We start from the raw sequence: 437238 nt of genomic DNA, 5'->3' as shown, positions 1-437238 counted from the left end.
GCTGGAGCCGCGTCGTGCCACTCGCCGAGAGGCGACCTGCACACCGACACCAGCGCCGCCCCCGGCCCTTCAGCCGGGGGCGGCGCTGTCTGTGCATCCTCGGTTCGCGAAGCTGTCTCAGGTGACCTATCTTCAGGGGGTCGCTCGCGTGGGAGGGGGTGTCGGGATGGGTTTACGGACCTTCATTGAGGGTTGGCCGGTGTATCGCCAGCTCACCGGCACGGACCCGCTGGGCCGGGGCGCCGCGGCGAAGTCCGACGGGTCCCGCGCGTTGACCGCTCGGACCGAGACCGCCGACAGCGTCGCCCGCTCGGTCTGCCCGTACTGCGCCGTCGGCTGCGGTCAGCGGGTGTTCGTCAAAGACGGGCGGGTCAGCCAGATCGAGGGGGACCCGGACAGCCCGATCTCGCGGGGTCGGCTCTGTCCGAAGGGTTCGGCGAGCAAGAGCCTGGTGACCAGTCCGCTGCGGCAGACCAAGGTCCGCTACCGCCGGCCGTACTCGACGCAGTGGGAGGATCTGGAGCTCGACACGGCGCTCGACATGATCGCCGACCGGATCCTCGCCGCCCGCGAGCAGACCTGGGAGGACGTCGACACGCAGGGCCGCCCGCTCAACCGGACGCTGGGCATCTCCAGCCTCGGTGGGGCGACGTTGGACAACGAGGAGAACTACCTCATCAAGAAGTTGTTCACCGCGATGGGGGCGCTGCAGATCGAGAACCAGGCGCGTATTTGACACTCCGCCACCGTCCCCGGTCTGGGGGCCAGCTTCGGTCGTGGCGGTGCGACGGATTTCCAGCAGGACATCGCCAACGCTGACGTGATCGTCATCCAGGGCTCCAACATGGCTGAGGCGCACCCGGTGGGTTTCCAGTGGGTGATGGAGGCCAAGCGTCGGGGCGCGAAGGTCTTCCACGTCGACCCCCGGTTCACCCGGACGAGTGCGGTCGCGGACGAGTACCTGCCGATCCGGGCGGGCACGGACATTGCGTTGCTCGGCGGGGTGGTGCGCTACATCCTGGACAACGAGCTGGACTTCCGGGAGTACGTGCTCGCGTACACCAATGCGGCGACCATCGTCAGCGACGAGTTCAGCGACACCGAGGACGGCGACGGTTTCTTCTCCGGCTTCGATCCGGAGACCGGTGCCTACGTGCAGGACAGCTGGCAGTACGAGGGGCACGAGGGTTCGTCGGGCAGTGGGCACACGGCGCAGGAGCGGGACAGCGCGGCGGGTTTGACGCACGAGTCGCACGGCGCGCCGGTGAGCGGGCAGACCCGACGCGATGAGTCGTTGCAGCACCCGCGCTGTGTGTACCAGATCCTCAAGCGACACTTCTCCCGCTACACCCCGGAGATGGTGGAGCGGGTCTGCGGCATCTCGCAGGCGCAGTTCCTGGAGTTGGCGCGGGCGTGGACGGCGAACTCCGGTCGGGACCGCACCGGCATGTTGATCTACTCGGTGGGCTGGACGCAGCACAGTGTGGGTGTGCAGTACATCCGCACCGGCGCGATCATCCAGCTCCTGCTGGGCAACATGGGCCGCCCGGGTGGCGGGGTGATGGCCCTGCGCGGGCACGCCAGCATCCAGGGCTCGACGGACATCCCGACGTTGTTCAACCTGCTGCCCGGCTACCTGCCGATGCCGCACCACGCCGAACACCCGAGCTTCGGGGAGTGGGTGGACAGCATTCGCCATCCGGGGCAGAAGGGGTTCTGGGGTAACGCGGGGTCGTTCGCCGCCAGCCTGCTCAAGGCGTACTGGGGTGACGCGGCGACGCCGGAGAACGACTTCTGTTACGGCTACCTGCCTCGGCTGACCGGTGATCACGGCACCTACCAGCAGGTGCTCAACATGATCGACGGGAAGATCAAGGGGTACTTCCTGCTCGGGCAGAACCCGGCGGTCGGGTCGGCACACGGTCGCGCGCAGCGCCTCGGCATGGCCAACCTCGACTGGTTGGTGGTCCGCGACCTGTTCATGATCGAGAGCGCGACGTTCTGGCAGAACGGCCCCGAGGTCGCGACCGGTGAGATTGTGCCGCAGAAGTGTCGCACGGAGGTGTTCTTCCTGCCCGCCGCGTCGCATGTGGAGAAGGAGGGCACGTTCACCCAGACGCAGCGGTTGTTGCAGTGGCGGGAGAAGGCCGTCGAACCGCCGGGCGACGCCCGTTCCGAGCTGTGGTTCTTCTATCACCTGGGCCGCAGACTGCGGGAGCGGCTGGCCGACTCGCCGTTGCCGCGCGACCGCGCGCTGCTCGACCTCACCTGGGACTATCCCACGCACGGTCCGCACGCGGAGCCGAGCGCCGAGGCGGTGCTGCGCGAGATCAACGGGTACGACGTGGCGACCGGCCGTCCGCTGTCCAGCTTCGCGGAGGCCCGCGCGGACGGCTCCACCGCCATCGGTTGTTGGATCTACACCGGCGTGTACGCGGACGGGGTGAACCAGGCGGCCCGGCGCAAGTCCCGGCACGACCAGGACTGGGTGGCCGCCGAGTGGGGTTGGGCGTGGCCGGCGAACCGGCGCATCCTCTACAACCGTGCCTCCGCCGACCCGGACGGCAACCCGTGGTCCGAGCGCAAGCGCTACGTGTGGTGGGACGCGGAGAAGGCCGAGTGGACCGGCTACGACGTGCCGGACTTCGAGAAGACCAAGCCGCCGTCGTACCGGCCGCCGCCCGGCGCGTCCGGACCGGAGGGCATCGCGGGCGACGACCCGTTCGTCATGCAGGGCGACGGCAAGGGTTGGCTGTACGCGCCCAGCGGTGTCCTGGACGGGCCGCTGCCGACGCACTACGAGCCGGTGGAGTCGCCGGTGCGTAACCCGCTCTACGGTCAGCAGGCCAACCCGACGCGCAAGACGTACGCGCACCCGGTGAATTCGGTGAACCCGAGTCCGCCGCAGGAGCACGCCCAGGTGTTCCCGTACGTGTTCACTGTCAGCCGGCTCACCGAGCACCACACCGCGGGTGCGATGAGCCGGTCGGTGTCACCCCTCGCCGAGCTGCAACCGGAGATGTTCGTCGAGGTGTCCCCGGCCCTGGCCGGCGAGGTCGGGCTGACGCACCTGGGTTGGGCGCACCTGGTCAGCGGCCGCGCGGTGATCGAGGCGCGGGTGCTGGTGACCGATCGGCTCACCCCGTTGCGGGTGGACGGTCGGATCATCCACCAGGTGTGGTTGCCGTACCACTTCGGTTTCGAGGGTCTGGTCACCGGCGACTCGGCCAACGACCTGTTCGGCATCAGCCTGGACCCGAACGTGCTCATCCAGGAGAGCAAGGTCGGCACCTGCGACGTGCGGCCCGGCCGTCGTCCCACCGGCCCGGCGTTGCTCGACCTGGTGGGCGACTACCAGCGGCGCGCCGGGATCATCCCGGGCCGGCACGCGCCGGCCGTGACCACCGACGACGAGGGGAAGGAACCCGGTGCTTCCTGACCCGCACAGCCTGTACGGCCCGCTGGACCCGGCACCCGAGGCAGGGTACGAGAACGCGCCGCCGCGGATGGGGTTCTTCACCGACACCAGCGTCTGCATCGGCTGTAAGGCCTGTGAGGTCGCCTGCAAGGAGTGGAACGGGGTTCCGGAGAGCGGCCTGGACCTGCTCGGCATGTCGTACGACAACACCGGGGCGTTGACCGCGAACTCGTGGCGGCACGTCGCGTTCATCGAGCAGCCCCGCCCGGCCGGGCACGGTGTCGCCCTGGCGGACGTCCTCGGGGCGCCGGTCGACGCCGACCCGGCCCGGCCGGTCGACGCGGGCCCGCAGTTCCTGGGGATGCCGGGGGCCCAACCACCGGGCCGGGGCACGGGCGTCGAGGAGCGCACGGATTTCCGGTGGTTGATGATGTCGGACGTCTGCAAGCACTGCACCCACGCCGCCTGCCTGGACGTGTGTCCGACGGGTTCGTTGTTCCGCACGGAGTTCGGCACGGTGGTGGTGCAGGAGGACATCTGCAACGGGTGTGGCTACTGCATCTCAGCGTGTCCGTACGGGGTGATCGACCAGCGTAAGGACGACGGTCGGGCGTGGAAGTGCACGCTGTGCTACGACCGGTTGGGCGCGGGGATGACCCCGGCGTGCGCTCAGGCGTGTCCGACCGAGTCGATCCAGTACGGGCCCCTGGACGAGCTGCGGGAACGCGCCGCCGCCCGGGTGGCGACGCTGCACGACCGGGGCGTCCCCGAGGCCCGCCTGTACGGGCACGACCCGAACGACGGCGTGGGTGGTGACGGCGCGTTCTTCCTGCTCCTGGACGAACCCGAGGTGTACGGGCTGCCGCCCGACCCGGTCGTGACCACCCGTGACCTGCCGAAGATGTGGAAGCGCGCCGGCCTCGCCGCTCTCGCCATGGCGGCGGCGACCGTCGCCGCGTTCGTGGGAGGTTCCTCATGACCCCGTCGGGCCCGGTGGGCGACCGGTTCCGTCGCTTCCGGGAGCGGTTCGCCGACGAGAACGGCCACCAACCCTCGGTGGGCACCCCCGGGGGTGACCTGACGGTGCGGCGCAGCGGCGAGTCTCCCGGCCGGCGGCGCAGGCGGCGCGGCGGTGGCGGTGAGGAACTGCGGGTGCCGGAGGCCGAGTTCACGTCCTACTACGGTCGGCCCATCCTCAAGGGGCCGGTGTGGAAGTGGGACATCGCCGCGTACCTGTTCACCGGCGGGCTGGCAGCCGGCTCGTCGCTGCTGGCCGCGGGTGGGCAGCTCACCGGGCGGCCCGCGTTGCGGCGCGCCGGTCGGGTCACCGCGTTGGCCGCCGTCAGCGCCAGCGCCGTCTTCCTGGTCAAGGACCTGGGCCGGCCGGCGCGGTTCCACCACATGCTGCGGGTGGCCAAGCCGACCTCGCCGATGTCGATGGGGACCTGGATCCTCACCGCGTACGGGCCGGCGGCGGGTGTCGCGGCGATCGCCGAGGTGGCCGGTGTGCTGCCCCGGCGCGGTCTGCTCGGGCTGGCCGGCCGGGTGTTGCCGCCGATCGGGCACGCCGCCGGGCTGCTGGCCGCCGGCACCGCGCCGGCGCTGGCCACGTACACCGGGGTGTTGCTGGCCGACACGGCGGTGCCGTCGTGGCATGAGGCGTACCCCGAGTTGCCGGTGATCTTCGCGGGCAGCGCGTTGGCCAGCGGCGCCGGCGTGGGTCTGCTCGCCGCGCCGCCGGCCCAGGCCGGGCCGGCCCGCCGGATGGCGGTGGCCGGCGCGGCCCTGGAGTTGTACGGCACGCATCGGGTGGAGAGCCGCCTCGGCCTGCTCAGCGAGCCCTACCGACTCGGCCGGCCGGGCCGGATGCTGCGCGCCGCGCGGCTGCTGACCCTCGGTGGGGTGGCGGGCGCTCTGCTGGGCCGGCGTCACCGGGTGGTCGGGGCGCTGTCGGGGACCTCGCTGCTGGCCGCGTCGGTGTTGACCCGGTTCGGCATTTTCTACGGTGGTGTCGCCTCGGCCCGCGACCCCCGATACACAGTGGTGCCGCAGCGCGAGCGGGCGCAGGCGCGGCGGACCGCCATGGATCTTCCATCTGATCGGGCGGACCCGCCCGCGGTGTGATCGAATGTCCCGTGGAGGCGTTCAGGCGGCTGGTGCCCCTCCCGGTCTTCAAAACCGGAGTGGTCCGGGACCCGGGCCAGGCGGGTTCGATTCCCGTCCGTCTCCGCCACACCGCTTGCAGGAGATGACGAGATGGGCGACGGCCCGGTGGACCCGCGACGTCGGGTGCCCCGTACGGACACGCTGCTCGCCGACCCGGCGCTGGCCGCCGCCACCGTGACTCTCGGCCGGGAGCAGGTCAAGGCGATCGTCTCCCACGCGCAGGGCCGCGCCCGCCGCGGTGAGCTCAACCCCGACGAGGTACGCGACGCGGCGGTCGCCGCGTTGCCCACGCCCGGTCCCCGGGTGGTGCTCAACGCCACCGGTGTCGTCCTGCACACCAACCTGGGTCGGGCGGCGTTGTCGTCCGGCGCGGTCGCCGCGGTGGTGGCCGCCGCCGGGCACACCGACGTCGAGTTGGACCTGACCACCGGGCGGCGGGCCCGCCGCGGCCGGGGCGCGCTCGACGCGCTGGCCGCCGCCGTGCCCGACGCGGGCGCCGTGCACGTGGTCAACAACGGCGCCGCCGCGCTGGTGCTGGCCGCGACCGCGTTGGCCGGCGGCCGGGAGATCGTGGTCAGCCGGGGCGAACTGGTCGAGATCGGCGACGGGTTCCGCCTGCCCGACCTGCTGGAGAGCACCGGCGCGCGGCTGCGCGAGGTGGGCACCACCAACCGCACCACAGTCGCCGACTACGCCGCCGCGCTCGGCCCGCAGACCGGTTTCGTGCTCAAGGTGCACCCGTCGAACTTCCGGGTCACCGGCTTCACCTCCGCCGTCGGGGTACGGCAACTGGCCACGCTCGGGGTGCCGGTGGTCGCCGACATCGGCTCCGGGCTGCTCGGCGCGGATCCGCTGCTGCCCGACGAACCGGACGCGGCCAGCACCCTGCGGGCGGGCGCCGCGCTGGTCACCGCCAGCGGCGACAAACTGCTCGGTGGGCCGCAGGCCGGGCTGCTGCTCGGTGACGTCGAGGTGGTCGAGCGGCTGCGCCGTCACCCGCTGGCCCGGGCGCTGCGGGTGGACAAGCTCACCCTGGCCGCGCTCGCCGCCACCCTGCACCAACCGCACACCCCGACCCGCGCGGCGCTGCACGCCGAGCCGGGCGCTCTGCGGGAACGGGTGGAGCGGCTGCGGGACCGCCTCGGCGCGGACGGCCGCAAGGCGGAGGTGGTGCCGGCCGTCGCGGTGGTCGGCGGGGGCGGTGCCCCCGGGGTGGAGTTGGACTCGTGGGCGCTGAGCCTGCCCGAGCGGTACGCGTTCCCGCTGCGCACCGGACACCCGCCGGTCCTCGGGCGGGTGGTACGTGGGCGGCTCCTGCTCGACCTGCGCTGCGTGCCCGCCGACGCCGACGACGCCGTCCGCGCGGCCGTGCTGCGCGTACCCGGAGACGACTGAGGCGTGTTCGTCGTCGCGACCGCCGGGCACGTCGACCACGGCAAGTCGACGCTGGTCCGGGCGTTGACCGGGATGGAACCCGACCGGTGGGCCGAGGAGCGCCGCCGGGGGATGACCATCGACCTGGGTTTCGCCTGGACGACGCTGCCGTCCGGCGGCACCGTCGCCTTCGTCGACGTGCCCGGGCACGAGCGGTTCGTGCCGAACATGCTCGCCGGCGTCGGCCCGGTCCCGGCGGCGCTGATCGTGGTGGCCGCCGACGAGGGCTGGATGCCGCAGTCCGCCGAGCACCTGGCCGCGCTCGACGCGCTCGGCGTCGCGTACGGCCTGCTCGCGGTGACCCGCGCGGACCTGGCCGATCCGGGGCCGGCGACGGCCCGCGCCCGCGCCGAGATCGCCGCGACCAGCCTCGGCGCGGTGCCGGCGGTTGCGGTCAGCGGCCTGACCGGCGCCGGCCTGCCGGAGCTGCGGGCCGCCCTGGACCGCCTCGCCGCCCAACTGCCCGCGCCGGTCGTGGACGACCCGGTCCGGCTCTGGGTGGACCGCAGCTTCACGGTGCGGGGCAGCGGCACCGTCGTCACCGGGACCCTCGGCGGCGGCCGGCTGCGGGTCGGCGACGAACTGGAGCTGGCCGGCGCCGACGAACCGGTCCGGGTCCGCGGCCTGCACTGCCTGGGCGAGGCCCGCCCGGAGGCGACGGCGGTCGCCCGGGTCGCGGTCAACCTCCGGGGTACGCCCCGCGACCGGCTCGGCCGGGGCGACGCGCTGCTCACCCCGGGCCGGTTTCACCACACCGACCTCGTCGACGTCCGGCTCGCCGGCGACCCGGCCGGTGACCTGCCGGCCACCCTCACCCTGCACGTCGGGTCCGCGGCGGTGCCGGTACGGGTGCGTCCGCTCGGCCCGGACACCGTCCGGCTGCGGCTGGCCCGCCCGCTGCCGTTGCTGGTGGGTGACCGGGCGCTGCTGCGTGACCCGGGCCGCCACCACGTCAGCGGCGGGGTGCGGGTGCTGGACGTGGCACCGCCACCGCTGGGCCGACGGGGTGCGGCCGCCGCCCGCGCCCAGGTCCTCGCCGAGTTGGACGGTCGACCGGACCTGGCAGGGGAGCTGCGCCGTCGCCGCCTGATCCGGGCCGGCGCGCTGGTCCGGATGGGTGTGCCGGTGCCCACCGGGCCGGGGCGGGACAGCCCCGCGCCGGTGGCCGGCGACTGGCTGGCCGACCCCGCGCACTGGCGGCGGCTCGGCGAGCGGCTGACCGAGGAGGTCGCCCGGCACGCGCGGGAGCACCCGTTGGAGCCCGGAATGCCGGTCGACGCCCTGCGTCAGCGCCTCGCCCTGCCCGACCGGGTGCTGGTCGAGGCGCTGGTCCGGCCGCCGCTGCGCGTCCACGCCGGTCGGGTCGGCGCGGCGAGCGCCAACGCGCTGCCCGAACCGGTGGCCCTGGCCGTGCGCCGGGTCCGCGCCGAGTACGGCGACCGCCCGTTCCGCGCCCCCGAAACGGACCGCCTCGTCGACCTCGGCCTGGGCCCCCGGGAGATCGGCGCCGCGGTGCGGGCGGGGGCGCTGCTGCGGCTGGCCGAGAACGTGGTGCTGCTGCCCGACGCGCTCGACGACGCGGTCCGCGTGTTGGCCGGGTTGCCGCAGCCGTTCACCCTCTCCGCGGCCCGGCAGGCGTTGGACACCACCCGCCGGGTGGCGGTGCCCCTGCTGGAGCTGCTGGACCGGCGGGGCGCGACCCGCCGGCTGCCCGACGACGCCCGGATCGTCGTCACCTGAACGCGCGCCCGTGCGGGGCTGACAGGGTGGCGTCGGAATGCGACGGTGGGCTGATGGTCGAGGTGATGGCGTCCCGGGCGCGGCCGTTCGGTGGCCGCTGGCGGGAGATCCTCCCGGTGGTGCTGCGCTGGGGGCTGCCGGTGCTCTGGGTGCTGTGGGCCGGTCTGGCGTGGTGGGTGGAGCCCCGCCAGTCGACCGAGGCCCAGCTCGACCGCGATCTCGCGACCGGCCAGGTGGTGGCCTTCCAACGGGCGTCCGGCTGGGCCGACGACGGCGCGTACTGGGGAAGCCGGCCCCGACCGCAGTATGCGACCAACGGTGCAATGCTCGTCTGGACCGTGCCGAACGGCCAGAGCCGCTACGTTCTTGACGCGCCGCCCGTCTGGGAGTCGCACCTCGGCGAGCCGGACCCGTCGGCGGCCGCCCCGCCGAGCTGGCGGGACACCCAGCTTGCCGCCATCTCCGCTGCGGGGAGCGCGGACGGTGACCCCGGGCAGCGGATCGGGAACGCCGCGGCGCTGCTCGCCGGTGTGCTGGCCGTGCTCTGGTTGGGCCGGCTGATCGGTGGCGCGCCGCCGGTGGTGGGCACCCGGTGGTTCTGGTTCTGGGTCGGCCTGCTGCCATTCGGAACAGGTGTGCTGGCCTGGACCTACCGGGAGCTGTGGAGACCACCGCCGGTGCCGGTGCCCGGCCGTGCCTCGGGGTGGCGAGGGCTCGGCTGGCTGATCCTCGCCGCGATCGGCATCAGCCTCCTGGTGTCCGTTGCCCGCATCGTGTTCGGGCCGACGGTGGTGCCGGGCTGAGCCGGCGTGCTGGGCCAACCGGCCACCCGACCGACGCTGGTCACCTACGGTGACGCCATGGACCCTTCGGCGGTCTGGCGGGACCGGCAGCACAAGTGGCGGATCGAGGCGTACCGGGCACCGGACCTCCGTTTCGCCATCTACGCCACCAACGGCCCCACCGAGTCGGTGCCGCTGTGGCTGTTCGGGATGACGGCGCTGGCCCGATGGCTGATGACGCACTCCATCTCGCTGGACGACCTGGAGGTCGACTGAGCGGGGGCGCGGTCGCAAACACCGCCCACGCCGCGCCCTGCTGCGGTTGAGTGACCTCAGGCGGCGGACGGGGGACGCGATGGGCAGTCAGCTCGGGCAGTTGGCGTTGGTGGCCGTGCTGGTGCTGGTCAACGCCGCGCTCTCCGGCAGCGAGATGGCGCTGGTGACCCTGCGGGAGGGGCAGTTGCGGCGGCTGGGCCGGCGCAGCCGCGCCGGTGACCGGTTGGTGCAGCTGTCCCGCGACCCGAACCGCTACCTGGCCACGATTCAGCTCGGCATCACCCTGGCCGGGTTCCTGGCCTCGGCGGCGGCCGCGGTGTCGTTGGCCTCTCCGCTGGTCGGGCCGTTGGGGTTCCTCGGTGCGGCGGCGCGTCCCGCCGCGGTGCTGCTGGTGACCGTGCTGCTGACGTTCGTCACGCTGGTGCTCGGTGAGTTGGCCCCGAAGCGGCTGGCCATGCAGCGGGCCGAGCGTTGGGCGCTGCTGAGCGCCGGTCCGTTGGACCTGCTGGCTCGGGTGTCCCGGCCGGCGGTGTGGCTGCTCAGCCGGGCCACCGACGCGGTCGTGCGGCTCGCCGGTGGTGACCCGCGGGCCAACCGGGAGGAGATGACCGAGGAGGAGTTGCGGGAGATGCTGTCCAGCCAGCGCGGCCTGTCGGCCCAGCAGCGGGAGATCCTGACCGGCGCGTTCGACATCGCCGGCCGGACGCTGCGGGAGATCCTGGTCGCCCGGCGCGAGGTGACGACGCTGCCCGCCGATCTGGCCGCGGACGAGGGCGTCCGGCGGCTCGCCGCCGCCGGACGCTCCCGCGCTCCCGTCACCGGCCCCGGCGGCCTGGACGAGGTGCTCGGGGTGGTGCACATCCGCGACCTGGTGCGGGCCGGCACCGCCCGAGTCGGTGCGCGGGTCCAGGCGCCACTGCTGCTGCCGGTGACCCTGCCGGTCGCCGACGCGATGCGTCAGCTGCGCCAGGAGCATCAGCAACTGGCCCTGGTGGTCGACGAGCACGGTGGCATCGACGGCATGATCACCATGGAGGATCTTCTGGCCGAGGTGGTCGGTGAGTTGTACGACGAGACCGACCGGGACATGCACGGGGTGGTCCGGGAACCGGACGGGTCCCTGCTGGTGCCCGGTGACTTCCCGCTGCATGACCTGCCCGACCTGGGGGTGCGGCTGAGCTTCCCGTTGTCCCGGGACTACACGACGGTGGCCGGTCTGGTGCTGGCCCGACTGCGGCACCTGCCGGACTCCCCGGGTGAGACGGTGCGGCTGCCCGGTCTGACCCTGCAGGTGGTGGAGGTCGCCGACCGGGCGGTGCGCCGGGTACGCCTCTGCGGGTTCGTCACCGAGCGTTGAGCGTTCACCCAGAAGGCTGACAAAAGGCCCAAATTGACAAAGCGGGCAACGCGGTACGCCTACCGTGCCAGACGTGAAGGACCGAGGGTTGCGTACGTTCGTCACGGTGCTGGCCGGCCTCGCGGTGATCTACTTCGGCAGCGCCGGCCGCAGCCCCGAGGAGGGCCGTGGCATCTCCGGCGGGGTGGTGGTCCTGGCGCTGCTCGCCGCGTTGCTGGTGTGGCACCTGACCCGCCCGGGGGACAAGACCGTCAAGTGAGCGCCTCACCGGGCGGCGAGCCGGGTGACCTCACCGGCGGACTCCTCACCCAGCGCCACCCGTACCAGCGCTGACGCGAGCCGGCCGAAGTCCGGTTCGTCGATCAGACCGGCGAGCCGGTCCGGGGACCCCGGCAGGCCCAGCCGCTTCGCCCCCGCCAGGGCCCGACGGTCGGCGTACGGACGCACGTCCGACCAGACCGTCTGCGCCTCGCGCAGGTAGATGTCCGCGCCGGTGGGGCCGATGCCGGGGAACTCGGTGAGCCGCCGCCGAAGCCCGGCCGGGTCGCCCTGGGCCTCCCGGTGCAGGCGTCGCAGGTCACCGTGCCAACGATCCAGGCACAGCCGGGCGCCGGTGCCGAGCATGGTGGCGGTCCGCTCGTCGTAGCGGCGGTAGTGGCCCCGGCCCAGCGCGTCGACGCGTTCCTGCCAACGGGCCGCCTCCATCGACTGGGGGGTGCGGTAGCCGGCGGCGAACAGTTCCCGCGCGGCGTCCACCGCCACACACGCGCGGATCCGGGTGCTCAGCAGCGTGGTCAGCACCAGCAGCTGGTACAGCGGCCCCGGCCGGTCGGAGAGGCGGATACCGGCCTCCTCCGCGTACGTGCGGCCACGCCGGTCGAGCAACACCCGCACCACACGTCGATCATTGCCCACCCGGGCGGGTTACCCACTTGAGGACCCGCTAGCCGTCGCACCGCTGAGCGAGGCCGGAATGCCCTCGGGGCGGGCGGGTATGCCGACGGTGGAGGCGGCTTCTGCCGCCTGCCGTACCGGAGGGAGACACCCCGTGACGAACCCGCAGCAGCAGGAGTTGCGCCGCAACGCACTGGGCGCCACCAGCCAGGACAACAAGGGCCCCGCCCCGGGCGGGCACCCGGCCAACCGTGGCAGCTCGCGTGGCGACGCCGGTCGTCCGGTGCCCAAGGGGCAGGTGTCGCCGTACGGCCCGGCCGGCGAGCCGGTGGCCGACGACGACAGCGACACCCGCTGACGGCCCTAGCGTCCGCGCCCTGGCGGCCGTCGCAACCTGTTCCAGGTGGCGGCGGCCGCCAGCCCGTACGCGAGGTGCGGGATGATGTCGGAGATCCAGTCGGAGCGCCGCCACGTCCGCGGGTCGCTGATCCCGAGCACGGTGATCGACCCGTCGGTCATGGTCATGACGCCCGCGCCGAGCAGACCGGTGGCCACCGGCAACGGCTGACGTCGACCACCGGCGTAGAGCGCGAAACCGACGCCCGCGGCGATGCCCAACCCGTAACCGATCAGCGGCCCGAGGCCCGAGCGGCGGTTGGCCGCTCGAGCCCCGTTGCCCAGGTCGACGTGTGCGATCCCGGCCAGCCGGTCGACGGTCTCCTGGGGGACGTCGCTCTCCGGCCGCCCCCGCAGTGCCATGTCCAGGTAGCTGACCACGTTCAGCGCGGTGCTGCCGACGGCGCCCGCGATCGCGCCGTCGGCCACGTCGACCGTCCTCACTTCGGGTCGCCCGGTTCGCGCTCGCTCTTCGGGCCGTACGTCCGGTCGCCGCGCACCACGCCCCGCTGACCGCGATCCTCCTGCAGGATCCTGTTCGCGACCTGGTTGGCCTTGCCGTCGGGTACTCGGCGTCCGGAGTCGTCGATCGCGTTACGCAACCGCGCGCGCTGCTTGTCGTACGCGTTACTGCCCGGTCGTGGTCCTGGCATCTGTGCCTCCTTCGTCGGTCTGGGCACCTGGTGCTGCCCGCCGTCCGCTGGGCGTACCGCGGCCGTCTACCCGTCTGGGGGCGGACCAACCCCGGCCCTACCGGGGCACGCGGACCACGACCACCGGGCACTGCGCGTGGTGCAGCATCGACTGGCTCACCGACCCCAGCAGCAACCCGCTCACCTCGCCGCGCCCGCGCCCTCCGACGACCGCCAGTTGGGCGGAGCGCGACGCCTCGGCGAGCGCGGTGCCGGGTCGGCCGTGCACCACCTGGCAGGTCAACCGCAGACCCGGGTGGTCCTCGGTGAGCCCGGTCAGCCACCCGGCGAGCATCCGCTCCTGCTCGCCGCGCAGCTTCGCCTCGTCGTACACCAGGGGTTGCATGTCGCCCGGGCCGCTGCTGCCGGGATGTCGGTACGCGTGCACCGCCATCAGCGGCACGCCGAGGGACACGGCGGTCTCGGCGGCGACGTCCGCCGCCCGCCGGGAGGCGTCCGAGCCGTCCACCGCGACCAGGACCGGCTGGTCGGGGCGTTGCGTGCCGCGCGCGACCAGCACCGGGCAGTCGGCGTACGCGGCGACCTGCACCGCGACCGAGCCGACCAGCAGCGCGGAGAACCCACCCAGCCCGCGGTCGCCGAGCACGATGAGCGCGGCGGTGGGGGACTCGCCCACCAGCACCGCGGCGGCCTCGCCGTCGATGATCTCGCCGGAGATCGACAACCCGGGCACTGTCGCCTCGGCCTCGCGCACGGCGGCCTCGACGAGTTCCTCGGCCCGGTGGCGCAGCCCGCCGCCGGGCGGCGCGTCCGGGGCGGGGGAGACGGGTACGTGCAGCAGCGGCCAGATGAAGCCGTGCACGACCCGCAGCGGTCGGTGCCGGCGGGCCGCCTCGGTGGCGGCGAGCCGCACGGCGCGTAGCGCCGACTCCGAGCCGTCGACGCCGGCCACCACCGCCGCGTTGTTCGCCGAGTTCACCGCCCACCTCCGCTCGCGGCCAGTATCGCGGTCCCGGACGCCCCCGCGTCGCGATACCGCCGAGCGCGTCGGGGTCGGTACGCTGGCGACGACCGGGGAGGGAGCGCCGACGATGGGTGAACCAGACCAGCCGAGCACCGCGCGCATGATCGACTTTTGGCTCGGAGGGCAGCATCACTTCCCGGTGGACGTGGCCGCCGCGAACGCGTTCGAGCAGGCGTACGGGCCGTGTGCGCCGGTGTTCCGCGAGCTGCGGGCGTTCCTGGGCCGGGCGGTGCGGGCCATGGCCGAGCAGGGCGTGGACGGGTTCCTGGTGTTCGGCGCCGGGGTGCCGACGATGGGCAACGTGCACGAGGTCGCCGCCGACGCGACGGTGCTCTACACCGACGTCGACCCGGTCACCATCCGACTGGGACAGAGCATCCTCGCCGGCAGTGACCGGGCCGGCTACGGCTTCGGCGACGCGACCGACATCGGCACCGTCGACCCGGCGCAGCTGCACCGTTTCGTGCCGGGGTGGGGTCGGCGGCCGGTCGGTGTGGTCTTCCTGGGGCTGGCCGCGTTCCTCGACGACGTCACGCTGACCCGCACCCTCGACGAGCTGTACGCCGCCGCGGCGCCGGGCAGCCTGCTCGCTGTGGACTTCGACACCGAGGAGCTGGCCGGTCACCCGCAGGCGCTGGCCATGATGGGGCCGCAGTTCCGGATGCGTCCACCGGCGGCGTTCGCGCCCCTGCTGGGTCGGTGGGCGCCGACGGCGGACGGGATCGTCCCGGTCACCGAGTGGCGGCCGCAAGGCCCACCGGCCGAGGTGCCCGACGCGTTCCACGGTGTGCTCGCGACCCGCGCGGGTGACTGACCGCGCCGATCATCCGTCCGGCGACGTCCGTATGATGCTTGCCCTACAGCAAGTTTCGGGGGAGGGCGACGATGATAGACGCGCCGGACGTGGTGTCGCGCGCGTTGCGCGAGGCTCCGCCCGACCAGTTGGCGGAGGCGGCGGACCGGGCGATCCGGTCCGCGATGGGCGCGCTGCGCACCGATGTCTTCGTCGCCGACTACCGGATCAGCGGCCTGTGGCCGGTGCTGGACCCGGACCTGCCGGCGGGCGGTTTCCTGGCCTGTCACACCATGGCGCAGCGCTGCTTCAGCAGCCAGCAGCCGGTCCGCGACGGTGCGGGTCCCTGCCGGCTCTACCTGCCGTTGACCGTGTGGGGGGAACGGCTGGGCGTGCTGATGATCGAGCTGCCGACGGCACCGAACGCGGCGGTCACCGGTCGGGCGACGGACATCGCCGGCGCGCTGGCGGTGGCGATGCGCGCGGCGGACCGGGAGACCGACCGCTACCGGCGGGCCCGCCGTCGCGAGCGACTGACGATGGCCGCCGAGATGCAGTGGGACCTGCTGCCCGGTCGTGGTGTGTCCCACCACGCGTTCGAGCTGGCCGGCCAGCTCGAACCGGCGTACACGGTGGGTGGCGACCACTTCGACTGGTCGCTGGACGGCGACCGTCTCACCGTGACGGTGCTCAACGGTGAGGGCAACGGCCTGGCGGCGTCGCTGTTGACAGCCGTCTCCGTCAACGCGATGCGCAACGCGCGTCGCTCCGGTGGCGGTTTGGTGGAGCAGGCCGAGCTGGCGTCGGACACGGTCTTCTACCAGCACCGGGGCGCGCGGTACGTGGCCACCCTGCTGCTTGAGGTGGACACCCGCCTCGGCCGGGTACGGGCCGTCGACGCCGGCTCACCCCACCTGTTGCGGATGCGCGGCTCCACTGTCGAGCCGGTGAAACTGGATCAGCAGCTGCCGCTGGGCATGTTCGCCGAGACCCGCTACGAGCTTCAGGAGATACAACTGGCGCCCGGTGACCGGCTCTTCGTCGTCAGCGACGGGGTGTGGGCCGCCGAGCCGCCGGGCCAGGAGCCGTACGGGCAGCGGGTGATGGCACGTTCTCTGCGCGCCACGCGGTTGCAGCCGCCGGCTGAGGCGGTTGGTACGGTGATGCGCGAACTACACGCCTATCACGCCGATTCCGATCTGCGTGACGACGCCGTCGTGGTCTGTCTGGACTGGCACGGTCCACGCGAGCGGAGCATGGCGTGAGTCTCGCCGCCGCATTGCCGGGCGGGCACCAGCGCGACAACGGCAGGGGACATCAGGTGGAGCGACCTGCGGATCTCGCCGCGGCGATCACCACGGCCGCCGAGACGCTGATCGCCGTGCTGGAGTCGGCCGGTTCGCGCCACCAGGTGCCGCCCACCCAGCTGAGGGTGCTCACGCTGATCACCGGTCGTCCGGAGACCAACGTCAACGGGTTGGCGGAGCTGCTGGACGTGGTGCCGTCGTCGGCGAGCCGCCTGTGCGACCGGTTGGAGGCGACCGGGTTGTTGCGTCGGGTGGCGGATCCGCGGGACCGGCGTGAGGTGCGGCTGGTGCCGACGCCTGCGGCGCTGACCCTGTTGGGGGAGTTGGCCGAGCGGCGTCAGCGCGCGGTGCAGGCGGTGCTGGATCGGATGCCGTCGCGGATGCAGCACGAGCTGTTGCTGGCGCTGGCCGGGTTCGCTCGGGCGGCGACGTCGGTGCCCGAGCAGCAGACCGATCCCGCCGTTCAGACGGCCTGAATCGCCGTCCCCTCCTCCACTAGTATCCTAGGACGCTCTACGCGTGGTGATCCACGCCACAGTGCGACACCACCGCACCGGCGGGCCGCCGCAGCGCCCGACCAGCGAGAGGAAGCCCGATATAGTGGCAGCGCACCTAGCCGGCCCGCGATCATCGAGATCGCGGGCCGTATCAGGGCATGGGGTCCCGCCCGGGGCCGCAGGGGAGAGCCGGCGCTGGTCGGCCCGACAGCGCGTACGACCCTCAGCCGCGCCCGGCGCCGGCCGGGGGCCCGCGTGCCGTGGAGGAGGATCGGTGTCGCGTCGGCCGGCTCGGGCAGAGCAACCGCGGGACACCGGTGACGAGACTCCCGGCAACCAGGTCCTCACCCTGCCCAACCTGATCAGCTTCGGGCGGCTGCTGGGCGTTCCGCTCTTCCTCTACCTGTTCCTGGTGGCAAAGGCCGACGTGGCGGCGGTCGTGGTGCTGGCCATCGGCGGCACCACCGACTGGGTCGACGGTTGGATCGCCCGCCGCCTGCGCCAGGTCAGCCGCTTGGGCGAGCTGCTCGACCCGCTGGCCGACCGCCTCTACATCCTCGCCACCCTGGTCGCCTTCACCGCCCGGGAGGTGGTGCCGTGGCAGTTCACCGCGGCGCTGCTGGCCCGTGAGGTGCTCCTGCTGGCCTCGCTGGCGGTGCTGCGTCGCTACGGGTACGGTCCGCCGCCGGTGCACTACGTGGGCAAGACCGCCACGTTCCTGCTGCTCGCGGCGTTCCCGGTGCTGCTGTTGGCCAGCGCGGCCACCGACGTGGCGACGGCGGCGAGCGCCATCGGTTGGGCGTTGGCCTGGTGGGGACTGGTGCTGTACTGGGTGGCCGGCGCGATGTACGTCGTACAGGCGGCCCGGCTGGTGCGCGCGGCGCGCGGTCCGGGAGCGGCGGCGTGAGCGCGCCTCGGCCGGGAAAACCCGGCCAGGACCGGGTGTACGCGCCGGATTTCCTCACCGAGTTGTTCCGCAACCCGTTGGATCCGGGGTACGCGGATGCGGCTGCGGCTCGTCGGCGCTCGGCGGAGTCCGCTCCGGCGCGCGGGTGGCGGGCCTTGCCGGCCCGGTCGGTGAGCCTGGTCGTGGTGGTGATGCTGGGTTTCCTGTTCGCGGTGGCGTACCGGCAGACGATGGCGGACGAGCCGGGGCGCAGCCAGGCCCGCTCGGGTCTGGTGACGCAGATCAAGGAGCGGGAGAGCCAGACCGATCGGTTGTCCACGCGGGCGGACCAGCTGCGCGAGGAGGTCAGTCGGCAGCGTGACGCGGCGTTGAGCGGTTCGGCCGCCGCCCGGTTGCGCGACCTGGAGGCGAGCACCGGGTTGGGCCGGGTGCGCGGTGACGGTGTGGTGGTGCGGTTGGCGGACGCTCCGGACAAGGCGGACGCGGTCACCGGTGCTGGCGCGGGGCCGCCGCGGGTGCTCTACAGCGACCTGCAGGGTGTGGCGAACGCGTTGTGGAGTGCTGGTGCGGAGGCGATCGCCATCAACGGGCAGCGGTTGACGTCGACGTCGACGATCCGGTCGGCGGGTGAGGCGATGCTCGTGGATTTCCGGCCGGTGACGGGGCCGTACGAGGTGTCGGCGATCGGGCCGGGTTCGATGCGGCGCAAGTTCGAGGACAGCCGGAATGCGGCGCTGATGCGCAAGGTCGCGCAGGGGACGGGGTTGTCGTTCGGTGTGCGGGAGGCGGATGACCTCACCTTGCCGGCGGCGCCGGAGCCGCAGCTACGCTACGCCAAGCCGTCGGTCAGTCCGAGCCCTTCCGCGTCGGGTGTCCGTTCCGGCAGTCCCGGGTCGTCCGGTCCGGGGACGAGTGTTAGCCCCTCCGGAGGTGGCCGATGATCGCGGTGTTGGCGTTGCTGGCCGGTGTGGTGCTGGGCGTGTGGCTTGATCCCACGGTGCCGGCGGCGTTGCAGCCGTACCTGCCGATCGCGGTGGTGGCCGCGTTGGACGCGGTGTTCGGTGGGGTGCGGGCCCGGTTGGACCGCATCTTCGACGACAAGCAGTTCGTGGTGTCGTTCATTTCGAACGTGCTGGTGGCTGGTCTGATCGTGTATCTGGGTGACCAGTTGGGGGTGGGTGGGCAGTTGTCCACCGGTGTGGTCGTTGTGTTGGGTGTGCGTATCTTCGGCAACGTGGCGGCGATCCGTCGGCACCTGTTCCGGGCGTAGGTTGGGTTGCGATGAGTGATGAGCAGACCGACACGGGGACCGGGTGGCCGCAGCCGGTGGGTCCGGTGCGGCCGGGTGGGCCGGCGGGTGAGCCGGATCCGCGGCCGGATGCGCCGGATCCGGATGAGTTGAGCCCGTTGGCGCCGCAGGCGCCGTCGGATGACGAGCCTGCGGTGGAGCCGGGTGTGGAGCCGGTCGACGATGGTGCGACGGTGGACCTGAGCGCGGTGTCGCGGTCGGGGGATCGGCCGGTTGCGGGTTCCGACGGGTTGGCGGAGCCGGCGGGCGAGTTGGCGGAGCCGGTGGGCGAGCCGGCGTCGGTGGTGGCTGGTCGGTCCCGGTGGAGTGCGGCCGGGGTGATGATCGCCGCGTTGTTGGCGTTGCTGGGGTTCACGTTGGTCGTGCAGTTGAAGACGACGTCGACGGACCCGACTCTGGGTGCCACCCGTCAGGAGGACCTGGTCCGGATCCTGTCGGATCTGGATGCGCGGGAGAATCGCCTGCAGCAGGACATCCGGGCTCTGGAGGACAGTCAGCGGCAGTTGCGCTCGGGTGAGCAGGGTCGTCAGGCGGCGTTGGATGAGGCGACGCGGCGGGCGGACGAGTTGGGCATCCTGGCGGGGACGTTGCCGGCGGTGGGTCCGGGGTTGACTGTGCAGTTCGACGGCGGGGTGAAGCCGATCTCGGCGAACCGGGTGTTGGACGCGGTGCAGGAGTTGCGCGGTGCCGGTGCCGAGGCGATGCAGATTTCCGGTGGGGATCGGGCGACGGTGCGGATCATCGCGTCGACGTTCTTCCTCGATGGGGACAACGGGTCGTTGATGGTGGAGGGGCGTCGGTTGTCGGGGCCGTACACGATCACGGTGATCGGTGATCCGGCGACGATGCGTACGGCGTTGAACATTCCTGGTGGGGTGGTGGCGTCGGTCCGGGGTGACGGCGGTAACGTGACGTTTGGGGAGCGTGAGGTTGCCGAGGTTTCGGCGCTGCACGTGCCGATCAAGTTGGAACACGCCCGTCCGGTCTCCTGACCGGCGCGGCCGCGCCGGACCCGGGTGGTCCGGGGCACCGATGGATGAAGGACGCGTCTGGTGATTCCCGAGGATCTGCGATACACCGCCGAGCATGAGTGGGTGGCGGGTGACGGCACGGCTTCGGTCCGGGTCGGCATCACCCACTTCGCGCAGGACGCGCTCGGTGACATCGTGTACGTGCAGTTGCCCGAGGCGGGTGCGGTGGTCGCGGCCGGTGACTCGTTGGGTGAGATCGAGTCGACCAAGAGCGTGTCGGAGATCTACGCGCCGGTGGCCGGTACGGTGGCTGCGCGCAATGATGCGTTGGCTGACACGCCTGAGCTGATCAACACTGATCCGTACGGTGAGGGTTGGTTGGTGGAGATCACGCCGAATGATCCGACTGCGACGGATGGGTTGCTGACGGCGGCCGCGTATCAGAAGATCACCGAAGGCTGAGTGTGCTTGATCCGGTGCGCGGGTTGTCTGCGCGCGTCCGGTTGCCCTGCATTTCGGCGCTGGCTAGGCTCGCCCAGTCGACCGAGAACCCAATAGTTGAGCGTTGCGGAATTGCCTTCCCGGGCACGGGGAGCCAGCCGCCGGGTGTCCAAGTGCCCGGCGGCCAGACCCGCCATTACCCGACGCCGACCGAACAGATCCGTGAGGTGGTCCCATGACGCGGCCAGACGACGAGTTCCCCCCACTCGACGTCACTTCGACGCTCAATCTCGGTTCGCTCGACGAAGTGCTGGAGGGGCCGGACACCGATGTGGTGCCGAGCCGGATGTCCGGTTCGTTGCCGCCGGGTATGGCGCTGCTGGTGGTTCGTCGAGGCCCGAATGCGGGTGCCCGGTTCTTGTTGGACCACGATGTGACGACCAGTGGCCGGCACCCGGACAGTGACATCTTCCTGGATGACGTGACGGTGTCGCGTCGGCACGCGGAGTTCCACCGCGATGGTGGGACGTTCACGGTGCGGGACGTGGGCAGCCTGAATGGCACGTACGTCAATCGTGAGCGGGTTGAGGCGGCCACGTTGAGCAATGGTGACGAGGTTCAGATCGGTAAGTTCCGGGTGGTGTTCATCGCCGGTCCGCGCCCGGAGGAGGAGGCCGGCCGGGGGTGAACGAGCCTGCGGCCTCCAGGTCACCCGGGGCGGCTCGGTCTGAGCCGTTGATGAGCATCGGTGAGGTGCTTGGGCAGTTGCGGGTGGATTTTCCGGATACCACGATTTCGAAGCTGCGGTTTCTTGAGGCCGAGGGTTTGGTCGAGCCGCAGCGGACGGCGGCGGGTTACCGGAAGTACAGCTGGGACGATGTGGCGCGGTTGCGGTTCGTGTTGACCGCGCAGCGGGACAGGTACCTGCCGTTGCGGGTGATCCGGGAGCAGTTGGCGCAGTGGGATTCGTCCGGTGAGCAGCCGGAGCGGTCGCGGCCGGCGTTGGTGGCGGTTGGTCCTGATGGTGCGGTGCCGGGTCGGGAGTTGGCGGAGCCGGCCGAGTCGTCGCAGGTGCGGCTCGGCCGGGTGGATCTGGTGGCGCGCAGTGGGATCGACGAGTCGACGTTGATGGAGTTGGAGCGGCTCGGTGTGCTGGTGTCGGATCCGCCGGGTTGGTATGACGCTGATGCGTTGATCATCGCGTCGGCGGTGGCGGGGTTGGCGGCGTACGGGTTGGAGCCGCGGCACCTTCGGGGTTATCGGACGGCGGCGGACCGGGAGGTCGGTTTGTTCGCGCAGTTGGTGGCGCCGTTGGCGCGGCAGAGTGATCCGGCGGCGCGGGCGCGGGCGGCGGAGACGGCGCGGGAGTTGGTGGCGTTGTCGGAGCAGTTGCACGCGGCGTTGGTGCGGGTGGGGCTGCGGTCGACGTTGGGTCGGTGAGGGTGCCCGGTGGGTGGCGGCTGAGCGGAAAGATCTCTTCCGGGAAGCGTGCCGTAGGCTTGCCGGGGTAACCCCTTTTCGGCGCGGGCGTGGTGCTGTAGCGCATGGGACGGCCGTGTTGCGGTCCGTGTACCGTGCAGGGAAGGGCGCGGTGCGGCGTAGGTGACAACGACACGGAGGCGGCGGTGCGCGAGCTGAGCGTGGTCGGAGTTCGGGTGGAGCTGCCCAGCAACCAGCCGATCGTCCTGCTCAGGGAGGTCGAGGGGGACCGCTATCTGCCGATCTGGATCGGCGCGGTCGAGGCGACGGCTATCGCTTATGAGCAGCAGGGGGTCAAGCCGGCCCGGCCGTTGACGCATGACCTTCTGCGGGACGTGTTGGCGGCGTTGAAGGCGCCGTTGCAGGCGGTGGAGATCACCGAGCTGAAGGAGAACGTCTTCTACGCTGATCTGTTGATCGGTGATGGGGTGCGGGTGTCGGCGCGGCCGAGCGATTCGATCGCGTTGGCGTTGCGGGTTGGTGCGCCGATTCGTTGTGCGGAGCAGGTCCTCAGCGAGGCGGGGATCGTTATCCCTGATGAGCAGGAGGACGAGGTGGAGAAGTTCCGCGAGTTCCTGGAGCAGGTGCGTCCGGAGGATTTCGCGGGCTGAGGTGTGCCTGGGCTCTGTTGGTGATCTTTCTCGGTGGCTGCGCGGCGTGTCGCGTCGGTTCCTCCGTGGTAACCCCTGACGGTGGCGATAGGGTTTCCGTGTCGAGGGGTGCGCGTCGGTGGAAACGACGCGTCGCCACACTGACGGGGAGGTTGTCCGGATGCACGAGCCGCAGGATTCCGATCCGGGTGCAGAGTTCGACGAGTCGGGTGCCTCGTCGCCAGGTGTGGCGGCTGAGGGTGACGGTTCGGTTGGTTACCGGGGTGTGACGGCCTGCCATGCGGTGGGCATCAGTTACCGGCAGTTGGATTACTGGGCGCGGACGACGCTGGTGGTGCCGAGCGTTCGGGATGCCTCGGGGTCGGGGACGCAGCGGTTGTATTCGTTCCGGGACCTGGTGGTGTTGAAGGTCGTGAAGCGGTTGTTGGATGCGGGGGTGTCCCTGCAGAACATCCGTAAGGCGATTGAGGCGTTGCGGTCGCGTGGTGTGGAGGATCTGGCGGGGATCACGCTGATCTCTGATGGGACGACGGTGTACGAGTGCCGGTCTCCGGAGGAGGTGGTCGACCTGTTGCAGGGTGGCCAGGGGGTCTTCGGTATCGCGATCGGTGGGGCTTTCAAGGAGATCCAGGGGTCGTTGTCGCATCTGCCGGCGGAGCCGGCGACGAGCGGCCCGGTGGAGCCGGCGGTGGCGTCGGGCCCGGATCCGGTGGGTGACGAGTTGGCGGCGCGGCGGGCGCGGCGGCGCGCCGGCTGACGCTTTCGTCTTCGGTTTTTTTCCGGTTGTTTTCTCGCGACCGTCGGTGACGGTGGTGGGGGTATGTCGGGCGTGTCGGTCCACTGTGGATACCGTGGGTGTTGTGTTGGTGGCCCATTGTGGAGATACCCATCGGTAGTGGTGACGCACCGTGTCGGCGTGTTGTCGGGAATCCGATAAGGGGGCGCTGACCGAGGGCGGTTGACACGCTATGGTCCCTCACGGTTCTGGACCCTTCACCCCCGGAAGGAACGACCGTGACGGTTACGGAAGAGACTGTTCCCGCCTCGCACTACGACCGCATCGGCGGTGCCAGTTCGGTCAAGGCGGCGGTTGAGCTGTTCTACGACAAGGTGCTCGCGGACCCGGAGTTGGCGGGCTATTTCGACGGCGTGGACATGGCGGGTCAGCGGCGGCATCTGGCGTTGATGTTGACGGTGGTGCTGGGTGGCCCGAACGAGTACGCGGGTCGCGGGTTGGCTGAGGCGCACCAGCCGTTGGGCATCACGGTGGGGCACTACGCGAAGGTGGGCGAGTACCTGATGCTGACGCTGACCGAGCTCGGGGTGCCGTCGGACGTCCTCGCTGATGTGCAGACGGTGTTGGGGCAGGTGCAGGGCCAGGTGGTGGCTGCCGGGAACAGGTCGGACGCCTGAGCGTGGACGCGGCTCGCCTCAAGCAGAGCTGGTCGGTGGTCGCCGGTCACGGCGACCAGGTGCCGCTCTACTTCTACTCGACGTTGTTCCTCGCCCATCCCGAGACGCGGCAGATGTTCCCCACGAACATGGCTGGTCAGCGGGACCGCCTCGTGACCGCGTTGGGTCACATCGTGTCCAACGTGGACCAGGTCGATCGGCTGGTGGGTTTCCTGCAGGATCTCGGCGCGGATCACCGCAAGTTCGCGGTCCGCGCGGAGCACTATCCGGCGGTCGGTGAGGCACTGGTGGCGACGTTGCAGCATTTCCTCGGCGAGCAGTGGACCGACGAGTTGGCTGCGGACTGGACGGCGGCGTACGGGTTGGTCGCCCAGGTGATGGTGGAGGCCGCGCAGGCCGCTGAGGCGGTCAATCCGCCGTGGTGGGTGGCGGAGATCGTGGCGCATGAGCGGCGGGCGTTCGACGTGGCGGTGTTGACGGTGCGTCCGCAGTATCTGTTGCCGTTCACGCCGGGTCAGTCGATCGGGGTGTCGCACCCGTCGGTGCGGTCGTGGCGGTACTACTCGCCGGCGAACGCGCCGCGGGCGGACGGCACGTTGGAGTTGCATGTGCGGGCCGCGCCGGGTGGCGCGGTGTCGTCGCGGTTGGTGTACGGGTCGGCGGTGGGGGATCGGATCCACCTGGCGGCGCCGGTGGGGGACCGGCTGGGGTTGTGGGCGGCGGGCTCCAGTGACCTGTTGCTGTTGGTGTCGGGTACCGGCTGGGCGCCGGTGAAGGCGTTGGTGGAGCAGGTGGCCGCGGAGGGTTCCCGGCGTCGGGTGGACCTGTACGTGGGGGCCCGGTCCCGTAGCGAGTTCTACGACAATGACGCGATCGACAAGATGGCGTCGTCGTATCCGTGGTTGACGGTGACGTACGTGGTCGGTGCCGACGTGCACCGGCCGGGGGAGTTCGTGCAGGCGGTGGACCGGGCGTTGGCCGACGGTGACTGGCGGTCCCGGCACGTGTTCGTGTGTGGGTCGGACGAGATGGTGTCGCACGCGGCGCGGACGTTGGCGCAGGCGGGCTACCACGCGGGTCAGGTGCACCACGAGGGCCTGGGCGCGCAGTGGTACGGCCCGGCGTGGCGCACGGCGGTGCAGCAGCCGGCTGCGGGTGACACTTCGGGAGGTGGGCACAGGTGAGCGCGAGGTGTGAGCTTGCGAGCCCGGCGGTCGCGGGCGGAGGTCTGCACAGGTGAGTGCGACGCCGATCAGTCGGTATGACGGGGTGCAGGTGTCCGGCGGTGTGCAGGTGCGGATGACCGCCGACCGGGTGCGGCGGTGGGAGTTCGGTGCGGCGTCGTTCGCTCGGCGTGGTTACGACAACGCCGACGTGGACCGGTTCCGGGTGCAGGTCGCTGACGAGTTGGACCTGTTGGCGACGCAGATCGCGACGTTGCGGGCGGAGAACGAGCGGCTGACCGACCGGGTGGAGTTGCACCGGCACGGGGTGATCCCCAGTACGGGGGCGGCGTCGAAGGTCCCGGCGGCGCGGGAGGTGAATCTGCTGTCGGCGGCGCAGCGGGAGGCTGAGCAGATCATCGCGCAGGCGCATGACTACGCGCGTCGGGTCGCCGAGTACGCCCGGGTGCAGTACGAGAGTTACCTGCACGCGGCGGAGGCGGAGGCGAAGCAGGAGGCGGAGCGGGCGGTGGCGGAGTACCGCAGCGCGGCGGGGTCGAGCTTCGACGACACGGTGGCGACCCGGGAGGCGTTGCGGATCTTCGGCGAGATGATGGTGTCGCACATGCAGGCGGCGGCGCGGCATCTCGACGACGGCAGTGAGCAGTTGGCGCGCACGATGGACCGGATCGCGGCGGAGACGCCGGGGGCGCCGTTCGTGGGCGGCGCGGTGGGTCAGTCGGCGTTGCCGCGGCACCAGCAGCGTTGAGTCGCCGGGTGGGGTGCGCTGACGTGGACCCCACCCGGGGCGCTGGCGACGGTGGCATAGTCGAAGGGGTCAGGCGGGGCTGACCGGTGGCCCGCCCCGGGGAGAGGCCCGTCGTGTCGGTATCACCGTCTTCATCCGGCGGGTCGGCGGACCCCCTCGCGGCGTTGGAGGCGTCGGCGTGGGCGCTGGCGGCCGCCGTCGGCACCATGAGTGACGCCCTGTCGGCCCCGCTCGCCGAGGTCGTCGCGGCGTCGCCGCACCGCAGCGCGGTCCTGGAGGCCGCCGGTCTGCTGTCCTGGGACGGCGCGACGCCGGTCGCGCACCCGTCGCTGGTGGCGGCCGACGGGCCGACCGGGCGCAGCGCGGTGCAGGCGCGGTTGAGTTCGCTGCGGCAGGCGGTCGCCGCGGCGGCGCAGGAGCCTTCCGGCGGGGGTGCGGTCGGCTGGGCGCAGGTCGACGACGAGGTGTTGCTGCATCAGGGTCGGGCGTCGGCGGCGACCGGCCGGGCGTTGGCGACCCGGGTGGTGCCCGAGTTGGCGGGGCTGGCGGAGCGCTTGGACTCGGCGGATGCCCGAATTCTGGACGTGGGCACCGGCGTGGCGGCGTTGGCGGTCGCCCTGGCCCGCGCGTTGCCCCGGGTGTCGGTGGTGGGCATCGACGTGCTCCAGCGGGCGTTGGACCTGGCCCGCGGGGAGTTGGCCGAGGCGCGCGACGTCGCCGACCGGATCAGTGTGCGCCGGCAGGACGTCGCGGAGGTGACCGAGCCGGGCGGGTACGACCTGGTGTGGGTGCCGGCGCCGTTTCTTCCCCAGCAGACGTTGGCGCTCGCGTTGCCCCGGTTGGTGCAGGCGCTGCGACCCGGTGGCTGGCTGGTGGCCGGTACCAATGCGCCGGCCGGGGACCCGTTGCGGGCGGCCGTCGACCGGTGGAACGCGGTGCGCAACGGCGGCAACGCCTTCGACGCCGACCGGATGGCGCAGGTGCTGGCGGGGGCCGGGTTGGGTGACGTTCGGCGTTTCCCGACCGTCCCCGGTGGGCCGGTGTTGGTCGCCGCGCACCGCCCGGGCGGCTGAGGCCCGCAGTGGTGTCGGCTGCGCCGGTGCGGGGTTCGCCTGCCGGCGCGACGGGGTCGCTCAGCTGACGGCGGCGCGGATGGCCTCGGCGATCGGGGTGGGTCCGTCGACGAGTTCCAGTGTCGCGCCGGTGGTGCGCGGTTCGTCGAGCAGCGCGGCGAGGACGTGGGCGACGTCGGTGCGGCTGATCGCCCCAGCACCGGCGTGGGGGGTGAGGGTGACCCGCCCGGTGGGTGGGACGTCGGTGAGCCGGCCGGGTCGCAGCACCGTCCAGGCCAGGTCACGGCGGCGCAGGTCGTCCTCGGCGGCGCGTTTGGCGCGCAGGTACGCCGCCCACACGTCGTCGGTGCCGGGGGCCGGTGGTGTGTCCACGCCCATGGAGGAGACGAGCAGGTAGCGGTGGACGCCGGCGTGGGTGGCGGCGTCGGCGAGCAGCGCGGCGGCGGCCCGGTCGACGGTGTCCTTGCGGGCGGCGCCGCTGCCGGGGCCCGCGCCGGCGGCGAAGACCACCGCGTCGGCGCCGCACAGGTGCCCGGCCACCTGGTCGGGCGGGGTGTGTTCCAGGTCGCAGACGACGGGGGTGGCGCCGGCGGCGCGCAGCGTCGCGGTCTGCTCGGGGTTGCGGATGAGGCCGACGGCGGTGTCGCCGCGCCCGACGAGGTGGCGTTGCAGCAGCAGGGCGATCTTGCCGTGGCCTCCGGCGATGACGACGCGCATACGCCCAACCTACCGGCGGCGTCACCGGCTTGACCTTGACCTTCGGGCAACCCTGAGCCTGGTGGGTGCCGGTCGCCGTGACCGGTGCGAGGAGGATGTCGACGTGGGGCTGATGACCATCGGGGCGTTCGCCCGGGCGGCGAGGCTGACGCCGAAGGCGTTGCGCCTGTACGACCGGGGTGGGCTGCTGGTGCCGGCCGCTGTCGATCCGGAGTCCGGTTACCGGCTCTACGACCCGGTCCAGTTGCCGGTGGCGCGGTTGGTCGCCCAGTTGCGTCGGCTCGGTATGCCGCTGGCGACGATCCGGGTCGTGTGTGACCTGGAGCCGGCAGCGGCGGCGGAGGCGGTCACCGCGTACTGGCGGCAGGTCAGCGCCGACACCGCGGCCCGCGCCCGGCTCGCCACCCTCCTCGTGGACCACCTGTCTGAGGGAGGCACCACCATGTCTGACCCGGATCCCACCGTCACCGTCCGCTGTGCCGCCGGTTGTGACACGGGGCTGGTGCGCGACAGCAACGAGGACACCGCGTACGCCAGCGAGCGGTTGCTCGCCGTGGCCGACGGGATGCGGGGGCCCGGCGGCGCGGCTGCCAGCGCCGCCGCCGTCGACGCCCTGAAGCCGTTGGCCCTGACCGACGTGCCGGGCGCGGACCTGTTGACGATGCTGGCTGGCGCGGTGAGCGCCGCCGACCGGGCCGTGCACGGGTTGGCCACCGACACCGACCAGCCCGTCACGACGCTGACCGCGCTGCTGCTCAGCGGTTCCCGGCTGGCGCTGGTGCACGTCGGTGACACCCGGGCCTACCTGCTGCGCGGCGGTGAGTTGTCGCTGCTCACGCAGGATCACACCTGGGTGCAGGCCCAGGTTGATCAGGGTCGGCTCGACCGGGACCAGGCCGCGGCGCATCCGCAGCGCGCGGTGCTGGTGCGTGCCCTCGGTGGCGGCCGGCAGGTCGAGGCGGATCTGGCGTTGCGTACCGCGGTGGCGGGTGACCGGTATGTGTTGTGCTCCGACGGGTTGTCCGCGGTCGTCGACCGGGCCGGGTTGGGGTCGGCGTTGGCCGCGACGGACGACCCCGAGGACACGGTGCGGGCGCTGATCGATCTGGCGCGGGCCGAGGGGGCGCCGGACAACATCGCCTGCGTCGTCGCCGACGTCGTCGCCGCATAGCCGTCGCCGACGGGTAGCCGTCGCCGGCGACGTGTCTGCCGGGTGGCCGTCGTCCGCGCCGGGTGGGGCCGCTCACCCGGCGCGGGGCTCGGCGTTGGCGAACCGGTTGAGGCAGCATGGAGAGGTGATGGAGAGCTTCGACGCGTTGACCTCGCTGGTGGCCGGTGGTGGGGTGGTGGTCCTCAGCGGCGCCGGCCTGTCCACCGAGTCGGGAATTCCGGACTACCGGGGGCCCAGCGGGGTGGCGCGGCGGCACACGCCGATGACCTTCCAGGCGTTCACCCGCGATCCGTTGGCCCGGCGGCGCTACTGGGCGCGCAGCCACCTGGGCTGGCGGCTGATCGCGGGCGCGGCGCCCAACGCGGGGCACCGGGCGGTGGCCGGCCTGCAACACGCGGGGCTGGTCGACACGGTCATCACCCAGAACGTCGACGGTCTGCACGGTGCGGCCGGCAGCCCGTCGGTGATCGAGTTGCACGGCCGCCTCGACGAGGTGACCTGCCTGGACTGCGGCAACCTGACCTCCCGGGAGGAGCTGCACCGGCGGCTGCGCGAGGCCAACCCGGAGTTCGTGGCCCGCGTCGCCGCTGTCAACCCGGACGGTGATGTTGATCTCCCCGATGATCAGGTGGCGGCTTTCCGGCCGGTGGATTGTGGGATCTGCGGCACCGGGATGCTGAAACCGGACGTGGTGTTCTTCGGTGAGACGGTGCCGCCGCAGCGGGTGGCGCGGTGTTTCGCGGCCGTGGAGCAGGCCCGCTCGTTGCTGGTGCTCGGGTCGTCGTTGACGGTGATGTCGGGCCGCCGGTTCGTGATTCGGGCCGCGAAACGGGGCATCCCGGTCGCGATCGTCAACCAGGGGCCGACCCGGGGTGACGGCCACGCCACCGTCTGCGTCGACGCGCCGCTGGGCGCGGTGCTGCCGCGGCTGGCCGCGCGCGTCGGCGCCGGGACGCCGCTGGGGGTCTGACGGCCGCGCCCCGGGGGTGCATCCCGAGCCCGGGGGTGCGACTCCCACCCCCGGGGGTAGGACATCCGCCGGAAACACCGACGCTGGTAGCGTTGACCACGCCGGTAACACCCACGTGGGAGAGACCGCCCGACAGCACGCAGGGCGGCGCCGAAGGGGCAAATCCTCCCCGGAACCTCTCAGGCAAAAGGACCTCGTGGGCAGGCACTGTGGAGTGCCCCTGTGGGTGCGACAGAGGGGGAGGCCGACACGTCGACCTCGCCCCGGGAGTGCCCCTGATGACCGCAGAGCAGTTCGCCACCCGTCACATCGGTCCCGGCCCCGACGACGAGCGTCGGATGCTGGAGGTCGTCGGGCACGACTCGATCGACGAGCTGATGGACGCCGCGATCCCCGAGGTGATCCGCTGGCACGGCACCCTCGACCTGCCGGAGGCCGCCACCGAGGCCGAGACGATCGCCGAGCTGCGGGCCCTCGCGGCGCGCAACACCGTCGCCGTCTCCATGATCGGCCTGGGGTACCACGGCACGCACACTCCGGCGGTGATCCGCCGCAACGTCCTGGAGGACCCGGCCTGGTACACGGCGTACACGCCGTACCAGCCGGAGATCAGCCAGGGCCGGCTGGAGGCGTTGCTGAACTTCCAGACGATGGTCACCGACCTGACCGGCCTGGCCACCGCGAACGCCTCCATGCTCGACGAGGGCACCGCGGCGGCGGAGGCCATGACCCTCGCCCGCCGGGCCTCCAAGACCAAGAGCGGCGTGTACGTCGTCGACGCCGACGCCCTGCCGCAGACCATCGCGGTGATCACCAGCCGGGCCGAGCCGCTCGGCATCGACGTGCGGGTCCTCGACGTGCAGCGCGACGAGTTGCCGGAGGAGTTCTTCGGCCTGCACCTGCAGTATCCGGGGGCGTCCGGGGCGGTGCGCGACCACGCCGGCCTCGTGGAGGCGGCGCACGCCGTCGGCGCCCTGGTGACCGTGGCGGCGGACCTGCTGGCGTTGACGCTGCTGCGCGCGCCGGGGGAGATCGGCGCGGACATCGCCGCCGGCACCACCCAGCGTTTCGGCGTACCGATGGGCTTCGGTGGGCCGCACGCCGGTTACCTGGCGGTGCGCTCGGGCCTGGAGCGGATGCTGCCCGGGCGTCTGGTCGGGGTGTCACGCGACGCGGACGGCAACCCGGCCTACCGGCTGGCGTTGCAGACCCGTGAGCAGCACATCCGCCGGGAGAAGGCGACCAGCAACATCTGCACCGCGCAGGTGCTCCTGGCCGTGATGGCCGGCATGTACGCCGTGTACCACGGCCCGGACGGGCTGCGCGCCATCGCGACGCGTACCCATGCGATGGCGGCGCGGCTCGCGGCCGGGTTGCGCGCCGGTGGGATGGACGTCGCGGACGTCGCGTTCTTCGACACCGTCACCGTGACCGTGCCCGGCAGGGCTGCCGAGGTGGTGGCCGCCGCCGCGCAGCGTGGTGTCAACCTGCGGCTGGTCGACGCCGACCGGGTGGGGGTGTCCTGCGACGAGACCACGACCGCCGCGCACCTGGCGCTGGTGTGGGCGGCGTTCGGGGTGCCCGCGTTCGACGGCGACGGGGACGCGGCGCTGCCCGTCGACCTGATCCGCGGCAGCGACTTCCTCACCCACCCGGTGTTCCGCAGCCACCACTCGGAGACGGCGATGCTGCGCTACCTGCGGCGGTTGTCGGACTTCGACTACGCCCTGGACCGGGGCATGATCCCGCTGGGCTCGTGCACGATGAAGCTGAACGCGACCACCGAGATGGAGCCGGTCAGCTGGGCGGAGTTCGCGAACATCCACCCGTTCGCCCCGGACGCGCAGACCGTCGGGTACCGGGAGATGATCGGTCAGCTGGAGTCGTGGCTGGCCGAGGTGACCGGGTACGACGCGGTCAGCGTGCAGCCCAACGCCGGTTCGCAGGGTGAGCTGGCCGGCCTGTTGGCGATCCGCTCGTACCACGCGTCGCGGGGGGAGACGCACCGCGACGTGTGTCTGATCCCGTCGTCGGCGCACGGCACGAACGCGGCGTCGGCGGTGATGGCCGGGATGCGGGTCGTGGTGGTGGCCTGCGACGACGACGGCAACGTCGACCTCGTCGACCTGGACGCGAAGATCGACAAGCACCGCGACGCGCTCGCCGCGATCATGGTGACGTACCCGTCCACGCACGGTGTGTACGAGACGGGCATCGCGTCGCTGTGCGCGAAGGTCCACGACGCCGGCGGGCAGGTGTACGTCGACGGGGCGAACCTCAACGCCCTGGTCGGGTTCGCCAAGCCCGGTCAGTTCGGGGCGGACGTGTCGCACCTGAACCTGCACAAGACGTTCTGCATCCCGCACGGCGGCGGTGGCCCGGGGGTGGGCCCGGTGGCGGTGCGCGCGCACCTGGCGCCGTTCCTGCCCGGTGACCCGCTGGGCGCGCACGTCGACGCCACCCCGGCGATCTCGGCGGCGAAGTACGGGTCGGCGGGGATCCTGCCGATCCCGTGGGCGTACCTGCGGATGATGGGCGCCGAGGGGCTGACCCGGGCCACCGGTGTGGCGGTCCTCGCCGCGAACTACGTGGCGGCCCGGCTGCGGGGGCACTTCCCGGTGCTGTACGCCGGCAACAAGGGCCTGGTGGCCCACGAGTGCATCCTCGACCTGCGGCCGTTGACGAAGGCGACCGGGGTGACGGTGGACGACGTGGCGAAGCGGCTGATCGACTACGGCTTCCACGCGCCGACGATGTCGTTCCCGGTGGCGGGAACGCTGATGGTGGAGCCGACCGAGAGCGAGGACCTGGCCGAGCTGGACCGGTTCTGCGACGCGATGATCGCGATCCGCGCGGAGATCGAGCAGGTGGGTTCCGGGGCGTGGCCGGCGGGGGACAACCCCCTGGTCAACGCGCCGCACACCGCGTCGATGGTCAGCGGTGACGAGTGGTCGCACGCGTACCCGCGGTCGGTGGGCGCGTACCCGGCCGGGGTGGACCGGGCCGGGAAGTACTGGCCGCCGGTGCGGCGCATCGACGGCGCGTACGGCGACCGGAACCTGGTCTGCTCGTGCCCGTCGCCGGAGGCGTTCGAAGACTGAGCTTGGCGACGGGCGTGCCGGGGCGGGCGTTTGCGAGCCGCCCCGGCAGCCGCGACGACCTGGGCGTGGTGTCCCTTACCGGGGGACTAGCCTGGTCGGCGGCGGCTAAACGGTGACGCTGAGTGGTCGGTCAGGCCACGAGGGCGTGGCGGGCGGGGCCGCGGTGCGGTGCGATGCTGCTGCCGTCGGGGAGCAACTCACCGGTGTCCTCGAAGACGATGACACCATTGCAGAGCAGGCTCCAGCCCTGCTCACGGAAGCAGGCGAGCACTCGCGCGGCTTCCCGGTCGGTGGCTTCAGCGGAGGGGCAGGTCGGTTGGTGCTGGCACATCGGGTTCTCCGGACTGTGGGGGCACTGTGTCATGGTTCACATGACCAGTGACGCACAGTACCAAGCGAAAGTGTCCAACATCGAGCAGGTGCCCGCCTGGTGCACGGGAAATCCACTGAACGGATGAGGAAGGTTGGACCGTACGGCGTGGAAACGCTCCCAAAGGTCTGCGCCGCGACCAGCGGCCCAGTCGCGTCCGTCGATGTACCCGCCGCGCCGGCCGCGTGCCGGGGCGCGCTGACCGAACGCGCCCGCCTGCACTGGTCCCGCGGCGACGGCGGTGACCCCGCGACCCTGGCCGAGGAGTTCCTCGCCGCGCACGGCCTCCCCCTGCACGACCTGACCCGACCCGCCCCCGGCCCGCACGGCACCGGCGTCTGCGGCGCGGCGCTCTACCTGTCCGCCGCCGCCGGGGCGCTGCTGGCCGGCGCACCCGCCGGCGCACCCGAGCCCGCACCGGGCCTACCCGACCTCGCCGTCGTCGTCTACCACCACGGCCCCACCCGGGTCACCCGACCCGGACCACCACCACCGTGGTGGCTCGGCGACTGGGTCGAAAGCTGGACCCCCACCCAGCACGCCGACGCCGTCGACGCGGTCCGCGCCGCCATCAGCCGCGGCGACGTCTACCAGAGCAACCTCGTCGGCCACGCCTTCGCCCCCTACACCGGCGACCCGCTGCCCGCCCTGAACCGCCTCAGCGCGCTCCCCGGCGCCCGCTACGGCGGCGTCCTCACCGGCGACGGCTGGGCCATCGGCTGCGCCTCCCCGGAAACCCTCGTCGAGGTCACCGACGGGCAGGTGATCACCCGACCGATCAAGGGCACCCGCCCGGCCACCGCCACCGGCCGCGCCGAACTGCTCGCCAGCGCCAAGGAACGCGCCGAACACATCATGATCGTCGACCTGGAACGCAACGACCTCGCCCGCATCGCCCGCACCGGCACCGTCACCGTCGACGACCTGTTCGCCGTCCGCCGCTGGTGCGACCTGTGGCAGGCCGAGTCGACAGTGCGCGCCACCGCCGCCGACGGCCTCGGCCTCGCCGACCTGCTGCGCGCCACCTGCCCCGGCGGCTCCGTCACCGGCGCCCCGAAACTCGCCGCCCTGACCCAGATCAACGCCCTCGAACCCGTCGGACGCGGCGCCAGCATGGGCGCGCTGGGCTGGGTCGCCCCGGGCCACGTCGACCTGGGCCTGACCATCCGCACCGCCGCCGCCGACGGCCACCGACTGCACACCTGGGCCGGCGGCGGCATCACCTGGGACAGCGACGCACACGCCGAGGTCGCCGAAGCCGCCGCGAAAACCACCCCGATCCGCGCCACCCTGGCCGGGCGCTGACCGCGGCACCACACGGCGATACGCTGAACCCCATGACCATGCGGCCCATCCGGATCATCGGCGACCCTGTCCTGCGCACCGGATGCGAACCGGTCACCACCTTCGACGCCGAGCTACGCGCCCTCGTCACCGACCTGATGGACACCCTGCTCGGCGCCCCCGGCCGCGCCGGCGTCGCCGCACCCCAGATCGGCGTCAGCGCCCAGGTGTTCGTCTACGACGCCGACGGGCACCGCGGCCACCTCATCAACCCCACCCTGGAACTGTCCGACGAACTCCAGGACGACGACGAGGGCTGCCTGTCCATCCCCGGGCTGTACTTCCCGACCGTGCGGGCCCTGCACGCCACCGCACACGGCGTCGACCAGAACGGCGAGCCGCTGACCATCACCGGCAGCGGATTCCTCGCCCGCGCCCTGCAACACGAGACCGACCACCTCGCCGGGCGGCTCTACGTCGACACCCTGCGCGGCGACACCCGCCGCCGCGCCCTGCGCGAGATCCGCGCCGGACGCTTCGACTCACCCAGCCGCCGCAGCTAGCTCACCCACTGGTCGTGGCCCAGCTTCGCGACCAACGCCACCACCACCACCAGCAACACCACCCGCACGAACCCTGCGCCGCGCCGCAACGCCATCCGCGCCCCCAGCACCGCGCCGGCGATGTTGCACACCGCCATGCCCGCGCCCAACAGCCACCACACGTGCCCGGTCACCGCGAACACCACCAACGCGCCCAGGTTCGTCCCCGCGTTGACGACCTTCGCCATCGCCGAGCCATGCACGAAGTCCGCACCCACCAGGGCGGTGAACGCCAACACCAGGAACGTGCCGGTACCCGGGCCGATCAACCCGTCGTACAGGGCGATCCCCACACCGGCCACCGCGATCACCGCCGCCACCCGCACCGTGGTGCGCCTCGACGGCACCGCCACCACCCCCATCCGGGGGCGTACCAGCACGAACACCGCCACCGACACCAGCACCACGAGCACGACCGGCCGGTACGCCGACGCCGGCACCGCCCCGGCCAGCGCCGCGCCCACACCCGCGCTGAGCACCGCGAACCCCGCCGCCGGACCCGCCACCCGCCAGTCGACAGTCGTCCTACGCGCGTACGTCGCCGCCGCCGTGGCCGTGCCGAAGATCGCGGCCAGCTTGTTCGTGCCCAGCGCGGTGGCCACCGGCAACCCCGGGGCAGCCACCAACAACGCCGGCAGCAGCAACAACCCGCCACCACCGACCACGGCATCGACCCACCCGGCCATCGCGGCGGCGGCCAGCAGAGTACTCAGCGTCACGGCGTCCACGGGCGGCAATTCTGCCCACCCGACACGCCGCACCTGGCACCCGAGTGGCCAGCCTCACCTGCTCAACGACCCCGCGTACGCCGCAACCACACCCCCAACGCGCCGACCGCCACGAACACCAGAACCGAACACAGCAACACCTTCACCACCCGGCAACCATGCCACGGGCACGTAAGGTGCAGGAGTGCGCCTGGCCACCTTCAACCTGCTGCACGGACGGTCCCTCACCGACGGGCTCGTCGACCCCGACCGACTCGCCGCCGCCATCGGGGCCCTCGACGCCGACGTACTCGCCCTGCAGGAGGTCGACCGCGACCAACGCCGCAGCGGCAACCTCGACCTCACCGCCATCGCCGCCCGCGCCCTCGGGGCACCCCACCACCGTTTCGCCGCCGCCGTCGTCGGCACCCCCGGCGAACAGTTCCGCCCACTGCGCCACGAAGACGACGGCCACGGGGAACCCTGCTACGGCATCGGCCTGATCAGCCGACACCCCGTACTCAGCTGGCAGGTCACCCGACTCAAACCGGCGCCGGTACGCTCACCGGTCTACGTGCCCGGCCCCCGCGGCGGTCTCATCCTGCTGCACGACGAACCCCGCGTGATCCTCGCCGCCGTCCTGGACACCCCGCACGGCCCCCTCACCGTCGCCGCGACCCACCTGTCCTTCGTGCCCGGCTGGAACGCCCGCCAACTCCGTCAGACCGTCCGCGCCCTGCGCGCGCTACCGGGGCCCCGCGTCCTGCTCGGCGACCTCAACCTCCCCGCCGGCGCGGCCCGACTCATCTCCGGCTGGCACCCCCTGGGCCGACGCCCCACCTACCCGTCCGGGCAGCCCCGCGTCCAACTCGACCACATCCTCGCCGACCGGCACGCCCTCACCGCCCTCCCACCCGTACGCGCGGTCACCGCACCGTCGTCCACCATCTCCGACCACCGCCCCCTGCTGGTCGACCTCGGCTGAGCATCACCGCCAACCGGCAACATCGCGCCTCACGGATGTCTAAGGTGGGGCATCACCGACACCACGCCGTCGCGCCATCGCCACCCCCGACACCACAGGGAGCCGACCGTGAGCGACACGCCGGACACCGTCGTCCTCATCCACGGATTCTGGGTCACCCCCCGCAGCTGGGAACACTGGGTCACCCACTACCAGGCCAAAGGCTTCCAGGTGCTCACCCCCACCTACCCCGGGCTGGAGGGCGAGGTCGAGGCCATCAACGCCGACCCCAGCCCCCTGGAGACGCTGACCGCGCCGCAGGTCATCGACCACCTCATCGAAGTCGTCGCCGCGCTGCCCACGCCGCCGATCATCATGGGCCACTCCGCCGGCGGGGCATTCACCCAGGTGCTGCTCGACCGCGGCTACGGCGCCTCGGCGGTCGTCCTCAACTCGGCGCCCACCGAAGGCGTCAGGAACATCCCGTTCTCGCAGCTGCGTTCCACCTTCCCGGTGCTGCGCAACCCCGCCAACCGGCACCGCGCCGTCGGGTTCACCTTCGAGCAGTGGCACTACGCGTTCACCAACACCTTCGACCAGCAGGAGTCCCGCGCCCTGTACGAGCGCTACGCCATCCCCGCCGCCGGCGGCATCCTCTGGGACAGCGTCCTGGCCAACCTGCTGCCCGGCCCCCAGGACATCGCTGTCGACTACCACAACGACCAACGCGCCCCGCTGCTGTTCATCTCCGGCTCCGAGGACCACATCATGCCGCCCAGCGTGCAGCGCTCCAACGCCGCGCACTACACCGGCGACACCATCACCGAGGTCGAGCTCTTCGAGGGGTACGCGCACCTGCTGCCCGCCCAGCAGGGCTGGCAGCGCATCGCCGACGTCGCCCTCGACTGGGCCCTGCGCCACGCCCGGTGACCGCCCCGCCTCACCGCCCCGACCGTACGGCCTGACGCTGCCCTCGGCCGGCATCAACGAGCCCCGGGCACCCGCGCCGTCCTCAACGTCGGCGGGGGAGCGGACCACCCAGTCGCAAGATTCCCTCAAGATCATTGCATCGACGGGCGTCGACGATCATGCTGGTCGACACGCCACGATCAACCCGTCGGAGGCCACATGAGACGCCAGCGACAAACCCTCATCGCCGTGTCCACCCTCATCGCCCTCACCCTCACCACCGCGGCCACCCCCGCCAACGCCCACACCACCGCACCACCCGACCAGGTCACCGCCCTCACCGCCCACCAGGCCGACGGATACACCACCCTCGCCTGGCAACCCGTCGACGGCGCCACCGACTACCAGATCGAACGCACCCCCGTCGACGCCGACAACACCCCCACCGGCGTACCCACCATCGTCGGCATCTGGCGACCCAACCGCCAAATCAACCAACAGGCACCCACCTTCGCCGACGCCGGCTACCACCCCGGCGACACCTTCCAATGGCGCGTACGCGCCCGCACCGGCACCACCGAACAGCCCTACTCCGACCCGGTCACCGCCACCACCACCGCACCCTGGGGCAACCCCACCACCCCCGGCGAGCAACTGCGCACCGGCTGGGAAACCACCCGCGCCGCCCAATACACCACCGACACCGACGAGTACGCCTACACCGCCGCCATCGACGCCCTCAGCGACCGCGTACGCGTCGTCGAACTCGGCCGCACCGTCCAGAACCGACCCATCAACATGATGGTCATCGGCCACCCCACCCCCGCGGCCACCCCGCAAGCCGTCGCCGCCACCGCACCCGTGGCCATCAACTGCAACGTGCACGGCAACGAACCCGGCGACCGCGAAGCCTGCCTCATCATGGCCCGCCAACTCGCCTTCAGCACCGACCCCCGCATCACCGACCTCCTCAGCCACACCACCGTCCTGATCGTCCCCACCATCAACGGAGACGGCCGCGCCAACAACACCCGCGGCAACTCCACCGGCCAGGACCTCAACCGCGACTACTCCCTGATCCGCCAACCCGAAACCACCGCGTACATCACAATGGTCCGCGACTACCGACCCGTCGCCGGCTACGACGGCCACGAGTTCGGCAACTCCCGCGCCGGCGACCTGCCGATGCTGCCCCCACGGCACCAGAACGTCGCCCAACCCATCTTCGACCAGTCCCAGGACATGATCGAAGGCCACATGTACGCCAAGGGCGCCGAAGCCGGCTGGTGGGCCTGCCCCTACGGCTGCGAAGGCGGCGGCAACGTCGGCCTCAGCGAGGAAACCATCCTCCGCAACACCCTCGGACTCAAGAACGTCACCAACTCCCTGCTCGAACTCCGCAGCTCCGGCGGCCAGACCCGCCCCGACGAGGGCAACACCGCCAACAACCGACGCCGCAAGACCTACTCCGCACTCTGGACGTTCCACCAGTTCCTCGACTACCACCGCGCCGACCGCGCCGACATCCTGACCGCCCGCAGCGACGCCATCGAATCCCAAGCCGCCAACACCGGCCGGCTCGTCTTCCGCGGCTCCCGCCCCATCCCCGCCCACCCGGCACCGCACCCCGGCGACAGCCCACCACCACTCGACGCGCCCCCCGCCGACCTGATCCTCGACACCCCACCCTGCGCCTACAAACTCACCGACGCCCAGTACAACGGCGCCCGCACCGACGGACCCGGCGGCGTCGGCACCACCGTCGCCCAACGCATCGCCGCGCACGGCTGGAAGGTCATCACCATCGGCGACGACCACTACGTCCCCCTCAACCAACCCGAACGCGGCCTCATCCCCCTGCTCCTCGACAGCAAGGCCGTGGAAAAGCTGACCGACGGCGAACGCGTCCACCCCACCCTCACCGGCCGCCGCAACGGACCCCTGACCGTCACCGGCTTCACCTGCGCCGACGACGCCACCATCAACGGCCCGGTCACCGTCCGAGCCGGCGCGGCACTCGTCACCACGGCAACCACCATCAGCGGGCCCCTCACCGCCACCGGCGCCGCCGGCGTCCTGCTCGCCGACAGCACCATCAACGGCCCGGTCCGCATCGCCACCACCGGCACGATCTCCATCATCGACGCCACCGTCGCCGGCCCCGTCGACCTGTCCGGCAACACCACCGCCACCGACGCACCCGTGCTGGCCGGCACCACCATCCGCGGCCCACTCACCTGCACCGGCAACAACCCCACCCCGCACAACCTCGGCATCGCCAACACCGTCCACGGCCCCCGCACCACCCAGTGCGCGGCACTCTGACCGACCACTAGCGAGCCAGCACGCCGGCGGCGCGGACCGACACCCGCGCCGCCGGCACCCACCAGCAACAGCGCACCCGTGGAGGCCGCCGTGCCGCACCCCGCCACCGCACCGCGAAACCCCCGACCATCCCGCACACCGCACGACGCTCGACGCGTCCGCCGCACGCTCGGCCTGCTCCTGCCAGCCCTGCTCCTGGCCGCCTGCACCGGCAACCCCGCAACCCCGCGCACCGACGCCGCACCCGCGAGCACCGCACCCCAACCCACCGGACCCCTCTGCGCCGCCCTACCCACCGGCACCGACCCCGGCAACCCGAGCTTCCTCGCCGGGCAACCCGTCGAGGCGGCGCTGCGCTGGATCCCCACCCTCACCACGTTCGAAGCGGCACTGCGCACCAGCGGCGTCCTCACCGACCTACCCGCCGGCGACGGCGTCACCCTCCTGGCCCCCTCCGACGACGCCTTCGCCGCCACGTTCTCCGAGGACAACTGGGACGACCTCATGACCCACCACACCGAACAGCTCCGCACCCTGCTGAAAGCCCACCTCATCACCGGCAACCACCCGATCGCCGACCTGAGCACCGCCGGCACCGCCACCACCCTCGACGGCGTCAGCGTCACCGTCACCCGCACCGGACCCACCGCCCGCCTCGGCGGCCGCGCCGACACGGTCTGCGCCGACTACCAGGCCACCAACGCCCGCATCCACATCATCAACGCCGTCCTCGGCCCCCTGCCCGTCACCGCCGACGGCACCGGCCACCGCGCACACTGACCACCCTCACCCCGGCGGCACCAGACCCGCCAACGCACGGTTGGTCCGATTGGCGCGGACCGCGTCACGCTGCTGCCCGGCCGTCACCTCGATGTACGTCTGCGACGACGCCAACGACGCGTGCCCCAACAACCGCATGATCTCCGCCGCGCTCGCGCCGTCCTCCGCCAACCGGGTCGCGAAGGTGTGCCGCAGCGCGTGCAGCCGCGCACCCCGCGGCACCCGGTCACCGATGCCGGCCCGCCGGTAACACGACTCCACGAGATACTGCAGACCACCTCGGCGCAACGGCTCACCACGCCGATCCACCAGAAACGGCGAGTCGGGGCGTACCGACCGCGAACCGAATCGCCGCACCCGACTGTCCAGGTAGTCCCGCAGCACCCGGTCCAGATCCGCCTCGATCGGCACCACCCGAGGCCGCCCACCCTTGCCGACCACCTCGACCCGCCGCTCACCGGGCCGACCGCCGAGCGAGTCGACGCGCAACGCCAGCAGCTCCGACAACCGCAGCCCGGCGCAGAGCGCCACCGCCAACACCGCCACGTCCCGCTCCGGCCACGGGTCGCGTTGCCGCCCGTCGTCGCGCGCGACGGACGCCAGCAGCACCTCGGGGGTGTCCGCGCCGCGCAGCGGCTTCGGCTGGGGGAGTAGCGCCCGGGGACGCCCGACCGCCGGCATCGGGTTGCCCGCCACGAACCCGTCGGCGACCAGGAAGGTGAAGAAACTGTTCCAGGTGGACCAGGCGCGGTGCACCGACGCGGGCGCCCGGGGGGCGGCGAACCGGGCGAAGGCCGCCCGCATCACCCGGGGGGAGAGGTCGGTGATCGACAGTGCGTCGAGGGGGAGGGGAGTGGCCTCCGCGACCAGGGCCGCGACCGTGTGCAGATCCCTGCGGTACGCGGCCAGGGTGTGCGGGGAGGGCTTGCGGGTGGCCCGAGCGGTCAGGAACTCCTCGATCAGCACCCCGAGCGATTCGTCCTTTTTGTCATGCATAAGGGATATTATGCAGCATTTTCGGGTTTCCTGGAAGGGGACCGGCAGAGGGGGAGAAGATGCCAGCACCCCGGCGATACGTCCTCACCGGAGCGCCCGGCGCCGGCAAGACAACAACCATCGAGGCCCTGCGCCGCAGGGGACACCTCACCGTCCGAGAGGCCGCCACCGACCTCATCACCGAAAGGCAGGCACGGGGGTACGCGCAACCGTGGCACGACGACGACTTCGTCGACACCGTCGCCGCGCTGCAACACCACCGGCAGACCGGAACCGACGCCGGTCGGCCGGTGCAGTTCTACGACCGCTCGCCGCTGTGCACTCTGGCACTGGCCCGCCACCTGGGCAGACCGATCGGCCCGACGCTGACCGCCGAGGTGGACCGGATCATGCGCGAACGCACCTACCAACGCCTGGTCTTCCTGATCAGCCCCCTGGGCTTCATCCGGCACACCGCCGCGCGCCGGATGAGCTACGCCGACGCGCTGGCCTTCGCCCGCCTGCACCAGCAGGTGTACGAGGAACACGGGCACCACCTCGTCGACATACCGGCCGGACCGGTGCGGACACGGGTGGCCCTGATCGAGAAACACGTATCGTGCGGCACATGACGTCACCCGCTGCCACCTGCCCCGAGTGTGGGCGGCCCGGGACGCCCAGCGTGTACCGGGATCCGGGCGACCCCGTGGAACGGGTCTGTCCCGAGGGGCACCGGTGGCAGGCGACCGACCGACCCGGATGGTCGCCGACGGCGACACCCGCCGCGGTCGCCGCACCCCGCGAGGCGACGATCCGGACCGGCGCCGACCGGGTCGACCGGGACGGGCGGCGTTGGCTGGTCGGCACGGCCAGCGACGTCGCCTGGCTCGCCGGGCGTACCACGCCGGGTTTCTCGGTCACCGCCGCGATCCCGCAGGTGTTCGAGGCGTACGGCACGTTCCACCCGCCCGCCGGCGTGGACGTCGACGCCCACGAACACGCGGTGATCGACGAACTGGTGGGGTGCACATCCGATCAGCCCTGGTGGCTGGGTTTCCTCGACACCGGCGCCCACGACGTGGTCTTCCCGCACGCCCGGCGGGTGTCGCTCTACTGGGATTGGTCGTACGTGCTCATCGAGGCCGGGCCGGAGCAGGCTCTCACCTGGCGGACCGGTCACATGCGTGGCGACGGGGCGCTGCCCGACCTGTTCTTCCCGGCGGATCGGTCCTGGCTCGTCTCCGCCCTGTGGGACGACACCTGGACCGACATCGGCGCCAGCGCGGCCGTGCTCACGGCCCTGCGCCGCAACCCGCTTGTCGACGCGCGTCTCGTGGGGCCGGACGAGGACGCGTGCCCGCCGGGTCTGACGCGCGACTGACCACTGCCGGAGGTGGCCCTGAAAACCCCTTACTTTACATAATGTGCATTATCGAATCAGCTTTACATCGTTCCGGACCGATGCGACCTTGCCCCATGGCAACTGGCGCAAGGCCCTAACATTGCCCGGGTGATCGAGGATTTCGTGGAGCGGCTTCTGCACGACATGGCCATCCTCGACCCTTGCACAGCGGTGGTCGACGCTGGCGAACAAGACGTCGACGGGCTTACCGACTACGGCCCCGAGGGCCATCAGGCCCGCGCGGACCGGGTCGCCCGCGCCCTGCGCGAGATCGAGGCACTGCCGGCCGGGACCCCGCTGCACGCCCACCTCGTCGAACGGCTGCACACGCGTGTCGCCTTCCACGACGCCGGGGAGGATCTGCGCGAACTGCACGTGGCGGCCACCGGTCCCCTTCAGCTCATCCGCCAAGCCGTCGAAGCCGCGGTTCCCGGCCGCGACGCCGAGAACGCGGCCTTCGAGGAGGGCTGGGCTCGTGTCGGCGCACGCATGGCCGCGATCCCTGCGGCCCTGGAGGGGTACGCCCGCAGCCTCCTACTCGCCGCGCAGCGCGGCGATGTGCCGGCGCGCCGTCAGGTGGAGCTCGTCGCGCAGCGCTGCCCCACCTGGACTGACGACGATGCTGCCCTGGTGGATCGCTACGGCGAGGGGCGTCAGCGGGCGTCGTTGCAAGCCGCAGCAGCGGGCTCGCGAGCGGCGTACCAGAAGCTCGCCGAGAGGCTGACCGTCGACCTGGCACCACGGGCAGTTGAGGAGGAGGCGTTCAGTCGGCAGCGGTATGCGCTCTGGGTGCGTACCTTCCTCGCGGCCCAACCTGACCTGCGCGAGCTGTACGAGTGGGGTTGGGAGGAGTTCAGAGCGACAGAGGCAGAGCTTCTCGCTGAGGCGGAGGCCCTGGGCGGCAGCGTGCCGGAGGTGCTCGCCCGGCTCAACAGTCCCGACGCACCTGGCACGCTGCACAGCAGGGAGGCGTTCGCTGCGTGGCTGCAGGACCTGTTGGAGTCGACTACCGAGAGGTTGGACGGTGTCTACTTCGACATCCCCGCCCCGCTTAGGCGCATCGAGTCGCGGTTGGCCACGTCGTCCGGCATCGCGTACACAGGGCCGTCACGGGACCTGGCGCGGCCGGGCCGGGTCTGGTGGTCGGTCCCGGAGGGCGCAGCGACATTCCCTACCTGGTACGCCTACAGCACCGCCTTTCACGAGGGGGTTCCCGGCCATCACCTCCACCTCGGCGCGGAAGCCTGCCGGGGCGGCCTCGGGCAGCGGTTGAACCTGCTCGGCGGCCTCTCCGGGAGTCAGGAGGGTTGGGCGCTGTATGCGGAGCGGTTCATGGACGAGCTCGGGTTGTATGAGCAGCCAGGTGCTCGACTGGGGTACCTGTACATGCAGCTCCTGCGCGCCGCGCGGGTCGTGCTCGACATCGGCCTGCACCTGCGGCTGGCGACGCCCTTCGGCGATGGAGCCGTGTGGACGGCGGACGCGGCGCTGAAGCTGTTGCGGGATCGCTGCCATCAGGGGGCCTACGCGTCCGCCGAGCTTGCGCGTTACCTGGGTCGGCCTGGGCAGGCGTTGGCCTACAAGGTGGGTGAGCGCGTGTGGCTGGCCGCCCGTTCGTCCTTCCCTGGCGACCGGCGCGCGTTCCATCGTCAGGCGCTGGAGTTGGGTTCGATGGGCTTGGATCAGTTGACGGTGGCTCTTCGGGGTGACCGAGCACCACTCGCGGATCGCAGTGAAACCCGTCAGGGACCGCGTAGCTAGCCGGACAAGGCCCGCTCCCCCAGCTCGGGCTGTCAGGTGTGCGAACGGCGCAGCCAGTCCTGGGTGAGCGAGCGGGGCCGCCGGAGTTCAGTGCGGCGAGCACCGTCGCGACGACCTCTGGGGTGCGGTGGCCCAGGGCGGCGTCCAGATGTGGGTGCAGGTCGGTGGGAGCGGCGTCGAGCCAGTCTGGGGGTGCTTCGAGTGGTGGGTCGTCGGGCAGGTTGCGGCTGTGACGGGCGATGGTGACACCGGGGCAGACGAGGAGCAGGCCGCGGACGAGGTCGGGTCGTTGGCGGGCGATGCCGGCGGCCAGGTACGCGCCGTAGGAGCCGCCGGCGAGGAGGACTGGCGTGTCGAGGTGGTGGTCGAGCCAGGCGCAGACGGTGTCCAGGACCGCCTGGGAGGTGGGTGGGCAGTGTGCGGGGGTGTCTCCGTGGCCGGGTAGGTCGAGGTAGATCTCTCGGAGGCCGGTGCCGGCGAGGGCGGGGTGGAAGGCGGCGGCCGTGGCGGCGCGGCTCGTGCTGAACATGGGTAGGCACACCACCGCTGGTCCGGTTTCCGCTGTGTGGTCGAACGCCAGGTTCATCGGGGGTCCTCGTTGGGGTTGTCGGTGGTGGGATTCAAGTTCAACGTCTCATGCCGGGTGGGCAGCGGGTGAAAGTGGTCTGCGTCTTCGGCGGGTGGTGTCTACAGTGGTGCGCTCCGGCCGCTGCCCGTTCACCGCGAACGGCGGGGCCGCACATCACCACGGGGGAACGCCTTGACGAGTAAGTCTGTCCGTATTGTGGTTGGCCTGGTCGCGACCGTCGGCCTCGTTGTGGGCTGCCAGCCTGCCGAGAAGGAGAATGAGGGGGCCGGCGCGCCGTCTCCGACCGTGGCGCCGAGCCCGACCGTCGACGTGGCGGCGAACAGCAGGCAGGTCTGCGACGCCAGTCTCGTTTTTGTGAAGAAGCACTACGTCGCGATGGCTGACGATGCGATCGCCGCGATCGACAAGCCGCTGAGTGCCAAGGAGGCGGGCGCGAAGGTTCGCGGTCACTACACGGCGCTGTTGCAGGACTTGAAGACGGCGGCGCCGACCGCTGTCGATCCGCAGGTGCGGAGCGCGCTGGAGACCCTGGCTGCGGGGGTGGAGAAGCACCTGGCCGGTCCGAAGGCCACCGAGATCGAGGCGCCGGATCTCGACCCGCCGCTGAAGGCGTTGGACACCGTCTGCGGTCGCTGAGCGTCGTGGGCACCGGCCGGGTCGGTCGGTGCCCACGAACCGGGGGTACGGGTCAGGTCCAGGGCACCTGTGGGGACGGGTAGAAGTCGACCTGTTGCAGTCGCCAGCGGGGTGCCTGCTCCCCCAGTCTGGTGCGGAATGATTCCCAGTCGTGGCTGGCGGTGGTGGACCAGCCGAGTTCGGCGATCGCCGGTAGGCGGGGGAAGGCCATGTGTTCGATGTCGTCGAGGGTGCGCAGTGTCTCGGACCACAGTGGGGCCTCGACGCCGAGGATGGCGTTCTCGCCGATGCCGGTGACCCGGGTGGCGGGGTCCCAGCCGTACGCGTCGGACACCTCGATCAGGCCGGCCCAGCGTAGGCCGAGGCGGGTGTTGGCGTCGTACTTCATGTCGAGGTAGGCCTTGTTCGCCGGTGACATGACGACTTTGGTGCCGCGGGCGGCGGCGGCGACGAGGCTGGCGTTTGTGGTGCCGGTGCCCCAGAACTGGGCGACGTCGTCGGTGGAGGTGTCGGCCTGGGTGATCTCGTTCCAGCCGTAGGCGCGTTTGCCGTACTTGGTGACCAGGGGCAGGACCCGGTTCATGAAGGTGCGGTAGTCCTCGTCGGTGGTCGCGTGGGCTTCGTCGCCGCCGATGTGCAGGAATGGTCCGGGGGTGATGGCCGCGATTTCGCGGATGACGTCCTCGACGAAGCGGTAGGTGAGTTCGTCGTTGATGCAGAGGGAGCTGTAGCCGACGGCGATGTCGGTGCGCGGGGGCGGTGCGACGCCGTCGCAGTTGAGTTCGGGGTAGGTCGACTGGGCGGCGTTGGTGTGTCCGGGCATGTCGATCTCGGGGATGATCGTGATGTGTCGTGCGGCGGCGTAGGCGACGACGGCTTTGTAGTCGGCTTTGGTGAGGTATCCGGGGCCGACGCCGTCGACTCCGGTGCCGGGTCCGCCGCCGACGGTGGTGAGGCGGGGCCAGGAGTCGATCTGGATGCGCCAGCCCTGGTCGTCGGTGAGGTGCAGGTGCAGGTAGTTGATTTTGTACTGGCTGAGCAGGTCGACGTAGGCGGTGATGTCGTCGACGGTGTGGAAGTGGCGGGCGAGGTCGAGCATCGCGCCGCGGTAGGCGAAGCGTGGGTGGTCGATGATTCGGCCGCCGGGGATTGTCCAGGTGGTTCGCTGCCGGTCGGGTGCCTCGATCTGGGCGGGGAGCAGTTGGCGCAGGGTCTGGGTGCCGGCGAACAGTCCGGCGGGGGTGTTGGCGCGGATGGTGACGCTGCGGCGGGTGACGTCGAGTTGGTAGCCCTGCTGGCCGATGCGGTCGTCGGTGCCGCCGATGAGCAGGGCGATCTCGGGTAGCGGGGTGGAGCGTACGGGCAGGACGGGCAGGGCGTGGCCGGTGGCGGGGCGCAGTGTGGTGGCGAGTTGGTGGCCGACCTGCCAGGCGGCGGCTGAGCCGGGGGTGGTGCGGATGACGGTCAGGGGGGTGATGCGGAAGGTGTTGTGTGCGTCGGGGTGGGTTTCGACCGGGGCGGGGATGACGTCGCTGAGGTGTCGGGCTGGTGCGGCGGGTGCTGCGGCGGCGGGGGTTGCGGGCAGGGTGACGGGTAGCGTGAGTGCGGCTATGGCCAGCAGCCGTGTGGTGGTGTGTCGGCGACGCACGGTACCTCCAGGCCTCGTCATGATCGACGTCTGTCGATTGGATACGCAGGTTACCGGCGTTTCGCCCGCACTGTAAACCTTCCTTAAGATAAGGCTCGTCACGGCGGTGCGTGTCGCCGTCCTCACGTGCGACGCACGCTGGGGAATTCCCGGAGTGGGTCGTGCCGTTGTCCGTTCGGAAGATCAGGTTCGGATGATCGAATGGGAAGTGCCATGCACATGCGCTCAGACGCGGTAGTGCTGTTCGGCGTCACGGGAGACCTCGTCTCGAAGAAGCTGTTTCCGGCGCTGTACGAGTTGACCCGGCGCGACCGACTCGACGTTCCGGTGATCGGTGTGGCCCGCTCCGCCTGGGACGATCAGCAGTTGGTCACCATGGCCCGCAAGTCGGTCACCGAGGCCCAGGACGAGATCGACGACGAGACCTTCGACCGGCTCGCGGGCAACCTCTCGATGATCTCCGGCGACTACGCGGACCCGGCGACGTACCAACGGCTGGCGCAGCGGCTGCGCGACGCCCAGCGGCCGGTCTTCTACCTGGCGATCCCTCCGGCGGTGTTCGGCGCCGTCGTCGAGGGTCTGGCGGAAGTGGGTCTGGCCGACCGGGGTCGGGTGATCGTGGAGAAGCCGTTCGGGCGTGACCTGGAGTCCTCCCGTGAACTGGATCGCACCCTGCGCGCGGCCTTCGCGCCGGAGCGGGTGTTCCGCATCGACCACTACCTCGGCAAGGAAGCCGTCGAGGGCCTGTACGCCTTCCGGTTCGCCAACCGGTTGTTCGAGCCGCTGTGGAACAACGAGCACATCGACAACATCCAGGTGACGCTCGCCGAGGCGTTCGGCACCCAGGGGCGGGCCGGCTTCTACGACACCGTGGGCGCGACCCGGGACGTGCTGCAGAACCACATCCTGCAGGTCGTGGCGCTGATCGCGATGGAGGTGCCGGTCAGTGAGGACACCGCGGCGTTCCGGGAGGCGGAGGCCGCGGTGCTGCGGCAGGTCGCGCCGCTGTCGCCGGACTCCACCGTCCGGGGGCAGTACGCGGGCTACCGCGACGAGCCGGGCGTGGCGGCGGATTCGAACACCGAGACGTTCGTGGCGACCCGGTTGACGGTCGACTCCCCCCGGTGGGCGGGTGTGCCGTTCTACCTGCGTGCCGGCAAGTCCCTGGCGGGGACGGCGACGGAGGTGGTGGTCGAGTTCAAGCAGCCGCAGCGTTCGCTGATCCCGGCCGAGCGGGGTCAGGCCCCCGCCGCGAACCTGCTGCGGTTCCGGCTCGGGCGCGGTGACGGCATCACCATGTCGATCCAGGCGAAGAGCCCGGGTGCTGAGGTGGCGAGCCGTCCGGTGGACCTGTCCGTCGACTTCGGCGCGGCTCTGGGTCGCCGACAGGAGGCGTACGAGCGGCTGCTCGACGACGCGATGGACGGGCAGCACCTGCGCTTCGCGCGTGCCGAGACGATCGAGCAGGAGTGGCGCATCGTCGCGCCGATCCTGGATCTGGCGACGGCGGTGCGGTCGTACGAGAAGGGCGGTTGGGGTCCGGCGGACGCCGACGCGTTGGCCGGCGGCTGGCACGTTCCGGACCTGCGCTGAAGCCGCGACTGACGAAAGCGGCGTGACCGACTGGGGTGTCGCGGTGTCGCGACGGTGCGTGAGCCGAGTCGGTCACGGGCGCGGCGCGCGGACGCTGACTGACCGCTCAGCTCAGCGGGTCGACCGTCCGGCGACGGTGAGGTTTGCCGCTTACGTGTGCTGTGGGCACGTTGGGGGCGACGTTTCTCGTCCTCGTCGGAGAGGAAGCAGCGCATGCTTTCCGCACTCGATCGTCGGCACACCGTCGCGCCGCCCGGCTACAGCCGGTGGCTCATTCCCCCGGCGGCGTTGGCCATCCACCTCTGCATCGGTCAGGTCTACGCGACCAGCGTCTACAAGAACTCGCTGATCGCCCACTTCGACACCAGCCAGACGGCGATCGGGGTGATCTTCAGCATCGCGATCGTGATGCTCGGGTTGTCCGCGGCGGTCGCCGGGACCTGGGTGGAGGCGAACGGGCCGCGCAAGGCCATGTTCGTCTCGGCCTGTTTCTGGGCGGCGGGTTTCCTGGTGGGCTCGCTGGGCATCGCCACGAAGCAGCTGTGGCTGCTGTATCTCGGCTACGGGCTGCTCGGCGGCATCGGGCTGGGTATCGGCTACATCTCCCCCGTCTCCACACTGATCAAGTGGTTCCCGGACCGGCCGGGGCTGGCCACCGGGTTGGCGATCATGGGGTTCGGTGGTGGGGCGATGGTCGCCTCTCCCCTGTCGCGGCAACTGTTGTCGTTCTACGACGCCGGCTACGACCCGGCCAACGCGGGGTCGACGGCGTCGGGCAGCGCCCTGGTGTGGCTGTTCGTGACGCTCGGCCTGGGCTACTTCGTGATCATGATGTTCGGGGTGGCGAACGTGCGGGTGCCGGCGCCGGACTGGCGGCCGGCCGGCTTCGACCCCGCCAGCGTGGCGGCGAAGCCGCTGGTCACCACGGCGAACGTGTCGGCGGCGAACGCGGTGAAGACCCGCTCGTTCTGGCTGCTGTGGGTGGTGCTGTTCTGCAACGTGACCGCCGGCATCGGCATCCTGGAACAGGCCAGCCCGATGATCCAGGACTTCTTCCGCGACAACGGCACCTCCGCGGTGACCGTCGCGGCGGCCGGCGGGTTCGTGGGTCTGCTGTCGCTGTTCAACATGGCCGGGCGGTTCGTCTGGTCGTCCACCTCGGACCTCATCGGCCGCAAACCGATCTACCTGGTGTACCTGGGTGTCGGCATGGTGCTCTACGCGCTGCTGGCGCTCGTCGGGCAGACCTCGACGGCCCTGTTCGTGCTGTTGGCCTGCGTGATCCTGTCGTTCTACGGCGGTGGCTTCGCGACCGTGCCGGCGTACCTGCGGGACCTGTTCGGCACCTTCCAGGTCGGCGCGATCCACGGTCGGCTGCTGACCGCGTGGTCGGCGGCGGGGATCGCCGGTCCGCTGATCGTCAACGGGTTCCTCGACGCGCAGGGCGAGCCGGGCTCGCTGACCGCCGCGGCGTACCGTCCGGCGCTGTTCACGATGGTGGGCGTGCTGGCCGTGGGCTTCGTGGCGAACCTGCTGGTGCGGCCGGTGCCGAAGCGCTACCACGAGCCAGCGGCGGATGAGCACCCGGACCAGCACGCGGACGAGGACACGACGGCGCAGAGGAGTGGTACGCGATGAGTGAGGACAGCCGTTCCGGGCAGCGGGCCCGGTTGTGGATCTCCTGGTTGGTGGTGGCGGCGCTGCTCGGCTACGGGGTCGCCCAGACCGTCGTCACGGCGGCGAAGCTGTTCACCCACTGAGGTGCGCTGCGGGGTGCCGACCGACGGCACCCCGCAGCACCGTCAGAGGCCGCCGGAGACGCGCAGCACGGTGCCGGTGGCGTACGAGGCGTCCGGGCCGAGCAGCCAGGCGATGGCGGCGGCGATCTCGTCGGGTTCCCCGGCGCGGCCCAGTGGGATGCGACCGACGGCGGAGTCGGCGCGGTCGGGGACCCCGGAGTCGGCGTGGATGTCGGTGCGCACGATGCCGGGGGCCACGGCGTTGACCCGGATGCCCCTCGGGGCGAGTTCCTTGGCCAGGCCGACGGTGAGGGTGTCGGTGGCGGCCTTCACGGCGGCGTAGTGCACGTACTCCCCCGGGCTGCCGAGGGTCGCCGCCGCCGATGAGACGTTGACGATCGCCCCACCGTCGGTGAGCCGGTGGGCGGCCTGCTGGGCGCAGAGGACGTACCCGACGAGGTTGACGTCGACGACCCGGCGCAGGTCCTCGACGCGCAGTTCGGTGAACGGTCCGATCAGGCTGGTGACGCCGGCGTTGTTGACCAGGCCGGTGAGCGGGCCGAGCTGCGCGGCGGCGTCGAACAGGTCGCGCACCTGCTCGGGGTCGGTGGTGTCGGCGCGTACCGCGACGGCCTGCGCGCCGGTGGCCCGCAGGTCGGCCAGGACGGCGGTGGCGGCGGCGTCGTCGCGGCGGTAGCACAGGGCCACGTGGTGGCCGGCGGCGGCGAGCCGACGGGCGGTGGCCGCGCCGATGCCCCGGCCGCCGCCGGTGATGACGGTGACGGGTGCCACGGTGCCTCCCGGGGAGTCTGACGGCTGCGCGATGCTCCTGCCGACGCTACCGTGACCGGCGCGGCCCGGTCCTCGAGAGGAGGGTCACACGCGGACATGGCGGCGGGTGTCCCTGCTGGCCGGACGACGCCAGGCCGACGAGGTGGCGACGCTGCGGGCGTGATCGCTTACGCTCACCGCGCTGTCGATCAGACGATGGAGGTGCGCGGTGGCGGGTGTGGGTGTCGGCGACGTGGTGCGGGATTTCGAGCTGCCGGACGAGACGGGCACGCCGCGGCGGCTGTCGGAGTTCCTGGCGGCCGGGCCGGTGGTGCTGTTCTTCTACCCGGCGGCGATGACCCGGGGGTGCACGGCGGAGAGCTGCCACTTCCGCGACCTCGCCGCGGAGTTCACGGCGCTGGGCGCGACGCGGGTGGGCATCAGCCGCGACCCGGTGGCGAAGCAGGCCGAGTTCTCGAAGCTGCACGGCTTCGACTACCCGCTGCTGTCGGACGCCGACGGGGCGGTGGCGCAGCAGTTCGGCGTCAAGCGGCGGGTGCCGTTGGGGCCGTTGAGCATGAAGCGCATGACGTTCGTCATCGGCACCGACCAGCGGGTCATCGAGGTGATCCACAGCGAGGTCAGCATGAACGAGCACGCGGATCGGGCGCTGCGGGCGCTGGGCGGCTGAGGGCGTGAGCCCCGTGCGGCGGGTGTCGCAGTCGGCTGATATCAAGACAGCAATCAAACAGGTGTACGGAAGAGGGTTGTGATGGATGCCGGCCAGGGTTTGTCCACTAGCGAGGTGCAGAGCATCCGGGAGTCGTTGGCGGCCGGCCGTAAACCGCGGGTGGTGTTCACCGCGTCGGCGGGACAGATCGCCGGTCAGGTCGGTCAGGTGATCGAGCTGACCGACCCGGAGGTGTCCGACGAGTTCGTGGTGGTGCGCTTCGGTCGCGACGAGTTGCCGTTCTCCCCCGCCGACCTGGCCGTGGCGCCCAAGGGTGCCACTCGTCGGGTGGTGGAGCCGAAGCCGGAGCCCGAGCCCGAGCCGCCGGCGGTGGCCGCGCCGGAGTTCGTGTTGGACACGCCGCGGGTGCCCGCGCAGCGACAGGAGGAGCCGAAGGTGGAGCAGACGGAGAAGCCGCCGGCGCGGCGGGCGGTCAAGGCCGTCAAGCCGAAGAGCCCCGCGGGTCTCACCGTGACCTTGGCGTACGCCGACGGGGAGTGGACCGTCGCCGCGCAGCAGGGCAGCAAGGCCCTCGCGAAGCCGTACGTGGTGAAGCCGGCGGAGGCGTTGAAGATGGTGGCCCTGGTCGACGTGCCGGGGGTGCAGGAGGCCGTGGAGCAGATCCTCGGCACCGAGCGGGCCGAGGCGGAGCAGCAGGCCGAGAAGCTGCGCGCCGAGCTGGCCGAGATCGAGGCCCGGCTGGCGGAGCTGCGCGAGGCCCGCTGACGCGGCGTCGGTGCGGGGGTTCCCGCGGGCGGGTCAGTCCCGCCCGCGGTGGTGTTCCAGCACTCGGGTGAGCAGTCGCGTCAGCTGCTCGCGTTCGGTGGTGGACAGCGGTGCGAGCAGGTCGACCTGGACGCGCGCGAGGGTCGCGTTCAGCCGGCGGGCCTCGTCGGCGCCGGCGTCGGTGGCGCTGATGACGTTGCGGCGGCGATCGGCCGGGTCGGGGGCACGCACCACGAGTCCTCGGCCGGCCAGGTCGTTGATGGCGGCCACCACGTCGCTGCGGTCGATGCCGCAGCGACGGCCGAGGTCGGCCTGGCTCGCGGGCCCGTCCTCGGCGAGGGTGGCGAGCAGCCGGTAGTGGTAGCCGCGCAGGTCGTGTGCGGCGAAGCCCTCGCTGAGGAGGCGGGTGGCGTGAGCGGCGGTCTGGTTGAGCAGCCAGCTCGGGGTGGTGTTGAGCCCGGCGGGTGACTGCGGGGCCGCGTTGTCCATGCGGCGCAGCCTATCAGGAATCGTTGGCGCGACCCACGATCGGATGTTAAGTTGGCGCAACCAACGTTGGTTCGGCCAACGTATTGAAGGAGGCGTCATGTCTACCGTCCCCACCCTCAACGGCCAGGTCATCGGCCAGGCCCACTACGCCACCCGGGCCCTGCTCGAACGGACCATCGGCCCACTCGGCGTCACGTTCCACCAGGTGATCGTGCTGAACCTCCTCGCCCAGGGCCCGGTCGAACGCGCCGATCTCACGCACCGGGTCAGCAGCACCCTCGCGATCGACGATCCGGCCCTGCGCCAGGTGCTCGACCACCTCGTCGACACCGGCCTCGCGCAGGTCGACGCCCCGGCCGGCGGCGACGAGCCGCGGCTGGCGCTCACCGACACCGGTCGCGCCACGCAGCGCGCCGTCGCCGCCGCCGTGGCCGACCTCAGCGCCCGGCTGTACGCGGCAATCCCCACCGACGAGGCCAGCACGGCAGCGCGGGTGCTCACCATCGTCACCCGACACGCGAACGCCGAGCTGGCGGCGACCCCGGCCTGACCGGACGCCGCCACCGGGCGGCCGGTGTCCGGGGCACGGATCCTGGAGCCGGCCGCCCGGACCACCTACCGCGCCGGGCGCTGCGACACGGCGGCCCGTTGCCGCACCGCTGTCGTGCACCCGGTCGACCAGTCGTCGGCGAAGTCGGAAAGCGGCACGACGACCATTGCCGCACCGCTGTCGTGCATCCGGTGGCCACGCGTCGGCGAAGCCGGGAACGGTGTCGCGTACCGGCAGCCCCGCGACGCCTCCGGGTGCCGGAGCGCCGCCCGCCAGCGGCTGCGCGGGACGTTCGGCGCGATCCCGAGCAGCCACGGCCGCGGACCGGTCAGAAGTAGTCGAGCAACTGCGCGGGCCCGCCGCAGCCCAGCAGGTCGAGTGCGCCCGGGTCGACACCCGGACTGTGGTGCAGCAGCCCGGCGTGCGCGACCGAGCGGGCCGGCGCGGCACCGGCGTAGAGCAGGGCGAAACCGCGCACGTCCAACCGCAGGTCGGCCTCGCCGTCGACCCGGGTCAGCTCGGCGTCGCCGTCGGCGACGGCCAGTCTCCAGGTGCCGGTGTTCCACTCGGCGAGCGGATCGGTGAGGGCGAAGTCGACGACGCCCCGGGTGTGGGTGGGCCACCCCCGCGCGCTCACCGCTCGGGCGACGTCGACCGGTCGGTGCATCCACAGGTCCCGCTCGTGGTCGCGGGCCGACTCCAACGGCAGGACGGCGCTGACCGCGTCGCCGTCGAGAGGGCACAGCCGCAGCGTCGGCGCGACGCTGGCCCAACTGCCGAGCACCCCGACGATCTCCCGGGCGGCCTCGGGCGTGACAGCGAGGGCCTCGTCGACGGTGAGCACCGAATCCGCCCCGTAGCCCCGGCCCCGCTGCCAGGTGGCGTACCCGACCAGCTCGCCGTCGGCCTCGACGAGGGTCACCCCGTCGCCGGGCAGAGCGCGGTCGGCGGCGTCGAACAGCTCACCCCGACGGGTCAGCATGCCGTTGCGGTGCCGGGTGACCCGCTCGTACAGGGCGTCGACCGCCGGCAGGTCGGCGGGCGTGCCGGCCCGGACGGTGAGGTGCGCGGCGGGCCGGTGCCGGGGCAACGCGGCGGTGGCCAGGTCGACGGTACGCAACACCCCGGCGGCCTCCCACCCGCAGGCCCGGTAGGGCGCGGCGACGGTCGGATAGAGCGCGCTGATCGCCGCCTGACGGTCACGGGCGCCGCGCAGCAGCGCGCTGAGCAGGGCTCGCGCCACCCCACGACCACGGGCCTCGGGGGCCACGGCGACCCCGGCCACGTCCGCGGCCGGCACCGCCCGCCCGGACCACCACTGGTCGTGGTGCAGGTCGACGGCCTTGCCGACGAGCCGACCGGAGTCGTCGAACGCGCCGTACCGAGTCAGGCCGGGCACCGGCACGGGCGCGGGCGCCGGGCGCTGCGGGTCGGAGCCGAACGCGAAGCGGCCCAGCTCCCAGGCGGCGTCGAGGTCGTCGGCGGTGAGTTCGCGTACGTGCACAGTGGCGAGCATCGGCACACCGTAACGAGCCCACCCCCCACCAACCGCTGATTTTCCGACGCCCTCGCACCGCCCCGCCCCCGCTGGTGCGCGATCTTGCGGTTTCTGTCGCGGCCTATCCGACATTTGACGCGGATCGACGACCGGAAGTGCAAGATCGACGCGGTTCCCCCGCTCCTCGCGGTCGAGCGCGGTTCCCCCGCTCCTCGCGGTCAGTGTTGCGGGATGTTGGCTACGCCGATGCGCTTGCGGAACACCCAGTACGTCCACCCCTGGTAGGCCAGCACCACCGGAGTGAAGATCACCGCCACCCAGGTCATGATCTTCAGGGTGTACGGGGTGGACGCGGCGTTGGTGGCCGTCAGCGTGCCGGCCGCGTCCAGGGTGGACGGCAGCACGTTCGGGAAGAGCGCCGCGAACAGGGTCGCCACCGCCAGGCCGATCGCCACGGCCGTGCCGGTGAACGCCCAGCCCTCCCGGCGTACCCGGGCGGCGGCCAGACCGCCGAGCAGGGCGAGGGCCGCGCCGACGGCGAGCACGACGGCGGCCGCGCTGGAGCGGATGCTCAACGTCCAGGTGAGGAACCCGACCGCGAGCACGGCGGCGCCCACGCCCAGGCGCACGGCGAGCGCGCCCGCCCGCTCGCGGATGTCGCCGGTGGTCTTCAGGGCGAGGAACACCGCGCCGTGGGTGAGGAAGAGCCCGAGGGTGCTCGCGCCGCCCAGCAGGGCGTACGGGTGGAGCAGGTCGAGCAGGCCGCCGACGTACTCGTGGTCGGCGTCCAGTGGCACGCCGCGCAGGATGTTGGCGAACACGACGCCCCACAGGAACGCCGGCAGCAGCGAGCCGACCACGATCGCGGTGTCCCAGCGGCGCTTCCAGGACGCCTCGGGGCGCTTGTGCCGATACTCGAAGGCGACGCCCCGGGCGATCAGGGCCAGCAGAATCAGCAGCAGCGGCAGGTAGAAGCCGGAGAACAGGGTGGCGTACCACTCGGGGAACGCGGCGAACATGGCGCCACCGGCGGTGATCAGCCACACCTCGTTGCCGTCCCAGACCGGACCGATGGTGTTGATCAGGACGCGGCGTTCCCGGTCGTCGCGGCCGAGCACGGGCAGCAGCATGCCGACGCCGAAGTCGAAGCCCTCCAGGATGAAGTACCCGGTGAACAGCACGGCGACGAGGAGAAACCAGATGGTGGTCAGTTCCACGATGGGCTCCGGGATCAGTAGGCGAAGGCGAGCGGGCGCTCGGCGTCGTCGGTGTCGTCGGTGGGGGGTTGCTCGCTGACGTCGGGCACGCCGGCCTTGGCGTAGCGCAGCAGCAACTTCACCTCGATCACGGCGAGGGTGGCGTAGATCAGCGTGAACGCGGTGAACGAGGTGAGCACCTCGGCCAGCGAGACGCTGCGCGACACCCCGTTGCGGGTGAGCATCTCGCCGAAGACGATCCACGGCTGGCGGCCCATCTCGGTGAAGATCCAGCCGAAGGAGTTGGCCAGCAAGGGCAGCACCGGCATGGCCAGGCCCGCGCGCAGCAGCCACTTACTGCTCGGGGTACGGCCCTTGCGCTGGCTCCAGAGCACCAGCAAAGCGATCGCGCCGGCCGCCATCCCGAAGGCGATCATGAAGCGGAAGCTCCAGTAGGTGACCGGGATGATCGGGGTGTAGCTGCCCGCGCCGTACTGGGTGGCGTACTGGGCCTGCAGGTCGTTGATGCCGTGCACGGTGCCGTTCGGGTCGCCGGTGCCCAGGTACGACAACAGGTACGGGATCTTGAGGGCGAACACCTCGCGGCTGCCGTCCAGGCTGCCGATGGTGAGCACGGAGAACGAGGCGGGGCTCTCGGTGGTGTAGAGGCCCTCGGCGGCGGCCATCTTCATCGGCTGCACCTCGGTCATGATCTTGCCCTGGATGTCGCCGGTGAACAGCACGGCGGCGGAGGCGGCCAGGACCACCCAGGAGCCGAACCTGGTGGCGAAGCGGTACGCGCCGGTGTCGGCGGAGTCGCGGTTGCGGATGACGTGCCACAGGCCGACCGCGACGATGAGCGATCCGGCGACCAGGAACGAGCCGGCCAGGGTGTGCGGGAAGGTGATCAGGGCGACCTTGTTGGTCAGCACGGCCGGGAAGTCGGTCAGCTCGGCGCGTCCGCTGTCGGGGTTGATCCGGTAGCCCACCGGGTTCTGCATGAACGAGTTCGCGGCGAGGATGAAGTACGCGGACAGGTTGGTGCCGATCGCCGCGGCCCAGATGCTGGCCAGGTGCGCCCGCTTGGGCAGTCGGTCCCAGCCGAAGATCCACAGGCCGATGAAGGTGGATTCGAGGAAGAACGCGACGAGCGCCTCGATGGCCAGTGGTGCCCCGAAGATGTCGCCGACGAAGCGGGAGTAGTCGCTCCAGTTCATGCCGAACTGGAACTCCTGCACGATGCCGGTGACCACACCCATGGCGAAGTTGATCAGGAAAAGCTTGCCGTAGAACTTGGTGAGCTTGAGGTAGCGCTCGTTGCCGGTGCGGTGCCACATCGTCTGGAGGATGGCCACCAGTACGGAGAGGCCGATGGTCAGCGGCACGAAAAGGAAGTGGTAGACGGTGGTGACACCGAACTGCCAGCGGGCAACGTCCAACGCGTCCACCTGAAGACCTCCAGCCATCCGTACTACGCGACGTAGTAAATACTACTGCTCGTCGTAGATGGTTGGGCGGCCCGTACCCCGCCGGGACCAATGACCCTGATCACCCGACCCGCCCTCGCGGCCCCGGCGCAGCGTGCGACGATGGCGCGCTGATGGACACCGCACACACCACCTGGCAGCCGCCGCTGATCTGGCGCGCAGCCCTGCTGCTGGCCCGGGGCCTGGTCGGCCTGCTCGCCCGCCTCGAGGTCACCGGCGACGTTCCGGCGCACCTGCGTCGCGGCCCGCTGGTGCTGACCGCCAACCACATCAGCCCGTTCGACCCGGTGGTCATGGCCGCCGCCTGCCAGGCCCGTGGCGTCGCCCCCCGGATCATGGCGACCGCCGGACTGTTCCGCGTCCCGGTGTTCGGTGCCGCCATGCGCCACGCCGGACACATCCGGGTCGACCGCGGCACCAGCGCCGTGCACCGGGCCCTCGACGACGCCGCCACGGCCGTCGCACGCGGCTCGGTGATCCTCATCTACCCCGAGGGCCGCATCGGCCTGGACCCCGGCCTGTGGCCCGAACGCGGCAAGACCGGCGCCGCCCGCCTCGCCCTGGCCTGTGGCGCCCCGGTCGTCCCGGTCGCCCAGTGGGGCGCGCACGAGGTACTTCCCTACCAGGCGCCCCGCGGAATGCTGCGCGGCATCGCCCGCTCGCTGTGGCGCCGCCCGGTGATCCGGGTGCACTTCGGCACCCCCGTCGACCTGGGCGAGATGGCGGCGGCCAACCCCGGTGCGGCCCGCCGCGCCACCGACCGGATCATCGACGCGCTCACCGACACCCTCGCCCCGCTGCGCCCCGACGAACCCGACCGGCCTCGCCACGTCGACCCCGGACGCCCCACCGACCTCAGTCGCGCCCACCGCCGCCACTCGGCCTGAGCGCCGCGGGCCCGCACCCCGCACCACCGGCGGTGCACGCGCGCCCGAATCGAGCAACTGCGCGGGCCCGCCGGGGGCCGGGGAATCGAGCGCGGTGGCGGCTCGTGCAGGGGCATCGCTGGCTGCGCGAGCCGGTCCGGCGCACCCTACCCCATTCCCCACCACCGTGTCCTTTGCTCTGCACCCGCCGACGCACCAGCTACAGACGGTGACTGTCGCCTCCGCGGGTGCAGAGCAAAGGGTGAAGAACTGATGTCTGGGGGGCGTGCGTCGGTCCGAGGGCGGGAGCCTGCGGTCGACCGGCGCGCCGGGGACGAGCGCGACGAACAAACTGCCCCAGCGGGGGCCAGGGCGACACCCGGCCCTCGGCCCCGCTCGGCGCTGCCGCTCAAAGGACCTGCCCGAACCCGCCGACTCCATGGGCCTGATCTTCGCCGGCAGGCCACCCGTGCTCCACCGACGGCAGGCATACTGCGTCGCGTGTTGACCCGATTCGGCTACCTCGACGCGCCCGCGCCGCTGGCGTTCGCCCACCGTGGCGGCGCCGCCGAGGGCGACGAGAACACCACCGAGGCGTTCGCCCGGGCCATCGGGCTGGGCTACCGGTACGTGGAGACCGACGTGCACGCCACCGCCGACGGCGTGGCGGTGATCTTCCACGATCCGACGTTGCGCCGGGTCACCGGCGAGGCGGGGCGCATCGCCGAGATGAGCTGGGCCGACCTCGCCTCCGTACGCGTCGGCGGCGCCGCCGTCGTACCCCGGCTCGACGAGGTGTTGGGGGCGTGGCCGCAGGTTCGCTTCAACATCGACGTGAAGGCCGACGGCGGCGTCGCGCCGACGGTCGCGACGGTGACCCGGGCCGGCGCCGGCGACCGGGTGCTGCTCGCCTCGTTCAGCGACGCCCGGCTGACCCGGCTGCGGGCGCTCACCGAGGGACGCGTCGCCACCAGCCTCGGCATGCGCGGCGTCGCCCGGCTGCGGCTGGCCTCCCTGCACGGGCGTCCGCTGCGGCTGCCGCCGTCGGTGGTCGCCGCGCAGGTGCCGCCGCGCTACGGGCGGGTGCCGGTGGTGGACCGCCGGTTCCTCGACTACTGCCACCGCATCGGCCTGCAGGTGCACGTCTGGACGATCGACGAACCCGCCCAGATGCACGACTTACTGGATCGTGGCGTGGATGGCATCATGACCGATCACGTCGGCGTGCTGCGCGACGTCTACCGCAGCCGCGGCCACTGGGCCGCCTGAACCATTCCAAGGACCCCCGATGGCCGAGACCGTGACCCCCACGGTGGACGACACCCCGCCTCCCGCGAGCACCCGCCGGGAGCGCCGGGGCTGGTACATCTACGACTGGGCCAACTCCGCGTTCCAGACCACCGTCATCACCGTGTTCCTCGGCCCGTTCCTGACCACCGTCGCGGAGGTGGCCGCCGGGTGCGAGCTGGGTGCGGATTCGTGCGACGGCTTCGTGTACCCGCTCGGCATCAAGGTCGCCGCCGGGTCCTACTACCCGTACCTGATCTCGCTGTCGGTGTTCCTCACCGTGTTCGTGCTGCCGGTCATCGGGGCGATCGCGGACCGGTCGGCGCACAAGAAGCGGCTGCTCGGCGGTGCCGCGTTCACCGGCGCCGGCGCCACCATCGCGATGGCGTTGGTCACCGGCGACCGATACCTGCTCGGCGGGGCGCTGTTCCTGGTCGCCAACATCTCGTTCGGCGCCGCGATCGTGGTCTACAACTCGTTCCTGCCGCAGCTCGGCGGCCCCGATGAACGCGACGGCATCTCCAGCCGCGGCTGGGCGCTGGGCTACCTCGGCGGCGGTCTGCTGCTGGCGCTCAACCTGGTCGCGATCACCCTGCTCGACGACGGTGACAACCCGCAACGCACCCTGGACCTGGCCCGCTGGTCGATCGTGTCCGCCGGTGTCTGGTGGGCACTGTTCACGCTGGTCCCGCTGCGGTGGCTGCGTGAGCGCCCGCCGGCCGCGGCACTGGCCGGTGGGGGCAACATACTCACCGACGGGTTCCGTCAGCTCGGCCGCACCGTGCGCGAGATCAAGGCGTACCCGCTGACGCTGTACTTCCTGCTGGCCTTCCTGGTCTACAACGACGGCATCCAGACCGTCATCACGCTGGCCAGCCAGTACGGCACCGAGGAACTGCGCCTGGAGCAGAGCACCCTGATCATCACCATCCTGCTGGTGCAGTTCCTCGCCTTCGGCGGAGCGTTGAGCCTGGGCGCGCTGGCCCGGCGCGTCGGCGCGTGGAAGACCGTGCTGCTCAGCCTGGTCCTCTGGACCGGTGTGATCATCGCCGCGTTCCGGCTGCCCGCCGAGGCGCCGGTGCCGTTCATGGTCCTCGGCGCGGCCATCGGCCTGGTCCTGGGCGGCAGCCAGGCGCTGAGCCGGTCGCTGTTCAGCCAGCTCATCCCCACCGGGAAGGAAGGCGAGTACTACGGCTTCTACGAGATCAGCGACAAGGGCACCAGCTGGCTCGGCCCGCTCGCCTTCGGCCTGGTGTTCCAGCTCACCTCCTCCTACCGGGTGGGCCTGGTCTCACTGCTGATCTTCTTCGTGGTCGGTTTCCTGCTCCTCGCCGCCGTGCCGATGCGCCGCGCCATCATCGCCGCCGGCAACACGCCACCGCGGGTGCTCTGAGCACGCATCCCGCACCCGACAGATCAGGAGTGGCCGATCGGCTAGGCTGCCCGACCGTGACTGACGACGCCACCGCCGCCCCGACCTGCCTCGCCCACCCGTTCTCCGGCCAGCCGCACGCTCCGGCCGGGTGCGCGGCGGCGCGTGGGCTCGACGGGCGGCCGGTGCACGCGGCGGCGTTGAAGTTCTTCTGGGGGCCGATGGACTGCGGCAAGTCCACGATGGCGTTGCAGATGAACTACAACCACGCCCGGCAGGGCCGGCGCGGCCTGGTCACCACCCGCATCGACCGGTCGTTGGGACCGCAGGTCACCACCCGCATCGGCCTGGCCCACGAGGCCATCGAGGTCACCGACGACCTGGACCTGCGGGCCCTGGTGCGGGGCCGGTGGGCCGACGGGGTACGCGTCGACTACCTGATCTGCGACGAGGCGTGCTTCTACACCGTCGAGCACGTCGAGCAGATGGCCGAACTGGTCGACAGCTACGACGTCGACGTGTTCGCGTTCGGCCTGGCCACCGACTTCCGGTCGCGGATGTTCCCCGCCGCGCAACGCCTGTTCGAACTGGCCGACGAGGTGGCCCGCATTCAGGTCGAGGTGCTCTGCTGGTGCGGCCGCGAAGGGTTGCTCAACGCGCGCGTCGTCGACGGGCGGGTCGTCCGTGAGGGCGCCCAGGTCGTCATCGGCGACACCGTCGACACCGCCGAGGTGCGCTACCAGGTGCTCTGCCGCCGCCACTACCGCAGCGGAGACCTCGGCCCCCGCGACTGAGGACCCCACCGCCGCTGTGGCGGAAACCGGTGCGCCGGACGGTCAGGACCGCTGCCCGGGCGCGGTGGCCCGCACCCGCAACCGGTCGGTCAGGATCACGGCGACCGTCACCGCCAACGCCACCGCGGCGCACACCGCGACGGGTGCCCCCAGCACCACACCTGTCGGCATCAGCGCCAGCAGGACCACCACCGCAGCGACCCGGCTGATCGGCAGGATCCGCCACAGCAGCGCCTTGTAGGCGGCGTGCCCGGCCAGGAACAGCGCCGGACCACCCAGGGTGAGCAGCACGTCGACGGTGGTGGCCGGCGCGCCGGGCTCCCGCAGCAACCGCTCGTCGGCCGCCGACGCGACGACGACACCGGCGACGATCACCGGGTGCAGGAAGTTGAACGCGACCCGGCTCAACGCGCCGGTGCGCTCCCCGGCCTGGGCGATGACCTGCGTGGCCGCCGGGGCCGAGCGGGCGAAGTACACCCACCACAGCGCCACCGAGCCACCGAACGCCAGCAGGAACGCCCCGAACGTCACCAGGTTCACCTGCGAGGTGAGGGTGCTGCCGGTGACCAGGATCGACTCCCCCAACGCGATCAGGACGAACGCCGCGCACCGCTCGGCCAGGTGCCCGCCCTCCACCATCCACCGCTCGGGTCGGCTGCGTCCCCGTCGCGGCAGCGGATAGCCGATCGACAGACCGACCACCTCGATCACGATCACCGCCGCCCACACCGCGTCCCGGGCGGCGCCGCCGACCAGCCCACCGACGACCACGAGCACCGACGTCCCGGTGATCCACGGCAGCGACTGCTGAAACCCGGCTACCAGCCAGGGACTGCCCTGCACCGCCCACAACGCGAACAGGGTGCGGCCCACCTGCACGATGACGTAGACCAGCGCGAAGAGCAGGCCGGTCGAGCCGAACGCTTCCGGGATCGTCGCCGACAGCAGCAGGCTGCCCAGCCCCACCCCGATGAGCATCGTCCGCACCGGCCCCTGGTCCGGTTGCAGCCAGTTCGTCAGCCAGGTGGTGTAGACCCAGACGAGCCACACCAGCGCCAGCAACAGACCGGTACGCCCCGCGCCCCGCCAGTCCAGGTGCGCGAGCAGGTAGTGCGACAGCTGGGTGATGGTGAAGATGAAGACGAGGTCGAAGAAGAGCTCCGTCGAGGTGGTCGGCTGCACCCCCTCGCGCGGTCGCAGCAACTGTGGGCGTACCGGGGCGGCGACCGTGGGCCTAGAAGGGGTCACCGCACACCCGCCAGCTCCCGTCCTCACGGACCACCGGCAGGCGACGTTCTTCGCTCATCCCACCGTCGCGGGTCACCTTCACGGTCACCGTGCCGTATGGTCGTCCGCTGCGGGTCGCGACCGACACATCGGTGATCTCGTAGTCGGTGACCATCGGTGGTGTCCGCACCCAACTGGTGAAGCCGATCGCGCTCCAACGGCTGCGCGCGTCCTCGCAGAGCCTCTCGTACGCCCGGTCGCTGTCGCCGAGGGCCACCTCGCTGAGGAAACCGTCGGCGGTCTCCCGGATCGGGCCGGCGGCCTGCCGGACGGTCTGCAGGTTCCAGGCGCCCAGCCCGGCCACCCCCACGCAGCACAGCGCCACGCCGAACCCGGCGAACGCCAACCCGGTGCGCATCGGGCGGTGACGCCGGGCCGGTCGGCTCCACGACTGGCCAGCACCCACGACTACCGACCGTAGAGAAGACGGTCACGCCGACGGGCGACAAGCCGGAAACTGGGTGCGCCCGATGGGCGGGTGTGCCCTGTCCGCGGCGGCCCCGCATCGTTTACCGTCGGCGCACACCCCCGAGCAGTGCCAGGAGCCCATCGATGAGCCGCTTCGTGCAGCCGGTACCACCCCCCGTCGACCCGTACGCCGGGGATGCTCTGCTGCGGTCCTGGCTGGAGCGTCACCTCGGCCCGGGCGGGCACGCCGCCGCGAAGGGCCGTCTCGCGGACCTGGCCGCCGACGTCACCGGCCCGCTGCGCGCGGCGCACGCCGACGCGGAGGCGCACCCGCCGACGCTGGTGCGCTACGACCCGTGGGGTGCCCGGATCGACCGCATCGACACCTCCGCGGGTTGGCAGGCGCAACGCGCCGCCGCCGCCCGACACGCCGTGGTGGCGCTGCCCTACCTGCCGGACGCGCGGGGCACCTGGGGTGCCGCCGCGCGGGTCGTGCAACACGCCCTGCTGCACCTGTACGGGCCGGAGTCGGCGACGTTCTCCTGCCCGGTGGCGATGGCCGACGGGGCGGCGGCGCTGCTCAGCATGCCCGACGTCGACACCACGGTCCGCGACGCGTGGCTGCCCCGGCTGATCTCGACGAACCCGGCCACGGCGATCACCAGCGGGCAGTGGATGACCGAGTCGCAGGGCGGTTCCGATCTGGGCCGCTCCAGCACCCTCGGCCGACCCGCGGCGGACGGTTCGTGGCGGCTGACCGGGGAGAAGTGGTTCTGCTCCGCCGCCGACGCGGCGATGGCGGTGGCGTTGGCCCGGCCCGAGGGCGCCGGGCGGGGCAGCCGGGTGCTCGCCCCGTTCCTCGTTCCCCGGTACGCGGTCGACTCACCGCTGGCCGACGGCGCGGCGCCCGGCGCTCCCGCACCGGGTGTCACAGTGCACCGGCTCAAGGACAAGCTGGGCACCCGGGCGCTACCCACCGCCGAGATCGGCCTGCGGGACGCGTACGCCCTCCCGCTGGGTGACCCGGCGGTTCCCGGTCTGGTCCGGGCGATGACCCTGGTCGTGGTGACCCGGGTGCACAACGCCGCCGCGGCGGCGGGCGGGATGCGACGGGGTCTAGCCTACGCCCGCGCGTACGCCGAGGCGCGGCACGTCGCCGGCGGCCCGCTGGTGTCCTCGCCCCTGCACCGGGCCACCCTGGGGACCCTCGCGGTCGACGCGGCGGGTGCGTTCGCTCTCGCCGGGCACGCCTTCGCCCTGCTCGGGCGGGTCGAGGTCGGCGCCGACCCGGAGGCCGCGGCCGAGCTGCGCATCGTGGCACCGTTGGCGAAGCTCGCCACCGGTCGGCTCGCCGTCAGCTCCGCCAGCGAGTACGTGGAGAGCTTCGGCGGGGCCGGCTACGTGGAGGACACCGGCGTACCCCGCCTGCTGCGCGACGCCCAGGTCCTGCCGATCTGGGAGGGCACCACCAACGTGCTGGCCCTGGACGTGCTGCGCGCGTTGGCCCGGGAGGACGCCGGGGCGCCGCTGCTGAGCCGACTGACCGCCGCCGTCGACCTCGCGCGGTCGCTGTCGCCGGTGCTGGCCGACACCCTGGCCGCCGCCGCGGCGCAGGTGGCGGAGACCATCGCCGCGGTAACCGTCGAACCGGGTGCGCCGGCGGTGATCGCGGGCGCCCGCGGTCTGGCGTTACGCCTGGCGTACGCGCTGACCACGGCGTTGCTCGTCGAGCACGCCGCGTGGGGCGACGAGCAGGCGGAGTTGGCCGCCCGGTTGTGGGCGCGCCGCTGGCTGCGGCACGAGGAGATCGCCGAGGACGCCCACCATCACCTCGACCTGCTCTGCTGACCGGCCGGCGCGAGCGGACGGGTGAACGCCATGTCGGTGCTGATCGAGCTGGGTGACGACAGGGGCGCGCCCCTGGACGAGCGCCGGCCACCACCGCAGGTGTCCCGACGGTGGCGGGTGGCGGTGCTGGTGGCGGCCTGTGTGCTGCTGCTCGGCGGTGCCGCCCCGGCCGCGCGCCTGACGCCGTCGCCCGGGCCGGCGCTGCCCGCCCGGGCGACGGTGCTCGGCGCGGGGCCGCTCCTGCTGGTCGTCGACCCTGAGCCGAACCCGCCGACGCTGAGCGCGTACGACTCGGCCGCACCGAACGGACCGCCGCGGTGGCAGGTCACCGTGCCGCCCGCCGCCGGGTGGTCCGCCGAGGTCGCCGGGGATGTGTTGCTGCTGGTCGAGCGCGACCAGGCGCTCGGGGCACGGATGACCACCGGGCGGTCGTTGCGGACCGGCGAGCCGTTGTGGCGGCGACCCGAGCGGGTGTACGCGGCCGGGGACGCGGCGGTCGCGGTGAGCGAGGTGCGCAGCGCCTCCGAACCGGGTCGGCGGGTCGAGGGCACGGTGCACGGCGTCGACCCGGCCACCGGCGCGACCCGGTGGTCGGTCCCGCTGCCGTCCACCGCGGTGCTGCGGGCGCTGCCCGGCCTGCCTGGGCGGGTGCTGCTGGTGCAGGACGACGGGTTGGTCCGGCTGCTCGACGCCCACGACGGCACCGAACGTGGGCGGGGACAGCTTCCACCGGCCGACTACGGCCCGGACAATCCCCAGGTCGTCGGGGCGCACCTGGTGCTACGCCACCCGCGCGGCGGAGCGGTGGCGCTGACCGGTTACGACCTACCCGGGCTGGTGCCGCGCTGGTGGTCGCCGGTGCAGCCGGGTGAGCTGATCCTGCGGCCCTGCCAGGGTCTGCTCTGCGGTCAGGACGAGCAGGGACGCTGGGCGATCGACGCGGGCAGCGGGGTGCGGGCGTGGACGTGGCCGGGCGGGGCGCGCTGGCGAACGGTCGCTGGCCCACGGGTCGCCACGGAACCCCTGGTGGTGCTGGGGATGGCCGCCGACGGCAGGCGTTCCCTGGTCGCGACGGTGGGGCGCGACGGTCATCGGGTGTCCGCTGTGCTCCCGGCGGGTGTGACCGACTGTCGCCGGGTCGGGGCCGGGTTGATCTGCCGCGACGGCACGGCCCGCGTGACCTTCTGGCCCCTCGACGCCCCCTGACCCCGGGTCAGCCGCGACGACGCGACCGGGCGGCCCACACCGCGTACGCCGGGTCGCGGTCGAGGTTGTGCCGGTCCCGGTCGTAGCGGCGGGTGGTACGCGGGTCGGCGTGCCCCATGGCGTCCTGCACGTCCTCCAACGGCACGCCCTCCGAGCGGGCCGTGGTGGCGAAGGCGTGCCGTAGCGAGTGTGGGGACAGCTTCGCCCAGGCCGGGATGCCGGCGGCGCGGGCGAGCCGACGGACCATCCGGAACACCGAGTGCCGGTCCAACCGGGCACCGCTGGCGGTGACCAGCAGCGGGCCGGTGAGCTGCGGCACCGGCACACCGGTGGTGGCGGCCCGCTGGGCCAGGTAGGCGTCCAGGGCGTGCCCGGTGCCGGGGGTGAGGGCGCGGCGGCGTTGTTTGCCGCCCTTACCGACGAAACGCACGCTCCGGTGGCCGCGTTCGGTGCCGAGGTCGGTCAGGTCCAGCGAGATCAGCTCGCCGACCCGCAGGCCCAGGTCGGCGAGGAGCGCGAGGGCCGCCCGGTTGCGGACGGCGGTCGCGCCGGTGTCCGCGTCGGCGGCACTGAGCAGGGCGTCCACCTCCTCGGGGGTGAGCCCGACGGTGGCGGAGTGGTCCCGGTCGACGCGGGGGCGGTCGGCGCCGGAGACCGGGTTGGCCGGCACGGCGCCCAGTTTGACCAGGAAGTCGTACCAACTGGACAGCGCCGAGAGCCGGCGTGCGACGGTCGCCGGGGTCAGTGGGCGGCCACTGCGGGTGCCGACGCTGCTCTCCAGGGCGCGGGCGTATTCGTTCACGTGCAGGAACGTGGCCCGGAGCGGGTCGAGGTCGTGACCGCCGCACCAGGTGAGCCAGCCGGTGACGTCACGTCGGTAGGCGTCTCGGGTGTGCTCGGACAGCCGCCGGTTGCGCAGCCACGCCTCGGTGACCTCGACCGGCCCGCTCGGCAGCGCCGGTGGCGCGGACGGGCGGGCGAGCACCGGAGCGTCGGAGAACACCATGTGAAAAAGGCTCTCAGCCTCGGGTGGGATCGGCGTGCAGGCGCGCCGATCCCACCCGTCACCGTGTCGGGTCAGGCGTTGATCTCCCGGCGAGCGGTGCCGTTGGCCTGGATGGTCACCCGGCGGGGCTTGGCGCGCTCGGCAATCGGGATGCGCAGCGTCAGCACCCCGTTCTCGTAGCCGGCCTCCAGCTTGTCGGTGTCGAGCGTGTCGCCGAGGAACAGTTGCCGGGTGAAGGTGCCCATCGGGCGTTCGGCGGCGACCAGCTCGACGCCGTCGCCGGCGGCGCGGCGACGCTCGGCGCGGACGGTGAGCACGTTGCGCTCGACGGTGCAGTCGATGCTGTCCGGGTCGACGCCGGGCAGGTCGAACGCCGCGTAGAAGTGGTCGCCGTCGCGGTAGGCGTCGAGGTGCATCGTCGCGGGTCGGGCCGCCGTACCGAAGAACTGCTCGGCGAGCCGGTCGATCTCGCGGAACGGGTCGGTACGCATCAACATGGTCATGCCTCCTCGGATCTCCTGGCCGAAGGTGATGAGTTGAGCCGGGGTGACTCAACTTCCTCTTCTTATTTAGCGCCTTCGGGAGCGTTCGTCAACCGCTTCTCGAACCAGTGCTCGGCGTCGTGGGCTCGCCGACCCGCAGCAGCGGCCAGTCGGCCAGGTCCCGCAGCAGCTGCCGGTCGTGGGTGGCGACCACGACAGCGGCACTGGTCGCGCGGATCGCGGCGGTCAGCTCGTCGGCCAGCGTCGACGACAGGTGGTTGGTCGGCTCGTCGAGCAGGATCACTGTGGGCCGCCCGGCCAGCACCAGCGCCAGGTCGAGGCGGCGCTGCTGCCCCTGCGACATCCGCCCGACGGGCGTACGCATCGCGGCGGAGTCCAGCAGCCCGAGCGATCCGAGCGACACGGCCTCGGCGGCGGGCAGCACCCCGGCGGACACCAGTCGTCCCACCTGGCCGGCGTACACCTCGTCGGCGGTGAGGTCGGGGGCCTGCCCGGCGGTCTCCTGGGTGAGCCGGGCGACCCGGGCCTCCCTCGCCGTCCAGGTCTGCCCGGTGCAGGGTTCGAGCGCGCCGGCGAGCACCGCGAGCAGGGTGGACTTCCCGGCGCCGTTGGGCCCGGTGACGAGCAGCCGGTCACCGCCGTCGATGGTGAGGTCGAACCGACCGGCGAGCCGCCCCTCGACGGCGACACCGTGCGCGCGCACCTGCGGCGCGCCCTGCCGTACGCCGAGGTCCGGCAACCGCAGCGTCGGCGGTGGTTTCGGTACGTCGATCCGGTGCGCCCGCAGCGCGTCCTGCTGCCGGTTGAGGGCCTGCACGACGCCCGGCGCGCGGGACTGGCGCTGGTGCTTGCCGGTCCCCTTGTCCGGCCGCCAGCCGGTGGAGAGCCGGTCGCGGGCCTTCGACACCGCGTCCTGGAGTCGTCGATGCTCGGTCTGCTGTTGCTCGTACTCCTGCTCCCAGTGCTCCCGCTCGCGACGGCGGGCTTCCTGCCAGGCGTCATAACCGCCGGCGTGCAGCCGCGCCTTCGCGTCGGGGGTGGGGTCGAGGTCGAGGAACCGGTCCGCGACGTCGCGCAGCAGCGCCCGGTCGTGGCTGACGATGGCGAGACCGCCGTCGTGCTCGCGGAGCCGGCGGGTCAGGAAGTCCAGGCCGTCGGCGTCGAGGTGGTTGGTCGGCTCGTCGAGCAGCAGCACGTCGTGGCGGGCGCCGAGCAGGCACGCCAGCCGCACCCGGTAGCGCTGCCCCACCGACAACGTCGCCAGGGGGCGGTCGCGGTCGGTGCAGGCGTCGAGGGCTTCCAGTGCCACGTCGACGCGGCGTTCGGCGTCCCACGCGTCGAGTCGGGTGGCCGCGTCGAGCGCGGCGGCGTAGCGGTCCTCGGCGCTCGGGGCGCCGGCGGTCAGGGCGAGAGTCGCCTCGTCCAGCGCGGCGAGGGCGGTGAGCGACGCGGCGAGGGCCTCGGACGTGAGGGCGCCGATCGTCTCGCCGTCGCGGGCGGGTAGCTCCTGGCGGGCCAGTCCGATCGTGCCGGCCTGCCGCACGGTGCCGCTGTCCGGCGTGATCAGCCCGGCGAGGACGTGCAGCAGCGTCGTCTTGCCGCGACCGTTCTCGCCGACGACCGCCACCCTCGAACGGGCGGAGACGGTGACCGAGACGTCGGTCAGGACGCGACGGGACCCACGGGTCACTGTGACGTCGGTGGCGCGGACATGCGCGCTGCCGGCCTCGACGGGCCGGGACATGGTTTCGGGGCTCGGTGTGAGGTTCAACGGGTGCTCCGCAGCTCGCGATGGAGCCGGGCAGCGACTGACGGCCGCCCGGCGGGAACCGGGACGGCGAGCGCGAAATCAGCAGAACGAAGGCGCCGCCGTCAGCGGGCGGAGCGCACCTTCTGCGACCAGATACCTCGTGCCATGACGGCGATGGTAGCAACCTCGACGCGTCGACTCCTCACCATTGTCGAGGTTCAGAGCCGCTGGTAGATGCCGTGCTCGCGGGTGAGCAACTGCTCGTCGATCAGATACCGGCGCAGCGTCGCGTGATCCGACCCGCCCGCGGCGCACCACGGCTTGAGCGCGTCGTCGACGGCCCGCTCCGGATAGCGGGTGCCCGGCTCGAACGACTGCTCGGCGATGTGCGCGAGCAGGACCCGACGCCGGCCGCGCTGCGCCGGCAGGCTCACCAGGACGCCCGCCCGCAGGAAGGTCCGCAGCACCGGGTCGACGCCGTGCCCGGCGTCGTCGGCCGGGCGGCTGTCACGCGCGGCGGCCCGCAGCGACGCCTCGTCGGCCGCGAGCGCGCCGTCCGCGCCGGCGACCAGACCCGCGTCGGTGAGCCGGCGGACCCCGGTGAGCACCACCCGCGCCGGCAGGCCGGTCCGTGCGGCGACCTCGGTCGCGCTGGTCGCACCCAGCACGATCGCCGCGAAGATCCGTCGCCGTCCGTCGTCGGCCAGGGCCCCGGCCAGCACATGCGCAGTCACGCCGGTCACCCTCGCATCAACGGTACGCGCGCCGCCAGGCGATTTTCGGCCCCGCTCAGTCGGCCTGCGGCGTGCTCGGTGGCTCCTCGGCGACGAGCAGCACCCGACGCAGCAGGGTGCTGAGGAACCGCCCTCGTTTCCGGCGTACGGCGACTCACCTGGCCGACCACTCCGCAACCGCAACCGGCCGCCGCCGTCCGTTGACCATCGATCGTCGACGCGCGGTGACCGACGACCGGGCCTACCCACGACGAAGGCTCCTGGCGCTGGCCGGGAGCCTTTTGTTCGATGTGGTCGGTCAGCCGGCGTGGCGGGCCATCGTCAGGAAGCCACGCCACGACTGCGCGCTGAAGATCAGTGTGCCGCCGTCGCGGTCCTTCGTGTCGCGGACCAGGACCACGCCGGGAAGGTTGTCGGCGACCTCGACGCAGTCACCGCCGTTGCCGCCGCTCCTCGTGCTTTTCCGCCACCGCGCACCGGTCATGTCCATGAGGCTGCCGCTTCTCTGAGAAGGTCCAACGAACGCCCTCGGGGCAGTGCCTCGCCGCGAATGCGCTCCCACCGTCGTTCCAGGCTAACAAGATCCGACGTTTGATCGAGGATCTGCGCCTGCGCCGCACTGTCGACGTGCGCGACCCGTGACCCGTCCGGCATGTCGGCGATGGTGAACGGTCCGTCGAGGCCGGGGTAACTGGGCGCGTCCGACGGAACGATGTGCAGCTGGATGGTGCCGGTCTCGGTGTAACCCACCAGGCGTGCGAGCTGTGCCGCCATCAACGTCCGGTCGTCACCGACGCGCCGCCTCAGCACCCCCTCGTCGAGTACGGCGATCAGCAGTGGCCCGCCGCTGTGGCCGAGAATCGCCTGCCGGGCGATGCGTGCGTCGGCAAACTCGGCGACCGCCTCCGGCGACAGCACCCCACCGGCCAGGGTCGCCCGCGCGTACGCCTCGGTCTGCAGCAGTCCGGGAACCCAAGCGAGCTGAAACGACCGCAGCGTCACGGCCTCACGTTCGAGGTCGACCCACGGCCGGAACCACACCGGCTCACGACGACGGACCACGTCCGGCCACAGCGCGTCGGCGTCCTTCGCCAGCAGGCCCGCGACCGTCGCACGGTGGCGGCTCTGAGGAATGTGGCCCGGGTTCGCCCACCTGGCGACGGTCTTCGGGTGCACGCCGAGCTGGCCCGCGAGGCTCTCGGCGGTGTGACCCGCCGCAGCCAGCGCCGCGACAAAGGCATGGTTCATGGCATCCCTCCCCTGGAACAAATCCGCTGCGCTGAAGAGGTTACGTAACGCTGTGTGTTTGTCCAGCAACCACCGGCAAAGTGCGGTGTAGAGCGCGCCGTAACAAGGAGGAAGCTGTGCAGAACGGGGTACGGGACACTCTCAGAGCCGGTGACGTGGTCCTGTTGACCACCGCCGCGAGCGTCCAATTCATCAAGCCGATCGTCGTGCGAGTCATCCGCGAACTGCCCGACCGGCACACCTACGAGGGTTGGCTCTGGCTCGACGCCTACCAACTCGACAGGAAGGGAGAAGCCGTCGCGCGCCGCGAGCTCTACGTGCGGCGCGCCGGGGTGCGGGCTGCGTCCGTACCCCTTCGTCGCCGCGCGATGGTGGGGGTCGGCTGATGCCCGAGCGACCGAAGCACTCCCCGCTGCGACCGTCCTGGCGCTGCCCGGTCTGCGGCATCCTGTGGCCGTGTTCGGCCGCGAAGCTGCGCCTGCTCGGTGAGTATCGGGAGGACCGGCCGGGCCTGTTGGTTCACCTGGCGAACATCCAGGAGGAAGCCACCGCCGATCTCACCAGGCTCAACCCGGACGTCGCACTGCCCGATCTGACCCCGCGTTTCGTCGGCTGGGCCGAGGCACGGTGAACGACGGGCCCGGCGGAACGGATTCGGGCACAGTTGCCGGGACCGGTAAACCTCGCGAGCGCACCCGGTGTCTTGCTGGTTGACGAGGCCGGGAGGTCAGATGAGGGATTCGCGCGGGGCGGAGTTCGACGACTTCGTTCGCACACGGTCGGCGGTGCTGTTGCGGGTCGCCTTCCTGCTGACCGGGGACCGGCACGCCGCCGAGGACCTGCTCCAGGAGGTGCTGGAGCAGGTGTACGTGCGCTGGCGGCGGGTGCAGAGCAGCCCGGAGGCGTACGCGCGACGGGCCCTGGTCAACCGGTCGATCAACCGGTGGCGGTGGCGGGCCCGTCGTCCGGAACAGTCACTGGGCGAGCATGACGGGGTGGCCCGGGACCACGCCGACGCGGTGGCGGTTCGCGAACTGGTCGTCGGGGCGCTGCGGGCGTTGCCGGCTCGGCAGCGGGCCGCTGTCGTGCTCCGCTACCTGGAAGACCTGCCGGTCGTCGACGTTGCGGCGGCGATGGGCTGTTCAGAGGGTGCGGTGAAGAGTCACGCCTCCCGTGGGTTGGCTCGGCTGCGAGAGGCGCTGGCCGGGTCGAACCTCGTCATACCCATCACTGGAACCGGGGGTTCGCGATGACCATGAACGACAGTGACGTGCGCGGCATCCTGCATCGCGCGACGGATGACCTGGTCAGCCCGCCGGGCCTGCTCGCCGAGGTGCGTCGGGGCGGCCGGCGGCGGGTGGTGCGCCGACGGGCCGTGTTGGCGGCGCTCTGCGCGGCCGTGGTGGTCGTACCCGTGGCTGGCGTCCTTGACCTGCCCGGGGACGCCGGGAACACCCGTGCCGCGTCACCGCTGCTCGACCAGCCGACTCGCGGTGATCTCGCCGCCGACGAGGGATACCTGCGGCAGGTCCGCCAGGTGTGGCAGCGCCGGATCAAGGAGGTCGGGGATCGGACGCGCGGCGAGCCGCACGTCGTGTGGGCAGGAGGTACGCCTGCTGGCCCGGCCGCCTACGTGGCCCACCCCACCGCGCACGGCACGACCGTGGGGTTCGTCGAACCCACCGCCGGCGGCCCGCGCGTGCGCACCCTGACGCAGGCCACCGACGGCGAAACAGACGGCCTTGAGCAGGCGGCACTGCTCGGATCGCAGCGCGACGTGCTCCTGGTGCTGGACTTCGGGCAACCGGTGGAGTTCTCCGCGCACCTGCGGTCCATGCCCGACGGCAAGGTCGAGCGGACCTTCGAGCCGGTGGTGTTCCGAGACGGAGCGGCGGTGTTGTCGGTGCCGCCACAGCGCACGAAGCTCACCGTCGCGGTCTCCCGGACTCCCGTGGAACGGCGAAACGCGATTCATATCGACGGTACGAGCGAGATCCTCTTCCCCGACAACAAGGATCGGCCCGCACCACCGCTTCTGCGCCACACGTTGCCCGGCGCGGAGCAGGTCTGGGGCACCGACCCGGCTGCCGCAGAGGTGAACGCGCCGACCGAAGCCCTCGCCGACTACATCGACCCGGTCGGGGCACACACGCACAACGGCTCTCCCCTCCTGTGGGTCTACGGGGCGACCCCCGACGGCCGGCGGCTGCTCGTGGAAACCGTCCAGTACGACGACGACCCGTCGCGCGTCGTCGCGCTGCTCGCCCGCAAATATTTTCCGTTCGAGGCGGTGGCCAGCACCACAGCGGACTGGTCGGCGCCCCTGCCTGTGCGGCTACGACTGCCCGACGAGCAGGGCGTTGTCGTCGCCTCCGAGGGGTCAGCGCTGAGCTTCCGGGTCGGCGACGGCCAGTGGCAGGACGCCGGCCGCGACGCGGCGCTGCTGCCCGCGACAGCGACCGAGGTACGGGTCACCGACGCCAGCGGCGCCACCACCACCGTCCCGGTCAGTTCCTGACATCAGCTCCCGACAACGGTAAATACGGTGCTCACCGGCGCTTCGATGGCTACCTTCACCTATCAGTGGCACGACGTCTCACCGCGACGCTCGGCGACAGGGGATCTTCGACATGTCCGGTGCGGCGTCCGCCACGGCCGACGCCGCACCGTCGCGTCCCACCGAGCTGCTTCGCCGCAACAGACCGTTCCGAACGCTCTTCTCGGCACGGCTCGTCTCGTACGCGGGCGATTCACTCAGCCTTGTCGCGCTGATCTTCCACGTGGCCGAGACGACGGGACGAGGGCTGGCGGTCGCCCTTCTGCTCCTGGTCGGAGATTTCGCGCCATCCCTGCTGGGTCCCTTCACCGGCGCCCTCGCTGATCGGCTCGATCTCCGACGACTGATGGTCGTCTGCGAGCTGGTCCAAGCTGCGGTCCTGCTGGTCATCGTGCTGACAATGCCCCCGCTGCCGATGTTGTTGGCCCTCGTCGCGATTCGCGCCACCGCGTCGCAGCTCTTTCAGCCGGCGTCGCGGGCGGCAATGCCCGCGCTGGTCGAAGACCGTGACCTGGAGACCGCCAACTCCACCCTCGGGTTCGGCTCCAACGCGGCGGAGGCGGTCGGCCCCCTGCTCGCCGCGGCTCTGTTCCCCCTGGTCGGACTGCGTGGCGTGCTGCTCGTGGACGCCGTGTCGTTCCTGGTCTCGGCCGTGCTGCTCGCGACGCTCCCCTCCCTTCCGCCGACGACCGGCGACGAGCGCCAGCCGTCCCTGCTGCGACAGGCCAGAGCGGGCCTCGGCTATCTGTTGAGTGTTCCGACGGTGCGGGTGATCTTCCTGGGCTTCACCGCGGTGGTCGCCTTCAACGGGGTCGACGACGTGGCCCTGGTGCTGCTGGCCAGAGACACCTTCCACGTCGGCGAATCAGCGGTCGGGCTTCTGCTGGGCGCCGTCGGTGTCGGGCTGGTGGCTGGTTACGCCATGCTGTCCAGGTGGGGCACCAGGGCGTCGATGCCGCTGCTGCTGATCGCGGGTTTCGCCGTCAGCAGTGTCGGCAACCTGCTGACCGGGCTCGCCTGGGCCGTCGCCGCCGCGATCGCCCTGCAGGCACTCCGTGGCTTCGGGTTGGCGGCCATGGACGTCGCGTCCAGCACGTTGCTGCAACGTACGGTGCCAGTGGGCATGCTCGGCAGGGTCTTCGGCAATCTGTACGGTGCGATCGGGGTCGCCGCCGCGACGTCCTACCTCGCCGGTGGTGTCCTCCTGGACGCCACATCCGCCCCGGTGACACTGTTGGTCGCGGGCGTCGGCGGGCTGGTGGCCACCGGCGTCGTCGCGCTGCGACTGCCGAGAGCGATGCGACGCGCCGACCTTAATGGTGCGACGCCGACACCATCCGCGCCGCGCATCGAGTGAATCCGTGATCAGACCGGGCCGTCGGTGCGCAGCCGTGCGTGCAGGTGCATGTCATGCCAGCCGTCGGCGTGGCGAACCGACCCCCGGAGCACGCCCTCCACCGGAAAGTCGGCCCGCGCGGCCACCCGGCACGACGCCGTGTTGGCCGTCGAGTGCTCCAGGGCCAGCCGGTGCAGACCGGCCCGGGTGAGACTCCACCGGGTCAGTGCCCTCAACGCCTCGGTGGCGATACCCCGACCACGCGCGGCGGGAACCAACCAGTACGACAGGTGCGCCGCCGCCTCGGCCAGCAGCACGCCCCGCAACCCCACCTGACCCAGCGGCCGGTCGTCGGCGTCGACGATCGCCCAGCTGGCGGCCGTCTCGTCACGCCAACGGTCGGCCCACTGCGCCGTCCACACCCGCGCCTCGTCGTCGCCGTCGATGCGGCGGACGTGCCACCGCTGGATCTGCGGACAGTCGAAGGCCGCCCGGACGGCCGGGGCGTCGTCGTCGCGCCACGGCCGCAGGGTCAGCCCGGGACGGACCGGAAGGTGGGGTTGCTCCTGGGCGGCGAGGCTCCCGGCGGGCAGGGCTGGTGCGACGAGCAGCGGCATCAGCCCATTATCGAATTTCACTCCCCGGTCGGTCCGCCGGCCAGTTCGGCGACCACGTCGAGGTGGCCCAGGTGGCGGGCGTACTCCTGCACCAGGTGGAACAGCACCCGCTCCAGCGACGCCGGGTCCGCGTCTCTCCACCGCGGGCCCGGCGCACCGATCTCGGCCAGGTCGTGTGCCGTCACCACGGCCGTGGTGTGCGCGCCCTGCGCCCGCAGCGCCGCCACCAGGTCCGCGCGGGTCTCGTCGGGGGCGACATACCACCGGTCGTCACGACGGTCTCTCCACGGATCGGCGACGTCCCGGCCCTCGAAGCCCCACTCGATCCAGCGTCGCTCGACGTGGCGCAGGTGGGTGAGCAGCTCCAGTGGCGTCCACCCGGACGGCAGCCGGCTGCGCCGCAGCTCCGGCTCGGCCAGCGCCGACACCTTGGCCACCATGGACTCGCGGAAGTAGTCCAGGTAGCGCAGGAAGACCTCGGTGCGGCTGCCGGCCGGGTCGGTGGGATCGGGAAACGACGTCATGATCCGGCCGGCAGGTCACGGCCACGCTGACGCACCCCGGCCGCGCCGTACGGGTAGTCGCCCACCAGCGGGGCGCTCGCCTCGTCCAACAGCCGCATCTGCTCGGCGTCGAGGACCAGGTCACCTGCGGTCAGGTTGTCGTCGAGCTGGTCGGTGGTCCGCGCCCCGAGAATCACCGAGGTGACCGCCGGTCGGGCCGCCAGCCAGGCCAGCGAGACCGCCGACATGGACACCCCCCGGTCATCGGCGACCTGGCGGACCGCGTCGAGCACCCGCCAGGTGCGCTCCTCGGCGTTGCGACCCGCGTACGCCTCGACACCGCGCTGCGGGTTCTCGCCGAGTCGGGTCGCGCCGGTGGGCGTGGTGTCGCGCTGGTACTTGCCGGTCAGCCACCCGCCGCCCAGCGGTGACCACGGCAGGATGCCGATGCCCTCGTTCTCGCAGACCGGCACCAGCTCGAACTCGATGTCCCGGGCCAGCAGGTTGTACTGCGGTTGCAGGGTCACGATCGGGGTGAGGTTGAGGTGCTGGGTGAGCAGTGCGGCCTTCTGCAACTGCCAACCGGTGAAGTTGCTGACTCCCGCGTAGCGAATCTTGCCGGCGCGGACCGCGTCGTCGAAGAACCGCAGCGTCTCCGGCAGCGGGGTCAGCGGATCCCAGGCGTGCGCCTGGTACAGGTCGACGGCCTCGACGCCGAGACGGCGCAGGCTGGCGTCCAGGGCGCGGGTGAGGTGCACCCGGGACAGGCCGGCGTCGTTGGCCCCCGACCCCATCGGGAAGCGCCCCTTGGTGGCGATCACCAGGCGGTCGCGCACGTCGGGTCGGCTGCGCAGCCACCGCCCGATGATGTCCTCGGAGACGCCGGTGGAGTAGACGTCAGCGGTGTCGATGAAGGTGCCGCCGGCCTCGACGAACCGGTCCAGTTGGGCGAAGCTGCCGGCCTCGTCGGTCTCCGCGCCGAAGGTCATCGTGCCCAGACACAGGGTGGACACCACGGTGCCGGTGTTGCCCAGAGTGCGATAGCGCATATCGTCCTTTCGGTCCGAGTGACAAAGCTGATCTTCGCACCCGCCTCGGCCACCCGCATTCGGTACGGTGCCGAATGCCGGTTGGGGCACCCACGCGGCGACGCCGCCAGTCATCATGAGCGGGTGAGCGAGCCCGCGATCGAGATCGACCGACCTCAGCGGCCGACCCAGTCGCCGCCGTCGGGGCAGCCGCCGGAGCCTGGCGTTCGCACCCGCGGCCCGTGGCTGGTGGCCGCCGCGACCTCAGTGACGCTCCTGCTGCTTGCCGGCCGTTACGGCTACCACCGCGACGAGCTGTACTTCCTGCTCGCCGGTCGACACCTCGACTGGGGCTACGTCGATCAGGGGCCGCTCGTGCCGGTGCTGGCCCGGCTGCTCGACACGATCGCCCCGGGCAACCTGGTGGTGCTGCGTACCCCGTCGGCGGTGCTGGCCGGCGGCGCGGTGCTGCTGGTCGCCGCCATCGCCCGGGAGTTGGGCGCCGGCCGGGGCGGGCAGCTCTTCGCGGCGGTCCTCGCCGCGCTCTCCGGCATCGTGCTCGCCAGTGGTCACCTGCTCAGCACCACCACCGTCGACCTGCTGGTCTGGCTGCTCGCGGCGTGGTGTGCGGTGCGGTTGCTGCGCACCGGTGACAGCCGCTGGGCGCTGGGGATCGGGTTGGCGATCGGTGTGGGCATGCTCAGCAAGCTGCTGCCGGCGCTGCTGGCCGTGGGCCTGGTCGCCGGGGTGCTCATCGCCGGGCCACGCCGGCTGCTGCGCGACCGGTGGGTTCTCGCCGGGGCCGGGATCGCCGTGCTGCTGGCCGCGCCGAACCTGATCTGGCAGGCGACCAACGGTTTTCCGCAGCTCGGCGTCGCCGGGTCCATCTCCGACGGCGACAGCTCCTACAGTGGCCGGCTCAACGCGTTGACGCTCCAGTTCGTCATCATCAGCCCCTACGCCGTGCCGATCTGGATCGCCGGTCTCGTCGCGCTGCTTCGCCGTCCGGTGTGGCGGGCCTACCGGGCGGTGGGCTGGGCGTGGTTGGTGGTGGTCGGCATCGTGCTGATCGGCGGCGGCAAGGGTTACTACGACGCGCCGCTGTTGCTGGTCCTCACCGCGGCTGGTGCGGTCGTCACCGTGGCGTGGGCCGCACGGGGGTCACTGTGGTGGCGTCGGGGGGTGCTCGCGCTGGGTGTGGTGCCGTTCCTGCTGCCCAATGTCGTGCTGCTGCTGCCGGTGCTGCCGGCCGACCGGTTGCCCGCCTTCGTGGTCGACGTCAACTACGACGCCGGAGAGACGATCGGTTGGCCGGAGTTTGCCGACTCGCTCGCCACCGTCCATCGGGGTCTGCCGCAGCACGAGCGCTCGCGGGCGGTCATTCTGACCGGCAACTACGGCGAGGCGGGCGCGGTGGCCCGGTACGGGCCGGCACGTGACCTGCCCCGGGCGTACTCCGGGCACAACAGCATGGTCGACTTCGGCCGGCCGCCCGCCGACGCGGACGTGGTCATCGCCGTCGGCTGGGCTGGTCCCGCGCGGTTGAACGAATGGTTCGAGTCGTGCACGCAGGCCGGCTGGGTGGACCAGCGGGTCGAGGTGGAGAACGACGAGAACGGCGGCCCGATCTTCGTGTGCCGGGGGCTGCGGCGTCCGTGGGCGCAGATCTGGGACACCGAGGTACGCCACGCCGGCTGACCGTGTTCGCCCGGCTCTGCCGGGCCGGGTCAGGCTCCGCCGGTCAGCCAGGCCTGGATGCCAACCAGCGCCTCGGGGCCGGAGGTGGCGTCGACGTCCCGGGCGAGATCGGCGATGGTGACCGCGGCGAGCGCCTGGTGCCACGCGTCCTCGGCCGCCCACATGGCGCGGGACACCGGGCACGGCGTGGTGCAGGCGTCGGCCGGGGTCGCGAAGGGGCCGCGCTGGCGGATCTCCGTGCAGACGAAGCTCGGGCCGGGACCGTCGACGGCCCGGACCACGTCGAGCAGGGTGATGCTTTCCGGCGCGCGGGTCAGCACGTAGCCGCCCGACTTGCCCTGCACGGAGTGGATCAGGCCGGCGCGAGCGAGGGCCTGGAGCTGCTTGGCGAGGTAGCTGCTGGAGACGTCGTGCAGTTCCGCCAGCTTGGCCGCCGAGACGGGCGTGTGGCTGGCGGTGAGCACCACGCAGCAGTGCAGCGCCCACTCGACCCCGCCGGACATCTTCATGACGTCACCCTAGTCACTCCGTTACTCAGACTCGTTGTGTCCGAGTATAGTTTCTCGGACAAGGAAGGTCCGAGTATCGGCTGGGCTTCAGCGGTCGGACCACACGTGACGGGAAGGTGCATGGGCATGAAGATCGCCGTACTGGGCGGGACCGGCCTCATCGGGTCGCAGGTCGTCAAGATCCTGCAGGCTGCGGGCCACGAGGCGGTGCCGCTCTCGCCGTCCACCGGGGTGGACCTGCTCACCGGGCAGGGCCTGTCCGACGGGCTCGTCGGCGCCGAGGTCGTCGTCAATCTCACGAACTCACCGACCTTCGACGAGGCCTCGCCCGCCTTCTTCCAGACGACCATGGACAACCTGCTGGCCGCCGCCGCTCGCGCGGGCGTCGGCCACGCGGTGATCCTCTCCATCGTCGGCGTCGACCAGGTGCCGGACCTGGACTACTACCGCGCCAAGACCCTCCAGGAGGAGATCCTCACCGCCGGTCCGATCCCGTACTCGATCGTCCGCGCCACCCAGTTCTTCGAGTTCGTCGAGTCGATCATGTCCTGGACGGCCGACGACACCACCGTCCGCCTGCCCAGCACGCCGGTGCAGCCGATGGCCGCCGCCGACGTGGCCCAGGCCGTCGCCGAGGTCAGCATGGGCGCGCCCCTCAAGGGCATCCGCAACGTCGCCGGCCCGGATGTCTTCGCCCTCGACGAGCTGGGGCGCGTCACCCTCGCCGCCCGCGGTGATGAGCGCACCGTCACCACCGACGACACCAGCGGCATGTTCGCCGCGATGTCCGGTGACGTCCTCATCGCCGGTGACGACGCCGTCATCGCGCCCACCGCCTACCGGGAGTGGCTCGGCCGCCAGGCCTGAGGGCTGTGCCGCCCTGCGCGCCACGGCGGCGCGCAGGGCGCGCGCCTACCCGAGTGCTGTCACGAGGCGGATGAAGTCGTCCGCGCCGTGGCCTCCCTCGATCACCCGCCGCGTCTGCCCCTCGACCGCGCGGATGACCGTCGCGTCGATGCCATGCGACTCGGACGTCTCCAGGATGTGGGCGATCGACGACGCCGCCGAGGTGATCGGGTTGTCGTGTGAGGAAAAGTCGCCGCTGTCCACGCTCACCGCCGCCTGCGCGAAAATCGGCGGCAGGATGGTCGCGATGCCCGCCGCGAAGGGCGCCAGCTCACCGGCGGTGATCCCCTCCGCCTTCGCCACGGCGAGCGCGTGCGCGTACCCCGCCATCGCGGTCCAGAAGATGTCGAGGAGTGCGACGTCGTACGCCGCCGCCCGCCCGATGTCCGCCCCGAGGTGGGTGTGGGTGCCGCCGAGCAGCTCCAGCACCGGCCGGTGCCGCTGGTAGAGATCGTCCGGCCCGCTGTGCAGGAACACGGCCGAGACCGTCCCGATGGTGGCGGCCGGCGTCATGATCGCCCCGTCCAGGTAACCGATGCCGTGCCGCTTCGCCCAGACCGCAGCATCCCGAGCCCGGTCCGGGGTGTCGGCACTGAGGTTGACCAGGGTGCGCCCGTGCAACGCGGCGGCGACCGGTTCCCGGCGCAGCACGCTGTCCGCCGCGGCGTTGTTGACCACGCAGATCACGGTCAGCTCGCCAGCGGTGACGGCTTCCTCGGGCGAGCGGGCCGCGACCGCGCCGCGGGCGACCAGCTCGGACTCCCGGCCGGGCGTACGGTTCCACACCGTGACCGGCAGGCCGGCGTCGAGGAACGCGCCGGCGAGGGCCTGGCCCATTGGGCCCAGACCCAATACGGTGACAGACTTTTCGTGGGACGACATGGAGCAACCTTTCGTACCTGACGGATGGACCGAGAGGGATGAGAGATGACGCGGGCACGCGCCCAGGACACCGAGGTATGCGGGGTGACCGCCGCGATCGCCGTGATCGACGGCAAGTGGAAGACGGCACTGCTCTGGTTGCTGGAGTCGGGCCCACGCCGCCCCGGCGATCTGCGGCGACAGATGCCGGGCCTGAGCGAGAAGGTCCTGACCCAGGCACTGCGCGAAATGGAGGCCGACGGGCTGGTGCACCGGGAGGTGTATCCCGGCATGCCACTGCGGACCGACTATTCCCTGACCGCGTTCGGCCAGGACCTGGCCGACGCCCTGGGCCCGCTGTCCGACTGGGGCCACCGCCGCCTGGAACAAATCACCGCAACCCACCCCTCTCGTAGCGAACCGGTCGTTCCGGCTCGTCTGTAGAGCCTCGTACGACCGCGCCTCGGTGCCAAGTACGCACAAAAAGGTGGCTAGGGCGCCGCTGATGCTCAGGACGGCGTGCGGCTCCGCCACTCGTGGGCCAGGATCGCGAAGACGAGTTGGTCGGCCCACTCTCCATCGAACAGGTAGCTCTGCACGTGGTGGGCCTCCCGGCGCATCCCCAGCCGGGCCATCAACCGCGCGGACGCCTCGTTACGGGCATGACAACGACCGTAGACCCGATGCAGCCCGACCTCGGTGAACCCCCAGTCCACAAGTGCCGCTGCGGCCTCGGTGGCCAGACCCCGACCGCCGTGATCGGGATGGAACACGTATCCGAGTTCGGCCGTACGGGCACGCGCGTCGCGCCACACCAGCTCCACCACCCCGATCACTGCGGCGTCGGCGACCACCGCCACGGTGAGGCAGTCGCCCTCCGCGCGCCACGCGTCCTCGCCCGCCATGGCGAGCACCGACATCCGCGACTGCTCACGGGTACGCGGCTTCGCGCCGAGCATCCAGCGCACGACGTCCGGTCGACGCTGAAACGCGTACACGTCGTCGAGGTCCTCAATCGTGACCGGGCGCAGGGCGAGCCGTGCGGTGCGGATCGGGAATGTCGGCTGGAACATCACGCGATCGTAGGGACCCGTGCCGAGCGCTCCGGTGCCACCCGATCGGCGTCGGAGCGCCGGGGCAGCAGCAGCGGACTCACAAAGATCACCAGCCCGGCGACCGTGATCGCCGTGCGCGGGCTGGTGGCCTGCGCGAGCAGCCCACCGAGCGTGCTGAGGACGGCGATGGTGGCGCTGCTGCCGATCGACCAGGCAGACAGGGTACGGACGACGCGGTCCTTCGGAGTCTGTTCCAGGCGGTAGGTGGCGAGCACCGGGTTGTAGAGGCTCATGCTGATGATGATCGCGAACTCGACGGCGATCACCGTGGCGAGACCGACCACGCCGGGCTGGACGAAGGCGAGGCCGATCAGCCAGATCGCGCGCAGCGCGCCCACGACGCGGATGATCCGGTGTTGGCCGTGACGTGCCACCACCCGACGGGCCAGGCGTGACCCGATGAGCCCGCCGACGCAGGGCACGGCGAAGGCGAGGCCGTACTGCCACGGCGCGAAGCCCAGCTCGCCGAGCAGCAGCACGGCCAACAACGGCTCGGTGGCCATGATCAGCCCGGCGACGAGCAACTGGTTGAGGTAGAGCGCCCGCAGGCCGGGATGGGCCAGCAGGTGCCGCCAGCCGTCGAGCAGCTCACCGGCCCGGATCCGACCCTCCCCGGCGCGCCGGGGAGGGTCCTCGTGGCCGCGAATAACGCTGAGGCCCATCGCGGAGAGCAGGTAGCTGAGCGCGTCGGCCACGACGGTGACGACCGGCCCGAGGAGTCCCACCGCGGCGCCGCCCAGCGGCGGCCCCAGCGCGATCGAGCTCCAGGTCGTCGACTCGAACCGCGCGTTCGCCACCAGCAGGTCGTCCGGCCGCACGAGGGCCTTGAGGAAGGCGCCGCTGGCCGCGTTGAAGGCGATCTTGGCGGTGGCGAGCACGGCCGAGACGACCAGCAATTGCCCGAAACTGAGCCGGCCTAGCGCGTACGCGACGGGGACCGTCAGCAGGACCGCGAACCGGGCCAGGTCCATCGCGATCATCACCCGCCGTTTGCGGTGGAACTCCACCCACGGCCCGAGCGGCAACGCGATCAGCGCCCCCACGGCCGGCCCCAGCGCGGCCAGCACGGACACCTGGGCGGGGCTGGCCTCCAACACCAGCACGGCGATCAACGGCAACGCCCCGAAGCCCAGCCCCGAGCCGTAGGCGCTGACCGCGTACGACGCCCACAACCAGCCGAACCGCCGTCCCAGGGATCGTCTCGTGGACAAACCCACACCTCCCGCTCCCGACAACCCGCCGTTGACCGCCGTGATCCCAGCAAGCTCAGTGACGAGGGATCAAACAACGCGATAGACGGCGAGCCACAACCAGACGTTGTGTCCGTAGGGTTTGCCGGGTGAATCTCGACGCCGTCCGCACCTTCGTCGCCGCCGTCGACGCCGGCCAGTTCCAGGACGCCGCCGCCGCGCTGTCGATCACCCAGCAGGCCGTCTCCAAGCGCATCGCCGCACTGGAGAAAGACCTCGGGGTACGCCTGTTCACCCGCACCGCGCGCGGCACCCACCTCACCGTCGACGGCCAGACCTTCCTGCCGCACGCCCGTGAACTGCTCCGGGCCGAGGCGCGCGCCGACGCCTCCGTACGCCCGGGCCGACGGGCACTGCGCGTCGACGTGCACAGCCGACGGATCGCACCAGCGGTGCTGTTGCAGGACTTCCACCGCGCGCATCCCCGCATCGAGCTCGACGTCGTCACCCTCGACGCCGACGTCCACGCCGCGATGGCCGCCGTCGAGGCGGGGACTGTCGACGCCACCTTCCACGCCGTCACCGTCGCCGCGCGTCACCTGCCCGCCGCGATCAGGACCACTCGCGTGATCGACGAGCACCACGAACTGCTCGTCGGCCCCCGCCACGCGCTCGCCAACGCCCGTACCGTGACGCCCGCGCGACTCGCCGAACACCGCATCTGGATGCCCGGCATGGCCCCCGGCACCGAATGGGCCGACTACTACGACGAACTCGCCGCCGCGTTCGGTCTCACCATCGACCTGGTCGGGCCGGTCTTCGGCAACGAGGCGCTGCTGGCCGAGATCGCCGACTCGGCGGAGCTGGCGACCCTCGCGGGCGAGCGCACCCGGTACCTGTGGCCGGACAGCTACGACCTGCGACGCGTACCGGTGCGTGGCCCGGCCCCCGTCTACCCCCTGTCGCTCATCTGGCGCGACGACAACCCGCATCCCGCGCTGCGGGCACTGCGCGACTACCTCGCCTCCCGGTGGGCGCAGTCCCCCGACGTCGAGGTCTGGCTACCGCCCTGGGCTCGGTGACAAGCGCTGCGGCGCTTCGTTGACACCGCCCACCCTCCCCTGTCAGACTCACCTGACAGGGGGCGTCAGAGAAATCTGACACCCTCATTGAGAAGGGAAACCAGGATGAGCGGCACCTCGCCGACCGGTGACGAACTCGTGTCGTTGCTGGCCGCACTGGCCAGCCCGCACCGGCTGCGGATCCTGGCCGCCGTGGCCCGGCAGCGGACCTACGTCAGCGAGTTGGCCCGGCAGCTACAGATGAACCGGCCGCTGCTCTACATGCACCTGCAGAAATTGGAAGCGGCCGGCCTGGTGACCGGCGAGCTGGTGACCGCACCGGACGGCAGCTCGGTGAAGTACGTCCAGGCGGTGCCGTTCACGGTGTCCCTCGACCTGGACGCGATCGCACTGGCCGCACAGAACCTGACCGGCTCCGGGCCGGCCGCAGAACAGGAGAAGTGAGCAATGACCCATCAGGTTGCGTTGGACATCGCCCAGACCTCCACCATCGCCGTGGCGGTGATCGTGACCGCGATGATCGTGGTCGCCGGTCTCATCGGGACGGGCATCTACCGCGCCCGGTACGCGGCGGCTCGAGAAGAGGGCTACCGGGTGCTGGCCGAGCGCAGCGCCACCGGCGCCCAGGCCACAGCCGACGAGATCAAGGGCGTGCGGGACGAGCTCGGCGAGGTTCGGCAGCGCCTGGCCGCGCTCGAGAAGCTGCTCAGTCAGATCGGCTGACGGCCCACCGACGGGGAGGACGCGCCACATGAGCACCTGGAATGACGCGCTGACGCGGGCCCGACGGCTCGTCGCCGTGGTGGGCTGCCTGATGGTGACAGCCGCGGGGCTGGCCGCCCCAGTCGTGGCCAGCCCCGCGGCTGTCGACGACCTCGCCGCCGGCGAACGCTACCTGCGCGCGTACCTCGAGCAGATCAAGGCACCCGGGCTGGCGTACGCGGTCATTCGCGGCGACGAGGTCGTGCAGCGAGGCGCGTGGGGTGTCGACGGTGACGGCCGACCGATCACCACGCAGACCCCGTTCCTGCTCGGGTCCACCAGCAAGTCGTTCACCGCGCTGGCGGTGGCGCAACTGGTCGAGGCCGGCCGGATCGACCTCGACAGCACCGCCTCCACGTACCTGCCGTGGCTGCGTCTGGGCGACGCGGACACCGCCCGGACGGTCACCGTCCGGCACCTGTTGACCCACACCAGCGGCCTGCCGCAGGTGTGGAGCACCGACCTGACCGACCGCTACGACAACCGCCCCGGCGCGCTGGCCCGATCCGTACGGGACCTGGCCGGCGTGCGGCCCACCACCGCCGTCGGACAGACGCATCAGTACAGCGACGCCAACTACATGATCCTCGGCGCGCTCGTCGAGCACGTCACCGGCGACACCTTCGGCAGTTACCTGCGCCGTCACGTGTTGGACCCGCTCCGGATGACGCACTCCGCGGCCACCGCCGACGAGGCCCGCGCCGTCGGCGTTCCGCCCGGTCACCGGTACTACTTCGGCCGGCCGCAGCGCTTCGCCCCGCCGTTCGACACCGCCGGGGTGCCCTACGGTTTCCTCGCCGCCAGCCTCGACGACCTGTCCCACTACGCCATCGCGCAGCTCGGCGGTGGCCGCTACGGCGACACCCGGATCCTCGGACCGCACGGCACGCGACAGCTGCACACCGGCACCGTGGCCACATCTCACGGCACCTACGGGCTCGGTTGGAGGAACAGCACTCTGGACGGTGTCGGCGTCCGCGTCGTCTGGCACGCCGGCGCGACCCCCGACTTCTTCACCCATATCGTGCTGGCACCCGACTCGAACCTCGCCGTGATCATCATGACCAACCTCTACGGCCTGCACATGGACGCGCCACTGAGCGCCGGGGCGTTCAACCTCACCCGCATCCTGCACGGCGGCGCACCCGCGCCCGCCACCGAAGATCCGATGCAGGTCTGGGCCCTGGCCGGCCTGCTCGGTCTCGCCGCGGTGCTGCTCGCCCTGTTGGCCTGGTCCTGGGCCCGCGTCCTGCGCGAGCGCAGGGGCGACCGCGTCCCGCCGGCGCGTTCCCGTGGCCGGACGATCGCCGCCACCACCGCCTGGATCGGTGCCTGCGCGCTGGTGGCCGTCGGCGCAGCCTGGCAGGTGCCGGCCTTCTGGGAGGGTGCCGGGTTGGCCAAGCTCCAGTTGTGGGCGCCGGACGTCGGTCATGGCATCCGTGTCGTGGTCGTCCTGGCCGCCGCACTCGCGTTGACCCGGCTGGGCCTGGGCGCGCGCGCCATGCTCACCGCCCGTCCACCGACTTCGCCTCCGGCGCGAGCACGCGACCGGGCCGTCGACGTTGACGTTGACCAGCCTGTCGACACCATCCCTGCCAATCACCGCTGGTAGTTGCGGCGGGCTCAGCCTACGTTTAACGTCTTGGTTAAGTGACTGGAGGCTCTGGTGTCTCACAGCGATCAACTCAGCGCGGTGTTCTCGGCGCTCGCCGACCCGACTCGACGGGCGATCCTCGCCGAGCTGGCCGACCGCGACGCCACGGTCACCGAGCTCACCGCTCCGCTCCCGATCTCGATGCCGGCGGTGTCGCGGCACCTGAAGGCGCTCGAACGCGCCGGGCTCATCTCCCGCACCCGGTCGGGGAAGCTGCGGATGAGCCACATCGAGGCCGCCCCGCTGCGCGAGGCGGCCGAGTGGATCGAGCGCTACCGGCGGTTCTGGGACACGTCCCTCACCCGCCTCGACGCCCACCTCGCGGCCGTGCAGGCCGCCAGCCGCCCAACGGGCCTCGGCCCGGGGATCCGCGACCGGGGATCACCGAGCAAGGCTCACGACAAGGAGATGTGATGGACAGCGACAAGCCGCCAATCGTCATCACGCGCGTGGTGGACGCGCCACGGGAGCTGGTCTACCGAGCTTTCACCGACCCGGACCACCTGGCGGCATGGTGGGGGCCGATCGGCAACTCACTGCCCCGCGACGAGATGGACTTCGACGTCCGGCCTGGCGGCCACCAACGGTGGACCGAGGTCTTCCCGACCCAACCCGGCCTGCGAGTCGAGGTCCACATCGACCTCACCGACGTCGTCGACGGCGAGCTGATCGACGGCATCGCGCACGTCACCGGGCGACTCCCGGAGGGCATCGCGCCGCACGAGACAAGGATGCGGGTCGAGTTTCACGACGAGGCCGATGGACGGACGCGACTCGAGATCCGTCAGTGGCTCTCCGAGGGGTTGTCCGCCCCGGCCAACCAGGGTTGGAACGAGGCGTTCTCCAAGCTGGACGCGACACTCGGCAACGCCCAACCCGTCGCCGTCGAGGTGTAGCGTCATGGCCAAGCTGATCTACGTGACCAACGTGTCCCTCGACGGTTACATCGAGGACGAAGACGGCCGCTTCGACTGGACCCCACCCGACGACGAGTACCTCGCGTTCATCACCGACCTGGTTCGGCCGATGGGCACCTACCTCTACGGTCGGCGCCTGTACGAGTCGATGGCCGTGTGGGAGACCGAGCCCGCTCTCGCCGCACGATCGACGCTCACCGCCGACTTCGCCGACGTCTGGCAGGCAGCGGACAAGGTCGTCTACTCCACCACGCTGGACGCGACCTCGACCGCCAGGACCCGGCTCGAACGGAGCTTCGACCCCGCCTCGGTACGCGCCATGAAAGCCTCGGCCACCAGCGACCTCACCATCGGCGGCGCACACCTCGCGGCGCAGGCGTTCCAGGCCGGGCTGGTCGACGAGTGCCACCTGCTGATCCACCCCATCCTCACCGGCGGGGGCAAACCGGGCCTGCCCAGCGGCACCCGCCTCGACCTGGAGCTACTGAGCAGTCACCGATTCGGCAACGGTGTGGCGTGCCTGCACTACCGCATCCGCACCTGACACGGTCGACGGCGTCACCGACCAGGGACGTCTGTCGGTGACGCCGCCGGGCGCCGCCCAGCCGGTCAGTCTCTCCGTACCAGTGCAGCGTCAGGCCGGGCTCGTCACGCCACCGCGCCAACAATGCCGTCAGCGCCGCCACCAGCCCACGCTCCGTTTCGTCAGCCGCCGCCGCCATCAGACGGTCGACGTCAGCCTCGAGCGACGTTGACGGCAGCTCCGGTGCGGACAGTACGGCCGGGTCGCCAAGCGGGCGCGTCGGCGTGTCCGCCGTCGTTCGACGCGGCTGCGCGACGTGGGTACGGTGACACTGTGCTCTCGGCCGTGAAGGGTCTGTCCCGGTACCACACCGAGGAGTCGCGACGCGCCTACCTGCCGGAGCGCTCACACCGCACCGACATCAGCCGCCTGGTCATCGAAGGTCACGGGCAGCGCCACGTACGACCGCTCGTAGCGATCGTCCTTGGATGACCAGCTTCCCCGCGACCGCCCGCCGGGTACGCGACGAAAGTCTCAGCCCTCGACGGCGCCGGTCGCACCTACGGGACTGCCTCTACCACTTCGCGCCGTACGGCTTCCACGCCACCTGGCATCACCTGGCGACCCGGCACCGCATCCCCGGGAACATTGAGGTCGATCCCCCGTCGCTGGTCCGGGCCCTCGGTGAACTCGAGACAGCCCGCGCTCTGGTGCTGGCAAGGGCGGTCGCCTTCGCGGCCCAGCGGCGACTGCAGAAGCAGGCCGGCCAACGAGTCCCTACAACGCCGCATCCGTGGGACTCGTGGGGTTGCCACGACATCGCCTACTGCCCCGATCCGCAGAAGCATCCCACCGAGCAGCTTCCCATCGTGGTGCAGCGGGTGCTCGATGCGTACGCCGCAGGGGTCGACCCGGCCGGACGATGCCTGGCGTGCGGCGACGAGGACCGCCGCGGGGGACGGGCCTGCCGAAACTGCGGCGTCGCACCCGGCGGCTATGGCAACCCGCTCTGAGGCATCAGGAGCAGGGCGGTTGTCGCGGTAGCAGGCCCGGCGCAACCCGGTGACCAGAAAGTGCTCGCGTCGGTGCCCCCGGAGCCGGTGCAGAGGTCAGGGGTCGATCAGTCTCCAGTCTCCTTCGGAGATGACCTCAACACTGTCGTCGACCACCGTTAGGGCGGTGTTGTCGTCGATGGCGTAGGTCGGGATTGGGATTCCGGACGCCCACTTCTCGATGTGGGACAGCTCGGTGTCCTCCATGTCCGGATGGTTGAGGTGGGGGTAGAGCGTGAAATCCACCAGCCCCAGCGCCCGGTCGGCGTCCTGCGCCCTGCCGCTGCCGTCGGGAACGAATTGACGATCGAATTCGGCGTCGCAGTTGTAGGGCGTGACCGCGATGCTCCCGGCGCTGACCCCCACATAAACCGTGTCACTCAGCGACGGCAGGAGGTCGGCCAGGCCCGACTGGCGCAGCCAGTAGGTCAGGTACAGCACATCGCCGCCCCAGACGAGGAGGGCGTCGGCCTCCCGGACCGCCGGGACCCAGTTCTCTTCCCGGATCGTTGGCAGCGCGGTGAGCTCCAACAACCCCAGGGACTTCCAACCCAGCTGGCACAGCGGGATGTCGGGTTGGCCGTGAATCGCCTTCCACGCCTTCTCGGCGCCGCCGGGAAAGGGGTAGACACCGGTGGGAACGAACAGAGCCGTTGCCTCGGCGATCGGCTTGCCCAACAGGTCGACGAGCGCGTCGGAGATGCTCGGGTTGCTGATGCCCCCCGATGTGAGAAGAAACTTCATGCGATCCGCTCCCCTGAAGCCACCGGATGACGGCGATCATGGTGCCCATGAGAACCAGCGTCCCGGCTCGCTGACCGGAGCGACATCGCTGGATCATCCGCCGGCGGCCGTCCAACCGTCAACTGCCTCCGCCCGGGACGACCTCCACGACAGAACGTCCTCGGTCGCTCAACAACGCGGCCAACTCGCTGGCGAGCGTGGACTTGCCCACCCCGTCGACCCCGTCAACGGCCACCCGCACGCACCGCGGCGCGGGGAACGTCGGCACCAGATCAGCGACATGGCCGAGCAACTGCCGCCGTACGACGCTCACACCGCTCCTCCATTCCTAACTGCAAGCGCGCCTCGGTAGCTGCCGGGAGGATGCTTCTCCCAGCGTTTGTCAGTCAACGGGCAAGGCGATGGTCTCCAGCCAGGCGCTCAGAGCGGGCACGACGGCGTGAAGATCAGGGCCATCGACCGTTGTGCTGGCGGCGGCACGGGCTTCGGGGGTTGCGTTGAACGCGATGGCACAGCCGACCACGCCGAACAGCGGCACATCCGATCGCCCGTCGCCGATGGCCGCGCAATGCCGGAGGTCGACACCCAGCTCGGCGGCCACCCTGACGGCGAAGTCGCGCTTGGCGTACTCGTCGAACTGCTCGGCGACCTCGCCGCTGTAGCGGCCGTCGACTGTCTGCAAGCGTGGCCCGCACGCCCGGTCGAAGTCGAAGCGGGTGCACAGGTAGGTGCCGACGAAGTCCCACGCCAGCGTGGCCAGCACAGGCACGAGCGAGTGGGCCCGGCACCACAAAACCGTCTCTGCTATGCCGTCCACCAGCGGCATCGACTCCAGAAACGCCTGAGCTTCAATGGGTGCCCTGTTTGCCCACCCACGAGCCTCGAGCACGCAAGACTCGTCACTGCTCAAGATGCCGGCTCCGTAGCCGGCTTGTATTTGTGCGATCTCCGTGGCATTGCCGACGAGTTCGGCGAGGTGCTGGCCGCTACTGGTCGGCGTCAGCGTTCCATCGACATCAAAGAACACCGCTCCACGGGACATGGATCGAGACGATACCCGTCAGGCGTGAGACCGCGGGCGATCACCTCATGCTGGCGACGGCCACACAGCCGCGCCGTGAGGGACCAGATTCCTTGAGCGGCTTCACACCTACTCATCGTGTCAGCGTCAGTCGACGATGGTGCGTGACGTGGGTACGGTGACACGGTGCTCGCGGCCGTGAAGGGTCTGTCCCGTTACCACACCGAGGAGTCGCTGCGCGCCTACCTGCTGGAGCGCTCACACCGTACGGAGAGCGGCTGCCTGGTCGTCGAAGGCTACGGGCAGCGACGTGGGGTGCACCAGAAGGTCGCGGGCCGGGCGTGGGCGCACATCGCCGCGTATGTCGTCTTTCTCGGCGGGTACGACCCCGCCCTCGACGTCGACCAGACCTGCGGCGCCGCCGACTGTATCGAGCCGACTCATCTGCGACAGCTCAGTCGTGCCGAGGCCGGCCGCCGCCGGAATCAGGCGGCGCAGTGCCGCAACGGCCACGATCGTGAGCTCGACCCGGCGACCGGCCGGTACCGTCGGGTCTGCCGGACGTGCAACCGGGAGGCACAGCGGCGGTGGCGTGAACGCGAGGCAGTCGAGGTGGCCCAGGCCCGCGCCGCGTACGGCCGCTCGTAGTCGCCCTCCAACGCTTTCCGATGCCGGTAGCGCCACTCAAGCCGCGCCCTGGAGTACCTCCAGTCGGGGCCGTCATCGGTGCCGCCCCGAGCGGCCAGCTGAGTTTCCGGCCAAGACGCGTGCAGCGAACAACCCAGACGCGTACACCAACCTAAGTCCTTACGCACAAGAACTGTCATTATGGTGCATACGAGTTACGTACCTTTTGTCCCAGGTAATTACTGGATTTTTATTAACGATAATCCTGTAATTGCCCCCGTGCGGCCATAGCCCTCGCTTCAGTCCGGCTCGGGAACGTGGTGGCGTCCCGGCCCTCCGGCGCCGAGGATGTCGCCATGGATGACCACAGCCCGAACGCGGCCGACGAGCAGGAGGAAGCGCTGCCCGGCGGCAACATGGGGGGTGCGACCCGGGTGGGTGCCACTGTTCGGCGCGGTCATGGGGCATGGAGCCCGACAATTCAGCGCCTACTACGACACCTTCGGGAGCGCGGCGTCACCTGGGTTCCGCAACCGCTCGGAACAGATGAGCACGGACGCGACAGCGTCTCCTTCCTGCCGGGCATCGTGCCGCAGTACCCGTTGCCGGACTGGATCTGGAGCGACGGCATCCTCGCCGATGCAGGTCTCCACCTCGCACGACTTCACCAGGCCAGTGCCGGCTTCGACACCGTCGGCGGCGTGTGGCGGTTTCCGGCGCGACAGCCCGCTGAGGTCATCTGTCACAACGACTTCGCGCCCTACAACATGGTCTTCACCGACCGGCGGCTCACCGGAATCATCGACTGGGACACGGCCTCGCCCGGTCCCCGGTCGTGGGATCTGGCCTACCTCGCCTACCGGCTGGTGCCGCTGGCCCACCCCGACAACGGCGACGCGATCGACAGTGACCTGGCCGAGCGGGCGCGTCGTCTGCGCATGCTCTGCGACGCCTACGGCTCGGCGCAAGACCCTGCTCATGTCCTCCAGGTCGCCGTCGACCGACTGCACGACCTCGCCGCCTTCACCGAGGAGCGGGCTGATCAGGGCCAGGAGGACATTCGCCGTCACGTCGGGCTCTACCGACGCGACGCGCTGTGGATCACCGCGTACGCCGACCAGCTGCAGGGTTAAAAGAATCGGCCATCCGGCGACGCGTTACAGCTTGCGCTGTATCGGCCGTTCAGTCGTCCGCGGCCGCCGATCGGTCATTTCCATGTGCGTGTGCCTGCTCCCGACGGCTACGAAGTACGGGTGACCAACGAGGTAACCGTTCCCCTGCTGCCCTGCGCGTCCATCGACGACATCGTCGCCTTCTACGAGGTGCTCGGTTTCCACACCACCTACCAGCAGCGCAAACCCAACCCGTGCGTGGGATTGCAACGCGAAGATCTACAGCTGCAGTTCTTCGAGATCGCGGGGTTCGATCCGGCGCAGTCCTACGGTTCGTGTCTCGTGCTGACCTCGGACACGGGGCAGCTGTACCGGGCTTTCGCGGCCGGAATGCGCGCCGCGTACGGCAAGGTGTTGGTCGCCGGGACGCCCCGGATGACCCGGCCCCGCGCGCGGAAGAACGCCGACGGGCTGAGCGGCTTCAGCATCGTCGATCCAGGCGGCAACTGGATCCGCGTCTTCCAGAACGCCTCGGTCGCCCCCGCGCCGACGCCGACTGGGCGGTTGGGCAAGGCGATGGCGAACGCCGTCGTGCAGGCCGACTCCCGAGGGGACGCCCGGCAGGCGGCTCGGATTCTTGACAGTGCGCTGGGCCATCCCGATACAGCTGACGACCCGGTCGCGTTGGTGGAGGTGCTCGTGTACCGCGCTGAGATCGCGATGGTCCTGGACGATCCGGCCACGGCGATCGAGATGCTGGCCGGTGTCGACCGTGTCGCGTTGACCGCGGACGAAACCACACGGGCTGCGGCTGCGTATGAGGCCGCTACCGACCTTGCGGCAGCGCTGTCCCAGGTGTCGCATCCAGCCGACACGCGCCGCGTCGTGTGATTGCCCCAAGGCCGGTCAGGTGAACAGAATCTCGTCCATGTGCCTCCGGTCAGACGCGGAGCCAGTGATCGAACCAGGCGCGGGTCCGTCGCAGGACGTCGAGTTGGTGGTGGCGTTCCCGGATCGAGTGGCCCTCTCTCGGGTAGATCACGAACTCGTGCTCGACGTCGAAGTGGCGCAGCGCCCGCTGCAGGTACACGGCCTGTCCGAGGGGGACGTTGGTGTCCTCGGCCCCGTGCAGGATGAGCACCGGCGTGCGGATGCGGCTGGCGAAGGAGATCGGGCTGACCGCGTCGTGCGGGTGGGGGCCGATGCCGGACCAGCCGGTGCTGCCACCGAGCACGGCTTCGAACTGGCCGTTCTCCCCGGTCGCGGCGAGCATGCCCCAGTCGACGACTCCGGCGCCGACCAGCGCGGCGCGGAAGCGGTCGGTCTGGCCGACGGCCCAGGCGGACATGAAGCCGCCGTGGCTCCAGCCGGCGATGCCCAGCCGGTCAGGGTCGGCGATGCCTTCGGCGATGAGCAGGTCGACGCCGGTCAGGATGTCGGTCCACTCCTGCTGGCCGACCTGGCCGGCGACGCTGGCCGCGAACGGGTGACCATGGCCCTGGCCGCCGCGCGGGTTGGGCAGAAACACCGCGTAGCCGGCTGCGGCCAGCCACTGCGCGCTGGGGAACCAGAACAACTGGCAACGATCGGCGTAGCGGTCGTACGGGCCGCCGTGCACGATCGTTACCAGCGGGAGCGGGCCCTCCGACGCGGTTTTGCCAACCGGCAGTACGAGCAGGCCGTCCAAAGCAAGGCCGTCGGTGGCGCGATAAGCCAGCGGTTGTTGGGTGCCGAGTGCGATGCCGTCCAGTTCCGGTCGGGCGTTGGTGATTCTGCGCAGCGGCCCGGACGGCGCACCGGTGTGAACATTCGCGGGCTGATAGCGGGTGGAGGCGAGGACCGCGATCTCGTCGCCGGCAGGGGTGGCGGTGAGATCGTCGAGGCGTCCGGGGTGGTGCGACAGGGTCGTGAGGCCGGTGGGGTCGAGCCTGGCCAGTGTCGTGTTCAGGCCGTCGGCGAACACCACCAGCGGAGCGGCGTCGGTCTGGCACAGTTCGGTCGGGCACATCGTGAGGCCAGCGGTGCGGTTGCGCAGGACGCGGGTCTCCATGGCCAGGTCGAACACGGCGGTGCCGGCCTGCAACAGCGGTGGGGTGAGCGCGAGGTAACCGAGGTGCCAACCGTCCTCACCCGGCCACCAGGCCAGAGACCGTGCGTCGACCTCGACCGGTCCGAGGTTCTCCGCGGTCCCGGTCGTGGGGTCGAACAGGTGCAGGTGGCCGTTTCGCGGGCCGTGGTCGCTGTCGGCGCTGGCCCACGACAGGACGGCCAGTGGACCGCCGTCGGGACGTTGCCGCAGGTCCACGACGTGTCGGTCACCGAACGCCTGCGGCGTGGTGACCTGGCCGGTGCGCAGATCGAGCAGGCGCAACCGGGCACGTGGTTCGCGCTCGCCGACGACGATGGCATCGTCGCGGTCGCGGGCTCGGCGATTGTCCTGCTCGGTGGGTTCGTCCTCGGCGAGCAGAGCGACCAGGTTGGGGTCGGTGAGCGGCAGGTGGTCGAGGACACCCGCGCGCCACCTCGTCAACGAGGTCACCGTGCCGTCGGCGAGGGTCAGCCCGTGCAGTTGCGACATGCCACGCTCGGCGCGGTCGGAGAGGAAGAACAGCGTCTCCGAGTCGGCCGACCAGCGCGGCCGGGACTCGGTTGCCGTGTCGTCGGTCGCCCGGCGCGACGCGCCGGCGGGATCGGTGTCGACGAGCCAGAGTTCGGTGTCGAGGTGGTCGCCGGTGCGACTGCTCGGTGCGAGGACGTAGCAGAGCAGGCGCCCGTTCGGGGCGAGCGCCGGGGCCCGCGGGTCACGACCATCGACCACGAGTTCGGCGGTCAGAACTGGCACACGAGCAGTCTGCCAGCATCCCCGAAACACCATGGGACCGATCCGGTGCGGGCGAGGCATGATGTCCCCATGGATGCTCGTGACCAGCTAGCCATGGCGCGAGTGGGAGCGGGTCGCCGCCGTCCTGGCCGGGCGTCCGCTGCCGGGGCGAGCAGGTGTCGGAGCAGCGTGGCCTGATGTTCTCAGTAGAGGAACGTGACCGGATCCAGCGGCGGCTGCTGCATCTGGCGGAACAGGACCCCGATGTCGTCGCCGCCGCGATCACCGGCTCGCACGCCACGAACGATGAGGATCGCTGGTCGGACATCGATCTGGCCTTCGGGGTCAATGATTCGCTCGACGCCGTCATGGGCCGATGGACGCACCAGATGTATCAGGACTTCGCGGCGGTCCACCACTGGGACCTGACGGCCGGGTCCGCGATCTACCGGGTGTTCCTGCTGCCTCACTGCCTGGAAGTCGACCTCTCCTTCAGCCCCGAAGGCGAGTTCGGGCCGCGAGGCCCGAGCTGGCGACTCCTGTTCGGGCGTTCCACACCACCCCGGGCCCCGGCGTCGAGCGGCCACGACGGCACGGCCGGCCTGGCCTGGCACCACGCCCTGCACGCCCGGATCAGCATCGAACGAGGCAGATTCTGGCAGGCGGAGCACTGGATCAGCGCCATGCGGACCCAGACAATCGCACTCGCCTGTCAGCGTCTGGGCCACCCCACCAGCTACGCCAAAGGCGCCCACCTCCTGCCCGCCGACATCACCGGACCGCTCGAAACGACACTGGTCCGTTCCACTGACGAGGCCGAGTTACGCCGTGCGCTCTCGGCCGCCGTGACGCCCTGACCGCGGAACTCACCCGTACGGACCCGACGCTGGCCGGTTTATTACATCCGGTTCTCACCGAACTCGCCGCGGTCGATCGGCCGCCGTCGACGGGACCGGACGGAGGGCGTTGACCGCGCCGAGGGTCACGATGGTGGGTGTGCCCCAGGCCCGGGCAGCAGATCGATGTCCGTAGCCCGCATGGGCTGTTCGCACTCCGAGCACCGTAGTTCGACGTGACTGATCTTGCCGCAGGCGTGGTGGCGGTAGAGCACCGGCGGGCCGGCGTCGCCCGCCGTCCACCGGTCACCCCAGCGCACCATGACGAGCAGCAGATCACACAGCTCCCGGCCCTTGTCGGTGAGCAGGTACTCGTGTCGGACCGGCCGGGCCGAGTATTCACGCTGGGCCAGGACGCCCTGCTCGACCAGCCAGTTCAGCCGCTCGGTGAGCACCTTGCGGGAGATGCCGAGCCCCCGCTGGAGTTGCTCGAAGCGGTGTGTGCCGGCGTAGACGTCCCGCAGGATCAGCGGAGACCACGGCTCACCGATGACGTCGAGGGTGCGGGCGATCGAGCACGCCATGGCGCCGAACTGCGTTCGCTGCATGACACCACGATACGCAAGATGGTTCCTTCAAGGAACTGACTCTGTTAGCGTCACATCAGTCCATCTCTTCAAGGAACTGACTGGTCTGCGCCCCCTCCACGCCTGCATGGAAGCCGAAAAGAGGCCCGCATGAACCATCCGCCGATCGTGCCGACCAGGGACTGGCAGGACGCAGTGAACACCTTGCGCGTCCGCGAAAAGGCACTCACCCGCCAGCTCGACGCAGTGGCCGCGGCGCGCCGCCGGCTGCCGATGACGCCGGTCGAGCAGGACTACGTGTTCGAGGGCCCGTCCGGGCCTGCCAGTCTGACCGACCTGTTCGAAGGCCGCCGTCAGCTCATCGTCTACACCTTCATGTGGCACGGCGTCGACGCTGTCTGCTCCGGCTGCTCGCTGTTCACCGACAACGTCGGACATCCGGCCCACCTCAACGCCCGCGACACCACTCTGGCGTTGACGTCCCATGGCCCGCTGGACGACCTGCTGGCGCTGCGGCGGCGAATGGGTTGGGCCCTGCCCTGGTACTCGTCGCTGAACAACAACTTCAACGCCGACATGGGAACCGGTGACGGGTTCGCGCTGAACGTCTTCCTCCGCGCCGACGACCGGATCTTCCGCACCTACACCACCACCTCCCGCGGCGTGGAACGACTCGGCAGTAACTGGTCCTTTCTCGATCTGACGCCGTACGGCCGGCAGGAGACCTGGGAGGACTCGCCGGAAGGCTGGCCGCAGACCCAGCCGTACCAGTGGTGGCGGCTGCACGACGAGTACGACACGACAGAGGATCCGTCATGACAGTCGACACACCGGTCGCCGAACTCCTCTTCCAGCAGGAAGACGCGACACCTTTCAACACCGACGTGGCGACAGTCAAGCCCTGGAGCCAGGCATTGGCCTGTCTGGAGTCGGCACCCACGTGTTGGCTGGCGACGGTGGGACCGGGTGGCCGTCCACATGCCGCACCGGTGATGTCGGTGCTGGTGGACGGGGCACCGTGCATCGCGAGCCGCCCGAGTTCCCGCAAGAGCCGCAACCTGGCCCACAACCGGCGCGCTGTCATCACGGTGAGCAGCGACGACCTCGACCTGGTGGTCAGCGGTGAGGCCCACCAGGTGTCGGGCGACGCCGTACTGCGCCGGGTGGCCGCCGCCTTCGCCGCGAAGTACGACTGGACGTTCGCCATCAGGGATGGCCGAGTCCATGACGACAGTCTGCCGGGATCGCCCCAGTACGCCTTCTACGAGGTCTCCCCCGTCCGGGCTTTCGGCTACGGCCCGGACGGGCTGACCGCGACTCGTTGGCGGTTCAACCGCACCTGAGTGACCGGGCGCGGGGCGACCCAGCAGAGAGTCGCCCCGTGCCCGGTCGCCGCTGGTTGGTCCGGCCCGCCGCCGTCGGCGTCGATGCCGCCGGCCAGGGATCAGTGGGCGGGCTCGCCGAACCAGCGGGAGAGGTGCTCGTCCAGGTCCTGCTGGTCGTCTCCGATCCAGGCGACGTGCCCGTCGGGGCGCAGCAGAACAGCGGCGACGTCCAGTGCCGCACTCGGATCCGCCAGGTGATCGACCCGGTCTGACCAGCCGTCGACGGCCAGGCGGTCGGTACGGTCCAGCAGCAGGCCCCGGCCGTGGTGCGGCAGCCCGTAGAGGTGGCCCTGCTTCACGGCGATGTCGGGCAGACGGCGACCGAGCAGGTCGGGGCCGGCGCCGAAGTCGTAACGGATGCCGATGGCGGTGATCTTCTCCAGCAGACGAAGGTTCACCTCGTCGAAGTCCATCAACTCGATGAGCAGCCTCCGCACCGCCTGTGCGCCCGGTTCGGTGGACAGCAACTCCGTCTGGGCCCGGGTGTTGTCCAACACCGCCTCGGCGACGGGGCGGCGTTCAGCCTGGTAGGTGTCCAGCAGCGCCTCCGGTGCCCAGCCGCGGATCCGCGCGGCCAGTTTCCAGCCGAGGTTGACTGCGTCCTGGACGCCCACGTTGAGGCCCTGCCCGCCGATGGGCGGATGGATGTGCGCGGCGTCGCCGGCCAGCAGCACCCGCCCGACCCGATACCTGTCGGCCAGGCGGGTGGCGTCGCCGAAGCGGGACAACCAGCGCGGTGAGTGCACGCCGAAGTCGGTCCCGGCGACGGCGCGCAACTGGTGCTTGACATCGTCGAGGGTGGGCGGTTCGGCGCGGTCGCTGACCCCGGCGGCGGGCACCAGGACGCTGTAGACCCCGACGCCCGCTGGCCGAAGCCAGAATCGCTGTGGGGTCTCGTGGATCTCGGCCACCCTGACGGCGATCTCCTCCTGCGGCACGCCCACTTCCATCTCGCCCATCAGGCTCTCGGTCCGGGCGGGCTCGCCGGGAAAGCCGACGCCGAGCAGTTTGCGCACCGTGCTGCGCCCGCCGTCGCAGCCGACGAGATAGCGCGAACGCAACTGTTCCCCGTCGGCCAGTTCGACTGTCACACCCTCGTCGTCCTGCGCGAGACCGGCGACCGCGCACCCGCGTCGGACCTGCGCGCCCAGCGCGATGGCGTGTTCTTCGAGCAGACGTTCGATGACCGGCTGCGGGATACCCAGGAGGTAGGCGTACCGGGAATCCAGGCCCTCCGGCGCGGGCTTGGGGATGGCGGCGAAGAAGGCGCTGGCGGGACGCCGCCGCCCGTGCGGGAGGATGCGTTCCAGCAGCCCACGCATCGCCATCAGCTCCAGACTGCGGATGTGCAGGCCGACGATGCGGACAGCCGACGGCGGCTCGGTCTCCTTCTCCAGCACGAGGACCCGTACGTCGTGCAGTCGTAGTTCGGCGGCCAGCATCGCGCCGGTCGGCCCGCAGCCGGCGATGATCACGTCGTAGGTGCGGTCGGTCGATGGTGACTCGGCGCAGAGTTGCGAAGGGTACACAGATGTTGCCTTTCGGGAGTGCCGTGTTGGCAGGGCGCTCCCGGCGACACCTACGTCGATCGCCCGACCGTGACGGCAAGGGGGAGCACCCACATCGCTACAACGTTCATGGGTCTCACCTCCTCAGGCGGTGTCGCGGTCACCCGCAAGCTATCTCCCCCGGCCCGATCCCGTCGAGTGCTTTAACCGCCTGCTGGTCACGGGGTCGGGTGGGTCAGCGATCGGTGGAGCCACTCGGCCATCAGGGCGCGTTCGGCGTCGGTGAGCGCCGGGACGTCGGGCAGCGCCGTCGCGAAGGTCACCGCGACGGCGTTCGCGGTGGTGTCGGGTGTCGGTGGGGTTGTCGCCGGGATGCTGGAACCGCCCGACATCCGTCCGCTCCGTGATCGAGGCCATCGTGGCCCGGTGATGAGGCTTCCTCGAGCCGGTCAGCGCAGCATCGCCCGGGTCATGCGACGGGTGGCGACGTACATCGCGATCGAGCCGAACGCGGCGAGGTACGCCACCGGGATCAGCAACTCCCAGCCGACGTGGCCCAACGCGGGTTCCCGGACCAGCTCGATGCTGTGGTAGAGCGGTAGCGCCTGGATCACCGGCCGGACCACCTCCGGGTAGACCGACAGGGGGTAGAACGTCGTGGCGAACAGGTACATCGGCAGCATGAACAGCTGGATGTACTGGAAGTCGGGGAAGTCGCGCAGGTACGTGGTGACGGCCAGCCCGCCGGCCGCGAACGCGTACGAGATCAGCAACGACGCCGGCAGGGCCAGCAGCACCCAGGCCGACGTGACCAGCCCACCGACGGCCATGAGGGCGAGGAATCCGATCGACGTCAGCAGTCCGTTGACCATCGCGCTCGTCACCTCGCCGACGGCGATGTCGGTGACGGAGAGGGGCGTCGGCAGGATCGCCTCGTAGGTCTTCTCCACCCTCATCCGGATGAACACACCGAAGCTCGTCTGGTTGAACGCCGTGTTCATCGCCGTGGTCGCCAGGATCGCCGGGGCCACGTAGGCGGCGTACGGGACGTCGACGCCGGGGACCGTGCCGACGAGCATCCCGACGCCGACGCCGATGGACAACAGGTACAGGATCGGTTCGACGAGCGCGTTGAGCAGTGGCGTGACCGACCGCCGGTAGATCATGAAGTTGCGTTCGATGAGCGCCAGGGCCCGGCGTCTCGTCCAGGTGGGTACGGCGACGGTGGTCATGGTGCCTCCAGGAGGCTTCGGGCGTGGGCCGTCACGGATGCAACCGCCGGCGGTAGGTGACCCTCGCGACCAGGAAGCCACCGACGGCGAGTGCCAGCAGGTAGCCGATGTGCACGGAGCTGCCGGCGACCGTGGCCGTGCCGAGGCTGAGGGTGCGACACAGCTCCACCCCGTGCCACAGCGGCAGCAGGTAGGACACCGGTCGGATCCACTCGGGTAGCTGCGAGACGGCGAAGAACGTGCCGGAGAACATGTAGAGCGGCATGATGACGAAGCGGAACACCGTGTCGATGTGGCGAATCTTGCGGACGCCGACCGCCCACGCGGCGGCGGGCGCCGCGAACGCGACCCCGGTCAGCGTCGCGCCGAGCAGGGCGCCGAGGGCCCACCATCCGCCGATCAGTCCGAACGCGGCCATCACCGCGATGAAGGCGGCACTGGCGATGAGCACCCGGAAGGTGATGAAGAGCAGGTGACCGGCGGCGAGCTGCTCGGGCCGCAGTGGCGTCGGTGTGGCGCTGCGGTAGGCCCCGAAGCCGGCAGCCCGGGCGACGCCGGGGGCCCCTTCCAGGAACGCGTTCTGCATCGCGGCGGCGGCCAGCATGCCCGGGGCGAAGAACGCCGCGTACGAGACGCCGGCGATCTGGGCGGGCGCGTTGTCGTCGACCAGGGCGCCCAGCCCGGCGCCGATGCCGATGAGGAACAGCAACGGGTTCAACACGTTGATCACGATCGAGCCCCGCCAGGTACGCCGGTAGCGGGTCAACCAGTACCCGAACACACGAAACACCAGTGGTTTCTCCTGCTACTCGATGAGCGATCGGCCGGTGAGCTTGAGGAACACGTCCTCCAACGTCGCCCGGCGGACCAGGGCGGTGAGCGGCGTGAGCGACATGGCGTGCACGGTGGCGAGGGCCGCCTCGCCGTCTGCCGTGTAGACGAGCACCCGGTCGGGGAGCGGCTCGACGCGGCCGTCGGTGTCGTTGCCGCCGGTGGCCAGCGCCGACGTCCGCAGTTTCTGCGCCGCGGTGTCGCGTTCGTCGAGGCGGAAGCGGAGTTCGAGAACCTCCCGGGTGGCGTACCGGGTGATCAGTTCCCGGGGTGAGCCCTGCGCGACGATGCGGCCGTGATCGACCACGATGATGCGGTCGCAGAGCTGCTCGGCCTCGTCCATGTAGTGCGTGGTGAGGATGAGCGTGACGCCCTGCTGTTTGAGCTGGAAGAGCCGATCCCACAGGACGTGTCGGGCCTGCGGGTCGAGGCCGGTGGTCGGCTCGTCGAGCAGCAGGATGTCCGGTTCGTTGATCAGGGAGCGGGCGATGGTGAGCCGCCGCCGCATGCCGCCGGAGAGCGTCTCGACCTGGTCGCCGGCTTTCTCCTGAAGCTGGGCGAAGTCGAGCAGCCGGGTCGCGCGGTCGCGGATGACGGCCCGCGGCAGGCCGAAGTATCGCCCGTAGATGTGCAGGTTCTCCCGCACGGTGAGTTCGTTGTCCAGGTAGTCGTCCTGCGTGACGACACCCAGCCTGGCCCGGATCTCCGGGCCCTGCCTCATCGGGTCCATGCCCAGCACGCGCAGGCTGCCGCCGCTGATCGGCGACGTGGCGGCGATCATCCGCATGGTGGTGGACTTGCCCGCGCCGTTGGGGCCGAGGAGGCCGAACGACTCACCCCGTTCGAGCGCGAAGTCGATGCCGTCGACAGCGCGGAACTCCGCTGTGGACCCACGTGCCGGATAGACCTTCGTCAGATCTCTCGCCTCGACCAGCGAATGTTCGCTCACCCCCGGCAGCCTAGAGAGAGTCGACAGTGGAGTGCAAGATCTGAGCAGATCCTTGTAATTTTCTAACGTAACCGGGATTTGACCCTCGACCTGGTCAAGGCCCGACCATCGGCGACATGACCGACCAGACGACCGTCGACCCGACCATGACCCGCATCGTGGAGGCCGTGCAGCTCGGCCAGAGCGGCGCACCTGCCCGAGCCCGGGAGCTGCTCACCGCGTTGTGGGACGAGCTCGGCCCCACCGGTGACGCCCTGCACCGCTGCACCCTGGCGCACTACCTCGCCGATCTGCAGGACAGCACCGAGGCGGAGCTGGCGTGGGACGAGCGTGCCCTGGCCGCCGTCTGCGACCTGACCGACGAACGCACTCAGCGGTATCTGCCCTCGCTCCAGGTCCAGGCGTTCCTGCCGTCGCTGTACCTCAACCTGGCCGACTGCCACCGACGCCTGGGCAACGTCGGCCCGGCCCGGGAGCACCTCGCCCGAGCCCGCGAACACCTGGTGCGGCTGCCGGACGACCCGTACGGCGAGAGCATCCGCGCCGCGGTCCGGGACTTCGTCGCCGACGACCCGACCGACCGCCGCCGGTAACGGTCGGCCGGATCACCGGTCCTGGCGAGCGACGCCGGTACGGTACTCCCGCGGCGAACGCCCGTCGTGGGCACGGAAGAGGCGGCTGACGTGGGCCTTGTCCGGGAATCCCCAGCGGGCGGCGATGGCCTGGATGGGCTGCCGGAGCAGCGGGTTGCCCAGATCACGCCGGCGCCGCTCCAGGCGCTACCGGTCCGCCGGAGGCAACACCGTGGTGTCCACCACATGGTTGGGCAGCACTCCGCTCGCCTCCCCGCATCTGCGAAGATGAATTCTTGCATGCCTCGACGCTCCTCATCCACGACGGAATTCCCACGCCCGCGGCTACCCGGCGGGTCGGCGAGTGTCGGCGGTGACCGGCGCCGACCTGCGGGAAGCAGCCGACGAGATGACCAGGGTGCTGCTGCCCCACCACGACCGCGACTGGTCGGTGCCGGCCGGTTCGCTGAGCTGGAGCTGCTGGACGACAACGGCACACGTCGCGCACGACCTTCTCGCGTACGCGGGCCAGGTCACCGGCCGCCCCGATGACGGCTATCTGCCGTACGACCTGCGGGTTTCCCCCGACGCGAGCCCGACGCAGGTGCTCACGGTGGTGCGGGCCTGCGCCGGTCTGCTCGCCGCCGCCGTCGACGCCGCCTCGCCGGACACGCGGGCCTGGCACTGGGGCCTGTGCGATCCGGCCGGTTTCGCCGCGATGGGCGTGGCCGAGACCGTGCTGCACACCCACGACATCACCCTCGGTCTCGGCGTGCCGTGGCAGCCGTCGCAGCGGCTGAGCGCGTTGGTGCTGCGACGACTCTTCCCGGACGCCCCGCCCGGGGCGGCACCCGAGGTGCTGCTCTGGATGACCGGTCGCGGGGAGCTGTCCGGCCGGGCCCGGCGCACCTCCTGGAGCTGGCAGGCCGCTGTCGACTGACCCGCACCGGCGGTGCGGGGTGGTCGCCCGGAAGGCGACCACCCGGTTGGAGCGTCACGGTCAGGTCCGTTCGCGACAGGTGCCGACGGTCGGCGCGGACAGGTGTCGACAGTGCTGGCCGGCGTGCAACGAGTGCCGGTGGCCGTCGAGCGGGAAGGGCGGCCGGGCCGGCAACACCTCCTGGAACACGAAGCCGCACTTCTGCGCCACCCGGCAGGACGCCACGTTGTCCACCTGGTGCAGCAGGTCGAGACGCGCCACGTCGGGGAACCGGTCGAACGCCCAGCGGCTCAGCGCGGTGACCGCGCGCGGGGCGACGCCGCGGCCGCGCGCCCACGACGCCGTCCAGTAGCCGACCTCCGGGGCCGGGCGCTGCGCCGTGACCCCCTTGAGCACCACGTTGCCCACCAGCCGGGCACCATCGGCCTGCTCTTCGAGGACGGCGAAGGTGTACCGCCGCCCGTCGGCCCAGTCGCGCAGCGCGCCTTCCAGCCACCGTCGAGCCTCCGCGGCGCTGGTCACCGGAGCTGTGGTCCAGCGGCGCAGGACCGGATCCCGGTACGCCCGCACCAGCTCATCCAGGTCGTCGGCGCACCACTGACGCAGGGCGACACCCGGCGTCGAAGGCGTGCCGGGTGACCGCGATTCGATCAGCATCGGCACAGTCTGCCGTGGCGGTGGCCCGGCGGTCAGCCCCGACGACGCCAGCGCCACCACCAGCTCCGGCGGGGTCGGCGTGCGGGCGGCGGCACGTCCGCCGTTTCGGTGACGGTCGTGTTGACCCTGGGGCGGGCACGTTCGGCGCGCCAGCGGCGGATCACGTCCTCGGTGTTCACCGGGCGCACCGCGACCCGGGGGCCGTCGTCGGGGAAGCGCAACCACGCCACGATCTGCGCGTTGAGCTGCCCCACGAAGTCGCGGACCGACTGTTCGGTGGGCAGGTCACGGACCTCGTCGGGGACCTGCTCGATGCGTCGGCGCAGTTGCAGCGACGTGGGCAGGAGCAGGTCACTGGGGAGCGCCTCGCGCTCCATGAAGCTCTTGATCCACCACGCCTCGTCGTACGGCGTGCCCCGACCGGGGATCGGCTTGCCCATGCCGGGCAGGCCGTCGAACTCGCCGCGCTGAACGGCGTCCTGGATCTTCGCCTCCACTGACGCTTTCCACGCCTCGGTCACCGTGCGGCACCTCCCTGGCCACCGTAACGCGCCGCCTGCGGCCGGCGGCACGTCCTCGCCAGTGGTCAGCACGCCCGCGACGGTGGGCATTCCCGCCAACGGCGCCGCCGCCGCCCCGAACGCGAGTGGATCACCTCGGATCGCAGGCCACCGCCGGCCAGGTGGCCCTGGGTAGGGACGTTCAACCCGATTACGGTCGGTGAGGGATCCATCGGACGGGGGAATTGTCATGGTGAGTACGGGTGGGCTGCTGGGCATCGCGCTGGTGGCGTTGGGGCTGGTGCTCACGCCCGGCCCGAACATGGTCTATCTGGTGTCCCGCTCGGTGGCGCAGGGCCGCCGTGCCGGGCTCATCTCCCTGCTCGGGGTCGCCGCCGGCTTCGGCGTCTACCTGGCGGCGGCGGTCGCCGGCCTGGCCACCGTCTTCGTCCTGGTGCCGACGCTGTACGCGGTGGTGAAGCTGGCCGGCGCCGGCTATCTGCTGTGGCTGGCCTGGCGGACGCTGCGTCCGGGTGGGCAGTCACCGTTCCGGCCCGCGCCGCTGCCACCGGACCCGCCCCGGCGGCTGTTCACCATGGGCCTGGTCACCAACCTGCTGAACCCGAAGATCGCGATCCTCTACGTGTCGCTGCTACCGCAGTTCATCGACCCGACGCGGGGGCACGTGGCCACGCAGAGCCTGCTGCTCGGCCTGACCCAGATCATCGTGGCGCTGAGCGTGAACGCGCTGATCGTGCTCAGCGCCGGCGCTCTCGCGGGGTTCTTCGCCCGCCGGCCGGTGTGGTTGCGGGTGCAGCGGTGGGTCACCGGCACGGCCCTCGCGGCGCTGGCCGTGCGCATCGCCGCCGACCGCTCGCGCGCGGCCGTCGCCACGCCCTGACCCGGGCGGTCAGCGCTCCCGGTGGCGGCCGAGCATCCCGGCGGCGAGCGGCGCGGCGTCCAGGTCACCGGCGGCGAGCCGGGCGGCGAGGGTACGGCGTACCAGCCGGTCGGCCAGCGCGGGCGCGTGCCGGCCGACGGCCATCTCCAGCCGACCGCGTGCGGTGGTCGCCACGTCCCGGGGCGCCCGCCGGGCGGTGGCGGTCCGCAGGATCGCCGCGACGACCCCTTCGACGGGCTCGGGGCGCGACACCCCTCGCAGGGACAGCCCGGCCGCGGCGGTGCTGTCGTGGATCGGTGAGGCGACCATGCTCGGGTAGATGACGCTGACCCCGACGTGGGTGCCCACCTCGTGGCGTAGCGCGTCGGCGTAGGCGACCAGGGCCCGTTTGCTCACCCCGTACGCGGCGGCGAGCGGCAGCGGCAGCACCGCCATCCGGCTGGCCACGAAGATCACCCGTCCGCGTGCGGCGAGCAGTGGGGGCAGCGCCGCGGCGGTGGTACGCCAGGCGGCCAGCAGGTTGACCTCCAGCTGCCGGTGGACCACCTCGTCCGGCGGCAACTCGGCCGGCGCGGGACCACCGACCCCGGCGTTGTTGATCAGCAGGTCGAGCCCGCCGAGCCGGTCGACGGCGGCCCGCACCCCGGCGGGTACGGCGTCGGCGTCGGTGAGGTCGCAGGCCAGCACCGGCACGTCGTGGTCGGGACGGGCGTGCAGGTCGAGCCCCACCACCCGGGCGCCGGCAGCGCTCAACGCGGCGCCGAGGTGGCGGCCGAAGGTCCCGCTCGCCCCGGTGACCAGCACCCGCCGACTCCTCAGGGATCTCGTCACCGCCCGGCTCCGCTCGCGGTGGAGCGGGCGCGGCGGGACCCGACGGTCAACTCCCGGGCCAGCTCGGCCAGGTAGACGTCGAAGTCCACCCGCATCGCCGGGCGGCGCTGGCCCCAGCGGGCGGTCGCGGCCCGCAGTTCGGCCCGGCACGCGGCGCGCTGTCGGGCCGGGTCCGGCAGCGCGTACCGGCCGGCGAGGTGCGCCGCGATCAGCTTGGCCTGCGCCTCGACCAGGGGGAACGCGGAGCCGGTGGACTGCATCAACCCGACGAAGCTCAGCCCGGGGGCGTCGGGGTGGAACACGTGCCGGTACAACGGCAGGGTGTCGGCGCCACCGGCGAGCAACGCCGGGTCGAGGAACGGGACGTCCACCCGGTAGCCGGTGCACCAGATGATCAGGTCGACGGTGTCGCTGCGGCCGTCGGTGAACTCCACCCGGTCGCCGTCGAGGGCGGCGACACCGGGTCGGGCCTCGACGTCACCGTGGGTCAGCCGCGAGAGCAACCCGTCGGAGAGCGTCGGGTGGTCCTGCAGGAAGCCGTGCGTCGGCGCGGGCAGCCCGTAGCGGTCGGGGTTGCCGACGGTGGCGCTCAGCATCGTCTCGGTGATGCGTTGGCGCAGACGCCACGGCAGTCGGCGGGCCAACGCCCCGTTGAGGGTGTCCGAGGGTCGTCCCAGCAGGTACTTCGGTACCACCCAGACGCCCCGGCGCAACGACAGCAGGGTGCGGGTGGCGGCGTACGACGCGTCGACGGCGATGTCCATCGCGGAGTTGCCACCGCCGACGACCAGGACCCGCCGCCCGGCCAACTGCTCCGGGCCCCGGTAGTCGTGGCTGTGGATCTGCTCGGCGGTGCAGGTGCCGGGGTAGCCGGGGTCGGGCAGTCGCGGCACCCGGTTGTGCCCGTTGGCGACGACCACGGCGTCGACGGTGACCTCGACCGGGCCGGTCGGGCCGCTGGCGGCCACCGTCCAGGTGCCGTCGGAGTGCTGGGTGACCCGCCGCACGGTGTGCCGCAGCCGGATGGTGTCGGCCAGGCCGAAGCGCGCGGCGTAGTCGGCGAGGTAACCGGCGACCCGACGGTGGTCGGGGTAGTCCGGCCAGTCGGTCGGCATCGGGTGGTCGGCGAACTGGGTGCGACCACGGCTGGTGTTGAGGTGCAGCGTGCGGTACGCGGGCGAGTCGGGCGCCCCGTACACCCAGAGGCCACCGACCTGGTCGGCGGCCTCGAAGCCCACCGTTGCCACGTCGACGTCGCGCAGTGCCTTGACCGCGGCGAGCCCGGCGGCGCCGGCCCCGATCACCGCCACCCGAGGTGGTACGCCCATTGCCGCCCCCATTAATCCAACGTCCGATGGATAATCGTCGCGTGGCGGCGGCCCGTCAAGGGGTCGGCGACCCGTAGAGCCCGTCGAGCAGGCGATGCACGAACGCCCGGAACTCGCGCCGCTCCCGTGCCCCGGGCGCGCCCGCCGCCAGCGCCACCACGTGCCCGTGCGTCGCCCACACCAGACTGCGCACGGTGATGTGCGGGGTCGGTTCGGCCAGCGCGCCGGTCGCCGCGGCGGCGGTGAGCAACTCCGCGACCAGCCGGTACAACGGGTCGGCGTACCGCTGGTCCAGCTCGGCGTGCCGCTGCGGTTCCAACCAGCGGCGCAACCACAGAGCGGTGGTCTCGGGGTGGTCCTCCAGGAAGTCGACGAAGACGTCGACCAGCTGGTGCAGGGCCCGTCGCGCCGCGTCCGGGCCGGCGTCGAGAGCGGCGCGGGCCTGCTCGGCGGCCTCGGTCAGCACGTCCCGCTCGGCGGCGAACACCCGGGCGAAGCACGCGTCGTAGAGCGCTGCCTTCGTACCCGTGTGGTGCGCGACGGTGGCGACGTCGACCCCGGCGGCGGCGGCGACCTCCCGCAGTCCGACGGCGTCGAAACCCCGCTCGGCGAAGAGCGCGGTTGCCGCGGTGAGCACCACCTCGCGGGTCGGCCGGGTCTCGTCGCGGCGGGGCCGACCCGGGCGACGGCGGGGCATGGTCATGGCCGCCATTCTGCCCCTAGAATCCAGCAACCGTTGGATTGTGGAGAGGATGCGGCGATGACCGGGCTGGACCGGCGGCCCGCGGCCGCCATCGACGCGACGTTGCCGCGCGGCCCGCTGGCGGGCTTCGCGGCCGGCTCGCTCGGCATGGGTGTCTGGGTGACGGTGCCCGGCCTGCTGCTGCTCTACTTCCTCACCGACGTGCTGGCCGTCGGGCCGTGGCTGGCCGGCCTGGCGCTGCTGCTGCCGAAGATCGCCGACGTGGTGTTGCACCCGTGGGTGGGGCACCGCGCCGACGTGGAGCAGACCCGACATGGCGACCGTCGTCGCCTGCTGCTGCTCGGCTGCGCCCTGCCGGTCGCGTTCGCCGCCCTCTTCGCGGTGCCCGGCGGCCTGACCGGCGCGCCGGCGGCGGCGTGGGTGGCGGTGTTCTTCATCGCCGGCAACCTGCTCTTCGCCGCCTATCAGGTCCCCTACCTGTCCACCCCGGCCGACCTGCGCATCGGCTACCACGAACGCACCCGGTTGATGGCGTTCCGGATGGTGGTGCTGACCCTGGGCATTCTGGTCTCCGGGCTGCTGGCTCCGCTGCTCACCGGCGGCGACGCCGCGACCCGGGGCGGCTACCAGCGGATGGGCGTGGTCCTCGCCGTGGGGATGCTGGTGGCCATGCTGGTCGGCGTCGGCGGTATCGCCCGGCTGCGCGGGTCCGCGCCGGCCAGCACCGCGTCCGGGCACGGCGGGTGGCGGGCGTTGCGCACGGCGCTGCGCGATCCGCAGTTCCGGTGGTTGGTCGCCGCGTACCTGGCCATGTCCACCACCACCCACCTGGTGCTCGCCGGGGTGCCCTACTACGCCGAGTACGAGCTGCGCTCTCCCGGCCTGACCACGGTGCTGGTGGCCGCGTTCGTGGCGCCGGCGCTGCTGGTCACCCCGGCCTGGCTGGTGGTGGCCCGACGCGTCGGCAAGCAGCGGGCGCTGCTCGGCGCGCAGGGCGCGTTCGCGATCGGCTCCCTGGTGCTGGCGGTCGGCCGACCGGCCGGCCTGCCGGTGCTCATCGGCGCGGTGGCGGTGCTCGGGGTGGCGTTCGCCGGCATGCAGCTGCTGCCGTTCTCGATGCTGCCCGACGTGATCCGCAACGCCGGTGGCACCGGGGCCGGCACCTACACCGGGGTGTGGACGGCCACCGAGGCCACCGGCGCGGCCCTCGGCCCCTACGCGTACGCGCTGTGCCTGGCCGTGGGTGGTTTCGTGGCCTCGACGGCCGGTGAGTCGCCGGTGCAGCCCGACGCCGCGCTCGCGGCGGTCCGCTACGGCTTCGGGTTGCTGCCGGCGGTGGCGATGCTGGCGGCGGTGCTGCTGCAACGCCGCTACACCCTGGACGCGACGGCCCGGGCGGCGAGCTGACCGGCCGGCACTAGACTTCGCCCTCGATGGACGCCCAGCCCAGCACCACCGAGACCCGTCCGTGCGCCCACTGTGGAGCGCCGGTGCCGCAGCGTGTCGGCGCGGGTCGACCGTTTCGCTACTGCCGCGACAACGACGGCGCCTGCCAGCGCGCCTCCCGCAACAGCCGGATGCGCCACCGCAACGCCCCCGGTCTGCCCGGGCAGGTGGCCCGCACCTGGGAGGCGGTGGACCGGCTCGACCAGATCGTCGAGACGCTGACCGAGTCGCTGCACGCCGAGTTGTCCCCGGTGGGTGTGCAGCGGCAGCTCGCGCAGGTCCGCGCGGAGGCCGCCGGCGAGATCGCCTCAGCGCAGACCGAACGCGACGAGGCCCGCGACGACGCCGAAACCGCGGCGGCCGACGCCGCGCGCGCCCGCGAGCAGGCCCGCGAAGCCCGCGCCGAGGCCGACGACGCCCGCCACCGCGCCGAGCTGGCCCAGCGGCAGGGCGTCGCCGCCGACGAGCGGGCGCAGCACGCCGAGGCCGCCCGCGACCAGGCGCGCCACGACGCCAGCGCCGCCGAGGCGCTGCGCGCCCAGGCCGAACGCGACCGCGACCAGGCCCGCGCCGAGGCGCGGGACCTGCGCACGGAGCGCGACGCCGAACGGCAGCGGGTGGCCGACCTGGGTGTGGAACGCGACGCGCTGCGCGCCGAGGCCGAACGGGCCAGCCGGGCCGCCGCCGAGGCGACCGAGCGGGCCGGGCGGTGGCAGGCCGAGGTGACGGACGTCCGGCGCCAGATCGAGCAGTCGCGCGCCGATGCGGCGCGGACCCGCGCCGAGGCCGCCGACGCCGCCCGCGCGCGTGAGCAGGCCGACCGGGCCCGCGACCGCGCCGAGCTCGCCGCCCGGCAGGCCGACGACGCCCGGCAGGAAGCCGCCGAGGTCGCGGCGCGGCTGCGCGCGGAGGTGGCGGCCCTGGCCGCCCAGCGCGACACGCTCACCGCCGAGCTGACCGTGGCCCGGCAGGCCGCGGCGACCGCCGAGGGCCACCGCACCGCCCTGACGGTACGACTCGACGCCGCCGAGACCGACCGTGATCTCGCGCAGCGGCGGGTGGCGCAGCTCGGCGACCAGGTCAGCGACCTGGCGTTGGCGCTGGCCCGCCTCGGCGCCACCTCTGCCGGCGACGCCACCTGAGGATCGTGGCGCAACCTTCGGTAGGCTCAAGCGGTTAACCTCCCCGGTGGCAGCGGACACGCACCGTTGTCCCGACCCGCCTGGGGATCACCTCACCGGGTGAGCGTCCCGGCCGGCTACCCTTGGTCCCGGCCCACCCGTGGACGCCTCACGCCCTCGGGCGGGAATGGCTCGACGGGGACACACCGTTACACCCAGAAGACCAGCACCACGAACGAGGGGAAGTCGATCATGGGCGAGCGTATGCTGCGCGGAAGCCGCCTTGGCGCGGTGAGCTACGAATCCGACCGCAACACGGAGCTCGCGCCGCGTCAGACCCGCGAGTACCTCTGCGCCAAGGGCCACCAGTTCGAGGTGCCGTTCGCCGTCGACGCCGAGGTCCCGACGACCTGGGAATGCAAGTTCGACGGCAGCGTCGCCCGACTCGTCGACGGCAGCGAGCCGGAGCAGAAGAAGGCCAAGCCGCCGCGTACCCACTGGGACATGCTTCTGGAGCGGCGTTCCATCGCCGAGCTGGAGGACATCCTGGAGGAACGCCTGCAGGAGGTTCGGACCCGCCGCGGCCGCGCCTGAGCCGCACGAGCTACGACGACAGCGCCCCCGGGGTTCTTCCCCGGGGGCGCCGTCGTGTCCAAGTGTGTGGCGTGGCGTCAGTGCCGGCCCGGTTCGACGATCTCGCCCTCGATGGCCCGACCGCCGTCGACCACCACGGGCTGTTCCGGCTGCGGGGTCGGTTGCGGCGCACCCTGGCGCACCCGCACCGTGCGGGGCCCGAACAGGTCACCGGCGACCATCGACGACACCCGCCGCTCGGTGGCGCGGCGCACCCCGACGCGGGTCAGTCGACGCACCGGCGGCACCAGCAGCAGCAACCCGACCAGCCCGCTGACCAGGCCGGGCACCGCCAGCAGCAGCGCCCCGGCCAGCCCGACCAGCCCGTCGGTCACCTGCCCACCCGGGGGTTGCCCGGCCGACGCCGCGGCCCGGAACCCCCGCCAGGCGCGCATCCCCTCGCGGCGCAGCAGAACCAACCCCAGCAGCGACGCGGCGAACACCAGCAACACCGCCGCGCCGAACCCCAGCGCCCGTCCCACACCGACGAACACCGCCAGCTCCAGCACCACCGCCAGCAACAGTGCCAACGGTACGAACCTCAGTCCTCGGCGCATCTCACCTCATCGCCATTCCTGCGGACACCACGGACGCGTTCCGCTCATCCAGCATGACACGGCCCCGCCCACAGCCGCCGTGCCCGAACCGCTCACGGCCACCGTGCCTGGCCGGTGGCGGTGCCGTTCAGGCCCCGGCGTACCGCCTGGCGCCGGTCGCGCACCCCCCAGGCGGTGATCCGCCACAGCGCCTCGGCCACGATCTTCGGGCTCATCTTGCTGTCGCCGCGTTCCCGCTCGGCGAAGGTGATCGGGACCTCCACGATCCGTACCCCGGCCCGGTGCGCCAGCCGCGACAGCTCCACCTGGAACGAGTAGCCCTGCGAGGTGACCGACTCCAGGTCGATGGCGTCCAACGCGCTGATCCGGTACACCCGGTAACCGCCGGTGGCGTCCGAGACGGGCATGCCCAGCGCCAGGCGCGCGTACAGGTTGCCGCCTCGGGAGAGCAGCAGCCGTCGCAGCGGCCAGTTGAGCACCCGCGCGCCGCTGGTCCACCGGGAGCCGATCACCACGTCGGCGTCGCGGGCGGCGTCCAGCAGCGCCGGTAGGTCCTCCGGGGCGTGCGAGCCGTCGGCGTCCATCTCCACGACCGCCTGGTAGCCGTGCTCGCGCGCCCACTCGAACCCGGCCAGGTACGCCGCGCCAAGACCCTGCTTGCCCTGGCGGTGCAGCACCTGCACGTGCGCGTCGCCGTCGGCGAGGGCGTCGGCGATCGCGCCGGTGCCGTCGGGGCTGTTGTCGTCGGCGATGAGGATCCGCACCGCCGGGGCGGCCCGCCGGACCCGGCCCACGATCACGGCGATGTTGTCGGCCTCGTTGTAGGTGGGGATCACCACCAGCACCCGGCCCACCCCGGGCACCTCGTCCGCGCGTCGGATCGTATCGGTCGCCTGGATCACGGTTCCTCCGCTCCCGCCGGCGTACCGGCTGTTGCTATCCGGGCCTGACCCGCTGCCGCCGGCGCAGCACCGCCGCGCCGACCAGGGCCGCCGCGGCCAGCGCGGCGAGCGTCACCTCGGGCCACCAGCCGAGGCGGGTGGCGAGGGTGCGTCCGTCGTCGAGCCGCAACTGCCGCACCACGACCTCCCGGGTGTTGAACCCGGTGGCATCGCTTACCCGCCCGTCGGGTGCGACGAACCCGGACACCCCGACCGTTGACGCCATCAACGCCGGTCGTCCGTGCTCCACCGCCCGCAGCCGCACCATGGCCATCTGCTGGCGGGCCTCCGCCACGTCGAAGGTGGCGTTGTTGGTCTGCACCACCAGCAGTTGCGCGCCGCCGGTGACGGTGTCGCGGACCACCTCGTCGTAGGCGACCTCGAAGCAGATCACGTCACCGAGCACGGCGGGGCCGGCGCGTACCACGCCCGGGGTGCTTCCCGGCACGAAGTCGTTGCGGATCAGGTCGACCTTCTTGCTGACCATCCGGGCCACGTCGCGCAGCGGCACGTACTCGGCGAAGGGCACCGGGTGGCGTTTGGTGTACAGCTGCTCAAGATCCGCGCCGGTGCCGGGGTGCCAGAGGATGCCCGCGTTGCGGACCTGCCCGGCGTCGGGGCCCAGCAGCACCGCGCCGACCAGGATCGGCGCGCCGATGGTGTCGGCGGCCTGGGAGATGCGCGCCCCTGCGGTGGGGTTGCGCAGCGGGTCGATGTCGCTGGAATTCTCCGGCCACACCACCAGGTCGGGGCGCCGCTGTTGCCCGGCGGCGACCCGCCCGGCCAGTTCGATGGTGGCGTCGACGTGGTTGTTGAGCACCGCCTGCCGTTGGGCGTTGAAGTCCAGGCCCAGCCGGGGCACGTTGCCCTGCACGATCGCCACGGTGACGTTCGCGCCGGACCCGGCGGAGGCGACCGGCACCAGCAGAGCCCCGGCGGTCAGCGCGACGGCCACGACGGCCGGTACGACCACCGGCGCCCAGCGACCCCCCACACCACCCCCGGAGCGCGCGGGGCCCTCCAGCGGGCTGTCAGCGCCCGGCGCGGCGTCACCCGCCGTGGTGGTGGGCTCGGGCGCGCGGTGCCGGGCGGTGACCCAGCCCCGCCAGACGGCGGTGACCAGCAGCCCGCCGATGAGCGCCACGACGAAGGTGACCACCGGGGCGCCGCCCAGCGCGGCCAGCCGCAGCAGCGGCGAGTCGTCCTGGCTGAACGCCAACCGCCCCCACGGGAACCCGCCGAACGGGGTGCGGTCGCGCAGCGCCTCCTGCCCGACCCAGAGCAGCCCGGTCAGCGCCGGCCACGCCCAGCGGACGCGGTCGACCAGCGGCGACACCCAGGCGGTGGCCGCGCCCAGCAACGCCAGGTAGCCGGCCTGCAGCAGCGTCAGCAGCACCCACGGCAGGTAGCCGGTGTGCAGGTTCGTCCAGGCCAGCAGCGGGGCGAAGAACGCCAACCCGGTCAGGAAGCCCAGACCGGCGCCGGCGCGCAACCGCCGCCGGTGCGCGGCGGCGGCCAGCAACGCCACCCCGACCGGTGCGAGCGGCCACACCCCGTACGGGGGGAACGCCACCAGCAGGGCCAGCCCGGCGGCCACGGCCAGGGGTACGGCGACCCGCAGCGGCAGGGGGCGACCCACGACGGCAGGCGCGCTGATCACCGTGGGGGCGGGTGTCTCGTCCCGGTCCAGCATCGTCACCGCAGCTTCACCTCGATCACCCGGCGAAGGCTACCCGCCCGACGGTCCCGCTGGCCGCGCCCCCTGTTCGCCGATCTTGCACTTCCGGTGCCGACACAAGGGGCATTCCCGCCCACATCAACGACACAAACCGCAAGATCGCCGGGAGCGGGGGGCGGGAGCGGGGGGCGGGAGCGGGGGGCGGACATGAAATCGGGGCGCGGCTCTCGCCGCGCCCCGATGCTCCCAGGCCCTTCCCGGCCGGTGTGGCGAGGATGGGGCACGACGACCTTCGGACCGACCGGACGTGGACTGGCTGCCCCCGCCGGGCCGTTGTCTACTGGCCGTGCACCTCACCCTGCCCGTACACCGGTAACCGCGGCCGGTTCGCGCCGCCCCGCCGACCCCCGCCCGCTGGACCTGGCCGCCGCGACGATGACGCTTGAACATGTCGCTCGGCCAGCGGACGAAGGGACGAAGCGAACAACAGCCGCTTCCCGTGGTAGGACTCAAAGACGGTACGTGCCGACCCCCGTCGGTTGTCAACCCGCAGCCGGCCTGTCGTGTGTTGCGACACGGCGTGTCGGGTCGGCGAGTCTCAATGCGTACGCAGGTGCTCACGCAGCAGCGCCTGCGCGGCCGCCCGGTGCTCCTCGGCGAGCAGCCCACCGGCGGCCAGCACGTAGTCGGCGTCGAGGACCGCCGCGGCGGCGCGCGGCAGCGCCCACCCGCCGGCGTGGTCGGCCAGGACCGCCGTCAGCACCTGCCCGGACACGTCCGCCGGCGAGTGCCGCAGCACCCCGCCGGAGCCCACCAGCATCCGGACGTCGCGCAGGTCCCGCCCGGCGCGCTCACCGGTGGCGGCGCCCCGGGCGTGCCGGCGTAGCGCCACCGTCGCGGCGAGGGTGGCGATCCGCCGGTCCACGGCCCGCTGGTCGTCGTCGACGGCCAGGAACGCCGGGTCGGCCGCCCGGCGCGCCGCCGCGGCGCCCAGCTCGTCGGCCTCACCGGCGGTGAGCAGCCGTTCCTCGACGGCCGCCCGCACCACCCCCGGGGCGCTCCACCGCATGCCCAGATCGCCCTCCACGGTGCGGGCCCGCCACAGACTGCCGGCGACCTCCCGCCCCGGCCCGGCGGCCCGCTCGTCCGGCGTGAGCACCGAATACACGTCGGTGGTGGCCCCACCCACGTCGACCACCGCCAGGTCACCACCGAGGGTGTCGGCGAGCACCTCCACACCGGTGAGCACCGCGTCGGGGGTGGCCGCCCGCACCAACCGCGCGAACCGGGACCCCCGCGACAGTCGTTTACCGCCGATGACGTGGCGCAGGAACACCGCGCGGATCGCCGCCCGCGCCGACGCCGGGGCGAGCACCCCGATGCGCGGCAGGACGTTGTCGGCGTCGGTGACCGGCACCCCGGCGTCGCGCAGCAGCCCGGTCAGCTGTGCGCGCACGTCGGCGTTGCCCGCGTACACCACGGGCCGCCGCCACCGGGCCCGGGCCAGGCGGGTGGCGTTGTGGGTGATCGTGTCGGCGTCGCCGCCGTCGGTGCCGCCCACGAGCAGCACCACGTCCGGTCGGGCCGCCCGCAACGCCGTCAGGTCGGCGGCGCCGAGCCGCCCGGCCGCGACGTGCACCACGTGCGCGCCGGCGGACAACCCGACCCGCCGGCCGGCCTGCGCGGTGACCAGCGGCTCGTAGCCGATCACGGCCAGCCGCAACCCACCCCCGGCCGACGAGCACACGTACCAGGGCACGTCACGCGCACCGAGCCCGACGGTGGCCGCCGCGACCGCGGCGTCCAGGCCGTGCAGCACGTCGGTGCCCACCGTGGTGGGCGCCGACGCCGCACCGGCCAGGACACCGCCGGCCAGGTCCACCACCGCCACCTTCGTGTACGTGGAACCCACGTCGGCGCAGACCGCCAGGGTCACGAGTTTCCCTGTTCGCGACTGCGGGGCTCGCAACCCCGCCTCACTCCTCGCGACTCACGCTGGCGGGAACGACCACGGTGCCGGTCGCGGTGGCCGCCACGATCGGCGGGTCGAGAACCTCCGCGGCGGACGCGGAACGGTCCGGTCGACCCCGGCACACCACCGCGCAGCTCAGCTCCAGGGTGCGGCTGCGGCTGCCCACCCGCGACACCCGCGCGGTCACCTCGACCACGTCCCCGGCGTGCACCGGCGCGAGGAAACGCACATCGGCGTACCCGGCGAACAGGCCCTCGTCGCCGTCGGTGCGGATGCACACCTCCGTGGCGACGTCGCCGAACAACCCGAGCGCGTACGCCCCGTCGACGAGGTTGCCGGCGTAGTGGGCGTGCGAGTACGGCACATACCGCCGGTGCGTCACCGTCAACCCGAGCCGTGCGTCGGTCATGCCATCGCCTTCCGTTGCGTGATCAGGGCGTGCACGAGGTAGCTGGCCACCTCGCCGGGCGTGGTGCCCCGACCGAAGATCCGGTCCACGCCCAACTCGTCGGTCATCGTCTCGTCGAAGCGGGGACCACCGACGATCAGCAGCGGGCGTTTGCCCGCCGGCATCGCCTCCCGGAACGCCGCCGACATCTCCCGGGTGTTGTGCAGGTGCGCGTCGCGCTGGGTGACCACCTGCGACACGAGCACCGCGTCGGCCTTCTCCGCCCGGGCGGTCTCCACCAGCTCCGGCACGCTGACCTGCGCGCCCATGTTGGTGACCTTCAACTCCCGGTAGTACTCCAGGCCCTTCTCCCCCGCGATGCCCTTGACGTTGAGGATCGCGTCGATGCCCACCGTGTGCGCGTCGGTGCCGATGCACGCCCCGACCACCGACAGCTTGCGCCGCAACCGCTGCTTGATCACCGTGTTGACGTCCTTCGCCGACAGCAACGCGAAGTCCCGTTCCACCACCTGCACCGCGCCCAGGTCGACCAGGTGGTTGACCCGCCCGTACACGACGAAGAACGTGAACCCGTCACCCATCGGCTTGGCGTGCACCACCATCGCCGGGTCCATGCCCATCTTGTTGGCCAACTGCACCGCCGCGCCCTCGGCCCGCTTGTCGTGCGCCACCGGCAGGGTGAACGACACCTGCACCATGCCGTCACCGGTGGTGTCCCCGTACGGCCGCACGATCGACTTGTGGCTGGTTCGCTCGCTGCGCTCGCTCACGCCGCCGCCTCCAGGATGTCGGTGGCCGGGTTGCAGTAGTCGGCCTCGTGCGCGGCGACCCCGTCGAGGCCCTTGCCGCGGTCCGCGGGCCGCTTCATGATCCCGAAGGTGCCCTCGGCGATCGCCGTGAGCAACGTCTGCTCCCCGATGCGATCCAGCAGGTCCAGCGCCTCACCGAGGACCTGGTTGGCGCGGCGGCGGATGAACCCGTCCGGCGCCGGCACGAAGTCCTCGTGCAACCCACCGGCCGCGCCGAGGACGTAGCGCACGTTCTGCAGGGCGATGTCCCGGTCGGACAACCACGGCGTCACCACCGCCTCGGTCATCATCCCCACCAGCAGGATGCCCTGCCCGGTCAGCGCACCGGCCAGGTTGAAGAACCCGTCGAGCAGGTTGCCCCGGAACACGTCACCGGTCATGTGCTTCGTCGGCGGCATCCACTTCAACGGCGCGTCGGGGAACAACTCCCGGGCCAGCAGGGCGTGCGCCAACTCCAACCGGAACGACTCCGGCACCTCCGGGTTGATCTCGAACGCGTGCCCCAGGCCCAACTGCCAGTCCGCCAGCCCCGCCTCGTGCGCGAAGAATTCGTTGAGCAGCTGCGACACCGTCACCGTGTGCGCCTCGTCGACCGCGTCGGCGGTGGTCAGGTAGTTGTCCTCACCGGTGTTGATGATGATCCCGGCGCGGGCGTGCACCTGCCGGGAGAACCGCTGGTCGACGAAGGTGCGCACCGGGTTGATGTCGCGGAACAGGATCCCGTACATCGAGTCGTTCAACATCATGTCGAGGCGTTCCAACCCGGCCAGGGTCGCCATCTCCGGCATGCACAGCCCGGACGCGTAGTTGGTCAACCGCACGTAACGGCCCACCTCCTTCGACGACTCGTCCAACGCCGCCCGCATCAACCGGAAGTTCTCCTGCGTGGCGTACGTGCCGGCGAAACCCTCCCGGGTCGCGCCCTCGGGCACGTAGTCCAACAACGACTGCCCGGTGGAACGGATCACCGCGATCACGTCCGCGCCGGCGCGCGCCGCCGCCTGCGCCTGCGGAATGTCCTCGTAGATGTCGCCGGTCGCGACGATCAGGTAGATCCACGGCCGCTGCGCCGGGTCGCCGTGACGCTTCACGAGGCGGTCCCGCTCGGCGCGCCGCCGGTCGATGCGCCGGATGCCCGCGCCGACCGCCCTACGCGCCGCCGACCGGGCCGCCGTCGCCGCCCGCCCGGTGGGCTGGCTGAACCGCACCGACCCGGCCGCGGCCTTCTGCGCCAGCAACGTCACATCCGTGCTGCCCTCGCGCACCAGGGCGTCGAACACCGGCACCGCCACCCCGTGCCCCAACCCCACATCCGCGGCGACCGCGTCGACGAGCCGGTTCACCCACGGGATGCCGTCCGGGTCCGCGCCGGTCACCCCGGCCAGGCGCAGGACCGCCCGCTCCACCGACACCGTGGTGTGGCTGCGGGCCAGGTCCACCACCGGCTGCCCGGCCCGACGCGCCAACTCCCGCGCCCGCGCCACCAGCACCGGATCAAGATCAAGCTTCCCGGTCATGACGACCCTTCCTCATAAATGACCTCACCGCGCAGCACCAGACGCCGACACACCGGCAACGGCGTCGGGTCGTGCGGACCCCGCGCCTCCGGGTCCTCGGCCTGCAACACCGGCAGACCCCGCTCCACCCCCGCCGGCGTCGACCACACCGCGAACGTCGCCGGCGCACCCAACGCCAGCACCCCCTCGACGTCCAGGTGCACCGCCCGCCACCCGCCCCGGGTGTGCGCCGCGAACGCCGAACGCACACCCATCCGCTGCGCCGGGTTGTGGTGCGCGACCGCCGCCCGCACCGACCCCCACGGGTCCAGCGGAGTCACCGGCGAGTCCGACCCGAACGCCAACGCCACCCCCACCGAGTGCATCGCACCCATCGGGTTCGACTCCAACGACCGGTCCAACCCCAACCGCGTCTCGTACATCCGGCCCGCGCCACCCCACAACCGGTCGAACGCCGGCTGCATGCTCGCCACCACCCCGTACTCCACGAACCGCGCGATCAACGCCTTGCTCATGATCTCCGCGTGTTCGATGCGGTGCCGGGCCGCCCGCAACCGCTCCACCCCCACCGTCCGCGCCGCCGCCGCGAACCCGTCCAGGACGGTGCCGATCGCCGCGTCACCGATGGCGTGGAAACCGCCCTGCACACCGTGCGCCGCGCAGTCCAGCAGGTGATCACGCACCTGCTCGACCGACAGGTACCCGTGCCCGCAACCCTCACCGTCGCCGTACGGCTGCGACACGTGCGCCGTCCGCGACCCCAACGCCCCGTCGGCGAACAAATCCCCACCGGCGCCGACCGCGCCCAACTCCCGGGCCCGCGCCGCACCACCCAACTCACCCCAGTACCCGTACACCTCCGGCAGGCCCGCCCCGGAGATGCCCAACAGGCCGGTGAAGTCCTCCTCGTCGGAGATCTCCGGGCCGCCACACTCGTGCACCGCCGCGATCCCCAACGACGCCGCATGCGCCAGGGCCACCCGCTGCGCCGCGACCCGCTGCGCCCGACTCACCGACGCCTGCGCGGCCGCCCGCACCACGTGGTGCGCGTCGCGCCGCAACCAACCCGACGCGTCGTACCCGGGCGCCCGCGCCGCCTGCGGGCAGGCCGCCAGCATCGCCGACGACACCAACGCCGAGTGGATCGACGCCTGCGACAGGTACACCCGCCGACCACCGGCGGCCCGGTCCAACGCCGCGGCGTCCGGCAACGTCGGATCCGACCAACCCGACTCGTCCCACCCGTGCCCGAGCACCACCGCGTCCGCCGGCAGACCCGCCGCGAACCCCGCCACCGCGTCGAGCAACTGCCCCGCCGAGCGCACCCCGGCCAGGTCCAGCCCGGACAACGCCAACCCGGTGTCGGTGGCGTGCACGTGCGCGTCCACGAACGCCGGCGTCACCAACGCCCCGCCCAGATCCACCACCCGGTCGGCCGGCGGCGCGTCACCGTCGGTCCCCAACCAGGCAATCCGCCCACCGGACACCAGCAGCGCGGTGGCGCTCGGGTCGGCGGGGCAGTGCAGCGCGCCGCCGCGGTACAACGTCGAGGGGTTCGTCATGACCTCAGTCTGCCGCGACCCGCGCCGCGAACAGCTGACGCACCCCAGGCTCGGTGCGCAACAGCTCCAACGCCATCTCCGCGTGCCCCGGCACGTACCCGTTGCCCACCAGCATCGTCACGTCCGCCGCCAAGCCCTCCGCGCCCAGCGCCGCCGCGGAGAAGCTCGTCGCCATCGAGAAGAAAATCACCGTGCCGCCGTCGGCGGTGGCCAGCACCGCCCCGTGCTCACACCCCGGCACGTCCACGCAGACCACCGTCACGTCCGCCGGCACCCCCAACGCGGTGGTCACCGCCGTGGACAACCCCACCGGGTCGCGGGCGTCTGCCACCGCCACCACCGACGCCAGGCCGGCGGCCGTCAGCGCGTCGCGCTCCACCGCCACCGGCACCACCCCGACGGTACGGGCGGCGCCCGCCCGTCGCGCCGCCGCCAGCGACAACGACCCGCTCTTACCCGCCCCACCGATCACCGCGACCCGCACCGGCGTCGGATCACCGCCACGCCGACGCTCCTCGACGTAGCGCGACACCACCCGCGCGGTCAGTGCGGGCGCACCGCACACGTCCAGCACGGCGAGGGACAACTGGGGGTCCTCGTCGTCGGGCAGCACCGCGGCGATGGAGCGCGCGAACAGGATCGCCCAGCCGTCACAGGGCACCTGCTCGCTGCGCCCGTCCCAACGGGCCAACCCGTCGGTGATCACCAGGGGCGTCAACGTCAACGACACCAGGGTCGCGACCCGCTCCCCCGCCCGCAGGCCCAGCGGGGACCGCCGACCGGCCTCCTCGACGGTGCCGATCAGCATTCCGCCCGAGCCGGTCACCGGGTTCTGCATCTTCCCCCGGGTAGCGATGATCTCCAGCACCTCGGCGCGGACCGCGTCACCGTCGCCGCGGTGCTTCTCCGACAACTGCCGGAAGCTCGCCGCGTCCAGGTTGAGCCGCTGCACCCGGATCCGCACCTCGTTCGGCGCGATCGCCGCCGACGTGTCCAGGCGCCAGGCCGCCTGCGGCAGCACCCCCGCCGGTTGCACGACGCGGTGCAGTCCCACCGGTGACGTCACGCCGACCTCCCCTATGCAGCCGCCCGAAGCCCCGGTCAAGGCTCGCGTAACGGGAAAACTTACGGCAGACTAGTTTCTGTACCGAATATTTTCCAGTAGCCTTCGGGCTTCGATGACCAGCCGCACCACCAAGGAGGGGCCGTGACCCACACCATCCCGCACCCCCGTCACGCCCCGGCCGCCGCACCGACCGCCGGGCAGCCCTACGAATACCACCGCCGCCCCCTGGTCGAACCCGACTGGACCCGGTTCCCCGGCTGGCGCCATGTCACCCGCGACCAGTGGGAATCCGCCCAGTGGCAACGCGTCAACTGCGTCAAGAACATCAAGCAGCTCCGCGCCGTCCTCGGCGACCTCATCGACGAGACCTTCTACGCCGACCTCGAGGCCGACCAGTTGGCCCTGGCCACCATGTCCATGCTGGTGCCACCACAAATGATCAACACGATGGTGCCGTTCGAGCCCCCCACCACCGAGGCGCTGCTCGCCGACCCCATCCGCCGCTACATGATCCCGGTCGCCTCCGACCGCCGCACCGACTGGCCCTCACACCCCTACGCCAGCCGCGACAGCCTCCACGAGCACGACATGTGGGTCGCCGAAGGGCTCACCCACCGCTACCCCACCAAGGTCCTCGCCGAACTGCTCTCCACCTGCCCCCAGTACTGCGGACACTGCACCCGCATGGACCTCGTCGGCAACTCCACCCCCGCCGTCGACAAACTCAAACTCACCCTCAAGCCCGTCGACCGCTACGACGCCCACATCGCCTACCTCAAGGCCCACCCCGGCGTCCGCGACGTCGTCGTCTCCGGCGGCGACGTGGCCAACGTCCCCTGGCGCAACCTCGAGTCGTACCTCATGCGCCTGCTGGAACTCGAAACGGTCCGCGACATCCGGCTCGCCACCAAGGCCCTCATGGGCCTACCCCAACACTGGCTGCAACCCGACGTCGTCGAAGGCCTGGAACGCGTCGCCCGCACCGCCGCCCGCCGCGGCGTCAACCTCGCCATCCACACCCACGTCAACCACGCCCAGTCGCTCACCCCACTGGTCGCCAAAGCCGCCCAGACCGCCCTCGACGTCGGCGTCCGCGACGTCCGCAACCAGGGTGTCCTCATGCGCGGCGTCAACGCCACCACCCCGGAACTGCTCGACCTCTGCTTCGCCCTGCAAGGCGAAGCCGGCATCCTGCCGTACTACTTCTACATGTGCGACATGATCCCCAACGCCGAACACTGGCGGGTTCCGGTCTGGCACGCCCAGCAACTCCAACACGACATCATGGGCTACCTCCCCGGCTACGCCACCCCCCGCATCGTCTGCGACGTCCCCTTCGTCGGCAAGCGCTGGGTGCACATGCTCACCGACTACGACCGTGAGCGCGGCATCTCCTACTGGACGAAGAACTACCGCACCTCCATCGAATCCGCCGACCTGGAGGCGCTCAACAAGCGCTACGCCTACTACGACCCGATCGACACCCTGCCCGCCGACGGCCAGCAGTGGTGGCACGACCACCGCGACGACTGACCCACCCACGGCGACACCCCCGACCGACCTTTCCGGGGTGTCGCCGTGGCCCGTCACCGGCAGCCCAGCGCCGGCACGTACCCGGCACGCACCGTCCCCGCCGCGACCTCGTCGGCGTACTCCCAGAACACCTCCGACCAGTCGCCAGCCCGATCCAGGTCCCGCAGCACCCGCCACCCGTGGCTGCTCCGCAGCGCGTCCTCGGCCCGCCGCGCCGCCGCCCCATCCCCGCTCGCCCGTGCCCGCTGCCACTCCGCGATCCACCCGCACCGGCGACGCCACCAGGAAGGCCTCCGCGACGACGTCAGCCGCGTCCTCCGGATGCGCGACACGACGCAGCGCGTACGCCAACAACGACTCGAAGTCCTCGGCGTAGACCCGCCGGAAGCGGTCCTCGTCATGCTCTGTCCCTGAGCTCACGTCCAGTCCATGTCCGGGGTGACCACAACCGTGACAGGCCCTCCGCGCGGTGCGCGCCGAAAAAAGCCCACCGGGCACTCGCGACGATGGCGGTACACCGGCCGACCGCGACGCGCGTGACACCCGCGGCACTCGGTCAGCCGCCGGTCAGCACCTCGGACAACGGCGCCGGCACCAGCCCCCGCTCCCGCAACCCGGCCAGGATGTGCGGCAACGCCTCGTCCGTCATCGCCGCGTTCGCCTCGGTCACATGCATGATCACCACCGACCCGGGGCGAACGTGGTCCAACACCGCGCGTACCAACGGCTTCCACGCCGTCGCGAACGGATCGCCGCTGACCACGTCCCCGTCGACCACCGTCACGCCCAGCGGCGCCAACGCGTCCAACGCCGCCGCGTCGTGACACAACCCGGGAAACCGGAAGTACCGGGTCTGCCGACCGCCGTAGGGCGCAATCACCTCGAACGTCCTCGCCACATCGCCGACCAGCTCGTCGACCGGCAACCGGGGCAGGTCGTAACAGTCCCCGGTGAACGCCGCGTGCCCATAGGTGTGGTTCGCCAACTCGAAGCGCGGGTTACCGGCGATCCGCCGGGTCACGTCCGGATACCGCTGCACCCACTTGCCGGTCAGGAAGAACGTCGCCGGCACCTGCTCCCGCTCCAGCAGGTCGAGGATGCGCAGGTTCGCGTACGACTTCACCCGGCCAGCACGCAGGCTGGCCAACATCCCGTCGGTCATGTCCGCGTCGAAGGTCAGCGCGACCTTGGCGCCGGTGCGCGGCCCATGATCCACCACCGGCGCCCTGGTCCCGATGGGCGTCGCGCCCGGCACCGTGCCAACCACCGGCGGCGACGATACCCCTGGAGTAGCACCCGTCGACGGCACCGCCGGAGAGGCGGGGGCCGACGGCGCACCGGCCGGGGTCGACGAGGCCGACGACCCGACGAAGACGGGCCGGTCCGGCGGCGGCACCCGGGACGCCGTGCACGCGGCACCTCCGACAACAGCCACCGCCGCGAGTACGCCACACCACAACGGACGAAGCCGACCCCGAATCACGCCGCCGATCATCCCAAACGCGAGCGCCCCTCACTGCCCCGCCCGCACCCCGCGTCTCGCCACCCCCGCATCTCGCCGCGCCCCCTGCCTCGCCGATCTTGCACTTACGGTCGTCGGATTGGGCGGGATGTCCTGAATGCCGCAACAGAAAGTGCAAGATCGGCGAGACCAGGGGTGGCGAGAGTGTCGGTCATGGGGTTGTGGCGCCGGGTTTGGGCAGTCAGGGGCGTTTGGTCCCCCGCCGCAACTCCATGATCGACGGAGCGGAGCGGAGCGGGGCGGGGCGGAGCGGGGCGGGGCGGGGCGGGGTGAACAGCTCTGCGGTTTGGGTCGACGTGTGACTGGGGGCCGCAGCGCGACGGGTCCCCGGGCGGCGGTGCGCCCGGGGACCCGTGGACCGCTCAGGTCACTTCGTGAAGGAGTCCTTCACGTTGCGACCGGCGTCCTTCATGTTCTGACCGGCCTGCTTGGCGCGCGCGTCGCTCTGCTGGCTGGCGCCCTCGCCACGCATCCGCTCATTGTCGGTCATGTCGCCGACGCGCTCCCTCGCTGCGCCGGCCATCTGCTCAACCTTGTTCTTTGCCTTCTCGGTGAAGCTCATCGCGTCTCCTCGGTCTGGCGGTTGTCCTGGCTCGGTTGCCCGGTCTCCGGGTGCCGAAACCGGCAGTGCCGGTCGGCACACCCTCTGAGGCATCCTAGGAAGATAGGTAGTGGGAGGTCGGCTGTCGGCACCGACCCTCGATGGTTAACTGACCGCATGGGAGAGCTCCTGCTGATCCGGCACGGCGAGACCACCTGGAGCGCCAGCCTGCGGCACACCTCGTACACCGACCTGGAGCTGACCCCCGACGGCGAGCGACAGGCCCGCACCCTGGCCGCGTTCCTGGCCGGACGGCGCTTCGTCACCGTGCTGACCAGCCCCCGCTCCCGGGCGCTGCGCACCGCGCAACTGGCCGGGCTCACCGTCGACGCCGTCGACGAGAACCTCAGTGAGTGGAACTACGGCGAGTACGAGGGCCGCACCACAGTCGACATCCACGACGACGATCCGCACTGGAACATCTGGACCGACGGCTGCCCCGGCGGGGAGTCCCCCGCGGAGGTGGGTGAACGGCTCGACCGGGTGCTGGCCCGCGTCACCCCGCTGCTCGACCGGGGCACCGTGGCGTTGGTCGGGCACGCGCACAGCCTGCGGGTGCTCGGTGCCCGTTGGATCGGCCTGCCCCCGTCCGCCGGTGGACGGTTACGCCTGGACACCGCCACTGTCAGCGCGCTCGGTCACGAACACGGCCGGCAGGTCATCCTGCGGTGGAACCAGCCGGCTCCTCCGGCGCCCGGGACCGCGACCGACTCGGTGCCGCAGGGCTGATCTTCGGCGGCCGGTTCTCGTACGGCGTGGACAACACCACTGTCGTCCGGGTCGTGACGTTCGCCGAGGTGCGGATCTCCTGGAGCACCCGCTCCAGGTCGGTGGGGCCGGCCACCCGCACCAGCAGCAGGTAGAAGTCCTCCCCCGCCACCGAGTAGCAGGAGTCGATCTCCGGCAGGTGGGCCAGCCGCTCCGGGGCGTCGTCCGGCTGCGACGGATCGAACGGCCGGATCGCCACGAACGCGGTGAGCGGCAGGTCCAGCGCCTCGAACGACACCCGGGCGGCGTACCCCTTGATCACCCCGCGCTGCTCCAGCCGACGGACCCGCTGGTGCACGGCGGACACCGACAGCCCCACCCGCTCGGCCAGGTCGGTGTACGACAGACGGCCGTCTGCGGTCAGCGCGGCGACGATAGCGCGGTCGATCTCCTCCACGGCGTGCAACCTACCGGGAAAACCGTCGCACGGCGACGAGGTAACCGAGTGGCGGACCGCGGTGGGCCGTCACGCACCCACCGCAGCCTGACCACCACGTACCGTTGTCAGCCCCTGGCCAGCGCCCGGGAGATCACCATCCGCTGGATCTGATTGGTGCCCTCTACGATCTGCAACACCTTCGCCTCCCGCATGTACCGCTCCACGGGGTGGTCGGCCACGTAACCCGCGCCGCCGAGCACCTGCACCGCGTCGGTGGTCACCCGCATCGCCATGTCGGTGGCGAACAGCTTCGCCTTGGCCGCCTCGATGGCGTACGGACGGCCGGCGTCGCGCAGCCGGGCCGCCGCCAGGGTCAGCGCGCGGGCCGCGGAGATCTGGGTGGCCGCGTCGGCGAGGAGGAAGCCCAGCCCCTGGAAGTCGATGATGGAACGCCCGAACTGCTGCCGCTCCCGGGCGTAGGAGACCGCGTAGTCCAGGGCGGCCTGGGCGAGCCCGACCGCGCACGCGGCGATGCCCAGCCGGCCGGAGTCCAGCGCGGACATCGCGATGGTGAAGCCCATCCCCTCGCCGCCGACCAACCGGTCGGCCGGCACCCGGGCCTCGTCGAAGGCGATCTGCGCGACCGGGGAGGCGCGCAGCCCCATCGTCCGCTCGGCAGCCTGCGGGGTGATGCCGGCCGTGCCCGCGTCGGTGAGCAGACAGGAGATCCCCTTCGGGCCGGGTCCGCCGGTGCGGCAGAAGACGTTGTAGAAGTCGGCGGTGTGGGCGTGGGTGATCCACGCCTTGGTTCCCGAGATCAGGTACGCGTCGCCGTCGCGATCCGCCCGGGTGGTCAGCGCCGCCGCGTCCGAGCCACCCTGCGGCTCGGAGAGGCAGTACGCGCCCAGCAACTCGCCGCCGATCATGTCCGGCAGCAGCTTGCGCTGCTCGTCGCTGCCGAATGCCGCCACCGGGTAGCAGGACAGGGTGTGCACGCTGACCGCCTCGGCGACAGCGAGCCAGCGGCTGGCCAGGATCTCCAGCACCTGCAGGTACACCTCGTACGGCTGTGCCGCGCCGCCGTACTCCTCGGGGTAGGGCAGGCCGAGCAGGCCGGCGCGGCCCAACGTGCGCAGCACCTCGCGGGGGAACTCGGCGCGTTCCTCGAAGGCCGCGGCCTTCGGCGCGAGCTCGCCGTCGGCGAGCTCGGTGGCGAGACCCAGCAGGTCGTGGGCCTCGTCGGTGGGGAGGATCCGGTCGACAGTCATAGCGCGATGAGCTCCGTGGGGGTGGTGTTGAGCCGTTGCACGCCGTCCGTTGTGCAGACGACGATGTCCTCGATGCGGGCGCCGTGCCGGCCCGCCAGGTAGATGCCCGGTTCGATGGAGAACGCCATGCCGGCGTCGAGGGGTCGGTCGTTGCCGGCCACCAGATACGGCTCCTCGTGCCCGTCCAGACCGATGCCGTGGCCGGTGCGGTGCAGGAACGCGGGACCGTAGCCGGCGGCGGCGATCGGCGCGCGGGCCTCGGCGTCGGCCGCCGCGGCGGTGATCCCGGGCCGCACCGCCTCGACCGCGGCGCGTTGGGCGTCGCGCAGCACGGCGTAGTAGTCCAGGAAGTCGGCCGGCGCCGACCCGCCCGCCAGGTAGGTGCGGGTGCAGTCCGAGCGGTAGCCCGACGCCATCGTGCCGCCGATGTCGACCACCACCGGCTCGCCGACGCCGATCGGCCGGTCGGAGGTGCCGTGGTGCGGGCTGGCCCCGTTGGGCCCGGCCGCCACGATGACGAAGTCGACAGTGACGTGTCCGGCGGCGCGGATCGCCGCGGCGATGTCGGTGGCGACCTCGGCCTCGGTGCGACCGGGACGCAGCCACTCGCCCATCCGCAGGTGCACCTCGTCGATCGCCGCGCCGGCCTCGGCGAGGGCCGCGACCTCCGCCGGGGACTTGCGGATCCGCAACTCGCGCAGGACCTCCCCGGCGAGCCGTTGCGCGGCGTCGGGCAGCGCCGCGCGCAGGCCGAGGACCTGCTCGGCCCACATCCGGTCGGCCAGCCCGACCGCCGCGACCGGGCCGTCGAGGGCGGCGACGACCAGGGGGTACGGGTCGGTGCCGTCGACGTGGTCGACGATGCGGACGCCGGTGTTCGGGGCGGCCTCCGCCGCGGGACGTTCCAGCCTCGGCACGATCAGCGTCGGCTCACCGTCGGCGGGCAGCACCAGGCAGGTCAGCCGCTCCCCCGCGTGGGCGTCGTACCCGGTCAGATACCGCAGGTCGGAGCCGGGTGTGAGCAGCAGCGCGTCCAGACCGGCGGCGGCCGTCGCCCGCTGCGCGGCGATCAACCGATCCGGCGGATACAGCTCGTCGATTCCCACCCCGCCAGCTTAACGGTCGTTTGGGCAAACCCCTATTGGCACCGGATGACCGGAAATCCATCAGTGTTGATTGACTCGGACAGTTAACACTCTTTAAGATTTGGCTGCCTCGAGGCCCACCCGTCCCTGCGTCCCCCGCACAGCCCGCCCGCGCCAACCCCGCGCGGGCGGTGCCGTCGTCATCCCCGCCCACGGGAAGGCCCCCGATGTCCTCACCACTGCGCCGCGCCCTCGCCGCCGGCCTCCTCGCGCTGGCCACCGCCGGCGCCACCCTCACGGTCACTCCCACCGCCGCGCAGGCCGTGGTGCTGCCGAACAACTTCAAGAGCGTCGGCTACATGCCCTCCTGGACGGGCAACATCAACGCCATCCAGTACAACAAGCTGACCCACATCAACTACGCGTTCATCCTGCCCAACAGCAACGGCAGCCTCCAGGGCGTCGACGGGGCGCGGCTCTCCTCCCTGGTGTCGCAGGGGCACGCCAACAACGTCAAGGTCTCGATCGCGGTCGGCGGCTGGAACGACGGCAACGACTCGGCCTTCGAGGCCCTCGCGGCCAACGCCACCAGCCGGACGAACTTCGTCAACAACCTGGTCAACTTCGTCAACCAGTACAACCTCGACGGCGTCGACATGGACTGGGAGTACCCCGACCCGGGCGCCTCGGCCAACAACTACACCACGCTGATGACGCAGCTCGGTAGCGCGCTGCGCAGCCGCGGCAAGCTACTCACCGCCGCCGTGGTCTCCGAGGGCTACTACCTCGACGGTGTCCAGCCCGCCGTGTTCAACCAGGTCGACTGGCTCAACATCATGGCGTACGACGGCGGCAACCCGCACGCCGGCTACGACTGGTCGATCAACAGCATCAACGGGTGGAAGGCCCGCGGCCTGCCGGCCAGCAAGGCCGTCCTCGGCATCCCCTTCTACAGCCGCCCCGGCTACTACACCTACTCCGCGCTGGTGGGCATGGACCCGGCCAACGCCAACCGGGACTGCGCCACCATCGGCGGCGCGCAGCAGTGCTGGAACGGCATCCCGACGGTCAAGCGCAAGACGCAGTGGGCGCTGGCCAACGCCGGCGGCGTGATGAACTGGGAGCTGACCCAGGACACCACCGGCTCCACCTCGCTGCTCAGCGCGATGTACGACACCATCATCGGCGGCACCACCCCGCCGCCGACCGGTCGTACCGGCCGGATCACCGGCATCGGCGGCAAGTGCGTCGACGTGGCCTCGGCCAGCACCGCCAACGGCGCCGCCATCCAGATCTGGACCTGCAACGGCACCAACGCCCAGACCTGGACGGTGGGCAGCGACAGCACGCTGCGCGCCCTCGGCAAGTGCGCCGACATCACCAGCGGATCCACCGCCAACGGCGCGAAGGTCCAGCTCTGGGACTGCAACGGCAGCGGCGCCCAGGTCTGGCAGGCGCAGTCCAACGGGACGCTGCGCAACCCGCAGTCGAACAAGTGCCTCGACGTCACCGACAACACCTCCGCCGACGGCGCCCGGCTGCAGATCTGGGACTGCTTCGCCGGCGCCAACCAGCGCTGGACGCTCCCGGCCTGACGCCGCCCGCAGAGGCTCCCCGGGTCCCGGTAGGGACCACGGACCAGCCTGGCTCGTAGGGCCCCCGGTCGACGCGTTGGCGTCAGCCGGGGGCCCCGGCGTGCTCAGCGACCAGGGTGAGCATCTCCTGCACCGAGCCGGCCGGGTCGCTGACCGGGAACTGCACCGCCCGCACCACCGCCGTCGGGTCGACCAGCAGGGTCAGCCGCTTGAACCGGGTCACCCCGCCCGCACGGAACACCGGCAGCAGCAGCCCCGCTCCCAGCCGACCGTCCTGGTCGGACAGCAACGGAAACGGCAGTTCGGCGTACGCGGCGAAGTCGGCGAGCTGGTCGGGCCGCTGAGTGCTGACCCCGTACACCCGGACACCAGCGCTCGCGAAGTCCGCATGACGCCGGGCGTACGTGGTCGACTCCAGTGTGCAACCCCGGGCGCCGGGAATCTCCGCCCAACCGGGCGGATGGCCCTGTGTCCCCGGCACGTACGCCCCTGGGAACAGGTAGAGGACCGTCCACCCCTGCGTCGCGTCCACCGCCACCGGGTGCCCGTCGGCGGCGGGCAGGACGACCTCGGGCAACCGTCGACCCACCAGGTCGCGCACCCGGCGGGCCTCGGCTGAGTCGGCGTCGGCCGTGGCGGTCACGTCACCGTCACCCATCAGGTGCCTCGTTCCCCAGTCCTGCAGCGCGATGAGCACCGGCAACAGCCCCTCACCCCTCGCGGTGAGCACATAGTCGTAGCGCGGTGGGTGTCGTGAGTACGGCCGGCGCTCCAACACGCCGTGCTGGACCAGCGCGCCGAGGCGCTCGGTCAGCGCCCGTCGGCTGACGCCCAGCTCCCGTTGCAGCGCGTCGAACCGGGTCGTCCCGCCGGCGACGTCGCGCACGATGAGGAACGTCCACCAGTCCCCCAGTACGCCGAGCGCCTGCGCGATGCCGCAGTCCGCATCGGCAAGATCTTCTCGCCGCACCCGCTACCTCCGTCGCTTCCGATCCGACTATAGTCCGTTCCAGATTGGAACGTGTCGGCTCGGCGAACGGGGGACGGCGACATGCACGTCGACGAACGGCCGGCACGTTCTGGCGCTGGGAGACCGCCGGCACGACCAGCATGGTCGGGTCGGCGGTCGGCGCGGTTGCCCTGCCGCTGACCGCGCTCACCGTCCTGGACACCTCCGCGTACCAGCCCGCACCGCCGTTTTCCGGCCCGGTGCCTCCCCGCGGTCCTAGCCTGGGACCGGGCGCCCGCGCGGGCGACCTGACCGGGAGGAACGACGTGGCAGGGAACCAGACGAGCCAGGCGGCGACCCGCCGACGCCGCCAACTGTGGGCCGGAGTCCTCGCACTCGTCGGCCTGGTCCTGCTCATCATCGGCGTCACCGTCGCCGACGGCATCGCGGCCTGGGTCGAGGTGGTGGTCGCGATCCTGCTGCTGGTGACCAGCTACGTCGTGCAGCACCTGGCCCGGCGGGACATCGTCTACCAACCCGACGAGCGACGCTGACACCACCAGCGGCCGGGCGTACCCCAGATCGTCGGACGGTTGTGCCAGGCTGTCCGGCGTGGCACACCGACCCCCGATCCTGCTGATCGACTCAGCCAGCCTCTACTTCCGGGCCTACTTCGGCATCCCGGAGTCCGCCGCCAGGGCCGAGGACGGCACCCCGGTCAACGCGGTACGCGGCTTCCTCGACATGCTCGCCACCCTGATCCGGGTGCGGGGCGCCGACCGGATGATCTGCGCACTGGACTACGACTGGCGCCCGGCCTGGCGGGTCGACCTGCTGCCGTCGTACAAGGCGCACCGGGTCGCCCCGCAGGGCGGCGAGATCGTTCCGGACACCCTCTCCCCGCAGGTGCCGATGATCCTGGAGGTGCTGACCGCGGTGGGCATCACCGCGGTCGGCGCGAGCGGCTACGAGGCGGACGACGTGCTCGGCACCCTCTCGGTGACCCAGCCCGGCCCGATCGAGGTGGTCTCCGGCGACCGCGACCTGTTTCAACTCGTCGACGACGCCCGAGGGGTCCGACTGCTCTACGTCGGGCGCGGCGTCGCCAAGCTCGACGACTGCGACGACGCCGCAGTGCGGGCCCGCTACGGCGTGCCCGCCGACCGTTACGCCGACTTCGCCGCGCTGCGCGGCGACCCGAGTGACGGGTTGCCCGGGGTGGCCGGCGTCGGCGACAAGACCGCCGCCCGGCTGATCGAGCGGTACGGCAGCATCGACGGCATCCTGGCCGCGCTCGACGACTCCGACTCGTCCTTCGCACCGGGCCTGCGCGCCAAACTGGTCGCGGCCCGCGACTACCTGGGCGTCGCGCCGACGGTGGTCCGGGTCGCCCTGGACGTGCCCCTGCCGGAGCTGCCCACCGCGCTGCCGAGCGCGCCGGCCGACCCGGACCGGCTGCTCGAGCTCGCCCAACGCTGGAACCTGGCCGGCTCGGCCCGCCGCCTGGTCGACGCCCTCGCCGCGCCGCGCGGCGACGGGAAGCCGTCGACATCCCCGCAGGCGGGGTGAGCGCCCGACACGACCCGGTTGGGTAACGAGCGGGGGAACGCGGGTTCCCGCGCTCCCCGCTCGTTACCGTCGGTGAGGGTGGACCGGACAGGTCCATGACGTCGAGCGGTTCCGCAGGAGTGTCCCGTGCACCTCGCCGCACCGGAGCCCGGATCGCCCCGGGCCAGCGGTCCGCCGGTGCGCGACCCGGAGGCCCCGCGCCGGGTGACCCTCCTCGAACTCTTCTTCGACCTGGTGTACGTGGTCGCGCTGGCGCTCATCTCGCGAGGACTGGCCGAACGACTCGACTGGCACCGGGCCGGCGAGGCACTGATCATGCTGGCCGCCGTCTGGTGGACCTGGACGATCACCACGCTTGTCACCGACCTCTACAACCCGGAACGCACCGAGATCAAGCTGCTGATCAGCGCCGTGATGTTCGGCGCGCTGCTGATGACCACGGCGATCCCGGAGGCGTTCAACCATCGGGGGCTCGTCTTCGCCGGCACCTACGTGGCGATCCACCTGGGACGTGGCCTGTTCCTGATGCCGGCGGTACGCCGCGAACCGCAGACCCAGCGTCGGGCCGCCCGCATCTTCCTCTGGTTCGCCGTGTCGGCGATCCCCTGGCTCATCGGCGCGTTCGTCAGCGGGGACGCCCGGATCATCTGCTGGGCCGTCGCCCTCGCCATCGACTACCTCGGCTTCCGCCTCGCGTACCCGGTGCCGGGGCTCGGGGTGGTGCCGGAGAAGCAACGCAACGTCACCGCGGAGCATCTCTCCGAGCGCTACCAGCAGTTCTTCATCATCGCGCTCGGCGACGCCATCCTGACGATCGGCACCATGTTCAGCATGGAGCACAACGAGGCCGAGAACATCGGGGCGTTCGCGGTGGCCTTCCTGACCACGCTGCTGCTCTGGCGGATCTACGTGCACAAGTCCGGCGAGCTGCTGCCGACCGCCATCCAGGCGGCCGAGTCGCCCAGCAAGTTCCTCTTCAGCGCGCCGTACACCCATCTGCTGATGATCGCCGGCGTGGTCACCACGGCGGCCGGCTTCCACCTGGTGCTGCACGAGCCGACCGGGCGGACCCCGCCGGCCTGGCTGGCGGTGATCCTCGGCGGTCCGGCGCTGTTCCTGGCCGGCCGGGCCTCGTTCGAGTACGAGGTGTTCAGCCGGGTGTCGTGGTCCCGGCCCGGTGGGGTGCTGGCGCTGCTGACCGTCGCCCCCGCCCTGCTGTACCTGCCGCCGCTCTTCGCGTCCCTCGGCGGCCTGCTGGTGCTGACCGGCGTGGCCTACGCGGATTTCCGGCGTAGCCGCGGCAAGCCGCCGGAGGCCCCGTCACCGCCGCACTGAACCGCCCACCAGCTACTACACCAGGGCCCCGGCGTACCCCCGGACCCGCAGTCGTTCCCGGGCGCACCCGGCCAGGCGCACCTGCAGGCCGAGCGGCGCGGCGGCGCGGCGGACATCGTCCAGGTGCAGCGATCCGTGCCGGTCGACGGTCAGCACCGGCGGTTCTTCGAGGTCACCCTCCGGCGCGTGGAACGAGAGCAGGGTGACCGAGGTGGTGAGGTAGCCCGGGTAGGCGGCCCGCGCCGCTGCCTCGTCCCGGTGGAGCAGCACCACCAGATCGTCGAGGTGGGCGAAGTCGGCGGCGAGGGCGCCCGCCTTCCAGTGCGCCGGTTCCTCCCCCGCCCCGGTGAGATGCCGGGAGCGGTTCGCCGAGGTGATGTAGAGGTGATCCGTTGCCGTCTCGGCGAGCGCCCGCTCGAAGAAGGCGTTGGACGGGCAGGTCAGCCCGGGTGCGATCACCTGGGTGGTCCGCATCCCCTGGTCGACCTGGGTGAGGTGGTCGGGAAGCCGGTCGGCGGCCGGCCCACGGAAACCGAACGGCCCGGCACCGTAGAGAGCGTCCATCAGCGCCCGCACCCGACCGACCGGCAACCGCGGCGAGATCCGCGTCCAGTCGAACATCCCGGGGATCCGGCCGATCGCCGTGGTGATGCTGCCGACCTGGTGCACCGGTCGACCCTTGGCCAGGTTGACCCGGCGCACCGTGGCCGCGTCGGGGCGCGCCACGATGCCGTAGAAGTTGGCGAACGCCGCCGCGACGACCGCGCCGCCGGCAAGCGCGCGGGCCGCGACCGCGACGTCCTCGGTGCGGTCGATGTAGAGGGGCGGTGTCGGGGCGTCCATCAGTCCTCCTCGGCGGGGCCGTGAGGCAGTTCTACGTCCACTCACCCGGATGACGGCGAGGTCGGTCGGCGATCCGATAGCCGACAGGTGCCACCCGGTGCGGGCGGCGGATGCCCGGGCGGTACACAACGGCGGACGGCATCGGCCGGATGGGGGATCCGGCGGGGGTCGTAGCACGCAACCGTTAGCCGCGCGACCCGATTGGGTACAACGGCTGCACCTCAGATCCACCACATACCTCAGGAGGCAGCGATGCGCGGCAGCTCGATTCTCGGAGTCATCGTCGTGATCTGGTTGGTGATCGGCGCCATCGCCGGTGGCCAGCGCGGTTACTACAGCGGCGACGACACCAACTGCGCCGAGGCCGGCACCATCCTGGTCACCATCGTGGCCGGGCCGTTGAACTACATCGGCGCCAACCCGAAGGTCGACTGCAAGCTGCCCGAGCCTTCCAAGTAGACCACTGACGCACCCCGGCCCGTGCCCCCGCAGTGGGGGCACGGGCCGGACGCGGTTTCGGCGAGATCGCGCGGGACGACTAAGTCGTCTCCTCCCCCAACCGTCGGACCGTCGACCGGTCGCGTCCCCAGGCTGCCAGCGGCGCCAGGGCGCCGTTGAGGCGCGTGCCGTCCTCGGTCAACGAGTACTTGACGCGGGGCGGCACCTCGTCGTAGGAGACGCGGCGCACGACGCCGTCCGCCTCCATCTCCCGTAGATGGGAGGCCAGCACCTTCTCGGTGATCCCCGGAACTTCGACCTGATGCGTCGCCGCCTGGCGCTCTCGGTCACCCACCGCACACCGCCTAAGGCATCCTAGGAGGCTGGTTTGCGGTCGGGCGGCGTTTGTCCGGGCCGGGGCCGGGAACCGCCGATGCCTCAGTCAGCGGCACGGGAGCGGGAGTGGGCATGCAGATCGGCTACAAGCTGGCCGCGGAGGGGTACGGCCCGCAGGAGATCATCCGCCAGGCCGTTCTCGCCGAACGGGCCGGCTTCGACTTCGTCGAGATGAGCGACCACTTCCACCCGTGGCTGGACGCGCAGGGGCACTCGTCCTTCACCTGGAGCGTGCTCGGCGCCATCGCGGCCAGAACCAGCAGCCTGCGCCTGGCCACCGGGGTCACCTGTCCGACCGTCCGCTACCACCCGGCGATCATCGCGCAGGCCGCAGCGACCATGGCCCTGATCTCCGACGGCCGGTTCACCCTCGGAGTCGGGGCCGGAGAGCGGCTCAACGAGCACGTGGTCGGGCAGGGATTCCCCAGCGTTCGGGGGCGACACGAGCGACTACGCGAGGCGTTGGAGATCATCCGACTGCTCTGGCAGGGCGGCTACCAGTCGTACGAGGGCCGGCACCTGCACCTGGAGGACGCCCGCGTCTTCGACCTGCCGGACACCCTGCCCGTGATCGCGGTGGCGGCCAGCGGTGAGGCGTCGGCGCGGCTCGCCGCCGAGTTGGGCGACGGCCTGTTCGCCACCGAGCCGGACGCGTCGATCGTCGAGCACTACCGACGCGCCCAGGGTTCGGGCCCGCGCTACGCCGAGGTGCCGCTGGCCTGGGCCACCGACGAGCAACAGGCGGTGCAGGCGGTGTTGCGGACGAGCCGATGGATGGTCACCGGTTGGAAGGTGATGAGCGAACTGCCGAACCCGGTCAACTTCGCCGCGGCCAGCGCGTACGTCGAGGAGAAGCACATCCGGCAGCTCTTCGCCGTCGGCCCGGACCCGGAACCCCACGTCGCCAAGGTCCGGTCGTACGTCGAGGCCGGCTTCGACCACATCGTCCTGCAGAACGCCGGCCCCGACCCGGACGGCTTCCTCGACTTCTTCGCCGGCGACCTCTCCGGCCGCCTGCGCGCGATGGGTTGACCGTGACGGCGCTCCGCCCGTCCGGACGATCGCCGGACGGGCGGAGCACTCGGGATGAACGCGTTCGGGATGGCGCGCGGGTCGACGTTCAGCGGAAGCAGTGCGCGATCGGCACCTGGCTGCCCTCGCAGTTGGTCGGTTCGTTCTCGACCACCACGCTCTCGTCGTCGATCTTGACCTGGGCGTGCATACCGAAGATGCCGCCGGGCTTCACCGTCGACGCGTTGTGGGTGACCTTGCTGGTGTAGATCGCCACCGAGCCCGCGCTGGCGTAGATGCCCCCGCCCTGGGACGCGGCGCCGACAGCCTCGTTGCGGGTCACGTCACTGCCGCGGACCAGCAGGTTCGCCTTCTCGGCGTAGATGCCGGCTCCGTGTCCGTGGGTGGTGTTGCTGTCGATCACGCTGTCGTCGATCGGCGTCAGGCCCTTCACCGTCGAGACACCGCCGCCGTTGACTGTGGACGTGTTGCCGCGGATGGTCATCATGCTCATCACCAGCACCGCGTCGGAGTTGGCGGCACCGCCGCCGACCTGCGCGGTGTTGTTCAGCAGCTCGGTGTCGGAGACCTTCGTCCGGGCCGAGAAGCTGGCCAGCCCGCCACCCTGGGCGGCGCTGTTCTGGGTGAAGGAGACGCTCTCCACGTCGGCGGCGCCACGGTAGTTGCCCAGCCCGCCGCCGTAGGCGTTGGCGCTGTTGCGGTGGAATTCCGAGCGCTTCAGCGTCAGTACGCCACCGTTGAGCAGGCCCCCGCCCTTGCCCGCGGCGCCGGAGGCGCTGTTGCCGACGAACGTGGAGTCGGTGACCACCATGTTGCCGTCGTTGAAGATGCCGCCGCCGCCACCCTCGGGCGACAGCGAGGTGCTCTGCGTGACGGTGACCCGTTCCACCACGGCGGTGGCGCCGTGAACCACGTGCACGCTGCCGCCCTCGATGGCCGAGCGGCCGTTGTGCAGTTCCACGTCGCGCAGGGTCAGCTCGCCACCGTCGCGGACGGTGAAGAAGCGGAACGAGGCGGCCTGGGCGGCGCGGGCGATGGTGGCACCCGCGCCGTCGACGGTGATCGGCTGGTAGATCACCGGCAGGCCGGCGGTGTCGTCGGCCGGGTTGTGCGGCGGCGCCTCGGCGTCGCCGGGTGTCTCGGCGGCGTCGGCGGCCTCCCGGGCGTCACGGATCCCGCCGTCGTACTGGTCGGTCTCGTGGAACGCCTCGGTGAGGGTGTAGCGGCACTTGGGCGCGAGGCGGAGTTCTCCGCCGCCCTCGGCGTTGGCGGTGACCAGCGCCGCCACCAGCTTCGCGGCGTCGCACGGCACCGACACCACGCCCCGCTTTCCGGTGCCCGGGGTGGTGGGACGGGCCCGCTCGGCGTCGGGGTCGGGGCGGTCGCCGCCGCGCCGGTCGTCGTCGGCTGCCGGGGTCAGTCGGGCCAGACCGGGCAGGGCGAGGGCGCGGTCGGCGGCGGCGGTTGCTCCGGCCGCTCCCACGACCAAGCTCCCCGCCAGCAAACCGCTGGCTAAGAACCATCGGGACCGCCGTCTGGGTCGAGTCGCGCGGTCTCCCTCTCGGTACGTGGACATCAACGGTGCCTACCTTCCTGCGTACGTGACGTGACCGCGCGCCGATTCGGGCGCGGGGGGCTCGACGAGTTCGCCGGCTACCAAACGTCACGATAGGTCCGCAATACGGACAGGAAGGTGTGAACGTGAATAGTGCCCTCTTTCATCTTCAAAGCTGTCAGAACGGCATCGAGGTCACCCGCCGACATGGATGCCGGGCCGACGCAGCGGGTCCTGTTCGGTCCGGCGGATGATCTCCCGCACCACCGGCGGGGTGTCCCCCCGGCCCAGGATGAGGTAGCGCGCCAGGTGCGCGATCGGGCTGCCCTCCGACCACTCGAAGTGCGCATGCGGACGGACTCCGGTGACGTCCCGCAGGGCCAGCAGGATCGCGGCGATCGCGTTCGGCACGGCCGGGCTGTCGGCCCGCAGCACCCGGAAGCCACCCACCTCGATCCCGTGTACGCGCAACACCTGACTGAACTCCGACGGATCGACCACATCGATCTCCAGGAACAGCACGTCCGCGGCCCCGGGCACCGGATTCATCCCACGCTGCGCCCGCTCCTTGAGCGTGTACTCCTTCACCGACCCCTTTTGCCGCTTGTTCGCGATCAGGTGCAGCTGCCCGTCGTGGGCCAGCGACTCGCTGATGAACCGACGGGCCGCCTCGTCGAACTCGATCCGCTCGGCGCGCAGCTCGGTGGTCCGGGTGACCCGGGAAACCAACGAGACCACGATGATGCCGAGGATGAACAGCGCGGAGATCGTGATGCCGTCCGGCTGTTCGATGACGTTCTCCAGCAGCGCGTACAGCAGCACCAGGGTCAGCACCGTGAAGCCGATCGCGGCGCCACGCCGGCGGTGACGGGCCGCCGAGATCGTCACCGCCACCGCCCCGGAGACCATCATGGCCAGAATCCCGGTGGCGTACGCCCCGGCCTGGGCGTTGACGTCGGCGCGGAAGGCGATCGTGATGGCGACGCTGACGACGGTGTAGACGATCACGACGGGGCGTACCGCCCGCGCCCACTCCGGTGCCATGCCGTACGACGGCAGGTAGCGGGGCACGATGTTGATCAGCCCGGCCATCGCCGAGGCGCCGGCGAACCAGAGGATGAGCACGCTGCTCACGTCGTAGACGGTGCCGAACACCTCCCCCAGGTAGGCGTGCGCCAGGAACGCCAGCGCCCGCCCGTTCGCGCCGCCGCCCGGTTGGAACTCCTCCTTCGGAATGAGCGCCGTGGTCACGAAGGTCGTCGAGATCAGGTACACCGACATGATCAACGCGGCGGTGGTGAGCAGCCGGCGCGTGTTGCGGATCCGGGCGGCGAGCCGGGCCTGCCTGTCCGGGCCGTCGGCCGACACCAGGGGCATCATGCTGACCCCGGTCTCGAAACCGGACAACCCCAGCACCAGCAGCGGGAATGCCAACACGGCGGTGAGCAGCACCTGGCCCGGCCCGCCAGCGGTCGAGGTCAGCGCGGCCGTCCAGTTCGACACGATGCCCGGGTCCTCGACGATCCGACCCACCGCGACCACGACGATCACCGCGTTGAGCACCAGGAAGACCACGACCAGCGGGATGGCAACCACCACCGCCTCGCGGAATCCGAGCAGGAACACCCCGCCGAGGATGAGCAGCAACGCCACCGTCACCACGACCGGCACCACGGACCCGTGCAGGACCTCCGGCAGGTACGGGTTCTCCAGCAGGTGCACGGTGGCGTCGGCCGAGGAGAGAGTGATCGTGATGATCCAGGAGGTGGCCACGAAGCCGAGCAGCACGAGGACGAAGATCTTGCCCCGCCAGAACGGCAACAACCGCTCCAACATCGCCACCGACCCCTGCCCGTGCGGGCTCTCGTGGGCCACCCGCCGGTACATCGGCAACATGCCGAACAGGGTGAGCGCGACGATCAACAAGGTCGCCAGCGGGGAGAGCGCCCCGGCCGCCACCGCCGCGATGCCCGGCAGGTACGACAGCGTGGAGAAGTAGTCCACGCCGGTCAGGCACATCACCTGCCACCAGGCGTGCCGACGGTTCTGCCCCTCGGTCGCCTCGGGGCCCGGCGGCTGCACCTGGTGCTGAAAGAGCCACCGGCGCAGCGGACTGGCCGGCGGCGCCGAGCGGGCCGGCGTGGCCACGCGTTCGGGCACCACGACGCCCTGCCGACCACCCCGACGGGGGCGGGCCGGATCGCGGGCCGCCCGCAGCGCCGGGTCCGGCCCACTCGGCGCGTGGCGGCGCCCGCTCCAGCGCCGTGGTCTTGCCCGGTGCTCGTCACCCATCGCCCGTCCCACCCTCACAGGTCCTGATCTGACGGTAGGCGGTGCCCCGGCGCCCTATCGGCGGAACCGGGGACCTGTTCGGCCTGCTCAGGACAGGTCCGCGACGGCGAGCAGCCGGGCCAGCGCGGGTGGGTCGGCGACGGTGACCGTGGCCGCCGGGTGCCGGGGCCGCCCCCCGGGCAGCAGCGCCGCCACCGGTACCCCGAAGCGCAGGCAGATCCCGCCGGCCGCGCTGCTGCCGAAGGTCGCGCCGCCGTCGGCCAGCGACAGGTGCGGACCGATCGCCCGCCACCAGCGGTACGGTCCGCTCAGCTCGACCGCCGTGATGTTGCCCCGGTCGGTCCGCAGCCGCCACGGCCCGTACCGGATCATCAGGTCCCGTTCGGTGACGGCGACCCAGGCCGTCGCCGGGCGGACCCCGAGCAGCGCCAGCACCGGGCGGAACACCGGATCGAAGCGGAACGGAAACCGGGCCGCGACGCCGGTCACCGGGCGCCGGGCCGAGCGGTGGGTTTCGACACCGGGCCGCCCGGCCGCAGAGGGCCGGGCCGCGCGGGCCGTGGGCGGGCGGCGGGCCGACGCCGGGCCAGGACGGTCATGGCGCGGGCGTACCCGATCCGAGCCCGCCGACACCCCCGGATCCGCAGGCCGTCGACGGGACTCCCACCCGGCGTTCCCCCACCGCCGGCCGACACCCCCCGGGCCGGCCGACGGCGGCAGACGGTCGACACCCCCCGAGGCCGACCGGCTGTCCCCTGGGTGACCGACCCGACCTCGGGTGGCCACACGGGGTGGAACTGGTGGGACGCGCCTCCGCGCTCCGCCGCCCCCCACGGGGCGGAGCGCGGAGGCCCCCCGTCCCGGCTACTGCAGGAACGCCCCGAGGGGCGACAGCAGCAACCGGCCGAGCGCCGCGGCGTTGTCGTCCAGCCGTGTGCGCTCACACTCGCGGGCGTCCGGGTCGTGCCGGCACCGCCAGATCTTCTGCGCGTTACGCCAGGCGACATCCCGGGTGTACTCGACCAGTTCCCCCTGGTACCAGTCGTCGATGTCGCCGTTGAGCATGTCGATGAGCAGCTGCCACCGCTCCAGGTAGCCCCGGCGCAGGCCGGGGATCTTGTCGGCGAAGATGTTGTTGATCTCGAGGTAGTCGTGGTGCTGGTCGCTGCCGTCGACCGGCTCCGACTCCAGGTGATCGAAGGTGGTCACCAGGGCGAACGGCAGGTCGAAGTTGATGTGCGCGTTCACCCCGGCCGCCGCCGACGGCAGCGGACGGGCATCCGGCCCCCGCATCCGCTCGAAGAGGCACGACCACGCCCTCGGGGTGCCGGGGCTGGAGTCGGTCCACAGCCGCATCGCGTCGAAGTACCGGGCGGCGAACTCGACGTCGAGCCGGGAGAGGAAGACCGGATCGACGAAGCGGTCGTCGTACAGCCCGTCCAGCACGCTGCTGGTGATCGTCAGATAGAGCTTGTTGAAGTCGGCCAGCGGACAGCTGGCCTCCAACGGCGGCAACCGGACCAGCATGTCCTGAAGCTTGGTCAGATGATCGACCACGGCCGGCACGTCCGCGGGATGGTCGGCCAGCAGGTCGACGATGTCCCGGTGCACGGGGCCCCAGACCGGTTCGATCATTTCTCCTCCATTGTGGTCGGCGGCATCCCCCGTGCCGTCGTCGACGCGGCCCAGCCTCTCAGCCGACACCCGCCCACCGGATCAGTAGAACGACGTATCCCGGCGCGCACACGCGCCGGGATACGTACGGAAGGTGGAGTCGGTCAGCCCCGTTGGTTACGCAACTGGATCGCGCTGGCCTGCACGCGGGTACGGACCTGGAGCTTGTCGAAGATGTGCGACACGTGCACCCCGATGGTCCGCTCGCTGATGAACAACCGCTGCCCGATCTCCCTGTTGGTCAACCCCTCGGCGACCAGAGCGAGCACTTCCCGCTCCCGGGAGGTGAGCGCCGCCAACTCGTCGTCGGACGCCTCGACCGGGACGCCGCGCGCACCGGTGGTGCTGTCGCGCTCGTCCAGCGACACCCGGGCCCGCCCGGCCAACTCGCGGATCTCCGAGGTCAACGGCACCGCGCCCAACCCCTGCGCCACCCGGTACGCCTCCCGCAGGAGCTTGCCGGCGGTGGCCACCCGGCTGCGTCGAGCCAGCAGCGCCTCGGCCTGCCGCAGTCGCGAGTACGCCGCCGGATAGGGGTGATTGCGTCGATCCCACTCGGCCGCCGACGCGGCCCACAGCTCCGGATCGCTGCCGTCGAGGCGGCTCACCTCGGCGGCGCACAGTGCCAGGAAGCCCTCCACCACCGAGCGCACCGGCCGGGCGGCACCGGCGCTCTTGCGGGCCACCCGCTCGGCCACGTCGCGCAGCCGGCGTACCGCCGTCGGGTCCACCTCCACGGTGCGGCTGGCGTGCGCTTCAGCCTCCGCGCGCAGGCCGTGCCAGACCAGCGCGGAAAGGATCATCACGTCGTCGGAGCGGCTCTCGGTCAGGCCGCGCTGCACCGCCTGCCGCGCCACGTCGTGCCGGCCCTCCCACATGGCCAGTCCGGAGCGCAGGGTGAGCAGCGGAATGACGTGCCGCGCCCCGCCGCCGGCCAGCAGGGTCGCCACCGCGTCGAGGTCCCGACCGGCGGCCTCGATGTCGCCGTAGCCCACCGACAGCCGGCACCGGGCCAACAGCAGCTCGACGGCGTCCGCGCCGGACGGTCGGTGCCGCAGGGCCGCGGCCACCACCTTCTCCGCCTCGGCCCACTGACCCACCCGGAACAGCCCGTTGATGGCGATGGCCAGCAGTCGGGTGCCCCAGGTGCGGCCCAGGCCCAGCTCGGCCACCCGTTCGGCACCCCGCCGGGCCACCACCACGCCCTCTTCGAGGACGTTCAGCGGCCCGGTCAGCAGCTCCGCCAGGTGCAGGTACGCGCAGGCCACGTCCTCGGGCTGGCCGGCACGCTCGGCGGTGTCGAGGGCGTCGCGCATGACCGCCAGACCGGCGTCCGGGTCTTCCAGACAGGCGTCGCTGAAGCCCAACGCAGAACTGGCCAGCACCACCTCGGTGGCCGAGCCCGCCACGTTCTCGGCCAACGCCAGCGCCTCGCGGGCCCGCTCACCGGCGTCGGCGTAGCGGCCCAGGTGCAGCAGCAGCTCGGCCAGGCGGGCGGCGGCGCTGGCCCGGTCCCGAGGGGAGCAGTCCGCCGCCTTCAGCGCCCGCTGGTACTCCTCCTCGGCCAATGCGGAGCGACCGGCGGCGGCCAGGTAGCGGGCCCGGCGGATGTGCAGCGCGCAGCTCGGCTCGCCGCCCCGCAGCGCGGCCAGCTCCTCCAGCAGGGCCAACGCGCGGGCGTGCTCCCCACAGTGGTGGGCCGCCTCGGCGGCGTTCTCGAGCAACTCGACCCGGTCCACCGTCAGCGGGCCCGGCTCGGCGGCCAACTGCAACGCCGCCGACCAGTGCCGGTGCGCCTCGGCGTAACCGTGCAGCCGCTCGGCCTCCTGGGCGGCGGCCACCGCCGCCGGCAGGGCGCGCGCCGGTTCGCCGGCCAGCCGCCAGTGGTGCGCCAGCCGGGCCTGGTGCAACTCACCCGGCGCGGTGGTCAGCGCCTCGGCGTAGCGTCGGTGCAGCCCGGAGCGTTCGGCCGGCAGCAGCTCGTGCGCCAGCACCTCGGCCACGAGGCGGTGCCGCAGCCGGTAGCCCTCGTCGGCGCCGACCAGCAGCCGGTGCGCCACCGCCGCCCGGGCCGCGGCGATCAGCTCGTCCTCCGGCATCCGCAGCACCTCGGCCAGCAGCCAGTGCTGCACCGGCTCGACGCCGGCGGCCACCGCGTGCACCACGGCGTGCGCGTGCTGGGGCAGCGCGTCGACCCGGTCGAGGAAGATCTCCCGCAGCGTCTCGGACAGCCCGTCGCGGCCGTCGCGCAGATCCCGGGCCAGCTCCTCGATGACGAACGGGTTACCGCCGCTGCGCTGCCACACCTGCTCGGCCGCGTCGGCGCTCAGCGTCCGGCCGACCACCGCGGCGGCGAGCGTCTCGGTGTCGGCCCGGCCCAGCGGCGCCAGGTCGAGCACCCGCACCGTGCGGAGACGACGCAGCTCGGTGAGCACCCGGCGCAGCGGGTGCGCGCCCTGCAACGACTCGGCGCGCACCGCCGCCAGCACCGACAACTGAAGATCACCCAGGCCGGCCAGCAGGTAGAGCAGGAGCTGCCGGGTGCTGCGGTCGACCCACTGGAGGTCGTCGAGGATCAGCACCAGCGGGCGACCCTCGGCGATCAGGTGCAGGCCACGGGAGACCCGCTCCAGCAACGCGCCGGCGCCGTCCGGGCTGGCGGTCTCGTCGGCGAACATCTGCAACAGCCCGCGCACCGCCGAGGAGGTACGGGCGGGCGACGCGGACACCTCGGTGTCGAAGCGGCGCAGCGCCTGCAACAGCGGGTGCAACGGAGAGGCGTCGCCGATGTCCAGGCAACTGCCGGTGAGCACCACGGCACCCCGCTCCCGCAGGCGGTCACCGATCTCGCCCAACAGCCGGGTCTTTCCCACACCGCTCTCGCCGGTCAGGAAGACCGCAGCGGTCTGCCCGTGCGCGGCGTCACCGAGCAACGCGGACCGAACCGTCTGCACCAGCTCGGCCCGGCCCACGAGCGGTGCGGTGTCCACATCGCTGGCCATGCCACGCAGCCTAATCACAGGGCCCCACACCGTTCTACGGCCGCCCACCGCTTGTGGTACTCCTCGCGTCGACTTTGCGACTAAAGGTTGCAGGTGGCCGACATACGTCGTTCGGCAGATCCCCCGTCGGCCCACTAGTGCCAATCTCCGGAGGTGATCAGGCAACAGCGGGAAGAAAGGCCGGTGCGACACCCATGACCACCAGCATCATCGTCGACACGCAACGGACCGTCGCCCCGCTCTGGCCGGTACCCCAGGAGAGGCGCGTCGTCACCGTCCTCTTCGCGGACATCGTCGGCTCGACGGCCCTGGTGGACCGCCTCGACCCCGAGGACGTCCGAGCGTTGCAACGGGCCTACTTCGACACCGTCGCCGGTGTGCTGCACCGCTGGCACGGGGTGGTGGAGAAGTACATCGGCGACGCCGTGATGGCGCTCTTCGGCGCCCGGCACTCCGACGGCTTCGACGCGTACCGGGCGGTACGCGCCGGGCTCGAGATCCAGGCCGCGCTGGACCGACGGCCCATGGTCGACGGCATCAGGCTGCGCGTCCGGGTCGGTGTCGCCACCGGCGAGGTGGTGGTCGACCTGGGCGACGCCGTCACCGGCGGGCACGGCGTGGCCAGCGGGGCGGTGATCACCGCGGCGGCCCGCCTGCAGGAGTACGCCGCGCCCGGTGCCGTCGCGCTCTGCGCGGCCACCGCCCGCGCCACCGCCGGCCTGATCACCCAGCGTCAGCTGACGCCGGTCGCCGGCCGGGTGCCGCCGGCGCCGGTCTGGCACGCCCTCGGTCCGGTACGCCCGAGTGCCGACCGGCACGACGGCCCGTTGATCGGTCGACGCCGCGAGCTCGCCACCATCGGCGACCAGTTGGGCGAGGCCATCCGTAACCGGACGCCACGCTGGATCTCACTGGTCGGCCCCACCGGCAGTGGCCGTAGCCGGCTGCTGCACGAGCTGACCCAGGGCCTGACCATGATGGACGGACTGCCGGTCCGCTGGTGCGTGGCGACGTGCCAGCCGTACCCCGACCAGGTCTTGGCACCGGTCGCGCACCTGCTCCGCGGCCTCGCCGGGATCCGGCACAGCGACGGCCCGGCGGCGGTCCACGACCGCCTCGTCGCCGCCCTGACGCCGCTGTTCACCCCGACCCGGGTGGCCACCGCGGTCGCGGCGCTCCGACAGATGCTGACCACCCCGGACGGCTCGGCCGCCGCCCTCGCCGGCGCGGCGACCTTCCGCGAGGTTCTGCTGCGACTGGCCGCCCACCAGCCACTGATCGTGGCCGTCGACGACCTGGACCGGGCCGCGCCCGCGGTGAGCCGCTTCCTGCACGCGCTGTACGACGCGGCGACGGAGCGTGGACTGCCGCTGGCCCTGCTCACAGTGCACCAGCCGCAGTGGACCGACACCCGGCCCGGCCCGTCCCGCCAGCTGACGATCGGCCCCCTGGCCACAGTGCAGTCCGGACGGCTGCTGCGTCACCTGCTCACCCGGGCCGGACAGCCGGTGGCCCTGGTCGACCGACTGCTACCCCTGGTGGGCGGCCGCCCCGGGCACGCTTCGGCGTACGTCACGTCGCTGGTGGACGGTGCCGATCCGGCGGCCCTCCCGCTGCCCGAAGCGGTACGCCGGGCCGTCGGCGCGGAACTGGACCACCTCGACGGTGAGCGGCGGGCGGTGCTGATGGCCGCCGGCACCCTCGGTGGTCGAATCTGCGGGCCGGCCGTGGACCGGGCACTCGGCTGGACGCCCGGCCGGTCCGCGCCGGCGCTCCGCGCGCTGGTCACCGCCGGGCTGCTGCTCCCCCACCACCTCGACGGGTACGCGTTCGCCGCTCCCGCGCTGCGCCAGGTCGCCGTCGAACGCTTGCCCCGCGCCCTGCGGGCCGTCTTCCAACGCCGGACCGCCGCCGGGCCGCACCCCGACACGGAGCACGCCGGCCCGCCCGACTCGCTCGCTGGTGCGCCCAACGGCTCGCCGGCAAGGAGCGCGCAGATCGTGCGCCTCGACACCGTTGGCGCTCGGACCAGCCGCCTCGACACCGTTGGCGCTCGGACCAGCCGCCTCGACACCGTCTTCGCGTCGCTGGCGTCGGCAGGCCCGGGCGGCACCATCGGCCCGACCCCGCTGAGGCGAGGCAGCCCCACCCCGACGATGGCCACCCGTCCCGCCGCGTCGGGTCCCGCCACCAACCGTACGGCGGGCCCGCGCCAACTCCGGACCGTCACCTCGGCGGACGACGTACCGCCGACGCCGGCCACCGCGGCGTCCCGACCTCGACGCCGCGCGGGCGGTGACCGGCTCCGGGACGTCGGACGACCCGCGACGCCGATCCGCCCTATGCCAGCGAACCCGGCCGGACAGTGGACACTCGCCGACGCCAACACTGCGAAAGACGTCGCACGGGCAGCACCCCGCCCACCACTGATCCGCCCCCTGGACGACCTACCCGCCTCCGCCTAACCCCACCCCGCCTCCGCCCGCCCCGCCAAGCCCCGCCAAGCCGCGAAGCGCCCCGCCAAGCCCGACCCCTACGCCCAGCCCAGCCCTCGCCGCCGCCGCCCCGCCCTGCTCCGACCCGACCCGACCCGACCCGACCCCGTCGATCATGGAGTTGTGGTGGGTGACAAATGCCTCGGGAACCAACAAGTCAGGCACCACAACTCCATGATCGACGGTTCTCACCGGCGATCTTGCACTTGCTGTCCCGACATAAGCGGCATCCGACCGATATCGACAACTGAAACTGCAAGATCGGCGCGCGCGAGGGGCGCGGGGCGGGGGCGGGGCGGGGGCGGCGCGGGCCGCGGGGCGCGGGCCGCGGGGCGCGGGCGGGGTGGGGCGGGTTAGGGTACGGATGCTGTGGCTAGTAACGCTGCGGTGGGCAGCGCGAGCAGGCCGTCTTGGCCGCGGTAGCGGGCGGTCAGCTCGTCGTACGCGGCACGAATACGGCTGATCACCGCCGCCGGCTGGCCCTCCATCACCAGACCTGGCTTGCTGACGCCGTTGGCGGGGCCACTCCACCAGGCTTCCGGGTCGGTGCGGTGCGCCCAGGTGAGCGTGTCGCAGCGCACGTCGGTGAGCCCCGCCTGGTCGAGCAGGCCCGCCAACCCGTCGGGGGTACGGGGGAAGTCCCGGTCTGCGTCCACGGTCGGTCCGGGGGCGCGACGGTCGACGCCAGCGGCGTCGAAGACCTCACCCCAGAGGCTCTGCGCCTCGGGCGGGGGGTGCGGCCACACGGTGACCGCGACCCGACCACCGGCCCGGACGACCCGTCGCAGCTCGGTGATAGCGGCCAGCGGGTCGCCCACGTGGTTGATCACGAAGTTCGCCACGGCCGCGTCGAACGACCGGGAGTCGAACGGGAGGTGCGGCAGCGATGCGAGGCGGACCTCGTCGACGGAGGGAAGGCGGTCGCGCGCCCACTCGACCATGCTGGGCTCGGCGTCGACGGCGACGACTGTGGCGTGGCGAGCGCAGGCCAGCCCGGCCACCGTGCCGGAGCCGGTGCCCACGTCGAGCACCCGCGTGCCAGCCCCGACGTCGGCGGCGTCCAACAACGCTGGCGCGGGGTACGCGCAGAGCGCGGCGAGACTACGGTCGTACGCCTCCGCGCGCCCAGCCCAGCGTGACCGTTCGTATTCGTCGAAGGCCGTCGTGGTCATCGCCGGGCCCCCTTCGAGGATCTTGATGGTGGCGCCACGATATCGAACGTGGCGTGTTCGGCGGTGCCCCGCGCCCTGGCGGACCGCCGCCCGCGCCTGCCGTGAGTTGGCTGCCCGGCGTGCCGTGCGAGCGGACGAGCCGCTCACCAGCGTGACTAGGATTGGTCCGTCATGCTGCTACGGGTGCTCGGGCCGCTTGAGGTCGAGGTCGACACAGGCGGGCCGGTCGACCTCGGCGGGCCCCGTCAACGGGCCGTGCTCGCGCTGCTGCTCGCGGCCCGCGGCGAGGTCGTCTCCGTCGGGCAGATGATCGAGGATCTGTGGCGGGGTGACGCGCCGCCGCGGGCGATCGCGTCCCTCCAGGCGTACGTCTCGCATCTGCGCCGCCTCCTGGAGCCGGCCCGCGAGCGCCGGGCACCGGCCCGGGTCCTGGTCACCACGGCACCGGGTTACGCGCTGCGGCTGCCCGCCAATGCCGTCGACGCCGGCCGGTTCGAGACGCTGCTCGCCGAGGCGCGTGCGGCGAACCCCACCGACCCGGGCCGGGCCCGTCGGGTGCTCACTGTCGGGCTCGATCTGTGGCGCGGCCGGGCGTACGCCGAATTCGTCGGTGAGCCGTGGGCGCAGCCGGAGGTGCTGCGGCTGGAGGAACTGCGGCTCGGCGCCCGGGAACTGCTGGTCGACGTGACGGTGCGCTGCGGCGACGCGGCCGAGGCGGTGCCGGAGGCGGAGCTGTTGACGCGGCAGGCGCCGCTGCGGGAGGAGAGCTGGCGGCTGCTGGCGCTGGCGTTGTGGCGTACCGGTCGGCAGGGCGACGCGCTCGCCGCGCTGCGCCGGGCCCGGGCGACCCTGGCCGATCAGCTCGGACTGGACCCGGGCCCGGCGCTGGTCGAGGTGGAGTCCGCCATCCTGGGCCAGCGACTCGACCTGCTGCCACCGGTGGCGACGCCAGCGGTACGCGTGCAGCGGCAGGTGTCGGAGGAGGTCTTCGTCGGCCGGGAGGCGGAGCTGGGGGCGCTCCGGGAGGCAGCCGACGAGGCGGTGGCGAGCGGACCGCGAGTCGCTCTGCTCAGCGGTGAGGCCGGGGCCGGCAAGACGAGCCTGCTCACCCGCTTTCGGGACGAGCTCACCTCTCACGGCTGGCTGGTCGCCGTCGGCCGCTGCCCCGAGGTCGAGGGCGCCCCGCCGGCCTGGGCCTGGGTCGACGCGCTGCGGCAACTCGCGGAGCAGGCACCCCCGGGTGACCTCGCACCGGCGCTCGCCCCGCTGCTCGCTGAGGGCGACGGCGAGTCCGGCGGGGACGTCACCGCCGGCCGGTTCCGGCTGCACCGCGCCGTCGGCGCCTGGCTGGACGCCGCCTCGGCTCGCAGACCGGTCACCGTGATCCTCGACGACCTGCACGCCGCCGACGCCGAGACGTTGCTGCTGTTGCGGAGCGTCACCGAGATGACCACCGGTACCGTCCTGTTCGTCGCGGCGCTGCGGCCGGCCGACAACACCGAGCGGCTCGCCGACACGATGGCCGTCCTGGCCCGTCGGTCACCCCACCGGATCCCGTTGGGCGGTCTGACCACGTCCGAGGTCGAACGTCTGATCGGCGCGCTGGCCCGGACCACGGTCGATCCGGCAACGGTCGCCGCGTTGGCCGAGCGGACCGGCGGCAACCCGTTCTACGTCCGGGAGTCAGCGCGACTGCTCGCCGCCGAGGGCACGCTCGTGGCCATTTCCGACGTGCCCGAGGGCGTACGCGATGTGCTGCGCCGACGACTCTCCCGCCTCCCGTCGACGGCCGTCTCGGTGCTACGTCTCGCCTCGGCCGTGGGGCGGGAGGCCGAGGTGCGAACGCTCGTCGACGCCGCCGGCACCGACGAGGGCGCTGTCCTGCGGGCACTGGAAGCCGGGTTGGCCGCCGGGCTGCTCACCGAACCGGCGCCCGGTCGGGTGCGGTTCGTGCACGGCCTGGTCTGCGACACCATCTACACCGACCTGCCGCAGCTGCGTCGCACCCGCCTGCACGCGCGGATCGCCGCCGCCACCCGTCGGCTGCGGCCCGACGACTACCCCGCCCTGGCCCACCAGTACGCCCGCGCCGCGTCGGCCGACACCGCACCACTGGCCGTCGACTACGCCATCCGGGCGGCCGAGCTGGCCGAGCGGCGGTACGCGTACGACGCCGCGATCGAGCTGCTCAGCAATGCCGTGGAGGCCGCCGCCTCGGTCGCCGAGGACCGCGACGCGCTCCGGGTCGACCTGCTCGGACGGCTGCTGCGCGCCCAGGCGCGGGCCGGCGCGGTGGCGGCCGCCCGGCAGACCCGCGCCCGGGCCATCGACGTCGCCGCGGCGTCCGGCCGCGACGACCTGCTGGTCGCGGCGTTCACCGCGTGGACCGTCCCCACCCCGTGGCTGACCCACGAGTACGGCGTGGTGGACCACCGGGTCGTCGAACTGCTCACCCGGCTGCTGCGGGCCGACGACCTGGACCCGGTCGCCCGCTGCCGGCTGCTGGAGGCACTGGCTACGGAGTTGGACGGCGAAGCCGATCCGCGGGGCGTGGCGGCGGGACGGGAGGCGCTGGCCCTCTCGCAGCGGCTGGGCGACCCCGAGCTGCGCGCCCTCGGGCTGGCCGCACGGCTGCGCACCATGAGCTACGAGCGGGAGGCGCCGGCCCGTCGGGCCTTGGCCGTGGAGCTGCGCGACCTCGCCGACGACAACGGGCTGGTCACCTACCGTTCGGTCGCCGAGCAGGCACTGGGCCACGCCGCTGCCGCGCTCAACGAGCCGGACGAACTACGCCTCAGCGTCGCCCGGCAGGGATGGCTGGCCGAGACGTACCAGCTGAACGAGGCGCAGACGATCAACCTGTGCTCACTGGGCGCCCTCGCGCACGTCGCCGGCGACTTCGCGGCCGCGCGGCGGCACTACGACCAGGTCGCCGTGCAGATGCGACGGCAGGGTTCGCTGCACGCCGAGGCCTTCCACTACTTCTCCACCGGCACCCTGCTGATCAGCCAGGGACGGTTCGGTGAGCACCTGGAGGCGACCCGGCGGATACGGGGGTCGTTGGGCCCGATCGTGGACGACCTGCTGGCGCTGGCGCTGATCGGAACCGGACGCCTGGACGAGGCGCGGACCATGCCGATCGGACGGCACACCTACCGCCCGGACTACTTCGAATCGGCGCTGCTCAGCGTCCGCGGGATGGTCGTCGTGGCGCTGGGTCGACGGGACCTGGCCCAACCCGTGATCGACGCGCTGCTCCCGGTACGCGACCAACTGGCCGGTTTCTCCACCACCGCGGCCGTGGTGCGGCCGGTCGCGCTGACGCTCGGTGAGTTGTTCCGGCTGGTGGGCCGCGGCGAGGAGACGAACCGGCACTTCACTCTCGCCGCACGGGTCGCCCGTCGGTGGGAGTCGCCGCACTGGTTGGCGGAGGCGACGGCGGCGATGGCCCGCTGACCGTCACGGTTGGCGGATTCCAAGCCGCTTCCAAGTGGCACCGAGCATGATCAACAGATCTGTGCCACTTGATTCCTCGGAAAGGTCACCGTGAACCAGAACCACCGCGAAGCCATGGCCGACGTACGCGACATGTACATGGCCCACTCGGCGCTCCGTCGCGAGTTCAGCCTGCTGCCGCAGCTCGTCCGCGACGTCACTCCGGGCGACGCCACGCGCGCGGAGGTCGTCGGCGCCCACGCCGAGATGCTCTGCCACATCCTGCACGTGCACCACGAGGGCGAGGACCTGCTGCTCTGGCCCCGGCTGCTGGAGCGCGGCGGCGCAGAGGCCGCGGCGATCGTGCCCACCATGGAGGCGCAGCACCACGCCATCGAGGACGCCCACGCCGCGGTGGTCGGCCTGCTCCCCCAGTGGCGCAGCACCGCGCGCGGCGGTGAGCAGCTCGCGGACGCCCTGGAGCAGCTACGCACCGCGCTGATCGAGCACATGGCCCTGGAGGAAAGCGAGATCCTGCCGCTGGCGCAGCGGCACGTCACCGCCCGGGAGTGGATGCAGCTCGGCGAGCACGGCATGAGCAAGTCCCCGAAGAAGCAGCTCCCGCTGGCGTTCGGCCTGGCCATGTACGAGGGGGACCCAGAGGTCGTCAGGGCGGTGCTGGCGCACGCTCCGCTGCCGGCCCGGCTACTCATGCCCATCATCGCGCCCCGGCTGTTCGCCAGCCACGCCAAGCGGGTGCACGGCACCGCCACGCCCCCGCGCATCGGCGCCGGCGCCCGCTGATCGAGGTCCGAGTCCCCCGACCCGGTCACGCACCCGGCATCGTCCCCACTGGCCGTCGCCGGCCGGGCGATCAGCCGGCGGCCAGGAAAGCCAGCACGCGCGGCCAGACCGCCGCGGTGGCGTCCGGAGAGTACTCGGCCAGGTCCGGGTCGGTGAACAGGTGACCCACGCCCGGATAGCTGAAGACCGTCAGATCGGCGCCGGCGTCGGTCATTGCCTGCTGCCACTCGTCGACCTCGTCCGGCGCGTCGTACGGGTCGGGGTCGGCGAGGTGCAGCTGCACCGGCAACCCGGGTGAGACCGCCTCCGGGGCGCCACCGGTGCCGTGCAGCAGGAGCAGGCCGGCGGCGGCGGGGCGCTCGGCCAGCAGCGCCCCGGCCACCCCGGCGCCCATCGAGAAGCCGCCCAGCGCCGTCTCCGGTGGCAGGTCACGCAGCGCGGCGCGGGCCCGGTCCAGCAGCACGTCCTGGCCGATCTTGTCGAGTAGCGCGAAGCCCTCCTCGACGGTGTCGGTGGCCGGAACGCCGTAGAGGTCGGGGGTGCTGACCTGGTGCCCGGCGGCGCGCAACCGGTCGGCGGCGGCGCGCACGGCGGGGCGCAACCCGTACACGGAGTGGAACAGCACGACGTGTCGCATCCGGCCATCCTGCCGGAGTCGACAGTGCATCCAGAGTGGCCACGCGGGGTGGACGTCAGACCAGTGCCGCCAGCCGCGCGACCAGGTCCGATGGTGGCGGCATCGCGGCGATCTCGCGGCTGACCTGCGCGGCAGCGGTCCGCAGGCGCTCGTCGGTGAGCAGCTGGGTCAGTGCTCCCGCGGTGATGTCCCGGGGACGCAGCGCCAGGCCGGCGCCCCGGCGGGCCACCATCTCGGCGTTCTGCCGCCGGTCCCCGGCACCCGTGGTGGCCAACTGGGGCCGGCCCGCGGCGAGGGCGCCGAGGACACTGCCCGCACCACCGTGGTGCACCAGGGCCGCGCTCGCCGGCAACGCCTCGTCGAGCGGAATCCAGCCGACCACCCGCACGTTGCCGGGCACCGAGCGGGCCGACCGCTCGTCGGGGCGGACCAGCACGATCTCGGCGTCCACCTCGGCGGCGGCGGCCACCACGGCGGGCATCGGCCCCCGGTCTCCGGGGCCGGTGAGGGTGCTGCGGGTGACCAGGATCCGGGGGCGCTCACCCGGCTCGCGCAGCCAGGCCGGCAGCTCCCCGCCGCCGACGTAGGACGTGTAGCGCATCGGCCAGCCGCCCTGCGTGGCGACGCTGGGTGGTGCCACGGCGAGGGCGGCGGCCGGCGCGGGCAGCTCGGTGAGGCCGTGGCGGCGCAGCGCCGCGCCGAGTCGGGCGACGGTGGCGGCGACCAGTTCCCGGCCGTCGAAGAGGGCGTTCTCCTGGCGGACGGCCGGCACGTCGAGCCGCGCGGCGGCTACCGCGCCGGCGACCGCGAACGGCTCGTACAGCACCAGATCCGGGCGCCACCGGGTGGCCAGCGCGACCACCGGGTCGACGATCTGGTCGTTGAGCGTGCCGAACAGCAGGCCGGCGCCCCGGGTGCCGGCGGTGCCGGCCAGCTCCGCCCGCGCGATCAGCGGATGACGGGGAAGGACCCGCATCGCGATGCGGCCGAAGTCGAAGCCCGGCGCGATGTCGTGCACCGGCAGACCTGCCTCGGCGGCGGCCAGCGCTCCGCCGCCGGTGGCCACCAGCACGTCGTGGCCGGCATCGCGGAGTGCGACCGCGAGCGGCACCAGCGGGAAGACGTGACCGACGAGCGGGGCGGAGACCACCAGCACGCGCATGGACCCGATCCTATGTCGACCACAGCCGTCCCCGGGGCCCCGTCTGCTGCCCCGGGGGCGTCGAGCGCGCCGGGGGTGACGCAGGACGGAAGCGCGCTTCTGCTCGCTGATCACGCCGGGAAGGTGGCGTACGGAGGCGGCGGGCTGGGTGAGCGCCGCGTCCCGGAACCGGGCAGCGGTCAGGCCGTCGGCCGCTGGTCGACGATGCGGCGCATCTTGCCCATCGACCGTTCCACGGTGTCGGGGTCGAGGACATCGACCGCGACGCTGACGCCGATGGTGTTCTTGACCAGTTGAACCAGCGTGCCGCCGGCCCGCTCGGCGGCGTCCACGTCGACGTCGGCCCGCCGCTCCACCCGTACCGTGAGGGTGTCCAGCCGGCCGTGCCGATCGAGGACACACTGGAAGTGCGGCGAGAGCTGCGGGGTACGCAGGATCAGCTCCTCGATCTGGGTGGGGAAGATGTTCACTCCACGCAGGATCATCATGTCGTCGGTGCGGCCGGTGATCTTCTCGATCCGGCGCATCGGGCGGGCGGTGCCGGGCAGCAGCCGGGTCAGGTCGCGGGTGCGGTAGCGCACGACCGGCATCGCCTCCTTGGTCAGGGAGGTCAACACCAGCTCACCCCGCTCGCCGTCGGGCAGCACCGTCCCGGTGACCGGGTCGATGATCTCCGGGTAGAAGTGGTCCTCCCAGAGGTGCAGGCCGTCCTTGGTCTCGACGCATTCCGTCGCCACGCCGGGGCCCATCACCTCGGAGAGCCCGTAAATGTCGACGGCGTGGATGTCCAACTGCTGCTCGATCTCGCGGCGCATGTCCTCGGTCCACGGCTCGGCGCCGAAGATGCCCACCCGCAGTGAGGTGGCCCGCGGGTCGATGCCCTGGCGGCGCATCTCGTCGACGATGGCCAGCAGGTAGCTGGGCGTGACCATGATGACCTCGGGCTCGAAGTCGCGGATCAGCATGACCTGACGCTCGGTCATGCCCCCGGAGACCGGGATGACGGTGCAGCCCAGTTCCTCGGCCCCGTAGTGCGCGCCCAGACCGCCGGTGAAGAGCCCGTAGCCGTACGCGACGTGCACCCGGTCGCCGGGGCGGCCGCCGGAGGCGCGGATCGAGCGGGCCATCAGTCGCGCCCAGGTGCGCAGGTCGTCGCGGGTGTAGCCGACCACTGTCGGCCGGCCGGTGGTGCCGGAGGAGGCGTGCAGGCGGGCCACCCGCTCCCGGGGTACGGCGAACATGCCGAACGGGTAGTTCTCCCGCAGCTCCGCCTTGCCCGTGAACGGGAAGCGCGCCAGGTCGTCGAGATCCCGGCAGTCGTCGGGGTGCACCCCGGCCGCGTCGAACGCCCGCCGGTAGTGCGGCACGTTGTCGTACGCGTGCCGCAGCGACCAGCGCAGTCGGTCGCGTTGCAGGGCGCGCAGCTCGTCGATGCCGGCGCGCTCGATCGGCTCCAGCTCCTCGGGACGAGGGGTGCGGTCCTGCATCGGCTGCCTCCTTGGCGCGGCGGTCCCGGTGGGGCTGCGGGTACCGTACGCCCGCCTCCAGCCGGGCCCGGCGGGCGGTCAGCGGGTGGCTGGCAGCCGGTGCAGGGCGTCGACGAGGGGTGCCAGCTCGGGGGTGGCCTCCGCCTGGGCGAGCGCGTCGGTGAGCACCCGGTCGTGGGTGGGTCGGGTCTGGGCGAGCAGTTCGGAGCCGGCCGGGGTCAGCTCGGTGTAGATGCCGCGCCGGTCGTCGGCGCAGAGGATGCGGGTGAGCAGCCCCCGTTGTTCGAGGCGGGTGACCAGTCGGGTGGTGGCGCTGCCGGAGAGCGCGGCGGCGCGGGCGAGTTGGCTCATCCGCATGTGCCAGCCGTCCTGGCGGGAGAGCGCGTCGAGCACCGTGTATTCGACGACGGAGAGGTCGTGGTCGGCCTGTAGCGCCCGCTCCAGGGAGGTCTCGATCAGCCCGTGCAGGGCGGCGAGGGTGCGCCAGCCCTGCGCGCGGATCTCGACCGCGTCGTCGGCGATGCCCATACCGGCCTCCTCGGTGTGATCTGAACGGACCCCAGGCTACCACGCTTGCGCCGATATAAAGCGCGTGCAAGTATTTCGTTGCTGGCGCGTGTAGTTGCACGCGCCGCCTATCTACCTCCACTCGATGGGAAGACCATGCCCGTACCCCAGAAGTCCCTGCCACCCGGCCTGATCGCGCTGGCCATCGGCGCCTTCGGCATCGGGCTCACCGAGTTCGTGATCATGGGGCTGCTGCCCGAGGTGGCCGCCGATTTCGCGGTCACCGAGCCGGTGGCCGGCTGGCTGATCTCCGGCTATGCGCTCAGCGTGGCCGTCGGCGGGGTCGCCCTCACCGCGGCGGTCACCCGCCTGCCGCGCAAACCCGTGCTGCTCGGCCTGATGGTGCTCTTCATCATCGGCAACCTGCTCTCCGCCGTCGCCGGCGACTACGCCGTGATGATGGCCGGTCGGATCGTCGCCGCGCTCTGCCACGGCGCGTTCTTCGGCATCGGCGCCGTGGTCGCCGCCGGGCTGGTCGCACCGGCCCGACGGGCGGGCGCCATCGCCATGATGTTCGCCGGCCTGACCATCGCCAACGTGCTCGGCGTGCCGTTCGGCACCTTCCTCGGGCAGCACTTCGGCTGGCGCTCGACGTTCTGGGCGATCACCGCCATCGGGGTGGTCGCCCTGATCGGCCTGGCCCTGCTGATCCCGGTGGGCGACACCACCAACGCCGACCGCCCGGCCGGCGGGCTGCGCGGCGAGTTGCGCGCCTTCACCCACCCGCAGGTCTGGCTCTCCCTGGTGATCACCGTCCTGGGCTTCGGTGGGATGTTCGGCGCGTTCACCTACATCGCCTACACGCTGACCGAGGTCAGCGGATTCGCCTCCAGCACCGTGCCGTGGCTGCTGGTCCTCTTCGGCGTGGGGCTCTTCGCCGGCAACCTGCTCGGCGGCCGGGCGGCAGACCGGTCGCTGTCGCGCACGCTGGTCACCGTCCTGGCGGTGCTCACCGCGGTGCTCGTCGGCTTCGCGCTGACCGCCACGAATCCGGTGCCGACCATCGTCGCGCTGGTGCTGATGGGCGGCTTCGGGTTCGCCACCGTGCCGCCGCTGCAGATGCGGATCATGCGGTACGCCCACCAGGCGCCGACCCTGGCGTCCGGGGCGAACATCGCCGCGTTCAATCTCGGCAACGCGTTGGGCGCGTGGATCGGCGGGGTGACCATCGCCGCCGGACTCGGCTACACCTCGCCGATCTGGGCCGGCGCCGCACTCACCCTCATCGGTCTGGGCGTACTCCTCGGCGCGCTGCGGCTGGCCCGCCGCGACGAACCGGCGCAGGCCGAGGCGGAGCTGGCGGGGACCGCCGTCTGAGCCTCCTCGACGACGACGCCGGGCCGGGCTGATGCCCGGGCCCGGCGTCGCTTCGATCATCGCCCTGCCATCTTCTCGCAATTGCAAAAGATGTGCAACAAGCTCTGGACAACGGGTCGGCGGCGTAACTAGCCTGATCCTTATGACTCCTTACATTGCGGATCCCTGGGCCTGGCAGGAAAGCTGGGATCGCCAGCAGGAAGCGTTCATGCCGGACCGTGAGCACCGGTTCACCGCCATGCTCGACACCGTCGACGCGGTCCTCGACGACCGACCGCCGCGGGTGCTCGACCTGGCCGGCGGCACCGGCACCATCTCGCTGCGGACCCTCGCTCGCTTCCCCGCCGCCGAGACCACACTGGTCGACCTCGACCCCGCGCTGCTGGCCATTGCCGACGCCTCGCTGGGCGACCGGGCCACCATCGTCACGGCCGACCTCGGCACCCCCGAGTGGCGCTCCACGCTGCCACACCAGGAGTACGACGCCGTGCTCACCGCCACCGCCCTGCACTGGCTGCCGGCCGACCGGCTCGGGCAGCTCTACGCCGAGCTGCGTGACGTGCTGCGGCCGGGCGGCGTCTTCGTCAACGCCGATCACATGCCCGACGACACAGTGCCGGAGCTGACCAAGCGGCTGATGGACCGGGCCCGGAACCGGCGCAACGCCCGGTACGCCGCCGGCTCGGTGCTGTCCTGGTCGGACTGGTGGCAGCGGGCCGGCGCGGACCCGTCGCTCGCTCCGCTGGTCGCCCAGCGGCACGCCATCTACCCGACCGGGCACAGCCCCGAGTGGAACCCACCGGTCTCGTGGCACCTGGCCGCGCTCACCGCGGCCGGATTCAGCGAGGTGGGCACGGTCTGGCGGGGCGGCCCGGACGCCGCCGTCGCGGCGGTGCGCTGACCCGGCCGACGCCGGCGGTGCGCTGACGCCCCTGCCAGGGCGGTGCGCTGACGCCGCCGTCGCCGGCACTACGCTCTGAAGCCGTGCCAGAGCCGTTCGAACCGCGCACCGACCCCGACGTCGACCTGCGCGTCCCCGCCGACCGCCGCGAGTTGACCGCGCGCCCCGCGACGATCCTCGCCGCGATCGCGGCCGGCGGGGTGCTCGGCGCGCTGGCCCGGGCCGGCCTGCAACACGCCGTTGCGCACCCGCCGACCGGCTTTCCCTGGGCCACGTTCACCATCAACACGTCCGGATGCCTGCTGATCGGCGTCCTGATGGCGGTGCTCGGGCACCTCGACGGTGGCCCCCCGCTGGCGCGCCCGTTCCTCGGGGTCGGGGTGCTCGGCGGGTTCACCACCTTCTCCACCTACGCGGTCGACGTGCAGCAGGCGATCGTCGTGGGCGCACCGGGCACGGCGCTGACGTACCTCGCCGCGACGGTGCTCGGCGCGCTCGTCGCGGTCGCCCTGGGCGACGCCGTCACCGCCGGGCTGCTGCGTCGGGTGAGTCGATGACCGTCCTGCTCATCGCACTGGGCGCGGCGGTCGGCGCGCCGCTGCGCTACCTGACCGACCGGGCCGTGCAGTCCCGGCACGGCTCGGCGTTCCCCAGGGGGACGCTGCTCGTCAACGTGGCCGGGTCGCTGCTGCTGGGCGTCCTGGCCGGGTGGCCGGCCGGCCCGGCGGTCAGCGCGTTGCTCGGCACCGGGTTCTGCGGCGCGCTGACCACCTACTCCACCTTCAGCTACGAGACGCTGCGGCTGACCAGGGACGGTCATCGGCTCCTCGCGCTGGCCAACGTGCTCGGCAGCGTGGCCGCCGGGCTCGCCGCGGCCACCGCCGGCTACGCCCTGGCCCGCGCGCTGACCGGCTGACCGCACACCGGCCGGGCCGCTCCCGCTTCGATCCCCACCGACGCCCGGACCTGGGGCGATCCACAACACACCAAGGGTATATACGCGAGGTATACCCTCGGTGTAGTCTGCTGGCATGAGCGTGCCACTGACCCTTCTCGGCCTCCTCGAACGCGAGCCCAGCCACGGCTACGACCTGAAGCGCGACTACGACGCCTTCTTCGGCCGGGGCAAGCCACTGCCGTTCGGCCAGGTCTACTCCACCCTCAGCCGACTGGCCCGCGACGGCAAGGTGGTGATCAGCGACGTCGCCCCCGGCTCCGGCCCCGACCGCAAGCGCTACATCATCACCGACGTCGGCGCGACCGAGGTCGAGCAGTGGCTGACCCAACCGGTCGACCCGGAACCGCACCTGCAGACGGTGCTCTTCGCCAAGGTCGTGCTCGCGCTGATGCTGGACCGGCCGGCCGCCGAATACCTCGACACCCAACGCAGCGCGCACCTGCACCGGATGCGGGAGCTGACCGAGATCAAGCGCGCCGGCGGCCTGGTCGACGCGCTGCTCGCCGACCACGGCCTCTACCACCTGGAGGCTGACCTCCGATGGATCGAGATGACCGGCGCCCGACTGGACGCCCTACGGAAAGAGGTGCGGCCGTGAGCGTCGTGATCGAAGCGCGCGACGTCGAGTTCTCCTTCGGTCAGACGCCGGCCCTGCGGGGTGCCAGCGTCGCCGTGGAGGCGGGCGAGATCCTCGCCGTCATGGGCCCCAGCGGCTCGGGCAAGTCCACCCTGTTGCACTGCCTGGCCGGCATCCTCGTGCCCGACTCCGGCGAGATTCTCTTCGACGGGGCCCGGGTGCACGCCATGGCCGAGACCGAACGCAGCAGCCTGCGCCGGGACCGGTTCGGTTTCGTCTTCCAGTTCGGTCAACTCGTCCCCGAGCTGACCGCCGTGGAGAACGTCGCGCTGCCGCTGCTGCTCAGCGGCGTACACCGCAAGCAGGCGCTACCCCGGGCGCAAGCCTGGTTCGCCCGCCTCGGGTTGGGCGGCCTGGAGCAGCGGCGCTCGGGCGAGCTCTCCGGCGGGCAGGCGCAACGGGTCGCCCTGGCTCGCGGCCTGGTCGCCGAGCCGCAGGTGCTCTTCGCCGACGAGCCGACCGGCGCGCTCGACTCGCTCACCGGCGAGCAGGTGATGGACCTGCTGGTCGGTGCTGCCCGCGAGCAGGGCACCACCGTCATCCTGGTCACCCACGAGCCGAGGATCGCGGCGTACGCCGACCGCGAGGTCATGGTCCGCGACGGGCGCGTGAACGCGCCGGACCGGATCGCCTCGTGATCCGCTTCGGGCTCCGTCTCGCCGTGGCCGGCGGCCGGGAGGCGCTCACCCGCCTGATCGTCATCGCCGCCGCCGTCGCGGTGGGCAGCGGACTGCTGCTGACCACCCTGGCCGGGGTCAACGCGGTCAACTCCCAGCTCACCCGGTACGCGTCGATGTATCCCAGCGCCTCGGCCGGCGACGCCGACCCGCTGTGGTGGTCGAACCGGCAGGACTACTTCCACGGCAAGCAGATCATCCGGATCGACGTCGCCGCGACCGGCTCGACCGCGCCCACCCCGGTCGGTGTCCCGACCACCCCGGGCCCCGGCGAGTACTACGCCTCGCCCGCGTTCCGGGAACTGCTGGCCGGCCACCCGGCGGACCAGTTGGGCGACCGCTACCCGGGGCGTGACCTCGGCACCGTCGGCCCGGCCGCGCTGACCTCGCCGGACACCCTGCTCGTCATCGCCGGCGGCACTGCCGACCAGGTTGCCAAACTGCCCAACGCGCAACAGGTCACCAGCGTCGGCGACACCCCCGCCCTCCCCGAAGCCACGGTGAACCTCATCCTGGGCGTGGTCGCCGGTGGGCTGCTCTTCCCGGTACTGATCTTCATCGGCACCGCCACCCGGCTCAGCGCCGCCCGCCGGGAACAGCGTTTCGCCGCGATGCGTCTGGTCGGCGCGACACCTCGGCAGATCTCGACGGTCGCCGCCGTGGAGGCGGCCGCCGCCGCCGTCGCCGGCACCGCCGTCGGCTTCGGCCTGTTCTACGCCTTGCGCGACCCGCTCGCGGGCATCCCGTTCACCGGCATGCCGTTCTTCCCCAGTGACATGTCCCTGGGGGTGCTGGACGCCCTGCTGGTGGCGCTCGGCGTCCCGGCCGGCGCCGCGGTGGCGGCCCAGGTCTCGCTGCGCCGGGTCCGGATCTCACCGCTGGGCGTCACCCGCCGGGTCACGCCCCGGGCGCCGCGCGCGTACCGGCTGATCCCGATGGCGCTCGGCCTGGCCGTGCTGTTCCTCGCGATCGGCTTCCGGCCCGAGACGTCCGACGGTCAGGCCGCGGTGTTCCTGCCCGGGCTGCTGCTCGTCATGGTCGGCCTGGTCTTCGCCGGCCCCTGGTTGACGATGGTCGGCGCCCGGGTGATGGCCCGGTACGCCAACCGCCCGGCCACGCTCATCGCCGCGCGACGCCTCGCCGACAATCCGAAGGGCGGCTTCCGGGCGATCAGCGGCATCATGCTGGCGCTCTTCGTGACGAGCGTGTCCGTCGGCGTGATCACCACGATCGTCGCCAACCGCGGCCCGGCACCCACCGGCTCGACCGACGCGGGCACGGTGACCACCGTCTTCGACGAGGAGGGAACGTCGGTGCCCGACACGCTCCTCGCCGAGCTGCGGGCGATCCCCGGGGTGCGCTCCGCGACCGCCATTCGCGAGAACCCGGTGGTGACCGACTCCGGCGAGGTCGGGGTGATCGCGTGCGCCGACCTCCCGGGCGAATACGGTCGGTGCGCCGACGGCGCGGGCGTCATCGAGGTGCCGATGGGCCTCAGCCGCTGGCGGGAGTCGGCGTCGTCCGCGACGGTCTGGCCGGCCGCGTCGCTCACCCTCGACGAACTCCAACGGCTGCCGGTCGGGGCGATGGTCGTCGGCACGGACGGTTCCGCCGCCGCCGTCGAGCGCACCCGTACCGTGCTGGAGGTCGCCTTCCCGACCTTCTGGGTGGGGCCGAACGTGCCCGGTGACTTCGAGTCGGACTTCGCGAACACGCTGCGCGGCTGGGAGCAACTGGCCAACGTCGTCATCATCGCCAGCCTCGCACTCGGTGGGTGCAGCCTCGCGGTCAGCGTCATCGGGGGTCTCACCGAACGCCGACGCCCGTTCAGCCTGCTGCGCCTCAGCGGCGCTCCGGTGCGGGTGCTGCGTCGGGTGGTGGCGTTGGAGAGCGCCGTGCCGATGCTCGCCGTCGCCGCAGTCGCCATCGGCATGGGCCTGCTCGCCGCCCACCTGTTCCTCCGGGCGCAGATGGGCTACACCCTCGTCGCGCCGCACCCGGGCTTCTACGTGATCGTCGTGGTCGGGTTGGCCGCCTGCCTCGGCGTCATCGCCTCCACCCTGCCGCTGCTGGACCGCATCACCGGACCGGAGACCGCCCGCAGCGAGTAGTGCTCACCGGATCGGCCCGGTGGTGGTGAGAGCCACCACCGGGCCGAGGACGAAGACGGCGGGTGGGCCGACGCCCTCCCGGGCGGCGACAGCGCCGATCTCGTCCAGCCGGGCGGGCACCGATCGTTGGTCGGGCAGCCCGGCGTCCTGCACGGCCAGCACCGGGCTCTCCGGGGCCCGACCGTGCTCGATCAGCACGGCCGCGATCTTGGCGATGGTGTCGACGGCCATCAGCAGCACGACGGTGCCCCGGGCCCGGGCCAGCGCCGCCCAGTCGACGAGCGAGTCGGGGTGCCCGGGCGGCAGGTGCCCGGACACGACCGTGACGTCGTGCGCCACGCCCCGGTGGGTGACCGGCACGCCGGCGAGGGCCGGTGCGGCGAACGCGCTGCTCACCCCGGGCACCACCGTCACCGGCACACCCGCCGCCACGCAGGCCTGCACCTCCTCGTGACCGCGCCCGAAGACGTACGGGTCGCCGCCCTTGAGCCGGACCACCCGGCGGCCGGCGCGGGCGTGCGACACCAGCGCCTCGTTGATCGCCTCCTGGGCCATCGACGGGCCACGGGGCACCTTCGCGGCGTCGACCACCAGCACGTCGGGGCGCAGCCCGGCCACCAGCCCCTGCGGGGCGAGCCGGTCGACCACAACGACGTCAGCGGCGTCGAGCATGGCCTTCGCGCGTACCGTGATCAGGTCGTCGGGCCCCGGCCCGCCGCCGACCACGGCGACCGAACCGTGGTCGTGGTGTGCGTGCCCGTGGTCGTGGTGTGCGTGCCCGTGATGGTGATGGTGGTGGCCGACCGGGTCGTCGGGGTGGTCGTGCGGGCGTTGCGGGCGACCCACCTTGTCCGCGAAGCCGGGCATCAGCACCCGGTATGCGCAGGTGTCGCAGTTCATCCGGATGTCCCCGCCCAGCGCCTCGGCGTACCGCTCCAGAACGAGGTCGGCGAGGGCGTCACAGTCGCCGATCACCTCGGCGACGCGGACGTCCAGGTCGGGGTGGGCGGCGGCGAACTCCGCCGACTGGGCGACGATCCGGTCCGGCAGCACCCCGGCGAACAGGAAGTACGGCGACACCACGATCCGCCGCGCGCCGAGGCGGCGCAGACGCTCCAGCACGGCCGGCACCGACGGCTGCGCCAGGGAGATGAACCCCGGCTCCACGCCCGCGTAGCCGCGTCCCTCCCAGAGCAGCCGGGCGACCTTGGCGACCTCGGCGTTGGCGTCCGGGTCGGTGGACCCCCGCCCGATCAGCGCCACCCACGTGTCGGCCCGGTCGGCACCAGCCGGCTCCGTGTCGGCCCGGTCGGCGCCGGACAGCGCGCCGTCGATGCGCTCTTCAAGGGCGGTGTGCAGCAGCGGGTGCGGGCCGAGCGGACGGCCGTAGCGGTAGCTCAGCCCGGGATGGCGCTGCTGCTCCCGGGCCATCGCGGCGGGGATGTCGCCCTTGCCGTGACCGGCGCCGGTGAGCACCAGCGGCAGCGCCACCAGCGCCCGGTGCCCCCGGGCGACGAGAGCGCCGACCGCGTCGGTCAGCGGCGGACGGGACAGCTCGATGAAGCCGCCCTCGACGTCGCCGATGTCACCGCGCGCGCGGACCCGCTCGACGAGAGCGGCGAACTGGTCGACCCCGGCCGCGCTGCGCGTACCGTGCCCGACGATGACCAACCCGTTCATGACTTCTCCTCGACGTAGAGCAGGGCGTTGAGGGCGGCGGCGGCGACCGCCGAGCCACCCTTCTCCCCCACGTTGGACACGGCGGGCAGGCCGCTGGCCCGCAGCGCCGCCTTCGACTCGGCAGCGCCCACGAAGCCGACCGGCAGGCCGACCACGAGCGCCGGTGCGGCGTCCACTGTGAGCAGTTCGACGAGCGCGGTGGGCGCGCAGCCGACCACCCAGACCGCGCCGGGCCCGACCCGCTCCCGGGCGATCCGGACGGCCGCCGCCGAACGGGTGATCCCGGCCGAGCGGCCCAGCGCGGCGGCGGCCGGCTCGGCGACCGGGCAGACCAGTTCCAGACCGGCCCGGGTGATGCCGGCGGCGACCATCGCCACGTCGGTGACCACGGGCGCCCCGGCGCGCAGCGCCGCCAGTCCCGCTTCCAGGGCGGCCTCGTCGCAGACCAGCTCGTCGACGTACGCGAGGTCGGCGCTGGCGTGCACCACCCGCTCGGTCACCGCGCGGGTCAGTGGCGGCAGGTGCGACAGGTCGACGCGCTCGCGCAGGATGCGGTACGACTCGGCCTCGATGGGGTGCACGACCCGGCTCATCGGGCTCCTTCACAGGGGTCGGGTTCGACGACGCGGATCGCGTCGACCGGGCAGATCTCCAGGCACTCCAGGCAGCCGGTGCACCGGTCGCCGCGGACGGTGAGGCCACCGGCGACCGGTCTGATCGCGTGGGTGGGGCAGGTGAGCAGGCAGGCGCCGCAGCCCTGGCAGGCGTCGATCGTCACGAACGCCACCGGTACCCCCGGGGTGTGACCATCCGGCCGGCGACCAGCCGCGTGTCGCTGCTGCCCACGACCACGACGCTGTACATGTCGACGATCGCCGGGTCGAGTGTGGAAATTGTGGCGAGGTGCACTCGTTCGCCCGCTCGGCTGGCGTTGCGCACCACGCCCACCGGGGTGTCCGGTGACCGGTGCGCGGCGAGGATGCCGAGCGCCTTGCCGAGCTGCCAGTCGCGGGCCCGGCTGCGCGGGTTGTAGAACAGCGTCACGAAGTCACCCTCGGCCGCGGCGGTCACCCGCCGCTCGATGACGTCCCACGGGGTGTGCAGATCGGACAGGCTCACATAGGCGTGGTCGTGCCCGAGGGGTGCGCCGAGCAGCGCCGCGGCAGCGAGGGCGGCGGTGACCCCGGGGACGCCCACCACCTCGATCCGCTCGTCGGCGTACTCCAGGGCGGGGCTGGCCATCGCGTACACCCCGGCGTCGCCGGAGCCGATCAGCGCGACCGCCCGGCCGGCGGCGGCCTCGGTGACGGCGGCGCGCGCCCGCGCCTCCTCCGCGCCCAGCCCGCTGGAGAGCACCCGGGTGCCGGGGCGGAGCACGTCGCGGACCTGCTCCAGGTACTGGTCGAGGCCGACCACCACGGCGGCACGGCGTAGCTCGGCCACCGCGCGGGGGGTGCGCAGGTCGGCGGCGCCCGGCCCGAGGCCGACGACGGCCAGCCGGCCGCGCGGCGCGTGCCGGGCCACCGCGACGGTGGCCATCGCCGTCGCGGTCTTCCCCACCAGCAGCGTCGCGTCGTCGGCCCGGCCGTCCGGGCCGAGCAGGGCCGCGGCCTCCGCCACGCTCGGCGTGCCGACCGCGGCCCGGACCACCTCGCTGGGGTGCGGCACGTCGACCGCCGCCAGCCGCGTCGCCGGCCAGGTCACCAGGGGTACGCCGAGCGCGTCGACGGTGCTGCGGATGCCCGCCTCGTCGGCCTTGATGTCGGCGGTGGCCAGGCAGCGCAGGCTCGCCGGGTCGAGGCCGGCCTCGGCCAGCACCCGGTGCAGCAGCTCCGCCACCTCGGCGGCGGGTACGCCCCGACTCGCGCCCACGCCGGCGACCAGCGACGGCGGCCGCAGCACGGCGGTCCGCTCGTCGGGCGACACGACCCGGTCGGTGACCAGCAGCCGGTACCCGTCGTCCGTCGGGTCCTCGTCGACCGCGCGCACGTTCGGCGGCAGGGCGGGCAGCGGCCAGTCGGCGTCGGCGATCAGCCGGACCGGCTCGCCGTCCAGGATGGCCCGGGACACCGCGGCGACGGCCCCCTGCACGGGCCAGCCGAGGGTGTCCAGCCCCGGCAGGTCGACCGCGTCGGTGGCCGTGGTGATCACCGGCCGGGCGTCCAGCAGGGCGGCGACCTGCTCGGCGAGGGCGTTGGCTCCGCCGGCGTGCCCACCGAGCAGCGCCACCGCGTGCCGGGCGGCCTCGTCGACGACCACCACCGCCGGGTCGGTGCGCTTGTCGTCGAGCAGCGGCGCGACGATCCGCACCACCGCCCCGGTGGCCAGGAACGCGATGACCGCGTCACACCCGGCCCAGGCGGTCCGCAGCGCGTCGGCGACGGTCTCGCCCTCGACCAGCCGGGCGTGCGGCCAGGCGGCGGCCAGGGTGTCGGCGTGCCGGCGGCCGGCGGCGGTGGCCGCCACCAGACCGATGCGGGCGGACGGGTTCGGTTCGGTCACTGGCGCTCCCCGGTGATGACGACCACCGGGTTGGTGGCCGCGAGGCGGATCGACCCGCCGGGCAGGTCGGCGAGGCGGGCGGCGGAGAGCTGGCTGCCCTCGACCGTGTAGCCGGCGGCACGCAGCAGACCCACGGACGGCGCGACCCGGTCCAGTGCGGCCAGGGTGAGCACCACCCGCTCGGGTTGGCGGGCCACCACGGCGGTGAGGACGTCGACACCGCCACCGCCGACGAAGACCGCGTCGGGCTCGGGGAGGCCGGCCAGCACTGCCGGGGCGCGTCCGCTGACCAGTCGGACGTGCACGGCGTGCGCGGCGGCGTTGGCCCGGACGGCGGCAGCGGCGTCGGCGTCCTGTTCGACGGCGAGCACTGCCGCGCCGAGCAGCGCGCACTCGATGCCGACCGAGCCGCTGCCCGCCCCGATGTCCCAGATCAGCCGGCCCAGTCGGGGTCGCAGCCGGGCGACGACGAGGGCGCGCACCTCCGACTTCGTGATCATGGAGTCGCGGTGGGCGTACCGGTCCTCCGGTAGCGCCCACCCACCGGCCGGCGCGGCGGCGGGCTGGTTGTCGGCGCGCATGCCGGCCGTGCCTCGATCGGGCGCGGCGTCCCCGGACCAGGCGGGCGCGGCGTGGGCTGACGCGGACCCGGCGGGCGCGGACCCGGCCGGCGCGGGGTCGGGGAGGCTGAGCAGGACGTGCGGGTCGGCCCAGGTCTCGGCGGCGGCCCGCTCGGGGGTCACCGCGCGGATCCGTTCGGCGGCGGTGCCCAGGTGCTCGGCGACCAGTAGGCGGCGGGACCAGCCGATCAGGCCGGCGCCCAGCTCGGCCGCGCCGGCGCCGGGCGCGGTGAGCACCGCGACCAGGGGCAGCGCCCGGCAGGCGTTCAACGCCGGGCGCGGATCGCGACCGTGCGCGGTGACCACGGCGGCGCCGTCCCAGGGCAGCCCGGCGCGGGCGAACGCGGCCGCCACACTGGACACCGCCGGCACCACCCGCAGCGGCAGCCCGACCGCGCCTAGCCGCCGGACGATGCCGAACAGGCCGGGATCGCCGCTGGCCAGCACCACGGCCGGCACCCCGGCGGCGACGGCCTCGGCGAGGCGGCGCAGGGCGGGGGCGAGCGGCCCGAGGGTGATGGTGTCCACGCCGGCCGGTACGGGCACCGCGGCCAGGTGCCGGGCGGCCCCGACCACCAGCCCGGCGGTGGCCAGCACCGGTGCGAGCGCGGGGTGCGGGGGTGCGCCCGCCGCGTCCAGGCCGACCACCGTCACGGCGGTCACCGGGGCCGGCGGCGTCGCCGGTGCCATCCGCGTCATCGGGGCCACCGGCCGGACGAGGCGACGACGTGTGCTCCGGCGAAGTCGACCATCGCCACGTCCACGGTCACCGTGGGCCCGGCGAAGCGCCGCAACACCGCCTGGACCCGCTGGCACAGCAGGTCGCCGGCCGGGGCGAGCAGCCCGGCGGCCGCCCACAGCTCGTACGCGTGTCGCCCGGTGTTCGCCTCGGTCACGGCGGCGACGAGCGACGGGTCGCCGCCGGCCTCGGCGGTCACCGCGCCGAGCAGGGAGAGGTCCACCTTGGAGCGGGTGTAGTGGGTCATCAGGATGCCGGCGGCCAGTTTGGCGAGCTTGCCGGCCATGCCGACGAAGACCACACCGGTCATGGCGTCACCGACCGCGGCGGTCACCGCGGCCCCGGTGAAGTCGCCGACCTCGACGAAACAGACCTCGGGCAGGTCGGGCAGGAGCGTACGGGCGGCCCGTTCGGTGCGCCCACCGGTGCAGAGCACCACTGTCGGCTCGCCCTGGGCGGCCATCACGTGCACGGCCTGCACGACGCTGGCCCGCCACGACGCGGTGGAGAACGGGCGGACGATCCCGGTGGTGCCGAGGATCGAGATGCCACCGAGGATGCCGAGGCGACGGTTGGTGGTCTTGCGGGCCATGATCTCGCCCCGGGGCACGCTGATCACCACCCGGACGCCGACCTCGCTGAGGTCGACCACCTCGGCCACGGCGTCGCCGATCATCCGGCGGGGGGTGTCGTTGATCGCCGGGCCGCCGACCGCGAGCCCGAGGCCGGGTTTGGTGACCGTGCCGACGCCGGCGCCGCCGGCCAGCCGCAGGCCGGGCACGTCGGTCCAGTTCACGGTGGCGGTCAGCTCGGCGCCGTGGGTGACGTCCGGGTCGTCCCCGGCGTCCTTGACCACCACCGCCTCGGCCCGGACCGGTGGGGTGCCGGTCACCTCGCAACGCTCGACCGGAAAACGCACCCGCCGTCCGGCCGGCAGCCCGATCTCCACCTCCTGCTGGGTGCTGCCGGTGACCAGCGCGGTGACCGCGGCCTTCGCCGCCGCCGTCGCGCACGCGCCGGTGGTCCAGCCGGTGCGCAGCGCGGTGGGCCGGACCTTCGCGGTCCGCGGCAGGTCCGGCTCGCGCAGCGGCGGCTCGGCGTACGTCATGGTGTGCCGATTCCTCCGGCGCGACCGCCGGCCTGGCGGCGCAGCTCGGCGCGGGCGGCCGGCTCGGCCCGGCGGAAGGTGTGGAAGTGCCCGGGGTGGTAGAGGTGCGAGCGGGTGCCCTCGGCGGCGAGGGCCGGGCCGACCAGGAAGAGGGTGTGCTTCCACAGCTTGTGCTGCTTGACCGTCGCCTCCAGGGTGCCGACCGTGCAGCGCACCACCAGTTCGTCGGGCCAGGTCGCCTGGTACGCCACCACGGCCGGGGTGTCGTCGGGGTAGCCGCCGGCCAGCAGCTCGGCCTGCACCTGCCCGGAGCGGGCGGCGGAGAGGAACAGCGCCATCGTGGTGCCGTGCCGGGCGAAGTCCCGGACCCGCTCGCCGGGCGGCATCGGGGTCTTGCCGCCTTCGAGGCGGGTGAGGATGACCGACTGGGCCACCTCGGGCACTGTCAGCTCCCGCCCGATGATCGCCGCGACGGCGGTGAACGAGGACACCCCGGGCACGATCTCGACGGCCAGGTCGAGCGCCCGGCACAGGTCCAGTTGCTCCTGCACCGCGCCCCACAGCGCCGGGTCGCCGGAGTGGATCCGGGCCACCGTCAGCCCCTGCTCGGCGGCGCGCCGGTAGAGCGGCAGCACACCCTCGATGGGCAGTTGCGACGAGTCGACGATCTCCGCGTCGGGGCGGGCGTGGTCGAGCACGTCGGCGTGCACCAGGCTGGCCGCCCAGATCACGATGTCCGCCTCGGCGATCACCCGGGCGGCCCGCAGGGTCAGCAGGTCCGCCGCCCCCGGGCCGGCACCGACGAACCACACCTTGCCAGCGCTGGTCACAGCTTTCCTCCTCGGTGCTCGCGGCGGGCCGGAACCAGCAGCGTCGACAGGTACGGCAGGTCGTGCCCGGTGTCGTCGACCGGCCCGACGCGTTCGCCGGGCAGACCCAGGCCGCGTCCGAGCACGGCGTCGGCGAGGCGACCCTGACGGCGCAGCTCGGCCAGCAGCTCCGGGTGCCGCCGCCAGCCCTTGTAGACGACCACGGTGCCCGGCCCGGCGAGGGCGTCGGCGAAGAGCGCCAGGCCCGCGGTGGCCGGGAGCAGGGTGAGCGGTTCGCGTCCCTCACAGAGCGGGGTGCCGCTGCGCGCCGCCAACTCCTGCATGGCGGTGACGCCGGGCACCGTCGCCACCCGCACCGCCGGGCGCAGCGCGTGGACGCTCTGGGCCAGGTAACCGAAGGTGGAGTAGACGTTGGGGTCGCCGATGGTGGCGAACGCCAGCGACCGCGCGCCCGCGTCGATCGCCTCGACCACCACCCGGGCGGCATCGTCCCAGGCCGCCGCCCGGCGCGGGGTCACCCCACCCCGGTCGTCGAGCGCGAACGGCAGCCGGCGCAGCCGGTCGGGCGCGACGTGCTCCCGTACCGTCGCCTCGGCCCGCCCGGCGTCCGCACCCGGCGGCGTCGCGTCGGCGGTCGCGGTGGGCATGACCCGGTCCGCCATCACGGGTACGAAGACCAGGTCGGCCTCGCGCAGCAACCGCACCGCCTTGACGGTGAGCAGTTCCGGGTCGCCCGGGCCGACGCCGACCCCGGTGAGCGTGGCGCTCATCGGGCCGCCTCGACAAGCCGGCGGGCCGCGTCCGGGTGACCGGCCCAGTGGGTGTGCAGGTAGGAGGCGTGCACCCGGCCGGCCACAAAGCCGTGCGGGCTGCCGTTCCAGCGCCACGCCGGCGCGTCGCCGTACCCCGGGTCGGTGGTGGTGCGGTGGAACTCGTGGCCGCGTACCGGCTCGCCGGCGCGCGCCACCGGGGATTCGGTGACGGCCACCGCCTCCCGGTAGCCGAGCGTGAGCCGGTCGGTCATCCGGGCGGTCGAGTCCAGCCGACCGCACATCGGTACGCCGTCCAGGGACCGCCCGAGGTAGAGCAGCCCGGCGCACTCGGCCACGATCGGCCCGTCGAAGTCGGCCAGCTCGGCGCGGAGCGTGCTGTTGTCGGCGAGCGCCTGCGCGTACGCCTCGGGGAAACCCCCACCAATGACCACCGCCCGGGTGCCGGTGGGCAGGGTCGGGTCACGCAGCGGGTCGACGGTGACGACGTCCGCGCCGGCCGCGGTGAGCAGTTCGGCGGTCTCCGCGTACGAGAAGGTGAAGGCCGGGCCACCGGCGAGCGCGACCCGTGGCCGTTCGAGGCCGACCGGCCCGCCGACGGCGGCGACCGGGTCCCACGCCGGGCTGGTCAGCGGCGGGGCGGTCCGGGCCAGGTCGAGCACCGCGTCGAGGTCCACAGTGGCCTCGACCAGCTCGGCGAGCGCGGTGACGATCGCGACGGACTCGGGCGCCCGCTCGGCGACCGGCACCAACCCGAGGTGCCGAGCCGGCGCGGCCACCTCGGCGGCGCGGGTCACCGCCCCGAGCACCGGTACGCCCACCTCGGCGAGGGCGTCGCGCAGCAACGTCTCGTGCCGGGGTGAGCCGACCCGGTTGAGGATCACCCCGCCGATCCGTACCGCCGGGTCGAACGCGGCCATGCCGAGGGTGAGCGCGGCGGCCGACCGGCCCTGCGCGGTGGTGTCCAGCACCAGCAACACGGGTGCCTCGATCAGCCGGGCGACGTGCGCGGTGGAGGCGAAGTCGCGCCGGCCCACCGCGCCGTCGTGCAGGCCCATGACACCCTCGACCACGGCGATGTCGGCGGGCGTGGGGACGCTCGCGCCGCGTCGCAGCAGGGCGGCGATCCGGTCCGCGCCGACCAGGAACGGGTCGAGGTTGCGCCCGGCCCGCCCGGCGGCGAGGGCGTGGTAGCCGGGGTCGATGTAGTCGGGGCCGACCTTGTGCGGGCTGACCGTCAGGCCCCGTCGGCGCAGCGCGGCCAGCAGCCCGGTGGCCACAGTGGTCTTGCCGTGGCCGCTGGCCGGGGCGGCGACCACCACCCGGGGCAGCGCCCAGTGCGTGCTCACCACTCGATGCCCTTCTGGCCCTTCTGGCCGGCGTCCATCGGGTGCTTGATCTTGGTCAGCTCGGCGACCAGGTCGGCGGCGGCGACCAGGCGCGGGTCGGCGTCCCGGCCGGTGATCACGACGTGTTGGAAGCCGGGGCGGTCGGCCAGGGTGGCGACGACCTCGTCGACGTCCACCCAGCCCCACTTCATCGGGTAGGTGAACTCGTCCAACACGTACAGCCCGTAGCGCTCGGCGGCCAGGTCACGCTGGATCTGCCGCCAGCCCTCCAGGGCGTCGGCGGCGTGGTCGGCGTCGCCGCCGCGCTGGATCCAGGACCAGCCCTCGCCCATCTTGTGCCAGGCCACCGGCGCGCCCTGGCCGGTGCGCTCGTGCACCTCGTCGAGGGCCCGGAAGGCGTTCTCCTCGCCCACCCGCCACTTGGCGCTCTTGACGAACTGGAACACCCCGACCGGAAGCCCGGCCGTCCAGGCCCGCAGCGCCAGCCCGAAGGCCGCTGTCGACTTCCCCTTCATCTGCCCGGTGTGGACGATCAACAGTGGCCGGTGCCGCCGCTGCCGGGTCGTCAACCCGTCCTGCGGCACCGAACTCGGCTGTCCCTGCGGCATCAGCCCGTCCCCCGTCCCGCGGCTCTCCCCGCGATCTTGCAGTTTCTGCTGGTCATATGCGTGCTTGGTCTCTTATGCCGCGACAGGAAGTGCAAGATCGCGGGGGCGGGGGTGGGTCAGGGACTCCAGGGGGGTTTTGGGGGCACTTAGCTGGGTGGCCAGGCGGGCGGCCAGGTGCAGGCGGACCGGGCCCGTCTCGCAGTCGACGACCACGCAGGGGGCGCCGGTGGCGGCCAGGACCTGTGCCGCCGCTGCCGCCCGGTCCAGCGGGCGGGTGCCCGCGGTGGCCCTCCCGTCGGTGACGATGAGGACCAGAGGGCGGCGCTTCGGGTCGCGCAGGCGCTCCACCCGCAACAGGTCCGCGGCGGCCAGCAGCCCCTCGGCCAGCGGCGTACGGCCGCCGGTCGGCAGCTCGGCCAGCCGGGTCGAGGCGGCCAGCACCGACGAGGTCGCCGGCAGCAGGGTCCGGGCACCGCCACCCCGGAACGCGATCACCGCGACCTTGTCCCGCCGCTGATAGGCGTCGGTGAGCAGGGCGAGCACCGCGTCCTTCACCGTGGCCATCCGCTGCCGGGCGCCCATCGAGCCGCTCGCGTCCACCACGAACAGCACCAGGTTGCCCTCGCGGCCCTCACGAACCGCCTCGCGCAGGTCGTCGCGGCCCAGCCGCAGCGGACCGGTCACCCGGCCCCGGGCCGCCTGGTGCGGCGCGGCGGCCCGGATCGTGGCCGGCAGGTGCAGCGCGCCGACCCGACCCACCGGTACCCGGGCGCCGGTGGTGCGACCCCGCCCGGTCCGGGCCCGCGAGCGCCGGCCCGGCACCCCGTCACCCAGGCCGGGCGCGGTCAGCGTCCGCGCCCGCAGCCCACCCCGGGGTACGGCCACCGGCTGGGACTCGCCGCCGGGGGTCGGTGCGTCGGCACCGGTCGCCGAGTGCCCACCACCGCGCGGGCGCGAGTTCGGACTGTCGTCACCCCGATCGGCCTGCCGGTGCTGCGGCCAGTCGTCGTCGCCCCGGTCGCCCGGCTGGCGCTGCGGCCAGTCATCGGTGCCAGCGCCGGCACGCGCCGTCGGGTGCTCCGCCGAACCCGGTTCACCCTGGTCGACGCCGTCACCGCCGCGGTCGCCGCCCTGCGGGCCGCCGCCCCCTGGTCCGCCCCCGGCCGGACCACCCCCACCGGCCGGACCACCGCCACCGGCCGGGCCACCGCCCTGTGGGCCGCCGTCCGGGTCACTGTCGTCCGGGCCCCGGTCGTCGGGGCCAGCGTCGTCCGGGTCGTCGGGGTGGGCGTCCTGGGCGCGCTGCAACGCCTCGTCGAGGCGCTTCTCGTCCAGCCCCGGGGTGTCGAACGGGTCGCGGCGGCGGCGGTGCGGCAGGGCCAGCCGGGCCGCCACCCGGACGTCGTCGATGGTGACCCGGTCCCGGCCGTGCCAGGCGGCGTGGGCGAGGGCGGTACGGGCGGTGACGATGTCGGCCCGCATCCCGTCCACGTCGAACGCCGCGCACACCTCGGCGATCTGCCGCAACGCGGCGTCCGGCAGTCGTACCCCGGGAAGTCGGCGACGGGCGGCGGCCACCTGGGCGGCGATCTGGGCGTCGGCGTCGGCCCAACGGGCGGCGAAGCCGACCGGGTCCGCGTCGGCGGCCAGCCGGCGGCGGACCACCTCGACCCGGATCTCCGGGTCCCGGCTGGCACCCACCTCGACGGTGAGCCCGAACCGGTCGAGCAGCTGCGGGCGCAGCTCCCCCTCCTCCGGGTTCATGGTGCCGACCAGCAGGAACCGGGCCGCGTGGCTGACCGAGACGCCCTCCCGCTCGACGTGGCTGCGGCCCATCGCCGCCGCGTCGAGCAGCAGGTCGACGAGGTGGTCGTGCAGCAGGTTGACCTCGTCGACGTAGAGCACACCCCGGTGCGCGGCGGCGAGCAGGCCCGGCTCGAAGGCGCGTACCCCCTCGCCGATCGCCTTCTCCAGATCCAGCGCACCGACCACCCGGTCCTCGGCGGCGCCCACCGGCAGTTCGACGAGGCGGGCCGGACGGGTCTCGGCGGCGACGTCGGCCGGGTGCGGGCCGTCCGGGCAGGCCGGGTCGGGCTCGGCCGGGTCACAGCCGAAACGGCAGCCGGCCACCCGCCGGACCGGGGGCAGCAGCGCGGCGAGGGCCCGCACGGCGGTGGACTTGGCGGTCCCCTTCTCACCCCGGACCAGCACCCCGCCGATCGCCGGGGAGACCGCGTTGAGCAGCAACGCCAGCCGCATGTCGGCCATGCCGAGCACCGCGCTGAACGGATAAATCGCCACTGCGCCTTCTTTCGTTCGCGACTGCGGGGCTCGCAAAACCGGCTCACTCCTCGCGCTCACACCCGGTCCTCCAGGTCGCCCTCACTGGCCAGGTACGTGTCGCGCAGCCGGTCCAGGGTGGCCGGCTCCGGCTTGGCCCACAGCCCCCGGTCGGCGGCCTCCAACAGGCGTTCGGTGATGCCGCGCAACGCCCACGGGTTGGACGTCTCCAGAAACTCCCGGGTGGTGTCGTCGAAGAGGTACGCGGCGGCCAGGTGCTCGTACATCCAGTCGTCGACCACACCAGCGGTGGCGTCGTAGCCGAACAGGTAGTCCACCGTGGCTGCCAGCTCGAACGCGCCCTTGTAGCCGTGCCGGCGCATCGCGGCGATCCACTTCGGGTTGACCACCCGGGCCCGGAACACCCGCCGGGTCTCCTCGCCCAGCGTGCGGGTGCGCACGTCGTGCGGCATCGCCGAGTCACCCACGTACGCCTGCGGTGACGTGCCGGTGAGGTGGCGGACCATCGCCACCATTCCGCCGTGGTATTGGAAGTAGTCGTCGGAGTCGACGATGTCGTGCTCACGGGTGTCCTGGTTCTTCACCGCCACCGCGATCCGGGCGAAGGAGCGCTCCATGTCGGCGCGCGCCTCCCGCCCGTCCAGGCCCCGGCCGTACGCGTAGCCGCCCCACACCGCGTACACCTCGGCCAGGTCGGCGTCGCTGCGCCAGGTCCGGGCGTCGATCAGGGGCAGCAGCCCGGCTCCGTACGCGCCGGGCTTGGAGCCGAAGATCCGGGCGGTGGCCCGCCGCTCGTCGCCGTGCTCGGCGAGGTCGGCGGCGACGTGCGCCCGCAGGTAGTTCTCCTCGTCCGGCTCGTCCAGGGCGGCGACCCGCCGGACGGCGTCGTCGAGCAACGCCACCACGTGCGGGAACGCGTCGCGGAAGAAGCCGGAGATGCGCACTGTGACGTCGACGCGCGGGCGGCCCAGCTCGGCGGTCGGCACCACCTCGACGCCGGTCACCCGCCGGGACCTGTCGTCCCAGACCGGCCGGCAGCCCAGCAGCGCGAGCACCTCGGCGATGTCGTCGCCCTGGGTACGCATCGCGCTGGTGCCCCAGACGGTCAACCCCACCGAGCGGGGGTACGCGCCGGTGTCGGCGAGGTGCCGGGCCAGCAGCGAGTCGGCGAGGGCCACCCCGACGTCCCAGGCGTTGCGGCTGGGAATGGCCTTCGGGTCGACGGAGTAGAAGTTGCGGCCGGTGGGCAGCACGTTGACCAGGCCCCGGGTGGGTGAGCCGGACGGGCCGGGCGGCACGAACCTGCCGTCCAGCGCCCCGAGGGTGTTGGTCAGCTCGTCGGTGGTGCGGTCGAGTCGGGGCACCAGCTCGGTGGCGGCGAAGTGCAGCACCGCGGCGACGTCCGGGATCGACCGACCGGTCACCTCCGTCACCACGGCGTCGATGGTGTCCACGGCCCAGTCCAGGGTCTCCATGCCGACGACCAGCCGCCGGGCGAGGGCCTCGATGAGGTCGATCGCGTCGGCGGCGGTGCCGGCCGGCCCGTCCACCACGTCGGTCAACGCCGCTGGCAGCGTCAGTCGCTGACCCGGCGACGCGAGCAGTTCCTGCTCGTCGAGCGAGTACGCGACGGCGAGGGCCTGTCGCAGGCCGGGCAGAGCACGGGCGCCGCCCCAGATCTGCGGGGCGCGCAGCACCGCGAGGACCAGGTTGACCCGGGGCTCGCCGGTGGGCGCGTCGGCGAGGATGTGCAGCCCGTCGCGGATCTGCACGTCCTTGACCTCGCACAGGTACCCGTCGAGGTGCAGCACGAAGTCGTCGAAGTCGTCCGCGTCGGGCATCGCCTCGGCGTGCAGGTCGTGGTGCAGCTCGGCGGCGCGCACCAGGTCCCAGATCTGGGCCCGCACGGTGGGCACCTTGGCCGGGTCGAGGGCCTGCACCGTCGCGTACTCGTCGAGCAGTTGCTCCAGTTTGGCCAGGTCGCCGTAGGTCTCGGCGCGGGCCATCGGCGGGACCAGGTGGTCGACGACCACGGCGTGCGCCCGCCGCTTGGCCTGGGTGCCCTCGCCGGGGTCGTTGACGATGAACGGGTACACCAGCGGCAGGTCGCCGAGGACCGCGTCGGGCGCGCAGTCGGCGGCCAGGCCGAGGCCCTTGCCGGGCAGCCACTCCAGGGTGCCGTGCTTGCCCAGGTGCACCACGGCGTCCGCGCCGAAGCCGCCGTCCGCGACGGGCGCGGTCAGCCAGTGGTAGGCGGCCAGGTAGTGGTGACTGGGCGGCAGGTCCGGGTCGTGGTAGATCGCGATGGGGTTCTCCCCGAAGCCGCGGGGCGGTTGGATCAGCAGCACCACGTTGCCGAAGCGCAGCCCGGCGAGCACGATGTCCCCGCCCTCGGTGTACAGCTCGCCCGGCGGCTCACCCCAGTGCTCCCGCATCCGCTCGCGCAGCTCGACCGGGACCTGGTCGAACCACCGTTGGTAGGTCGGCCCCGGTATCCGGGCCTCGGCGGCGGCCAACTGCTCCGGGGTGAGCCACTCCACGTCGTGACCACCGGCGGCGATCAACGCGTGGATCAGCGCGTCGCCGTCGTCGGGCGGCGGGGCGTCACCCAGGTCGTAGCCGGCCTCGGCCAACGCGGCGAACAGCCGGACCGCCGACGCCGGGGTGTCCAGCCCGACGGCGTTGCCGACCCGGGAGTGCTTGGTGGGGTACGAGCTGAGCACCACGGCGACCCGCTTGTCGGCGTGCGGCACGTACCGCAGCCGGGCATGGCGCACCGCGATCCCGGCGACCCTCGCGGCCCGCTCGGGATCGGCGGCGTAGACCGAGAGCCCGTCCGCGTCGATCTGCTTGAACGAGAACGGCACCGTGACGATCCGGCCGTCGAACTCGGGGATGGCCACCTGCATGGCGGCGTCCAACGGGGACAGACCGGCGTCGCTGTCGGCCCACTGCGCGCGGGTGCTGGTGAGACAGAGCGCCTGGATGACCGGCACGTCCAGGGCGGCCAGGGCGCCGACGTCCCAGGCGTCCTCGTCGCCACCACCGGAGGCGTCGGCGGCGACCGCGCCGCCGGCCGCGAGCACCGTGACCAGCAGCGCGTCACAGCGGGCGAAGAGCCCGAGGGGCCCGGCGCCCGCGGTCAACCCGCGCAACGAGCCGCAGAAGATCGGCAGCGGGTTGCCGCCGGCCTGGTGGACCGCGTCCGCGAGCACGTCGACGAATCCGGTGTTGCCGGCGAGGGCGTGCGCCCGGTAGAAGACGATGCCCACCGTGGGCCGGTCCGGGTCGGCGGGGTGGTCGCCGTGCACGCCGTACGCCGGGGTGGGCGCGGGTGCGGCGAACCCCTCGCCGGTGAGCAGCACCGTGTCGGAGAGGAACCGGGCCAACTGTCCGAGGTTGTCCGGGCCGCCCTCCACCAGGTACGCCAGCGACTGGGTGACGACCCCGGACGGCACTGTGGAGATGGCCATCAGCTCCGCGTCGGGCAGCGCCTCACCGCCGAGCACGACAGTCGGCACGCCGGTGGCGAGCACCGCGGCGAGGCCGTCCGGCCACGCCTGCCGACCACCGAGCAGGCGTACGACGACGAGGGCGACCCCGTCGATCAGGGCGGGCACCTCCTCGGCGGCGACCCGGGCAGGGTTGGCCAACCGGTAGTCGGCACCGCTGGCGCGGGCGGCCAGCAGGTCGGTGTCGGCGGTGGACAGCAGCAGGATGCGCACGGCAGGCTCCGGAGGGTGACGTCGGCGCGTTCGCCGAGGCGATCGGGCGACGAAGGATGGGCGCGGGGTTCAGCAGGCACCGCGACCCGGACGACTCACCGACGCGGGGCCGGCGGCGACGGGTGGCGCGGTGTCGAACTCAGCGGTGAACGGCGCGGGAGCGTGCGGATGCCGGTCCGGAGGCGCGGCCGGGTCGGGGCGCGGCGGGGCGTCCGCCGCTCGGCTCACGACGGTGATCGTCGGTGACAGAGACGCCATGCGTCATCGGGTCCTCCTCGGGTGTCCACGCCCTGGGGTACGTCCCGACGGCCGAAGTATCCTGGCTTCCGGATCGACGCTCTCCCCCGGCCTTCCAACCGCAGACACACGGCCGTGACTCACGAGGGGGGATCGCTCCCCGGTGACAGTGGCGGGACCGCGTCGGAATCGCACCGACTTCCTTCACTGCCGTCAGGCCGCGAATGCTGCCACACCCCTCCGCCGCCGGTCAACGCCGCTCCGGCCCCGCCAGGCGGGCGCCACCCATCGAGGCTCGGCGATCGACGCGTGCGGGGCTCCGCGCCACGCGAGGCCCCAGATCAATGTGCGCCGCCCTTTGCTCTGCTTACCAATGCGCACCAGACACGGAGCGTCACCGGCGCATATAGGTAAGCAGAGCAAAGGGCGGCCACGGGTGTCGTGACCTGCGCCGATCGTTTGGCGGGCGGTGCTGTTCGATGCGCTGAATTAGGATCAGCAACACCACGCCCGTGATCCGCGATCAATCTCGGAGATCGATCACCATGGTCGCCCCGCAGTTCCACCACCTGGCTGGTCGTGTCTGGATCTGTCCGGGCGACCCCGAACCCGAGGCGGTCCAGGCCGGCGTCGCCGTTGTGGCCGACGAGCGCGGCAGTGTGATGATCGACGCCGGGCAGAGCCCAGCGCACGCCCGCGGCATCCAGGCCGCGCTCGCCGCAGCCGGGCTTCCGGAGCCACGCTGGCTCGTCTACACCCACCACCACTGGGACCATGTCTGGGGAGCCTGCGCCTGGCCCGACGTGGAGATCGTCGGGCATGAGACGGCAGTGCCGCTGCTGCGTGCCGAAGCCGCACAGCCGTGGAGCCACCACTATCTGGACGAGCGGATGCGCGCCGACCCTCGTCTCGTCCCGAGCTTCCGAGGTCGGGCACGGGCGATGGACTCCTGGGAGGATTGGGCGACTGCTTCTACCCGCCGCCGGCGCACCTGCGCCGGCCGGAGGACGGCCTCGATCTCGACCTGATCCGGAGACTGCTCGACGGTGACTACCACTGGTACGTCTCCAGCCACGCGGAGCCGATGACGTTCGATCAGGCCCGCGCGGTCGTGGACGACGCCTGATCCCGGCGGCCCTCAGCGGGCGTGGCGCTCGGGGTGGGCCCGGCTCCAGGTCCGCATCCGCTCCGGGTAGCCGGTGCGCGCCGCCTCGTACAGCGGCACCGCGTGCTTGCGGGCGATGGCCCCGGCCGCGCGGGGTGTTCCGGTACGGCGGCGGATCCACTCGCCGTCGTGTGCGATCGCCACCACCGTGGTGTCCGTCGCGGTCGTCTCCGGTTCCAGGTAGAACTCCACCCCTCGCCGGCTGGCCACGAACGCCTCCAGCGCCGCGAGGTCGTCGCGGGTCGCCTCCCGGTCCAGCTTCGTCGGGGTCGCCTCGGCACCCCGTGACCGCCGATTGAACCAGCTCATGCCCCGCCCCTCTCGTCGACGCCCCTCCAGTGCAGCACCGATTCCTGGCAATACCCTGCACGCCGGGTGGGAGGGAGCTGACCACAGTCGGGAAATCCGGGTGGAACCCACGGCGGGTGGGCGGTGTCATGAGTGTGATCCGAACGGAGGCTCCCCTGGACGACGAGACGCTCGTCACCCGCGCCCGGGCAGGTGACCTGGAGGCGTACGACCTCCTGGTCGCCCGGCACACCGCGTCCGCGTACCGGACCGCGGTGCTGCTCGGCGCGGGCTCGGACTCCGAGGACGTGATCCAGGAGGCGTTTGTGAAGGCGTACCGGAAGCTGTCCCGTTACCGGGGTGACGCGTCCTTCCGGTCGTGGCTGCTCGCGATCGTCGCGAACGAGACCCGCAACCTGCACCGCTCCCGTGGCCGGCGCGACGGGCTCGTCCTGCGGGCGGCGGCAGCGGATCCGAGGTCCGAGATCGCCGAGGACGACGCGGTCGCCGCGGTCCTCGCCGGGGAACGCCGGGAGTCGCTGGTGCGGGCGCTGCGGCAACTGCCAGCACGGGACCGCGAGGTCATCGTCTGCCGGTTCTTCCTCGACCTCACCGAGGAGGAGACGGTGTCGGCTCTGGGCTGGCCCCGGGGCACCGTGAAATCGCGTACGTCCCGGGCGCTGGCGAAGCTTCGCGCCCTGCTCGACAGTGCGGAGATCCGGCATGGGTGACCTCGAACGGGAACTGCGCGACCTGTCCGCCTGGCTGGACACCCCCGACCCGCCCGACGTGACCGCCCGGGTCCGCGTACGACTGGGCACGCCCGCGCCCCGGCGACGCCGGTGGCGGTCGCTCGCCGCGGCGGCGCTCGCCGCGCTGCTGGTGGCGCTGTTGCCGCCGACGCGCGCCGCGATCGCCGACGCCGTCACGGGGCTGCTGCGCTTCGCCGGGGTCAGCATCGCCACCTCACCCGCCCCGACGCCGGCCGGCGGCACCGCGTCGCCGTTGCCCGGGCAGCGGAGCGTCGCCCTGGCCGAGGCCCAGCGGGCGGTGCGGTTTCCGATCCGCCTGCCGGCGAAGCTGGGCACGCCCGAGCAGGTACTGGTCGCCGACCCGGACGCCACCGGCCGGTACCGGGTGGCGACGCTGCTCTACGACGGGGGCGCGCTGCGCGTCGACGCGTTCGACGGTCACCTCGACCTGGCCTTCCACAAGGAGGTCACCCCGCCGGGCGCGAACTGGGTCCAGGTGAACGGCGACTTCGCCGTGTGGGTCGACGGCCCACACGTGTTGTCCTACGTAGACCGGGCGGGTGGGATCCGCAGGGAGACCGCCCGGCTTGCCGCCTCGACGCTGATCTGGCAGGACAACGACGTGAGCTACCGGCTTGAGGGGGCCCTCACCAAGGCCGAGGCGATCGAGGTGGCGCGCTCACTGGGCTAGGGCGCGGTCGGGTCCCAGTCCGCGAGCTGCTCCATCGGCGTGGTGTCACCGGTCGCTTCCAGACTGTCGAGCGGAACGCGCTGGTAGAAGTAGAGGATCATGTCGCTCGCTGCGCCGCGCAGCGCCATGTCGCCCGGCTCCGCGTCGGCGGCGAGGTCGTCGCAGCGGACGCCGTCGGCGTCGAGGGTCAGGCGCCAGGAGCGGCCCTCGGTCGTGTGCAGGTCGATGGTCGCCGGCTCGAACGGCCAGGCAACGGTCGTCGCCGCCACGGTCGTCAGGAACTCGTCGACGCCCTCGACCGCGACGTCCGACGGTAGCGGCTGTGCCGCTCCCTGAGTGAGCTGGACGTCGTAGGTGTGGACGGCCAGTTCCTGGACCTGGTGCCGGGCGACGGCTCCGCTGGTCTGCGGTGCCTGCGAGCGGCCCCACCAGGTCCAGCAGCCGCGATCCGGGCCGGCCTCGTGCAGCGCGTCGAGCATCAGCCCGGTCGACTCGGCGAGCCAGGCATCCAGGGCCTCGCGGTGGCGGGGCGCGGTCGGGGCGCCCTTCGGGTCCGCCCTCGTCGGGGGCTCGACGCCCGAGCCCGCCGCGATGATGACGGCCTGACGGCGGCGGCCGTCGCCGAGGTGCTGCGCCAGTTCGCGCAGCGTCCAGTCCGGGCAGGTCGGGACCGGGACGTCAAGGTCGGGGGCGGACGCGAGCGCGGCGCGGAACGCCGCCGAGCGATCTTCGATCAGCCGCAGGACCTCGGGGAACTCCACAGTGTTCGGCACCCCGGTTGTGTATCACCGCGCGCCGCCGCCGGACAGCGAATTTGGCGGACGACGTCGACCGCTGGTCGACCTTTCACCTGAGCCCTGAGCCCTGAGCACCAGCGCGGCGAGCGGCCGTGACAGGCCGGTCAGCACCAGGAACCTGGCGGGCCTGGGCGGTGTCGAAAGGGTGCGGCGAGTCGTCGACGCGTACCGGAAGGAGCGAGATGGTTTCCTGGGGCAGGTTGATGCTGGCATCCTCGGTGGTCCTGCTGGCGGCGTGCACGACAACGACCAGCGGGGCGGCGCCGACGGCGGGAGCGGCCACCACGGCGAGCACCGCGAGCGCCTGCGCGGCGCGGGTCGAGACGGGGTCGCTGCCGGACTGGGCGGACGCCGGGTTCAGCGGGGACGCGCGGGTTCCGCACGTCTTCGGCGCGAAGGGCGACATAGTCGCGGTGCTGTTCGCCCACCCGCTGCGGCAGGTCCGGACGGACGGGTCGAACAACAAGATCCTGTGGGTGGCCCGCGCCGCCACGACCTCCCCCGACCCCACCGCGCCGGCGACCCTGGTGATCACCGCGAGGCTGGACGGCACCGACACCCGGGTGATCCGGGAGGTGCCCGGTGGCCCCGGTCCATCGATCATCGACCTGCCCGAGGCCGGCTGCTGGCGCCTCGACCTGCGCTGGTCCGGGCACACCGACACGATGGACCTGGTCTACGCCCCCTGAGCCAGCGCCGGGCCACCTAGGCTGCCTGACGTGCGGGAGGACGAACGGGTGGCGGCGGCGGTCCGCAACAACGCCGAGTGGTGCGACATCGTCTGCGGCAGCCACGGGCTGCCCGGCCGTACCGACGCCGACGCCTGGTCGGTCCCCCACCGTTCGCCGCAGTGGTACCCGGACGCGGTCACCCTACGGCCGGGCGTCGACGCCGACGCCCTGCTGGCCCGGATCGACGCCAGCCCGGGCGCGTCGGTGAAGGACAGCTTCACCGACCTCGACCTGTCCGGGTACGGGTTCCGGGTGCTCTTCGACGCGCAGTGGATCCACCGGCCACCGTCGGCACCACCTGTCGACACACCGCTGGCCCCGGTCACCACACCCGACGAGTTGGCGGCCTGGGCGGCGGCCCACGGCGGCGGGGACTTGTTCCGCCCCGCGCTCCTGGCCGACCCCCGCGTACGGGTGCTCGCCCGCCACGACGACCGTGGTGTGGTCACCGGTGGAGCGGTGCTCAGCGGCGACGGCCCGTACGGCGTCTCCAACCTGTTCGCCCGCGTCGACACCTCCCGGGCCATCTGGCGCGCGGTGTGTGCCACAGTGCCCGACGCGCCGCTGGTCGGCTACGAGAGCACCCCGGCACTGACGCCGGCGCTCTCCGCTGGTTTCGCCACCACCGGCCCTCTCCGCATCTGGCTGCACGGCTGACGCTCCGGCCACGGGCTCCGGGTACGGACAGCTATGCTGGGCGGCATCGGCACCGATCCGGCCATCACCGGGGAGCCTCCGGAAGAACGGGCAGTTCGACCGCCCTGGTAGAACCGGACGTCGCGGCACGTCACGTCGTGAAATTGAGCGGCGCCTGCACCGACGAGGCGCAAGCGGGGTGGTACCGCGGAGTCCTGGCCATACGCCCGGCGCTTCGTCCCCGCGTGGGCAGTGAGCTGATGCCCCGCGAGCGGACGTGAAGTGTAGGGAGAACGTCGGTGCCGGACGGTCCGTCGAAGTCGCCATTCGTGCCACTGCCCACCAAGATCGACTTTGGTGGGATGGACCGCGCGGTCATCGAGTGGTGGCAGGCCAACAACGTGTTCGACCGGAGTCTGGAACAGACGGCCGACGGTCCGCCGTGGGTGTTCTACGAGGGGCCGCCGACCGCCAACGGCACGCCGGGCACCCACCACATCGAGGCGAGGGTCTTCAAGGACCTCTTTCCCCGGTACCGGACGATGCGGGGCTACTCGGTGCCGCGCCGCGCCGGGTGGGACTGCCACGGCCTGCCCGTCGAGCTCGCGGTGGAGAAGGAGTTGGGGCTCAGCGGCAAGGCCGACATCGAGCGGATGGGTGTCGCGGAGTTCAACGCCCTGTGTCGCACCTCGGTGCTGCGGCACGTCGACGAGTTCGTCCAGCTCAGCGAGCGGATGGGTTACTGGATCGACCTGGAGCATCCGTACCAGACCATGTCCCCGGAGTACGTCGACAGCGTCTGGTGGTCACTGAAGCAGATCCACGACGGCGGGCGGCTGGTGGAGGACTTCCGGGTCGCGCCGTACTGCACCCGCGACGGCACGACCCTGTCCGACCACGAGGTGGCGCAGGGGTACGAGACCGTCACCGACCCTTCCGTGTACGTGCGGTTCCCGTTGCGCGGGGACGTGGCCGGACACAGCGGCGTCGACCTGCTGGTCTGGACCACCACCCCGTGGACCCTGGTGTCCAACACCGCCGTCGCCGTACACCCCGCGGTGACGTACGCGCTCGCCCGCACCGGGCAGGGCACGTTCGTCGTCGCCGAACCGCTGGCTCGGCGGGTCCTCGGCGACGAGGCGGAGATCCTGGCGACCGTACCCGGGTCGGCGTTGGAAGGGCTGCGGTACGAGCGGCCGTTCGACCTGGTGGACATCCCCGACGCGCACCTCGTGGTCCTCGCGGAGTACGTCACCACCGAGGACGGCACCGGCCTGGTGCACCAGGCGCCGGCATTCGGCGCGGACGACCTCGCCGTCTGCCGCGCGTACGGGTTGCCGCTGGTCAACCCGGTCGCCCCGAACGGGCGGTTCACCGACGACATCGACCTGGTCGGTGGGGTGTTCTTCAAGGACGCCGACGCGTTGCTCATCGACCGTCTCCGGCAGACTGGTCGGTTGTTCCGGCACGAACCGTTCGAGCACCCCTACCCGCACTGCTGGCGGTGCCACACGCCGCTGATGTACTACGCGCAGCCGTCCTGGTACATCCGGACGACCGAGGTCCGCGACGAGCTGACGCGGGAGAATGAGAACACCAACTGGTTCCCGGAGCACATCAAGCACGGCCGCTACGGCGACTGGCTGAAGAACAACATCGACTGGGCGGTGTCCCGTTCCCGGTACTGGGGCACCCCGCTGCCGCTGTGGCGATGCCCGGACAACCACGTCACCGCTGTCGGTTCCCGTACGGAGCTCGGGGAGTTGGCCGGCGCCGACCTGTCCGAGCTGGACCCGCACCGCCCGTACGTCGACGAGATCACCTTCGCCTGCCCCGACTGCGGTCGGACCGCCACCCGGGTTCCCGAGGTGATCGACGCCTGGTACGACTCCGGGGCCATGCCGTTCGCGTCGTTGGGCTACCCCCACGTGCCGGGTAGCAGGGAGATCTTCGAACGCACCTACCCGGCCCAGTACATCTGCGAGGCGATCGACCAGACGCGCGGGTGGTTCTACACGCTGATGGCGGTCGGCACGCTGGTCTTCGACCGGTCCCCGTACGAGAACGTCGTCTGCCTCGGGCACATCCTGGCCGAGGACGGCCGCAAGATGAGCAAACACCTGGGCAACATCCTGCTGCCGATCCCGCTGATGGACACCCACGGCGCCGACGCGGTGCGCTGGTTCATGGCCTGCTCCGGCTCACCGTGGTCGCCGCGCCGGATCGGGCCCGGCCCACTCGACGAGATCGTCCGCAAGGTGTTGATGACCTACTGGAACACCGCGGCGTTCTTCTCCCTCTACGCGGCGAACTCGACGTGGGCGCCGCAGCTGGCGCAGCCGGTCGCCCAGCGGCCGGTGTTGGACCGGTGGATCGTCGGGGAGGTCCACGCCCTCGCGGCCGCCGTCGACGAACGGATGCGGAACTACGACACGGCGCGTGCCGGCCGGCTGCTCGCCGACTTCATCGACGACCTGTCGAACTGGTACGTACGCCGGTCGCGGCAGCGTTTCTGGGAGGGCGACACCGACGCCCTCACCACCCTGTACGAGTGCCTCGACATTCTCACGCGGCTACTGGCGCCCTTCGTTCCCTTCGTCACGGAGCAGGTGTGGCAGCAGGTCCTCCGGCCGGGTGCCGCGACGGCTGTGGAGTCGGTGCACCTGGCGGCCTGGCCCACAGCGGACACCACGGTGATCAGCACCGAGCTGTCGGCCCAGGTGGCCACTGCGCGGGCGTTGGCCGAGGCGGGACGGTCCGCGCGTAAGGCGAGCAGTCTGCGGATCCGTCAGCCGTTGAGCCGGGCGCTCGTGGGGCTGCCGGCCGGCACCGTCCTCCCGCCGGCGCTGCTGGACGACATCGGCGACGAGTTGAACGTCAAGGTCCTCCAGCCGCTCGACGCCCAGAGCGGGGTCATCGACGTGCGGGTCAAAGCGAACTTCCGGACGCTGGGCCGCCGGTTCGGCAACCGCACCCAGCACGTCGCGACGGCGATTGCCGCCGTCGCCCCCCGGGACCTGGTCGACGGCGTCCGGGCGAACGGGTCGTACCCGCTGTCGATCGACGGTACGCGGGTCGAGGTGGGCCCGGACGACATCCTGATCACGGAGGTGCCGCGCACCGGTTGGGTCGTGGAGTCCCAGCGCGGCGTGACGATCGCGTTGGACACCGAGATCACCCCCGAACTGGCGGCCGAGGGCGTCGCACGCGACGTCGTCCGCATCATCCAGCAGGCCCGCCGCGACGCCGACTTCGAGGTCTCCGACCGGGTCACCGTGTCGATCGCCGCCCCCGCGGATGTCGCGGCGGCGATCTCGGCGCATCGGAAGCTCATCGCGCACGAGACCCTCGCGCTCCAGCTGACGGTCGCGGACGCGGTGTCGGAGGGGTTCTCCGGCACCGTGGGCGATGGTCAGGAGATCGTCGTGCACGTCGTGCGGGCCTGAGCGGTGACGGGGTGGACGATCAGCGCAGACGGGTCAGGTCGTCCGGGGTCAGGCGTAGGGCACCGGCCGCGACGTTCTGCGCCAGGTGCTCCGGGTCGGCGGTGCCGGGGATGGCGAGCACGTGGGGGCCCTGGTGCAGGGTCCAGGCGAGGCGTACCTGCTGCGCGGTGACGCCGTGGGCGCGGGCGACCGCCTCGACGGCCTCGCCCTGCGCGGTGCCCGCGCCTGCCTCCCGCCCGGTGCCGGCCAGCGCGAAGAACGGCACGTAGGCGATGCCCCGCTGACCGCAGAGCCGGACGAACGCGTCCTGCTCCCGGTAGGCGTCCACCCCGTAGTTGTTCTGCACGCAGACCACCGGCGCGATGCCCGTCACCTCGTCCAGCTGTTCGGGCCGGGCGTTGGAGAGCCCGAGGTGCCGGATCAGCCCGGCGGCCCGCAGCTCGGCGAGCGCGCCGAACCGGTCGGCCACCGGCACCGCACCCGGCCCTCGGCCGAGGCGCAGGTTCACCACGTCGAGCTGGTCGCGGCCGAGTCGGCGGAGGTTCTCCTCCACCTGGGCCCGCAGCTGCGCCGGGGTGAACGCCTCGGTGAAGCCCGCCTCCGGGTCGTACCCGAAACCGACCTTGGTGGCGATCACCAGGTCCTCCCGGTACGGGGCGAGCGCCGCGCGGATCAGCTCGGTGGCGTAGCGGGCCGGTCCGGTGCCGACGCGGAGCGTGCCGCCGGGCGAGACGTAGAACGCGGCGGTGTCGATGTGGTTGACGCCCAGCTCCACGGCGCGGCGCAGCAGGGCGACGGCCCGGTCACGGTCGGGGTTCGCGGTGATCCGCATGGAGCCGAAGCCCATCCGGTGCACGGTACGGTCACCCAGGATCCAGCTGCCCGCCGCGGCGGCGGTGATCTCGTCGGTTGGCATCGGGCGACCCTAACCAGCTCGGATACGTGACGCAGTCGGCCACGCACCCGATACCGCCCGACGGCGGAGTGGGTTAGTTTTTAGTGGCGGAGGAAACGGCGTGCGGCGGGCGCAGCACCGGCACCAGCAGCAGGGTCGGCAGCAGCAGCAACGGCACCGCCAGCAACGCGCGCAGGGTGCCGACCTCGTCGCCGACCAGCCCCAGCAACGGCGGGCCAGCGAGGAACGCGGTGTAGCCGATCACCGCGACCACGCTCACCCGCACCGCCGCGTGCGCCTCGTCGTCGGCCGCCGCGCTCATCCCGACCGGGAAGCCCAGCGACGCACCCAGGCCCCACAGCGCGACGCCGATGACGGCCACCGGCCCGGAGCCCGCCAGCACCGCCAGGCCGGCGCCGACCACGGCGAGGCCGATGGTGCCGCTGAGCACCGGCACCCGACCCCACCGGTCCAGGGCGATGGTGCCGACGGTGCGTCCGACGGTCATGCCGACCACGAAGACCGCGAAGACCGCCGCGCCGGCGGCCTCGCTCAGATCCCGCCCATCGATGAACGCCACGGCCAGCCAGTCGTTGGCGGCACCCTCGGTGAACGCCGCCACCAGCACGAACAGCCCGATCAGCAGGGTGCGTGGCTCCCGCCAGGCGGCGAGCTGAGCCCGGCGACGGGCAGCCGGGGTGGCGTCCGCCGGGTCGCCGGTGTGATCGCTGCCCACGGGCAGGAACGTCCGGGCGGCGAGCGCAGTGCCGGTCAACACGACCACCGCCACTGCGACGAGATGCGCGCCGACCGACACGTCGAACCGGGCCGCCCCGGCGCCCAGCGCCGCTCCGGCCACCGAGCCGAGGCTCCACCCGGCGTGGAACCGGGGCATGATCGTACGACCCAGCCGCCGTTCCACCGCCGCGCCCTCGACGTTCATCGCCACGTCGCAGGCGCCGGAGCCGTAGCCGAGGGCGACGAGTCCCAGGGCGACGACGGCGAACGACCCGGTCATCGTGGCGCCCAGGCCCGCCACGGTCAGGCCGACCGCGACCACCGCGGTGGCGAGGGTGACGGTGCGGGCCGCGCCGAGACGCTGGGCGAGCAGGCCGGCGGTGGGCATGGCCAGCAACGCGCCGACGCTCATCGCCAGCAGCAGCAACCCCAGTCGACCGGCGGAGAGGTCCAACGCCTCCCGGACCGCCGGAACGCGGGAGAACCAGCTACCCACGGCCAGCCCGTTGAGGGTGAAGGTGACAGCGACGCCGTTGCGGGCGAGCCGCACCGTCCGCAGGGTCGGCGACGCGGTTGTCGGGGCTGACGGGCGACTGGTGGGGGCGCTCACGGGGGTGGTTCCTCTTCCTCGGGGTGATCTCCTGGCACGATCGCACACCTGAGAGCGCTACCACCACAACTGGGAACCGCCCCTTACCGCTGCTGGATCGGCCGGGGCATGATGTGGGCAGGCGTTGGTCCGACCGGACGGGCCGCCGCGGGAGGCGACGATGACGACAGCGGCACACCGACCGGCCACGCTCGAGGACGTGGCCCGGGTCGCCGGGGTGTCCCGGTCCACGGCGTCGCGGGTGATCGCCGGCACGGGGTTCGCCTCGCCGGCTGCCCGGAAGCAGGTCACGGCAGCCGTCGACCAGCTCGGCTACGTGCCCAACCCGGCCGCCCGGGCGCTGGTGCACGGCCGCGGCGGCGTACGCCTGGTGGTGGCCGTTCTGGGCACCAGCGCCGCGGTGCTGGACGACCCGTACGTGCACCAGGTGGTCGGCGCGGCCGCCCGGGTGTGCACGCCCGCCGGTGTCGGGGTGGCCCTGTGCTGGCTGCCGTTCGGCGACCCCCGCAGCCTCGACCAACTCGACGGCGATCGCAGTGTGTGTGGCGTGATCCTGGTCAACACCACCGAGGAGCTGCTGGCGGCGGTGCCCCGGTCGCTGCGCGGTCGGGTGGTCTCGATCGGCATCGGCTCGGCGACAGTGCCCTCGTTCGACGTCGACAACGCCGCCGGCTCCGAGGCGGTGCTGCGTCACCTGTACGCCTCCGGGCGACGCCGGATCGCCATGGTGACCGGCCCCCGGTGGCTGCCGTGCGCGCAACGCCCCGTTCAGACGTACCGTCGGCTGATGGCCGAGGCCGGCCTGCCGGAGCGGGTACTGCCCGGGGACTTCCGGGCGGCGCGCGGCCGGACGGCGGCCGGCGAGGCGCTACGCCGCTGGCCGGACATCGACGCCATCTACGCGATCAGCGACGACACCGCGCTCGGGGTGATCGCTGGCCTGCGCGACGCCGGCGCGCGCGTGCCCGGTGACGTCGCGGTGGCCGGCTTCGACGACATTCCGTTGGCCGGGATGACCGCCCCGGCGCTGACGACGGCGAGTCATCCGGTGGGACGGATCGCCGGCGCCGCAGCCACCGCTCTGCTTCAAGGACGTCCGGTTGCCCCGGTGACCCTCTTCCCGTCCGCACTGGTGGCGCGGGCCAGCGCGTGAGTCGACGCCCGGTCGGGCACGCTCACGGTTAACGCCTCAGGGGCCGGGTAACCGCGTCGCACCTTCCGTCCACCGTGAGGAGCGCCGACCCGTGTCCGACTCCGCGCCGTCACACTGGGACCCGGCGCCGAGCCCCCGGGACGGCCGGTTGACCGCCCGCCGCCACCCACCGGTGGCGCCGGGCCGCACCGGGCTGGTGCCGATGACCGGCCCCGACGGTGACCGGCTGGCCCTGAGGTACGCCCCGGAGCCGGCGACCGACGGTTCGGCGTACCGGTTGGTGCTGCTCCTGCACGGTGCGGGCGGCTCGGCGCGACAGGGGCTGGACCTGCTGCTGCCGGTCGCGGACGCGCAGCACCTGCTGCTGGTCGCCCCGGACTCGTCGGCCGCCAGTTGGGACCTGATCGCCGGTGGCTTCGGGGCGGACGTGGGACGCATCGACGGGCTGTTGGCGACCGTCTTCGACAGCTACCCGGTGGCCGACGTGACGGTCGGCGGCTTCTCCGACGGTGCCTCGTACGCGCTGTCGCTGGGCTTGGCGAACGGCGACCTGGTCGACGCGGTGGTGGCCTTCTCCCCCGGTTTCGCCGCGCCCCCGGTCACCCACGGCCGGCCACGGATCTTCATCTCGCACGGCGTCGACGACCGGGTGCTCCCCATCGACGTGTGCAGCCGCCGTCTCGTTCCCCACCTGCGCGACCTCGGCTACGACGTGACCTACCGGGAGTTCCCCGGCGGCCACGACATCCCCGCCCCGATCCGCGACGCCGCCACCACCTGGCTCACCGCCCATCCGTGACGGGCGAGGAACCCGCGTCGAGCAGTGCGGGCATCAGAGTCGAGCAGTGCGGGCATCAGATCGGAGGGAGGCCCAGGGCTTCGTCGACGCGGGCGAGGACGGCGGCGTCGTCCTCCGGGTTGACGCCGCGCAGCAGGTCGATGGCTGTGGCCCGGACCTGACCGATGATCATCGCCAGGGGAAGGGTCTGGGTGGGGCCGAAGAGCTGCCCGGCGGCGCGCACCGCGGCCAGCGCCGATTCGTCCGCCTGGGTGGCGTGCCGGTCGGCGGTCTCCTCCTGCCCGTTGAGGTCGGCGGCGAGGGCGGCGCCGGCCTGACGGACCGCCTCGGCCAGTGACCGCAGGGCCACGCCCAGCTCGGGCGGGGCCGGGGCGTGCAGCCGGCTCAGGGTCACCCCCGCACGGGCCAGCACCCGGACGTTACGGACCGCGTAGTCGAGCTGCCGGATCGACTCGTCGACCGAACGCAGCCGACCGATGTGCCGACGTCGACGGACGTTGAGCCGCAGCGCCTCACCGGCGGCCAGCACACCGTCGCGCAGCCCGTCCACCCGGGCGTCCATCCCCCGCGCCTGCCTCAGGGCGGCGACCGCCGCCGGCTCGTCGCGGTCGTTCAACGCGTCGGCGATCTCGTCCAGCAGCCCGGCCAGCTCGTCGAAGGTGCGCCGCACCTCGGCAACCAGCGGAGCCAGCGGGTGCCGGGCGTCGACCAGGAGGCTGGCCGCGAGAGCGACCGCACCGCCGACCAGCGCGTCGACGAAGCGGAACGGCACCAACGAGCCGTCCGGCGGTGCGACCACCACCAGGTAGAGCGCGGAGACGGCGGCCTGCACCAGCGTCACGCCGGTGGCGCCGAAGGCCACCGCCAGGAGGACGGTGAGCAGGATGACGGTGAACACCGTCCAGGTGCTGCCCGGGCCGAGCGCCTGCACCACCAGGTCCGCGACGAGCACCCCGGCGGCGACCCCGAGGATGACCTCGACGGCCCGGCGGATGCGCTGCCCCCGGGCCTGTCCGAGGACGATCAGCGCGGCGGCCGGCGCGAAGAAGGGCTGCGGGTGCCCGAGCAATCGGGTGGCCAGCAGCCAGGCCACTGTCGCCGCGACGGTCGCCTCCAACACCGGCCGCCAGCCGTGCCGCAACCGGCCGCCGGCCGTCCGCAGACCGCTGAACCGCACCATCGTCCAACCTCCCCCACCCCATTGGGCCACCAGCTGGGCCACCTGCCGCCCCGCCCTGACCCGACGCCTGACCGTCAACCCGCCAGCCCGCCAGCCCGCCAGCCCGACCGCCCGACCGCCAGCCCGCCCGACCGCCAGCCCGCCCGGCCGCGAGATCGCCCAGCCGCCGAGCCGCCAGGCCGCCGAGCCGCCAGGCCGCCGAGCCGCCAGGCCGCCGAGCCGCCCGCTCACCACATCTGCCACCAGCTCACGCCGGCACACCGCAGCGTGCCGTCCACTCCTCCTTTGGAGCTGATGCGATAAACGAATCAGGCGTGATGTCGTAAACGATTCAGCTCCAAAGGGCCAGCCCACCGCACTATGCCGGCGGCCCGCGGCATCCCGTGGCGATCGTCTCCCATCACGCGTCGGACCTGATCACCGGGCTGCTGTGCGACCCTGCAGGGTGCAAGCGCCCAGATGGGCCCGCGCGGTCAGGCCCGCATGCCGTCGGGTCCACGCGCCACCAAGCCCACACGCCGTCGGGCCCAGACGCCGCCAAACCCGCACACCACCAGGCCACACGCCGCCCAAGCCCACCCACCACCAAGCCCGCGCGCGCCGCCGGGCCCACGCGCCGTCGGGCCCGCGCGGTTGGCCGGCCCGGCGACCCGTTCGTCGGCCGGCGCCGGTCGGGTCAGCTTCCGGTGAGGGCGCGCAGCAGCGTACGGACGGCGGTGCTCAGGTCGGCTCGGCTGGCGACCGTACCGGGCGGTGGGGCGCTGAGCGCGCCCGCGCCGGCCAGCCGGTCGAAGAGCAGCCCGTCCACGAACGCCACGAACTGGTCGCCCTGCCGATCAGGGTCGGCGGCCCCGGCCCGGGTCAGCAGGTCCCGGGCCTGCACCCGCAGGCCGGTGCCGTGTTGCAGGATGCCGCGCAGTTCGGGCCGGTGCACCGCCTCCAGCAGGCACGCGTACCGGGCGAGGCTCCGGCTGCGGCCGGTACTCAACCAGCGGTCGAGCACCTCGGCTACGCCAGTGGCGAGCGCGTCGAGGTCGCCGCTGTCGAGCCGGGGGGCAGGGGTCGGGGGTGGCGGGCCGGTCGGCAGGTCGTACGCGGCCAGGTCGGCCCGGTCCCGCTCGGCGAGCCGTCCCACCACCGCCTCGATCAGCGCCTGCCGGGTCCGCAGGTAGGCGGAGGTGGTGCCCGGCGGCATTCCGGCGCGGCCGTCGACCGCCCGGTGGGTCAGGGCTCGCATGCCACCATCGGCGATCAGTTCGATGGCCGCGTCGGTCAGTGTCGCGATCCGGTTCGCCCGCGCCGTCATGGCACTCCTCCCTTCTTGTGTCCGGAGGTAGTATCGCTCTTCTACAGGTGTAGAAGGAGGATCGACATGGACGACTCACACGCGGTGGTGGTCGGCGCCGGCATCGGTGGGCTGAGCGCGGCGCTCGCCCTGCACCGGCGCGGGTGGCGGGTCACGGTGCTGGAGCGCGCTCCCGAGATGCGCGAGGTCGGCGCCGGCCTGAGCCTGATGGCGAACGCGGTCCGCGCGCTGGACGCCCTCGGCCTCGGCCCGGCCCTGCGCCGGGGCGGACACGGTGAGGCGCCCGGCGGAATGCGCGACCGGCACGGGCGGTGGTTGTCCCGGGTGGAGGCCGCGGAAATGATCAGGCAGCTCGGCACCACGGCGCTGGGCGTGCACCGGGCCACGCTGCACCGCACCCTGCGCGAGGCCCTGCCCGCCGCATCCCTGCACACCTCCGCCGTGGTGGAGCACGTCGAGTCGGGCCCGGACAGCGCCGAGGTGCGCTACCAGGGGCCTGACGGCTCCCACACGGTCACCGCCCATCTGGTGGTCGGCGCCGACGGCCTGCGCAGTCGGGTCCGCGCTCAACTCTGGCCGCAACACCCCGATCCGGTGTACGCCGGATCGACGACGTGGCGGGCTGCCATCGCCTATCCCGAGCCGATCCCGGCCGCCATCACCTGGGGGCCCGGGGCCGAGTTCGGCATGGTGCCGATCGGCGACGGTCAGCTCTACTGGTACGGCGCGCTGAACGCTCCACCCGGTGGCCACGCCCCCGACGAGTTGGCGGCCGTGCGGGGGCACTTCGGCGACTGGCATGCCCCCATCCCGCAGCTTCTCGCGGCAACCCCACCCGACGTGGTGCTGCGCAACGACATCCACTACCTGGCCGAGCCGCTGCCCTCGTACGTGCGGGGGCGGGTGGCCTTGCTCGGCGATGCGGCCCACCCGATGACACCCAACCTGGGGCAGGGCGCCGGGCAGGCGATCGAGGACGCCGTGGTGCTCGGCGCGGTCTGCGCCGGCGGCGCCACGCAGGTGCCCGCCGCCCTGGCCGCGTACGACGAGCAGCGTCGACCACGCAGTCAGTCAGTCGCCCGTGCCTCCTACGTCGCTGGACGGTTCGGGCAGCAGCTGCACAACCCGGTCGCCTTCGCGATGCGGACCGTCGCGTTGCGGCTCATCCCGAGCCGGCTGGCCCTGCGTAGCATGGCTCGCTACGCGGACTGGCGACCGCCGGCGGGCTGAGCCGGGCCGGTGATCCGGCCGGCGGCCAGGGCGGCGTACTCCGCCGAGGCGAGGAACTCGGTCAACACCTCCACGGTGCCCGGCGTCCAGGGACGACCGTCGAGCACGTCGGCACCGGGGACGAAGAGCATCGCCGCGCCCTCGCCGAGCACCACGTCCTCCTGCCGGGCCCTGGTGCTGCCGAGGAAGTAGTGCTTCACCCGGGCCAGCTCGGGCAGCGACTGCACGGCGACCGGTCGCAGTGGACCGTCGGCGCGCAGGCCGGTCTCCTCCAACAACTCCCGCTCGGCGGTCTGCTCCGGCGTCTCCCCCGGCTCGCCGTGGCCGCCGGGCAACCCCCACACGTTCGGGTGGTGTGTCGCGTCGCCGTCGCGCAGTTGCAACAGCAGCCGCCCGTCGGGATCTACCAGCAGGACGCACGCGACAATTCTCATCCAGCCAGACTACGGCCGGCGAGGAGCCGTCGTGGCCCCAAAGCTCCAGAATAGCCATTCGGGCCGCCGACGGAACCAATCAAAGGCGACAGTGCGCCGGTAAAATCGGCGACTTCGTTGTGACCGATCGCTGACTGCTGATGGTGAAAGCGATCACACACACTGAGCCCATGAACAGGAGAGTCAACCGCGGTATGGCACTCCGCGTCGCGGTGTGCCTCCTTCTTCTCGCCGCACTGAGCGGCTGCATGCAGCTCAACATGGGGTTGACCGTCAACGCCGACGACACGGTCGACGGGCAGCTCCTGCTGACGGCCCAGAAGTCCGTGCTGAGCGGTCGCAACAAGAACCTCCCGGTCGCCTTCGCGGAGTTGCGGCAGAACATCCCCGCCCTACCGGCGGGCGAGGAAACCCTTTACCAGGACGACACTTTCTACGGCTCCCAGATCAGTTACCGCAAGGCACCGCTGGCCGGTTTCGACACCGAGAGTGTCAAACTGGTCAGGGACGGCGATCTTTACCGCTTCACGCTGCCGCTCGATCCCAAGAAATACGGCGGAAAGGTTGCGGAGCAGAATCCGCAGAACCAACAGGCGTTCCTCAAGCTCATGTCGTTCGAGATCTCGGTGACATTTCCCGGCCGGGTGATCGACAGCAATGGCACCGTCAACGGCCGGTCGGTCAGCTGGAAGGTCGATCCCAACCAGGACAAGCCATCCGAGCTGCGGGCCGTGGCCGAGGCGCCACCACGACCGTCCGCCTCGTCGGTTGCCGCCAGCGAGGAGGACGACGGCGGCTTCCCCTGGCTGTTCGTCGTCGGCGGTGTCCTCCTCCTGCTGGTGCTCGCCGCGGTGGGCGTACTCCTGATTCGCCGCCGTCACCCCGCGGCGACGGCGACGCCCGGTCCGACCCCGTCGCCGGGCCCTCCCGCCGGCGCCCCGGGGCCCGGCTGATCTCTTCCGGTGGCCGGCTCGGCCGGCCACGCCCGGCCCCGGCCGCCCCCGAGACGACGGCGACCGGCCCCGGTGCTCCCCGCAGGGGCACCGGACCTCACCACCACCACATCCGGTCGCACCATCGCAGAAGGGGGATCGTCATGAACGATCTCTTCACCTGGGCAGCCCTGGGGACCATTGCCGGCGCGAGCGCCGCCACCCTCCTGGCCACCAACGTCATCGGCGGACTGATCGGCCCGAGCGGCGACAAGCTCCGCAAGTGGATCGCCATCGCCATCGCGCTGCTGCTGTCCTACGTGACAGCGGCGTTCGCCGACGAGGCCGGCGGCGAGAAGTGGGTCATCGCGTTCTTCAACGCGCTGGTCATCTTCTCCGCCGCGCTCGGCGTCAACCAGTTCCCGCCCGGCAACCGACAGGCGACGCCGACCCAGGTCGCGAGCGGTCGTGAGCCCCGAGTCTTCCGTTCCTGGGTCTGAGGGGGTGCCGTCATGGTCTTCGGAATTCTCAGCGCAGCCGCTCACGTCGGCTTCGGCGCCCTGCTCGGCTTCCTCGCCGGTGGCCCCGTCGGGCTGCTGATCGGCGCCGTCGTGGGCCTGGTGGTCGGCGCGGTCTTCGGCTGGTCGGTGGCCTCCGCCGGGGTGTACGGCTCGGACGCCCGTGGCATCTTCCTCTTCGTCGTCGACCACACCTGGAGTCTGCTCAACACGGTCGTCGGCGCGATCTACCTGACGGTGCATCTGATCTTCGGGCACTCGCTGGACCGGCCCACCTCGCTGGGCAGCGGTCGGGTCAGCGTGGTGGAGGGAGTCTCGCCCCGCTACGCCACCACCATCGGCACCGTCTGCGCCGGCTCCAGCTCCGGCATCCAGCGGCACGAGGACGTGCACATCTTCCAGGGTCGCCTGCTCGGGCCGCTCTACATCCCCCTCGTCCTGGCCAACTACGTCCTGTTCACCATCGCGCCGGTGTGGCTGCTCTACCACGACCACACCAACGCGCCGATCAACCGCTTCACCCGGTACTTCGAGATCGGCGTCTACCCGCACGTGTGGAACGAGGCCATCGCGTACCGGATCCAGGGGACGCCGCCGCGATGACGACCCACGGGCGCGGACCGATCGAGAGCGCCACCGCCGAGCTGGTCGCCTGGGTGACCAGCGCGGCGGGGGAACCGGTCCCGATCGGCCCGCCCCGCGCGTGCGACGACGCCGACGGGCTCACCCTCTGGCCCCTCGAACTGCGTCCGGCCCGGCAGACCCGTTCCAGCGGCGCGGTCCGCGAACCGTACCGGTTCACCGTCCGCCACCTGCTCTGCGTCACCGGTCCGGCCGGGTTGCCCCGACTGGACCGGGTGCTCACCGCCGCGACCAGCGACGGCAGTTACCCGGTCGTGCTGGAGGCCGGTGACCCACCGCTGTGGACGGCGTTCGGCACCGCGCCCCGACCGGCGCTGCTGATCGACGTGGCGGCGCAGGTGGACCACCCGACCCCGGCCGCGCCGCCGGTGCTGCAACCGCTGCGGTTGCGGCAACTCGACGTACGCAGCCTCAGTGGGCGGGTCGTCGGCCCCCAGCAGCAGCCACTGGCCGCGATGCGGGTCGAGCTGCCCGCCACCGGCTCCGCCACCCGCACCGATACCGAGGGACGGTTCCTGATCGTCGGTGTCCCGCACGACCCCGAGCACCCGAGCCCGGTCCGGCTGCGGCTGAGCGGACGCGGGCTCGTCCTCAGCGCCGACGTCGACCCTACCGAGGACGACATCGTCATCGTCTGCGCGCCACCGACCCACTGACACCCACAGGCACAGGAGGACCGATGCCCAGTTACTTCTCCCCCGGCATCTATGTCGAGGAGGTCCCCAGCGGCGCCCGACCGATCGGGCCGGTGAGCACCGGCATCGCCGCGTTCGTCGGCGTCGCCCCGGACCGCTCCGCCCACCTGGGCAAGGCGGTGCCGGTCAACAACTGGACGGAGTTCCTGCGTCTCTTCGCCGCCGGCGAGCGGGTGGAGAGCACCCCGTTGGCACGGGCGGTCTTCGGCTTCCTGGACAACGGGGGCGCCCGCTGCTGGGTGGTCAACGTCGGTGAGGGTGGCGCGATCACCGGTTCCGGGCAGCGGCGCGGTGGTCTGCAACTGCTGGAGGCCGTCGACGAGATCTCTATCATCGCCGCGCCCGGCTTCCACGACGTGGTGTCGCACGAGGCGCTGCTCAGCATGGCCGAGCGCACCCGCACCATGGTCGCGATCTGCGACCCGGCACCGGACATCGACGACATCTCCGCGTTGACCCGGGTGGCCACGCCGTCCTCCGGCAAACCCCCCAAGCCCGTCGAGGGTACGGGTGGCGGTCCCGGCGGCGGCTCGGCCCAGCCGGGCGGCTCCGGCGGCCACGAGGGCGCCGCCTACCGGCCGCGTCAGTCCGAGTTCGGCGCGTTCTACTACCCCTGGCTGCGGGTACGCGACCCGATCAGCGGCGAGTTGGAACTCACCCCGCCGAGCGGGCACCTGGCCGGCATCTGGGCCCGCACCGACGCCCTGCGCGGGGTGCACAAGGCACCGGCCAACGAGCCGGTGCGCGGCGCCGTCGACCTGGGTTACCTGGTCACCCGACCGGAACACGACGTGCTCAACCCCAAGGGTGTCAACGTGATCCGCTACTTCGCCGGCGAGGGCATCCGCGTCTGGGGCGCCCGTACGCTCGCCGCCGAGGCCAGCGAGTGGCGCTACCTCAACGTCCGACGCCTCAGCATCGCCATCGAGCAGGCCATCGCCAACGGCACCCGGTGGATGGTGTTCGAGCCCAACGACTTCACCCTCTGGCGTTCGATCCGGCGCGACATCGGGGCGTTCCTCACCCGGGTGTGGCGCGACGGCGCGCTGCTGGGGCGCAGCCCGGAGGAGGCGTTCTTCGTCAAGTGCGACGAGGAGACCAACCCGCCGGACGTCCGCGACGCGGGCATGGTGATCGCCCACATCGGCATCGCGGTCGTCAAGCCCGCCGAGTTCGTGGTGTTCAAGCTGAGCCAGTGGGCCGGCGGCACCGAGACCGAGACGATCGGAGGCTGACATGCCCACCACCGCCACCCCGCAACCCGGGGCCCCGGTCGACCCGTACCGGGCGTACAACTTCCGACTGCTCATCAACGGCGTCACCAACGGCCACTTCACCGAGATGACCGGCTTGGAGGTGAACATCCCCGGGCAGCCGTACCGGGAGCACGGCCTGGGTCGGATGCGGATGGTGCCCGGCCAGGCCGAGTACGAGCCGGTGACGCTGCACTTCGGCCTCACCGCCTCCCGCGAGTTGTGGGACTGGGTGAACGCCACCGCCCAGGGCACCCTCAACCGGCGCAACGTCTCCGTTGTGCTGCTCGACTCGGTCGGGACGGCGGAGGTGCTGCGCTGGAACCTGATCGACGCCTGGCCGACCCGGTGGCGCGGGGCGCACCTCAACACCCTCAGCCACGAGATCGCCATCGCCTCGCTGACCCTGCGCTACGAGGGCCTGGAGCTGGAGACCGGCGGTGCCACCGCGCCGACGCCCGCGTAGCTGGCTGGCCGGCCGACTGCGCTCGGCGGCCGCAGCGGTGCAGAGCCTCGCCGGGCGGGTCGAGCCCGCCGGCCACCCTGCGCCACCGTCGCAGACCCCCGAGGGGGCCCCACGCCGCTTCGGGGAGCCGCCGCGGCACTGGCTGGACCTGGTCGCCGCCCACGCGCCCGGACTGCTGCACGACCTGGACCTCGACCCGTCCCGGACCGGCCACGCCGGGGCCGGGGTCCGGGACGGCGGGCAGGGCGACCCGACCGGTCGAACCGAGGCCGACGGCGCGGACCCGGTCGCGAACGCCAGGTCGGGCGGGTCCGACAGGCTCGGCCGGCTCGGCGGGTCCGGCGGGCCCGGCGGGCTCGGCGGTCCCCGCAACGAGGGGGGCGTGGGCGGTCCCGGTGCGAGCGGGGACAACGGGCCGACCAGGTCGCGTGCCGAGGACCGCACCGGCAGGGCGGGCCGTCCGTCGCGAGCCGGTGACCAGCCCGACGGTACGCGGACCGGTGCTGCCGGCCCACTCGGCGGCCGAACGCCCTCGTCCACCTCGGACCTGACCACCCCGCCGACCGGATCCACCGGGCCGGACGCGTCGACCCCGCCAGCCGGTTCGACCTGGCCGGCGGAACCGGGCACGGCGGTGTCTCCGGTCCGGCGGGCGGCCCGGGTTCACACCACGGCCCAGATCGACACCACGGCCCAGATCGACACCACGACCCACGACACCAGGGCCGTCGACGCCGCTGCCCTCGACGCCGCGGCCGTCGACGCCGCGGCCGTCGACGCCACAGCCCTCAACGTGAACGGGCTGCCCCGGGCGGACGGGCCCGGGCAGCCGGTCCGTTCCCTGGCCCTCGGGCCGCACGGTTCGCCGAGCGACCGCCCGCACCGGGCCGGGGCCACCTCACATCCGCCCCTGGACGACCGGCGGTCCGGCGAGGTCGACCACCGGCGTTCCACCGGCTCGTTCCCCGCGCGACCCACCACCCTCTCGGGTGGCCGCGACGGATTCGGGGGCCACCCGGACGGTCAGCCCCGGCCCCGGGAGGACCAGAGCGGGCACCCGCGTAGTGGTGCGCAGGCCGCGGCCTGGACGTCTCGGGCCGACGCAGCTGTGCCGGGCAGCACCGGGACCAGGCAGATCCGGGGCGGGGTCGACGCATCCTGGACCGGGTGGACGGCGACGAGCGCCGGGCACCCATCGGCCTCTGCGCGCGGTGACCTGGATCGGGTGGCGGGCGACGGACCGTGGCTGGCCCTGCCCGGTGCGCCGCCCGAGCGCCCGGCCACACGGCACGACGCGGGAACGGAGGCGGGCATCGACGGGCCGCCGCCCGGCGCTGCGGCCCGCGGCGTCGACCCGTGGCCGGCGCTGCCCGACGACTCCGCGCTGTGGTCGGTCGCCGGCGCGGCGGTGGACACCGCCCAGCTGACCCGACTGGACCGGGAACAGGCGGGTGACTGATGGAACGCGTCGCCTTCCTCATCGACTCCTCCGGTGTTCGGGTGGACTGCCTGCTCAACCCGGAGACCGTGCAGGTGACCCGGCTCGCCGGCGTACGGCAGCGGGGTGCCGGCGGCGGGCAGCTCACCGGGGCCGGTCTGGCCGACGACCCGCTGGTCTTCACCGGTGGTGGCCGTACCGAGCTGGTGCTCGACCTGCTCTTCGACGTCGACTTCGTGGAGGCGCAACTGCGCCCGGCCGACGTTCGGGTGCTCACCCGCCCGCTGTGGATGCTGGCGGAGAATTCCACTGCCGAGCATGGCTGGCTGCGACCGCCGTTGGTCCGGTTGGTCTGGGGCAAGACCTGGAACGTGCCGGGTGTGATCGTCGCGGTGGCGGAACGGTTCGACGCGTTCACCGGCACCGGGTCGCCGCGGCGGTCCTGGCTGCGGCTGAAACTGGTCCGGGCCGCCGAGACGGCCGATCAGGCCGAGGCCGGCTTCGCCGAGGAGTTGGCCGCCGCGAGCACCCCGACCGCCCCGCCGGGCAGCGCGGTGATCGCCGCCGGTGACGGCGCGGCCGAGCCGGGTCGCTCCGGTGTGCGTTTCGATCTGCTGGCCAACGACGCGCTCGGCTCGCCGCTGCGCTGGCGGCTGCTGGCCGAACACAACCGGATCACCGATCCCCTGGCCGTGCCGGCCGGCACCACCCTCGCCGTGCCACCGGCCGCCGGCACCGCTGCGGCGACCGGGTTGGCACGGGCGGCGGCGGGCGTGGTGGGCGCGGGAGCGTCGTACCTGGGCGCCTCGATCGCCGACGCGTCGTGGATCGCGCCGACCGGCCCGGCTCCGAGCGCGTCCGGCAGTCCCGGGGGTACGCCGTGACCAGCCTCGCGCCCCGGGCGTTGGTCGTCCTGCTGGACGGCGTCGAGCTGGTCGGTACGGCTCGTGAGCGGGTCCGCTCGGTGCGGGTGGCGGCCCGGCTCAACCAGCCCACCCAGGCCGAGTTGGTGCTCGCCACCACCGCCGGGACCGGCGCGTTCGACCCGCCGGTACGCCCCGGCACGGCGCTCGACGTACGGCTCGCCGACCACGAGGACGCCCTGTTCACCGGTGAGGTCACCTGCGTCGAGGTGGAGTTCGCCGCCGACGGGGCGGCGGTGCTGCGGTTGCGGGCGTACGACCCACTGCACCGGCTGCGCAAGCGGCAGGGGTTGCGGGTCTTCACCTCGGTGACCGCCGTCGAGTTGGCCCGGGAGTTGTGCGGCGCGGTGGGGCTGGCGGTGACCGCCGAGGTCGACGGCCCCCGGTTGGAGCGGCTGCTCCAGCACCGGCACAGCGACCTTGAGCTGCTGCGCGAGGTGGCCGGCCGGGCCGGGCTGCACCTGGCCGCCGACGGTGACGGGGTCCGGCTGGTCACCCTCGCCGGCTACGGGGAGCCGGTCACGTTGACGCTCGGCGCGGGGGTGCACACCCTGCGACTGTCCACCAACACCGACCAGGCCAGCGGTGCCAGTGCGGCCCTGGGCTGGCATCCACAGCGGGCCGAGGTGATCAGCCAGCAGGTCGACGAGGCGCGCTGCGGCCGACCCGCCGACGACCGCCCGGACCCGGCCGACGTGGGCGCCGACGGCGTTCGCACCGCGGTGGACCAGCCCGGCCGCAGCGACGACGAGTTGGCGGCGCTGGCCCAGGCCCGCCTGGACGGCCGCGCGGCGGCGCTGGCAACGGCCGAGGGGGTGGCCGAGGGTGATCCGGCGCTACGCCCGGGCCGCCGCGTCGACCTCGGCGGGGTGCCCGATCCGGTCGCCGGGACGTACGTGCTGACCGAGGTGGTGCACACGGTGGACGGCAACGGGCACCTGACCCGGTTCTCCACCGTGCCGCCGGCCACCGTGGCGACCCCGACCGGCGGCGCGGTGGTGACCCTCGGCAGCGTCACGGACGTCGCCGACCCGGACGGGCTGGGCCGGGTCCGGTTGACCCTCCCGGCGTACGGGGACCTGGACGCCGGCTGGCTGGCCGTGCTCTGCCCCGGGGCCGGGCCGGGCAAGGGCCTGGTGGCGCTCCCCGATCCGGGCGACACGGTGCTGGTGGTGCTGCCCGGCGGCGAGCCGGCCTCGGGCATCGTGCTCGGCTCGCTGTTCGGCGCGGTCGAGCCGTACGACGCGGGCATCGACGACGGAAAGGCCCGCCGGTGGACGATGCGCACCTCCGGCGGGCAGTCGATCGTCGTCGACGACGTGCGGCGCAGCCTGCGGCTGGGCACCGAGGGCGGCAGCTTCCTGGAGCTGACCCCCGACCTGGCCACCCTGCACGCGGCGTCCGACCTGGTGATCTCCGCACCCGGCCGGGCCATTGTGGTGCGCGCCCGCAGCGTGGACTTCCTGCACGCCGCCTCGACGGAGGACCCGAGCACCGCGGCGGAGCAGGCCCGAACGCTTGCCCGTGCCCACCACGAAGGAGGCGGCTGATGCGCTGGATCCACCGGGACTCCGTGATCACCTGCGATCACGACGGCCGGGTCGAGAACCGACCCTCGCGGGAGTGGGTGACCGTCACCGGTGTGCCCGTGCTCGTCGACGACGACCCGGAGGAACGCAAGATAGTCGCCTGCCCGAACTACGGCCCGACCATCAAGCCGTGCACCACGACGCTCACCGTGCGCGTCGGTTACAGCGACTGGGTTCGCGTCGACGGGCACCGGGTGGTGCTGTCGCACCTGGAGGGGTTCACCAACGGCACACCGCCGGGGCTGGTCAAGCACACGGTGCGCGACCCCCGCCAGCAGTTCCTGGGGGCGGACCGGTGAGGGCGTTCCGCTTCGTCGGCGCCGGCTTCGACGCCGGCCGTACCGGCGGGTTGGCGCTCACCGCGGCCGGCGGCCTGGCGATGACCGAGGGCGACGAGAGCGTACGGCAGGCGCTGTTCCTGCTCCTGTCGACCACGCCGGGCGAGCGGCTGATGCGACCCGGGTACGGCTCCCGGCTGCACCGGTTGGTCTTCGCGCCCAACGACGACACCACCGCCGGTCTGGCCATCCACTACGTCCGGCAGGCCATCGCCCGGTGGGAGCCCCGGGTCGAGGTGATCGACGTGGACGCCGGGCCGGACCCGGACGACGCGTGGCGCCTGGTGATCCGGTTGGACTACCGGGTGCGGGCCAGCCTGACACCCGGGCAGCTGGTCTTCTCCGTGGATCTGCTCCCGGCCGACGAGCCCGCTGAGGGAGGAGCGTCATGACGCTGCCCGTGCCGCACCTGGACGATCGCGGTTTCCTCGACCTGGTCACCGAGGCCCGGGAACGGATCCGGCAGTCCTGCCCGGCGTGGACCGACCTGTCGGCGCACGACCCCGGCATGGCGCTGGTGGAGACGTTCGCCCACCTCACCGAGGTGATGATCTACCGGTTGAACCAGTTGCCGGACAAGGCGTACGTCTCGTTTCTGAATCTGCTCGGGGTCACCCGCCACGCGCCGACAGCGGCCTGGGCGGACGTCCGGTTCACCCGGACCGGCACCGACCGCGGTGTGGTCCGGATCCCGTCCGGGCTGCGGGTCGCCGCGGCCCGGGGCGCGGACCCCCGGCCGGTCGTGTTCGTCACCACCGAGCCGACGCTGCTGCCCGCCGACGAGACGTCGGTGACGGTACGGATGCACCACTGCGAGCCGGTCGAGGCGGAGCTGCTCGGGGTCGGCACCGGCCAGCCGGGGCAGGTGCTGCGCGCGACGCGCGCGCCGCTGACCCGCACCGCCGAGGCGCTGGACCTGCTGCTCGGGGTGGAGGTGGCGGCCGGCACCGTCGAGCTGGGCGCGGCGGCCCGCGAGCACGACGGCCGCACGTTCGAGATCTGGCAGCCGGTGGACAGCTTCGCGGGGCTCGGTCCGCAGGCCAAGGCGTACCTGGTCGACCGGTGCTCCGGCACTGTCATCTTCGCCCCGGCCCTCGACCTGCGACCCCCCGCCGGGTCGACCCCGCACGGGGAGGCCACCGCCGACGCGGTCGCACCGACGAGCGCCGCGCCGCCGGTGACCGTCGCGGCGGTGCCGCCGGCCGGGCGGCAGATCCGGCTCTGGTACCGCGCCGGTGGCGGGCCGACCGGCAACGTGGCGGCGGGCACGCTGACCAGCCTGCGCGACCCACTACCCGGGGTACGCGTGGACAACCCCGGGCCGGCGGCCGGCGGCCGCGAGATGGAGGCGCTGGAGTCGGTGCTGCTGCGCGGCCCGTACGAGTTCTTCGCCCAGCAACGGGCGGTCACCGCCCGCGACTTCGAGGTCCTCGCGACCAGCTCCGGGGCGGTGGCGCGGGCGCGGGCGTTCACCCGCGCGGCGGTCTACAGCTTCGCCCGGCCGGGCGAGGTCGAGGTGGTGCTGGTGCCGTACGTGCCGGAGGCGGCCCGACCGGGCGGGCGGCTGCCGGTGGCGGTGCTGCGCGAGCACGAGGTGCCCGAGGCCCGCCACCGGGTCGAGGCGGACCTGGAGGAACGCCGGATGGTCGGCATCCGCTCCCGGGCCACCTGGGCACGCTTCAAGGCGGTGTCCGTACGGGCCCGGGTGGTGGTCCGCCGCGAGGAGGACGTGGACGCGGTCCGTCGCCGCATCCACGACCGGCTGCACCAGACGTTGAGTCCGCTGCCCACCGCGCTCAACCCGACCGGCTGGCCGTTCGGCGAGCCGTTGCGGGCGTCCAACGTGTACCGGCTGCTGGAGCACGCCGAGCCGGGGGTGCGCTACGTCGAGTCGGTGCGGTTCGTGGTCGACGAGGCCCCGGACGCCGACGTCCGCGCCCTCGCCGTGGACCAGTACCAGCCGCGCACCTGGTACGCCGGGCGCGGCCCGGTGCTGTTCCGCTCCAGTAACGGCGGCGCGGGTTGGGAACCGGCCGGTCGCTTCGACGACGAGACGGTGCTGCGGGTGGCGCCCGCGCCCGCGCCGGTACGGCCGGGCATCGTCGCGCGTCCCGGCTCGGTGGCCGTGGTGACGCTGCGCGCCTCGGGCGGCTCCCGGGTGCACCTGAGCACCGACCTGGGCGAGACGTGGTCGCTGCTCACCGACCTGGACTCGCGGATCTCCGACGTGGCCTGGCTGGACCGCGACGGCGCTGGCGCGCTGCTGGTGGCCACCGACACCGGCCTGTACGAGGTGTCGCTGCTGCCCGGGGCGGTGCCGTTGCAGATCCTGGTCGACCCGTCGGACGCCGATCGGGGCTTCTACGCGGTGCGCACATTCGTCTCCGAGCGGGGTGCGCCGGGGGTGGCGGTGGCGGCGCAGGCCAGTTTCGGGGTGTACCTGTCGACCGGCGGCGGCCGACCCGGCAGTTTCACCCACGTCGGGCTGGCCAACGTGGACAACCGGGTCCTCGCCGTGCAGTACGACGGCCCGGCCACCCTGCTGTGGAGCGGCGCGGGCGAGCCGGACCCGAAGAAGCCCGGCCAGGGCTGCCACCGCACCCGGCTGTTCGAGTCGGACGTGAAGTGGCAGTCGATGCAGAGCGGGTGGATCGGCGGCACCTGCCGGGACCTCGCGTTCGCCGGTCAGCAGGCGGTGGCGGCCACCCAGAGCGGCGGGGTGCTGCGGCTGGACACCCTGGCCACCCAGCCGCAGTGGCAGGCGGTGTCGGTCAACTGCGGGTTGCCGTTGCGGGACCGGACCCGGTTCGTGCCGGTCGACGCCATCGCGGTGAGCGGCCCCACGGCCGGGGGCGCGACGGCCGGCGGCACCGGCGCGGCGGAGCGGCTGATCCTGGCCAGCGGCGAGCGCGGCGTGCACCGCAGCGCCGACGCCGTCACCTGGACGCCCAGCGCCAACCAGGCCACCGCCGACGTGGTGACCGTTCCCGACACCTGGCTGCTCTGCTCCGGCGAGCACGACATCGAGGTGGTGCGCCAGGATGCGACGTTCGGCGATTGAACGGCTGTTGCCCGCCGCCTACCAGCGGGCCTGCGTGCCCGGCAGCGTGCTCTGGGCGCTGCTGGACGTGATGGAGGGGCTGCACGCCCCGGACGAGGCGATCCTCGCCGAGGTGGACGCGCTCTTCGACCCGTATCGGGCGCCGGACGGGCTGGTCGTGCGGTTGACCCGCTGGGTGGCGATGGATCACGTGGTGGCCTCGCCCCGACCGGACACCCCGCTGCCGCTGCCGGTGGGTCGGCTGCGCGACCTGGTGGCCAACGCCGCCCTGCTGGCCCGCTGGCGCGGCACACCGTACGGGATGCGCCGGGCCCTGGAGTTGGCCACCGGGTTGTCGGGCTTCGCCATCGACGAGCCTCCCGAGCGGGACTTCCACGTCGTGGTGCGGGTGCCGGTCGCCGCCGCCGGTCAGCTCGCCGTGATCACCCGCATCGTCGAGGCGGAGAAACCCGCCTCGGCCACTGTCGAGATCGTCCTGGAAGAGGAGTCGTCATGACCACCGAGTGGGCGGTCGTCGCCGCCGCCGAGCAGTTCACCCTCGACCCGCGCAACAGCGGCGAGCTGACCTTCACCGTCTCCAACCCGGGTAACGCGCCGGACACCGTGGTGTTCGACGTGGCACCCGGTGACGGCTCCCAGCGGGCCTGGTTCACCGTCGCCGAACCCCAACGCGTGGTACCCGGGCAGGGCTCGGTGTCGTTCCTGGTCACGCTCGCCGTACCGGCCGGCACCGCGCCCCGGCGCTACGACATGACCGGGTTCGCGTACTCGGCCAACACCGCGCCGGAGGAGAGTTCCCGCTCCAGCGGCCGGGTCACCTACGAGGTGCGGGCGGTCGCGCCGCCACGGCGTACCCCGTGGTTGTGGATCGCCGCCGCCGCGGCGTTGGTGCTGGTGGTCGTCGCCGTGGGGGTGGTGTTGCTGACCCGCGACGGCGAGCCGACCCCCGGCGCGCCGCGGGTGGTCACCGTCGAGGCGGAGAGCCTGGTGGAGGGCGCGCTGGTGGAGTCTCCGAAGAAGAGCGCCGCGAAGGTGGAGGCGCAACCCAACTGCTGCGGGGTGACCTGGTCCGGCGACAAGCAGTTGTTCTTCCAGGGGTTGGCCATCGGCGACAAGGTCACCGTGACGGTGCAGATCCCGGCCGACGGCACCTGGCGTTTCGCCGCGGTACGCACCACCTCCCTCGACTACGCCAACACCGTCTTCGTCATCGACGGCGGCCAGGTCGGCGGGACGTTCCTCGGTTTCAGCCCGACGGTGCGAAAGACGGAGTTCCTGGACGTCGGCACGGTCCAGCTCACCAAGGGCCCCCACCAGGTCACGCTTCTGGTGGTCGGCAAGACGCAGGGCACGAACCGCTACTTCGCCGGCGTCGACGAGATCCGGTTCACCGAGGTCGTGGCGCAGGCCGTGGCGCGATGAGTGGCCGGCAGAAGGCGCTGCTGGGCCTGTTCGCCGTCCTGCTGGTGGCGCTGTTCGTGGTAGCGGTCGGGGCGGGCCGAGACGACCGGGGTGATCCGGGGGCCCGGCACGGGTTCGTCGACCGGTTGGGCGCGCTGGGCGGCGAGCGTTCCGCTGTGGATCCGGTGACGGTCAGCGCCGACTGCGCCGACGAGACGGGCCGCCTGGAGTTCTCCGGCGATTGCGTGGTGCGGGTGGCGGATCCCGGTGGGCTGCGCACCCTCGTGCTGCGCAGCGCGGCACGGTTCACGGTCGTCGCCCCGGCGCCCGGCGACGCCGACCTCACCATCCGCGACGAGGTCGAGCCGGCCGCGGACGGCACCGGCGCGGTGGCGAAGATCGCCGTCGACCAGGCCACCGAGGTGGGCCTGGTCTGCCCCGGCCTGGGCGGCTGCACGGTCGTCGTGGCCACGTCCTGAATCGACAGGGACCGAGAGGAAGGTGCCGCCGTGGGTGACCTGCGCAAGCCGTTCCTGCTGATGGCCATGCTCGCCATCGTCCTGGCGATCGGGGTGGAGCTCGGCGCCGGGCTGCTGCTCGGCGGCGCGGACGCCGGCGCGGCCCTCGCCGACAGCGCCGGCGCGCTGGACGTGGAGATCGACGACGTGTCCGGGGTCAGCGAACCGTCCGGCCGGGGCACCGGCTACCTGGCGTTGATCGACGCGGTGGCGGTCTGGAGCACCGGGCTGTTCTGCCTCGGTCTGTTGCTGCCCGAGCGCCTCCAGGGTCGGGTGCAGGGCGTCGCCAGCCTGATCTTCTCGATCATCCTGATCATCGTCGGCTTGATCGCGTTGGTCATCGCGTTCGTCGAGCTGATGATCATGGTGTCGCTGTTCCTGGCCGTCCCGTTCGGCACCCTGGCCTACCTGGCGCTGTGGGGTTTCTTCCCGGTCGGTGAGGCGGCGGTGCTGCTCGGGCTGGTGCTGCTGCTCAAGCTGGTGTGGGCCGGGATGCTGGTGTTGGCCCAGCCTCGGTTCCTGCAGAACAAGGGCCTCGTCCTGCTGATCCTGACCACCCTGCTGTGCACTGTCGTGCTGGAGTTCCTGCACAACCTGGTGCCGGTGATCCTGGTCAGCATCGTCGACGAGGTGGCGGCGCTGGTCTTCGCGATCATCGCGATCATCTGGGGCCTGGTGCTGCTGATCGGCTCCATCCCCGCGATCGTCAAGGCCATCCGGGTAACCGCCGCCCTTCCGAGCCGCTGACCTTTGCGGTATCGGCAGCGCCTGGGTGGATTGTCTGTGACCCTGACGGCGTGGACGAGACGCCGGGGCGTGACGCCGTGGAGCTGCGCGTACACGGCATCTCCGGCGTCACCGCGGAACGGATCCTCGACCACCCGGTCGTCGTCCGGGTCGCCGGGGACACGCACGCGGGTTTCTTCCGGCCCCGACCGGGGAGCGGCACCGCAGGCGGGGCCACCGGTGGGGTTGCCGTCGAGGCGTACCGCTGGGGTTCGCTGACCGCCGGCGCGGCGGTGCGGACGGCCTCGATGTTGCTGCTGCTGCCCTTCATGTTGAGCAACCTGGCGATCTGGCTCCGGCCGCCGGGGCACGACAGGTGGGGGTTGCTCGGCCTGCTGTGTCGGTTGCTCGCCGGCACCCTCACGGCCACGTTCGTGCTGGCCGCGGTGGGCGTCGCGCTGGACCTGGTCGGTTGGCAGTGTGTGCCGTACCCGGGGTGCCGGGCCAGCCGCCCCTACCTGGCCTGGCTGCACAGCCTCCCGGCCGGGCCCCGGCTGGCCCTGCTGTCGATCGTTCCCCTGCTCGCGCTGTGGGTCGTCTGGGCCATCGGCACCCGGTCGGCACGGGCGTTCGAGGGGTTCGGCCCGTTGGTGTCGCAAACCCGGTCCGGCGACCGCGACCAGAGCCTCACCGATGCCGGTTTCTGGCAGGACGCGCACGTCACCGGCTGGCTACGGCAGGTCCATGTGGTGCTCGGCATCGGGACGCTGAACGTCGCCCTGTTGGCCGGCGTAGCACCGGGCGGGATCGGTCACGTCGTGCTGTTCGTGATCGCCGTCGGACTGCTCGGGGCGGGCGTGGTGCTCCTCGCTCTGCCCGTGCCGACCAGCCCTGTGCGGGCCGGACGGATCCTGCGAACCCTGTGGGCGATCACAGTGGTGACGACCGTGTTGTGCCTCGGCTCGGCCACGCTGGCGGACGCGACCCCGTCCGGCTCGGGCAAGCTTCCCGGGTACGAGGGTGCCGCCGCCGCGGTGGTCGCCACGCAGGGCGTCCTGCTGGTGGTGCTCACCGTCGTCACGTACACCCGGCAGCGCACTGCCCGGGGCGACGAACGCCCCGTCCTCCGCGGACTCGGCACCCCGATCATGGCGGCGGCGGCGGTGAGCGTCGGCGCTGCCTTCACCGCGACTCTGGTCTACCGCGTCGCGGACGCCCTCGACCACGGCGACATCCCCGACCCGATCCGACCCAACCCGCCGATCGTCGGCCCGCTGGACCCGCCGGTGGCCTACTGGTGGGCCGCGCTCGCCGGGCTCGCCGCGCTGCTGATCGGCGCGGCGGTGACCTCGGTGACCCTCCTGCTGAGCCGGCGACGGCGACGGGGACTGGCGGCACGTATCGTCGAACGGGACTACCCCGACGTGCCGGCGGCGGACGCGCACCGGCTGCGCCTGGTCCGGGAGACCATCGCCCGGTCCCGGGTCACCGAGGAGCTCGGTCCGGTGCTGCTCGCGTTCCTGTTGATCGCGTCGCTCGGGTTGGCCACCGTCGCCTTCGACGTGATCGGGATCGGTCCCACCCAGCTCGCGGACCGGCTGGGCGGGGACGGCGGCGCGGCCGTCGTGCTCGCCTACGTCACCGACGCCGGTGTCTGGGTGATCAGCCTGCTGGTGATCTTCCTGCTGATCCTCGGGTTCCGCGCGTACCGGTCGGCGCAGACCCGGCGGGTGGTGGCGGTGCTGTGGGACCTCGGCACCTTCTGGCCCCGGACGGTCCACCCGTTCGCGCCGCCCTGCTACGCCGCCCGCGCCGTCCCGGAGCTGGCGAAACGGGTCACCGGGCTCACCGCGCGGGGCCCGGTGGTCATCTCCGGGCACAGCCACGGCTCGGTACTCGCCGCCGCCACCATCCTGCACCTACCGCCGGCCGTGCTGACCCGGGTCTCGCTGTTGACCTACGGGTCACCGCTGCGGCGCACCTACGCGCGGCTCTACCCCGCGTACTTCGGGCCGCGGACGCTGCACGACCTGGGTGGGCGGATCGGGTGGCGGTGGCGCAACCTGTGGCGGGACACCGACCCGATCGGTGGGCCGATCTTCCCTCCGGGCTCTGACGGAACACCGCCCGACGTCGACATCCGACTGCGTGATCCCCGAAGCCTGACCATCGACCCGGCGGACACCGTGCCGCCGCCGATCGAAGGGCACTGGCCGTACCACACCCAGGCCGCATACCAGGTCGCGATCCGTGAGCTGACCGACCGGTCCGGCTGATCCGCGCTCACGGCCTCAGCGTCACCAGGGCGCTCACCTCGTCCCGGTCGAGGGTCCCGTCGACCACCCACACCCGGTACCGGCCGTGCCGGCTCCCACCGGCCGGCACCACCGCCGGTCGGTCGAACGCGAACGCCACACAGACCCCCGGATACATCCCGGTCCGCACGAACCATCTGTCGCCGCGGCCAAGACCCGCGAAGATCAGGGTGTACGCCCCGCCGCCCGACCGGACGCCGGTCAGCGCGAGCCAGGGCGCCGCGGTGCCGTTGACCGTCTCCTCCCCGGCCGCGTCGGCGGTGAACACCGCCGGTTCGTCGTCGGCGGCGGCCCGCCAGAAGAACCCGCCGTAGCCGGCCCCGCCCGGGCGGCCGTTGGTGGCCGGGCTGCCCAGCCGGATTTCCCGGTCGTCCGGGGCGACGAGGACGGACTCCACGTCGAGGCGCCAGGCGTCCGGCGTGACCACCGACGCGGCGAGCCACCTCCGCTCGGTCAGCAGCACCCCGCCGGCCCGGTCACGCCACTGGAGATCGTGCGCGTAGCGGCCCGGGGACCGTTCGACCTCCCCGGTGTGCGCGATGACGCCATGGTCGTCGCGCCAGGTGTAGCCGATGTCGCGGACGTAGGTGCGCCCGCCCCAGAGGTTGCTGCCGTCGACGTCCTGGACGGCGAGGGACGCGCCGAGGTGCCACACGTGGTCGGCGGGGAGCGCGTCGGTGACCACCGTTCCGCCGAGGGTGCGCACCGGGTGCAGGTAGGGTCGCGGCCCGTGCCGCGCGTCGAGCGCCGGGTCGAGCACGTACTCGGCCACCTCGGCGGCCCCGACCGTCAGCCGCACCGGCTCCTCCGCCCCGGTCACGGCAGCTCCCCGCGCCCGCCGACGACGGCCGGGGCCGGTCGGCGGACGGTCGGGTCGGCTGGCCCCCGCTGGCCGGCGGTGGGGTGGGCCGAGACCGGCCGGCGGACGGTCACGGCGTGCAGGGCGGCCATGGTGTAGCCGGCGAGGATCGGCACCGCGACCGGGGTGACCAGGACGGTGAGCAGCCCGGCGAGCGCGACGACCCCGGTGAGCGCCGCCCAGCGGGTGGGCGCGTCGAGGCAGGCGCGGGCTGCGGAGCGGGCCGAGGCCCGCCACCGCCCGCCCCCGTTGCCGCCCACCTCGACGACGACCAGCCCGGCGTACCCGGCCAGGCCGGCCGCGACCAGCGCCGTCACCAGCAGCGCAGCCGGGCCGCCCGGCACCCGGCCGGTGGCCAGCGCGGCCAGGTCGGCGGCGAGCAGCGCGGCACCGGCGAGCGCGAGCAGGCTGATCGGCACACCGGGCAGCAGTGAGCGCTCGAACCGACGCACGGTGGTGCCCGCCGACGGCCAGCTGCCGGTACGCGTCCAGTCGTGCAGCGCCGCACTGGCCGTGCCGAGCGCCGCGGCGGCGCTGAGCAGGGGTGCCGCCGCGAGGGTCAGCAGGATGCCCAGCAGGGCCAGGTCGGCGGCGTCGCGGACCACGTCGCGCCAGTCCCGCCGCCCGCCGGTGTCCACGGGTTCAGCCCTTGATGCCACTGGTGTTGATCCCTTCGACGAGCATCCGCTGGAACGCGACGAAGAACAGGAAGACCGGCAGCAGCGACAGCACCGACATGGCGAACATCGGGCCGACCGCGCTCTGGCTGGTCGAGTCGATGAACAGGGTCAGCGCGACCGGGACGGTGTAGTCCTCCAGTTGGGACAGGAAGACCAGTTGGCGGAAGAAGTCGTTCCAGGTCCAGATGAACGAGAAGATCGCCGTGGTGACCAGCGCCGGGCGGCTCAGCGGCAGGATGATGTGCCGGAAGATGCCGAACGGGCCGGCACCGTCGATGCGGGCCGCCTCGTCCAGCTCCCGGGGGACGCCCCGCATGAACTGCACCATGAGGAAGACGAAGAACGCCTCGGTGGCCAGGAACTGCGGGATGAGCAGCGGCAGGTACGGCCAGTCGCCGCCGACCAGCCCGAGCGTGCGGAACAGGATGTACTGCGGCACGATCAACACGTGCTGCGGCAGCAGCAGCGTGCCGATCATGACGGCGAACCACATGCCGCGCAGCCGGAACCGCAACCGGGCGAAGGCGTACGCGGCCAGCAGGCAGGAGAGCCCGTTGCCGATGACGGTGAGCAGGCTGACCATGGCGCTGTTGAGGAAGAACCGGCCGAAGCTGACGTCGAAGTTGGACCACCCGGCGGTGTAGTTGCCCGGGGTGAACCGTTCCGGCAGCAGCCCGACGTTGTTGACGATCTCCTCCTGGGACTTCAGCGAGGTGCCCACCATCCAGATCAGCGGGTAGAGCACCACGGCGACGATCGCCACCAGGATCAGCAGTCGCAGCACCGGCCGGCCGCCGGGGCGTCGGCGCACGTTCGGCGGCGCTGCGGTCGTCGGGGTCACCGCCACCATCACCGGTCCTCCCCGTCGGAGTAGTGCACCCAGAACCGTCCGGTGCTGAAGAAGATCGCGGTGATGACCGCGATGGCGAGCAGGAACACCCAGGCCATCGCCGAGGCGTAGCCCATGTTGAGGTCGGTGAAGCCGGTGATGTAGAGGTTCAGCGTGTACATCAGGGTGGAGTCGACCGGCCCGCCGGTGCCGTTGCTGAGCACGAACGCGGCGGTGAAGCCCTGGAAGCCGTTGATGGTCTCCAGCACCAGGTTGAAGAAGATGACCGGGGAGAGCATCGGCAGGGTGACGTTGCGGAACTGGCGGAACCGGCCGGCCCCGTCGACGGACGCGGCCTCGTACAGCTCGGTGGGCACCTGCTTGAGCCCGGCCAGGAAGATCACCATCGGTGCGCCGAACTGCCAGATGGCCAGCACCATCAGTGTTTCGAGGGCCCAGTCGGGGTCGTTGACCCACGGTTTGCCGGTGATGCCGAAGAGACTCAGCAGCGAGTTGAACGCGCCGTCGCGGTTGAACATGTTGACCCAGACGATGGCCAGCGCGACGCTGCCGCCGAGCAGGGACGGCAGGTAGAACAGCCCGCGGAACAACCCGACACCGCGCCAGGCGCGGTTGAGCAGCAGCGCCACGCCGAGCGCCGCAGCCAGCTTCAGCGGTACGGCGATCAACGCGAAGGTCAGCGTGACCCGCACCGCGTGCCAGTACGACGGGTCGGCGGTGAACATCCGTTCGTAGTTGGCCAACCCCACCCACTCCACCTCGGAGAAGGGGGTGAGGATGTCGTAGTTGGTGAAGCTCAGGTAGAGCGACAGCAGCATGGGGATCGCCGTGACACCCATCAGGCCGATGAGCCACGGCGACAGGAAGACGTACCCCGCCAGACCTTCGCTGTGCCGGATCCGTCCGGGCCCACGCCTCTGCGTGTGGGCCCGGACGGATCCGGGGCCGCGTCGGGTCGGGTCGGGCGCCGTGGTCAACGCCACGAACAGCTCCTCTCCTCGCCTCGCCTAGCGGGCGGTCAGGCGATGGCGGACTTGCTCGCCTCGATGAACTGGGTGGCGGCCTCGGCGGGGGTGGCCCGGCCGTACTGCGCGTTCTCGGCGGCCTTGATCAGCTCGGACTTCACCTTGCTGTGCCCCTTGATCGGGACCTGCGGCGACTCGCCGAACTTCTGGGTCAGCTCCGCCTCGACGGCGATGGACTGCTTCATGGCCGGGTCGGTGGTGTCGTCGCTGACCACGCGGCGCAGGTCCAGGTTGGACGGCAGACCACGGTCGGTGCCGAGCAGCTTGACCGCTTCGACGTCGTTGTTCAGGAAGTTGATCACGTCGACCGCGACGTCCTTGTTCTTGCTGCCCTTGAACACCGACCAGTACATCGAGGCACGGGCCCACTGCGCGCTCGGGTCACCGGGGTAGGCGATCACGCCCAGTTCGTCCTTGGTGTTCTTCTTCAGGTCCGGCATCTGGTTGGCCCAGACCCAGGAGGTCGCCGACTTGCCGGTGACCACCAGCTGCTTGGTGACGTCGCTGGAGTTGCCCTCGTGGATGACGTCGGCGCTCGGGGTGGCCTTGCGGTCCCGGGCACCCTTCCACAGGTCGAACCACGCGGTCACGTCCTCGGCGGTGAAGCCCAGATCCTTGCCCTTGTAGAGGTCCTTGCCCTGCTGGCGCAGCCAGACCCAGAACGCCTTGTAGTCGGCGCTCGGGTCCTGGGTGCCGGGCACCTTGGTCTTCGCGGTGACCTGCTCGGCCCAGGCGATGTGCTGCTCCCAGCTCATCCCGGTGGTCGGCTCGGGCAGGTTGTGCTTCGTCAGCAGCGTCTTGTTGTAGACCAGACCCTGGGTGTTCTCCCCGGCCGCCAGGCCGGCGAGCTTGCCGTCGACGACGCCGTACTTCCACAGGCTCTCGGGGAACTTGGAGGTGTCCAGCTTCCCGGACTCCTGGTAAGAGGTCAGGTCGAGCGTGGTGTTGCGGGCCGCGTACTCGGCGAGGTAGTTGTCGTCGATCTGGAACAGGTCCGGCGGGTTGCCGCCGGCGGTGAGGGTGGCCAGCTTGTCGAAGTAGCCCTGGTTGGCCTGCCAGGTCTTCTCGAAGGTCACGTTCGGGTGCTTCTTGGTGTAGAGCGCCAGGGCGTCCTCGGTCAGTTTGGCCCGGGCGTCGCCGCCCCACCAGAAGATCGAGAGCTTCACCGGGGCGTTCGGGTCGGCTGCGCCGCCGTCGTCGTCTCCGCAGGCGGCGGCGCCGAACATCAGCGGTGCGGCGACCGTCACGGCGAGCAGGCCACGCAGCAGGCGCCGCCGGGGCAGCGGGGTACGGTGGGCGCGCCCGACGGACGCGTCAGTGGTGGGGGGCGTTGCGGGGTGCATGTGCGCTCACTCCTCGGCATTAGGAGGCGACGGCGTCACCGGTGGCCGCAGTCGGGATGCCCGGGTCCGCAGGGCAATGCGGGCCCGGGCCACGTGGTGCGGCCAGGGGACGTGCCGGTCGGGCGTACGGGCCCGGGCCGGTCGAGTCGCGGATGACCAGGTCGGTCTGGAGCATTACCTGTGCGGTGGTACGACGGACGCCGAGCGCCGTGCCGGCACCGGACCCCCGCGCGCCGCGCGGTGATTCGATGTCCTGTTGCAGCAGCATGTCGACGGCCGTCCGGCCGGCGGCCCCGGTGGGTGTGGCCACCGTCGTCAGTTTGGGGCGGGTCAGCCGGCTCAGGGTGATGTCGTCGACCCCGACGACGCTCACCTCCTGCGGCACCCGGACCCCGAGCGCGTCCAGCCCTTCGATCAGGCCGATCGCCATCAGGTCGTTGTAGGCGAGCACTGCCGAGACGCCGCTGCGTCGCACCTGCTCGGCGACGGCGGAGCCGCCGACCTCGGTGGGCGCGTTGGGGCCGAGGATGGTCAGCTCCGCGCCACCGGCGCGGGCGGCCGCGCCGGCGGCCCGGCGCATCTCCCGGTTGGTCCACGAGCTGCGTGGTCCACCGAGCAACGCGATGCCGCGGTGCCCCAGGCCGACCAGGTGCTCGATCGCCGACCGGGCGCCCTGCCCGACGTCCATCAGCACGCAGGGCAGGCCGGTCACCTGGCGGTTCACCACGACCAGTGGCACCTCGCGGCTGAGCTGCTCGATCAGGCTGTTGCTCATCCGAGGGCTGCACAGCAGCACGCCGTCCACCTGCTTCGCGAGGGCGTGGACCAACTCCTCCTCGGCGGTCGGGTCCTCGTTGGTGTCGGCCACGAAGACGTGGTAGTCGCGGTGCCGGGCCTGACTCTCCGCCGCCTTGATCAGCGGCGGGAAGAACGGGTTGGCGATGTCCGCGATGATCAGCCCGATGTTGTGCGTCCGCCCGGTGATCAGGGCCCGGGCGGCGCGGTTGGGCCGGTAGCCCAGGTCCTCCGCGCAGGCCAGCACCCGGACCCGGGTCTCCGGGTTGACCAGGTGTGGAGCGGAGAAGGTGCGGGAGACGGTGGAGATGTGCACACCGGACGCCCGGGCGACGTCCCGGATGGTGACTGGCACGGCGGCCCCTTCGTCCGATGTGGTGGCGGTCACGCAGGTGTGGCCCATTAATGCAAACGGTTGTGCCAGTGTCAACGGTCAATGATGTCGGCTTCGTTGCGTCCACACTCCCCTTGGTCATCTTCAACCTCCTAAATGTCAACAAATGACGCCGATCATGCCGCCCTCGTTGACGCGAACGCATCGATCGTGATTACTTCACTGCAAACCTTTGCAGGACCACGGGAGGCGACCGCATGTCACCGAACGCCGCCGGACGGGTCCGGTACGCCGTCGTGGGCACCGGCGCGCGAGCCGAGATGTTCGTCCGGGCGCTGGTGCTCGACCACGCCGACACCACCGAGCTGGTCGCCTTCGCCGACGTGAACCAGGCCCGGATGGACGCGCACAACCGCTGGCTCGGCGAGCTGGGGCACCGCCCGGTGCCCACGTACCCGGCGGGTGACTTCGCGACGATGCTGGACGCCGAACGCGTGGACGCCGTCCTGGTCACCAGCGTGGACGTCACCCACGACGAGTACGTGGTCGCAGCGCTGCGCGCCGGCCGGGAGGTCGTCACCGAGAAACCGATGACCGTGGACGCGGCCCGCTGCCGGCGGATCCTGGACGCCGTCACCGAGACCGGCGGGCGGGTGACGGTCGCCTTCAACTACCGCTACAACCCGCTGCACGAACAGGTTCGCCGGCTGCTGGCCGAGGGCGCGGTCGGCGAGATCGGCTCGGTGCACTTCGAGTGGCTGCTCGACGTACGCCACGGCGCGGACTACTTCCGCCGCTGGCACCGCGACAAGGCCACCTCCGGCGGGCTGATGGTGCACAAGGCCAGCCACCACTTCGACCTGGTCAACTGGTGGCTGGCCGCCACGCCCGTCGAGGTGTACGCGGCCGGCCGACTCTTCTTCTACGGCGAGGACGGTCGCCGGCACGGCTACGCCCGCGACTACGACCGGGCGCACGGCTCCCCCGCCGCCGCCGACGACCCGTTCGCCCTGCGGCTGGACGCGCATCCCCGGCTGCGGGAGCTGTACCTCGACGCCGAGGCCGAGGACGGCTACCAGCGCGACCGCAACGTCTTCGCGCCCGGGGTGAGCATCGAGGACGACATGGCGGTGCTGGCCCGCTACTCCACCGGCGCCACCATGACCTACCACCTCACCGCGTACGCGCCCTGGGAGGGCTACCGGGTGATGGTCAACGGCAGCCGGGGCCGGCTGGAGCTGAACGTGGCCGAGAACGACTACGTCGACCGGGGCACCGCCGGCGCGGTCAAGGGCGCCGCCCTGCACGGTGCCGAGGCGCCGGCCGAGGGCGGCGGTGCGACGCTTACCCTGCGCCCGTTCTGGGCCCCGCCCCGGCAGATCCCGGTGCAGGGCCGCAGCCGGCACGGGCACGGCGGCGCGGACGCCCGGATGACCGGGGTGCTCCTCGGCGGTCAACCCGACCCGTTGGGCCGCGCCGCGACCGCCGACGACGGCGCGTTGGCCCTGCTCACCGGTCTGGCCGCCAACCGGTCCTTCGAGACCGGCCAACCCGTCCGCGTCGCCGACCTGCTCACCCCCCGCTGACACAGGAGACGAGGAGCCCCACTTCGTGCCCACGTTCGACCACACCGACCTGCTCCTGCCGCCCGAGCCGGGCCAGCGCGCGCTGGCCCGGGAGCTGTACGCCCTGGCGGCGCAGCAGCCCATCATCTCGCCGCACGGGCACGTCGACCCGGCCCTGCTGGCCGAGGACCGACCCTTCCCAGACCCGGCGCAGCTGCTCATCGTGCCCGACCACTACCTGACCCGGATGCTGCTCAGTCAGGGCGTACCCCCGGCGGATCTGGGGGTGCCCACCCGCGACGGCAGCCCGGTGGAGACCGACGGCCGGGTGATCTGGCGACGCTTCGCCGCGCACTGGCACCTGTTCCGGGGCACCCCGTCGCGACTGTGGCTGGAGCAGACCTTCCGCACCGTCTTCGGGGCGCACACCCCGCTTCGCCCGGACACCGCCGACGCCCTCTACGACGAGATCGCCGCCCGGCTCGCCGAGCCGGACTTCCGGCCCCGGGCGCTGTTCGAACGGTTCAACATCGAGGTCCTCGCGACGACCGAGTCCCCGCTGGACGACCTCGCGCAGCACGCCAAACTCACGGCCGACGGGTGGGGCGGGCCGGGCGGGCGGGTGGTCACCACGTTCCGACCGGACGACGTGGTGGACATGGAGTTCGAGGGCTGGTCGACCAACGTGGACCGTCTCGGTGACACCGCCGGCGAGGACACCGGCACCTACGCCGGCTACCTGGCCGCGCTGCGGGCCCGACGCGCCGCGTTCATCGCCGCCGGCGCCACCTCCACCGACCACGGCCACCCCACCGCGCGCACCCTGGACCTGACCCCGGCCGAGGCCGAACGGCTCTACGACCGGGGCCGGCGCGGCGAGGCCGACGCCGCCGACGCGGAGGCGTTCCGGGCGCACATGCTCGTGGAGTTCGCCCGGATGTCGCTCGACGACGGGCTGGTCATGCAGCTGCACCCCGGTGCGGTGCGCAACCACAACCGGTGGTTGCACGCCCGGCACGGTCGCGACGTCGGCGGCGACATCCCGCAGGCCACCGAGTACGTGCACGCGCTCGCCCCGCTGCTGGAGCGCTACGGCAACGACCCCCGGCTGCGACTGGTGCTCTACACCCTCGACGAGGACACCTTCACCCGCGAGCTGGCGCCCCTCGCGGGCGGGTACGCCGCGCTGCTGCTCGGCGCGCCCTGGTGGTTCCTGGACTCCCCGGAGGTGCTGCGCCGGTTCCGGGAGGCGGTGACCGAGAGCGCCGGCTTCTACAACACCAGCGGGTTCGTCGACGACACCCGGGCGTTCTGCTCCATCCCGGTACGCCACGACGTGGCCCGCCGGGTGGACGCCGGCTTCCTCGCCCGGCTCGTCGCCGAGCACCGGCTGCCGATGGACGAGGCCGCCGAGACCATCGTCGACCTGGCGTACCGGCTGCCCAAGCGGGTCTTCAACTTCGGAGGACAGCAGCGATGACCGTCACCATCACCTCCGTCGAGGTGCACGACGTGCGGTTCCCCACCGCCGCCCGAGGCGACGGCTCCGACGCGATCAACCGGGGCGACTACTCGGCGACGTACGTGGAGCTGGGCACCGACGCGGGCCCGACCGGCGCCGGGTTCACCTTCACCAACGGCCGGGGCAACGAGATCACCTGCGCGGCGGTGCGTGCCCTGGCCCACCACGTCCAGGGGCGCACCATCGAGGAGATCACGGCCGAGCCGGTGGCGTTCTGGCGCTCGCTCAGCGCCGACGTGCAGCTGCGCTGGCTGGGCCCGGAGAAGGGCGTCATCCACATGGCGACCGGTGCGCTGGTCAACGCGGTGTGGGACCTGCGGGCCACCCTGGCCGGCAAGCCGATGTGGCGTTTCCTCGCCGACCTGCCCACCGACGAGCTGGTGGCCAGCGTCGACTTCAAGCACATCACCGACGCGCTCACCCCGGACGAGGCCGCCGCCATCCTCGACAAGGGGCGCGACGGGCTGGCCGACCGGTTGACCACCCTCGAACGTGACGGTTTCCCGTCGTACACCACGTCGGTCGGTTGGCTCGGCTACCCGGACGACAAGGTGCGGGCGCTGACCCGGCAGGCGTACGCCGACGGCTGGCGGGCGATGAAGATGAAGGTCGGCGGCCCGCTCGCCGACGATCTGCGACGGGCCCGGATCATCCGGGAGGAGATCGGCCCGGGCGCGCTGTTGATGATGGACGCCAACCAGGTCTGGGACGTCGACGAGGCGATCACCGCGATGGCGGCGCTGGCCGAGGTGGACCCGTACTGGATCGAGGAGCCCACCCACGCCGACGACATCCTCGGGCACGCCCGGATCGCCCGCGCGGTGGCCGAGTTGACCGGCGGTCGTTGCCGGGTGGCCACCGGTGAGGTGGCCGCCAACCGGGTGATCTTCAAGCAGTTGCTCCAGGCCGAGGCGATCGGGGTGATGCAGGTCGACGCCGCCCGGGTCGGCGGCGTCAACGAGGTCCTGGCCGAGTTGCTGCTGGCGGCGAAGTTCGGCGTGCCGGTCTGCCCGCACGCCGGCGGCGTGGGCCTCTGCGAGTACGTCCAGCACCTGGCGATCTTCGACTACCTGCGGGTGGGCACCGGTCTGGACGGTCGGATGATCGAGTACGTCGACCATCTGCACGAACACTTCGTCGATCCGGTGCGGACCCGCGGTGGCCGCTACCTGCTGCCCGAACGGCCCGGTTACAGCGCCACCATGAAACCCGCGTCGATCGCGGAGTTCCGCTTCCCGGACGGCCCGGCATGGCAGTGACCGTCGGGGCCTCCCGGCTCGGCCTGGGGATGCTGCGCCGGCTGCCCGCCGAGGCCCGCCCGCTGATCCGGCCGGGCACCGTGCCGACCGGCGTCGTACACCTGGGGTTGGGCGCGTTCCACCGTGCCCACCAGGCCGTGTTCACCGAGGCGGCGGTCGGCGCGGCCGGGGGCGACTGGGGCATCGTGGCCGTCGCGCCGCGCAGCACCGCGGTGGTCGAGGCGATCGCCGCGCAGGACAACCTGTTCAGCGTCAGCGCCCTGTCTCCGGCCGGCAGCTCCACCCGGGTGGTGGGTGCCCTGAGCGGGGTCCGGCACGCGCCCAGCGACCCGGACGCCGTGGTGGCGTTGCTCGCCGACCCGGCGGTGCGCGTGGTGACCCTGACCGTCACCGAGAAGGCGTACCACCTCGACCCGGTGACCGGCCGGCTGTCCCCGGACTCGGCGCTCGCCGCTGACCTGGCCGGCGGCCGAGCGCCGAGCACGGTGCCGGGGCTGCTGCTGCGCGGGCTGGCCGCCCGGGCCGCCGCGGACGCCGGGCCGGTGGCCCTGGTGAGCTGCGACAACCTGCCGGCCAACGGCCGTCGACTGCGCGGGATGCTCGACCAGGCGGTCGCCCGCGCCGACGGGGTGCCCGCCGGGCTCACCGAGTGGGTGGCCGGCAACGTCACCTGCCCGGGCACCATGGTGGACCGGATCGTACCGGCCAGCACCCCGGAGACGATCGAGGCGGCCCGGCGGGCGCTCGGCGTGACCGACCTGGCCGCCGTGGCCGCCGAGCCGTACGCGCAGTGGGTGATCGAGGACGACTTCCCCGGTGGTCGGCCCGGCTGGGAGTTCGCCGGGGCGGTGCTCACCGACGACGCCGGCCCGTGGGAGCGGTTGAAGCTGCGCGCCCTCAACGGGGTGCACTCCGCCATCGCCTACCTCGGGGCGTTGGCCGGTCGGGAGACGATCGCCGACGCGTTGGAGATCCCGCACCTGCGTGACGTGCTGCGCCGGCTGATCGCCGAGGACGTGGCGGCCAGCTTCACCCCGCCGGACGGGGTGCGGGTGGTCGACTACGGCGAGCAGGCCCTCGCCCGGTTCGGCAACCCGGCGATCCACCACCGCACCCTCCAGGTGGCGATCGACGGCTCCCAGAAGCTGCCGCAGCGTGTCCTGCACACCATCGCCGACCTGCGGGCGGCCGGGCGGTCCGCGCGCTGGGGCGCGCTGGTCGTGGCGTCCTGGTTGCGCTTCGCGCTGGGGTACGCCGACGACGGCCGGCCGTTGCCGTTCCAGGACCCACTGGCCGGGCCGATCCGGGCCGCCCTGGAGGCCGGGTCGCAGAGCCCGGCCGGCGCTGTCGACGCGGTCTTCGCGCTGCGCGACGTCATCCCGGTGGAGGTGGCCGAGGACGACGAGGTCCGCGCCGACGTGATCGCCTGGCTGACCGCGTTGGAGCGGCACGGCGTCGCGGCCACCCTGGCCGGTGCCCGGTGAGCCGGTCCACCCGGGCCGGTCGGCGGTGAGCGGGGCCACCCCGCCGCCCCGGGTGGCGGTGATCGGGGCGAACGGGCACGGTCGCTGGCACCGGCGGGTGATCGCGCCCCTGCACGCCGCCGGTCGGCTGCGGTTGGTCGCCCTGGTCGACGTCCGACCGGTGGAGGACGACCCGGCCGCCCCGGTGCCGCCCGGGGTCGCGGTGTTCACCGACCACCGGACGATGCTCGCCGCCACCCGACCGGAGGTGGTGGTGATCTGCACGCCGCCGCACACCCATCTGGCGATCGCCCGCGACGCCCTGGCCACCGGCGCGGATCTGCTGCTGGAGAAACCGCCGGTGCTGTCGCTGGCCGAGCACGAGGAGCTGACCTGGGCCCTCACCGCCGCCGGTCGGGTGGCCCAGGTCGGCTTCCAGGCGCTCGGCTCGGCGGCCCTCACCGCGCTGACCGACGCGCTGGCCGCCGGCCGCCTGGGCACGGTCACCGGCATCTCCACTGTGGCCGCCTGGCAACGGCCGGACGCCTACTACGCCCGCTCCCCCTGGGCCGGTCGACGGAGTCTGGACGGCCGGCCGGTGCTGGACGGCGCGCTCGTCAACCCGCTCGCGCACGCGGTGATGCAGTGCCTGGCGATCGCCGAGGCCCTCGCTGGGGCGACGCCGTGGCCGGTCGCGATCGAGGTGGAACGCTACCGGGTCCGGCCGATCGAGGTGGAGGACACCGCCGTGCTGCGGGTCCGGTTCCGCGCCGGGCCGCCGGTGCTGGTGGCGGTGACCCTGGCCGCCGAGGAGTTCGTGGCGGGCGAGGTGGCGGTGACCGGTACGACGGGGCAGGCGGTGCTGGAGTACCCGACCGACCGGCTGCGCCTGCCCGGGGACGTGGTGACCCGCCGGGTGCCGGGGCGGCTGGGGCTGCTGGAGAACCTGCTCGCCCACCGGGTCGATCCGTCGGGCGTGCCCCTGATCGCGCCGCTGGCCCGTACCGCGCCGTTCACCGCGCTGCTGGACGCGTTGCGGCCCGCGCCGGAGCCCCGGCTGCTCGACGGCGAGTTGGTCAGCACCCACGGCGAGGGCGGGGAGCGGGTCCGCCACCTGCGGGGCGTCGTCGACGTGTTGCGTCGGTCGGCCGAGCGGGGCGCGCTGCCGGGCGAGCTGGGGGTGCCGTGGGCGTCCGGCGCGTACCGCGCCGAGCTGGCGGGACAGACGAACAACCGACAGGTCCCCTGAACAGCGAACGGAGTGAGTCGATGCGCAGAGTCCTCGGCGGCGTCACAGTGGTCGCCCTCGTCCTCGGGGCCGCCCCGGCCGCCGCCGCTGCCCGTCCGGACGTCCCGTCCGCCGACCGGGTCTCCTGGTTGGCCGACCGCCTCGGCCGGCAGACGCTGCCCGAGCGCGACGGTTGGGCGGCCGACGGCCCCGGCACCACCGGCGGCTCGGCGGCCACCCCCGAACGGACCCGGGTGGTCCACAGCCGGGCGGAACTGGTCACCGCGCTGGGCGGTGACAACGCCGCCGACGCCACCGGAAAGCTCATCTACGTCGACGGCGTGATCGACGGCTTTGAGGGGCCCGACGGCACGCCGTTGAGCTGCACCGATCTGGCCGATCCGGGATACCGGTTGGACGCCTACCTGGCCGCGTACGACCCGGCGGTGTGGGGACGGGTGCCACCGACCGGGCCGCTGGAGGAGGCCCGGGTGCGGTCGGTGGCCAACCAGACCCGGCAGACCCAGATCAACGTCGGGCCGAACACCACGATCGTCGGGCTGCGCGGCGCTCGACTGACCGGCCTCACCCTCATGATCGACCGGGCGTCGAACGTCATCGTCCGCAACCTGACCTTCGTCGACGCCCGGGACTGCTTCCCCGCCTGGTCGGCGACCGATGGCGAGGCCGGCAACTGGAACAGCCAGTACGACCAGATCTCGGTACGCCGCAGCGAGAACGTTTGGGTCGACCACAACACCTTCACCGACGGCGACAACCCGGACAGCGCCCAGCCGGTGTACTTCGGTCGGCCGTACCAGGTACACGACGGGTCGTTGGACGTCACGCACACCGCCAGCCTGGTCACCGCCTCCTGGAACCGCTTCACCGGTCGGGACATGCTGCTGTTGATCGGCTCGTCCAACACGGTCGGCCCGGACGTGGGCCGGCTGCGGGTCACTCTGCACCACAACCTCTTCGACGGCGTCCTGCAACGGCTGCCCCGGGTGCGTTTCGGTCAGGTCGACGTCTACAACAACCACTACCGGCTTGGTGGGGACGACTTCCAGTACGCGCTCGGCGTCGGCGTCCAGTCGGCGATCTACGCGCAGAACAACTTCTTCACGATCGACGCGGCGGTCGACCCGGCGGACCTGCTCTACGACTGGGGCGGCACCGCGGTGACCGAGCGAGGCTCCTGGGTCCGCCAGGGCGGCGGCGCGGCCCGACCGGTCGACCTGCTGGCGGCGTACAACGCGACCCATGACCCCGACCTGGCCTCGGACGCGGGCTGGACGCCCACCCTGCGCCGCGACCCCGTGCTGCCGGCACCGCTGGTCCCCCTCCTGGTGGGCCCGCTCGCCGGCGCCGACCGGCTGCCGATCTGACGGCGCGGCGCGCCCGCAACTCGCGGTCGGGTCGACGACGTACGGGCTCATCGATCTGGTGAAGATCGGCTATAAGTGACGCATGGACTTCCCGCCGCACCTGGGCAGCATGCCGATGCACGCGATCACCGAGATCCACGGCGAACCGGGCCTGCTGGAGCGTTTCCGGTTGGAGGTCCAGCAGTTCGACGACGCCGCCCGGGCGCGCTTGACCGCCGCGCTCGACCTCGCCGCCGAACTGCACCGCGACGATCGACGCGTCCGCGAGCCGTACCTGAACCACCTGCTGCGGGTCGCGATCAGGCTGATGCACCACTACCAGGTGCGGGACGTGGACGTGATCGTCGCCGGACTGTTGCACGACACCGTGGAGGACCATCCGGTCGAGCTGGCCGCCGGTGAGCCGGGCACCGACCCGACCGGGGCCGCGCTGGGCGTGCTCGCCGCGCGGTTCGGGCCTCGGGTGGCCACCCTGGTCGCCGCCGTCACCAATCCGGTGTACGACCCCGAGCGGGACCGCAACGCGCAGTACCGGGAGCACCTGGCGGTCAGTCTGGACCGGGAGCCCTGGGCCCGGGTGATCAAGGTGTCGGACTTCACCGACAACGGGGTGGGCGTGATCCACACGGTCGGGCCGAAGGTGATCTCGTCGGCCCGCAAGTACCGGCCGCTGGTGCCGCTGTTCCGGGACCTGATCGGCCGGCCGGACACCCCGTTGTCGCCCGCGGTGAAGCGGCACATCTTCGGCCAGCTGGACCTTGCCGAAGAACGGTTCAGCGCCATCCTCGACCAGCCCGCGTCGAACTGACGGCCGCCACCCCGCCCCACCCCGTCCCGCCCATCCCCCGCCTCGGGCCGCCTCGCCCCACGCGCAGCCTTTGCTCTGCACCCGCCGAGGCGACACGTACGGACGGTAGGCGTCGCCTCGGCGGGTGCAGAGCAAAGGACGTCTGAGGGCCGTTGGACGGCGGATCGGGGCTGGCGGAGGAGAGGGCAGAGCCAGCCCCAGGGCGGGGCGGCGAGGGCAGAGCGGCTGGTGGCCCGGTCACCGGTCAGGAGGGCGTGGCCTCGGTGAGGACGACGCGCAACGGGTGCGGGGCGCTGGTGGCGAGGTCGCCGAGCACTGTGAACAGCAGGCCGTACTGATCGGTCGGCTCATCGGCCAGCAGCTGGCCGGCGCCGGTGATCAGCACTGTGAGCGGGCCGGTGTCGAGCCGGTCCCGGAGCACGTCGGAGAGGGCGTCCCAGGTGTTCCCCAGGTACGTCGGCAGGGCCAGCGCGGCGGCGAGCGCGGCGAAGAGGTCGGCCCTGTTGCGGGCCCCCGCCCCGGCCAGGACCACCGCGCCGGGCACGTCGAGGGCCTCGTCCCGGCGGACGGTCAGCCAGTCGGGCATCCGATCCGCGTTCTCACCGACCATCATCTGCCTCCTGATCCGAGCTGGGCGACGACGTTACGGGGGGCCGACCGGCCTCGACCGACCGGCCCCGGGTCGGTCAGAGCCGGTAGAAGTCGGTGTAGTGATTGGGCGAGAACCAGGTGACACCGGTGCTGCGGTTCACCACGATCCGGTACGCGTCCCGGGCGGCGCCCTGGGTGCGCGGGTAGACGTCGTACTCGTGGTAGGTGGCGTTGGCGGGCAGTTGACCCTCATAGTTGTAGAACTGGCCGCCGGCGAAGTTGGACTTCCCGCCGCTCCAGGAGTACCAGCCTCGGCTGGTCGGGAACCCCTTGGCGGACCAGCCCGAGCGGGCGGTGCGGGCGTCCGCGCAGCGACTCATGGTGCAGGAGCTGTAGACCGCCGCCGAGGCCGGGTCGGTCAGTCGGGGCGAGACCACGGACGGGCCGACCAGCGCGGCGGCGACCAGGGCGAGGAGCAGGGCGAGGGTGGTGGTACGCCGGCGGATCGCGCCGAGCGTGGCCAGCGGGGACACGAGGGTGGACACAGGCTGCCTCCAGACCATCCAATCCATCGATCCGCGTGATTGTCGGACCGGACCCAGTCTCACCGCTGCCGGTCGACGGCAACACCCCTCGGCACCCCAACTGCTCCACAATGCTCGGTGAACCGCGGGCGATCATCTGTTTCAGCGCTCGTCCACGGTTGAACGCCACCCGACGCGCACGGCCTGGATCGTGTCGATATGCCGACCGCTCGGTGACGGCGTGGCGACGGACATATCGGTCATCGGTTGTTAGCGTGAAACGCGGATCCGTGACCGTGGAGGGGTGCCATGACGGACGCCCCCGACGGGAGACCCAGGCCCGCGGACCAGTGGCGACACCGGGGCGTACGCGGGCTGACCATCGCCCGCGACGCCGGTGTACGAGGCTGGCGGTGGTGGGCTCGGAGCTGGGATCGGCTGGTCGCCGCGCTCCAGGACGAGGCACCCGTCGGCTCCGGTGCCGCGCCGTCGCCGTCCGGTCCACTCGTCGAACAACGCGACGCACCCCGGCTGATCGCGGTCCCCGCACGCGGGTACGTGTACTCGTTCTACATCCGTGCCACGTTCGCCTGGTCGTCACCGGCGAGCCTGCGGTCCGAGGTGCTGAGCTGGTACGTGCAGTACTTCCAACCGAACGCGATCCAGCGGCTGACCCGGCTGGCTGCCGACGCCGCCCGGGACCTCCCCCCACACCGGGCCGGAGACCTGGAGGTGGCGTTGCAGCGGGCGCTCGACGAGGACCCCCTGTGGCAGTACCAACGGGGCGACATCACGCTCACCTGCCGCCCCGACGCCGCCGTACGACTCGACGAACGGATCCTGCCCGCGCTCCAGCCGCACGTCGACCGCCTCGTCAAGCTGGAATACCAGTTCGACGAGCAGATCCGGAAGGCCCGCTACGCCGAGGAGCTCAGCCGCCGATGGACAGCCATCCTGAACGATCACGCGGACGACGACGAACTGGCCGACGCCCGCGACCACCTGCTCACCGCGCACCGAGAAGCCGCCCGATGGATCGCCGAACTCCTCCACCGCCACGCCAACCCCGCACCAGAGCCGACGCCGACACCGACCCCCCGGATCCCCCCACAACAGACCAGCCCCACCCCGCCCTCCTCACCCGCTTCGGCAGCTCCCGAGTAACTGCCCGCCCGCCGCACCTCGCCCCACCCCGCTCCATGATCAAGTGATGAAAAGTAGGTCCAACGGGTCTCCCAGACCTACTTTTCATCACTTGATCATTGGTTGGAGCAGGCTCGGTTGGCGAGAATGGCGAGGGTTTCCTGGCGGACCTGGTCCGGGTCCACAGTGAGGCGGCGGTGGCTGAAGCGGACGACGAGGATGCCGACCGTCGCCAGCAGGGCGTCGCGGCTGAGGTCGATCTCGCGTTCGGCCGGATCGCCGTGGCTGGTCGCGCCGTCCAACTCGATGTCGACCCGTTCCGCCTCGGCGAACATGTCAAGGTAGATCGTCCGGGCACCGACCCGTACCCGCGCCTGCCGGGTGAACCTCGGCATTCCCGGTCCGGTGAAGACGTGGTCGTGGCCCAGATCTCCAACGGGCTGCGGCACCCGGCGGCGAGCCGGTCCAGCAAACCGCCGAGTGCCGCACGGTCGGGTATTCTCGGTACCTCGGCAAGGGCGGCAGCAAGTCGGCGCGGCGTGGTCATCCGATCGTTGACCGCACGGATGAGCACACTCGATCGCTCGATCGGCGGCAGCAGCGGCCAACAGTCCACCAGGGTCCGGTCGAGCCGGGTGACCGGCACTCCTCCCCGTGTCACCACCTGCGGCGGCGCGACCGCGAAGTCGGACCGGTGGGCGACGACCAGATGCGGCCGGTCACGCAGGCCTGACCCTCGCGGCAGATCGAGATACACCGGCTCGCCCGGTGGCTGGCGGCGGAGGCCCCACACGTCGAGCGCGGTCAGCCGGCTCAGCGCTCCACGCTCGTCGACGTACGCCAGCGCAGCGCGTCGGGCGACGTCCCGCTCGACCCGGGCCAGCATCGGCAGGTCGACGTTGGGACTGCGGATCAGCACGGCGTCGCCGTAGACCCCGGGCAGCAGTCGGATCAGCAGGTCCGCCCGGCGGGCGGTCTGGATCGTCCACGCCGGGGCCACCCGCAGCATGTCCCGTCGAGTGACCAGCCCGTCGCCGCGGACGAGGAGGGATCGGATCCGCGCATCCACCGGCTCACACTGGCGTGAACCGCGGCCCTTACGTGGGCCGCTGTGGACAGCGGAAGCACCTGTGGACAGCCGCTCGGGTCGCGGCCGATTGTGGTAGGCACCCGTCAAGGCCCGTGGCGCAGCGCCCGGCCACTCCCCCAGAGCGGCCTCAACCCCGTCCAACAATCGCCGCCCAGGCGAGGAACACCGCCCCGGTAACGGCTTTTGCCAGCGGCGAGGTCGGGCTCCTGCACGTCAGCCGGCGAGCTGCCTACGGCTCCCGCATCCAGGTCTTCGGATCGGTCACGAAGACACCCTTGCCCTGCTGCCGTCGAATCACCCGCAGCGCTTCCAATCGGGCGTAGGCCATCTGCACGGTCCCGTGGCTGACGTCATAGCGAGCACGCAACTCGGCGATCGAGGGCAGCTTGTCCCCCGGCTTCAACTTTCTCGACCTGACGTCGGCGATCACATCATCGGCGATGCGCCAGTAATCCGGCACTTCTCGCATGGCACTCCTCGCGTGGCGATCCGATTTGATCACACCGCGACGCGCCTAACAAGCAGCGTTGACTCATCTGACATGTCTAGCTATGTTGATTCCAGGTCGATCCTCGCGTGGCAACGAGTTCGGCTCATCCCCTGGTCGGGGCGGGTGCGTGTGCCCGTCCCGACCCTCCGGACCGCTCTGCTGTCGTACCGCCGAATGGGGCTGCGGCGGCGGAGCGGGCGGGTCGCCTGCGGCCCCGGAGCGGACGGCCCGCCCTTCCAGACCTCTGCAAGGGCCTTCCGCGCTCCCGCCTGCCCTCAGAAAGGATCGCCGTGGCTCAGGTGTATCGAGGTGGCCGGCCCTACTCCGCCGGCTACCCCGGCCGGTTGACGCCGCACGAGGTGCGGACCCGCGCGTTCGCCGCGTGCCGGCGCGGCGTCGACCCCGATGAGGTACGCGAGTTCCAGGCCCGGGTGGCCGACGAGCTGGCCATGCTCAACGAGACGGTACGGCTGCTCAGCCAGGAGAACGACCGGATCAAGCGGGCGCTGCGCGACTGGCAGACCATGCACGCGCGGGAGTGCCGACCACCGAACACCGGTCACTGGTGACCGTGCGGCCCTCCCCCGGCGACCTGCTCACCATCGACGGCCGAGCGTCTGTGCAGTTCGCCGGGGATCGCGCGATGACCTTCCGCGTCGTGTCGGTCTGCGACCGGCCGACGTACCAGGGCTGGGTCTGGTTGACCGGCTACGTCCTCAACCGCCGAGGTGACGCGACCACCAAACGCGAGGTCTACGTCCAACTCGCCGGCCTCACGGCGTCCGGGCAATTGCATCAACCTGAGCCTCGCTTGGCGCGGCTATAACTGGATCAAGCCGCCTTGTAGACCGTGTCGAGGTGCCATTCGAGGAAGTCAGCACGCGGCCGGTCGTTGCGCCGTTCTGGCAAAGCGATCTGCTCGCCCGCCTTCGCATAGAACTGGTCACCGTTGCCGAACTCGCTGCGAAGCCGCGGACTGACCAGAAGACGGTGCTTCGGATCAACGCCGAGGTAGCCACGGTCGAAGAGGATGTGCACGTCGGACTTGAGCAACAGACCGTTGTCCAGCCGATGCTCGCCCCCGAGCGGGAGCGGGCGGATGTGCGCGGCCTGCAGCACGGGCTGGACCCTGTTCCCGGTGATCGCGCAACGCCGACCGTAGGCTCCCAGGACCACCGCCTTGAACGACTGCTGTCCGAGCCGTTGAGGCACGAGTCGCGGGTCTCCGTAGACGGGTCCGGGACGATGCCAGGGCCCGCTCAGTTCAACCGACGCTGTGATCCCGATCAGACGATGGATCAGCGGGTCGAAGTACGAGGCCGTGTCGGCGTCGGCCAGGTTGTAGGTCTTGCCCTGCACGACATTCGATGCGAACTCTGGCGTTGGGCCGACGGTCGATTCGTCAGGAAAGAAGGTCACGTCCCGGACGAAGATGCAGCCGATGATCGGATCCTCCCCTTCACCGATCGCCTGCTTGCGGTAGCGCCCGACGCTACGGCGCATCTCGTCGATGCTCGAGGCGCCATTGGCCTCGCCGAAGAGTTCCCACGCCTCGGAGATCCGTAGCTGTGTGAAGCCGCTGAAGAACCCGCCACCCACCACACGGTTCAGCGGAAAGTGTGCCTTGAACAGGAAGGGCTCGCCTGGCGTAAGAGCCCGAAAGGTACCGCCTGAGGGCCGCCAGAAGTTGACCTCGTTTAGCGCGGGCCGCTCCGCAAGGAAGCGGTACCACCTCTCGTCAGTCACCCCCACAAAGGCCTTCACAACGAACAGCGTGGATCAAGGAGGGCCTGAACGCCACCACCTGAACGGTCACCGGTCCGCGCGTAGCGGCGGCCGCTGTCCCCGGGACATCGCGATCGCGCCAGTGCGGCGGCGAGGCTGCCCGCCTGGGCAGGTCAGCCAGCCCTTGCCCCGACGTTCTGCGTCAGTGCGACCCGCCTCCCGCGATGGACCCCGGTGCTGGCCTTCCCGTCCAGGCCCACATCTCCAGTGCGGTCCGGTCCACGAGAGTGATGTTGAGCTGCCGGGCTATCTGGATGCCGTCGCCCTCAGTGAAGAAGCTGTTCGTCACGAGCATGCAGATCTCGCCACCGTGGATGACCCGGCAGGTGCCGGCGAAGCGCTGGATCGCGGCACTACCCACCCGGTTGCTGGGACTCTGCCGTTTGCACTGCACCACGACGCGTCGGCCGTCGGGAGCGACCGCCAGGACGTCCGCTCCCCGGTCACCGGAGCCGCCGCACACCGTCACGTTGCGGAACCCGGACGCCATCAGGATCCGGGCGAACCACTGCTCGAAGTCGGGTCCGCTCATCGTATCGGTCACTGCGATCAACCTGTCCCGCTGGGCCTGGTCGGCCCGCTCGCGGGCCCGCTGCTTCGACACGACAAGACCCACCGTGGCCGCCGCCATTACGACGAGGCTCACCAGGAGGGCGGACCAGTATGGATGCCGCTGCACGAAATCGATGACCATGCGGAGGAGCACGAAAGCGACGACGGCGCACAGCACCAGAGCCCAGCCGTTGACCGACCTGCCGCCACCGGCCACGCGGCGGACCGCCGATCTGCGCCGAACGCTGCCCGCGCGCCGTCTTCGGTAATGCGCCCGAACCCGCGTGCCACCCTTCCTGGTGTGCGACCTGACATACGGCACGAGGCACCTCCCCGGTCGAGGAAGCCTCAGTGTCGCGGTAGCGTGCGACAAACCCCCTGCACGGCCGTCGACGGTGTCCGGTACCCGTCAGTCGGCGCCCCATACCGGAGCGCCCGCAGCGAGCCTCCGGCACGCCGCGCTCAGGTGGTGGGCACCTCCGGCATCGCGGTGGACCGGTCGACCAACGCCTGCCGCAGCGTCGCGGACTGCTCCACCGACCCTCCGCGCACCCCGAGACTGCGCCGGGCCGCCCGGTAGTACCCGTCGCGGGCCTCGTCGACGCGGATCAGCATTCCCGCCACGTCCGATGGCGGCTCAACGATCCCTCGGGCGAGCCGTTCGACCTGCCAGATCGCGTCTCGCCAGTTGGCGGCGGCCGCGACGGTCGGCTCGTCGCCGAGCAGCAACAGACTCTCCCAGGCGATGGTGCGCCGGGCGTCCGCCTCAGCCAGCCGGACCAGCCCCTCCTCGCGGTCGATGGGGTGGCTCCGCGAACCCGGCCGGTGGTCGGCGGTGAGTCGCAGCGCCACCGCGTGACTCTCCTTGAGGGCGTGCGCGTAGTCGACGTACGCGTCGAGCCGCCGCTCGTCCCAGCGGACGCTCTGGCTGCGACGCCATCGCGCGCGGTCGGCCAGGGAGGTGGCGAGGATGGTGCCCACGGTGCCAACCAGGACGCCGAGAAGCGCCGGAAGGTGCGTCAGAAGGTCGCTCACGCGCTAGAGGCTGCCAACCCCATGCAACGTCGGCGTGTTGAGTCGCTGAGCTGCCAGCGATCATCGGGATACCCGAGCCGTGGCTCAGGACGGGACGTCGCGGTGGCGGAAGGCGGCCACGCCCGCCGCGAGAAGCAGCGCGGCCACCGCCGCCAGAACCACCAGGGGAAGCGCCGCCGGGTCGACCGCTGGCACGGCCGGCACATGGGTGTACGGCGAGACGTTGAGCGCGGCCTGCGGCAGCTCCAGCACCGCGCCGAGCTGCCCGAGGAGCAGAAAGACCAGTAGCGCCGTCCAGGACAGCACCACCGACCAGCGGGGCAGCAGCCCGAAGATCGCGGTCACCACCCCGGCGATCACGAGCAGGGCGGGCAGACGCAGCAGCGCGGCACCGCCCAGCTCGACGGCCTCGCCGAGCGGGTTGCCGGTCACGATGCCGTAGCCGAGGCCGGTGGTCACGCCGGCGAGGAGCAGCAGGGCGACCGCGCCGAGCGTCGCGGCGAGCACCTGGGTGCCGAGCCAGCGGGTTCGGCTGACCGCCGTGGCGAGGGCGGCCTCCAGCACCCCGTCGGCTTCGTCGCCGCGTACGCGCAGCAGGGCCTGCACGACGTACGCGCCGATGGTCAGGGCGAAGAGGCCGAGCATCGCGGCCAGGTACGCGTTGATCAGGTCGGCTCCGCCACCCATCGCGTTGATCGCTTCGGCGGCGGCCGGGTTCGCGTCGATCATGTCGTTGAACTCGTCGGCGGCGACGCCCATGGAGAGGCCGAGCACGGCCACCCCGACCGCCCAGCCGAGCAGCGTGCCGCGTTGCGTCCGCCAGGCCAACCCGGCGGGACTGAGCAGGCGTGGCGCTCCGGTGGCCGGGCCGCGTCGGGGGGCGATCAGCCCGGCGCCCTGGTCGCGTCGCTCGGCGAGGGCGTACGCCAGCGCCACCCCGGCGAGCAGCAGCGCGACAGGCAGGGCGAGCACCCACCAGCGTTCACCGTCGAAGGCTCGTACCTGGTTGCCCCAGCCGAGTGGGGAGATCCACGACGGCCAGGCGCTGCGCACGCGGGTGCCGTCGACGCTCTGTGCGCCGAACACGTCGCCGGCGGCGCGCAGCACGAAGGACAGCCCGACGGTGGCGGCGGCGAGCGCGTTGGCGCCGCGTGAGGTGACGGAGAGTTGGGCGGTGACGGCGGCGATCGCGGTGAAGGCGACCCCGACGCCGCCGATCGCGGCCGCTGCGGCGACGGAGCCGGCGAGCGGCAGACCGCCGCCGACCAGCGCGACGGCGAGCAGCACGGCGGCCAGGGTGTTCGCCGTGACGATGACGAGCAGCGCTGCGGTGAGCGGCGCGGACCGGCCGACCACGTTGGCGCCGAGCAGTTCGGCGCGGCCGGTCTCCTCGTTCTGGCGGGTGTGGCGGGTCACCGCGAAGGTGCTCATCAGCGCGACGATCAGGGCCAGTGTCACGTACGTCTCGGCGACGACCACGGCACCGAGGTCGGTGCCGTGGATGGGGCCGTTGAAGGCACGGGCGACCAGACTGGACGCCGAGGTGGTGGCGTAGCCCAGCCGGGCCTCCTGGTCCGGGTAGATGCCGGCGACGCTGCCGGCGAGGGCGTAGCCGAGCAGGGGGGTGCCGAGGATCCAGATGGCGAGGCGGATCCGGTCGCGGCGCAGCACGAGTCGGGCCAGCAGGGTCGTGCCGGTGAGGGCGCTCATCGGGCACCCGCCGATTCGGCACGGACGGCGGGGCCGTCGGCCGACGTGGCACCCGCCGCGGGGTCGTCGCCGTAGTGGCGCAGGAAGAGCTGTTCCAGGGTGGGTGGTGTGCTGGTCAACGCGCGGACGCCGAAGCGGATGAGCTGGCCGAGCAGCTCGTCGAGGTGGGCGGGCTCGACCTCCAGGTGGGTACGCCCGTCGACCTCGTGCACGTCGTGCACGCCGGGCAGCGCGTCCAGGCCGGTGACCGGGCGGGCGGTCTCGACGGTCACCGCCGTGCGGGTGAGGTGGCGCAGCTCGGTGAGGGTGCCGGATTCGACGGTTCGGCCTTCGCGGATGATGCTGACCCGGTCGCAGAGCGCCTCGACCTCGGCGAGCACGTGGCTGGAGAGCAGCACCGTGGCACCGGCCTGCTTGACGCGCCGGACCTCGTCCTGGAACACCGCCTCCATGAGGGGGTCGAGGCCGGAGGTCGGCTCGTCGAGCACGTACAGCTCCACCGGGGAGGAGAAGGCGGCGACGATGGCGACCTTCTGCCGGTTGCCCTTGGAGTAGGTGCGGCAACGGCGGGTCGGGTCCAGGTCGAAGCGGTGCAGCAGTTCGTCGCGGCGACGCCGGTCGAGGCCGCCGCGGAGCTGACCGAGCAGGTCGATGGCTTCCCCGCCGGTGAGGTTGGGCCAGAGGTTGACGTCACCCGGCACGTACGCCAGCCGGCGGTGCAGGCGGACCGCGTCGCGCCACGGGTCGACGCCGAGCACCTGGGCGTCGCCGGAGTCGCGGCGGAGCAGCCCGAGCAGGATCCGGATGGTGGTGGACTTTCCGGAGCCGTTGGGCCCGAGGAAGCCGTGCACCTCCCCCTGCTCGACGCGCAGGTCCAACCCGTCGAGTGCCCGGATGGTGCCGAACGTCTTGACCAGGTTGCCGATCGAGATGACGGGCATGGCCCCTCCTGCCGTTGGTTACGTCGACCCTCACCACTGTACTGACCATCGGTCAGTCGAATCAACGGTGATGATGCCCACCGGTCAGGGCCTCGCTAGGCTGGCCGGCATGACCGCCGATCCCGCGGACGACACCCGCACCCGGATCCTGCGCGCCGCGCTCGACCTGTTCGCCGAGCACGGCTACCAGCGCACCTCGCTGCGCCAGATCGGCGAGCGGCTGCGGCTCACCAAGACCGCGATCCTGTACCACTTTCCGGCCAAGGAGCATCTGCTCGCCGCACTGGTCGAGCCGTTGGTGGCGGACCTGGAGGCGCTGCTCGACTCGGCGCAGAATCAGCCCACCGAGCAGGCCCGGTGGGCGGTGGTGGAGGGCTGGGTGGACATCATGCTCGCCCATCGCCGCCCCCTCGGCATGCTCTTCCACGACATCGCGCTGATCGGCCGGGGCGACACGTACCACCGGCTCATGGAGGTCGCGATGCGGGCCAACGACCTCATCGCCGGGCCGAACGCAGGCCGGCGCGAGCGGGTCTCCGCGGTGCAGGCGTTGGGCGCGTGCAGCGACCCGATCGTCTTCTTCACCGACGTGTCCGACGAGGTGCTGCGCGCCGACATGCTCGACGGCGTACGCCGACTGCTGGCCCCGCTGCCCGCGGGTCCCACGGCCGAGCCGCCGACGACCCTGCCGTCGACGCACCAGACTCCGACCCACCCAGCCTCGGCCCACGCAACCCGGACGCACGCGACCGCGACGGGCGTCGGCCCGGCGAGCGGGAGCCCGGCGACGCTACCGGGCGCGGCCAGCGGCGCGGGGGTGGCCAGCCGGCGGCGACGGCCGGGACGACCGCCCGCGCTGGGCCGGGAGCAGATCGAGGCGGCCCGACGGATGCACGCGGCGGGCACCCACTCGGTGGACGCCATCGCCGCCGAGCTGGGTGTCTCGCGGGCCACCGTCTACCGCCACCTGACCGCCCAATAACGAGACAGTTCCGAGACTGTTTCGAGACGGTTGTGATTCGGCGTTTCAGGCCGCCAGCGTGGCGTAGCGGCCGTTGCGGTCCAGCAGGCTGTCGTGGGTGCCGGCCTCGACGATCCGACCGTGGTCGAGCACCGCGATCTGGTCGGCGTCGCGCACGGTGGAGAGCCGGTGCGCGATGGTGATCGTGGTGCGCCCCTGGGCGAGCACGTCGAAGGCCCGCTGTACGGCGCGTTCGGTCTCGGTGTCCAGCGCGCTGGTGGCCTCGTCCAGGACCAGGATGCGCGGGTCACGCAGCAGCGTCCGGGCGATGGCGAGGCGCTGCTTCTCACCGCCGGAGAACCGGTGCCCACGTGAGCCGACCATGGTGTCGTACCCGTCGGGCAGCCCGGCGATCAGGTCGTGGATCTGGGCGGCGCGGGCGGCGTCCTCGATCTCGGTGTCGGTGGCCTGCGGACGGGCGTAGCGCAGGTTCTCCCGGACCGTGGTGTGCAGCAGGTACGTCTCCTGGCTGACCACGCCGACGATCGCGGCCAGGTCGGCCAGGCGCAGGTCGCGCAGGTCGACGCCGTCGACGGTGATCCGGCCGGCGGTCGGGTCGTGCAGGCGGCTCACCAGCCCGGCGAGAGTGCTCTTGCCGGAGCCGGTCTCGCCGACCAGGGCGAGGCTGGTGCCGGCGGGCACGTCGAGGGTGATCCCGGCGAGGGCGGCGGTGTCGCTGCCCGGGTAGCCGAAGGTGACGTCCTCCAGGCGCAGGTGGCCGCGGACCCGGGCGAGGTCGAGGCGGACCGGCTCGGTGGGGTCCGCCACGTCGACCGGTAGGTCCAGGTATTCGAAGATCCGGGCGAAGAGCGCCAGCGACGCGGTGAGCGAGACACCCACGTTGAGCAGGCCCATCAACGGTCGGAACAGGCCGCCCTGCAGAGCCGTGAAGGCGACCAGGGTGCCGATGCTCAGCGTGCCGGCGGTGCCGGGCAGGCCGGCAGCGAGGTAGATGACCGCCGGTACGGCGGCGAAGATGATGCTCATCGAGGCCATCCGCCAGCGGCCGGCCAGCTCGCTGCGCAGTTCCAGGTCGACCAGGCGGGCCGAGGAGGCGGTGAAACGGTCGATCAGCGCCGGACCGGTGCCGAGGGTCTTGGCCAGCTGTACGCCACTGATCGAGAGCCCCTCCTCCACCGTGACGTTGAGGTCGGCGAGTTCGCGTTGCCGTTGGGCGGTGATCTCGCGGCGCATCCGGGCGACCCGACGGGTCAGCCAGATGGCCGGCGGCAGCACCACGAGCGAGACCAGGGAGAGCTGCCAGGAGAGCGCGACCATGGCGACCGCCGTGGCAACGACTGTGGTGAGGTTGGCCGCGACGGCGGTGGCGGTGGAGGTGACCACCGACTGCATGCCGCCGATGTCGTTGGTGATCCGGGACTGCACCTCGCCGGTGCGGGTGCGGGTGAAGAAGCCCAGTGACTGGCGCTGAAGGTGGCTGAAGACGTCCGTGCGCAGACGGTGCATGACCCGCTGACCGACCTGGGTGGAGATCCAGGTCTGCACGACGCCGAGGGCGGAGGTCACCGCCGCGACGGCGACCATGCCGACGACAAGCCAGACCAGCAGCGTCACGTCGCCCTGCGGCAGGGCCCGGTCGATCACGGCGCGCAGCAGGAACGGGGTGGCCATCGCGATGATCGAGGAGACCACGATGATCGCGACGACGGCGGCCAGCGCGGGTCGGTGAGGGGTGAACAGGCGGCCGATGCGGCGCAGGGACACCTGACGGGCCTGCGTCTTCTCTTCGGCGCTGAGGGTGCGGTGGCCGCGGTCGCGGCCCATCGGGGTGGGTTCCAAGGGGGTACTACCTTTCGTTGGCGATATTGCTGAGGTTACCTCATCATGAGGTAGCAACCACATCTCCTGCTACCGTATTCCGGTGACCGAGCACACCGTCGACAACGCCGACGACGAGAGCCTGGCGGAGACGTTCTGGGCGGTGGCGTCCCGGCTGCGTCGGCAGACCCGGGACTCCCTGGTGCCCTGGGACGTCACCCCCAGCCAGTCCCGGGCCCTCGGCGTGCTGGCCCGGCACGGCGAGGTACGCCCCGGCACCCTCGCCGAGCACCTGCGCATCGCGCCCCGCTCGGCGACCGAGGTCGTCGACGACCTCCAGACCCGAGGGCTGGTCGAGCGCCGGCCCGACCCGGCCGACCGCCGGGCGACCCTGGTCGCGCTCACCGAGGAGGGCGACCGGGTCAGCACCGCCATCCGGGCCGCCCGCCGGGCCGAGGCGGACCGCTTCTTCGGCCACCTGGACGACACCGACCGCGCCGAACTGGCCCGCATCCTGCGTACCCTGCGCGGCTGAGACCTGCGGGTTTGCCCACGCCGCGCCCGGGTAGCCAGCGGCCCCGTCTCACCGCGGGCCCCGCCACCACCAGTCGGGGAGACCTGACAGGAGGGGCCATGTCCGCCCTGGACCAGCACCGTCCCGGCTGATGTGCGGGATCAGCGGGGAGGCGCGATTCGACGGTCGCTCACCCGACGCGTCGGCGGTCACCCGGATGACCGAGGCGATGCGCTCACGCGGGCCGGACGACGAGGGCCTGTCCGCCGAGGGCTGGGTGACCCTCGGGCACCGTCGACTGACCATCATCGACCTGTCCGACGCGGGCGGGCAGCCGATGGTCCGCGACGACCTGGGCCTGGCACTGGTCTTCAACGGCTGCGTCTACAACTACCCGGAGCTGCGCGAGGAGTTGCGCCGAGCCGGGTACGCCTTCCACTCCACCAGCGACACCGAGGTGATCCTGGTGGCGTACGCCCACTGGGGTGAGCGTTTCGTCGACCACCTGGTCGGCATGTTCGCGATCGGGCTGGTCGACCGGGCCCGGCGGCGGCTGATCCTGGCCCGCGACCGGCTCGGCATCAAACCGCTCTACCTCGCCGAGGCGCCGGGCCGGCTGCGGTTCGCCTCCACCCTACCCGCGCTGCTGGCCGCCGGCGACGTCGACACCGGCATCGACCCGGTGGCGCTGCACCACTACCTGTCCTGGCACTCCATCGTGCCCGCGCCGCGGACCGTGCTGCGCGGCGTGCGCAAGCTCCCGCCGGCCACCCTGCGGGTGATCGAGGCCGACGGGACCAGCCGCGAGGAGGTCTACTGGCGACCCGACTACCTGCGGGAGCCCGCCGACGCGGGGATGGACGCCGCCGACTGGCGGGCCGCGATCGGCGAGGCGCTGCGCGCGGCGGTACGCCGACGGCTGGTCGCCGACGTACCGGTGGGGGTGCTGCTCTCCGGCGGACTGGACTCCAGCCTCATCGTGGCGTTGCTCGCCGAGGCCGGCCAGCAACACCTGCGGACGTTCAGCATCGGCTTCGACAGCCGCGGCGGCGAGTCCGGCGACGAGTTCCACTACTCCGACCTGGTGGCCCGCGCGTACGACACCGACCACCATCGGATCCGACTGGCCGACGACGACCTGGTGCCCGCCGTACGGCGCGCCGTGCTGGCGATGACCGAGCCGATGGGCAGCCACGACGTGGTCGCCTTCCACCTGCTCTCCGAGCAGGTGGCGCGACACGTGAAGGTGGCCCAGTCCGGGCAGGGCGCCGACGAGGTGTTCGCCGGCTACGGCTACCACCAGCCGCTGGTCGAGGCACCCCGGCACGGTGCCGCCGAGACGTTCGCCGCGGCGTTCTTCGACCGCGACCACGACGAGCTGCGCCGCATCGTCGGCCGGGCGTACGCGCTGGAGCACGACGCCAGCCGGGAGCTGCTCACCGGGCACCTCGCCGCGCCCGGGGCGCAGACCGCGCTGGACGCCGTGTTGCGCCTGGACACCCACCTGATGCTCCCCGACGACCCGGTCAAGCGGGTGGACAGCATGAGCATGGCGTGGGGTCTGGAGGTGCGTACACCCTTCCTCGATCAGGACCTGGTCACCCTGGCCGCGCACTGTCCGCCGGAGCACAAGGTGAGCCAGGGCGGCAAGGGCGTGCTCAAGGAGGTCGCCCGGGAGGTGCTGCCGGCCGAGGTGGTCGACAGGCCCAAGGGCTACTTCCCGGTGCCGGCGCTGCGCAACGTGGACGGACCCGTGCGCGAGCTGGTCGCCGAGGCGTTGCAGGCGCCGGCCGCGCGCGAACGGGGGCTGTTCCGCCCGGAGTACGTGGCACATCTGCTGGCCGAGCCGGACCGGGCGGAGGCCGCGGCCGGCAGCAACAAGCTGTGGCAACTCGGCCTGCTGGAGTTGTGGCTCCAGACCCACGACATCCGCTGAAGCGTGCCCGGTCAGACCGCCGCCGTGCGGGCGATCAGGTCGTCGAGGACAGCGCCCAGGTCGCCGGCGCGCTCCAGCACCCGCCGCTGCCGGGTGGCGCCGGTGCCGTCGCGACGCAGCCGGGCGAGCTGCGCCAACACGTACCCGAGGTCGCCGTGGCGCAGCAGGGCCGGGGCGATCACCGCCATCATCTCGTCGACGAGCGCCCAGGCGGGGCGGGTGCCGCCGGCCCGCAGATCGATCAACTCGCCGTCGAGACCGTCGTGGGCGGCCCGCCAGTGCGCCGCGGCGACCAGGCAGTCCCGGACGTTCGGCGCGTCCACCCCGGCCCTTACGTCGTCGGCGAGGGTGGCGACGAGGGATCGGACCAGCGCGGCGACCAGCACCGCGTCGTCGACCTCGGTGCAGACGTCACCGACCCGTACCTCCACCGTGGGGTAGGTCGACGACGGCCGGGCGTACCAGTAGACCATCGCCGCGTCGAGCATGATCCCGGCGGCGATCAGCTCGTCGACGGTGCTGTCGTAGTCGGCGCCGGAGTCGAAGTACGGCGTCGGTCCGATGCTGGGCCAGCGTTCCAACTGCATCGAGCGCCAACTGGCGTGCCCGGTGTCGTACCCGTCGTGTAGCGGCGAGTTGGTGGTGATCGCCTGCACCACCGGCAGCCACACCCGCAGGTGGTTGCAGACCTGCACGGCCAGTTCCCGGTCGGGCAGGCCGACGTGCACGTGGCAGCCGCACACCGCCGGGTCGTGCGCCACCGGCCCGTACCGGCGCGACATCGCGTGGTAGCGCGGTTCGTCGGGGACCGTCCGGTGCGGCTCGGCCACCGGGGTGGCACCGACCGCCACCAGCCGAGCCCCGGCCGCCGTGGCCGCGTCGGCGGCGGAGCGGCGCAACGCCACCAGGTGCGCGCGCAGCTCGATGAGGTCGGCGCAGACCGGGGTGACCATCTCCACCATGCTGTGCCGGAACTCCTGGCGGCTCTGCTCCCGGGCGGGGCCGCGCAGCGCGGCGAGCACCTGGTCGGCCACCGGCAGGTTCCGGCCGCTGTCCGGGTCGAGCAGCAGGAACTCCTCCTCCACGCCGAGCGTGAGGATGGACAGGTCGGGCGCGGTGTCGACGGCGGTCGGTCGGTACGCCATGGCCCCTCCCATCCACTGCTGCGGCGGTGCCTCGGGTTCCCGGCCGCCCCTGCGGCAAACGCGCCCGCAGTGCGTCGCGCGTGCGGTGAGGAAGGCCCGTTCGGCCGCGTTGTCCGCCAGGGCGACGGCCGTCCGGTACGCCTCGACGCACGCCTCGGTGCGGGGAACGTGAGGCCCCCGCTTCCTCGATAGGATCGGCCGTCCTGCTCGCCAGGCGTCGGTGAGCGCTGAAAGCGGGAGCGATGACGTGACCGACGACCGGCTGACGACGCTAGCCGCCGATCAACCCTATGGACTCGCCGCGTACGACAACGCACGCCCGACCGTGCCGATCACCTTCACGGCCGCCGACCTGGCCGAGCTCGGCCCCGACGAGGTCCTCGTCGGAAAACACCGAGCAGCCACAAGAAAGTGACCGAGCGGGAGTACCGCAAGCGGACGAAGAACGCCTGCTGAACTACCCGGTGGACGCCAACGCCAGCTCGTCGCGCAGCTCGCCGAGCTGGCGACCGACCTCTCATCCTCCTTCATCCGATCGGCCGCCACCCCGATCGACAGGTCGGCAGGATGTTTCGCGGCGATCGACCCGGCCCCGGCGGTCGCGCCCCCTTTGCTCTGCACCCGCGGAGGCGACAGTGCGCCGCCCCACGTCGTCCCCGTCGGTCACCCCGGTCCGCACGCCGCACGGTGCCACCACGAACACCACGGCAGGCACGCCATGTGACGCGGCCCCGAACACCACGGCAGGCACGCCATGTGACGCGGCCACGAACACCCCGGCGAATACACCAGGTGAATCCGCCGCGCACGCCGGACGGCACCAGCACGGTCGGCCTGGCGGCACGCCGGGTGGCGCTTCCGCGGGTGCAGAGCAAAGGACCAATGACTGGGGTACGGTCCGTCGCCGCCACCACCGCCCACGGCAACCACCACCGCTCACGGCAACCACCACCGCTGACGGCAACCACCACCGCCCACGGCAACCACCGCCCACGGCAGTCACCCGCCCGCGGCAGCCACCGCCCCAGCGCAGCCACCGCCGCCCCAGCGCAGCCACCGCCGCCGCCGCGCAGCCACCGCAGCCGTCGCGGTCGACGCCGGTTGTTCTGCCCGCGACGGTTGTGGGTAGACCCCGGTGTGGTCGACGGCTTGCGGGTGGTCGTGGTCGGCGCCGGCTTCTCCGGGCTCGCGGCGGCGCTGGCGCTGAACCGTGCCGGCGCCCAGGTGCGGGTGCTGGAGGCCCGCGACCGGGTGGGCGGTCGGGTGCTGACCCGGTGGCTGCCCGAGCTCACGCAACTCGACCTGGGCGCGCAGTGGATCGGCCCGACCCAGGACCGGATGTACGCGCTGGCCGCCGAGCACGGGCTGGCCACCTTCGCCTCGGCGTCGGTCGGAGCGCCCACAGTGCTCTGGGCCGGTGCGCGCCGGGCCGAGCCGTCGGCGCAGGTCGGCCGGGTGCTCGGCCTGCTCGACGAGTACGCCGCACGGCTGGACCCGGCCGAACCCTGGGCGACGCCGGAGGCCGCACCGTGGGACCGGACGACTCTGAGCGGGTGGCTCGCCGCCACGGCCGGGGACGACGACACCGCCGCCTACCTGGGGCGGGTGCTCGCCGGCGGGCTGCTGGCCACCGGCGCGGACGAGCTGTCCCTGTTGCACCTGCTGTTCTATCTGCGCAGCGCCGGCGGGACCGGGCCGCTGTTGGGGATGGCGGGTGGCGCGCAGCAGGACCGGATCGTGGGCGGGCCGCCGGCGCTGGCCGAGCGGATGGCCACCGCCCTGCCACCGGGCGCGCTGACGCTGGCCGCGCCGGTGCGAGCCATCGAACAGACCGTCGACGGCGCGACGGCGTGGACCGACACCGGGCGCGTCGACGGCGACGCCGTGGTGGTCGCGCTCGCCCCGGCGCTGGCCGGCCGGATCCGGTACGACCCGCCGCTGCCCCCACTGCGGGACGGGCTGACCCAACGGATGCCCATGGGTTCGGCGCTGAAGGTGCACGCCGTCTACCCGGAGCCGTTCTGGCGTGCCGACGGGCGTTCCGGGGTGGCCACCAGCAGCGCCGGTCCGCTCACCGAGACGGTCGACAACTCCACCCCCACCTCGCCGCTCGGGGTGCTGACCGGGTTCAGCTACTCCACCGACGCGGCCATGCTGCGCGGCATGTCCCCCGCAGGACGTCGGCAATGTCTACTGGAGGCGTTCGCCGGCGTGGTCGGGACGCGCGCCGAGGACCCGGTGGACTTCATCGAGTACGACTGGTCCGCCGACGAGTGGACCCGGGGCTGCTTCTCCGGTGCGCTCACCCCGGGCGCGTGGCGGACGTACGGCCCGCACCTGCGGACGCCGGTGGGGCGGGTGTACTGGGCGGGCACCGAGACGGCCACCCGCTGGAGTGGCTATCTGGAGGGCGCGGTGCGCGCCGGTGAACGGGCGGCGGCCGAGGTGCTGGCCGGCTGAGCGGCACAACCGTGGCCGGCCCGGTCTCGGCGGGACCGGGCCGGCCACGGCCCTGGGTGCCAACCGGCCGACCCGATCCCTGCGGGCCGGGCCGGCGCGGGTGCCCCGGTCAGGGGTAGGTGGTCAGGTACACCGTCTGGTTGGCCGCGTTCGCGGTGCCACCGGCGTTGTTGATCACCCGGTTGATGGTGCCGACGCCACCGAGCGAGACGGTCACCATGTTGGTGAAGCGCACGTTCGGGTTGACGGGCACCTCGAAGGACCGTTCCTCGACCACCGCGGGGTTGACGTTGAAGTAGCTGTAGCTACCCAGCCCGTACGCCTGGTGACTGGTCACCGAATCGGCGACCTTGTACGCGGCGTACCCCCGGGTCGACCCGTTCATCCAGGCCGCCTGGTTCGGTACGTCGTAGGGCAGCTCGTTCTGGTAGAAGTAGGTCCGCCCGCCGTTGCCGTTCCAGATGGTCTGGTACTTCTGGTAGTGCTCGACGAAGAGGCCGTACATGGTGACGTTGTCGCCGTTGACGGTGAGCCCGGTGTCGGCGGTGTTCAGCGTCCACCCGGTCGGTACGCCGCTGGCGGCGTGGTCGGCCCGCCACAGCCACATGTGGTCGCCGATCACGTTGTCGCTGTTGACCGTCAGCGTGTTGGTGGCCCTGCCGACGTGTGGCCCGCCGATGCGGAAGAACACGTCGTGCAGCGAGGTCGGGTTCGAGGCGTGGCTCGCGGACGAGCCGGACGGCCCGACCTCCATCAGCACCGGCGAGTTCGTGGTGCCGGCCTCGAACATGATGCCGGCGACCTTGACGCCGTCCACATCGGCGACCCGCATGCCCACGGTGCCGTTGTCGGCCTGGATGGTGGCCAGGCCGAGGCCGAGGATCACCGTGTCGGCCCGGTTGACCTGGATCGGCTCGGTGATCCGGTGCACGCCCGGGGTGAAGAGCAGGTGCTTGCCCTGGGCGAGGGCGGTGTTGATGGTGGCGGCGCTGGTGCCGGGCTGGACGACGAAGAACTGCGACAGCGACAGGGACGAGCCGGCCGGAGTCTTGTTGTACCAACTGGTGCCGGTGGAGTTGGTGCGCAGCGCGGGCACGAAGACCCGGTACTCACCGCTGCCGGTCACGTACAGGAACGGCTTCTCGCGGACCTGCGGGGTCTGCGGGATGACGGTGTGAGACGGGTTGGGGAAGCTCGGCGCGGGAGCGCCGTTGACGCCCTGGAAGACCATGTTCCAGACCGAGCCGGTCCAGCCGTTGCCGAACTCGCTGTTGCGGGAGTACCACTGCTGCTGCGAGCCGGAGACGACGAGGCCGTCGATGCGGGTATCGGCCAGCAGGCCGCCGCTGGACCAGCCGTCGCCACCGTTCCAGAGTTGGATCTGGTTCTGCGCGCCGCGCAGGTGCATCCGCCGGTACGGCGCCGCCTGGGACACCGCCCAGCGCTCCACGGTCTGCCCGGCGGGCAGGGTGACCGACAGGTTCTCGGCGGCCCGCCAGAAGTTCTGGGTGGCGTTGCCGCCGAACCAGAACGCCTCGGTGCGGACGTGGCCGTTGAGGTTGACGTCGTCGGGGCTCATGCCGAGGCCGGCGACCTGGGTGAAGAAGCCGAGGTTGACGTCGGCGGTGTAGGTGCCGGGCTTGAACAGCACGGCATAGCGCTGCGGGCCGAACTGGTTGGTCTCCTGCTGGGTGAACAGGGTGTTGAGTCGACTCTGGATGGTCGACGTCGGCGTGCTCGGGTCGAAGACGAACGTGTTCGAACCGAGGTTCGGGTTGTACGGGTCGGTGGGCGTCACCGGGGGTTCGTTGGTGCCGCCGCCGGTCTCGCCGTAGACCTGGAACTCCCAGAGCGAGTAGCCGTAGCCGGTACCGCGGGCGGTGCCGTACATGCGGACGTAGCGGCCGGCGCCCGAGACCGTGAGGTTCTGGGTGCCGCCGGTGCTGGTGGTGGTCGAGTAGATCGTGGTCCAGGTGGACCCGTTGTCGGAGGTCTGCAGCTGGAAGGCCCGCCCGTAGGCACCCTCCCAGAGCAGGTTGACCTGGGTGATGGTGGCGCGGGCGCCCAGGTCGACCTGGAGCCACTGCGGGTCGCTGAACGCGCTGGACCAACGGCTGCCGGTGTTGCCGTCGACAGCGGCGGCGGCGGGGGTTCCGCCGTTCTCGGTGGACGAGGCGGTGGCCGTACGGCCCTGGGACAGCAGGACGGGGGCGGCCTGCGCGGGTGCGGTGGCTCCGGTCGGCGTGAGCGTCGCGACCAGGGCCACGGTGAGCCCGACGAGCAGGTGGCGCACGACCCGGGGACGCGGGCGTACGGATGTAGCACGAGATGTCATGACATCGCCTGTCGATAGGGGGTTACGGGTTGCCGCACGGATGGGATCGGACTCGCCCGTGACGCCGTGGATGGTGCCGCCGACGCGGTGCCGCGGGGAGGAGAGCGCTCTCGTAGGAGTGTTGCGGCGAGATTGCGGCGGCGTCAAGACATCGATCTATAACTTCGTTATTTATCCCGAGGATTCTTTTTGGGTAATTTGCCGGCGGCCTGCGGAGTCGTGCTCCGTCAGCGCCGGACGCCACCCTCGGTGAGGAAGCGGGCGATCGGGAGGGTTGCCGCGCCCAACGCCACCGCGTCCACCCCGAGCCGGCACAACTCGATCGACGCCTGCTCGTACGGCTGGCGCAGCGCCTGCCGACCGGCGGCCTCCCGCACGGCCGGCAGCAGGTCACCGAGGGCCATCGCCGCCCAGCCGCCGAGCACCACGCGCTCCGGGTTGAACAGGTTGATCAGGTTCGCCACCCCGGCACCGAGGTAGCCCGCGGTGTCCTCCAGGACCCGTCGGGCGGTGGCCGAGGTCTCGGCGGCGGTGACCAGCGCGGCGATCTGGGACTCCTCGTCCTCGCCCGGCACCGGTCGACCGCGGCGTGCCTCCCGGTAGCGGTCGATGATCGCCTCGGCCCCCACGTACGCCTCCAGGCAACCGCGCGCGCCGCACCGGCAGACCCGGCCGCCGTACACCAGGGTGGTGTGCCCCCACTCCCCCGCGCTGCTGGACGCGCCCCGGTAGGTGGCGCCGTTGGTCACCACCGACGCGCCGACACCGGAGCCGACCAGCGCGAAGACGGCGTGCCGGGCGCCCCGGCCGGCACCGAACCACATCTCGGCCTGACCCAGGGTCTTCGCGCCGTTGTCGATGTGCAGCGGCAGGTCGGTGCCGGCCCCGATCAGCCGCTCCAGCGGCACCCGGTCCCAGCCGAGGGCCTGGGCGTGCACGACGGCCTCGGCGCCCTGCTCGACCACGCCGGAGACGCCGATGCCGACGCCGAGCACGTCGCCGGGGTTCACCCCGGCCTGGCCGGTGACCGCGTCGATGCCGGCCAGCACGTGCCCGGCCACCAGGTCGGGCTCGGTACGGGCCGGGTCGAGCGGGTACTCGATGCTGGCCAGCAGGGTCATCGCGAAGTCGAACAGCTCCACCCGGACCCGGGTCTCGCCGACGTCCACGCCGATCACGAAGGCGAAGCGGGGCGCGATCCGCAGCAACATGCTGGGCCGGCCGCCGTCGGACTCGGCGGCGCCGGCCTCGACGACCAGCCCTTCGTCGATCATGTCGGCCACCACGTTGCTGACCGCGGGTTGGCTCAGCCCGGTGCTGCGCACCAGGTCCTGCCGGGTGAGCGGACCGTCCAGGAAGAGCTTGGTCAGCAGGGCGGACCGGTTGCGCAACCGCACGCTGCGGTTGGTGGCACGCGCCAGCTCCACTCGTCACCTCGTTCCCGTCGGCCGTTCGAGGCGACTGTAACCGCCTCGTGCTTGACGACCCACCAGCCAGCAACTTTAATGACGACATAAATTAAGCCGTGATGTAACTCCCGGGAAACGCCGACGGACCCCGACGGCGCACCCCCGAACCCCTGTCCGCGGCCGGCCCCCGTCACCCGACCCCTATCGGTGACGAAGGCCGGCGGACCCCCACCACGCACCGGAAGGGCTGACCCGTGTCGAAACGACACCTCGGGATATTCACCGCCGCCGTACTGGCGGCCGCATCGCTGACCGCCTGCGGCGGCTCCGGCGACGACTCCGCCGCATCGCCCAAGACGCTCACCTACTGGGCCAGCAACCAGGGCGCCAGCCTGGAGGCCGACAAGGCCACCCTCCAGCCGGAGCTGGACAAGTTCGAGAAGCAGACCGGGATCAAGGTCACCGTCGAGGTGGTCCCCTGGTCGGACCTGCTCAACCGTCTGCTGGCCGCCGCCACCTCGGGCAAGGGCCCGGACGTGGTGAACATCGGCAACACCTGGTCGGCGTCGTTGCAGGCCACCGGCGCGCTGGTCGAGTTCGACGACGCCACCCTGCAGGCCGTCGGCGGCAAGGACCGGATCGTGCCCGCCGCGCTCGCCGCCGCCGGCGCACCCGGCAAGCCGCCGGCCGCCGTGCCGCTCTACTCCATGGCGTACAGCCTGTACTACAACAAGAAGATGTTCGCCGACGCCGGCATCACCGCGCCGCCGACCACCTGGGAGCAGGTCGTCGAGTACGGCAAGAAGCTGAGCACCGGCGGCAAGTGGGGCCTGGCCGTCGAGGGCGCGAACCCGTCGGAGAACGCCCACCACGCCTTCACCTTCAGCCAGCAGTACGGCGGCGAGTGGTTCGACTCGGCCGGCAAGCCGACCTTCGACACCCCGCAGAACGTGTCGGCGATCAAGCGGTACATCGACTTCATGGCCGCCGACAAGATCACCAACCCGAGCAACGCCGAGTACGCGCAGAACCAGTCGGTCTCCGACTTCGCCAACGGCAAGGCCGGCATGCTGCTGTGGCAGTCCGCCGGGTCGAACCTGAAGACGCAGAACATGGCCGCCGACGCGTACGGGGTGGCCCCGGTGCCGTTCCTGGCCAACCCGCCGGCCGGCGGCAAGAAGGTCAACAGCATGGTCGCCGGGATCAACATGGCGGTCTTCAAGCACACCAAGAACAAGGACGGCGCGCTGAGCTTCGTCAAGTTCATGACCAGCGACGAGGAGCAGACGATCCTCAACAAGACGTACGGCTCGCTGCCGGCCGTGAAGACGGCGGCCTCCGACCCGGCGTTCACCGCTGCGGAGCAGAAGACCATCCAGGAGACCCTGGTCACCACCGCGGCCCCGCTGCCGCAGGTGCCCGAGGAGAGCACCTTCGAGACCCTGGTCGGCACCGCGATGAAGGAGCTGTTCGCCGACGCGGCCAGCGGCAAGCCGGTCACCGAGGACTCGGTGAAGGCGAAGCTGACCGACGCGCAGCAGAAGATGCGCTGACCGAGGCGTGACCGGTGGCCGTGGTCGGGTGCTGAACCCGACCACGGCCACCGCCTCCGAGAGGACCCTGATGGCAACCAGCACCACCGCGCCGGACGCCGACCGGCGCGAATCCCGGGCCGGGTCACCGACGCGGAAGCCGGCCCGCCGGCCCCGCGGCCCCCGCCGCTCACTTCTGCCGTACCTGCTGCTCGGCCCGGCCATCGTGCTGGAACTCGCCATCCACGTGATCCCCATGGTCGTCGGGGTCTGGATGAGCCTGCTGGAGCTGACCCAGTTCCACATCCGCGACTGGTCCACCGCACCCTTCGTCGGGTTGGAGAACTACCGGGCGACGCTCGACCTGAACAGCGCCGCCGGCAAGGAACTGCTGCACTCGTTCTGGATCACCCTGGCCTACAGCGTGCTCTCGGTCGGGTTCGCCTGGCTGCTCGGCATCTCGGCCGCGGTCGTGCTGCAACGGCCGTTCCGGGGGCGGGCGATCCTGCGGGCGCTGTTCCTCACCCCGTACGCGCTTCCGGTCTACGCCGCCGTGATCACCTGGAGCTTCCTGCTGCAGCGTGACACGGGCCTGGTCAACCACGTGCTCGTGGACCAGCTCGGGCTGCTCGACGATCGGCCGTTCTGGCTGATCGGCGACAACAGTTTCTGGTCGCTGCTGGTGGTGTCGGTCTGGCGCAACTGGCCGTTCGCCTTCCTCTGCCTGATGGCCGGGTTGCAGAACGTGCCCGGCGAGATGTACGAGGCCGCCGCGATCGACGGCGCCGGGTTCTGGCGTCGACTGCGCTCGGTCACGCTGCCGATGCTGCGGCCGGTCAACCTGGTGTTGTTGCTCGTGCTGTTCCTGTGGACGTTCAACGACTTCAACACCCCGTTCGTCCTCTTCGGCGGCTCCGCGCCGGAGCAGGCCGACCTGATCTCCATCCACATCTACCGCAGCTCCTTCAAGACCTGGGACTTCGGCTCCGGTTCGGCGATGTCCGTGGCGCTGCTGCTGTTCCTGATGGTCGTCTCGGCCGCGTACCTGCTGATCACCAACCGCCGGAGGAGCGACCATGCGTGAGACCGCCGGCGAGCGCTGGGGTCGGCGCATCGTGCTGACCTTCCTCACCCTCTTCGTGCTCGTTCCGCTCTACGTCATGGTCACCTCGGCGGCGAAGCCGTTGCAGGACGTGCAGAACGGCTTCACCTGGTGGCCCAGCCGGCCCACCCTGCAACCGTTCGTCGACATGTGGAGCACCGTCCCGCTGGCCCGGTACCTGGTGAACAGCCTCGTGGTGTCGAGCATCGCGGCGGTCTGCTCGGTGGCCGTGGCGATCTTCGCCGCGTTCGCGGTCAGCCGCTACCGGTTCCGCGGCCGGAGCCTCTTCTCGGTGACGGTGCTGTCCACGCAGATGTTCCCCGGCATCCTGTTCCTGCTGCCGCTGTTCCTCATCTACGTCAACCTGGGCAACGCCACCGGCATCGAGCTGTACGCCAGTCGCACCGGCCTGGTCATCACGTACCTGACCTTCTCGCTGCCGTTCTCGATCTGGATGCTGGTCGGCTACTTCGACTCGATCCCCCGGGGTCTGGACGAGGCGGCGCAGGTCGACGGCGCCGGTCCGCTGCGCACCCTGTTCCAGGTCATCCTGCCGGCCGCCGTGCCCGGCGTCGTCGCGGTCACCGTGTACGCGTTCATGACCGCGTGGGGTGAGGTGCTCTTCGCGTCGGTGATGACCGACGAGGGCAGCCGCACCCTCGCCGTCGGCCTGCAGGGCTACTCCACCCAGTTCAACGTCTACTGGAACCAGATCATGGCCGCCTCGCTGGTGGTCAGCATCCCGGTCGTCGTCGGGTTCCTGGCCCTGCAGCGCTACTTCGTCGCCGGTCTCACCGCCGGCGCGGTCAAGTGAGTCATCCAACCCCAGAGGAGAACCATCCCGTGCCCGACCTGTCCAAGCTGCCACCCGACTTCCTCTGGGGTGTCGCCACGGCGGCGTACCAGATCGAGGGGGCCGTCGACGTCGACGGCCGGGCGCCGTCCATCTGGGACACCTTCTCGGCGACCCCCGGCAAGGTCGACAACGGCGACACCGGCGCGGTGGCGTGCGACCACTACCACCGGTGGCCGGAGGACGTGGCGCTGCTGCGCCGGCTCGGCGTGGACGCGTACCGTTTCTCGGTGGCCTGGCCCCGGGTCATGCCCGACGGCGTCGGGCGGGTCAACGCCGCCGGGCTGGACTTCTACGACCGGCTCGTCGACACGCTGCTGGCCGACGGGATCCGACCGTTCGTCACGCTCTACCACTGGGATCTGCCGCAGGTTCTGCAGGACGCCGGTGGTTGGCCGCAGCGGGCCACCGCCGAGGCGTTCGCCGACTACGCGGCGGTGGTCGCCGGCCGCCTCGGCGACCGCGTCGCCGACTGGTGCACCGTGAACGAGCCGCTCTGCGTGTGCTGGATCGGGCACCTGGAGGGCAACATGGCCCCCGGCGAGCGCGACCTCACCCGCGCGGTGCACGCCTCGCACCACGTGCTGCTCGGGCACGGCCTGGCCACCCAGGCGATCCGCGCCAACGCCGCCCGGCCGGCCTCGGTGGGCCTGGTCGTCAACCTCAGTCCGATCGAGGCGGCGACCGACCGACCCGAGGACGTCGCGGCGGCCCGCCGGGCCGACGGGCACGTCAACCGGTGGTGGCTGGACCCGGTCCACGGGCGCGGCTACCCCGCCGACATGATCGCCACCTACGGGGTCGAGCCGCCGGTACGCGGCGACGACCTGGCGGTGATCGCCACGCCGACGGACTTCCTCGGGGTGAACTACTACTTCCGCCAGTTGGTGGTCGACGACCCGACCGGTCCGGCGCCGTTCGCGAAGCAGGTGCCGGTGCCCGGCTCGGTGGAGACCGCGATGGGCTGGGAGATGTACCCGGCGGGTCTGGAGCGGCTGCTCGTCGACGTGCACGAGGAGTACCGGCCGGGCCGGATCATCGTCACCGAGAGCGGCTCGGCGTGGCCGGACGAGGTCACCCCGGACGGCACCGTGGAGGACAAGGAACGCACCGACCACCTGGAGCAGCACCTGGCCGCGTGCGCGTCGGCGGTGGCCCGAGGGGTTCCCCTGGACGGCTACTTCGTCTGGTCACTGCTGGACAACTTCGAGTGGGCGTACGGCTATGACAAGCGCTTCGGGTTGGTGCACGTCGACTACGCCACCCAGCGCCGGACGGTGAAGGCCAGCGGTCTGCGCTACGCCGAGGTGATCCGCGCGCACCAGCGGCTCGCCCGCACCACCGGCACCGCGACGCCGGTGGCCTGAACGGGGGCGGTGCGGTCGGCTGCCCGGGGGCTTCGACGCCGGGCAGTCGACCGCGCCGATTCAGATCCGCCGCAGGTCGGCGGGGGTGTCCACGTCCGCCGGGGAGCCGGCGTCGTCACAGGGCACCTCGGCCACCAGGTCCGGCCGGTCGCGCAGCAGGTCGCGCGCCCCCCGGTCGCCGACGGCGTACCCGCTCAGCAGCGGCCAGGTCTCCCGGCCCAGCAGGATCGGGTGCCCGGGTCGGCCGGCGTAGGTGGCGACAGCGACGAGGGCGCCGCCGTCGTGCGCCGCGCGCACCCGGCGCACCGCGACCGGGCTGAGCAGCGGCTGGTCGACGAGGATCACGACGGCGGCCGGCACGTCGACCGGCAGCGAGGCCAGACCTCGCAACAGCGACGAGCCCAGCCCGTCCGCCCAGCGATCGTGCCGGACCGGCACCGCGCCGGGCAGGTCGGGCACCTGATCGGCGCCCGCGCCGAGCACCACGTGCACGGGTGCGCAGCCGCCCTCGCCGAGCAGCCGGATCCCGCGCCGCACCAGCGGCTCGCCGTCCAGCTCGACCAGCGCCTTCGGCCGGCCGTAGCGCCGCCCGGCGCCGGCGGCCAGCAGCAGACCAGCGGTCACCGTCGTCACCTCCCGTACGAAGGTCTTTGCGTTATTCGCCCCGACATATACCGACAAAGCTAGTCTGGGCCGGTGCAGGACGGACCGGAGAACGCGACGACGATCGACGAGCGCCACTCGTCCCGGGTGACGGTCGAGGTCAACGGCGCGTCCCGCGAGGTGACGGTGGACAACCGCACCACACTGCTCGACACGCTGCGCGAGCACCTCGACCTGACCGGGGCGAAGAAGGGCTGCGACCACGGCCAGTGCGGCTCGTGCACGGTGCTGCTCGACGGCCGGCGGGTGAAGAGCTGCCTGGTCTTCGCGGTGACCGTGGACGGCCGGTCGGTGGTGACCGTCGAAGGGCTGGCCGGGCCGGACGAGCTGTCCCCGTTGCAGGCCGCCTTCGTCGCGCACGACGCCTTCCAGTGCGGCTACTGCACTCCCGGGCAGCTCTGCTCCGCGCGGGGGATGCTCGACGAGGTCTCCCGGGGTTGGCCCAGCGCGGTCACCGGCGACCTGAACACGCCCCCCGAGCTGACCGACGCGGAGATCCGCGAGCGGATGGCCGGCAACCTGTGCCGGTGCGCCGCGTACCCGCACATCGTGGCGGCCGTACGCGAGACGGCGGCGTCGTCGTGAAGGCGTTCCGCTATCACCGGCCCGCCGACGTGGCCGAGGCGGTCGCCGTGCTGGCGGCCGAGCCGCAGGCCGCCTACCTGGGCGGCGGAACCAACCTGGTGGACCTCATGAAGCTCGGGGTGCAGCGCCCCGACGTGCTGGTGGACGTGACCCGGCTTCCCCTCGACACCGTCGAGGAGCTGCCCGGCGGCGGCCTGCGGATCGGCGCGACGGTCCGCAACAGCGACCTCGCGGCCCACCCGGTGGTACGCCGCGACTACCCCTTGCTGGCCCGCGCCCTGCTCGCCGCCGCCTCCGGACAGCTGCGCAACATGGCCACCACCGGCGGCAACCTGTTGCAGCGCACCCGCTGCGTCTACTTCCAGGACACCGGCAAGGCGTGCAACAAACGGGACCCGGGCAGCGGGTGCGCGGCTCTGCACGGCCAGAACCGCGACCTGGCGGTGCTGGACTGGTCGGAGCAGTGCGTGGCCACCCATCCGTCCGACCTGGCCGTCGCGTTGACCGCCCTCGACACGGTGGTGGAGGTGCACGAGGCCGACGGCCCCCGTGACATCCCGATCGCCGACTTCTACCGCTCCCCCGGCACCCAGCCGGAACGGGAGACCACAGTGGCCCGGGGCACGCTGATCACCGCCGTGCGGCTGCCACCACTGCCGGCCGCGCGCCGCTCGACGTACCTCAAGGTGCGCGACCGGGCCTCGTTCGCCTTCGCCGCCGGCTCGGTGGCCGCGGTGCTCGACCTCGACGGGGACGTGGTCCGCGACGTGCGGCTGGCGTACGGGGCGGTGGCGCACCGGCCGTGGCGGGCGTACCGGGCCGAGGAGGAGCTGCGTGGACGTCCGTTCAGCCCCGAGTTGGCGGCGCGGGCCGCCGACGCGGAGCTGGCCGAGGCGCGCCCGCTCCGGCACAACGGCTTCAAGCTGCCACTGACCCGGGCCATCACCGTGCGGGCGCTCACCGAACTGGCGTCGTCGTGAGCACCGGCGCGGTCGGCCGGGCGTACCCCCGGCTGGAGGGCCCGGCGAAGGTCACCGGCACGGCCCGCTACGCGGTGGAGTACCCGGTGGACGGGGTCACCTACGGCTGGGCGGTGCCGTCGACAGTGGTGCGGGGCCGGATCACCCGGATCGACACGACGCAGGCGTTGGCCTCGCCCGGCGTGCTGGCGGTGGTGCACCACGGCAACGCGCCCCGGATGGCGCCCGGTCCACAGCCGGAGCTGCGGCTGTTGCAGGAGCCGACTGTGCACTACCGGGGGCAGTACGTCGCCGTGGTGGTGGCCACCAGTCTGGAGGCGGCCCGCGAGGGCGCCCGACTGGTCCGCATCGACTACGACACCGGCCCGCACAGCACCGTGCTCACCGACGACCATCCCGGCCTCTACAAGCCGGACCAGGTGAACCCCAGCTATCCGACCGACACCGCCGAGGGCGACTTCGACGCCGGGTATGCGGCCGCCCCGGTGCGGGTGGACGTCACCTACCGCACGCCGGCGTACCACAACAACCCGATGGAACCGCACGCCACCATCGCGCAGTGGCACGACGGGCGGCTCCTGGTCCACGACTCCACCCAGGGCGCCACGCCGGTACAAGCCACCCTCGCCGAGCTGTTCGAGCTGCCGCCGGAGTCGATCCGCGTCGTCGCCGAGCACGTCGGCGGCGGCTTCGGCAGCAAGGGGTACGCCAAGGCGTCGGTGGTGCTGGCCGCCCTCGCCGCCCGGCACGTCGACCGCCCGGTCAAGCTGGCGCTGACCCGCCAGCAGCTGTTCGGGCCGCTCGGCTACCGCACCCCCACCATCCAGCGGGTCCGCCTCGCCGCCGACACCGACGGCCGGCTCACCGCCATCTGCCACGACGCGATCAGCCAGACCTCCACCATCAGGGAGTTCGCCGAGCAGACCGCCGTCTACACCCGCAGCATGTACGCCGCGCCGCACCGCCGCACCACGCACCGGCTGGCCCGCCTCGACGTGCCCACTCCGTTCTGGATGCGCGCCCCGGGCGAGTGCCCCGGCGCGTACGCCCTGGAGTCCGCCGTGGACGAGCTGGCCATCGCCGTCGGCATCGACCCGGTGGAGCTGCGTATCCGCAACGACACCTCGGTCGACCCCGACCAGGGACGCCCGTTCACCAGCCGCAACATGGTGGGCTGCCTGCGCGAGGGCGCGGAGCGGTTCGGTTGGGCCGGCCGTGACCCGTCGCCCCGGTCCCGACGCGAGGGACGGTGGCTGATCGGGACGGGGGTGGCCGGATCGAGCTACCCGGCGCGGGCCCGGCCTTCCTCGGCGACGATCACCGCTCGGCCCGACGGGAGCTTCCTGGTCCAGATCAACGCCACCGACATCGGCACCGGCGCCCGGACGGCGATCTGGCAGGTGGCCGCCGACGCCCTCGCAGTGCCGCCGGAACGGGTGGAGATCCGCATCGGGGACACCGCGCTGCCGACGGCACCGCTGGCCGGCGGCTCGATGGGGACCGCCAGCTGGAGCTGGGCGGTGATTCGCGCGGCGCAGGCGCTGCGCGAGAAGCTGCGCGACGGCGGGCCGCCAACCGACGAGGTGACCGCCGAGGCGGACACCACCGAGGAGGTGGGTGAGCAGCCCGCGCTGCCCCGGTACGCCTACGGGGCGCAGTTCGTCGAGGTGCGGGTCGACGCGGACACCGGCGAGGTACGGCTGAACCGGATGCTCGGGGTGTTCGCGGCGGGGCGGGTGGTGAACCCGACGACGGCCCGCAGTCAGCTCATCGGCGGCATGACGATGGGGCTGTCGATGGCGCTGCACGAGGAGGGCCTGCTCGACGAGCGCTACGGCGACTGGGTCAACCACGACCTGGCCACCTACCACATCACCGGCTGCGCGGACGTCGAGTCGATCGAGGCGTACTGGCTCGACGAGCACGACGACGAGCTGAACCCGGCCGGGGTGAAGGGCATCGGCGAGATCGGCATCGTCGGCGCCGCCGCGGCGGTCGCCAACGCGGTGCACCACGCGACCGGCGTACGGATCCGGGAGCTGCCGATCCGGCTGGACAAGCTCATCGGAGTATCACGACTGGCTTAAATAAGCCGTCAGTGATACAACTGTCGTCGTGCACGCCTTCGACGTGCTGGGCGATCCGGTCCGGCGCCGCATCCTGGAACTGCTCGCCGCCGGCGAGCAGACCGCCGGCGCGGTCAGCACGGTCATCCGCGAGGAGTTCGGCATCTCCCAGCCCGCCGTGTCCCAGCACCTCAAGGTGTTGCGCGACAACGGCTTCGCCACCGTGCGGCCGGAAGGCACCCGGCGGCTCTACGCGGTCGACCCCCGCCCACTGCGCGAGGTCGACGGCTGGCTGGAGCACTTCCGCCGGTTCTGGACCCCACCTTTGGCGGCACTCGCCACCGAGCTGGCCCGGGGCCGACGCGAGCGTCGGCTGCGTGGCCCCGCCAACCCACCCGACGAGAGGAACACCTGATGTTCGACGCCACCGAGCAGATCAACGCCGTCCAGCGCAAGGTCGGCAGCCGCACCCTGGAAGCCGGTGAGGCGCGGGTCACCACGATCAGCCAGACCTACCAGGCGACGGCCGAGGATCTGTGGGACGCCTGCACCAGCGCCGAGCGCATCCCGCGCTGGTTCCTGCCGATCTCCGGCGACCTGCGGCTGGGCGGCACGTACCAGCTCCAGGGCAACGCCCACGGCACCGTCGAGAGCTGCGAGCCGCCGCACCGCTTCACCGCCACCTGGGAGATGGGCGGCGAGGTGAGCTGGATCGAGGTGCGGGTCACCCCGGTCGGCGACGAGCGGGCCCGCCTCGACCTGGACCACATCGCGCACGTCGACCAGGACCGGTGGGCCCAGTTCGGGCCGGGCGCGGTCGGCGTCGGCTGGGACCTCGGGCTGCTCGGCCTCGCCTCACACCTGGCCGGCGACGGCAGCGGGATCACCCCGGAACAGGGCGCCGAATGGACCGCCTCCGCCGAAGGACGACGGGCCATGGAGCTGAGCAGTCACCTGTGGTGCGAAGCGAGCATCGCCGCCGGCACCGACGCCGACGAGGCGAAGGCCGCCGCCGAACGCACCACCGCCTTCTACACGGGCGACCCGGCCGCCTGAGCGTGTGACGAGGCGGCGGGCCGAGCGCGGGGAGGCGGCGGCGCGGGCGAACTGAGCCTGCGACGAGGCGGCGGCGCGACAGCCGGAGCGAGCGGGGATCGGAGTAACGTGCTGCGGCATGACCGGCACGCCGTACTCGCACTGCTCCTACTGCGGCGCCGCCTACCCGCCGGCCGTCGGATGGCCGCGAGTCTGCGCGGTCTGCGGCGAGACCGTCTGGCGCAACCCCCTGCCGGTGGCGGTCGCGGTGCTGCCGGTCCGCACCGCCGAGGGCCGGGGAGTGGTGGTGGTCCGCCGGGACATCGAACCCGCCCGCGGCCTGCTCGCGCTGCCCGGCGGCTTCGTCGAGTACGGCGAGGAGTGGTCCGACGCGCTCGTGCGGGAGCTTCGGGAGGAGACCGGCCTGATCGCGGCGGCCGGGGACGCCCGCCTGTTCGCGGTGCACGGCTCACCGACGGGCGGCACGATGATGGTCTTCGGAGTGCTGCCCGAGCGGGCGGCCGAGGACCTGCCGCCGTCGGCGCCGACCGAGGAGGCGACCGAGTGGCTGGTGCTCACCGACCCGGTCGAGCTGGCGTTCTCCACCCACACGCGGGTGCTGGCGGAGTTCCTTGCCGCCGCTATCCCACCTGACCCCAGCGCCTGACCCGGCCCGGCTCGGCAAGATCGCGCTCGGCAGTCAGCGAGCGTGGGCCTCGCCGGTGCCGGTCAGGTAACCGCTGGCCTGGAGCTCGAACAGCTCCCGGTAGAGCCCGCCGGCCACCATGAGCTCGTCGTGACTGCCCTGCTGGACAAGGCGGTCCCGCTCCAGCACGAAGATCCGGTCGGCGTGGCGGACATTGGCCAGTCGGTGGGTGATCAGCACGACGGCCCGGTCGGGGTGGCGGCGCAGGTGTTGGAACAGCGCGTGTTCGGCGCGGGCGTCCAGGGCCGCCGACGGTTCGTCACAGATCAGCAGGGCCGCGTCCCGGTAGAGGCCCCGGGCGGCGACCAGCCGCTGCCACTGCCCGCCGGACAACTCGTGGCCGTCCTTGAACTCCCTGTCCAGCAGGGTGTCGTAGCCGTGCGGCAGGCCGACGATCATGTCGTGCGCGGCGGCCGCGCTGGCCGCCTCCCGCACGGTGGGTCCGGGCCGGTCCGGGGCGCGGTCGTGCCGCCCGACGCGGATGTTCTGCCCAGCGGTGAACGGGAACTTCCACCACTCCTGGGTCATCACCCCCACCTGGGCGCCGAGAGCGCGCGGGTCCAGCTCGGCGGTGTCGACATCGTCCCAACGGATCGTGCCGCCGGTCGGCTGGTAGAGCCCCGCGATCAGCTTGGCCAAGGTCGTCTTGCCGGAGCCGTTCTCGCCGACCAGCGCGACCACCTCACCGCGCCGGATGGTGAGGCTGACCCGGTCCACCGCCGGCGCGTCGGTGTCGGGGTAGCGCAGGCTCACCTCGTCCACCTCGATCACGTCGACACCGTCGGCCACCCGGTCACCGCCGGCGGGCACCCGGCCCCGCGCGCGGGCCAGGAAATCGCGATAGTCCTGGTAGTAGAGGGCGTCCTCGTACAGGGAGTTCGTGGCGACGACCGCGACGCCCAGGCTGGTCCGCGCCGACTGCAGGGCGAGCAGGGCCGTCGCCGCGGCGGCGAGGGCGACCATCCCGGTCAGCAGCAGGCCGCCGAGCACCGCGTACACGCCGAAGGTGGCCAGCCCCGCCACCGTGGCACCGGCCACCCGGGTGCCGGTCTGCGAGCGGACCAGCCGCAACTGGGCACGGGTCTCGACGGCCATCACGCCGCGGTACTCGGCCAGCAGGAAGTCGCGCATCTGGTAGGCGCGCACCTCGGCGGCGGTGTGCCGGTTGGCCATCAGGTGGGCGAGCATCCACATCCGCCGCCGGCGGGTGATCCGCGCCAGCATCGCCAGATACTCCCGGCGGGCCATCCGCACCGCCGTGATCGCCTGGGGCACCGCCGCCAGCAACAGGCAGGGCAGCAGCAGTGGCTGGATGACGGTCACCGCCACGGCGGTGGCGAGCATGCCGACCACACCGGTGACCAGGTTGACCGTGTGGTCCACGATCCACGCCGCCTCGCCCATCCCCCGGTCGCGGGCGCGGTCCATCTCCTCGGCGAAGCCAGCGTCGTCGAACGCGGCCAGGTCCACCGCCGTGGTGGCCTCGAACAGGCGTAACTCCACCTGGTAGTTGATCTGGGGGGTCAGCCGGGCCTGGGCCCAACCGGCCGCGATGGTCAGGCCGCCGCGCGCCGACACCGCCGCCGCGGCCACGATCAGCGCCGGCAGGGCCGAGCGGACCCGGTCCGGGGTGGGGCCGGCGGCGAACAACTCGCGCAGCACGCTCGTCGTGGCGAGCAGGCCGAACGTGGTCATCACCCCGGCGGCGATGTTCAGACCGATGGAGGCGACGGTGTCGCGCTGGTTCGTGGACCAGGCCAGGCCGACGGCTTCCCGGACCAGTCGAGGCAGTCGGCGGGCCACCGCCCAGAAGCTGGTGTGTGCGAACTCCTGCGCGTGGTGCAGCCAGTCCCGATCCTCCAGCTCCGGCAGCACCGAGCTGTCGCCGGGCGGCTCGGTCGGCTGGTCGTCGTCCTCAGCAGCGGTGCGCTGGCGGGCCATCGACTCCACGGACCCTCCTCCGGGCGGGGATCACGAACGCCGCCCGAGACTACTGCCCGCGACCACCTGCTGTCTCTAGGTAGTCGGCGCGTCGCGGGGCTCGTCCGTGATCGGCAGCAGGACCCGGAAGGTGGTGCGGCCCGGCTCGGTCTCCACCCGGATGTCGCCGTGGTGTTTGTGCACCACGATCCGGTACGAGATGTCCAGCCCCAGACCGGTGCCCGCGCCGACCGGCTTGGTGGTGAAGAACGGCTCGAAGATGCGCGGACGCACCTCCGGCGGGATGCCCGGCCCGGTGTCGGTGATCTCCACCGCCAACAGCTCACCGATCCGTCCCGTGCGGACGGTCAGTACACCCTTCTCCCCCATCGCGCCCAACGCGTTGTCGATCAGGTTGGTCCACACCTGATTCAGCTCGGCCGCGTACGCCGGGACCGGTGGGAGACTCCGGTCGTACTCGCGGACCAGTTTGACCTCGGCGGGAATCTTGCCCTTGAACATCACCAGCGTCGCGTCGAGCAGGTCGTGCACGTCCACCACCCGGTGCGGCGCGCGGTCCAGCTGCGAATACTGCTTGGCGGCGTCCACCAGCCCGGAAATCCGGGTGACAGCGTCGCCGATCTCGCGCATCAGCAGCTCGGTGTCGACGGTGTAGGTGAGCCAGCGCACCGCCGCCTCCAGGTCCGCGGCACCGACCGCGGCCTTCACCCGCGCCAGCCAGGCCGCGTCGAGCCCACCGCCGACCAGGATCGGCGCCAGGTCCCAGGCCCCGCCGACGCCATGATCCTCCAACCAGTCGGTGAGGGTGTCCTCGGCGTCGGCCGTGGCCATCGGGGTCAACTTCGGCGCGGTGGCCACCCGGGCGACCGCCTCCTCCTGCAACGCGACCAGGCCGTGCAGGGCACTCCCGTCGAGCCGCCCGTCGGCGATCATGGCGAGCTTGTGCCGCATCCCGGCCACCCGGTCCCGCAGCACCGACGTGGCCCGCACCGCCGCCGCGGCCGGGTTGTTCAGCTCGTGGGTCAGCCCCGCCGAGAGCGAACCGAGAGCCAGCAACCGCTCCCGCTCACCGACGATCGCCTGGCTGTCCCGCATCCCGAAGAACAGCCCCTCCAACAGGTGCATGGGCATCGGAAACCAGGACCGCAGGGCGTACGCGAAGTCCTCCGCCGGCAACACGAAGAACTCCGCGTCGGTCACCGCCCGCAGGCTGTTGCGGTAGATCTGCTCGACCTGGTCACCCAGGTACGCCTGAGTGGCCCCGCCGTACACCCCACGCTGCTCGGTCCGGCTGACCTCGACATCGTCGCCGCGCACCAGGCGACTCAACGCCACCGCGCCGCGCACCAGCACGAAGAAGCAGGTCGCCGGCTCACCTTCGCCGTACACGAGGGTGCCACCGGCACGCTGCTCGACCCGGCCGTGCTCGGCCAGCCAGTCGAGTTGCCCGTCGTCGAGCGCCTCGAACAGGAACAGGGTGCGCAACTGCGCCGGTGTCAGCCGGTCCGACTCGGTCGTCACTGGAACTCCCCTCGCTCGCGGAAGCCCACTCATTGGGCTTCCAGGTAGCGGTGCACCAGCGACACCGCCATCGCGCCCTCGCCGACGGCCGAGGCGACCCGCTTGACCGACTCGGCCCGCACGTCCCCGGCGGCGAACACGCCCGGCACACTGGTCTCCAGGTGGTACGGGTCGCGCGACAACGACCAACCGGCCGGCCGCCGCCCCCCGGCCAGCAGATCCGGACCGGTCACGATGAAACCACGGTCGTCGCGGACCAGCACCCCGTCCAGCCAGTCGGTGCGGGGCTCCGCGCCGATGAAGATGAACAGCCAGGAGGTGTCGACCGAGCGGGCCTCCCCGGTACGGGTGTCGCACAGGGTGAGCCGTTCCAGGTGGTCCTCCCCCGCCCCGCCGACCACCGCGGTGTGCGGGTGCACGGTGATCCGGTCGATCCGTTCCAGCTGGTCGATCAGGTAACGCGACATCGACGCGGTCAGGTCCGCGCCACGGATGAGCAGGTGCACCCTCGACGCGTACCGGGAGAAGTGGACCGCCGCCTGGCCGGCGGAGTTGGCCCCGCCGACGATGTAGACGTCCTGCTCGACGCAGCTCGGCGCCTCCGTGGCGGCGGCGCCGTAGAACACCCCCCGCCCGGTGAAGTCGGCCAACCCAGGGGCGTCGAGCACCCGGTACGACACGCCGGTGGCCAGCACCACGGTGTGCGCCGCGATCTCGCTGCCGTCACCGAAGCGCAGCAGCCGGGCACCGCCGGCCTCGCTGAGACCGACCACCTCCCGCGCGCTGAGCAGCTCCGCGCCGAACTTGACCGCCTGCCGTCGGGCCCGATCGGTCAACTGCGCGCCGGAGACACCGTCCGGGAAGCCCAGGTAGTTCTCGATGCGGCTGCTCTGCCCGGCCTGACCGCCGGTAGCCCGTCGCTCCACGAGCACGGTGCGCAGCCCTTCCGACGCGCCGTACACCGCCGAACCGAGACCGGCGGGGCCGCCGCCGATCACCACCAGGTCGTAGAAGTCACACGCCGGCACCACCGTCAACCCGGCCAGCGCGGCCAACTCGGCCTCGCTCGGGGCGACAAGCGCCTTGCCCTCCGGCGTCACCACCAGCGGCACGTCCTCCTCGGTGGCCCCGGCCGCGTCGAGCAACCGGACCCCCTCCGGGTCGTCGGACAACAGCCACCGGTACGGCACCAGGTTGCGGGCCAGGAAGTCGCGGACCTTGAACGACGGCGCCGACCAGCGGTGCCCGACGACCCGGATCTCCGCGCTGGCCGCGTCCGGGGTGACCGCCCACGCCTCCAGCAGCCCATCGACCACCGGGTACAGCTTCTCCTCCGGCGGATGCCAGGGTTTGAGCAGGTAGTGGTCCAGGTCGACCACGTTGATGGCCTCGATCGCGGCGTCGGTGTCCGCGTACGCGGTGAGCAGCACCCGGCGGGCCGCCGGGAAGATGTCCATGGCCGCTTCCAGGAACTCGACACCGGTCATCTCCGGCATCCGGTGGTCGGCCAGCAGCAGCGCCACCTGCTCGCCGCGCAGTTTGACCTCGCGGAGCGCGTCGAGCGCCTCCGGCCCGGAGGACGCCCGCAACACCCGGTAGCGGTCGCCGTAGCGGCGCCGGATGTCCCGGGCCACCGCCCGGGACACCACGGGGTCGTCGTCGACGGTCAGGATCACCGGGTTCGCCATGGCGCCATGAAACCACCTGTCGATGGTCGACCGCACCATCGCCGACGCCCGGCCCACGGTTGACCGCCCCGCAGGCGGGTAAGCCGCGACGCCGCGCGGGTGGCCGGACATCGACGACCCGCCCGGTTGCCGCGCACACCTCGGGGGGCCCATGGCCGACGCGACACCGACCGGACCGCCGACGTCGGGCGGGATCGTGGAGCTGCGGGTGCACGGTGTCTCCGGCGCGGGCGCGGACCAGGTGTTGGACCGGCCGTACGTGTACCAGGTAGCCGGCGACCGCAGCGGAGGTTTCTACCGACCACGACCCGGATATCCGGACTCGACCGGTACGGACGGGGTGACGCTGGAGGCGTACCGCTGGGGTGACCTGCCCTCCGGCACCGCCGTGCGGACCCTGTCGCTGGTCTTCCTGCTGCCGTTCATGCTCTGCAACGTGGCCCTGTGGATGCGGCCGGCGAACACCGTCTCGACGCGCGGCTTCATGGGTCTGTGCCGGGTGCTCGCCCTCACCCTCACCATGCTCTACGTGCTCTCCATCGTCGGGGTGGCGCTGGACCTGATCGCGTGGCGCTGCATGGGCACCCCGTCGTGCATGGCCGGTCGGACCTGGCTGTCCTGGCTCGGCGGGCACCCGACCGGGCTGCGCCTGGGTGTCCTGGCGCTCGTGCCGGTCGCCGCCATCGGGCTCGTCTGGTGGTTGGGCGCTCGCCCGGGCCATTCCTTCGACGCGTTCCGGACGCCGTCGACGACAACCTCGAAACACCGGTTGAGCGCCGTCGGCCAGTGGGACGGCGAGCCGCTCGTGGGTCGGTTGCGCTCGGTCCACGTCGCGGTGGCGTTCGGCACGCTCAGCGGCAGCCTGCTGACGGCGCGAGCCAGCCAGCACTCCTCCTGGGTGATGGTGATCCTGCTGATCGCCACCGGGGCGGTACTGCTGAGCTGCCTGGTCCTGGTCACGGTGGTACAGAGCATCGACCGCACCGACCCGTCGGCCCGGGTGGACGGGGTCTTCCGCGGACTGCGCACCATCGCCTGCGGCCTGACGATGCTGGTGATCGTGCACATCGTCATCAGCCCGGCACCGTGGCCGCAGGGCGGCGTGCTGCCCGGCTACAGCGCGATCGTGGCCTGGCTGTTCGTCAGCCAGACCGTGCTGGTGGTCGCGCTCGCCGTGCTGGTGATCTGGCGGCGGGGTGGCGGGCAGCGCCGGTCACCCATCCGCGCGTTGGGAGCGCCGGTCTTCATGACGATCTCGGCCGGGCTCGCCGTGGCGTTCTCGGCCGAGCTGGTCTACCGGGTGGCGGACCTGCTCGACCGCAACGGGACGACCGCGGACGGCCTGGAGACCAGCCCTCCCCTGGCGTACAAATGGGCGATCTTCGGGTTTTTCCTGGCCGTGGTGACCGCACTGCTGGTGGCCGGCCTGGTCACCAGGATGACCCGGCGCGGGCGGCGGCGGGCCGCGCGGGCGATCGTGGCCGCCGACTTCCCGGACGCGCCGCCGCACGCCGCGGACCGGCTGCGGCGGGTCGAGCAGGCGGTGGCCCGCGCCCGCTTCACCGAACGACTGGAACCGCTCTCGGTGGTGTACGCCGGCCTGGCGGCGCTCGGCCTGGCCACCAGCGTGCTCGGCCTGCTCCAACTCCTACCCGGGGACGTGGCGCAGCGCTACGTCGGAGTGCCGGAAGGCATGGTCAACTTCCTGATCGGATCGGGTAGCTACGTGATCGCCGCGATCCTGCTCGGCCTGGTGGTGGGCGGCATCTTCGCGTACCGGACACCGCAGTTCCGTCGGTACGTGGGGGTGCTCTGGGATCTGGGCACCTTCTGGCCCCGGGCGGCACACCCGTTCGCGCCGCCCTGCTACGCCGAGCGGGCCGTGCCGGAGTTGGCCAAGCGGATCACCTACCTGGTGGAACAGGGGCAGGGTGTGCTGCTGGCCGGGCACAGCCACGGCTCGGTGCTGCTCGCCGCCGCGGTTCTGCAACTGCCGACCCGGATCACCGATCGGGTCGCCCTGCTGACCTACGGCTCACCGCTGGGCCGGCTCTACTCCCGGCTCTTCCCCGCGTACGCCGACGACCCGGCGCTGCGGGAGATCGGCGAACGGGTCGGCTGGCGCTGGATCAACCTGTGGCGCGACACCGACCCGATCGGCGGTTGGATCTTCGCCTCCCACCGCCCCGGGGAGGCCGAGACGCTGACCGGTCCGCCGGCAACGGTGGACCGGCGGTTGACCGACCCGCAGGACGTGGTGCCGGCCCCGAGCGACAGCGTTCCCCCGCCGATCCTCGGGCACTGGCCGTGCGAGTCGCAGGAGGCGTTCGGGGACGCGGTACGGGACCTCACCTCGCGACTACGCCCCGCGCGCCCGACACGTGACTGAGCCGGCCGGATATCGTCGCCTGGTGACCCCGTCCAAGCCACCCACCCGCCGGTTGATCGCCTCCAACAAGAAGGCCCGGCACGAGTACACCGTGCTGCGCACGTACGAGGCGGGCATCGTGCTGGTCGGCACCGAGGTCAAGTCCCTGCGCGAGGGGCGGGCCTCGCTGGTGGACGCGTTCGCGCACGAGCGCGACGGCGAGATCGTGCTGTACGGCCTGCACATCGCCGAGTACGCCTACGGCACGTGGACCAACCACGCCCCGCGCCGCAACCGCAAGCTGCTGCTGCACCGCGCCGAGATCGACCGGATCCTGGACAAGGTCCGCGAGGGCGGGGTGACCCTCGTTCCGCTGTCGATGTACTTCGAGAACGGCTTCGCCAAGGTCGAACTGGCCCTCGCCAAGGGCAAGCGCTCCTACGACAAGCGGCAGACACTGGCCGAGCGCGACGCCAACCGGGAGATCGCCCGCGAACTGGGCCGGCACCTCAAGGGCCACCCCCGCCGACCCTGACGCCGCCGCTCGTCCCGCTCCGCGTGCGTGTCGCCGTCGGCGTGGGTGTGGGTGTGGGTGTGGTGTCGCCGTGGGTGTCGGAATCGCCGTGGGTGTCGGTGTCGCCGTCGGCCCGTTCTGCGGGTGGGTCGCGGCGTGGCGCGCGGGGACATCGTTGACGTCGTCCAAGAGACGTGGTCTGCTCAGTCGACGCCGTTATTGGAAACGGTAATCATTAACCGTAGCGGAGGAGAACCATGTCTCTCACTGTCCCGCCCGCACTGCTCGACGCCGCCGAACGCGGCCCGGTCGACGACGAGGCGTTCATCGCCTGCGTCCGTGACTCGCTGCCGTACGCCTGGGCCACCGTCAGCCGGGTCGTCGCCGAACTGGAGGCCGGCAACGACGACTTGGCCGACAACGTCATTGCGCCGCCCACCGAGGCCGACCGGGGTCAACTGCTCCGCGCGCTGGCCAGCGACGCCATCCGCGGTGGCCTGGAACGACACTTCGGCGTACGCCTGGCCTTCCAGAACTGCCACCGCGTCGCCGCGTTCCGCCCAACGGCGGTTGACGGCGAGCGCTACCGCCGCTTCGTGTCGACCCGTGGCCAACTGCTCAACCAGTCCCCCGAACTCCGCAACTGCTGACCGTCGCGGCGGGCGGGCTCACCCAAGCCCGCCCGCCGCACCCCTGCACTCCTCCGCACCCCACACCCCCACACCCGCGCCCCGAACTCCATAGCCGCGCCGCACCCCGAACCCCACGCCGCACCGCACCCCCGAACCCCACGCCGCACCGCACCCCAACCCCGCGCCGCACCCCGAACTCCACACGCACCACAGCCCACAGCCCGCAGCCCGCAGCCCGCAGCCCGCAGCCCGCAGCCCGCAGCCCGCAGCCAAGATCCGCGCAACTTCGCGGATCCTGCTGCCTCCGACACGCGAGAGGCAGCAACATCCCTGACATTGCGCGGATCTTGACCCCGGACACCTGCCCGATCGGCAGGGGGAACGGGGTTGTGGGGTACCCGCGGCTCACGCTGCGTTCCACACCAAGATCGTGCTCGAACCAGGATGTAGTGGCCTCATAGCTCGCCGACACCACTACTTCCTGGTTCGAGCACGATCTTGCGGGCTCCCTCCGGGAAGCCGCAGGCGTCGTGGGGCAGCACAGGGGTGGCCGCCGACGTCACACCGGCCGCCGCCCAGTTACGGCTGATCTCCGGCCAACGGGTCCGCGCGGCGGTCAAGGCGACCGAGACCCACGCGTACCCGGCCACCGGCTGAACCGGCGTCGGCCACAGCTCTCCGGGTGGACCCGGCCGGCGCGCCCGGCGCCGCCCGTGCCACGCCGACCGCCGGCTCGCGTGGACGCCGACCGGCTTGCCCCGCCAGCGCGGGACCCGTCAGCCGACACGACACCACCGCACACCCCGGCGCCGCACCCGCCTCAGCGGGTGCCGCCAACACCGCGCCGGCACGAATGTGAGTCAGTCGGTGAGCAGGCGCAGCACCCACTGAGGCGGGCACGGCCAACGCCGCCCGCAAACGAACGCAACTCAGCCGGCGAGCAGATCAGGATGCGCGGCGCGACGCTCGCAACGGGCGGGCACGGCCAACGCCGCCCGCACACGAACACGACTCAGTCGGCGAGCAGATCGGCATGCGCGGCGCGCAGCCGCGCCAACCTCGGGTCGCTGCCCGGGACGACGCGGCTGTCCAGCTCGGCCCACACCTCGGCCAGCGCCGCGCGGACCGCGCCCAGCTCGGCGGCGTGCCGCTGCGTGCTGCGTCGGTGCTGCTCCTCGAGGCGGCGGGCCCAGCCGGCGGTGACCGTCGAGAGCCGGTCGGCGTCGGCGCGGGCCTGGGCGGCACTGCGGGCGGCTGCGGCGGGGACGATCGCGGCGACCGGGCGGGGATCGCCGTCGCGGGTCACGACGGTGACCGCGTCGGTCAGCTCAGCCAGCGCGACGAGCTGGCTGAACCGGGTGCGCGCCTCACGCAGCGGCACGGAACGCGGCGGGTCGGAATGAGGGGTGAGCGCGGGGACGGCCATGGATGCATGGTGCCGCGCGGGTATGACAACTATTCGCGGTCGTCAGTGGACGGTACGTGGCGGGCAGACCACTCGTCCGCCAGCACCGACCAGATCTCGATGTCGATCCGACCGTGCCGACCCGGGATGACCTGGCGCAACGTGCCATCGAGGCGCAGGCCGAGCCGGTCGGCGAGGGCCTTGCTGCGGATGTTGGCGGCGTTGGTACGCCACTCCACCCGTTGGATGCCGCGCTCGTGCACCGCCCAGTCGACGATCCGGCGCACCGCCGGGGCGACCAGGCCCCTGCCCTGCGCCGCCGGCTCCACCCAGCAACCGACCTCGCAGACGCCTTGGCTCACGTCGAACGACACGAACATGACCCCACCGACGAGGGTGCCCCGCCACCACAGCCCCCAGATGCCACCGCTGTCGCCGGCCCAGCGGTCGGCGTAGCGCTGCAACACCGCACGGGCCGACGGCAGGTCGGTGGCGACGAAGGACGGCGACACCCAGGGTCGGATGTGCTCGCGGGCCCGATCGAGGTGGGCGAGGAACTCCTCGGCCCGCCACGGGTTCAGCGGGCGCAGCTCGACGTCCTCGGTCAACGGCAGGGCGAACACCGGGCCTCCACTCAGTACGCTTCTCACGCCGGTAGCAGGCTCGCACAGCCACCCGACCGAGGCACGGCCGCCCTCCGCGCTCACCCCGGGCAGGTGGGCCCCGGAGCGCTCACCCCGACAGGTGGGCCCCGGCGCGCCGATAGGCCCGCCGCGCTCACCCCGGCAGATAGGCCGCAGCGCTCACCCGGGCAGATGGGTCCGCAGCGCGGCGAACTGGGCCACGGTCAGGTACGAGGGGTTAGCGGCCTGCGGCTGACGGAACACCTCCAGGGCGGCGAGCCGGTCGTCAGCGCGCAACAGCAGCCGGGAGATGCGGTCCTGTTCGGCGAGGATGGGCAGATCCAGCGGTACCGACCACGGCTGCCCCGGTGCGCCTGGTTCGGCGGCCCCGGTGACCCGCCCGACGCCCCATACCCCGTACGGCAGTCGGCTCCGGCTGCCGCTGGCCCAGAAGACCACCGGCTGCCCGGCACACATCAACCGCGCCCGGTAGCCGGGACGCACGCACCAGCTCGTCACCAGTGGCTTCCGGGCGAAGCGGGCGGTGAGGTCGACCAGGTCCGCGTTGCCCTTGAGCAGCCAGGCGCCAAGGTCATCGAGGCGTACCCGTGGCTCGGTCATCCGCCTATCCTGCCCGGCCGCCGGCCGCCCCAATCAAATGATCATGTGGGTCCAATAGCTGAGCCACAGCACGAACAGCACGCCCTGCACCACCGCGAGCGTCGCGGTCAGCCACACGTCCACGCTGGCACGGCGAGCCCAGCGGGCCAGCACCAGCGCCACCGGGAAGGCGGCGAGCAGATAGCGCAGCAGGCTCTTGTACACCGGCGGGCCCATCGACAGCGGCACCAGCACCATGAGGACGCCGTACACCAGGTAGGCCAGCTCCCGGCGGCGGAAACCGACGACCAGCACCGCGAGGACGGCCACGGCGAACCACACCCGGGCGGCGTCGCGCGGCTCCCCGGTCAACCCGTCGAGCAGCACCGGGATGGGGTTCTGCACCTCGATTCCCCATCCGGTCTCCTGGGCGTGCTGGTAGGCGAACCAGTCCCCGCCCCGCCACCGGCAGTACGCCATGAAGGTGAACCAGCCGGCGGGTAACAGCAGCAACGGCCAGCCGATCCGGAGGTAGCCGAGCAGGGCGCGCGGCCCGAGCCGCCAGTCGTGCTGCCGGAGCAGCACCAGGGCCAGTGGCAGCGCCACGAGCAGGCCGACGGAACGGCTCATCGCCAGGAAGTAGCCGATCACGCCGACCAGCAGCCACCGGCGTCGCTCGGCGTAGTAGAAGGTGGCCAGTACGAGGCAGACGAAGAGCGACTCGGTCAGCGCGGCCTGAAACAGGAACGCGGTCGGCAACAGCACCAGGTACCGGATGAACCGGCGGGCGGCGTACGCGTCGCCGAGCAGCAGCTCCGCCAGCCGGTGGCCGTACCAGAGCGCCAGCAGGAAGGCGACGTTGCTGATCAGCAACAGGGCCAGTGCGGTGTCGCCGCCGAGCAGCACGCCGACCGGCCGGGCCAGGAACGGGTACAGCAGGGGAAAGCCGAAGTCCACCCACGGCCCGGTCAGGGGCAGGGTACTCAGCCGTAGGTACAGCATCGAGTCCCAGGCAAACCAGAAAGAGATCCACCGGTGCCCGGAGATGTCCCGCTGCTGCGCCCACATCAACGCCTCGTCCGGCGGCGGGGCCCCGGGAACGCCGTCCCAGGCGTGCAGGACCACGAGTCCAAGCACTGTGAGCAGCAACTTCGCGCCGAGGAACAGGCCGATGACGTACGGCCAGGGCGCCGGCACCCGGCGGGCCAGGCGCGCTCCGCCGCGACCGGTCGCGACCGCCCGCGCGGCCAGCGTCGTCGCGCCGCTGCGCCACCGGTCCATCCGCCCCGCTTCCCCGCTTCCCCGGTCCGCCGGCGCGCGGGGAGGTCGCTCTTCTCGTGGTACGCCACCGCGCGCCCCGCCGAAGCGAGGATCGGCTAGCACTAAGTGTGACATTCTGCGCGTAACGGGTGGACACCGCGCCTCAATCATGGCGGTGAGCAGGGAGCGCGTCAGCATGAGCGAGCAGAACGGCACGGTGGTCATCGGTGCGGGGCCGGCCGGGCTCACCGCGGCGTACGAGTTGCTCCGGCACGGCCGGTCGGTTCAGGTCTTCGAGGCCGACGAGGTGGTCGGCGGGATCAGTCGGACCGTGGAGCGCGACGGGTGGCGGTTCGACATCGGCGGGCACCGGTTCTTCACCAAGGTGGCGCGGGTGGAGGCGTTCTGGCACGAGATCCTGCCGGACGAGGACTTCCTGACCCGGCCCCGGATGAGCCGCATCTTCTACCGGGGCGCCCTGTTCAACTACCCGCTCAGCGCCGTGAACGCGCTGCGCAACCTGGGTCTGCCCGAGGCCGTCCGCTGCCTCGGCTCGTACGCCCGCGCTCGGCTGCGGCCACCACGGGACCAGTCGCACTTCGAGGGCTGGGTGTCGGCCCGGTTCGGCTGGCGGCTGTACTCGATCTTCTTCAAGACGTACACCGAGAAGGTCTGGGGTATGCCGGCGGACCGGTTGCAGGCCGACTGGGCGGCGCAGCGGATCAAGAACCTGTCGCTGGCCACCGCGATCCGCAACGCGCTGCTGCCCCGGCGTCGGCGCACGGACGTGACCAGCCTGATCGAGGAGTTCCAGTACCCGAAGTACGGGCCCGGAATGATGTGGGAGCGCTGCGCCGAGCAGGTCCGCCAGCGGGGCGGGCACCTGTGGACGGGCAGTTGGGTCACCGCCGTGCACCGCGACCCGGCCCGTCGACGGGCGATCAGCGTGACGGTCAACGGCGCGGGCGGGCAGCGTACCGAGGCCGCCGACCACGTGATCTCCTCCATGCCGATCTCGGAACTGGTGACCGTGCTCCACCCGCCGGCGCCGCCGGAGGTGCGGGCCTGCGCGGCCGACCTGCGCTACCGAGACTTCCTGACGGTCGCGCTTGTCGTGCCGGCGGAGTTCTCGTTCCCGGACAACTGGATCTACGTGCACGACCCGGGGGTGCGGGTCGGTCGGATCCAGAACTTCGGCTCCTGGTCGCCGTACCTCGTCAAGGACGGCCGCACCTGCCTTGGCCTGGAGTACTTCGTGTTCGAGGACGACGAGATGTGGCGTACCCCGGATGCCGACCTGGTGGCCCTCGCCACCGCGGAGCTGGAGCGGTTGGGGTTGGTCCGACCCCGCGTGGTGGAGGCCGGCTACGTCGTGCGCATGCCCAAGGCCTACCCGGTGTACGACGAGCGCTACCAGCACAACGTGGACGTGATCAGGGCCTGGCTGACCGAGGCGGTGCCGAACGTGCACCCGGTGGGCCGCAACGGCATGCACCGCTACAACAACCAGGACCACTCGATGCTGACCGCGATGCTCACCGCCGAGAACATCGCCACCGGCAGTAGGCACGACGTCTGGTCGGTGAACGTGGAGCAGGACTACCACGAGGAGTCCTGTGGCGGCGACGGCCGGCGGGGCACCGGCCGAGACGCGCCGGTGGTGCCCAGCCGGATCATCGCCGCGCCGGTCACGGTGCCGACGGGGTCGGACGACCGAGCCGCTGTCGCCGCTCCCCCGTCTCACGCGGGAAGCTGAGCACGCTCTCGCGGCACGGGCAGGTACTCAACGCGGCAGGTGGGTGCAGTGTGCCACGGTGGCGTCGTCCGGGCTGTACGCATCCGCGCCACCGGCGCTCTGCGCCTCGGCCTGCCGGACGGAGGCGATGACGCCGGCCGGTCCGCCGGCCCGGAGCAGGTCCAGCAGGCCCGGCCAGTCGGTCCGACCGTACGGGTTGACGATGCGGCTGGCACCGTTGCTGAGCAGCGCGACACCGTTCAGGTCGATGAGGGACCGGCTGCCGGTCACCGCTTCCCGCGCCGCGCGCGGGTCATCCTTGGCGATCCAGTAGCCGCCCGGCTGGTTGCGGCGGGCACGCAACGCGGGGCTCCTGTCTGGGCCCGCGTCGCCTGCGTGAGGGTACGGCCAGTCGGGCGGGTCGGGTTGGTGGAGACACGTCGCGGCGGCGAGCCGCTGGCCGCAGCGCGACGGATCACGTCGAGCGTTGTTGGGTGATGCCGTCCAGGATGGTGGTGAGGTTGTGGTTGAAGGTCTCCTCGGCGTTGAGGTGTGCGCCGTCGATGACGAGCCGGGCCACTGTGGGGTACCTGCCGGTTTTCAACATGCGGGTGAGATAGGGGCCGAGGCTCGCCTGAAAGGCAGCTTCATCGGTGCCGGTGGACCGCGCGATGCGTCGTTCGGTGACCTCTCTGCGGACCGATCCGACGATGAAGGCGTTGAGGGCTCCCACGGCCCGCTGGAGATCGTCGATGTCGCGCACGGCGGGGGCCGCGCTGAGCGCCGCGGCTGTCGCTTCGCCCACGGCGAGTGCGTGTGGCCCCAGGTGTGGCCGTCCGCCGAGCACGTCGGAGAACCACTCGTGGTCAAGGGCGGCGGCGCGGGTCGCGTGGGCGATGGCCAGCACCGTGTCGCGCCACCCGGATCGCCGGCCCACCTCGGCGATCCGGGCGTAGACGACGTCGACCATGAGATCGAGGAGCTCCGACTTGTTGACCACGTAGTCGTAGAGCCGCATCGGGCCGACACCGAGTTCTCTGGCGATCTTGCGTAGGGACAGCCCGTCGAGGCCGTGCGCGTCGGCGAGCCCGATCGCCGTAGCGGCGATCTTCTCGCGACTCAACGGCACCGGCACCGCCCGCGGCTGAGGTTCGGGCCGCTCCCACACGGGCAGCGGCCCGCTACCGTACGGTGTATCCACCAATACAGTGTACGGTAGCGCGGTGAGAACGCGAATTGCGATCGCCGGTGGCGGACTCGGCGGGTTGACGCTGGCACGGATCCTGCACCGACACGGCATCGACGCGGTGGTGTACGACCGGGAGGCAAGCCGATCCGCGCGACCCCAGGGCGGCGCCCTCGATCTCCACCCGGAGTCCGGGCAACTGGCCCTGACCGAGGCGGGTCTCGCCGGCCGGTTCCGGTCGGAGGCGCGACCCGAGGGCGAGGAACATCGCATCCTCGACCCGACCGGACGCACCCTGGTGCACCACGTGCCGCAACCAGGCTCATTCTCCGGACGTCCCGAGATCGACCGGGGCGCACTGCGTGATCTCCTGCTCGACTCCCTCCCCGACGGCACGGTTGCCTGGCGGCACCGGCTCGTCGCGGCGACCCCACGACCCACCGAGGGCTGGGACCTGACGTTCCACGACGGTCGACGAACCAGCTGCGACATCCTCATCGGCGCGGACGGCGCACGCTCAGTCGTCCGGTCACTGCTGACCGACGTCGAACTGTCCTACGTGGCGACTCTCGTGCAGCTGAGCGTCGCCGACGTCGACTCGCGGCATCCCGATCTCGCCGAGCTGGTCGGCCCCGGGAACCTGTGGTGTATCGGCGTGAACCAGATCCTCGCAGCGCAACGTCTCGGCGACGGCAGCCTCCAGGTCGGGATCTCGCTGCGCGCGCAGGACCAGCCCCTCGACACGTACCGCAGCAAGCAGGCCCTGCTGGACCTGTTCGCTGGCTGGAACCCCCGCCTCACCGCACTCATCGCGGCGGCCGACGGCGCACCGACGCCACGCCTGATCGAGGCGATGCCCACCGGTACGCGCTGGGCCAGCCGGCCGGACGTCACCCTCATCGGTGACGCCGCGCACCTCATGCCACCGGTCGGCGAGGGCGCCAACCAGGCCATGCTCGACGCCGCGGAACTCGCCGGCCAGCTCGCCGCCGACCCCGCCGACCCGAATGCGGCGATTCGGGCGTACGAAGAGTCGATGTTCAGCCGGATTCGCCCGATCGCCGAGATGTCGACGCGAGTCCAGGCGATGATGCTGTCCCCCACCGCGGCGGACGACATCGTTCGTTTCTTCACCCGGCCGGCGGAGCCCGCACGCAAGAATTGACATCTGGCGCTGTCGACGCGGCTGGCAATAATCGTTCTATGACGACGGATGTGCACCCTGAGTCGGGACTCCGCAAGGCCACCTTGACGGATCAGGACCTGGCGGAGACATCGTGGGACTACTGCCGAGTCCACGCGCTCGCCGTCACCGACGACGAGGGGCCGCCCGACGACCCGACCCTGGACTATCGGGAGGACGACGACCTCGACCCCACCGCGCCGTCGGCTCTGAAGCTGCATCTCGACCTGGACTACGTCGTACGCCGGGTCGATCCGGGGCCTCTGCGGCAGATTCACTTCTGGGTCGCGCCGGCCACCTTGATCTTCCACAACGTGTGGGACATCGTCGGCAGCCTGCACTCCGTCTGTCTGCCGTTCGAGTTGAAAGACCTGCGCCAGGAGGCTCCCTCACAGTCAGGGGAACCCTCCTGGCACCTGGAGGGACGCGACCTGGACCTGAGGTTCCAGGCATCGAGGTACACCCTTCACCTGCGCCAACCCCCGCGCTACGGCAGTCGAGTGCTCCGGATGGCCGACCGGGGCGGCATCAGCTTCGACGTGAAGCCATTCGCCTGACCGGGGAAGGCCGCCGGCCGCGACTGCGAGGAACCTGAGTCATTACGAGCGTCGCGCCGACCACGCCCATGGATGCTCGGTCAGGGCTTGCGGGCCACCGCGCCGTAGATGGAGGCGTCGGCCAGGGGCGGCCGCCGCTCCGGTGGCACCTGCGGCCGCCACTGCGTGACCGGCACGATGCCGGGCTCGGCCAGCTCCAGGCCGGTGAAGAAGCGGGCGAACTCGGCGCGGTCGCGGGGTACGGCGTCCTGCTTCATCCGGCCGGAGGCGAACTCGGCGTACATCCGCTCGACGATCTCGGCAGGGATGTGGTCGGTGGTGAAGTGGGTCAGCGCGAGCCAACTGCCGGACGGCAGCGCGTCGAGCAGCCGGGCGACGTGCTCGTGTGGGCGGTCGTCGTCGGTCAGGAAGTGCGTCACGGCGATCAGCACCAGACCCACCGGCTGGGACAGGTCCAGTGTGGCGTGCAGCTGCGGGTCGCCGAGAATCTTCGCCGGGTCGCGCAGGTCGGCGTCCAGGTAGGCGGTGGCTCCGGCCGGGCCGCTGGTCAGCAGCGCTCGGGCGTGGACCAGCACCATCGGGTCGTTGTCGACGTAGACCACCCGGGAGTCGGGGGCGACGGACTGGGCCACCTCGTGGGTGTTGTCGGCGCTCGGGATGCCGGTGCCGATGTCGAGGAACTGTCGGACGCCGACCTCCGCGGCGAGGAACCGGACCGCCCGGCCGAGGAAGGCCCGGTTCTCGCGGGCGAGTGTGCGGACCCCCGGGTAGACGGCGGCGATCTGGTCGCCGGACTCCCGGTCGACGGCGAAGTGGTCCTTGCCGCCGAGCCAGTAGTTGTAGCGACGAGCCGGATGCACAGTCGTGGTGTCGATCCGGTCAGCGCCCCGGCCCTCGGGCGCTTCCGACGTGGACGACAGGGTCACGAGACCTCCCCAGGTCGACGGACACGCCGCATCCGTGAAGTCACCGGGCGTGTCCAGGGGACATCCTAAGCCGTACCCATCGGACTGCGGGGCCCACTGACGCGCGGACGCCGCAGGGGCGGGAAACCGCTTACCAGAGGGCTATTGACGCTCGTCACTGGCTGTCAGTACCGTGATGCGGGCAGCGAGAAAGCGCTTTCCGACCCCTCCACCGCCCGACAGGGAGCGCCCCCATGCCCCGACACCTCCGTGCGTTCTGCCTGATCCTGCTCGCCATCGCCACAGTGGTCAGCACCACCACCGCCCTGCCCGCCGAGGCCGCCCCGCGCTTCCGGGTGCTGGTCTTTTCCAAGATCACCAACTTCTACCACGACTCGATCCCGGCCGGCATCGCCGCGATCCAACAGCTCGGCGCCGCCCACAACTTCGAGGTCGTCGCCACCACCGACGCGGCGGCCTTCACCGACGCCAACCTCGCCACCTTCGACGCTCTCGTGTTCAACAACACCAACAGCCTCCCGACCTCGGGCGACCTGCTCAACGCCAGCCAGCGGGCCGCGTTGCAGACGTTCATCCGCAACGGCGGTGGTTGGGCCGGCCTGCACGCCGCCTCTGCCAGCGAGCGCGACTGGCAGTGGTACGAGGGCCTGGTCGGCACGATCTTCGACTACCACCCCGACTTCTCGTCCACCGGCGGCACCTTCCCCGGGCGGGTCAAGGTGCTCGACCGCGCACACCCCTCCACGCGCAACCTGCCGGAGCTATGGGAGCAGAGCGAGGAGTGGTACAACTGGCGGACCAACCCGACCGGCAACGTGCACACCCTCGCCCAGATCAAGGTGCGCGACGGGATCAACGGCCTGGACGAAGGCGTCGACCACGCGTACTCCTGGTGTCAGCCCTACGACGGCGGCCGGTCCTGGTTCACCGCCGGTGGGCACGCCAGCTCGCAGTTCAGCAGCCCGACCTTCCTGGAGCACCTGCGCTACGGCATCGAGTGGGCGGCCGGCGCGGTCGCCGGTGACTGCTCGGCCACCAAGACCAGCAACTTCGAACGGGTGGGGCTGGTCACCGAGAACCTGGCCGACCCGTTCGAGCTGGCCGTCGGCCCGGACCGGAAGGTCTACTACATCCAACGCACCGGCGCGCTGAAGGTGGTCAACTCCGACACCCTGCAGGTCACCACGCTGCTGGACTTCGCGTACACCTCGGCGATGACCGACCAGTCCGACGGGCTGCTCGGGATGACCCTGGACCGCAACTTCGCCAGCAACGGCTGGATCTACCTGCTCTGGTCGGACAAGACCCTCAAACAGCTCAACCTGTCCCGGTTCACGGTCGCCAACAACAGCGTCGCGCTCTCCTCGGAGAAACGCCTGCTGACCGTCCCCACCTATCGGGGAGAGGGCCGGGCCAACTCGCACATGGGCGGGTCGCTGGCCATGGACACGGCCGGACGGCTCTACGCGGCGATCGGTGACAACACCGACCCCTTCGCCTCCAGCGGCTACACCCCGGTCGACGAACGCGCCGGCCGCGCCGCCTGGGACGCCCAGGGCACGGCCGGCAACACCAACGACCTACGCGGCAAGATCCTGCGGATCACCCCACAGTCCGACGGTACGTACACAGTGCCCAGCGGCAACCTCTTCCCGGCCGGCACCGCGCGGACCCGGCCGGAGATCTACGCGATGGGCATGCGCAACCCGTTCCGGATCACCGTCGAGCCGCAGACCAACGCGGTACTGGTGGCCGACTACGGTCCGGACGCCCGCGCCGCCGACCCCAACCGCGGTCCGGAGGGGACAGTCGAGTTCAACCGGATCACCAGCGCCGGCAACTTCGGTTGGCCGTACTGCGTGGGCAACAACATCCCGTTCAACGACTACAACTTCGCCACCAACACCTCGGGGGCGAAGTTCAACTGCGCCGCACCGGTGAACAACTCACCCAACAACACCGGCCTGACCACCCTGCCGGCGGCGAAGTCCGCGCTGGTCTGGTACGCGTACTCCGCCTCGACCCAGTTCCCGGAGCTGGGCACCGGTGGTGGCGGGCCGATGAGCGGCCCGGTCTACGACTACGACCCGACCAACACCCGCACCACGAAGTTCCCCGAGTACTTCGAGGGCAAGTGGATCACCTATGAGCTGACCCGCAGGTGGTTCAAGACGCTGTCGATCCACAAGACGGCGCAGACCTTCAGCAACGCGCGCTTCGGCCCGACCGCCGTCGGTGACCTCCAGTCGATCAACGGGATCTTCGGCAACATGAGCTGGATCCAGCCCTTCGAGGCGGAGTTCGGCCCGGACGGTTCGCTCTACGTCATCGACTTCGGCGAGGGCACCGGCAGCGGTCGCGGCGGCAGCAACGCCGGCGCGGGCATCTACCGGATCGACTACGTCGCCAACGGGCGGCCACCGACCGCGAAGATCGCCGCCAGCCCGGACAGCGGACGTACGCCGCTCGCCGTGACGTTCTCCTCCGCCGGGTCGTCCGCCGGTGACGGATCGGCGCTCAGCTACGCCTGGGACTTCACCAACGACGGCAGCACCGACTCCACCGCGGCCAACCCGAGCCACACCTACTCGACGGCCGGAAAGCACACCGCCCGGCTGACCGTGCGCAACAGCGGCAACGGGTTGACCGCCACCGCGGTCACCGACGTGGTGGTCGGCAACACCCGGCCGACGGTGACCATCACCGTGCCCGACGGCGGGTTCTTCGACTTCGGTGACAAGATCCCGTACACGGTGACGGTCACCGACCCGGAGGACACCACGATCGACTGCGCCAAGGTCACCGTGCAGACGCAGCTCGGCCACGACTCGCACGCCCACCCGCTGGATGTCTACACCGGCTGCTCCGGGCTGCTCGCCACCGAGGCGGACGCCGGCGACGGCCACGGGCCGGGGCAGAACCTCTACACGCTGATCACCGCGCAGTACACCGACGGTGGCGCGGCCGGTGGCGTACCGGCGCTGACCGGCTCGACCCGCGTGCAGTTGCAGCCCAAGAGCAAGGAGGCCGAGCACTTCAGCGCCCAGTCCGGCGTCACGGTCAACGACCGGGCCACCGCCCGCGCCGGCAAGCGGCTCGGCGAGGTCGACCACAACGACTGGGTGGCGTTCGGGCCGGCGGACCTGCGCAACGTCGGCTCGGTGACGCTCGGGGTGACCAACGGCGGGCTCGGCGGCACCATCGAACTGCGCACCGGCTCGCCCACCGGCACACTGATCGGCACGGCCGCCATCGGGTCGACCGGTGGGTGGGACAACCTGGTCTCCCCCACCGTCACACTGACCAACAAACCCACCGGCACGACCACCCTGTACGCGAGGTTCGTCAACGCCGCCCAGGTCGGTGGCACCCCGGACCTGATGGCTCTGGACTGGCTACGGTTCAACGGCGCCGGGGTCAAACAGGAGCCGGGCGGGACGTTGTCGCTGGCCGCCAGCCCGACCGGCGGCACCGCGCCGCTGACCACCACGCTCACCGCCACGGCGACGGCGCCGTCCGGGCAGAGCATCACCGACTACGCGTGGGACTTCGGCGACAACAGCGCCATCACGCACGGAGCGACACTCCGGTCGACGGCGCACAGCTACCCCCGCAAGGGGACCTTCACCGCCCGGGTGACGGTCACCTACACCAGCGGGGAGACCCGCTCGCAGAACCTGACCATCACGGTCAGCTGACCCCGGGTCGCCGGCGGGCGGGAGCGTCCCGCCCGCCGGCCGGGCGCGGATCACGGTACGGCTAGGCCCTCGATGGGGGTGCCTCCTGCGGACGCAGTGCGGTCAGCATGCGCTCGAGTTGACCCCAGGCCCGCGCGCTGGCGATGGGGTCGATGTAATCCCTGGACTCAATGATGAGCCCGTCGCGGATACGCATCACGAAGACGCAGGGCACCGTGAACGCCTCACCCGTCTCGGCTACCCGCCCCTGGTAGGCGAACTCGGCGACAATCACCTCCGGGTCCGCAGTCTCATGAACTGTCACGTCGACCGGCTTACGGACCAGCGTCCGGGCGACCGGAGGCGGCGAGGTGAAGTGCTCGTGCAGTTCCTTGCGCCTGCGCAGCGGCGGCGGGTTGAGCGGGTGGAACGGATGCGTGACATGGGTCTGTTCGGCGTACAGGTCGGCCAGGTCCTCGTACGGACCGTCGCAGACACCGTTCACCAGTCGAAGGAATGTCTCACGTGGGCTGCTCATGCCGGGCTTCCTTCGCGATCGGTAGATGTCACCGGAGCCACGCCGAGGACTACCTCCGGGGTGGCTGGTACCCCAATGACGGCACCCTAATGACCTCAGCCTCGATCTGACTGCCCCGAAGCGCTCTCCTCGCCGGTGCCTACCGCATCGTCACCGACCGAGGCGCGTGTCGTAGGTGTGTGTGAGGCTACGAGGCATGGCGACTTTCGTTCTGATCCACGGCGGTGGGGGCAGCGCCTGGGACTGGCATCTCCTCGTCCCCGAGCTGACCAGCCGGGGCCACGACGTGGTGGTGCCGGAACTGCCGATCGAGGACAGGTCCGCGGGGTTCGCCGAGTTCTGCCGGACGGTCGTCGACGCGATCGGCGACCGGGGCGACCTCGTGGTCGTCGGGCACTCGTACGGTGCGTTCACCGCGCCGCTCGTCGCCGACAAGCTGCCGGTACGGCTGCTCGTCCTGCTCACACCGATGGTCCCGAGACCTGGCGAGAAGCCCGGTGACTGGTGGGCCAACACCGGTTACCGCAGCGTCGAAGGGCTCAGTGAGGAGCAACAGTTCTTCAACGGCGTCCCGGCCGAGATCATCGCCGAGGCGGCATCGCACAGCCGGGACCAGGTCAGCGCGGAGGGCGACGAGCCGTGGCCCCTGGACGCCTGGCCAGACGTGCCGACGACGGTGCTTCTCGCCCGCGAGGACCGGTTCTTCCCGGCGGACTTCCAGCGTCGGGTTGCCGCCGACCGACTCGGCGTCGTTCCGGACGAGATTGACGGCGGGCACTGTGTGTCACTCAGCCACCCGAAGCAACTCGCCGATCGCCTGACCGCGTACCCGCTGGCCTGAAGGCTCGACCGCGGCCGTCACCGTCCGACCCTTCGGGCGACTGGGCAGGCTCGTCATCCGCCGCCGCAGACGCTGGCCTTCGGGCGTGGGTCCACGACCGTGAGTTGCGCGAACAGCCGGTCGACCTGGTCGGCCAGATCGTCCTGCAGCACCGGGAACACGAGCTGCAACTGCTGCCATGGACGGTCCGGGTAGGTGGTCGGGCGTCCGGGGTGGAACAGGAGCACCACGACCTCGTCACGCCGCCACGGCCACGCGGCTACGGCGTGCAGTTCACAGCTCCAGTGCGCCAGCAACTCGGGCGCGTCACGCAATTTCTCCTCCAGAAGTCTGGCGACCGTTCGCGCGGGCCACTCCCAGGTGGTGTTCAACCGGGCCTGATCCAGTTGGTGGCGGTACTCGTCGGCGTCGAACCGGAACTCCGGCAGATCGACCGACGCGTCGTCGGGGTTTCGCCAGCTCCCCCAGACGACCTGATCGCCGTCCCGGTAAACGGTCACGTAGATCGCGCCGCAGCAACTCTCGGCGCATATCGCGGTGGCGAGCCTCGCTTCGTGCGGCTCGACGTCGGCGCTGAGCGGACCCTGGGGCGTGAGCAGCTCCTCCGGCTGCGCTCCTGGCCCCTCGGAAAACACCTCGTCGAGGATGTCCCGACCGTCGACGATCGGGCGGACCTGCACGGACGAGCCGACCTCCGTGGGGTCGGGGACCACGATGCGCAGGCTCAGAGAATTCGGCACAGGTGAATTGTGCGCCGCGCCCCTGACGATCGACTCAACGGGCGTACGAGCCCAGCCGCCAGCGGGTGAGACGGCCACCCACGGTGACGGTGACGCTGGCCCGGGAGCCGGCAATGCAGATCGTGGACAGTTTCCGTTATCGCGTAACGGAAACTGTCCAAGATCTAGGTTGCGGCGCCGAGTGAGCGGCGGGGCCGAGCACCGGTCCGGCCGTTTCGGAAGCGACGGTGGGGCGGTGCGCGACGGCACCGCCCCACGCCTGGTTGAACGGTTACTGCCAGGAACTCTGCTGGGTGTAGACGAGGTTGCCGGGGATCACGGTGCCGTCGGTGCTGTACTCGGTGTACGCCCAGAAGTCACCCTCGGCCAGCGGCTTGTTCGGCTTCAGCGTGAAGTTGAAGCCCTGGCCGCGCTCCGACGTGGTGGGCAGCGTGAGGGTGGCACCCGAATACGTGGCGTTTCGCCCGATGATGGCGTGACCGAGGTCGAAGTCGACGACGGGAGCACCGGGGTACTGCGCGAACACGTACGCGCTGTAGCGCCCCGGCTCGGGCAGGAACTTGTACGCCTGCTCCGCGCTGGTCCAGTACCTGTCACTGCTGTAGACGAGGGTGTCGCCCCTGTACAGGTAGAGATCCAGGTTCGTGTTCGGGTCGGCGGTGTTGACCTCGACGACGATGCCGGCGGTGTTCGCCGGCACCGTGAAGTCGACCTTCTTCACTCCGGTGGCGCTCGGGTCGAACACGCCCCCGTAGACGCCGGCCGGCATCGAGTACGACGTGCGCCGCATCGGCGTGTATCCGGTGCTGCGACCGACGAGCGGGCCGGTGAAGCCCGGCTGGACCATGCCGAAGGCGCCGTTGGTCATCCGGGCGAACTCCTCGCCGTCGTCGGCGTACGGCCGGGCCGAGATGCCCCACGGACGGGCAGCGACCGGGATCCGGGCGCTGTGGGCCTTACCCTGCCAGGTGATCGACCCGGTCACGTACCGGTCCCACGGCGCGCTGCCTCGACGCAGCGTGATGGTGACCGTGGCGGACTTGCCGGGGGCCAGGGTCACCGATGCCGGCGACACGGTGACCTTCATGCCGGGCAGGCCGGACACCGACGAACGGTAGGTCTCGCGCGCCTTGCCCACGTTGGTCAGGGTGCGGGTGAGGCTCACCGGGCGGGTCCCGTCGTACTCGCGCAACGAGATGGCCGGCAGGTTGAGGGCCTTTCCATCGGGTTCGGTCGTCTCGCTGAACTCGATCAGCTCGGCCGCCGTGGGCTCGATGACCAGTCCCGGGTCGGTGGCCCGGGGCAGGTTGATGAAGCCGCTGCCCTGTTCCAGGGGGCTGCTGGTGCCGACGGTGTCGGTGGCGGTGGTGCGCAGCGCGGAGGCGACCGCGCCGGGTGACCAGTCCGGGTGCGTGGCGCGCAGGATCGCCGCTGCCCCGGCCACGTACGGTGAGGCCATCGAGGTGCCGGAGTACGCGTCGTACTGTCGCCCGAAGTTGCCGGCCGGTGAGACCGCGGCGATGATGTTCGATCCGGGCGCGACCAGGTCCGGCTTGAAGACGCCGAGGGTCGTCTTGTCCGGGCCGGTGGAGGAGAAATCGGCCACGCTCGGGACGCCGGGAACGCTGGAACCGTCGCCGCCGGTGCGCAGCGACACTGTCGCGTCGCTGGGGTGGCGCATCAGGTAGTTGAACAGCGTGCCGGCCTGCTTCTCGGTCGGCAGGTAGACCACCGGGAAGTTGAAGATGGAGTTGATCCGGTAGTTGCCCGGCGGGTCGAAGACCATCATGGCCGCACCGCCCTTGGCCTTGATCTCGGCGGCGGAGCCGAACATGTCGGACAGCGCGCAGGCGACGACCTTGCCCTTGATCTTGGCGGGGTCCAGGCTTCCGGGCTCGCAGTAGACCGCGCCCAGATCCGGCGAGCCGGCCTGGTCACCGAAGACCAGCGGCAGTGCGCCTCCGCCGGGCAGGGCGTCCAGCGAGCCGCCGACCAGTTTGGTGCCGTCGCCCAGCTTGGCGGTGGCCTCGTCGAGCTTGGTCACCGCCGCGCCGACGGTGGTCACCCAGGGTGCCGCGTTGCTGATGGCTCCGCTCACGATGCCGGTGTTGCCGGCCGACGCCGCGACGAAGACCCCGGCCAGCGAGGCGTTGAGGAACGCCACACCGATCGGGGTGTTGGCCTCCCAGTCGCCGAGGTCGGAGCCGATCGAGAAGTTCAGCACCTGCACGCCGTCGGCGACGGCGGCGTCGATTCCGGCGATGATGTCGGCGTCGTAGCCCATGCCGCCCCAGAGCACCTTGTAGACGGCGATCTGGGCATCCGGGGCCACCCCGGTGACCGGGCCGTAGCGGCGGCCGTCGATCGTGACGTTCGCGATGGGCAGGCCGGCCGCGGTGGAGGCGGTGTGGGTGCCGTGCCCGGACGCGTCGCGGGGGGACAGGAACTCACCCTCGGGCACCGAGCCGCCGCCGGCCAACCACGAGTCGGCGAAGTACCGGGCACCGACGATCTTGCCGTTGCAGTGCGCGGCCACGAAGGCCACACCGGTCTGGCAGGTGCCGTGCCAGTTCGCGGGAGCGGGCATCTTCTTGGCGAACGACGCGCTCTCCGGCCAGATGCCGGTGTCCAGGACGCCGATCACCATGCCCGCGCCGGTGCCGGGGCCGGGCTTGGCCGGCCGGCCGGAACGGTCCGTCGCCGCCGACTGGTCACCCGAGGTGGCGGGCGTCGGGTTGTCGGCGGTCGGCGTGCTGGCGGTGGGCGGCGCAGAGGGGGTGCCGAGGGCCCGCGAGGCGGTGACGGCGCGGACGCGCTTGTCCGCCCGCAACGTGCTCACCTGCTGGGTGGTCAGCTTCGCCGAGAACCCGTTGAAGGCGGTGGTGTAGACGGCGTTGACCGTGACCCCGGCCGCGGCGGCGACGGCGCCCCGCTGCGTGTCGAGGTGCCGGCGGTACGCCTGCGACGGCGTCGACGTCACGTCCAGCCGGTTGCCCGCCGCCGGGCGGGTCCGCGCCAGACCGGACACCCCACCGGTGTACGTGGTCAACGGGTCCTCGGCCAACTCGACGACGTACATGCCGGGGCCGGTCTCGTCGACGGCTGCCTTCGGTGTGGTCGCACGTTTGCCGCCGGGTCGGCGGTCGGCCCCGTCGGTCAGGGTGACCGACGTGTCGGACCCGGCGGTGAAGTAGCCGCCACTGCCGTTACCCGGCGACCCCGAGGGTGCCGCCAACGCCGTTCCCGCGACACCGGTGGTACCGGTGACCAGGGCGACGACCAGCGTCGGTATCGCCAGTCTCCGCAGCCTGTTTCCGCTCGTGCCTGTAGCCACGAGGCTCCTTTCGGTTGCTCCCTTGTGGAGCTGTTCATCGATCGCGACCCGCTCATGGGAGCGCTCCCCCACCTAAGCCGCCGATGGTTAATCGATGGTTTGCGCGGTGTTACGGATCGCCGGTGCGTATAAGATCACGTTCTGCCGGCCGCGCCTAGATCATGTTTTCTGGATGCCGCGAGAGCAGGGCGTACACCCCGGTCCGAGCCGAGGTGTCGCAGATCAACGTGCGCAGGGGCGCATACGGCTACGCGAGCGGCTGAACATCACCAACGTGATCCTCGACAACCACGGGTACGCGATCCTGCGCCAGGAGTGGGGCTATGTCAGCCAGCGGCCGGGCCCGGCCAACCCCGATACCAACCCGCTGTTCGACCTGACCAACCCTCAGATCGACTTCGTGGGACTGGCGACCGCGTTCGGGATGCCCGCCACCCGCGCCACCACCGCCGAGGAACTCGCGGAGCAGTTCTCCGCGGCACTGAACCAGCCGGGCCCGCTCCTCATCGACGCCACCCTCCCGCCCGCCGCCTAGATCCCGCCGTCCAACCACTGCCGAGCACTGGTCAGTTGCGAGGCCAGACCTGGACCGGCACCCGGGGAAAGGCCGCGGTCAGGAAGTCCTCGGTGCGGCGATCCCGGACGAGGCAGTCCGGCCAGGCATCGAGCACCTCCGGCAGGGTGCGGTGTCCGAGGGCCAACTGAAGGAGGGCGCCCGGCGGGATGGCGGCGTGGGTTCCGGGTTCGGTGGACGGGCTGATGGCGCCGCGAAGGACGCTCACCCCACTCAGCCTGCCGTCGGTGAATTCGAGCCGGGCGGCGCGGCCGTACATGTCGATGGTCATCGTCGGCTCACGCCACCGCAGGTCGGCTGCCTGCCAGCGGGCCTGTAACAGTGACCGCAGCCGGGCAAGCAGGTTGGCCGGGTCACTGCTGCGGACGTACCAGCCTCTGGGCCGCCTCGGCACGCCGGCCGGGCTGAGCCGGACCAGTGGGTGCTCGGGGCCGAGGATGGGGCGGACCGCCGTGAACGGCCCCGGTGCCGACGCCTCGTACCGCCGCCCTACCTGAGCGAGGTGTGTGTGCATGGCGGCGGCAGCCTGCGGCCAGTCGGCCGATCGACTGGTCGCGGCCGCGAACACGTTCAGCTCCCCGGCTGCGGAGAGCCGGGAACCGTGCACCAGGTAGCCGCTCACATCGATGCCCTGGATCAGCACCGTGACCTCCCGCCGGGCGAGATCCGCCGGACGGCGACCGGCGATCTCATACCGCCACACCGCAGCGTCTCGCGGGCAGAGCAGGACGTCCCCGCCAGCGAGCCGTCGGTCGATGCGGGCGAGCGCGTCCGCATCGGCGACGGTGGCCGGCCGGACCGCGAGGCCGTTGGAGCGGTCCGGCGCAATGGCCGGCAGCACGGTGGCGGGCACCGAAGGAGCGCCGTCGTTCGCCAGGGCGTAGTCGTAGCCGAGCCGCCGGTAGAAGTACGGGATCCCCTCGATCACCTGCACGGGCACCCCATCGGCCGCGTACCGCTGGTGCAGTGCGGTGAACATCCGTTCGGTGAGCTGGTTGCCCCGGTGCTCGGGTGCTGTTCCGACCAGCTCGACCTGGGCCACGGGCAGCCGAACCCCGGCGAGGCTCCAGTGCTGCCGCAGCCCCACCAGACTTGCCACCGGACGGCCGGTGGCCGAATCCTCGGCGACCAGGAAGTCGTCGGGCACGACGGATGGGTGACCGTCCAGCAGGTCTTCCACCCAGGCAGCGATGCCTGGGTGCGGCCGGCCGTCGGTCACCGCCTGGAGCTGAACCGAGGCGTGCAGGCGGGCCAGTTCGACAGCGTCGCTGGCTCGGCCGGACCGAACCACGTATCGGTCGTTCTCCGGTGTCATGCCGTGTCTCCCCAGGGGTTCCGATGCGGACTCTCTCCACAATGGTTGCACGGCCGAACCATCTGGTTGTACCGTCGAACCATGCAGGCTGGTGAGCTCGACGCGGCGCAGGAGGCGCTGATGCGTTTCGTCCGGAACTTCGGTCTCCATCAGCCCGACCGGACACCCTGCGGGCAGCCCCTACCGGTGTCGGAGGCTCACGCCATGGTGGAGATCGCCCGGGAGGGGCAGCTCCGGCAGGTGGAGTTGGCTCGCCGGCTGCGTCTGGAGAAGAGCAGCGTCAGCCGCCTGGTCACCAACCTGGTCAACCGGGGGTGGGTGCACCGAGAGACGGCCGAGGGTGACGGCCGTGGCGTCCTGCTCCTGCTGACTCCCGCGGGCACCACGGCCGCCGCCCGACAGGCCGATGCCCGTCGGGCCCGGCTCACCGCGCTGCTCGATCGCGTGCCCGACGACCAGCGCGCGGCAGTGGTGCGTGCGCTCCAGACCCTCGCGGAGGCCACCGGTGAAACGTTCTGACCGCCCTCGCCCCCATCGGGCTCTCCTCCTGGCAGCCGTCGCCGCCGCCGCGCTGATCGGTGGTTGCGCCGACGACGCCGCGCCGACGACACCGACAACGACCGCCTCCGAACGACAGGCCGACGTCGCCGAACGAGGCGCTTCGGTCATGCCGTTCGACCTGGAACGCACCACGCACCGCTTCACGACGACCGACACCGGCGGCGTGCAGACCGTGGTCGCCGACGACCCCCGGGACATCACCCAGGTCACCCTGGTCCAACAGCACCTGAGCGCCGAGGTCGAGCGGTTCCGGCGCGGTGACTTCGGCGACCCCGCCCGCATCCACGGCACCGACATGCCGGGCCTGGCAACCCTTCGGGCGCACGGCGGACGGATCGCCATCACGTACGAAGCCGTTCCCGACGGCGCACGCGCCACCTACTCCACGGACGACGCGGCGCTTCGCGATGCCCTGCACCACTGGTTCGACGCCCAGGTCAGCGACCACGGCTCGCACGCCACCCGCTAAGCGCCACCAACCGACTGGTCCGCGCCACCTCGGCGGCGCCAGAGCACCGTGCACGCCGCGGCCAGGGCCAGCCCGAGCAGCGGGGCGACACCCACCCCGGCGAGCGTGCAGACCACCGCGAGCAGCGCCGGTGGCATCCAACACCAGGCGGGCACGGTACGCGGGGCATGACCGCGACGGCGGGCCGCCGCTTCCGCTGCCATCGGCACCACCAGCACCGGCAACGCGGCGGCCAGCAGGGTCAGCCAGGGCAGCACCAGACGGTCGAACCGCGCCACCGCCAGCATCCCGCCGAGCACCGCGACGAGCAGCATCGCCGCCCGCGCCGGCACTCGGGGAGCCAGGCCACGCAACGCCAGGGAACCGGAGTACGTGGTGGTCAGCGCCGCCGCGAAGACCGCCACCGCGACGAACAGATTCGCGTACGCGGCCAGCCCCGAGCCGGCGGCGAGCAGCGCGACCACGTCGGCCGAGCCGGTCCGCAGCCACAGGCCGGCCCCGGCGAGCACCCCGAGCAGCGCCGGCCCGACCAGCAGCCCCACGCACCAGGCCAGGTCCCGCCTTCGGGAGAGGCCCACGCTGAAGTCCGGTGCGCGCAGCGCGAACACGGCCGCGTACCCGATCAGCGCGGCGGCGTCGGCGAGCCCGCCGCCGGCGAGGCGGACCGGCGCACCGGGTGGGGGAAGCACCGTCAGGCACCAGCCGACCAGCACCACCGCGCTGAGCGTGGTGACCACCGCGACCCGGTTACCGAACTGGGCCGGCGCCCAGGAGACGGCGAGGACCGCCACCTCCAGCAGCACCGGCCCGGCCCAGCCGGGCAGATGGGTCAGCGCGGCCAGCGAGGCCCCGCCGAGCCCGACGTTGAACCCGTTCCACCCGACCATCGACACGGCCAGCACCACCGCCAGCAGCAGCCGCGAGGTGTCCCCCAGGTACGCGGGCAGCACCGCAGTCAACGTCCCGCCGTCGCCGAGCGGCCGGCGCAGCCCGATCCGGCCCTGCCCCCAGAGCAGGGCCGCCATCAGCGCCCCGCCGACCAGCAGTCCCGCCACCGGCACCGCCCCGCCGTGTCGGGCGGCCATCGCCGCGCCGAGGACCAGCGTGGCGGGTGCGGTGCCGATGCCCAGCCACGCGCCGACCGCCGCCGGCCACCGCCGTTTCGGGCTGTCAGGCAACGTGGCGCAGGTAGCCGGCGATCGCGGCGTCGAGCACCTCCGCGCCCGGACGTGCCCACACCTCGGTGGAGAAGACCTCCACCTCGATCGGGCCGACGTAGCCGGCCGCGTCCACCGCCTCGCGCAGCCGACGCAGCTCGATGCAGCCGTCGCCGGGCAACGCCCGGCCGAGCAGCACCCCCTCCGGCAGCGGGGTCACCCAGTCGCACACCTGGAACGCGGCGATCCACTCGCCCGCCCGCGCGATCTGCGCGTACACCGTGTCGTCCCACCAGACGTGGTACGCGTCGACGACCACGCCAACCACCGTCGGGTCGAACCGCTCGGCGATGTCCAACGCCTGGCCGAGGGTGGCGATCACGCACCGGTCGGCGGCGAACATCGGGTGCAGCGGCTCGATGGCCAGTCGCACTCCGGCGGCCTCGGCGTGCGGTGCCAGCTCGCCGATCGCGTCGGCGACCCGACGCCGTGCGCCGTCGACGTCCCGGCTGCCGACCGGCAGCCCACCGGAGACCAGCACCAGCTCCGGGGCGCCCAGGGCGGCGGCCTCCTCGATGGCCCGCAGGTTGTCCGCGCGCCAGTCGTCGGCGGAGAAGAACCCGCCTCGGCACAGCGACGTGACGGCGAGGCCGGCGTCGCGGACCAGTTGCGCCGATCGGGCCAACCCGTACTCGGCCACCGGCTCCCGCCACAGGCCGATGCCCGGCACGCCGGCCGCCACGCACCCGGCCACCACCTCGGGCAACGGCCAGCGCTGGGCGGTCGCCTGGTTGAACGAGAACCGGGCGAGGCTCACTGGGCTGCTCTCCGCTCGCGACTGCGGGGCTCGCACAACCGGCTCGCTCCTCGCGCTCACTGCTCCACCCCCGCCACGGTGAACAGCGCTCGGGCGCGGGCGGCGGCCAGGTCGGCGTCGGGCAGCAGCCCGGCCGCGTCGGCCAGGGTGAGCAGGGTGGCCAGGTGCGCCGGGGACCGGCCGGACTGCGCGCCACCGACCATCGTGAAGTGGTCCTGGTGCCCGGCCAGCCAGGCCAGGAACACGATCCCCGTCTTGTAGTGCCAGGTCGGTGCCGCGAACAGGTGCCGGGCCAGGGGCACCGTGGGCCCGAAGATCTCGTCGTACGCCGGCAGGTCTCCCCGGTCCAGGGCGGCCAGCGCGGCGGCGGCGGCCGGCGCGATGGCCGCGAACACCCCGAGCAGCGCGTCGGAGTGACCCACCTCGTCACCCCGGATCAGCTCCGGATAGTGGAAGTCGTCACCGGTGTAGAGGCGTACCCCGGCCGGCAGGCGGCGGCGCAACGCGACCTCCCGGTCGGCGTCCAGGAGCGACACCTTGATGCCGTCCACCATGGACTGGTGCGCTTTGATCAGCTCGATCACCGTGTCGGCGGCCAGGTCCAGGTCGACCGCACCCCAGTAGCCGGTCAACGCCGGGTCGAACATCGGACCCAGCCAGTGCAGCACCACCGGTTCGTCGGCGGCGCTGAGCAGTTCGTCGTACACCCGCAGGTAGTCCTCCGGGCCGCGTGCGGCGGCGGCCAGGTGCCGGCTGCACATCAGCACCGGTCGGGCGCCGGCGGCGCGAACGTCGTCGAGCTGCTCGGCGTACGCGGTGGTGACCGCCGCCAGGGTGGCCGGACCGGCGGGCAGCTGGTCCGTGTTGACCCCGGCGACGATTCGACCGCCGACCGCGCGGGCCTCGGCGGCGCTGCGGCGGATCAGCTCCCGGGTGGCCGGATAGTCCAGCCCCATCCCCCGCTGGGCGGTGTCCATCGCCTCGGCGACCCCGAGCCCGTACGACCAGAGATGCCGTCGGAAGGCGAGGGTGGTGTCCCAGTCCACCGCCGCCGGGGCACCCGGCACGTTCTCCGCGCCCGGGTCGGCGACCACGTGCGCGGCGGCGTACGCGATCCGGCTGGTCGCCGGCGCGTCCGGCGCGGCGAAGCCGCCACCCCCGGCCAGCCGGTGCCGCCGTCCACCGGGCAACACCACATCGGCGCTCATGAGCGCAGCTCCGGCACCTCGATACGCGCGCCCTCGCGGGCCGAGCGCAGCCCCAGCTCGGCGAGCTGCACGCCGCGCGCGCCGGCCAGGAAGTCCCACCGGAACGGCTCACCGGCCACCACGTGCCGCAGGTACGCCTCCCACTGCACCTTGAAGCCGTTGTCGAACTCCTCGTTGTCGGGCACCTCGGCCCACTGGGCGCGGAAGTCCTCGGTGGCCGGCAGGTCCGGGTTCCACACCGGCTTCGGGGTGAGGGCCCGGTGCTGCACCCGGCAGTTCCGCAGACCGGCGATCGCACTGCCCTCGACGCCGTCGACCTGGAACTCCACCAGCTCGTCGCGGTACACCCGCACGGCCCAGGAGGAGTTGATCTGGGCGATCACTCCGCTGTCGAGTTCGAAGATGCCGTACGCGGCGTCGTCGGCGGTGGCCGCGTACGGGTGACCGGTCTCGTCGACCCGTTCGGGCACGTGGGTGGCGGTCACGCAGGAGACGGCGGTGACCCGGCCGAACAGCTCCTCCAGCACGTAGTGCCAGTGCGGGAACATGTCGACCACGATGCCGCCGCCGTCCTCGGTCCGGTAGTTCCACGACGGCCGCTGGGCGGGCTGCCAGTCGCCCTCGAAGACCCAGTACCCGAACTCGCCGCGCACCGAGAGGATCCGGCCGAAGAAGCCGCCGTCGATGAGGCGCTTGAGCTTGCGCAGACCGGGCAGGAAGAGTTTGTCCTGCACGACACCGGTGCGGACGCCGGCCGCGTCCGCCGCCCGGGCCAGGTCGAGGGCCGCCGCGGTGTCCTCGGCGAGGGGCTTCTCCGTGTAGATGTGCTTGCCGGCCTCGATGGCCTGCCGGATCGCCTTCTCCCGCTGCTGGGTGACCTGCGCGTCGAAGTAGATCTCGATGTCGTCGCGGGCCAGCGCCGAGGTCAGGTCGGTGGTCCACTCGGTCAGCCCGTGCCGCTCGGCGATCTCCCGCAGCTTCGTCTCGTTGCGCCCGACCAGGACCGGTTCCGGCCAGATGGTGGTGCCGTCGGCCAACGCCACACCACCGGATTCGCGGATGGCCAGCAGCGACCGGACGAGGTGCTGCCGGTAGCCCATCCTGCCGGTCACGCCGTTGACGATGATGCCGATCGACCTGCGGGTCATGGTGTTCCTTCCGTCGTGCTGGTCGTGCCGATCCGCGCTCAGTGGTTGGCGGCCGCGCTGCCGAGCAACCCACGCAGGTCGGTGGCGAGCCGGTCGAAGCGGGGGTCCGACATCACCTGCGCGTAGTCGCGGTGCGCCGGCAGCTCGACCGGGAAGGTGCGGATGATCCGGCCGGGCCGCGGACTCATCACCACGACCCGGGTGCCGAGGAAGACCGCCTCGGCGATGGAGTGGGTGACCAGCACCACCGTGGTCCCGGTCTCGCGCCAGATCCGGTGCAGTTCGGCGTTCATCTGCTCCCGGGTCAGCGCGTCCAGGGCGCCGAACGGTTCGTCCATGAGCAGCACCGGCGGGGAGTGCAGCAGCGCGCGGCAGAGCGCCACCCGCTGCTGCATGCCGCCGGACAGCTCGTGTGGCAACGCCTTCTCGAAGCCGGTGAGGCCGGTCATCTCGATCAGCTCGTCGGCGCGACGGGCCGCCTGCGCCCGGTCCATGCCGCGCATCTCGGCCTGGAGCAGGATGTTGGCTCGGGCGCCGCGCCACTCCAGCAGCGCGGCCTTCTGGAAGACGAAGCCGATCTCCTTTTGCGGGCCGCGCACCGGGCGCTCCAGCAGCGACACCTCACCGCTGGTCGGCTTGACCAACCCCGCGACGATCTTCAGAAGGGTGGACTTGCCGCAGCCGGACGGGCCGACGATGGTGACGAACTCGCCCGGCTCGATGTTCAGCGACACGTCGTCCAACGCGGTGGTCTGCGTCCGTCGGGTGGTGAACCGGACGGTCAGGCCGGACATTCCGATGGCGGTGCCGGTGGCTGCCGGCGCGGCGGTCACCGGGTCACCCCTGCGCCGCGTACGAGGAGTCCCAGTACGCGTTGGGCGCTCCCGGGTCCTTCAGCTCGGCGTAGCGGGACATCAGGTCGATGGTCTCGCTCCACTGGGCCTCGGTGTTCACCCCGGGCGGGCCGTCCGCGCCGATCAGCGGCAGGTTGAGGGTGAGCTGCTTGGTGAGCACCTCGGGCGCCGGTTCGTTCTCGGCCAGGGCCGTCATCGCGCTCACCGCGCCGGCGGGGTCCCGGGCAGCGTCGGCCCAGGACTTCTGGGTGGCCTTGACGAACTTGCGGACCAGCTCCGGGTCCTTCTGCAGGGTCTGGGTGTTGGCGATCAGGCCGGTGCCGAGCAGGTTCATCCCGTAGTCGGCGAAGAGCAGCACGTCGACCTTCTTGCCGGTCTTGCTCTCGATGGTCGGGGCCTGGTCGTGGAAGAAGCCCATGATGGCGTCGACCTTGCCCTCGGCCAGGGCGGCGATCTTGCCGGCGGCGTCGACGTTGACCACCTTGACGTCGTCCTTCTGGAGGCCGTTCTTCTCCAGCCAGGCCGGGAAGGTCGCGTAGAGGGCGTCACCGGGGGTGCCGCCGACGGTCTTGCCCTTGAGGTCGGCCGGGGTCTTGATGTTCTCCTCGGTGAAGAACTCCACCGAGGAGGGTCCCTTCTCCAGGTACGCGCCGAGGCTGCGCACCGGCATGCCGCTGGCCACCGATTTCAGCAGCACCGGGCTGTCGGCCCAGCCGAAGTCGGTCTGCTTCTGGGCGACCTGTTTGACGGTGTTGCCCGAGCCGTTGCCGGGCAGGATCTTCAGCTCGATGCCCTCGGCGGAGTAGTAGCCCTTCTGCAGGCCGTAGTAGAAGGGCGCGTGCTCGCCGTAGGGCACCCAGTTGAGGGTGAGGGTGACCTGCTTCTTGCCGTCCGCGCCGGTCGTGCCGACGGTGCTGCTCCCGCCGCAGCCGGTGGCGGCGAGCAGCAGGGCGGCGGTGGCCAGGATGGTGGTGGCGGTGCGTTTCATCGGTGCCTCCGTGATGGGGTCGGTCAGGAGGTGGTGAGGGACACGCCGGCCCGGCGGCTGGCGTGCCACGGAATGAGCAGTGCCTCGGCGATCTCGACCAGGACGAACAGGACGATGCCGATGGCGGACATCAGGATCAGGTCGGCGAACAGCAGTGGGGCGTCGAGGTTGCCGTTGGCCAGCAGCAGGACGTAACCGAGCCCTTCGCTGGCGCCGACGAACTCACCGACCACGGCACCGACCACGGCGAGGGTGACGGCCACCTTCAGGCCGGCCATCAGGTGCGGCAGCGCGTTCGGGAAGCGAATCTTGCGGAAGGTGCGCCACGGCCCGGCGCCCATCGTGGCGGCGAGGTCGAGCAACTCCGGGTCGGTGGAGCGCAGCCCGGCCACGCCGGAGATGACCACCGGGAAGAACGCGATGAGCACCGCCAGAATGATCTTCGGGGTGAGGCCGAGGCCGAACCAGACCACCAGCAGCGGCGCGATGGCGATCTTCGGGATGACCTGTGCGAACAGGACGATCGGGTAGAGCGCCTTGTCCAGGGTGCGGGAGTAGGCGATGGCGACAGCGGTGACCAGACCCAACGCGGCGGCGAGCACGAAGCCGAGCACTGTCTCGTAGAGGGTGACCAGGGTGTGCCGGGCCAGCTCGGACCACTGGGAGGTCATCGTCTCCCAGACCTGGCCGGGGGTGGGCACCAGATAGTTGGGGACGTACTCGCGGGCCGCCACGAACCACCAGGCGGCGAAGAAGGCCGCGAGCACCAGCGCCGGACGCCACAGCGAGTCGGCGAAGGTCACCGCCCGGCGAGCGGGCGTGGGACGTGGTGGTCGGCCGCCGCCGGGTGGTGGTTTCCCCACAGTGGACGGCAGCGCGCCGTCACGGTCCTGCGGCGCATCGGTGCCGCCGGGCCCGGCGGTGGCGGCTCGCGCACCGCCGGCCGGGTCGGCGGCGGCCTGCCGACCCGCCGTGTCCAAAGAGTTCTCGGTCACGCGGAACCTCCTCGGGGCCCGGCACGACGCCCATGGAACGGGCCGGTCGGCGGATCAGGCAAACGCTTTCCTGGAGCGTAGGCGGCCCCCTCACACCGGGCAAGGCCTTTCCTCGATCAGTTTCCACCGATGCCTCGTCGCCTCCGACAGTCGTCCCGGTGGGACGGTCAGCCGGCCGCCGGGTAGGTGTCCAGGAGGCCGCACATGCCCAACCGGCCCCGCTCGACCGGTGCGTCCACCGCGTACACCCCGGCGTCGCCGAGGTGTCCCGGATCCCCTCGCTCCAGGGCGTCGAGCTGAGCGGCGGTGTCGGCGGCGGCGCGGCCCGCGCCGGCCGCCCACCGCTGCCGCCACCGCGCCAGCAACGGCTGGCGCAGGGCTGTCGCGGCGGCGTGGAACGCGGCCAACGCCGCCGGACCACCGGACCGCAGCGCCTGGAAGCCGGTCACCGCCAGATCCCGACGGCGGTACGCGACGCGCACGTCCGCGCCCGGCGCTCCCCCGTCGGGCAACGCCGCCGCCGCGGCGTACGCGGCCGGATCGGCCAGCACCTCGGGTGGGAAGGTCAGCACCGCGTCGCCCGCCTCGGGCAGGCCACTGTTCTGCATCAGGACCACGATGCTCAGCCCGCCGGCGTTGACCAGGCGGTGCACGGTGCCCGGCTCGAACCAGACCACCACCCCGGGCCGCAGCGGCGTCTCCCGATAGCCGGCCATGGTCAGGGTCTGCACCGCGCCCTCGCCGTCGGTCACCACGTACCCCTCGGTACAGCACAGGTGCACGTGCGGGGTGCCGCCGACCAGGCCGTCCGGGGCCACCGTGTCGTAGACGCGCAGCCGGGACACCCCGACCCCGCCGGGCAGCGGCGACGGCCGATCACGCATCGAAGTACTCGTCCGTGTCGTCCGCGGCCGGCAGGGACACCAGCAGCACGGTGAGGTCGCCGATGGCCCGGTGCCGGCAGCCCGGCTTGATCAGGAACGCGGACATCGGCCGAGCCGGGTGACGGACGCCGTCCAGCTCGATCTCGCCCTCACCGGCCAGCACGACGTAGTACTCGGTGGCGACCCGGTGGTGATGGGTCACCGCGTCCTGCACCTGGAGCAGATGCACGCTGGCCTGGCCCTCGCTCTCGGCTATGAAGCCGCGGCGGGTGGTCCCGCACGAGCAGCGACGGGCGGGAAGTTCGTCAAGTTGAAGTACCGCGAAGCGATCGGACACGGCCGGGCCTCCCTGCGGGAAAGGGCTTTCTCTGCGGTACGGTGACGCTAGCCGGCACGACGAAACGTCGTCAACAGATCGAGGGGGCGGGCCATGGCGACCCTGTCCGATGTGGCCCGCCGAGCGGGCGTCTCACCCGCCACCGCCTCCCGCGTCATCAACGGCAGCAGCAAGCCGGTCACCGACGAGCTGCGCGAACGGGTGCTCGCCGCCGTCGCCGAGTTGCAGTACGTGCCGAACGCGCACGCCCAACTGCTGGCCCGCTCGCACCGCAGCGCTGTCGGCGTGATCGTGCACGACGTCTCCGACCCGTACTTCGCCGAGATCACCCGAGGGCTGCAACGAGTCGCCACCGACCAGGGCCGGCTGCTGATGATCTGCAACAGCTACCGGGACCCGGACCGCGAGTTGGAGTACGTGGAGCTGCTGCGCGGCCACCAGGTGGCGGCGCTGATCCTGGCCGGCTCGGGCTACCACGACGAGGCGTTCACCCGGCAGCTCAACGAGAAGCTCGCCGCGTACGAGGCCACCGGCGGGCGAGTGGCGGTGATCGGCCGGCACGAGCACTCCGGTGACGCGGTGATGCCGGACAACCGGACCGGCGGCTACCTCGCCGGGCGGGAGCTGTGCGGGCTGGGGCACCGGGCGATCGGCGTGGTCGCCGGCCCGCGCATCCTGACCACCACCACCGACCGGCTCGCCGGCCTCCGGCAGGCCCTCACCGAGCAGGACCGCAAGCTGCCCGAACGGCGCATCCGGTACGCGGAGTTCGACCGCGACGGTGGCGCGGAGGCCACCGCCCGACTGCTCGACGCCGATCCGGAGCTGACCGCCATCGTGGCGCTCAACGACTCGATGGCCATCGGTGCGCTCGCCACCCTGCGCGCGCGTGGGATGGCGGTGCCACAGCAGATCTCGGTGCTGGGTTTCGACGACATGCCGATCGCCCGGGACGTGACCCCGGCGCTGACCACGGTGCGTCTGCCCCTTGTCGACATGGGTGTGCGGGCAATGTCCCTGGTGCTCGGCGTCGAAGCCCCGACGCCCCGGGTCGAGGTGCTCCCCGCCGAGTTGGTCCGCCGCGACACCGCCGGTCCCGTCCCCCGGTCCACCCGCGCGACCGCGGGTTCCGCGCCACGCGCCCGGCGGGGTGACAGCAGGTCGTGACCGGTGTCAGCCCGACCCAGCGGCCCCTCACGCGCGCCGACGTGGCACACCTGATCGCCGCGTCGTTCGGCCCACACACCCGGGTCCGCGACGCTGGTCCGCTGGCCGGTGGCGGGTTCGCGACGGTCTGGTGGGCGCTGCTCGACGACGGCAGCCGGGTGGTGGTGAAGCTGGCCCCGCCGGCCGGAACCCCGCTGCTGCGCTACGAGCGAGGGCTCTGCGCTGCCGAGGAGCGATACTTCCGACTCGTCGCGCAGCGGGCGCCGCAGGTGCCCGTCCCCCGGGTGCTCCGGCGCGACGCCGACCCGGCGTACGGCGAGTGGTTGGTCACCACGATGCTTCCCGGCCGGTCGCTGTCCGGCCTGGCCGAGGCGGGTGTCGCCATCGACGACGGCCCGGTGCGCCACGACCTCGGGGTGGCCCTCGCCGCGTTGCACGCGGTGACCGGTGAGCGGTTCGGGTACGACGACGACCGGGCCGGCGGGCCGACCTGGCGGGCGGCGTTCACGGCGATGCTCGACGCGCTCCTGGCCGACGCGGCCGACTGGGACGTCCGACTGCCGGTGACCCCCGAGCAACTGCACGCGCTGGTGGGGCGGCACGCCGACGTGCTCGACGAGGTACGCCGACCGGCGCTTCTGCACTTCGACTGCTGGGACGGCAACGTGCTGGCGGCTCCCGACGCGGACGGCCGGTTGCGGCTGCGCGGCCTGGTGGACGGTGAGCGGTTCCTCTACGGCGACCCACTGCTGGACCTGGTCTCGCCGCTGCTCTTTCGACGCGTGGAGGACGAGCCGGAGCACCCCCTGATGCACGGTTACCAGGCCGGTGCGCCCGAACCGGTGGTGCTGGACGCCTCGGCACGCCGCCGTCTGGGTCTCTACCGGTTGCACTTGTACCTGCTGATGACAGTGGAGATGCCCAGCCGTGGGATGACCGCGCACAGCCATCCCGGGCGATCCGCCCGGCTGGCGGCCCTGCTCGACGAGGAGCTGGCCGCGCTCGCCTCGGGCTGACGTCCGGGCGCGGGTGGCGTCCGCCGCATGGTCGGACGCCACCCGGCCGCGGTCAGGGCAGGTCGATCGGGCGCAGCACCCGGTCCACGGCGTGCGCGATCTGCCGGTTGCCCCTGTTGACGTCGTACGAGACGACGCGGGCGTCACGGTCGTCGGTGTCGGCGTCGACCAGCCGCACCTGGCGGAAGAAGTACAGGTAGGTGCGCACGTCGACCTCGACGGCCGAACCGAGCGCGGTGGTCAGATCCGTACCGTCTGCCCGGACCGCCGTCTTGCGATCGATGGTGGCGCCCGGGACAACGTGGTAGAGCAGCACCGACTCGACGGTGTCGATGCCCAGCCCGGCCACGGCGGTGAAGGCGGCGCTCTCACTCGGCACCTTCTGGGCCTGCGTGATCTCGCTGACCAACTGCTGGAAGGCCGCGTCGGTGGGGATGAACGCGGTCAGCGCCACGGTGCCGTCGGTGAGCACCTTGACCGGAGAGTTCGGCTTGGCCTCCAGCACGGCCAGCACGGCGGCCGTCAGCACGTCGAAGTCCCGCGAGTTGCGGTCGAAGCCGCTGGTGTCCCGGGTCAGCACCTGGGCGAGTGACGTCGTGCCGAGCGGTTTGGGCTTGCTGGTGGCCTGGGCGGCCGGTACGGCGACCGCGGTGGTGGCCAGCGCGGTGGCCACGGCGCCCACCGCCATCCGGGCGGCGATTCGTGCGATCTTCATCAGCGGGCCTTTCGTCGAAGCGGCCGGATCCGTGACGTCTCGTCACGACCCATGCTTCGCGTCGGGTACGCCGCTCGGATGCACCAGCGGATAACGGATTGTCCGGGGCTGCTGTCGGGGCCTAACCTCCCCGGGTGCTGATTCGGGAGTTCGTCGACGGGGACTGGTCGCAGGTGTTGCCGATCATCGAGGAGGTGATCCGGGCACAGGAAACCTTTACCTACGACCCGGCGATGACCGCCGAGCAGTCGTACTCCATGTGGGTCGAGGCGGCGCCGGCGCGGACCGTCGTGGCGGTCGACGGCGAGCGGGTGCTCGGCACCGCGAAGATGGGCACCAACCGGCCCGGGCCGGGCGCCCACGTGTCCACCGCCAGCTTCATGGTCGCCGCCGCCGCGCGGGGCCGGGGTGTGGGGACCGCGCTGTGCCGTGACGCCCTGGCCTGGGCCCGCCAGCGGGGGTACGCCGGCATGCAGTTCAACGCGGTGGCGGAAAGCAACGGTTCGGCGGTGCGGTTGTATCGGCGGGAGGGCTTCGAGGTGGTCGGCACCGTGCCGGGCGCGTTCCGTCACCCCACCCTGGGCCGGGTCGGCCTGCACGTGATGTACCAGGAGTTCTGACCGCGCCCGCTCCGCTCCCTCAGGAGGCCACAGTGGTGGTCGGCGCCTTTGGAGTTGATGCCACAAACGAATCGGCCACTGGCCGGGCCGCCCGGATCTCCCCCACCGCCCGAAGCTCCCCCCACCACCCCCGAAGCGCCCCCACCGCCTAAACCGCTCCCACCGCCCGAAGCGCCCTCACCGCTTGAATCGCTTACGACATCAGCTCCATAGCGTCTCAACCACCGGTGCCGCCGGCCGGGGCCGGGCGCAGTCCGGGCTGCCCGGCGGCCGGCTCCGCGCCGGCACGGCGGATCGGGGTGAAGAGGCCGCCGACCGCGACCAGCAGGCACCCCGCGCCGGCGACGAGCGTGACCGCCGGCGCACCGAAGCGGCCGGCGGCCCAGGTCAGCACGACAGCACCGGCCGGACCGAGGGCGTAGTGCGTGCTCCAGAACGCCGACGTCACCCGACCCAGCAGGTGATCGGGGGTGATCTCCTGCCGCAGGGACATCGAACAGATCCCGCCGACGCTGAGGCAGCACAAATACACCGCGGTCAACGTGGTGACCGCGGGCACGGTCGTCGCGATACCGACCCCCGCCACCGCGAAACCGCAGACCGCGTGCGCGCCGATCCAGGTGGCGCCGAAGCCGCGACGTCGGCGCAGCGGCGCCACCAGCAGCGCGCCGGCGACCGTGCCCAGCGCCGCCAGGCCGAGCACCGTGCCGACGGTCTTCTCGGAACCGCCGAGGTCGTGCGTGACGTGGTAGATCAACACGTCGACGAAACCGTAGGTGAGGAAGATGAAGACCGACAACAGGACGGTCAGCGCGCGCAGCACGGGCTGACGGCACAGGAACCGCGCCCCGGCCAGGAACTCGGCCAGCGGGCGTTGCCGGGCCACCCCCTCGTCCACCTGGACGGGACGCAGTCGGATCAGCCACAGGCCGGCTGCCGAGAGCGCGAAGCTCGCCGCGTTGACGGCGATGGCGGTCGCCGGGCCGAAGCGGGCAGCCACCACACCGGCCAGCAGCGGCCCGAGGACGGCCGCCGCCGCGTACGTCGCCTGCAACCGGCCGTTGGCCTCGGTGATCCGGTCGGAGTCGACGAGGTTGCGGACCGCGGTCACCGCGGCGACCTGGAACAGCATGCCGACCGCCTCGCAGATCGGCAGCACGACGAAGAGCAGCCAGACCTGCGGACCGGCAAGCCACGCCAGCGGCACCAGCGCGTAGAGCAGCAGTCGGGTCAGATCCGCCACGATCATGAGGGTGCGGCGGTCGTACCGGTCGACCAGCACCCCGCCGAAGATCCCGGCGGCGACGGACGCCGCGCCCGCGACGGCGGTGAGCAGGCCCATCCGTGCCACCGACCCGGTCGCCTGGAGCACCAGCAGCGGCACCGCCAGGTAGGCGAACGAGTCGCCGGCCGCCGAGAGCGACTGAGCGACCCAGTACGTGCTGAAGGTCCGGTCCCGCCAGAGCGGAGCCCGACCAGCGACGGCGGGTCGACTCATCGCGCCAAGGGTAGTGAATGCGCCCGCCCGGCGTCGGCCGTGGCCGGCGTCACACCACGCCACGTCCGGAAACGGCCGTGGGAGCCCCACGGCCGTTTCCGGAAGGCGCTACGTGCTCAGCCCTTGCGCAGCGGCGCGAGCGCCGTGCTCCAGGCCACCACCTGGTCGAGCGTGGTGGTCAGCGAGTCCTGGTGGAACTGGTTGGGCTTGAAGACGCTGAAGTTCTCGAAGTCGGTGAAGAGCGACAGGGCAACCTGCGACCGCACGTCGGCCATCTGGAGCTCACCGGAGATCAGACGCAGGTGCTCCACGGCGCGCGTCCCGCCGACCGAGCCGTAGCTGACGAAGCCGACGGCCTTGTTGTTCCACTCGGCGTAGAGGAAGTCGATCGCGTTCTTCAGGGCACCCGAGGTCGAGTGGTTGTACTCGGGGGTGACGATGATGAACCCGTCGAACGACGCGATCGTCTCGGCCCACCGCTTGGTGTGCGGCTGGGAGTACTGGCCCATCGAGGGCGGGTACGCCTCGTCGAGGTGCGGCAGCTGGTAGTCCAGCAGGTCGATCAGCTCGTACTCCGCGTCGGAGCGCTGCTTGGCGATCTCGAGCACCCAGCGGGCGACGGCCTCGCCGTTACGCCCCGGGCGGGTGCTTCCGAGGATGATCCCGATCCTGGTCATGTGTGGCGCCTTTCAGAGGTCCTTGCCTGACGACGGGAAACGCTATCTCTGCTTGATTGGTCAAGCAAATACTTGCCGTATGGGCGTGGTCACAACGAGGGTAAGCACTTGCTGAGTCAAGCAAGTATGCTAGGAGGATGTCCAACCCCATCGCAGCGACTCCGCAACCCCTCACCCCGGATGAGGAATCCCTGGTCCGCGCCCTGGGCCAGGTGATGCACGTGCTGCCCCGCGCGATCGACGCGGACATGGTCGGTGACCGTCAGCTGCCGCTCACCGAGTACACCGCGCTGATGAACCTCTCCGAGACACCGGAACGGCGGATGCGCATGAACGAACTCGCCGCGCTCTGCTACCTCTCGCTCAGCGGGATGACCCGCACGATCATGCGGCTGGAGACGCAGGGCCTGGTCCGTCGGGAACGGTGCGAGGAGGACGCGCGCGGCTGGAACGCCGTCCTCACCGACGCGGGCTACGCCCGCCTGGAGGAATCCTGGCCCAGTCACCTGGCCGCCGTGCGGCGCCGGTTCCTCCAGCACTTCGAGGGCTTCGACCTCGCCCGGTTGGCCCGCGCGTTCCAGCAGGCCGGCACGGCAGAGCCGACCGACTGAGGCAACCGCGACCCGGCCGGTCGCCCATCCGGCCTCAGCCGAGCAGCCGGCCCTCGGCCACCAGCGCCCACGCCAGCACGCCGAAAGCGCCGGTCGACGCGACGGCACGAACCACGTTGCCGCGTACCCAGGTGACCTCGAAGCGCGCCCGCAGCGCCGCGAGGTCGGTGGCGTCGTCGACGTCGCCGGCGCGGGCCAGCACGTTGTTGAGTGGCACGTTGACAGCGGCGGTGACGCCGAGCACCACCAGGTACAGCAGCAACCCGGCGACGATCCACGGCAACACCGCCCGACGCTCGGCCCCCAGGTGCAGCGCCGCCGCCACCAGCGTGAACAGCAGCGCGCCGCCGAAGCACACGGCGAACCACCCGTTGAGGATCGACTCGTTGATCCGCCGCATGGCGAGCACCAACGTCCGGTCGTCGGTGCGGGCCAGACCCGGCATGACCGCGTACGCGAAGGCGGCGAACAGCCCGGCGGTCAGACCAGTAGTGAGGGTGGCGGCGAACAGGCTCGCGGTACTCAGAACTCCCATCCGGCTATTGCACCCGTTGCCGTGCGCGCTGATCAAACGCGTTCGCGGTCACCGGGCCGGAGCGTGGGCGGCCAGCGGGTTGATCAGGGTGCCGACGAACTGGAGCGCCGCCGACGGGTCGGCCAGGTCGATCATCTGCTGGTTGTTGCGCAGTTGCAGCCGGTTGAGGCAGGACAGCGTGAACTCCGGGGCGAACAGGTCGTAGTGGCGGACCCGCTCGGCCAGGTGCGGCACCCGGTCGAAGTAGTCGGCGGCGCAGGCGGCGACCGTGCGCCAGAAGTCGTCCTCGGCGAGAACACCGGCCTCGACCAGGACCGCGTTGAGGTGCCGCAGGAAGCAGTCCACCACGTCGGTGAAGATGCTCAGCAGCTTGGTGTCGTCGGGCACCTCGACGCGGATCCGCTCCACCGCCGTCGGCAGCTCCACCCTGTCGCTCATCACCGCGATCTCCTCGGCGATGTCCTTGAAGATCACCCGCTGCACGGTGTCCTGCTCGTCGAGGACCAGGATGACGTTCTCGCCGTGCGGCATGAAGGCCAGGTCGTGGGCGTAGAAGCTGTGCAGCAGCGGGGTCAGGTAGGCGTCCAGGTAACGGCGTAGCCACACCTCGGGCGCCAGGCCGGACCGGGCGATCAGCGCCGCCGCCAGTGAGCCGCCCTCGTCGTCGACGTGCAGCAGCGCGGCCATCGTGGACAGTCGCTGCCCCGGTGCCAGCTCGGGCACCGGGCTCTCCCGCCACAGGGCGGCCAGCATCTTGCGGTACGGGGAGGTGCGCTCGGTCGCCGCCTCGTACTGCCGGTGCCGGTAACCCACGGCGGCCCGCTCGCGGATGACGGTCAGGCCGGTGCCGGTCAGCACCTCGTCGGCGGCGATCAGCTCGGCCAGCCAGTCGTTGATCGCCGGGGTGGCCTCCATGTACGCGGCCGACAACCCACGCATGAAGCCCATGTTCAGCACCGACAGCGCGGTCTTGACGTAGTGCCGACCCGGCTCGCTGACGTTGAAGAAGGTGCGGATGGACTGCTGGGCGAGGTACACGTCCGGCCCGGGGCCGAGGTGCACCAGCCGTCGCTCGGCCAGCTCACCGGCGAAGGTGACCGCCAACTTGTTCCACCACTGCCACGGGTGCGCCGGGATCAGGTGGTAGTCGGCGAGGTCCAGCCCGAGATCGGCCATCGAGGCCGCGAACCGGGCCCGGGTCTCGGCGTCCAACTCGCTCTCGATGAGCGTGTCGTAGTCGAGGTCGGCGGCGCTGCTGAACGTGGCGTGGTCCCGGTGCGCGGCCAGCCACTCCAGCCGCACCGGCGCGGCGGCCTCCGGTGCGTACCGGTGGTACTCGTCGACGCCGAAGCCGAGCCGGCCGTTGTTCGCCACGAAGCAGGGGTGGCCCTCGGTCATCGAGGTCTCGATGGTCTGGAAGTCCGCCTCGGCCAGCTCGGCGGCGCTCGGCGCGGCCTGGGCCAGCTTGTACGCGGTACCCGCCAATGTCGAGGTGATCTCCTCCAGGTAGACCGGGAGCACCCGCGCGGAGAGCCCGAGAGTGTCGCGCAGTTCGACGATGAAATCCACCGCGTCCGGGGTCAGCGAGGTGCCGTCGCGGTGTCGGGTGATGCTGTCCGCGTCGATCTGCCAGTGCGCCAGGGCGAGCACCCGCGCCGCGAACCGGTAGGTGACGGTGCCGTCGTCGCTGGCGATCTCGTACCACTGCCGGTCGTCGGGGCCGGCCACGGCCCGCGGGGTGAGCAGCCGCTCGTGGGTGAACTCGGCGAGCGCCTTGCGAACCAGCAGCCGGTTGGCCCGGGCCCAGCGCTGCGGGGTGAGGTGCCCGACCGGGTCGCCGGAGGCGGGGTACGCGGTGGCGACGGGCGGGTGGGTGGGGACGGCGGTGGTGGTCACGCCGGGGCTCCTTCGGTTCGGTCGGCGGCGGCCCGGTCGGTGGCGGCCTCGAACTGGGCTCGGGTACAGACGCTGAGCAGCGCGTCCTTCTCCGGTTTGGCGATCGGGCCGACGACAGTGAAGCCGACGGCGGCGTTCAGCGCGTGCACGGCGGTGTTGCGCACGTCCGGCTCGACCACCACCCGTCGGGTCGTCGGGTCGTCGAAGAGCCACGCCATCACGGTGCCGATCACCGCCCGGGTGAAGCCGTGCGCGGGCGCGTCGACCGGCGCGCAGAGGAAGTGCATGCCCACGTCACCGGGCTGGTGGTCGTAGAGGCCGACCAGCTCGACGTGGGCCGGGTCGTAGCGCTCGGCGAGGAAGGCGGGACTCCCCCGCCACAGCCCGAGGTACGCGTCGTGATGCGGGTGCGCGGCGATCCGCTGGTACTCCTCGGTGACCTGGGCCAGGTCGGCGTCCTGCATCATCCAGAACGCCGCCTTCGGGTGGGTCACCCAGGTGTGCAGCAGCGCCGCGTCGGCGTCCGGATCGAGCGGCCGCAGCGCGAACTCACCGAGCCGGGCGTCGACCCGGCGGAAGACGGCGGTCACGACGACACCCCGAACTCCTGGAAGGTGATGCTCTTCTCGATCGGGTAGTGCTCCCGGCCGAGCAGCTCGCTGATGATCCAGGAATTGCGGTAGGCGCCCATGCCCAGGTCCGGTGAGGTGATGCTGTGCGTGTGGGTGCCCGCGTTCTGCAGGAAGATGCCCCGCCCGGTGTGGTCGATGCTGTAGTTGCGGGCCACGTCGAAGCGGCCGTGCGCGTCCCAGCGGATCCGGTCCCGTACCGGCGCGAGGAATTCGGGCACCCGGTAGTGGTAGCCGGTGGCCAGCACCAGACCCTCGGTCCGCAGGGCATAGTCGCGTTCCTGCTCGACCTGACGCAACCTGAGCGTGTACTGCCCGTCCTGGTGGTCGGCGCCGACCAGCTCGGTGTTGGTCAGCAGGCGGGTGTTCACCGGCCCGTCGACGCTCTGCGCGTAGAGCAGGTCGAAGATGTCGTTGATCAGGTCGGCGTTGATCCCCTTGAACAGGCCCTTCTGCTCGGACTCCAGCCGGTAGCGGGTCGCCTCGGGCAGCGCGTGGAAGTAGTCCACGTAGTCCGGTGAGGTCATCTCCAACGTCAGCTTCGTGTACTCGAGCGGGAAGAACCGCGGCGACCGGGTCACCCAGTTGAGCTGGTAGCCGTACCGGTCGATGTCACCGAGCAGGTCGTGGTAGATCTCGGCGGCGCTCTGCCCGCTGCCCACCACCGTGATGCTGCGCTTCGTGCGCAGCAGCGAGCGGTGCTCCAGGTAGCGGGAGTTGTGCACGGCATCGCCCGGCAGGTCGGCCACGGCCGGAGGTAGGTGCGGCGGGGTGCCGGTGCCGAGCACCAGGTGCCGGGCCCGGTACTGCACGGTCTCGCCCGTGCTCGTGCTGGCCCGCACCACGTACCGCTCGTCGGCGGGGTCGTACTCCACGGTTGTCACGCTCTGACCGAAGCGCAGGTTCGGCAGTTTCGCCGCCGCCCACCGGCAGTACGCGTCGTACTCGCTGCGCAGCGGGTAGAAGCTCTCCCGGATGTAGAACGGGTAGAGGCGGCCGATCTCCTTGAGGTAGTTGAGGAAGGAGTACGGCGACGTCGGGTCCGCGAGGCTGACCAGGTCGGCGATGAACGGGGTCTGCAACCGGGCCGACTCCAGCAGCATCCCGGGGTGCCAGGCGAGGCTCGGCCGGGCCTCCAGGAACACCCCGTCGAGCTCGTCGATCGGCGCGGTGAGGCAGGCCAGGCCCAGGTTGTACGGGCCCAGCCCGATGGCGATGAAGTCGTGGGTGGACATCGGGGTCTCCAGGCGCGGGTTCGAGGTCACCGGCGTCAGCCGACGTGGCAGGTCAGGCCGGCGTCGACGTGGTCGTGCACGTACTGACCGGCGTGGGTGGCGATCAGGTCGAGCACGTACCCGACGTCGTCGACCGTGGTTTCCGGGTTGAGCAGGGTGAACTTCAGGAAGTGCCGGCCGTCCACCCGGGTCCCGGCGACCACGGCGAGACCGGACGCCGCGAGGGCCTCCCGGGCGTGCAGGTTGGCGGCGTCGGCCAACTCACGGCCGGGGCCGGTGGGCAGGTAGCGGAACACCACGGTGCTCAACTCCGAGCGGGTCACCACCTCGAAGCGCGGGTCCTCGCTGACCAGTCGCCAGGCGTCGACGGCCCGGTCGACGACCTCGTCGAAGAGCCCGCCGAGCGCGTCCGGGCCCATCACCCGCAGGGTGAGCCAGAGCTTCAGCGCGTCGAAACGGCGGGTGGTCTGCAAGCTCTTGTCGACCTGGTTGGGGATGCGCTGCTCCACCATCCGCGCCGGGTTGAGGTAGTCGGCGTGGTAGGTGACGTGCCGCAGCGTCCGCCGGTCGCGGACCAGCAGCGCGCTGGAGCTGACCGGCTGGAAGAACGACTTGTGGAAGTCCACGGTCACCGAGTCGGCCCGCTCGATGCCGTCGAGCAGGTGCCGGCGCGTCGGCGAGACGAGCAGACCGCAGCCGTACGCGGCATCCACGTGCAGCCACACGCCGGCTGCCGCGCAGATCCCGGCCAGGTCGGTGAGCGGGTCGATCGAGCCGAAGTCGGTGGTGCCGGCGGTGCCGACGACGGCCATCACCACCAGCCCGGCCTGCCGGCACCGGGCGATCTCGTCGCGGACGGCGGCTGGCCGGATCCGTCGCCGGCCGTCGGTGGGTACCGCGATCACCGCGTCCGGGGCGAGGCCGAGCAGCTTTGCCGACTTCTGCACGCTGAAGTGACCGGCCGCGGAGGTGAGCACGCGCAGTCGGGGCAGCAGGTCGGCGCGCGCCTCCGGGCCGATGGCGTCGGCGCACGCCTCCTCCCGGGCCAGCAGCAGCGCCTGAAGGTTGGACTGGCTGCCGCCGCTGGTGAAGATGCCGTCGGCGCGGGGACCGAGGCCGATCCGCTCGGCCGTCCAGTCGATCAGCCGGCGCTCGATGAGGGTGGCCCCGGCGCTCTGGTCCCAGGTGTCCAGCGAGGAGTTCACGGCGGTGAGCACCGCCTCACCGAGCAGTGCCGGGATGGCCACCGGGCAGTTGAGGTGGGCCAGGTAGCGGGGGTGGTGGAACCAGACGGCGTCGCGTAGGTAGACGTTCTCCAGCTCGTCCAGGGCGGCGGCGGCGTCGCCCAGCGGCCGGTCCAGGTCCACCCGGTCGACCAGAGGGGCCAGCTCGACCGGGGTGATTCCGGTGCCGGGACGGTCCACTGTGGCAACCCGGCGGGCGACCCGGTCGACGCCGTCGGCGATCGTCCGGCGGTACTGTTCGACCGAGCCGCCGTGCAGCAGCTGGGCCCGCGCGGCGGTTGACGCCGGTGGCGGCGTGATGGTCTCGACGGGGTACGTCGGCACGGTCACTGGTAGTCCTTCCACGTTCTGGACGAGGGCAGCCGGAACCCACCCCGGGCGCGGCGGTGCGCCCGGGGATGTGGTGTTCGTCAGCTGACCTTCTTCGCGTTCCGAATGGCGGTGGCGAGGTTCTCCAGCAGCGGTGCGGAGCCGGCGTACGAGAAGCGGGGCACCGCGTCCCACGGGCTCACCTGGTTGGCCTTGACCGCCGGCAGTTGCTGCCAGGTCGGCTTGGCCGTGAGGTCCTTGGCCTGAAGCGCGGTGCCGCGGTTGTCCAACAGGATCAGGTCGGCCGGGAACTTCCCGGCGCTCTCCCAGCTCAGCGCCTCGAAGTAGTCGCCGGCTTCGAGCTTGGTGGGGACAACGATGTCGACGCCCAACTCGGCGAAGTACATCAGGTCGGTGCTGACCTTCGGGTTGGAGACGTAGAAGAGGTCGGGGCTGCCGGAGCAGGCCATCACCGTGATCCCGGGGTTGGCCTTCACCGCCTGTCGGACCGCCTCGGCGGCGGCCTCGAAGCGGGCCTTTCCGTCGGTGACCTTCTTAGCGGACAGGTCCGCGCCGAGCGACTCGGCCAGCGCCGCGTACCGCTCGATGGGCTTGGTCATCGGCACCCGGGCGGTGGTGATCGCCACGCTGGGCGCCAGCGGGAGGATCTTGGCCTTGCTCTCGTCCGGCACGTACCAGAGCGCGTCCGGGTCGTACATGTGGGTGACCAGCAGTTCGGGGCGCAGTGCGGCGTACTTCTCCAGGCTGAACTCGCCCCACACGTTGCCGAGGATCTCGACGCTCTCGACGTCGAGGTCGCCGGCCTGCGCCTCGGCCGTGCCGTCGGCGCGCCTGGTCTCACCGAAGACGCCCACGAGCTGCTTGTCGAGACCGAAATCGATCAGGGCCGCCGCCACTCCGGTGAAGGCCACCACGCGGGTCGGACGGGCTGCGGCCTCCACCTTCGTGCCGCGGTCGTCGGTGAACGACCAGGGGCCACTTCCGTTGCCGGCGGCGGGTTTCGCGGCGTCGTCCTTGCCACAGGCGGCGAGCAGGGTGGCCAGGGTGGCGGCACCACCGGCGGCCAGCAGGCCACGACGGGAGATGCGGCGGGCGGACAGGGCATCGGGCATGGTGTTGTCTTTCGATCAAGGGTTGGCCGGGGTCGACCAGGGCAGCGGGGTTAGGTTAGCCTAACCTCGGTCATTGTCAACAGCGGTACGCCGTGTCGCCACCACCCCGGAGCCCACACTGGACGCCACACCCACCGTCACCCGACCGGCACCGACCGTGCCGGCCAGGGCGACGGCCGCACCCCCGAGCCGGCGTGGCCGTCGGGCAGCCCGCGCCGCCGGCCTGGTCACCGCCGTGGCACTGCTCGCGGTGATCGTGCTGCTCAGCATCGCGGTCGGCGCGAAGGCCATGCCGCTCGCCGACGTCTGGTCCGGGTTGCTGCACCGCGACGCCACCGAGTACGCGGTGGTGCACCGGATGCGCCTGCCCCGCACCCTGCTCGGGCTGCTCGCCGGCACCGCACTCGGTGTGGCGGGCGCTGTCATGCAGGCCCTCACCCGCAACCCACTCGCCGACCCCGGGCTGCTCGGCATCAACGCCGGCGCGTCCGCGGCCGTCGCCACCGCCGCCGCGTTCCTGGGCGTCACCGCCGTCGGCGGGTACGTCTGGTTCGCGCTGCTCGGCGCGGCGGCGGTGACCGCGCTCGTCTACACCGTCGGCGGCGGACGCGGCGCGACCCCGGCCCGGCTCGCGCTGGCCGGGGCGGCGCTCAACGCCACCCTCTACTCCTACGTGAGCGCGGTGATGCTGCTGGACACCGCGTCGCTGGAGCGGCTGCGTTTCTGGACGGTCGGCTCACTGGCCAGCGCGGACTCCGCGACCGTGACCCGGGTGCTGCCGTTCATCGTCGTCGGCCTGCTGGTCGCGCTCGGTGCCGCCCGTCCGCTGAACGCGCTGGCGCTCGGCGACGACGCGGCGCGAGCCCTCGGCGCCCGACCCGCGCTGATCCGCGCCGCCGTGATCGTCGCCGTCACCCTGCTCTGCGGCGCGGCGACCGCCGCGTGCGGACCGATCGTCTTCGTCGGGCTGCTGGTGCCACACCTGGTCCGCGCCCTGACCGGCCCGGACCTGCGCTGGCTGCTGCCGTACTGCGCGGTGCTCGCACCCGCGTTGCTGCTCGGCGCCGACGTGCTCGGCCGAGTGCTGGGCCGCCCCGGAGAACTCCAGGTCGGCATGGTGACCGCCGTACTGGGCGGCCCGCTCTTCCTGTGGCTGGTCACCCGCCGACCGGTGGCGAAACCGTGAGCGTCGTACGTACTTCATGGGGGTTGTCGCTGCGGTTTCGGCCCCGCGCGTTGGGTGTCGGGGCCGGCGCGGCGGTGCTCGCGGCCGGGTTCGGTCTGGTGGCCCTGGGCAGTGGTGACTACCCGATGGGGCCGGCGGACGTGCTGCGCACGCTGACCGGCGGTGGCACTGTGGCGGAGCAGTTCATCGTGCTCGAGCTGCGCCTGCCCCGCCTGGTCACCGCCCTGTTGGTCGGGGCGGCGTTGGCGCTCGCCGGCACGGTCTTCCAGTCGCTGGTCCGCAACCCGTTGGGCAGCCCGGACATTCTGGGTTTCACCCAGGGCGCGTCGACCGGGGCGCTGGTGGTGGTCGTCCTCGGTGGCGGCAGCCTGGCGTTGGCCGGCGCGGCGGTCGTCGGTGGTCTCGGCACCGGCCTGGTGATCTACGCGCTCGCCTGGCGGCGCGGGGTGCACGGCTACCGACTCATCCTGGTGGGCATCGGTGTGTCCGCGATCCTGACCGGCGTCAACGGCTACCTGCTGACCCGGGCGCCGCTGATGGACGCCGCCCGCGCGGTCCTCTGGCTCACCGGCAGCCTGGACGGGCGAGGCTGGGCCAACGCCGGGCCGCTGCTGGCCGTCCTGGTCGTGGTGGCGCCGCTGGTGCTCGTCGGCTGCGCCCCGGCGCTGCGGATGATGGAGTTGGGCGACGACGCCGCCAGCGCCCTGGGCGTGCCGGTACGCCGGCTGCGCCTGGTGCTGCTCGCCGCCGCCGTGCTGCTGGTTTCGTTCGCGGCGGCCGCCGCCGGGCCGGTGTCCTTCGTGGCGCTCGTCGCCCCGCACGTGGCGAAACGACTGACCCGGGCCCCGGGTCCGAACCTGCTGCCGTCGATGGCCGTCGGCGCGGCGCTGCTGGTCGGCGCCGACCTGGTGGCGCAACGAGCGTTCGCCGGGCACCAACTCCCGGTCGGCGTGGTGACCGGCGTGATCGGCGGCGGCTACCTGGTCTGGCTGCTGGCGATGGAACGTCGGGCGGGCCGGCTGTGAACACCAGTGACGCCCTCGAAGGAGCACCCATGCGACCCGGCGATTCCCGACTCGGCGGCACCGCGCTGACCCTCGCCTACGACCAGCGCACCGTTGCCGAGAACCTGACCGTGGCGGTGCCCGACCGGTCCTTCACCGTCATCATCGGCCCGAACGCGTGCGGCAAGTCGACGCTGCTGCGCGCCCTGTCCCGGATGCTGCGCCCCAGCGCCGGCGCGGTGCTGCTGGACGGGCGGGACATTCACGACCTGCCGTCCCGCACGGTGGCCCGAACGCTCGGCCTGCTGCCGCAGTCGTCGATCGCGCCGGACGGCATCAGCGTCGCCGAACTGGTCGCCCGGGGTCGCTACCCCCATCAGGGGCTGCTGCGGCAGTGGTCCCGCGAGGACGAGCGGGTGGTCGAGGAGTCGATGGCCGCGACCGGGGTCGACGACCTCGCCGACCGGGCCGTGGACGAGTTGTCCGGCGGGCAGCGGCAGAGGGTCTGGATCGCCATGGCGCTGGCCCAGCAGACACCCCTGCTGCTGCTCGACGAGCCGACCACGTACCTCGACATCGCCCACCAGATCGAGATCCTGGACCTCTGCGCCCGCTTGCACGAGGAACAGGGCCGCACCCTCGTCGCGGTGCTGCACGACCTCAACCACGCGGCCCGCTACGCCACCCACCTGATCGCCATGCGCGACGGACGCGTGGTGGCCGCCGGGGAGCCGGCGTCGGTGGTCACCGCCGCGCTGGTCGAGGAGGTCTTCGGCCTCCCCTGCCGGGTGATCGACGACCCCGAGACCGGCACCCCGCTGGTCGTCCCCGCCGCCCGACGCCGCGCCACCACCCTGGCCCCGGAGCCGGCATGAGCGAGCAGAGCGAGCGAACCAGCAAGCACAGCAACAAAGCGTTCGCGCCGCCGCGAAGCGGTGGCGCGAACGCGGAACGCTTCCGGGACCCGTGGGGAGTGCCGCACCTGCGGGCCGCCGACCCGCTCGCGCTGGCGGTGGCGCAGGGCCGGGTGACGGCGTACGACCGGGCCTGGCAGATCGAGGTGGAGCGGCACCGCGCCCGGGGCACCAGCGCGGCGTTCCTCGGGCCCGACGCGCTCGGCTGGGACCGGTTCGTCCGGCAGGTCCGGCTCGACGACACCGCACGCCGCTGCCACGCCTCGCTGGACCCGGCGACCGCCGAGTGGGTGGGCGCCTACGTGGACGGCGTCAACGCCGCTCTCGACACCGGGGCGGCCCGGTCACCGGAGTTCGCCGCCACCGGGCTGAGCCCGGGTCGGTGGGAGCCGTGGACGCCGCTCGCGGTCTGGCTGGGCCACCACATCCTGTTCGCCGGGTTCCCCGGCAAGCTCTGGCGCGAGCACGTGGCGCAGCGGCTCGGACCGGACGCGGTCGACAGCTTCGCCACCGACGGGCCGGCCGTGGCCGGCAGCAACGGGTGGCTGCTGGCCGCCGAGCGCACCGGCACCGGGGCCGCGCTGCTGGCCGGCGATCCGCACCGGTTCATCGAGGATCCCGGCGTCTACCAGCAGATCCGGCTGGCCTGCCCAGAGTACGACGTGGTCGGGTTGGCGGTGCCGGGCGTGCCGGGCATCGCGCACTTCGGGCACACCGGCGGTGTGGCCTGGGCGATCACCAACGCCATGGCCGATTACCAGGACGTGTACGCGGAACGGCTGCGCCGCGACGGCCCCCGGGTCCAGGCGTTCGGCCCGGACGGCTGGCGCACGGCGCACCGCCACGTCGAGATGATCGAGGTGGCCGGGGCCGACCCGGTCGAGGTCGAGGTGGTGGAGACCGACCGTGGTCCGGTGATCGCCGGTGGCCCGGACGACGAGAGTGCCGTCAGCCTGCGCTATCCGCCCCGGGTGCGGGGTGACCTCGGCTTCGCGACGCTGCCGGAGCTGCTGCGCGCCCGCACCGTGGCCGACGTGGACCACGCGCTGCGGCACTGGGTGGAACCGGTCAACGTGGTGCAGGCCGCGGACACCGCCGGAGGGCTGCTGCACCGGGTCGCCGGGGCGGTGCCGGTCCGGCACCCGGAGAACGGCCGGCGGGTGGTCCCCGGCTGGGACGCCGCGTACGCCTGGCAGGGCTGGCACGCGCCGATGCCCCGTGCCGAGGTGCACGGTCGGGCGGTGATGGCCAACGAGCGTGGGTTGGCGGCACCGCTCGGGGTGGAGTTCGCCCCACCGCACCGGGCGCGGCGCATCGCCGAGCTGCTCGACGCCCGTCCGGTCTGGACGGCCGACGAGATGGCGGCGGTGCACACCGACACGTACCTCGGCGCGGCCGGGCCGTTGCTGGCGTTCCTCGCGGAGTCGACGGGGCTCGGTCCGGCCGCCGCCGCGCTGCGGGAACGACTGCTGCGCTGGGATCGCCGGATGGCCGCCGACAGCACCGACGCGGCGGCCTACGCCATGCTGCGGGCGGCTGTCGTACGCCGGATCGCCGCCCACCCGGCGCTGGCCGCGTTGGCCGAACTGCCCGCGCACCCCGAGGTGTTCGCGCCCTGGCTGGCGTTGACGCCGCGGGTCGGTCACGCGCTGGAGCACCTGCTCGGCGCGAGCCCGTTGCCCGGTGTGGACATCGCCGCGCTGGTACGCGCGGCGGCCGAGGAGGTCGCCGACGCGGCGGCCTCGACGCCGCCCTGGGGTGACCTGCACCGGCTGGCGGCGTGGCGGGCCCTGCCCGGCCCGGACACCGGGCCCGGCCCCCGGCTCGACGGGGACCACGACTGCGTGCTGGCCACCTCCAGCGTGCCCGGGGTCACCCACTGGTGCTTCCGAGGGCCGGCGGCGCGCTTCGTCTGGGACCTGGCCCGCCGCTCGGACAGCCGCTGGGTGGTCCCCCTGGGCGCCTGCGGGGTGCCCGGCGACCCGCACCACGACGACCAGAGCGCCGCCTGGCTGGCCGGCGACCTGCTGCCGGTCGGCACGGACTGGGACCAGCTCGTCGAGGAGCCAGATGAGCACTGACGAGCAGCACTACCGCAGTGAGGTCACCGGGTTCGGGGTGGTCACCATCCGCGCCGTGCGACCGGACCACGACGTCGACCTGCTGCACGGGTGGGTGACTCAGGAGCGGGCCCGCTTCTGGGGCATGCGGGAGGCGAGCCGCGAGCGGGTGCACGAGATCTACGCGTACCTGGACTCGCTGAGCACCCACCACGCGTACCTGGTGCACCGCGACGGCGTGCCGTCCGCGCTGGCGCAGACCTACCAGCCCGAGGCCGACCCGGTCGGCGAGTGCTACGACGTACGCCCCGGTGACGTCGGTGTCCACCTGCTCATCGGGCCGCCGGTCACGGTCGAGCGGGGTTTCACCGGCGCGCTGTTTGGCGCGATCCTCGACTTCGTCCTCGCCGACCCGACCCGACGGCGGGTGGTGATGGAGCCGGACGCTCGCAACGATCGTGCCATCGACAGGTTCCTGCGCACCGGGTTCCAACCCGGGCCGCTCATCGAGCTGCCGGAGAAGCGTGCCCGCCTGCTCTTTCTGGACCGTGCGGCGACCACGCGCTGAAGCGGGCACGGCCGCCGGTCGGGGTGCGCGGGGCACCCCGACCGGCGGCTGTGGCGTCAGCGCAGGCCGAACGCCCGGGTGATGTTCTGGCTCACGGTGTTGCCGGCGGTGTCCCGCGCGGTGGTACGCAAGCTCACGAAGCCGGCCTTCGCCGGTGCGGCCAGCGAGGTGCGCCAGCCGTCGCCGTGCCGGGTCAGCCGCTGCTTCTGCCAGGTCGCCCCGTCGTCGTAGGACACCTCGACGGTGACCGCGCCGATGGTGCCGGGGACGTCGGGCAGGTGCGAGGCGACAACGGTCAACGGTGCCCGCCGCGACGCTTTCCCGTCCCGGTCGATGGCCACCTGGTAGTCCAGCTGGATCATCGGCAGCACCGCGGCCGACTCCTCCCCGGTGGCTGCCGAGCTGAAGCCCCACTCGGTGCGGGTCTGCCGGGAGTACGGGTTGGTCCACGCGGCCCTGTCGTTCTCCACCACCAGCCGGTACGGCAGTCGCTGCGCGGCCAGCCCGGAGACCTGGAGGTACTCGGCGTTCCCCCAGTTCAGCTCCTTGTCTCCCTGGTAGAGGGTGGTCCGGTTGACCATGTCGTAGTTCGCGTACGCCTCACCGATGTGGCCGCCACCATCTCCCCAACCGGGCGCGGGCAGGTAGACCGTGTCCAGGTAGCGGACCGGCGTGTAGCTCCCGCCCATCCGGGGGCGCTGGATCGGCCCGAACCAGGTGACGGCGCTCGGCTTGCCGGCCGGGTACGTCGTCGCCGCCATCAGGTGCTGACCGGTCTCGCCGGCGATGAACGCGTCGTCGACCCACCGCTGGTCGGCGCTCACCCAGTCGGTGCGGCGGCCCTGCGCCGGTGCCGGCTCCTGGTTGCTCGACGCCCAGCCGCGCCAGATGTCGGTGCGGAACTCCAACGCCTTGCCCGGCCGGTAGTTGCGGAACTCCACGTCGACCCGGGCCAGGTCCCGCTTCGTGGGTCGGTAGGTGAGGTCGGTCGGCACGGTACCGGTCCAGTGGTGCGCCACGTCGTACAGGTAGGTGGTCTCCGGATGCGACTCGACGGCGAGGCGCACCGCGCCCCGCTCCAGCGCGGCGATGAGCTGGTTGCCCTCGTCGGCGCCGAGGGTCGCCACGGTCACCGGGGCCGGGCTCTCCGGGCCCCACGCGAACTCGTCCCACGGCTGGAGCCGACCGATGCCGTCGTTCACGACGAGCAGCAGCTTCGCCCCGGCCGCAGCGGCGGCCTGCGCCTGGGCGGCGATGTCCACACTGTCGCTGCGGCGCACCACCACGGCCCGGTCCCGGACCGGCCGCTTGGCCAGCCCCGCCGCCGACGCGTCGGCGACGTACACCGCGTCCAGCTGACGGCGGCCGGCCGGCAGCGCCGGAGTCGCCCGCTTCACCAACAGATCGTCGTACGAGCGACCGCCCGCCGAAACGGTCAACGCCGGCTGCTCCAGACGCCACCGGGCACCGAACTCGAACTCGCCGTCGGTCACCGGACGGCTGGTCGGCAACGCCCACATGCTGTCGTACGAGTCGTCGGGCAGCACCTGACTCTCGGTGAGACCGTTCTTCGTGGACCGGTGGATGTCCATCCGCAGGGCGCTGGCGGTGGCCTCCTGCGGCGCCCGGGCCTGCACCTGTCGGGCGGCGCGCGCGTCCAGGGTGACGGTGCGGTCCCGGTCCAGGTTCACGTCGGTGAAGCTGAGCATCGCCATGCCCTTGGAGTGCGGCCCGTGCACGCCGCGCACGTCCGCGGAGATCCAACCGTTCCAGCTTCCCACCGGCAGCCGCAGCATGGCGGTGCCGCTCTCGGGCAGGTCGACGGCGGTGAAGAGGGTGTCGGCGGTGAGGATGACCTTGCCAACGAGCGGCTTGCCGTCGCGGTCCTTGGCGACCAGCGTCAGGTTCTGCCGCTGCCCCTCCTTGCCGGCGCCGATCAGGGTGCGCCCGCGCACCGCACCGGTGTCGTCGGTGGCGACGATCATGCCGCTGACCTGCTTCTCCACCGGCAGTTTGTCGTACGCGGCGGTCACCGTCACGGTGGCGGTGCCGCCCGCGGGCACGGTGACCCGGTCGGCGGAGAGCGCGAACAGTCCGGCCGGCGCGGTGGCCGCGTCGACGGCCAGCCGCAGGTCGACCGACGCGCTGCCGAGGTTGGTGTAGGTGACCGTACGGTCGACACTCATGCCCGGCTGCTGCGGCCACGCCTGGAAGCCGGAGTAGGCACTCGGGGTGGCGAAGACGGTGGCGTGCGCGGCGGCGACCGCGTCGACCCGGCCGGCACCCGCCTGGTACGGAGTGTGCTCGGGAGTGGCCTTGACCGTGCTGACCAGCGCTTCCTTGATCCGCTGACCCGTCCAGTCCGGGTGCGCGGCGGCGACCAGCGCGGCCGTACCGGCCACGTGCGGGGTGGCCATCGACGTGCCGCTCATCAGCGTGTAGTCGCCGGAGCCGCCCCGCACGAGGTGCGAGCGGGCCGCCAGGATGTCCACGCCCGGGGCGGTGATCTCGGGCTTGAGCCCGCCGTCGCCGGCGCGTGGCCCCTGGCTGGAGAAGTCGGCGAGGTGATCGGTGTTGTCCACAGCGCCCACCGTGAGCGCGGAGTTGGCGGCACCCGGGCTGCCGATGCTGGCCGGGCCGCTGTTGCCGGCCGCGATCACGAAGAGAGCGCCGGTCTCGGCACTGAGTCGGTCGACCGCCTGGCTCATCGGGTCGCTGCCGTCGGTGGCCTCACCGCCCAGGCTCATGCTGACCACCCGGGCCTTCTGCTCACGGGCCGCCCACTCCATGCCGGCGATGATCCACGAGTCCTGTCCGCTGCCCTCGCTGTTGAGCACCTTGCCGATGTGCAGCCGGGCACCCGGTGCGACGCCCCGCTCGGTGCCACCGGAAGCGGCTCCAGTGCCGGCGATGGTCGAGGCGACGTGCGTGCCGTGGCCCTTGTAGTCGAGGATGTCGGGCTCGCTCGGCACGAAACTGCTGGACTCGACGATCTGACCGACGAGATCCGGGTGTTCGGCGTCCGCACCCGAGTCGAGCACCGCGACGTCGACACCGGTCGCGGTGTTGCCCTCGGCCCACAGCTTCGGAGCGCCGATCTGCGCGGTGGACTCGGCCAGGTCCGCGTGCACCCGACCGTCCAACCAGACCTTGGCGATGCCGTTCGCCAAGGTCGGGGCGGCACCCGCACGACGGGCCGTCGAACCAGCGGTCAGCGCGGTCCAGAACCGGTCGGCGGTGGCGCGCTGACGGGTCAGCGCCGCGCCCTGCACGCTGTCCAACTGGCGAACCAGCGTGGCGCCCTCGACCGTAGGGCGGGTGCGGTTGCGGGCCGCCGCGTCGGTCATCGTGACGATCAACGGAAGCGCGTCGGTGTGCGCGTCGTCGTAACCGTCGGCGATGAGGTCGGTGACGTTGAACAGTTGCCGGTCCAGCACGCCACTCGTCACATAGGACAGCGCGGCGTCCGGGTAGACGTAGGTGTCGCCGTCGCGCACGGTGCGGTGGAAACTCGGGGTGCTGCCGTCCGGCCGGCGCACTGTCGACACCGTGCTGCTGTCCGCCGCGGTGGTGACGGTGACCGTGTCACCGGTGATCAGAGTGACGGTGGCCGCGCGCCCGGCCGCGGCCGGGGGAAGGCCCGCCGCGCGGTCGGGTTCGTTGGGCGGGGCGGCGGACGCTCCCGCGCCGGGTGGGGTGAACCCGGCCGCCAGGCTGAGGGCGGCGCCGAGGGCGATCAGCCCGGATCGGCGGCGCCGGTGAGACAGAGCCACGATGACCTCTTTGTGTCGAGAAGTGGTACGCACCACAGCATCGACGCAAATCCCACCCCAACCACGCCCCGCCCCCGACGCACCTACGCCATGGCGCAACCCCGCCACCCCAGCCCGCCACCCCCGAGCTCCCCCGCTCCCCCGCCCTTCCCGCCCCCGCGCACCCTGCCGCGCCCGCGCCCCGCCCGCGACCCCGCCCTGCCCCGCACGCGCCCCGACCCCGCCCTGCCCCGCACGCGCCCCGACCCCGCCCTGCCCCGCCCTGCCCCGTCGATCTTGCACTTTCTGTCGTGACCAAAGTCGCGAATCGGGACGGATCGACGACAGTAACTGCAAGATCGACGCTGGGAGGGAGGCGCGGGAGCGAGGGAGGCGCGAGAGCGAGGGAGGCGCGAGAGCGGGAGGGCGGGGGCGGGAGGGCGGGGGCGGGAGGGGTTAGGAGGAGGAGGGGCGGGTCAGGGTGGCTAGGGCGTCTAGCTGGGTGGGGTCGGAGAGTGCGGAGCCGACGGCTACGACGCGTACGCCTGCTTGCAGGAACGCGCCGGCGTTGCTGGCGTCCAGGCCGCCGGTGGCGACGAAGCGCAACTGCGGCAGCGGACCGGCGACGGCTTTGAACCAGGCCGGCCCGAGGGAGATCGCGGGGAACGCCTTGAGCCAGGTGAGGCCGTGCCGCAGTGCCTGCTGGGCCTCGGTCGGGGTGGCCACCCCGGGCAGGTGTGGCAGGCCACGCGCGGCGGCGGCGTCGGCGACCGCGAGGTCCAGGCCGGGCGCGACGGTGAACCGGGCGCCCGCGTCGGCCGCCGCGGCGACCTGTTCGACGTCGAGCACGGTGCCGGCGCCGACGATCCGGTCGCGCTCGGCGCCCGCCTCGACGGCGGCCCGCAGCGCCGGCACCGCGTCGGCGGTGGCCACCGGAACCTCCACCACGTCGATGCCGAGGTCCCAGGCACGCTCGGCGAGCCGAACGGTCTCGGCGACCGGCAGGCCGCGCAGGATCGCCATCACCCGGGCGCCGCCGAAGATGTGATCGAAGTCCGGTGTGGTCATGGTGCACTCCATCCGATGTCGCGGTGGGACTGTTGCTGCTGGTCGGGTCGCAACCCGGCGGCCCGGCTCAGGTCGTCGCCCCCGGGTGGGTCAGGTCGAGCGGCGACCAGGCGTCGGCGGGGGCGTCGACGAGTTTCTCGAACCAGGCCCACGGCGGTACGGGGGCGTTGTCGCCGCTGCTCGTCAACGCCTGGGCCGCGACGAGGTGGCCGAGGCGCAGCCGTCGCACCGGGTCGAGGTCGCGGAGCAGCCCGGCCAGGTAACCGGCGGCGAACGCGTCTCCGGCGCCGACCGGCTCCACCACGCTCACCCGGGGCGCGGGCACGAAGACCGGCTCGGCGTCGCGGACCAGTGCGGTGGCGCCCACCGCGCCGTCCTTGACCACCACGGTCCGCGGATCGGGCAACAACTCTCGGACGGCCGTCGGGTCGGTGGTGCCCCAGAGGGTCTCCGCCTCGTCCTGCCCGACGAAGACGAGGTCGCAGCGGTTGGCGAGGTCGCGCAGCACCGGTGCGGCCTGCTCGGCGGACCACAGCCGGGCCCGGTGGTTGACGTCGAAGCTGACCAACGCCGGTGCGAGCGGCCGGTCGGTCACCGCGTGCTCGACAAGCGCCCGGCAGGACGCCGAGAGCGCCGGGGTGATTCCGGACAGGTGCAGCACCCGGGCACCGGCCAGCGCCGGGTCGGCCAGCGTGGCGGGGTCCATCCGGGCGGCCGCCGACCCGGCCCGGTAGTAGTGCACGGCGGTCCCCTCCGGGCCGGGGTCCTTGACGTACAGGCCGGTGGGGGCGGCCGGGTCCACGCAGACCTGGTCGACGCGGACGCCGGCGGCGGCGACGTGCCGGACGACGGCCCGACCGAAGGGGTCGTCGCCGACCCGGCTCACCCAGGTCGTCACGTGTCCCAGGCGGGCCAGGTAACCGGCCACGTTGGACTCGGCCCCACCGACGGAGACGGCGACCCGCTCGGCGTGCTCCAGCGGCTCCCCCGGCGCGGGGCAGAGCACCACCATCGTCTCCCCCACCGCTGCCACCTCGATCGACGGAAGGCCGGCCGGGTCGCTCGGCTGGTCAGGTCGGGGGGCGGTCGGCATCGGGCACACGTCCTCGCGGCGGGGGTGCTGGGCGTCGCCGAGCCTAGGTGTCCCGCGCGGGGCGGGCAAGCGGTGTCCCGCCGGTCAGGGCACCGTCAGCCCGTACGCGGCCAACACCTCCGCGATCGGCTGGTAGTAGGTGGTGCCGCCGGCCGTGCAGTTGCCGGTGCCGCCGGAGAGGATGCCGATGATCCTGCCGGTGGAGGCCACGTAGAGCGGTCCGCCGCTGTCCCCCGGCTCGGCGCAGATGTTGGTGCGGATCAGGCCGTAGATCACGCCGGTGGCGTAGTTGACGGTCTGGTTGAGACCGGTGACGGTGCCGCAGCGCACGCCGGTGGTGCTGCCGCTGCGGCACACCGCCTGACCGATGTACGCGCTGGCGGGGCCGTTGATGGTCAGCAGGCCGGGGTAGGTGTAGACCGCGCTCGGGTGGGCGATCCGGCCGGTGTAGCGGATCAGCCCGTAGTCGTTGGTGGGGTAGCTGGTCGCGGTGCGGGTGCCGAGCACCGTGGTCTGGGCGCTGTCGGCGTACCAGGTGGCGGCGGCGGCGGTGCAGTGCCCTGCGGTGATCACGTAGTAGGTGCTGCCGCTGCGCGCGTTCGCGCCGAGCGAGCAGCGCGCGCCACCGCCGCCGTAGATGCCCTGCCCGCCGGCGATCAGGGGGCGCAGCGTTCCGGGTTCGCGGCGCAGCAGCACGCCGGCCCGGTCGGTCACCACCCGCAGCGCGGCCACCTCGCCGGGGGCCACTGTGTCGTCGACGGTGAGGGTCATCCGGCCGGTGGCGGGGTCGAGACCCCAGGCGGTGCCCGCGGTGCGTACCCCGGTCAGCGTGGCCGTCGGGTCGGCGGCGGGCGCGGCGGCCCGGTCGGGGACGGCGGCCTGCGCCGCGCCGGGCGCGACGAGCAGCAGGGCGGTCAGGACGAGGGCGACCAGCGGGGAGCGGCGCATCCGAACCTCCGAAGAGATCGAGATTATTGGATGCGGTCAAGCATCGCCCGGCCTCCGACGCCCTGGCAACCTCCGGCCGCCCGCTTCCCCGGCCGGCGGGAATCGCCGATCCGGGGACGGGCCGCGCCGGCACCGCCGATAATCCTCTTAAGACAGGGCGGGAGGCCCGGCATGAGCACCGGAGGCACCGCGGCACTGGTACGCCGGCCGGACGGGTCGACCCGGGCCACCCTGCTGGAGTTGCTCTTCGACGTGGTCTTCGTGGCGGCCCTCGCACTGACGTCGACGCTGTTGACCGAGCACCTCTCCTGGTCCGGCGGCGCGAAGGTGCTGCTGATGTTGACCGCCATCTGGTGGACCTGGTCGGTCACCGCCACCACGACCGAGTTCTACGACCCGCAGCAGCGCCCCATCCAGTACATCCTGATGATCGCCATGGTCGGCTCGGTGGGGATGGCGGCGTCCCTGCCGATGGTCACCGACGGACACGCGTTGATCTTCGCGGTCGCGTACGTCGGTACGCACGTGCTGCGCGGCATCATCCTGATCACGTCGCTGCAACGGCAGCGCCACCGGGTGGCCACGATCCGGGCCGCCCGGTTCCTGTTCTGGTTCCTGGTGTCCGGTGTCTTCTGGGTCGCCGGCGCGGTGACCGGCGAGGTGAACTGGCCGCTCTGGGTCATCGCCATCGCGATCGACCTGCTCTCCGCGGCGGCCCGCTACCCGACACCCCGACTGGGCCGGGTGCCGATCGACCAGTACGAGCGGACCACCGGGCACCTGGGCGAGCGCTACCAGCAGTTCGTCATCCTGGCGCTCGGCGACATCATCCTGGTGCCCACCATGCGGGTCAGCCGTACCGACCTCGACGGCGTCCGGGTCACCTCGTTGTTCTGCGCGTTCGCCGTCATGCTGCTGATGTGGCAGGTCTACGTCTTCCGGGCCGGCGAGTTGCTGGAAGCCGGGGCGAGGGCGGGCCGGCCGGCGCGGGTGGCCCCGTACACCCATCTGGTGATGCTGGCCGGCGTGGTCGGCACGGCGGCCGCGTTCGACCTGGTCGTCTCGCAGCCGACCGGGACGACACCGGCGCGGTGGCTCCTGCTGATCATCGGCGGTCCGATCCTGTTCGTGATCGGCCGCGCGCTGTTCACCCTGTTGGTGTCGACGAAGCTGCCGTGGTGGCGGATGGGCTGCCTGGCTCTGCCGCTGCTGGTGCTGCCCTGGGTCGGTCACTGGCCGCCGGTGCTGGTCACCCTGGCCGTGGCGGTGGCGCTGGCGGCTCACGTCCTGCTCCCCGGAGCGGCCCGGGAGACCACGCCGGGCCTGCGGTTCCGGCAACCCGGCGACTGACCCGGCCCACTCAGGCGACGTGTCGGGCGGCCCACTCGGCGAGGTCCCGGGCGCACGCGTCCACCGACTCCTGCCAGCTCCGGGCGGCGCCGTCGCCGGCCTCGTCGCTGACCTGCTTGACCAGCCGGCACGGCACGCCGGCCTGCGCCGCGGCCCAGGCCACCGCGTACCCCTCCATGTCGACCAGGTCGGCGCGCCGCGCCAACCGGTCCCGCTCCGCGTCGTCGGCCACGAAGGTGTCACCGGTCGCGAGCACCACGCCCTCGGCGGCCAGCGACAGCGGCGCCCCGTAGGTCTCGCCGGTGAGCGTGCGCAGCAGGTCGGTGTCCAGGTCGTGCTGAAGCACTGTGGCCACCTCGTGGATGCCGGCCAACCCGGGGCGCAACGCGCCGGCCGTACCCAGGTTGAGCAGCAGGGCGGGGCGCGGCCCGGCGGCCAGCACCGCGGCCACCGCGCTGGCGGCGTTCACCTTGCCCATGCCGGTGAGCAGGACCGGCAGCTCGGGCGGCAGGTAGCGGGCCTCCTCCCCGACGGCGAGGACCACCAGCGGACGATCGGCGCGGACCGTACCTCGAAGATTCACCGGAGCATCGTACGAGCCGACCGGTGGGCCGTCGACTGTCAGTCGTCGGTGAAGCCGTACAGCACGAAGTCCTTCTCCGCGCCACAGGCGATCACGCGGGTGTTCCACGAGCAGGAGGAGCTGCGCACATCCTTCAGCTCACCCAACTCGTGGACCTCCCCGGACTCGGCCCACACCCCGGCCAGCACCCGGTTGTCCGCGACCACGCTGGGCGCCTTGGCGAAGACCAGCAGGTTGCCCGCGTCGAGGCGGACCGCCACTCCGCCCCGGTCCCGCAGCACCGGCTTGCCGGCGGCGTCGAAGACGGTGACGGTCGGCTCCGGCAGCTCCCGTTGGGCGAGCACCTGCTCACCCGACGGAACCAGAGCGGTCACGCCCGGCGCCGACCAGCTGACCATGCGCTCACCCTCGGTGACCGCCACCACCTCGGTGCGGGCGACGTCGTTGTTCGGCACCTGCAACAGGCAGGCCCGCCGCTCACCGCAGGCCACCAGTTCCTTCGGGCGGTACTCGTCGTTGCCGGAACGGTGCAGCACCACCGGCTCGGCGTCGGAGTTCAGGTCGTACGCGAGCAGTTGGTAACCACCCTCGTTGGCGGCGACGTACAGGCGGTCCTCGTGGGCGACCACCAGGTCGTCGAGGTCGGCGACGCTGCCCCACTGCCGCAGCACCGCGCCGGATGCCATGTCGAGCAGCCGCACCGACCGGTCCGCGCCCACCTGGACGAGTCGCCGCCCCTTGCCCGTCCACGGGTCGCGGGGCGTGCCGTCGAGGAAGGCCGGTCCGCCCGCTGCCGCGTCGGTGCCGACCGGGCGGACCACGGTACGGCCACCGGCGTACTGGCCGCGGGGGTTGGGCTCGGTCCACTTCGCCGAGCCGTCGGTCAGGCGCAGACCGACCAGTTCGTCGGCGGTCCGGTCCACCAGCACCGCCGTGTCGTCGGCGAAGTAGACGTCGTCGTCACCCCGCAGAAGGCGTTGCCAGCGCTGCTCGCCGGTGCGGCCGTCGAGGACGGCCAGCGGTCGGGGGGTGCTGTCGCCCGGCGCGTCGGCGAGGACCGCGACCGCCCCGGGGACGGCGACGATCGCCTCCCAGTCGTCGGCCCGCACGTCGGTCTGCTGGCGCCACAACTCGCGGCCGTTGCCCGCGTCGACGGCGACCACCTCCAGCCGGTCGTCCGGCAGCGCGAACGCCAGGTAGGCCCGGTCGTCGAGCACCGCCGTCCACATGTCGAGCGGCCGTTCGGGGCCGGCCGACAGGCGGGACAGCTCGCGCAGCGAGGCGAACTCCAGATCCGGGTAGCGGTCCCGGGTCAGGTAGAGCGTCGCCGCGGTGGCCACCCCGGCCAGGGCCAGCGCCGCGCCGAGCACCAGCCAGCGCGCCCGGGGCCAGCGGGTCGCGCCGGCCGGCGGGGTCGGGGTGGCGCCGGCCAGGCCCGGCCCCGGGGGCGGGCCCGCCGGCGGGGTGGATCCCGGCCAGGGTTGCGACGGTACGACCGGCGCGGGGGCTCCGGCGGGCGCGGGCGCACTGACGGGGCTCGGCATCGGCGGGCTCACGGGACGTGACGCGGGCGGGCTCACCGGAGGTGGTGCGAGCGGCGGTCCCGCGTACGCCGGGAGCGGCTTGCGCAGCGGCAGGTCGGTCAGAGCGCCCTCGGCCACCGGCAGCTCGGGCTGGTCCAGCACCGTCGGCGCGATCCCCAGCTCGGCGTGGAGCATGCGGGCCACCAGCGGGATCCGTGACGACCCGCCCACGAGGAACAGCCCGTCGAGCTGGTCGGGGCGCAGCCCGGCGGCGGCGATGACCTCCCGGGCCCGCTGCACCGCCCGGCGCAGCAGCGGCGTGGCCACCCGCTCGACGTCCGCCCGGGTCAGCTGGATCGTCTCGGCCACTCCGGGCACCGCTACCGGGGCGACAGAAGACCGGGACAGGGTTTCCTTCGCCCCACGTACCTCGTCCCAGAGCCGGACCTGGTCGCGGCGCTGCGCCGGATCCGCCGGTCGGGTGAGCCGGTCCCACTGCCCGGCGTGCCGCTCACCGACCAGCTCGCCGACCCGCCGCACCAGCGCGGCGTCGAGGTCCAGGCCGCCCAGGTCGGGCAGGCCACCGTCGGCGACCACGCTGAAGCCCGAGTCACCCCAGGGGTCCGCGCCCTCGTTGCGCAGCACGGCGACGTCGAGCGTCCCGCCACCGAAGTCGAACACCGCGATCGCCCCGCCGACCGGCACCGGGCGGTGCAGCACCTGCGTGTAGTACCGGGCGGCGGCTACCGGCTCCCGCAGCAGCCGGGTGCCCGGCGGCGTCGGCCCGGCGAGGGTGTGCTCCGCCGCCTGCGGCCAGCCCGCCCGCAGCAGCGCGTCGGCGAGGACCTGCCGCCGCGTCGCGTCCCAGGCGGCCGGGCAGGTGACCACTGCCGGTGGCAGGAAACCCACAGCGCCCACGGCTGCCCGGCCGACCGCCGCCAGCACCGCGGCCAGCAGGTCGGCCGGCGGGTACGCGCGGTCGCCGAGCTGCACTGTCGGCTCGTCCACCCGACGCTTGGGGTTCGCCTCGAACCGGGCCGGGTCGGCCTGCGCCAACCGGCGGGCGTCCCAGCCGGTGTGCAGGGTGCCGTCCGGGTCGGCGTACACGGCGGACGGACTGAGCGGTTGACCGTCCATCAGCAGCGGACGGGTCCGCCCGTCCGGCCAGCGCAGCACCGCGACGGTGTTGGAGGTGCCGAGGTCGATGCCGAGGGCGTAGCCCTCGTGCTGGCCTGCCATTGCCCGATACCTCCGCCGCGACGAGGGGAACTCGACCCCGCATCGTACGCAGGCCACGCCGCACCGCTGATCACTCGGTCCGGGGTGGCCGACGGGGTCGGTCAGTGGGTGGAGTGGACGCCCACCACCTCGTCCTCGCTGGTCTCCCCGGTGAGCTGGAACCCGAGTTTCAGGTAGAACTGCTCCGGGCCGTCCGGCCCCGGCTTCCACGTCGTGTGGACGCGGTCGTGCCCACGTCGGCGGGCCTCGCCGCGGACGGCCTGGACCGCGAAGCGGCCGTACCCGCGGCCCTGGTGCTCGGCGGCGATGTTCAGCCGCCACAGCCCCGAGCGCCTCTCGTCCGACCGGGCCGGATCCCACACGATGTCGAAGAAGCCCATCAGGAAGCCGACGATCTCGTCATCCTCGACGATCAGACGCGGCCACGCGATTTCGGGCTGCACGTACGCCTCGGCGAGGGACCAGGCAACCGGAGACGAGAACTTCTCCTGGTCGGGCCGCACGCTCACCTGGCAGGCGGCCTCCACATTGTCCTGAGTGATCGTCTCCAGTCTCGGCACGCCGGTCAGCCTACCGAGCGGGGCTGCCCAGCAGACCGTCGAGCAGACCGCGCAGACCGAACTGGAACCAGGTGTCCAGGTCGGTGTCGGGTCTGGTCTGTCCGGCCGCGGTCAGCCACTGTCGGTCCCGGGTACGGCCGGTCCGCTCCAGCCGGGTGCGGGTCGCCGACCACCAGGCGTGGTAGGTGGCGTCCCCGGGGTCACGCCTGATCAGCAGGGCCATCCCCTGGACGTAACCGCTGAGCGCCAGGTAGGCGCGGAACGCCTCGGCCGGTGCGTATCCGGCGGTGGTGAACGCCGCCACCACCCGGTCGACCATGGCGAGTACCGCCGGTCCGGTCGGCGGCCGGTCGGTGGCGAGGATCGCCAGCAGCCAGGGATGGCGGCGGTACATCGCCCACTCGTCCCCGGCCAACCGTTCGAGCCGTTGGCGCGGGTCGCGCGGTAGTGGCGCGGTGCCGGGCGCGCCGGTGGCGGCGATCTGCTCGGCCATCGCGGCGAGGAGGTCGGCCCGGTTGCGGACATGCCGGTACACGCCGTGGGCGGGCAGGCCGGCGCGTTGGGCGAGGACCCGCAGCGAGACGGCGTCCAGGCCGCCGGCGTCCGCCAGCTCGACCCCGAGGGCGACCAACCGGTGGCGCGGGTCGCCGCCGGTCGGGGCGGGCAGGTCCCGAATTCGACGCGGGCCGCTGGTGGGGCCGTGCTCGCGACGTCTCCGGTAGGCGCGGGCCTGACAGCTCCGGGAGCAGTAGCGGCGCGGGCGCCCCCGACCGGCGCTGACGGGCAGCTCCGCGTCGCACTCGACACACCGGGCTTCGAGCACCCCGCCTCCCATCTCGCGGAACGCGTCGGTCACCGTCGTCGGGCGGATGTGTCGTCGAGCGGGCGGCCGGCGCGGCGCACGATGGAGCCCCCCGGGTGGCTCACGGTCGGATCGGAGCGTCCGGATCGGCAAGTGCGGCGCGGAGCAGCCGGAGCTGCCCGATCTCCGCGGCGTTCTTCATCAGCTCGGAGTTGACCCAACCGATGGTGTGCGTGACGGTGTGGTCGGCCGCGTCCGGCCAGGGAAAGGTCGCGACGCGGTCGAGGTCACTGTCGCCGATCTGGTCGAGCAGACCCAGCCATTCGGTACGCAGGCCACGCAGCCAGGCGACGCTCGGCTCGCCCGCGCCCGGCCAGAGGACGGCCGTACGCTGCCGGGCTGGCACCCCCCGCAGATGGTCCATCGTCACAGTCCACCACCAGCCCAGGTGCCAGGTGAGCCAGGCGATGGTCGGCACCGGGACCGGGTCGGGTTCGGTGTCGGCCCAGTCCGGGGTCCAGGTGCCGTCGGTGCTCTGCCGCACCGACCAGCAGTGGGCGGCCGGCTCCCAGAGGTAGTCCGCCGAGTCGAGTCGCTCGAGATGGTACTCGAACAGCGACCACGTCAGGTCGAACTGCCAGCGCAGGAGGGACAGGGGCGGCACGGACATTCCGGGATTCTCGCGTGCCGCCGGTTGACCGTCCAGCGGATAACCCCGCCCCCTCACCCCATAGGGCGGGTGGCGGGCTCGCCGTCGGCGGCGGTGGGGCAGCGGTCGGAGAGGGCGTAGCGGAGCAGGACCACGTCGCCGATCTGGCGGGCCTCGGCCAGGCGGGCGCGGCGGCCCGGGTGCCAGGGGAAGCGGCCCTCCCCCACGAACCGGGGCGCCCGACCGTCACCGACGAAGAACGGGGCGACCACCAGGTGCAGCTCGTCGGCGAGGCCGGCGGCGAGGAACTGGGCGTGCACCGTCCCGCCGCCCTCCACCATCAACCGTTGTACGCCCCGCGCGGCCAGGTCGGTCAGCAGCCACCCCGGGTCGACAGGCTCACCGGCGTCGACCACGGTGGCCAGCCGCCCGACCCGCTCCTCGGTCTTCTCCAGCGCGCCCGTGGCGCAGTAGACCAGCCGGGCCGAATCCCCGGCGGTGAAGAAGCGGGCGGTCGGGTCGAGGTCACCCTGCGCCGTCAGGGTGACTTTGGTCGGTGAGGCGGGCCGACCGGCCGCCACCCGCTCGGCGCGGCGGCTCGGCGAGCGCACCAGCAGCCGAGGGTCGTCCCGCCGGACGGTGCCGGCGCCGACCAGGATGGCGTCGCAGCTGGCCCGAACCGCGTCGACGCGGTCCAGGTCCTCCTCGTTGGACAGCAGCAACCGCTGCTCGGACGCATCGTCGATGTACCCGTCGATCGAGGCGGCACAACTCAGCAGCACGTACGGCCGCGTGGGCCCCGGCCGCCAACTCATCGGGAGACGGGCCGCTCAGGAGTACGACCCGCGAGCACATCCGCCGCCTCGACCGCCTCGACCTCCGCCGCCTTGGCGGCCTTGGCCGCCAGGTAGCCGGCGTTGGCCGGCGACAGGAAGACGCTGGTGAGCACCCGTTCGGCGACGTCCACGCCCAACCGGGTCAACTGCTCGGCCTTGTCCGGGTTGCTGCTGAGCAGTCGGACCCGCGGCACACCCAACGTGGCCAGCATCTGCGCGGCGACGGTGTAGTCCCGCTCGTCCTCGCCCCGGCCCAGCGCGACGTTGGCCTGGTAGGTGTCCAACCCCGCGTCCTGCAACGCGTACGCGTCGAGTTTGGCGTACAGGCCGATGCCCCGGCCCTCCTGTCGCAGGTAGAGCAGGAAACCGCCGGTCTCGGCGATGCGCTGCACCGCCTCGCGCAGTTGCGGACCGCAGTCGCAGCGTTGGCTGCCGAACACGTCGCCGGTCAGGCACTCGCTGTGCGGGCGGACCAGCGGGGCTGCTCCCCCGGCGCTGAGCCGGTCCAGGGCACCCGCCCAGTCGCCGAGGCCGAGGGCCAGGTGCTCCCGACCGTCCACCAGGCCCTTGAAGGTGAACACCCGGGCCGTCGTGGTGTAGCCGTCCGGAAACGCCAACGGCACCGTGACCTGCGTGCGGATCGAGGCAACGGGCAATGCTTCGGGCATGGGACTCCTCTGTCCGGCGCCACCGTCGTCCGGCGACGCGTACCGTCTCACAACCGACTCAACATCCGCCGCCGGAGGCGGCTTCCCGGGCGGCGAGGGGAACTCGACGTCGACGGGCCAGCAGCACGGCAGCCCCGGGCAGGCTGGCCACCAGGACCAGTGCGCCGTAGACGGTGGCGGTGGCGACGCCCTCGGCCGCGCTGAGGCCGGCCGCGCCGAACACCCATGCCGCCACCCCCTCGCGTGGCCCGAAGCCGGCCACGTTCAACGGTAGGCCCATCGCGAGCAGTGCCAGCAACGTCAACGGCAGCAGGCGGGACAGCGGGGCGTCCGATCCGGCGGTGCGCGCCGCCACCAGGAAGGTCGCGAGGTGACCGGCGACCATCACGGCCGAGGCGACCAGCACTCCGAACCAGGTACGCCGCGCCAGGAGCCCCGACCGTACGTCCGCCACGGCGGTGCGCAGTGCCGTCGCCCAGCGCGACCCGCCACCGTTCGGGAGGACCCGGGCCACCAGCACCACGGCCAGCCCACCGGCGACGAGCAACGCGGCGGCGACCGGCAGGTACGGGCGGACCGGGGACGGGAAGGCGGCGAGCACCACCAGCGCGACCCCGACCAGGACCACCTGCCCGGCGGCGCGTTCCCAGACCACCGCGCGGATGCCCCGGCTGACGTCACCGGCGTCGCGGCCGTGGCGTACCGCGCGGTGCACGTCGCCGAGCACCCCGCCGGGCAGTGTGGCGTTGAGGAAGACGGCCCGGTAGCAGTGCGCCACAGCGGTCGCCAGCGGCAGGCGTACGCCGAGGCCACCGGCGACCAGGCTCCACCGCCACGCCGCGCAGACCGTGGTGAGCACACCGATGACCAGCGCCGCCGCCAACGCCGGCGCGTCGATCAGTCGCACTCCGGCGAGGAACGGGCCGCTGCCCACCTGCCACAGCAGGACGGCGAGCAGACCCACCCCGCCGACCACTCGTGCCCAGGCCCAGAACATCGGCGCTGGCCCTCCCCTTTGAAGATCGTCCACTTGCCCTAGTCCACGTACCCAGGGCGTGAACGGTTCATCCACCGGCGAGGAGGTCAGTGTGTTCGACAATCACCGTGAGCCGGCCGGCCGCCGCCTCGGCCAGCCGACGGCGGGCGTACGCCTGGGTGGGTTCGGCCAGGTCGGGGCGCTGCTCGCAGGCGGCCCCGAGCCACCCTCGGAACCATTCGGCAACCAGGTCGGCCTGCTCCGGGCCGAGACGCCACGGGCTGGGCCGTTCCCGCACGTCGACGCCGTGCCGGGCGAACGCGGCGGCGGTGGCGGCGACGGCATCCGGGCCGAGCAGCCGCCGGCCCTCGACGGTACGCCGCTGGTGGTCGTTGAACGCGGCCTCGACCGCCTCGTCGAGCGGGTCGGCCGGGGTGAACCGGACCCGCCCGGTGACCGAGATGGCGAACAGGGCCGGCCGGCCGACGCACGCCGCCACCACCCGGTCGACCTCGTGGGCGGTGAGCATGTCCAGCAGCGCGGACGCGGTGACCAGGTAACCGTCGGCGAGGTCGGCGGCGGTCAGCCGGGTGAGGTCGCCACAGCGGGTGTGGACGGTGACCGGGGCGCCGTCGGCGGCGGTCACCCCCCGCATGCCCTCGGCGGCGCGGGCCAGCAGGTCGGCGTCGCGGTCGTGCAGCACCCAGTGCTGGGGTCCGGGCAGCCGGGCGGCCAGCCAACGGCTCATCGACCCGGTGCCGCTGCCCAGGTCGTGGATCACCGTCGGGGTGTCCCCGGCCAGCCGGCCCCGGACGGCATCCACCAGGTCCTCGGCGCGCGCCGCCGCGTCGGCCGGCTCACGCAACCGCAGCCAGTCGGCGAACGGCAGGGTCTCCTCGGCGGTCATTCCGCCACCTCCTTCAGCACTCCGGCCAGCAACGCGGTGGTAACCGGCCAGTCGGTCAGGGTGTCGCGCCGGGCGAGAGCGGCACGACGCAGCCGGGCGCGCAGCCCGTCGTCGTCGAGCCAGCGGATCAGGGCGGCGGCCAGCGCCGCCGGGTCACCGGGTGGGACCAGCAGTCCCGGGCGCTCACCGTCGGGCGCCTGACCGAGCGCCTCCGGCAGCCCGCCCACCTCGGTGGTCAACACCGGCAGGCCGCGGGCCAACGCCTCGGTGACGACCATGCCGTACGTCTCGCCCCTCGACGGCAACACCAGCAGGTCGGCGGCGGCGTACGCGTCGTCCAACCCCGCGCCGGTCACCGGGCCGACCAGTCGCACCCGCTCGGTGAGGCCCGCTCCGGTCAACCGGTCGCGCAGCCGGCGCACGAGATCCGGTTCCCGGGCCAGAGTGCCCGCGCAGACCATCGTCCAGGACCTGCCGACCAGCGTGGCCATCGCGTCGACCAGCACGTCGTACCCCTTGTGGTGGGTGACCGCCGCGACGCAGAGCAACCGGTCGCCGGCCACCGAGCCGGCCGCGGGCGGCGCGGGCCGCACCCCCGGCGGCGCGGCCCGCACCCGGCCGGCGAGGGCCGGGTGCCGGGCCAACAGGGCGCGGCGGGTCCACTCGCTGGTGGTGACGACGGCCCGGGCGGTGGCCAGGGCGCGGGCCTCCGGCTCGTCGTCCAGCGGCAGGTGTACCAGCAGCACCAGGCGCAGCCGACGGGCGTGCGGGGCGAGCAGGTCCGGCACGGCCGAGGCGATCAGGCCGTCGATCAGCACCACGGCGTCGTCGGGCGCGGCGGCGAGCACCGCGCCCAGCGTCGCCCGGTCGGTCGGGTCGGGGTGCGGCCACGCGCCGGGCACCTGATGCTCGCGCACCGACCAGCCGCGCTCGCCCAGCCCCGCGCAGATCCGCCGGTCGTAGGAGTTGCCGCCGCTGGGCGTGGCCGGATCGTCGATGTCACCGGGCAGGACGACGTGTACCGCCCGGCCCGCATCGGTCACAACGACCGCTCGTAGCTCGCCCAGGCGATGTGCGACTCGTGCAGGGTGACAGTGATGCCGCTCAGGTCACGCGCCCCGGCCCCCAGCTCACCGGCGTGCACCCGCTCGACCAGCCGGTCCGCGACCGTACGGGCCAGCACCTCCGTGGTGGTGTTCACCCCCGCGAAGGCCGCCTCGTCGTCGAGGTTGCGGTAGGTCAGCTCGCTCAGCACGGCCCGCAGCTGCTCGGTGGCCAGGCCGATGTCCACCACGATCCCGTCGGCGTCCAGGTCGGGGCGGCGGAACGTCGCGTCCACGACGAACGTCGCGCCGTGCAGCCGTTGGGCGGGCCCGAACACCTCGCCTCGGAAACTGTGGGCGATCATCATGTGGTCCCGAACGGTCACGCTGAACACTGTCACTCTCCGTCTTCGTAGGTGATGAGGTGGCAGAGCGCGGGCAGGTCGCCCGAGGTCAGTCCGGCGAGCACGTCGGGCAGCTCCGCGAAGCGCGACGCGCCGGTGATCAACGCGTCGAAGGCCGGGTCGTCGAGCAGGTCCAGGGCGAGCGCCAGTCGGTCGGCGTAACTGCGCCGTCCCCGTCGGGCGGGTGCCACCATGCCGACCTGGCTGCTGCGCACGCTGAGTCGACGGGAGTGGAACGCACCGCCCAGTGACACCTGCACCGGGCGGTCGCCGTACCAGCTCAGCTCGATGACCGTGCCCTCCGGGGCGAGCAGGTCCAGTGACTGTTGCAGGCCGGCGGCGGTGGCGCTGGCGTGCACGACCAGGTCCCGGTCACCGCGGGCGTCGGCCGGGCTGGCGAAGTCGACACCGAGGGCCCCGGCCACGCCGGCCCTGCGCGCGTCGGTGTCGACCAACTCGACGTGCACGCCGGGAAACCGGGCCAGCAGCGCCGCGACGCAGCAGCCGACCATGCCCGCGCCGATGACGGTGACCCGGTCGCCGACCAGCGGCGCGGCGTCCCACAGCGCGTTGACGGCGGTCTCCACAGTGCCGGCGAGCACCGCTCGGGCGGCCGGCACCCCCTCCGGCACCGGGACCACGGCACTCACCGGCACGACGTACGCGCTCTGGTGCGGGTGCAGGCAGAACACCGTTCGCCCGAGCAGCACCGGCGGGCCCTGCTCGACGACGCCGACGCTGAGGTAGCCGTACTTCACCGGGCCGGGGAACTCGCCCTCCTGAAACGGCGCGCGCATGGCGGCGTACTGGTCGGCGGGCACCCGGCCGGCGAAGACCAGCGTCTCGGTGCCCCGGCTGACCCCGGAGTAGCGGGTCCGGACCAGCACCTCGTCAGGGCCCGGGGCGGTCAGCGACACCGGCCGGATCTCGGCTACGCCGGGTTCGCGCACCCAGCAGGCGTACGCCTCGCGGTTCACCGTCGCGCACCTCAGCTCTGCTCCGGGGCCGAACCGATCGGCCGTGTCGGGTCCCCGGTCGGGGGTTGTCGATCATAAACACGGAAGTTCGGTACGCACAGTTCGAAGCTCGTCCGGCAGGACCGACATTCAGACAAAACCGGCATAAGGGTGCTTCTGCCCCTATAGGCTCCCCTGGCACATTTGAACCAACGGGGGCGTGATGAGGAATTCGTGGTGGGGCAGCCGCAGGTCACGGGCGACGGCGCTGACCGCTGTCGCGGGTGTGCTGGCGCTCAACGGTCTGCTGGTGCCGGCTGGGCCGGAGCGCATCAATCCGGTGCTGGCCGCCGTCGACGAGGCCATCGGGCCCGTCGACCCGGTCGCCGAGGCGCTGAGCTTCGGGGTGATGACCGAGGGCAACGCCACCGTGAACAACGACGAGAACGAGGGAACCCTCGCCGTCGGCGGTGACCTCACCTTCGGCAACTACCAGCTCGCCGGGGTGACTGCCGGATCGTTCGTGGTGCCCGGCGACGCCAACCCCAGCGCCCTGGTCGTGGGTGGACGGGTCAACTTCGCCGGCAGCGTCGGCGGCAGCCGCCTCCAGGTGCTCTCCAACGGCTACGCCAAGGTCGGCAACCTGACCGGCGCCGTCGTCCGTAACACCGACAACAACGGTGCCCAGGTCAACACCCGGATCCTGCCGACGAACGACTACGACGCCTCGCCCCGCGTCGAGTTGGTCACCCGGCAGCCGGTGCCCAGCGTCGGGCCGACCTCGCCGATCAACTTCGCCGGCGCGTTCGCCGCCTTCCGGACCACCACGGCCGGGCTCGCCACCTGCGACAACACCGTGGTGCTGCGGACGCCGAACGGTGACGTGCTGCCCCGACCGATCCCGCCGGGCAGCAACGCCGTCGTCACCCTGACCCCGGGCGTGACGAACGTGCTCAACCTGAGCGCCACCGACCTGGCCAACATCGCGATCCTGACCTTCGCGAGCCAGCCGACCGCCGACACGCCACTGCTGGTCAACGTGGACACCACCGGTGTGGGCAACACGTTCGCCTGGACCGCCCCGAACTTCGCCGGAATCGGCGGGCCGCAGGCGCGCTACGTCCTGTTCAACTTCCCGACCGCCACCGCGCTCACCCTCACCCCGAACGCCGCCACTGTCGAAGGCACCATCTACGCCCCCAACGCCAGCCTCACCGACCTCTCCTCCAGCAACACCGAGGGCAGCGTCATCACCCGTACGCTCGACCACCGCGGCGGCGAGATCCACTACTTCCCGTTCAGCACCACGCTCGCCTGCGAGGGTGCCACCCCGGCCGACATCGCCCTGATCAAGTCGTCGACCACCACGCTGATCACCACCGTCGGCCAGCAGGTGCCGTACTCGTTCCACGTGGTCAACACCGGCGGCACTCCGCTGACCAGCATCTCCGTCACCGACGTGCAGACCCCGCCGTCGTCGAACGCCAACCTCGGCCCGATCACCTGCGCCGCCACCACACTGGCGCCCGGAGCGCAGACCGCCTGCACGGCCACCTACACCGTCACCCAGGCCGACCTCGACAACGGCGGGGTCACCAACGTCGCCACCGCACAGGGCAGCCCACCGACCGGTCCACCGGTCGTCTCCGGCCCGAACTCCCTGACCATCCCGGCGCAGGCGCTCACCGCCGCCGTCAGCGTGGTCAAGTCGTCCACCACCACGTCGATCACCACGGTCGGGCAGCAGGTGCCGTACCGGTTCCTGGTCGCCAACACCGGCGGCCTGACCCTGAGCAACGTGGCCGTCACCGACGTGCAGACCCCGCCGTCGTCGAACGCCAACCTCGGCCCCATCACCTGCCCGGTCACCACCCTCGCGCCCGGCGCGAGCACCACCTGCACCGCCACCTACACCGTCACCCAGGCCGACCTCGACAACAACGGCGTCACCAACGTCGCCACCGCGCGGGGCACTCCGCCCGGCGGCGGTACGCCGGTCACGTCGCCGCCGTCGACGCTGACCATCCCCGAGGCCGGCCTGCTCGCGTCGATCGCCATCATGAAGACCTCGACCACCACGTCGATCACCACTGTCGGCCAACAGGTGCCGTACCAGTTCCACGTGCTGAACACCGGCGGGTTCACCCTCACCGGCGTCAACGTGACCGACGTGCAGACGCCCCCGTCGTCGAACGTCAATCTCGGCCCCATCACCTGCGCCGCCACCACCCTCGCGCCGGGCGCGCAGACCCTGTGCACGGCCACCTACACCGTCACCCAGGCGGACCTGGACAACGACGGCGTCACCAACGTCGCCACCGCGCACGGCACCCCGCCCAGCGGCACCCCTGTCGACTCGACGCCAGCGACGCTCACCATTCCGGAGAGCGGTCTGGTCGCCTCCATCGCGATCCTGAAGTCGTCCACCACCACGTCGATCACCACAGTCGGGCAGCAGGTCCCGTACCGGTTCGACGTGGTCAACACCGGCGGATTCACCCTCACCGGCGTGACCGTGACCGACGTGCAGACCCCGCCGTCGTCTAACGTCAACCTCGGCCCGATCACCTGCGCCGCCACCACCCTCGCGCCCGGCGCCACCACCACCTGCACCGCCACCTACACCGTCACCCAGGCCGACCTGGACTTCGGCTCGGTCCGGGACAGCGCGACGGCGCAGGGCACACCGCCCGGCGGTCGGCCGCCCGTGCAGTCGCCGCCCTCGACGCTGACGATTCCGAGCGACGTGGTCGTTCCCGGCATCTCACTGGTGAAGTCGTCCACCACCACGCAGATCAGCAGCGTCGGCCAGCAGGTGCCGTACCAGTTCCTGGTGGCCAACACCGGCGGCGTGACCCTCAACGACGTGAACGTGACCGACGTGCAGACCCCGCCGTCGTCGAACGCCAACCTCGGCCCGATCACCTGCGCCGCCACCACCCTCGCGCCAGGGGCGAACACCACCTGCACCGCCACCTACACCGTCACCCAGGCCGACCTCGACAACGACGAGGTCACCGACGTCGCCACCGCGCACGGCACACCGGCCGGCGGTGACAACCCGATCGACTCGACACCGTCGACGCTGACCATCCCGGCGGCAGACCTGATCCAGTCGATCTCGTTGCTGAAGTCGTCCACCACCGTCTCGATCACCACGGTCGGTCAGCAGGTGCCCTACCGGTTCCTGGTGGCCAACACCGGCACCGTGACGCTGTCCAACGTGAACGTGACCGACGTGCAGACCCCGCCGTCGTCGAACGCCAACCTCGGCCCGATCACCTGCGCCGCCACCACACTGGCACCCGGCGCGAACACCACCTGCACCGCCACCTACACCGTCACCCAGGCCGACCTCGACAACAACGGGGTCACCAACGTCGCCACCGCACACGGCACACCGCCCGGCACTGAGGAGCCCATCGACTCGCCACCGGCGACGCTGACCATCCCGGACGCCGGGATCGTCGCCAGCATCCAGGTGGTGAAGACCTCCACCACGGTGTTGATCGACGTGGTCGGGCAGCAGGTGCCGTACCGGTTCCACGTGGTCAACAACGGTGGGCTCACCCTGACCAACGTCAACGTGACCGACGTACAGACCCCGCCGTCGTCGAACGCCAACCTCGGCCCCATCACCTGCGCCGCCACCACCCTCGCCCCCGGGGCGAGCACCACCTGCACCGCCACCTACACCGTCACCCAGGCTGACCTCGACAACAACGGCGTCACGAATGTCGCCACCGCACACGGCACACCGCCGGGCGGGGGTACGCCCGTCGACTCCCCGCCGTCGTCACTGACCATCCCGCAGTCCGGGCTCGTCGCCATCATCGAGGTGATCAAGTCGACGACCACGGTGGCGATCGCCGCGCCGGGTCAACAGGTGCCGTACACCTTCCTGGTCGTCAACAGCGGCGGCTTCACGCTCACCAACGTGACAGTCAACGACACGGTGCTGCCGCCGTCGGAGCGCGGTGTGCTCGGGCCGATCACCTGCGGCCCGCAGAACATCCCGAACGGCGCGGTGACCTTGTCGCCAGGTGCCTCCATCCAGTGCCGGACGACCTACACGGTGACCGCGGAGGACTTCACCGGCTCGTCGCTGCGCAACGTCGCCACTGCCACCGGTACGCCGCCGTTCGGGCCGCCGCCGGTCTCCCCGCCGTCGCCGGTGGACATCCCGATCCCGCACCCGGCGATCGCCATCACCAAGTCGGTGACGCCCACTGTGGTGTCCGCGGCCGGTGACGTGGTCACGTACCGGTTCGTGGTGAGCAACACCGGCACCACATCGCTCAGCGCGGTGACGGTCGACGAGACGGAGTTCTCTGGCACCGGGACACCCGGGGCCATCACCTGCGGCACCCCGCCGGTCGCCAATGGCACGGTCACCCTGGCCGCCGGAGAGAGCACCACCTGCACGTCGACCTACGCGGTCACCGCCGCGGACATCGAGACCGGCCGAATCACCAACACGGCGGTCGCGGCCGGCACCCCCCCGACCATTCCCGGTCAGGACCCACCCGCACCGGTACGCTCCGCGCCGGCCTCAGCCGAGGTCACGGCCACCCGGGGCGCGGCGATCACGGTGGTGAAGTCGAGCAGCACCGCCAAGATCGTCCGGCCGGGGCAGCACGTGCCATTCCAGTTCGTGGTCACCAACACCGGTCAGGTGCCGCTGACCGGCGTGACGATCACCGACGCCCCGACCGCACCGGCCTCGGCGGCCAACCTCGGCCCGATCACCTGCGGTCCGGAGCGGACCCCGAACGGCGCTGTCACCCTTGCCGCTGGCGCGGCCGTGACCTGCACGGCGACGTACACAGTCAGCAAGGCCGACTACCACCACGGGTCGCTGCGCAACACCGCGACAGCGACCGGCACTCCGCCGGGCGGACCGGCGCCGATCTCACCCGAGTCCACGATCACCATTCCGGTGAAGGGCAAGCTCCCGGTTACCGGCACGTCGTTCCCGGCCGGGCTCTGGATGGGTGCCGGCGTGCTGGCGGTGCTCCTGGGCGCGGCGCTGCTGCTGGTCGTCCGGCAGCGCAGACTCCGCGCCTGACGCGGACCTGATCGCGGGGGTCGGACCGGAGGGGAACCGGTCCGGCCCTCGCGGCACCCCGCCATGACCACGCGGCAGCTGAAAGGCCGGTCGGGTCAGGCTTGACGCGGGGTCGGACGGCCTACTGGAGCGCCTCTCGGGCTGGCACGGTTGCTGTACCTCGTTGCGGTACCGCTGGCCTCAGATGAGGCGCTGGATGCGGACCTTGGGGCGCTCGTTCCTGAGGTGGCCGTGCTTGTGCTGGCGGACCTGTTCGTCCCAGACCTCTTGGTCGTAGTCCGGGTCCGGTGGGATCCACTTGTGCGAGCCGTCGCTGTAGTGGAACTTCTCGTCACCCGGCCGCAGGATGCTCACCGGGTCCAGCCGAGGAATCGGTAGTGCAGGTGGCCGGCGGGGACGTGGGCCAGATCCTGTGCGGCGTGGACGAGATGGGCGGCCAGGTAGAGGGCTAGTGACACCGGTGCTGGGTCGTACTCGGCTCGCAGCTCTCGGCGCCGGGTCTGGCATGGCCACTGCCCCGCACAGCCGCCGCACGTCCAGGCCGGCTTGATCGGGTGGTGAGTGGTCCCTGCGGGCCGTCCTGGCTTGGCCAGTGACCGCGGTTGATCGGGATGCGGTGGCGGCTTCGGCATGGCAGATCGCCTCCGCATCGGCAGACCCGTCGCCAGTGTCGCCAGGACCAGACCGGCCGGTGACGGCGAGCGAGAGTCAGCGCCACTGCCAGCACGTACTCGTCGTACGAGACTCGATTCACGGGCTCGCCTTTGCCCGCTCGCGCCAAGGCTTGCCCTACCCATGTCGATGGGAGCATTGCCTTCTCCTTGCGCCGGAGCGATCTGGAGGCGTGGATGCCCGAACGCGGGGGACGCGCCGAACATCCACGCCAGTGAGGACGGCCCACAGCGCCAACCGAGGGAATCGACCTCCTCGGCAACCTCCCATAGGTACCGTTGGGTAGGCAAGGGCTGACGTAGGTGGTCTACTCGTGTTGCCAACCGAGGAGAGCCACGTGCCGCCGCGTTACCGCTACGAGCAGATTGCCGACGACCTCGCCGAACGCATCGCGTCAGGCGAGTTCCAGCCCGGCTCCAAGCTGCCCAGCCGGCGAGAGTTGATCGAGCACTACGGGGTCACCGAGCCGGTGATCGACCGTGCCATGCAGGTACTACGGATCAAGGGGATGACCGAAACGCTTCCGGGCGTTGGCGTCTTCGTCGCCGAATAGATCCCTTCGCAGAGCCGGCCGCCGCGCCCGCGACATCTCGCTGACAACTCCGTGCGGCGCGTCCGCACACGTCCGGGAAGGGCTGCAGGCTCGGAGGTTAGTCCGTACCAGCGCGCCTCAGGGGCGCTGCCGTCCGGCGCGGTTGCTGTCCAGCGTTGCTGTCGACAACCGTTCCGCCAGCGCCCCAGATAGGCCCCGCTTCAGGCAGCGGACGTGAACTATCGGTCGCTTCCATCTGGTGGCCGGGCCGCCTCGCAGTCAGCGCCGCTGGGAATCAGCCGCGATTACTGTGTAGCCCAGCGGCTGCGTGGAGCGAACCATCCAAGGTCGGGAAACCACGCGATGCATCGCCCGAGCGGGTAGGCCCACACCCACAGGTGCGTGATCTTCTCGGTAGCTGCGGGGGCTCCGTCGGCAGCTCGCTGTAGCCCTCGTCCAGTGCATGCCAGGCGGGCCATGGCGTGCTGAACGAGAAGCCTATGAAGGCGTGTCGCTCGTCGGATCCCGTGATCGCCAGCTTGCGCCGGACATCGAGCCGTCGCTCATCGCGCACGAACGAGGCAAGGTAGTCGCCAAAAAAGGCCCAGTCCAACTTCGCCGGACCACCGATCCCCTCGGCGGCGATGTGGATCACTGGCGTCTCTGCTGCCCGGGTCCCCCTCGACGCCAGCCGTACCACCCCCGCCTCAGCAAGCAGGCGAACATCGGCGTTACGGTGTTGCTCAAGGCGTTGGTCGAACACGGCGATCTCGAACGTGTCGCCGCTTGCATCGAGCTTCTCGAGAATCGGCGGTAATGCTCGTTCTAACCTGCCGACTCGGGCCGTTGCTGCCAGGGTGACCCACCAGACCCTTCCCAGGGTTGGGGCGGTCATTTGGAACTGACGCTTGAGCACTTCACTGCCGAGAGCGGCGTAGGCCTCGGCTAGGTCCTGAGTAATCTCACCGTACGCGGTTCGACCATCCCGATACTCGATCCGGAGATCCGGCATACCGTCGGCACTGCCATCATCTTGAAGCACCACGTACTCACCCGTGAGCCGGGCTACTACTCGAGCGGCGGCACCCTCGAAGTCGCCTTCATAGCTCGACCAGTCTCGGAGGCGCTTCCGCTCAGACCGAAGGTCATCGGGGTATCCAGGGATGTACTGGCGCACAGACGCACCTTACTTCGAGGACGCTGAAGGACGGGCTGCTGCCAAGCGGACCTTGCTACGTGCAACCGCCGACCTACGCATCACGAGTCTCGCGGCCTGCTCGCCAGCGTGGTCCTAGTCCTCGTCCACCTGGGTCTGGGTCCGTCGCCGGTCGTCAACTTGGCTGGTCCGTTGGCTGATCGCCTACCACACACGGTTTAGGGAAGCAGGTGCTCGTGGCGGGCGGGAATGGCGTCTACCAGTAAATGCCTATCAAAGAGGACGACGTGAGCAGCCAGTACATCGTCATCACCGGGGGACCCGGCGCCGGAAAGACCACGCTGATCGACAGCTTGCGGCGCGCCGGCTACGCCTGCGTCGACGAAGCAGGACGACAGATTATCCAGGACCAGCTGTCGATCGGCGGTCAGGCCCTGCATACCACCGACTCACGGCTGTTCGCCGAGATCATGCTCAGCTGGGAGATCCGCTCCTACCGCCAAGCCAGCCAGCATCCCGGACCCGTCTTCTTCGACCGAGGAATCCCGGACCTGGTCGGCTACTACCTCCTACTCGGCCAGCCCGTTCCCGCGCACGTGACAGCCGCAGCGCAGTTGTTCCGATACCACCAGCGTGTGTTCACCGCCCCGCCCTGGCCGCAGATCTACACCACCGACAGCGAACGACACCAAGATTTTTCCAAAGCGGCACGTACCCACGACGCCATGGTCACCGCCTACACCCAACACGGCTACCAGCTCAGCAACCTGCCGCGCAGCGATGTCGCCTCCCGCGTCGAGTTCGTCCGGCAACAGACAGCAGCCATCGATCATGGATCTCCCGGCTCACCTGGCCCAAGCTGCCCCGAGTAACGAGCCGTCCCTTCGTTTTTCCGAATGGAGCCTCCACATACCCCACCGTCCTGACTGCCTGCTGCCGGCCCGCCCACCGGGGACCGGGTAACCGCTTGGTCCGCCTCGTCAAGACGGACGGCGACGCGCACCACGTACTCCCGGCCATCTCGGAGTCGTTGCGCCCCCACCGAGCGGAGGCACTGCAACCGCCATCCACCGGCGAGGCGGGCTCAGGCAATCAAGCGGTCAGGACCCTGGTGAAGAACGCCAGGGTGTCGCCGATCAGCGGCTCCAGCGGCACCCCGCCGAAGCAGTGGTCGGCCCCCTGCACCACCGACAACTCGACCTCGGTTCCCGCCTCGGTCAGTGCTGCGGCAAGCTCTCTGCTCTGCCCCACCGGTACGACCAGGTCCTGGTCGCCGTGGATCAGCAGCATCGGTGGGGCCTGGTCGGTGACGTAGGTGATCGGGCTTGCCGCCCGGCCCAGCTCCGGGTTGTCCGGCAACGGAGCGCCGATCAGAAGTGACTCGGGCGAGTCGGCCGCGTCGTGGTCGATCGTCCCGGACGGGTGTGCCTGCGACTGGATGGTCAACAGGTTCGACGGCGCGTACCAGCAGACCGCTGCCCGAACGCGGGTGTCGTCCTGGTCGTCCCCCGTCAGCGCGACCATCGAGGCCAGATGCCCACCGGCCGACTCGCCCCACACCCCGATCCGCTCGCCGTCCACGCCCACCTCGTCGCCGTGCCGGCGCAACCAACGCACCGCCGCCTTGACGTCGTCGAGTTGGGCGGGAAACTGTGTCTCCCCGCTGAGCCGGTACTGCGCGGAGGCGACAGCGAACCCGGCCCGGATGGCGGCGGTGAACGGGTCCACCGTCATCAGCCAGTCCGGTGGCTGCTTGGGCGAGCCGAACTGCCACGCGCCGCCGTGGATCCACACCAGGACCGGGGCCGGTCGGGGTGCCGTCACCGGCACGACGAGGTCCAACGTCAGCGGGCGGAAGCCCGGCACTTCGTGCACGACGATGTCGCGGTGCTCAATCCGATCGTTCCAGCGCGGGGGTTCCGAATCGGTCATCGCGTCATCGTCGCACCGACAGTCCGGACGTGCCGACCAGCCGACCATCCCCGGACCGGAACCACCAGCGTCGGTACGCTCCGCGCCGGCCCCCGCCGAGCTTACGGCGACCCCGACGGACAGACAGCCCATTGATACGGTGGGTTACGAGGGGTGTCTGTTGCGTTCGGGGGCCAGGACCGGGCCGAGAAGAGAAGGATGGAGCAGCACATGATCGTTCCGCAGGGGTTCCGCGCGGTGGTCGCGAACGCCGGGCTCAAGGACGACGAGGACGACTTCACCGCCCTGGTCTCCGAGGTGCCGGCGGTCAGCGCCGCGGTGTTCACCCGCTCCCGGTTCGCCGGCCCCAGCGTCCTGCTCAGCCGTTCGGCGGCGTCGACATCCACCGCCCGCGGCGTCGTGGTGCTCTCCCGCAACGCGAACGTGGCCACCGGCAAGGAAGGGCTGGAGAACGCCCGCGAGGTGCGGTCCACTGTGGCGCGCGCCGTCGGTCTCGCTGACGACGAGCTGCTCATCGCGTCGACCGGGGTGATCGGCAAGCAGTATCCGATGCCGAGGGTCCGACAGCGCCTGGCCGAGCTTCGGTGGCCCTTTCCGCCCGCCGATTTCGACCGGGTCGCGCGGGCGATCATGACCACCGACACCACGCCCAAGGTGGTGCGGGCCAGCTGCGGAGCGGCCAGCATCGTCGGCGTCGCGAAGGGCGTCGGCATGATCGAGCCGAACATGGCGACCCTGCTGACGTTCTTCTGCACAGACGCCCGCATCGAGCCGGCCGACCTGGACCGGGTGTTCCGGTCGGTCATCGCTCGCACGTTCAACGCCGTCAGCATCGACACCGACACCTCCACCAGCGACACCGCGGCCGTCTTCGCCAACGGCCTGGCCGGGCCGGTCGCGCTGGACGAGTTCGAGCAGGCGTTGTATTCCGTCGCACTGGACCTGGTGCGGATGGTCGCCCGCGACGGTGAGGGTGCCAGCAAGCTCATCGAGGTCCGGGTCAGCGGTGCCCGCGACGGCGACCAGGCCAAGCGGGTGGGCAAGGCCATCGTCAACTCGCCGCTGGTCAAGACAGCCGTGCACGGCGCGGACCCGAACTGGGGCCGGGTGGCCATGGCGGTCGGCAAGTGCGAGGACGACGAGGACATCGACCAGCAACGGGTACGGATCGGTTTCGGCGGCATCGAGGTCTATCCGGCGCAGGCCACGGAGGAGACCCTGGTGCGGCTGCGACGTCACCTCGAAGGCGACGACGTCGTGATCGAGGTCGACCTGGGGATCGGCGCCGGCGCCTTCACCGTGTACGGGTGCGACCTCACTGACGGATACATCCGGATCAACGCCGACTACACCACCTGAGCGGCGATGCGTCCGGACGGTACCCACGAGGTACCGCCCGGACGCTCATGGCCGAGCCGCGCGGGTCAGCGGGACGCCAACAGGAACACCCCGACCAGCGCCAGGACGACACCTGCCCACTGCACCCGGGTGGCGCGTTCACGCAATACGACCCGCGCCAGCAGGAGCGTGCTGACCGGGTAGAGCGATGCCAGCAGGCCCACCACGGACAGGTAGCCCTCCCGGACCGCCAGCAGATACAGCACGCTCGACAGCATGTCCAGGCCACCGGAGAGCAGGGCCAGCAGCACCGTTTTGCGGGGAGCTCTGATCGGCCAACGACCGATCGGCCAGGCGAGCACGAGGAATGTCAACGAGGCGCATCTGGCGGCCACCAGCGGCCACAGCCCGGACCCGTCCCCGGTACGGGACAGCAGCACGAAGAACAGGCCGAAGCCGGCACCGGCCGCCAACGCCCCGGCCACGGTCCGCAGGTGCGACTGTCGACCCGGCCGGTCGCCGCCCGAGGTGACCGAGACGCAGGGGATGGCGATCAGTCCGCAGGCCAGTCCGGCCGCCCCGATCACCGACACGGTGTCGCCACCGGCCAGGCCGACGAGGACGGGCAGGATCGCGGCCATGGCGGCGGTGGTCGGAGCGACAACGCTCATCACTCCGTGGGCGAGGGCGTGATAGAGCAGCATGGCGCCGACACTGCCGGCCAACCCGGCCAGTGCTCCCCAGCCGGCGTCGGCGGCCCGGAGGTTTCCGCCGCCAACGGTCCCGACGAACACCACGGCGGTCGCCAGCCCTGCCATGTTCGACCAGAGCACGACGGTCACCGCCGCGGCGCGCTTGGTGGCGAAGCCGCCGACGAAGTCGGCGGCTCCGAGGACCGTTGCCGACGCCAGCGACATCAGAATGCTGAACATGTTCCGCCTTGGGTTGTCGGTGGTCGGATCAGTGGGATGTCAGATAGCCCCCCATGGACGTGAAGTAGGCGCGCGCCGGAAGCTGCGTGCCATCGTCCGTGCGCACCTGGAGGATCCTCAACCCCTGCTCCCGTCCGGTGTGGGCATCCGGTCCGCACACCACGACCACGCCGTCTCCGTCCGGGCAGAAGATCCGCCCCGGCGTCCCGCCGTAGCGCTTGGACGACACGGCCGCCGCCGTCACCCGCAGCCGGACACCGTTGTGGTAGGCGAAAGCGTTCGGGTAGGGATCGCTCTGCGCCCGGATCAGATTGGCCAACCGGTCGGCCGGCCACGTCCAGTGGATGCGGCTGTCCTCCACCGATCGCTTGTGGAAGAACGTCGCCTGGGCCGGGTCCTGGCTGATCCACTGCCCGGTGCCGCTCTCGATGAGGTCCAGCGCCGACAGGGTGATCTCCGGGAAGATCTCGACGGTGCGCTCGAACAGGTTCGTCACAGTGTCCGTGTCGCTGACCTCGACCCGGCGCTGCAACACGATCTCGCCGAGGTCGAAATCATCGTTCATGAAGTGCACGGTGACCCCGACCTCGCGTTCACCGTTGATCATCGCCCAGTTGAGGGGGGCGAAGCCGCCGTAACGAGGCAGCAGGGCGTCGTGGACGTTGATCGCCCCGTGCCGCGCCAGGCCGTACACGGCCGGCGCCAGCCAGGTCCGCCAGTCCGACGACACGATGATGTCCGGGGCCAGCTCCCGCAGCCGTGCGGCGACCTCGTCGTCATTGGCGTACTGACGGACCAGGATCGGCAGGTCGTGCTTCTCGGCCAGGTCGACCACCGAGTCGTTCCAGATGGTCTCGTACTCGTGCCCGCTGTCGGGATGGGTGATGACCTGGACCACCTCATGGCGGGAGTCCATCAGCGCCTGCAGCACTCGATGCCCCCACGTCTGGTAGCCCATGAACACTACTCGCACGGGTGTCGCTCCTCTCTGCTTCTCAGGCCCGGTGACCGGCGGTCAGCGGCAGTGACCACACGTAGGCGAAGCCGGCACCCGCCTGGTGATCGAACTGGTCGCCGGCTTCGTAGGTGGCCATCGCCCGGCTGTAGCGGGAGTGCGGCGAGGACCGACTGACCACCGTGCAGTTGCCCTTGAACAGGTCCACGGCGATCTCGCCGGTCACCGCCGGCTGAAGGGTCGCCACGAATCCGTCGAGTGCCCGACGCAGATCGCTGAACCAGTAGCCGTAGTAGACGAGTTCGGCGTATCGCAGGGCGATGGACTGCTTGTGGTGCAGTGTTTCGCGGTCCAGCACCAGCGACTCCAACTCCGCGTGCGCGGCCATCAGCACGGTTGCCGCCGGCGCCTCGTAGATGCCCCGGGTCTTGAACCCGACGATCCGGCTCTCGGTGATGTCGATCCGACCGATGCCGTGCGGCGCCGCGAGCGCGTTGAGGCGGCCGACCAGTGTGCCCAGACCCAGCGACTCACCGTCGAGGCTCACCGGAACACCACCGGTGAAGCCGATCCGTACCCGGGTCGGCTCGTCCGGGGCCTGGCGAGGATCACCGGTCAGCTGCCACGCGTCGGCCGGTGGCGGCTGGGCGACGTCGTCGAGCTCACCACACTCGATACTGGTCCCCCAGACGTTCGTGTCGATGCTGTAGGGCTTCTCCTTGCCGACCGACACCGGGATGCCGTGCTCGTCGGCGTAGGCCAGCTCGTCCTCGCGGGTCTTCAACTCCCAGTCGATCACCGGTGCCAGCACCTTCAGCGACGGGTCGAGCGCCGCCACACTGGTGAAGAAGCGGACCTGGTCGTTGCCCTTACCCGTGGCGCCGTGCGCCACCGCGTCCGCGCCCACGGCGTGCGCGATCTCGACCATCCGCTGTGCGATCAGGGGTCGGGACAGCGGCGCGGCCAGCAGGTACTTGTTCTCGTACCGGGCGTGTGCCTGCAGGGCGGGCAACGCGAAGTCGGTCAGGAACCGATCGGTCAGTGGCTCCGCCCGCACCTCGGACGCGCCGGTCCGCAGGGCCCGCTCGCGCACGTCCGGTACGGATTCGAGCTGCCCGATGTCGGCGCAGAAGGCGATCACCTCGGCGTCGTACCGGTCGCGCAGCCAGTGCAGCGCCACCGAGGTGTCCAGGCCACCGGAGTAGGCGAGAACGATCTTCATGACTGCTCCTGTTCGGGGTGGTCGTGCGCGAGTTCGTCGAGGACAGCGGCGAGTGTCTTGTCGATCGGGGCGCCGCCCGCCACGTCGTCGGCGCCGCGCAGCGTGCCGGCGCGGGCCGCGGCCAGGCCGTCGCGACGGGTACGGCTCCAGCTACGGTGTGCGGTGGAACTGGTGCGCAGCTCCGCTGCGACGTCCATCACGCTGGCGGTGGAGGTGCCACCACCACTGGTGTAGCCGTTCATCGCGTTCACTGGCGCCAGCAGCTCACGGAGCACGTCCACGGCGACCGGATGGCCCTCGTCGGCCAGCATCGACGACACCAGCTCGAGGTCGCGCAGCGTCGCCTGCCGGCTGATCAGCTGACCGACCACCTTGCCGACGATGTGATGCGACTGGCGGAACGACACCCCGGCCGCCGACACGAGATAGTTGGCCAGCTCGGTGGCGGTCGAGAAGTTGTCCCAGCACAGCTCCTCGCCGCGCTGCGGGTCGAAGCGGAGCGTGCGGGTCTGGCTCTCGACCACGCGCAGGGTGGACAGGTACGAGTCGATGCTCTGCCACAGGAACGGCTTGTCCTCCTGCAGGTCGCAGCTGTACCCGAGAGTGACACCCTTGACCGCTGTCAGCAGTTGCATCAGCACTCCGGTGGCCCGGCCGGACCGTCCGCGTACCAGCTCGGCGACCACCGGGTTCTTCTTCTGCGGCATGATGGAACTGCCCGTGGTGAAGGCGTCCCCCACCTCGCAGAGCCGGTACTCGTGACCGCTCCACATGACGATCTCCTCCGCCATGCGGGACAGGTTGTTGCTGCCGAGGGCGAAGGCCGCAGCGGCTTCGATCATGTGGTCGCGGGCGCTGGTGGCGTCCAGGGCGTGGCTGAGCACCCGGTCGAAGCCCAGGAGCTGTGCGGTCGCGTCGCGGTCGAGCGGAAACGAGGTGCCGGCGAGCGCGCAGGCCCCGAGCGGTGACTCGTTGACCCGACCGAAGGCGTCCCGCAGACGTCGTACGTCACGCAGCAGCGCGCTGGCGTGTGCCGTCCGCCAGAAGGCGACGCTGATCGGCTGGGCGGCCTGGCTGTGGGTGTACCCCGGCAGCACCGTGCGGAAATCCTGATCGGTGAGCTGCGTCAGCCGGTCGATCAGGTCGAGGTTGGCGTCGATCGCCTCGAGGAGGACGTCGCGGAGGTACATCCGGGCATCGGTGGACACCTGATCGTTGCGGGACCGGGCCGTGTGCATCCGGCCACCGACGTCCAGCCCCAGCTCCTCGATGACCATCTGCTCGACGTTGAGGTGGACGTCCTCGTACTCGGCGCGCAGCGTGAGCGTGCCGTCTCGATGGTGCTGGTCCAGCTTGACCAACGTCGCGACGATGGATCGCGCCGCGTCCTGCGGGACAATGCCCTGACGAGCCAGCAGCAGCACGTGCGCGATGTTCTGCCACAGGTCGTGTGGGATCAGCCGGACGTCGATGTCAACGGTGAGCGTGTAGTCGAGTACCTCGGGTGTGATGTCTTCCTCGAAGCGACCGCCCCAGAGCTTCTGGGTCATCGGACACGCCTTTCCGGGCCCGTCGGGACCTCATGTCGCAACGCCATGGCTCTTGTTCCGCGCAGGCGTCATCCATTCTGCGGCCAATTGAGCGCAGAATTGTCTAACAATTGTTTTCTATTGAGGCGGCGCAGTCGGCTCACCGGCGAATTCGGATCGGTGCAGTGATTACCGAAGGTCGACGACGAGGGCGGTCGGGAAATGCCCCTCACGTCGGGAGGAGGTCGCGTCGCATGCTCGTGGCTTTACGGCGGCGACCGCCTATTTCCGTTTGTCACAACGCCGACATCTGGCGGGCCAACCCTCCGTGCAGTCGACCAACACCCCGGGGCCGAGTGGGGACCGGCGCAGGCAATGGCGCCGACGAAAGCAGCGCTTCCGTCGAACTGAGCACTCTTTGTCCGATTTCAAACACCCCGTGTGTCGTTCTCATCCCTGACCTGCTGATATGACCATGCCTCAGCCCGCACTTACCGCCCACGTGCGACCACACTATGTCACGTGACGTTGCGGCGGGTGCCCCTTCTCGCCATCTGGGAGCGATTCTCGATGCGCTGGCGGACAGCACCCCGACGGTCAGTTGAAATTGACCGAAACATACGCCGATCGGTGGCGAGGCCGGCTTTGAACGGACAACTAGGCTTCCAATTGCGGCTATTGACATTGAGCACGATGATGCCCAAAATGAGGGTTATCTGAGCAAGGTCGGCGCGTCAATGGCCCACCATTGCCAACAGCCGCGCTCCTGTCGTACCGTGCCTGACGATCCCGCCGCTCTTCGCCGTACGCCGGCGTGTCCTGCGCTGCCCGGCCGGTCGTGCGGCAACCGATACCACCGGGAGCGACACCAACCAGTCGGAAGAGCGGAAGCGAATGTCAGCGGAATTGAGCACGCAGACCTATTTCAGCCTCGACGTCTCCGAGGGCGTGGCCGTGGTCGAGTTCTCCGAGGGGCACCGGCACAACATGTGGTCGATGCCCCGGATGCGGGCGCTGACCGAGACGGTTCGCGAGCTCGACGCCCCGGACGTCCGTGCGGTCGTGCTGTTCAGCGGCGTCGACAGGTCCTTCGGCGTGGGAGGCGACTTCCACGAGACGTCGACGTTCCGAGGCGGTGACGAGGTTGACGAGTGGATCGATCAGATCACCGACCTGTACGTCGCCTGTCTACAGCTCAACCGCCCACTGGTGGTGGCGATCGACGGCTTCGCGATCGGTATCGGCCTGCAGATCGCGCTCACCGCGGACTACCGGGTGGGCAGCGACCGGTGCGTGCTGAAGATGCCGGAGTTCCAGGTGGGCATCGCCTGCACCTTCGGTGGATACATGCTTGAGCGGTCCGTGGGCCGCAGCGTCATGCAGCAGATGCTGATGTCCAGCGAGGACTGGTCGGCCGAGCGGAGCCTGCGGGACGGGTTGCTCCACGACGTGGTCCCGGTGGATCGGCTGCTGTCCGCCGCCGTGCAGCGGGCCCGGTCCTTCGCGGCCTACCCGACGGCCGGTTTCCGGAGCACGAAGCCGTACCTCAACAGGGAATTCGTCGACGGGCTCGAACAGCTTCGAGTCATCGGCAAGCAGGCGCACCGCGCGGCATTCGCCGCCGGTGAGGCGCAGCGCAACATGCGACAGGTCATCGGCAGCAGTCGATGACGTCGCCGACCATCGACGCGGAAGGAACACCATCATGGCGGCCAGCAGGTGGGCGGCGGTCGGAAACTGCGATCTGGCCCCTCTGGAACGGATAAGACCCGCTGTCCACGTCGGTGACCTGCGAGTTCACACCAGCGGTGTGGCGGGTGACAGCCCCCGCACCACACCGTGGGAGATCGATGTGCGGACGATGGCGGTCCGGTCCGCGAACGGCGGCACCACACCCGCCACGGCCGAGGCCGACAGGGCGGGGATCCTCGTCGACGAGGACCGGGTCGTCGTGCGGACCACCGCACTGAACGAGGATGCCATCTATGTGGCGTTCAACCGGTCTCAGGGCAAGCTCGTCTACTTCACCGACCTGTTCCTGGCCCCGCTGATCCTGCCCGCGCTCGGCCTGCCCGTCGAGGTCCGCCCGGAGGGACCTCAGCCGCGCAGCGACGAGACCGCACTGCTGCACGTCAACCGGGTGCCGTTCGGCGCGGTGCAGGAGGGCAGGCGGCTGCGCGACGGATGGACCGTACGCACCACCCTGGCCGACGATCCCCTGCGGCATCTGCGTCGTCCCGGGCGTACCGACGCGCTGCAGGCCGGAGAGGATCAGGTCGGTGCCCTGCAGGAGCAGATCCGGTCGGTAGCCCGAGACCGACCGCGCGACCGGTTCGCGACCCTCCTGTCCGGCGGCATCGACTCCGGCACGGTCACCCTGCTGGCAGCCTCGGAAAGGCTCGCCTTGACGCCGTACAGCGCCGGCACTCCCTGGGGTGACGAGTTCGACGACGCCGCGGAGCTGGGCGATCACCTGGGTCTTTCCGTGCGCCGGGTCGAGCTGTCCGAAGAACGCATCCTGGCCGCTGTCCCGCAGGCCATCCGAGGGCTGGGTGTCACGGAGCCCGAGGTGGTGGAGGTCGCGCTGACCGCGACGGCGCTCTACGACGGGACCGAGATCCCGCGCGACGAGGTGCTACTGACCGGATATGGGAGCGACCTCATCAACGCCGGCCTCTACCGTCCGTTCAGCACGCCGGAGGAGCTGATCGATCAGACGATCACGGCCATCCACCAGACCCGGTTCACCAACGAGTTGTCCAGCCGGCTGCCGTTGGCGTACGGCCGGGAAGTCCACCACCCGTTCTGGGCGTGGCCGGTGATCGAGATCGCCCTGGACACGGCGCCGGACTGCAAGGTGCGCGACGGGAGGGAGAAGTTCCACCTTCGCCAGGCCATGAGCCGACGGGTGCCGCACGACATCGCCTGGCGTCGCAAGATCGCCGTTCATCACGGCGGCGGTCTGCAGCGGGGAGTCGTGAAGCGACTCGAGACGGATGCACCCGGCGTCGACCGGGCCGCGATCTACCTTGCCTGTTTCCGCGAACTGGTGAACCTGGCGCGGGACGGCTCGATCGACGACTGGGACCCCCTCCAGGTGTACGAGCGCGGCATCGCCGACGCCCGGCGCTGACCACCCCGAAGCCCGCTCACCACGGCCGCGTCAACCCATCCCAACGCCACACCTCAGGAGATGACCTTGAGCCTCACCCCGTCAGGTCTCGGGCAGGTACTCGACCCCGCCCCCACGGACAATCTGGCGAGCGCCTGCCGCAGTGCCGCGACCCGGACCGGCGCGGCCCTCGTACGAGGGCTCGATCTCGACGAACCAGCCTTTCAACGCCTGGTGCATGAGCTCGGCGACACCGTCGAGCACAAGTTCGGCGAGGGCCGCGCCGACCTGCTCAAGTTGAACGCCTCGGCGGACGAGGGGAAAGTGGTCACCGGGCGCGGCCCACTCCCGCTGCACACCGACGGCATCCTGGTGGGAGAGCAGACGGATCTGATCGTCCTCTACGCCAGCGAGTTCCGCGACGAGCCGGGATCCGGCGAGACGACGGTCTGTGACCAGTTGGCGGCATGGGCCGAGATGCCGGACGACCTGCGGCAGACGATCGAGACCGTGGGGCTGGAGTATCTGGTCGAGGACCGGGGTTACTTCCCGACGGTCCCTGACGACTGGTACGAGATCCCCACCGTCCGCGACTACGGCCGGGTCCGGTCGCTGAACCTGACGTTGCCGTTCCCCGCCGGCACCAACCATGGCTGGCAGGTACGGGTCAAAGGCGGCGACCAGACCACCACCGACACCTTCTTCACCCAGCTCGGTGACTTCCTGCACCGCCCCCGATTCCTCTACCAGCACCGCTGGCAGGTGGGCGACCTCCTCGTGATCGACAACCAGCGCACCCTGCACGGGCGCACCGCGATCGGTGCCGACGGGGTGCGGCTGCTTCTGCGCGGGCAGGTCACTCTGCACACGGCACGCCGGGATGATCTGCATGCTGCATGAGGCGTTCCAGGACGTGGTTCGGGCCCACCCGGACGGGGTGGCCGTGCAGGCAGTCGACGGCGAGGAGTTCACGTACGCCCAGCTGAGCGACCTCGTCGACCGGGCGTCCGTCGGCCTGCTCGGCGTCGGGGTGCAACCCGGTCACCACGTCGCCACCCGTCTGCGCAACGGCCCCGCGTACGTCGCGACCATTCTCGCCCTGGCTCGGCTCGGCGCGGTGCACCTGCCGATCAGTGTGCAGTCGGACCGGGACCGGCTCCGCTGGTCGCTGGCCCAGGTCCCGGTCCGAATCCTGATCCACGAGCAGCATGACGACCTGCCCGAGACCCCGGTCGACACCCGCACCGTGGACACCCTCCTCGCCGAGCCCGCGCCCGCCCCGCGCACCGTCGAGGCGCTGCCGATCGAGGTTCGGGCCGGCGTCTTCCGGTTGCTGGAGACCACCGGATCCACCGGGGTCCCCAAGCTCGTCGCCTGGCGTCAGGAGGACCTCCTGGCCGACCGGCGGCAGTGGCTGTCCTATCTCAAGGTGACCGCCGAGGACGTCTTCCTGACCATGCATCCGCTGGATGTGGCCCATGGTGTCGACGTACACATGTTTCCGGCACTCCTGGCCGGCGCCCGGCTCGTGTTCTCCGACCCTGCCGCGCCGCCGGACCGGCTGCTGAGCGCTCTCGCCGAGTCGGGCACGACGATCTTCAGCGCTCTGCCACGCCACTATCAGCTGCTGGCCGACAGCAGCTCGACAACTCTGCCGTCGCTGCGGCTCCCGCTCTGCGGCGGGGCCTATCTCAGCCCGGAGGTGATCACGCAGGCACGCCGACGCCTCGGGATCCGGATCCGTCGCATCTACGGGTCCACCGAGTTCGGCATCGTCCTGGGCAACATGGACGACATCGCGCAGGAGTCGCGCGGCATGTATCCGCTGCCGGCGGTCGAGGTGGCGCTGGAGCCGCTCTCGGCGCAGACGCCGACGCTCGGTGAGATCCTGGCCCGGTCGCCGCACACCAGCATCGGATACGAGGGCAACCCGGTCGAGACGGCACGTGCCTTCCGGGGCGGCTGGTACCGGACCGGCGACGTGGGCGAGCAGACGACATCCGGCGAGTACCGCGTCCTGGGCCGGGTCGCCGACGTCCTGGCCACCACGTCCGGACGACCGATCTTCGCACCTCAGCTCGAAGGCGCGCTGGAAGCCGACGCGGCGGTGCGTGAGGCGGCGGTCGTGCCGTCGTCGGCGGCGGATGACGGGGCGGCTCCGCTGGTGGTGGTGACGCCGGCGGACGGAGCCCCGGCGTCGGATGTGGCCGCCGCGGTACGCCGCCTCCTGGGCGAGCACGGTGTGGCCGACCGGGTACGGGTGGTCGACGAGCTTCCGCACACCCCGGTCGGAAAGCTCGACAAACCGACCATCCTGCGACGGTGGGGCTGAGGCTCGGGCTCGACTACTGCTGCTTGTCGGGTGTGGCTGGGCGGGCGCGGACGTGCAACCGCTCCCCCTGAGGGCCGAAGAGACTGAGGGCTTCGGCGGTGCCGGGGCCGGGGTTGAAGAAGAGGTGCGGGACGCGGGTGTCGAACTCGGCCACCTCCCCCGGGGTCAGCGTCAGATCACGATCGCCGAGCAGTAGGCGGAGCCGGCCGGAGAGCACGTAGAGCCACTCGTACCCCTCGTGGACCTGCGGAATTCGGCCCCCGGCGGACGGGTCGGGCGGGAAGATCTGCTTGAACGCCTGGACGCCGCCCGGTCGGCGGGTCAGCGGCAGGTGCGTCACGCCGTGGATGACGATCGGTTTCGGGCGTACCCGGGGGTCGCCGGTGGCGGGGGCGTCGACCAGTTCGTCCAGCGCCACCTGGTAGGCCCGCGCCAGTGGGAGCAGCAACTCCAGGGTGGGGCGACGGCTGCCGGACTCCAGCCGGGACAGGGTGCTCACCGAGATGCCGGTCAGGTCGGCGAGCTGGGTCAGCGTGGTCCCCCGCTGGTGACGCAGGGCACGTAGCCGGGGGCCGACGGCCGCCAGCGCGGCGTTGTCCTCGTTTGCCATAACGGCAAGGATAGTTGCCACTTTGCCGACTGCGACGGATGGTGGGCGCAGCCGACGAAGCAAGAGGGAGATACCGGTGAACGAGACATACGACGTGGTGGTGGTGGGTGGCGGCGCGGCGGGGCTCAGCGGAGCCCTGGCGCTGAGCCGGGCCCGCCGGTCGGTACTGGTGATCGACTCCGGCGAGCCACGCAACGCGCCGGCCGACCGGGTGCACAACTACCTGGGCCGGGAGGGGACGCCGCCGGGCGAGCTGCTCGCCGTCGGGCGGGCCGAGGTCGCCGGGTACGGCGGGCAGTTCCGCACCGCACGGGTGCAGGCCGCGACCCGGGACGACGACGGGTTCCGGCTGAGCCTGGACGGCGGGGACTCGGTACGGGCCCGCCGGCTGCTGGTGACCACCGGTCTGACCGACGAACTGCCCGACGTGCCCGGCCTCGCCCAGCGATGGGGTCGCGACGTGCTGCACTGCCCGTACTGCCACGGCTGGGAGGTTCGGGACCGCCGGATCGGCGTCCTGGCGACCAGCCCGCTCAGCGTGCACCAGGCCGAGATGTGGCGACAGTGGAGCCCCAGCGTGCTGCTCCTGCTGCACGACGCACCGGCGCCGGACGCGGAGACCGCCGAGCGGCTCGCCGCCCGCAGCATCGCGGTGGTGCCCGGCCCGGTCGCCGCCGTGGAGGTCACCGACGACACGCTGACCGGTGTACGGCTCGCCGACGGCCGGGTGGTGGCGCTCGACGCGATCGTGGTGGCGACGCGACTCACCCCCCGCGCCGACGTGCTGGTGGGGTTGGGTCTGGCCCCGGAGGAGGTGACGATGGGTGAGCACGTCATCGGCGCCCAGATCCCGACCGACGCCACCGGCGCGACCACCGTCCCCGGCGTCTGGGTGGCGGGCAACGTATCCGACATCCGTGGTCAGGTGATCACGTCCGCCGGGGCCGGCCTGACCGCGGCGGCGGCGATCAACGCCGACCTCATCGCCGAGGAGACCCGAGACGCGGTGGCCGCGTACCGGCAGTTGGTGGCCACGACGTTCGAGGAACCGGCGTGGGAGGAGCGCTACCAGTCCCGCCCCTCGGTCTGGAGTGGCCGGCCGAACCCGCAACTGGTCGCCGAGGTCACCGACCTGGCCCCGGGGCGCGCGCTGGACGTGGGCAGCGGCGAGGGCGCCGACGCGGTGTGGTTGGCCGAGCGCGGCTGGCGGGTGACGGCGGTGGACATCTCCAGCACGGCACTGGAGCGGGCCGCCGCGCACGCCGAGACCGCGGGCGTGGGCGACCGGATCGAGTTCACCCACGCCGACCTGCGGGACAAGCCGCCCAGCGAGGAGGCATACGACCTGGTGTCCGCGCAGTTCATGCACCTGCCACCGGAGCAGCGGCGGGAGTTGTTCGGCCGGCTGGCCGCCGCGGTGGCACCCGGCGGCGTCCTGCTGATCGTCGGGCACCACCCGTCGGATCTGTGGGGGTCGGCGCACCGGATGCACATGCCGGACATGATGTACACCGCGCAGGACGTGGCCGCCGACCTGGAACCGGCCCGCTGGGAGGTGCTGGCGGCCGAGGAGCGCTCCCGTCTCGCCACCAACCAGAACGGTGAGGACATCAACCTCCACGACGCGGTCCTGGTCGCCCGCCGACGCTGACCCCGGGCGCGCGTCGCCGTGCGGTCACCACGTCGACCTGCGTCGATCATGGATTGCTGCTGGGTGACAAAGGTGGTGGAGCACCACCTTTCCGGCAGCACGAGTCCATGGTCGGCGCGGGAACGGGGCAACGCGGGACGGCAACGTGAGAGGTGGTGGGGCAGGACTTCGCATGTGGTCCGGTCAGCGGTAGCGTTGCGCCACACTGACGGCCCGTGGGGCAGGCGACCGCCGACCCTGACGCCCCGATCGTACGGAGGATGGTGCATGTCCATCGGCGCTGAGCCGCACGCAGCACGCGACGATGCGGCCTCCCGGCCGAGCTTCGAGCTTGCCCTTCGCGGCTACGACAAACGCCAGGTGGATCGGCACCTGGAGCAGCTCGACAGTCAGATCGCGATGTTGAGCCGCGAGCATGGACAGTCCGCCGTCCGCGTCCGTGAGTTGACCGCCGAGGTGCAGCGGCTGCGTGCCGAACTGGCCGAGCTTCAGGAGCAGCCCGTGCAGGTGGACCGCGCTTCGTTCCACGATCTGGGCCCGATGGTCGGCGAGATCATGGCGCTCGCCGAGAAGCAGGCTGGCATCATCACCGAGTCGGCCACCGACCGGGCCAACGAGCTGCGCGGCGAGGCCGAGCGGATCCTCGCCGACACCCGTGAGCGGTCCGCGCAGGCACGTCAGGACCTGGCCGAGGAGCTGGCCGCCCGACGGGCCGAGCAGGAGCAGGCGCACGAGGAGCGGCGCACCCTGGCCGAGGCCGAGTTGACGGCGATCCGCGAGCACGCCGAGCAGTTGCGGGCCGACGGTGAGGCCGCGCACGAGCGCGCACAGCACGAGGCCAAGCGGATCACCGAGCAGAGCGCACAGCAGCTCAACCAGACCCGGGTGGCCGCCGACGCGCTGATGAAGTCGGCCCGTACCCAGATCCAGCAGGAACTCCAGTCGACCCGCTCCAAGCACCAGCAGGAGATGGCCCAGTGGCAGGCCAGCGTGGAGCGAGAGGTCAACGAGCGGCGTACCGCCGCCGAGCAGGACATCGCCGACCAGCAGGCCGCCGCTGAGCAGGAGCTCGCCGGGCAGCGCAGCGCGACCGAGCAGCAGATCGCCGCGCTGCTCGCCGAGGCGCAGCAGCACGTGACCGAGCTGCGCAACCGCGCCGACGAGCAGGCCGCCAGCCATCAGCAGCAGCTCGCCGCTCTGCAGAAGGAGCTTGAGGAGCGCCGGCAGGAGGCCGCCGACCTGAACGCGGAGCTGGACACCGGCCGCCAGCAACTCGCCGAGATCCGCGAGGAGGGCGAGACGCTGGAGGACGAGCTGTCGCGGACGCAGCAGCGACTCAGTGAGGTCCGCCGGGACCTGACCGCCGAGAGTGCGCGGTTGGACGAGGCCCGCCGGGCCGGGGACTCCGCCGAGCGGCACGCCAAGGAGGTCCGCGCCCGGGTGCAGCGGGAGGCGAAGCGGGTGGCCGACCTCGCCGCCGCCGCCGTCATGGCCGCGGCAGCCGGCGGTACGGAGACCGCCGAGTACCCGATGGTGGGTTCCCGCTCCGGCGCCGACCGACCCGCCCCGGAGCGGGTCGGCGTCGAGCGGCTCACCGTCGACCGCGTCGACCGGTACTCCGCGGACCGAACCACAGTGGACAATGCGGACACCGATCGCGCCCCGGTCAACGCCACACCTGCCGATCAGGGCTCGGCCGAGAACAGCTACGCCGACCTGACCCCGGTGGTACAGGCCGGTGGCGACCAGGCCCCGGCCGAGCACGCGAACGGCGATCGGGCACCGGTGGAGCAGGCAGACGACGCGCATGCTGGCGCTCCGGCAGTCGCGGAGGAGTCGACGACGTCCGAAGGTACGGCGGCCCGGGAGGTCAGCGCCGACGACGCCGAGCGGACTTTCCCTCGGCACATCGGCACCGACGCACCGACGCCCGTGCCATTCCTGGCCTTCGGGCAGCCGGTCAGCGAGAACGGCGCCGTCCGGCACTGATCTCAGCCGCGGTCGCACCCGGGCCCGGAGCGAATCCGCACGGGCCCGGGCCGAGCGTCCGGTCGGTCGACGACGATGACTGACCAGCAGTGATCAGGTGATGGAAAGTAGGTCTCCGAACCTCCTACGACCTACTTTTCATCACCTGATCAAGAACGGGTGACGGCTCGGGCGAATTCTGCGCGGAACCGGGTCACCTCACAGGTCGGAGCTGGCAGGCTGGGCTGGCCGCCGCGCACCAGCGGTGGCCGCCGGCCCGGCCGGTGACCGAGAGGAGCGCCCGGTGGCCCATCAACCGGAGGAGTTCGACCTGCTCGTCGTCGGTGGCGGCAAGGCCGGCAAGACGTTGAGCATGGACGTGGCCCGATCCGGTCAGCGGGTCGCCATGGTCGAGCGCGCGATGATCGGCGGCAGCTGCATCAACGTCGCTTGTATCCCGACGAAGGCGCTGGTGACCAGCGCGCGGGCCGCCCGCCAACTGCGGGACGCGTCGGCGCTCGGCCTGACGGTGGAGGGTGGCCGGGTCGACATCGACCTGTTGCGCGCGCACAAGCAGGACGTGGTGGAGGGGATGGTCGCCGCCAACCGGCAGCAGTTCCTCGACTCCGGTCTGCACCTGGTGATCGGTGAGGCCCGGTTCGTCGGCCCGCGAACCGTGCGGGTGGCGCTCGCCGACGGCGGTGAGCGACTGCTGCGCGGCAGCGATGTGGTGATCAACACGGGCACCCGCCCCCATCTGCCGTCGGTGCCCGGGATGGCCGAGGCCGGGGTGCTCACCAGCGACGAGTTGCTGCGCCTGGACCGGCTGCCGGCCCGGCTGGTGGTGCTCGGCGGCGGCACCGTCGGGGTGGAGTTCGCGCAGATGTTCGCGTTGTTCGGCAGCGCGGTGACCCTGGTCGAGGGTGGTCCACGGCTGCTCACCCGCGAGGACCCCGACGTCAGCGACGCGGTGATGCGCCTCTTCCTCGATGATGGCATCGACGTACGGGTGGGTGTGGCGGTCGCGCGGGTCGACCGGGAGGCCGACGGCTCGCTCCGGGTGACTCTGGACGACGGCAGCGTGGTGATCGGGGACGACGTGCTGGTGGCGGCCGGGCGGGAACCGGTCACCGACGGGCTCGGTCTGGACGTGGCCGGCGTACGGCTCAGCGAGCGGGGCTTCGTGGAGGTCGACGAGCACCTGCGTACCAGCGCCGAGCGCACCTGGGCGGCCGGGGACGTCGCCGGGAGCCCGCAGTTCACCCACGTCTCGTTGGACGACTACCGGATCATCCGGGCGAACCTCGCGGGAGGCCGGCGCAGCACCGCCGACCGGCTGATCCCGTACACCGTCTTCACCACCCCGGAGCTGGCGCGGGTGGGGCTGACCGAAACCGAGGCGCGCCGCGCCGGGTACGACATCCAGGTCGCCCACCTGCCGGTCGCCGCCATCCCCCGGGCCCGCACCCTGCGCCAGACCCAGGGCATGTGGAAGGCGGTCATCGACACCAGCAACGATCGGATCCTCGGTGCGTCGTTGCTCGGCGCCGAGGCCGGTGAGGTGATCACCTCGGTGCAGCTGGCCATGCTCGCCGGGATGCCGTGGACCGCACTGCGGGACGCGGTCATCACCCACCCGACCATGACCGAGGGTCTCAACCTGCTCTTCGCCTCACTGGTGTCCAGCCCGGTCCGCTGAGCGCCGCGGGGCCCGACCGGCCACCGCGCGACGGCTACCCGGCGATCTCGTCGCGTACCCGTTGTTGGAAGGCGCGGGCCTGCGCCCCGGTGGGTGGGAGCCCGCCGTGGCGTGCGACGACCGCCCGACGGATCACCTCGGCCCGGTCGCCGGCGTCGATCAGCCGCTGGCCGGCGGCCACCTTCGCCAACCAGACGCCGTCGCGGTGACGTACCAGTGACCGGCAGGCGCCGAGTACGGCGTCCTCGGTGCCGGGCGCGGGTTGGTCGGCCGGCGGGGTGGGCAGGGCGAGCCACCAGGACAGCGCCTCGATGAGCAGCCGGCGCAGGTCGGCCGGGGCGAGGTCGGCGAAGGCCTCCCCCGCCGGTGGTCCGAGCAGTGAGAGTCCACTCTGGTGCAGGATGCTGCGGTCGAGTCCGTACCAGAATCGGCCGTCGGTGACCGGGCGGTCGGCGGGGTCGAGGGTGCGGCGGAACGGCATGGCGGAGCCGGTGTTCAGTTCGACCTCGAAGCCGGGGTCGGGGGTGCCGGAGGCGGCCACCGCCCGGTCGTAGACGACCAACTCCAGCCCGCGTGCGGGACAGGGCAGCGCGTCGTGCCGCAGCCGGGCGACCAACGTCCGCTTGGCGGTGTCGGTGAGCGGCCCGGCGCTGAGCAGCGCCACGTCCACGTCGCTGCGGCCGGGCTGGTACGCCCCGAGCCCCACCGAGCCGGCCGCGTACGCGCCGATCAGGTCGGCGCCGAGCACGTCCCGGGCGGTGCTGACGAGGTCGTCGAGGTAGCGCTGAAGATCGGAGTCCACGGGCCATCATGACCCACGGGTCGGAGCCCGGTCGGGCTACCCCGCGTAGAGCAGCAGCAGACCGGCGACGGTGTAGGCGACCATCAGCGCCAGCAGGGGTAGTTGGCCGGCCACCGCCCGCGCCCGGGGGAACAGGTACAGGGCGCGGTCGTGGGCGAGCAGCGTACCGAGCAGGTGCCCGAGGATGATGACGGTGATCTGGACGCTCGCCACCCCGGAGGGCGTGATCAACGCGGTCCGGGGCTCCCAGCCGGCGGTGCCGAGCCAGTTGGCGCCGGTGCCCAGGGGGTCGGAGAGCAACACGACGGTGCGCTGACCCTCCAGGATCAGCAGCGAGTAGTAGTGCGCCACCACGTACCCCACCGCGATCGGCACGATGGAGTGCGCGATCTCGCCCGGCACCTGACGGGCATCGGTCGCGCCGAAGCGACCGATGCGCGCCGCGGCGCCGGTCGCGGCGAGGTACGCCACCGCGACGGCGGCGATGACGAGGCTCAGGCCGGCGCTGCCGGTGACCGCCGGGTGCAGGCCGTTCTCCTGGCTGAAGCGCAACCAGCCCGGCGCGTTGGAGAGGCTGTCGTACATGGTCGAGCCGAGCAGCACGATCACCACGGCGACCAGCCCGGGGCGGGGTCGCAGTCCGGCGATCCCGTCGAGCGGGTTACGCCAGACCAGCACGCCGTCGGCGGCCCGGCCGAGCGGGGCGAGGTGACCGATCAGGGTGCTGTACGCCTCGAACGGGTCGGCGTGGTCGAACCAGCCGGCACCGAACAGCACGGCACCGGCCAGCAGGACCACCGCGTACCCGGTCAGCCAGGCGGTGATGACCGGCAGGGTGGCCCGGTCGGGGGCGACCAGTTCCAGCCAGACGAACCCGAACAGGGTGGCGGCTGCCGGCCACCAACCGACGCTGTCGGGCAGCTCACGGAGGCCACGGTTCGGGTCGCGCCGCGCCGCCAGCGCCGCCAGCAGGTGCACGGTGCGCAGCGGGTTGACCGCCCGCCAGATCGGGCCGAGCAGCAGCGACAGCGGGGCCAGCCCGACCCAGAGCAGCACGTAGAGCACGCCGGCGGTCGGGTTGTCGGCGGTGTCCGGCCCGCCCAGCAGGCCGAGGCAGAACCAGGCGGCGGCCAGCAGGCCGAACCCGCGCAGCGCCCACCGGAACCGGGGCGCGTCGACGAGTCGGGTGAGCCAGCGTGGCACCGGGCGACCGCCGGTGGCGTCCCGGTCGAGCCGGGGTTCGCGCCAGAGCAGGCCCAACGCCACGAACGTGACGACGAGGGTCAGCGCGGCGGCGGCGACGAGCTGCGGCAGGGTGATCGGCAGATCCTGGCGGCCACCGACGCCGTGTGCCAGCAGTGTGGGGGCGGCCGTCATGTCGTTCAGCGGACGACGAGCTGGAAGAGCACCAACTCGGACTCGTGCGTCTCCACCTCGAACAGCCCGGTCTTGTCGGCGCGGAACTCCACCGAGCCGGGCGTGCCGGCCGGCAGCCGGGCGCCCAGGTCGTAGCCGTGCACGTGCAGCTCGTCGGCCACGTCGGAGGTGACGGTGATCCGGACCGACTGCCCCTTACTGACGGTGACCCGTCCGGTCGGCGGGTCGACCCGCTTCTTCGCGATCGTGACGGTGATCTGCTGGTCCACCGCCGCGGTGCTGGCGGAGGCGCTGGGCGAGGTGGCCGCCGTCGGGGTCGGCCCGGTGGAGGCGGCGCTCGATGGGGCGACGGACGTGGGTGCCACCGAGGGGGTCGCCACGGAGGGGTCGTCGTCCTGCCCGCAACCGGCGAGGAGCAGGGTGCCGAGGGTGGCGGCGGCGAGAGCGGCGGCGGTCCGGGCAGCGGGGGTACGGACGAACACGGGCGGACTCCGAACGACGCGAGGGGGACGGGTGTCGGGTTGATCGTCGGGGAGGAGAACTCTACGTCTTGTTCGGTGCCGGGGAAATGACCATGATGAACGAATGCGATCGAAGCTCGTCACTGTGCGTAGGGCCTTCAGCCGTGTCGCGGCGGCGCTGGCGGCGGCCCTGGTGGTGTCGCTGCTGCTGCCGGCCGCCCCGGCGTCCGCGCACGGTCAGCTGGCGACCTCCACGCCCCTGAAGGGCACCGTCGTCCGCGAGCCGCTGACCCAGTTGGCGTTGTACTTCACCGAGAAGCCGGCGTCCAACGCGCACTTCGCCATCAGCGGCCCGGACGGGTCGCGGGTGGACAACGGGTGGTCCTACGGTGAGCCGAAGCGACTGGACAAGCCGGTCACCGAGTACTTCATGGTCAACGGTGTGTTCGAGCCACGGCTCTACCACACCGGATTCCCGGCCATGGTCACCGTCGCGCACTGGCCGGCGAAGGGCCGCTACACCGCGAGCTACCTCTCGGTCGCTTCCGACGGTGAGGCGGTGCGGGGCGAGGTGACCTTCGACTACCAGGGCCGGGGCACGGCGGCACCGGCCGGCTGGTCGGCGCCGACCGCGGGTCCGGATCCGGCGCTGCTGGCCCAGGCCGAGGGCGAGGGCTCGACCAGCTCCGGGGCCACCGGCAGCCCGATCGCCCCTACCGGCGCTGCGACGGGTGACCCGGCCGGCGCTGGGCAGGAGCAACGCGGCGGCGGGTTCCCGGCCTGGTTGGTCCCGGCTCTGATCGTCGCCGTGGTCTCCGCGATCGTGCTGGTGGCGGCCCGCCGTCGACCTGTTACGACGGGAGCCACCACGCGAAGCGGCCGGCCGGCCGGCACGGCAGGCAAGGGCGGCAGGCCGGCCCGCAAGCCCGGCGTTCGATCCGGCGGCCCAGCCCGCCGTGGACGGCGGTAGGCCGGCGGCCCGGTCCGGCACACGCGGCAGTGGCTGTCAGGGCTGAGCCGTCTCCCAGTGCGCTGGGCGGCTGCCCGCCCCGCCCAACCACGTCGACAGCGGCCCCTGGCGCCGTCCCATGGATCGGCGCATGGCATTGACCAGGGTCAGTTGCGCCCGGGTCGGGGCCACCATCGCCTGCTCGAACTGATCCTGGGACAGCGGAGCGGTCGTCGTGTCCACTCCCGTGGCGACATCCAGGAGCCGCTGTACCGCGTGGCCGAAGGCGTCTATCTCGGCGGCGACGGCGCTCGGGGCGACGAGGCTGGCTGACATCAGTGCGGCGCTCCACATCCCCCAGTCGTAGTCCCACGCCGTGCGTCCCAGGTGAGCGCGCCGCAGGATCATCGAGAACGTGGCGTACTCCCGCAGGAGGTCCTGGTAGGCCACGAGTTGCCGGTCCCGTAGCCAGTGTCGGTCCTGCGCACTGCGGGTGAGCATCCCGCCGACGACAACGCCGACGGTCGCCGAGAGCGCGCCGCCAAGCGTCGTGACAGCGATTTCCAGCAACGCCATGACACCTCCGTGGTGACCGTCGACTCCGAGCATCGATGATCTCCGGCCTCGTCGTCAACGGAGAAGAAGGACGCGGTCCGCTTTGCCGACGGCTGACAGCGGGCCGTCGACGGCACCGCTGACTGGCCCGGCGGCAGGTCCGATCGGCCAGACATTCTTCGCGTACCATGGCGAGCTTTCGCATGGACATCGGTAACTTTTGATGCATTGAAGCGAAGCCATGGACAGTCCAATCGAAACCCCTTAATGTTCCGAGCCATCCACCCGGTGTTTCCGCAACGTCACTCGTCGGCGTCGAGGACGTTACGGAGCCGGGCCGACGGTCATCCTCACCGCTGCTCCACGCCGGCCGTCGGACACTCCACTGCCTCCTGGAGGAACGATGGGCACACGCCTGCTACGCCGACTCCACCATCCCGTCCTGGGTGCGCTGGCACTCGTCCTCGCCGCCGGCCTCTGGGCCGTCCCCGCAAACGCCGCCCCCGCACAGGAACCGGGCGTCACGCTGCGCGTCTTCGACGTGCAGGTGCCGCTGTCCGAGTTGTGCACCCTCAAGCCCGCCCAGACCCCGAACGTGGACAAGCTGATGTCCACCATCAACTGGACCTCGGCGGCCGACTTCGGCTTCGAGGACAACTTCGTCTCGCAGGTCCTCGGCAACATCACCACCACCCAGGCCGGCAGCTACACCTTCCGGCTCAGCAGCGACGACGGCTCCAAGCTGTCGATCGACAACTCCGTCGTGATCAACCACGACGGCCTGCACGGCGCTACCCCGCCCAAGGAGGGCACCGTCACCCTCACCGCCGGCCTGCACGCGCTGCGCATCGACCACTTCGAGCGTGGGGGTGGGCAGCAGATCACCCTGGAGTGGAAGACGCCCGGTTCGTCGACCTTCGTGGTCGTACCGAACTCGGCGCTGAGCACCGACGCCGGTGTGGTCCGGGTTACCGCACCCGGACGCAAGGAGTGCGAGGGCGTCTCCGACACCCCCGGTGACGGCCTGCCGCTGACCGGCGTGCACCCCGGCTACACCCTGACCAACCTGCGGCCCAGCGGCTTCCAGCCGAAGGTCACCGGCATGGACTGGCTGGCCGACGGCCGGCTGGTCATCAGCACCTGGGGCGGCAGCGACCAGTCCGGCACCTCCCAGGACGGCGAGGTCTGGATCCTCGGCAACACCGGCGGATCCACGAGCCCGGGCAACGTGACCACCAAGAAGATCGCCGGCGGCCTCAAGGAACCGATGGGGCTCAAGGTCGTCGACGGGGTGGTCTACGTGACCGAGAAGCAGCGGTTGACCCGGCTGGTGAACACCGGCGGCGACGAGGCGGCCGAGCGCCTGGAAACCGTCGCCACCTGGCCGTACGGCGGCAACTTCCACGAGTTCGCGTTCGGCCTGCTCTACGCCGACGGGTTCTTCTATCTGAACCTGTCGGTGTCGATCAACTCCGGCGGCGCGACCACCAACCCGCAACCCGCCACCAACCGCGGCACCACCCTCAAGGTCAACAAGGACACCGGCGCGGTCAGCTACGTCGCCGGCGGCCTGCGGACCCCACACGGCATCGGTTGGGGCCCCGAGGGCGGCATCTTCGTCACCGACAACCAGGGCGGCTGGCTGCCCTCGTCGAAGCTGGTGCACGTCAAGCAGGGCCGGTTCTTCAACCACTTCATGAACCCGGCGGGTCCGTTCGACACCGCACCGGTCACGCAGCCGGTGCTCTGGATGCCGCAGAACGAGATCGCCAACTCCCCCAGCACGCCGCTCTACCTGACCAGCGGCCGCTACGCCGGCCAGTTCGTCATCGGCGACGTGACCTACGGCGGCCTGCAACGGGCGAATGTGGAGAAGATCAACGGCGAGTACCAGGGCGCTTTGTTCCGGCTCACCCAGGGCCTGGAGGCGGGCGTCTCCGAGGTCAACGTCGGCCCCGACGGCGCGATCTACGTCGGCGGGCTCGGCGCGGGCGGCAACTGGGGCCAGACCGGCAAGCTCTCGTACGGCCTGCAGAAGCTCACCCCGAACACCGCCAGCACGTTCGAGATGCTCGCGATGCGCGCCACCACGACCGGCTTCGAGGTGGAGTACACCGAGCCGGTGTCGACGGCGACAGCCGCCGAGCTGGCCGCGCGCTACAAACTCAAGCAGTGGCGGTACGTGGCCACCTCGGCCTACGGCGGGCCGAAGGTCGACGAGGAGACGTTGACCGTCACCTCGGCCACCCTGTCGGCGGACGGCAAGAAGGTCAGCCTCGTGGTGGCTGGCCGCAAGGCCGGTCGGGTGGTGCATTTGCGCTCGCCGCGCCCGTTCACCTCCACCAGCGGCCAGTCACTGTGGAGCACCGAGGCGTGGTACACGCTCAACTCGATCCCGGGCAGCCCGCCACCGCCCACCGGAGGCACCATCACCGGCGTCGGCGGCAAGTGCCTGGACGTCGACAACTCGGGCACCGCCGACGGCACGAAGATCCAGCTCTGGACCTGCAACAACACTGCCGCCCAGTCGTGGACGAAGGTCGGCGACACGTACCGGGTGCTGGGCAAGTGCCTGGACGTGGACAACGGCGGCACCGCCAACGGCACGAAGGTTCAGCTCTGGACCTGCAACGGCACCGCAGCGCAGGTCTGGCAGCCGCAGGCCGACGGGTCGATCCGCAACCCGCAGTCGGGCAAGGTCCTGGAGGCCGCCGGCGGTAGCAGCGCCGACCGCACCCAGATTCAGCTCGGCACGTACGCGGGCGGCGCGCACCAGAAGTGGGTGGTCAGTAGCGGGGTAACCGGCTGACCCAGGACGAAGGGGCGTGGTCTGACCGGCGGGTCAGGCCACGCCCCGCGGGTAGACGCGGGTTTCGGTCGCCTTCACCGCTGCCCATACAGGCCGGCCCGGAGTGAGTTCGAGTTGGGTGGCGGCGGCCGGGGTGATGTCGGCGGCCACGTCGACCGGGCCGTCGAGCTGGATCCGCAGGTTGTCGCCGTGGCGTTGGATGCCGGCGATCGTCGCGGGCCAGACGTTGCGCGGGCTGCCGTCGGGGCGCCGCGGGTGGAGGGCGACGGCGGAGGGCGGGTACGCCACGAAGACCTCGCCCTGATGACGGTCGGCGGTGGTGAGGGCGAAGTCGGCGCCGATTCGTACCGTGTGGCCGTCGGCGTTACCTCGGTGCAGGTTGAGCCCGACGAGCCGGGCGACGTAGTCGGTACGGGGCTGCGCGGTGATGGTGGCGGCGTCGCCCTCCTGGACGACCCGGCCGTGTTCGACGATGACGAGCCGATCGGCCAGGACCAGCGCGTCGAGCGGGTCGTGGGTGACCAGCAGCGTGGCGCCGGGATGCTCGCCCAGGTGGTGTTGCAGCTGGGCGCGGGTGTCGAGGCGGGTCCGGGCGTCGAGGGCGGCCAGTGGTTCGTCGAGGAGCAGCAGCGTCGGGTCCACCGCGAGGGCGCGGGCGAGAGCCACCCGCTGGGCCTGCCCGCCCGAGAGCTGCCGCGGCTTGCGGTGGGCGTGTTCGGCCAACCCCATCCTCTCGAGCCAGCCGGCGGCGACCTCGCGGGCGCGCTGGCGGCCGAGGCCGTGGCGGCGGGGTCCGAACGCGACGTTGTCCAGGACGGTCAGGTGGGGAAAGAGCAGATAGTCCTGGAAGACAACCCCGATCGAGCGCCGCTCGGGCGGGATCAACCGTTTCGTCTTCGGCCGGTCGAGGTCCAGGCTGTTCAGGGTGATGTGTCCGGCGTGCAGCGGGGTCAGGCCGGCGAGGGAGCGCAGGGCGGTGGTCTTGCCCGCGCCGTTGGGGCCGAGCAGCGCGACGACTTCACCGGCGCTGACCCGCAGTGCGATGTCGAGTCGGAATCCGCCTCGGTCCACCACGAGGCGGGCGTCGAGCATGGGCGCGCCGGCGGCAGGTTCGTCGGGTGCGCTCATGGGCTGGTGATCCAGCGGTCGCGGAGGCTGGCGAGGATTCCCACGGAGACGGTGAGCAGGATGAGGCTGAGCACGATCGCCGCCTCCAGGTCGGTCTCCAGCGCGAGGTAGACGGCCAGCGGCATGGTCTGGGTACGGCCGGGGAAGTTGCCGGCGAAGGTGATGGTGGCGCCGAACTCGCCGAGCGCCCGGGCCCAACAGAGCACCGCCCCGGCGGCGATTCCGGGGGCGACCAGCGGCAGCGTGACGTGGGTGAAGGTGGTCCACCGGCCGGCACCGAGGGTGGCGGCGGCCTCCTCGTACCGCGTGTCGGCACCGCGCAGCGCCCCCTCCACGGCGATGATCAGGAATGGCATCGCGACGAACGCCTCGGCGATCACCACGCCGGTGGTGGTGAACGGAAGCGTGATGCCGAACGTGGAGTCGAGCCAGCCGCCGAGCAGTCCCCGCCGGCCGAAGACCAGCAGCAGGGCGACGCCGCCGACCACCGGCGGCAGCACGAGCGGCACGGTGACCAGGGCGCGTACGATCCGGCGGCCCGGGAACTCGACTCGGGCCAGCAGCCACGCCAACGGCACCCCAAGGGCGAGACAGACCAGCGTGGCGAGGGTGGCCGTCTGCAGGGAGAGCAGCAGCGCGGTGAGCACGCCCGGTTCGGCGAGCCGACCCGGCAGCGTGGTCCAGGGGGCGCGGACCAGCAGCCCGGCCAGCGGCAGCACCAGGAAGAACAGGCCCAGGACGGCCGGGACGAGCAGCGCTATCGGGATCCGGCCGGTACGGCCGCGCCGACGCGATGGCGCGGCCCGTCCGGGCCGCGCCATCGGGTCCTGCTCCTCGATGAGAGACACGTCGTCAGGGGGCCTGGAAGCCGGCTCGGGTGAGGACACTCTTGCCGGTGTCGGACAGCACGTAGGTCACGAACGCTTGGGCGGCGCTCTTGTTGGGGGCGTTCCTGAGCATGGTGATCGGGTAGTCGGTGATCGCTGCGGCCGACTCGGGGAACTCGACGCCGTCCACGTCGGCCGCGGCGGCCTTCGCGTCGGTGCGGTAGACCAACGCGGCGTCGACCTCGCCGAGTTTCACCTTCGACAGCGCGGCCTTCACGTCCTGTTCGAGGGTGACAGGGGTGAGCTTCACACCGGCTGCGTCGAGGGCTTTCTTCGCCGCCGCGCCGCACGGCACCTGCTCCGCGCAGAGCGCGACCTTGGCATCGGGCTTGGTCAGGTCGGTCAGCCCGGTCACCCCGGTGGGGTTGCCCTTCGGTACGACGATGACGAGCTGGTTGCGGACGAACGTGGTCGGGTTGCCCTCGCCGTTGCCGGCGTCGGTGACGGTCTTCATGTTCGCCGACGCCGCGGAGGCGAAGACGTCGGCGGGCGCGCCCTGGTTGATCTGTGTCGCCAGCGCGGAGCTGCCGGCGAAGCTGAACGTGACTTTCACGCCCGGGTTCGCGGCCTCGAAGTCCTTGCCGATGGTGGTGAACGACTCGGTCAGTGACGCCGCCGCGAACACCGTCACCGTCCCGGTGACGCCCGGGCCGCCGCTGTTCGCCGCACCCGGGTCGGCGTCGTCGGCACCACCACAACCGGTCAGCCCCACCACGGCCAGCGCGGCGAACGCGGCCAGGGCGGTACGGAATCGTCGTGCTGTCACAAACTGCTTCCTCTGCTACCGGCGCTCTTCTCCACCACGACCGTGGTCGACTTGATCACCGCGATCGCCAGCGAGCCGACCTCCAGGCCGAGGTCGTCGACGGCTTCCCGGCTCATCAGGGACACCAGCCGGAACGGTCCAGCCTGGATGTCCACCTGCGCCATCACGGTGTCCTTGACGACGGCGGTGACGATGCCGCGCAGCCGGTTACGGGCCGACGACTCGTCCGCGCGGTTCTCCGGATCGGCGGCCTGCGCCTGAAGGAACTTGGCGAGCGCGACCCCGTCGATCACCCGGTGGCCGTGCTCGCCTCGGGTGGCCGCTATGCGCCCGGCGTCGATCCATCGCCGCAGCGTGTCCACGCTGACCCCGAGCAGTTCGGCGGCCTCGCCGATCCGAAACATCGTCACGCGGACACGTTAGCGGGCCGCACCTGCCCATGAGAAGTGCCCTACCATCTCGCATCCGCTGCCGTAGGTAGCCGACGTGGGTCCGCAAATGCATGACGGGGCAGATAACTGGTGAACCGGTTCCCGTCCCGGCGTGGCACGCTCTGACCGGCGAGCAGAGCCACCGTTGGTGCGAGGCACTCGACCATCTCGCCGCCGCCCTGCCCACGGGTGCGGTCACCGTCGTGGTCGTCCTGCACGGCGCGCGACGCACGAGGCGCGCGTCGGTCAGGGGCCGTGCGGCAGCGGCTGCGCCAGTGCCCGCAGGTCCGCCGGGAGTTGAGCCAGGGCGTCCTCGAACTCCCGGTGCCCGACCACCCGGTGCATCGTCTGGAGCACCGCCCGGGTGCCCCGCTCGGCGGCCGGACGGTCGATCCCGGCGCGGTCGGCGACCCGGCTCAGGAACTCGTCGTAGCCGAACGTCTCCGGCGGTTCGGCGGCCTTGACCAGCAGTGGGCTCAACTCGTCGGCCAGGTGGGGGGCCAACGCGCCCGCCTCGCCGCCGCTGAGCCGCTCGGTGAGGGTCCGCAGGACCGCCTCGGTGAGCGGGCGCGCCTGCTCCGGCGGGAGACCCGCCCGTGCCGCAACCTTGTCGACGAATGCCAGCTCGGCCATGCCCCCGCCCTTCGCTTTCGGAGACGCGTGGCTACCCGGGCCCACGGGCAGCAAACCCGGCAGCCGCGGCGGGGATGGTTCTGCTGGTTGCTGCGCGCGGTGACGTCGGCTTCTCGTACGGTGAGGTCGGACCGGGAACCCGACGGCTGCCCGACGGCGGCCCGTGCCGCAGGAGGAGCAGATGGCCCTCGACCTGCCCGACGTGATCGACCGGTACTTCCGGGCCGTCAACGACCGGGACCTGGACGCCTTCGTCGCCTGCTTCGCGGACACCGCGAGCGTCGCCGACGAGGACCGACTGTACGACGGACGGGCCTCGATCCGCGCCTGGCGCCAGAAGACGATGGACGCCTACGCGTACACCGCCGAGCCGGTCCGGGTCGACGCCCAGGCGGGCGACTCATACCTGGCTCTCACCCGGGTGTCCGGTGACTTTCCCGGCAGCCCGGTCGAGTTGCGGTACCGGTTCACGCTGCGCGATGGGCTGATCGGCGCTCTGGACATCCGTCCCTGACGACGAACGGTCCACCGACACGAGAGGAACACCGTGCCCCGAGTCTGGCTCATCACCGGCTGTTCGCGCGGTCTCGGCCGCGCCCTCGCCGAGGCCGTCCTGGCCGACGGCGACCACCTGGTGGCGACCGCCCGCAACCCGGCACAGCTCGCGGACCTGGTCGACCGGCACGGTGACCAGGTCCGCGCGGTGGCCCTCGACGTCAACGACCCCGCCGCCGCCCGTGCCGCCGTCCGCACCGCGGTGGACACGTTCGGGCAACTGGACATCCTGGTCAACAACGCCGGGTACGCCGACGTCGCCGCGATCGAGGACATGTCGGAGGACGACTTCCGGGCGCAGGTCGAGGCGAACTTCTTCGGCGTGGTCAACCTGTCCCGGGCCGCCCTGCCCGTGATGCGCGAGCAGGGACGCGGGCACATCGTGCAGATCTCCAGTGTCGGCAGCCGGGTCGCGAGCACGGGTCTGGGCGCGTACCAGTCCGCCAAGTGGGCGGTCAGCGGCTTCTCCGGGGTGCTCGCCAGAGAGGTCGAGGCATTCGGGATCCGAATCACCAGCGTCGAGCCGGGCGGGCTGCGCACCGACTGGGCCGGCTCGTCGATGAGCGCCCTGTCGATCAGTGAACCGTACCGGCCGGTCATCGACCCGGCCGTGCAGCGGCTGCGCCAGGCCAACGGCGCCCAGCCGGGCGACCCGGCCCGCGCCGCCCAGGCGATCATCCGGATCACCCGGGTCGACGACCCGCCGCTGCGGTTGCTGCTCGGCGCCGACGCCGTGGCCGCCGCCCACGCGGCCGCCGAGGCCCTCGCGGCGTCGGACGCGCGGTGGCGGGAGTTGAGCGAATCGATCGCCTTCGACGCAACACCCTGACTCGACCGCGCTGCCAGAGCGGCCAGGCCGCCGGGCTCATCTCGGTGCCGCCGGCTCCACCGCCGAAGCGCATCGCCAGCCGCCGGACCGGCGAGGCCGGTCAGGCCGGCCCGCACGTGATCAACCGCCGAACGGACGAGACAGCCAGGAGGGCGGCGGGTGACATGATGTGGCGACAACAGCTACGAGAAGGGTCCCGGCAGCCCGATGACGCACTCTGCGGCTCGCACGCCCACGACATCCGCGCGGAACGCGGTGCCGCTGGCCGGGCAGCCGCATCGGGCGGGCTGATGCCGGGCGAGCGACGGGAGACCGTGGCCGAGCAGAGTGTCCCCACCCACGCCGCGGACACCATGGCGTACCAGGTCGCGACGGACATACGGGCGCTGCGCGCGTTCGTCAGCGCCGGGGCGCTGGCCCGTGGCCTGTCGGACGAGGGGACGGAGCTGTTGACGCTGGCCGTCAGCGAGTTGGCCACCAACACGTTGCAGCACACCACCGGCGGTGGCTGGGTGCGACTCTGGGCCGAGCCGGGTCAGCTGATCTGCGACGTCGTCGACCACGGGCCGACGCGGGCGCTCGGCCGAAGCATGCCGGCCACCGACTCGGTACGAGGTCGCGGGCTGGCGATCGTGGAGCAGATTTGTGACGAGGTCGCCGTGCTCACCAGTCCCGGGGAGACCGTCGTACGGATTCGCCTGAGTCTGTGAACCTCGGCGGCGATCCCCACCCACCTGAGCCAGGTTGGCTGCCACAATGCGGACAACCCGGGCCGACGGTGGCACCGGGTCGGACCCGAACGGGAGGACGCCCCGATGCCGGACAGCGCACGCGAGGCTGAGCTGCTCGACGCCGAGCGCACCCTGCAGGCCGCCCAACGGGCCGGGGACGTCGCCGCCCTCGATCAGCTGCTGATCGACCAGCTGATCGCCGTCGGCCCGGACGGGCGTACCCACAGCAAGCAGGATGACCTGACCGCTCACCGGGACCGCCGCTCGGTCGTCGAGGAGTTGGTGGAGGAGGAGCTGGACCTGCTCGTGGTCGGATCGACGGGGGTGACGTTCTTCCTGGGCCGGGTGTCCGGCGAATTCGAGGGAGCGCCGTTCGCCGCGCGGCTGCGGTACACCCGGACGTGGGTCCACGACGACCCGCACGGCTGGCGGGTGCTGGCCGCACACATCAGCCCGGTCTGACCCGGCTGCCGTCCTCAGGTCACGACGGCGTCGATCGCGCCGACGCGCAGGGTGCCGTCGGTGAGGGGTGTGCAGCGGATGCCGCCGGTGGTGCGCAGCGCCTTCCACGCCCCCGGTCCGACCGTGACGTCCATCCAGGCACACGGTCGGGCCGCCCGGTTGACCCGCAGGCTGACCGGGCCGTCGCCGGAGTCCAGCACCAGCACCCTGCCGATCAGCTCGTCCACGGCGATCCCGGTGGTGAGGATGTTGCGCCGCACCTCGGCCAGGCCGATGCCGACCGGCAGCGACTCCTGGGCGATGACCGTGACGCTGGCGTCGCGGTGTGCCTGCTGACCGAAGTAGCGGTCGCCGACGATACCGAGACCGGCCCGGATCCTCACGGCGTCGACCAGCTCACCGGGCGGGGCCGGGGCCGGGCCGTCGGCGGGCCGGCCCAGGAAGCGGTGCACGGGCGAGGCCAGCAACTCGACGATCTCCGGCATGGCAGGAATTCTACGAACCGGACCGGGCCGCCGGGGCAGGTCGAGGGATGCGCGGTGCCGCCTCCCTTGCCAGACGACTCCCGCTGTTCTATAACTGTTGTATGAGTTCTATAACAGTACGGGCGGCGGGGGCTCCGGGGCGATACGGGAGGTACGGCGGGCGGTACGTGCCGGAGTCTCTGATCCCCGCCTGCGAGGCGGTCGCCGAGGCCTTCTCGCAGGCGTGGGCCGACCCCGGGTTCCGCGGCAGTCTCGCCGCACTGCTGTCGGCCCACGTGGGACGCCCGACACCGCTGACGCCGGCCGTGCGACTGTCGACCGAACTCGGTGTGACGGTGCTGCTGAAGCGGGAGGATCTGACGCACACCGGATCACACAAGATCAACAACGTGCTCGGGCAGGCGTTGCTGGCCCGACGCATGGGGCGTACGCGTCTGATCGCCGAGACCGGGGCGGGCATGCACGGCGTCGCGACGGCGACCGCCGGCGCCCTGCTGGGCTTACCGGTGACGGTGTTCATGGGCGAACGCGACGTGGAACGCCAGGCGCACAACGTCTTCCGTATGCGGCTGCTGGGCGCCGAGGTCGTTCCGGTGACCACCGGCAGTCGGACGCTGAAGGACGCCACCAGCGAGGCCATGCGCCACTGGGTGACGGACGTCGACGAGGCGTACTACTGCGTGGGCTCCGTCATCGGTCCGCACCCCTATCCGATGATGGTCCGCGAGTTCCAACGCGTCATCGGTGACGAGGCCCGGCGGCAGTGCGCGGCCGAGCTGCCCGCCGCCACCCCCGACTACGTGGTCGCCTGCGTCGGCGGGGGCAGCAACGCGGCGGGCACGTTCGCCGGGTTCGTCGAGACCTCGGCGAAGCTCGTCGGGGTGGAAGCCGAGGGCGGCTCCGGCGCGGCGAACGGGGAGATCGGCGTCCTGCACGGGTTCCAGTCGCTGTTCCTCCAGGACGACCACGGGCAGATCAAGGAGGCGCACTCGATCGCCGCCGGGCTGGACTACCCCGGCGTCGGCCCCGAGCACGCGTACCTGCGCGATCTGGGGCGCGCCCGGTACGTCACCGTCTCCGACGGGGAGGCGGTCGCGGCCGCGGTCCGGCTCGCGCGGTCGGAGGGCGTGCTGCCCGCCATCGAGTCGGCCCACGCGCTCGCCTGGGTCGTCCGCGCCGCCGGCACGCCGGAGCTGCCCGGAGGATCGACAGTGCTCGTCACCCTCTCGGGGCGCGGCGACAAGGACATCACCACCCTGATCGCGGAGGCGGAGCTCGCATGAAGCTACTGATGCCCTACATCACGGGCGGGATCGTGCCCGGCTGGACGGCGTATCTGAGCGCCTTCGAGGACGCCGGAGCCGACATGGTCGAGGTCGGGCTCCCGTTCTCCGACCCGACAGTCGACGGCCGCACCATTCAGGAGGCCTCGGACGCGGCGCTCGCCCGAGGCACGACGCCCGCCTCGGTCCTGGAAGACCTCGCCACAGCGCGGGCAGGCATCCCCCTCGTCGCCAGCACGTACGCCAACATCGCGCTACGGCCCGGGTTCGGCGACGCGCTGACGGCAGCCGGGGTGACCGGGCTGATCGTGCCCGACCTGCCCCTCGACGAGGTGGCCGGGCTGGACGTGCCGGGCGTCCAGGTGAGCCTGCTCGCCTCCCCCGCCACGCCGGACGACCGGCTCGCCGAGATCGGCCGACGCAGTCAGGGTTTCGTGTACGCCATCTCGATCATGGGCACGACCGGCGAACGCGACCGGCTCGCCCCGTCGGCCGTCACTCTGGCCGCCCGGCTCAAGCAGGTCACGGACCTACCCGTCCTGCTGGGCTTCGGCATCTCCACCCCGCAACAGGCGGGCGAGGCGGCGGCGGTCGCCGACGGAGTCATCGTCGGCGCGGCCGTCATGCGGCGCATCCTCGACGGGGCGAGTCCCACCGAGGTCGGCGTCTTCGTGGCGTCACTGCGGGCCGCGTTGTCCCAGATGGCTACCGTGCGATGATCGGCGGTGGCCGTCGATGACGGGGAGCGGACAGTCGACGCATCGGGAGACAGAACAGTGGCACGCTACCGGGCCATCGCCGCCGACCTCGCCGCCAAGATCCGCGACGGTCGTTACGTGCCGGGTGAGGCGTTGCCCGCGCAGCGCGAGCTGAGCACGGCGTACGGGGTCACTCTGATGACGCTGCGGCAGGCCCTGCGCGAACTGAGCGCCGAGGGCCTGATCGTCCAGCGGCCGGGCAAGGGCACCTATGTCGCACCTGCTCATGCCGCGTACCAGCTCGGATCGTTGCGGAGCTTCGGCGACGACCTGCGCGAGCAGGGCCACGAGGTCCACACGACGGTGATCTCCCGCGCGCAGCGCCGCGTGCCCTCGCGCGTCGCGGCCCGGCTGCGGGTCCGCGAGGCCGAGGCGGGCCTGCGCCTGGAGCGGGTCCGCGCGTTCGCCGGCCGCCGCGCCATTCATCAGATTTCCTGGGTACGCGAGCCGCACGCGAGCCGGTTGCACGACGTGGACTTCACCGGCACCTCGTTGTACGCGGCCCTGGCCGACCTGGGGGTGGTGGTGGCCCGGGCGGCCGAGACGATCCGACCGGAGGTGCTGAACGCGGACGTGGCCCGGCATCTGGACGAGGCCGAGGGAGCACCGGTGCTGATCAGTGACCGGATCACGTACGCGCCCGACGGGACGGCCCTGGTGACCGATCGGGCCACGATGCTGGGCAGCATGATGCAGATCACCGCCGACCGGGCCGCCACCGGGTTGTCTCTCCACTACGGAGCGGTCTAGCCGGGCCGGCGCGCTCCTCGCCGTTGATCTCGCACGGTGCGACGGTTGCCCGGTGGGGACGGCGACCCAGGTCGTCACCGTCCCCACCGTGACCCGGTTCAGGCCGGCGCGCCGGTGACGGTCAGGTTGCGCAGTCGGCCCACGTTGTCGAACGAGCCGAAGCCGACCCGCCCCGAGCCGAACGTGGTGTCCTTCGCGGTCAGCAGCGGGTCCCGGTGCCCGTCGACGTAGACGGCGATCTCGCCGGTGGCCGGCAGGTGCACCACCCGCACGCGGTGCCACCTGGCGTCGGTGATCGCCGGGTTGGCGCCGCGCGAGCGGCCGTTCCACTGGTGGTCGATGCGCTCCCGGTCGGCGTTGTCCACCTTGAAGATGCCGTTGTGCGGATAGATCGTGTTGTCGGTCGAGAGGTGGGCATAGTAGAACTCGGTGTCCGAGCGCCAGCCGAAGACGATGATCACGTCCCGGTTGGTGACCTCCACCGGGGTGTCGAGTCGTACCTGGGCATCGACCCGCACCGACGACCACGCCGGTCCGTTGGTCAGCACGGCGTACTCGAAGGGCCGGCGCGGGCCCGGCCGGCTCTCCCCGGCCTCGGCCAGGATGACCTGGTCGTGGGTGAACTGCCACTTCGCCGGTGTCATCGGTGCCCAGTTCGCGGCTCCGGTGGTACGGCGCAGGGTGACGTCCCCGACGTCACCGCTGGCGAACTCCCGGGTGCCGGTCACCTTCCAGACCTTTCCGTTGGCCTTCGCGACGACGTAGAGCTCACCGGCGGCGTCGGTGCCGAAGCGCAGGTCCACCCGGTTGGGGTCACCGGGCGCGCCCGGTGACGACAGGTCGCGCATCCGGACCGGGGTGCCCGCCTCGTCGAAGAGCGCGAGCTGGTGGATCGTGGCCAGTTCCCGGCCCCGGCGCATCTCGTTGGCCTCGGTGTAGAGCACCCGGCCGTCGACCAGGTCGCCGAAGACGTACTTGCCGCGCAGCGCTGGCAGCGTCCGCCCCCGGTAGACGAAGCCGCCGGCCACCGCGACACCGACGTCGTCGGTGCAGTTCCAACCGGCGGCGGGGTCGTGGTCGTACGCGGCGACCGGGTAGGTGTAGCCGTAGCTGTCGTCGTCGGCGGGCAGCGGGAGCAGCCGGTCGCAGGGGTTCGTGGCCGCCTTGTCGAAGACGAAGGAGCCTTCGCGCTCGCTCCATCCAAAGTTGTCCCCGGCACGGACTTCGTAGATCGCCTCGACGGCGTGTTCGCCGATGTGCCCGAGGTACATCCGGCCGGTCGCCCGGTCCCAGCTGAACCGGTGCGGGTCCCGGAAACCCACCGCGTAGAGCTCGCCGAGCGCGCCGGCCCGGCCGACGAACGGGTTCCCGGCCGGGATGCCGTAGCGCCCGTTCGCGGAGTTGGTGCCCCGGGGGTCGATCCGGAGCAGCTTGCCGTGCGGCAGGGCCAGGTTCTGCGGATCGGTGTTGCGGGCACCCTGGCCACCGTCGCCGACGGCCAGGTACAGCAGCCCGTAGTCGCGGTCGTGGCGCTTGGCCGTGGGGTTGAAGTTGATCTCCTGGATGCCGTGCACCTGGCCGCCGAAGCCGATGCGCAGCACCTCCCGGTGCGTACCGGCGAAGGTGGCAGCGGCCGGATCCGTCGCCGTCCACTCGGTGATGACACCGTGGAAGAGCGTGTTGGGTTGGGCGTAGTCCGCAGCGGCGGTCGTCGTCGACGCCAACTCGGTGTGGATGGTGTAGAACCGGCCGTTCGCCCCGAACTCCGGGTGGAACGCGACGTACCCGAAGCCCTGGCCGAGCCCACGACCGGAGAAGAACCGCGGCGCGAACGTCGCGGCCACGTCCAGGTAGACGTGCGGCACGCCGCCCTCGACCAGGTAGAGGCGCCCGTTGAGGTCGGGCACCGCCCGCCGGCCGGAACCGTCGGGCACCTCCATGATGGTGTTGATCCGCGCGGTACGCATGAGCCGCGCGTCGGTCGGCGCCGGAGTCGGGAACGACTGCGGAAAGCTGGCGTACTCGCTGAGGACCAGCCCGAGTCGGGACTGGACCGGCATGTCGGGGATCGGGTCGTCGACCGCGTCGGCGGCTCGCGCGGGGGTGGCGACCAGTGTGGACAGGATCAGCACGAGGGCGGTGAGGCCAGCCCTCACTCTGGGCCGGCGGACGGCGCCGGCGCGACGGTGCAGGGTGCGCACGCGTGTCTCCTTCTCGGTGGGACGGTGCCGAGGGTGGTCAGCGGGCAAGGTGGCGGTACTGCCTCCGCACGTCGTTCGCGGAGACCACACTGTCGAGGAACATCAGGCCGTCCATCCGGCAGTCGCACGGGTTGCGTTCCAGGTTGTCCTGGGGAAAGCTGCCGCCGATCTTGATGCCCCGGGGGTCGGAGGCCGTGGTCACGTGCGGGCCCGGCCCGGAGACCAGCCACGGGTCGTCGGAACGGGTGTAGAAGCCGTCCACCGGTTCACCGTTGCGGTAGAGGGCGAGCGCGCCGGTGGCGAAGTCGAAGGTGGCGGCCAGGTGCACCCACTCCCCGACGGGCAGCAGCTCACGCCAGTCCCGGGTGGCGGCGAAGGTCTGTGAGTCGCCGCCGTCGAGCCGCCGGCCGAGCGCGACGAGACGCAACTCCCCGTCGACGTCGATCAGCTCCAACAGCGCGCGGACGCCGTGGCCGTCGGAGTCGCCGGTCAGCACTCCGGCCAGCCCGATCGCGTTGTACCTGTCGTCCGGGTCGGCGGTGGTGGAGTTGGGTAGCGGGCGGTCCATGTTCAGCTTGAACCAGCCCATGACCGTGGTGCCGGCGGTGGCGCTGAAGGCACGCAGTGTCCGCACCCCGCTGGCCGACCAGGTGCCGGCCTTCCAGTCGTCGTTGCCGGCGACGGCGGGGTCGACCTGCCGGGTCTGCACCGCGTTGCGGCTGCCCCGGTAGGCGTCCTCCGGCACCCGCATGGCGGCACCGCCGTTGATCAGCTCGATCTCGGTGCCGGACCGCCCCTGGTCGCGTTCGAGTGCGGGGTCGCCGGGCACCGGGTGGTCGAAGTCGTACGCGGCGACCAGGTGCGCGCGCAGCGCCGGGTGGACGGCGGACGGGATGCCGCGATCGGCCTGCGCCGGTGGCGCGCCGGCGCCGGTCAGCGCGCCGATCGCCAGGAGGGAGACGGCCGCTCGTCGAGCCCTGGACATGGCTGTCACCTCGTTTCGCGGCATGACGGATGCCGGTCACGTAAGCGCTTACGTAAGCGCTTACGTACCCTAGGCTTCGATCGGTGTCGCTCGCAACAGATCGGGTGACATGGATGTCTCCGGAGGGTTGCCGATGCCCAGGGCCAGCCAACGGCCGCGCCTCGTGGACGTCGCCGAACACGCCGCCGTCTCGCTGGCGACGGCCTCCCGAGCGCTCGCCGGCCGCGACGGGGTCAGCGCCGAGGTCGCCGACCGGATCCGGCAGATCGCCGGTGAGCTGGGCTATGTCGCCAACCCGTACGCCCGTACCCTGGCCAGCGGGGCCACCTCCACGGTGGGGTTGATCGTCCACCAGATCGACGACCCGTACTTCTCCGAGATCGCCGCCGGGGTCATCCAACTCGCCGCCGAGCAGGGGTTGCTGGTGCAGATCTGCCAGTCCGGCCGCGACCCCGGCTACGAGCTGCAACAGCTGCGCCACCTGATCGCCCAGCGGGTCGGCATCGTCCTGATCAGTGGTTCCGGCTTCGACGACCCCCGGATGGAGAGCGCGGCACGGGCCGAGTTGGCCGCGTTCCAGGACCACGGCGGACGGGCCGCTGCCATCGGACGCCACGCGCTCGGCGTCGACGCCGTCCTCCCGGACAACGAGGCCGGCGGTCACGCCCTCGCCCAGCACCTGATGGATCTCGGTCATCGGCGGATCGCCGTCGCCGCGGGCAGCGCCGGCCTCACCACGGTCGCCGACCGGCTGGCCGGTGTGTCGTCGGCCCTGCGGCAGCGCGGGCGCTCCCCCGCCGACCTCGCCGTCGTGCACAGCGACTTCACCCGCGGCGGGGGGCGCGCCGCCGCCGAGCAGATCCTCAACGCGCACCCCGAGACGACGGCGATCATCGCACTCAACGACGCGATGGCCATGGGTGTGCTGTCGACGCTGCGGTCCCGCCGCGTGCCGGTGCCCGCGCGGATGTCCGTGGTCGGCTTCGACGACGTCTCCGTGGCGGCCGACCTGGCACCCAGCCTGACCACCATCCGCCTGCCGCTGACCGAGATGGGTCGCACGGCACTCACCCTCGCGCTCAAGCCGCGCACGACACGTCCGCGCCGCCGCCCCACCGGGCACCTGCTGGTCGTCCGCGACTCGACCGGGCCCGCGCCGGAAAGCTGACCGACGCCACCCCGGTCAGACGGCCAGGGCCGCCCGGACGTCCCGCTCCGCCGTGACACCCCCGTCGCCGGACGAGGTGACCCGACCGGACTCCAGCACGTGGTAACGGTCCGCCACCCGCAGAGCGAAACCCAGGTGCTGCTCGACGAGCAGCACACTGAACCCGGACTGCCGGGTCAACTCGACGATCCGCTCCTGGATCTCCGCGACCACCGACGGCTGGATGCCCTCGGTCGGCTCGTCGAGCATCAGCAGCCGCGGCCGGGTGATCAGGGCGCGGGCGATGGCCAACTGCTGGCGCTGACCGCCGGAGAGCAGGCCGGCCCGCCGCCGCAGCAGCGGGCGCAACGCCGGAAACAGATCCAGCACCTCCGCCGTGGCCACCGCCCCGTCGCGCCGGCCGTCGGCGACCAGCCGCAGGTTCTCCGCAGCGGTCAGGTGCGGAAAGCACTGCTGACCCTGCGGCACGTACGCCATTCCCCGCGCCACCCGCTCGTGCGGCCCGGCGCGGGTGACGTCCTCGCCGTCCAACTCCACGGTGCCGGCACTCGGGCGCAGCAGCCCCGCCGCGACCCGCAGCAGGGTGCTCTTGCCGGCACCGTTGTGCCCGAGCACGGAGGCCACCCCGTCGGGCGGGACGGCCAGGTCGACCCCGTGCAGCACCCGGGACCGCCCGTACCCGGCGTGCACCCCACGCAGCGTCAGCATCATGCCTCCCGGCCGGTGCGGGCCGACCCGGCGTCGACCGGGTGGCCAAGGTAGACCTCCTGCACGCGCGGGTCCGCCTGGACCTGCGCGACCGTGCCCTCGCTGAGCACCCGTCCGGCGTGCAGCACTGTGACGCTGCGCGCGAACCGACGCAGGAAGTCCATGTCGTGCTCGATCACGACGACAGTGCGATCCCGGCTCACCGTCTCCAACAGGGCCCCGGTGGCGTCGCGTTCCTCATGGCTCATCCCGGCGACCGGCTCGTCGAGCAGCAGCAGCCGCGCGTCCTGCACCAGCAGCATGCCGATCTCCAGCCACTGCTTCTGGCCGTGCGCGAGCGTCCCGGCGAGGTCCGCGGCCCGCTCGGCCAGACCGATCGTCTCCAGCGCGGCGGCGATCTCGTCGGGCACGCCTCGTCGGCGGCGGGCCAGGGTCGCCCAGCTGCGCCGCGCGCCCGCCGCGATGTCGAGGTTCTGCAACACCGACAGCTCCTCGAAGACCGTCGAGGTCTGGAAGGTCCGCCCGATGCCGAGCCGGCTGATCCGGTGCACCGGCCGGCCGAGCAGTTCCTGCTCACCGAAGCGGACCGAGCCGCTGGCCCTGACCAGACCGGTGATCGCGTCGACCAGTGTGGTCTTGCCGGCGCCGTTCGGCCCGATCAGGAACCGGATGTCGCCGGCGGGCACCTCCAACGAGACGCCGTCCACGGCGGTGAAACCGTCGAAGCTGACCCGTACGTCACGGACGGACAACCCGTCCAAGCGCTCGCCGCTCATGCCGTGCTGGCTGGGCATGCGCTCACGGCCCTCGCTTCGCTCGGTGCGTTCGCTCATGCCGCCGGCACCTCCATCCGTTCGGCCCGTCGTCGACCCAGTGACAGCCAGCCGCGCCGCTGCGGCCGCGCGGCGACGTCGCGGTGGCGGGCCAACGCCCACAGCGACGCGAGTCCGCCGGGGAGGAACGCCACCACGACCACGAAGAGCAACCCCTGAAGGTACGTCCAGGTGCCCGGGAAACGCTCGGAGAGGGCGGTACGCGCCCAGGCCACCGCCACCGCGCCGAGCACCGGCCCGAGCAGTGTCGCCCGGCCGCCCACCGCGACGCCGATGACGAACTCGATCGACGGGACGATGCCGATCAGCGCGGGCGAGATGATGCCCACCGCCGGCACGAACAGCGCGCCGGCCAGCCCGGCCATGCCCGCCGCCACCACGTACGCCACGAGCTTGACCGACGCCGGGTCGTAACCCAGGAAGCGGACCCGTTCCTCGCCGTCGCGCACCGCCACCAACAGTTCGCCGTAACGGCTGTGGATGAGCTGACGGGTCAGCGCGAGCAGCGCCAGCAGCGTGCCGGCGATGATGAAGTACACCATCCGCTGGTTGACCGGGTCGTCCAGGTCGTACCCGAAGAAGCCCTTGATGTCGGTGAGCCCGTTGGTGCCACCCGTGGTGCCCTGCTGGCCGATCAGCAGGATCACCATGGCGGCGGCGAGCGCCTGGCTGAGGATGGCGAAGTACGCGCCGCGGACCCGGCGGCGAAAGACCAGCGAGCCGAGCCCGAAGGCGACAGCCATCGGCAGCAACACCGTGGCGGGCAGCGCGAACCACGGGCTGGCGAACGGCCGCCACCACAGCGGCAACTCGTCGAGTTGCCCGTACAGCTGCATGAAGTCGGGCATCCCACCCGGGCCCGCGTCGGCGAGCTTGAGGTGCATGGCCATCGCGTAGCCGCCGAGACCGAAGAAGACGCCCTGGCCCAGGGTGAGCATCCCGCCCCGGCCCCAGGCGATCCCGATGCCGACCGCGACCATGGCGACGCAGAGGTACTTGGACAGCAGGGCCAGCCGGAAGTCCGACAACACCAGCGGGGCGACGGCGAACAGCAGCGCCGCGCCGAAGGCGAAGCCGGCCAGGGTCCGTAGCTGGGAGCGCCCGGGACGGTTCGGCGGTACGGCACCGGCGGGCGCCGGGCGGACGGCGGTGCTGGGTGGCGCGGGGGTGACGGCGGTCATGCGAGGCTCCTGGTCCGCAGGGTGAACAGGCCCTGTGGCCGCCACTGGAGGAACGCGACGATCGCCACGAACACGATCACCTTGGCGACGCTGAGGGTGGTCAGGTATTCCCCGGTGGCCTGGAGCACGCCGAGGGCGAAGGCGACGATCACACTGCCCTTGAGCTGGCCGATCCCACCCACCACGACGACCAGGAAGGCGTCGATGATCAGGTTGGTGCCCATGGTGGGGCCGATCGGGCCGAGCAGGGTGAGGGCCACCCCGGCGAGCCCGGCCAGGCCGGAGCCGAGGAAGAAGGTCGTCCGGTCGACCCGGGAGGTGGCGACACCGGAGACGGCGGCGAGGTCGCGGTTCTGCACCACCGCGCGAATACGACGTCCGAGCGGGGTGAGTCGCAGCGCCAGGGTGAGCGCCGCGACGGCCGCCAGAGCCAGGGCCAGGATGAACAGCCGGTTGTTGGCGATGGTCAGCCCGCCGGGCAGCGCCACGTTGCCGGTGAGCAGCTCCGGCGCGCGGGTCTGCACGTTCGGGCTGCCGAAGATGTCCCGGGCCAGTTGTTGCAGGATCAGTGACACACCCCAGGTGACCAGCAGGGTGTCCAGTGGGCGGGCGTAGAGCCGGCGGATGAGCAGCACCTCCAGCAGGACACCCATGGTGCCGGCGACCACGAACGCCACCGGCAGCGCGACCGCCAGTGACAGGCCGGCGCCGGTGATGCTCTGTTGCAGAACGTAGGTGGTGTACGCGCCGGCCATGATGAACTCACCGTGCGCCATGTTGATCACGTTCATCTGGCCGAAGGTCAGCGCGAGGCCGAGCGCGATGAGCAGCAGCACCGCGCCGATGCTGATGCCGGTGAAGAGTTGACCGAAGAGGACTGTCACGGTGGGTACTCCGAACTGCTGGTCGGGTGGCCCGGGCGGAGCGCGCGGCAACGCGTTCCGCCCGGGCCGGCGTCGTCAGCTCAGGCCGCTCGCCCACGGGTAGGTCTTGAGGTACGGGTCCGGCGCGACCGGCTTGCCGGAGTTCCACACCTCGGTGATCAGGCCGTCCGCGCCGATCTTGCCGATCCGGGCGGTCTTCGCGATGTGCTGGGTCTTGCCGTCGACGGTGACCAGACCCTCCGGCGCGTCGAAGGTGATCCCGTCCGAGGCGGAGCGGACCTTCTCCACGTCGAAGGCGCCGGCCTTCTCGACCATCGCCTTCCACAGGTGCACGCCGACGTACGCGGCTTCCATCGGGTCGCTGGTCGGCTTGTCCGCGCCGAACTTCGCCTTGTACGCGGCCACGAACTTCGAGTTCGCCGCGCCCGGGGTGGTCTGGTAGTAGTTCCAGGCCGTCAGCTGGCCCTCCAGGTACTGGGTGCCGATGCCCTTGACCTCTTCCTCGGCGATCGACACCGACACCACGGGCATCGCGGCGGCGGTCAGACCCGCCGACTTGTACTCCTTGAAGAAGGCCACGTTGCTGTCACCGTTGAGCGTGTTGAACACCGCGTCCGCGCCGGACGATTTGACCTTGTTCACGATGGTGCCGAACTCGGTGGAGCCCAGTGGCGCGTAATCCTCACCCAGCACGGTCATCCCGTTCGCGGCCGCGTACGCCTTGATGATTTTGTTGGCGGTTCGCGGAAACACGTAGTCGCTACCGACCAGATAGACCGACTTCGCCCCCTGCGACTTGAGATAGTCCAGCCCGGGAACGATCTGCTGGTTGGTCGTCGCTCCGGTGTAGAAGATGTAGGGCGACTGCTCGAGTCCCTCGTACTGCACCGGGTAGAACAGCAACGCCTTGTTCTTCTCGAACACCGGCTTGACCGCCTTGCGGCTGGCCGACGTCCAACAGCCGAAGACAGCCGCCACCCGGTCCTCGGAGATGAGCTTCTCGGCCTTCTCCGCGAAGGTGGGCCAGTCCGAGGCGCCATCCTCACCGACCGGCTGGATCTTCTTGCCGAGGACACCGCCGGCCGCGTTGATCTCGTCGATGGCGAGCATGATGGAGTCGCGGACGGTCACCTCGCTGATCGCCATGGTCCCGGAGAGCGAGTTGAGCAGGCCCACCTTGACGGTGTCGCCGGAGACGTCGGCGGTGACGCCGGTCGCGCCACCGGAGTCGGTGGTCTTGCTGCCGCACGCGGTCATCGCGGCCGCGGCGACCAGGGTCATGGCACCCGCCAGGATGCGGCGGCCCCGGAATAATGACATCTACTCTCCCTGCGGTGCACTCAAGTGGCGAAAGGACGGTCGGTGCGGTCCGATGGAGCTGACGTGGGCGGTGCCGAGGTCGACGGGTGGACGCCGCGCAGGGAACCGGCTCGGATATGGGCAGGGAAAGCGTTGACCGGCATGATTGCGCGCGTGTTTCCCAGTCCTTAATTGACTGTTTCCGAGGGATCGACGAGCCGCACACGAAAAGCGGCCGACACCGTTGGGGAGGAAACGGTGTCGGCCGTTCGGAAAGACGCAGGATAAATGCCACCACATTGGTCGACGGACCAATCCGCCGACGGTGGGCACGCAATGGTGAGATCCGACCCCGTGGCCAGATACTTCACGCAGGAAGCATCTTAGGACGGCAGCGGGTGGCGCTGTCAAGGGTCGGAGGGCCGACCGTCGCACCCGGTCAGAGCTGAGCGAGCACAGTGAAGTCGAGCCCGTCGGCCTCGGCCAGATAGATGCGCTGCCGGACGTGCCGCTGACGCAGCCGCAACCGCCCACGCGGGCCGTGGTAGGCGACCGTGTCGGCGGCCGTCTCGATGGCCCGTACGTCGAGGGTGCGGGCCTGGCCGATCAGCGCGGCGAGCAGCATGACGCCCTCGTAGCAGGACTCCCCCAGGCTGCCCAACGGCGGCGCCTCCACCCCGAAGCGCCGGGCGAACTCGCCGTGGAAGTCGAGATTCTCCTGGGTGACCAGCCCGGCGAAGAAACCCGCGGTGCTGTAGAGCCTTCGAGTCGCGCCGGCGCCACTGGCCAACAGCATGTTCTCGTCCATCAGGGTGCTCAGCCGCAGACAATGCTGATCCAGGCCGGATCGGGCGAACGCCCGGTTGAACCGCACCGCGTCCGCACCGACCAGCAGCATCAACACCGCGTCCGCGTCACTGTGCTCGATGCGGCGTAACACCTCGGTGAAGTCGTGCGCGTCCAACGGCAGGAAGTGCCGGCCCACCACCTGCCCACCGCCGCGCAATGCGTACCGCTGGGCGGCCCGCGACGTGCGGCGCGGCCACACGTAGTCGTTGCCCACCACGAACCAGCGGCGCACCCCCTGCTCCGCGGCGAGCATCCGCATCGCGGGCCACAACTGGGCGTCGGGCGTCTCGCTGGTCAGGAAGACCCCCTCGGTGCGCTCGCCGCCCTCGTAGAGTGCGGTGTAGACGTAGGGCACCCGGTGTGCGACTCGGGGTGCCAAGGCCTGGCGCACCGAGGAGATGTGCCACCCCGTCACCCCCTGCACGGCACCCACCGACACCAACGCCTCGACCTCGGCGGCCACCTCGGCCGGCGGTGCGCCACCGTCGACAGGCACCAGGCGGACCTCCCGGCCCAGCACGCCACCGCACCTATTGATCTCCTCGACCGCGAGCTGCGCGCAGAGCTCACAGGTGGGGCCGAACATGCCGGCCGGCCCGCGCATCGGATAGACCAGCGCGATGCTGACCACGGCGCGGTCGACGGTCAGCCACGGCGGTGCCGGCGCGGACATGAGCACATGATTGCCCGGCCCACGACGGAAGACCAGTGCTCACCACTGACCGGGACGACTCGCTACCATGACAGGGCCACCGGACCAGGGAGTTTCATGTCAGACGTGCCCGGGGCGCCAGCCGACCTGCTGCGCTCGCTCACCCGCGCCGAACGGCTGCTCTCCCGCCGGCTGGGCGCCGTCCTGGCCGACGACGCGATCAGCATCGAGGCGTGGAGGGTGCTCTGCCTGCTCGCCGACGGCCAGGGTCACCCGATGAGCGAGGTGTCCGTCGAGGCTTCGCTGCCGCCGGGCACCCTCACCAAGCTGGTCGACCAACTCGTCGACCGCAACCTCGTCTTCCGCCGGATCGACCCGATCGACCGCCGACGGATTCGGGCGTACCTGACCGCCCGGGGCCGCCGCGAGCACGCCCGCCTGGACGAGCGCGTCCGAGCCAGCATCGCCGAACTGGGCGTCGTCGAGCTGGGCGGCGCAGGGCTGGGCGGCGCGGGGCTGGGCGGCGCGGAGACCGGCCAGCCGGGTCTGTCACCGGCCGCCGACCTGGTGGGTCAGCTCGACCACCTCATCGGCCGCCTCGACCCCACCCAGCGCGTCGATGCCGCCCGCCGCGATGACCGCGTCGACGCCGGTGGCCCGCACCGCTGGGCAGCGACCAGGAAAGCCTGAATACCGGAGCCCCGTGGCCAGCCCAGCGGCGACGCGGCATGACCTGCGCCGCCGTCTCGGCAGGGTGCACCGCGGTCCGGGCACGCTTCCTCACCGGCGGGTCCAATTGAGCCACAATGGACACATGCTGGCTCTCGGGGCTGTCATGTCGGTCGTCGATCGAGTTGCGACGAGCGACTCCACCAGCGAAAGGCCGGCGGTCGACGGCACCATGGCGACCCAGATCGCGAGACGTGCTTGTTGACGACTTCCGACAGACGCCAGCGCGACAGCAATGCCCCGAGCGGCGCCTCAGCCGCGCTCGTAACGGGCTACCTCCGCGCTGCGGCAATCCACTCAGGTAGCGCGCCGTCGAGCAGAGGTGCCCCTGGTCCCGCGAACGCTGCCCGGCCACCCGCGGCCACCCGCCGAAGAGCGTGATGTCGGTGAGTCATCACGATGACTCACCGACATCATGCTCTCCGCAGAGTCCGCCTCCAGAACGACGACCGGCCCCGTTGGCGATCCATCCGGACACACGCACTCAGTTGGTGAGGTGGGCGCGCAGGGTGTGTGCGTCGGGAGCGGTGGCCGTCCACAGGGTCGCCGGGCCACCTGCCAACGGCAGCCGGGCGACACTGCCCTCGGCCGATGGAGGTTCGGCGGGCCGCGACGGGTCGACCAGCAGCAGCGATCCCGTGGCCGGGGCGCCGCCGAGCACCGCCGGGCCGGCCCAGCCCGGCGCGTGCGGTCCCACCGCGAGGGACTGCCGCAGCAGTGGTCGACCCGCGTAGTCGACCTGGGTGTGCACGACGGCGCTGCCGGGCGCCTCGCCGTACCGGCCGCAGATCAGCTCGTCGCGCCACCGCAGGCTCGCGCCGGCGGCCAACTCGATCCGGGACTGGGCGAGGTGCGCGCAACCAGCCGCCGCTACCAACTGTTCCGGAAGCCAGTGCAGCGTGGCCCCGGCGTGCACCACCGCCCGCACCGCCATCCGTGAGACGGCACCCACACGGCCCGGTAGGGCGATCGACGCGGCGACGCTGTGCACCCGTACGGCCGCGCCCGGCCCGACCTCGATCTCCAGGCGCAGATCGTCGCCGGCCAGCGGCCCGGCCGCCCCGCCGACGAGGTGAACAGTGGCGACACCACCGTCGGTCGGGGTCTGGCGCAGCAGCAGCGGCGTTTCGCCGTGCAACTCGACAAGGGTCGTGCCACCCCGCCCGTCGGCCCGGGCGACCAGCCGGGCGAGCGCTCGCATCAGGCCGTTTCCGCCGGTACGGCGAGCGGGTGCAGGGCGGCGTGGTGGGCCAACTCGTGCCGAATCCAGTCCGCGACCGACGTCGCGGTGGGGTTCCCCACGATGGACAGGAAGAGGGTCGGGAGGTCCCCGCGCCGGGCCCGCGCGTCACGATCCATGACGGCGAGATCGGCGCCCACCATCGGGGCCAGGTCGGTCTTGTTGATGACGAGGAGGTCGGCGGCGGTGACCCCCGGGCCGCCCTTGCGGGGGACCTTGTCCCCGCCCGCCACGTCGACCACGAAGATCTGTCGGTCGACCAGCCCCCGACTGAAGGTCGCCGTCAGGTTGTCCCCACCGCTCTCGACGAGGACGAGGTCCAACGGGCCGACCGCCTCGGCCAGTTCGTCGACGGCGTCGAGGTTGGCGCCGATGTCGTCGCGGATCGCCGTGTGCGGGCAGCAGCCGGTCTCGACCGCGCGGATCCGCGCCGGGTCCAGCACCCCGGCCCGCCGGAGGAAGTCGGCGTCCTCGGTCGTGTAGATGTCGTTGGTCACCACGCCGAGCCGCAACTCGTCGGCGAAGGCACGGCAGAGCGCGGCCACCAGGGCCGTCTTTCCGGAACCTACCGGGCCGCCGATGCCGACCCGCAGGGCACGGCCGGCACGGGCCAACGGCGGATGGGGGTCCACCCCCGGCTCCGGATGGGTGTGCGGAATGGTCTCGTCGTGGGGTGGGCTGGCCGCCGTCGGCGTGCCCGGCGGCGGCGTGATCGGTTCGACGGCGGGCACAGCGCTCGGCACAACGGTGTCAGGACGCAAAGAGACGCACCTCCCAGGTGGCATGGATCTCGGCATGGATGTCGGCGAGTGGGGCGGCGGCGGCGGGCAGCCGCTCCGGTGGATCATCGGCGGCACGCGCCGCGTCGGCGGCCGTTCCGTCGCAGGCGTCGGCCAGGCCGACCAGCAGCGCTTGGACCCGGTACGGGTCGAGTCCGAGCAGACGTACGCCGGCGCTGGCCGCCCCGGTCAGCGTTCCGTACGCGGCGATCGTGGCGGTCTCGACGCGGGACATGCCGGCTGCGGCGCAGAGCAGCCCGAGTACCAGCGGCTGGTGTGCGCCGCCGGGCGTCGCGGGCAGGTCGGCGAACGGGGCGTCGGACCAGATGGCCCGACCGGCCCGCAGCAGCGCCCGGCCCTGTCGACGCGAGACCGCCCGCAACGCCGGTGCGGCGGTACGCGCGTCCAGCTCCGCGTCGAGCCGAGCCAGCGCGTCCGACCGGGCGGCGGTCTCGGCCACCGCCGCCCGGTGTGCGGCTGCCGCGAACGCCGCGCCGACCAGACCGGCGGTGGCCAATCGTCCGGTCAGGAACGCCTCCAACGAGGCCAGGTCGGTGACCCGGCCGGCGGCGACGGCCGCCTCCAGACCACCGGAGTGCGCGTGCGCCCCGGCCGGGAAGCGTCCGTCGGCCAACAGCAACAGCAGGCTCGGCGTCGCCATCAGAACAGGAAGTACCGCTGGGCCATCGGCAGCCGGGTCACCGGGTCCGGCTCCACCACCTGCCCGTCGATGCGCACCGTGAAGGTGTCCGGGTCCACCTCGATGCGCGGCATCGCGTTGTTCTCCGGCAGGTCGGCCTTGCCCCGCGACCGTACGTCGTTGACCGGCACCACCCGGCGACGCACGTCCAGGCGGAGCCCGGCGTCCAGGGCCGCCGGGGCCACGAAGGCCAGGCTGGTGGCGGCCGCCGCCGCGCCGTACGCCCCGAACATCGGCCTCGGCAGCATCGGCTGCGGTGTCGGGATCGAGGCGTTGGCGTCGCCCATCTGGGCGTACGCGATCATGCCGCCCTTGAGCACCAGGTGTGGCCGGACCCCGAAGAACGCCGGGTCCCAGAGCACCAGGTCGGCGAGCTTGCCCGGTTCGACCGAGCCGATCTCCTGTTCCAGGCCGTTGGCCATCGCGGCGCAGATGGTGTATTTCGCGACGTACCGCCGGGCCCGGTGGTTGTCGGCGGGCCCGTCACCCGGTAGGGCGCCGACCCGGTCCTTCATCACGTGGGCGCTCTGCCAGGTCCGCGTGATCACCTCACCGACCCGGCCCATCGCCTGCGCGTCGGAGCCGATGATCGAGATGGCGCCGAGGTCGTGCAGCAGGTCCTCGGCGGCCATCGTGGACGGTCGGATCCGGCTCTCGGCGAACGCGAGGTCCTCCGGCACGGACGGGTTGAGATGGTGGCAGACCATCAGCATGTCCAGGTGCTCGGCCAGGGTGTTCGCGGTGTACGGCCGGGTCGGGTTGGTCGACGACGGCAGCACGTTCGGTTCGCTGGCCACGGTGATGATGTCCGGTGCGTGCCCGCCACCGGCTCCCTCGGTGTGGTACGAGTGGATCGCCCGTCCACCGATCGCCCGCAGGGTGTCGGCGACGAATCCGGCCTCGTTGAGCGTGTCGGTGTGAATCGACACCTGGACACCGGACTCGTCCGCCACCCGCAGGCAGGCGTCGATCGCCGCTGGTGTGGTGCCCCAGTCCTCGTGCAGCTTGAAACCGCCCGCACCGGCCCGCAACTGCTCCCACAGCGCCTCGCTGGAGACGGTGTTGCCCTTGCCGAGCAGCAGCACGTTGACCGGCATGGTGTCCAGGGCCTCGTGCATCCGGGCCAGGTGCCAGGCGTTCGGGGTGACGGTTGTCGCGCGGGTCCCCTCGGCCGGCCCGGTGCCGCCGCCGACCATCGTGGTGATGCCACTGGCCAGCGCCTCGGTGACGATCTGCGGGCAGATGAAGTGCACGTGGGTGTCGACCGCGCCGGCGGTGAGGATCCGCCCGTTGCCCGCGATCACCTCGGTCGACGGGCCGATCACCAGGTCGGGGTGCACACCGGGCATGGTGTCCGGGTTGCCGGCCCGGCCGAGCGCCACGATGCGCCCGTCGCGCAGCCCCACGTCGGCCTTGACCACGCCCCAGTGGTCGAGCACCACCGCGCCGGTGATGACGGTGTCCAGTGCCCCCTCGGCGCGGGTCGCCCGGGACTGCCCCATCGACTCGCGGATCACCTTCCCGCCGCCGAAGACCGCCTCGTCGCCGCCCACGCAGTGGTCGGTCTCCACTTCGATCAGCAGGTTCGTGTCGGCCAGTCGGATCCGGTCACCGGTCGTCGGCCCGTACAGGTCGATGTAGCGGTCCCGCCGCACGGCGCTCACCGCGGCGACCCGTCGGTCGTGACCGAGTGCGGCGAGGGGTCCAGCGGTCCCGCGCACTCTGCGCGCAGGCCCGGCACGACGCGTGCGCCGCCGAGTGGTACGAGCTCGACGCTGCGGTTGACGCCCGGCTCGAACCGGACGGAGGTGCCGGCCGGAACGGCGAGCCGCTGCCCCCAGGCCGCGCCACGGTCGAACGACAGCGCCGGGTTGGCTTCGGCGAAGTGGTAGTGCGAGCCGACCTGTACCGGACGGTCGGCGGTGTTGACCACGAGCACCGTGGTCACCGGACGACCCACGTTGATCTCGACCGGGTCGGCCGCCGGCAGGATCTCCCCGGGGATCACGGGATCGGGTGGTGCACCGTCACGAGCTTGGTGCCGTCCGGGAACGTCGCCTCCACCTGCACCTCCCTCAGCAGCTCGGGGATGCCGTCCTGGACGTCGTCGCGGCCCAGCACCGCCCGGCCGGCCGACATCAGGTCGACCACCGACCGCCCGTCGCGGGCCCCTTCGAGGAGGAACGCGGTGATCACGGCGACGGCTTCGGGGTAGTTGAGGCGCAGGCCGCGTTCGCGGCGGGCGCGGGCGACATCGGCCGCGACGTGGACGAGCAGGCGATCCTGCTCGTGCGGGCTGAGGAACACGGGGCTCTCCCGGTGGGTCGGCGTGCCCCGGCTCGCCGTCGGGCTCCACGCGGAGCCACCCGGGCACCAGGACCCGAGCAGACGAGCTGGGAGTCACACGACCGCCGGGTCACCGCCGACGGGGCGACCCGGGACTCCACCATCCCGGCCCGCACGACGGGCATCCGGCGGTGTCGGGTCGGATGCGGACCGCACCGCCCACCGCTGAGCAGACCGTAGAGGATCGCCACCGGTCGAGGCAACAGTCCACTGGGGATCGGAGTGGTTCGCGGCCGGGTGCGGGTACGTGTTCGCGTGCGACGGCAGGCAGGGGATGATCACCGGATGACGGCGACGAGGGGTACGCGCGCACTGCTCGGTGTCTTGTTCCTGGCGGCGGCCACGGTCGGGACGTGGCTGCTCTGGCTGGGCTGGGACACCCGGTACACGGTCGACGCGCAGACCGGCGCGAGCAGCGGCCCGTACGAGCCGTGGCAGGTGATCGGCTGTGTGGTGACGCTCGTGCTGCTGGCCGCGCTCGCCGGGACGCGGCTCAGCCCGTGGCAGGTGGCGCCGGTGATGACCGTGGCGTTCACGGCGGCCTGGTCGTGGCGGGCCGCGTCGACCGACGACAGCGGGCTGTGGGTGGTCGGGGGGATTCTGGTGCTGGTCGGGATGGCGGCCGGCAGCACCGTGGTGAGCCTCGCGGCGCGGCGGGTCGGCCAGCGTGCCTGACCTGACGAGCCCTCCCCTGGCCACCGAGGCGGCCCAGGCCGTTGTCGCCCACACTCGTGCCACGCTCGACCTGCGGCGGTTGGTCAGCATCCACGTCGTCGGCAACGAGGCGTCCGCGCGGGTGATGGTCACGTTGGGCATGTCGCTGGAGCGGGAGACCGTGCAACCGGACACCGGCCGCCAGGTCCGGGTCTACGCGATGGACCTGTAGGCGGTCGCGGGCGGACCGGCCGATCAGCGGGCCGCGGCGGGTTGCGGCGCTGGCACGCCGGCGAAGGGGACGTCGACGTGGTGGCCGGTCCCTGGCCGGCCGTCGGGGTGCCACCACAGCCCACGCTCGCGCAGGATCGGCAGCACGCCCTCCCCGAACCAGTACGCCTCCTCCAGGTGCGGATAGCCGGAGAGGATGAACTCGTCGATGCCGAGCGCGTGGTATTCGGCGATCCGGTCGGCGACCTCGGCGTGGCTGCCCACCAGCGCGGTGCCCGCCCCACCGCGGACCAGGCCGACCCCCGCCCACAGGTTCGGGGCGACCTCCAGGCCGTCGCGGGAGCCACCGTTCAGCTCGAGCATGCGGCGCTGCCCCTCGGACTCGCTGCGACGCAGTCCCTCCTGCACGGCCCGGATGTCGGCCTCGGACACCCCGTCGAGCAGCCGCTGGGCCTGCGCCCAGGCCTGCTCGGCGGTGTCCCGCACGATGACGTGCAACCGGATGCCGAAGCGCAACTCCCGCCCGGCGCGGGTGGCCAGCGCCCGGACCCGCTCCAGCTTGTCGGCGACCAGGGCCGGCGGCTCGCCCCAGGTGAGGTAGACGTCGCTGTGCCGCACCGCCACCGGAAGTGCGGCGGCCGAGGACCCACCGAAGTAGACCGGCGGCACCGGGTCGGGCGGCCGGTGCAGCCGTGCCTGTTCGACGCGGACGTGGGTGCCGTCGTGGTCGACGGTCTCGCCGCGCCACAGCGCACGCACCACGTGCAGGAACTCGTCGGCCCGCGCGTACCGGGCGTCCTTGTCCAGGAAGTCGCCGTAGGCCCGCTGCTCCGGTGACTCGCCGCCGGTGACCACGTTGAGCAGCAGCCGGCCCCGGGACAGCCGTTGGAAGGTCGAGGCCATCTGGGCGGCCAGCGTGGGGGCCAGCAGGCCGGGCCGGAAGGCGACCAGGAACTTGAGCCGCTCGGTCACCTCGGTGAGCATCGCGGTGCTGAGCCAGGCGTCCTCGCACCAGGCGCCGGTGGGGGTGAGGGCGCCGACGAAGCCGAGTTGCTCGGCGCTGCGGGCGATCTGCCCGAGGTACGCCACGCTGGCCGGGCGAGCGCCTCCGGCGGCACCGGTCGGTACGCCGTGGCCGCCGCCGACGATGTCCCGGCTGTCGCCGTTGGTGGGCAGGAACCAGTGGAAGGTGAGGGTCATCGGGCTCTTTCCTCCAGCGGGGGCGGTCGGCGCACGCAGCGAGGCGGGCACCTCCTGAGGGGTGGGACGATCCCGCCGACAGCCTACCCATAAAACCTATCGGGTTAGTAGGCTACTGCCGACGCCGACACCTGTCGATGCGCCGACGTCCGCCTGCCCCGACCTGAGGAGCCGCCATGCCCACCCCGTCGACGAGTCGTCCCCCGCACCGCCGCCTCCTGACGACGGCGATCACCACGGTGGCGCTGCTCGCCACCGTGGCGGTAAGCGCGTGCGGCGGGTCCGCCGACGCGGACGGCGGCAACGGGCAGAAGCTCCGGATCGGCTACCAGCGCTTCGGCGGGCTGAGCCTGGTCAAGGCGCGCGGTGCCGCGCCGGATGTGGAGTGGTCACTGTTCGAGAGCGGTCCCGCGCTCACCGAGGCGCTCAAGGCCGGTTCCATCGACATCGGACAGGTCGGCGAGGCCCCGCCGGTCTTCGCCGCCGCCGGGAAGATCCCGTTCTCCGTCATCGGCACCTCGGCACCGATTCCGCAGGGGGAGGCCGTGCTGGTCAAGGCCGATCGGGGCTACCGCAGCTTCGCCGATCTCAAGGGCCGGACGGTGGCCCTCAACAAGGGGTCCAACGTGCACTGGTTGCTGGTGCGGCTGCTGGAGGCGAACAACATGACGTTGAAGGACATCCAGGTCAAGTACCTCAAGCCCGCCGAGGGGCGGCCCGCGTTCGACGGCGGGCAGATCGACGCCTGGGTGATCTGGGACCCGTACTTCGCGCTGGCCGAGCAACCGGGGGTCCAGGTGCTCGCCGACGCGACCGGGCTCGCCAGCAACCGCGAGTACGTCCTGGCCTCGCCCCGGGCGGTCGACAAGCGAACGGACGAGATCCGCGCTTTCCTCCAGCGCTACCGCGAGGTGACCGACTGGGGCATCGCCCACCCCGAGGAGCGCGCCAGCACCCTCGCGCCGGAGCTGAAGATCCCCCAGGACGTCACCAGCCGCGCCCTGGCCCGCAGCGCCAGGCCCCTCGCCCCGGTCACCCCGGCCATCGGCGACGAACTTCAGGCGATCACCGACAGCTTCATCGCCCTGGAACTCATCCCGGGGCCGGTCGACCTCCGATCCCGGGTCGACGGCCGGTTCAACGAGGTGTTCCAGTGAGTCGGGCGACGCTCGTCGAGGCGCCCGAAGAGGTCACCGCGGCGGCACCTGTCGTACCCCGTCGTCAGCGGTCGGCCCGGCGCTGGCGGCGGGTGGTGAGCCCGGTGGTGCTGGTCCTGGGGTGGGAGTTGGCCGCCCGGACCGGGCTGCTGGCGGCCGAGAAGCTGCCCGCGCCCAGCGACGTGCTGGCCACCGGCGCGCGGCTGAGCCGGGACGGGACGCTCGGAATCCACCTGCTGGACTCCCTGACCCGGGCCGGGGCCGGCCTGCTGATCGGCGGTCTCCTGGCCCTGGCCCTGGGCACCGTTGCCGGGCTGCTGCGGCTCGGTGACGACCTGGTCGACCCGCCGGTGCAGATGGCCCGGATGCTGCCGCACCTCGGGCTGGTCCCGTTGCTGATCATCTGGGTCGGCATCGGTGAATCACTCAAGGTCAGCCTGGTGGCTCTGGGCGCGTTCTTCCCCATCTACTTCAACACCTACGCCGGCATCCGGGACATCGACGAGCGGCTGGTGGAGGCGGCCCGCACCTGCGGTCTGGGACAGGCCGCCCGACTGCGACACGTGGTGCTGCCCGGCGCGTTGCCCTCGCTCTTCCTCGGTCTGCGACTGGCCATCGGGGCGGCCTGGCTCAGCCTGGTCGTCGGCGAGCAGGTCAACGCCCAGACCGGGATCGGCTTTCTGATGATGGAGGCGCGGGAGTTCAGCCAGACCGACGTGGTGGTGCTCGGCCTGCTCGTCTACGCGCTGCTCGGGCTGATATCCGACCTTGCGTTGCGCGTGGCGGAGAGGAGGATGTTGACATGGCGTCGCGGACTGCGGGCCACCTGAACGGCGACGGGCCGGTGCTCACCGCGCACGCGGTGCGCCGGGCGTTCGGGCCGACGGTCGTGCTGGCCGGTGTCGACCTGACCATCGCCCGCGGCGAGGTGGTGGCCCTGCTGGGCGGCAGCGGTTCCGGCAAGAGCACGCTGCTGAGGATTCTCGCCGGGCTGGACGGCGAGGCCAGCGGCACGAGCGTCGTGCACGGCACCGCCGCGGTGGTCTTCCAGGAGCACCGGTTGCTGCCATGGAAACGCGTGGCGGAGAACGTGGGGCTCGGCCTGTCCGGCGCGGACGGCCCGGGGCGGATCCGGCGGGCGCTGGCCGAGGTCGGTCTCGCCGAGCGGGATCGCGCCTGGCCGGCGGAGTTGTCCGGTGGGCAGGCGCAGCGGGTGGCGGTGGCGCGGGCCCTGGTCCGCGAGCCGGACCTGCTGCTGCTCGACGAGCCGTTCGGCGCCCTGGACGCGCTGACCCGCCTGCGGATGCAGATCCTGCTGCGCCGGCTGCGCGCCGAGCACGGCTTCGCCGCCCTGCTGGTCACTCACGACGTGGAGGAGGCGCTGCTGCTCGCCGACCGGATCCTGCTCCTCGACGAGGGCCGCATCGCCGCGGAACTGCCCGTCGACCTCGGCCCCACCCGCACGCCGGACGACCCGGCCTTCGGCGCGCTGCGCCGCCACCTGCTCGACCGACTCGGCGTTCCCACCACCTGACGAGCGGAGCTGCGATGACCCGCTGGACCCCCGACCCCACGTTCTACCCCTCGCCCCGCGACGCGGTCACCGCACCGGCGGAGAAGCTCGCCTACGTGGCGGCCTTCGACCGGACGGCCACCCGTCCGGACGCCATCGTGGTGCTGGACACCGACCCCGACTCCCCCGACTACGGCCGGGTCGTCGGCTGGACCGACCTGCCGTACGTGGGGGACGAGCTGCACCACTTCGGCTGGAACGCGTGCAGCAGCGCGCTCTGTCCGACCGCCCCGCACCCACACGTCGAGCGGCGCTACCTGATCGTCCCCGGCCTGCGGTCGTCGCGCATCCACGTGCTCGACACCCAGCCGGATCCGCGCCAGCCGCAGGTCGTCAAGGTGATCGGGGCCGACGAGCTGGCGAAGCGGGCCGGCTACTCACGGCCGCACACCGTGCACTGTGGCCCGGACGGCATCTACCTCTCCGCGCTCGGCGGCGCGGACGGCGAGGAGGGCCCCGGTGGCATCGCCATCCTCGACCACACCACGTTCGAGGTTCGCGGGGCGTGGGAGGCCGACCGGGGGCCGCAGTTCCTGGCGTACGACGTGTGGTGGCACCTGACCCAGGACGTGCTGGTCACCAGCGAGTGGGGCACCCCGCCGATGATCGAGGACGGCATCATCGGTGAGCTGCTGCTGGGTCGACGCTACGGGCACGCCATCCACTTCTGGGATCTGGCGAAACGCCGGCACGTGCAACGGGTCGATCTCGGCGATGCGTACCAGATGCCGCTGGAGTTGCGGCCGGCACACGACCCGACGAAGTCGTACGGGTTCGTCGGCGTGGTGATCAGCGTCGAGGACCTGTCCGCGTCGATCTGGCTCTGGCACCGCGACGGGGATGCCTGGGCGGTCACCAGGGTCATCGACATCCCGGCCGAGCCGGCCGACCCCGCGCACCTGCCCGACCTGCTCAAGCCGTTCGGGGCGGTGCCGCCGCTGGTGACCGACATCGACCTGTCCGTCGACGACAGGTTCCTCTACGTCTCCTGCTGGGGCACCGGGGAACTGCGTCAGTACGACGTCAGCGACCCGCTGCACCCGGTCCAGACGGGCTCGGTGCACCTCGGCGGGATCGTCCGCCGCACCGCGCACCCGTCCGCGCCGGACGAGGCCCTCGCGGGTGGTCCGCAGATGGTGGAGGTCAGCCGGGACGGCCGACGGGTCTACGTCAGCAACTCGCTCTACGGCGCGTGGGACGACCAGTTCTACCCCGACGGGGTGGGTGCCTGGCTGGCCAAGCTCGACGTCGACGTGGACGCCGGCGGGCTCACCCCGGATGAGCGGTTCTTTCCGCACGGGGAGGAGTTCCGGGGCCTGCGGGTGCACCAGACGCGGTTGCAGGGCGGGGACGCCTCCTCCGACTCGTACTGCTATCCGTGACCGTCACCACCCTCGCGACGCTCGCCGCGCTCGGCGCGTTCCATGGTCTGAACCCGGCGATGGGGTGGCTGTTCGCCGTGGCGCGGGGCCTTCAGGAGCGCAGCCGGGTGGCACTGCTGCGCGCCCTACCGCCGATCGCGGCGGGGCATCTCGCCTCGGTGGCCGTCGTCGCCGCGTTGGTCACCGCGACCCGGTCGGTGACGGCGAGCAGCACCCTCGCGGTGGTCGGCGGTGTGGTGCTGGTGGCCTTCGGGCTGTGGCGCCTGCTCTCCGAGCGGCACTTCCGGTGGGCGGGGATGCGGCTGTCGGCAGCACAGCTCGCCGCCTGGTCGTTCCTCATGTCGTCGGCGCACGGGGCGGGGCTCATGCTGGTGCCGGTGCTGGTGGCCGAGCCGGTGTCCGGGGGTCACTCCGGGCACCCGGCCGCCGCGCCGGTCGGCGCGCTGTCCGGCCTCGCGGCGGCCGGGGTGCACACCGTGGCCATGTTCGGCGTCGCTCTGGCCGTGGCGCTGCTGGTCTACCAGGTGCTCGGGGTCGGTGTGCTGCGTCGGGCCTGGTTCAACGTGGACCGGCTCTGGGCCGGGGTGCTGGTGGCCGCGGGGTTGGTGACGCTGATCCGGGCCTGACCGACCATCGTGGACGGCGACGAATCGTGATCTGATGTCGGGGTGATCACTCCCACTCCCCTGATGCAGCTGGTGGCCGGTGTGTGGGGGTTCAAGACCCTCGCGGCCGGCGTCGAGCTCGGTCTGTTCACCCGGTTGGCCGGCGGGCGGACGATGACCGTCGAGCAGGCCGCCGCCGAGTTCGGGTTGCCCGACCGGCCCGCGGATCTGCTGCTGGCCGCCAGCGCGTCACTCGGCCTGCTGGAGAAAGCGGGCGACGGTTACCGCAACTCGGAGTTGGCCGAGCAGTTCCTGGTCGAGGGTCGCCCGTACTACTTCGGGGCACAGGTTCGTTACTCGGACCTGCGCACCTACCTGCCGTGGCATCGCATCGGCGAGGCCCTGCGCACGGATCGGCCGTTGACCTGGGACCCGGAGGCCCAACAGTCGATGTTCGACACCGCCGATCCGGAGATGCTGGCGCAGTTCTGGGACGCGATGTTCTCCACGTCCAGCTTCACCGCCAGCGCGCTGGCCGACGCGTACGACTTCTCCGCGCACCGCCGGCTGCTCGACGTGGGCGGCGGTGCCGGCGCGTTCCCGATCGAGTTCTGCCGCCACCTGCCCGACCTGCGGGCCACCGTCCTGGATCTGCCGCACGTCTGCGTGCGGGCCCGGGAGCGGATCGCGGAGGCCGGCCTGACCGGGCGGATCGACGCGGTGGCCGGTGACTTCCTCGCCGACCCGGCGCTGCCGAGCGGGCACGACGTCATCCTGCTCAGCATGATCCTGCACGACTGGGACGAGCCGACGAACCGGGCGCTGCTGGCCCGGTGCCACGCGGCGTTGCCGCCCGGTGGCGCGATCGTGGTCTGCGAACTGCTGCTCAACGACGAGCGCACCGGGCCGCCGGAGGCGGCCCTGATGGGGATGAACATGCTGGTCGAGACCGAGGGTGGCCGGAACTACTCGGGCGCCGAGTACGCGGCCTGGCTCACCGACGCCGGCTTCGTCGACGTGCGTACGGTGCCGTTCGACGCGCCGGGCGCCAACGGCGCGGTGGTGGCCCGCCGGGCCTGAACGCGGGACGGACGACACCCGGCCCCGGGTGCGAAACCGCGGGCCGGGTGTCGCAGCGCCGGTTGGCGCTGGCGTCCGATCGGCTACCGGTACGGGTCAGGCGCGAGCCTTGGCCGGCTGCTTCATGAAGTCCATGATCGCCTTGTTGACCTCGTCGGCGTGGGTCCACGGGATGCCGTGCGGCGCGCCCTTGAGCGTGACGAGCTGACCGGTGGGCATCATCGGCCCGAGCCGCTGACCGGTCACCGGGTAGGGAAGCACCCGGTCCTGGTCACCCTGGACGATCAACACCGGAATGTTGATCTTCGGCAGATCCGGGCGGAAGTCTTCCTGCCAGGCGTCCACGCTGTCGTGGGTGGCCTTGCCGGAGGCCATCGCACCAATCTGCCAGTGCGCCCGGTACGCCTCCTCGCTGACCCGCTTACCCATGTTCTGGTCCGGGTTGAAAAACGCGTCGCAGAAGGACGTCAGGTAGGCGAAGCGGTCCTTGATGATGGCGTCCTGGAAGCCCTTGAAGAGGCCCCGGTCGACACCCTCCGGATTGTCGCTCGCCTTGGCCAGCATCGGTTGCAGCGGGCTGAGCAGCACGGCGCGGCTCACCCGTTGCGAACCGTAGTTACCCAGGTAGCGGACCACCTCGCCGGTGCCCATCGAGTGACCGATCAGGGTCACCTCGTTCAGGTCCAGCTCGCTCATCAACACGTCCAGGTCCGCCGCGAACGTGTTGTAGTCGTACCCGAACGCCGGCTGGGCGGAGTTACCGAAACCGCGCCGATCAATGGTGATCGTCCGATATCCGGCGTTGAGCAGCGCGGTGGTCTCCTTCTCCCAGGTCGCACCGTTGAACGGGAAGCCGTGGATGAGCACCACCGGCTTACCGGAACCGTGGTCCTCGTAGTACAGGTCGATGGGCGCGGAGTTTTCCGTCCCCACGGTAATGAAAGGCATGTTTCACTCCTGCTCCGGTTTGGGCTGTCGGACGCCCCGCGCTTTCCCGCCCGGCCGGCGGATATGCGGCCCCTCAGACCGGGCCGAACAGCAGGAACAGGGGTTCCCCGACCCTCCCCCACCGTCCTAACCTCGGGGGGTGAAACTTCCGCCCCGGCTGCGGGCCGTCAGTGACCTGCACGTCGGGCACCCGCAGAACCGCGCGTTCGTCCAGGAGCTGCACCCGGACAATCCCGGCGACTGGCTACTCGTCGCCGGGGACGTCGCCGACCGGTTCGCCGACATCGAGTGGGCGCTCGGGCTGCTGAGCAGCCGATTCGCCCGAGTCGTCTGGGCACCGGGCAACCACGAGCTGTGGACGCCACCGCGCGACCCGGTCACGCTGCGCGGCGAGGAGCGCTACCGCGCGCTGGTGCGGATGTGCCAGCGGTTGGGGGTGATCACCCCGGAGGATCCGTACCCGGTGTGGGACGGCGACGGCGGCCCCGCCACCATCGCCCCGCTCTTCCTGCTCTACGACTACACGTTCCGGGTGCCCCAGGCGCGCACCCAGCAGGAGTCACTGGCCCTGGCGTACCAGGCCGGGGTGGTCTGCACCGACGAGGCGCTGCTGCACCCCGACCCGTACCCGAGCCGGGAGGCCTGGTGCGCGGCCCGGGTCGCCGAGACCGAAGACCGGCTGGCCGAACGCGACCCGGCGCTGCCGACGGTGCTGGTCAACCACTACCCGCTGGTGCGCGAACCCACCGACGTCCTGCGTTTCCCGGTCTTCGCCCAGTGGTGCGGCACCGTCCGCACCAGCGACTGGCACCTGCGCTTCGGCGCGTCCACCGTCGTGTACGGGCACCTGCACATCCCCCGCACCACATTCCACGACGGGGTGCGTTTCGAGGAGGTCTCCCTCGGCTACCCCCGCGAGTGGCAGCCCCGGGGGTCGGTGCCCGACCCGATGCGCACCATCAACCCGGCGGACGACGTATGCCGGCGCTCGTCCGTCAGCGGGTGAACCAGAGACCGCCTGTCGACTGCCATCTCCGGCTCGCGCCGTCCACATAACGCGAGATCTTGGACACTTTCCGTCATTTCTGAACGGAAAGTGTCCAAGATCTACGGAACTCGACCCGACCGTCGAAGGACAGGTACTAGCTCGGCCCGGCTGCGCCGTACCTCACCGCGTCGAGATCGGCGGGCAGGGTGAGCGCAGCCAATGACACGGCCTGTGCCGCTGTGGTGGTCTCGCCGAGTTCCTGTCCCGTAAAGCCCATCGTGACGATGTAGTCCCTGCCCCGCCTGGGATGCAGACACACCAGGACATCGCGGGAGAGGCTGGGCCGGGTGCTGGTGGAGAATCGCAGAGACCAGTGGCTGGTGAAGGGGTAGGGCCGCCTCAGCCTCGGCTCGGCGTACGCGGCCTCGATGAGCGCGTGGTACTCGGGCCAGTCCACCTCCGCTGCCTCCGTACGCAGGTGCCGCCACTCCGACTCGACCAGCCCCGCCGGGTCACGATCCGGGACCTCGAACCGTCCGGTCAGTTTCACGAATGACGCAGCCTGGTGGATCTCGGTCAGGGGCACTCCGTCATGCCACGCCTGCGCGACTCGCACCACCTGAGCGAGGTAAACCGTGTCCCCTTCAATCAGGGCCAGACCCTGGTCACGCTCGCAACCGCGGATGAACCACCGTCGCTCCACGTGGCTGGCAGACACCCTCAACTCTTTACGGTGCGGGAGGATGGCCGGAACGACAGCGTCATGCCACGAACCGGACGCCGTAGCCGACGCGGGAATGGACAGCCCTTCTCGAACGGCGACGGCTCGCAACGCCGCCGCAAGGCTGCCCTCGACGGCAACCTCCGGATACAGGGCAACCGGATCGGGGTAGGTCGGCACGGCTCACAATTCTGCCAAACGAACTGACGCACAGGACTGAGGTGTGCTGCCCCGGTTTGGGCGGCCGCCGCTCCCCCGGCGGCCGCCCGAACCCGGTCAGCTGGCGTAGACCTCCACTGTCGACAACTGCCCGGCGGGCCAGCCGGTGTTGCCGGTGACGGTGATCCGCACGTAACGCGCCTGAGCAGCGCTGAAGGTGAGCGACACCTGATTGCCGCTGGCCGGGTCGAAGACCCGCCCCGTCGAACCCACGAGCGTGCCGAAGCTGCTCCCGTCAGTGCTGCCCTGCACGGACAGTGTCTGCGTCCGAGCACCCCACGCCGACGACGGCGGCAGCTTCAGCACCACCCGCCCGACCGTGCGCGTCGCGCCCAGGTCGACCTGCACCCACTGCGGGAACGCGTTGTTGTTGCTCTCCCAGTAACTGTTCGCGTCACCGTCGACCACGTTGCCCGACCCGTAACTCTGGACGTGGCTGCTCTCGCTGGTGGATCGACCTCGGGCGAGGTCCGAGTTGGCCGCGGCGTCCGTGGTCACGGTGACCGCCGAGGACGCGCTGGAGGTGTTACCGGCGGCGTCGCGAGCGACGACAGTGAAGGTGTACGCGGTGGAGGCGCTGAGCCCGCTCACCGTCGCCGTGGTGCCCGTGACGGTGGCGACGACGGTGCCGCCCTGGCGTACCTGGTAGCCGGTGACCCCGGTGTCGTCGGTGGAGGCCGTCCACGCCAGCGACACGCTCGTCGAGGTCTTGCCGGTGACCGTGAGGCCGCTCGGGGCGGTCGGCGGGTTGTCCGGGGTGGTGCTGCCCGCGTACACCTCGACCTTGGCGAGCTGGCCCGCCGGCCAGCCGGTGTTGCCGGCGATGCTCAGCCGGACGTAGCGGGCCGTGGTGGTCGTGAGCGTGCGGGTGACGGTGTTGCCGGTCGCGGGGTCGAAGGTGAACGCGGAGGCCGCCGCGATGGTCGAGAAGGTGCTGCCGTTGACACTGCCCTGCACGGTGATGGTCTGGGTGCGCGCGCCCCAGCCGGCGGGCAGCCGCACGACGAGCTTGTTGACCTGGTGGCTGGCGCCGAGGTCGACCTGCCACCAGTGTGGGAAGGCGCCGCCGCCGCTCTCCCAGTAGCTGCCGGCGTCGGAGTCCACCGCGTTCGACGCCGGGAACGGGCCGTTCTGGCTGCTGGCCGAGGTGGACCGGCCGGCCGCGAGGTCGCCGCCGGTCGGGGGCGGGGTGCCGACCATCGGCGGGGTGGGGCGGACCGGGGTGAGGGCGAGCTGCCCCTTGAGCATCCGGCCGCCGTCGGCGGTGATCCGCAGGTAGTAGTCGGAGGAGCAGGCCACGCCGTCCTCGTCGAGGGCGCGGATGTTCGCGCCGGCCGGCGTGGTGGCCTGGGTCTCGGACGTCTTGGCGATCTGGTTGCCCTCGTTGTACTCGTCGAACATGGACACGTAGAGGCCCTGGGAGCCGAGCCGGACCATGTTGTAGATGTGCCGCCAGTAGAAGTCGCCGTGTTTGCGGTGGCCCCCGGCGAGGTCGCCGGGCATCACGCAGGGCAGGTAGTCGATGCCGCGCGCCGCACAGTCGGCCATGTCGCCGACGTTGACGTTGTTGTAGTACGAGTCCAGCTCCTCCACGGTCCTGGCCCGGTAGACCATCCACGGTGAGATCGCGTGGAACGCGTGGTAGACGTCGAGGAAGCCGGGGCGGGAGTCCTCGATGCCCTGCCGCCACCAGGTGGGCACGCCACCGATGACGTAGCAGCCCTGGGCCTTGAACCAGTTGATGACCTCCAGGCAGGGCCCGGGGGTGAAGGGGCGGCTGGGCTCGCTGAAGCCGAAGCCCCAGATGCAGACGACCGGCTTGCCGTTCTGCCGGGCGTACGCCGACGACGCGGTGTACGCGGCCATCTTCGTCGTCCAGTCGGTCTTGATCTCCGATTGGAAGGTCAGCCAGTCGGTGACGTCGTACATGATGTAGAACTTGCGGTTGTGGCGCTCGGCGGCGGAGCGCACCTTCTGGGTCATCGCGTCGCGGGTCGGGCCCTCGTCGCCCATCGGGTTGAACCGTTGCAGGGCGGCGGTGTCGCAGCCGTTCTCCTGCATCCACCGGAAGTGGGTGTCGACCGTCTGCTGGTCGTAGGAGGAGAAGAGGGTGGCCGGCTGACCGTTGCCCAGGTTGGGGTACGCGGTGGGGTAGGTGCGGGTGTACTCGCGCATGTCCGGCCAGGAAACGATCGTGGTGTTGGCGGGTGAGGGCGGCTGGAACCGGTCACGGCTCCAGTGCCACCAGCCGCCGATCGGTGCCCCGTCGCCGGGTGCGCTGAACCAGCCCTGGTAGCCGACGGTCACCTTGCCGACCACGTCCCCGGGGGGACTGGCGGCGTGCGCGGGGCTGGACAGGCTGGTGAGCAGCTCGGTGGTGGAGGCGGTGGCGAGGGCGGACCCGGCCAGTACCGATGTGACGAACCTACGGCGGGAGACCGCCATGACGACCACTCCTTCGGGACGGAAGGCATTGACGGCCATCGTGGCAGCAGTGGATGCCGACCCGCAAGAGTTAGACTGTTCGATGAAAATATCGATCAGATGAAGGGAATTACGCGCTGAGTCCTTAGTGGCTGACGGCGCGCTCCAACGCTCGCACCGGGGACAGGATCTGGCTGCCGGCCTGGCGGCGACGAGCGTCACGCACTGTCATCCGTACGCCCTCGGTAAAGCTGATCTTCGGGTACCACCCGAGCAGCTCGCGCGCCTTCCGGGTGTCCAGCGCCATGTTGCGCACCTCGCCCGGCCAGGGCAGCGGCTCGTACCGGGCCGCGCTACCGACGCCGGACGCCTCCCGGACCGTGTCGTAGACCTCGTTGACGCTCGTCTGCCGACCCGAGGCGATGTTGACCAGACCCACCCCGGGGTGGTGACAGGCGACGGCGATCGCCTCGGCGACGTCGCTGACATGGATGAAGTCCCGGGTCTGCGTACCGTCGTCGTAGATCACCACCTGCCGGCCAGCGAGCAGCGCGTCGGCCATCAGGGAGACCACGCCGCAGTCGCTGCCCTCCTGGCGGGGTCCGTAGACATTGCCGAACACCATCGAGGTGTACGGCAGGCCGTGCTGACGCCCGTACCAGTCGAGGTAGTGCGTGCCGGCGGCCTTGCTGACGCCGTACGGGCTCACCGGGGCGATCGGATGATCCTCCCGGACCGGCAGATCGTGGGCGGCGACGCTGCCGAAGATGGCGCTGCTGGAGGCGTTGATCACCAGCCGTACGCCGGCACGCGCGCAGGCGTCCAGCACGTTGACGGTGCCGAACACGTTCACGTCGGCGTCGTACAGGGGCGACCGACGGGCCGCGGGAACGCTGGGCTGCGCGGCGAGGTGCACCACCACGTCCGGCTGCCACTGGTGGATGGCCTCGACACCCTCCGGCGTACGGATGTCTCCCGAGACGACGTCGGCCTCGGTCAGTCCGCCGTACGCGGCATCGGCCAGGTTCTCGATCCGGCCGGTGGAGAAGTTGTCGAGCACCCGGACCTGACTGCCCATCAACATCAGCCGGGCGACCACGTGGCTGCCGATGAAGCCGGCCCCTCCGGTCACCAGCACGCGTCCGGGGATCAGGTCTGTCGGCGGGTCGACGCCGACGGCAACAACTGGCTGGTCCATGTGGAACTCCTTGGAACGACGGGGTTGTCGGCCCTCAGTGGCAACGGACGACCGGCACGACCGTAACCCATGAATTACCCACGAAAGGGATGTTTCGACCAATGCTTTGGGGAGGTATGCGACGTTCAAGGCGAGAAGTCCTGTTTTTGCCTATCCGGGACTAATGGGGCATTTGTGACTAGTAGCTTACTTCCGGGGTGCTCGCCCCCATGCCCTCGAAGCACCTGACGGAGAAGGAGGTCGGCGCGTTGAGAAAGACCCCGGGACCCGTGACCGCGGACTCAGCTCCGTTGCCGGGCAACGACACCGCGACCTCCCACGACCTCGCCGCGGCACCCGGCGCCGAGACGCGACAACGCCCGGAGATCCCGCTGCAGCTTCAGGAGATGTTCGCCCGCTACGAGCAGGCCAACCGCTCCGACCAGCACAGACGGCGGGCCCGCGTGGTGGTGCTCGAGGCGAATGACGCGGCCACCCCGATCGACCGTCTGGACGAGGAGTTCGACGTGGCCGTCCGACTCCCGGTGCCGGTCTGCGCCGAGGAGTTCGCCCGGGTGCTGGCCGGCGTCCGCCCTCGACTCCTGTTGCTCAAGCACTCCCTGGAGAGCATCGACGACCGCATCGTCACCAGTTGCCTGAGCGCCGGCGTCGAGATCATGGTGCTGGCCCGTCCCGTCTACGGCCTGCTGCGGGCACCCGCGATGGCGCGATTCGGTGGGCTGCCGTGGATCCGGCTGGGGCCGGGTGGCGCAGGCCGACCCCGAGGCGAGCGGCTCAAGCGGTTCTTCGACCTCGGCGTGATCCTGCTCAGTGCCGTCGTGGTGATCCCACTGATCGCGGTGATCGCCGCCGTGGTGTCGTTCACCGGCCCACCGTTCTACCTCCAGCAACGCGTCGGCACCGGTGGCCGGCTCTTCCGGGTGGTCAAGTTCCGGACCATGCGGGTCGGCGCCGAGCAGACCACCGGCCCGGTGCTGGCCCTGCCGGACGACGTCCGGATCACCCGACTGGGTCGCTGGCTACGACGGTCCCGGCTGGACGAGTTGCCCCAGCTCTGGAACGTGCTGCGCGGCGAGATGAGCCTCGTCGGGCCTCGCCCGGAACGACCGGAGTTCATCGCCGGCTTCGCCCGGTTGCCCGACTACGACCTGCGGCACCTGATCCGGCCAGGGCTGACCGGCATCGCGCAGCTCACCGGCGGATACGCGGCCACAGTGGAGGAGAAGCTCCGGTGTGACCTGCTGTACCTCAACTGCCGCTCCATGCGGGTCGACCTCACCCTGCTCCTGCTGACAGTGGTCGAGCTGTTCCGGGGGTTTCCCCGTGGCTGACACGACCCACGCCGTCGAAACCCGGGTCACCCGCAACACGGCCAGCATGGTGGCCGCACGGGTGATCATGGCGGTGTCCGGGCTGGTCTCGGTGCCCGTCATCTACCAGCGGCTCGGGCCGCGGGAGTTCGGGATCTGGGTCGTACTCGCCGGTCTGCTGGCGATGGCCGCCCTGATCGACCTCGGCCTCGGCTCCGCACTGGTCCGCGAGGTCGCCCGCGCCGAGAGCGCGGCCGACCGGGACCTGGTACGTCGGCTGCTCGGGCTGGGGTTGGGCTGGGCCCTGCTGCTGGGCCTGCTCACCCTGGGGGCGCTCGGTGCCGGCTGGCCGTGGCTCGCCGGGCTGCTGCGCCTCGGTGACCTGGCCGACGAGGCGTGGCAGGCCACCGTCTGGCTGGTCGTCGCCCTGGTGGCCGGCGCCGTGGAGCTGCCGTGGCGGGCCGTACTCGAAGGTGGCCAACGGTACGGCTCACTCGCCGCGATCAGCGCCGGCACCGCGATCCTCGGGGCCGCCCTCGCCATCCTGGTGGTACGCCTCGGCGGCGGCCTGGTGGCGTTGGCCGCCTCGGCCGCCGCGACCGGGGCGGTCCGTACCCTCCTGCTCGCCGCGACGACCCACCGCCAGTGCCCGGACCTGTCCCCACGGTGGGGGCGAACGGACCTGGCCGACATCCGCCGCATCGGCGGCTACGGCCTGCGGGTGCAGGTCTCCAGTGGCGCCGGCATGGTCAACGTGGAGCTGGACCGCCTCGTCCTCGGTGGCGCCTTCGGCCCCGCCGTGGCCGGCGGTTTCGACCTGGGCAGTCGCCTGCTCAACCTGCTCCGTCTGCCCCCGGGTTTCGCCCTCATCGTGCTGTTCCCCGCGGCGGTCGCCCGCACGGTGTCCCGCGGCACCGGCTGGCTGGACCGGTTCTACCTGACCGCCACCCGGTACCTCGCGCTGTTCCTGGCCCCGGCCACCGCCGCGCTGATGGTCAGCGCCGATCCGCTGGTCCGGCTCTGGCTGGGCCACCAGGTCCCCTGGGCCGCCGCGAACATCATGATCCTCGCGCCCGCGTACGCCCTCAACCTGATCACCGGGGCGGCGACGATCGCCGCCCGCGCCGAGGGCCGGCCCGGGTTGGAGACGCGGTACGTGCTGCTCTCCGTCGTCCTCAACCTGGTCCTGACCGTGCCGATGCTGCTGCTGTGCGGGCCGCTCGGCGTACCGCTGTCGACAGCGCTGGCGGTGGTGCTGAGCACCGGGTACTTCCTGGTCTACTTCCACAGCGCCACGGCCCGCCCGCTGGCCCCGCTGGCGCGGGCGATCTGGCCGCCGCTCGCCGCGGCTGTCGCGGCCGGGTTGGTCACGGCGGCGGCCAGCCAGTTCCTGCCGGACGGTCCGGGACGCCTCGACGCCGCCCTCGCCGTGTCGTCCCGGGCGGGTCTGACAGTGCTCGTCGCCGGCGCGCTGCTGATCGCCGGCGGGCACCTGGGCGCGGGCGACCGGATGCGACTGCACCGGCTGCTGCGCGCGCCGACGGCGGTGCTGTCGCCGAGCACGGGCGGTCCGCGATGAGCGTCGGCCACCGCACCGCGCGGTGCGTGCTGTGTGGGCCACGGCAGGCCCACCTGCCCCGACTCGGCGGGCTGCTGCGCCGCTGCGAAGGCTGCGGCTTCAGCTGGACCGCGCAGGAGCAGGCCACCGAGGACGGGCGATACGACGAGGACTACTTCGCCGAGGGCGGTTACGACGACTACTTCCGGGCCGCGCCACGCCGATTCGAGGCACGGCGGCGGCTGCGCTGGCTGCTCTCCACCGTCCGCCCCACCGTGCTGCTCGAAGCCGGTCCCGCCGGGGGCTACTTCCTCGAAGCCGCCCACCAGGCCGGAATCACCGCCAGCGGCATCGAAGTCAGCCACGCCGCCGCCAACTTCGCCCGCGACCACCTCCACATGCCCGTACGCCAGGGCTACTTCGAAACCATCGCACCCACCCTCACCGCCGACGTCGTCTGCGCCTTCCACGTCCTCGAACACGTCGAAGACCCCCGCGCCTTCCTCCACGCCGCACACACCGCCCTCACCCCCGGCGGCTGGCTCGCCCTCGAAGTACCCAACATCGCCTCCGCCGCCGCCCACCGACTCGGCACCGACTGGCCGGGCCTGCAACCGCGCTGGCACCGCTGGCACTTCACCCCGGACACCCTGGTCCGGCTGGTGACCGACCTCGGCTTCGAGGTGGTCCGGCAGGACACCACGGTCTTCCGCTACTACATGCCACTCGCCTACCGGCTGCGGCACGCACGACACCTACTCCCCGCCGACGTGCTCGGGCTCCGCTCACCGCGGCTGACCCACCCACGCCTCGGCGACCTGCTCCGGGTGATCGCCCGGGCGCCACGAACCGGACGGAGCACCTGATGAAACTCGATGGGATCGAGCTGGTCCGCTGCCAGCTCTGCGGCCGCGCCGGCGGGCACTCGCCGACCCTCGGCGAGCTGCTGTGGAGCTGCCCGGACTGCGGCTTCGTCTGGACCGCGGGCAGCGCCCCGGCCCCCGAGGAGCTGTACGACGAGGCCTACTACACGACGGACGGGTACCAGGACTACTTCGCCTCCGCCGGTCAGCGTCGGTTCGAGGCGAGCCGACGGTTGCGCTGGCTGCTCTCCACCGTCCGCCCCACCGTGCTGCTCGAAGCCGGCTGCGCCGGGGGTTACTTCCTCGAAGCCGCCCACCAGGCCGGAATCACCGCCAGCGGCATCGAAGTCAGCCACGCCGCCGCCAACTTCGCCCGCGACCACCTCCACATGCCCGTACGCCAGGGCTACTTCGAAACCATCGCACCCACCCTCACCGCCGACGTCGTCTGCGCCTTCCACGTCCTCGAACACGTCGAAGACCCCCGCGCCTTCCTCCACGCCGCACACACCGCCCTCACCCCCGGCGGCTGGCTCGCCCTCGAAGTACCCAACATCGCCTCCGCCGCCGCCCACCGACTCGGCAGCGACTGGCCCGCCATCGCCCCCGCGTACCACCGTTGGCACTTCACCCCGGACACGCTGAGCCGGATGCTGGTGGAGTCCGGGTTCCGGGTGATCTCGCACGACACGGTCTTCTCCCGGTTCTACTGGCAACCGGCGGCACGGCTGCGCAACGCCCGTGATCTGCTGATCGCCGACGTCGCCGCCAGCCGGTCGCCCCGGGTGACGCACCCTCACCTCGGCGACCTGCTGCGGATCTTCGCCCGCCGCGACGACCGGGCGGTGTCCTGATGGGCGCCCCGCTGCTGTCGGTGCTCCTGATCAGCTGGAACACCCGCGAGCAGACCCGGCAGTGCCTGGAGTCGCTGGCCGCGACCGTCGACCCCGACCTGGACTACGAGGTGGTGGCCGTCGACAACGGCTCGTCCGACGGCTCGGCGGAGATGCTCATTGACCAACCCCGGGTCCGGCTGATCCGCAACAAGCACAACACCGGGTTCGCCGCCGCCGTCAACCAGGCGTACCGCCGGGCGAACGGACAGTTGATCCTGCTGCTCAACAGCGACATCCGGTTCCACCCGGGCGCGCTGTCGCGGATGATCGACCACCTGCGGGAGCGGCCGGACGTGGCCGGGGTCAGCCCGCTGTACCTCAACCCGGACGGCACCTTCCAGCAGCACTACGTCCAACAGCCCAGCTTCACCGCCACCATCGCGCTGGTGACCGCGCTGCGCCGGCTGCCCGGGTTCCGCCAGGCGCTGCACCGCTTCCAAATGCGCGGCGAGGACTTCAGCCGGCCCCGGCAGCTCGCCTCGGGCAGCTGCATGCTGCTGCGCCGCTCGGTGCTCGGACAACAGACCATCTTCGACGAGGCGTTCCCCGTCTACTGGAACGACGCGGTCCTCGCGCGGCAGCTCGACCAGGCCGGGCACCAGTTGTGGATGCTCCCGGACGCCGTGGTGACGCACAGCCGGGGCGCGTCCTGCCGGCTGCTCGGGCCGACCATCCGCTTCCGACACCTACTGGGCAGTCTGGTCGGGTATCTGCGGCTGACCCAGCCCCGGTACCGGTTACCCGTGTTCCGGGCCGCGCTGCTCGCCGACCACCTGGTCAAGCGGCTCTTCGGTCGTTCCGTACAGCTGGGCCTGGGCGACCTGCTCGCGGCGCTTCGCGGCGACGTCGGCCCGCTGCCCGACGGCGACACCCGCGACTGGGTGGTGCTGTTCAGCCGCACCCGATGGTCCGTCGACGGACACTCGGCGGTGCTGGGGCAGCTGGCGCCCGGGCAACGGTTGCTCTTCGTCGACCCGCCGGGACGCCGGCCGCGCTGGCGGTGCGAGGTGACACCGATCGGTGCGGCGGCCTGGCACGCCGTCGCGCCGACCGCGCTGCCGCTGGGTGACGCGGTGCCGCTTCTCAACTGGGTCAACCGGCGGATCGCGGCCGGCGCGCTGCGCGGCTGGCTGGACCGGCACGCCGGCGCGCGACTGCTGCGACTCGACGACGAGCGCGCCCGCCCGGTGCTCGGCCGCCTCGGCGAGGACGAGTTGCTGCCCGCCGGAGCGCCACGGCCGATGGAACGGTCGGGCCGTGGCTGAGCACACCAGCACCCTGCAACCGGCGGCCGCGGCGGTCGTGCCGCCCACCGACGGCGACCGCGACTGGGTGGTCATCTTCAGCGGCACGCCGTGGGCGAACGAGGCCCACCGGCAGCACGCGCTGGCCCGCGAGCTGACCGTCGACCACCGGGTGCTCTTCGTCGACCCGGCCGGGCACCGCCCCCGCTGGCGGGCCCAGGTCCGGGAGGTGGCCGACGGTCTGTGGCAGTGCGCCGGGCCGGCGCTGCTGCCGTTCGGTAGGCACCTTCCGCCGGTCAACCGGGTCAACCGCTGGTTCGCCGCGCGGGTGTTGCGCCGGTGGTTGCGGCGGCGGGAGGCATCCGTACGGCTGCTCTGGCTGGACGAGGACCTGGCCGCGCCGGTCGCCGCCCGGATGGACGCGTCCGCCGTCGTCTACGACGCCACCGACCTGGACTGGACGTTCACCCGCCCCTGGAACCGTTGGCATCTGCGCCGCGCGCTGCGCTCCGCCGTCGGCGCCGCCGACCTCGTCCTCGCCTCGTCCACCGCGCTACCCGACCGGCTGCCCACCTCCGACCCGGCACCGGTGGTCCTGGCGAACGGATGCGACCCGGACCGCTTCTCGCCGGACGGCCCGGTCGCACCCTGGCTGCTCAGCCTGCGCCGACCACTGATCGGCTACAGCGGGGCGGTCGACACCCGGGCCTTCGACGCGGACCTGGTCGCCTCGGTGGCGCGCGCCCACCCGGAGTGGACGTTCGTCCTGGTCGGCCCGTCCAGCCGGGCCGGCCGCGCCCCGCTCGCCGGACTGTCCAACGTGGTGCTCGTCGACGCCGTCCGCTTCGCTGACGTGCCGGGCATCCTGCGGGCCTGCGACGTCACCATGATCCCCTACCGGGTGGGTGGCCTGATCGACTACGTGCACCCGAAGAAGTGCTACGAATACCTGGCCCTCGGCAAACCGGTCGTCGCGACACCGCTGCCGGCGCTGCGGTCCCTGGGCGACGCCATCGCGCTCGCCGCCGATCCGGCGAGCTTCGCCGCGGCGCTGAACGAGGCGCTGGACCGCGCCGGCTCGCCCGACGACGCCGCCCGACGCCGAGAGGTCGCCACCCGCAACAGCTGGTCGGCCCGGGGCGTCCAGCTGCGCTCCCTGTTGGCGGGGTTGCCGCGATGAGAGTGCCGATCGTCGCGCCCGGTGTGGTGCTCGCCGGAGCCGCGCTGGGCGCTGTGGTGACAGTGGTCACCCTGCTGCCCGGGCCGGTCGGCCTGGCCGCCGCCATCGGAGTGCTGTGCTTCGGCGTGTTCCTGCTCTGGCCCTGGGCCGTGCTGCCGGTGGGCATCATCGGCGGGGCCGTGGTCGGTGCGGTGCTCAGCGGCGGTGACGTGCGCGGCTACATCGCGGTGAAGGTGCTGCTGCTGGCCGCCGGTGGCGCCGCGCTGGCCACCCGCCACTGGGTCGGGGCGGAGCGGGGCATCCGGCGTACCGCCGCCGACGCGGGGATGCTGGTCCTGGTCGGGTTGACAGTGGTGGCGGCCACCTACGGCCTGGCCGTCGGCAACCTCCCGGCGGAGGTGCTGGTCGCGGCGTACCAGGTGGCCACGATCCCGGTGTACTTCTTCGTCGCCACCCACACCCTCACCACGTCCCGTCGGATCCTGGCCGCCGGCATCCTGTACGTGGTGCTGGCGGGGGCCTTCACCGCGATCTCGGTGACGGCACCGGGGCGGCACGGCGGGCTCATCACCCTGATGGCCATCCCCGCGCTGATCTGGGTCGCCGGTCGGGTGCGGGGTTGGCGTCGGGCCGGCGCCCTCCTGCTCGGCGGGTTCTTCGCCGTCGACGTGCTCCTCGCGTCGTACCGGGGGATCTGGCTCGCCGCGGCGCTGACCGGGCTGATCATGCTGGTCCGCGGCGGTCGCACGGTCCGCACCGGCCTGGCCGCTACCGCCGCGGCGGCGGTCGCGGTGGCCGCGATCCTCGCCCTGCAACCAGGGGTACGGGAGCGCGCCACGGAGATCACCAAGGGGTTCGAGCAGTCCGCCGGTTACCGGGGGGTGGAGTCCGAGGTGGGCCTGGGTGTCTTCGCCGACCAGCCGTTGGTCGGGGCCGGCCTCGGACAGACCACTCCGGACATCTACCTGTCCGGTTTCACCTTCACCGACGTCGGGCCGGTGTACCACGCCTTCTACGTCACGGTGCTGGCCAACCTCGGGCTGGTCGGCCTCCTGCTGGTGCTCTGGCCGATCCTGCGCAGCATCCGCGTCGGCCTGCGCAGCCGGGACGGGATCGCGCTGCCGTTCGCGGCGCTGTGTTGCGGTTTCCTGGCCGCCGCCCTCTTCGCGGCGCCGACCGACGGGCACTGGGAGCTGGGCCTGTTGCCGGCGCTGACCCTCCTCACGGCACACCACGAGGGGGCGCGGCTGCGGCGAACCGCCCGACCGCCACTGCTGCGCGGCGTCCTGACCCGAACGGGTGTGGCGGCGTGAGCGCGGCCGACGCCACCGCGGTGGTGGTCACCCACAACTCGGCGGGACAGATCGTCGCCGCCCTGAGCGCGCTGCGGCAGGCGCAGGTGCCGGTGCGGTTGGTCGACAACGCCTCCACCGACGGCACTGTCGACCTCGTCCGACGCCGCTTCCCCGAGGTGACGGTCCTCGCCAGCCCCACCAACACCGGATTCGCCACCGCCGTGAACCGGGCCGCGGCCGGGGTCGACACCGACGTCGTGCTCCTGGTCAACCCGGACTGCGTGGTCACCCCCGGCGCGGTGGCGGAACTCGTCCGGGTGCTGCGCGACCGACCGTCGGTGGGCATCGCGGGACCACGGCTCACCGACGCGCACGGCCGGGTCGCGATCAGCGCCCACCGGTTCGAATCCCTCGGCACCGTGCTGGCCAGCCGGTTCGGCGGGTCGCTGGTGCCGGTCTCGCTGCGACGGTTGCTCAGCGGTCGGCAGCGCCGGGCCGCGTACGACGCCTGTGTACGCGGGGCGCAGCCGGTGGCCGTGGACTGGCTCTCCGGTGCCTGCCTGGCGGTGCGTCGCGACCTGTTCGTGGCGATCGGCGGCCTCGACGAGGGCTACTTCCTGTACTACGAGGACGAGGAGTTGTGCCTCCAGGCGGCCCGGCACGGTGCCCAGGTGCTGTACGTGCCCTCGGTGACCGCCGTGCACACCGGCGGGGCGAGCAGCTCCGATCCGGCCTGGATCTGGCCCCACCTGTACCGCAGCATGCTGCGGTTCTTCGCCCGCCACCGCGCCGGCACCCTGCGCGCGGTACGTGGCGTGGTGCTGCTGCGCGCGCTGATCGGCATCGGACTGGCCGGGGCGCGGATGCCAGTGCAACCCCGCGCCGGGACGGCCCGGCTGCGCGCCTGGACCCGCGTCGGCCGGATCGCTGTCACCCGACCTGAAACGAGAGGAGGAGCGTGATGCACGTCCTGACAACGGTCGTCGGCAAGCGCACCGAACACTGGACGGACCTGTTCGACGTCCTGTGCGAACAGCCGGACGTCACCCTCACGGTGCTCGCCGCGGACGTGTCCCCGGCGACCCGCCGCGAACTGGCCCGGCTGGCCCGTCGACACCACCGGCTGCGGTACCACGTCGTTCCGCACCTGCTCGGCGAGTCGCTGACCGGGCACATGGCCTCGGTGCTGTTCCGGCTGCCCGGCCAGCACGACGTGACCACCGCCCGCCCGGACATCCTGCACGTCATCGGCGAGGCCGCGTACCTCACCACCTGGCAGGCGCTACGGCTGCGTCAACGCTGCTGGGCCGGGGTGCCCACCACGTTGTACGCCGCGCAGAACGTGGTCACCCGCTTTCCGGCGCCGTTCCCCCGGATCGAGCGACAGTCCTACCTCTCCGTCGACCACGCCTTCCCGATCACACCCGCAGCGCTGAACGTGCTGCGGATCAAGGGTTACCGGGGCCCGGCCACGATCGTGCCGCTCGGCGTGGACACCCGGATGTTCCGGCCGCTGCCCACCGATCCCGCCGCCCGCCCGTTCACCGTCGGGTTCGTCGGGCGGTTCGAGCCGCACAAGGGTGTGGCCGACCTGCTGCGAGCCGCCGAGCTGATCGACTGCGACGTGTCGCTGGTCGGGGACGGCAGTCTCGACGCCGAGATCGAACGGGCCGCCGCGCGCCGACCGGGTCGGGTGCACCGGCACGGGTGGGCCGGGCACGCCGAGCTGCCCACGCTGCTCAACGACATGGACGTGTTGGCGATGCCATCGATCGAGGTGGTGCAGCGCAACACCCTGCCGTGGATCGGTATCCCGCTGCGCGAGCAGTTCGGCCGGGTGCTGGTCGAGGCGATGGCCTGTGGCGTACCCGTCGTGGGCAGCGACGTCGGTGAGATCCCCCACGTGGTGGGCGACGCCGGTCTCGTCTTTCCCGCCGGTGACGTCTCCGCGCTCGCCGCCCGCCTCGCACGGCTGCGCGACGACCCGGCGCTCTCCGGCCAGTTGGCCAACCGTGGGTTGGCCCGCGCCGGTGCCGAGTTCGGCTGGGACCGGATCGCCGAGACCCTCTGCACGACCTGGCGCGGACTGCGGTCCCCGGCCCGGTCGCTGCGCACATCGCCCGCTGAGACCGGGCACCCAACCAGAGAGGCGATCGCCTGATGAGCGCGTCGATAGATGTCAAAGGCTTGCTCGGTGCCTCCTGGCGCCGGGTGGGCGTACCGCTGCTCGGCCTGTGCGCGGGCCTGGCCGCCGCCCAGGGAGTGACCCAGCTTCTCCCGGCACGCTACGAGGCGGAGGCTTCGGTGCTGGTCAGCGCCGAGCAGACCGACGAGGACAGACCGGTGGATCTGGCCCTCGCGCAGAACCTCACGCCCACCATCGCCCGACTGGTCGGGTCCCGGGAGGTCGCGCTGGAGGCGGCGCGTTCACTGCAACTGCCCGAGCGGGCCGTGCTCGGTCACGTCAGCGGCGAGTACGAACTGGGCCTCCAGATCATCACCGTGCACGCGAGCGCCGGCACCGGCACGCAGGCCGCCGCGATCGCGAACGCCGCTTCCCGCGCCGTCAGTCAACAACTGGGCCGACTGGACATGGGCGGTTCCACCAGCATCAACGCCCGGGTTCTCGACACCGCCAGCCCGCCGGCCCGGCCGGCCTTCCCGAAGCCGCTGCTGAACGGTGTGCTCGGGGCCCTGGCCGGGCTGCTGGCCGGTTGGGGCGCGACCATGCTGCGCGACCGGTTCGACAGCCGGCTGCGCGACATCGGCCAGATCGAGGCACGCCTGGGCCTGCCGGTGGTCGGGGTGCTGCCGAAGCTGCCGCGCCGCTTCGCCCGCCATCACGCCGCCGCGCTGTACGCCCGCACCAACGTCGCCGACGCGGTGCGCGCCACCATCTCGACGCTCAGTGTGCTCACCGCTCCCCTGCCCCGTCGTCGGCTGCTGGTGACCAGCGCGCACGACGACGACGGCAAGGCGTTGGTGACCGCCCTGCTCGGTCTGGGCATGGCCGATGAGCACTGTCGGGCCACGCTGGTGGACGGCGCGGTACGGGACCCGGTGCTGTCGGGACACTTCCCGGAGGCGCCGCACACCTGGCAGCAGGTGCTGGCCCAGAAGTGCCCTCCGGTGCGCCTGGTCGACTTCCCCACCCTGACCGTGCTGCCGGCCGAGCCCCGCGAGGGCGCCGACACGGAGGCCCTGCACGAGCTGGGCGGCCTGCTCAACGCGCTGGGCGAGGACGAGGACTGCGTGATCGTCCACGCGCCGCCGATCCTGGCCGGACGGGAGATCTCGGCGTTCGCCCAGCACGCGGATGGCGTGCTGCTGGTCGTCCGCGCCGGCCGGACGAACCTGGACGACAGCACCCGGGCGGCCCGGCTCGTGCAACAGCTCGGGCTGCCGCTGGCCGGTGTCGTGGTGATCGGGGCGGTGCCCCGACCGGACCACCGGCCGAGCAGCGAGCAACCGGCCCTGGTGCCGGGCGCGACCCCGGATGCCCTGGCGCTGCCGGCGACGAAGGTGGGTGCCCAGGGCGCGGTCATCCGTGAGTTGGTCAGCGCCCTGGTCGAGGAGAAGTCCGGGCCACCCGGACGGCACCGCCGACAAAGCTCGGGCGAGTCCACCCCCGTCGGCAGGACCGTCGAGGGTAGAACGGTCGAGGGCACGACGGTCGAGCGCAAGCCCGTCGACCGCGAGCGGGTGACGAGTGCGACGGCTGGGAGCGTGCCGGTCGAGCGCCAGCCGGTCGACAGCACCGGGGGTGGCGTGGTGGCGCCCTCGGAGGCGCCGGCCGAGCCGACCCGGATCGAGGATGCCGTCACTCAGCCGAATCCGGTGGTGACGGATGCCCCGGACCGGCCCGAGCAGGTGCCGACGCCCACCGCCGAGACCGAGCCCGCGGCCCCGGCCTGGGGTGGCTCCCCCGCCGTGGCGGGTGTGCTCGGCCGACCGTTGGCCCGGCCCGAGTCGGTCTGGCGGTCACCGGCGGCGGAGGCGGCGCTGCCGGAGCCTTCCCCGGGTGCCCGGGTGGCCAACCAGACGGACCACTGGCCGGCCTTCGGGCAGGAGTTGCTGGCCGCCGGGCGGCCGAGCGCGGAACGACCCTCCACCGGGCCCATCGTGCTGCGACGGGCGGTAGCCGTCGGCGACGCCGATCGCTGGGGCTGACGACGGCCGGAGCAACGGTCGGCGGCCCGCCCGTGACCGGCGGCCCGCCCAACTGGCTAGGAACGACACCGACAAGGAGATAGGCCGATGAGTGAGATGTTGATCCCCACCCAGGCGTCCGAGCCGTCGCTGGACGACCCCCGCGCCCTCTACTGCGATCTGCTCAAGAAGGCGCTGACCCGCTACGTCTTCCGCGAGACGTGGATGCCCTACCACCCACGTCAGGGCTCCCTGCACGGCAAGATCCTTCAGCACGGCCGGCACCTGCTGCGACGTAAGGGCCTGGAGCTGGTGCTTCAGTTCCCGTTCGACGCGGAGGCGCGGGCCACCGGCCGGGACTGGCCGCCGGAGGCCGAGACCATGATCGGGCTGCGGCGGCTGGACAACCTGGAGCGATGCGTCAAGGACGTGTTGGAGCGGGGTGTGCCCGGTGACCTGATCGAGACCGGGGTGTGGCGGGGCGGGGCGGTCATCTTCATGCGCGGGATGCTGCGCGCCTACGGCGACCGGGACCGGACGGTGTGGGTCGCGGACTCGTTCCGCGGCCTGCCGAAGCCGGCGCCGCACCGGGTCGAGGACGTCGAGGACGCGCTCTGGCAGGTGCCCTTCCTGGCCGTGTCGTTGGAGCAGGTGAAGGCGAACTTCGAGCGGTACGGGCTCCTCGACGGCCAGGTCCGGTTCCTCAAGGGCTGGTTCTCGGACACCCTGCCGACCGCGCCGGTGGAGCAGATCTCGGTGATGCGTCTCGACGGGGACCTCTACGACTCGACGATGGTGGCGCTGCGCTCGCTCTACCCGAAGCTCTCCGTCGGAGGCTACGTGATCATCGACGACTACCACGCGGTACGCGGCTGCAAGCAGGCCGTCGACGACTTCCGCGCCGAACACGGCATCGAGGACGAGCTGCACCAGGTGGACTGGACCTGCCGCTACTGGCGGCGGTCGCGCTGACCCGACGACGGCGGGTGGGAGGTTCGGAGACCTCCCACCCGCCGTCTTTCGTCCTCGTACTCAGTTGGCCGGCGGCGTCTGCGGGTTGGCCGCGACCCACTGCGCCACCCGGTCCTCGCGCAGGGCGGCGAAGAGCGCCGGGGCTCGGACCTCGTCCAGCCGCACCGCGGACCCGGCCGGGGTCTGCAGGTTCGCGTCGCTGAACGGGACGGTGACGAACTGGACGGTCTCCGGCTTCACCTTGCGCAGCACGAGGGCGAGGTCGGTGAGGTTCAGGTCGCGGTCGACGACAAGCGATTCGGCCGCGGTGGTGAGCACCCGGTCGAGTCGGGTCGGGCTGGTGAGCAGATTCGTCGCCGTGACCCGCTCGGCCAGGGCGCGGACCACGAGCTGCTGGTCGTGGATGCGGCCGAAGTCTCCGCCGGGCACACCGTGCCGCTGCCGCATCAGATCGTCGGCCGCCTTGCCGTCCAGGTCGTGGCAGCCGGCGGGCCAGGTGGTGCCGGTGTCCGAGGACTTGACGGTGTACGGCAGGCACACGTTGATCCCCTCCACCGCGTCCACCAGCTTGCGGACGGCGGCGAAGTTGGCCACCAGCACGCCGTCGAGTGGTAGCCCGGTGAGCTTGGCGACCGTCTCGGCGGCCAGCGCGGCACCGCCGAACGCGAACGCGGCGTTGATCTTGTTGGGACCGCCGGCCCAGGTCTGGCCCGCCGCGGGCACGTCGACGTAACTGTCCCGGGGGATGGAGACGACGGTGGCGGCCTCCCGCGCGGCGTTGACGTGCACCAGCATGATGGTGTCCGACCGCTGCCCGGGGTAGAGGGCCTGGTCCGGCTCGCCGTCGCGGGAGTCCGACCCGAGCAGCAGGAGATTGAGCGGCCCCGACTCCCACCGGCGGTCGTCGCGGGTGCCCTGGCCGAGGATGTCCTCGCGCTGGACCCGACTCTCGTACCGATGCTTCAGGCCGAAGCCGACGGTGACGAGGCCCGCGCAGAGCACGCCGAACATCAGGAGCAGGGCGAGGCCTGCCTTCTTCCAGCCGGCCATCGCCCGCCACCTCGACGGCGCCGGCGTGGCCGTGCGTCCGGGGATACCGGTCACCATGTTGACCACCTCTGCACGAACTATCGGGACGCTGAACCTGTTGTGTGGCAAGGGATGCAGCCCTTCCGGGACACGTACCCGCCACACTCATGAAGCATTTAATCACTCTTTAGGGTCTCTATGCCCCTTTATCCGCTTTGCCCGATTCTGTGATGCCATTCTGACCTTCGAGTTAGCGAGGGAGTTGGCATGTACGGAGTACCTACCAAGGGGCCACACATCGGAGGTGGCCTCGCCGCCACCGGAGTTGCCGTTCAGTCCTGGTTGCTGGTCGGCGTCGGGCTGGTCGTGCTGGGTCTGGCGCTGTGGCTCGTCGCCATGTTGGGCCGCGAGCGGTGACAGGTTCCCGACGCGGGTCGTGGCTGCGCGCCAGCGCGGGTGGCCTGATCGGAGTCGCCGCCGCCGTCGCCATGCTCTGGCGGTGGCACGACATCGCCAGCGCGGAGGCGTGGCTGAACGCCCATCTCGTCAACGCCGTGGGGTTGGCGGACACCAAATCCATCGGCGCGGCCGTGATCTTCCCGCTGGACGAGCGCTGGGTCGGCTTCATGGTCTCCAGCGGCTGCTCGGTCGCGATGCTGCTGATCCCGCCGATCGTGCTCGCGTCGACGTTGATCGGGTTCCGCCGCATCACCCTGACGCGTGGACTCAACGCCCTGGCGATGGCCGTCGCGCTGCTGGTCACGGTGAACCAGATCCGACTTGGCGCGGTGGTGGTCTCGATGCAGACCTGGGGCTTCAAACTGGGCTACGAGCGCAGCCACGTGCTGATCGGCTCGGTGATCACGACCGCCGGTCTGATCGCCGTCACGATCCTCTTCGTGGTCCTGGTCAGCCGGACCAAGCGGATCTCCGGGACGGTCGCCGGTGTCCACTGAGACGCAGTCGCTCGCCCTGCTCAACACCGCGGCGTTCCTGCTGTGCGTCAGCTTCTGCGCGTACGTGCTGAGCATCCTGGTGTTCCACCTGAAGAGCGCACGTAGTCGCGGCGGCAGCCCGGACGGCTTCGACTGGCACATCATCGTGCCGTGCCGCAACGAGGCGTCGGTCATCGGCGACACCGTGCGGCGTCTGCTCGGCGACTTCCCGCAGGCGACCGTCTGGTGCGTCGACGACGCCTCCGACGACGGCACGCTGGCCGAACTGGCGGCCTTCACCGACCAACCGCGGGTGCACGTCGTCCAGCGTCAGCTCCCGGACGCACGACAGGGCAAGGGCGCGGCGCTCAACGCCGCCTGGCGACGCATCGAGCAGTCGTTGCCCGCCAACGCGGACCGCACCCGGGTGATCGTCGGCGTCCTGGACGCGGACAGCCGACTCGACCCCCAGGGTCCGGTGGCCCTCTCCGGCCGTCAGTACTTCGGCTCGGCGCAGGTCGGAGCGGTACAGGTCGAGGTGCGGATGCTCCAGTGCGCGCCCCGCCGGTACGCAGAGCCGGCCGAGGTCAGCCGCTGGGGACGGCTGCTGATCCGGCTCCAGGACATGGAGTTCCGCGCCCCGATCGCCGCCATGCAGTCGCTACGCCGACGCACCGGCAGCGTGGCGATGGGCGGCAACGGGCAGTTCACCCGACTGTCCCTGCTCAACGAGATCGCCGACCAGCACGGCACACCGTGGCACGGCGCCCTCCTGGAGGACTTCGAACTGGGCCTGCACATCCTGCTGGCCGGGGGTCGCACCGAGTACTGCCCGGAGAGCTGGGTGGCCCAGGAGGCGCTGACCCGGATCCGCCCGCTGGTGCGGCAACGCACCCGCTGGGCCCAGGGGTCGATGCAGTGTGGCCGCTACCTCGGCCGGGTGCTGCGCTCGCCACGAATCCGCAACTCGGCCACCCTGGAGATCGCCCACTTCCTGGCCGCGCCGTGGACCCAACTGCTCGGCACGCCGATCTACATCGCCTGCCTGGTGGTGATGTCCTACTACATCGACAACACGATGGGTGGACTGCGCGGCTGGTGGAGCAGCGGCGGCTGGGGCGTACCCCCGTTGGTGCTCGTCTTCGGCATCGGACCGTTCGCCCTGTGGGGCATCGTCTACCGGATCCGTTGTGAGCCGCAGCTGTCGATTCCCAAGGCCCTGCTGCTCGGCGTCTGCCACTGGCTCTACAGCTACGCGCAGTCAGTGGCGGTCTGGCTGGCCTTCGCTCGCATGGTGACGGCCCGCACCGACTGGCAGAAGACCGCCCGCGCCTCCGATCCGCAGCCGGCCCCGGCTCGGGCCGTGGGTCGAGTGGCCGTCGGCCAGACGGCCGTGGGCCGGGCCGCCGTGCCGGCCCAGCCACGCCGGGCCCAACCGACCCGACGGTCGGGCCGCAACGACGGGCCACGGTCGATCAGACCGCCCCGGCACCTCAGCCACCTTGCACACCTCACCACCACCCCCACCACAGACCGCCCCGCAATCGCCCACACCAGAAAGTAGACATCTATGCCACGAGTTAGATCCGGTCTCGCCCGCACCGCCGCGGTGCTGGCCGGTGGTCTCGCCATGGTCGTCCTGGCGGCCTCTCCGGCGATGGCCGACACCTCCCAGTCCTCCGCCTCGGCGCTTCAGATCAGCCTGCTCGGTGGTGGCCTCGCCAGCTCCGGCACGGCGTCGGCCACCAACGACGGCACCACCGAGTCGATCTCCGGTAACCAGAATCCCCCGCTGGCCGTGCTCGGCGCGCAGACCGTCATCACCGCCGGGGTGCTCGCCCAGAACGTCCGGGCCTTCAACGACGGAACCTCGGCGGCCTGCGCCGGTGTGCTCGGCACCGGCGGCTCGATCACCATCGGTCCCGGCGGGTCGTGCCTCGTCACGCCCGGCGCGGCGGTGACGCTGACCCTCGGCACCAGTGGCCTCGCCACGATCTCCCTCGTCGCCGACGCCATCTACTCGTCGTGCACCGCCACCAGCAGCCCGTCGGCGACCGGCACCGCGACCCTGGCCAACGCCCGGATCGTCTCGACGCTGCTGGGTATCGAGACGACACTGCTCAACCTTCCGATCAACCCGGCGCCGAACACCGGGCTGAGCATCCCGGGGCTGATCGACCTGACCCTCAACGGCCAGTCCAGCTCGGGCGTGGGTCAGCTCACCGTCACGGCGCTGAACCTGACCGCGCTCGGTGGAGCGCTGGCCGGCGTCACCATCGGCACGTCGAGCTGCGGGGCCAACGCGGTCGCTCCCCCCATTCCGGTGATCCCGCTCGCCGGGGCACCGCTCGCGCTCGGTCTCGGCGCGCTCGTGGCCGGCACCACCGGCGGGGTCTCGCTCTACCGGCGTCGCCGCGCGGCTGCCCGGAGCTGACCCGACATGTGTGCCAGCAGCTCGACACCGCGAGAGGTCCTGATCCTCGCCGGCACCAGGCCGGAAGGAGTGAAGACCGCGCCTCTGATCCACCGTCTCCTCGATGATCCGAGGTTCACGGTACGGGTGGCGGATACCGGTCAACAGCCGGGACGCGTCGCCGAGGCACTCGCCCCGTTCGGTCTCCGCCCGGAGGTGAGCCTGCGCCCGCAACGGCGTACCGGCTCGCTCGCCGAACTGGCGGCGGCACTGATCACGGGCATCGACGAGCTGCTCACACACCACCGTCCAGCGGCGGTCGTGGTGCAAGGGGACACCACGACCGCCCTGGCCGGCGGGACCGCCGCGTTCTGGCGGCACGTCCCGGTCGTCCACCTGGAGGCTGGACTGCGGACCAACGACCTGGACCGGCCGTTCCCCGAGGAGGCCAACCGGGCCATGCTCGCCCGAATCGCGGCGTTGCACCTGGCGCCGACCCAGGCGGCCAGGACGAACCTCATCGGTGAGGGCATTCGCTCCGATGCGATCGTGGTGACCGGCAACACCGTCGTGGACGCCCTCCAGGATCTCGTCGCACGCGGCACTGCGCAGGCACCGGACTGGATCGACCCGACGCGCAAGCTGGTGGTGGCCACCGTGCACCGCCGGGAGAACTGGGGCCACGGGGTGGCCGCCACAATGGACGGACTACGCCGCCTGGCGCGGCAGTGCCCGGACGTCCAGATCGTGCTGGTCTCCCACCCCAATCCGCAGCTCAGCGCGGAGGTCACCGCGGGCCTCGCGGGCATCACCAACGCCCGGGTCACGCCACCACTGCCCTATCCGCAGATGGTCGGGCTGCTGCGGGCTGCGGATCTGGTGGTGACCGACTCGGGTGGGCTCCAGGAGGAGGCCGCCACCCTGGGGGTGCCGTTGTTGGTCACCAGGGACACCACGGAACGTCCGGAGGCGTTGACCCCGGGCCGTGGCGAGTTGGTGGGCACCGACCCCGACCGGCTGCTGGCGGCCGGTCTCCGTCACCTCGCCGCAGGGCGAGCCACCGTCGTCGGCTCGCCATTCGGTGACGGGCGGGCGAGTGACCGCTCGGTGGTCGCCATGGCGGGGCTGCTGAACGTACCGGCCCGTCGGGTCGAACAGCGTCGTCGCACCGCCGCTGCCGTCACCTGACCTCCACCGATCTGGACAATCGCTTAAAAATCCGGACAAACCTCCTTTGCCCACTGATAATTGGCACATCGATCGGCAGCGCTCCGATCCGTCGTTCCGAACAGCTCAGTGATCAGAGGAGTCGTCAGGTGCAGCCGAAGTTGGACGAGCAGCGTTCCGCGACGCTGCAGGGCAGATACTCCGCCCAGCACAACGCCTTCGGCGTCCTTCGCCTGGCGTTGGCGTGTGGCGTGATCATTGCGCACGCCGGCCCGCTCGGCTTCGGTCAGCACAATCTCGGCGCGGCCACCTTCGGCCGGCAGAGCGACCTCGGCACCCTGTGCCTGTACGGGTTCTTCCTGATCTCCGGATTCCTCATCACCGACAGCGCGCTGCGCTCCACGCTGCGCCAGTACGTCCGCGCCCGCCTGCTGCGGGTCTTTCCCGGGCTGTGGGCCTGCCTGCTGGTCACCGCGTTCGTCTTCGCGCCGCTCGCGGCGCTCTACGAGAACGGCACCCTGGACGGGTTCTGGGGACACCCGGAGGGACCCTTCGACTACGTCACCACGAACATCCTCGCCTCGATGGAGCAGTTCCCCATCTCCGGGCTGCTGGCCGAGACACCGTACGGACTGATCGTCGGCGGGCCCAGCGCGTTCGACGGATCACTGTGGACGCTCCGCTACGACCTGGCGTTCTACGGGATCGTCGGCATCCTGGTGGTCACCTCGGTGCTGCACCGGGCACCTCGTGCCGTACTCGTCCTGACCGGCGTCTGCTACGCCCTGATCCTGCGCGACTTCTTCACCGCACCGACCTGGAGCTCCCGCCCGCCGCAACACGGGGCGATCGGGCCGTTCCCGCTGCTCGGCGCGTTCGCCGCCGACTGGACGCTGATGCTCGGCTTCCTGTTCCTGCTCGGTGCGGCCGCCCGCCTGTACGCGCACCGGATCCCGATGACCAGGGAGCTGGCCGTGCTGGCCGGCGTCGCGTTGGTCGGCTCGCTGTGGCTGGGCGGGTTCTTCGCGGTGGGCCTGCCGGCGTTCGCCTACCTGGTGCTCTTCGCCGCCGTCGCGCTGCCGAAGCGGCTGTCTGGAATCAGCCGCCGGCACGACTACACCTACGGCATCTACATCTACGGCTTCCCGGTGCAGCAGATGATCGCCCTGCTCGGCGGGGCGCGGTTCGGGATGCTCGGCTACATCGT

418 protein-coding genes, 1 tRNA gene, 3 pseudogenes and 2 riboswitches (1 of these 424 running past the window's edge) are annotated in these 437238 nt (G+C 72.0%); of the genes and pseudogenes, 221 read left to right on the top strand and 201 right to left on the bottom strand.

Annotated elements, in window-relative coordinates:
• Positions 1–166 precede the first annotated feature (166 nt).
• From fdh to AB0877_RS06040, 10 genes are all read left to right on the top strand, one after another.
• A complete protein-coding gene (gene fdh, locus AB0877_RS06085) occupies positions 167–3439 on the top strand; it encodes a formate dehydrogenase (RefSeq protein WP_366607081.1) in 3273 nt (1090 codons plus the stop codon).
• Entirely contained in the window at positions 3429–4397 is a 969-nt protein-coding gene (locus AB0877_RS06080; RefSeq protein ID WP_366607079.1) for a 4Fe-4S dicluster domain-containing protein, read from the top strand. The genes fdh and AB0877_RS06080 overlap by 11 nt, the downstream gene beginning before the upstream one ends.
• Positions 4394–5542, top strand: coding sequence for an NrfD/PsrC family molybdoenzyme membrane anchor subunit (nrfD, locus tag AB0877_RS06075; RefSeq protein WP_366607077.1), 1149 nt, complete (start codon positions 4394–4396; stop codon positions 5540–5542). The genes AB0877_RS06080 and nrfD overlap by 4 nt, the downstream gene beginning before the upstream one ends.
• A gap of 13 nt (positions 5543–5555) precedes the next feature.
• Positions 5556–5651: transfer RNA gene (locus AB0877_RS06070), tRNA-Sec, on the top strand.
• Positions 5652–5674: 23 nt separating this feature from the next.
• Entirely contained in the window at positions 5675–6979 is a 1305-nt protein-coding gene (gene selA / locus AB0877_RS06065; protein ID WP_366607075.1) for an L-seryl-tRNA(Sec) selenium transferase, read from the top strand.
• A gap of 3 nt (positions 6980–6982) precedes the next feature.
• The gene (gene selB, locus AB0877_RS06060; protein ID WP_366607074.1) at positions 6983–8758 is read left to right on the top strand and encodes a selenocysteine-specific translation elongation factor; all 1776 of its coding nucleotides are present in this window, start codon (positions 6983–6985) and stop codon (positions 8756–8758) included.
• A 53-nt stretch (positions 8759–8811) separates the two neighbouring features.
• Positions 8812–9561: a hypothetical protein gene (locus AB0877_RS06055; protein ID WP_366607072.1), complete on the top strand. Its 750-nt coding sequence runs from the start codon at positions 8812–8814 to the stop codon at positions 9559–9561.
• A 57-nt stretch (positions 9562–9618) separates the two neighbouring features.
• Positions 9619–9816: a hypothetical protein gene (locus AB0877_RS06050; RefSeq protein WP_366607070.1), complete on the top strand. Its 198-nt coding sequence runs from the start codon at positions 9619–9621 to the stop codon at positions 9814–9816.
• A 79-nt stretch (positions 9817–9895) separates the two neighbouring features.
• On the top strand, positions 9896–11173 hold the full coding sequence (locus AB0877_RS06045) for a hemolysin family protein (protein WP_366607068.1): 1278 nt from the start codon (positions 9896–9898) through the stop codon (positions 11171–11173).
• Between the two features lie 73 nt (positions 11174–11246).
• Positions 11247–11432: a hypothetical protein gene (locus AB0877_RS06040; protein ID WP_036410487.1), complete on the top strand. Its 186-nt coding sequence runs from the start codon at positions 11247–11249 to the stop codon at positions 11430–11432.
• A gap of 5 nt (positions 11433–11437) precedes the next feature.
• Here AB0877_RS06040 and AB0877_RS06035 read toward each other — a convergent pair whose 3' ends face one another.
• The gene (locus AB0877_RS06035; protein ID WP_366607067.1) at positions 11438–12088 is read right to left on the bottom strand and encodes a hypothetical protein; all 651 of its coding nucleotides are present in this window, start codon (positions 12086–12088) and stop codon (positions 11438–11440) included.
• A gap of 133 nt (positions 12089–12221) precedes the next feature.
• On the opposite strand from AB0877_RS06035, the gene AB0877_RS06030 reads away from it, so the two are divergent.
• Positions 12222–12425, top strand: coding sequence for a hypothetical protein (locus AB0877_RS06030; RefSeq protein WP_366607065.1), 204 nt, complete (start codon positions 12222–12224; stop codon positions 12423–12425).
• A 5-nt stretch (positions 12426–12430) separates the two neighbouring features.
• Here the strand turns inward: AB0877_RS06030 and AB0877_RS06025 are convergent, their stop codons facing one another.
• The 3 genes from AB0877_RS06025 to AB0877_RS06015 all read right to left on the bottom strand — a co-directional run bounded on the left by AB0877_RS06025 (position 12431) and on the right by AB0877_RS06015 (position 14095).
• Positions 12431–12907, bottom strand: coding sequence for a hypothetical protein (locus tag AB0877_RS06025; RefSeq protein WP_366607063.1), 477 nt, complete (start codon positions 12905–12907; stop codon positions 12431–12433).
• Complete coding sequence (locus AB0877_RS06020; protein ID WP_088989541.1) at positions 12904–13116, bottom strand: phosphatidylethanolamine-binding protein; 213 nt, start codon at positions 13114–13116, stop codon at positions 12904–12906. Before AB0877_RS06020 ends, AB0877_RS06025 begins: the two co-directional genes overlap by 4 nt.
• Positions 13117–13213: 97 nt before the next feature.
• Positions 13214–14095, bottom strand: coding sequence for a universal stress protein (locus tag AB0877_RS06015; RefSeq protein WP_366607062.1), 882 nt, complete (start codon positions 14093–14095; stop codon positions 13214–13216).
• A gap of 112 nt (positions 14096–14207) precedes the next feature.
• Here AB0877_RS06015 and AB0877_RS06010 point away from each other — a divergent pair, with 112 nt between their 5' ends.
• The 16 genes from AB0877_RS06010 to AB0877_RS05935 all read left to right on the top strand — a co-directional run bounded on the left by AB0877_RS06010 (position 14208) and on the right by AB0877_RS05935 (position 26873).
• The gene (locus tag AB0877_RS06010) at positions 14208–14954 is read left to right on the top strand and encodes an SAM-dependent methyltransferase (RefSeq protein WP_366607061.1); all 747 of its coding nucleotides are present in this window, start codon (positions 14208–14210) and stop codon (positions 14952–14954) included.
• 71 nt (positions 14955–15025) lie between these two features.
• Complete coding sequence (locus AB0877_RS06005) at positions 15026–16198, top strand: PP2C family protein-serine/threonine phosphatase (protein ID WP_366607059.1); 1173 nt, start codon at positions 15026–15028, stop codon at positions 16196–16198.
• A 56-nt stretch (positions 16199–16254) separates the two neighbouring features.
• Complete coding sequence (locus AB0877_RS06000) at positions 16255–16716, top strand: MarR family transcriptional regulator (RefSeq protein ID WP_366607125.1); 462 nt, start codon at positions 16255–16257, stop codon at positions 16714–16716.
• A 295-nt stretch (positions 16717–17011) separates the two neighbouring features.
• Entirely contained in the window at positions 17012–17644 is a 633-nt protein-coding gene (locus AB0877_RS05995) for a CDP-alcohol phosphatidyltransferase family protein (protein WP_366607057.1), read from the top strand.
• A complete protein-coding gene (locus AB0877_RS05990) occupies positions 17641–18585 on the top strand; it encodes a DUF881 domain-containing protein (protein WP_366607055.1) in 945 nt (314 codons plus the stop codon). Before AB0877_RS05995 ends, AB0877_RS05990 begins: the two co-directional genes overlap by 4 nt.
• Positions 18582–18914, top strand: coding sequence for a small basic family protein (locus AB0877_RS05985; protein ID WP_030327710.1), 333 nt, complete (start codon positions 18582–18584; stop codon positions 18912–18914). Before AB0877_RS05990 ends, AB0877_RS05985 begins: the two co-directional genes overlap by 4 nt.
• 11 nt (positions 18915–18925) lie before the next feature.
• Entirely contained in the window at positions 18926–19945 is a 1020-nt protein-coding gene (locus AB0877_RS05980; protein WP_366607052.1) for a DUF881 domain-containing protein, read from the top strand.
• 60 nt (positions 19946–20005) lie between these two features.
• Positions 20006–20386, top strand: coding sequence for a glycine cleavage system protein GcvH (gcvH, locus tag AB0877_RS05975; protein ID WP_091397961.1), 381 nt, complete (start codon positions 20006–20008; stop codon positions 20384–20386).
• 214 nt (positions 20387–20600) lie between these two features.
• On the top strand, positions 20601–21053 hold the full coding sequence (locus AB0877_RS05970) for an FHA domain-containing protein (RefSeq protein ID WP_007071101.1): 453 nt from the start codon (positions 20601–20603) through the stop codon (positions 21051–21053).
• Positions 21054–21103: 50 nt separating this feature from the next.
• Positions 21104–21805, top strand: coding sequence for a MerR family transcriptional regulator (locus tag AB0877_RS05965; protein ID WP_366607050.1), 702 nt, complete (start codon positions 21104–21106; stop codon positions 21803–21805).
• 185 nt (positions 21806–21990) lie between these two features.
• Positions 21991–22455 carry a bifunctional nuclease family protein gene (locus AB0877_RS05960; RefSeq protein WP_030327706.1) on the top strand — a complete coding sequence of 155 codons (465 nt, stop codon included), beginning with the start codon at positions 21991–21993 and terminating at the stop codon, positions 22453–22455.
• A 160-nt stretch (positions 22456–22615) separates the two neighbouring features.
• Positions 22616–23212 (top strand): MerR family transcriptional regulator, encoded by a 597-nt coding sequence (locus AB0877_RS05955; protein ID WP_366607048.1) that lies wholly within the window; start codon positions 22616–22618, stop codon positions 23210–23212.
• Between the two features lie 257 nt (positions 23213–23469).
• Entirely contained in the window at positions 23470–23868 is a 399-nt protein-coding gene (locus tag AB0877_RS05950; RefSeq protein WP_366607046.1) for a group 1 truncated hemoglobin, read from the top strand.
• A gap of 2 nt (positions 23869–23870) precedes the next feature.
• Positions 23871–25052: a globin domain-containing protein gene (locus tag AB0877_RS05945; protein WP_366607045.1), complete on the top strand. Its 1182-nt coding sequence runs from the start codon at positions 23871–23873 to the stop codon at positions 25050–25052.
• A 52-nt stretch (positions 25053–25104) separates the two neighbouring features.
• Entirely contained in the window at positions 25105–25800 is a 696-nt protein-coding gene (locus tag AB0877_RS05940) for a cell division protein DivIVA (RefSeq protein ID WP_366607043.1), read from the top strand.
• Positions 25801–25913: 113 nt separating this feature from the next.
• The gene (locus AB0877_RS05935) at positions 25914–26873 is read left to right on the top strand and encodes a methyltransferase domain-containing protein (RefSeq protein ID WP_366607042.1); all 960 of its coding nucleotides are present in this window, start codon (positions 25914–25916) and stop codon (positions 26871–26873) included.
• Positions 26874–26933: 60 nt separating this feature from the next.
• Here the strand turns inward: AB0877_RS05935 and AB0877_RS05930 are convergent, their stop codons facing one another.
• Positions 26934–27590 (bottom strand): NAD(P)H-binding protein, encoded by a 657-nt coding sequence (locus AB0877_RS05930; RefSeq protein WP_366607041.1) that lies wholly within the window; start codon positions 27588–27590, stop codon positions 26934–26936.
• A gap of 103 nt (positions 27591–27693) precedes the next feature.
• Between AB0877_RS05930 and AB0877_RS05925 the strand changes: the two genes are divergently transcribed.
• From AB0877_RS05925 to gcvP, 3 genes are all read left to right on the top strand, one after another.
• Complete coding sequence (locus AB0877_RS05925; protein WP_366607039.1) at positions 27694–28761, top strand: MerR family transcriptional regulator; 1068 nt, start codon at positions 27694–27696, stop codon at positions 28759–28761.
• Between the two features lie 127 nt (positions 28762–28888).
• Positions 28889–29731, top strand: a complete 843-nt coding sequence (locus AB0877_RS05920) for an NAD-dependent protein deacetylase (RefSeq protein WP_366607037.1) — start codon at positions 28889–28891, stop codon at positions 29729–29731.
• A gap of 106 nt (positions 29732–29837) precedes the next feature.
• Positions 29838–29936, top strand: a riboswitch (glycine riboswitch).
• A 73-nt stretch (positions 29937–30009) separates the two neighbouring features.
• On the top strand, positions 30010–32832 hold the full coding sequence (gene gcvP / locus AB0877_RS05915) for an aminomethyl-transferring glycine dehydrogenase (RefSeq protein WP_366607035.1): 2823 nt from the start codon (positions 30010–30012) through the stop codon (positions 32830–32832).
• 130 nt (positions 32833–32962) lie between these two features.
• On the opposite strand, the gene AB0877_RS05910 is transcribed toward gcvP, so the two are convergent.
• Complete coding sequence (locus AB0877_RS05910; RefSeq protein ID WP_007460326.1) at positions 32963–33163, bottom strand: DUF5999 family protein; 201 nt, start codon at positions 33161–33163, stop codon at positions 32963–32965.
• 96 nt (positions 33164–33259) lie between these two features.
• On the opposite strand from AB0877_RS05910, the gene AB0877_RS05905 reads away from it, so the two are divergent.
• Together AB0877_RS05905 and AB0877_RS05900 are read left to right on the top strand one after the other, a co-directional pair.
• Positions 33260–34507 carry a chorismate-binding protein gene (locus AB0877_RS05905; RefSeq protein ID WP_366607123.1) on the top strand — a complete coding sequence of 416 codons (1248 nt, stop codon included), beginning with the start codon at positions 33260–33262 and terminating at the stop codon, positions 34505–34507.
• A 32-nt stretch (positions 34508–34539) separates the two neighbouring features.
• The gene (locus tag AB0877_RS05900) at positions 34540–35049 is read left to right on the top strand and encodes a peptide deformylase (RefSeq protein WP_366607033.1); all 510 of its coding nucleotides are present in this window, start codon (positions 34540–34542) and stop codon (positions 35047–35049) included.
• Here AB0877_RS05900 and AB0877_RS05895 read toward each other — a convergent pair.
• Positions 35046–35816, bottom strand: a complete 771-nt coding sequence (locus AB0877_RS05895) for a TSUP family transporter (protein WP_366607031.1) — start codon at positions 35814–35816, stop codon at positions 35046–35048. The two genes, AB0877_RS05900 and AB0877_RS05895, sit on opposite strands and share 4 nt — an antisense overlap.
• A gap of 184 nt (positions 35817–36000) precedes the next feature.
• Between AB0877_RS05895 and AB0877_RS05890 the strand changes: the two genes are divergently transcribed.
• The 4 genes from AB0877_RS05890 to AB0877_RS05875 all read left to right on the top strand — a co-directional run bounded on the left by AB0877_RS05890 (position 36001) and on the right by AB0877_RS05875 (position 40773).
• Positions 36001–36780 (top strand): endonuclease/exonuclease/phosphatase family protein, encoded by a 780-nt coding sequence (locus AB0877_RS05890; protein ID WP_366607030.1) that lies wholly within the window; start codon positions 36001–36003, stop codon positions 36778–36780.
• Positions 36781–36888: 108 nt separating this feature from the next.
• Positions 36889–37689 carry an alpha/beta hydrolase gene (locus AB0877_RS05885; RefSeq protein WP_366607028.1) on the top strand — a complete coding sequence of 267 codons (801 nt, stop codon included), beginning with the start codon at positions 36889–36891 and terminating at the stop codon, positions 37687–37689.
• A gap of 198 nt (positions 37690–37887) precedes the next feature.
• Positions 37888–39993: a M14 family zinc carboxypeptidase gene (locus AB0877_RS05880; protein WP_366607026.1), complete on the top strand. Its 2106-nt coding sequence runs from the start codon at positions 37888–37890 to the stop codon at positions 39991–39993.
• A gap of 90 nt (positions 39994–40083) precedes the next feature.
• The gene (locus tag AB0877_RS05875) at positions 40084–40773 is read left to right on the top strand and encodes a fasciclin domain-containing protein (protein ID WP_366607024.1); all 690 of its coding nucleotides are present in this window, start codon (positions 40084–40086) and stop codon (positions 40771–40773) included.
• 6 nt (positions 40774–40779) lie between these two features.
• Here AB0877_RS05875 and AB0877_RS05870 read toward each other — a convergent pair whose 3' ends face one another.
• Positions 40780–41769 carry a tyrosine-type recombinase/integrase gene (locus AB0877_RS05870; RefSeq protein WP_366607022.1) on the bottom strand — a complete coding sequence of 330 codons (990 nt, stop codon included), beginning with the start codon at positions 41767–41769 and terminating at the stop codon, positions 40780–40782.
• Positions 41770–41828: 59 nt separating this feature from the next.
• On the opposite strand from AB0877_RS05870, the gene AB0877_RS05865 reads away from it, so the two are divergent.
• The 3 genes from AB0877_RS05865 to AB0877_RS05855 all read left to right on the top strand — a co-directional run bounded on the left by AB0877_RS05865 (position 41829) and on the right by AB0877_RS05855 (position 44911).
• On the top strand, positions 41829–42380 hold the full coding sequence (locus tag AB0877_RS05865; protein WP_366607020.1) for an AAA family ATPase: 552 nt from the start codon (positions 41829–41831) through the stop codon (positions 42378–42380).
• Positions 42377–43129, top strand: coding sequence for a hypothetical protein (locus tag AB0877_RS05860; RefSeq protein ID WP_366607018.1), 753 nt, complete (start codon positions 42377–42379; stop codon positions 43127–43129). The genes AB0877_RS05865 and AB0877_RS05860 overlap by 4 nt, the downstream gene beginning before the upstream one ends.
• Positions 43130–43258: 129 nt before the next feature.
• Positions 43259–44911 (top strand): DUF885 domain-containing protein, encoded by a 1653-nt coding sequence (locus AB0877_RS05855; protein ID WP_366607016.1) that lies wholly within the window; start codon positions 43259–43261, stop codon positions 44909–44911.
• Between the two features lie 142 nt (positions 44912–45053).
• Here AB0877_RS05855 and AB0877_RS05850 read toward each other — a convergent pair.
• Positions 45054–45497, bottom strand: a pseudogene (locus AB0877_RS05850) (alpha/beta hydrolase); the annotation flags it as partial.
• A gap of 198 nt (positions 45498–45695) precedes the next feature.
• Between AB0877_RS05850 and AB0877_RS05845 the strand changes: the two are divergent.
• Positions 45696–46136 (top strand): hypothetical protein, encoded by a 441-nt coding sequence (locus AB0877_RS05845; protein ID WP_366607015.1) that lies wholly within the window; start codon positions 45696–45698, stop codon positions 46134–46136.
• A 52-nt stretch (positions 46137–46188) separates the two neighbouring features.
• Here AB0877_RS05845 and AB0877_RS05840 read toward each other — a convergent pair whose 3' ends face one another.
• The gene (locus tag AB0877_RS05840; protein WP_366607013.1) at positions 46189–47784 is read right to left on the bottom strand and encodes a beta-N-acetylhexosaminidase; all 1596 of its coding nucleotides are present in this window, start codon (positions 47782–47784) and stop codon (positions 46189–46191) included.
• A 213-nt stretch (positions 47785–47997) separates the two neighbouring features.
• On the opposite strand from AB0877_RS05840, the gene zwf reads away from it, so the two are divergent.
• From zwf to AB0877_RS05825, 3 genes are all read left to right on the top strand, one after another.
• Complete coding sequence (gene zwf / locus AB0877_RS05835; protein WP_366607012.1) at positions 47998–49377, top strand: glucose-6-phosphate dehydrogenase; 1380 nt, start codon at positions 47998–48000, stop codon at positions 49375–49377.
• A gap of 213 nt (positions 49378–49590) precedes the next feature.
• Positions 49591–51015 carry an OFA family MFS transporter gene (locus AB0877_RS05830; RefSeq protein ID WP_366607011.1) on the top strand — a complete coding sequence of 475 codons (1425 nt, stop codon included), beginning with the start codon at positions 49591–49593 and terminating at the stop codon, positions 51013–51015.
• The gene (locus tag AB0877_RS05825) at positions 51012–51137 is read left to right on the top strand and encodes a hypothetical protein (RefSeq protein WP_366607010.1); all 126 of its coding nucleotides are present in this window, start codon (positions 51012–51014) and stop codon (positions 51135–51137) included. The genes AB0877_RS05830 and AB0877_RS05825 overlap by 4 nt, the downstream gene beginning before the upstream one ends.
• Positions 51138–51179: 42 nt before the next feature.
• On the opposite strand, the gene AB0877_RS05820 is transcribed toward AB0877_RS05825, so the two are convergent.
• Positions 51180–51908 carry an SDR family oxidoreductase gene (locus AB0877_RS05820; RefSeq protein WP_366607009.1) on the bottom strand — a complete coding sequence of 243 codons (729 nt, stop codon included), beginning with the start codon at positions 51906–51908 and terminating at the stop codon, positions 51180–51182.
• A gap of 208 nt (positions 51909–52116) precedes the next feature.
• Here AB0877_RS05820 and AB0877_RS05815 point away from each other — a divergent pair, with 208 nt between their 5' ends.
• Entirely contained in the window at positions 52117–52578 is a 462-nt protein-coding gene (locus tag AB0877_RS05815) for a peroxiredoxin (protein WP_308193727.1), read from the top strand.
• Between the two features lie 81 nt (positions 52579–52659).
• Complete coding sequence (locus AB0877_RS05810; RefSeq protein WP_366607007.1) at positions 52660–53343, top strand: hypothetical protein; 684 nt, start codon at positions 52660–52662, stop codon at positions 53341–53343.
• Positions 53344–53376: 33 nt separating this feature from the next.
• Here AB0877_RS05810 and AB0877_RS05805 read toward each other — a convergent pair whose 3' ends face one another.
• Positions 53377–53832: a MarR family winged helix-turn-helix transcriptional regulator gene (locus AB0877_RS05805; RefSeq protein ID WP_366607005.1), complete on the bottom strand. Its 456-nt coding sequence runs from the start codon at positions 53830–53832 to the stop codon at positions 53377–53379.
• Positions 53833–53929: 97 nt separating this feature from the next.
• On the opposite strand from AB0877_RS05805, the gene AB0877_RS05800 reads away from it, so the two are divergent.
• The gene (locus AB0877_RS05800) at positions 53930–54382 is read left to right on the top strand and encodes a MarR family winged helix-turn-helix transcriptional regulator (RefSeq protein WP_366607003.1); all 453 of its coding nucleotides are present in this window, start codon (positions 53930–53932) and stop codon (positions 54380–54382) included.
• A gap of 328 nt (positions 54383–54710) precedes the next feature.
• On the opposite strand, the gene AB0877_RS05795 is transcribed toward AB0877_RS05800, so the two are convergent.
• The 3 genes from AB0877_RS05795 to AB0877_RS05785 form a co-directional block, all read right to left on the bottom strand.
• Positions 54711–55898: a GNAT family N-acetyltransferase gene (locus tag AB0877_RS05795; RefSeq protein WP_366607001.1), complete on the bottom strand. Its 1188-nt coding sequence runs from the start codon at positions 55896–55898 to the stop codon at positions 54711–54713.
• Between the two features lie 200 nt (positions 55899–56098).
• Positions 56099–57097 carry a cytochrome d ubiquinol oxidase subunit II gene (cydB, locus tag AB0877_RS05790; RefSeq protein ID WP_366606999.1) on the bottom strand — a complete coding sequence of 333 codons (999 nt, stop codon included), beginning with the start codon at positions 57095–57097 and terminating at the stop codon, positions 56099–56101.
• A gap of 14 nt (positions 57098–57111) precedes the next feature.
• Positions 57112–58524, bottom strand: a complete 1413-nt coding sequence (locus AB0877_RS05785) for a cytochrome ubiquinol oxidase subunit I (RefSeq protein ID WP_366607122.1) — start codon at positions 58522–58524, stop codon at positions 57112–57114.
• Between the two features lie 152 nt (positions 58525–58676).
• On the opposite strand from AB0877_RS05785, the gene AB0877_RS05780 reads away from it, so the two are divergent.
• From AB0877_RS05780 to AB0877_RS05765, 4 genes are all read left to right on the top strand, one after another.
• A complete protein-coding gene (locus AB0877_RS05780) occupies positions 58677–59450 on the top strand; it encodes a lysophospholipid acyltransferase family protein (RefSeq protein WP_366606997.1) in 774 nt (257 codons plus the stop codon).
• 480 nt (positions 59451–59930) lie between these two features.
• Positions 59931–60698, top strand: coding sequence for a glycerophosphodiester phosphodiesterase (locus tag AB0877_RS05775; protein ID WP_366606995.1), 768 nt, complete (start codon positions 59931–59933; stop codon positions 60696–60698).
• 19 nt (positions 60699–60717) lie between these two features.
• On the top strand, positions 60718–62109 hold the full coding sequence (locus AB0877_RS05770; RefSeq protein ID WP_366606994.1) for an MFS transporter: 1392 nt from the start codon (positions 60718–60720) through the stop codon (positions 62107–62109).
• 56 nt (positions 62110–62165) lie between these two features.
• The gene (locus tag AB0877_RS05765) at positions 62166–62882 is read left to right on the top strand and encodes a thymidine kinase (RefSeq protein ID WP_366606992.1); all 717 of its coding nucleotides are present in this window, start codon (positions 62166–62168) and stop codon (positions 62880–62882) included.
• A gap of 42 nt (positions 62883–62924) precedes the next feature.
• Here AB0877_RS05765 and AB0877_RS05760 read toward each other — a convergent pair whose 3' ends face one another.
• Complete coding sequence (locus AB0877_RS05760; protein ID WP_366606990.1) at positions 62925–64130, bottom strand: low temperature requirement protein A; 1206 nt, start codon at positions 64128–64130, stop codon at positions 62925–62927.
• A complete protein-coding gene (locus AB0877_RS05755) occupies positions 64117–64527 on the bottom strand; it encodes a hypothetical protein (RefSeq protein WP_366607120.1) in 411 nt (136 codons plus the stop codon). Before AB0877_RS05755 ends, AB0877_RS05760 begins: the two co-directional genes overlap by 14 nt.
• 194 nt (positions 64528–64721) lie before the next feature.
• Between AB0877_RS05755 and AB0877_RS05750 the strand changes: the two genes are divergently transcribed.
• Positions 64722–66425: an acyl-CoA dehydrogenase family protein gene (locus AB0877_RS05750; RefSeq protein ID WP_366606988.1), complete on the top strand. Its 1704-nt coding sequence runs from the start codon at positions 64722–64724 to the stop codon at positions 66423–66425.
• Between the two features lie 30 nt (positions 66426–66455).
• The gene (locus AB0877_RS05745) at positions 66456–67631 is read left to right on the top strand and encodes a PQQ-binding-like beta-propeller repeat protein (protein WP_366606987.1); all 1176 of its coding nucleotides are present in this window, start codon (positions 66456–66458) and stop codon (positions 67629–67631) included.
• A gap of 7 nt (positions 67632–67638) precedes the next feature.
• On the opposite strand, the gene AB0877_RS05740 is transcribed toward AB0877_RS05745, so the two are convergent.
• The 6 genes from AB0877_RS05740 to AB0877_RS05715 all read right to left on the bottom strand — a co-directional run bounded on the left by AB0877_RS05740 (position 67639) and on the right by AB0877_RS05715 (position 72872).
• Positions 67639–68637, bottom strand: coding sequence for a tyrosine-type recombinase/integrase (locus AB0877_RS05740; RefSeq protein ID WP_366606985.1), 999 nt, complete (start codon positions 68635–68637; stop codon positions 67639–67641).
• Positions 68638–68708: 71 nt separating this feature from the next.
• A complete protein-coding gene (locus tag AB0877_RS05735; protein ID WP_366606983.1) occupies positions 68709–69134 on the bottom strand; it encodes an Hsp20/alpha crystallin family protein in 426 nt (141 codons plus the stop codon).
• A gap of 94 nt (positions 69135–69228) precedes the next feature.
• Positions 69229–70911 carry an ABC-F family ATP-binding cassette domain-containing protein gene (locus AB0877_RS05730; RefSeq protein WP_366606981.1) on the bottom strand — a complete coding sequence of 561 codons (1683 nt, stop codon included), beginning with the start codon at positions 70909–70911 and terminating at the stop codon, positions 69229–69231.
• Positions 70912–71108: 197 nt separating this feature from the next.
• Positions 71109–71624 (bottom strand): DUF2087 domain-containing protein, encoded by a 516-nt coding sequence (locus tag AB0877_RS05725; RefSeq protein WP_366606979.1) that lies wholly within the window; start codon positions 71622–71624, stop codon positions 71109–71111.
• Positions 71625–71922: 298 nt separating this feature from the next.
• On the bottom strand, positions 71923–72114 hold the full coding sequence (locus AB0877_RS05720) for a DUF397 domain-containing protein (RefSeq protein ID WP_366606977.1): 192 nt from the start codon (positions 72112–72114) through the stop codon (positions 71923–71925).
• Positions 72105–72872 (bottom strand): DUF5753 domain-containing protein, encoded by a 768-nt coding sequence (locus AB0877_RS05715; RefSeq protein WP_366607118.1) that lies wholly within the window; start codon positions 72870–72872, stop codon positions 72105–72107. Before AB0877_RS05715 ends, AB0877_RS05720 begins: the two co-directional genes overlap by 10 nt.
• Before the next feature lie 116 nt (positions 72873–72988).
• Between AB0877_RS05715 and AB0877_RS05710 the strand changes: the two genes are divergently transcribed.
• From AB0877_RS05710 to AB0877_RS05690, 5 genes are all read left to right on the top strand, one after another.
• A complete protein-coding gene (locus AB0877_RS05710) occupies positions 72989–73258 on the top strand; it encodes a hypothetical protein (protein ID WP_366606975.1) in 270 nt (89 codons plus the stop codon).
• Positions 73258–73503 carry a flavin reductase gene (locus AB0877_RS05705; protein WP_366606973.1) on the top strand — a complete coding sequence of 82 codons (246 nt, stop codon included), beginning with the start codon at positions 73258–73260 and terminating at the stop codon, positions 73501–73503. The genes AB0877_RS05710 and AB0877_RS05705 overlap by 1 nt, the downstream gene beginning before the upstream one ends.
• A gap of 100 nt (positions 73504–73603) precedes the next feature.
• Entirely contained in the window at positions 73604–74125 is a 522-nt protein-coding gene (locus AB0877_RS05700; protein WP_366606971.1) for a SigE family RNA polymerase sigma factor, read from the top strand.
• A complete protein-coding gene (locus tag AB0877_RS05695; protein WP_366606969.1) occupies positions 74122–75390 on the top strand; it encodes a hypothetical protein in 1269 nt (422 codons plus the stop codon). The genes AB0877_RS05700 and AB0877_RS05695 overlap by 4 nt, the downstream gene beginning before the upstream one ends.
• Positions 75391–75502: 112 nt before the next feature.
• Positions 75503–76786, top strand: a complete 1284-nt coding sequence (locus AB0877_RS05690; protein WP_366606967.1) for an MFS transporter — start codon at positions 75503–75505, stop codon at positions 76784–76786.
• Positions 76787–76794: 8 nt separating this feature from the next.
• Here AB0877_RS05690 and AB0877_RS05685 read toward each other — a convergent pair whose 3' ends face one another.
• From AB0877_RS05685 to AB0877_RS05675, 3 genes are read right to left on the bottom strand one after another with little or no spacing between them, the layout of a single operon-like run.
• Complete coding sequence (locus AB0877_RS05685) at positions 76795–77382, bottom strand: GNAT family N-acetyltransferase (RefSeq protein ID WP_366606965.1); 588 nt, start codon at positions 77380–77382, stop codon at positions 76795–76797.
• A 17-nt stretch (positions 77383–77399) separates the two neighbouring features.
• Positions 77400–77906, bottom strand: coding sequence for a DUF664 domain-containing protein (locus AB0877_RS05680; protein WP_366606963.1), 507 nt, complete (start codon positions 77904–77906; stop codon positions 77400–77402).
• Positions 77903–78934, bottom strand: a complete 1032-nt coding sequence (locus AB0877_RS05675) for an aldo/keto reductase (RefSeq protein ID WP_366606961.1) — start codon at positions 78932–78934, stop codon at positions 77903–77905. The genes AB0877_RS05680 and AB0877_RS05675 overlap by 4 nt, the downstream gene beginning before the upstream one ends.
• A 123-nt stretch (positions 78935–79057) precedes the next feature.
• Between AB0877_RS05675 and AB0877_RS05670 the strand changes: the two genes are divergently transcribed.
• Entirely contained in the window at positions 79058–80611 is a 1554-nt protein-coding gene (locus tag AB0877_RS05670; RefSeq protein WP_366606959.1) for a glycosyltransferase family 39 protein, read from the top strand.
• A 29-nt stretch (positions 80612–80640) separates the two neighbouring features.
• On the opposite strand, the gene AB0877_RS05665 is transcribed toward AB0877_RS05670, so the two are convergent.
• Positions 80641–81120 carry an Rrf2 family transcriptional regulator gene (locus tag AB0877_RS05665; protein WP_366606957.1) on the bottom strand — a complete coding sequence of 160 codons (480 nt, stop codon included), beginning with the start codon at positions 81118–81120 and terminating at the stop codon, positions 80641–80643.
• A gap of 126 nt (positions 81121–81246) precedes the next feature.
• On the opposite strand from AB0877_RS05665, the gene AB0877_RS05660 reads away from it, so the two are divergent.
• A complete protein-coding gene (locus AB0877_RS05660) occupies positions 81247–81987 on the top strand; it encodes an NmrA family NAD(P)-binding protein (RefSeq protein ID WP_366606955.1) in 741 nt (246 codons plus the stop codon).
• Between the two features lie 45 nt (positions 81988–82032).
• Here AB0877_RS05660 and AB0877_RS05655 read toward each other — a convergent pair whose 3' ends face one another.
• Positions 82033–82908 carry an NAD(P)-binding domain-containing protein gene (locus AB0877_RS05655; protein ID WP_366606953.1) on the bottom strand — a complete coding sequence of 292 codons (876 nt, stop codon included), beginning with the start codon at positions 82906–82908 and terminating at the stop codon, positions 82033–82035.
• Positions 82909–82953: 45 nt separating this feature from the next.
• On the opposite strand from AB0877_RS05655, the gene AB0877_RS05650 reads away from it, so the two are divergent.
• Positions 82954–83331 carry a helix-turn-helix domain-containing protein gene (locus AB0877_RS05650; RefSeq protein WP_366606951.1) on the top strand — a complete coding sequence of 126 codons (378 nt, stop codon included), beginning with the start codon at positions 82954–82956 and terminating at the stop codon, positions 83329–83331.
• A gap of 65 nt (positions 83332–83396) precedes the next feature.
• Here the strand turns inward: AB0877_RS05650 and AB0877_RS05645 are convergent, their stop codons facing one another.
• Together AB0877_RS05645 and AB0877_RS05640 are read right to left on the bottom strand one after the other, a co-directional pair.
• A complete protein-coding gene (locus AB0877_RS05645; protein WP_366606950.1) occupies positions 83397–83960 on the bottom strand; it encodes a GNAT family N-acetyltransferase in 564 nt (187 codons plus the stop codon).
• Positions 83960–85213, bottom strand: a complete 1254-nt coding sequence (locus AB0877_RS05640; protein ID WP_366606948.1) for an MFS transporter — start codon at positions 85211–85213, stop codon at positions 83960–83962. Before AB0877_RS05640 ends, AB0877_RS05645 begins: the two co-directional genes overlap by 1 nt.
• 128 nt (positions 85214–85341) lie before the next feature.
• On the opposite strand from AB0877_RS05640, the gene AB0877_RS05635 reads away from it, so the two are divergent.
• From AB0877_RS05635 to AB0877_RS05595, 9 genes are all read left to right on the top strand, one after another.
• Positions 85342–86274: a LysR family transcriptional regulator gene (locus tag AB0877_RS05635; RefSeq protein WP_366606946.1), complete on the top strand. Its 933-nt coding sequence runs from the start codon at positions 85342–85344 to the stop codon at positions 86272–86274.
• 105 nt (positions 86275–86379) lie between these two features.
• Entirely contained in the window at positions 86380–86718 is a 339-nt protein-coding gene (locus tag AB0877_RS05630; protein ID WP_124857925.1) for a winged helix-turn-helix domain-containing protein, read from the top strand.
• A gap of 3 nt (positions 86719–86721) precedes the next feature.
• Positions 86722–86997 (top strand): hypothetical protein, encoded by a 276-nt coding sequence (locus AB0877_RS05625; protein ID WP_366606944.1) that lies wholly within the window; start codon positions 86722–86724, stop codon positions 86995–86997.
• A 28-nt stretch (positions 86998–87025) separates the two neighbouring features.
• Entirely contained in the window at positions 87026–88648 is a 1623-nt protein-coding gene (locus AB0877_RS05620) for a serine hydrolase domain-containing protein (protein WP_366606942.1), read from the top strand.
• A gap of 54 nt (positions 88649–88702) precedes the next feature.
• On the top strand, positions 88703–89104 hold the full coding sequence (locus AB0877_RS05615) for a metalloregulator ArsR/SmtB family transcription factor (RefSeq protein WP_366606940.1): 402 nt from the start codon (positions 88703–88705) through the stop codon (positions 89102–89104).
• Positions 89104–89586, top strand: coding sequence for an SRPBCC domain-containing protein (locus AB0877_RS05610; RefSeq protein WP_366606939.1), 483 nt, complete (start codon positions 89104–89106; stop codon positions 89584–89586). Before AB0877_RS05615 ends, AB0877_RS05610 begins: the two co-directional genes overlap by 1 nt.
• A gap of 4 nt (positions 89587–89590) precedes the next feature.
• The gene (locus AB0877_RS05605) at positions 89591–90151 is read left to right on the top strand and encodes a dihydrofolate reductase family protein (protein ID WP_366606937.1); all 561 of its coding nucleotides are present in this window, start codon (positions 89591–89593) and stop codon (positions 90149–90151) included.
• A gap of 312 nt (positions 90152–90463) precedes the next feature.
• Positions 90464–90622: a hypothetical protein gene (locus tag AB0877_RS05600; RefSeq protein WP_366606935.1), complete on the top strand. Its 159-nt coding sequence runs from the start codon at positions 90464–90466 to the stop codon at positions 90620–90622.
• Positions 90619–91143 carry a hypothetical protein gene (locus tag AB0877_RS05595; RefSeq protein WP_366606933.1) on the top strand — a complete coding sequence of 175 codons (525 nt, stop codon included), beginning with the start codon at positions 90619–90621 and terminating at the stop codon, positions 91141–91143. Before AB0877_RS05600 ends, AB0877_RS05595 begins: the two co-directional genes overlap by 4 nt.
• A 96-nt stretch (positions 91144–91239) precedes the next feature.
• On the opposite strand, the gene AB0877_RS05590 is transcribed toward AB0877_RS05595, so the two are convergent.
• The 3 genes from AB0877_RS05590 to AB0877_RS05580 all read right to left on the bottom strand — a co-directional run bounded on the left by AB0877_RS05590 (position 91240) and on the right by AB0877_RS05580 (position 92968).
• Positions 91240–91926 (bottom strand): Type 1 glutamine amidotransferase-like domain-containing protein, encoded by a 687-nt coding sequence (locus AB0877_RS05590; RefSeq protein ID WP_366606931.1) that lies wholly within the window; start codon positions 91924–91926, stop codon positions 91240–91242.
• Positions 91927–92044: 118 nt separating this feature from the next.
• A complete protein-coding gene (locus AB0877_RS05585) occupies positions 92045–92239 on the bottom strand; it encodes a hypothetical protein (protein WP_366606930.1) in 195 nt (64 codons plus the stop codon).
• Positions 92240–92308: 69 nt separating this feature from the next.
• Positions 92309–92968, bottom strand: coding sequence for an HAD-IB family phosphatase (locus AB0877_RS05580; protein WP_366606929.1), 660 nt, complete (start codon positions 92966–92968; stop codon positions 92309–92311).
• A gap of 165 nt (positions 92969–93133) precedes the next feature.
• Between AB0877_RS05580 and AB0877_RS05575 the strand changes: the two genes are divergently transcribed.
• From AB0877_RS05575 to AB0877_RS05565, 3 genes are all read left to right on the top strand, one after another.
• On the top strand, positions 93134–93595 hold the full coding sequence (locus AB0877_RS05575; RefSeq protein ID WP_366606927.1) for an HNH endonuclease: 462 nt from the start codon (positions 93134–93136) through the stop codon (positions 93593–93595).
• Between the two features lie 335 nt (positions 93596–93930).
• A complete protein-coding gene (locus AB0877_RS05570) occupies positions 93931–94707 on the top strand; it encodes an aminoglycoside phosphotransferase family protein (RefSeq protein ID WP_366606925.1) in 777 nt (258 codons plus the stop codon).
• Positions 94708–94827: 120 nt separating this feature from the next.
• On the top strand, positions 94828–95577 hold the full coding sequence (locus AB0877_RS05565) for a VOC family protein (protein ID WP_366606923.1): 750 nt from the start codon (positions 94828–94830) through the stop codon (positions 95575–95577).
• A gap of 49 nt (positions 95578–95626) precedes the next feature.
• Here the strand turns inward: AB0877_RS05565 and AB0877_RS05560 are convergent, their stop codons facing one another.
• Positions 95627–97528: a prolyl oligopeptidase family serine peptidase gene (locus tag AB0877_RS05560; RefSeq protein ID WP_366606921.1), complete on the bottom strand. Its 1902-nt coding sequence runs from the start codon at positions 97526–97528 to the stop codon at positions 95627–95629.
• Between the two features lie 155 nt (positions 97529–97683).
• Here AB0877_RS05560 and AB0877_RS05555 point away from each other — a divergent pair, with 155 nt between their 5' ends.
• The gene (locus AB0877_RS05555) at positions 97684–98364 is read left to right on the top strand and encodes a hypothetical protein (RefSeq protein WP_366606920.1); all 681 of its coding nucleotides are present in this window, start codon (positions 97684–97686) and stop codon (positions 98362–98364) included.
• A 125-nt stretch (positions 98365–98489) separates the two neighbouring features.
• Here AB0877_RS05555 and AB0877_RS05550 read toward each other — a convergent pair whose 3' ends face one another.
• A complete protein-coding gene (locus AB0877_RS05550; protein ID WP_366606918.1) occupies positions 98490–98951 on the bottom strand; it encodes a helix-turn-helix domain-containing protein in 462 nt (153 codons plus the stop codon).
• A gap of 129 nt (positions 98952–99080) precedes the next feature.
• Here AB0877_RS05550 and AB0877_RS05545 point away from each other — a divergent pair, with 129 nt between their 5' ends.
• Positions 99081–99749 (top strand): DUF899 domain-containing protein, encoded by a 669-nt coding sequence (locus tag AB0877_RS05545; RefSeq protein ID WP_366606916.1) that lies wholly within the window; start codon positions 99081–99083, stop codon positions 99747–99749.
• Positions 99746–100273 (top strand): pyridoxamine 5'-phosphate oxidase family protein, encoded by a 528-nt coding sequence (locus AB0877_RS05540; RefSeq protein ID WP_366606915.1) that lies wholly within the window; start codon positions 99746–99748, stop codon positions 100271–100273. Before AB0877_RS05545 ends, AB0877_RS05540 begins: the two co-directional genes overlap by 4 nt.
• 101 nt (positions 100274–100374) lie before the next feature.
• On the opposite strand, the gene rox is transcribed toward AB0877_RS05540, so the two are convergent.
• The 5 genes from rox to AB0877_RS05515 form a co-directional block, all read right to left on the bottom strand.
• Positions 100375–101844 carry a rifampin monooxygenase gene (gene rox / locus AB0877_RS05535; RefSeq protein ID WP_366606913.1) on the bottom strand — a complete coding sequence of 490 codons (1470 nt, stop codon included), beginning with the start codon at positions 101842–101844 and terminating at the stop codon, positions 100375–100377.
• Positions 101845–102041: 197 nt separating this feature from the next.
• Positions 102042–102215: a hypothetical protein gene (locus AB0877_RS05530; protein WP_366606911.1), complete on the bottom strand. Its 174-nt coding sequence runs from the start codon at positions 102213–102215 to the stop codon at positions 102042–102044.
• Positions 102216–102272: 57 nt separating this feature from the next.
• Positions 102273–103055, bottom strand: coding sequence for an ABC transporter permease (locus AB0877_RS05525; protein WP_366606909.1), 783 nt, complete (start codon positions 103053–103055; stop codon positions 102273–102275).
• Positions 103056–103086: 31 nt separating this feature from the next.
• A complete protein-coding gene (locus tag AB0877_RS05520) occupies positions 103087–103845 on the bottom strand; it encodes an ABC transporter permease (protein ID WP_366606907.1) in 759 nt (252 codons plus the stop codon).
• Between the two features lie 15 nt (positions 103846–103860).
• A complete protein-coding gene (locus AB0877_RS05515) occupies positions 103861–104802 on the bottom strand; it encodes an ABC transporter ATP-binding protein (RefSeq protein ID WP_366607116.1) in 942 nt (313 codons plus the stop codon).
• Between the two features lie 149 nt (positions 104803–104951).
• On the opposite strand from AB0877_RS05515, the gene AB0877_RS05510 reads away from it, so the two are divergent.
• Complete coding sequence (locus AB0877_RS05510; protein ID WP_366606906.1) at positions 104952–105428, top strand: hypothetical protein; 477 nt, start codon at positions 104952–104954, stop codon at positions 105426–105428.
• Positions 105429–105440: 12 nt separating this feature from the next.
• Here AB0877_RS05510 and AB0877_RS05505 read toward each other — a convergent pair whose 3' ends face one another.
• Complete coding sequence (locus AB0877_RS05505) at positions 105441–105611, bottom strand: helix-turn-helix domain-containing protein (RefSeq protein ID WP_366607114.1); 171 nt, start codon at positions 105609–105611, stop codon at positions 105441–105443.
• Between the two features lie 169 nt (positions 105612–105780).
• On the opposite strand from AB0877_RS05505, the gene AB0877_RS05500 reads away from it, so the two are divergent.
• A complete protein-coding gene (locus AB0877_RS05500; RefSeq protein WP_366607113.1) occupies positions 105781–106347 on the top strand; it encodes a maleylpyruvate isomerase N-terminal domain-containing protein in 567 nt (188 codons plus the stop codon).
• A 60-nt stretch (positions 106348–106407) separates the two neighbouring features.
• Here the strand turns inward: AB0877_RS05500 and AB0877_RS05495 are convergent, their stop codons facing one another.
• Both AB0877_RS05495 and AB0877_RS05490 read right to left on the bottom strand, forming a co-directional pair.
• Entirely contained in the window at positions 106408–107004 is a 597-nt protein-coding gene (locus tag AB0877_RS05495) for a GNAT family N-acetyltransferase (RefSeq protein ID WP_366606904.1), read from the bottom strand.
• A gap of 32 nt (positions 107005–107036) precedes the next feature.
• Entirely contained in the window at positions 107037–107525 is a 489-nt protein-coding gene (locus AB0877_RS05490; protein ID WP_366606902.1) for a DUF1992 domain-containing protein, read from the bottom strand.
• Between the two features lie 229 nt (positions 107526–107754).
• Here AB0877_RS05490 and AB0877_RS05485 point away from each other — a divergent pair, with 229 nt between their 5' ends.
• Positions 107755–108405, top strand: coding sequence for a LysE family translocator (locus AB0877_RS05485; RefSeq protein ID WP_366606900.1), 651 nt, complete (start codon positions 107755–107757; stop codon positions 108403–108405).
• A 9-nt stretch (positions 108406–108414) separates the two neighbouring features.
• Here AB0877_RS05485 and AB0877_RS05480 read toward each other — a convergent pair whose 3' ends face one another.
• The 3 genes from AB0877_RS05480 to AB0877_RS05470 are packed head-to-tail and all read right to left on the bottom strand — an operon-like array spanning position 108415 to position 111267.
• Positions 108415–109236 (bottom strand): SDR family NAD(P)-dependent oxidoreductase, encoded by an 822-nt coding sequence (locus AB0877_RS05480; RefSeq protein WP_366606898.1) that lies wholly within the window; start codon positions 109234–109236, stop codon positions 108415–108417.
• The gene (locus tag AB0877_RS05475) at positions 109233–110564 is read right to left on the bottom strand and encodes an NAD(P)-binding domain-containing protein (protein ID WP_366606896.1); all 1332 of its coding nucleotides are present in this window, start codon (positions 110562–110564) and stop codon (positions 109233–109235) included. Before AB0877_RS05475 ends, AB0877_RS05480 begins: the two co-directional genes overlap by 4 nt.
• A gap of 55 nt (positions 110565–110619) precedes the next feature.
• Positions 110620–111267, bottom strand: a complete 648-nt coding sequence (locus AB0877_RS05470) for a TetR/AcrR family transcriptional regulator (protein WP_366606894.1) — start codon at positions 111265–111267, stop codon at positions 110620–110622.
• A gap of 57 nt (positions 111268–111324) precedes the next feature.
• Here AB0877_RS05470 and AB0877_RS05465 point away from each other — a divergent pair, with 57 nt between their 5' ends.
• The 3 genes from AB0877_RS05465 (at position 111325) to AB0877_RS05455 (ending at position 114428) form a co-directional block, all read left to right on the top strand.
• Complete coding sequence (locus AB0877_RS05465) at positions 111325–112674, top strand: MFS transporter (protein WP_366606892.1); 1350 nt, start codon at positions 111325–111327, stop codon at positions 112672–112674.
• A 26-nt stretch (positions 112675–112700) separates the two neighbouring features.
• A complete protein-coding gene (locus AB0877_RS05460) occupies positions 112701–113855 on the top strand; it encodes a hypothetical protein (RefSeq protein WP_366606891.1) in 1155 nt (384 codons plus the stop codon).
• A gap of 231 nt (positions 113856–114086) precedes the next feature.
• Positions 114087–114428, top strand: a complete 342-nt coding sequence (locus AB0877_RS05455; protein ID WP_030327608.1) for an RNA polymerase-binding protein RbpA — start codon at positions 114087–114089, stop codon at positions 114426–114428.
• Between the two features lie 77 nt (positions 114429–114505).
• Here AB0877_RS05455 and AB0877_RS05450 read toward each other — a convergent pair whose 3' ends face one another.
• From AB0877_RS05450 to AB0877_RS05410, 9 genes are all read right to left on the bottom strand, one after another.
• Positions 114506–115024, bottom strand: coding sequence for an FxsA family protein (locus AB0877_RS05450; protein ID WP_366606889.1), 519 nt, complete (start codon positions 115022–115024; stop codon positions 114506–114508).
• Between the two features lie 92 nt (positions 115025–115116).
• Positions 115117–115926 carry a polyprenol monophosphomannose synthase gene (locus tag AB0877_RS05445; RefSeq protein ID WP_366606887.1) on the bottom strand — a complete coding sequence of 270 codons (810 nt, stop codon included), beginning with the start codon at positions 115924–115926 and terminating at the stop codon, positions 115117–115119.
• Between the two features lie 34 nt (positions 115927–115960).
• Positions 115961–117658, bottom strand: a complete 1698-nt coding sequence (gene lnt / locus AB0877_RS05440) for an apolipoprotein N-acyltransferase (protein WP_366607112.1) — start codon at positions 117656–117658, stop codon at positions 115961–115963.
• Between the two features lie 583 nt (positions 117659–118241).
• Complete coding sequence (locus AB0877_RS05435; protein WP_366606886.1) at positions 118242–119579, bottom strand: glutamate mutase L; 1338 nt, start codon at positions 119577–119579, stop codon at positions 118242–118244.
• 40 nt (positions 119580–119619) lie between these two features.
• A complete protein-coding gene (locus tag AB0877_RS05430) occupies positions 119620–120024 on the bottom strand; it encodes a hotdog domain-containing protein (RefSeq protein ID WP_366606884.1) in 405 nt (134 codons plus the stop codon).
• A complete protein-coding gene (locus AB0877_RS05425; RefSeq protein WP_366606883.1) occupies positions 120021–120794 on the bottom strand; it encodes an OAM dimerization domain-containing protein in 774 nt (257 codons plus the stop codon). Before AB0877_RS05425 ends, AB0877_RS05430 begins: the two co-directional genes overlap by 4 nt.
• Positions 120791–122350 carry a lysine 5,6-aminomutase subunit alpha gene (locus AB0877_RS05420; RefSeq protein WP_366606881.1) on the bottom strand — a complete coding sequence of 520 codons (1560 nt, stop codon included), beginning with the start codon at positions 122348–122350 and terminating at the stop codon, positions 120791–120793. The genes AB0877_RS05425 and AB0877_RS05420 overlap by 4 nt, the downstream gene beginning before the upstream one ends.
• The gene (locus AB0877_RS05415) at positions 122347–123912 is read right to left on the bottom strand and encodes an amidohydrolase (protein ID WP_366606879.1); all 1566 of its coding nucleotides are present in this window, start codon (positions 123910–123912) and stop codon (positions 122347–122349) included. The genes AB0877_RS05420 and AB0877_RS05415 overlap by 4 nt, the downstream gene beginning before the upstream one ends.
• A gap of 4 nt (positions 123913–123916) precedes the next feature.
• The gene (locus AB0877_RS05410; protein WP_366607110.1) at positions 123917–124966 is read right to left on the bottom strand and encodes a zinc-binding alcohol dehydrogenase; all 1050 of its coding nucleotides are present in this window, start codon (positions 124964–124966) and stop codon (positions 123917–123919) included.
• A 153-nt stretch (positions 124967–125119) separates the two neighbouring features.
• Between AB0877_RS05410 and AB0877_RS05405 the strand changes: the two genes are divergently transcribed.
• Complete coding sequence (locus tag AB0877_RS05405) at positions 125120–126511, top strand: lysine 2,3-aminomutase (protein ID WP_366606877.1); 1392 nt, start codon at positions 125120–125122, stop codon at positions 126509–126511.
• A 53-nt stretch (positions 126512–126564) separates the two neighbouring features.
• Here the strand turns inward: AB0877_RS05405 and AB0877_RS05400 are convergent, their stop codons facing one another.
• From AB0877_RS05400 to AB0877_RS05390, 3 genes are all read right to left on the bottom strand, one after another.
• A complete protein-coding gene (locus AB0877_RS05400; RefSeq protein WP_366606875.1) occupies positions 126565–126843 on the bottom strand; it encodes a hypothetical protein in 279 nt (92 codons plus the stop codon).
• A 224-nt stretch (positions 126844–127067) separates the two neighbouring features.
• Positions 127068–127778 carry a polysaccharide deacetylase family protein gene (locus AB0877_RS05395; protein WP_366606873.1) on the bottom strand — a complete coding sequence of 237 codons (711 nt, stop codon included), beginning with the start codon at positions 127776–127778 and terminating at the stop codon, positions 127068–127070.
• 622 nt (positions 127779–128400) lie between these two features.
• Entirely contained in the window at positions 128401–128595 is a 195-nt protein-coding gene (locus tag AB0877_RS05390; protein WP_366606872.1) for a CsbD family protein, read from the bottom strand.
• 156 nt (positions 128596–128751) lie between these two features.
• Between AB0877_RS05390 and AB0877_RS05385 the strand changes: the two genes are divergently transcribed.
• A complete protein-coding gene (locus AB0877_RS05385; protein ID WP_366606870.1) occupies positions 128752–129363 on the top strand; it encodes a histidine phosphatase family protein in 612 nt (203 codons plus the stop codon).
• Here the strand turns inward: AB0877_RS05385 and AB0877_RS05380 are convergent.
• From AB0877_RS05380 to AB0877_RS05370, 3 genes are all read right to left on the bottom strand, one after another.
• Positions 129293–129799, bottom strand: coding sequence for an Lrp/AsnC family transcriptional regulator (locus tag AB0877_RS05380; RefSeq protein ID WP_366606868.1), 507 nt, complete (start codon positions 129797–129799; stop codon positions 129293–129295). The two genes, AB0877_RS05385 and AB0877_RS05380, sit on opposite strands and share 71 nt — an antisense overlap.
• 107 nt (positions 129800–129906) lie before the next feature.
• Positions 129907–131049, bottom strand: coding sequence for an acyl-CoA dehydrogenase family protein (locus tag AB0877_RS05375; protein WP_366606867.1), 1143 nt, complete (start codon positions 131047–131049; stop codon positions 129907–129909).
• Positions 131046–132155, bottom strand: a complete 1110-nt coding sequence (locus AB0877_RS05370) for a Xaa-Pro peptidase family protein (protein WP_366606865.1) — start codon at positions 132153–132155, stop codon at positions 131046–131048. Before AB0877_RS05370 ends, AB0877_RS05375 begins: the two co-directional genes overlap by 4 nt.
• Before the next feature lie 206 nt (positions 132156–132361).
• Between AB0877_RS05370 and AB0877_RS05365 the strand changes: the two genes are divergently transcribed.
• On the top strand, positions 132362–133729 hold the full coding sequence (locus AB0877_RS05365) for a glycosyl hydrolase family 18 protein (protein WP_366606863.1): 1368 nt from the start codon (positions 132362–132364) through the stop codon (positions 133727–133729).
• Positions 133730–133811: 82 nt separating this feature from the next.
• Here AB0877_RS05365 and AB0877_RS05360 read toward each other — a convergent pair whose 3' ends face one another.
• Positions 133812–134699 (bottom strand): winged helix-turn-helix transcriptional regulator, encoded by an 888-nt coding sequence (locus AB0877_RS05360; protein WP_366606861.1) that lies wholly within the window; start codon positions 134697–134699, stop codon positions 133812–133814.
• A 44-nt stretch (positions 134700–134743) separates the two neighbouring features.
• On the opposite strand from AB0877_RS05360, the gene AB0877_RS05355 reads away from it, so the two are divergent.
• The 3 genes from AB0877_RS05355 (at position 134744) to AB0877_RS05345 (ending at position 137582) form a co-directional block, all read left to right on the top strand.
• Entirely contained in the window at positions 134744–135232 is a 489-nt protein-coding gene (locus tag AB0877_RS05355; RefSeq protein ID WP_366606860.1) for a hypothetical protein, read from the top strand.
• Between the two features lie 58 nt (positions 135233–135290).
• Entirely contained in the window at positions 135291–136247 is a 957-nt protein-coding gene (locus AB0877_RS05350; protein ID WP_366606858.1) for a 5'-3' exonuclease, read from the top strand.
• Between the two features lie 126 nt (positions 136248–136373).
• A complete protein-coding gene (locus tag AB0877_RS05345) occupies positions 136374–137582 on the top strand; it encodes a low temperature requirement protein A (protein ID WP_366606856.1) in 1209 nt (402 codons plus the stop codon).
• A 15-nt stretch (positions 137583–137597) separates the two neighbouring features.
• Here the strand turns inward: AB0877_RS05345 and AB0877_RS05340 are convergent, their stop codons facing one another.
• Positions 137598–138425 carry a hypothetical protein gene (locus AB0877_RS05340; protein WP_366606854.1) on the bottom strand — a complete coding sequence of 276 codons (828 nt, stop codon included), beginning with the start codon at positions 138423–138425 and terminating at the stop codon, positions 137598–137600.
• Between the two features lie 252 nt (positions 138426–138677).
• Between AB0877_RS05340 and AB0877_RS05335 the strand changes: the two genes are divergently transcribed.
• A complete protein-coding gene (locus AB0877_RS05335) occupies positions 138678–138884 on the top strand; it encodes a hypothetical protein (protein ID WP_357258834.1) in 207 nt (68 codons plus the stop codon).
• Between the two features lie 79 nt (positions 138885–138963).
• On the opposite strand, the gene AB0877_RS05330 is transcribed toward AB0877_RS05335, so the two are convergent.
• On the bottom strand, positions 138964–139218 hold the full coding sequence (locus tag AB0877_RS05330; protein WP_366606852.1) for a winged helix-turn-helix transcriptional regulator: 255 nt from the start codon (positions 139216–139218) through the stop codon (positions 138964–138966).
• A 113-nt stretch (positions 139219–139331) separates the two neighbouring features.
• Between AB0877_RS05330 and AB0877_RS05325 the strand changes: the two genes are divergently transcribed.
• Complete coding sequence (locus AB0877_RS05325) at positions 139332–140291, top strand: TIGR03557 family F420-dependent LLM class oxidoreductase (RefSeq protein WP_366607108.1); 960 nt, start codon at positions 139332–139334, stop codon at positions 140289–140291.
• 88 nt (positions 140292–140379) lie between these two features.
• On the opposite strand, the gene AB0877_RS05320 is transcribed toward AB0877_RS05325, so the two are convergent.
• From AB0877_RS05320 to AB0877_RS05300, 5 genes are all read right to left on the bottom strand, one after another.
• A complete protein-coding gene (locus AB0877_RS05320) occupies positions 140380–141867 on the bottom strand; it encodes a hypothetical protein (RefSeq protein WP_366606851.1) in 1488 nt (495 codons plus the stop codon).
• A gap of 174 nt (positions 141868–142041) precedes the next feature.
• Positions 142042–144138 (bottom strand): amino acid transporter, encoded by a 2097-nt coding sequence (locus tag AB0877_RS05315; RefSeq protein ID WP_366606849.1) that lies wholly within the window; start codon positions 144136–144138, stop codon positions 142042–142044.
• An 87-nt stretch (positions 144139–144225) separates the two neighbouring features.
• Positions 144226–144627 (bottom strand): hypothetical protein, encoded by a 402-nt coding sequence (locus AB0877_RS05310; RefSeq protein ID WP_366606847.1) that lies wholly within the window; start codon positions 144625–144627, stop codon positions 144226–144228.
• Positions 144628–145002: 375 nt separating this feature from the next.
• Positions 145003–145773, bottom strand: coding sequence for a DUF5995 family protein (locus tag AB0877_RS05305; protein WP_366606846.1), 771 nt, complete (start codon positions 145771–145773; stop codon positions 145003–145005).
• Between the two features lie 143 nt (positions 145774–145916).
• Entirely contained in the window at positions 145917–148814 is a 2898-nt protein-coding gene (locus AB0877_RS05300) for an AAA family ATPase (RefSeq protein ID WP_366606844.1), read from the bottom strand.
• 194 nt (positions 148815–149008) lie between these two features.
• Between AB0877_RS05300 and AB0877_RS05295 the strand changes: the two genes are divergently transcribed.
• The gene (locus tag AB0877_RS05295; RefSeq protein WP_366606842.1) at positions 149009–151279 is read left to right on the top strand and encodes an adenylate/guanylate cyclase domain-containing protein; all 2271 of its coding nucleotides are present in this window, start codon (positions 149009–149011) and stop codon (positions 151277–151279) included.
• Between the two features lie 383 nt (positions 151280–151662).
• Here AB0877_RS05295 and AB0877_RS05290 read toward each other — a convergent pair whose 3' ends face one another.
• Entirely contained in the window at positions 151663–152481 is an 819-nt protein-coding gene (locus tag AB0877_RS05290; protein ID WP_366606840.1) for a methyltransferase domain-containing protein, read from the bottom strand.
• 171 nt (positions 152482–152652) lie between these two features.
• Between AB0877_RS05290 and AB0877_RS05285 the strand changes: the two genes are divergently transcribed.
• Entirely contained in the window at positions 152653–155937 is a 3285-nt protein-coding gene (locus AB0877_RS05285; RefSeq protein ID WP_366606838.1) for a BTAD domain-containing putative transcriptional regulator, read from the top strand.
• A 90-nt stretch (positions 155938–156027) separates the two neighbouring features.
• Entirely contained in the window at positions 156028–156720 is a 693-nt protein-coding gene (locus AB0877_RS05280; protein ID WP_366606837.1) for a hemerythrin domain-containing protein, read from the top strand.
• Positions 156721–156790: 70 nt separating this feature from the next.
• Here the strand turns inward: AB0877_RS05280 and AB0877_RS05275 are convergent, their stop codons facing one another.
• The 4 genes from AB0877_RS05275 to AB0877_RS05260 all read right to left on the bottom strand — a co-directional run bounded on the left by AB0877_RS05275 (position 156791) and on the right by AB0877_RS05260 (position 160534).
• Positions 156791–157357, bottom strand: coding sequence for a dienelactone hydrolase family protein (locus AB0877_RS05275; protein WP_366606835.1), 567 nt, complete (start codon positions 157355–157357; stop codon positions 156791–156793).
• Between the two features lie 55 nt (positions 157358–157412).
• Positions 157413–158519: a nucleotide disphospho-sugar-binding domain-containing protein gene (locus AB0877_RS05270; protein ID WP_366606833.1), complete on the bottom strand. Its 1107-nt coding sequence runs from the start codon at positions 158517–158519 to the stop codon at positions 157413–157415.
• 179 nt (positions 158520–158698) lie between these two features.
• Positions 158699–160006: a phenylacetate--CoA ligase PaaK gene (gene paaK / locus AB0877_RS05265; RefSeq protein WP_366606831.1), complete on the bottom strand. Its 1308-nt coding sequence runs from the start codon at positions 160004–160006 to the stop codon at positions 158699–158701.
• Positions 160007–160084: 78 nt separating this feature from the next.
• On the bottom strand, positions 160085–160534 hold the full coding sequence (locus AB0877_RS05260) for a MarR family transcriptional regulator (RefSeq protein WP_238679395.1): 450 nt from the start codon (positions 160532–160534) through the stop codon (positions 160085–160087).
• Between the two features lie 135 nt (positions 160535–160669).
• Between AB0877_RS05260 and AB0877_RS05255 the strand changes: the two genes are divergently transcribed.
• From AB0877_RS05255 to AB0877_RS05225, 7 genes are all read left to right on the top strand, one after another.
• Positions 160670–161890, top strand: a complete 1221-nt coding sequence (locus tag AB0877_RS05255) for an MFS transporter (RefSeq protein ID WP_366606830.1) — start codon at positions 160670–160672, stop codon at positions 161888–161890.
• Positions 161891–162032: 142 nt separating this feature from the next.
• Entirely contained in the window at positions 162033–162791 is a 759-nt protein-coding gene (locus tag AB0877_RS05250) for a class I SAM-dependent methyltransferase (RefSeq protein WP_366606828.1), read from the top strand.
• An 83-nt stretch (positions 162792–162874) separates the two neighbouring features.
• On the top strand, positions 162875–163348 hold the full coding sequence (locus AB0877_RS05245) for a CrcB family protein (RefSeq protein WP_366606827.1): 474 nt from the start codon (positions 162875–162877) through the stop codon (positions 163346–163348).
• Entirely contained in the window at positions 163345–163707 is a 363-nt protein-coding gene (gene crcB / locus AB0877_RS05240; protein WP_366606825.1) for a fluoride efflux transporter CrcB, read from the top strand. Before AB0877_RS05245 ends, crcB begins: the two co-directional genes overlap by 4 nt.
• Positions 163708–163822: 115 nt before the next feature.
• Positions 163823–164347: a PadR family transcriptional regulator gene (locus tag AB0877_RS05235; protein ID WP_099853936.1), complete on the top strand. Its 525-nt coding sequence runs from the start codon at positions 163823–163825 to the stop codon at positions 164345–164347.
• Positions 164344–165024 (top strand): ABC transporter ATP-binding protein, encoded by a 681-nt coding sequence (locus AB0877_RS05230; RefSeq protein ID WP_366606823.1) that lies wholly within the window; start codon positions 164344–164346, stop codon positions 165022–165024. The genes AB0877_RS05235 and AB0877_RS05230 overlap by 4 nt, the downstream gene beginning before the upstream one ends.
• Complete coding sequence (locus AB0877_RS05225) at positions 165021–167174, top strand: FtsX-like permease family protein (RefSeq protein ID WP_366606821.1); 2154 nt, start codon at positions 165021–165023, stop codon at positions 167172–167174. The genes AB0877_RS05230 and AB0877_RS05225 overlap by 4 nt, the downstream gene beginning before the upstream one ends.
• A 3-nt stretch (positions 167175–167177) precedes the next feature.
• On the opposite strand, the gene cobA is transcribed toward AB0877_RS05225, so the two are convergent.
• The 13 genes from cobA to AB0877_RS05160 form a co-directional block, all read right to left on the bottom strand.
• Positions 167178–168854 carry a uroporphyrinogen-III C-methyltransferase gene (gene cobA / locus AB0877_RS05220; protein WP_366606819.1) on the bottom strand — a complete coding sequence of 559 codons (1677 nt, stop codon included), beginning with the start codon at positions 168852–168854 and terminating at the stop codon, positions 167178–167180.
• Positions 168851–169447, bottom strand: coding sequence for a precorrin-8X methylmutase (locus tag AB0877_RS05215; RefSeq protein ID WP_366606817.1), 597 nt, complete (start codon positions 169445–169447; stop codon positions 168851–168853). The genes cobA and AB0877_RS05215 overlap by 4 nt, the downstream gene beginning before the upstream one ends.
• On the bottom strand, positions 169444–169641 hold the full coding sequence (locus tag AB0877_RS05210) for a 4Fe-4S binding protein (protein WP_366606816.1): 198 nt from the start codon (positions 169639–169641) through the stop codon (positions 169444–169446). Before AB0877_RS05210 ends, AB0877_RS05215 begins: the two co-directional genes overlap by 4 nt.
• On the bottom strand, positions 169629–171356 hold the full coding sequence (gene cobJ, locus AB0877_RS05205; protein WP_366606814.1) for a precorrin-3B C(17)-methyltransferase: 1728 nt from the start codon (positions 171354–171356) through the stop codon (positions 169629–169631). The genes AB0877_RS05210 and cobJ overlap by 13 nt, the downstream gene beginning before the upstream one ends.
• Entirely contained in the window at positions 171353–172675 is a 1323-nt protein-coding gene (cbiE, locus tag AB0877_RS05200; RefSeq protein ID WP_366606813.1) for a precorrin-6y C5,15-methyltransferase (decarboxylating) subunit CbiE, read from the bottom strand. The genes cobJ and cbiE overlap by 4 nt, the downstream gene beginning before the upstream one ends.
• Complete coding sequence (locus tag AB0877_RS05195) at positions 172672–173823, bottom strand: cobalt-precorrin-5B (C(1))-methyltransferase (RefSeq protein WP_366606811.1); 1152 nt, start codon at positions 173821–173823, stop codon at positions 172672–172674. Before AB0877_RS05195 ends, cbiE begins: the two co-directional genes overlap by 4 nt.
• Positions 173820–174653: a precorrin-4 C(11)-methyltransferase gene (gene cobM / locus AB0877_RS05190; RefSeq protein WP_366606809.1), complete on the bottom strand. Its 834-nt coding sequence runs from the start codon at positions 174651–174653 to the stop codon at positions 173820–173822. Before cobM ends, AB0877_RS05195 begins: the two co-directional genes overlap by 4 nt.
• Positions 174650–175423: a precorrin-2 C(20)-methyltransferase gene (cobI, locus tag AB0877_RS05185; RefSeq protein WP_366606808.1), complete on the bottom strand. Its 774-nt coding sequence runs from the start codon at positions 175421–175423 to the stop codon at positions 174650–174652. The genes cobM and cobI overlap by 4 nt, the downstream gene beginning before the upstream one ends.
• A complete protein-coding gene (locus AB0877_RS05180) occupies positions 175420–176775 on the bottom strand; it encodes a cobyrinate a,c-diamide synthase (RefSeq protein WP_366606806.1) in 1356 nt (451 codons plus the stop codon). Before AB0877_RS05180 ends, cobI begins: the two co-directional genes overlap by 4 nt.
• Positions 176769–177380 carry a cob(I)yrinic acid a,c-diamide adenosyltransferase gene (gene cobO, locus AB0877_RS05175; RefSeq protein ID WP_366606804.1) on the bottom strand — a complete coding sequence of 204 codons (612 nt, stop codon included), beginning with the start codon at positions 177378–177380 and terminating at the stop codon, positions 176769–176771. Before cobO ends, AB0877_RS05180 begins: the two co-directional genes overlap by 7 nt.
• Before the next feature lie 72 nt (positions 177381–177452).
• Complete coding sequence (locus AB0877_RS05170) at positions 177453–179648, bottom strand: VWA domain-containing protein (RefSeq protein ID WP_366607106.1); 2196 nt, start codon at positions 179646–179648, stop codon at positions 177453–177455.
• An 89-nt stretch (positions 179649–179737) separates the two neighbouring features.
• Positions 179738–183406, bottom strand: coding sequence for a cobaltochelatase subunit CobN (gene cobN, locus AB0877_RS05165; protein ID WP_366606803.1), 3669 nt, complete (start codon positions 183404–183406; stop codon positions 179738–179740).
• A gap of 69 nt (positions 183407–183475) precedes the next feature.
• Positions 183476–183634 (bottom strand): hypothetical protein, encoded by a 159-nt coding sequence (locus AB0877_RS05160; RefSeq protein WP_366606801.1) that lies wholly within the window; start codon positions 183632–183634, stop codon positions 183476–183478.
• Positions 183635–183718: 84 nt separating this feature from the next.
• Positions 183719–183848, bottom strand: a riboswitch (cobalamin riboswitch).
• A gap of 340 nt (positions 183849–184188) precedes the next feature.
• On the opposite strand from AB0877_RS05160, the gene AB0877_RS05155 reads away from it, so the two are divergent.
• Complete coding sequence (locus AB0877_RS05155; RefSeq protein ID WP_366606799.1) at positions 184189–184671, top strand: MBL fold metallo-hydrolase; 483 nt, start codon at positions 184189–184191, stop codon at positions 184669–184671.
• Positions 184672–184781: 110 nt separating this feature from the next.
• Here the strand turns inward: AB0877_RS05155 and AB0877_RS05150 are convergent, their stop codons facing one another.
• Complete coding sequence (locus tag AB0877_RS05150) at positions 184782–185117, bottom strand: hypothetical protein (protein WP_366606798.1); 336 nt, start codon at positions 185115–185117, stop codon at positions 184782–184784.
• Between the two features lie 128 nt (positions 185118–185245).
• On the opposite strand from AB0877_RS05150, the gene AB0877_RS05145 reads away from it, so the two are divergent.
• Both AB0877_RS05145 and AB0877_RS05140 read left to right on the top strand, forming a co-directional pair.
• Positions 185246–185827, top strand: coding sequence for an RNA polymerase sigma factor (locus AB0877_RS05145; protein ID WP_366606796.1), 582 nt, complete (start codon positions 185246–185248; stop codon positions 185825–185827).
• The gene (locus AB0877_RS05140; RefSeq protein ID WP_366606794.1) at positions 185820–186539 is read left to right on the top strand and encodes a hypothetical protein; all 720 of its coding nucleotides are present in this window, start codon (positions 185820–185822) and stop codon (positions 186537–186539) included. The genes AB0877_RS05145 and AB0877_RS05140 overlap by 8 nt, the downstream gene beginning before the upstream one ends.
• Here the strand turns inward: AB0877_RS05140 and AB0877_RS05135 are convergent.
• Positions 186536–187312, bottom strand: coding sequence for a maleylpyruvate isomerase N-terminal domain-containing protein (locus AB0877_RS05135; RefSeq protein ID WP_366606793.1), 777 nt, complete (start codon positions 187310–187312; stop codon positions 186536–186538). The two genes, AB0877_RS05140 and AB0877_RS05135, sit on opposite strands and share 4 nt — an antisense overlap.
• 206 nt (positions 187313–187518) lie before the next feature.
• On the opposite strand from AB0877_RS05135, the gene AB0877_RS05130 reads away from it, so the two are divergent.
• The 3 genes from AB0877_RS05130 (at position 187519) to ileS (ending at position 192149) form a co-directional block, all read left to right on the top strand.
• Complete coding sequence (locus AB0877_RS05130; protein WP_366606791.1) at positions 187519–188025, top strand: hypothetical protein; 507 nt, start codon at positions 187519–187521, stop codon at positions 188023–188025.
• Positions 188026–188055: 30 nt separating this feature from the next.
• Positions 188056–188724, top strand: coding sequence for a hypothetical protein (locus tag AB0877_RS05125; protein ID WP_366606790.1), 669 nt, complete (start codon positions 188056–188058; stop codon positions 188722–188724).
• 278 nt (positions 188725–189002) lie between these two features.
• A complete protein-coding gene (ileS, locus tag AB0877_RS05120) occupies positions 189003–192149 on the top strand; it encodes an isoleucine--tRNA ligase (protein WP_366606788.1) in 3147 nt (1048 codons plus the stop codon).
• A 19-nt stretch (positions 192150–192168) separates the two neighbouring features.
• Here ileS and AB0877_RS05115 read toward each other — a convergent pair whose 3' ends face one another.
• Together AB0877_RS05115 and AB0877_RS05110 are read right to left on the bottom strand one after the other, a co-directional pair.
• The gene (locus tag AB0877_RS05115) at positions 192169–193065 is read right to left on the bottom strand and encodes an aldo/keto reductase (protein WP_366606786.1); all 897 of its coding nucleotides are present in this window, start codon (positions 193063–193065) and stop codon (positions 192169–192171) included.
• A 73-nt stretch (positions 193066–193138) separates the two neighbouring features.
• Complete coding sequence (locus AB0877_RS05110; RefSeq protein WP_366606784.1) at positions 193139–194392, bottom strand: MFS transporter; 1254 nt, start codon at positions 194390–194392, stop codon at positions 193139–193141.
• Between the two features lie 160 nt (positions 194393–194552).
• On the opposite strand from AB0877_RS05110, the gene AB0877_RS05105 reads away from it, so the two are divergent.
• Together AB0877_RS05105 and AB0877_RS05100 are read left to right on the top strand one after the other, a co-directional pair.
• Positions 194553–195545 (top strand): LacI family DNA-binding transcriptional regulator, encoded by a 993-nt coding sequence (locus AB0877_RS05105; protein ID WP_366606782.1) that lies wholly within the window; start codon positions 194553–194555, stop codon positions 195543–195545.
• Between the two features lie 91 nt (positions 195546–195636).
• Entirely contained in the window at positions 195637–196344 is a 708-nt protein-coding gene (locus AB0877_RS05100) for a phospholipase (RefSeq protein ID WP_366606780.1), read from the top strand.
• A gap of 55 nt (positions 196345–196399) precedes the next feature.
• On the opposite strand, the gene AB0877_RS05095 is transcribed toward AB0877_RS05100, so the two are convergent.
• Together AB0877_RS05095 and AB0877_RS05090 are read right to left on the bottom strand one after the other, a co-directional pair.
• Complete coding sequence (locus tag AB0877_RS05095; RefSeq protein ID WP_366606779.1) at positions 196400–197767, bottom strand: FUSC family protein; 1368 nt, start codon at positions 197765–197767, stop codon at positions 196400–196402.
• 433 nt (positions 197768–198200) lie between these two features.
• Positions 198201–198830 (bottom strand): TetR/AcrR family transcriptional regulator, encoded by a 630-nt coding sequence (locus AB0877_RS05090; protein WP_366606777.1) that lies wholly within the window; start codon positions 198828–198830, stop codon positions 198201–198203.
• A gap of 66 nt (positions 198831–198896) precedes the next feature.
• Here AB0877_RS05090 and AB0877_RS05085 point away from each other — a divergent pair, with 66 nt between their 5' ends.
• The gene (locus AB0877_RS05085; RefSeq protein WP_366606775.1) at positions 198897–200060 is read left to right on the top strand and encodes an FAD-dependent oxidoreductase; all 1164 of its coding nucleotides are present in this window, start codon (positions 198897–198899) and stop codon (positions 200058–200060) included.
• Here AB0877_RS05085 and AB0877_RS05080 read toward each other — a convergent pair.
• Positions 200030–200494 carry an NUDIX domain-containing protein gene (locus AB0877_RS05080; protein ID WP_366606774.1) on the bottom strand — a complete coding sequence of 155 codons (465 nt, stop codon included), beginning with the start codon at positions 200492–200494 and terminating at the stop codon, positions 200030–200032. The genes AB0877_RS05085 and AB0877_RS05080 overlap by 31 nt on opposite strands.
• Before the next feature lie 143 nt (positions 200495–200637).
• Between AB0877_RS05080 and AB0877_RS05075 the strand changes: the two genes are divergently transcribed.
• From AB0877_RS05075 to AB0877_RS04995, 17 genes are all read left to right on the top strand, one after another.
• Positions 200638–201447, top strand: a complete 810-nt coding sequence (locus AB0877_RS05075; protein ID WP_366606772.1) for a DUF3153 domain-containing protein — start codon at positions 200638–200640, stop codon at positions 201445–201447.
• A gap of 143 nt (positions 201448–201590) precedes the next feature.
• A complete protein-coding gene (locus tag AB0877_RS05070; RefSeq protein ID WP_355007395.1) occupies positions 201591–201926 on the top strand; it encodes a hypothetical protein in 336 nt (111 codons plus the stop codon).
• A 12-nt stretch (positions 201927–201938) separates the two neighbouring features.
• Positions 201939–202547, top strand: a complete 609-nt coding sequence (locus AB0877_RS05065) for a glycine zipper family protein (RefSeq protein WP_366606771.1) — start codon at positions 201939–201941, stop codon at positions 202545–202547.
• The gene (locus tag AB0877_RS05060) at positions 202544–203242 is read left to right on the top strand and encodes a carboxypeptidase regulatory-like domain-containing protein (protein WP_366606769.1); all 699 of its coding nucleotides are present in this window, start codon (positions 202544–202546) and stop codon (positions 203240–203242) included. Before AB0877_RS05065 ends, AB0877_RS05060 begins: the two co-directional genes overlap by 4 nt.
• 23 nt (positions 203243–203265) lie before the next feature.
• On the top strand, positions 203266–204516 hold the full coding sequence (locus AB0877_RS05055) for a phage tail sheath subtilisin-like domain-containing protein (protein ID WP_366606767.1): 1251 nt from the start codon (positions 203266–203268) through the stop codon (positions 204514–204516).
• Position 204517: 1 nt separating this feature from the next.
• Complete coding sequence (locus AB0877_RS05050; RefSeq protein ID WP_030327509.1) at positions 204518–205000, top strand: phage tail protein; 483 nt, start codon at positions 204518–204520, stop codon at positions 204998–205000.
• Positions 204975–206459 carry a hypothetical protein gene (locus tag AB0877_RS05045; RefSeq protein ID WP_366606765.1) on the top strand — a complete coding sequence of 495 codons (1485 nt, stop codon included), beginning with the start codon at positions 204975–204977 and terminating at the stop codon, positions 206457–206459. The genes AB0877_RS05050 and AB0877_RS05045 overlap by 26 nt, the downstream gene beginning before the upstream one ends.
• Positions 206459–207322 (top strand): hypothetical protein, encoded by an 864-nt coding sequence (locus AB0877_RS05040; RefSeq protein ID WP_366606763.1) that lies wholly within the window; start codon positions 206459–206461, stop codon positions 207320–207322. Before AB0877_RS05045 ends, AB0877_RS05040 begins: the two co-directional genes overlap by 1 nt.
• Entirely contained in the window at positions 207319–208911 is a 1593-nt protein-coding gene (locus tag AB0877_RS05035) for a contractile injection system protein, VgrG/Pvc8 family (protein ID WP_366606761.1), read from the top strand. Before AB0877_RS05040 ends, AB0877_RS05035 begins: the two co-directional genes overlap by 4 nt.
• On the top strand, positions 208911–209249 hold the full coding sequence (locus AB0877_RS05030) for a hypothetical protein (RefSeq protein ID WP_366606760.1): 339 nt from the start codon (positions 208911–208913) through the stop codon (positions 209247–209249). Before AB0877_RS05035 ends, AB0877_RS05030 begins: the two co-directional genes overlap by 1 nt.
• Entirely contained in the window at positions 209246–209680 is a 435-nt protein-coding gene (locus tag AB0877_RS05025; protein ID WP_366606758.1) for a GPW/gp25 family protein, read from the top strand. Before AB0877_RS05030 ends, AB0877_RS05025 begins: the two co-directional genes overlap by 4 nt.
• Entirely contained in the window at positions 209677–212349 is a 2673-nt protein-coding gene (locus tag AB0877_RS05020) for a putative baseplate assembly protein (RefSeq protein WP_366606757.1), read from the top strand. The genes AB0877_RS05025 and AB0877_RS05020 overlap by 4 nt, the downstream gene beginning before the upstream one ends.
• On the top strand, positions 212330–212845 hold the full coding sequence (locus AB0877_RS05015) for a phage tail protein (RefSeq protein WP_366606755.1): 516 nt from the start codon (positions 212330–212332) through the stop codon (positions 212843–212845). The genes AB0877_RS05020 and AB0877_RS05015 overlap by 20 nt, the downstream gene beginning before the upstream one ends.
• Positions 212842–213771: a hypothetical protein gene (locus AB0877_RS05010; RefSeq protein WP_366606754.1), complete on the top strand. Its 930-nt coding sequence runs from the start codon at positions 212842–212844 to the stop codon at positions 213769–213771. The genes AB0877_RS05015 and AB0877_RS05010 overlap by 4 nt, the downstream gene beginning before the upstream one ends.
• Complete coding sequence (locus tag AB0877_RS05005; protein ID WP_366606752.1) at positions 213768–214229, top strand: hypothetical protein; 462 nt, start codon at positions 213768–213770, stop codon at positions 214227–214229. Before AB0877_RS05010 ends, AB0877_RS05005 begins: the two co-directional genes overlap by 4 nt.
• A 30-nt stretch (positions 214230–214259) precedes the next feature.
• The gene (locus tag AB0877_RS05000; protein WP_366606750.1) at positions 214260–215015 is read left to right on the top strand and encodes a hypothetical protein; all 756 of its coding nucleotides are present in this window, start codon (positions 214260–214262) and stop codon (positions 215013–215015) included.
• 50 nt (positions 215016–215065) lie between these two features.
• Entirely contained in the window at positions 215066–217270 is a 2205-nt protein-coding gene (locus AB0877_RS04995) for a hypothetical protein (RefSeq protein ID WP_366606748.1), read from the top strand.
• Between the two features lie 7 nt (positions 217271–217277).
• Here the strand turns inward: AB0877_RS04995 and AB0877_RS04990 are convergent, their stop codons facing one another.
• The 6 genes from AB0877_RS04990 to AB0877_RS04965 are packed head-to-tail and all read right to left on the bottom strand — an operon-like array spanning position 217278 to position 223216.
• Positions 217278–218129: a PmoA family protein gene (locus AB0877_RS04990; RefSeq protein WP_366606747.1), complete on the bottom strand. Its 852-nt coding sequence runs from the start codon at positions 218127–218129 to the stop codon at positions 217278–217280.
• A complete protein-coding gene (locus AB0877_RS04985) occupies positions 218126–218806 on the bottom strand; it encodes a hypothetical protein (RefSeq protein ID WP_366606745.1) in 681 nt (226 codons plus the stop codon). The genes AB0877_RS04990 and AB0877_RS04985 overlap by 4 nt, the downstream gene beginning before the upstream one ends.
• Before the next feature lie 4 nt (positions 218807–218810).
• The gene (locus AB0877_RS04980) at positions 218811–219698 is read right to left on the bottom strand and encodes a carbohydrate ABC transporter permease (RefSeq protein WP_357230038.1); all 888 of its coding nucleotides are present in this window, start codon (positions 219696–219698) and stop codon (positions 218811–218813) included.
• On the bottom strand, positions 219698–220681 hold the full coding sequence (locus AB0877_RS04975; RefSeq protein ID WP_366606744.1) for a sugar ABC transporter permease: 984 nt from the start codon (positions 220679–220681) through the stop codon (positions 219698–219700). The genes AB0877_RS04980 and AB0877_RS04975 overlap by 1 nt, the downstream gene beginning before the upstream one ends.
• 35 nt (positions 220682–220716) lie before the next feature.
• Positions 220717–222066, bottom strand: coding sequence for an extracellular solute-binding protein (locus AB0877_RS04970; protein ID WP_366606743.1), 1350 nt, complete (start codon positions 222064–222066; stop codon positions 220717–220719).
• Positions 222067–222085: 19 nt separating this feature from the next.
• Positions 222086–223216 carry a LacI family DNA-binding transcriptional regulator gene (locus AB0877_RS04965; protein ID WP_366606741.1) on the bottom strand — a complete coding sequence of 377 codons (1131 nt, stop codon included), beginning with the start codon at positions 223214–223216 and terminating at the stop codon, positions 222086–222088.
• Positions 223217–223452: 236 nt separating this feature from the next.
• Between AB0877_RS04965 and AB0877_RS04960 the strand changes: the two genes are divergently transcribed.
• The 7 genes from AB0877_RS04960 to AB0877_RS04930 all read left to right on the top strand — a co-directional run bounded on the left by AB0877_RS04960 (position 223453) and on the right by AB0877_RS04930 (position 232428).
• Complete coding sequence (locus tag AB0877_RS04960; protein ID WP_366606739.1) at positions 223453–224781, top strand: Gfo/Idh/MocA family oxidoreductase; 1329 nt, start codon at positions 223453–223455, stop codon at positions 224779–224781.
• Positions 224782–224806: 25 nt separating this feature from the next.
• The gene (uxaC, locus tag AB0877_RS04955; protein ID WP_366606737.1) at positions 224807–226240 is read left to right on the top strand and encodes a glucuronate isomerase; all 1434 of its coding nucleotides are present in this window, start codon (positions 224807–224809) and stop codon (positions 226238–226240) included.
• Positions 226237–227541, top strand: coding sequence for an enolase C-terminal domain-like protein (locus AB0877_RS04950; protein ID WP_366606735.1), 1305 nt, complete (start codon positions 226237–226239; stop codon positions 227539–227541). The genes uxaC and AB0877_RS04950 overlap by 4 nt, the downstream gene beginning before the upstream one ends.
• A complete protein-coding gene (locus tag AB0877_RS04945; RefSeq protein ID WP_366606734.1) occupies positions 227532–229025 on the top strand; it encodes a mannitol dehydrogenase family protein in 1494 nt (497 codons plus the stop codon). The genes AB0877_RS04950 and AB0877_RS04945 overlap by 10 nt, the downstream gene beginning before the upstream one ends.
• A 25-nt stretch (positions 229026–229050) precedes the next feature.
• On the top strand, positions 229051–230253 hold the full coding sequence (locus tag AB0877_RS04940; protein ID WP_366606732.1) for a Gfo/Idh/MocA family oxidoreductase: 1203 nt from the start codon (positions 229051–229053) through the stop codon (positions 230251–230253).
• A 20-nt stretch (positions 230254–230273) separates the two neighbouring features.
• Positions 230274–231620: a pectate lyase gene (locus AB0877_RS04935; protein WP_366606730.1), complete on the top strand. Its 1347-nt coding sequence runs from the start codon at positions 230274–230276 to the stop codon at positions 231618–231620.
• 82 nt (positions 231621–231702) lie between these two features.
• Positions 231703–232428, top strand: a complete 726-nt coding sequence (locus tag AB0877_RS04930) for an HD domain-containing protein (RefSeq protein WP_366606728.1) — start codon at positions 231703–231705, stop codon at positions 232426–232428.
• Positions 232429–232672: 244 nt separating this feature from the next.
• On the opposite strand, the gene AB0877_RS04925 is transcribed toward AB0877_RS04930, so the two are convergent.
• Positions 232673–233038, bottom strand: coding sequence for a barstar family protein (locus AB0877_RS04925; RefSeq protein WP_366606726.1), 366 nt, complete (start codon positions 233036–233038; stop codon positions 232673–232675).
• 76 nt (positions 233039–233114) lie between these two features.
• Positions 233115–233564: a ribonuclease domain-containing protein gene (locus AB0877_RS04920; protein WP_366606725.1), complete on the bottom strand. Its 450-nt coding sequence runs from the start codon at positions 233562–233564 to the stop codon at positions 233115–233117.
• A gap of 288 nt (positions 233565–233852) precedes the next feature.
• Here AB0877_RS04920 and AB0877_RS04915 point away from each other — a divergent pair, with 288 nt between their 5' ends.
• Positions 233853–234707, top strand: a complete 855-nt coding sequence (locus AB0877_RS04915) for a hypothetical protein (protein WP_366606723.1) — start codon at positions 233853–233855, stop codon at positions 234705–234707.
• Positions 234708–234802: 95 nt separating this feature from the next.
• Here AB0877_RS04915 and AB0877_RS04910 read toward each other — a convergent pair whose 3' ends face one another.
• The gene (locus tag AB0877_RS04910; protein ID WP_366606721.1) at positions 234803–235081 is read right to left on the bottom strand and encodes a DUF559 domain-containing protein; all 279 of its coding nucleotides are present in this window, start codon (positions 235079–235081) and stop codon (positions 234803–234805) included.
• Positions 235082–236005: 924 nt separating this feature from the next.
• Complete coding sequence (locus AB0877_RS04905; RefSeq protein ID WP_366606719.1) at positions 236006–236245, bottom strand: winged helix-turn-helix domain-containing protein; 240 nt, start codon at positions 236243–236245, stop codon at positions 236006–236008.
• Between the two features lie 365 nt (positions 236246–236610).
• On the opposite strand from AB0877_RS04905, the gene AB0877_RS04900 reads away from it, so the two are divergent.
• Positions 236611–236835 (top strand): DivIVA domain-containing protein, encoded by a 225-nt coding sequence (locus AB0877_RS04900; protein WP_366607105.1) that lies wholly within the window; start codon positions 236611–236613, stop codon positions 236833–236835.
• A 2-nt stretch (positions 236836–236837) separates the two neighbouring features.
• Positions 236838–237092: a hypothetical protein gene (locus AB0877_RS04895; RefSeq protein WP_366607103.1), complete on the top strand. Its 255-nt coding sequence runs from the start codon at positions 236838–236840 to the stop codon at positions 237090–237092.
• A 5-nt stretch (positions 237093–237097) separates the two neighbouring features.
• Here AB0877_RS04895 and AB0877_RS04890 read toward each other — a convergent pair whose 3' ends face one another.
• From AB0877_RS04890 to AB0877_RS04870, 5 genes are all read right to left on the bottom strand, one after another.
• A complete protein-coding gene (locus tag AB0877_RS04890) occupies positions 237098–238030 on the bottom strand; it encodes an HNH endonuclease (protein WP_366606717.1) in 933 nt (310 codons plus the stop codon).
• Between the two features lie 163 nt (positions 238031–238193).
• Complete coding sequence (locus AB0877_RS04885) at positions 238194–238745, bottom strand: restriction endonuclease (protein WP_366606715.1); 552 nt, start codon at positions 238743–238745, stop codon at positions 238194–238196.
• Positions 238746–239065: 320 nt separating this feature from the next.
• Positions 239066–239638 carry a hypothetical protein gene (locus tag AB0877_RS04880; RefSeq protein ID WP_366606714.1) on the bottom strand — a complete coding sequence of 191 codons (573 nt, stop codon included), beginning with the start codon at positions 239636–239638 and terminating at the stop codon, positions 239066–239068.
• Between the two features lie 84 nt (positions 239639–239722).
• The gene (locus AB0877_RS04875; RefSeq protein WP_366606712.1) at positions 239723–241348 is read right to left on the bottom strand and encodes an anibiotic ABC transporter; all 1626 of its coding nucleotides are present in this window, start codon (positions 241346–241348) and stop codon (positions 239723–239725) included.
• Positions 241345–242289, bottom strand: coding sequence for an ABC transporter ATP-binding protein (locus AB0877_RS04870; protein ID WP_366606710.1), 945 nt, complete (start codon positions 242287–242289; stop codon positions 241345–241347). Before AB0877_RS04870 ends, AB0877_RS04875 begins: the two co-directional genes overlap by 4 nt.
• Before the next feature lie 109 nt (positions 242290–242398).
• On the opposite strand from AB0877_RS04870, the gene AB0877_RS04865 reads away from it, so the two are divergent.
• Positions 242399–243271: a TetR family transcriptional regulator gene (locus tag AB0877_RS04865; protein ID WP_366606708.1), complete on the top strand. Its 873-nt coding sequence runs from the start codon at positions 242399–242401 to the stop codon at positions 243269–243271.
• A gap of 45 nt (positions 243272–243316) precedes the next feature.
• Here AB0877_RS04865 and AB0877_RS04860 read toward each other — a convergent pair whose 3' ends face one another.
• Complete coding sequence (locus AB0877_RS04860) at positions 243317–245095, bottom strand: ABC transporter ATP-binding protein (RefSeq protein WP_366607101.1); 1779 nt, start codon at positions 245093–245095, stop codon at positions 243317–243319.
• Between the two features lie 97 nt (positions 245096–245192).
• On the opposite strand from AB0877_RS04860, the gene AB0877_RS04855 reads away from it, so the two are divergent.
• Entirely contained in the window at positions 245193–245624 is a 432-nt protein-coding gene (locus AB0877_RS04855; RefSeq protein ID WP_366606707.1) for a MarR family winged helix-turn-helix transcriptional regulator, read from the top strand.
• Between the two features lie 130 nt (positions 245625–245754).
• Positions 245755–247539, top strand: coding sequence for an N-acetylglutaminylglutamine amidotransferase (locus AB0877_RS04850; protein ID WP_366606705.1), 1785 nt, complete (start codon positions 245755–245757; stop codon positions 247537–247539).
• A gap of 11 nt (positions 247540–247550) precedes the next feature.
• Here AB0877_RS04850 and AB0877_RS04845 read toward each other — a convergent pair whose 3' ends face one another.
• Complete coding sequence (locus AB0877_RS04845; protein ID WP_366606703.1) at positions 247551–248684, bottom strand: glutamate--cysteine ligase; 1134 nt, start codon at positions 248682–248684, stop codon at positions 247551–247553.
• A gap of 247 nt (positions 248685–248931) precedes the next feature.
• Between AB0877_RS04845 and AB0877_RS04840 the strand changes: the two genes are divergently transcribed.
• Positions 248932–249099: a hypothetical protein gene (locus AB0877_RS04840; protein WP_366606701.1), complete on the top strand. Its 168-nt coding sequence runs from the start codon at positions 248932–248934 to the stop codon at positions 249097–249099.
• 467 nt (positions 249100–249566) lie between these two features.
• Positions 249567–251144, top strand: coding sequence for an FAD-dependent oxidoreductase (locus tag AB0877_RS04835; RefSeq protein WP_366606699.1), 1578 nt, complete (start codon positions 249567–249569; stop codon positions 251142–251144).
• Between the two features lie 109 nt (positions 251145–251253).
• On the opposite strand, the gene AB0877_RS04830 is transcribed toward AB0877_RS04835, so the two are convergent.
• Both AB0877_RS04830 and AB0877_RS04825 read right to left on the bottom strand, forming a co-directional pair.
• Positions 251254–253479 carry a discoidin domain-containing protein gene (locus tag AB0877_RS04830; RefSeq protein ID WP_366606698.1) on the bottom strand — a complete coding sequence of 742 codons (2226 nt, stop codon included), beginning with the start codon at positions 253477–253479 and terminating at the stop codon, positions 251254–251256.
• Between the two features lie 227 nt (positions 253480–253706).
• On the bottom strand, positions 253707–254906 hold the full coding sequence (locus AB0877_RS04825) for an ROK family transcriptional regulator (RefSeq protein WP_366606697.1): 1200 nt from the start codon (positions 254904–254906) through the stop codon (positions 253707–253709).
• 236 nt (positions 254907–255142) lie between these two features.
• Here AB0877_RS04825 and AB0877_RS04820 point away from each other — a divergent pair, with 236 nt between their 5' ends.
• From AB0877_RS04820 to AB0877_RS04805, 4 genes are all read left to right on the top strand, one after another.
• Positions 255143–256441, top strand: a complete 1299-nt coding sequence (locus AB0877_RS04820) for a sugar ABC transporter substrate-binding protein (protein WP_366606695.1) — start codon at positions 255143–255145, stop codon at positions 256439–256441.
• Positions 256442–256511: 70 nt separating this feature from the next.
• The gene (locus AB0877_RS04815) at positions 256512–257504 is read left to right on the top strand and encodes a sugar ABC transporter permease (RefSeq protein ID WP_366606694.1); all 993 of its coding nucleotides are present in this window, start codon (positions 256512–256514) and stop codon (positions 257502–257504) included.
• Positions 257497–258336, top strand: a complete 840-nt coding sequence (locus AB0877_RS04810; protein WP_366606692.1) for a carbohydrate ABC transporter permease — start codon at positions 257497–257499, stop codon at positions 258334–258336. Before AB0877_RS04815 ends, AB0877_RS04810 begins: the two co-directional genes overlap by 8 nt.
• Positions 258337–258365: 29 nt before the next feature.
• Positions 258366–259742, top strand: a complete 1377-nt coding sequence (locus AB0877_RS04805; protein ID WP_366606690.1) for a GH1 family beta-glucosidase — start codon at positions 258366–258368, stop codon at positions 259740–259742.
• 60 nt (positions 259743–259802) lie between these two features.
• Here the strand turns inward: AB0877_RS04805 and AB0877_RS04800 are convergent, their stop codons facing one another.
• Positions 259803–260366, bottom strand: coding sequence for a nucleotidyltransferase family protein (locus AB0877_RS04800; protein WP_366606688.1), 564 nt, complete (start codon positions 260364–260366; stop codon positions 259803–259805).
• 126 nt (positions 260367–260492) lie between these two features.
• On the opposite strand from AB0877_RS04800, the gene AB0877_RS04795 reads away from it, so the two are divergent.
• The 6 genes from AB0877_RS04795 to AB0877_RS04770 all read left to right on the top strand — a co-directional run bounded on the left by AB0877_RS04795 (position 260493) and on the right by AB0877_RS04770 (position 265738).
• Positions 260493–260990 (top strand): 2Fe-2S iron-sulfur cluster-binding protein, encoded by a 498-nt coding sequence (locus tag AB0877_RS04795; RefSeq protein ID WP_366607099.1) that lies wholly within the window; start codon positions 260493–260495, stop codon positions 260988–260990.
• Positions 260987–261970, top strand: coding sequence for a xanthine dehydrogenase family protein subunit M (locus AB0877_RS04790; RefSeq protein ID WP_366606686.1), 984 nt, complete (start codon positions 260987–260989; stop codon positions 261968–261970). The genes AB0877_RS04795 and AB0877_RS04790 overlap by 4 nt, the downstream gene beginning before the upstream one ends.
• Positions 261967–264057, top strand: coding sequence for a xanthine dehydrogenase family protein molybdopterin-binding subunit (locus AB0877_RS04785; protein ID WP_366606684.1), 2091 nt, complete (start codon positions 261967–261969; stop codon positions 264055–264057). Before AB0877_RS04790 ends, AB0877_RS04785 begins: the two co-directional genes overlap by 4 nt.
• Before the next feature lie 28 nt (positions 264058–264085).
• Positions 264086–264451 (top strand): metalloregulator ArsR/SmtB family transcription factor, encoded by a 366-nt coding sequence (locus AB0877_RS04780; protein WP_366606682.1) that lies wholly within the window; start codon positions 264086–264088, stop codon positions 264449–264451.
• Complete coding sequence (locus tag AB0877_RS04775; protein ID WP_366606680.1) at positions 264451–265092, top strand: SRPBCC family protein; 642 nt, start codon at positions 264451–264453, stop codon at positions 265090–265092. The genes AB0877_RS04780 and AB0877_RS04775 overlap by 1 nt, the downstream gene beginning before the upstream one ends.
• Before the next feature lie 118 nt (positions 265093–265210).
• Positions 265211–265738: an NUDIX domain-containing protein gene (locus tag AB0877_RS04770; RefSeq protein ID WP_366606678.1), complete on the top strand. Its 528-nt coding sequence runs from the start codon at positions 265211–265213 to the stop codon at positions 265736–265738.
• 33 nt (positions 265739–265771) lie between these two features.
• Here the strand turns inward: AB0877_RS04770 and AB0877_RS04765 are convergent, their stop codons facing one another.
• From AB0877_RS04765 to AB0877_RS04755, 3 genes are all read right to left on the bottom strand, one after another.
• Positions 265772–267718 carry an ABC transporter ATP-binding protein gene (locus AB0877_RS04765; RefSeq protein WP_366607098.1) on the bottom strand — a complete coding sequence of 649 codons (1947 nt, stop codon included), beginning with the start codon at positions 267716–267718 and terminating at the stop codon, positions 265772–265774.
• A gap of 75 nt (positions 267719–267793) precedes the next feature.
• On the bottom strand, positions 267794–269239 hold the full coding sequence (locus tag AB0877_RS04760; protein ID WP_366606676.1) for an ATP-binding protein: 1446 nt from the start codon (positions 269237–269239) through the stop codon (positions 267794–267796).
• A 29-nt stretch (positions 269240–269268) separates the two neighbouring features.
• A complete protein-coding gene (locus AB0877_RS04755) occupies positions 269269–270927 on the bottom strand; it encodes an FAD-dependent oxidoreductase (protein ID WP_366606674.1) in 1659 nt (552 codons plus the stop codon).
• Between the two features lie 151 nt (positions 270928–271078).
• Here AB0877_RS04755 and AB0877_RS04750 point away from each other — a divergent pair, with 151 nt between their 5' ends.
• The 4 genes and pseudogenes from AB0877_RS04750 to AB0877_RS04735 all read left to right on the top strand — a co-directional run.
• Complete coding sequence (locus AB0877_RS04750) at positions 271079–273316, top strand: hypothetical protein (RefSeq protein ID WP_366606672.1); 2238 nt, start codon at positions 271079–271081, stop codon at positions 273314–273316.
• A 22-nt stretch (positions 273317–273338) separates the two neighbouring features.
• Positions 273339–273830 (top strand): SsrA-binding protein SmpB, encoded by a 492-nt coding sequence (gene smpB, locus AB0877_RS04745; RefSeq protein WP_355007334.1) that lies wholly within the window; start codon positions 273339–273341, stop codon positions 273828–273830.
• A gap of 236 nt (positions 273831–274066) precedes the next feature.
• Positions 274067–274459: an SCO5389 family protein gene (locus AB0877_RS04740; RefSeq protein ID WP_366606670.1), complete on the top strand. Its 393-nt coding sequence runs from the start codon at positions 274067–274069 to the stop codon at positions 274457–274459.
• Positions 274460–274987: 528 nt separating this feature from the next.
• A pseudogene (locus AB0877_RS04735) lies at positions 274988–275098 on the top strand (ABC transporter ATP-binding protein); the annotation flags it as partial.
• 355 nt (positions 275099–275453) lie between these two features.
• Here AB0877_RS04735 and AB0877_RS04730 read toward each other — a convergent pair.
• From AB0877_RS04730 to AB0877_RS04715, 4 genes are all read right to left on the bottom strand, one after another.
• Positions 275454–275867, bottom strand: coding sequence for a type II toxin-antitoxin system prevent-host-death family antitoxin (locus AB0877_RS04730; protein ID WP_366606668.1), 414 nt, complete (start codon positions 275865–275867; stop codon positions 275454–275456).
• A gap of 29 nt (positions 275868–275896) precedes the next feature.
• Positions 275897–276469: a GNAT family protein gene (locus AB0877_RS04725; RefSeq protein ID WP_366607096.1), complete on the bottom strand. Its 573-nt coding sequence runs from the start codon at positions 276467–276469 to the stop codon at positions 275897–275899.
• Positions 276470–276649: 180 nt separating this feature from the next.
• Entirely contained in the window at positions 276650–277090 is a 441-nt protein-coding gene (locus tag AB0877_RS04720) for a hypothetical protein (protein ID WP_366606666.1), read from the bottom strand.
• A gap of 33 nt (positions 277091–277123) precedes the next feature.
• The gene (locus AB0877_RS04715) at positions 277124–278350 is read right to left on the bottom strand and encodes a hypothetical protein (RefSeq protein ID WP_366606664.1); all 1227 of its coding nucleotides are present in this window, start codon (positions 278348–278350) and stop codon (positions 277124–277126) included.
• A 175-nt stretch (positions 278351–278525) separates the two neighbouring features.
• Here AB0877_RS04715 and AB0877_RS04710 point away from each other — a divergent pair, with 175 nt between their 5' ends.
• Positions 278526–280085 (top strand): NAD(P)/FAD-dependent oxidoreductase, encoded by a 1560-nt coding sequence (locus AB0877_RS04710; protein WP_366606662.1) that lies wholly within the window; start codon positions 278526–278528, stop codon positions 280083–280085.
• Between the two features lie 27 nt (positions 280086–280112).
• Here AB0877_RS04710 and AB0877_RS04705 read toward each other — a convergent pair whose 3' ends face one another.
• Both AB0877_RS04705 and AB0877_RS04700 read right to left on the bottom strand, forming a co-directional pair.
• The gene (locus AB0877_RS04705) at positions 280113–280427 is read right to left on the bottom strand and encodes a hypothetical protein (protein ID WP_366606660.1); all 315 of its coding nucleotides are present in this window, start codon (positions 280425–280427) and stop codon (positions 280113–280115) included.
• A 112-nt stretch (positions 280428–280539) separates the two neighbouring features.
• Positions 280540–281265 carry a TetR/AcrR family transcriptional regulator gene (locus AB0877_RS04700; RefSeq protein ID WP_366606658.1) on the bottom strand — a complete coding sequence of 242 codons (726 nt, stop codon included), beginning with the start codon at positions 281263–281265 and terminating at the stop codon, positions 280540–280542.
• Positions 281266–281287: 22 nt separating this feature from the next.
• On the opposite strand from AB0877_RS04700, the gene AB0877_RS04695 reads away from it, so the two are divergent.
• Both AB0877_RS04695 and AB0877_RS04690 read left to right on the top strand, forming a co-directional pair.
• Positions 281288–282415 carry an NAD(P)/FAD-dependent oxidoreductase gene (locus AB0877_RS04695; RefSeq protein ID WP_366606657.1) on the top strand — a complete coding sequence of 376 codons (1128 nt, stop codon included), beginning with the start codon at positions 281288–281290 and terminating at the stop codon, positions 282413–282415.
• A gap of 38 nt (positions 282416–282453) precedes the next feature.
• Positions 282454–282990: a hypothetical protein gene (locus AB0877_RS04690; RefSeq protein WP_366606655.1), complete on the top strand. Its 537-nt coding sequence runs from the start codon at positions 282454–282456 to the stop codon at positions 282988–282990.
• A gap of 80 nt (positions 282991–283070) precedes the next feature.
• On the opposite strand, the gene AB0877_RS04685 is transcribed toward AB0877_RS04690, so the two are convergent.
• Positions 283071–283916, bottom strand: coding sequence for an SAM-dependent methyltransferase (locus AB0877_RS04685; RefSeq protein ID WP_366606654.1), 846 nt, complete (start codon positions 283914–283916; stop codon positions 283071–283073).
• A 233-nt stretch (positions 283917–284149) separates the two neighbouring features.
• Here AB0877_RS04685 and AB0877_RS04680 point away from each other — a divergent pair, with 233 nt between their 5' ends.
• A complete protein-coding gene (locus AB0877_RS04680; protein WP_366606652.1) occupies positions 284150–287614 on the top strand; it encodes a ThuA domain-containing protein in 3465 nt (1154 codons plus the stop codon).
• Between the two features lie 61 nt (positions 287615–287675).
• Here AB0877_RS04680 and AB0877_RS04675 read toward each other — a convergent pair whose 3' ends face one another.
• Positions 287676–288131: a nuclear transport factor 2 family protein gene (locus AB0877_RS04675; protein ID WP_366606651.1), complete on the bottom strand. Its 456-nt coding sequence runs from the start codon at positions 288129–288131 to the stop codon at positions 287676–287678.
• Between the two features lie 196 nt (positions 288132–288327).
• Between AB0877_RS04675 and AB0877_RS04670 the strand changes: the two genes are divergently transcribed.
• Complete coding sequence (locus AB0877_RS04670; protein WP_366606649.1) at positions 288328–288972, top strand: alpha/beta hydrolase; 645 nt, start codon at positions 288328–288330, stop codon at positions 288970–288972.
• A 53-nt stretch (positions 288973–289025) separates the two neighbouring features.
• Here the strand turns inward: AB0877_RS04670 and AB0877_RS04665 are convergent, their stop codons facing one another.
• Both AB0877_RS04665 and AB0877_RS04660 read right to left on the bottom strand, forming a co-directional pair.
• Positions 289026–289712 carry a hypothetical protein gene (locus tag AB0877_RS04665; RefSeq protein WP_366606647.1) on the bottom strand — a complete coding sequence of 229 codons (687 nt, stop codon included), beginning with the start codon at positions 289710–289712 and terminating at the stop codon, positions 289026–289028.
• 271 nt (positions 289713–289983) lie between these two features.
• Complete coding sequence (locus tag AB0877_RS04660; RefSeq protein WP_366606645.1) at positions 289984–293046, bottom strand: S8 family serine peptidase; 3063 nt, start codon at positions 293044–293046, stop codon at positions 289984–289986.
• Positions 293047–293140: 94 nt separating this feature from the next.
• Here AB0877_RS04660 and AB0877_RS04655 point away from each other — a divergent pair, with 94 nt between their 5' ends.
• A complete protein-coding gene (locus tag AB0877_RS04655; RefSeq protein WP_366606643.1) occupies positions 293141–293581 on the top strand; it encodes a thiamine pyrophosphate-dependent enzyme in 441 nt (146 codons plus the stop codon).
• Positions 293582–293612: 31 nt separating this feature from the next.
• Here AB0877_RS04655 and AB0877_RS04650 read toward each other — a convergent pair whose 3' ends face one another.
• Positions 293613–294935, bottom strand: coding sequence for a GNAT family N-acetyltransferase (locus AB0877_RS04650; RefSeq protein ID WP_366606642.1), 1323 nt, complete (start codon positions 294933–294935; stop codon positions 293613–293615).
• An 81-nt stretch (positions 294936–295016) separates the two neighbouring features.
• On the opposite strand from AB0877_RS04650, the gene AB0877_RS04645 reads away from it, so the two are divergent.
• Both AB0877_RS04645 and AB0877_RS04640 read left to right on the top strand, forming a co-directional pair.
• Positions 295017–295454 carry a MarR family winged helix-turn-helix transcriptional regulator gene (locus AB0877_RS04645; protein ID WP_366606641.1) on the top strand — a complete coding sequence of 146 codons (438 nt, stop codon included), beginning with the start codon at positions 295017–295019 and terminating at the stop codon, positions 295452–295454.
• Positions 295441–295965 (top strand): hypothetical protein, encoded by a 525-nt coding sequence (locus AB0877_RS04640; protein WP_366606639.1) that lies wholly within the window; start codon positions 295441–295443, stop codon positions 295963–295965. Before AB0877_RS04645 ends, AB0877_RS04640 begins: the two co-directional genes overlap by 14 nt.
• Here the strand turns inward: AB0877_RS04640 and AB0877_RS04635 are convergent.
• The 9 genes from AB0877_RS04635 to AB0877_RS04595 form a co-directional block, all read right to left on the bottom strand.
• Positions 295962–297143, bottom strand: coding sequence for a hypothetical protein (locus AB0877_RS04635; RefSeq protein WP_366606637.1), 1182 nt, complete (start codon positions 297141–297143; stop codon positions 295962–295964). The genes AB0877_RS04640 and AB0877_RS04635 overlap by 4 nt on opposite strands.
• The gene (locus tag AB0877_RS04630) at positions 297136–297939 is read right to left on the bottom strand and encodes a sugar phosphate isomerase/epimerase family protein (RefSeq protein ID WP_366606636.1); all 804 of its coding nucleotides are present in this window, start codon (positions 297937–297939) and stop codon (positions 297136–297138) included. The genes AB0877_RS04635 and AB0877_RS04630 overlap by 8 nt, the downstream gene beginning before the upstream one ends.
• A 56-nt stretch (positions 297940–297995) precedes the next feature.
• Positions 297996–299147 carry a dihydrodipicolinate synthase family protein gene (locus AB0877_RS04625; protein WP_366606635.1) on the bottom strand — a complete coding sequence of 384 codons (1152 nt, stop codon included), beginning with the start codon at positions 299145–299147 and terminating at the stop codon, positions 297996–297998.
• A complete protein-coding gene (locus AB0877_RS04620; RefSeq protein WP_366606634.1) occupies positions 299144–300295 on the bottom strand; it encodes a Gfo/Idh/MocA family oxidoreductase in 1152 nt (383 codons plus the stop codon). The genes AB0877_RS04625 and AB0877_RS04620 overlap by 4 nt, the downstream gene beginning before the upstream one ends.
• Before the next feature lie 38 nt (positions 300296–300333).
• Positions 300334–301128 carry an ABC transporter ATP-binding protein gene (locus AB0877_RS04615; RefSeq protein ID WP_366606632.1) on the bottom strand — a complete coding sequence of 265 codons (795 nt, stop codon included), beginning with the start codon at positions 301126–301128 and terminating at the stop codon, positions 300334–300336.
• 4 nt (positions 301129–301132) lie between these two features.
• A complete protein-coding gene (locus tag AB0877_RS04610; RefSeq protein WP_366606631.1) occupies positions 301133–302137 on the bottom strand; it encodes an ABC transporter substrate-binding protein in 1005 nt (334 codons plus the stop codon).
• A gap of 23 nt (positions 302138–302160) precedes the next feature.
• Positions 302161–303132 (bottom strand): ABC transporter permease, encoded by a 972-nt coding sequence (locus AB0877_RS04605; protein WP_366606629.1) that lies wholly within the window; start codon positions 303130–303132, stop codon positions 302161–302163.
• A 167-nt stretch (positions 303133–303299) separates the two neighbouring features.
• Complete coding sequence (locus AB0877_RS04600; RefSeq protein WP_366606628.1) at positions 303300–304016, bottom strand: cupin domain-containing protein; 717 nt, start codon at positions 304014–304016, stop codon at positions 303300–303302.
• A complete protein-coding gene (locus AB0877_RS04595; RefSeq protein ID WP_366606626.1) occupies positions 304009–304353 on the bottom strand; it encodes a cupin domain-containing protein in 345 nt (114 codons plus the stop codon). The genes AB0877_RS04600 and AB0877_RS04595 overlap by 8 nt, the downstream gene beginning before the upstream one ends.
• A gap of 93 nt (positions 304354–304446) precedes the next feature.
• Here AB0877_RS04595 and AB0877_RS04590 point away from each other — a divergent pair, with 93 nt between their 5' ends.
• Together AB0877_RS04590 and AB0877_RS04585 are read left to right on the top strand one after the other, a co-directional pair.
• Positions 304447–305520 (top strand): LacI family DNA-binding transcriptional regulator, encoded by a 1074-nt coding sequence (locus AB0877_RS04590; protein ID WP_366606625.1) that lies wholly within the window; start codon positions 304447–304449, stop codon positions 305518–305520.
• A gap of 41 nt (positions 305521–305561) precedes the next feature.
• On the top strand, positions 305562–306536 hold the full coding sequence (locus tag AB0877_RS04585; protein ID WP_366606623.1) for an aminoglycoside phosphotransferase family protein: 975 nt from the start codon (positions 305562–305564) through the stop codon (positions 306534–306536).
• 52 nt (positions 306537–306588) lie between these two features.
• Here the strand turns inward: AB0877_RS04585 and AB0877_RS04580 are convergent, their stop codons facing one another.
• Positions 306589–307251, bottom strand: coding sequence for a fasciclin domain-containing protein (locus AB0877_RS04580; RefSeq protein ID WP_366606622.1), 663 nt, complete (start codon positions 307249–307251; stop codon positions 306589–306591).
• Between the two features lie 134 nt (positions 307252–307385).
• On the opposite strand from AB0877_RS04580, the gene AB0877_RS04575 reads away from it, so the two are divergent.
• Positions 307386–307871, top strand: coding sequence for a GNAT family N-acetyltransferase (locus tag AB0877_RS04575; RefSeq protein WP_366606620.1), 486 nt, complete (start codon positions 307386–307388; stop codon positions 307869–307871).
• A 217-nt stretch (positions 307872–308088) separates the two neighbouring features.
• Here the strand turns inward: AB0877_RS04575 and AB0877_RS04570 are convergent, their stop codons facing one another.
• Both AB0877_RS04570 and AB0877_RS04565 read right to left on the bottom strand, forming a co-directional pair.
• Positions 308089–309369, bottom strand: coding sequence for an MFS transporter (locus AB0877_RS04570; protein ID WP_366606618.1), 1281 nt, complete (start codon positions 309367–309369; stop codon positions 308089–308091).
• Positions 309370–309485: 116 nt separating this feature from the next.
• Complete coding sequence (locus AB0877_RS04565; RefSeq protein ID WP_366606616.1) at positions 309486–310046, bottom strand: NAD(P)H-dependent oxidoreductase; 561 nt, start codon at positions 310044–310046, stop codon at positions 309486–309488.
• 137 nt (positions 310047–310183) lie between these two features.
• Between AB0877_RS04565 and AB0877_RS04560 the strand changes: the two genes are divergently transcribed.
• Positions 310184–310657: a MarR family winged helix-turn-helix transcriptional regulator gene (locus AB0877_RS04560; protein ID WP_366606614.1), complete on the top strand. Its 474-nt coding sequence runs from the start codon at positions 310184–310186 to the stop codon at positions 310655–310657.
• A gap of 34 nt (positions 310658–310691) precedes the next feature.
• Here the strand turns inward: AB0877_RS04560 and AB0877_RS04555 are convergent, their stop codons facing one another.
• From AB0877_RS04555 to AB0877_RS04530, 6 genes are all read right to left on the bottom strand, one after another.
• Positions 310692–311192: an anthrone oxygenase family protein gene (locus tag AB0877_RS04555; protein ID WP_366606612.1), complete on the bottom strand. Its 501-nt coding sequence runs from the start codon at positions 311190–311192 to the stop codon at positions 310692–310694.
• A 48-nt stretch (positions 311193–311240) separates the two neighbouring features.
• Positions 311241–313088 carry an IucA/IucC family siderophore biosynthesis protein gene (locus AB0877_RS04550; RefSeq protein WP_366606611.1) on the bottom strand — a complete coding sequence of 616 codons (1848 nt, stop codon included), beginning with the start codon at positions 313086–313088 and terminating at the stop codon, positions 311241–311243.
• A complete protein-coding gene (locus AB0877_RS04545; RefSeq protein ID WP_366606609.1) occupies positions 313085–313678 on the bottom strand; it encodes a GNAT family N-acetyltransferase in 594 nt (197 codons plus the stop codon). Before AB0877_RS04545 ends, AB0877_RS04550 begins: the two co-directional genes overlap by 4 nt.
• Positions 313675–314952, bottom strand: a complete 1278-nt coding sequence (locus AB0877_RS04540; protein ID WP_366607094.1) for a SidA/IucD/PvdA family monooxygenase — start codon at positions 314950–314952, stop codon at positions 313675–313677. The genes AB0877_RS04545 and AB0877_RS04540 overlap by 4 nt, the downstream gene beginning before the upstream one ends.
• A 35-nt stretch (positions 314953–314987) precedes the next feature.
• Positions 314988–316526, bottom strand: coding sequence for an aspartate aminotransferase family protein (locus tag AB0877_RS04535; RefSeq protein WP_366606607.1), 1539 nt, complete (start codon positions 316524–316526; stop codon positions 314988–314990).
• A gap of 80 nt (positions 316527–316606) precedes the next feature.
• Positions 316607–317638: an ABC transporter substrate-binding protein gene (locus AB0877_RS04530; protein ID WP_366606605.1), complete on the bottom strand. Its 1032-nt coding sequence runs from the start codon at positions 317636–317638 to the stop codon at positions 316607–316609.
• Between the two features lie 235 nt (positions 317639–317873).
• Here AB0877_RS04530 and AB0877_RS04525 point away from each other — a divergent pair, with 235 nt between their 5' ends.
• From AB0877_RS04525 to AB0877_RS04505, 5 genes are read left to right on the top strand one after another with little or no spacing between them, the layout of a single operon-like run.
• A complete protein-coding gene (locus AB0877_RS04525; RefSeq protein ID WP_366607092.1) occupies positions 317874–318824 on the top strand; it encodes an iron chelate uptake ABC transporter family permease subunit in 951 nt (316 codons plus the stop codon).
• Complete coding sequence (locus AB0877_RS04520; protein ID WP_366606603.1) at positions 318821–319849, top strand: iron chelate uptake ABC transporter family permease subunit; 1029 nt, start codon at positions 318821–318823, stop codon at positions 319847–319849. The genes AB0877_RS04525 and AB0877_RS04520 overlap by 4 nt, the downstream gene beginning before the upstream one ends.
• Positions 319850–319878: 29 nt before the next feature.
• On the top strand, positions 319879–320703 hold the full coding sequence (locus AB0877_RS04515; protein ID WP_366606602.1) for an ABC transporter ATP-binding protein: 825 nt from the start codon (positions 319879–319881) through the stop codon (positions 320701–320703).
• Positions 320700–322823 carry a penicillin acylase family protein gene (locus tag AB0877_RS04510; protein ID WP_366606600.1) on the top strand — a complete coding sequence of 708 codons (2124 nt, stop codon included), beginning with the start codon at positions 320700–320702 and terminating at the stop codon, positions 322821–322823. The genes AB0877_RS04515 and AB0877_RS04510 overlap by 4 nt, the downstream gene beginning before the upstream one ends.
• Positions 322813–323370: a GNAT family N-acetyltransferase gene (locus AB0877_RS04505; RefSeq protein WP_366606598.1), complete on the top strand. Its 558-nt coding sequence runs from the start codon at positions 322813–322815 to the stop codon at positions 323368–323370. Before AB0877_RS04510 ends, AB0877_RS04505 begins: the two co-directional genes overlap by 11 nt.
• Positions 323371–323426: 56 nt before the next feature.
• On the opposite strand, the gene AB0877_RS04500 is transcribed toward AB0877_RS04505, so the two are convergent.
• From AB0877_RS04500 to AB0877_RS04485, 4 genes are all read right to left on the bottom strand, one after another.
• Positions 323427–327143 carry a S8 family serine peptidase gene (locus AB0877_RS04500; RefSeq protein WP_366606596.1) on the bottom strand — a complete coding sequence of 1239 codons (3717 nt, stop codon included), beginning with the start codon at positions 327141–327143 and terminating at the stop codon, positions 323427–323429.
• 435 nt (positions 327144–327578) lie between these two features.
• Complete coding sequence (locus AB0877_RS04495; protein WP_366606594.1) at positions 327579–328190, bottom strand: bifunctional 4-hydroxy-2-oxoglutarate aldolase/2-dehydro-3-deoxy-phosphogluconate aldolase; 612 nt, start codon at positions 328188–328190, stop codon at positions 327579–327581.
• A gap of 67 nt (positions 328191–328257) precedes the next feature.
• The gene (locus AB0877_RS04490) at positions 328258–329283 is read right to left on the bottom strand and encodes a sugar kinase (RefSeq protein ID WP_366606592.1); all 1026 of its coding nucleotides are present in this window, start codon (positions 329281–329283) and stop codon (positions 328258–328260) included.
• Positions 329284–329367: 84 nt separating this feature from the next.
• Positions 329368–330231, bottom strand: coding sequence for a S1 family peptidase (locus AB0877_RS04485; RefSeq protein WP_366606590.1), 864 nt, complete (start codon positions 330229–330231; stop codon positions 329368–329370).
• A 171-nt stretch (positions 330232–330402) separates the two neighbouring features.
• Here AB0877_RS04485 and AB0877_RS04480 point away from each other — a divergent pair, with 171 nt between their 5' ends.
• On the top strand, positions 330403–331581 hold the full coding sequence (locus tag AB0877_RS04480; protein ID WP_366606588.1) for a low temperature requirement protein A: 1179 nt from the start codon (positions 330403–330405) through the stop codon (positions 331579–331581).
• 10 nt (positions 331582–331591) lie between these two features.
• Here AB0877_RS04480 and AB0877_RS04475 read toward each other — a convergent pair whose 3' ends face one another.
• From AB0877_RS04475 to AB0877_RS04420, 12 genes are all read right to left on the bottom strand, one after another.
• Positions 331592–332164, bottom strand: coding sequence for a nucleosidase (locus AB0877_RS04475; protein WP_366606586.1), 573 nt, complete (start codon positions 332162–332164; stop codon positions 331592–331594).
• A gap of 38 nt (positions 332165–332202) precedes the next feature.
• Positions 332203–334926: an Hsp70 family protein gene (locus AB0877_RS04470; protein WP_366606584.1), complete on the bottom strand. Its 2724-nt coding sequence runs from the start codon at positions 334924–334926 to the stop codon at positions 332203–332205.
• A gap of 101 nt (positions 334927–335027) precedes the next feature.
• Positions 335028–335486 (bottom strand): GNAT family N-acetyltransferase, encoded by a 459-nt coding sequence (locus AB0877_RS04465; RefSeq protein ID WP_366606582.1) that lies wholly within the window; start codon positions 335484–335486, stop codon positions 335028–335030.
• Between the two features lie 10 nt (positions 335487–335496).
• Positions 335497–336342, bottom strand: coding sequence for a TetR/AcrR family transcriptional regulator (locus AB0877_RS04460; protein ID WP_366606580.1), 846 nt, complete (start codon positions 336340–336342; stop codon positions 335497–335499).
• A gap of 67 nt (positions 336343–336409) precedes the next feature.
• Positions 336410–336958: a DinB family protein gene (locus tag AB0877_RS04455; RefSeq protein WP_366606578.1), complete on the bottom strand. Its 549-nt coding sequence runs from the start codon at positions 336956–336958 to the stop codon at positions 336410–336412.
• Positions 336959–337011: 53 nt separating this feature from the next.
• Positions 337012–337752: a dihydrofolate reductase family protein gene (locus AB0877_RS04450; RefSeq protein ID WP_366606576.1), complete on the bottom strand. Its 741-nt coding sequence runs from the start codon at positions 337750–337752 to the stop codon at positions 337012–337014.
• A complete protein-coding gene (gene ribA / locus AB0877_RS04445; RefSeq protein ID WP_366606574.1) occupies positions 337749–338441 on the bottom strand; it encodes a GTP cyclohydrolase II in 693 nt (230 codons plus the stop codon). The genes AB0877_RS04450 and ribA overlap by 4 nt, the downstream gene beginning before the upstream one ends.
• Positions 338442–338499: 58 nt before the next feature.
• Positions 338500–339438 (bottom strand): lysylphosphatidylglycerol synthase transmembrane domain-containing protein, encoded by a 939-nt coding sequence (locus AB0877_RS04440; protein WP_366606572.1) that lies wholly within the window; start codon positions 339436–339438, stop codon positions 338500–338502.
• Between the two features lie 67 nt (positions 339439–339505).
• A complete protein-coding gene (locus AB0877_RS04435) occupies positions 339506–340324 on the bottom strand; it encodes a class I SAM-dependent methyltransferase (protein WP_366606571.1) in 819 nt (272 codons plus the stop codon).
• Complete coding sequence (locus AB0877_RS04430; RefSeq protein ID WP_366606569.1) at positions 340321–341367, bottom strand: glycosyltransferase family 4 protein; 1047 nt, start codon at positions 341365–341367, stop codon at positions 340321–340323. Before AB0877_RS04430 ends, AB0877_RS04435 begins: the two co-directional genes overlap by 4 nt.
• Positions 341364–341762, bottom strand: coding sequence for a 6-carboxytetrahydropterin synthase (locus tag AB0877_RS04425; protein ID WP_357202916.1), 399 nt, complete (start codon positions 341760–341762; stop codon positions 341364–341366). Before AB0877_RS04425 ends, AB0877_RS04430 begins: the two co-directional genes overlap by 4 nt.
• 2 nt (positions 341763–341764) lie before the next feature.
• Complete coding sequence (locus tag AB0877_RS04420) at positions 341765–342748, bottom strand: zinc-binding alcohol dehydrogenase (protein ID WP_366606567.1); 984 nt, start codon at positions 342746–342748, stop codon at positions 341765–341767.
• A gap of 199 nt (positions 342749–342947) precedes the next feature.
• Here AB0877_RS04420 and AB0877_RS04415 point away from each other — a divergent pair.
• Both AB0877_RS04415 and AB0877_RS04410 read left to right on the top strand, forming a co-directional pair.
• Positions 342948–344060: pseudogene (locus tag AB0877_RS04415) on the top strand (choice-of-anchor A family protein); the annotation flags it as partial.
• 726 nt (positions 344061–344786) lie between these two features.
• Positions 344787–347795: a hypothetical protein gene (locus tag AB0877_RS04410; protein ID WP_366607091.1), complete on the top strand. Its 3009-nt coding sequence runs from the start codon at positions 344787–344789 to the stop codon at positions 347793–347795.
• Between the two features lie 180 nt (positions 347796–347975).
• On the opposite strand, the gene AB0877_RS04405 is transcribed toward AB0877_RS04410, so the two are convergent.
• Positions 347976–348149 carry a hypothetical protein gene (locus AB0877_RS04405; protein ID WP_181518580.1) on the bottom strand — a complete coding sequence of 58 codons (174 nt, stop codon included), beginning with the start codon at positions 348147–348149 and terminating at the stop codon, positions 347976–347978.
• Entirely contained in the window at positions 348146–348388 is a 243-nt protein-coding gene (locus AB0877_RS04400) for a flavin reductase (protein ID WP_366607089.1), read from the bottom strand. The genes AB0877_RS04405 and AB0877_RS04400 overlap by 4 nt, the downstream gene beginning before the upstream one ends.
• A gap of 416 nt (positions 348389–348804) precedes the next feature.
• Here AB0877_RS04400 and AB0877_RS04395 point away from each other — a divergent pair, with 416 nt between their 5' ends.
• A complete protein-coding gene (locus AB0877_RS04395; RefSeq protein ID WP_233578732.1) occupies positions 348805–349020 on the top strand; it encodes a GntR family transcriptional regulator in 216 nt (71 codons plus the stop codon).
• Positions 349021–349294: 274 nt separating this feature from the next.
• Here AB0877_RS04395 and AB0877_RS04390 read toward each other — a convergent pair whose 3' ends face one another.
• The gene (locus tag AB0877_RS04390; protein WP_366606566.1) at positions 349295–350176 is read right to left on the bottom strand and encodes a hypothetical protein; all 882 of its coding nucleotides are present in this window, start codon (positions 350174–350176) and stop codon (positions 349295–349297) included.
• A 266-nt stretch (positions 350177–350442) separates the two neighbouring features.
• On the opposite strand from AB0877_RS04390, the gene AB0877_RS04385 reads away from it, so the two are divergent.
• Positions 350443–351027, top strand: coding sequence for an AAA family ATPase (locus AB0877_RS04385; RefSeq protein WP_366606564.1), 585 nt, complete (start codon positions 350443–350445; stop codon positions 351025–351027).
• Positions 351028–351247: 220 nt separating this feature from the next.
• On the opposite strand, the gene AB0877_RS04380 is transcribed toward AB0877_RS04385, so the two are convergent.
• Positions 351248–352087: an alpha/beta hydrolase gene (locus AB0877_RS04380; RefSeq protein WP_366606562.1), complete on the bottom strand. Its 840-nt coding sequence runs from the start codon at positions 352085–352087 to the stop codon at positions 351248–351250.
• 198 nt (positions 352088–352285) lie between these two features.
• On the opposite strand from AB0877_RS04380, the gene argJ reads away from it, so the two are divergent.
• Complete coding sequence (argJ, locus tag AB0877_RS04375) at positions 352286–353446, top strand: bifunctional glutamate N-acetyltransferase/amino-acid acetyltransferase ArgJ (RefSeq protein ID WP_366606561.1); 1161 nt, start codon at positions 352286–352288, stop codon at positions 353444–353446.
• A gap of 65 nt (positions 353447–353511) precedes the next feature.
• On the opposite strand, the gene AB0877_RS04370 is transcribed toward argJ, so the two are convergent.
• From AB0877_RS04370 to argH, 4 genes are read right to left on the bottom strand one after another with little or no spacing between them, the layout of a single operon-like run.
• Positions 353512–354357, bottom strand: coding sequence for a DMT family transporter (locus AB0877_RS04370; protein WP_366606559.1), 846 nt, complete (start codon positions 354355–354357; stop codon positions 353512–353514).
• A 28-nt stretch (positions 354358–354385) separates the two neighbouring features.
• Positions 354386–355330, bottom strand: a complete 945-nt coding sequence (locus tag AB0877_RS04365; RefSeq protein ID WP_366606557.1) for a methionyl-tRNA formyltransferase — start codon at positions 355328–355330, stop codon at positions 354386–354388.
• 22 nt (positions 355331–355352) lie between these two features.
• Positions 355353–356534, bottom strand: coding sequence for an argininosuccinate synthase (locus AB0877_RS04360; protein ID WP_366606556.1), 1182 nt, complete (start codon positions 356532–356534; stop codon positions 355353–355355).
• Positions 356531–358084 carry an argininosuccinate lyase gene (gene argH / locus AB0877_RS04355; protein ID WP_366606554.1) on the bottom strand — a complete coding sequence of 518 codons (1554 nt, stop codon included), beginning with the start codon at positions 358082–358084 and terminating at the stop codon, positions 356531–356533. Before argH ends, AB0877_RS04360 begins: the two co-directional genes overlap by 4 nt.
• 873 nt (positions 358085–358957) lie before the next feature.
• Between argH and AB0877_RS04350 the strand changes: the two genes are divergently transcribed.
• From AB0877_RS04350 to AB0877_RS04335, 4 genes are all read left to right on the top strand, one after another.
• On the top strand, positions 358958–359734 hold the full coding sequence (locus AB0877_RS04350) for an enoyl-CoA hydratase/isomerase family protein (protein ID WP_366606552.1): 777 nt from the start codon (positions 358958–358960) through the stop codon (positions 359732–359734).
• A 34-nt stretch (positions 359735–359768) separates the two neighbouring features.
• Entirely contained in the window at positions 359769–361196 is a 1428-nt protein-coding gene (locus AB0877_RS04345) for an asparagine synthase-related protein (RefSeq protein ID WP_366606550.1), read from the top strand.
• Positions 361197–361262: 66 nt separating this feature from the next.
• A complete protein-coding gene (locus AB0877_RS04340) occupies positions 361263–362075 on the top strand; it encodes a TauD/TfdA family dioxygenase (protein WP_366606548.1) in 813 nt (270 codons plus the stop codon).
• Positions 362065–363507 (top strand): class I adenylate-forming enzyme family protein, encoded by a 1443-nt coding sequence (locus AB0877_RS04335; RefSeq protein WP_366606546.1) that lies wholly within the window; start codon positions 362065–362067, stop codon positions 363505–363507. The genes AB0877_RS04340 and AB0877_RS04335 overlap by 11 nt, the downstream gene beginning before the upstream one ends.
• Before the next feature lie 13 nt (positions 363508–363520).
• Here the strand turns inward: AB0877_RS04335 and AB0877_RS04330 are convergent, their stop codons facing one another.
• Positions 363521–364117 (bottom strand): helix-turn-helix domain-containing protein, encoded by a 597-nt coding sequence (locus AB0877_RS04330; RefSeq protein ID WP_366606544.1) that lies wholly within the window; start codon positions 364115–364117, stop codon positions 363521–363523.
• Positions 364118–364193: 76 nt separating this feature from the next.
• Between AB0877_RS04330 and AB0877_RS04325 the strand changes: the two genes are divergently transcribed.
• From AB0877_RS04325 to AB0877_RS04315, 3 genes are all read left to right on the top strand, one after another.
• The gene (locus AB0877_RS04325) at positions 364194–365768 is read left to right on the top strand and encodes a bifunctional NAD(P)/FAD-dependent oxidoreductase/class I SAM-dependent methyltransferase (RefSeq protein ID WP_366606543.1); all 1575 of its coding nucleotides are present in this window, start codon (positions 364194–364196) and stop codon (positions 365766–365768) included.
• A gap of 267 nt (positions 365769–366035) precedes the next feature.
• Positions 366036–367757, top strand: coding sequence for a hypothetical protein (locus AB0877_RS04320; protein ID WP_366606541.1), 1722 nt, complete (start codon positions 366036–366038; stop codon positions 367755–367757).
• Between the two features lie 283 nt (positions 367758–368040).
• Complete coding sequence (locus AB0877_RS04315) at positions 368041–369435, top strand: FAD-dependent oxidoreductase (protein WP_366606539.1); 1395 nt, start codon at positions 368041–368043, stop codon at positions 369433–369435.
• 34 nt (positions 369436–369469) lie between these two features.
• Here the strand turns inward: AB0877_RS04315 and AB0877_RS04310 are convergent, their stop codons facing one another.
• Genes AB0877_RS04310 through AB0877_RS04300 form a run of 3 tightly spaced genes read right to left on the bottom strand, consistent with a single transcriptional unit; the run spans position 369470 to position 372096 of the window.
• Positions 369470–370237: a nucleotidyltransferase domain-containing protein gene (locus tag AB0877_RS04310; protein ID WP_366606537.1), complete on the bottom strand. Its 768-nt coding sequence runs from the start codon at positions 370235–370237 to the stop codon at positions 369470–369472.
• 36 nt (positions 370238–370273) lie between these two features.
• Positions 370274–371614 carry a hypothetical protein gene (locus AB0877_RS04305; protein ID WP_366606535.1) on the bottom strand — a complete coding sequence of 447 codons (1341 nt, stop codon included), beginning with the start codon at positions 371612–371614 and terminating at the stop codon, positions 370274–370276.
• Between the two features lie 5 nt (positions 371615–371619).
• Complete coding sequence (locus AB0877_RS04300; protein WP_366606533.1) at positions 371620–372096, bottom strand: hypothetical protein; 477 nt, start codon at positions 372094–372096, stop codon at positions 371620–371622.
• Positions 372097–372199: 103 nt separating this feature from the next.
• On the opposite strand from AB0877_RS04300, the gene AB0877_RS04295 reads away from it, so the two are divergent.
• Positions 372200–373045, top strand: a complete 846-nt coding sequence (locus AB0877_RS04295; protein WP_366606532.1) for a copper resistance protein CopC — start codon at positions 372200–372202, stop codon at positions 373043–373045.
• Between the two features lie 36 nt (positions 373046–373081).
• Here AB0877_RS04295 and AB0877_RS04290 read toward each other — a convergent pair whose 3' ends face one another.
• The gene (locus tag AB0877_RS04290; protein WP_366606530.1) at positions 373082–373600 is read right to left on the bottom strand and encodes a hypothetical protein; all 519 of its coding nucleotides are present in this window, start codon (positions 373598–373600) and stop codon (positions 373082–373084) included.
• Positions 373601–373982: 382 nt separating this feature from the next.
• On the opposite strand from AB0877_RS04290, the gene AB0877_RS04285 reads away from it, so the two are divergent.
• Positions 373983–376388 carry a ricin-type beta-trefoil lectin domain protein gene (locus tag AB0877_RS04285; RefSeq protein ID WP_366606528.1) on the top strand — a complete coding sequence of 802 codons (2406 nt, stop codon included), beginning with the start codon at positions 373983–373985 and terminating at the stop codon, positions 376386–376388.
• Positions 376389–376421: 33 nt separating this feature from the next.
• Here the strand turns inward: AB0877_RS04285 and AB0877_RS04280 are convergent, their stop codons facing one another.
• From AB0877_RS04280 to AB0877_RS04260, 5 genes are all read right to left on the bottom strand, one after another.
• A complete protein-coding gene (locus AB0877_RS04280; RefSeq protein WP_366606526.1) occupies positions 376422–377516 on the bottom strand; it encodes an ABC transporter ATP-binding protein in 1095 nt (364 codons plus the stop codon).
• A complete protein-coding gene (gene modB / locus AB0877_RS04275; RefSeq protein WP_366607088.1) occupies positions 377513–378337 on the bottom strand; it encodes a molybdate ABC transporter permease subunit in 825 nt (274 codons plus the stop codon). The genes AB0877_RS04280 and modB overlap by 4 nt, the downstream gene beginning before the upstream one ends.
• A gap of 31 nt (positions 378338–378368) precedes the next feature.
• The gene (modA, locus tag AB0877_RS04270) at positions 378369–379169 is read right to left on the bottom strand and encodes a molybdate ABC transporter substrate-binding protein (protein ID WP_366606524.1); all 801 of its coding nucleotides are present in this window, start codon (positions 379167–379169) and stop codon (positions 378369–378371) included.
• Complete coding sequence (locus AB0877_RS04265; RefSeq protein ID WP_366606523.1) at positions 379166–379579, bottom strand: TOBE domain-containing protein; 414 nt, start codon at positions 379577–379579, stop codon at positions 379166–379168. Before AB0877_RS04265 ends, modA begins: the two co-directional genes overlap by 4 nt.
• A 267-nt stretch (positions 379580–379846) precedes the next feature.
• Positions 379847–380233 (bottom strand): DUF2267 domain-containing protein, encoded by a 387-nt coding sequence (locus AB0877_RS04260; RefSeq protein WP_088989254.1) that lies wholly within the window; start codon positions 380231–380233, stop codon positions 379847–379849.
• A 181-nt stretch (positions 380234–380414) separates the two neighbouring features.
• On the opposite strand from AB0877_RS04260, the gene AB0877_RS04255 reads away from it, so the two are divergent.
• From AB0877_RS04255 to AB0877_RS04240, 4 genes are all read left to right on the top strand, one after another.
• Complete coding sequence (locus tag AB0877_RS04255; RefSeq protein ID WP_366606521.1) at positions 380415–380747, top strand: nuclear transport factor 2 family protein; 333 nt, start codon at positions 380415–380417, stop codon at positions 380745–380747.
• A gap of 33 nt (positions 380748–380780) precedes the next feature.
• On the top strand, positions 380781–381617 hold the full coding sequence (locus tag AB0877_RS04250) for an oxidoreductase (RefSeq protein WP_366606520.1): 837 nt from the start codon (positions 380781–380783) through the stop codon (positions 381615–381617).
• Between the two features lie 290 nt (positions 381618–381907).
• A complete protein-coding gene (locus AB0877_RS04245) occupies positions 381908–382327 on the top strand; it encodes an ATP-binding protein (RefSeq protein ID WP_366606518.1) in 420 nt (139 codons plus the stop codon).
• A 105-nt stretch (positions 382328–382432) separates the two neighbouring features.
• Positions 382433–382810, top strand: a complete 378-nt coding sequence (locus AB0877_RS04240) for a nuclear transport factor 2 family protein (protein ID WP_366606517.1) — start codon at positions 382433–382435, stop codon at positions 382808–382810.
• Between the two features lie 14 nt (positions 382811–382824).
• On the opposite strand, the gene AB0877_RS04235 is transcribed toward AB0877_RS04240, so the two are convergent.
• On the bottom strand, positions 382825–383295 hold the full coding sequence (locus tag AB0877_RS04235; RefSeq protein WP_366606515.1) for a molybdenum cofactor biosysynthesis protein: 471 nt from the start codon (positions 383293–383295) through the stop codon (positions 382825–382827).
• Between the two features lie 101 nt (positions 383296–383396).
• On the opposite strand from AB0877_RS04235, the gene trpB reads away from it, so the two are divergent.
• Genes trpB through AB0877_RS04220 form a run of 3 tightly spaced genes read left to right on the top strand, consistent with a single transcriptional unit; the run spans position 383397 to position 386086 of the window.
• Positions 383397–384578: a tryptophan synthase subunit beta gene (trpB, locus tag AB0877_RS04230; protein WP_366606513.1), complete on the top strand. Its 1182-nt coding sequence runs from the start codon at positions 383397–383399 to the stop codon at positions 384576–384578.
• Positions 384575–385297: a tryptophan synthase subunit alpha gene (gene trpA, locus AB0877_RS04225; RefSeq protein WP_366606512.1), complete on the top strand. Its 723-nt coding sequence runs from the start codon at positions 384575–384577 to the stop codon at positions 385295–385297. Before trpB ends, trpA begins: the two co-directional genes overlap by 4 nt.
• Positions 385298–385354: 57 nt before the next feature.
• Positions 385355–386086 carry a GntR family transcriptional regulator gene (locus AB0877_RS04220; protein ID WP_366606510.1) on the top strand — a complete coding sequence of 244 codons (732 nt, stop codon included), beginning with the start codon at positions 385355–385357 and terminating at the stop codon, positions 386084–386086.
• Positions 386087–386184: 98 nt separating this feature from the next.
• Here AB0877_RS04220 and AB0877_RS04215 read toward each other — a convergent pair whose 3' ends face one another.
• Together AB0877_RS04215 and AB0877_RS04210 are read right to left on the bottom strand one after the other, a co-directional pair.
• Positions 386185–388287, bottom strand: a complete 2103-nt coding sequence (locus tag AB0877_RS04215; RefSeq protein WP_366606508.1) for a PQQ-dependent sugar dehydrogenase — start codon at positions 388285–388287, stop codon at positions 386185–386187.
• 37 nt (positions 388288–388324) lie between these two features.
• Entirely contained in the window at positions 388325–389272 is a 948-nt protein-coding gene (locus AB0877_RS04210) for a LamG-like jellyroll fold domain-containing protein (protein ID WP_366606506.1), read from the bottom strand.
• Between the two features lie 133 nt (positions 389273–389405).
• On the opposite strand from AB0877_RS04210, the gene AB0877_RS04205 reads away from it, so the two are divergent.
• A complete protein-coding gene (locus AB0877_RS04205; protein ID WP_366606504.1) occupies positions 389406–390440 on the top strand; it encodes a LacI family DNA-binding transcriptional regulator in 1035 nt (344 codons plus the stop codon).
• Positions 390441–390455: 15 nt separating this feature from the next.
• On the opposite strand, the gene urtE is transcribed toward AB0877_RS04205, so the two are convergent.
• The 6 genes from urtE to AB0877_RS04175 form a co-directional block, all read right to left on the bottom strand.
• Entirely contained in the window at positions 390456–391148 is a 693-nt protein-coding gene (gene urtE, locus AB0877_RS04200) for an urea ABC transporter ATP-binding subunit UrtE (RefSeq protein ID WP_355006688.1), read from the bottom strand.
• The gene (gene urtD, locus AB0877_RS04195; protein ID WP_366606502.1) at positions 391148–391981 is read right to left on the bottom strand and encodes an urea ABC transporter ATP-binding protein UrtD; all 834 of its coding nucleotides are present in this window, start codon (positions 391979–391981) and stop codon (positions 391148–391150) included. The genes urtE and urtD overlap by 1 nt, the downstream gene beginning before the upstream one ends.
• Positions 391978–393162, bottom strand: coding sequence for an urea ABC transporter permease subunit UrtC (gene urtC, locus AB0877_RS04190; protein WP_366606500.1), 1185 nt, complete (start codon positions 393160–393162; stop codon positions 391978–391980). The genes urtD and urtC overlap by 4 nt, the downstream gene beginning before the upstream one ends.
• Positions 393159–394046 (bottom strand): urea ABC transporter permease subunit UrtB, encoded by an 888-nt coding sequence (gene urtB / locus AB0877_RS04185; protein ID WP_357196276.1) that lies wholly within the window; start codon positions 394044–394046, stop codon positions 393159–393161. The genes urtC and urtB overlap by 4 nt, the downstream gene beginning before the upstream one ends.
• A gap of 75 nt (positions 394047–394121) precedes the next feature.
• Complete coding sequence (urtA, locus tag AB0877_RS04180) at positions 394122–395366, bottom strand: urea ABC transporter substrate-binding protein (RefSeq protein ID WP_366606498.1); 1245 nt, start codon at positions 395364–395366, stop codon at positions 394122–394124.
• Between the two features lie 418 nt (positions 395367–395784).
• On the bottom strand, positions 395785–396867 hold the full coding sequence (locus AB0877_RS04175; RefSeq protein WP_366606496.1) for a substrate-binding domain-containing protein: 1083 nt from the start codon (positions 396865–396867) through the stop codon (positions 395785–395787).
• A gap of 96 nt (positions 396868–396963) precedes the next feature.
• Between AB0877_RS04175 and AB0877_RS04170 the strand changes: the two genes are divergently transcribed.
• Entirely contained in the window at positions 396964–397536 is a 573-nt protein-coding gene (locus AB0877_RS04170; protein ID WP_366606494.1) for a MarR family winged helix-turn-helix transcriptional regulator, read from the top strand.
• Between the two features lie 523 nt (positions 397537–398059).
• Here the strand turns inward: AB0877_RS04170 and AB0877_RS04165 are convergent.
• From AB0877_RS04165 to AB0877_RS04140, 6 genes are read right to left on the bottom strand one after another with little or no spacing between them, the layout of a single operon-like run.
• Positions 398060–398776 carry an urease accessory protein UreD gene (locus tag AB0877_RS04165; RefSeq protein WP_366606492.1) on the bottom strand — a complete coding sequence of 239 codons (717 nt, stop codon included), beginning with the start codon at positions 398774–398776 and terminating at the stop codon, positions 398060–398062.
• Positions 398776–399576, bottom strand: coding sequence for an urease accessory protein UreG (gene ureG, locus AB0877_RS04160; RefSeq protein ID WP_366606490.1), 801 nt, complete (start codon positions 399574–399576; stop codon positions 398776–398778). The genes AB0877_RS04165 and ureG overlap by 1 nt, the downstream gene beginning before the upstream one ends.
• Complete coding sequence (locus tag AB0877_RS04155; protein WP_366606488.1) at positions 399566–400255, bottom strand: urease accessory UreF family protein; 690 nt, start codon at positions 400253–400255, stop codon at positions 399566–399568. The genes ureG and AB0877_RS04155 overlap by 11 nt, the downstream gene beginning before the upstream one ends.
• Positions 400255–401958, bottom strand: a complete 1704-nt coding sequence (locus AB0877_RS04150; protein WP_366606487.1) for an urease subunit alpha — start codon at positions 401956–401958, stop codon at positions 400255–400257. Before AB0877_RS04150 ends, AB0877_RS04155 begins: the two co-directional genes overlap by 1 nt.
• Positions 401955–402302, bottom strand: coding sequence for an urease subunit beta (locus AB0877_RS04145; protein WP_366606485.1), 348 nt, complete (start codon positions 402300–402302; stop codon positions 401955–401957). The genes AB0877_RS04150 and AB0877_RS04145 overlap by 4 nt, the downstream gene beginning before the upstream one ends.
• Positions 402299–402601: an urease subunit gamma gene (locus tag AB0877_RS04140; RefSeq protein WP_030335444.1), complete on the bottom strand. Its 303-nt coding sequence runs from the start codon at positions 402599–402601 to the stop codon at positions 402299–402301. The genes AB0877_RS04145 and AB0877_RS04140 overlap by 4 nt, the downstream gene beginning before the upstream one ends.
• A gap of 324 nt (positions 402602–402925) precedes the next feature.
• Between AB0877_RS04140 and AB0877_RS04135 the strand changes: the two genes are divergently transcribed.
• Together AB0877_RS04135 and AB0877_RS04130 are read left to right on the top strand one after the other, a co-directional pair.
• On the top strand, positions 402926–403315 hold the full coding sequence (locus tag AB0877_RS04135; protein WP_366606483.1) for a hypothetical protein: 390 nt from the start codon (positions 402926–402928) through the stop codon (positions 403313–403315).
• Positions 403308–403526, top strand: a complete 219-nt coding sequence (locus AB0877_RS04130) for a GNAT family N-acetyltransferase (RefSeq protein ID WP_366606481.1) — start codon at positions 403308–403310, stop codon at positions 403524–403526. The genes AB0877_RS04135 and AB0877_RS04130 overlap by 8 nt, the downstream gene beginning before the upstream one ends.
• Positions 403527–403549: 23 nt before the next feature.
• Here the strand turns inward: AB0877_RS04130 and AB0877_RS04125 are convergent, their stop codons facing one another.
• The gene (locus AB0877_RS04125; protein ID WP_366606479.1) at positions 403550–404725 is read right to left on the bottom strand and encodes an LLM class flavin-dependent oxidoreductase; all 1176 of its coding nucleotides are present in this window, start codon (positions 404723–404725) and stop codon (positions 403550–403552) included.
• A 176-nt stretch (positions 404726–404901) separates the two neighbouring features.
• Between AB0877_RS04125 and AB0877_RS04120 the strand changes: the two genes are divergently transcribed.
• From AB0877_RS04120 to AB0877_RS04095, 6 genes are read left to right on the top strand one after another with little or no spacing between them, the layout of a single operon-like run.
• Positions 404902–405882 carry an aliphatic sulfonate ABC transporter substrate-binding protein gene (locus tag AB0877_RS04120; protein ID WP_366606477.1) on the top strand — a complete coding sequence of 327 codons (981 nt, stop codon included), beginning with the start codon at positions 404902–404904 and terminating at the stop codon, positions 405880–405882.
• Complete coding sequence (locus tag AB0877_RS04115) at positions 405879–406712, top strand: ABC transporter permease subunit (protein WP_366606475.1); 834 nt, start codon at positions 405879–405881, stop codon at positions 406710–406712. Before AB0877_RS04120 ends, AB0877_RS04115 begins: the two co-directional genes overlap by 4 nt.
• Positions 406685–407416 (top strand): ABC transporter ATP-binding protein, encoded by a 732-nt coding sequence (locus tag AB0877_RS04110; protein WP_366606473.1) that lies wholly within the window; start codon positions 406685–406687, stop codon positions 407414–407416. The genes AB0877_RS04115 and AB0877_RS04110 overlap by 28 nt, the downstream gene beginning before the upstream one ends.
• Positions 407417–407430: 14 nt before the next feature.
• Complete coding sequence (locus tag AB0877_RS04105; RefSeq protein WP_366606471.1) at positions 407431–408837, top strand: selenium-binding family protein; 1407 nt, start codon at positions 407431–407433, stop codon at positions 408835–408837.
• Positions 408834–409463 carry a hypothetical protein gene (locus AB0877_RS04100; RefSeq protein WP_366606469.1) on the top strand — a complete coding sequence of 210 codons (630 nt, stop codon included), beginning with the start codon at positions 408834–408836 and terminating at the stop codon, positions 409461–409463. Before AB0877_RS04105 ends, AB0877_RS04100 begins: the two co-directional genes overlap by 4 nt.
• A gap of 42 nt (positions 409464–409505) precedes the next feature.
• Positions 409506–410522, top strand: coding sequence for a methyltransferase (locus tag AB0877_RS04095; protein ID WP_366606467.1), 1017 nt, complete (start codon positions 409506–409508; stop codon positions 410520–410522).
• Positions 410523–410618: 96 nt separating this feature from the next.
• Here AB0877_RS04095 and AB0877_RS04090 read toward each other — a convergent pair whose 3' ends face one another.
• Positions 410619–411470 (bottom strand): alpha/beta hydrolase, encoded by an 852-nt coding sequence (locus tag AB0877_RS04090; RefSeq protein ID WP_366606465.1) that lies wholly within the window; start codon positions 411468–411470, stop codon positions 410619–410621.
• Between the two features lie 139 nt (positions 411471–411609).
• Between AB0877_RS04090 and AB0877_RS04085 the strand changes: the two genes are divergently transcribed.
• Positions 411610–412476 carry a metallophosphoesterase gene (locus tag AB0877_RS04085; protein WP_366606464.1) on the top strand — a complete coding sequence of 289 codons (867 nt, stop codon included), beginning with the start codon at positions 411610–411612 and terminating at the stop codon, positions 412474–412476.
• A gap of 136 nt (positions 412477–412612) precedes the next feature.
• Here AB0877_RS04085 and AB0877_RS04080 read toward each other — a convergent pair whose 3' ends face one another.
• The 3 genes from AB0877_RS04080 to AB0877_RS04070 form a co-directional block, all read right to left on the bottom strand.
• Positions 412613–413359 (bottom strand): DUF6193 family natural product biosynthesis protein, encoded by a 747-nt coding sequence (locus tag AB0877_RS04080; protein ID WP_366606462.1) that lies wholly within the window; start codon positions 413357–413359, stop codon positions 412613–412615.
• 96 nt (positions 413360–413455) lie between these two features.
• On the bottom strand, positions 413456–415843 hold the full coding sequence (locus AB0877_RS04075) for a discoidin domain-containing protein (RefSeq protein ID WP_366606460.1): 2388 nt from the start codon (positions 415841–415843) through the stop codon (positions 413456–413458).
• 124 nt (positions 415844–415967) lie between these two features.
• On the bottom strand, positions 415968–417020 hold the full coding sequence (locus AB0877_RS04070; RefSeq protein WP_366606458.1) for a GDP-mannose 4,6-dehydratase: 1053 nt from the start codon (positions 417018–417020) through the stop codon (positions 415968–415970).
• A 269-nt stretch (positions 417021–417289) separates the two neighbouring features.
• Here AB0877_RS04070 and AB0877_RS04065 point away from each other — a divergent pair, with 269 nt between their 5' ends.
• The 11 genes from AB0877_RS04065 to AB0877_RS04015 all read left to right on the top strand — a co-directional run bounded on the left by AB0877_RS04065 (position 417290) and on the right by AB0877_RS04015 (position 430487).
• Positions 417290–418351, top strand: a complete 1062-nt coding sequence (locus AB0877_RS04065; protein ID WP_366606457.1) for a sugar transferase — start codon at positions 417290–417292, stop codon at positions 418349–418351.
• Positions 418344–419909, top strand: a complete 1566-nt coding sequence (locus AB0877_RS04060; RefSeq protein WP_366606455.1) for a lipopolysaccharide biosynthesis protein — start codon at positions 418344–418346, stop codon at positions 419907–419909. Before AB0877_RS04065 ends, AB0877_RS04060 begins: the two co-directional genes overlap by 8 nt.
• The gene (locus AB0877_RS04055; protein ID WP_366606453.1) at positions 419906–420754 is read left to right on the top strand and encodes a class I SAM-dependent methyltransferase; all 849 of its coding nucleotides are present in this window, start codon (positions 419906–419908) and stop codon (positions 420752–420754) included. The genes AB0877_RS04060 and AB0877_RS04055 overlap by 4 nt, the downstream gene beginning before the upstream one ends.
• Positions 420754–421605, top strand: a complete 852-nt coding sequence (locus AB0877_RS04050) for a class I SAM-dependent methyltransferase (protein ID WP_366606451.1) — start codon at positions 420754–420756, stop codon at positions 421603–421605. Before AB0877_RS04055 ends, AB0877_RS04050 begins: the two co-directional genes overlap by 1 nt.
• Complete coding sequence (locus AB0877_RS04045) at positions 421605–422912, top strand: glycosyltransferase family 2 protein (RefSeq protein ID WP_366606450.1); 1308 nt, start codon at positions 421605–421607, stop codon at positions 422910–422912. The genes AB0877_RS04050 and AB0877_RS04045 overlap by 1 nt, the downstream gene beginning before the upstream one ends.
• A complete protein-coding gene (locus AB0877_RS04040) occupies positions 422905–424071 on the top strand; it encodes a glycosyltransferase (protein WP_366606449.1) in 1167 nt (388 codons plus the stop codon). Before AB0877_RS04045 ends, AB0877_RS04040 begins: the two co-directional genes overlap by 8 nt.
• On the top strand, positions 424068–425384 hold the full coding sequence (locus AB0877_RS04035) for an O-antigen ligase family protein (protein ID WP_366606447.1): 1317 nt from the start codon (positions 424068–424070) through the stop codon (positions 425382–425384). The genes AB0877_RS04040 and AB0877_RS04035 overlap by 4 nt, the downstream gene beginning before the upstream one ends.
• Positions 425381–426328, top strand: a complete 948-nt coding sequence (locus tag AB0877_RS04030; protein ID WP_366606445.1) for a glycosyltransferase family 2 protein — start codon at positions 425381–425383, stop codon at positions 426326–426328. The genes AB0877_RS04035 and AB0877_RS04030 overlap by 4 nt, the downstream gene beginning before the upstream one ends.
• Positions 426328–427527, top strand: a complete 1200-nt coding sequence (locus AB0877_RS04025) for a glycosyltransferase (RefSeq protein WP_366606443.1) — start codon at positions 426328–426330, stop codon at positions 427525–427527. Before AB0877_RS04030 ends, AB0877_RS04025 begins: the two co-directional genes overlap by 1 nt.
• Positions 427527–429536: a hypothetical protein gene (locus AB0877_RS04020; RefSeq protein ID WP_366606441.1), complete on the top strand. Its 2010-nt coding sequence runs from the start codon at positions 427527–427529 to the stop codon at positions 429534–429536. The genes AB0877_RS04025 and AB0877_RS04020 overlap by 1 nt, the downstream gene beginning before the upstream one ends.
• Before the next feature lie 87 nt (positions 429537–429623).
• Entirely contained in the window at positions 429624–430487 is an 864-nt protein-coding gene (locus AB0877_RS04015; protein ID WP_366606439.1) for a TylF/MycF family methyltransferase, read from the top strand.
• Positions 430488–430547: 60 nt separating this feature from the next.
• Here AB0877_RS04015 and AB0877_RS04010 read toward each other — a convergent pair whose 3' ends face one another.
• Positions 430548–431594 carry an LCP family protein gene (locus AB0877_RS04010; RefSeq protein WP_366606437.1) on the bottom strand — a complete coding sequence of 349 codons (1047 nt, stop codon included), beginning with the start codon at positions 431592–431594 and terminating at the stop codon, positions 430548–430550.
• Positions 431595–431783: 189 nt separating this feature from the next.
• On the opposite strand from AB0877_RS04010, the gene AB0877_RS04005 reads away from it, so the two are divergent.
• From AB0877_RS04005 to AB0877_RS03980, 6 genes are all read left to right on the top strand, one after another.
• A complete protein-coding gene (locus AB0877_RS04005) occupies positions 431784–431933 on the top strand; it encodes a peptidase (protein WP_088989215.1) in 150 nt (49 codons plus the stop codon).
• Complete coding sequence (locus AB0877_RS04000; protein WP_366606436.1) at positions 431930–432472, top strand: hypothetical protein; 543 nt, start codon at positions 431930–431932, stop codon at positions 432470–432472. The genes AB0877_RS04005 and AB0877_RS04000 overlap by 4 nt, the downstream gene beginning before the upstream one ends.
• Positions 432462–434015 carry a glycosyltransferase family 2 protein gene (locus AB0877_RS03995; protein WP_366606434.1) on the top strand — a complete coding sequence of 518 codons (1554 nt, stop codon included), beginning with the start codon at positions 432462–432464 and terminating at the stop codon, positions 434013–434015. The genes AB0877_RS04000 and AB0877_RS03995 overlap by 11 nt, the downstream gene beginning before the upstream one ends.
• 6 nt (positions 434016–434021) lie before the next feature.
• Positions 434022–434885: a choice-of-anchor P family protein gene (locus tag AB0877_RS03990; protein ID WP_366606432.1), complete on the top strand. Its 864-nt coding sequence runs from the start codon at positions 434022–434024 to the stop codon at positions 434883–434885.
• A 6-nt stretch (positions 434886–434891) separates the two neighbouring features.
• The gene (wecB, locus tag AB0877_RS03985) at positions 434892–436052 is read left to right on the top strand and encodes a UDP-N-acetylglucosamine 2-epimerase (non-hydrolyzing) (protein ID WP_366606430.1); all 1161 of its coding nucleotides are present in this window, start codon (positions 434892–434894) and stop codon (positions 436050–436052) included.
• 128 nt (positions 436053–436180) lie between these two features.
• A protein-coding gene (locus AB0877_RS03980; RefSeq protein ID WP_366606429.1) for an acyltransferase crosses the window boundary here: on the top strand, positions 436181–437238 show its 5' portion. 418 nt of this gene lie beyond the right edge of the window; the window shows 1058 of its 1476 coding nt (coding positions 1–1058); its start codon is at positions 436181–436183; the stop codon falls past the right edge of the window.

Source organism: Micromonospora sp. NPDC047644 (assembly GCF_040704315.1).
GTDB lineage: Bacteria > Actinomycetota > Actinomycetes > Mycobacteriales > Micromonosporaceae > Micromonospora.
The sequence above is the reverse complement of the archived record's forward strand: the minus strand, read 5'-3'. Positions and strand labels throughout refer to the sequence as shown.

Excerpts from the sequence above, each read along its gene's own strand:
- nrfD (WP_366607077.1), top strand. The coding sequence starts at position 4,394 with ATGACCCCGTCGGGCCCGGTGGGCGACCGGTTCCGTCGCTTCCGGGAG.
- selA (WP_366607075.1), top strand. The coding sequence starts at position 5,675 with ATGGGCGACGGCCCGGTGGACCCGCGACGTCGGGTGCCCCGTACGGAC.
- AB0877_RS06055 (WP_366607072.1), top strand. The coding sequence starts at position 8,812 with ATGGTCGAGGTGATGGCGTCCCGGGCGCGGCCGTTCGGTGGCCGCTGG.
- AB0877_RS06050 (WP_366607070.1), top strand. The coding sequence starts at position 9,619 with ATGGACCCTTCGGCGGTCTGGCGGGACCGGCAGCACAAGTGGCGGATC.
- AB0877_RS06045 (WP_366607068.1), top strand. The coding sequence starts at position 9,896 with ATGGGCAGTCAGCTCGGGCAGTTGGCGTTGGTGGCCGTGCTGGTGCTG.
- AB0877_RS06020 (WP_088989541.1), bottom strand. The coding sequence starts at position 13,116 with ATGCCAGGACCACGACCGGGCAGTAACGCGTACGACAAGCAGCGCGCG.
- AB0877_RS06010 (WP_366607061.1), top strand. The coding sequence starts at position 14,208 with ATGGGTGAACCAGACCAGCCGAGCACCGCGCGCATGATCGACTTTTGG.
- AB0877_RS06005 (WP_366607059.1), top strand. The coding sequence starts at position 15,026 with ATGATAGACGCGCCGGACGTGGTGTCGCGCGCGTTGCGCGAGGCTCCG.
- AB0877_RS05985 (WP_030327710.1), top strand. The coding sequence starts at position 18,582 with ATGATCGCGGTGTTGGCGTTGCTGGCCGGTGTGGTGCTGGGCGTGTGG.
- AB0877_RS05980 (WP_366607052.1), top strand. The coding sequence starts at position 18,926 with ATGAGTGATGAGCAGACCGACACGGGGACCGGGTGGCCGCAGCCGGTG.
- AB0877_RS05970 (WP_007071101.1), top strand. The coding sequence starts at position 20,601 with ATGACGCGGCCAGACGACGAGTTCCCCCCACTCGACGTCACTTCGACG.
- AB0877_RS05965 (WP_366607050.1), top strand. The coding sequence starts at position 21,104 with ATGAGCATCGGTGAGGTGCTTGGGCAGTTGCGGGTGGATTTTCCGGAT.
- AB0877_RS05955 (WP_366607048.1), top strand. The coding sequence starts at position 22,616 with ATGCACGAGCCGCAGGATTCCGATCCGGGTGCAGAGTTCGACGAGTCG.
- AB0877_RS05930 (WP_366607041.1), bottom strand. The coding sequence starts at position 27,590 with ATGCGCGTCGTCATCGCCGGAGGCCACGGCAAGATCGCCCTGCTGCTG.
- AB0877_RS05920 (WP_366607037.1), top strand. The coding sequence starts at position 28,889 with ATGGAGAGCTTCGACGCGTTGACCTCGCTGGTGGCCGGTGGTGGGGTG.
- gcvP (WP_366607035.1), top strand. The coding sequence starts at position 30,010 with ATGACCGCAGAGCAGTTCGCCACCCGTCACATCGGTCCCGGCCCCGAC.
- AB0877_RS05910 (WP_007460326.1), bottom strand. The coding sequence starts at position 33,163 with ATGTGCCAGCACCAACCGACCTGCCCCTCCGCTGAAGCCACCGACCGG.
- AB0877_RS05900 (WP_366607033.1), top strand. The coding sequence starts at position 34,540 with ATGACCATGCGGCCCATCCGGATCATCGGCGACCCTGTCCTGCGCACC.
- AB0877_RS05880 (WP_366607026.1), top strand. The coding sequence starts at position 37,888 with ATGAGACGCCAGCGACAAACCCTCATCGCCGTGTCCACCCTCATCGCC.
- AB0877_RS05870 (WP_366607022.1), bottom strand. The coding sequence starts at position 41,769 with ATGCATGACAAAAAGGACGAATCGCTCGGGGTGCTGATCGAGGAGTTC.
- AB0877_RS05865 (WP_366607020.1), top strand. The coding sequence starts at position 41,829 with ATGCCAGCACCCCGGCGATACGTCCTCACCGGAGCGCCCGGCGCCGGC.
- AB0877_RS05860 (WP_366607018.1), top strand. The coding sequence starts at position 42,377 with ATGACGTCACCCGCTGCCACCTGCCCCGAGTGTGGGCGGCCCGGGACG.
- zwf (WP_366607012.1), top strand. The coding sequence starts at position 47,998 with ATGCACATGCGCTCAGACGCGGTAGTGCTGTTCGGCGTCACGGGAGAC.
- AB0877_RS05830 (WP_366607011.1), top strand. The coding sequence starts at position 49,591 with ATGCTTTCCGCACTCGATCGTCGGCACACCGTCGCGCCGCCCGGCTAC.
- AB0877_RS05825 (WP_366607010.1), top strand. The coding sequence starts at position 51,012 with ATGAGTGAGGACAGCCGTTCCGGGCAGCGGGCCCGGTTGTGGATCTCC.
- AB0877_RS05810 (WP_366607007.1), top strand. The coding sequence starts at position 52,660 with ATGGATGCCGGCCAGGGTTTGTCCACTAGCGAGGTGCAGAGCATCCGG.
- AB0877_RS05805 (WP_366607005.1), bottom strand. The coding sequence starts at position 53,832 with ATGGACAACGCGGCCCCGCAGTCACCCGCCGGGCTCAACACCACCCCG.
- AB0877_RS05800 (WP_366607003.1), top strand. The coding sequence starts at position 53,930 with ATGTCTACCGTCCCCACCCTCAACGGCCAGGTCATCGGCCAGGCCCAC.
- AB0877_RS05795 (WP_366607001.1), bottom strand. The coding sequence starts at position 55,898 with ATGCTCGCCACTGTGCACGTACGCGAACTCACCGCCGACGACCTCGAC.
- AB0877_RS05780 (WP_366606997.1), top strand. The coding sequence starts at position 58,677 with ATGGACACCGCACACACCACCTGGCAGCCGCCGCTGATCTGGCGCGCA.
- AB0877_RS05770 (WP_366606994.1), top strand. The coding sequence starts at position 60,718 with ATGGCCGAGACCGTGACCCCCACGGTGGACGACACCCCGCCTCCCGCG.
- AB0877_RS05755 (WP_366607120.1), bottom strand. The coding sequence starts at position 64,527 with ATGCGCACCGGGTTGGCGTTCGCCGGGTTCGGCGTGGCGCTGTGCTGC.
- AB0877_RS05750 (WP_366606988.1), top strand. The coding sequence starts at position 64,722 with ATGAGCCGCTTCGTGCAGCCGGTACCACCCCCCGTCGACCCGTACGCC.
- AB0877_RS05745 (WP_366606987.1), top strand. The coding sequence starts at position 66,456 with ATGTCGGTGCTGATCGAGCTGGGTGACGACAGGGGCGCGCCCCTGGAC.
- AB0877_RS05740 (WP_366606985.1), bottom strand. The coding sequence starts at position 68,637 with ATGGTGTTCTCCGACGCTCCGGTGCTCGCCCGCCCGTCCGCGCCACCG.
- AB0877_RS05735 (WP_366606983.1), bottom strand. The coding sequence starts at position 69,134 with ATGTTGATGCGTACCGACCCGTTCCGCGAGATCGACCGGCTCGCCGAG.
- AB0877_RS05720 (WP_366606977.1), bottom strand. The coding sequence starts at position 72,114 with ATGGACATGACCGGTGCGCGGTGGCGGAAAAGCACGAGGAGCGGCGGC.
- AB0877_RS05715 (WP_366607118.1), bottom strand. The coding sequence starts at position 72,872 with ATGAACCATGCCTTTGTCGCGGCGCTGGCTGCGGCGGGTCACACCGCC.
- AB0877_RS05705 (WP_366606973.1), top strand. The coding sequence starts at position 73,258 with ATGCCCGAGCGACCGAAGCACTCCCCGCTGCGACCGTCCTGGCGCTGC.
- AB0877_RS05700 (WP_366606971.1), top strand. The coding sequence starts at position 73,604 with ATGAGGGATTCGCGCGGGGCGGAGTTCGACGACTTCGTTCGCACACGG.
- AB0877_RS05695 (WP_366606969.1), top strand. The coding sequence starts at position 74,122 with ATGACCATGAACGACAGTGACGTGCGCGGCATCCTGCATCGCGCGACG.
- AB0877_RS05690 (WP_366606967.1), top strand. The coding sequence starts at position 75,503 with ATGTCCGGTGCGGCGTCCGCCACGGCCGACGCCGCACCGTCGCGTCCC.
- AB0877_RS05685 (WP_366606965.1), bottom strand. The coding sequence starts at position 77,382 with ATGCCGCTGCTCGTCGCACCAGCCCTGCCCGCCGGGAGCCTCGCCGCC.
- AB0877_RS05680 (WP_366606963.1), bottom strand. The coding sequence starts at position 77,906 with ATGACGTCGTTTCCCGATCCCACCGACCCGGCCGGCAGCCGCACCGAG.
- AB0877_RS05675 (WP_366606961.1), bottom strand. The coding sequence starts at position 78,934 with ATGCGCTATCGCACTCTGGGCAACACCGGCACCGTGGTGTCCACCCTG.
- AB0877_RS05665 (WP_366606957.1), bottom strand. The coding sequence starts at position 81,120 with ATGAAGATGTCCGGCGGGGTCGAGTGGGCGCTGCACTGCTGCGTGGTG.
- AB0877_RS05660 (WP_366606955.1), top strand. The coding sequence starts at position 81,247 with ATGAAGATCGCCGTACTGGGCGGGACCGGCCTCATCGGGTCGCAGGTC.
- AB0877_RS05655 (WP_366606953.1), bottom strand. The coding sequence starts at position 82,908 with ATGTCGTCCCACGAAAAGTCTGTCACCGTATTGGGTCTGGGCCCAATG.
- AB0877_RS05650 (WP_366606951.1), top strand. The coding sequence starts at position 82,954 with ATGACGCGGGCACGCGCCCAGGACACCGAGGTATGCGGGGTGACCGCC.
- AB0877_RS05645 (WP_366606950.1), bottom strand. The coding sequence starts at position 83,960 with ATGTTCCAGCCGACATTCCCGATCCGCACCGCACGGCTCGCCCTGCGC.
- AB0877_RS05630 (WP_124857925.1), top strand. The coding sequence starts at position 86,380 with ATGAGCGGCACCTCGCCGACCGGTGACGAACTCGTGTCGTTGCTGGCC.
- AB0877_RS05625 (WP_366606944.1), top strand. The coding sequence starts at position 86,722 with ATGACCCATCAGGTTGCGTTGGACATCGCCCAGACCTCCACCATCGCC.
- AB0877_RS05620 (WP_366606942.1), top strand. The coding sequence starts at position 87,026 with ATGAGCACCTGGAATGACGCGCTGACGCGGGCCCGACGGCTCGTCGCC.
- AB0877_RS05610 (WP_366606939.1), top strand. The coding sequence starts at position 89,104 with ATGGACAGCGACAAGCCGCCAATCGTCATCACGCGCGTGGTGGACGCG.
- AB0877_RS05605 (WP_366606937.1), top strand. The coding sequence starts at position 89,591 with ATGGCCAAGCTGATCTACGTGACCAACGTGTCCCTCGACGGTTACATC.
- AB0877_RS05595 (WP_366606933.1), top strand. The coding sequence starts at position 90,619 with ATGACCAGCTTCCCCGCGACCGCCCGCCGGGTACGCGACGAAAGTCTC.
- AB0877_RS05590 (WP_366606931.1), bottom strand. The coding sequence starts at position 91,926 with ATGAAGTTTCTTCTCACATCGGGGGGCATCAGCAACCCGAGCATCTCC.
- AB0877_RS05580 (WP_366606929.1), bottom strand. The coding sequence starts at position 92,968 with ATGTCCCGTGGAGCGGTGTTCTTTGATGTCGATGGAACGCTGACGCCG.
- AB0877_RS05570 (WP_366606925.1), top strand. The coding sequence starts at position 93,931 with ATGGATGACCACAGCCCGAACGCGGCCGACGAGCAGGAGGAAGCGCTG.
- AB0877_RS05550 (WP_366606918.1), bottom strand. The coding sequence starts at position 98,951 with ATGCAGCGAACGCAGTTCGGCGCCATGGCGTGCTCGATCGCCCGCACC.
- AB0877_RS05545 (WP_366606916.1), top strand. The coding sequence starts at position 99,081 with ATGAACCATCCGCCGATCGTGCCGACCAGGGACTGGCAGGACGCAGTG.
- AB0877_RS05540 (WP_366606915.1), top strand. The coding sequence starts at position 99,746 with ATGACAGTCGACACACCGGTCGCCGAACTCCTCTTCCAGCAGGAAGAC.
- AB0877_RS05530 (WP_366606911.1), bottom strand. The coding sequence starts at position 102,215 with ATGTCGGGCGGTTCCAGCATCCCGGCGACAACCCCACCGACACCCGAC.
- AB0877_RS05525 (WP_366606909.1), bottom strand. The coding sequence starts at position 103,055 with ATGACCACCGTCGCCGTACCCACCTGGACGAGACGCCGGGCCCTGGCG.
- AB0877_RS05510 (WP_366606906.1), top strand. The coding sequence starts at position 104,952 with ATGACCGACCAGACGACCGTCGACCCGACCATGACCCGCATCGTGGAG.
- AB0877_RS05495 (WP_366606904.1), bottom strand. The coding sequence starts at position 107,004 with ATGCTGATCGAATCGCGGTCACCCGGCACGCCTTCGACGCCGGGTGTC.
- AB0877_RS05485 (WP_366606900.1), top strand. The coding sequence starts at position 107,755 with ATGGTGAGTACGGGTGGGCTGCTGGGCATCGCGCTGGTGGCGTTGGGG.
- AB0877_RS05475 (WP_366606896.1), bottom strand. The coding sequence starts at position 110,564 with ATGGGCGTACCACCTCGGGTGGCGGTGATCGGGGCCGGCGCCGCCGGG.
- AB0877_RS05470 (WP_366606894.1), bottom strand. The coding sequence starts at position 111,267 with ATGACCATGCCCCGCCGTCGCCCGGGTCGGCCCCGCCGCGACGAGACC.
- AB0877_RS05465 (WP_366606892.1), top strand. The coding sequence starts at position 111,325 with ATGACCGGGCTGGACCGGCGGCCCGCGGCCGCCATCGACGCGACGTTG.
- AB0877_RS05460 (WP_366606891.1), top strand. The coding sequence starts at position 112,701 with ATGGACGCCCAGCCCAGCACCACCGAGACCCGTCCGTGCGCCCACTGT.
- AB0877_RS05455 (WP_030327608.1), top strand. The coding sequence starts at position 114,087 with ATGGGCGAGCGTATGCTGCGCGGAAGCCGCCTTGGCGCGGTGAGCTAC.
- AB0877_RS05450 (WP_366606889.1), bottom strand. The coding sequence starts at position 115,024 with ATGCGCCGAGGACTGAGGTTCGTACCGTTGGCACTGTTGCTGGCGGTG.
- lnt (WP_366607112.1), bottom strand. The coding sequence starts at position 117,658 with ATGCTGGACCGGGACGAGACACCCGCCCCCACGGTGATCAGCGCGCCT.
- AB0877_RS05430 (WP_366606884.1), bottom strand. The coding sequence starts at position 120,024 with ATGACCGACGCACGGCTCGGGTTGACGGTGACGCACCGGCGGTATGTG.
- AB0877_RS05420 (WP_366606881.1), bottom strand. The coding sequence starts at position 122,350 with ATGACCGGGAAGCTTGATCTTGATCCGGTGCTGGTGGCGCGGGCGCGG.
- AB0877_RS05415 (WP_366606879.1), bottom strand. The coding sequence starts at position 123,912 with ATGACGAACCCCTCGACGTTGTACCGCGGCGGCGCGCTGCACTGCCCC.
- AB0877_RS05390 (WP_366606872.1), bottom strand. The coding sequence starts at position 128,595 with ATGAGCTTCACCGAGAAGGCAAAGAACAAGGTTGAGCAGATGGCCGGC.
- AB0877_RS05385 (WP_366606870.1), top strand. The coding sequence starts at position 128,752 with ATGGGAGAGCTCCTGCTGATCCGGCACGGCGAGACCACCTGGAGCGCC.
- AB0877_RS05375 (WP_366606867.1), bottom strand. The coding sequence starts at position 131,049 with ATGACTGTCGACCGGATCCTCCCCACCGACGAGGCCCACGACCTGCTG.
- AB0877_RS05365 (WP_366606863.1), top strand. The coding sequence starts at position 132,362 with ATGTCCTCACCACTGCGCCGCGCCCTCGCCGCCGGCCTCCTCGCGCTG.
- AB0877_RS05340 (WP_366606854.1), bottom strand. The coding sequence starts at position 138,425 with ATGGACGCCCCGACACCGCCCCTCTACATCGACCGCACCGAGGACGTC.
- AB0877_RS05335 (WP_357258834.1), top strand. The coding sequence starts at position 138,678 with ATGCGCGGCAGCTCGATTCTCGGAGTCATCGTCGTGATCTGGTTGGTG.
- AB0877_RS05325 (WP_366607108.1), top strand. The coding sequence starts at position 139,332 with ATGCAGATCGGCTACAAGCTGGCCGCGGAGGGGTACGGCCCGCAGGAG.
- AB0877_RS05320 (WP_366606851.1), bottom strand. The coding sequence starts at position 141,867 with ATGTCCACGTACCGAGAGGGAGACCGCGCGACTCGACCCAGACGGCGG.
- AB0877_RS05315 (WP_366606849.1), bottom strand. The coding sequence starts at position 144,138 with ATGGGTGACGAGCACCGGGCAAGACCACGGCGCTGGAGCGGGCGCCGC.
- AB0877_RS05305 (WP_366606846.1), bottom strand. The coding sequence starts at position 145,773 with ATGATCGAACCGGTCTGGGGCCCCGTGCACCGGGACATCGTCGACCTG.
- AB0877_RS05300 (WP_366606844.1), bottom strand. The coding sequence starts at position 148,814 with ATGGCCAGCGATGTGGACACCGCACCGCTCGTGGGCCGGGCCGAGCTG.
- AB0877_RS05295 (WP_366606842.1), top strand. The coding sequence starts at position 149,009 with ATGACCACCAGCATCATCGTCGACACGCAACGGACCGTCGCCCCGCTC.
- AB0877_RS05290 (WP_366606840.1), bottom strand. The coding sequence starts at position 152,481 with ATGACCACGACGGCCTTCGACGAATACGAACGGTCACGCTGGGCTGGG.
- AB0877_RS05285 (WP_366606838.1), top strand. The coding sequence starts at position 152,653 with ATGCTGCTACGGGTGCTCGGGCCGCTTGAGGTCGAGGTCGACACAGGC.
- AB0877_RS05275 (WP_366606835.1), bottom strand. The coding sequence starts at position 157,357 with ATGCGACACGTCGTGCTGTTCCACTCCGTGTACGGGTTGCGCCCCGCC.
- AB0877_RS05270 (WP_366606833.1), bottom strand. The coding sequence starts at position 158,519 with ATGCGCGTGCTGGTGGTCTCCGCCCCGCTCGTCGGTCACGTCTTCCCG.
- paaK (WP_366606831.1), bottom strand. The coding sequence starts at position 160,006 with ATGCAGGACCGCACCCCTCGTCCCGAGGAGCTGGAGCCGATCGAGCGC.
- AB0877_RS05260 (WP_238679395.1), bottom strand. The coding sequence starts at position 160,534 with ATGGGCATCGCCGACGACGCGGTCGAGATCCGCGCGCAGGGCTGGCGC.
- AB0877_RS05255 (WP_366606830.1), top strand. The coding sequence starts at position 160,670 with ATGCCCGTACCCCAGAAGTCCCTGCCACCCGGCCTGATCGCGCTGGCC.
- AB0877_RS05250 (WP_366606828.1), top strand. The coding sequence starts at position 162,033 with ATGACTCCTTACATTGCGGATCCCTGGGCCTGGCAGGAAAGCTGGGAT.
- crcB (WP_366606825.1), top strand. The coding sequence starts at position 163,345 with ATGACCGTCCTGCTCATCGCACTGGGCGCGGCGGTCGGCGCGCCGCTG.
- AB0877_RS05235 (WP_099853936.1), top strand. The coding sequence starts at position 163,823 with ATGAGCGTGCCACTGACCCTTCTCGGCCTCCTCGAACGCGAGCCCAGC.
- cobA (WP_366606819.1), bottom strand. The coding sequence starts at position 168,854 with ATGAACGGGTTGGTCATCGTCGGGCACGGTACGCGCAGCGCGGCCGGG.
- AB0877_RS05215 (WP_366606817.1), bottom strand. The coding sequence starts at position 169,447 with ATGAGCCGGGTCGTGCACCCCATCGAGGCCGAGTCGTACCGCATCCTG.
- cbiE (WP_366606813.1), bottom strand. The coding sequence starts at position 172,675 with ATGACGCGGATGGCACCGGCGACGCCGCCGGCCCCGGTGACCGCCGTG.
- AB0877_RS05195 (WP_366606811.1), bottom strand. The coding sequence starts at position 173,823 with ATGACGTACGCCGAGCCGCCGCTGCGCGAGCCGGACCTGCCGCGGACC.
- cobI (WP_366606808.1), bottom strand. The coding sequence starts at position 175,423 with ATGAGCGCCACGCTCACCGGGGTCGGCGTCGGCCCGGGCGACCCGGAA.
- cobO (WP_366606804.1), bottom strand. The coding sequence starts at position 177,380 with ATGCCGCAGGGACAGCCGAGTTCGGTGCCGCAGGACGGGTTGACGACC.
- AB0877_RS05170 (WP_366607106.1), bottom strand. The coding sequence starts at position 179,648 with ATGGCCGACATGCGGCTGGCGTTGCTGCTCAACGCGGTCTCCCCGGCG.
- AB0877_RS05155 (WP_366606799.1), top strand. The coding sequence starts at position 184,189 with ATGGTCGCCCCGCAGTTCCACCACCTGGCTGGTCGTGTCTGGATCTGT.
- AB0877_RS05150 (WP_366606798.1), bottom strand. The coding sequence starts at position 185,117 with ATGAGCTGGTTCAATCGGCGGTCACGGGGTGCCGAGGCGACCCCGACG.
- AB0877_RS05145 (WP_366606796.1), top strand. The coding sequence starts at position 185,246 with ATGAGTGTGATCCGAACGGAGGCTCCCCTGGACGACGAGACGCTCGTC.
- AB0877_RS05140 (WP_366606794.1), top strand. The coding sequence starts at position 185,820 with ATGGGTGACCTCGAACGGGAACTGCGCGACCTGTCCGCCTGGCTGGAC.
- AB0877_RS05130 (WP_366606791.1), top strand. The coding sequence starts at position 187,519 with ATGGTTTCCTGGGGCAGGTTGATGCTGGCATCCTCGGTGGTCCTGCTG.
- AB0877_RS05115 (WP_366606786.1), bottom strand. The coding sequence starts at position 193,065 with ATGCCAACCGACGAGATCACCGCCGCCGCGGCGGGCAGCTGGATCCTG.
- AB0877_RS05105 (WP_366606782.1), top strand. The coding sequence starts at position 194,553 with ATGACGACAGCGGCACACCGACCGGCCACGCTCGAGGACGTGGCCCGG.
- AB0877_RS05090 (WP_366606777.1), bottom strand. The coding sequence starts at position 198,830 with ATGACGGCGCGGGCGAACCGGATCGCGACACTGACCGACGCGGCCATC.
- AB0877_RS05085 (WP_366606775.1), top strand. The coding sequence starts at position 198,897 with ATGGACGACTCACACGCGGTGGTGGTCGGCGCCGGCATCGGTGGGCTG.
- AB0877_RS05080 (WP_366606774.1), bottom strand. The coding sequence starts at position 200,494 with ATGAGAATTGTCGCGTGCGTCCTGCTGGTAGATCCCGACGGGCGGCTG.
- AB0877_RS05070 (WP_355007395.1), top strand. The coding sequence starts at position 201,591 with ATGAACGATCTCTTCACCTGGGCAGCCCTGGGGACCATTGCCGGCGCG.
- AB0877_RS05065 (WP_366606771.1), top strand. The coding sequence starts at position 201,939 with ATGGTCTTCGGAATTCTCAGCGCAGCCGCTCACGTCGGCTTCGGCGCC.
- AB0877_RS05060 (WP_366606769.1), top strand. The coding sequence starts at position 202,544 with ATGACGACCCACGGGCGCGGACCGATCGAGAGCGCCACCGCCGAGCTG.
- AB0877_RS05055 (WP_366606767.1), top strand. The coding sequence starts at position 203,266 with ATGCCCAGTTACTTCTCCCCCGGCATCTATGTCGAGGAGGTCCCCAGC.
- AB0877_RS05050 (WP_030327509.1), top strand. The coding sequence starts at position 204,518 with ATGCCCACCACCGCCACCCCGCAACCCGGGGCCCCGGTCGACCCGTAC.
- AB0877_RS05040 (WP_366606763.1), top strand. The coding sequence starts at position 206,459 with ATGGAACGCGTCGCCTTCCTCATCGACTCCTCCGGTGTTCGGGTGGAC.
- AB0877_RS05030 (WP_366606760.1), top strand. The coding sequence starts at position 208,911 with ATGCGCTGGATCCACCGGGACTCCGTGATCACCTGCGATCACGACGGC.
- AB0877_RS05020 (WP_366606757.1), top strand. The coding sequence starts at position 209,677 with ATGACGCTGCCCGTGCCGCACCTGGACGATCGCGGTTTCCTCGACCTG.
- AB0877_RS05015 (WP_366606755.1), top strand. The coding sequence starts at position 212,330 with ATGCGACGTTCGGCGATTGAACGGCTGTTGCCCGCCGCCTACCAGCGG.
- AB0877_RS05010 (WP_366606754.1), top strand. The coding sequence starts at position 212,842 with ATGACCACCGAGTGGGCGGTCGTCGCCGCCGCCGAGCAGTTCACCCTC.
- AB0877_RS05005 (WP_366606752.1), top strand. The coding sequence starts at position 213,768 with ATGAGTGGCCGGCAGAAGGCGCTGCTGGGCCTGTTCGCCGTCCTGCTG.
- AB0877_RS04980 (WP_357230038.1), bottom strand. The coding sequence starts at position 219,698 with ATGGTGGCGGTGACCCCGACGACCGCAGCGCCGCCGAACGTGCGCCGA.
- AB0877_RS04970 (WP_366606743.1), bottom strand. The coding sequence starts at position 222,066 with ATGCACCCCGCAACGCCCCCCACCACTGACGCGTCCGTCGGGCGCGCC.
- AB0877_RS04960 (WP_366606739.1), top strand. The coding sequence starts at position 223,453 with ATGTCACCGAACGCCGCCGGACGGGTCCGGTACGCCGTCGTGGGCACC.
- AB0877_RS04950 (WP_366606735.1), top strand. The coding sequence starts at position 226,237 with ATGACCGTCACCATCACCTCCGTCGAGGTGCACGACGTGCGGTTCCCC.
- AB0877_RS04945 (WP_366606734.1), top strand. The coding sequence starts at position 227,532 with ATGGCAGTGACCGTCGGGGCCTCCCGGCTCGGCCTGGGGATGCTGCGC.
- AB0877_RS04935 (WP_366606730.1), top strand. The coding sequence starts at position 230,274 with ATGCGCAGAGTCCTCGGCGGCGTCACAGTGGTCGCCCTCGTCCTCGGG.
- AB0877_RS04930 (WP_366606728.1), top strand. The coding sequence starts at position 231,703 with ATGGACTTCCCGCCGCACCTGGGCAGCATGCCGATGCACGCGATCACC.
- AB0877_RS04925 (WP_366606726.1), bottom strand. The coding sequence starts at position 233,038 with ATGGTCGGTGAGAACGCGGATCGGATGCCCGACTGGCTGACCGTCCGC.
- AB0877_RS04915 (WP_366606723.1), top strand. The coding sequence starts at position 233,853 with ATGACGGACGCCCCCGACGGGAGACCCAGGCCCGCGGACCAGTGGCGA.
- AB0877_RS04910 (WP_366606721.1), bottom strand. The coding sequence starts at position 235,081 with ATGCCGAGGTTCACCCGGCAGGCGCGGGTACGGGTCGGTGCCCGGACG.
- AB0877_RS04905 (WP_366606719.1), bottom strand. The coding sequence starts at position 236,245 with ATGCGAGAAGTGCCGGATTACTGGCGCATCGCCGATGATGTGATCGCC.
- AB0877_RS04885 (WP_366606715.1), bottom strand. The coding sequence starts at position 238,745 with ATGGTCATCGATTTCGTGCAGCGGCATCCATACTGGTCCGCCCTCCTG.
- AB0877_RS04875 (WP_366606712.1), bottom strand. The coding sequence starts at position 241,348 with ATGAGCGCCCTCACCGGCACGACCCTGCTGGCCCGACTCGTGCTGCGC.
- AB0877_RS04870 (WP_366606710.1), bottom strand. The coding sequence starts at position 242,289 with ATGCCCGTCATCTCGATCGGCAACCTGGTCAAGACGTTCGGCACCATC.
- AB0877_RS04865 (WP_366606708.1), top strand. The coding sequence starts at position 242,399 with ATGACCGCCGATCCCGCGGACGACACCCGCACCCGGATCCTGCGCGCC.
- AB0877_RS04860 (WP_366607101.1), bottom strand. The coding sequence starts at position 245,095 with ATGGGCCGCGACCGCGGCCACCGCACCCTCAGCGCCGAAGAGAAGACG.
- AB0877_RS04850 (WP_366606705.1), top strand. The coding sequence starts at position 245,755 with ATGTGCGGGATCAGCGGGGAGGCGCGATTCGACGGTCGCTCACCCGAC.
- AB0877_RS04845 (WP_366606703.1), bottom strand. The coding sequence starts at position 248,684 with ATGGCGTACCGACCGACCGCCGTCGACACCGCGCCCGACCTGTCCATC.
- AB0877_RS04835 (WP_366606699.1), top strand. The coding sequence starts at position 249,567 with ATGACTGGGGTACGGTCCGTCGCCGCCACCACCGCCCACGGCAACCAC.
- AB0877_RS04830 (WP_366606698.1), bottom strand. The coding sequence starts at position 253,479 with ATGACATCTCGTGCTACATCCGTACGCCCGCGTCCCCGGGTCGTGCGC.
- AB0877_RS04815 (WP_366606694.1), top strand. The coding sequence starts at position 256,512 with ATGGCAACCAGCACCACCGCGCCGGACGCCGACCGGCGCGAATCCCGG.
- AB0877_RS04810 (WP_366606692.1), top strand. The coding sequence starts at position 257,497 with ATGCGTGAGACCGCCGGCGAGCGCTGGGGTCGGCGCATCGTGCTGACC.
- AB0877_RS04775 (WP_366606680.1), top strand. The coding sequence starts at position 264,451 with ATGTTCGACGCCACCGAGCAGATCAACGCCGTCCAGCGCAAGGTCGGC.
- AB0877_RS04770 (WP_366606678.1), top strand. The coding sequence starts at position 265,211 with ATGACCGGCACGCCGTACTCGCACTGCTCCTACTGCGGCGCCGCCTAC.
- AB0877_RS04765 (WP_366607098.1), bottom strand. The coding sequence starts at position 267,718 with ATGGCCCGCCAGCGCACCGCTGCTGAGGACGACGACCAGCCGACCGAG.
- AB0877_RS04755 (WP_366606674.1), bottom strand. The coding sequence starts at position 270,927 with ATGGCGAACCCGGTGATCCTGACCGTCGACGACGACCCCGTGGTGTCC.
- AB0877_RS04750 (WP_366606672.1), top strand. The coding sequence starts at position 271,079 with ATGGCCGACGCGACACCGACCGGACCGCCGACGTCGGGCGGGATCGTG.
- AB0877_RS04740 (WP_366606670.1), top strand. The coding sequence starts at position 274,067 with ATGTCTCTCACTGTCCCGCCCGCACTGCTCGACGCCGCCGAACGCGGC.
- AB0877_RS04730 (WP_366606668.1), bottom strand. The coding sequence starts at position 275,867 with ATGGCCGTCCCCGCGCTCACCCCTCATTCCGACCCGCCGCGTTCCGTG.
- AB0877_RS04720 (WP_366606666.1), bottom strand. The coding sequence starts at position 277,090 with ATGACCGAGCCACGGGTACGCCTCGATGACCTTGGCGCCTGGCTGCTC.
- AB0877_RS04715 (WP_366606664.1), bottom strand. The coding sequence starts at position 278,350 with ATGGACCGGTGGCGCAGCGGCGCGACGACGCTGGCCGCGCGGGCGGTC.
- AB0877_RS04710 (WP_366606662.1), top strand. The coding sequence starts at position 278,526 with ATGAGCGAGCAGAACGGCACGGTGGTCATCGGTGCGGGGCCGGCCGGG.
- AB0877_RS04690 (WP_366606655.1), top strand. The coding sequence starts at position 282,454 with ATGACGACGGATGTGCACCCTGAGTCGGGACTCCGCAAGGCCACCTTG.
- AB0877_RS04680 (WP_366606652.1), top strand. The coding sequence starts at position 284,150 with ATGCCCCGACACCTCCGTGCGTTCTGCCTGATCCTGCTCGCCATCGCC.
- AB0877_RS04675 (WP_366606651.1), bottom strand. The coding sequence starts at position 288,131 with ATGAGCAGCCCACGTGAGACATTCCTTCGACTGGTGAACGGTGTCTGC.
- AB0877_RS04670 (WP_366606649.1), top strand. The coding sequence starts at position 288,328 with ATGGCGACTTTCGTTCTGATCCACGGCGGTGGGGGCAGCGCCTGGGAC.
- AB0877_RS04655 (WP_366606643.1), top strand. The coding sequence starts at position 293,141 with ATGGTTTGCGCGGTGTTACGGATCGCCGGTGCGTATAAGATCACGTTC.
- AB0877_RS04650 (WP_366606642.1), bottom strand. The coding sequence starts at position 294,935 with ATGACACCGGAGAACGACCGATACGTGGTTCGGTCCGGCCGAGCCAGC.
- AB0877_RS04645 (WP_366606641.1), top strand. The coding sequence starts at position 295,017 with ATGCAGGCTGGTGAGCTCGACGCGGCGCAGGAGGCGCTGATGCGTTTC.
- AB0877_RS04625 (WP_366606635.1), bottom strand. The coding sequence starts at position 299,147 with ATGAGCGCCGATGTGGTGTTGCCCGGTGGACGGCGGCACCGGCTGGCC.
- AB0877_RS04620 (WP_366606634.1), bottom strand. The coding sequence starts at position 300,295 with ATGACCCGCAGGTCGATCGGCATCATCGTCAACGGCGTGACCGGCAGG.
- AB0877_RS04610 (WP_366606631.1), bottom strand. The coding sequence starts at position 302,137 with ATGAAACGCACCGCCACCACCATCCTGGCCACCGCCGCCCTGCTGCTC.
- AB0877_RS04600 (WP_366606628.1), bottom strand. The coding sequence starts at position 304,016 with ATGCGTGATCGGCCGTCGCCGCTGCCCGGCGGGGTCGGGGTGTCCCGG.
- AB0877_RS04590 (WP_366606625.1), top strand. The coding sequence starts at position 304,447 with ATGGCGACCCTGTCCGATGTGGCCCGCCGAGCGGGCGTCTCACCCGCC.
- AB0877_RS04580 (WP_366606622.1), bottom strand. The coding sequence starts at position 307,251 with ATGAAGATCGCACGAATCGCCGCCCGGATGGCGGTGGGCGCCGTGGCC.
- AB0877_RS04570 (WP_366606618.1), bottom strand. The coding sequence starts at position 309,369 with ATGAGTCGACCCGCCGTCGCTGGTCGGGCTCCGCTCTGGCGGGACCGG.
- AB0877_RS04565 (WP_366606616.1), bottom strand. The coding sequence starts at position 310,046 with ATGACCAGGATCGGGATCATCCTCGGAAGCACCCGCCCGGGGCGTAAC.
- AB0877_RS04560 (WP_366606614.1), top strand. The coding sequence starts at position 310,184 with ATGTCCAACCCCATCGCAGCGACTCCGCAACCCCTCACCCCGGATGAG.
- AB0877_RS04555 (WP_366606612.1), bottom strand. The coding sequence starts at position 311,192 with ATGGGAGTTCTGAGTACCGCGAGCCTGTTCGCCGCCACCCTCACTACT.
- AB0877_RS04540 (WP_366607094.1), bottom strand. The coding sequence starts at position 314,952 with ATGTCCACCCACGACTTCATCGCCATCGGGCTGGGCCCGTACAACCTG.
- AB0877_RS04530 (WP_366606605.1), bottom strand. The coding sequence starts at position 317,638 with ATGCCCGATGCCCTGTCCGCCCGCCGCATCTCCCGTCGTGGCCTGCTG.
- AB0877_RS04515 (WP_366606602.1), top strand. The coding sequence starts at position 319,879 with ATGCGACCCGGCGATTCCCGACTCGGCGGCACCGCGCTGACCCTCGCC.
- AB0877_RS04510 (WP_366606600.1), top strand. The coding sequence starts at position 320,700 with ATGAGCGAGCAGAGCGAGCGAACCAGCAAGCACAGCAACAAAGCGTTC.
- AB0877_RS04505 (WP_366606598.1), top strand. The coding sequence starts at position 322,813 with ATGAGCACTGACGAGCAGCACTACCGCAGTGAGGTCACCGGGTTCGGG.
- AB0877_RS04495 (WP_366606594.1), bottom strand. The coding sequence starts at position 328,190 with ATGACCACACCGGACTTCGATCACATCTTCGGCGGCGCCCGGGTGATG.
- AB0877_RS04490 (WP_366606592.1), bottom strand. The coding sequence starts at position 329,283 with ATGCCGACCGCCCCCCGACCTGACCAGCCGAGCGACCCGGCCGGCCTT.
- AB0877_RS04485 (WP_366606590.1), bottom strand. The coding sequence starts at position 330,231 with ATGCGCCGCTCCCCGCTGGTCGCCCTCGTCCTGACCGCCCTGCTGCTC.
- AB0877_RS04480 (WP_366606588.1), top strand. The coding sequence starts at position 330,403 with ATGAGCACCGGAGGCACCGCGGCACTGGTACGCCGGCCGGACGGGTCG.
- AB0877_RS04470 (WP_366606584.1), bottom strand. The coding sequence starts at position 334,926 with ATGGCAGGCCAGCACGAGGGCTACGCCCTCGGCATCGACCTCGGCACC.
- AB0877_RS04455 (WP_366606578.1), bottom strand. The coding sequence starts at position 336,958 with ATGTCCGTGCCGCCCCTGTCCCTCCTGCGCTGGCAGTTCGACCTGACG.
- AB0877_RS04450 (WP_366606576.1), bottom strand. The coding sequence starts at position 337,752 with ATGAGTTGGCGGCCGGGGCCCACGCGGCCGTACGTGCTGCTGAGTTGT.
- ribA (WP_366606574.1), bottom strand. The coding sequence starts at position 338,441 with ATGCCCGAAGCATTGCCCGTTGCCTCGATCCGCACGCAGGTCACGGTG.
- AB0877_RS04440 (WP_366606572.1), bottom strand. The coding sequence starts at position 339,438 with ATGTTCTGGGCCTGGGCACGAGTGGTCGGCGGGGTGGGTCTGCTCGCC.
- AB0877_RS04435 (WP_366606571.1), bottom strand. The coding sequence starts at position 340,324 with ATGACCGCCGAGGAGACCCTGCCGTTCGCCGACTGGCTGCGGTTGCGT.
- AB0877_RS04410 (WP_366607091.1), top strand. The coding sequence starts at position 344,787 with ATGAAGACCTCGACCACCACGTCGATCACCACTGTCGGCCAACAGGTG.
- AB0877_RS04380 (WP_366606562.1), bottom strand. The coding sequence starts at position 352,087 with ATGACCGATTCGGAACCCCCGCGCTGGAACGATCGGATTGAGCACCGC.
- argJ (WP_366606561.1), top strand. The coding sequence starts at position 352,286 with ATGGAGCAGCACATGATCGTTCCGCAGGGGTTCCGCGCGGTGGTCGCG.
- AB0877_RS04370 (WP_366606559.1), bottom strand. The coding sequence starts at position 354,357 with ATGTTCAGCATTCTGATGTCGCTGGCGTCGGCAACGGTCCTCGGAGCC.
- AB0877_RS04360 (WP_366606556.1), bottom strand. The coding sequence starts at position 356,534 with ATGAAGATCGTTCTCGCCTACTCCGGTGGCCTGGACACCTCGGTGGCG.
- argH (WP_366606554.1), bottom strand. The coding sequence starts at position 358,084 with ATGACCCAGAAGCTCTGGGGCGGTCGCTTCGAGGAAGACATCACACCC.
- AB0877_RS04350 (WP_366606552.1), top strand. The coding sequence starts at position 358,958 with ATGTCAGCGGAATTGAGCACGCAGACCTATTTCAGCCTCGACGTCTCC.
- AB0877_RS04345 (WP_366606550.1), top strand. The coding sequence starts at position 359,769 with ATGGCGGCCAGCAGGTGGGCGGCGGTCGGAAACTGCGATCTGGCCCCT.
- AB0877_RS04335 (WP_366606546.1), top strand. The coding sequence starts at position 362,065 with ATGCTGCATGAGGCGTTCCAGGACGTGGTTCGGGCCCACCCGGACGGG.
- AB0877_RS04330 (WP_366606544.1), bottom strand. The coding sequence starts at position 364,117 with ATGGCAAACGAGGACAACGCCGCGCTGGCGGCCGTCGGCCCCCGGCTA.
- AB0877_RS04320 (WP_366606541.1), top strand. The coding sequence starts at position 366,036 with ATGTCCATCGGCGCTGAGCCGCACGCAGCACGCGACGATGCGGCCTCC.
- AB0877_RS04305 (WP_366606535.1), bottom strand. The coding sequence starts at position 371,614 with ATGACGGCCGCCCCCACACTGCTGGCACACGGCGTCGGTGGCCGCCAG.
- AB0877_RS04295 (WP_366606532.1), top strand. The coding sequence starts at position 372,200 with ATGCGATCGAAGCTCGTCACTGTGCGTAGGGCCTTCAGCCGTGTCGCG.
- AB0877_RS04290 (WP_366606530.1), bottom strand. The coding sequence starts at position 373,600 with ATGGCGTTGCTGGAAATCGCTGTCACGACGCTTGGCGGCGCGCTCTCG.
- AB0877_RS04285 (WP_366606528.1), top strand. The coding sequence starts at position 373,983 with ATGGGCACACGCCTGCTACGCCGACTCCACCATCCCGTCCTGGGTGCG.
- AB0877_RS04280 (WP_366606526.1), bottom strand. The coding sequence starts at position 377,516 with ATGAGCGCACCCGACGAACCTGCCGCCGGCGCGCCCATGCTCGACGCC.
- modB (WP_366607088.1), bottom strand. The coding sequence starts at position 378,337 with ATGGCGCGGCCCGGACGGGCCGCGCCATCGCGTCGGCGCGGCCGTACC.
- AB0877_RS04260 (WP_088989254.1), bottom strand. The coding sequence starts at position 380,233 with ATGGCCGAGCTGGCATTCGTCGACAAGGTTGCGGCACGGGCGGGTCTC.
- AB0877_RS04255 (WP_366606521.1), top strand. The coding sequence starts at position 380,415 with ATGGCCCTCGACCTGCCCGACGTGATCGACCGGTACTTCCGGGCCGTC.
- AB0877_RS04245 (WP_366606518.1), top strand. The coding sequence starts at position 381,908 with ATGCCGGGCGAGCGACGGGAGACCGTGGCCGAGCAGAGTGTCCCCACC.
- AB0877_RS04240 (WP_366606517.1), top strand. The coding sequence starts at position 382,433 with ATGCCGGACAGCGCACGCGAGGCTGAGCTGCTCGACGCCGAGCGCACC.
- AB0877_RS04235 (WP_366606515.1), bottom strand. The coding sequence starts at position 383,295 with ATGCCGGAGATCGTCGAGTTGCTGGCCTCGCCCGTGCACCGCTTCCTG.
- trpB (WP_366606513.1), top strand. The coding sequence starts at position 383,397 with ATGAGTTCTATAACAGTACGGGCGGCGGGGGCTCCGGGGCGATACGGG.
- trpA (WP_366606512.1), top strand. The coding sequence starts at position 384,575 with ATGAAGCTACTGATGCCCTACATCACGGGCGGGATCGTGCCCGGCTGG.
- AB0877_RS04210 (WP_366606506.1), bottom strand. The coding sequence starts at position 389,272 with ATGTCCAGGGCTCGACGAGCGGCCGTCTCCCTCCTGGCGATCGGCGCG.
- AB0877_RS04205 (WP_366606504.1), top strand. The coding sequence starts at position 389,406 with ATGCCCAGGGCCAGCCAACGGCCGCGCCTCGTGGACGTCGCCGAACAC.
- urtE (WP_355006688.1), bottom strand. The coding sequence starts at position 391,148 with ATGCTGACGCTGCGTGGGGTGCACGCCGGGTACGGGCGGTCCCGGGTG.
- urtD (WP_366606502.1), bottom strand. The coding sequence starts at position 391,981 with ATGAGCGAACGCACCGAGCGAAGCGAGGGCCGTGAGCGCATGCCCAGC.
- urtC (WP_366606500.1), bottom strand. The coding sequence starts at position 393,162 with ATGACCGCCGTCACCCCCGCGCCACCCAGCACCGCCGTCCGCCCGGCG.
- urtA (WP_366606498.1), bottom strand. The coding sequence starts at position 395,366 with ATGTCATTATTCCGGGGCCGCCGCATCCTGGCGGGTGCCATGACCCTG.
- AB0877_RS04175 (WP_366606496.1), bottom strand. The coding sequence starts at position 396,867 with ATGTCCGCGCCGGCACCGCCGTGGCTGACCGTCGACCGCGCCGTGGTC.
- AB0877_RS04170 (WP_366606494.1), top strand. The coding sequence starts at position 396,964 with ATGTCAGACGTGCCCGGGGCGCCAGCCGACCTGCTGCGCTCGCTCACC.
- AB0877_RS04165 (WP_366606492.1), bottom strand. The coding sequence starts at position 398,776 with ATGCGAGCGCTCGCCCGGCTGGTCGCCCGGGCCGACGGGCGGGGTGGC.
- AB0877_RS04155 (WP_366606488.1), bottom strand. The coding sequence starts at position 400,255 with ATGGCGACGCCGAGCCTGCTGTTGCTGTTGGCCGACGGACGCTTCCCG.
- AB0877_RS04135 (WP_366606483.1), top strand. The coding sequence starts at position 402,926 with ATGACGGCGACGAGGGGTACGCGCGCACTGCTCGGTGTCTTGTTCCTG.
- AB0877_RS04125 (WP_366606479.1), bottom strand. The coding sequence starts at position 404,725 with ATGACCCTCACCTTCCACTGGTTCCTGCCCACCAACGGCGACAGCCGG.
- AB0877_RS04120 (WP_366606477.1), top strand. The coding sequence starts at position 404,902 with ATGCCCACCCCGTCGACGAGTCGTCCCCCGCACCGCCGCCTCCTGACG.
- AB0877_RS04110 (WP_366606473.1), top strand. The coding sequence starts at position 406,685 with ATGGCGTCGCGGACTGCGGGCCACCTGAACGGCGACGGGCCGGTGCTC.
- AB0877_RS04105 (WP_366606471.1), top strand. The coding sequence starts at position 407,431 with ATGACCCGCTGGACCCCCGACCCCACGTTCTACCCCTCGCCCCGCGAC.
- AB0877_RS04090 (WP_366606465.1), bottom strand. The coding sequence starts at position 411,470 with ATGCCTTTCATTACCGTGGGGACGGAAAACTCCGCGCCCATCGACCTG.
- AB0877_RS04075 (WP_366606460.1), bottom strand. The coding sequence starts at position 415,843 with ATGGCGGTCTCCCGCCGTAGGTTCGTCACATCGGTACTGGCCGGGTCC.
- AB0877_RS04070 (WP_366606458.1), bottom strand. The coding sequence starts at position 417,020 with ATGGACCAGCCAGTTGTTGCCGTCGGCGTCGACCCGCCGACAGACCTG.
- AB0877_RS04055 (WP_366606453.1), top strand. The coding sequence starts at position 419,906 with ATGAGCGTCGGCCACCGCACCGCGCGGTGCGTGCTGTGTGGGCCACGG.
- AB0877_RS04050 (WP_366606451.1), top strand. The coding sequence starts at position 420,754 with ATGAAACTCGATGGGATCGAGCTGGTCCGCTGCCAGCTCTGCGGCCGC.
- AB0877_RS04045 (WP_366606450.1), top strand. The coding sequence starts at position 421,605 with ATGGGCGCCCCGCTGCTGTCGGTGCTCCTGATCAGCTGGAACACCCGC.
- AB0877_RS04035 (WP_366606447.1), top strand. The coding sequence starts at position 424,068 with ATGAGAGTGCCGATCGTCGCGCCCGGTGTGGTGCTCGCCGGAGCCGCG.
- AB0877_RS04025 (WP_366606443.1), top strand. The coding sequence starts at position 426,328 with ATGCACGTCCTGACAACGGTCGTCGGCAAGCGCACCGAACACTGGACG.
- AB0877_RS04020 (WP_366606441.1), top strand. The coding sequence starts at position 427,527 with ATGAGCGCGTCGATAGATGTCAAAGGCTTGCTCGGTGCCTCCTGGCGC.
- AB0877_RS04015 (WP_366606439.1), top strand. The coding sequence starts at position 429,624 with ATGAGTGAGATGTTGATCCCCACCCAGGCGTCCGAGCCGTCGCTGGAC.
- AB0877_RS04010 (WP_366606437.1), bottom strand. The coding sequence starts at position 431,594 with ATGGTGACCGGTATCCCCGGACGCACGGCCACGCCGGCGCCGTCGAGG.
- AB0877_RS04005 (WP_088989215.1), top strand. The coding sequence starts at position 431,784 with ATGTACGGAGTACCTACCAAGGGGCCACACATCGGAGGTGGCCTCGCC.
- AB0877_RS03990 (WP_366606432.1), top strand. The coding sequence starts at position 434,022 with ATGCCACGAGTTAGATCCGGTCTCGCCCGCACCGCCGCGGTGCTGGCC.
- wecB (WP_366606430.1), top strand. The coding sequence starts at position 434,892 with ATGTGTGCCAGCAGCTCGACACCGCGAGAGGTCCTGATCCTCGCCGGC.